The sequence below is a fragment of the Lysinibacillus sp. FSL R5-0849 genome (assembly GCF_038595075.1).
Taxonomy (GTDB): Bacteria; Bacillota; Bacilli; order Bacillales_A; family Planococcaceae; genus Lysinibacillus; species Lysinibacillus fusiformis.
This window is the reverse complement of record NZ_CP152004.1, coordinates 1,499,460-1,960,832: the sequence shown is the minus strand read 5'-3', so window position 1 is coordinate 1,960,832 and position 461,373 is coordinate 1,499,460. Positions and strand designations below refer to the sequence as shown.

At 38.6% G+C, this 461,373-nt stretch carries 450 protein-coding genes, 1 other RNA gene, 8 pseudogenes and 4 riboswitches (2 of these 463 running past the window's edge); of the genes and pseudogenes, 118 read left to right on the top strand and 341 right to left on the bottom strand.

Annotation, left to right across the window (positions count from 1 at the left end; genetic code table 11):
- The 6 genes from MKY80_RS09425 to MKY80_RS09400 all read right to left on the bottom strand — a co-directional run.
- On the bottom strand, positions 1-523 hold the 5' portion of the coding sequence (locus MKY80_RS09425) for a HAMP domain-containing sensor histidine kinase (RefSeq protein WP_342532706.1). The gene continues 467 nt to the left of window position 1, outside the view; the window shows 523 of its 990 coding nt (coding positions 1-523); the start codon lies at positions 521-523; its stop codon lies beyond the left edge, outside the window.
- Positions 520-1,191, bottom strand: a complete 672-nt coding sequence (locus MKY80_RS09420) for a response regulator transcription factor (RefSeq protein ID WP_008179829.1) — start codon at positions 1,189-1,191, stop codon at positions 520-522. The genes MKY80_RS09425 and MKY80_RS09420 overlap by 4 nt, the downstream gene beginning before the upstream one ends.
- A 1-nt stretch (position 1,192) precedes the next feature.
- Positions 1,193-2,176 carry an alpha/beta hydrolase gene (locus MKY80_RS09415; RefSeq protein WP_342532703.1) on the bottom strand — a complete coding sequence of 328 codons (984 nt, stop codon included), beginning with the start codon at positions 2,174-2,176 and terminating at the stop codon, positions 1,193-1,195.
- A gap of 147 nt (positions 2,177-2,323) precedes the next feature.
- Complete coding sequence (locus MKY80_RS09410; RefSeq protein ID WP_089984774.1) at positions 2,324-2,746, bottom strand: DUF1801 domain-containing protein; 423 nt, start codon at positions 2,744-2,746, stop codon at positions 2,324-2,326.
- Between the two features lie 48 nt (positions 2,747-2,794).
- Positions 2,795-4,606, bottom strand: a complete 1,812-nt coding sequence (locus MKY80_RS09405) for an ABC transporter ATP-binding protein (protein ID WP_008179832.1) — start codon at positions 4,604-4,606, stop codon at positions 2,795-2,797.
- Positions 4,603-6,336, bottom strand: a complete 1,734-nt coding sequence (locus tag MKY80_RS09400) for an ABC transporter ATP-binding protein (protein WP_089984776.1) — start codon at positions 6,334-6,336, stop codon at positions 4,603-4,605. Before MKY80_RS09400 ends, MKY80_RS09405 begins: the two co-directional genes overlap by 4 nt.
- Positions 6,337-6,705: 369 nt before the next feature.
- Here MKY80_RS09400 and MKY80_RS09395 point away from each other — a divergent pair.
- Positions 6,706-6,946: pseudogene (locus MKY80_RS09395) on the top strand (transposase); the annotation flags it as partial.
- Between the two features lie 187 nt (positions 6,947-7,133).
- Here MKY80_RS09395 and MKY80_RS09390 read toward each other — a convergent pair.
- From MKY80_RS09390 to MKY80_RS09330, 13 genes are all read right to left on the bottom strand, one after another.
- Entirely contained in the window at positions 7,134-7,820 is a 687-nt protein-coding gene (locus tag MKY80_RS09390; RefSeq protein WP_255250292.1) for a hypothetical protein, read from the bottom strand.
- Entirely contained in the window at positions 7,820-8,311 is a 492-nt protein-coding gene (locus MKY80_RS09385) for an ECF transporter S component (protein ID WP_171366071.1), read from the bottom strand. The genes MKY80_RS09390 and MKY80_RS09385 overlap by 1 nt, the downstream gene beginning before the upstream one ends.
- Before the next feature lie 32 nt (positions 8,312-8,343).
- Positions 8,344-8,736 carry a bifunctional adenosylcobinamide kinase/adenosylcobinamide-phosphate guanylyltransferase gene (locus MKY80_RS09380; protein ID WP_043990657.1) on the bottom strand — a complete coding sequence of 131 codons (393 nt, stop codon included), beginning with the start codon at positions 8,734-8,736 and terminating at the stop codon, positions 8,344-8,346.
- Positions 8,688-9,284 carry a histidine phosphatase family protein gene (locus MKY80_RS09375; protein WP_107921893.1) on the bottom strand — a complete coding sequence of 199 codons (597 nt, stop codon included), beginning with the start codon at positions 9,282-9,284 and terminating at the stop codon, positions 8,688-8,690. The genes MKY80_RS09380 and MKY80_RS09375 overlap by 49 nt, the downstream gene beginning before the upstream one ends.
- Entirely contained in the window at positions 9,257-10,033 is a 777-nt protein-coding gene (gene cobS, locus MKY80_RS09370; RefSeq protein WP_089985163.1) for an adenosylcobinamide-GDP ribazoletransferase, read from the bottom strand. The genes MKY80_RS09375 and cobS overlap by 28 nt, the downstream gene beginning before the upstream one ends.
- 20 nt (positions 10,034-10,053) lie before the next feature.
- Positions 10,054-10,629, bottom strand: coding sequence for a bifunctional adenosylcobinamide kinase/adenosylcobinamide-phosphate guanylyltransferase (locus MKY80_RS09365; protein ID WP_008179842.1), 576 nt, complete (start codon positions 10,627-10,629; stop codon positions 10,054-10,056).
- Between the two features lie 12 nt (positions 10,630-10,641).
- Positions 10,642-11,250, bottom strand: coding sequence for a histidine phosphatase family protein (locus MKY80_RS09360; protein WP_342532692.1), 609 nt, complete (start codon positions 11,248-11,250; stop codon positions 10,642-10,644).
- Positions 11,247-12,341: a threonine-phosphate decarboxylase gene (locus MKY80_RS09355; protein WP_239355039.1), complete on the bottom strand. Its 1,095-nt coding sequence runs from the start codon at positions 12,339-12,341 to the stop codon at positions 11,247-11,249. The genes MKY80_RS09360 and MKY80_RS09355 overlap by 4 nt, the downstream gene beginning before the upstream one ends.
- Positions 12,328-13,284, bottom strand: a complete 957-nt coding sequence (gene cbiB / locus MKY80_RS09350; protein WP_008181892.1) for an adenosylcobinamide-phosphate synthase CbiB — start codon at positions 13,282-13,284, stop codon at positions 12,328-12,330. The genes MKY80_RS09355 and cbiB overlap by 14 nt, the downstream gene beginning before the upstream one ends.
- Positions 13,281-13,964, bottom strand: coding sequence for an adenosylcobinamide amidohydrolase (locus MKY80_RS09345; RefSeq protein WP_342532688.1), 684 nt, complete (start codon positions 13,962-13,964; stop codon positions 13,281-13,283). The genes cbiB and MKY80_RS09345 overlap by 4 nt, the downstream gene beginning before the upstream one ends.
- Positions 13,965-14,169: 205 nt before the next feature.
- Entirely contained in the window at positions 14,170-14,352 is a 183-nt protein-coding gene (locus tag MKY80_RS09340) for a hypothetical protein (protein ID WP_025115645.1), read from the bottom strand.
- 104 nt (positions 14,353-14,456) lie between these two features.
- Positions 14,457-15,815, bottom strand: coding sequence for an aspartate kinase (locus MKY80_RS09335; protein ID WP_089984789.1), 1,359 nt, complete (start codon positions 15,813-15,815; stop codon positions 14,457-14,459).
- Between the two features lie 528 nt (positions 15,816-16,343).
- A complete protein-coding gene (locus tag MKY80_RS09330; protein ID WP_008175990.1) occupies positions 16,344-17,096 on the bottom strand; it encodes a glucose 1-dehydrogenase in 753 nt (250 codons plus the stop codon).
- A gap of 380 nt (positions 17,097-17,476) precedes the next feature.
- Between MKY80_RS09330 and MKY80_RS09325 the strand changes: the two genes are divergently transcribed.
- Positions 17,477-18,091, top strand: coding sequence for a TetR/AcrR family transcriptional regulator (locus MKY80_RS09325; RefSeq protein WP_090003169.1), 615 nt, complete (start codon positions 17,477-17,479; stop codon positions 18,089-18,091).
- 64 nt (positions 18,092-18,155) lie between these two features.
- Here the strand turns inward: MKY80_RS09325 and MKY80_RS09320 are convergent.
- From MKY80_RS09320 to MKY80_RS09310, 3 genes and pseudogenes are all read right to left on the bottom strand, one after another.
- A pseudogene (locus MKY80_RS09320) lies at positions 18,156-18,278 on the bottom strand (hypothetical protein); the annotation flags it as partial.
- A 19-nt stretch (positions 18,279-18,297) separates the two neighbouring features.
- The gene (locus MKY80_RS09315) at positions 18,298-18,708 is read right to left on the bottom strand and encodes a hypothetical protein (RefSeq protein ID WP_237068772.1); all 411 of its coding nucleotides are present in this window, start codon (positions 18,706-18,708) and stop codon (positions 18,298-18,300) included.
- Between the two features lie 107 nt (positions 18,709-18,815).
- Positions 18,816-19,295 (bottom strand): RNA polymerase sigma factor, encoded by a 480-nt coding sequence (locus tag MKY80_RS09310; protein WP_008175981.1) that lies wholly within the window; start codon positions 19,293-19,295, stop codon positions 18,816-18,818.
- Positions 19,296-19,586: 291 nt separating this feature from the next.
- Between MKY80_RS09310 and MKY80_RS09305 the strand changes: the two genes are divergently transcribed.
- Entirely contained in the window at positions 19,587-21,764 is a 2,178-nt protein-coding gene (locus tag MKY80_RS09305; RefSeq protein ID WP_342532680.1) for a DNA topoisomerase III, read from the top strand.
- A 67-nt stretch (positions 21,765-21,831) separates the two neighbouring features.
- On the opposite strand, the gene MKY80_RS09300 is transcribed toward MKY80_RS09305, so the two are convergent.
- From MKY80_RS09300 to nagZ, 6 genes are all read right to left on the bottom strand, one after another.
- Entirely contained in the window at positions 21,832-22,017 is a 186-nt protein-coding gene (locus tag MKY80_RS09300) for a hypothetical protein (protein WP_342532678.1), read from the bottom strand.
- Positions 22,018-22,230: 213 nt separating this feature from the next.
- Positions 22,231-23,412: a NupC/NupG family nucleoside CNT transporter gene (locus MKY80_RS09295; protein ID WP_008175975.1), complete on the bottom strand. Its 1,182-nt coding sequence runs from the start codon at positions 23,410-23,412 to the stop codon at positions 22,231-22,233.
- A gap of 66 nt (positions 23,413-23,478) precedes the next feature.
- The gene (locus tag MKY80_RS09290; RefSeq protein ID WP_164908691.1) at positions 23,479-23,619 is read right to left on the bottom strand and encodes a hypothetical protein; all 141 of its coding nucleotides are present in this window, start codon (positions 23,617-23,619) and stop codon (positions 23,479-23,481) included.
- Positions 23,619-24,326, bottom strand: coding sequence for a purine-nucleoside phosphorylase (gene deoD / locus MKY80_RS09285; protein WP_008175971.1), 708 nt, complete (start codon positions 24,324-24,326; stop codon positions 23,619-23,621). Before deoD ends, MKY80_RS09290 begins: the two co-directional genes overlap by 1 nt.
- Before the next feature lie 201 nt (positions 24,327-24,527).
- Positions 24,528-25,964 (bottom strand): helix-turn-helix domain-containing protein, encoded by a 1,437-nt coding sequence (locus MKY80_RS09280; RefSeq protein WP_237068771.1) that lies wholly within the window; start codon positions 25,962-25,964, stop codon positions 24,528-24,530.
- Between the two features lie 66 nt (positions 25,965-26,030).
- Positions 26,031-27,731, bottom strand: a complete 1,701-nt coding sequence (gene nagZ / locus MKY80_RS09275) for a beta-N-acetylhexosaminidase (protein ID WP_089984795.1) — start codon at positions 27,729-27,731, stop codon at positions 26,031-26,033.
- A gap of 190 nt (positions 27,732-27,921) precedes the next feature.
- Between nagZ and MKY80_RS09270 the strand changes: the two genes are divergently transcribed.
- Positions 27,922-28,317: a hypothetical protein gene (locus tag MKY80_RS09270; RefSeq protein ID WP_008175965.1), complete on the top strand. Its 396-nt coding sequence runs from the start codon at positions 27,922-27,924 to the stop codon at positions 28,315-28,317.
- A 111-nt stretch (positions 28,318-28,428) separates the two neighbouring features.
- Here MKY80_RS09270 and MKY80_RS09265 read toward each other — a convergent pair whose 3' ends face one another.
- The 6 genes from MKY80_RS09265 to MKY80_RS09240 form a co-directional block, all read right to left on the bottom strand.
- The gene (locus MKY80_RS09265) at positions 28,429-28,848 is read right to left on the bottom strand and encodes a YxiJ family protein (protein WP_089984797.1); all 420 of its coding nucleotides are present in this window, start codon (positions 28,846-28,848) and stop codon (positions 28,429-28,431) included.
- Between the two features lie 102 nt (positions 28,849-28,950).
- Positions 28,951-29,184 carry a hypothetical protein gene (locus MKY80_RS09260; protein ID WP_128472280.1) on the bottom strand — a complete coding sequence of 78 codons (234 nt, stop codon included), beginning with the start codon at positions 29,182-29,184 and terminating at the stop codon, positions 28,951-28,953.
- 821 nt (positions 29,185-30,005) lie between these two features.
- A complete protein-coding gene (locus MKY80_RS09255; RefSeq protein WP_089984799.1) occupies positions 30,006-30,899 on the bottom strand; it encodes an SDR family oxidoreductase in 894 nt (297 codons plus the stop codon).
- A 284-nt stretch (positions 30,900-31,183) separates the two neighbouring features.
- Positions 31,184-32,125 carry a rhodanese-related sulfurtransferase gene (locus MKY80_RS09250; protein ID WP_008175955.1) on the bottom strand — a complete coding sequence of 314 codons (942 nt, stop codon included), beginning with the start codon at positions 32,123-32,125 and terminating at the stop codon, positions 31,184-31,186.
- A gap of 301 nt (positions 32,126-32,426) precedes the next feature.
- On the bottom strand, positions 32,427-32,924 hold the full coding sequence (locus MKY80_RS09245) for a GNAT family N-acetyltransferase (protein WP_139150586.1): 498 nt from the start codon (positions 32,922-32,924) through the stop codon (positions 32,427-32,429).
- A 16-nt stretch (positions 32,925-32,940) separates the two neighbouring features.
- Positions 32,941-33,474, bottom strand: a complete 534-nt coding sequence (locus MKY80_RS09240; RefSeq protein ID WP_342532669.1) for a helicase — start codon at positions 33,472-33,474, stop codon at positions 32,941-32,943.
- Positions 33,475-33,866: 392 nt separating this feature from the next.
- Here MKY80_RS09240 and MKY80_RS09235 point away from each other — a divergent pair, with 392 nt between their 5' ends.
- Entirely contained in the window at positions 33,867-34,187 is a 321-nt protein-coding gene (locus MKY80_RS09235; RefSeq protein WP_089984804.1) for a general stress protein, read from the top strand.
- A gap of 405 nt (positions 34,188-34,592) precedes the next feature.
- Here MKY80_RS09235 and MKY80_RS09230 read toward each other — a convergent pair.
- A pseudogene (locus MKY80_RS09230) lies at positions 34,593-34,763 on the bottom strand (DUF2268 domain-containing putative Zn-dependent protease); the annotation flags it as partial.
- Positions 34,764-34,791: 28 nt separating this feature from the next.
- Entirely contained in the window at positions 34,792-35,280 is a 489-nt protein-coding gene (locus MKY80_RS09225; RefSeq protein WP_107921882.1) for a hypothetical protein, read from the bottom strand.
- Here MKY80_RS09225 and MKY80_RS09220 point away from each other — a divergent pair.
- Positions 35,280-35,438, top strand: coding sequence for a hypothetical protein (locus MKY80_RS09220; RefSeq protein ID WP_342532666.1), 159 nt, complete (start codon positions 35,280-35,282; stop codon positions 35,436-35,438). The genes MKY80_RS09225 and MKY80_RS09220 overlap by 1 nt on opposite strands.
- A gap of 603 nt (positions 35,439-36,041) precedes the next feature.
- Here the strand turns inward: MKY80_RS09220 and MKY80_RS09215 are convergent.
- The 5 genes from MKY80_RS09215 to MKY80_RS09195 form a co-directional block, all read right to left on the bottom strand.
- On the bottom strand, positions 36,042-36,617 hold the full coding sequence (locus MKY80_RS09215; RefSeq protein WP_342533024.1) for a dihydrofolate reductase family protein: 576 nt from the start codon (positions 36,615-36,617) through the stop codon (positions 36,042-36,044).
- A gap of 230 nt (positions 36,618-36,847) precedes the next feature.
- Positions 36,848-37,693, bottom strand: coding sequence for a DUF2785 domain-containing protein (locus MKY80_RS09210; protein ID WP_342532664.1), 846 nt, complete (start codon positions 37,691-37,693; stop codon positions 36,848-36,850).
- Positions 37,690-38,445, bottom strand: coding sequence for an alpha/beta hydrolase (locus MKY80_RS09205; protein ID WP_342532662.1), 756 nt, complete (start codon positions 38,443-38,445; stop codon positions 37,690-37,692). The genes MKY80_RS09210 and MKY80_RS09205 overlap by 4 nt, the downstream gene beginning before the upstream one ends.
- Before the next feature lie 812 nt (positions 38,446-39,257).
- Entirely contained in the window at positions 39,258-39,497 is a 240-nt protein-coding gene (locus MKY80_RS09200) for a hypothetical protein (protein WP_342532660.1), read from the bottom strand.
- A 110-nt stretch (positions 39,498-39,607) separates the two neighbouring features.
- Positions 39,608-40,156 (bottom strand): GNAT family protein, encoded by a 549-nt coding sequence (locus tag MKY80_RS09195; RefSeq protein WP_239355034.1) that lies wholly within the window; start codon positions 40,154-40,156, stop codon positions 39,608-39,610.
- A gap of 369 nt (positions 40,157-40,525) precedes the next feature.
- Between MKY80_RS09195 and MKY80_RS09190 the strand changes: the two genes are divergently transcribed.
- Positions 40,526-41,698 carry a multidrug effflux MFS transporter gene (locus MKY80_RS09190; protein WP_043990054.1) on the top strand — a complete coding sequence of 391 codons (1,173 nt, stop codon included), beginning with the start codon at positions 40,526-40,528 and terminating at the stop codon, positions 41,696-41,698.
- A 70-nt stretch (positions 41,699-41,768) separates the two neighbouring features.
- Here MKY80_RS09190 and MKY80_RS09185 read toward each other — a convergent pair whose 3' ends face one another.
- On the bottom strand, positions 41,769-42,266 hold the full coding sequence (locus MKY80_RS09185) for a hypothetical protein (RefSeq protein WP_008175908.1): 498 nt from the start codon (positions 42,264-42,266) through the stop codon (positions 41,769-41,771).
- Positions 42,267-42,362: 96 nt separating this feature from the next.
- Here MKY80_RS09185 and MKY80_RS09180 point away from each other — a divergent pair, with 96 nt between their 5' ends.
- Positions 42,363-42,815, top strand: a complete 453-nt coding sequence (locus tag MKY80_RS09180; RefSeq protein ID WP_008175907.1) for an NUDIX domain-containing protein — start codon at positions 42,363-42,365, stop codon at positions 42,813-42,815.
- A 16-nt stretch (positions 42,816-42,831) separates the two neighbouring features.
- On the opposite strand, the gene MKY80_RS09175 is transcribed toward MKY80_RS09180, so the two are convergent.
- Together MKY80_RS09175 and MKY80_RS09170 are read right to left on the bottom strand one after the other, a co-directional pair.
- Complete coding sequence (locus MKY80_RS09175; protein ID WP_342533022.1) at positions 42,832-43,227, bottom strand: GNAT family N-acetyltransferase; 396 nt, start codon at positions 43,225-43,227, stop codon at positions 42,832-42,834.
- A gap of 78 nt (positions 43,228-43,305) precedes the next feature.
- Entirely contained in the window at positions 43,306-43,623 is a 318-nt protein-coding gene (locus tag MKY80_RS09170; RefSeq protein WP_008175899.1) for a MazG-like family protein, read from the bottom strand.
- A gap of 80 nt (positions 43,624-43,703) precedes the next feature.
- Here MKY80_RS09170 and MKY80_RS09165 point away from each other — a divergent pair, with 80 nt between their 5' ends.
- Entirely contained in the window at positions 43,704-44,279 is a 576-nt protein-coding gene (locus tag MKY80_RS09165; RefSeq protein WP_107921876.1) for a TIGR00730 family Rossman fold protein, read from the top strand.
- Positions 44,280-44,334: 55 nt separating this feature from the next.
- Here MKY80_RS09165 and MKY80_RS09160 read toward each other — a convergent pair whose 3' ends face one another.
- Positions 44,335-44,526 (bottom strand): transmembrane Fragile-X-F protein, encoded by a 192-nt coding sequence (locus MKY80_RS09160; RefSeq protein WP_089984824.1) that lies wholly within the window; start codon positions 44,524-44,526, stop codon positions 44,335-44,337.
- Between the two features lie 320 nt (positions 44,527-44,846).
- Between MKY80_RS09160 and MKY80_RS09155 the strand changes: the two genes are divergently transcribed.
- Positions 44,847-45,092, top strand: a complete 246-nt coding sequence (locus tag MKY80_RS09155) for a YkuS family protein (RefSeq protein WP_008175890.1) — start codon at positions 44,847-44,849, stop codon at positions 45,090-45,092.
- A gap of 137 nt (positions 45,093-45,229) precedes the next feature.
- Positions 45,230-46,396 (top strand): Ger(x)C family spore germination protein, encoded by a 1,167-nt coding sequence (locus MKY80_RS09150; protein ID WP_107921875.1) that lies wholly within the window; start codon positions 45,230-45,232, stop codon positions 46,394-46,396.
- Between the two features lie 36 nt (positions 46,397-46,432).
- Here MKY80_RS09150 and MKY80_RS09145 read toward each other — a convergent pair whose 3' ends face one another.
- The 7 genes from MKY80_RS09145 to MKY80_RS09115 all read right to left on the bottom strand — a co-directional run bounded on the left by MKY80_RS09145 (position 46,433) and on the right by MKY80_RS09115 (position 51,991).
- Positions 46,433-47,092: an MBL fold metallo-hydrolase gene (locus MKY80_RS09145; RefSeq protein WP_342533021.1), complete on the bottom strand. Its 660-nt coding sequence runs from the start codon at positions 47,090-47,092 to the stop codon at positions 46,433-46,435.
- A gap of 111 nt (positions 47,093-47,203) precedes the next feature.
- Entirely contained in the window at positions 47,204-48,367 is a 1,164-nt protein-coding gene (locus MKY80_RS09140; RefSeq protein ID WP_089984829.1) for an MFS transporter, read from the bottom strand.
- A 222-nt stretch (positions 48,368-48,589) separates the two neighbouring features.
- On the bottom strand, positions 48,590-48,736 hold the full coding sequence (locus MKY80_RS09135) for a hypothetical protein (RefSeq protein WP_342532654.1): 147 nt from the start codon (positions 48,734-48,736) through the stop codon (positions 48,590-48,592).
- A 141-nt stretch (positions 48,737-48,877) separates the two neighbouring features.
- Positions 48,878-49,009, bottom strand: a complete 132-nt coding sequence (locus MKY80_RS09130) for a hypothetical protein (RefSeq protein ID WP_255250286.1) — start codon at positions 49,007-49,009, stop codon at positions 48,878-48,880.
- A gap of 594 nt (positions 49,010-49,603) precedes the next feature.
- Complete coding sequence (locus tag MKY80_RS09125) at positions 49,604-50,257, bottom strand: hypothetical protein (protein ID WP_089984831.1); 654 nt, start codon at positions 50,255-50,257, stop codon at positions 49,604-49,606.
- 45 nt (positions 50,258-50,302) lie between these two features.
- A complete protein-coding gene (locus tag MKY80_RS09120) occupies positions 50,303-51,238 on the bottom strand; it encodes a PD-(D/E)XK nuclease family protein (RefSeq protein WP_342532651.1) in 936 nt (311 codons plus the stop codon).
- A gap of 12 nt (positions 51,239-51,250) precedes the next feature.
- Positions 51,251-51,991: a sulfite exporter TauE/SafE family protein gene (locus MKY80_RS09115; RefSeq protein ID WP_008175882.1), complete on the bottom strand. Its 741-nt coding sequence runs from the start codon at positions 51,989-51,991 to the stop codon at positions 51,251-51,253.
- A 92-nt stretch (positions 51,992-52,083) separates the two neighbouring features.
- Between MKY80_RS09115 and MKY80_RS09110 the strand changes: the two genes are divergently transcribed.
- Entirely contained in the window at positions 52,084-52,581 is a 498-nt protein-coding gene (locus MKY80_RS09110; protein ID WP_008175881.1) for a hypothetical protein, read from the top strand.
- A 52-nt stretch (positions 52,582-52,633) separates the two neighbouring features.
- On the opposite strand, the gene MKY80_RS09105 is transcribed toward MKY80_RS09110, so the two are convergent.
- The 5 genes from MKY80_RS09105 to MKY80_RS09085 form a co-directional block, all read right to left on the bottom strand.
- A complete protein-coding gene (locus tag MKY80_RS09105; protein ID WP_043990023.1) occupies positions 52,634-52,942 on the bottom strand; it encodes an RNHCP domain-containing protein in 309 nt (102 codons plus the stop codon).
- 360 nt (positions 52,943-53,302) lie between these two features.
- Positions 53,303-53,935 carry a hypothetical protein gene (locus MKY80_RS09100; RefSeq protein ID WP_008175878.1) on the bottom strand — a complete coding sequence of 211 codons (633 nt, stop codon included), beginning with the start codon at positions 53,933-53,935 and terminating at the stop codon, positions 53,303-53,305.
- An 8-nt stretch (positions 53,936-53,943) separates the two neighbouring features.
- Positions 53,944-54,111 carry a hypothetical protein gene (locus MKY80_RS09095; RefSeq protein WP_008175876.1) on the bottom strand — a complete coding sequence of 56 codons (168 nt, stop codon included), beginning with the start codon at positions 54,109-54,111 and terminating at the stop codon, positions 53,944-53,946.
- Entirely contained in the window at positions 54,104-54,289 is a 186-nt protein-coding gene (locus MKY80_RS09090; protein WP_008175871.1) for a hypothetical protein, read from the bottom strand. The genes MKY80_RS09095 and MKY80_RS09090 overlap by 8 nt, the downstream gene beginning before the upstream one ends.
- A gap of 71 nt (positions 54,290-54,360) precedes the next feature.
- Complete coding sequence (locus tag MKY80_RS09085) at positions 54,361-54,960, bottom strand: CPBP family intramembrane glutamic endopeptidase (RefSeq protein WP_342532643.1); 600 nt, start codon at positions 54,958-54,960, stop codon at positions 54,361-54,363.
- A 229-nt stretch (positions 54,961-55,189) separates the two neighbouring features.
- Between MKY80_RS09085 and MKY80_RS09080 the strand changes: the two genes are divergently transcribed.
- Positions 55,190-55,873, top strand: a complete 684-nt coding sequence (locus MKY80_RS09080) for a class I SAM-dependent methyltransferase (RefSeq protein ID WP_171365392.1) — start codon at positions 55,190-55,192, stop codon at positions 55,871-55,873.
- Between the two features lie 99 nt (positions 55,874-55,972).
- On the opposite strand, the gene MKY80_RS09075 is transcribed toward MKY80_RS09080, so the two are convergent.
- A complete protein-coding gene (locus MKY80_RS09075; protein ID WP_342532641.1) occupies positions 55,973-56,413 on the bottom strand; it encodes a GNAT family N-acetyltransferase in 441 nt (146 codons plus the stop codon).
- Between the two features lie 111 nt (positions 56,414-56,524).
- On the opposite strand from MKY80_RS09075, the gene MKY80_RS09070 reads away from it, so the two are divergent.
- Positions 56,525-57,907 (top strand): PLP-dependent aminotransferase family protein, encoded by a 1,383-nt coding sequence (locus MKY80_RS09070; RefSeq protein ID WP_342532639.1) that lies wholly within the window; start codon positions 56,525-56,527, stop codon positions 57,905-57,907.
- 74 nt (positions 57,908-57,981) lie between these two features.
- On the opposite strand, the gene MKY80_RS09065 is transcribed toward MKY80_RS09070, so the two are convergent.
- The 4 genes from MKY80_RS09065 to MKY80_RS09050 all read right to left on the bottom strand — a co-directional run bounded on the left by MKY80_RS09065 (position 57,982) and on the right by MKY80_RS09050 (position 61,958).
- Complete coding sequence (locus tag MKY80_RS09065) at positions 57,982-59,193, bottom strand: MFS transporter (RefSeq protein WP_096364218.1); 1,212 nt, start codon at positions 59,191-59,193, stop codon at positions 57,982-57,984.
- Between the two features lie 511 nt (positions 59,194-59,704).
- Positions 59,705-59,872, bottom strand: a complete 168-nt coding sequence (locus MKY80_RS09060) for a hypothetical protein (RefSeq protein WP_176489570.1) — start codon at positions 59,870-59,872, stop codon at positions 59,705-59,707.
- A 137-nt stretch (positions 59,873-60,009) separates the two neighbouring features.
- Positions 60,010-61,233, bottom strand: coding sequence for a GNAT family N-acetyltransferase (locus MKY80_RS09055; protein WP_008175849.1), 1,224 nt, complete (start codon positions 61,231-61,233; stop codon positions 60,010-60,012).
- Positions 61,230-61,958 carry an AAA family ATPase gene (locus tag MKY80_RS09050; protein WP_342532633.1) on the bottom strand — a complete coding sequence of 243 codons (729 nt, stop codon included), beginning with the start codon at positions 61,956-61,958 and terminating at the stop codon, positions 61,230-61,232. Before MKY80_RS09050 ends, MKY80_RS09055 begins: the two co-directional genes overlap by 4 nt.
- Before the next feature lie 524 nt (positions 61,959-62,482).
- On the opposite strand from MKY80_RS09050, the gene MKY80_RS09045 reads away from it, so the two are divergent.
- The gene (locus MKY80_RS09045; protein WP_008175845.1) at positions 62,483-62,698 is read left to right on the top strand and encodes a hypothetical protein; all 216 of its coding nucleotides are present in this window, start codon (positions 62,483-62,485) and stop codon (positions 62,696-62,698) included.
- Between the two features lie 275 nt (positions 62,699-62,973).
- The gene (fumC, locus tag MKY80_RS09040) at positions 62,974-64,365 is read left to right on the top strand and encodes a class II fumarate hydratase (protein ID WP_008175844.1); all 1,392 of its coding nucleotides are present in this window, start codon (positions 62,974-62,976) and stop codon (positions 64,363-64,365) included.
- A 71-nt stretch (positions 64,366-64,436) separates the two neighbouring features.
- Here the strand turns inward: fumC and MKY80_RS09035 are convergent, their stop codons facing one another.
- The 7 genes and pseudogenes from MKY80_RS09035 to MKY80_RS09005 all read right to left on the bottom strand — a co-directional run bounded on the left by MKY80_RS09035 (position 64,437) and on the right by MKY80_RS09005 (position 70,826).
- Complete coding sequence (locus MKY80_RS09035; RefSeq protein ID WP_008175843.1) at positions 64,437-64,973, bottom strand: GNAT family protein; 537 nt, start codon at positions 64,971-64,973, stop codon at positions 64,437-64,439.
- 86 nt (positions 64,974-65,059) lie between these two features.
- Positions 65,060-65,269 carry a hypothetical protein gene (locus MKY80_RS09030; protein WP_008175842.1) on the bottom strand — a complete coding sequence of 70 codons (210 nt, stop codon included), beginning with the start codon at positions 65,267-65,269 and terminating at the stop codon, positions 65,060-65,062.
- Positions 65,270-65,902: 633 nt separating this feature from the next.
- Positions 65,903-66,784 (bottom strand): DMT family transporter, encoded by an 882-nt coding sequence (locus MKY80_RS09025; protein ID WP_342532629.1) that lies wholly within the window; start codon positions 66,782-66,784, stop codon positions 65,903-65,905.
- Between the two features lie 22 nt (positions 66,785-66,806).
- Positions 66,807-67,352: pseudogene (locus MKY80_RS09020) on the bottom strand (GNAT family N-acetyltransferase).
- On the bottom strand, positions 67,342-67,875 hold the full coding sequence (locus MKY80_RS09015; protein ID WP_008175838.1) for a cysteine hydrolase family protein: 534 nt from the start codon (positions 67,873-67,875) through the stop codon (positions 67,342-67,344). The pseudogene MKY80_RS09020 and the gene MKY80_RS09015 overlap by 11 nt, the downstream one beginning before the upstream one ends.
- Before the next feature lie 109 nt (positions 67,876-67,984).
- Positions 67,985-68,935: a copper amine oxidase N-terminal domain-containing protein gene (locus tag MKY80_RS09010; RefSeq protein ID WP_008175837.1), complete on the bottom strand. Its 951-nt coding sequence runs from the start codon at positions 68,933-68,935 to the stop codon at positions 67,985-67,987.
- Between the two features lie 118 nt (positions 68,936-69,053).
- Positions 69,054-70,826: a glycerophosphodiester phosphodiesterase gene (locus MKY80_RS09005; protein WP_342532626.1), complete on the bottom strand. Its 1,773-nt coding sequence runs from the start codon at positions 70,824-70,826 to the stop codon at positions 69,054-69,056.
- A 221-nt stretch (positions 70,827-71,047) separates the two neighbouring features.
- Here MKY80_RS09005 and MKY80_RS09000 point away from each other — a divergent pair, with 221 nt between their 5' ends.
- The gene (locus MKY80_RS09000) at positions 71,048-71,257 is read left to right on the top strand and encodes a hypothetical protein (RefSeq protein WP_089984854.1); all 210 of its coding nucleotides are present in this window, start codon (positions 71,048-71,050) and stop codon (positions 71,255-71,257) included.
- A gap of 27 nt (positions 71,258-71,284) precedes the next feature.
- Here MKY80_RS09000 and MKY80_RS08995 read toward each other — a convergent pair whose 3' ends face one another.
- The 9 genes from MKY80_RS08995 to MKY80_RS08955 form a co-directional block, all read right to left on the bottom strand.
- Positions 71,285-72,850 (bottom strand): amidohydrolase, encoded by a 1,566-nt coding sequence (locus tag MKY80_RS08995; protein ID WP_107921864.1) that lies wholly within the window; start codon positions 72,848-72,850, stop codon positions 71,285-71,287.
- A gap of 18 nt (positions 72,851-72,868) precedes the next feature.
- Complete coding sequence (locus MKY80_RS08990; RefSeq protein ID WP_008175833.1) at positions 72,869-73,420, bottom strand: biotin transporter BioY; 552 nt, start codon at positions 73,418-73,420, stop codon at positions 72,869-72,871.
- A gap of 148 nt (positions 73,421-73,568) precedes the next feature.
- Positions 73,569-74,231, bottom strand: coding sequence for a TIGR04104 family putative zinc finger protein (locus tag MKY80_RS08985; protein WP_008175832.1), 663 nt, complete (start codon positions 74,229-74,231; stop codon positions 73,569-73,571).
- A complete protein-coding gene (locus MKY80_RS08980; RefSeq protein ID WP_043990017.1) occupies positions 74,218-74,736 on the bottom strand; it encodes a sigma-70 family RNA polymerase sigma factor in 519 nt (172 codons plus the stop codon). Before MKY80_RS08980 ends, MKY80_RS08985 begins: the two co-directional genes overlap by 14 nt.
- A 124-nt stretch (positions 74,737-74,860) precedes the next feature.
- Entirely contained in the window at positions 74,861-75,619 is a 759-nt protein-coding gene (locus tag MKY80_RS08975; RefSeq protein WP_089984858.1) for an ABC transporter ATP-binding protein, read from the bottom strand.
- 3 nt (positions 75,620-75,622) lie between these two features.
- Positions 75,623-77,941 carry an FtsX-like permease family protein gene (locus tag MKY80_RS08970; protein WP_342532620.1) on the bottom strand — a complete coding sequence of 773 codons (2,319 nt, stop codon included), beginning with the start codon at positions 77,939-77,941 and terminating at the stop codon, positions 75,623-75,625.
- Positions 77,942-77,979: 38 nt separating this feature from the next.
- Positions 77,980-78,627, bottom strand: coding sequence for a TetR/AcrR family transcriptional regulator (locus tag MKY80_RS08965; RefSeq protein ID WP_008175826.1), 648 nt, complete (start codon positions 78,625-78,627; stop codon positions 77,980-77,982).
- A gap of 201 nt (positions 78,628-78,828) precedes the next feature.
- The gene (locus MKY80_RS08960; RefSeq protein WP_008175824.1) at positions 78,829-79,041 is read right to left on the bottom strand and encodes a helix-turn-helix transcriptional regulator; all 213 of its coding nucleotides are present in this window, start codon (positions 79,039-79,041) and stop codon (positions 78,829-78,831) included.
- A 10-nt stretch (positions 79,042-79,051) separates the two neighbouring features.
- Positions 79,052-79,522, bottom strand: a complete 471-nt coding sequence (locus MKY80_RS08955; RefSeq protein WP_008175822.1) for a DUF2975 domain-containing protein — start codon at positions 79,520-79,522, stop codon at positions 79,052-79,054.
- Positions 79,523-79,688: 166 nt separating this feature from the next.
- Between MKY80_RS08955 and MKY80_RS08950 the strand changes: the two genes are divergently transcribed.
- Entirely contained in the window at positions 79,689-80,243 is a 555-nt protein-coding gene (locus MKY80_RS08950) for a GNAT family N-acetyltransferase (protein ID WP_342532616.1), read from the top strand.
- 46 nt (positions 80,244-80,289) lie between these two features.
- On the opposite strand, the gene MKY80_RS08945 is transcribed toward MKY80_RS08950, so the two are convergent.
- From MKY80_RS08945 to MKY80_RS08935, 3 genes are all read right to left on the bottom strand, one after another.
- Positions 80,290-81,738 carry a GGDEF domain-containing protein gene (locus MKY80_RS08945; protein ID WP_036225173.1) on the bottom strand — a complete coding sequence of 483 codons (1,449 nt, stop codon included), beginning with the start codon at positions 81,736-81,738 and terminating at the stop codon, positions 80,290-80,292.
- Between the two features lie 233 nt (positions 81,739-81,971).
- Positions 81,972-83,162, bottom strand: a complete 1,191-nt coding sequence (locus tag MKY80_RS08940; RefSeq protein ID WP_342532612.1) for a hypothetical protein — start codon at positions 83,160-83,162, stop codon at positions 81,972-81,974.
- A complete protein-coding gene (locus tag MKY80_RS08935; protein ID WP_089984866.1) occupies positions 83,155-83,661 on the bottom strand; it encodes a sigma-70 family RNA polymerase sigma factor in 507 nt (168 codons plus the stop codon). Before MKY80_RS08935 ends, MKY80_RS08940 begins: the two co-directional genes overlap by 8 nt.
- 114 nt (positions 83,662-83,775) lie before the next feature.
- On the opposite strand from MKY80_RS08935, the gene MKY80_RS08930 reads away from it, so the two are divergent.
- Together MKY80_RS08930 and MKY80_RS08925 are read left to right on the top strand one after the other, a co-directional pair.
- Entirely contained in the window at positions 83,776-84,216 is a 441-nt protein-coding gene (locus MKY80_RS08930; protein WP_043990015.1) for a MerR family transcriptional regulator, read from the top strand.
- The gene (locus MKY80_RS08925; protein ID WP_089984868.1) at positions 84,203-84,556 is read left to right on the top strand and encodes a DUF4260 domain-containing protein; all 354 of its coding nucleotides are present in this window, start codon (positions 84,203-84,205) and stop codon (positions 84,554-84,556) included. Before MKY80_RS08930 ends, MKY80_RS08925 begins: the two co-directional genes overlap by 14 nt.
- 56 nt (positions 84,557-84,612) lie before the next feature.
- On the opposite strand, the gene MKY80_RS08920 is transcribed toward MKY80_RS08925, so the two are convergent.
- The 8 genes from MKY80_RS08920 to MKY80_RS08885 form a co-directional block, all read right to left on the bottom strand.
- Entirely contained in the window at positions 84,613-85,512 is a 900-nt protein-coding gene (locus MKY80_RS08920) for a chromosome condensation regulator (RefSeq protein ID WP_107921860.1), read from the bottom strand.
- A 386-nt stretch (positions 85,513-85,898) separates the two neighbouring features.
- Positions 85,899-86,120, bottom strand: a complete 222-nt coding sequence (locus MKY80_RS08915) for a hypothetical protein (protein WP_043990014.1) — start codon at positions 86,118-86,120, stop codon at positions 85,899-85,901.
- 9 nt (positions 86,121-86,129) lie between these two features.
- On the bottom strand, positions 86,130-87,200 hold the full coding sequence (locus MKY80_RS08910) for a hypothetical protein (protein WP_342532608.1): 1,071 nt from the start codon (positions 87,198-87,200) through the stop codon (positions 86,130-86,132).
- Positions 87,197-88,648, bottom strand: coding sequence for a HAMP domain-containing sensor histidine kinase (locus MKY80_RS08905; RefSeq protein ID WP_115648614.1), 1,452 nt, complete (start codon positions 88,646-88,648; stop codon positions 87,197-87,199). Before MKY80_RS08905 ends, MKY80_RS08910 begins: the two co-directional genes overlap by 4 nt.
- A complete protein-coding gene (locus MKY80_RS08900; protein ID WP_043990012.1) occupies positions 88,645-89,343 on the bottom strand; it encodes a response regulator transcription factor in 699 nt (232 codons plus the stop codon). Before MKY80_RS08900 ends, MKY80_RS08905 begins: the two co-directional genes overlap by 4 nt.
- Before the next feature lie 70 nt (positions 89,344-89,413).
- On the bottom strand, positions 89,414-89,818 hold the full coding sequence (locus MKY80_RS08895; protein ID WP_342532602.1) for a hypothetical protein: 405 nt from the start codon (positions 89,816-89,818) through the stop codon (positions 89,414-89,416).
- A gap of 84 nt (positions 89,819-89,902) precedes the next feature.
- Positions 89,903-90,919 (bottom strand): inorganic phosphate transporter, encoded by a 1,017-nt coding sequence (locus MKY80_RS08890; RefSeq protein WP_008175807.1) that lies wholly within the window; start codon positions 90,917-90,919, stop codon positions 89,903-89,905.
- Positions 90,920-90,934: 15 nt separating this feature from the next.
- The gene (locus MKY80_RS08885; RefSeq protein WP_008175806.1) at positions 90,935-91,555 is read right to left on the bottom strand and encodes a DUF47 family protein; all 621 of its coding nucleotides are present in this window, start codon (positions 91,553-91,555) and stop codon (positions 90,935-90,937) included.
- A 544-nt stretch (positions 91,556-92,099) separates the two neighbouring features.
- On the opposite strand from MKY80_RS08885, the gene nhaC reads away from it, so the two are divergent.
- A complete protein-coding gene (nhaC, locus tag MKY80_RS08880; protein WP_008175805.1) occupies positions 92,100-93,482 on the top strand; it encodes a Na+/H+ antiporter NhaC in 1,383 nt (460 codons plus the stop codon).
- A 52-nt stretch (positions 93,483-93,534) separates the two neighbouring features.
- Here the strand turns inward: nhaC and MKY80_RS08875 are convergent, their stop codons facing one another.
- From MKY80_RS08875 to MKY80_RS08865, 3 genes are all read right to left on the bottom strand, one after another.
- The gene (locus MKY80_RS08875; protein ID WP_115648613.1) at positions 93,535-95,016 is read right to left on the bottom strand and encodes a multicopper oxidase domain-containing protein; all 1,482 of its coding nucleotides are present in this window, start codon (positions 95,014-95,016) and stop codon (positions 93,535-93,537) included.
- 67 nt (positions 95,017-95,083) lie between these two features.
- A complete protein-coding gene (locus MKY80_RS08870) occupies positions 95,084-95,794 on the bottom strand; it encodes a cytochrome c biogenesis protein CcdA (RefSeq protein WP_089984882.1) in 711 nt (236 codons plus the stop codon).
- A gap of 26 nt (positions 95,795-95,820) precedes the next feature.
- Positions 95,821-96,558 carry a sulfite exporter TauE/SafE family protein gene (locus tag MKY80_RS08865; RefSeq protein ID WP_342532598.1) on the bottom strand — a complete coding sequence of 246 codons (738 nt, stop codon included), beginning with the start codon at positions 96,556-96,558 and terminating at the stop codon, positions 95,821-95,823.
- A gap of 311 nt (positions 96,559-96,869) precedes the next feature.
- On the opposite strand from MKY80_RS08865, the gene MKY80_RS08860 reads away from it, so the two are divergent.
- Together MKY80_RS08860 and MKY80_RS08855 are read left to right on the top strand one after the other, a co-directional pair.
- Positions 96,870-97,637 carry a sporulation protein gene (locus tag MKY80_RS08860; RefSeq protein WP_342532597.1) on the top strand — a complete coding sequence of 256 codons (768 nt, stop codon included), beginning with the start codon at positions 96,870-96,872 and terminating at the stop codon, positions 97,635-97,637.
- Between the two features lie 82 nt (positions 97,638-97,719).
- Entirely contained in the window at positions 97,720-98,394 is a 675-nt protein-coding gene (locus tag MKY80_RS08855) for an HAD family hydrolase (protein WP_342532595.1), read from the top strand.
- A 160-nt stretch (positions 98,395-98,554) separates the two neighbouring features.
- Here MKY80_RS08855 and ptsP read toward each other — a convergent pair whose 3' ends face one another.
- From ptsP to MKY80_RS08800, 11 genes are all read right to left on the bottom strand, one after another.
- On the bottom strand, positions 98,555-100,267 hold the full coding sequence (gene ptsP / locus MKY80_RS08850) for a phosphoenolpyruvate--protein phosphotransferase (protein ID WP_342532594.1): 1,713 nt from the start codon (positions 100,265-100,267) through the stop codon (positions 98,555-98,557).
- Positions 100,264-100,530 carry an HPr family phosphocarrier protein gene (locus tag MKY80_RS08845; protein ID WP_008175794.1) on the bottom strand — a complete coding sequence of 89 codons (267 nt, stop codon included), beginning with the start codon at positions 100,528-100,530 and terminating at the stop codon, positions 100,264-100,266. The genes ptsP and MKY80_RS08845 overlap by 4 nt, the downstream gene beginning before the upstream one ends.
- Positions 100,530-101,231, bottom strand: coding sequence for a glucosamine-6-phosphate deaminase (locus MKY80_RS08840; RefSeq protein ID WP_090001888.1), 702 nt, complete (start codon positions 101,229-101,231; stop codon positions 100,530-100,532). The genes MKY80_RS08845 and MKY80_RS08840 overlap by 1 nt, the downstream gene beginning before the upstream one ends.
- A gap of 25 nt (positions 101,232-101,256) precedes the next feature.
- On the bottom strand, positions 101,257-101,967 hold the full coding sequence (locus tag MKY80_RS08835) for an SIS domain-containing protein (protein ID WP_008175792.1): 711 nt from the start codon (positions 101,965-101,967) through the stop codon (positions 101,257-101,259).
- A 30-nt stretch (positions 101,968-101,997) separates the two neighbouring features.
- Positions 101,998-103,152, bottom strand: coding sequence for an N-acetylglucosamine-6-phosphate deacetylase (gene nagA, locus MKY80_RS08830; RefSeq protein WP_089985166.1), 1,155 nt, complete (start codon positions 103,150-103,152; stop codon positions 101,998-102,000).
- A 97-nt stretch (positions 103,153-103,249) separates the two neighbouring features.
- Positions 103,250-105,199 (bottom strand): N-acetylglucosamine-specific PTS transporter subunit IIBC, encoded by a 1,950-nt coding sequence (gene nagE / locus MKY80_RS08825; RefSeq protein ID WP_342532592.1) that lies wholly within the window; start codon positions 105,197-105,199, stop codon positions 103,250-103,252.
- Between the two features lie 174 nt (positions 105,200-105,373).
- Positions 105,374-106,312 (bottom strand): ABC transporter permease, encoded by a 939-nt coding sequence (locus MKY80_RS08820; protein WP_107921858.1) that lies wholly within the window; start codon positions 106,310-106,312, stop codon positions 105,374-105,376.
- Positions 106,290-107,210, bottom strand: coding sequence for an ABC transporter ATP-binding protein (locus MKY80_RS08815; protein ID WP_008175788.1), 921 nt, complete (start codon positions 107,208-107,210; stop codon positions 106,290-106,292). The genes MKY80_RS08820 and MKY80_RS08815 overlap by 23 nt, the downstream gene beginning before the upstream one ends.
- Before the next feature lie 43 nt (positions 107,211-107,253).
- Positions 107,254-107,976, bottom strand: a complete 723-nt coding sequence (locus MKY80_RS08810) for an ABC transporter ATP-binding protein (protein ID WP_008175787.1) — start codon at positions 107,974-107,976, stop codon at positions 107,254-107,256.
- A gap of 9 nt (positions 107,977-107,985) precedes the next feature.
- The gene (locus MKY80_RS08805; protein ID WP_008175786.1) at positions 107,986-108,342 is read right to left on the bottom strand and encodes a GntR family transcriptional regulator; all 357 of its coding nucleotides are present in this window, start codon (positions 108,340-108,342) and stop codon (positions 107,986-107,988) included.
- Positions 108,339-109,118, bottom strand: a complete 780-nt coding sequence (locus MKY80_RS08800; protein ID WP_008175785.1) for a hypothetical protein — start codon at positions 109,116-109,118, stop codon at positions 108,339-108,341. The genes MKY80_RS08805 and MKY80_RS08800 overlap by 4 nt, the downstream gene beginning before the upstream one ends.
- Positions 109,119-109,326: 208 nt before the next feature.
- Between MKY80_RS08800 and MKY80_RS08795 the strand changes: the two genes are divergently transcribed.
- Entirely contained in the window at positions 109,327-109,539 is a 213-nt protein-coding gene (locus tag MKY80_RS08795; RefSeq protein WP_008175784.1) for a hypothetical protein, read from the top strand.
- Between the two features lie 59 nt (positions 109,540-109,598).
- On the opposite strand, the gene MKY80_RS08790 is transcribed toward MKY80_RS08795, so the two are convergent.
- The 4 genes from MKY80_RS08790 to MKY80_RS08775 form a co-directional block, all read right to left on the bottom strand.
- The gene (locus tag MKY80_RS08790) at positions 109,599-111,149 is read right to left on the bottom strand and encodes a hydantoinase/oxoprolinase family protein (RefSeq protein ID WP_342532590.1); all 1,551 of its coding nucleotides are present in this window, start codon (positions 111,147-111,149) and stop codon (positions 109,599-109,601) included.
- Complete coding sequence (locus MKY80_RS08785; RefSeq protein WP_107921854.1) at positions 111,142-112,245, bottom strand: DUF917 domain-containing protein; 1,104 nt, start codon at positions 112,243-112,245, stop codon at positions 111,142-111,144. The genes MKY80_RS08790 and MKY80_RS08785 overlap by 8 nt, the downstream gene beginning before the upstream one ends.
- The gene (locus MKY80_RS08780) at positions 112,242-113,510 is read right to left on the bottom strand and encodes a cytosine permease (protein ID WP_089984898.1); all 1,269 of its coding nucleotides are present in this window, start codon (positions 113,508-113,510) and stop codon (positions 112,242-112,244) included. Before MKY80_RS08780 ends, MKY80_RS08785 begins: the two co-directional genes overlap by 4 nt.
- A 130-nt stretch (positions 113,511-113,640) precedes the next feature.
- A complete protein-coding gene (locus MKY80_RS08775) occupies positions 113,641-115,233 on the bottom strand; it encodes a PucR family transcriptional regulator (RefSeq protein WP_089984901.1) in 1,593 nt (530 codons plus the stop codon).
- Between the two features lie 165 nt (positions 115,234-115,398).
- Here MKY80_RS08775 and MKY80_RS08770 point away from each other — a divergent pair, with 165 nt between their 5' ends.
- On the top strand, positions 115,399-116,253 hold the full coding sequence (locus MKY80_RS08770) for a pentapeptide repeat-containing protein (protein ID WP_089984902.1): 855 nt from the start codon (positions 115,399-115,401) through the stop codon (positions 116,251-116,253).
- Positions 116,254-116,312: 59 nt separating this feature from the next.
- Here the strand turns inward: MKY80_RS08770 and MKY80_RS08765 are convergent, their stop codons facing one another.
- The 11 genes from MKY80_RS08765 to MKY80_RS08715 all read right to left on the bottom strand — a co-directional run bounded on the left by MKY80_RS08765 (position 116,313) and on the right by MKY80_RS08715 (position 127,218).
- Positions 116,313-118,028 (bottom strand): FTR1 family protein, encoded by a 1,716-nt coding sequence (locus tag MKY80_RS08765; RefSeq protein WP_089984904.1) that lies wholly within the window; start codon positions 118,026-118,028, stop codon positions 116,313-116,315.
- Positions 118,003-119,262, bottom strand: a complete 1,260-nt coding sequence (gene efeB / locus MKY80_RS08760) for an iron uptake transporter deferrochelatase/peroxidase subunit (protein ID WP_008175764.1) — start codon at positions 119,260-119,262, stop codon at positions 118,003-118,005. The genes MKY80_RS08765 and efeB overlap by 26 nt, the downstream gene beginning before the upstream one ends.
- 6 nt (positions 119,263-119,268) lie before the next feature.
- The gene (gene efeO, locus MKY80_RS08755) at positions 119,269-120,138 is read right to left on the bottom strand and encodes an iron uptake system protein EfeO (RefSeq protein ID WP_090001875.1); all 870 of its coding nucleotides are present in this window, start codon (positions 120,136-120,138) and stop codon (positions 119,269-119,271) included.
- A gap of 162 nt (positions 120,139-120,300) precedes the next feature.
- Positions 120,301-121,503, bottom strand: a complete 1,203-nt coding sequence (locus tag MKY80_RS08750) for an MFS transporter (protein WP_008175758.1) — start codon at positions 121,501-121,503, stop codon at positions 120,301-120,303.
- 13 nt (positions 121,504-121,516) lie between these two features.
- Positions 121,517-121,936 carry a MarR family transcriptional regulator gene (locus tag MKY80_RS08745; RefSeq protein WP_089984908.1) on the bottom strand — a complete coding sequence of 140 codons (420 nt, stop codon included), beginning with the start codon at positions 121,934-121,936 and terminating at the stop codon, positions 121,517-121,519.
- 37 nt (positions 121,937-121,973) lie between these two features.
- On the bottom strand, positions 121,974-122,216 hold the full coding sequence (locus tag MKY80_RS08740) for a hypothetical protein (RefSeq protein ID WP_342532585.1): 243 nt from the start codon (positions 122,214-122,216) through the stop codon (positions 121,974-121,976).
- A 206-nt stretch (positions 122,217-122,422) separates the two neighbouring features.
- Positions 122,423-123,304 carry a nuclease-related domain-containing protein gene (locus tag MKY80_RS08735; protein ID WP_342532584.1) on the bottom strand — a complete coding sequence of 294 codons (882 nt, stop codon included), beginning with the start codon at positions 123,302-123,304 and terminating at the stop codon, positions 122,423-122,425.
- Positions 123,305-123,461: 157 nt separating this feature from the next.
- Complete coding sequence (locus MKY80_RS08730; protein WP_342532583.1) at positions 123,462-124,469, bottom strand: iron ABC transporter permease; 1,008 nt, start codon at positions 124,467-124,469, stop codon at positions 123,462-123,464.
- A complete protein-coding gene (locus tag MKY80_RS08725; RefSeq protein WP_008175749.1) occupies positions 124,462-125,463 on the bottom strand; it encodes an iron ABC transporter permease in 1,002 nt (333 codons plus the stop codon). Before MKY80_RS08725 ends, MKY80_RS08730 begins: the two co-directional genes overlap by 8 nt.
- A 23-nt stretch (positions 125,464-125,486) precedes the next feature.
- The gene (locus tag MKY80_RS08720) at positions 125,487-126,413 is read right to left on the bottom strand and encodes an iron-hydroxamate ABC transporter substrate-binding protein (RefSeq protein ID WP_008175747.1); all 927 of its coding nucleotides are present in this window, start codon (positions 126,411-126,413) and stop codon (positions 125,487-125,489) included.
- 16 nt (positions 126,414-126,429) lie between these two features.
- The gene (locus tag MKY80_RS08715; protein ID WP_036125139.1) at positions 126,430-127,218 is read right to left on the bottom strand and encodes an ABC transporter ATP-binding protein; all 789 of its coding nucleotides are present in this window, start codon (positions 127,216-127,218) and stop codon (positions 126,430-126,432) included.
- A 147-nt stretch (positions 127,219-127,365) separates the two neighbouring features.
- On the opposite strand from MKY80_RS08715, the gene MKY80_RS08710 reads away from it, so the two are divergent.
- The gene (locus tag MKY80_RS08710) at positions 127,366-128,415 is read left to right on the top strand and encodes an NAD(P)/FAD-dependent oxidoreductase (RefSeq protein WP_090001867.1); all 1,050 of its coding nucleotides are present in this window, start codon (positions 127,366-127,368) and stop codon (positions 128,413-128,415) included.
- A gap of 50 nt (positions 128,416-128,465) precedes the next feature.
- On the opposite strand, the gene MKY80_RS08705 is transcribed toward MKY80_RS08710, so the two are convergent.
- Positions 128,466-128,711, bottom strand: a complete 246-nt coding sequence (locus MKY80_RS08705) for a hypothetical protein (RefSeq protein WP_036225075.1) — start codon at positions 128,709-128,711, stop codon at positions 128,466-128,468.
- A 278-nt stretch (positions 128,712-128,989) separates the two neighbouring features.
- Between MKY80_RS08705 and MKY80_RS08700 the strand changes: the two genes are divergently transcribed.
- From MKY80_RS08700 to MKY80_RS08685, 4 genes are all read left to right on the top strand, one after another.
- On the top strand, positions 128,990-129,601 hold the full coding sequence (locus MKY80_RS08700; RefSeq protein ID WP_089985168.1) for a class I SAM-dependent methyltransferase: 612 nt from the start codon (positions 128,990-128,992) through the stop codon (positions 129,599-129,601).
- Positions 129,602-129,742: 141 nt separating this feature from the next.
- Positions 129,743-130,891 (top strand): DUF418 domain-containing protein, encoded by a 1,149-nt coding sequence (locus MKY80_RS08695; protein WP_090001865.1) that lies wholly within the window; start codon positions 129,743-129,745, stop codon positions 130,889-130,891.
- A 156-nt stretch (positions 130,892-131,047) separates the two neighbouring features.
- Positions 131,048-131,998 (top strand): sensor histidine kinase, encoded by a 951-nt coding sequence (locus MKY80_RS08690; RefSeq protein ID WP_237068767.1) that lies wholly within the window; start codon positions 131,048-131,050, stop codon positions 131,996-131,998.
- Positions 131,995-132,600: a response regulator transcription factor gene (locus tag MKY80_RS08685; protein ID WP_008175733.1), complete on the top strand. Its 606-nt coding sequence runs from the start codon at positions 131,995-131,997 to the stop codon at positions 132,598-132,600. The genes MKY80_RS08690 and MKY80_RS08685 overlap by 4 nt, the downstream gene beginning before the upstream one ends.
- A gap of 58 nt (positions 132,601-132,658) precedes the next feature.
- Here MKY80_RS08685 and MKY80_RS08680 read toward each other — a convergent pair whose 3' ends face one another.
- From MKY80_RS08680 to MKY80_RS08645, 8 genes are all read right to left on the bottom strand, one after another.
- Positions 132,659-133,744, bottom strand: coding sequence for an Ig-like domain-containing protein (locus tag MKY80_RS08680; protein WP_342532574.1), 1,086 nt, complete (start codon positions 133,742-133,744; stop codon positions 132,659-132,661).
- Positions 133,745-134,020: 276 nt separating this feature from the next.
- Complete coding sequence (locus MKY80_RS08675) at positions 134,021-134,731, bottom strand: ankyrin repeat domain-containing protein (RefSeq protein WP_107921848.1); 711 nt, start codon at positions 134,729-134,731, stop codon at positions 134,021-134,023.
- A 141-nt stretch (positions 134,732-134,872) separates the two neighbouring features.
- Positions 134,873-135,559 carry a response regulator transcription factor gene (locus MKY80_RS08670; protein ID WP_036125131.1) on the bottom strand — a complete coding sequence of 229 codons (687 nt, stop codon included), beginning with the start codon at positions 135,557-135,559 and terminating at the stop codon, positions 134,873-134,875.
- Positions 135,537-137,015: a HAMP domain-containing sensor histidine kinase gene (locus MKY80_RS08665; protein ID WP_089984921.1), complete on the bottom strand. Its 1,479-nt coding sequence runs from the start codon at positions 137,013-137,015 to the stop codon at positions 135,537-135,539. The genes MKY80_RS08670 and MKY80_RS08665 overlap by 23 nt, the downstream gene beginning before the upstream one ends.
- A 184-nt stretch (positions 137,016-137,199) precedes the next feature.
- Positions 137,200-138,561, bottom strand: coding sequence for a PepSY domain-containing protein (locus tag MKY80_RS08660; RefSeq protein ID WP_089984923.1), 1,362 nt, complete (start codon positions 138,559-138,561; stop codon positions 137,200-137,202).
- Positions 138,562-138,952: 391 nt separating this feature from the next.
- A complete protein-coding gene (locus MKY80_RS08655) occupies positions 138,953-139,972 on the bottom strand; it encodes a 2,3-butanediol dehydrogenase (RefSeq protein ID WP_089984927.1) in 1,020 nt (339 codons plus the stop codon).
- A 17-nt stretch (positions 139,973-139,989) separates the two neighbouring features.
- Positions 139,990-140,634 (bottom strand): TetR/AcrR family transcriptional regulator, encoded by a 645-nt coding sequence (locus MKY80_RS08650; RefSeq protein WP_342532571.1) that lies wholly within the window; start codon positions 140,632-140,634, stop codon positions 139,990-139,992.
- An 87-nt stretch (positions 140,635-140,721) separates the two neighbouring features.
- Positions 140,722-140,889: a hypothetical protein gene (locus MKY80_RS08645; RefSeq protein WP_008175715.1), complete on the bottom strand. Its 168-nt coding sequence runs from the start codon at positions 140,887-140,889 to the stop codon at positions 140,722-140,724.
- A gap of 215 nt (positions 140,890-141,104) precedes the next feature.
- Positions 141,105-141,294, bottom strand: a riboswitch (cobalamin riboswitch).
- Between the two features lie 185 nt (positions 141,295-141,479).
- Here MKY80_RS08645 and MKY80_RS08640 point away from each other — a divergent pair.
- From MKY80_RS08640 to MKY80_RS08625, 4 genes are all read left to right on the top strand, one after another.
- Entirely contained in the window at positions 141,480-142,193 is a 714-nt protein-coding gene (locus tag MKY80_RS08640; protein WP_342532568.1) for an MBL fold metallo-hydrolase, read from the top strand.
- 11 nt (positions 142,194-142,204) lie between these two features.
- A complete protein-coding gene (locus MKY80_RS08635; protein ID WP_008175711.1) occupies positions 142,205-142,789 on the top strand; it encodes a TetR/AcrR family transcriptional regulator in 585 nt (194 codons plus the stop codon).
- Positions 142,790-142,868: 79 nt separating this feature from the next.
- Positions 142,869-143,234 carry a VOC family protein gene (locus MKY80_RS08630; protein WP_043989996.1) on the top strand — a complete coding sequence of 122 codons (366 nt, stop codon included), beginning with the start codon at positions 142,869-142,871 and terminating at the stop codon, positions 143,232-143,234.
- A gap of 242 nt (positions 143,235-143,476) precedes the next feature.
- Positions 143,477-144,823, top strand: a complete 1,347-nt coding sequence (locus MKY80_RS08625) for an NlpC/P60 family protein (protein WP_089984929.1) — start codon at positions 143,477-143,479, stop codon at positions 144,821-144,823.
- Positions 144,824-144,872: 49 nt separating this feature from the next.
- On the opposite strand, the gene murF is transcribed toward MKY80_RS08625, so the two are convergent.
- Together murF and MKY80_RS08615 are read right to left on the bottom strand one after the other, a co-directional pair.
- Entirely contained in the window at positions 144,873-146,246 is a 1,374-nt protein-coding gene (gene murF, locus MKY80_RS08620) for a UDP-N-acetylmuramoyl-tripeptide--D-alanyl-D-alanine ligase (RefSeq protein WP_342532564.1), read from the bottom strand.
- A 161-nt stretch (positions 146,247-146,407) separates the two neighbouring features.
- Positions 146,408-147,802: a Mur ligase family protein gene (locus MKY80_RS08615; RefSeq protein ID WP_089984933.1), complete on the bottom strand. Its 1,395-nt coding sequence runs from the start codon at positions 147,800-147,802 to the stop codon at positions 146,408-146,410.
- Between the two features lie 140 nt (positions 147,803-147,942).
- Between MKY80_RS08615 and MKY80_RS08610 the strand changes: the two genes are divergently transcribed.
- On the top strand, positions 147,943-149,154 hold the full coding sequence (locus MKY80_RS08610) for an ATP-grasp domain-containing protein (protein ID WP_008175700.1): 1,212 nt from the start codon (positions 147,943-147,945) through the stop codon (positions 149,152-149,154).
- Between the two features lie 82 nt (positions 149,155-149,236).
- Here the strand turns inward: MKY80_RS08610 and MKY80_RS08605 are convergent, their stop codons facing one another.
- From MKY80_RS08605 to MKY80_RS08560, 10 genes are all read right to left on the bottom strand, one after another.
- Positions 149,237-151,471: a YheC/YheD family protein gene (locus MKY80_RS08605; RefSeq protein WP_090001852.1), complete on the bottom strand. Its 2,235-nt coding sequence runs from the start codon at positions 151,469-151,471 to the stop codon at positions 149,237-149,239.
- A gap of 79 nt (positions 151,472-151,550) precedes the next feature.
- Positions 151,551-151,982, bottom strand: coding sequence for a hypothetical protein (locus MKY80_RS08600; protein WP_008175697.1), 432 nt, complete (start codon positions 151,980-151,982; stop codon positions 151,551-151,553).
- A gap of 158 nt (positions 151,983-152,140) precedes the next feature.
- Positions 152,141-152,803: an HAD family phosphatase gene (locus tag MKY80_RS08595; RefSeq protein WP_096364160.1), complete on the bottom strand. Its 663-nt coding sequence runs from the start codon at positions 152,801-152,803 to the stop codon at positions 152,141-152,143.
- A gap of 25 nt (positions 152,804-152,828) precedes the next feature.
- Positions 152,829-153,062, bottom strand: a complete 234-nt coding sequence (locus tag MKY80_RS08590; RefSeq protein WP_342532560.1) for a hypothetical protein — start codon at positions 153,060-153,062, stop codon at positions 152,829-152,831.
- An 18-nt stretch (positions 153,063-153,080) separates the two neighbouring features.
- Positions 153,081-153,452, bottom strand: a complete 372-nt coding sequence (locus MKY80_RS08585; RefSeq protein WP_342532559.1) for a multidrug efflux SMR transporter — start codon at positions 153,450-153,452, stop codon at positions 153,081-153,083.
- 12 nt (positions 153,453-153,464) lie between these two features.
- Entirely contained in the window at positions 153,465-153,788 is a 324-nt protein-coding gene (locus tag MKY80_RS08580; RefSeq protein WP_008175689.1) for a multidrug efflux SMR transporter, read from the bottom strand.
- Between the two features lie 43 nt (positions 153,789-153,831).
- A complete protein-coding gene (locus tag MKY80_RS08575) occupies positions 153,832-154,044 on the bottom strand; it encodes a helix-turn-helix transcriptional regulator (protein ID WP_008175687.1) in 213 nt (70 codons plus the stop codon).
- A gap of 11 nt (positions 154,045-154,055) precedes the next feature.
- The gene (locus tag MKY80_RS08570) at positions 154,056-154,694 is read right to left on the bottom strand and encodes a DUF2975 domain-containing protein (protein ID WP_008175685.1); all 639 of its coding nucleotides are present in this window, start codon (positions 154,692-154,694) and stop codon (positions 154,056-154,058) included.
- A 135-nt stretch (positions 154,695-154,829) separates the two neighbouring features.
- On the bottom strand, positions 154,830-156,347 hold the full coding sequence (locus MKY80_RS08565) for an ABC transporter permease/substrate-binding protein (RefSeq protein WP_008175684.1): 1,518 nt from the start codon (positions 156,345-156,347) through the stop codon (positions 154,830-154,832).
- Complete coding sequence (locus MKY80_RS08560) at positions 156,340-157,293, bottom strand: ABC transporter ATP-binding protein (RefSeq protein WP_089984941.1); 954 nt, start codon at positions 157,291-157,293, stop codon at positions 156,340-156,342. Before MKY80_RS08560 ends, MKY80_RS08565 begins: the two co-directional genes overlap by 8 nt.
- 274 nt (positions 157,294-157,567) lie before the next feature.
- Here MKY80_RS08560 and MKY80_RS08555 point away from each other — a divergent pair, with 274 nt between their 5' ends.
- The 3 genes from MKY80_RS08555 to MKY80_RS08545 all read left to right on the top strand — a co-directional run bounded on the left by MKY80_RS08555 (position 157,568) and on the right by MKY80_RS08545 (position 160,430).
- On the top strand, positions 157,568-158,962 hold the full coding sequence (locus MKY80_RS08555) for a hypothetical protein (RefSeq protein WP_239354467.1): 1,395 nt from the start codon (positions 157,568-157,570) through the stop codon (positions 158,960-158,962).
- 156 nt (positions 158,963-159,118) lie between these two features.
- A complete protein-coding gene (locus MKY80_RS08550) occupies positions 159,119-159,877 on the top strand; it encodes a glucosaminidase domain-containing protein (RefSeq protein ID WP_008175677.1) in 759 nt (252 codons plus the stop codon).
- A gap of 109 nt (positions 159,878-159,986) precedes the next feature.
- Positions 159,987-160,430, top strand: coding sequence for a hypothetical protein (locus MKY80_RS08545; protein ID WP_342532556.1), 444 nt, complete (start codon positions 159,987-159,989; stop codon positions 160,428-160,430).
- Positions 160,431-161,069: 639 nt separating this feature from the next.
- On the opposite strand, the gene MKY80_RS08540 is transcribed toward MKY80_RS08545, so the two are convergent.
- From MKY80_RS08540 to MKY80_RS08475, 14 genes are all read right to left on the bottom strand, one after another.
- A complete protein-coding gene (locus MKY80_RS08540; protein ID WP_171365434.1) occupies positions 161,070-161,402 on the bottom strand; it encodes a histidine kinase in 333 nt (110 codons plus the stop codon).
- A 118-nt stretch (positions 161,403-161,520) separates the two neighbouring features.
- Positions 161,521-161,907 (bottom strand): hypothetical protein, encoded by a 387-nt coding sequence (locus tag MKY80_RS08535; RefSeq protein WP_089984950.1) that lies wholly within the window; start codon positions 161,905-161,907, stop codon positions 161,521-161,523.
- A gap of 97 nt (positions 161,908-162,004) precedes the next feature.
- The gene (locus MKY80_RS08530) at positions 162,005-162,835 is read right to left on the bottom strand and encodes an SH3 domain-containing C40 family peptidase (RefSeq protein ID WP_089984952.1); all 831 of its coding nucleotides are present in this window, start codon (positions 162,833-162,835) and stop codon (positions 162,005-162,007) included.
- Positions 162,832-163,617, bottom strand: coding sequence for a serine hydrolase (locus tag MKY80_RS08525; protein WP_107921840.1), 786 nt, complete (start codon positions 163,615-163,617; stop codon positions 162,832-162,834). The genes MKY80_RS08530 and MKY80_RS08525 overlap by 4 nt, the downstream gene beginning before the upstream one ends.
- Before the next feature lie 7 nt (positions 163,618-163,624).
- On the bottom strand, positions 163,625-164,557 hold the full coding sequence (locus tag MKY80_RS08520) for an LD-carboxypeptidase (RefSeq protein WP_008175664.1): 933 nt from the start codon (positions 164,555-164,557) through the stop codon (positions 163,625-163,627).
- Positions 164,554-165,507: an ATP-binding cassette domain-containing protein gene (locus MKY80_RS08515; RefSeq protein WP_342532553.1), complete on the bottom strand. Its 954-nt coding sequence runs from the start codon at positions 165,505-165,507 to the stop codon at positions 164,554-164,556. The genes MKY80_RS08520 and MKY80_RS08515 overlap by 4 nt, the downstream gene beginning before the upstream one ends.
- The gene (locus MKY80_RS08510) at positions 165,494-166,567 is read right to left on the bottom strand and encodes an ABC transporter ATP-binding protein (protein ID WP_008175660.1); all 1,074 of its coding nucleotides are present in this window, start codon (positions 166,565-166,567) and stop codon (positions 165,494-165,496) included. The genes MKY80_RS08515 and MKY80_RS08510 overlap by 14 nt, the downstream gene beginning before the upstream one ends.
- Positions 166,560-167,534: an ABC transporter permease gene (locus MKY80_RS08505; RefSeq protein ID WP_008175658.1), complete on the bottom strand. Its 975-nt coding sequence runs from the start codon at positions 167,532-167,534 to the stop codon at positions 166,560-166,562. The genes MKY80_RS08510 and MKY80_RS08505 overlap by 8 nt, the downstream gene beginning before the upstream one ends.
- Positions 167,534-168,478, bottom strand: coding sequence for an ABC transporter permease (locus MKY80_RS08500; RefSeq protein WP_036125095.1), 945 nt, complete (start codon positions 168,476-168,478; stop codon positions 167,534-167,536). Before MKY80_RS08500 ends, MKY80_RS08505 begins: the two co-directional genes overlap by 1 nt.
- Before the next feature lie 83 nt (positions 168,479-168,561).
- Positions 168,562-170,385, bottom strand: coding sequence for a peptide ABC transporter substrate-binding protein (locus MKY80_RS08495; protein WP_090001839.1), 1,824 nt, complete (start codon positions 170,383-170,385; stop codon positions 168,562-168,564).
- A gap of 202 nt (positions 170,386-170,587) precedes the next feature.
- Positions 170,588-171,382: a M55 family metallopeptidase gene (locus tag MKY80_RS08490; RefSeq protein WP_008175653.1), complete on the bottom strand. Its 795-nt coding sequence runs from the start codon at positions 171,380-171,382 to the stop codon at positions 170,588-170,590.
- Positions 171,379-171,915 (bottom strand): M15 family metallopeptidase, encoded by a 537-nt coding sequence (locus MKY80_RS08485; RefSeq protein ID WP_342532550.1) that lies wholly within the window; start codon positions 171,913-171,915, stop codon positions 171,379-171,381. The genes MKY80_RS08490 and MKY80_RS08485 overlap by 4 nt, the downstream gene beginning before the upstream one ends.
- A gap of 481 nt (positions 171,916-172,396) precedes the next feature.
- On the bottom strand, positions 172,397-173,455 hold the full coding sequence (locus tag MKY80_RS08480; RefSeq protein ID WP_090001835.1) for a P1 family peptidase: 1,059 nt from the start codon (positions 173,453-173,455) through the stop codon (positions 172,397-172,399).
- A gap of 1 nt (position 173,456) precedes the next feature.
- Positions 173,457-174,155 (bottom strand): aspartate/glutamate racemase family protein, encoded by a 699-nt coding sequence (locus tag MKY80_RS08475; protein ID WP_008175646.1) that lies wholly within the window; start codon positions 174,153-174,155, stop codon positions 173,457-173,459.
- 185 nt (positions 174,156-174,340) lie between these two features.
- Here MKY80_RS08475 and MKY80_RS08470 point away from each other — a divergent pair, with 185 nt between their 5' ends.
- On the top strand, positions 174,341-175,735 hold the full coding sequence (locus MKY80_RS08470) for an alanine/glycine:cation symporter family protein (protein ID WP_008175645.1): 1,395 nt from the start codon (positions 174,341-174,343) through the stop codon (positions 175,733-175,735).
- A 44-nt stretch (positions 175,736-175,779) separates the two neighbouring features.
- Here MKY80_RS08470 and MKY80_RS08465 read toward each other — a convergent pair whose 3' ends face one another.
- The 3 genes from MKY80_RS08465 to MKY80_RS08455 all read right to left on the bottom strand — a co-directional run bounded on the left by MKY80_RS08465 (position 175,780) and on the right by MKY80_RS08455 (position 180,763).
- Entirely contained in the window at positions 175,780-177,741 is a 1,962-nt protein-coding gene (locus MKY80_RS08465; RefSeq protein WP_008175644.1) for a methyl-accepting chemotaxis protein, read from the bottom strand.
- Between the two features lie 364 nt (positions 177,742-178,105).
- The gene (locus MKY80_RS08460) at positions 178,106-179,785 is read right to left on the bottom strand and encodes a methyl-accepting chemotaxis protein (RefSeq protein WP_089984964.1); all 1,680 of its coding nucleotides are present in this window, start codon (positions 179,783-179,785) and stop codon (positions 178,106-178,108) included.
- Positions 179,786-179,941: 156 nt separating this feature from the next.
- Complete coding sequence (locus MKY80_RS08455; RefSeq protein ID WP_342532548.1) at positions 179,942-180,763, bottom strand: hypothetical protein; 822 nt, start codon at positions 180,761-180,763, stop codon at positions 179,942-179,944.
- Positions 180,764-180,867: 104 nt separating this feature from the next.
- On the opposite strand from MKY80_RS08455, the gene MKY80_RS08450 reads away from it, so the two are divergent.
- A complete protein-coding gene (locus tag MKY80_RS08450; RefSeq protein WP_342532547.1) occupies positions 180,868-181,422 on the top strand; it encodes a delta-aminolevulinic acid dehydratase in 555 nt (184 codons plus the stop codon).
- A 37-nt stretch (positions 181,423-181,459) separates the two neighbouring features.
- Here MKY80_RS08450 and MKY80_RS08445 read toward each other — a convergent pair whose 3' ends face one another.
- From MKY80_RS08445 to MKY80_RS08425, 5 genes are all read right to left on the bottom strand, one after another.
- On the bottom strand, positions 181,460-181,999 hold the full coding sequence (locus tag MKY80_RS08445; RefSeq protein WP_171365437.1) for a DUF1572 family protein: 540 nt from the start codon (positions 181,997-181,999) through the stop codon (positions 181,460-181,462).
- Between the two features lie 113 nt (positions 182,000-182,112).
- Positions 182,113-182,721, bottom strand: coding sequence for an SCO family protein (locus tag MKY80_RS08440; RefSeq protein ID WP_171365438.1), 609 nt, complete (start codon positions 182,719-182,721; stop codon positions 182,113-182,115).
- Positions 182,722-182,825: 104 nt separating this feature from the next.
- On the bottom strand, positions 182,826-182,948 hold the full coding sequence (locus MKY80_RS08435) for a YvrJ family protein (RefSeq protein WP_083796479.1): 123 nt from the start codon (positions 182,946-182,948) through the stop codon (positions 182,826-182,828).
- 67 nt (positions 182,949-183,015) lie between these two features.
- Positions 183,016-183,240, bottom strand: coding sequence for a DUF2922 domain-containing protein (locus MKY80_RS08430; RefSeq protein WP_008175631.1), 225 nt, complete (start codon positions 183,238-183,240; stop codon positions 183,016-183,018).
- Between the two features lie 14 nt (positions 183,241-183,254).
- The gene (locus MKY80_RS08425; protein ID WP_008175630.1) at positions 183,255-183,470 is read right to left on the bottom strand and encodes a DUF1659 domain-containing protein; all 216 of its coding nucleotides are present in this window, start codon (positions 183,468-183,470) and stop codon (positions 183,255-183,257) included.
- A 121-nt stretch (positions 183,471-183,591) separates the two neighbouring features.
- Here MKY80_RS08425 and MKY80_RS08420 point away from each other — a divergent pair, with 121 nt between their 5' ends.
- Positions 183,592-184,020, top strand: coding sequence for a DUF2621 domain-containing protein (locus MKY80_RS08420; protein ID WP_008175629.1), 429 nt, complete (start codon positions 183,592-183,594; stop codon positions 184,018-184,020).
- A gap of 76 nt (positions 184,021-184,096) precedes the next feature.
- Here the strand turns inward: MKY80_RS08420 and MKY80_RS08415 are convergent, their stop codons facing one another.
- From MKY80_RS08415 to MKY80_RS08400, 4 genes are all read right to left on the bottom strand, one after another.
- Positions 184,097-184,255, bottom strand: a complete 159-nt coding sequence (locus tag MKY80_RS08415) for a hypothetical protein (RefSeq protein ID WP_342532538.1) — start codon at positions 184,253-184,255, stop codon at positions 184,097-184,099.
- Positions 184,256-184,683: 428 nt separating this feature from the next.
- Positions 184,684-185,178 (bottom strand): cytochrome c biogenesis protein CcdC, encoded by a 495-nt coding sequence (locus MKY80_RS08410; protein WP_008175627.1) that lies wholly within the window; start codon positions 185,176-185,178, stop codon positions 184,684-184,686.
- A 24-nt stretch (positions 185,179-185,202) separates the two neighbouring features.
- A complete protein-coding gene (locus MKY80_RS08405; RefSeq protein WP_008175626.1) occupies positions 185,203-185,589 on the bottom strand; it encodes a response regulator in 387 nt (128 codons plus the stop codon).
- Positions 185,590-185,623: 34 nt separating this feature from the next.
- Positions 185,624-186,334 carry a cytochrome c biogenesis protein CcdA gene (locus tag MKY80_RS08400; protein ID WP_008175625.1) on the bottom strand — a complete coding sequence of 237 codons (711 nt, stop codon included), beginning with the start codon at positions 186,332-186,334 and terminating at the stop codon, positions 185,624-185,626.
- A 353-nt stretch (positions 186,335-186,687) separates the two neighbouring features.
- Between MKY80_RS08400 and MKY80_RS08395 the strand changes: the two genes are divergently transcribed.
- The 4 genes from MKY80_RS08395 to MKY80_RS08380 all read left to right on the top strand — a co-directional run bounded on the left by MKY80_RS08395 (position 186,688) and on the right by MKY80_RS08380 (position 190,437).
- Positions 186,688-187,419, top strand: a complete 732-nt coding sequence (locus tag MKY80_RS08395; protein WP_090001824.1) for a FadR/GntR family transcriptional regulator — start codon at positions 186,688-186,690, stop codon at positions 187,417-187,419.
- A gap of 142 nt (positions 187,420-187,561) precedes the next feature.
- Complete coding sequence (locus MKY80_RS08390; protein ID WP_096364120.1) at positions 187,562-188,278, top strand: (Fe-S)-binding protein; 717 nt, start codon at positions 187,562-187,564, stop codon at positions 188,276-188,278.
- A 15-nt stretch (positions 188,279-188,293) separates the two neighbouring features.
- A complete protein-coding gene (locus tag MKY80_RS08385) occupies positions 188,294-189,724 on the top strand; it encodes a LutB/LldF family L-lactate oxidation iron-sulfur protein (protein ID WP_090001819.1) in 1,431 nt (476 codons plus the stop codon).
- Positions 189,721-190,437, top strand: coding sequence for a lactate utilization protein C (locus MKY80_RS08380; RefSeq protein ID WP_089984982.1), 717 nt, complete (start codon positions 189,721-189,723; stop codon positions 190,435-190,437). Before MKY80_RS08385 ends, MKY80_RS08380 begins: the two co-directional genes overlap by 4 nt.
- Positions 190,438-190,563: 126 nt before the next feature.
- Here the strand turns inward: MKY80_RS08380 and MKY80_RS08375 are convergent, their stop codons facing one another.
- The gene (locus MKY80_RS08375) at positions 190,564-191,859 is read right to left on the bottom strand and encodes an MFS transporter (protein WP_008175620.1); all 1,296 of its coding nucleotides are present in this window, start codon (positions 191,857-191,859) and stop codon (positions 190,564-190,566) included.
- A 123-nt stretch (positions 191,860-191,982) separates the two neighbouring features.
- On the opposite strand from MKY80_RS08375, the gene MKY80_RS08370 reads away from it, so the two are divergent.
- A complete protein-coding gene (locus MKY80_RS08370; RefSeq protein WP_107921832.1) occupies positions 191,983-193,233 on the top strand; it encodes a helix-turn-helix transcriptional regulator in 1,251 nt (416 codons plus the stop codon).
- 39 nt (positions 193,234-193,272) lie between these two features.
- Here the strand turns inward: MKY80_RS08370 and MKY80_RS08365 are convergent, their stop codons facing one another.
- From MKY80_RS08365 to MKY80_RS08320, 10 genes are all read right to left on the bottom strand, one after another.
- A complete protein-coding gene (locus MKY80_RS08365; protein ID WP_342532531.1) occupies positions 193,273-195,177 on the bottom strand; it encodes an endonuclease MutS2 in 1,905 nt (634 codons plus the stop codon).
- A 133-nt stretch (positions 195,178-195,310) separates the two neighbouring features.
- Complete coding sequence (locus tag MKY80_RS08360; RefSeq protein WP_258954905.1) at positions 195,311-195,436, bottom strand: hypothetical protein; 126 nt, start codon at positions 195,434-195,436, stop codon at positions 195,311-195,313.
- A gap of 198 nt (positions 195,437-195,634) precedes the next feature.
- On the bottom strand, positions 195,635-196,546 hold the full coding sequence (gene rarD / locus MKY80_RS08355) for an EamA family transporter RarD (RefSeq protein WP_036125050.1): 912 nt from the start codon (positions 196,544-196,546) through the stop codon (positions 195,635-195,637).
- Between the two features lie 129 nt (positions 196,547-196,675).
- Positions 196,676-197,221 carry a hypothetical protein gene (locus tag MKY80_RS08350; RefSeq protein ID WP_008175615.1) on the bottom strand — a complete coding sequence of 182 codons (546 nt, stop codon included), beginning with the start codon at positions 197,219-197,221 and terminating at the stop codon, positions 196,676-196,678.
- A 190-nt stretch (positions 197,222-197,411) separates the two neighbouring features.
- Complete coding sequence (locus MKY80_RS08345) at positions 197,412-198,581, bottom strand: toxic anion resistance protein (protein WP_036125048.1); 1,170 nt, start codon at positions 198,579-198,581, stop codon at positions 197,412-197,414.
- 222 nt (positions 198,582-198,803) lie between these two features.
- A complete protein-coding gene (locus MKY80_RS08340) occupies positions 198,804-200,024 on the bottom strand; it encodes an ABC transporter permease (protein ID WP_241652851.1) in 1,221 nt (406 codons plus the stop codon).
- A gap of 7 nt (positions 200,025-200,031) precedes the next feature.
- Complete coding sequence (locus MKY80_RS08335; protein ID WP_008175611.1) at positions 200,032-200,937, bottom strand: ABC transporter ATP-binding protein; 906 nt, start codon at positions 200,935-200,937, stop codon at positions 200,032-200,034.
- Positions 200,938-200,950: 13 nt separating this feature from the next.
- A complete protein-coding gene (locus tag MKY80_RS08330; protein WP_008175608.1) occupies positions 200,951-201,481 on the bottom strand; it encodes a DUF2812 domain-containing protein in 531 nt (176 codons plus the stop codon).
- A gap of 61 nt (positions 201,482-201,542) precedes the next feature.
- Complete coding sequence (locus MKY80_RS08325; RefSeq protein WP_089984990.1) at positions 201,543-202,079, bottom strand: DUF2812 domain-containing protein; 537 nt, start codon at positions 202,077-202,079, stop codon at positions 201,543-201,545.
- 1 nt (position 202,080) lies between these two features.
- Positions 202,081-202,395, bottom strand: coding sequence for a helix-turn-helix transcriptional regulator (locus MKY80_RS08320; protein WP_008175604.1), 315 nt, complete (start codon positions 202,393-202,395; stop codon positions 202,081-202,083).
- Positions 202,396-202,579: 184 nt separating this feature from the next.
- Here MKY80_RS08320 and MKY80_RS08315 point away from each other — a divergent pair, with 184 nt between their 5' ends.
- A complete protein-coding gene (locus MKY80_RS08315; protein WP_089984992.1) occupies positions 202,580-203,161 on the top strand; it encodes a TetR/AcrR family transcriptional regulator in 582 nt (193 codons plus the stop codon).
- A 56-nt stretch (positions 203,162-203,217) separates the two neighbouring features.
- Entirely contained in the window at positions 203,218-204,399 is a 1,182-nt protein-coding gene (locus tag MKY80_RS08310; RefSeq protein ID WP_089984994.1) for an ABC transporter permease, read from the top strand.
- 320 nt (positions 204,400-204,719) lie between these two features.
- Here MKY80_RS08310 and MKY80_RS08305 read toward each other — a convergent pair whose 3' ends face one another.
- A complete protein-coding gene (locus MKY80_RS08305) occupies positions 204,720-205,301 on the bottom strand; it encodes a TetR/AcrR family transcriptional regulator (RefSeq protein WP_043989981.1) in 582 nt (193 codons plus the stop codon).
- Between the two features lie 156 nt (positions 205,302-205,457).
- Between MKY80_RS08305 and MKY80_RS08300 the strand changes: the two genes are divergently transcribed.
- Positions 205,458-206,216 (top strand): SDR family oxidoreductase, encoded by a 759-nt coding sequence (locus MKY80_RS08300; protein WP_008175594.1) that lies wholly within the window; start codon positions 205,458-205,460, stop codon positions 206,214-206,216.
- A 51-nt stretch (positions 206,217-206,267) separates the two neighbouring features.
- Here the strand turns inward: MKY80_RS08300 and brnQ are convergent, their stop codons facing one another.
- Positions 206,268-207,611 (bottom strand): branched-chain amino acid transport system II carrier protein, encoded by a 1,344-nt coding sequence (brnQ, locus tag MKY80_RS08295; protein ID WP_089984998.1) that lies wholly within the window; start codon positions 207,609-207,611, stop codon positions 206,268-206,270.
- A gap of 178 nt (positions 207,612-207,789) precedes the next feature.
- Positions 207,790-208,542 carry an alpha/beta fold hydrolase gene (locus MKY80_RS08290; protein ID WP_031419567.1) on the bottom strand — a complete coding sequence of 251 codons (753 nt, stop codon included), beginning with the start codon at positions 208,540-208,542 and terminating at the stop codon, positions 207,790-207,792.
- A gap of 284 nt (positions 208,543-208,826) precedes the next feature.
- Here MKY80_RS08290 and MKY80_RS08285 point away from each other — a divergent pair, with 284 nt between their 5' ends.
- Positions 208,827-209,732 (top strand): LysR family transcriptional regulator, encoded by a 906-nt coding sequence (locus MKY80_RS08285; protein ID WP_089985000.1) that lies wholly within the window; start codon positions 208,827-208,829, stop codon positions 209,730-209,732.
- Positions 209,733-209,768: 36 nt separating this feature from the next.
- Here the strand turns inward: MKY80_RS08285 and MKY80_RS08280 are convergent, their stop codons facing one another.
- Both MKY80_RS08280 and MKY80_RS08275 read right to left on the bottom strand, forming a co-directional pair.
- Positions 209,769-210,566 (bottom strand): DUF1835 domain-containing protein, encoded by a 798-nt coding sequence (locus tag MKY80_RS08280; protein WP_107921829.1) that lies wholly within the window; start codon positions 210,564-210,566, stop codon positions 209,769-209,771.
- A gap of 11 nt (positions 210,567-210,577) precedes the next feature.
- The gene (locus MKY80_RS08275) at positions 210,578-210,724 is read right to left on the bottom strand and encodes a hypothetical protein (RefSeq protein WP_008175585.1); all 147 of its coding nucleotides are present in this window, start codon (positions 210,722-210,724) and stop codon (positions 210,578-210,580) included.
- A gap of 393 nt (positions 210,725-211,117) precedes the next feature.
- Here MKY80_RS08275 and MKY80_RS08270 point away from each other — a divergent pair, with 393 nt between their 5' ends.
- From MKY80_RS08270 to MKY80_RS08245, 6 genes are all read left to right on the top strand, one after another.
- The gene (locus tag MKY80_RS08270) at positions 211,118-211,501 is read left to right on the top strand and encodes a sodium:proton antiporter (RefSeq protein ID WP_089985002.1); all 384 of its coding nucleotides are present in this window, start codon (positions 211,118-211,120) and stop codon (positions 211,499-211,501) included.
- Between the two features lie 384 nt (positions 211,502-211,885).
- The gene (proB, locus tag MKY80_RS08265; protein ID WP_342532517.1) at positions 211,886-212,980 is read left to right on the top strand and encodes a glutamate 5-kinase; all 1,095 of its coding nucleotides are present in this window, start codon (positions 211,886-211,888) and stop codon (positions 212,978-212,980) included.
- 12 nt (positions 212,981-212,992) lie between these two features.
- On the top strand, positions 212,993-214,243 hold the full coding sequence (locus MKY80_RS08260) for a glutamate-5-semialdehyde dehydrogenase (protein ID WP_090001805.1): 1,251 nt from the start codon (positions 212,993-212,995) through the stop codon (positions 214,241-214,243).
- Between the two features lie 88 nt (positions 214,244-214,331).
- A complete protein-coding gene (locus MKY80_RS08255) occupies positions 214,332-215,216 on the top strand; it encodes a DMT family transporter (protein ID WP_025115015.1) in 885 nt (294 codons plus the stop codon).
- Entirely contained in the window at positions 215,216-216,166 is a 951-nt protein-coding gene (locus MKY80_RS08250; RefSeq protein WP_342532513.1) for a carbohydrate kinase, read from the top strand. The genes MKY80_RS08255 and MKY80_RS08250 overlap by 1 nt, the downstream gene beginning before the upstream one ends.
- 75 nt (positions 216,167-216,241) lie before the next feature.
- Positions 216,242-216,631: an RDD family protein gene (locus MKY80_RS08245; RefSeq protein WP_008180252.1), complete on the top strand. Its 390-nt coding sequence runs from the start codon at positions 216,242-216,244 to the stop codon at positions 216,629-216,631.
- A gap of 211 nt (positions 216,632-216,842) precedes the next feature.
- On the opposite strand, the gene MKY80_RS08240 is transcribed toward MKY80_RS08245, so the two are convergent.
- On the bottom strand, positions 216,843-217,274 hold the full coding sequence (locus tag MKY80_RS08240; RefSeq protein WP_043990712.1) for a GNAT family N-acetyltransferase: 432 nt from the start codon (positions 217,272-217,274) through the stop codon (positions 216,843-216,845).
- A 125-nt stretch (positions 217,275-217,399) separates the two neighbouring features.
- Between MKY80_RS08240 and MKY80_RS08235 the strand changes: the two genes are divergently transcribed.
- Positions 217,400-217,852 (top strand): MarR family transcriptional regulator, encoded by a 453-nt coding sequence (locus tag MKY80_RS08235; protein WP_036125008.1) that lies wholly within the window; start codon positions 217,400-217,402, stop codon positions 217,850-217,852.
- A 40-nt stretch (positions 217,853-217,892) separates the two neighbouring features.
- Here the strand turns inward: MKY80_RS08235 and MKY80_RS08230 are convergent, their stop codons facing one another.
- On the bottom strand, positions 217,893-219,248 hold the full coding sequence (locus MKY80_RS08230; protein WP_090001801.1) for an aspartate aminotransferase family protein: 1,356 nt from the start codon (positions 219,246-219,248) through the stop codon (positions 217,893-217,895).
- Between the two features lie 144 nt (positions 219,249-219,392).
- Between MKY80_RS08230 and MKY80_RS08225 the strand changes: the two genes are divergently transcribed.
- Positions 219,393-221,030: a PucR family transcriptional regulator ligand-binding domain-containing protein gene (locus tag MKY80_RS08225; protein ID WP_008180245.1), complete on the top strand. Its 1,638-nt coding sequence runs from the start codon at positions 219,393-219,395 to the stop codon at positions 221,028-221,030.
- Here the strand turns inward: MKY80_RS08225 and MKY80_RS08220 are convergent.
- The 13 genes from MKY80_RS08220 to MKY80_RS08160 form a co-directional block, all read right to left on the bottom strand.
- The gene (locus tag MKY80_RS08220) at positions 221,019-221,846 is read right to left on the bottom strand and encodes an ABC transporter permease (protein ID WP_008180243.1); all 828 of its coding nucleotides are present in this window, start codon (positions 221,844-221,846) and stop codon (positions 221,019-221,021) included. The genes MKY80_RS08225 and MKY80_RS08220 overlap by 12 nt on opposite strands.
- Positions 221,847-221,858: 12 nt before the next feature.
- Complete coding sequence (locus tag MKY80_RS08215; protein WP_036125000.1) at positions 221,859-222,800, bottom strand: ABC transporter permease; 942 nt, start codon at positions 222,798-222,800, stop codon at positions 221,859-221,861.
- Between the two features lie 16 nt (positions 222,801-222,816).
- Positions 222,817-224,373: an ABC transporter substrate-binding protein gene (locus MKY80_RS08210; protein ID WP_096364098.1), complete on the bottom strand. Its 1,557-nt coding sequence runs from the start codon at positions 224,371-224,373 to the stop codon at positions 222,817-222,819.
- Positions 224,374-224,390: 17 nt separating this feature from the next.
- Positions 224,391-225,362, bottom strand: coding sequence for a P1 family peptidase (locus tag MKY80_RS08205; RefSeq protein WP_089985015.1), 972 nt, complete (start codon positions 225,360-225,362; stop codon positions 224,391-224,393).
- A 38-nt stretch (positions 225,363-225,400) separates the two neighbouring features.
- A complete protein-coding gene (locus tag MKY80_RS08200) occupies positions 225,401-226,378 on the bottom strand; it encodes a dipeptide ABC transporter ATP-binding protein (RefSeq protein ID WP_089985017.1) in 978 nt (325 codons plus the stop codon).
- The gene (locus tag MKY80_RS08195) at positions 226,347-227,381 is read right to left on the bottom strand and encodes an ABC transporter ATP-binding protein (RefSeq protein ID WP_089985019.1); all 1,035 of its coding nucleotides are present in this window, start codon (positions 227,379-227,381) and stop codon (positions 226,347-226,349) included. Before MKY80_RS08195 ends, MKY80_RS08200 begins: the two co-directional genes overlap by 32 nt.
- Before the next feature lie 15 nt (positions 227,382-227,396).
- Entirely contained in the window at positions 227,397-228,851 is a 1,455-nt protein-coding gene (locus tag MKY80_RS08190; RefSeq protein ID WP_089985021.1) for an aldehyde dehydrogenase family protein, read from the bottom strand.
- Positions 228,852-228,861: 10 nt separating this feature from the next.
- Positions 228,862-229,608: a glucose 1-dehydrogenase gene (locus tag MKY80_RS08185; protein ID WP_107921823.1), complete on the bottom strand. Its 747-nt coding sequence runs from the start codon at positions 229,606-229,608 to the stop codon at positions 228,862-228,864.
- Position 229,609: 1 nt separating this feature from the next.
- The gene (locus tag MKY80_RS08180; protein WP_089985023.1) at positions 229,610-230,698 is read right to left on the bottom strand and encodes a tartrate dehydrogenase; all 1,089 of its coding nucleotides are present in this window, start codon (positions 230,696-230,698) and stop codon (positions 229,610-229,612) included.
- On the bottom strand, positions 230,695-231,927 hold the full coding sequence (locus MKY80_RS08175; RefSeq protein WP_089985024.1) for a M20 family metallopeptidase: 1,233 nt from the start codon (positions 231,925-231,927) through the stop codon (positions 230,695-230,697). The genes MKY80_RS08180 and MKY80_RS08175 overlap by 4 nt, the downstream gene beginning before the upstream one ends.
- A 287-nt stretch (positions 231,928-232,214) precedes the next feature.
- Positions 232,215-233,342: a virulence factor gene (locus MKY80_RS08170; protein WP_342532505.1), complete on the bottom strand. Its 1,128-nt coding sequence runs from the start codon at positions 233,340-233,342 to the stop codon at positions 232,215-232,217.
- A gap of 12 nt (positions 233,343-233,354) precedes the next feature.
- The gene (locus MKY80_RS08165; RefSeq protein WP_089985026.1) at positions 233,355-235,241 is read right to left on the bottom strand and encodes an ABC-F family ATP-binding cassette domain-containing protein; all 1,887 of its coding nucleotides are present in this window, start codon (positions 235,239-235,241) and stop codon (positions 233,355-233,357) included.
- A 124-nt stretch (positions 235,242-235,365) separates the two neighbouring features.
- Positions 235,366-236,841, bottom strand: coding sequence for a PLP-dependent aminotransferase family protein (locus MKY80_RS08160; RefSeq protein ID WP_043990709.1), 1,476 nt, complete (start codon positions 236,839-236,841; stop codon positions 235,366-235,368).
- A 102-nt stretch (positions 236,842-236,943) separates the two neighbouring features.
- Here MKY80_RS08160 and MKY80_RS08155 point away from each other — a divergent pair, with 102 nt between their 5' ends.
- The gene (locus MKY80_RS08155) at positions 236,944-238,350 is read left to right on the top strand and encodes a pyridoxal-dependent decarboxylase (RefSeq protein ID WP_089985028.1); all 1,407 of its coding nucleotides are present in this window, start codon (positions 236,944-236,946) and stop codon (positions 238,348-238,350) included.
- Positions 238,351-238,559: 209 nt separating this feature from the next.
- Here the strand turns inward: MKY80_RS08155 and MKY80_RS08150 are convergent, their stop codons facing one another.
- The 7 genes from MKY80_RS08150 to MKY80_RS08120 form a co-directional block, all read right to left on the bottom strand.
- Positions 238,560-239,174 carry an HD domain-containing protein gene (locus tag MKY80_RS08150; protein ID WP_089985030.1) on the bottom strand — a complete coding sequence of 205 codons (615 nt, stop codon included), beginning with the start codon at positions 239,172-239,174 and terminating at the stop codon, positions 238,560-238,562.
- Between the two features lie 689 nt (positions 239,175-239,863).
- Positions 239,864-240,907: a DUF917 family protein gene (locus tag MKY80_RS08145; RefSeq protein ID WP_008180210.1), complete on the bottom strand. Its 1,044-nt coding sequence runs from the start codon at positions 240,905-240,907 to the stop codon at positions 239,864-239,866.
- Between the two features lie 16 nt (positions 240,908-240,923).
- The gene (locus MKY80_RS08140; protein WP_090001787.1) at positions 240,924-242,498 is read right to left on the bottom strand and encodes an OPT/YSL family transporter; all 1,575 of its coding nucleotides are present in this window, start codon (positions 242,496-242,498) and stop codon (positions 240,924-240,926) included.
- Between the two features lie 22 nt (positions 242,499-242,520).
- On the bottom strand, positions 242,521-243,273 hold the full coding sequence (locus MKY80_RS08135) for an IclR family transcriptional regulator (protein ID WP_342532499.1): 753 nt from the start codon (positions 243,271-243,273) through the stop codon (positions 242,521-242,523).
- Between the two features lie 12 nt (positions 243,274-243,285).
- Entirely contained in the window at positions 243,286-244,965 is a 1,680-nt protein-coding gene (locus MKY80_RS08130; RefSeq protein WP_342532497.1) for a hydantoinase B/oxoprolinase family protein, read from the bottom strand.
- 3 nt (positions 244,966-244,968) lie between these two features.
- The gene (locus tag MKY80_RS08125; RefSeq protein ID WP_239354453.1) at positions 244,969-247,005 is read right to left on the bottom strand and encodes a hydantoinase/oxoprolinase family protein; all 2,037 of its coding nucleotides are present in this window, start codon (positions 247,003-247,005) and stop codon (positions 244,969-244,971) included.
- Between the two features lie 441 nt (positions 247,006-247,446).
- Positions 247,447-249,126: a formate--tetrahydrofolate ligase gene (locus MKY80_RS08120; protein ID WP_008180201.1), complete on the bottom strand. Its 1,680-nt coding sequence runs from the start codon at positions 249,124-249,126 to the stop codon at positions 247,447-247,449.
- 213 nt (positions 249,127-249,339) lie between these two features.
- Here MKY80_RS08120 and MKY80_RS08115 point away from each other — a divergent pair, with 213 nt between their 5' ends.
- Entirely contained in the window at positions 249,340-249,540 is a 201-nt protein-coding gene (locus MKY80_RS08115) for a cold-shock protein (RefSeq protein WP_008180199.1), read from the top strand.
- Between the two features lie 103 nt (positions 249,541-249,643).
- Here MKY80_RS08115 and MKY80_RS08110 read toward each other — a convergent pair whose 3' ends face one another.
- The gene (locus MKY80_RS08110; protein ID WP_008180197.1) at positions 249,644-250,429 is read right to left on the bottom strand and encodes a VOC family protein; all 786 of its coding nucleotides are present in this window, start codon (positions 250,427-250,429) and stop codon (positions 249,644-249,646) included.
- 157 nt (positions 250,430-250,586) lie between these two features.
- On the opposite strand from MKY80_RS08110, the gene MKY80_RS08105 reads away from it, so the two are divergent.
- On the top strand, positions 250,587-251,072 hold the full coding sequence (locus tag MKY80_RS08105) for a flavin reductase family protein (RefSeq protein WP_008180194.1): 486 nt from the start codon (positions 250,587-250,589) through the stop codon (positions 251,070-251,072).
- Positions 251,073-251,156: 84 nt separating this feature from the next.
- On the opposite strand, the gene MKY80_RS08100 is transcribed toward MKY80_RS08105, so the two are convergent.
- From MKY80_RS08100 to MKY80_RS08080, 5 genes are all read right to left on the bottom strand, one after another.
- Positions 251,157-251,348 (bottom strand): YezD family protein, encoded by a 192-nt coding sequence (locus tag MKY80_RS08100; protein WP_225316224.1) that lies wholly within the window; start codon positions 251,346-251,348, stop codon positions 251,157-251,159.
- Between the two features lie 33 nt (positions 251,349-251,381).
- Positions 251,382-251,476, bottom strand: a riboswitch (SAM riboswitch).
- Between the two features lie 170 nt (positions 251,477-251,646).
- On the bottom strand, positions 251,647-252,741 hold the full coding sequence (locus MKY80_RS08095; RefSeq protein ID WP_342532493.1) for a heparan-alpha-glucosaminide N-acetyltransferase domain-containing protein: 1,095 nt from the start codon (positions 252,739-252,741) through the stop codon (positions 251,647-251,649).
- A complete protein-coding gene (locus MKY80_RS08090; protein ID WP_239354451.1) occupies positions 252,725-253,333 on the bottom strand; it encodes a TetR/AcrR family transcriptional regulator in 609 nt (202 codons plus the stop codon). The genes MKY80_RS08095 and MKY80_RS08090 overlap by 17 nt, the downstream gene beginning before the upstream one ends.
- A 96-nt stretch (positions 253,334-253,429) precedes the next feature.
- Complete coding sequence (locus MKY80_RS08085; protein WP_089985043.1) at positions 253,430-254,104, bottom strand: phosphopantothenoylcysteine decarboxylase; 675 nt, start codon at positions 254,102-254,104, stop codon at positions 253,430-253,432.
- Positions 254,105-254,178: 74 nt separating this feature from the next.
- On the bottom strand, positions 254,179-255,057 hold the full coding sequence (locus MKY80_RS08080; RefSeq protein ID WP_043990703.1) for a LysR family transcriptional regulator: 879 nt from the start codon (positions 255,055-255,057) through the stop codon (positions 254,179-254,181).
- 134 nt (positions 255,058-255,191) lie between these two features.
- On the opposite strand from MKY80_RS08080, the gene MKY80_RS08075 reads away from it, so the two are divergent.
- Positions 255,192-256,091 (top strand): DMT family transporter, encoded by a 900-nt coding sequence (locus tag MKY80_RS08075; RefSeq protein ID WP_089985046.1) that lies wholly within the window; start codon positions 255,192-255,194, stop codon positions 256,089-256,091.
- Between the two features lie 273 nt (positions 256,092-256,364).
- Here the strand turns inward: MKY80_RS08075 and MKY80_RS08070 are convergent, their stop codons facing one another.
- Both MKY80_RS08070 and MKY80_RS08065 read right to left on the bottom strand, forming a co-directional pair.
- Entirely contained in the window at positions 256,365-256,814 is a 450-nt protein-coding gene (locus MKY80_RS08070) for a general stress protein (RefSeq protein WP_171365453.1), read from the bottom strand.
- Between the two features lie 195 nt (positions 256,815-257,009).
- On the bottom strand, positions 257,010-257,450 hold the full coding sequence (locus tag MKY80_RS08065; protein WP_008181825.1) for a DNA starvation/stationary phase protection protein: 441 nt from the start codon (positions 257,448-257,450) through the stop codon (positions 257,010-257,012).
- Positions 257,451-257,684: 234 nt separating this feature from the next.
- Between MKY80_RS08065 and pepF the strand changes: the two genes are divergently transcribed.
- Positions 257,685-259,502 carry an oligoendopeptidase F gene (gene pepF / locus MKY80_RS08060; protein WP_089985048.1) on the top strand — a complete coding sequence of 606 codons (1,818 nt, stop codon included), beginning with the start codon at positions 257,685-257,687 and terminating at the stop codon, positions 259,500-259,502.
- 227 nt (positions 259,503-259,729) lie between these two features.
- Positions 259,730-260,713 (top strand): SEC-C domain-containing protein, encoded by a 984-nt coding sequence (locus MKY80_RS08055; protein WP_089985049.1) that lies wholly within the window; start codon positions 259,730-259,732, stop codon positions 260,711-260,713.
- 68 nt (positions 260,714-260,781) lie between these two features.
- Here MKY80_RS08055 and MKY80_RS08050 read toward each other — a convergent pair whose 3' ends face one another.
- Positions 260,782-260,973: a zinc-finger domain-containing protein gene (locus MKY80_RS08050; RefSeq protein WP_012293843.1), complete on the bottom strand. Its 192-nt coding sequence runs from the start codon at positions 260,971-260,973 to the stop codon at positions 260,782-260,784.
- A gap of 191 nt (positions 260,974-261,164) precedes the next feature.
- On the opposite strand from MKY80_RS08050, the gene MKY80_RS08045 reads away from it, so the two are divergent.
- The 4 genes from MKY80_RS08045 (at position 261,165) to MKY80_RS08030 (ending at position 264,092) form a co-directional block, all read left to right on the top strand.
- Positions 261,165-261,557: a ribonuclease HI family protein gene (locus MKY80_RS08045; RefSeq protein WP_089985051.1), complete on the top strand. Its 393-nt coding sequence runs from the start codon at positions 261,165-261,167 to the stop codon at positions 261,555-261,557.
- Positions 261,558-261,814: 257 nt separating this feature from the next.
- Positions 261,815-262,612, top strand: a complete 798-nt coding sequence (locus MKY80_RS08040) for an amino acid ABC transporter substrate-binding protein (RefSeq protein WP_090001779.1) — start codon at positions 261,815-261,817, stop codon at positions 262,610-262,612.
- 65 nt (positions 262,613-262,677) lie between these two features.
- Complete coding sequence (locus MKY80_RS08035) at positions 262,678-263,334, top strand: amino acid ABC transporter permease (RefSeq protein WP_089985054.1); 657 nt, start codon at positions 262,678-262,680, stop codon at positions 263,332-263,334.
- An 11-nt stretch (positions 263,335-263,345) separates the two neighbouring features.
- Positions 263,346-264,092 (top strand): amino acid ABC transporter ATP-binding protein, encoded by a 747-nt coding sequence (locus MKY80_RS08030; RefSeq protein WP_342532482.1) that lies wholly within the window; start codon positions 263,346-263,348, stop codon positions 264,090-264,092.
- Between the two features lie 30 nt (positions 264,093-264,122).
- Here the strand turns inward: MKY80_RS08030 and MKY80_RS08025 are convergent, their stop codons facing one another.
- The gene (locus tag MKY80_RS08025; protein WP_342532481.1) at positions 264,123-265,016 is read right to left on the bottom strand and encodes a LysR family transcriptional regulator; all 894 of its coding nucleotides are present in this window, start codon (positions 265,014-265,016) and stop codon (positions 264,123-264,125) included.
- 139 nt (positions 265,017-265,155) lie between these two features.
- Between MKY80_RS08025 and MKY80_RS08020 the strand changes: the two genes are divergently transcribed.
- The 5 genes from MKY80_RS08020 (at position 265,156) to MKY80_RS08000 (ending at position 269,823) form a co-directional block, all read left to right on the top strand.
- On the top strand, positions 265,156-266,166 hold the full coding sequence (locus MKY80_RS08020) for an alpha/beta fold hydrolase (RefSeq protein ID WP_239354450.1): 1,011 nt from the start codon (positions 265,156-265,158) through the stop codon (positions 266,164-266,166).
- Positions 266,167-266,242: 76 nt separating this feature from the next.
- Positions 266,243-267,064: a MerR family transcriptional regulator gene (locus MKY80_RS08015; RefSeq protein ID WP_043990832.1), complete on the top strand. Its 822-nt coding sequence runs from the start codon at positions 266,243-266,245 to the stop codon at positions 267,062-267,064.
- A 19-nt stretch (positions 267,065-267,083) separates the two neighbouring features.
- Positions 267,084-268,268, top strand: coding sequence for an MFS transporter (locus MKY80_RS08010; RefSeq protein ID WP_342532478.1), 1,185 nt, complete (start codon positions 267,084-267,086; stop codon positions 268,266-268,268).
- 105 nt (positions 268,269-268,373) lie between these two features.
- Complete coding sequence (locus MKY80_RS08005) at positions 268,374-268,952, top strand: DUF3862 domain-containing protein (RefSeq protein WP_008181814.1); 579 nt, start codon at positions 268,374-268,376, stop codon at positions 268,950-268,952.
- 256 nt (positions 268,953-269,208) lie between these two features.
- Positions 269,209-269,823 carry an NlpC/P60 family protein gene (locus MKY80_RS08000; RefSeq protein ID WP_239354449.1) on the top strand — a complete coding sequence of 205 codons (615 nt, stop codon included), beginning with the start codon at positions 269,209-269,211 and terminating at the stop codon, positions 269,821-269,823.
- A gap of 39 nt (positions 269,824-269,862) precedes the next feature.
- Here the strand turns inward: MKY80_RS08000 and MKY80_RS07995 are convergent, their stop codons facing one another.
- Both MKY80_RS07995 and MKY80_RS07990 read right to left on the bottom strand, forming a co-directional pair.
- The gene (locus MKY80_RS07995) at positions 269,863-271,053 is read right to left on the bottom strand and encodes an MFS transporter (RefSeq protein ID WP_342532477.1); all 1,191 of its coding nucleotides are present in this window, start codon (positions 271,051-271,053) and stop codon (positions 269,863-269,865) included.
- A 5-nt stretch (positions 271,054-271,058) separates the two neighbouring features.
- Positions 271,059-271,457, bottom strand: a complete 399-nt coding sequence (locus MKY80_RS07990) for a MarR family transcriptional regulator (protein ID WP_008181866.1) — start codon at positions 271,455-271,457, stop codon at positions 271,059-271,061.
- Positions 271,458-271,620: 163 nt separating this feature from the next.
- Here MKY80_RS07990 and MKY80_RS07985 point away from each other — a divergent pair, with 163 nt between their 5' ends.
- Positions 271,621-272,175, top strand: coding sequence for a DJ-1/PfpI family protein (locus MKY80_RS07985; RefSeq protein WP_089985061.1), 555 nt, complete (start codon positions 271,621-271,623; stop codon positions 272,173-272,175).
- A gap of 35 nt (positions 272,176-272,210) precedes the next feature.
- Here the strand turns inward: MKY80_RS07985 and MKY80_RS07980 are convergent, their stop codons facing one another.
- The 5 genes from MKY80_RS07980 to MKY80_RS07960 form a co-directional block, all read right to left on the bottom strand.
- The gene (locus MKY80_RS07980) at positions 272,211-272,531 is read right to left on the bottom strand and encodes a DUF3889 domain-containing protein (RefSeq protein ID WP_008181862.1); all 321 of its coding nucleotides are present in this window, start codon (positions 272,529-272,531) and stop codon (positions 272,211-272,213) included.
- A gap of 88 nt (positions 272,532-272,619) precedes the next feature.
- Complete coding sequence (locus MKY80_RS07975; protein WP_004269370.1) at positions 272,620-272,751, bottom strand: hypothetical protein; 132 nt, start codon at positions 272,749-272,751, stop codon at positions 272,620-272,622.
- A 22-nt stretch (positions 272,752-272,773) separates the two neighbouring features.
- The gene (locus MKY80_RS07970; protein ID WP_025115069.1) at positions 272,774-272,998 is read right to left on the bottom strand and encodes a hypothetical protein; all 225 of its coding nucleotides are present in this window, start codon (positions 272,996-272,998) and stop codon (positions 272,774-272,776) included.
- A gap of 128 nt (positions 272,999-273,126) precedes the next feature.
- Entirely contained in the window at positions 273,127-273,963 is an 837-nt protein-coding gene (gene coaW / locus MKY80_RS07965; RefSeq protein WP_089985063.1) for a type II pantothenate kinase, read from the bottom strand.
- Between the two features lie 416 nt (positions 273,964-274,379).
- Complete coding sequence (locus MKY80_RS07960; RefSeq protein ID WP_008181884.1) at positions 274,380-275,114, bottom strand: SDR family oxidoreductase; 735 nt, start codon at positions 275,112-275,114, stop codon at positions 274,380-274,382.
- A 228-nt stretch (positions 275,115-275,342) separates the two neighbouring features.
- On the opposite strand from MKY80_RS07960, the gene MKY80_RS07955 reads away from it, so the two are divergent.
- Entirely contained in the window at positions 275,343-276,164 is an 822-nt protein-coding gene (locus tag MKY80_RS07955) for a squalene/phytoene synthase family protein (RefSeq protein ID WP_089985064.1), read from the top strand.
- A 330-nt stretch (positions 276,165-276,494) separates the two neighbouring features.
- Here the strand turns inward: MKY80_RS07955 and MKY80_RS07950 are convergent, their stop codons facing one another.
- Entirely contained in the window at positions 276,495-276,983 is a 489-nt protein-coding gene (locus tag MKY80_RS07950) for a metal-dependent hydrolase (RefSeq protein WP_008181459.1), read from the bottom strand.
- A 161-nt stretch (positions 276,984-277,144) separates the two neighbouring features.
- Between MKY80_RS07950 and MKY80_RS07945 the strand changes: the two genes are divergently transcribed.
- From MKY80_RS07945 to MKY80_RS07935, 3 genes are all read left to right on the top strand, one after another.
- A complete protein-coding gene (locus MKY80_RS07945) occupies positions 277,145-278,371 on the top strand; it encodes a ferric reductase-like transmembrane domain-containing protein (RefSeq protein WP_239354446.1) in 1,227 nt (408 codons plus the stop codon).
- Between the two features lie 385 nt (positions 278,372-278,756).
- Positions 278,757-279,383 (top strand): nitroreductase family protein, encoded by a 627-nt coding sequence (locus MKY80_RS07940; protein WP_089985068.1) that lies wholly within the window; start codon positions 278,757-278,759, stop codon positions 279,381-279,383.
- Between the two features lie 344 nt (positions 279,384-279,727).
- Positions 279,728-280,213 carry a hypothetical protein gene (locus MKY80_RS07935; protein WP_008181464.1) on the top strand — a complete coding sequence of 162 codons (486 nt, stop codon included), beginning with the start codon at positions 279,728-279,730 and terminating at the stop codon, positions 280,211-280,213.
- A 28-nt stretch (positions 280,214-280,241) separates the two neighbouring features.
- Here MKY80_RS07935 and MKY80_RS07930 read toward each other — a convergent pair whose 3' ends face one another.
- Complete coding sequence (locus tag MKY80_RS07930; protein WP_239354444.1) at positions 280,242-280,964, bottom strand: DUF1835 domain-containing protein; 723 nt, start codon at positions 280,962-280,964, stop codon at positions 280,242-280,244.
- Complete coding sequence (locus MKY80_RS07925; RefSeq protein ID WP_237068760.1) at positions 280,853-281,305, bottom strand: hypothetical protein; 453 nt, start codon at positions 281,303-281,305, stop codon at positions 280,853-280,855. The genes MKY80_RS07930 and MKY80_RS07925 overlap by 112 nt, the downstream gene beginning before the upstream one ends.
- A gap of 142 nt (positions 281,306-281,447) precedes the next feature.
- On the opposite strand from MKY80_RS07925, the gene MKY80_RS07920 reads away from it, so the two are divergent.
- On the top strand, positions 281,448-282,617 hold the full coding sequence (locus tag MKY80_RS07920) for an alanine--glyoxylate aminotransferase family protein (RefSeq protein WP_043990802.1): 1,170 nt from the start codon (positions 281,448-281,450) through the stop codon (positions 282,615-282,617).
- A 104-nt stretch (positions 282,618-282,721) separates the two neighbouring features.
- Here MKY80_RS07920 and MKY80_RS07915 read toward each other — a convergent pair whose 3' ends face one another.
- Positions 282,722-284,050 (bottom strand): D-serine ammonia-lyase, encoded by a 1,329-nt coding sequence (locus MKY80_RS07915; RefSeq protein ID WP_338138366.1) that lies wholly within the window; start codon positions 284,048-284,050, stop codon positions 282,722-282,724.
- A complete protein-coding gene (locus MKY80_RS07910) occupies positions 284,040-284,513 on the bottom strand; it encodes a YaiI/YqxD family protein (protein ID WP_008181474.1) in 474 nt (157 codons plus the stop codon). The genes MKY80_RS07915 and MKY80_RS07910 overlap by 11 nt, the downstream gene beginning before the upstream one ends.
- A gap of 175 nt (positions 284,514-284,688) precedes the next feature.
- Here MKY80_RS07910 and gdhA point away from each other — a divergent pair, with 175 nt between their 5' ends.
- The 3 genes from gdhA to MKY80_RS07895 all read left to right on the top strand — a co-directional run bounded on the left by gdhA (position 284,689) and on the right by MKY80_RS07895 (position 287,751).
- Entirely contained in the window at positions 284,689-286,062 is a 1,374-nt protein-coding gene (gdhA, locus tag MKY80_RS07905) for an NADP-specific glutamate dehydrogenase (protein ID WP_036124917.1), read from the top strand.
- A gap of 215 nt (positions 286,063-286,277) precedes the next feature.
- Positions 286,278-286,964, top strand: coding sequence for a phosphoribosylaminoimidazolesuccinocarboxamide synthase (locus tag MKY80_RS07900; RefSeq protein WP_342532469.1), 687 nt, complete (start codon positions 286,278-286,280; stop codon positions 286,962-286,964).
- A gap of 133 nt (positions 286,965-287,097) precedes the next feature.
- Entirely contained in the window at positions 287,098-287,751 is a 654-nt protein-coding gene (locus MKY80_RS07895) for a Yip1 family protein (protein WP_089985073.1), read from the top strand.
- Between the two features lie 39 nt (positions 287,752-287,790).
- Here MKY80_RS07895 and MKY80_RS07890 read toward each other — a convergent pair whose 3' ends face one another.
- The 6 genes from MKY80_RS07890 to MKY80_RS07865 form a co-directional block, all read right to left on the bottom strand.
- Entirely contained in the window at positions 287,791-289,539 is a 1,749-nt protein-coding gene (locus MKY80_RS07890) for a methyl-accepting chemotaxis protein (RefSeq protein WP_089985075.1), read from the bottom strand.
- Between the two features lie 227 nt (positions 289,540-289,766).
- Positions 289,767-290,969, bottom strand: coding sequence for a malic enzyme-like NAD(P)-binding protein (locus tag MKY80_RS07885; protein WP_089985076.1), 1,203 nt, complete (start codon positions 290,967-290,969; stop codon positions 289,767-289,769).
- 395 nt (positions 290,970-291,364) lie between these two features.
- Positions 291,365-292,195: an MBL fold metallo-hydrolase gene (locus MKY80_RS07880; RefSeq protein WP_342532464.1), complete on the bottom strand. Its 831-nt coding sequence runs from the start codon at positions 292,193-292,195 to the stop codon at positions 291,365-291,367.
- A 14-nt stretch (positions 292,196-292,209) separates the two neighbouring features.
- A complete protein-coding gene (locus MKY80_RS07875; RefSeq protein ID WP_342532463.1) occupies positions 292,210-292,419 on the bottom strand; it encodes a hypothetical protein in 210 nt (69 codons plus the stop codon).
- A gap of 68 nt (positions 292,420-292,487) precedes the next feature.
- The gene (locus tag MKY80_RS07870) at positions 292,488-293,297 is read right to left on the bottom strand and encodes a sulfurtransferase (protein ID WP_089985081.1); all 810 of its coding nucleotides are present in this window, start codon (positions 293,295-293,297) and stop codon (positions 292,488-292,490) included.
- A 10-nt stretch (positions 293,298-293,307) separates the two neighbouring features.
- Entirely contained in the window at positions 293,308-296,919 is a 3,612-nt protein-coding gene (locus MKY80_RS07865) for a dynamin family protein (protein WP_107921805.1), read from the bottom strand.
- A gap of 264 nt (positions 296,920-297,183) precedes the next feature.
- Between MKY80_RS07865 and MKY80_RS07860 the strand changes: the two genes are divergently transcribed.
- Positions 297,184-297,606, top strand: a complete 423-nt coding sequence (locus tag MKY80_RS07860) for a DUF4183 domain-containing protein (protein WP_089985083.1) — start codon at positions 297,184-297,186, stop codon at positions 297,604-297,606.
- Between the two features lie 491 nt (positions 297,607-298,097).
- On the opposite strand, the gene MKY80_RS07855 is transcribed toward MKY80_RS07860, so the two are convergent.
- From MKY80_RS07855 to MKY80_RS07815, 9 genes are all read right to left on the bottom strand, one after another.
- Positions 298,098-298,991: a hypothetical protein gene (locus MKY80_RS07855; protein WP_342532462.1), complete on the bottom strand. Its 894-nt coding sequence runs from the start codon at positions 298,989-298,991 to the stop codon at positions 298,098-298,100.
- A gap of 286 nt (positions 298,992-299,277) precedes the next feature.
- Positions 299,278-300,363, bottom strand: a complete 1,086-nt coding sequence (locus tag MKY80_RS07850) for an EAL domain-containing protein (RefSeq protein WP_008176373.1) — start codon at positions 300,361-300,363, stop codon at positions 299,278-299,280.
- A gap of 250 nt (positions 300,364-300,613) precedes the next feature.
- Positions 300,614-302,350, bottom strand: a complete 1,737-nt coding sequence (locus MKY80_RS07845) for a methyl-accepting chemotaxis protein (RefSeq protein WP_043990122.1) — start codon at positions 302,348-302,350, stop codon at positions 300,614-300,616.
- A gap of 96 nt (positions 302,351-302,446) precedes the next feature.
- Entirely contained in the window at positions 302,447-303,889 is a 1,443-nt protein-coding gene (locus tag MKY80_RS07840) for a HAMP domain-containing sensor histidine kinase (protein WP_008176376.1), read from the bottom strand.
- Positions 303,882-304,544, bottom strand: coding sequence for a response regulator transcription factor (locus MKY80_RS07835; protein ID WP_008176378.1), 663 nt, complete (start codon positions 304,542-304,544; stop codon positions 303,882-303,884). The genes MKY80_RS07840 and MKY80_RS07835 overlap by 8 nt, the downstream gene beginning before the upstream one ends.
- A gap of 228 nt (positions 304,545-304,772) precedes the next feature.
- Positions 304,773-305,084 carry a hypothetical protein gene (locus MKY80_RS07830; RefSeq protein ID WP_008176380.1) on the bottom strand — a complete coding sequence of 104 codons (312 nt, stop codon included), beginning with the start codon at positions 305,082-305,084 and terminating at the stop codon, positions 304,773-304,775.
- Between the two features lie 31 nt (positions 305,085-305,115).
- On the bottom strand, positions 305,116-305,799 hold the full coding sequence (locus MKY80_RS07825; protein ID WP_043990124.1) for an ABC transporter ATP-binding protein: 684 nt from the start codon (positions 305,797-305,799) through the stop codon (positions 305,116-305,118).
- A gap of 12 nt (positions 305,800-305,811) precedes the next feature.
- Positions 305,812-307,227 (bottom strand): ABC transporter permease, encoded by a 1,416-nt coding sequence (locus MKY80_RS07820; protein ID WP_107921800.1) that lies wholly within the window; start codon positions 307,225-307,227, stop codon positions 305,812-305,814.
- 387 nt (positions 307,228-307,614) lie between these two features.
- Complete coding sequence (locus tag MKY80_RS07815) at positions 307,615-308,889, bottom strand: cation:dicarboxylase symporter family transporter (protein WP_275443966.1); 1,275 nt, start codon at positions 308,887-308,889, stop codon at positions 307,615-307,617.
- 346 nt (positions 308,890-309,235) lie between these two features.
- Here MKY80_RS07815 and MKY80_RS07810 point away from each other — a divergent pair, with 346 nt between their 5' ends.
- From MKY80_RS07810 to MKY80_RS07800, 3 genes are read left to right on the top strand one after another with little or no spacing between them, the layout of a single operon-like run.
- Positions 309,236-309,886: a DUF1232 domain-containing protein gene (locus MKY80_RS07810; protein WP_043990126.1), complete on the top strand. Its 651-nt coding sequence runs from the start codon at positions 309,236-309,238 to the stop codon at positions 309,884-309,886.
- A 16-nt stretch (positions 309,887-309,902) separates the two neighbouring features.
- Positions 309,903-310,868: an LCP family protein gene (locus tag MKY80_RS07805; protein WP_008176386.1), complete on the top strand. Its 966-nt coding sequence runs from the start codon at positions 309,903-309,905 to the stop codon at positions 310,866-310,868.
- A 7-nt stretch (positions 310,869-310,875) separates the two neighbouring features.
- The gene (locus tag MKY80_RS07800) at positions 310,876-311,430 is read left to right on the top strand and encodes a phosphatase PAP2 family protein (RefSeq protein WP_239354428.1); all 555 of its coding nucleotides are present in this window, start codon (positions 310,876-310,878) and stop codon (positions 311,428-311,430) included.
- 80 nt (positions 311,431-311,510) lie between these two features.
- On the opposite strand, the gene MKY80_RS07795 is transcribed toward MKY80_RS07800, so the two are convergent.
- The 11 genes from MKY80_RS07795 to MKY80_RS07745 all read right to left on the bottom strand — a co-directional run bounded on the left by MKY80_RS07795 (position 311,511) and on the right by MKY80_RS07745 (position 323,519).
- On the bottom strand, positions 311,511-312,245 hold the full coding sequence (locus tag MKY80_RS07795; protein ID WP_008176388.1) for a 5-oxoprolinase subunit PxpA: 735 nt from the start codon (positions 312,243-312,245) through the stop codon (positions 311,511-311,513).
- Between the two features lie 5 nt (positions 312,246-312,250).
- Positions 312,251-313,114: a biotin-dependent carboxyltransferase family protein gene (locus tag MKY80_RS07790; protein ID WP_342532459.1), complete on the bottom strand. Its 864-nt coding sequence runs from the start codon at positions 313,112-313,114 to the stop codon at positions 312,251-312,253.
- Between the two features lie 3 nt (positions 313,115-313,117).
- Complete coding sequence (pxpB, locus tag MKY80_RS07785; RefSeq protein WP_342532458.1) at positions 313,118-313,813, bottom strand: 5-oxoprolinase subunit PxpB; 696 nt, start codon at positions 313,811-313,813, stop codon at positions 313,118-313,120.
- On the bottom strand, positions 313,797-314,411 hold the full coding sequence (locus tag MKY80_RS07780) for a pyroglutamyl-peptidase I (protein ID WP_008176394.1): 615 nt from the start codon (positions 314,409-314,411) through the stop codon (positions 313,797-313,799). Before MKY80_RS07780 ends, pxpB begins: the two co-directional genes overlap by 17 nt.
- Before the next feature lie 7 nt (positions 314,412-314,418).
- Positions 314,419-317,247 (bottom strand): M14 family metallopeptidase, encoded by a 2,829-nt coding sequence (locus MKY80_RS07775; RefSeq protein WP_342532457.1) that lies wholly within the window; start codon positions 317,245-317,247, stop codon positions 314,419-314,421.
- A gap of 5 nt (positions 317,248-317,252) precedes the next feature.
- Positions 317,253-318,155 (bottom strand): ABC transporter permease, encoded by a 903-nt coding sequence (locus MKY80_RS07770; protein WP_008176398.1) that lies wholly within the window; start codon positions 318,153-318,155, stop codon positions 317,253-317,255.
- Positions 318,155-319,087, bottom strand: coding sequence for a nickel ABC transporter permease (gene nikB / locus MKY80_RS07765; RefSeq protein ID WP_043990131.1), 933 nt, complete (start codon positions 319,085-319,087; stop codon positions 318,155-318,157). Before nikB ends, MKY80_RS07770 begins: the two co-directional genes overlap by 1 nt.
- Positions 319,088-319,153: 66 nt before the next feature.
- Positions 319,154-320,734: an ABC transporter substrate-binding protein gene (locus tag MKY80_RS07760; protein ID WP_008176402.1), complete on the bottom strand. Its 1,581-nt coding sequence runs from the start codon at positions 320,732-320,734 to the stop codon at positions 319,154-319,156.
- A 31-nt stretch (positions 320,735-320,765) separates the two neighbouring features.
- Positions 320,766-321,557, bottom strand: coding sequence for an IclR family transcriptional regulator (locus MKY80_RS07755; protein ID WP_008176403.1), 792 nt, complete (start codon positions 321,555-321,557; stop codon positions 320,766-320,768).
- A complete protein-coding gene (locus MKY80_RS07750) occupies positions 321,554-322,531 on the bottom strand; it encodes a dipeptide ABC transporter ATP-binding protein (protein WP_043990133.1) in 978 nt (325 codons plus the stop codon). The genes MKY80_RS07755 and MKY80_RS07750 overlap by 4 nt, the downstream gene beginning before the upstream one ends.
- Entirely contained in the window at positions 322,506-323,519 is a 1,014-nt protein-coding gene (locus MKY80_RS07745) for an ABC transporter ATP-binding protein (protein ID WP_171365159.1), read from the bottom strand. The genes MKY80_RS07750 and MKY80_RS07745 overlap by 26 nt, the downstream gene beginning before the upstream one ends.
- A 515-nt stretch (positions 323,520-324,034) precedes the next feature.
- Here MKY80_RS07745 and MKY80_RS07740 point away from each other — a divergent pair.
- The 4 genes from MKY80_RS07740 (at position 324,035) to MKY80_RS07725 (ending at position 327,106) form a co-directional block, all read left to right on the top strand.
- A complete protein-coding gene (locus tag MKY80_RS07740) occupies positions 324,035-324,496 on the top strand; it encodes a chemotaxis protein CheX (protein WP_008176411.1) in 462 nt (153 codons plus the stop codon).
- A 323-nt stretch (positions 324,497-324,819) separates the two neighbouring features.
- Positions 324,820-324,942, top strand: a complete 123-nt coding sequence (locus tag MKY80_RS07735) for a hypothetical protein (protein WP_009370491.1) — start codon at positions 324,820-324,822, stop codon at positions 324,940-324,942.
- Between the two features lie 24 nt (positions 324,943-324,966).
- Positions 324,967-325,458: a cytochrome B5 gene (locus tag MKY80_RS07730; protein ID WP_312144378.1), complete on the top strand. Its 492-nt coding sequence runs from the start codon at positions 324,967-324,969 to the stop codon at positions 325,456-325,458.
- Entirely contained in the window at positions 325,445-327,106 is a 1,662-nt protein-coding gene (locus MKY80_RS07725) for a b(o/a)3-type cytochrome-c oxidase subunit 1 (protein WP_089985098.1), read from the top strand. Before MKY80_RS07730 ends, MKY80_RS07725 begins: the two co-directional genes overlap by 14 nt.
- A gap of 48 nt (positions 327,107-327,154) precedes the next feature.
- Here the strand turns inward: MKY80_RS07725 and MKY80_RS07720 are convergent, their stop codons facing one another.
- From MKY80_RS07720 to MKY80_RS07595, 26 genes are all read right to left on the bottom strand, one after another.
- Positions 327,155-328,651, bottom strand: coding sequence for a carboxypeptidase M32 (locus MKY80_RS07720; protein ID WP_239354414.1), 1,497 nt, complete (start codon positions 328,649-328,651; stop codon positions 327,155-327,157).
- A 73-nt stretch (positions 328,652-328,724) separates the two neighbouring features.
- Positions 328,725-329,819, bottom strand: coding sequence for an AraC family transcriptional regulator (locus MKY80_RS07715; protein WP_342532450.1), 1,095 nt, complete (start codon positions 329,817-329,819; stop codon positions 328,725-328,727).
- A 64-nt stretch (positions 329,820-329,883) separates the two neighbouring features.
- Positions 329,884-330,864: a serine hydrolase gene (locus tag MKY80_RS07710; RefSeq protein ID WP_239354409.1), complete on the bottom strand. Its 981-nt coding sequence runs from the start codon at positions 330,862-330,864 to the stop codon at positions 329,884-329,886.
- Between the two features lie 13 nt (positions 330,865-330,877).
- Positions 330,878-331,702, bottom strand: coding sequence for a MerR family transcriptional regulator (locus MKY80_RS07705; protein ID WP_107922002.1), 825 nt, complete (start codon positions 331,700-331,702; stop codon positions 330,878-330,880).
- Positions 331,703-332,002: 300 nt separating this feature from the next.
- Positions 332,003-332,950, bottom strand: coding sequence for a malate dehydrogenase (gene mdh / locus MKY80_RS07700; RefSeq protein ID WP_239354408.1), 948 nt, complete (start codon positions 332,948-332,950; stop codon positions 332,003-332,005).
- Positions 332,950-333,318 carry a BMC domain-containing protein gene (locus MKY80_RS07695; protein WP_342532447.1) on the bottom strand — a complete coding sequence of 123 codons (369 nt, stop codon included), beginning with the start codon at positions 333,316-333,318 and terminating at the stop codon, positions 332,950-332,952. The genes mdh and MKY80_RS07695 overlap by 1 nt, the downstream gene beginning before the upstream one ends.
- Positions 333,311-333,595, bottom strand: a complete 285-nt coding sequence (locus MKY80_RS07690; RefSeq protein ID WP_008176433.1) for a EutN/CcmL family microcompartment protein — start codon at positions 333,593-333,595, stop codon at positions 333,311-333,313. Before MKY80_RS07690 ends, MKY80_RS07695 begins: the two co-directional genes overlap by 8 nt.
- A gap of 36 nt (positions 333,596-333,631) precedes the next feature.
- A complete protein-coding gene (locus MKY80_RS07685) occupies positions 333,632-334,501 on the bottom strand; it encodes a phosphate propanoyltransferase (RefSeq protein ID WP_008176435.1) in 870 nt (289 codons plus the stop codon).
- A gap of 12 nt (positions 334,502-334,513) precedes the next feature.
- Positions 334,514-335,104: a phosphate propanoyltransferase gene (locus MKY80_RS07680; RefSeq protein ID WP_342532443.1), complete on the bottom strand. Its 591-nt coding sequence runs from the start codon at positions 335,102-335,104 to the stop codon at positions 334,514-334,516.
- Between the two features lie 90 nt (positions 335,105-335,194).
- Complete coding sequence (locus tag MKY80_RS07675; RefSeq protein ID WP_008176438.1) at positions 335,195-335,473, bottom strand: BMC domain-containing protein; 279 nt, start codon at positions 335,471-335,473, stop codon at positions 335,195-335,197.
- Between the two features lie 16 nt (positions 335,474-335,489).
- Complete coding sequence (locus MKY80_RS07670) at positions 335,490-336,980, bottom strand: aldehyde dehydrogenase family protein (RefSeq protein WP_089985105.1); 1,491 nt, start codon at positions 336,978-336,980, stop codon at positions 335,490-335,492.
- 15 nt (positions 336,981-336,995) lie between these two features.
- Positions 336,996-337,646, bottom strand: a complete 651-nt coding sequence (gene eutL, locus MKY80_RS07665) for an ethanolamine utilization microcompartment protein EutL (RefSeq protein WP_089985106.1) — start codon at positions 337,644-337,646, stop codon at positions 336,996-336,998.
- Between the two features lie 11 nt (positions 337,647-337,657).
- Entirely contained in the window at positions 337,658-338,668 is a 1,011-nt protein-coding gene (gene eutC, locus MKY80_RS07660) for an ethanolamine ammonia-lyase subunit EutC (protein WP_089985108.1), read from the bottom strand.
- A 9-nt stretch (positions 338,669-338,677) separates the two neighbouring features.
- Positions 338,678-340,048 carry an ethanolamine ammonia-lyase subunit EutB gene (locus MKY80_RS07655; protein ID WP_008176446.1) on the bottom strand — a complete coding sequence of 457 codons (1,371 nt, stop codon included), beginning with the start codon at positions 340,046-340,048 and terminating at the stop codon, positions 338,678-338,680.
- 5 nt (positions 340,049-340,053) lie between these two features.
- Complete coding sequence (locus tag MKY80_RS07650) at positions 340,054-341,478, bottom strand: ethanolamine ammonia-lyase reactivating factor EutA (protein WP_008176448.1); 1,425 nt, start codon at positions 341,476-341,478, stop codon at positions 340,054-340,056.
- Between the two features lie 17 nt (positions 341,479-341,495).
- Positions 341,496-341,996 (bottom strand): EutP/PduV family microcompartment system protein, encoded by a 501-nt coding sequence (locus MKY80_RS07645; RefSeq protein ID WP_008176450.1) that lies wholly within the window; start codon positions 341,994-341,996, stop codon positions 341,496-341,498.
- Between the two features lie 10 nt (positions 341,997-342,006).
- Complete coding sequence (locus MKY80_RS07640) at positions 342,007-342,348, bottom strand: BMC domain-containing protein (protein ID WP_008176451.1); 342 nt, start codon at positions 342,346-342,348, stop codon at positions 342,007-342,009.
- A gap of 25 nt (positions 342,349-342,373) precedes the next feature.
- On the bottom strand, positions 342,374-343,615 hold the full coding sequence (eutH, locus tag MKY80_RS07635) for an ethanolamine utilization protein EutH (RefSeq protein WP_008176453.1): 1,242 nt from the start codon (positions 343,613-343,615) through the stop codon (positions 342,374-342,376).
- Positions 343,616-343,698: 83 nt separating this feature from the next.
- Entirely contained in the window at positions 343,699-344,277 is a 579-nt protein-coding gene (locus MKY80_RS07630) for a response regulator (protein ID WP_025115126.1), read from the bottom strand.
- Positions 344,270-345,709, bottom strand: a complete 1,440-nt coding sequence (locus MKY80_RS07625) for a sensor histidine kinase (RefSeq protein ID WP_342532435.1) — start codon at positions 345,707-345,709, stop codon at positions 344,270-344,272. The genes MKY80_RS07630 and MKY80_RS07625 overlap by 8 nt, the downstream gene beginning before the upstream one ends.
- 247 nt (positions 345,710-345,956) lie before the next feature.
- A complete protein-coding gene (locus MKY80_RS07620) occupies positions 345,957-347,864 on the bottom strand; it encodes an ATP-dependent DNA helicase (protein WP_008176459.1) in 1,908 nt (635 codons plus the stop codon).
- 85 nt (positions 347,865-347,949) lie between these two features.
- Positions 347,950-349,086 carry a class I SAM-dependent RNA methyltransferase gene (locus MKY80_RS07615; protein WP_089985113.1) on the bottom strand — a complete coding sequence of 379 codons (1,137 nt, stop codon included), beginning with the start codon at positions 349,084-349,086 and terminating at the stop codon, positions 347,950-347,952.
- 3 nt (positions 349,087-349,089) lie between these two features.
- Positions 349,090-350,835 carry a GGDEF domain-containing phosphodiesterase gene (locus MKY80_RS07610; protein WP_089985115.1) on the bottom strand — a complete coding sequence of 582 codons (1,746 nt, stop codon included), beginning with the start codon at positions 350,833-350,835 and terminating at the stop codon, positions 349,090-349,092.
- 492 nt (positions 350,836-351,327) lie between these two features.
- Positions 351,328-351,707: RNase P RNA component class B (rnpB, locus tag MKY80_RS07605), an RNA gene on the bottom strand.
- A gap of 60 nt (positions 351,708-351,767) precedes the next feature.
- Positions 351,768-352,067, bottom strand: coding sequence for a cell division regulator GpsB (gene gpsB / locus MKY80_RS07600; RefSeq protein WP_036124847.1), 300 nt, complete (start codon positions 352,065-352,067; stop codon positions 351,768-351,770).
- Between the two features lie 121 nt (positions 352,068-352,188).
- A complete protein-coding gene (locus MKY80_RS07595) occupies positions 352,189-353,439 on the bottom strand; it encodes a ribonuclease H-like domain-containing protein (protein ID WP_239354405.1) in 1,251 nt (416 codons plus the stop codon).
- A 443-nt stretch (positions 353,440-353,882) separates the two neighbouring features.
- On the opposite strand from MKY80_RS07595, the gene MKY80_RS07590 reads away from it, so the two are divergent.
- Positions 353,883-354,290 carry a hypothetical protein gene (locus MKY80_RS07590; RefSeq protein WP_008176470.1) on the top strand — a complete coding sequence of 136 codons (408 nt, stop codon included), beginning with the start codon at positions 353,883-353,885 and terminating at the stop codon, positions 354,288-354,290.
- A 136-nt stretch (positions 354,291-354,426) separates the two neighbouring features.
- Here the strand turns inward: MKY80_RS07590 and MKY80_RS07585 are convergent.
- Positions 354,427-354,894, bottom strand: a pseudogene (locus MKY80_RS07585) (DUF1998 domain-containing protein); the annotation flags it as partial.
- Positions 354,895-355,395: 501 nt separating this feature from the next.
- Here MKY80_RS07585 and MKY80_RS07580 point away from each other — a divergent pair.
- On the top strand, positions 355,396-355,962 hold the full coding sequence (locus tag MKY80_RS07580; RefSeq protein WP_342532429.1) for a DUF5067 domain-containing protein: 567 nt from the start codon (positions 355,396-355,398) through the stop codon (positions 355,960-355,962).
- A 131-nt stretch (positions 355,963-356,093) separates the two neighbouring features.
- Positions 356,094-356,759 (top strand): DUF5710 domain-containing protein, encoded by a 666-nt coding sequence (locus MKY80_RS07575; RefSeq protein ID WP_008176477.1) that lies wholly within the window; start codon positions 356,094-356,096, stop codon positions 356,757-356,759.
- Between the two features lie 242 nt (positions 356,760-357,001).
- Here MKY80_RS07575 and MKY80_RS07570 read toward each other — a convergent pair.
- The 6 genes and pseudogenes from MKY80_RS07570 to MKY80_RS07545 form a co-directional block, all read right to left on the bottom strand.
- Positions 357,002-357,249 (bottom strand): annotated as a pseudogene (locus MKY80_RS07570) (IS3 family transposase); the annotation flags it as partial.
- A 39-nt stretch (positions 357,250-357,288) separates the two neighbouring features.
- Positions 357,289-357,528, bottom strand: a pseudogene (locus tag MKY80_RS07565) (helix-turn-helix domain-containing protein); the annotation flags it as partial.
- Between the two features lie 154 nt (positions 357,529-357,682).
- Positions 357,683-358,468 (bottom strand): hypothetical protein, encoded by a 786-nt coding sequence (locus MKY80_RS07560; protein WP_043990145.1) that lies wholly within the window; start codon positions 358,466-358,468, stop codon positions 357,683-357,685.
- A gap of 667 nt (positions 358,469-359,135) precedes the next feature.
- Positions 359,136-361,409 carry a DEAD/DEAH box helicase gene (locus MKY80_RS07555; RefSeq protein ID WP_342532425.1) on the bottom strand — a complete coding sequence of 758 codons (2,274 nt, stop codon included), beginning with the start codon at positions 361,407-361,409 and terminating at the stop codon, positions 359,136-359,138.
- A complete protein-coding gene (locus MKY80_RS07550) occupies positions 361,384-361,776 on the bottom strand; it encodes a YppE family protein (RefSeq protein WP_239354402.1) in 393 nt (130 codons plus the stop codon). The genes MKY80_RS07555 and MKY80_RS07550 overlap by 26 nt, the downstream gene beginning before the upstream one ends.
- A 209-nt stretch (positions 361,777-361,985) precedes the next feature.
- On the bottom strand, positions 361,986-362,180 hold the full coding sequence (locus MKY80_RS07545) for an endonuclease (protein WP_342532423.1): 195 nt from the start codon (positions 362,178-362,180) through the stop codon (positions 361,986-361,988).
- Positions 362,181-362,561: 381 nt separating this feature from the next.
- Here MKY80_RS07545 and recU point away from each other — a divergent pair, with 381 nt between their 5' ends.
- Complete coding sequence (gene recU / locus MKY80_RS07540) at positions 362,562-363,206, top strand: Holliday junction resolvase RecU (protein WP_008176494.1); 645 nt, start codon at positions 362,562-362,564, stop codon at positions 363,204-363,206.
- Between the two features lies 1 nt (position 363,207).
- A complete protein-coding gene (locus MKY80_RS07535) occupies positions 363,208-365,889 on the top strand; it encodes a penicillin-binding protein 1A (RefSeq protein WP_089985119.1) in 2,682 nt (893 codons plus the stop codon).
- Positions 365,890-365,958: 69 nt separating this feature from the next.
- On the opposite strand, the gene MKY80_RS07530 is transcribed toward MKY80_RS07535, so the two are convergent.
- From MKY80_RS07530 to MKY80_RS07500, 7 genes are all read right to left on the bottom strand, one after another.
- Entirely contained in the window at positions 365,959-366,273 is a 315-nt protein-coding gene (locus tag MKY80_RS07530; RefSeq protein ID WP_089985120.1) for a YpoC family protein, read from the bottom strand.
- The gene (gene nth / locus MKY80_RS07525; protein ID WP_089985122.1) at positions 366,270-366,932 is read right to left on the bottom strand and encodes an endonuclease III; all 663 of its coding nucleotides are present in this window, start codon (positions 366,930-366,932) and stop codon (positions 366,270-366,272) included. The genes MKY80_RS07530 and nth overlap by 4 nt, the downstream gene beginning before the upstream one ends.
- Positions 366,933-366,944: 12 nt before the next feature.
- Positions 366,945-367,673 (bottom strand): DnaD domain-containing protein, encoded by a 729-nt coding sequence (locus tag MKY80_RS07520; protein WP_008176501.1) that lies wholly within the window; start codon positions 367,671-367,673, stop codon positions 366,945-366,947.
- A 77-nt stretch (positions 367,674-367,750) separates the two neighbouring features.
- The gene (gene asnS / locus MKY80_RS07515; RefSeq protein ID WP_089985123.1) at positions 367,751-369,046 is read right to left on the bottom strand and encodes an asparagine--tRNA ligase; all 1,296 of its coding nucleotides are present in this window, start codon (positions 369,044-369,046) and stop codon (positions 367,751-367,753) included.
- 28 nt (positions 369,047-369,074) lie between these two features.
- On the bottom strand, positions 369,075-370,268 hold the full coding sequence (locus MKY80_RS07510; RefSeq protein WP_008176505.1) for a pyridoxal phosphate-dependent aminotransferase: 1,194 nt from the start codon (positions 370,266-370,268) through the stop codon (positions 369,075-369,077).
- Positions 370,269-370,284: 16 nt separating this feature from the next.
- Positions 370,285-370,767 carry a DUF5590 domain-containing protein gene (locus tag MKY80_RS07505; RefSeq protein ID WP_008176506.1) on the bottom strand — a complete coding sequence of 161 codons (483 nt, stop codon included), beginning with the start codon at positions 370,765-370,767 and terminating at the stop codon, positions 370,285-370,287.
- Positions 370,768-371,111: 344 nt separating this feature from the next.
- On the bottom strand, positions 371,112-372,533 hold the full coding sequence (locus MKY80_RS07500; protein WP_043990148.1) for a tetratricopeptide repeat-containing diguanylate cyclase: 1,422 nt from the start codon (positions 372,531-372,533) through the stop codon (positions 371,112-371,114).
- 286 nt (positions 372,534-372,819) lie between these two features.
- Between MKY80_RS07500 and MKY80_RS07495 the strand changes: the two genes are divergently transcribed.
- Complete coding sequence (locus tag MKY80_RS07495; protein ID WP_107921787.1) at positions 372,820-374,679, top strand: multicopper oxidase; 1,860 nt, start codon at positions 372,820-372,822, stop codon at positions 374,677-374,679.
- 51 nt (positions 374,680-374,730) lie between these two features.
- Here MKY80_RS07495 and MKY80_RS07490 read toward each other — a convergent pair whose 3' ends face one another.
- The gene (locus tag MKY80_RS07490) at positions 374,731-375,978 is read right to left on the bottom strand and encodes an MFS transporter (protein ID WP_008176514.1); all 1,248 of its coding nucleotides are present in this window, start codon (positions 375,976-375,978) and stop codon (positions 374,731-374,733) included.
- A gap of 190 nt (positions 375,979-376,168) precedes the next feature.
- Entirely contained in the window at positions 376,169-377,047 is an 879-nt protein-coding gene (locus MKY80_RS07485) for a LysR substrate-binding domain-containing protein (protein WP_089985128.1), read from the bottom strand.
- Positions 377,048-377,174: 127 nt separating this feature from the next.
- On the opposite strand from MKY80_RS07485, the gene MKY80_RS07480 reads away from it, so the two are divergent.
- Complete coding sequence (locus tag MKY80_RS07480) at positions 377,175-378,347, top strand: MFS transporter (protein ID WP_342532414.1); 1,173 nt, start codon at positions 377,175-377,177, stop codon at positions 378,345-378,347.
- A gap of 240 nt (positions 378,348-378,587) precedes the next feature.
- On the opposite strand, the gene MKY80_RS07475 is transcribed toward MKY80_RS07480, so the two are convergent.
- The 8 genes from MKY80_RS07475 to MKY80_RS07440 form a co-directional block, all read right to left on the bottom strand.
- Positions 378,588-379,823, bottom strand: coding sequence for a M20 family metallo-hydrolase (locus tag MKY80_RS07475; protein WP_089985131.1), 1,236 nt, complete (start codon positions 379,821-379,823; stop codon positions 378,588-378,590).
- A 163-nt stretch (positions 379,824-379,986) separates the two neighbouring features.
- Complete coding sequence (locus MKY80_RS07470; protein ID WP_342532411.1) at positions 379,987-380,445, bottom strand: nucleoside deaminase; 459 nt, start codon at positions 380,443-380,445, stop codon at positions 379,987-379,989.
- 18 nt (positions 380,446-380,463) lie between these two features.
- Positions 380,464-381,414 carry a carbamate kinase gene (gene arcC, locus MKY80_RS07465; protein ID WP_008176523.1) on the bottom strand — a complete coding sequence of 317 codons (951 nt, stop codon included), beginning with the start codon at positions 381,412-381,414 and terminating at the stop codon, positions 380,464-380,466.
- A 2-nt stretch (positions 381,415-381,416) separates the two neighbouring features.
- A complete protein-coding gene (locus MKY80_RS07460; protein WP_008176525.1) occupies positions 381,417-382,895 on the bottom strand; it encodes a cytosine permease in 1,479 nt (492 codons plus the stop codon).
- A 31-nt stretch (positions 382,896-382,926) separates the two neighbouring features.
- A complete protein-coding gene (locus tag MKY80_RS07455) occupies positions 382,927-384,354 on the bottom strand; it encodes a DUF1116 domain-containing protein (RefSeq protein ID WP_342532408.1) in 1,428 nt (475 codons plus the stop codon).
- Positions 384,347-385,900, bottom strand: coding sequence for an acyl-CoA synthetase FdrA (gene fdrA, locus MKY80_RS07450; protein WP_342532407.1), 1,554 nt, complete (start codon positions 385,898-385,900; stop codon positions 384,347-384,349). The genes MKY80_RS07455 and fdrA overlap by 8 nt, the downstream gene beginning before the upstream one ends.
- A 2-nt stretch (positions 385,901-385,902) precedes the next feature.
- The gene (locus tag MKY80_RS07445) at positions 385,903-386,781 is read right to left on the bottom strand and encodes a DUF2877 domain-containing protein (protein WP_008176530.1); all 879 of its coding nucleotides are present in this window, start codon (positions 386,779-386,781) and stop codon (positions 385,903-385,905) included.
- Positions 386,782-386,812: 31 nt separating this feature from the next.
- Positions 386,813-387,421 (bottom strand): ankyrin repeat domain-containing protein, encoded by a 609-nt coding sequence (locus MKY80_RS07440; protein WP_008176532.1) that lies wholly within the window; start codon positions 387,419-387,421, stop codon positions 386,813-386,815.
- A 218-nt stretch (positions 387,422-387,639) separates the two neighbouring features.
- Between MKY80_RS07440 and MKY80_RS07435 the strand changes: the two genes are divergently transcribed.
- The 4 genes from MKY80_RS07435 to MKY80_RS07420 all read left to right on the top strand — a co-directional run bounded on the left by MKY80_RS07435 (position 387,640) and on the right by MKY80_RS07420 (position 393,012).
- Positions 387,640-389,358, top strand: coding sequence for a PucR family transcriptional regulator (locus MKY80_RS07435; protein WP_008176534.1), 1,719 nt, complete (start codon positions 387,640-387,642; stop codon positions 389,356-389,358).
- 134 nt (positions 389,359-389,492) lie between these two features.
- Entirely contained in the window at positions 389,493-391,247 is a 1,755-nt protein-coding gene (locus tag MKY80_RS07430) for an ABC transporter ATP-binding protein (RefSeq protein WP_089985138.1), read from the top strand.
- Between the two features lie 17 nt (positions 391,248-391,264).
- Positions 391,265-391,942 carry a response regulator transcription factor gene (locus MKY80_RS07425; RefSeq protein WP_008176538.1) on the top strand — a complete coding sequence of 226 codons (678 nt, stop codon included), beginning with the start codon at positions 391,265-391,267 and terminating at the stop codon, positions 391,940-391,942.
- Positions 391,939-393,012, top strand: a complete 1,074-nt coding sequence (locus MKY80_RS07420; protein ID WP_342532404.1) for a HAMP domain-containing sensor histidine kinase — start codon at positions 391,939-391,941, stop codon at positions 393,010-393,012. Before MKY80_RS07425 ends, MKY80_RS07420 begins: the two co-directional genes overlap by 4 nt.
- Before the next feature lie 23 nt (positions 393,013-393,035).
- Here the strand turns inward: MKY80_RS07420 and MKY80_RS07415 are convergent, their stop codons facing one another.
- Entirely contained in the window at positions 393,036-393,623 is a 588-nt protein-coding gene (locus tag MKY80_RS07415) for an NAD(P)H-dependent oxidoreductase (RefSeq protein ID WP_090001738.1), read from the bottom strand.
- Between the two features lie 119 nt (positions 393,624-393,742).
- Here MKY80_RS07415 and MKY80_RS07410 point away from each other — a divergent pair, with 119 nt between their 5' ends.
- Both MKY80_RS07410 and MKY80_RS07405 read left to right on the top strand, forming a co-directional pair.
- Positions 393,743-394,180: a MarR family transcriptional regulator gene (locus tag MKY80_RS07410; RefSeq protein WP_043990151.1), complete on the top strand. Its 438-nt coding sequence runs from the start codon at positions 393,743-393,745 to the stop codon at positions 394,178-394,180.
- A gap of 222 nt (positions 394,181-394,402) precedes the next feature.
- Positions 394,403-395,149, top strand: coding sequence for a YqcI/YcgG family protein (locus MKY80_RS07405; RefSeq protein ID WP_008176548.1), 747 nt, complete (start codon positions 394,403-394,405; stop codon positions 395,147-395,149).
- 6 nt (positions 395,150-395,155) lie between these two features.
- Here the strand turns inward: MKY80_RS07405 and MKY80_RS07400 are convergent, their stop codons facing one another.
- From MKY80_RS07400 to MKY80_RS07385, 4 genes are all read right to left on the bottom strand, one after another.
- Positions 395,156-396,472, bottom strand: coding sequence for an amino acid permease (locus MKY80_RS07400; RefSeq protein ID WP_043990153.1), 1,317 nt, complete (start codon positions 396,470-396,472; stop codon positions 395,156-395,158).
- A 15-nt stretch (positions 396,473-396,487) separates the two neighbouring features.
- A complete protein-coding gene (locus MKY80_RS07395; protein WP_107921781.1) occupies positions 396,488-397,423 on the bottom strand; it encodes an arginine deiminase family protein in 936 nt (311 codons plus the stop codon).
- A gap of 144 nt (positions 397,424-397,567) precedes the next feature.
- The gene (splB, locus tag MKY80_RS07390) at positions 397,568-398,596 is read right to left on the bottom strand and encodes a spore photoproduct lyase (RefSeq protein ID WP_012293725.1); all 1,029 of its coding nucleotides are present in this window, start codon (positions 398,594-398,596) and stop codon (positions 397,568-397,570) included.
- A gap of 12 nt (positions 398,597-398,608) precedes the next feature.
- Entirely contained in the window at positions 398,609-398,833 is a 225-nt protein-coding gene (locus MKY80_RS07385; RefSeq protein ID WP_008176555.1) for a transcriptional regulator SplA domain-containing protein, read from the bottom strand.
- Positions 398,834-399,009: 176 nt separating this feature from the next.
- Between MKY80_RS07385 and MKY80_RS07380 the strand changes: the two genes are divergently transcribed.
- From MKY80_RS07380 to MKY80_RS07370, 3 genes are all read left to right on the top strand, one after another.
- Positions 399,010-400,398 (top strand): TldD/PmbA family protein, encoded by a 1,389-nt coding sequence (locus tag MKY80_RS07380; RefSeq protein WP_008176557.1) that lies wholly within the window; start codon positions 399,010-399,012, stop codon positions 400,396-400,398.
- 3 nt (positions 400,399-400,401) lie between these two features.
- Positions 400,402-401,745: a TldD/PmbA family protein gene (locus MKY80_RS07375; RefSeq protein WP_043990154.1), complete on the top strand. Its 1,344-nt coding sequence runs from the start codon at positions 400,402-400,404 to the stop codon at positions 401,743-401,745.
- Between the two features lie 286 nt (positions 401,746-402,031).
- Positions 402,032-405,133 (top strand): copper amine oxidase N-terminal domain-containing protein, encoded by a 3,102-nt coding sequence (locus MKY80_RS07370; RefSeq protein ID WP_090001732.1) that lies wholly within the window; start codon positions 402,032-402,034, stop codon positions 405,131-405,133.
- Positions 405,134-405,217: 84 nt separating this feature from the next.
- Here MKY80_RS07370 and MKY80_RS07365 read toward each other — a convergent pair whose 3' ends face one another.
- The 5 genes from MKY80_RS07365 to MKY80_RS07345 all read right to left on the bottom strand — a co-directional run bounded on the left by MKY80_RS07365 (position 405,218) and on the right by MKY80_RS07345 (position 408,387).
- A complete protein-coding gene (locus MKY80_RS07365; protein WP_301337913.1) occupies positions 405,218-405,727 on the bottom strand; it encodes a QueT transporter family protein in 510 nt (169 codons plus the stop codon).
- Between the two features lie 149 nt (positions 405,728-405,876).
- A complete protein-coding gene (locus MKY80_RS07360) occupies positions 405,877-406,632 on the bottom strand; it encodes a 3-oxoacyl-ACP reductase (protein WP_008176563.1) in 756 nt (251 codons plus the stop codon).
- Positions 406,633-406,688: 56 nt separating this feature from the next.
- Complete coding sequence (locus MKY80_RS07355) at positions 406,689-406,910, bottom strand: DUF2829 domain-containing protein (RefSeq protein WP_043990157.1); 222 nt, start codon at positions 406,908-406,910, stop codon at positions 406,689-406,691.
- A 33-nt stretch (positions 406,911-406,943) separates the two neighbouring features.
- The gene (locus MKY80_RS07350) at positions 406,944-407,825 is read right to left on the bottom strand and encodes a GNAT family N-acetyltransferase (protein ID WP_090001730.1); all 882 of its coding nucleotides are present in this window, start codon (positions 407,823-407,825) and stop codon (positions 406,944-406,946) included.
- Positions 407,826-407,838: 13 nt separating this feature from the next.
- Complete coding sequence (locus tag MKY80_RS07345) at positions 407,839-408,387, bottom strand: histidine phosphatase family protein (protein WP_043990160.1); 549 nt, start codon at positions 408,385-408,387, stop codon at positions 407,839-407,841.
- A 464-nt stretch (positions 408,388-408,851) separates the two neighbouring features.
- Here MKY80_RS07345 and MKY80_RS07340 point away from each other — a divergent pair, with 464 nt between their 5' ends.
- Entirely contained in the window at positions 408,852-410,159 is a 1,308-nt protein-coding gene (locus tag MKY80_RS07340) for a GHKL domain-containing protein (protein ID WP_008176570.1), read from the top strand.
- Between the two features lie 230 nt (positions 410,160-410,389).
- Here MKY80_RS07340 and MKY80_RS07335 read toward each other — a convergent pair whose 3' ends face one another.
- From MKY80_RS07335 to MKY80_RS07310, 6 genes are all read right to left on the bottom strand, one after another.
- Positions 410,390-411,853, bottom strand: coding sequence for a spore germination protein (locus MKY80_RS07335; RefSeq protein WP_089986559.1), 1,464 nt, complete (start codon positions 411,851-411,853; stop codon positions 410,390-410,392).
- A gap of 150 nt (positions 411,854-412,003) precedes the next feature.
- The gene (gene ribE / locus MKY80_RS07330) at positions 412,004-412,471 is read right to left on the bottom strand and encodes a 6,7-dimethyl-8-ribityllumazine synthase (RefSeq protein ID WP_008176574.1); all 468 of its coding nucleotides are present in this window, start codon (positions 412,469-412,471) and stop codon (positions 412,004-412,006) included.
- Positions 412,472-412,492: 21 nt separating this feature from the next.
- A complete protein-coding gene (ribB, locus tag MKY80_RS07325; RefSeq protein ID WP_008176575.1) occupies positions 412,493-413,107 on the bottom strand; it encodes a 3,4-dihydroxy-2-butanone-4-phosphate synthase in 615 nt (204 codons plus the stop codon).
- A 27-nt stretch (positions 413,108-413,134) separates the two neighbouring features.
- Positions 413,135-413,773 carry a riboflavin synthase gene (gene ribE, locus MKY80_RS07320; RefSeq protein WP_089986560.1) on the bottom strand — a complete coding sequence of 213 codons (639 nt, stop codon included), beginning with the start codon at positions 413,771-413,773 and terminating at the stop codon, positions 413,135-413,137.
- Between the two features lie 247 nt (positions 413,774-414,020).
- Positions 414,021-414,146: riboswitch (FMN riboswitch) on the bottom strand.
- A 118-nt stretch (positions 414,147-414,264) separates the two neighbouring features.
- Positions 414,265-414,390, bottom strand: a riboswitch (FMN riboswitch).
- 111 nt (positions 414,391-414,501) lie between these two features.
- Complete coding sequence (locus MKY80_RS07315; protein WP_237068758.1) at positions 414,502-416,127, bottom strand: ABC-F family ATP-binding cassette domain-containing protein; 1,626 nt, start codon at positions 416,125-416,127, stop codon at positions 414,502-414,504.
- Positions 416,128-416,372: 245 nt separating this feature from the next.
- Positions 416,373-416,534 (bottom strand): hypothetical protein, encoded by a 162-nt coding sequence (locus tag MKY80_RS07310; RefSeq protein ID WP_008176578.1) that lies wholly within the window; start codon positions 416,532-416,534, stop codon positions 416,373-416,375.
- A 207-nt stretch (positions 416,535-416,741) separates the two neighbouring features.
- Here MKY80_RS07310 and MKY80_RS07305 point away from each other — a divergent pair, with 207 nt between their 5' ends.
- From MKY80_RS07305 to MKY80_RS07295, 3 genes are all read left to right on the top strand, one after another.
- Positions 416,742-417,866, top strand: coding sequence for a YibE/F family protein (locus MKY80_RS07305; RefSeq protein ID WP_089986562.1), 1,125 nt, complete (start codon positions 416,742-416,744; stop codon positions 417,864-417,866).
- Positions 417,863-418,627: a YibE/F family protein gene (locus MKY80_RS07300; RefSeq protein ID WP_090001330.1), complete on the top strand. Its 765-nt coding sequence runs from the start codon at positions 417,863-417,865 to the stop codon at positions 418,625-418,627. The genes MKY80_RS07305 and MKY80_RS07300 overlap by 4 nt, the downstream gene beginning before the upstream one ends.
- Before the next feature lie 700 nt (positions 418,628-419,327).
- Entirely contained in the window at positions 419,328-419,945 is a 618-nt protein-coding gene (locus MKY80_RS07295; protein WP_008176581.1) for an HAD-IA family hydrolase, read from the top strand.
- A 43-nt stretch (positions 419,946-419,988) separates the two neighbouring features.
- Here MKY80_RS07295 and MKY80_RS07290 read toward each other — a convergent pair whose 3' ends face one another.
- The 3 genes and pseudogenes from MKY80_RS07290 to MKY80_RS07280 form a co-directional block, all read right to left on the bottom strand.
- Positions 419,989-420,813 (bottom strand): methyl-accepting chemotaxis protein, encoded by an 825-nt coding sequence (locus tag MKY80_RS07290; protein WP_008176582.1) that lies wholly within the window; start codon positions 420,811-420,813, stop codon positions 419,989-419,991.
- Between the two features lie 100 nt (positions 420,814-420,913).
- Positions 420,914-421,870 (bottom strand): VanW family protein, encoded by a 957-nt coding sequence (locus MKY80_RS07285; RefSeq protein ID WP_171365175.1) that lies wholly within the window; start codon positions 421,868-421,870, stop codon positions 420,914-420,916.
- 405 nt (positions 421,871-422,275) lie between these two features.
- Positions 422,276-423,196 (bottom strand): annotated as a pseudogene (locus MKY80_RS07280) (beta-propeller fold lactonase family protein); the annotation flags it as partial.
- A gap of 460 nt (positions 423,197-423,656) precedes the next feature.
- On the opposite strand from MKY80_RS07280, the gene MKY80_RS07275 reads away from it, so the two are divergent.
- Positions 423,657-426,149 (top strand): LuxR C-terminal-related transcriptional regulator, encoded by a 2,493-nt coding sequence (locus tag MKY80_RS07275; RefSeq protein ID WP_089986565.1) that lies wholly within the window; start codon positions 423,657-423,659, stop codon positions 426,147-426,149.
- A gap of 160 nt (positions 426,150-426,309) precedes the next feature.
- On the opposite strand, the gene MKY80_RS07270 is transcribed toward MKY80_RS07275, so the two are convergent.
- Positions 426,310-426,918, bottom strand: a complete 609-nt coding sequence (locus tag MKY80_RS07270; RefSeq protein ID WP_043990164.1) for a CAP domain-containing protein — start codon at positions 426,916-426,918, stop codon at positions 426,310-426,312.
- A gap of 231 nt (positions 426,919-427,149) precedes the next feature.
- Positions 427,150-427,776 (bottom strand): hypothetical protein, encoded by a 627-nt coding sequence (locus tag MKY80_RS07265; RefSeq protein WP_008176587.1) that lies wholly within the window; start codon positions 427,774-427,776, stop codon positions 427,150-427,152.
- Between the two features lie 168 nt (positions 427,777-427,944).
- Between MKY80_RS07265 and pgeF the strand changes: the two genes are divergently transcribed.
- Positions 427,945-428,706 (top strand): peptidoglycan editing factor PgeF, encoded by a 762-nt coding sequence (pgeF, locus tag MKY80_RS07260; RefSeq protein WP_008176588.1) that lies wholly within the window; start codon positions 427,945-427,947, stop codon positions 428,704-428,706.
- A gap of 44 nt (positions 428,707-428,750) precedes the next feature.
- On the opposite strand, the gene MKY80_RS07255 is transcribed toward pgeF, so the two are convergent.
- The 4 genes from MKY80_RS07255 to MKY80_RS07240 form a co-directional block, all read right to left on the bottom strand.
- Entirely contained in the window at positions 428,751-429,863 is a 1,113-nt protein-coding gene (locus MKY80_RS07255; protein ID WP_342532397.1) for a Ger(x)C family spore germination protein, read from the bottom strand.
- Positions 429,860-430,939, bottom strand: a complete 1,080-nt coding sequence (locus MKY80_RS07250) for a GerAB/ArcD/ProY family transporter (RefSeq protein ID WP_237068757.1) — start codon at positions 430,937-430,939, stop codon at positions 429,860-429,862. Before MKY80_RS07250 ends, MKY80_RS07255 begins: the two co-directional genes overlap by 4 nt.
- Before the next feature lie 10 nt (positions 430,940-430,949).
- On the bottom strand, positions 430,950-432,359 hold the full coding sequence (locus MKY80_RS07245; protein ID WP_089986566.1) for a spore germination protein: 1,410 nt from the start codon (positions 432,357-432,359) through the stop codon (positions 430,950-430,952).
- Positions 432,360-432,507: 148 nt separating this feature from the next.
- Positions 432,508-433,881, bottom strand: a complete 1,374-nt coding sequence (locus MKY80_RS07240) for an amino acid permease (RefSeq protein WP_089986567.1) — start codon at positions 433,879-433,881, stop codon at positions 432,508-432,510.
- A gap of 270 nt (positions 433,882-434,151) precedes the next feature.
- Between MKY80_RS07240 and MKY80_RS07235 the strand changes: the two genes are divergently transcribed.
- Positions 434,152-435,543: an amino acid permease gene (locus tag MKY80_RS07235; protein WP_107921777.1), complete on the top strand. Its 1,392-nt coding sequence runs from the start codon at positions 434,152-434,154 to the stop codon at positions 435,541-435,543.
- A gap of 150 nt (positions 435,544-435,693) precedes the next feature.
- Here the strand turns inward: MKY80_RS07235 and MKY80_RS07230 are convergent, their stop codons facing one another.
- The 6 genes from MKY80_RS07230 to MKY80_RS07205 form a co-directional block, all read right to left on the bottom strand.
- Positions 435,694-435,900, bottom strand: a complete 207-nt coding sequence (locus tag MKY80_RS07230; protein WP_089986569.1) for a hypothetical protein — start codon at positions 435,898-435,900, stop codon at positions 435,694-435,696.
- 45 nt (positions 435,901-435,945) lie between these two features.
- Positions 435,946-437,463: an NCS1 family transporter gene (locus MKY80_RS07225; RefSeq protein WP_043990166.1), complete on the bottom strand. Its 1,518-nt coding sequence runs from the start codon at positions 437,461-437,463 to the stop codon at positions 435,946-435,948.
- Positions 437,464-437,646: 183 nt separating this feature from the next.
- On the bottom strand, positions 437,647-438,909 hold the full coding sequence (gene preA / locus MKY80_RS07220) for an NAD-dependent dihydropyrimidine dehydrogenase subunit PreA (protein WP_043990168.1): 1,263 nt from the start codon (positions 438,907-438,909) through the stop codon (positions 437,647-437,649).
- 13 nt (positions 438,910-438,922) lie between these two features.
- Entirely contained in the window at positions 438,923-440,290 is a 1,368-nt protein-coding gene (locus tag MKY80_RS07215; RefSeq protein ID WP_089986570.1) for an NAD(P)-dependent oxidoreductase, read from the bottom strand.
- 97 nt (positions 440,291-440,387) lie between these two features.
- Entirely contained in the window at positions 440,388-441,791 is a 1,404-nt protein-coding gene (gene hydA, locus MKY80_RS07210; RefSeq protein ID WP_043990169.1) for a dihydropyrimidinase, read from the bottom strand.
- Positions 441,792-441,835: 44 nt separating this feature from the next.
- Positions 441,836-443,080 (bottom strand): Zn-dependent hydrolase, encoded by a 1,245-nt coding sequence (locus MKY80_RS07205; protein WP_089986571.1) that lies wholly within the window; start codon positions 443,078-443,080, stop codon positions 441,836-441,838.
- Between the two features lie 140 nt (positions 443,081-443,220).
- Between MKY80_RS07205 and MKY80_RS07200 the strand changes: the two genes are divergently transcribed.
- The 3 genes from MKY80_RS07200 to MKY80_RS07190 all read left to right on the top strand — a co-directional run bounded on the left by MKY80_RS07200 (position 443,221) and on the right by MKY80_RS07190 (position 447,455).
- Entirely contained in the window at positions 443,221-444,387 is a 1,167-nt protein-coding gene (locus MKY80_RS07200) for a PucR family transcriptional regulator (RefSeq protein WP_089986572.1), read from the top strand.
- A 173-nt stretch (positions 444,388-444,560) separates the two neighbouring features.
- The gene (locus tag MKY80_RS07195; RefSeq protein ID WP_089986573.1) at positions 444,561-445,922 is read left to right on the top strand and encodes an aspartate aminotransferase family protein; all 1,362 of its coding nucleotides are present in this window, start codon (positions 444,561-444,563) and stop codon (positions 445,920-445,922) included.
- Positions 445,923-445,934: 12 nt separating this feature from the next.
- Entirely contained in the window at positions 445,935-447,455 is a 1,521-nt protein-coding gene (locus MKY80_RS07190) for a CoA-acylating methylmalonate-semialdehyde dehydrogenase (protein WP_089986574.1), read from the top strand.
- 97 nt (positions 447,456-447,552) lie between these two features.
- On the opposite strand, the gene MKY80_RS07185 is transcribed toward MKY80_RS07190, so the two are convergent.
- From MKY80_RS07185 to MKY80_RS07165, 5 genes are all read right to left on the bottom strand, one after another.
- Positions 447,553-447,885 (bottom strand): DUF378 domain-containing protein, encoded by a 333-nt coding sequence (locus MKY80_RS07185; protein WP_008176610.1) that lies wholly within the window; start codon positions 447,883-447,885, stop codon positions 447,553-447,555.
- Positions 447,886-448,057: 172 nt separating this feature from the next.
- Positions 448,058-448,555: a methylated-DNA--[protein]-cysteine S-methyltransferase gene (locus MKY80_RS07180; RefSeq protein WP_089986575.1), complete on the bottom strand. Its 498-nt coding sequence runs from the start codon at positions 448,553-448,555 to the stop codon at positions 448,058-448,060.
- Complete coding sequence (locus tag MKY80_RS07175) at positions 448,542-449,456, bottom strand: DNA-3-methyladenine glycosylase (protein ID WP_089986576.1); 915 nt, start codon at positions 449,454-449,456, stop codon at positions 448,542-448,544. Before MKY80_RS07175 ends, MKY80_RS07180 begins: the two co-directional genes overlap by 14 nt.
- A 13-nt stretch (positions 449,457-449,469) precedes the next feature.
- Positions 449,470-450,027: an Ada metal-binding domain-containing protein gene (locus tag MKY80_RS07170; protein WP_089986577.1), complete on the bottom strand. Its 558-nt coding sequence runs from the start codon at positions 450,025-450,027 to the stop codon at positions 449,470-449,472.
- A gap of 25 nt (positions 450,028-450,052) precedes the next feature.
- The gene (locus tag MKY80_RS07165) at positions 450,053-450,820 is read right to left on the bottom strand and encodes an isocitrate lyase/phosphoenolpyruvate mutase family protein (protein WP_089986578.1); all 768 of its coding nucleotides are present in this window, start codon (positions 450,818-450,820) and stop codon (positions 450,053-450,055) included.
- A gap of 195 nt (positions 450,821-451,015) precedes the next feature.
- Between MKY80_RS07165 and MKY80_RS07160 the strand changes: the two genes are divergently transcribed.
- Positions 451,016-452,836: a GGDEF domain-containing protein gene (locus MKY80_RS07160; protein ID WP_258954972.1), complete on the top strand. Its 1,821-nt coding sequence runs from the start codon at positions 451,016-451,018 to the stop codon at positions 452,834-452,836.
- A 91-nt stretch (positions 452,837-452,927) separates the two neighbouring features.
- Here the strand turns inward: MKY80_RS07160 and MKY80_RS07155 are convergent, their stop codons facing one another.
- Together MKY80_RS07155 and MKY80_RS07150 are read right to left on the bottom strand one after the other, a co-directional pair.
- On the bottom strand, positions 452,928-454,226 hold the full coding sequence (locus MKY80_RS07155; protein ID WP_008176621.1) for an MFS transporter: 1,299 nt from the start codon (positions 454,224-454,226) through the stop codon (positions 452,928-452,930).
- 22 nt (positions 454,227-454,248) lie between these two features.
- A complete protein-coding gene (locus MKY80_RS07150) occupies positions 454,249-456,282 on the bottom strand; it encodes a CocE/NonD family hydrolase (protein WP_342532396.1) in 2,034 nt (677 codons plus the stop codon).
- A gap of 255 nt (positions 456,283-456,537) precedes the next feature.
- Here MKY80_RS07150 and MKY80_RS07145 point away from each other — a divergent pair, with 255 nt between their 5' ends.
- Entirely contained in the window at positions 456,538-457,245 is a 708-nt protein-coding gene (locus MKY80_RS07145) for a TetR/AcrR family transcriptional regulator (protein WP_342532395.1), read from the top strand.
- A gap of 75 nt (positions 457,246-457,320) precedes the next feature.
- Here MKY80_RS07145 and dinG read toward each other — a convergent pair whose 3' ends face one another.
- Together dinG and MKY80_RS07135 are read right to left on the bottom strand one after the other, a co-directional pair.
- Positions 457,321-460,092: an ATP-dependent DNA helicase DinG gene (dinG, locus tag MKY80_RS07140; protein ID WP_096363962.1), complete on the bottom strand. Its 2,772-nt coding sequence runs from the start codon at positions 460,090-460,092 to the stop codon at positions 457,321-457,323.
- Between the two features lie 214 nt (positions 460,093-460,306).
- Positions 460,307-461,373, bottom strand: the 3' portion of a protein-coding gene (locus MKY80_RS07135; RefSeq protein WP_096363960.1) for a 5'-nucleotidase C-terminal domain-containing protein. The gene runs 1,057 nt beyond the window's last position; the window shows 1,067 of its 2,124 coding nt (coding positions 1,058-2,124); its start codon lies beyond the right edge, outside the window — the gene reads right to left on this strand; its stop codon occupies positions 460,307-460,309.

Here is a 461,373-nt window from a genome sequence, read left to right as displayed (position 1 = left end):
ATTCCACCAATTTTGGTTGCTCTTGTAGTTGATCTTCTAAATAAAACAATTGCAAACGTATCGCTGTCAGTGGTGTATGGATATCATGTCTTAATTTTTGAAGCAGCTCTTTTTGGAGCTCCTGCTGTTGAGCTAACTCTAATTCCCGATAAGTCGTGCGCTCAATTAAAAGATTCACCGATTGAATTAATTGCCCTATTTCATCCTCGCTGCTTACCGTTAACGTATCGGGTATCCGTTCATTACTCGCTAGTTCCCGTATTGTTTGATTGAGCATTGTAATTCTAGTCAATAATGAATGGATGGATGTGGAAAATAGTAAGGCAAGAATCCCTAAAGACAGCACAAAGGCAAGCAGCATAACAGGATATGCAAAGGATTCATGGAACGGGATGCCATTATTTTTCGTTTTAAAAGCCTTGTCATATAGTATGGACATGAACACACTAATACCTAATAATACGATGGGCACACTCCCAATCGCTACCAACAAGAGTGTTCTATATTTAGTTTTTAATGTCATTTCTTTATATGGGTATTTAGACGATACCCCTCTCCATATATATTTTGTAAAATAATGCCTGTTGAATCGTCCAGCTTTGTCCGAATCTTTTTCATGTAGACATTGAGAATATTATGGTTGCGATCATCTAACGGCCATAAATAATCAAAAAAGTGGTCCTTTGTTAAAACTCTGTCACGGTTGTCAAATAAATAAAAGAAAATTTTTCGTTCTATGGCCGTCAATGAAATTTCGTTTTGAAGATGGTGATGAAATACTTTACGATGCTCTCCGTCAATGAATAAATGCTGTATTTGCGTAAACGTTCCATATTGTTGCACTAGCATTTTTTGGATTCTTAACAATAGCTCTCGTGGATCAAACGGCTTTGTCAAATAGTCTTCTCCAACTGTTAAACCTTCTAGCTTGCTTTCAATATCACTACGAGCTGATAGAAAAATGATGGGTATATTTAAGCCTAATTGTTTAATGTTTTTGCTTAATTGATAGCCATCCTCTCCTGGTAGCATAATATCCATAATGACTAAATCTACTTCCTGAATGAGCCTCATTATATCTCGGCCATCTGTTTTCCATATGGCTTCATAGCCTTCTCGTTGCATTATCTTTTGAAGTAAATCACCAATCATGGGATCATCTTCTACAATTAAAATTCTAAATCCTTTCATGTTAACGACCTCTCTCATCAGCATTCGTTTTTATAAACTCTATCGCTAGTTGATAGATTTCCTCGGGTTGATAAAGATATATACTATGAGTGCCACTGACCTCTTTCACTTCTGCATGGGTGAATTGCTTCGCGAAGTCTGCGTAATCCTGACGATTTTGCGCTGTATATTTTGAATGTACATTCTCCTTCGCAATAGCATCAACTATTAAAATGGGAATGTCTTGCGGCAATGAAAGCTGTTCTGATTGTAAACTATTTTCATAGACGTGTAACAGCTCATTTTTCATATCTTCATTAAAAAATTGCTTAAAGGACAACGCCTGATAGATTTCCTTTTCCTCCGTCGTTAAAAAGGACATGTTCATAACTTGCGGATTATACACCTGTGAGGGTACTAGGCGGTGTAAACCTACCTTAGTAGCTAGACTCATCCCCTTCACCATCCATCTATCGAAGGTACCCATCTTATGCTTTACATACTGACTAGGCAGGCCAATATCTAGAGCGATAATTCCCTTTACTTCTTCTGGGTATTTTTGTGCCCAGTAAATCGCTTCAAGTCCTGAAATAGAATGAGGGACAAGAATATAGGGTGGCTGAAGCCCACTTGCCAGAAGTGCCTCCCTTGTTTGCATAAGGATGGTATCAATATCTCGTTCATCATGGGCGATCTCACTAAAGCCATAGCCTGCGCGGTCCACTACTGCAATTTGATGGTGCTGCGAAAACTTACTATAAAGCCCCTTTAGCTCATAAACAGGAGCCGCAATGCCTGATCCTGCCATAAAAACATATGTATCCTCCCCATCCCCCTCCTGATAGACATTCATGCGTTGACCATGAACGTTTACCATCATGCCATTATTGTGTAAAATGGCCTCCTCTTTTTGGATTAAACTATAGTGGTATATACTGACTGCTACGATACTGAGCGTTACGATGACCCCCAAATAAATAAACATTTTCTTTATGATTTTTTTCATACGCCTCTCCTCTCCGTTGATACTTGTAAGGATACATGTGAAAAATTAATAACTAATTAATTTTCGAAGAAATGTTTACAAGATGCGTTGAGATGCTTGTCAATGAACAAAAAAAGCTGCCTACATCATGTGGCAGCATTTTTAGAGTCATTCATTTGGATAGGTTTTCTGTAAAAAGACGATAGACTGTTGAATTAGAGCCTTTAAAATATCTTCCTCGACATCAGCCAGTTTATTAATATAAACACAGGCTTTCCCTGTTGTGTGTTTCCCAAATTGCTGTAATAGCTGTTCTCGCTCACTATCACCTGGTGCAAAGTATAAACTAATTTTTGCCTTGCGAGGGGAGAATCCGACAAGTGGAGCATCGCCTTCATGGCCCGTTTGATATTTGTAATGATAATGACCAAACCCAATAATACTAGGACCCCACATTTTTGCCTCATAGCCTGAGACCTCTGTAAAAATGTCCAATAGTCGATAGGCATCTTCCCGCTTTTTTGGATGATCCACACTTTCAATAAATTCAATGACACTTGCATCGGTTTCTTTCGTCTTTAATTCATACATGTGTATCCCTCGCCTTCACAAAATCGGATTGTTCATTCCTATTATTCCCTATTCCGCCTGCTCTAACAAAAGTTTTTGTTGGAGTTGACGATACATCCCTTGTTGTTCCATCAGCTCTTGATGATTGCCTTGTTCAATAATTTCACCCTGTTGTATAACGAGTATTTGGTCTGCATTCTCGATGGTTTTCAAACGATGGGCGATAACAAAGCTTGTGCGACCCTGCATTAAATGCTGTAAACCTTTTTGAATATCGACTTCCGTTTGCGTATCCACACTGGAAGTCGCTTCATCTAAAATTAAAATATCCGCGTTCTCCAAAATGGCACGAGCAATAGCAATGAGCTGTCGTTGTCCCTGACTTAAATTAGCACCACCCGCTTGAACAGGCGTATCGTATTGTGCAGGTAAATATTTTATAAAATGATGGGCATTCGCAATTTTTGCCGCTTCCACAACCTCTTCATCCGTCGCATCCAGCTTTCCAAAGCGAATGTTTTCACGAATAGTGCCAGAGAACAAATAGGTATCCTGTAAAACCACACCTACCCGTTGGCGAATTGTAGACATTTTATACTGTTCAATATGGTGCCCATCAATTAAAATTTCACCCTGATCCACGTCATAAAACCGTGTTAGTAAATTAATAATGGTTGTTTTCCCTGAGCCAGTAGGACCAACAAGAGCTATCGTTTCCCCTGCCTTTGCCTGGAAGTTTATGTTTTGAAGAACTGGCTTCCCTTGCTCATAGCTAAACGATACTTGCTTGAAAACGACGTCGCCTTTTAAGGAAGGTGCCTCAATAGCCTGTGGTCGATCAGCTACCTCTGACGGTTCATCTATTATTTCAAATACACGCTCTGCTCCTGCAATGGCAGACTGAAAGGTGTTTAACAGATTAGATAATTGATTGAGCGGGCGGAAAAATTGCCGTGTATAGGTGACAAATGCAGCGATAATACCAACCGTCACTAAACCTTTTACTGCTAAAAGAGCTCCTGTCCCGATGACTATCGCTAGGCCAAGGTTATTCATAAAGTTATTGATAGGTCCTAATAAACCTGACGTAATCTCTGCGCGTTGTGCGGAGTTTCGCAAGTTTTCATTTTGCTGATGGAACGTGTCGATGGATTGCTGTTCCTTGCCAAAAAGCGTGAGTACCTCTGCACCTGTAATCATTTCCTCAATATAGCCATTCAGCTTACCAAGATCTCGTTGACGAGCCGCATAATTTTTACTGCTGCGTTTGATAATTTGCTTAGTAGTGAAAACAATTAGCGGAATAATGATCAAGGTCACAATCGCTAATGGCCAGCTTAATGTGAACATGGCAATACTAACACCAACGACTGTTAAGATGGACGATACAATTTGCGTCACACTTTGAGCAAGCGCTGTATTTAAATTATCGATATCGTTAGTGACACGACTCATTAAATCCCCGAGCGCACGCTGATCAAAAAATCTTAATGTGAGCGTTTGTAGTTTTTGAAACAGTTCCAGACGCAACGTCCGAATCGTTTTCATCGCCACATGAATCATGACATAGGTTTGCAGCCAGGTCAGAATAGACGCTACCGTAAAAATCACGGCTAATAGGATTCCTAGTCGAATTGTCCCGTCAATATCTTTTTTCATAATGTAATCGTCAATGATATGGCCTATCATATAAGGCCCGGCTAAGCTTAAAAACGTAGAAGCGATGACCAAGATGATGGAAAAATACAGCCCTATTTTTTGCTGTTTGACATAGTGCCAAACTCTTGTCAGTGTTGCCTTTTGATTTTTCGCCTTTTCAGCTGGCCCTCCCATACGAGGTCCACGTCCAAAATTCATTTGCTTTGGTTGGTTTTGACTCATCCTTCTTCACCAGCCTTTTGCTGTGACGCGTAAATTGCTTGGTAATGTACATTGTTTTGAAGTAGCTGTTGATGGGTTCCTTGCCCAACAATCTCGCCATCCTCTAGGACAAGAATGACATCTGCCTGCTGTATCGAGGCAATTTTCGAAGCTACCATCAATGTCGTCGTGTCTTGATAATGGGCGGCAATGGCCTGCTGCACATGTTTTTCTGACGCACTATCAAGGGCTGAGGTCGTGTCATCCAGCACGAGAATAGCTGGCTTTCGAACGAATGCCCGACTTAAAGCCAAGCGTTGCTTTTGCCCACCAGAGAGATTTGTAGCCCCCTGTGACAGCTCATGTGCTAAGCCCTTATCAAGCCGCTCCACAAATTCACTAGCACAGGCAGCGTCCAATGCCTGTTGTATTTCCTCTGCCGTTGCGTGTTCATTACCAAGGCGAATATTTTTTTCAATCGCTCCAGAAAACAATAAGGCCTTTTGTGAGGTAAATCCGATATGGTCCCGTAACGTGGCTAAAGAGTACGTTGAAAGCGGTTTGCCATCCAAGTAAATGGCGCCACCTGTTGGATCGAAAAGGCGAGGTAATAGCTTTACAAGTGTTGATTTACCGCTACCCGTTTTTCCAATGATGCCTACTGTTTGCCCTGGCTTCACAGAAAACGAAATGTTTTTAAGAACATCCTCCGCCGTTTCATAATAACGATAACTCACCTGATCAAATTCAATAGCTCCTTTTATAGCATCTGTCCATGCATGTTCTGCTTCCTTAACGGCAATGTCCTTGTTTAAGACATCCACAATTCGTTCTCCCGAAGGCAATGCACGCGCAATTTGCATCAGCACCATACTAGAAGACATTAAACCATTTAAGATAATGGTTAAGTAGTTAATAAATGCGAGAATAACCCCAACCTTTAATGTCCCTGCCTCGACCTTAATAGCTCCAAGCCAAAGCGCCGCAACTATCCCTAGGTTAACGACGAACATCGTAAATGGCACAAGCACCCCTATAATTTGTTCTGCAGTGATGAAGCGTTTTGTCAGCCCATCATTCAGCTCACCAAATTGGGATACCTGTTGGGTTTCACGGCGAAAGGCTTTAACGACACGGATACCCGCTAAATTTTCCTGTAGCTTCGTATTCACTGCATCAATAGCCTCTTGGACGCGACGATAGAGCAGCCCCGAATACTTCGTGAAAAAATACATAGCCACAATCAAAATCGGCACAATGATAAGAAGTATTGAAAAAAGCTCCCGTGCGGTTACAAAGACGATAATGACTGCCCCGATAAAGAGTAGTGGTCCACGCACAAAAATACGTAGTGTCATCATAAACGCGCGTTGAATACTTTCCACATCACTCGTTAAAATAGTAATTAACTTACCTGTCGTAAAGTCATCCCGCTCCTTAGCTGAATAAGTCATCATTTTCTCATAGAGAGCCTGTCGAACATCCGAAGCAAAATGAATCGCTGCCTTCGAGCTGTAATAAGAGCAGCCAATCCCACCAACAAGCCCAATCACCGCACTTGCTAGCATCCATACAAACATGCTTAGCACATAAGCATGATCCCCATTGGCAATCCCTGTATCAATCATATGCTGCATAATCGTCGGCTGAATTAAATCCATTGTCACCTCCAGCACCATGAGAAGAGGCGCTATTAAGGTGAAAAATTTATAGGGCTCCAAATACTGCCCTAACTGTTTTATTGCCTGCATACATTCGTCTCCGTTCTATTTAAATCCCATTCGTTCCTCATTATAACTGAAAACTATTCCCATTTGGCACTATTTTTTCGAGACTCGTAATATTTGAGATTTAACTAATTGAGGAGATATCGTCGAGCTTATGGCTGACATCCATCCAAATAAAAAACCCCCATGCCTATACAAAGGGCACTGAAAAAGTCCATATCTTTTTTTCATTTGGCACTGTGACTCTACTGTTGTTTTCCGAAGCATTCCGCTCGCTTTCCGCGGGCGAGCGCCGAGTCTCCTCCTACGCTTCGCTTCGTGCGGGGTCTCGTGCGGGGTCTCGTCTGTCTCGCTTTCCCGCAGGAGTCGAGCGATGCTTCTCCAAACAACGCAATGTATCATTCTATTATTTTAGTCACACTTTCCTTTATAATAAAAGAATGAATATGTAGGTGGTGCCCCAATGATTTCAAATCAGGAAACCAATGGACGTAATGCCATTCCTCCAATTCGCATGTTTAAGTACTTATTATTAAAAGCGATGAATGATGTATCAGACGTCGACCTAGTAGAGCGCTCAAAGTATGATATGTCATTCAACTATTTCTTGGATATGGCAACAGAAGATCCAGTGAGACAGAAATAAGGCACTTCCTGTTCAAAATTGAACAAGAAATGCCTTATTTTTATTTGAAAAAGGTTCGCTTTTATGAAAACATAAGTTTTTCAGTGCCCTCGTCTATTCATGGAGGTCGCTTTAAATGATTCTTGTACCGCTCGTTGGATTATTTTCAAGGCAGTCTTTTTGCTCTAAACATACCCTATTGCATGGGACTTATCCGTAGTTTTTCAAAATTTCTTTGGAAAAATTGGTGGGCCAACTGCTCTTTCTCGGGATGAACACCAAGTAAAATAACTGTACTTGGTCCGGCTGATTTGGTCATATGATGAGAACACTCCACTACTTGCTCGCCAAAAAGGCGCACACATTCACCTTGAAGTCCCTTTGATCCGACAGGCCACACTTGCTGAACGATTTCCGCCAGCCATGCCTGATAAACAGGTTGCAACTGCGCCACATCATCAGGCTGTGCTAATAGTTCCTCGCCAACAAGTGGTAAGCCGTATGTGTACCAACTAAGCTGTTCAGGGTTCCATGCTTTTCGCTGTTGTATTTCCCCAAGCATAGTAATTGCTAGACCTGACTGTAATGTTGGCATATTGGATTCCGAACTACCAGCAATAGCTGGACAGGATAGTCCCGTTTCCTCGAACACTTGCTGAATGCCACTTTCATAGCGTGACCATGCCGCATCCCCTGAAAAATTAGCAAGTAGAATTTGAACAGGAAGTGCCTGTGCAGCCAGCTGTTCTAGAAATGTCACACGAGCTGTCATATAGGCTGTCAATTGATCGGATGCCGGCACAATATCTTGTGGCTTTTCCCCGATGGCTGCCGCATTATCCATTGTCGCAATTAATCCGCCCACTTTCATAGCATTTCTCACTAAACTCGACCTGCCTTACGCACAAAAACTTTTGACAGAATGGGCATGACTACCGCGACAATCATTAAATTAATAGCGGTTGCTATGAAAATACTCGCTAAAGCACCCCAGAAAAAGGCAGGACTAATAATAAAATAAAATGGCAGTGGTGCTACGATGCCGTTTAATATGAGGGCAACTGGCCATTTCCATACATGCATGCCTTTTTTATGCATGACCGCAAAAATCCAGACAACGATAAACATTTCTATAGCAATAATGACATGGAGTGGGCCAAGTGGGAAGCCAGCAGTTAATGCGCTAATAAAATGACCAATGAGACCAGCTACCCCAGCTAATAATGGCGATAAAAAGACCACACCTAAAAAGGCAGGTGCTGAATCAAGAGCTGCCGTTGAAATAAAAGCGGGTACTTTAATGGCGGCTCCTACAGCACAAATGGCCGCTACCATAGCCGTTAGTATCCATTTCATTAATTTTTGTCGATCCATTGCATTTCCTCTTTTCCGTTAGTATGTTGACCTTACTTGAGTTGCTCGCCAATCCCGTACCAAATACGCACAACTTGCTCCGCTTCAGCAAATAATGCTTGGTATAGGCGGCCACATGTATCACGTAATAAACGTGCTTGTTTTTCCATCGGTACAACACCGCGGCCCATATCTGTCACAATAAGTGCCAGCGAACAATGTTGGGCAAGGGCTGATAACTTAGTGAGGGCGGATTGTACGACCAGCTCATCTTCCTCAAGGTTTTGTGTCATAAGCCATTTCTCCATATGTTGAATGACTAGGATTTCACAGGCTGGTGCAACATCCGGTAGTTCGCCATCGATAAGTACCACCTCGTGTTGTTCATATAAACGCATTACATAATCGGTTTTTCCGCTATAGGCGCCTCCGATAAAAACATGCATCTAGCTCCCTCCTCCCAAGCCTTTCTAGTAAATGTTAAATTAAATTGATGATCATGTGGCACTTGGTATGACCAAAACGGCTGCTCTATTGGCGCATAGGCAACGAGTAAGGCACGAATCACCCCGCCATGAACGACTAAAACATAGCAATCCTCATTCTTTGGTAAATGGTTGAAGCCTTCTACCACTCTTGCCACAAAATCATCAAAAGCCTCGCCTTGTGGCGGTGGCGAATGAATAGGGTCATCCAACCATGCACGGTAACGAGCATCCTTCTTTAACTCCTCATAGGTTTTCCCCTCAAATTCACCAAAATTGGATTCACGAAACCGTTCATCTGCTTCATAGCTAGCATTCGGAAAATAATGGGCGGCTGTGACTCGACAGCGTTGTAAATCGCTGCCATATACCTTTTCGACACCTGCATCCACTACAGAGAGCTTGGAGATATCAGCTAATGGTGCGTCCGTCCACCCCAAATAACGCTTTTCTAAATTGGCCTTTGTGGGCGCATGCCGCATTAAGCACACAGTAACAATGTCACCCATAGAACAACCTCCACCCCTTCAATCGATGCACCTAGTAGATCACCCGAGACACCGCCAAAATTACGCAATGTAAATTGTCGAAAAATAACGAGCGCAAATGCTAAAACGATCACTAATAGTATTGGTAGCATCGAGAACTTTGTGATGATCAGCACAACCGGCATGACCAATAAAAGAGACAGTAGCATCATTATTTTTAATAATTTCACGTTGATATGCGACTGAAAGAAATAGGCAAGGCCTTTTTCCTTTGAACAGTTAAGTGACATAAAATAAAAGCTCATGCCGACCCTTGTTAAAAAAGGAATGAATACGACCATCCATAGTGCAAATTTATTTTGCACAAAAAGCTCATGTAAAACGACAAATTTCCCAAATAACAAAAAAAGTATTGATAGCACTCCGAAAGCACCAACCCGAGGATCATCTAAAATCTCAAGTCGTTTGTCCCGATCGCGATAAGAAAAATATGCATCTCCCATATCAATAAAGCCATCCAAATGTAAACCGCCTGTCCATAAAGCAAACAGCCCGATAACGATAAAGGCAAGCATGACCTCGCTACTAGCCGTCCATTGTGTAAGGCAGTAAAGAACTCCGGCTACAGTTGTGCCCATCAATGCCCCTAGCCATGGCAAGCAAGCAAACATCCCTGTAATCGTTGACCTTGTTAAAGGTAATTCCTTATGTACGGGCAAAACCGTAAAAAATTGAAATGCCAACAGCAGGCTATGCCAAAAACTTTTCATCGTCTTGCCTTCCTTCTCGATTATTTCCATCTCTTTACGATACCATAATTCATTTCATACGCCTCTTGGGCCGACGCTACGAACCATTGGTGGAGCTGTCCTAATGTTCTTCGATACAGCTCCACCTCTTCGTTCTGATAAGGTGGCTCATCAAACAGCTCATTCGACACCACTAATAATGTCACGTTCTTCGTTTGCAGGGATTGAATGGCCTGTTTAACAGTTCGAAGCTTAGATGCTAAACAGCCAGGCTTCGTTACACAGGGTGCTCCACAATCATAACCTTCATAAAAAGCATTCGTCAGCCAAGTAGTGACGCAATCCCATAGCACTACATCCCCATCCTTGAGTGTCTCAAATACGGGTGCGATGTCATAAGGGGCCTCCACTGTTAACCATTTTATTGGCTGGGCTAGTCGATCAGCTTGATGACGATCAATTCGCTTCTCCATTTCATCATCCAAAGCAATACCAGAAGCTATATATATTAAACGTTTTTCTATATTAGGCTGTGCTTGGAAGTGCTGTATGGCGGCTTGTTCTGCAAAATGAGATTTGCCACTACGCACACCACCAGTAATAAAAATGAGGGGCATTCGTAATACCTCCTATTGTAAATGATGTAGAGTACCAATCTCTTGGATTACCCACTGCTGTCCCTGACGTTCAATCACGGTGACACTTGTCCCATGAATATAAGGAGCTGTCCAAAGCTCACTAATATTGCGTTGTAAAATAGCATTAATCATGCATTTAATAGTCACCGCATGGGAAACGATCAAAATAGGCTCATCACGATGTTGCTCCGCTATTTTTTTCAACGTATACATCGCTCTTTCTGTGACAGCGCCAAAACTTTCCGTATGGGTTGCGATAAATTGCGCAGGGTATTTCGTATACAATTCATAATCAAGCCCATTTGTCATCAAAATGTCCTCAATTCGCTTACCTTGCCAATTCCCTAAAAAAATTTCCCGTAAATTATCCTCATAGTAAACCGGTAATTGGCGATGAGCCGTCAGAATATCCATCGTCTCCTTCGCACGACCACTTGAACTACAATAAGTTGCCGCAAATGGGATTAACTGTAGTTGCTGCTGTAATTTAGCAGCCGCTTCCCTACCATTGTCCGTTAACGGAGAGTCCAACCATCCTTGTAGTCTTTGCTCCTGATTCCATTGTGTTTCCCCATGTCTTACTAGATAAAAAGTTGTCACTTTTCTCTCCCCTTATTTGCGTTAAACCACGCCTGCAGACAATTATGTAAATACGTCATGGCCGCAATATCTTTAATCCCAATACGAAACCATTCGCCCTGTAATCCTTTAAAGTTTTTCGTATGACGCAGGACAACTCCCTGTGCTAAACAATACGTAAAAAAGGCATCCGACTGCTGTTCCTTTGGCAAGGAAAAGCACACGTAATTCGTCACACTATTAGTGACAACACAGCCGTTTTCTTGTAAATAACGATGCAACTGCTCTCTTTGCGTTGTCGCATAGGCAATTGCCTGCTGACTATATTGCTGCTCATCCAAACAGCCTGCACCAATGACCAGTGCAAAGGCATTTAAATTCCAATGGGGCAGCATGTCCTTTAGCTCACTGACAATAGAGGCATGAGCAACTAAATAGCCAAGACGTAAGCCAGGTATTGCGTACATTTTAGTCATCGAACGCACAACGAGGACATGTGAATTTTCCATACTTTCATGCATGAGAGAATTCGCCTCATCGACCCAATCCATAAAGGCTTCATCGATGACAAGCTCACATTTGACAGCACGACCATGCTCTAATAACGCTAGTAAAACTTCCTTTTCTGGCAATACACCTGTTGGATTATTCGGTGTACAAATATAAAGTGCATCCGCTTCCACCATTTCTTGTTTAAGTCGTTCCATTGGCAATGTGTATTGGATAAAGTCCGTCACCAAAATCGGAATAATAATAGCTCCTGCAGCTAGCAATGTTCGCTCATATTCTGAAAAAGTAGGATGGACGACAATGACGCGCTTTTGCGCATAACGTCTCGCAATAACACTAAAGAGCTCTGACGCCCCGTTGCCTAGTAAAACCATATCCTTCGCCACTTGATGAAAAGCAGCAACCTTTGATAGAAAAGGCTCTCCATCTGGATCTGGATAGCGTTGAATGAGCGGGTAAAATGTACGCCAACGTGCCTCGACAAAGGATGGTGGTCCTGCCGCATTGACATTTTCACTAAAATCATATACCTCTTCAGGCATCGTTAAACCTAATTGCTGATAAACATTTTGCGGATTTGCTCCGTGATTAGGTAATAGCATAAATGAACACCTCCACTGCTAACATGACAAGCGTAAAGAGCACCATGGCAATACGCATATGAATAATAGATGCCATTATATGTTCCTTTGTTAACGGAACTAATTTTTCTCCCATAATCGCCCGATGCGAAACAACGCCTTGATAAGTATTTTTCCCACCTAGTTGGACGCCAAGCTGCACTGCTGTTGCGGCCTCTAAATAACCACTATTTGGACTAGGATGCTTTTTAGCGTCTTGCGCCCAACGCTTTAATCGTTGTCCAAATGAGTAACTCGTTTCATTTTTTGTACCTAGCACGATAAGAAAGCCCGTAATACGACTTGGAATAAAATTCAGGACATCATCAAGTTTGGCAGAAAACATGCCAAAATCTTTGTATGTTTCATTTTTATAGCCGACCATGGAATCTAACGTATTGACAGCCTTGTAGCCCCATAAACCGATAGCACCAAATAAAAAGGCATAAAATAGTGGGGCGGTCACTCCATCACTTGTATTTTCTGAAACGGTCTCTACTACACCACGCACAATCTCATCTTCCCCCAGCTTTTCTGTATCACGCCCAACAATCCATGATAACTTGACGCGCGCTTCCGCAAAATCACCTTTTACAAGGGGCTCATAAACTGCCAGTGCCGCCTCCTTTAAGCTACGTTGTGCAAGCCCAATACCTATTAGAAGCCCTTCGACTAAAACACCAAAAATCAAGCTTACCTGATAGCTGAGTAGTAAAATAAGTGTGACCACAAACATCGTTGTCCCTACAACGGCAAGTGCCATCACCATACCACGCAGTTTCCGCCATTTGCCTTGATTCCATAAAGCTGTTTGTGATTGAATCAGCTTGCCAATCCATCGCACAGGATGCGGAAGCTTCGGAGGGTCTCCTACTAAAATATCGAATATAATTCCTATGATACAGGCAATCACTATGGCAATCATAACGCCTTCTCCTCTTTATCCTTTTTGTATTTACGAATAGCCTCACGCATCGTTTCATAGACACCGTAGCCAATGACCTTGCCTAGCATTGTGATAGGACCGGCATATTGATGGTAGTCCCCTTCTTCTGTAGCAGCAATGAGTAAGCTATCAGTGGATGTTCCGGTTGCTTGCGTGCCTGTTGTAGGATCAGTTATACCTTCATCCGCTAACGCCTTCACCTTCGCCTCCGTTGTCGAAATCATAGCCTGAAATAACGCTTCATCAGACAATCTCCCGTTAATAAGCACCCATGTATTAATCGTTCCTGCATGGTATTGCTCCGCACGATGAAAAGCACGTGTAATATCTACGGCATTGCCTAGACCCGCAGTAATCATAATGACTAGATGAATACCTTCATATGTAAAATCACGAATGGTCGCAAATTTGGCTTGGACTGCCGTCATCATCGCCACTGTGTTATCGACTGGAAAATCATGCGCCTGCAAAAAATGCTGTAAATCACGATGTGGCTGTCGATCATCATACGTAATGGGCACAGTCCGATTCATCAGATGAGTAAAATAACCAAAGCCTGGATTATGCATAGCAGAAGATACAACCTTCATAGGTGAAACCGCTTGAAGTGCTACATATTGGTCAGAAATTTGAATATGATCCTTTGAAATTATGGGCATTCAATCGCCTCCTGACGATAAATAGATTATGAACATAAAAAAACAAATTCTTACAAAGAAGAATTTGTACTGTCGATTCTTTATTAAAATTTGAACCTTCTGAACGTTTGTACAGAATAACAACTTCATAATACTCAAATTATTTATTTTCTTTGAAATTGTATCATAAGTTTGCCTGTTGCCACAATTCCATTTTGACGTGTTGTTACTGCTTTTGTTTAAGATTTTTAAAGCGGATTACGGAGCCAATGATGATAAAGACCCAACCAATAGCTATGTAAACTACTTTCATTGTTTTTGTCGATGACGGTAAAATATCCATAATCGTTAAACAGACAAAAAGTATCCCAACAACCGAAAAAAGCATACCAATCGTTAAATTCTTCATGAAAAACCCTCCCAACTATGTACGCCCTCGATTTTACCGTATTCTTAGCAAAAAGAAAACACTAATCCAAGTATGGAACCCTTGGATTAGTGATAATTGTGTCATTAAGCTTTCGCATGGGCAAAAAATTCTTCATATAACGCCTGTAAAATGCGGTTTTCAAATTCCTGAAGTACTCCAAAAACGAGACTTACTTCAGAAGAGCCTTGATTGATCATTTCAATGTTTGCGCCGGTTCTTGAAATCGCTGTAGCAGCACGCGCAGCTAAACCTGTGTTATGGCGCATACCTTCACCAACAATCACGATCATCGAAAAACCATGACGCATTTCTACATATTCAGCATGTAGCTCTTCTTTCACTCGACTAATAATACGCTCTTCATTATCAGGTGATATCTGATTCGAACGCATAATGACTGAAATATCGTCTAAGCCAGAAGGTGTGTGTTCATAAGAAATATTTTCATCTTCTAAAATTTGTAGTAGCTTTCGTCCAAAGCCTACTTCACGATTCATCAAATATTTAGAGACATATAAAGTTGAAAAACCACTGTCTGCCGAGATACCTGTAACGGGACGACCTGTTGCAGGACGACTTGGTACGATACGAGTACCTGGGGCTGATGGATTATTTGTATTTTTTATGTTAACGGGCACCCCAATCTTGTAGACAGGCATTAATGCTTCATCATGGAACACTGAAAAGCCTGCATATGATAATTCGCGCATTTCGCGATACGTAATTTCTTTAATTTCCACTGGATCATTGACAACCTTCGGATTCGCGGAGAACACACAATCCACATCCGTAAAGTTTTCATATAACTCCGCTTCAACAGCTGCTGCTAAAATGGAGCCAGTAATATCAGAGCCTCCGCGGTCAAATGTCCGCAATACGCCCGCTTTAGTGTAACCGAAGAACCCTGGGAACACAATAATTTCTTTTGTGTGTTTTAAAGGGGCTAAATTAGCATACGCTTCGGGTAAAGCAAATGTTCGTTCAGGTAAATCATTGACCACTAATCCATCCTTAGGACTTACATAGCGTGCGGGCATTCCAATTGCATTAAAATAAGCGGCAATAAGCTTGGCGTTATTATCTTCACCTGCTGCTTTAATGCTATCAATGAATAATTCCACGTTTGTTTTGTCACCTTGTACACGTTCACGTAAATCTTCCGCAATCACGTCACAAATGGCATCATCTAACCCTAAACCATCTGCAATTGCTCGAAAACGATCGACTACAATATGCAATTTGTCTTCGGTATCTTCATGTTGTAACGCGGCAGTTGCTAATTGTATTAATAGATCGGTTACTTTTATATCGTCACCAGATCGTTTACCTGGTGCTGAAACGGCAACGATTTTACGTGCCGGATTAGATTTCACAATATTTGCTACTTTTTGAATTTGTTCTGCGTTTGCTACAGATGTTCCACCAAATTTACACACGATCATATCTATCAAATCCTAACTTTTTCAAATTAATTGTATTCCTCCAAAAAACAATTGACTGTACACAGTGTACAAATTATCGATTCCTACGTCAATACAATTTAAAAAATTCGCGCAATTTACTGAGAAATATGGACAATTTTCGTACTGTTTGATTTATTATACGGATTTCGTATGAAATAGTTAAGGTTTTTATGAATTTTTTTTCGTGATATTCACAGATTCGTGAAATTTTCCGTTTTGACTTTCTTCTATATAAAGAGGAAAACGCTTACTCCCCACTATGATATGCACAAACATCCTCGGTGTTTGTGCTAATTTGCAGGCGAAAGGAGGGTTTTGAGTAGGAGGACGAATGCTTCTGGACAGGTTTTTTTCTAGAAAATAGCTACATCACTTTTTTGCCAGTATGTAAAACTTCATGACGAGTATGCTTGAACTGTGGATGACTTTATCCATCTCTCCCTCACATGCAAAAAAACTAGGATCACATGTAATTAGTGAAACCTAGTTTTTCCAAGCTATTTTCGTTTAAATTGCCGTCCAGCCGCCGTCAATGACTAATTCTGCGCCTGTCATAAAGCGTGATTCGTCAGAGGCAAGGAAGACTACTCCATAGGCTACGTCCTCTGGTGAACCAAAGTACGGTAGCTGTGTATAGGTTTTGTAGAAAGGTAAAGCGCCCCCTTCTTCCATCGTTGGCGCTGTCATAGGCGTAACGATGATGCCTGGGTGAACAGAATTTACACGAATATGATCTTTCCCATACTCTACCGCAGCCGATTTAGATAACACCCGAAGTGCTCCTTTTGCTGCTGTATAAGGACTTGTCCCTGCCATTCCCACGATTCCACCAATGGAAGAAATATTGACAATAGATCCGCCACCAGCCTTTTGCATTTCTGGAATCACATATTTCATACCAATGATACAGCCATTTAAGTTAATGTCCATCACTTTATTCCATTCGTCCATTTCCATGTTGGCAATCGTTTTTGGTGATGAAATTCCTGCATTGTTGACTAGTACATCGACTTTACCATATGCCTTCACTGCCTCTGCAATTACTGCTTTCCACTCGTCCTCAGACGTTACATTATGTGAAAGACCAATAATATCTCCACCATTTTCTTTAATTTCTTTCACTAAGTTATTCAATGGCTCGATTTGCACATCTGTTGCAATCACCTTTGCCCCTTCTTGTGCAAATAGCTTTGCCTCAGAAGCTCCCATGCCCATCGCTGCTCCCGTAATAATCGCTACTTTCCCATTTAAACGTCCCATCTATAAAACTCCCTTTCTATTATCAATCCATTTCCTCCGAGCAAATGTCACTAGATGTTTTCAATCCGCTACAGAAGCTAGAGGCTTCATTTTGCTTCAGCAGATGTTTGAACACCCTCTAAAAAGAGCATCACAAGCATACATCCTCCCCCATAGAAAAGGGACATCTCCGTATGTTTGATATAAAATTGCTGAATCAGATAAATGAATAATTCGTGAAAACATTAACAACTAGTTGTATTATCGACACCGTGTCGTTAATATAATTATAACTGTCTGTTCAAAAAGGGCAAACAACATAAGAGCATGAATTGATGTATTGACAACATGTAAGGCTACTATGTTGTGTAAACGATAAATTTAATACAAGGAGCTTAAAAATGTCGAAAAAGATGGACCCTCGTGTCATAAGAACGCGCCAACTATTAAGAGATGCATTAGTGGAGTTAATAGATGAACAAGGCTATGAGAAGATTACTGTGCAAGATATTACTCAACGGGCAACCTTGAACCGTGCCACTTTCTATTTACATTACCGTGACAAATTAGATTTACTGTACCAGAGCTCTCAGGAAATCTTACATGAATTAGTAGGAAGTATTCACCCAACGTTTGAAGAGAAGAGAGATTTTGATTTATTGCCTCATTATGATCAGCCTCATGAGACATTTATGCATTTGTTTGAACAAATTGCGCTGAATAGTAAGCTTTACAAAGTCTACCTCACAGAAAAAGATATCCCTTATTTTTCTGCAGGCTTAAAAAAGATAATTATCGATTTTGTATCAAGTGGTATTCAATTGATGGAGCCTGATGATCAAAAATTAACCGTACCGCGTGAGATGGCTATCCGTTTTTATGCCGCTGCCTTTCTTGAGGTGATCGTCTGGTGGTTAGAAAATGATATGCCCTATACGCCAAAATTTATGGCGACTCAGTTAATGCGTATTACCATTAAAGGACCCTACTTGGATAACCCCTTTCAGCAATCTTAAAAGCTGGCATTTCCTATATGCCAGCTTTATTGGTTCACTACGTATTTTTTTGCCTGTACATGTCTTATGCATTGGATGGAGATTTACAAACAACGGACCATACCTGTTCAAATAATGCTTGATGGTCACTGTTGCTCCATCTTTCAGCAAAATACGGGTTGTGGAAGTACGTAAATGCTGTCATAAGGGGTTATTTTGGCTGTACCTCAGCGGATAGGTTTCTCAAAATTCCAGTTCGTATAAATGACAGCTGCCGTTACTGGCTCTGTAGTCTTATCTTCCGTGAAACCGCCTATTAGATTACCTACTCTAAATGTCGGCTCAAAAAATTGTTCTTCCTTAGGGGGTGCGGTTGGACCATCTATCCCCAATTTCGTCTCATCTGTAACGACTACTTTCATGCCGTTATCCAACGTAAAGCTCAGTCCATCTTCTCCAACTTCTGTGATCACTCCTTCGATATTGACTACTGCACTTGCCGCAGGAGCTGAATGATCCACCATAATTCTATCTGTTAAATCGATTGTTGTGTCATTGTTTACATTGACTAAAGAAGCGACTACCGCTATTACTGCACAGGCAACTAAACTTCCCACACTTATTCGTACTTTTTTCATAAAGACCCTCTTTTCTTTTTGTTGAAATTCCATCATCTCGTTTTCCATCTTTATCTTAAATTCTTCGGAAGCATGAATCTGCTTCATCACGTTTTTATAAGCATTCATCAGACCGTACTCCCTTCTTCTAATATGATTTTCAATTTCATTCGTGCCCGTCTTAGCTTTGAGCCGATCGTGTTGACGTTCATTCCTAATAGATTGGCGATTTCTGCAGTTGTATAGCCTTCATAATAATGTAAATAAACAATGACTCTCTCTTTTGGATTCAGCTCAAAAATTTCCGTAAGCACCATTTGCTCCTCTTTGGCGATAAAGGACATTTCTTCGGTAATTGGTACCGTCTTCTTCACACGGGCAGACTTAAAGTAATCCTTACATTTATTGAAAGTTACTTTGATGAGCCAAGCCTTTAAATGATCTTCATGATCGAAGGGCTTTTTCTGTTTCATAAGAGTCATATAAACCTCTTGGACAATATCCTCCGCCTCAGACATATTTTTTGTCTGATGCACAGCAATACGGATTAAGGTGTCACTATATGTTTGAACAATCTCTTGAACACATAAGCCAGCAAACTTTTTCATATTTCCTATCGAGCCTCCTTCTTTTCATAATACGATTCATCTTTTAAAATTCGTGCAATAGGCCATTTTTTTACTGGTATGAATTATTGGTGACAGTCCAAAACGAAAAAAGAAGGGAAAATAAATCCCCCTCTCCTTAAATTTTCATAACAGATTTCATCACCATCTCAGGAAGGATTTCATAATAAATATCAAATAGATCGACAAAATGTTTGGTATAACCGTTATACTGAATATTAATTTATAATGATATGACAAGAGTTGGAATGATTAGTTACAGGAGAATGATAGATGAAAATAGTAATTGCAGAAAAACCAGATCAGGCTGCCAAGTTAGCTGCTCCCTTTTCTTTTACTAAAAAGACAGGATACTTTGAAGTCAAAGCCAACTCATATTTTCCCAATGGAGCCATTATTACTTGGGCAATTGGGCATTTATGTGAATTAAAAACACCAGAAGAATATGATCCAACATGGAAAAAGTGGAAATTAGAAACATTACCCATTATTCCCGATCGATTTGAATATAAAGTTTCTAAATCTAAGTATAAACAATTTACTATCATAAAAAATCTAGTTAAAAGACCAGACATTCAAGAAATTATAATCGGTGGAGACGCCGGGCGTGAAGGAGAATTAATCATTCGTACCATTTTAAGGGTATGTGGTGTAAACAAACCGATGAAACGATTATGGATATCGTCCTTAACGGAAAACTCGGTCAAAAATGGCTTCTCAAATTTACTGCCCGAAGCGAAAACGAAGGATATTTATTACGAAGCATTAAGTCGTTCCTGCGCAGATTGGTTAATTGGCATGAATACGTCGAGATTATATACGGTCCTACTTAAGAAAAACGGTGTCAAAGATGTCTTTTCCATTGGCAGAGTTCAGACCCCAACCCTTGCGTTAATTGTTCATAGGGAACATGAAATCGCGAATTTCGAATCAGAACCTTTTTGGGAAGTCGAAGCAGTCTTTCATTTCGCAGGTAAAATGCTAAAAGCAAAATGGCATAAAAATAATATGTCAAGAGTATCGGAGGAAAAACAAGCGATAGCCATTGCTAATTTCTGTCTACATAAAAATGTAGAAATAACGAAAATAAATAAAGAGACGAAGGAATACGCACCGCCTCTGTTATTTAATTTGTCCGCGTTACAGGCTACAGCAAATAAGTCTTATAAGTTTTCGCCACAAAAAACTCTTGATATTTTACAAAAGCTTTATGTAAAAGGTTTAGTTTCATACCCAAGATCAGATTCGCAATTTTTAACAAGTGAAGAAGCCAAAACACTACCAACTATATTAAACAATTTGAGCAAAATAGATAAATATAAAAACCTTCTTCCTCCCCCAACAAATTCAATTATGAATAACAAAAGATATGTCAATGAGAAGAAGGTTACGGACCACCATGCGATCATTGTGACAGATCAAATACCTAACCTGGCTAAGCTAAGCATGGAAGAAGAAAAGATTTACGATTTAGTAGCGAGACAAGTCATTGCAGCACATTATAACTATGCCATTTTTGCGTACACAACGATTCATTCGCTTGTCGATAAACGAGCTGAGTTCATTTCGAAGGGGAAGGAGCAAATTGAGGAGGGTTGGCGTAAAGTCATTTATCTATCTAAAGAAAATGCATCTCAAGAGGAAGAAGAAATGCTTCCGCTTCTTCATGAAAATGAGCTCGGGACTGTGGCTCAAGCTACCGTTAAAAAAGGGGCAACACAGCCACCTAATAGATATACAGAAGGTCATTTAATTACATTAATGAAAACAGCCGGTAAACACCTAGATGATGCTGAGTTAGAAAAGGTTTTATCTAAAACGGAAGGATTAGGAACTGAAGCAACACGAGCCGGCATTATTGGTACACTCAAAGACAGAAACTATATTGAAATAAAGAAAAACCAAGTATTTGCTACATCTAAAGGTATGTTATTAATTGAAGCATTAGGTGAAAACAGCCTACTGACATCACCCTCGATGACCGCAAAATGGGAGCAGCGACTATCTGAAATTGGTGAAGGACATGCTTCTCCTCAAGCATTTATGGAGCAAGTAAAAAAGCTCACCTATAAATTGATTACAGATGCGCATGAACGTGAAAAAGTATGGGCATTCGATCAAAAGGAAGTCGACAAAATCAGTGCCAATAATCCTTATCAAAAGAAATATAAAAAAGAAAAAACTGTTGTCGGAAAGTGTATTCTTTGCGATGGCTCTATCCTAGATCATGGTACTTTTTACGGCTGTTCAAACTATAAAACTGCCAACTGTAAATTCTCAGTTTCAAAGAAAATTCTCAGTAAAACCATTTCACAGACAAATGTAAGAAAGCTACTTGCCACTGGTGAAACAGACATGATCAAAGGGTTTAAAAAGGGACAAAAAACCTTCAATGCGCATCTTATTTGGGATGAAAAAGAATATAAGGTACATTTTAAATTCCCTCAATAATTAGGGCATTTTAGGTGGTACACATCAAAGGGCGATACATAGATACCGCCCTTTTGCTCCCACTTCCTCATAAGAAATAGTTTAAAGCATTGCTCCCAGAAGTAATTAACGCTAATAAACCTGCAACCATCACCCATATTGCATATCGGTTTTCTTCTTTCTTTCTCTTCCCTATCCAAAATAATATGAAGCTGATGCATAATAAAACAACCCCTATTATTGCACCTGTAATAATCCCTATCATCATGCCCATTTCCTATAGCCTCCTTATCTTCTCACCAATCTTTCAATCTATTTTCATTGTAGCTGTCAATCATCACTTTTTTCTTTCTCATTCCTTACATATTCATTAAGTATTAAATACTTCTATGTTCAATCGTACACCGCCATCATAAAAACACCTTAATAGGTAAACTATCAAGGTGTGTCTCGTCTTAAAGCCTTCATTATTTTTATAGTTAATCGATCAAAATACAATACCGATAATGATTGCCGATAAAACACTGACTAGTGAAGCGCCATAGAGCAATTTTAATCCAAAGCGCGCAACCACATTGCCTTGCTTTTCATGTAGCCCTTTTACGGCACCTACGATAGTCCCAATGGAGCCAAAGTTTGCAAAGGATATAAGGAATACAGATACAATGGCTGCCGTACGTTCACTAAAGCTATCTTGGATTTTAACGAAGTCCAGCATAGCAACAAATTCATTGGCCACAAGCTTTGTCGCCATAATACTACCCGCATTAACCGCTTCATGCCAAGGTACACCCATAAGAAAGGCAATTGGCGCAAAAACATACCCTAAGATACCTTGGAACGAGATGCCGAATATGCCATTAAACAGACCATTAATAAGGGCAATTAACCCAACGAAGCCTACTAACATAACGCCAACTATAATGGCTACTTTAAAACCATCCATAATGTATTCGCCTAGCATTTCAAAAAATGTTTGCTTTTCGCCTTCTTGCACTTCGATTATATCTTCCTCCGCCTTCACTTCATACGGGTTAATGATAGAGGCGACAATAAAACCACCGAATAAGTTTAATAATAAGGCGGCGACTACATACTTGGGCTCTAGCATCGTCATATAGGAACCAACAATTGACATCGATACAGTTGACATCGCAGAAGCACATAATGTATAGAGACGGTGCTTCGGTAAAAATCCAATTTGGTTTTTCACCGAGATGAATACTTCATTTTGTCCTACTATAGCTGCAGCGACCGCATTATAAGATTCTAGTTTTCCCATTCCATTTATTTTACTTAGTACTAGACCAATATACTTGATAATAAACGGAAGGATTTTATAATGTTGCAATATTCCGATTATTGCGGACATAAAAACAATGGGCATTAACACATACAGGAAAAAAGTATGCGCTCCTTCATTAGCTATCCCACCGAATACAAAATTGGTCCCTTCGTTTGCATACTCTAGTAATTTGGCAAAACTATCAGCAAATCCTTTAATTAATAATTCTCCGATACTTGTTTTAATCAGAAGAAATCCTAGTATAAGCTGGATGACAATCATCACAATGATTGGACGATACTTAATCTTTTTCTTATTATTACTCGCAACCCATGCTAAAAATAAAACTAACAGTAAACCTACTATAGAAATTAAATAATGCATCTATTCCCCTCCGTAACTTTCCACGTGTACCATCAACATTTAACGAATCCTAGCTTGTCCACTGGATCAGCCTAGACGTTTTTCGGGCGTTAAATTAGCTAAATCTACCATAGCAATGGAGCTACCATTTTCAATACCCTCCACTGCTATCCAGACAAAATGACATTCATCACTTTCTTGCTGTCCTTCTACCCATTTACACGGCACTATTCATCGATAATGGTAGTCAAAGCAACGTCCACCATTTCATAAAAGGACTTTTCGCTTTCCTCATGTGTTAAGCATTCATTTGTGAGTAATTGACTCCCTACCGTCAAAATGGATAATGCCTTTACCCCATATTTAGCAGCTAGCGTATAGAGCGCTGTGCTCTCCATTTCTACCCCTAGCACACCGAATTCCATAAACTTGTGAAGCCTGTCTAATGTTTCACGATAAAATTCATCCGAGTTATATATATTGCCTACAAAGACATTTCCTTTTTTACCTTGTGCCTGCTGATACGCCTTCATTAATAAAGAAAAATCTGCTGTAGGCGCATAATTATTGCCTAAGAAAATTTTCTCCGTCAAATTACTGTCTGAGGATACTGCTTGGGCGAGGATGATATCACGGATATTAATTTCCTTTTGCATCGCACCACATGTGCCGATACGAATCATTTGCTTCACGCCATAATCGTTTACCAGTTCAGTACCATAAATACTCATCGACGGATTGCCCATCCCTGTCCCTTGAACAGATATCGGCACACCTTTGTACATCCCCGTGTAGCCATACATCCCTCTTACTTCGTTATAGCAAAATGCATTTTCTAAAAAATGTTCCGCTACAAACCTTGCACGTAAAGGATCACCAGGAAGTAATACCCTTTCAGCTATTTCTCCCTTTTTTGCACTTAAATGCCTACTCATTTCTATTCCTCCAAGTCATAAAATTTATCTACAATCCATTAGGTAACCGTTTTCATTTACCATCAAAAAATACCCATAGCTATTTCCAAACCGACTCCTCTTAAAAGGAATCCGTCCAGAAACTACTATGAGTATAAGATTTTTTTACGATGATCAACTAGACCAGATTATTACGTTGTGTACGGAAAATATTTGACCAAATTACTGAAGTAATTCTTTCCGTATGTTATCTAAATCTCTTTTGGAAGGAATCGTTGAAATAATGACAACTGGCACAGTCTTTAGGTCAACAGGGAAATTACTAATAACAAAATCAATCTGTTGCTGCTGGACCATTTCGTCAGTAAGTCCTTTCAAAATGGACGTATTAATAATCAGTTGATCCCCTATTTCATTTTTTATTAGATTCGCTATATAATGGCGGATTGAAAACTCCTCACCAATGACCAAAAAAGCACTTTTACTTTTATAATTAAGGCCAGAACGAACAAGTAATGTTAATTTTGTTAGATGATAGTCATTATATCGAACAGAAGGATAGATTAATTGCCACTTGTGCAGACACGTCTCCATATCTTGATAAATTTGCTGACACTCATGGTGAACATACGCGGTTAAATTACTTTTTGAAATCATCATCCATTCAGGAATGGCATTATCGATTAAAAGCTTGTCAAGGAACTCATATACTTCCAAAATAAATCGCTCATTCCTATTTAAATTCGGGTAAGCCTCTGCCAATAAAGCTAATAGCTGCTGGCCCATTTGATCTTCTTCTCTATTCTTGTATAATTCGATTTCTTTCTGTGGTGTCATCTCTGACCCTTCATAATAATGATATTGGCTTAGACTAAATAGCGCTTGCAGGAAAAACAATTCATTATTTGGCAATTCCATTGAAAATCTTTCTTCCAGTGTCTTCGCAAGTTTTTTTACGGGCCCATAGAAAATACCTTTTTCCCACAGGTAATGACCGTCATTCATTTTTACGTAGTTCTCTTTTTTTATTCGTTCCAGAACAATTGCTACTAAAAAGGATAATTTCCTTTTGGAATTGATGAAATAAACAATATTTTTTTCATTCTCTATAGTTGTGATTAATTGATGAATAACATCAAAGTCACTATTCGTAAATGGCCACCCCGTAAACTCGTAAGCATCCCCATAAAATTTCCAATAAAAATAGCGGATATTCAATTCATTTCCCTTTACTGCTGGCGTCGAGTATGAAATTCGTAATTGATATGGCTTTAAATCATCATTATTTAATTGCATAATCAATTTCTTCAAAGAGGAAGTGCTCATAAACATGGCTTCCGCAAGCTCCTCCATTGAGCAGTGATCCTCATTTGTAAACAATACATCCATAAGTTGATAAAAGGTTGTTTGCCTGAACATGCTGGCAATCACTTCACTAACCGTTGTACTGCGCCCATCACGTTGTAGAAAAATGCCCTTTCCTCTAGACACTTCAATGGTCATCGTTGATGGCAATTGCGAACTAATCTCCTCCACTAACTTTCGTATCGTTTTATCAGAAATATGTAAACTTTGTTCAACCTCTGCTAAGGTAAACCATCTTTGCTCAGCATCTAGCAAAGTTAATAATTGGCTAGCTAATTTGAATTCCTTATCCATGCCTTCACCCTTCTCTATCATTCACAAAAAAGGACATACATATCGATATGTATATCCCTTTCTCTTTTATTTCATATACGTATTTAATAATTGGTCCATACGAGCATTGAGCTTCTTCAGATCCACTGCTGATACCGGATGATTCACAAGCTGATATTTTTCTTTCAGCTGAATGATTCGACGGACACTGTCATTAATTTGCTGCTCTGAGATTTTTCCGTTCTTTACGGCTGCCTTCAATGCATCTATGGCCGTTGTGACATTGGCGAATTCATGGGCAATTAAAATAATATCATTTCCCGCCTTCACAGAATCTACAGCAGCTTGCCCGATACTAAAATGATTCGTAATGGCTTTCATCGTCATATCGTCGGTCATTACAACCCCATCAAAGCCAAGCTGATTTCTTAATAGCCCAGTAATAATTTCCTTCGACATCGATGAAGGGAATTGTTGATCGATTTTAGGTAATAAAATATGGCCGACCATCACCACATCAACACCCTTATCAATGGCCGCTTTAAATGGAATAAGCTCCAGCTTATTTAAATCGTCAAGACTTTTCGACACTTTAGGAAGCTCTAAGTGAGAATCTACTGATGTATCACCATGACCAGGGAAATGCTTGATGACCGGAATCACCTGCTGACTTTCTAAACCTTGCATGGTCTGAATACCTAATTGACTAACGATATCAGGCTTATTAGAAAACGAACGATCCCCAATAATCGGATTGTTCGGATTGCTGTTCACATCCATGACAGGGGCAAAGTCTAGGTTGAAGCCAAATGCCTTTAATTGTTCCCCTAACAATTTTCCAATCTCATAGGAGAATTGTGGTTGATTGATTTGCCCAATCTTTTGGTTCGTCGGGAAATTTTTTAACGGCCCCGGTAATCTGACTACTTTCCCCCCTTCTTGGTCAGTTCCCAAGAATAGTGGCAGTCGATTAGTCCCATTCGCTGTCATCAAATCATTCATCAGTGAGACCGTTTGCTGTGGTGTTTCAAGATTATTGGCATAAAGAATCAATCCTCCAATCTTGTAATCACGAATCAAACTTTTAGTCTCTTGCTGAAGGGATGTGCCTGAAACACCCGCAAACATCATTTGACCAAGCTTTTCATCCAATGTCATCTGGTTGATCGTCTCTGCTATCTCATCCGTTATTTCTGTATAGACAGAGATGTGATGAACAGCAGGATTGGCCTCATTGTCAGTCGGCTTTGGCAAAATCCACTTTAGTTGATAGTTGGCGTTCACTTGATACACCAAAATAATTTGATCGGTCTTTGTATCCTGATAATAGCGGACCTCATCCGGCTCGCCTAACTTATTTTTAATATCTGCTAAATGAATATTCCTTATATTTGCTTTAAACGAACGGATATCGAAAGCTTTTGTACGTTGAAAGCCAATCGTTATCTCTTGTTGAAGAAAATCTTCGTATTGTGCATTAGCGGTCTCCATTACTTGCTGAGGGTCCCCCCATTGCTGATGAACCGTACGACTATCTGATTCCCCTGCGGTAAATGGCACATCAGGTACTTTCCCTTCTCCCGCTAGGTTGACAATTTCCTGAATGACTACGTCAAGATTTCCGGTATCGCCGCCCTCAGTAGCAGTATCGCTATGCTCTTGGACTGGGGGTGACTCCGAATTTCTAGTCGTTTGTGTGGCTGGTCTCATCTTCATACCGATAAAAAAGAGCAAACCCATTAAAATCAGCACAAGAAATACGAGAAAGCCACGTCTTCTTTTATGCATGAAAAAACCTCCTCAATCCAACCATTAGTAGTAGCATATCATTCTACCAGCTAACGTTATCATATCTAACGAATGAATTCAAAATATGTGAAATCAACAGAAACAACTCTCTCTTTAGAAAATATTATCGTAAGCTAGCAAAAATGCGGAGGAAGATGTTAAAATATTCTCATAAAGGGGGAGGCAAGGTATGGGGAAATTAAGTAAAAGGAATATATTGTGGATTGTACCCATCGGTATTTTAGGGGTGTTTTGGTACTTCTATGGTCCACAAAAGGATATTACAGACAATGAATATATTACATATGTAAAAAACTATTCTTATGAAAATAGTACAAAAACATTAGAAAATGGCTTTGCTGCTGCCTGCGAAAATCCGTATTGGGTTTATTTTGAAACACAGAAAAGACAGGATGTAGTCGAGTTCGAAGGAGATTGCTCCATTGATAATAAAGTTACAAAGGTCAATATGCAATTCCTTGTGGACAATGACAGGACAAAAGTTCAATCAGGTGCGATGTTAGTAGATAGTAAAATGCAGGAAGAAACGGATCGAGACCAGTTTTTACTAGCATTGGTCAAATAATTAGCGAATACCCTCATAATTACAACTATGAGGGTGTTTATCATATATCGGTGGATCTTGCGTCAGAAAACATAATCCAGAATGGGCTAACTATAACAAAAATTTTCAAGTTCATTTCAAATTTATTTTTGTGTATAGATTCTGTCGTTTAAATGGATAGTGGTTATTTGACAACAGTTGTAATAACCATTTTCTCGTTTGTTCATGGGTTTTATATTCTTGAAAAAAATGATGATAGTTTGCTATTTGGCCTTCCAAAAATTCATATTGATTATAGTATTCAAAAAAAGACTTATATAGCATATCAATTTGTCCCTCTGGAATTTGATTTATTACATCGCCTAAAACATAACTTAACGTTCCTGATATGTTCACACAGTAGTAACGAAAATCTTCATAGAAATCTACCACATCAGGTAAATTCAAAAATTCTGTTCGATAATCCTCACATATTTTATTAATATCCTTAGTAGGAAATGGCTTTTTTAATTCATTTTCCAATTCAGCTAGTTTTTTTATTATATTATCCATATTTCGGCCCCTATAAGTGTGTCATTTAACAAATTTATTTTTTAGTCAAAGCACAAACGTTCTTAAGCTTCTTTTGGGAAGGTTCTTGAAATGCTTGCCGCACTAAAGCAGCAATTCGTTAAATAAGTAAATTTGTTTTGCGTAGGATTCCCAATCTTTATTATCAGTATTTATTTCAATTGTAGGAATGATTGAATTTGCTGCTTGACTCCTATACGCTGGTTGTTGTTCTAATAATAATTCACATGCCAATTTCATTTCTTTTGAGGTTTTCCCCTCCCATTCATGAGGATTTCTTCTACATATTATTCTTTGCTCTAAATTCTCTGGTGACACAGTTAATAAAGTACATCTCGCCCGCATTTCAAGTAACTGGGCTTCTAATTCCTTAATTTCATCTGATATTGAATGAGAAAATGCAACCCGATGATTTAAATGAAACCTTTCAAATATAAAGAATAAGCCTTTTGAACGTTGGGTTTGTCCAACTATCCTGCTCCGCTACTTTTAGTAGAAAAAACTCTACTCCATATGGAAGTAAAGCCCCCATAAATCAATTCGCTAATAGATATTTATTAGAAGTTATTAACCATTACATTTAAAAAACTAAACATATTCGGTAATATAAAAATCAAAAATAGCCCTGTAAATGAGAAGGTTATAAATCTTTTCCTATCTATGCCAACTCTTAATTCCCAGAGTCCCAAACAAACTAAATACAAACCTATCAACATACTAACCATTGGTAATAGTACTAAATAAATATTCATTTCATTTTCTCCTTTTTTATATGTAGCTCTTCTAACTGACATAGTCCGTTTACTCTAATACGGTCAAAATGAGTATAAGTTCCAATTATAAGTAAATTATCCATTCAAAAAAAATAAAAACTCCGCCTTATAGAAGAGACGAAGTTTAAATTCATGGTACTACTCTAAATAGCTTTAGAAAGTTCATTTTGCAGGATTATTATTATCCTCCCTGATAACGATAGCTACTGTTACCTCCTACATTATTCCATACAAATATTCATTGTCGAGTTGGGATATCTTAGGTCTATTTGTTTACTAACTAATATCCGTTCCCTTGCCCTATTAAAGTAGTAGTCTAAGAAACATCACTGATTTCGAGGGAGTCTATTTATCACATACCCAAGCTTACAAATCTATTGGCTTGCCGCCTGTCACCCCATATATCTGACCGGTGATATAGCTTCCTTCATCCGAGGCCAGAAGAACATAAACGGGTGCAAGCTCTACTGGCTGTCCCGCACGGCCGAGAGGAGTATTTTGACCAAACTCAGGTATTTCTCCTTCTAATTTCCCGTTATCCAACTGAAGCGGCGTCCAAATCGGGCCAGGTGCGACACCATTGACACGGACACCTTTAGAAGCAAAGTACGAGGACAGGGATACCATAAAGTTGCTTATCGCACCTTTTGTAGCGGCATAATCCATGAGAGATGAGGATGGATCGAAAGATTGAACTGATGTGGTGGTAATAATTGCACTTCCTGGCTTCAGATGCTCTTCAGCAGCTTTGACGGTCTCGAACATGCTGATGATGTTTACTTTGAAAGTGTCTTGCACTTGGTTGATTGTTAGGTCACTTAGAGATGGCTGTGCGATTTGTTGCGCAGCATTTAATACCAGCAGGTCCAATCCACCAAAGGCTTCCACTGTTTTTGTAACAATCTCTGTCGCAGTACCATCTTCCCGTAAATCATATGGTAGCAGTAGTGCTTTTCTGCCTTCTTTTTCAATTAATGTTTTGACTTCGTTGGCATCTTCCTCTTCGCCCGGGAAGAATTGAATGGCCACATTCGCCCCTTCGCGTGCGTAGGCAATAGCAGCGGCACGACCAATCCCAGAATCGCCTCCGGTAATTAAGGCATTGCGCCCTTCCAGACGATTGTATCCTTTATATGATTCTTCTCCACAGTCAGGTTTGGGGCTCATTTCATTCTGTAGCGCTGGAGTGTTCTGTTCTTGATCTGGGAATTTTCCCGTATGATATTTCTTACGTGGGTCGGTTAGATGTGGGTTTGCCATTATCAATCATCTCCTATATTAATTATTTTAAAAACACTTTGTGAGCTTGCACTAATTAAATGCGGTTACATTTTTTGAATACCCTGTGATCATTTACTCTAAACAGCTACAGTCATTTACTCTTTTCCTACAAAAGAAAAAACACCCCATGTAAGCGAGCAAACTAGTCCGATTTTGAAATGGATAGTTCGAACACTTACACTGAGTGTTTTAAGTCCCTCTATATAGTTAGTAGAGGGAAAGATATTTAATATTGTTTTGTATGTTTAACTAGCTGTTCATACTTAAACTTGTAACGCCTCAATCGTTTGGGCTACTTGTTCTTCTGTTAAATTATGACGCACGATGTAGCGGTTGCGCTCATGCTTTGTACATTCAATTGTACAGCCACCTAAATGCTTGGCTTCATTTTCTTCAGATGCGATAATTTGTTTGTTACATTCAGGATTTGCACAGTTAATGTAACGTTCACAAGGCTCTCCGTCATAATGATCCCGACCGATAATCACATGCTCTACTTGATTGATGGGCACCGTTAAGCGCTCATCAAATACATACATTTGTCCGTCCCATAATTGGCCTTTCGCAACAGGGTCTTTTCCGTATGTTGCAACACCGCCATGTAATTGACCGACATCACCAAAGCCTTCACGTTTCATCCAACCTGAAAACTTCTCACAACGAATGCCACCCGTGCAATATGTTAACACATTTTTCCCTTCGAATAACTCGCGGTTCTCACGTACCCATTCCGGTGTATCCCGGAAGTTTTTTACATCTGGTCGAATCGCACCACGAAAATGGCCGACATCGAATTCATATGTGTTACGCACATCTAATACGACTGTATTTTCATCCTGCATTTCTGCAAGGAATTGTTCTGGTGACAGGTAGCGACCTGTTAATTCATGCGGGTTTACGTCTTCTTCTAAGCCTAAGTTTACTAACTCAGGTCGAGGGCGTACGTGCATTTTTTTGAAGGCATGATCATCCGCCGCATCAATTTTGAAGACAATACCTTCAAATAATGGGTCAGCTTGCATGTTTGCCATGTATTGCTCTGTTTGCTCAATCGTACCTGAAACAGTACCGTTAATGCCTTCATTGGCTACTAAAATACGACCTTTTAAACCGATCTCTTTACACATTTCTAAGTGCGTTGCTGAAAACACAGCTGGATCTTCAATCTTTGTGTAATGGTAATATAATAAAACTTGATAATTCATTGTTTTCCACCTATCATTTCAATATTTGCAGGATATTCCTGATAGTGTCTTTTACGACCTATTAACAATAAAGGAAAATCACTTAAAATGCTATCGGTAATTAGACTGAAATAGTTATAAATATTGTTAATAAATTTGTGAATTGGTCAGCGAACCTTTTTATCAAGAAGTGTTATTGCACAATCTAGCCTGCTTCATAAAGAAAAGATGCTTTCTTATTTCAAAGCATCCGATTGGGGTATAACTATTAAATTTGGTGAGGAGTCGAGAAGCCTCATTACTTTCAGTAAGCTAAGGTTATTTACTTTTCTAAATGCTTTATCGCCAACATCGAGTGATCCTGAATGATGCCTGTATCTACAAAGCCAAAGGAAGCATATAATGTTTTAGCTTTGGCATTGCTTGTATGATAAAAGAGAGTTACATACTTCGCTTCCCCATATGGCATCTGTTCAATTTCCATCAACATTTTTTCAAAGGCAAGTTTGCCATATCCTTTCCTTTGATACCTTTTGTCAATCATCATATGCCATATAAAATAGCTCTTCTTTCCGTAATAATCTTCATTTTCAAATGATTCATGATCTAACGTATCATAAATATACATCATAAACCCAACCACAACTTCATCGAGATAAATGGCAACGGGAGTCGCTGGTATCCCGTCTGTATTCAACATATGAGCATCTGCAAAACTTTTGAGATTCGTAGTTTCTAAAAAGTCCTTCTGTTTTTCTTCAACCTCAAGTGCTATGACTTCTTCTATGTTTTCACCGGTTATTTTTCGTAATTCAATCATTCTTATTTCCCCTTCTTTACATTTTCTCTGTTTTCCTAAAGATAAATTGATCATCAGGATTCCAAATATGCAAGTCGTCAGCAACATAACCACGTAGCCATAGTACGCCGGCAATTTTTCTAAGGTAAAATCCTTTAGGAAAATCATCATCATCACGTATTATCTCTGATGCTATTGTGATGGATCCAGAAGGAGCTTGATGTTGTTGTAGAGAATTCCCTAAATCTCCCTCAGCTTGGTCTAAATATTCAAGTCTTACGTAAGGTCCAACCTCAAGTGGACATAATTCCAAACCAAGTTTATTCGCTTGTTTTATAAGCTGAGGCATAGTAGCTCCATCAGGAAAACCAAGATTCCTAACAACCAGTTCAATAGTATTTAGGCTGTACTTTGTTTCAGAAGTAATAAATTGATCATCAGATAATAATTGCTCACCATAATGATTCATCGAGATTGAATGTTCTTGTAACTTTTGAATAAGCTGCCATTTTGTTAGTCCACCAATTTCTATTGATTTAACAATAACAGGGCAATCAGGATAAATGCCCATTTGTATCCCTCCTAACATAATAAAAAAAATAACACACCCTAATTATACATATAATGGAAAATGAATAAAAGCTACCATTGACGTTCAAATCCTTTTCCTCTGCTGTTATAGCTTAAGTATATTTGTTCACGGAATCTTTTATATACAGTCTAATCGGTATGAAGAAAAGCACAGTTCTTGTTGCAGAATTGCGCCCTATTCTTGAATAAGGTACAATCCCTAAATAGAATAGTACCCAATTATAGAATAACAACTTACATTGTTTTCGAGTTGTTCATTAGTATTCCATTAGTTATTAATGCCACTCTACATAATTAAAAACTAAAAAAATGTTTTATTCATTCAATTTAGTGGAATAGATTGAATGTGAACATTCTTAGGAGGGATAAATAATGACAGTCAAATTGACAGTAGAAAACGTAGTACAGGCGAAACAAGAAGTGGAGAAATTAGAAGCGCAAGGATATCTTCGAGATAACATTTACATCTTTGCGCACTATGAAGAACGTGAAGATGATATTAACGAAGCACTCGGGACAGAAGAAGCTGGCATTGGCGAGCAAGGGTTCCTGACTTTTATGAAGAATCTGGTGAATTCCCGTGGAGATGAACTCCGCAATGAGTTAGCTTCTGTCGGATTAAGTGAATCGGAAGCTGCTCAATTCGAAAAAGAACTGGATACAGGTAAATTGGTCATAGTTGCCAATAAGTAAAAACAAACCCGGGAATCCCATCCCGGGTTTGTTTTTCATTTTACACGTCCTCCTCGTATTCCGTGAACTCTGTATTCCAGATAGCCTTTCAACCAAGTCAGTAAAAAAACCATCCTTCTTTATTGTCAATGATCTGCTCGAGGAAATTTTCATCTTCTTCATTAAAGAGTCTTCTTCAACAATATGACCCTTTAAAAGGAAAAAACGCGTTCCTAAATAAACGCGCCCGATCGTATTATAAGGTCAGCCAGAAAATATTTCTGGTTGACCATTTTTTTGTTGAAGATCGTTATTGAACTAAAGCACCCTGTTGAAAAAAGAGCTGCATACGCAACTCAATGATTTTTAACTAATCAATAACATATATTTACCCCTAGAATATATGTCAATTCATGCATTGATTTGTTATTTATAGTTTTCAAGATAGTTTCCTTTTTCAAAAATTTCTTTTGCACTTAGCGCTGTCCATTCCTCTGGGGTTACATTTGGGTGCAAATCAAGATAGGATTTTACCATTTTATAGCCCTCACTGTAACCATAACGATTAGGAAGGCCATTACCTCCCAGAATAATTTCTCCCTTATAATTGTTGTATGGTACTATATTATTCCGCATGTTCTTTCATTAATTTATCAAGTGCTTTACCATAAGCATCTTTGTTTTCCTTACTTAACTCATATAGTGCACTTTTCCAATTTTCCCTATCTACACCTGATAAATGTGGAGTACTTTTTAGTACAGCTTCTTGCATATTCGGTTTATCCTCTTTATTAGCGTCTTTAATAAGCTTTGTTGCTTTTCTTGCATCTGTTACCCCTACTTGTATGTCTTTGTGAATGTCTTTGTATTTATCAGGAACTTTTATATATTCCATATTGTCTAAAATCTTATCCATCTTGATTGCTGTTTCTAAAATATCTTTTTCTTTGTCTTTGTCTTCCATAGCTTTCATCGAGTTTACTATGAATAAATCCTTCATGTATTGAAACTCTACTAATTGTTCACAAATATAATAGGGATACTGTTTCTCTGATATTACTGTTTTCATTGTTGATTTGCTTAACTGCTCAGTCTTAGGAGTAGACTCTTTCATTGCACAAATTGGATAAAGTGATTCCAGCTATTGAAGGCCTCGGGTTTCAAGGTCCAGACTATACTAATAAGGAGATCAGCATACTCTTTTCGGATGAAACGAAAAAGCATGCTCTTTATTTATATACTGCTACTCCAATTGAAATGGCTACCTTTTAAAAAATGAATTGGACCGTTTCTTTGAGCTGCAAAATTTAATAAAACAAAGTGGCGCTCCCATTACCTATGTGGTCGTCGAAGACATGCGGGAACCTGCCGATAGCAGCTCCATTTTGTTCTATATGAAAGATGTACAAAGTACTAACACGAAAGAAGATTTCTTGTTACAGTTAAAAAAAGCTAACCACGGTTTGAAGTGAGGTAAATACTATTTTACAACAGTCCTTTTCAGAAAAAGATATTAACAACCACATACGATTGTTTACTAAATAGACATACTCACGAAATGCATTACCTAAGTTTCTTCTAAGAAGTTACTTGGTAATGCATTTTATCAAACGTTGGTTAGCTTAGTATGTAAGCTAGACTGTCCTTTAAACATAATTATCTAGGCCGGTCCATAAGACTATTTCTTGGGTGGTATTGCTCCACAATATGGCCCTTTAATGAAAACGAGCGCTGATTCTTGTGACAGAATCGCGCCCTTATATGGAAGACTTGATTTCAAGATAATACAATTACAATTTCCATTGTTCCCCTGTTACTTAAAAAGGGGTTGGGGTTGGTTTAAAAAGTTAGCGTAATCTATTTTAAGTGACAAGGTCATCTACCCGTCTGGTAAACGAGACCTATGGCTCCAGAATCAAATGTCTTGTTTTCGATAAGTTTAAGATTGACCTTCTCCTTGAGACCTTGGAATAACGGCAACCCGCTGCCGACCAGGACGGGAGAAACCGTAATTTTATATTCATCAATTAAATCAAGCTGCATAAGGTAGTGTGCGAATCTAGGACTTCCTAGGATGACCATGTCCTTGCCTTGCTCCTGTTTGAGGTTCTTGATCTCTTCCTCGACATCTTCTTTCACCAGTCTGGAATTGTTCCATTCGACTTTCTCCAGCGTCGTGGAAAAAACGATTTTGGCTGTCTTTTCGATCCACTCGGCATGATTCCGTTCGTACTGCGAAGCTGATGGGTTCGAAGGCACAGATGGCCAGTAACTGTGCATCATCTGATAAGTCCCACGTCCCCAAATGACAGTGTCGGCAGTACTCAGAATCTCTTTCGCGTGTTTCTCCAATTCAGAATCGTAGGAAACCCAGCCAATGTCCATTTCACCGTTTGGCCCTTCTACAAAACCGTCAAGCGATGCGTGCAGAAATAGAACAAGTTTTCTCATTTTCAGTTCTCCTTTGTTCATGAGGGATGTCTCATTATACTTTGCAGTTTTCATTAATGTTATGTGCAGAGTCAAGTATAGCACACATAAGAATCAATAATTTCTTCTAGATTGCAAAATTTCTTTATTAAACAATTTGGCCCTATAATAAAAAAACACCCATTTCTACATGAGTGTCTTAATTGAATGAAAGTTCTTAAACGTATATACTGGGACAACGCCTTAATCCTTTAACTGATAGAAAACCTGTTTAATTTTGCCTCAGTGCCAAGTATTGCAGTTTTAAGCTCATTCTCCTGGCTATCTTGTCTCCTTCTGAAATAGAGACTGCGTAAAAAATTCTTGCTGTTCACACGAGCAATCACCTGACTGCGACTTCTCGGCAAATCGCAGCATTGCGCTAAGCAGCTAATCCAATCAGCAATTTCTTGATGTGGAAGTAACTTTTTGTCAATCATCGTATCCACGATATTGACCAACCGCTCATCATCCTCATCACTAAAAATATGTATTCCATTATGTAGCATGCCAGAAATAGCGACAAGAACCTCATGTAACATTGCAATGCTGCTCTCCTCGCACTGCACCAACTCAACAAAAACATCTGCACCGTGAGACGCGCTGTGAGCCCAGCCTCCTACTGAAAGGTAACCTCGCAGATCCTTCTCCTCATTGTAATAACGGAGCATTGCTTGCATTAATTGCTCAATTTCTTCTTGATTTAAAAATGGATTCTGTCTGTGGCGTTGTATAATCAAAGCGATAGGCAAAGCAGAAAACGTCCTTGTAAAGACTGACTGATCATCCTTGCTGCCAATATTATAGAACAAATGGTTCTCATCCGTCAGAACAGGTAAGAGACTACGCAACTCCTCTTCACTGAACCTATTCTCTTCCTTAATCCACATATAAAACATCGGATATATCAAGTTATCCCGCAATTCTGGCTGAGGATCGCCGATATATTGAAGTAACAAAGGTAAGAAATCTTGATGCTGCTCACCTTCGCCTAACTGATACTCATTCTCCTCAATTCTTTGCAAATCCTTCATAAGTTTCATCCTTATTTCGCTCACTTTCCCATCTCCTTTAACATTAATAAAATCTCTTCTATTACAATATCAGGCTCATCATGATGTATATAATGTCCACTACGACTAGCAATCCGGAACTTACTTGACGTTGACAGCCATTGGAATTCTGCTTGTAGACTTTGTTCAATTTCTAATATTTCTTGTGAGGGCCATCCATCTTCATTATTATCGGGTAAACCTCTTGTAATAATTGAGAGAGGAATGTCACTTTGTTTTGAATAATCAACAATTTGCTTATAACTCTGTATTTTATCAATTTTCTCACTATTCAACATAGGATTCTTGAAATATTCCCTATTTCCTGCAAGTAGATTTTCTGGTAGAACCTTTTCATAGGCAAGTTCTTTATATTCCGGTGCAGCGTCAACCAAAACCATACCACAGATGTCCAGCGGATAAAGACTAGTATACAATCTGGCGACCAATCCACCAAAGGAATGGCCTACTAATATATAAGGCTTCTCCACGTCAAGCGCTAGCACCAATGCGGAGAGCTCCTCAACAAGATCACAGCAAGTTCGCGGGACAGCTACGTCTTGACCCCTGCCAATACCCGCCCTGTCATAGGACAAGGTTGACGTTTCATCCGATATTCGGTCTTGGACCTTTTTCCATGTTTCATGGCTATCGCCTAACCCTGCAATAAAGATTACGCTGGGTGTATTTTTACGATATTTATTGAACAGTATACGCCTATCATAGAAATTGATTATCTTTTCATGTTGTATCGTCACTTTTAATCACCTATTTCTACAATATAAAAAAAGGGTCGTTTATGCAACTCAGTAATAATTTGCTAAAGTTCTCCGTTAGTTAAAGTGAGATCTTCACAATCTTATTCTATATTTCAACAATAATAACCATTTTATGTAAAATGTTCCTCAACAATCTGGCCCGTTTGTTGAATAAACAACTTTATTGTTATTTAAAATCTCCATAGAGATTATAATTCGGCTATCTATATCAAAATGAAACAATTCGATAATTAGTATTGGCATAGATGACAGACAAATAATTTTTGGAACAAGGGAGTTGCTTGGCTGTCTTAGGAATAATTCGTTAGCTATCAAAAGTAACAACTCTGAGAAAAATAATAATAGTTTCAAAACAGGAATTTACATTTACTATACTTGTAAAAAATGAGTAAAATTATATTGTAAATAGAATTATGTAACTATTTTTGGGAGGTACATTAATAAAAGGGAAAATTGACAATGACTAATTATAAAAAAATATTTATTTCTGGGCTTACAGCTTTCACAATTCTTAAAAATAGAATAAAGTTACATTTCAATTGAAATGCCTAATTAATTGAAGAAGATCATACGAACATTGTAATCCCTTATATGCCCAAAGCGTCGTTTGGTACGTGTCATAAAAAATGTTATTCAATAATCTGGCCCTTTATAAAAAACACTTTCCTTATTCAAGGAAAGCACCCGATTGTTGAGAGTTGTAGCCTTTTGACATTCTTTATAAACTCTTTATTATCAATTATTGCTACCTCTACAAACCTATTCATCCACATCACAATCCCTACGAAGAATCACCTTCTAAATTGAGTTAGTATTAAAATAATGAAAACTAGCGTCAATCCGATAATACTGATGAAAGATGCCACTTTTATATAACGAATAGCACCATCTGCTATTTGTGGTTCTTCTTTGTACATCCATCGCTTTCCCCATAATAAGCTTTCTTGAGGGTAGAAATAGCTCCAAATTAATACTCCATATAATGGCATCGCTAAAATAATGACTACGATTGTATCAAACATTTTTAGCATCACCCCCAAAAATCGTTACATATCAATCCCTATTTGAAGTATTCATTTGTATTCCATGAAACATCCAATAGATGAACAAACTTTTCTTTCGATTTCTCACTGATTCTAATTTAATTGAAGTTATTGTGGCTGTTCTTTTTTAACAAAGAATAGATAAACGTATCATATGCCTTTTCCTTTTGCACCATATAGTCTCTTAGAATTCCCTCTTGCTGAAACCCTAGCTTTAGCAGTAGCTGATTGGATGCTTCGTTTTCTACATACACGACAGCTCCAATACGTTGTAAATTCATGTGTTCAAAGCCATAGTTGATTACTTGCTGGATTGCTTCTTTTGTGTACCCCTTACGCCAGTAATCTGGATGGATTTCATAGCCGATTTCCGCTCGTTTATGGGGAGCAGACCATAAATGATAGCCAATCGTACCCATGACCTCTCCTGTTTCTTTAAGCTCAATACCCCACCGTATACCTCTTTTTTCCTCGTAGTTTTTGTCAAAATGCTTGATTAACTGTTCAGCCTGTTGTTTTTCTATAAAAGGTTCCTGCCCATAATAGCGTGTGACCTCCTCATTTGAAAGGCAATGAAAAATTGCAGCTACATCAGCCTGCGTCAGTTCTCTTAACTTAAGTCGGTCCGTTTCTAACATTGGAAACATCGGTCTTCCCCCTTCATCATTTCTTATCCTTAACCATCAAGCATAATGGCGTCTTGCTCACTGGTCATGATGTGCTTTCCCATTTCATCTACCTATTGGAGAAAACATATTTATTCCATCTTATGAAATTTCCATTTTCTGTACAAGTTATTTCTCTTAAATTTTAATAGAAATAGCAATTATTACTATATAAAAATTATAAAATAGTTTATAATAGAAAGCTGACTATGCACTCCTACTTAAAGCATATAAAGGTGATTTCAACATGCTATCTTATGAACGTATTCTAATAATGGTCCCGCCGGTTCCCTAGCTACGCTTTCTACTTGTAACGAACAAAGTAGAATTTGCTTGTAGGAGGGCAATATGTTGAAAAAACAGGCAGTACCATCTTTATTGTTAATGATTGTTCTTGTGGCGTTCCCACAAATTAGTGAAACCATTTATACACCATCTCTACCGGACATTGCAGATGCACTTGGTGTATCCAATAGCTCTGTCCAATTAACCTTAAGCATCTATTTTATTGGATTTGCATTAGGTGTTTTTTGCTGGGGATGGATTTCTGATATTATTGGTCGTAGACCTGCCATGTTAGGCGGTTTAGTTTTTTATGGAGTAGGGAGCGCATTATGTTTTTATGCGGACACTATCTCCATTCTAATCATCAGTCGTTTTATTCAAGCATTCGGTGCTGCTACTGGCTCTATTATTACGCAAACCATTTTGCGCGAAAGTGTAACCGGTAATAAACGACATGGTATGTTCGCACAAATTTCCGCAGTCATTGCGTTTACTCCTGCGGTAGGACCTTTAATTGGAGGCTGGGTGGATCAAGCACTCGGCTTTCGGGCAGTATTTTTTGTCCTTGTGGTCATGAGTATAGGGTTGTTCATCTATGCCTATGCCAGACTACCTGAAACAACGCAACCAGCTACTAGGCAAAGAATAGCGATTTGGCCAGTCGTCAAACGCATTTTTGCTTCGCCGACCGTTCTTGTCTATGGTTTGCTCATCGGGGGCATTAACGGTGTGCTATTTAGCTATTATGCGGAGGCACCTTTTATTTTCATTGGTCACTTTCAGATGACGCCTGGACTCTATGGATTTCTTGGCATCATCGTAGCATTGGCCTCGATTTTAGGAGCGATGATCTCTAAGCGACTTATCGCCACGCATCCACCTCAACAAATTATTTATATAGGTTGTTCCGTGATGTTGATGGGCGCTTTCCTTTTAATGATTGTCTGTACTTTACCATTGCCTATTAGTATGCTAGCCATGAGCATCATGGTTACCATTTTTATCTTGCTGTTAGGCTCGGGCATTGCCCTTCCTAATTGTTTAAGTCTAGCATTGGTAGACTTTCAGGACGTCATTGGGACAGCAGGTGCCATCTTTAGTCTCGGCTATTACTTGCTTGTCAGTGTAATCACATCTGGTATGAGTTTGCTTCACAATGAATCCTTGCTGACGATGCCTCTTTATTTCTTGGTGTTAACGATCATGATGTGGTTTAGTGCAAAAAAATATATTCGATAATGGATGCTAGCGGGCATCTTATCTAATTAAACAAAAATGCCACCCTGTTTGCTGAGGGTGGCTTCTTCTTTTATTGAAAATAGTGTTCCACCACTTCCTGTGCGGATTGAAACACTTTATTACTTTGTGTTTTATAAAGGAATTTAGGATTCGTACAGGCTTTCTCCAGACTTTTAGCTTGCTTTAGCTTATCCGTCATTTGCTCAATAATATCCGTATAGCCATCTAGCTGATTTGAAATTTTAGGCAGCATAATAGGTGAGATGTCTAACACAATTGACACCTGATCCTCTGCGTAGCTATTTAAATTGATAAAAAAGCATTGTTCCAAATGCTTAGAATGTTTATCGACATTAATGACCGCCTTTTGAAAATGGGCAACTAGGCCTGTAGAAGTTTGTGTAATGTTAAAGCCTTGCTCTGTCAAATGTTGTTCAATGAGCTGTAAAAACTGATCGACCTCAGCATCTAGTTTCGGCGTGACCGTTGATTGGATTAAATCATCACAATTTTGATAAATTGTATCAATTTCAGTCTGTTTTTCAACAAGTATTTTAAAATTGGACATTGAATACACGCTTCATCTCCCCTTTTTATTAAGGTAGACATTCATGAAGCGTTTTAGTCATAATCATAAAAAATTAACAAACCTAGGGAGGTTCCTATGATAAGAAACTCTGTCAAAGCCATCATCCTCGTGGATGGTGAAATATTGCTGATCAAAAATAAAATTACAGAGGAATATTTTTATATTTGTCCTGGAGGCGGACAGGAGCATGGTGAAACATTTCATGCGACACTTCAACGAGAATGCCTTGAGGAAATTGGTGCTTCTGTCCATATTGGAAAACTTCTTTTTATCCGCGAATATATTGGAAAAAATCATGAGCATGCTGCCTTTGACGCAGATGTTCATCAAGTAGAGTATTATTTTCTATGTCAGCTCCATGAACAATTGCACCAACCCTCTAATCCAGATAGTCACCAAATTGGGACTGAATGGGTCTCAGTGGCAAGGCTCCATGAGTTCCAACTTTATCCGAAAGCATTAATTCCACAACTTCAGCGATATGTGCAAGGGCTAGAAACAACTATTTATTTAGGTGACATCAATTAGCAAAGGCTGCCTATTTTTATAGACAGCCTTCTTCAGCCTCAAATGGTTTTACCATCGTATAATAGCTACTGCCAGGCGGATAATCCTTTATTTCTCCCACCATTTGATAGCCTCTTTCCTCATAAAACGTACGAGCTTGGAACGAATAGGTGCTAAGCAACGCCTTGTTAGCGCCCATTTCCTGTGCAGCTATTTCGGCTTGTGCCAGTAATTTACTGCCCAAGCCTTTTCCTCGATACTCTTCTTGAAACCAAAATTTATGTATTTCCATCCATCCCCAATACACTTCTGCGGTCAAACCCCCAACCCATTGCTGGTGTTGATCAGTAACGATCAAATGGAGAGGACGAACGGCTCCCTTCTGCCTACTTTCTCGATGATGAAGAGAATGCTCGTTATTAAAGCTACGAATTTTTTCACTTAAAAAATTCGCAAAATCATCATGCTGTTCATATAAAATTGAAATATGCGTATCGATATGGGGTTCCTCCTAATCCTGATAACGCTTCAAAAGTTTGTCTTGATGCGCCACGAAAATTTCCTCAAGTGGTATATCATATTGATTGGCAATGACAATAATATTCCCTATAACATCACCTAGCTCTTCCATAAGCTCTTGCTTATTTTCCTCATAGGATTGTGTTATTTCATCAGGTCGATCTCGGCCAATTTCTAATGCTCGTATAGCTCTAGCAACCTCGCCTGTTTCTTCTGCTAAAAAGCCAATTCGTGTAAATATGTTGAGCTCTGACCACCCACGGCTTTCATAGTAGTCCTTCACCCAATGTTGGAACTCATTTAATTCCATTTTTGCTCTTCCTCCATTTCTTTCCTATTCAAATTAAATTATACTATAAAAGAATCTCATCAGATATGGAGGAATCAATAATGAACAGTATCGCAGTATTTTGCGGATCTAGTATCGGCGCTTCAGACGCCTATCGTGAAGGCGCAATTCAACTTGGGAAAGAGCTAGCCAAACGTCAAATTACCCTTATTTATGGTGGGGCAAGCGTTGGCATTATGGCAACAGTAGCCGATACTGTGCTACAAGAAGGTGGAAAAGTTATTGGCGTGATTCCAACCTTGTTAGAGGCGCGTGAAATTGCGCATCAGCAGTTAACAGAACTGATCGTTGTCAATACGATGCATGAACGCAAAAGTAAAATGATGGAACTAGCAGATGGCTTTATTGCCCTACCTGGTGGTCCTGGTACATTAGAGGAATTTTTCGAAGTGTTTACTTGGAATCAAATCGGCCTCATCCAAAAACCTTGTGCCATTTTCAATATTGAACAGTATTTCGATTTATTAATTTCATTTTTTGATCATATGCAACAGGAACAATTTTTAAAAGCACAATTTCGAGAAGCATTAATCGTTGACGCAGATGCGGTAGCGCTTTTAGATAAATGTCAAAGCTTTGTTCCTCCAGCTATAAAAACCTACGAGCTAAGCAAATAATCAGTTGGTAAGGTTAGTCATAGTCATACTCGACTGATCTTACCACCGCTTCTTTTTATCTCGTCGCATCTCGTTTTTTTACCACAAGTACAGCTACCAATACCATGATGAGCTTCACCACAATTATGATTATATACAAGCTAAATGATAATATGGCTGGTAGTAAAACAAGCCACCATGACCAAGCAATAATATCCGTTAGCTTTAATAGGACCAAAACAACAGTTAATACTTCTACAATGCCCATCTCTTCACCACCTTTGTCTGTAGACTATGTACCTACGTATAGGGAAATAATAAAGGTAAATCATACAACAGTAGAAAGTTCAATGTATCCTATTTCTGCAAAAAGTGAGTTTGCACCTTTAATAAAAGCAGAATTTGCTTTTCCAGCCGAAGCTTAAAGATGTTGAATTGTTAACAGACGAATCATTAGCAACCATTATGAAGAGAGGATTTCTCTTTAGAATGGTTTTTTACTTTTTCAGTCATTAGCCACCTTCAAAAAAATAATATGAATAATGCGCAACATGAAATGGCACATTACTTGTAGGAGGTGGACAAATTATGTCGAGAATTATTGGTGTTGAAGAATCATTATCTAATATTGAAGAGGCTTTAAAAGCGAAAGGCTATGAAGTCATCCAGCTTCGCAATGAAGAGGATGCCAAAAAATGTGATGCCTGCATCATTACGGGTCAGGACAGAGACGTCATGGGGATTAGTGACCCAGTTATAGAAGGTCCTGTCATTGATGCGAATGGGCTTTCAGCTAACGACGTCGTTCAACGTGTCGAAAAATATTTTCATTAATCATGAAGTGCTGTCGCGAAAATATGGCGAGCAGCACTTTCTTATTGGTTCTCCTTACATACTTATAATATCTACTTATAATACACCTAATAGTTGTACAAAATAAATAATAGGAACTTTAAAAAGTAGGGAGATATATGAGCCAAAAAAATATCATGCTTGTAATTTTAATGCTTACAACTACACTCCTCATGTCAGGCTGTTGGGATGTAACAGAACCCCAACGGATGTATTATGTGCAAGGTGTTGGTGTTGATTATAAGGATAATGAATATATAGCGTACATCCAACTTATGAACTTTGCCAATGTAGCAAAAACAGAACAATCGAATCCACAAGCTGCACCAACTGAAGTCGGGAAAGCTACAGGAAAAACAATTGAAGAAGCAATCTATAAATTGTATCGTTCAATGGACCAAGAAGTCTTTTGGGGACATATGACCTATCTCCTTTTCTCAGAAAAAGCGATGGAAAGTGAGCATGCTATTCCCATTATCGACACGTTTCTACGCTTTCGAGAAACAAGATATCATATTTGGGTCTATTGTACACAAGACCCCATCGAGGAAGTTTTATTAGTATCTCCTATTCTTGAAAAATCACCGACTGCGACCAAGCTGAGTAATCCTAAAAATACTTCGAGACAAGAATCATTTGTAGAGCCGGTGAACTTGAGACAGCTAGTCATTGGTTTAAATGAGCCGAATCATGAAATGAAGGTCCCATTCATTTCCATCAATCAAGACTGGGAAACAGCCAAGGAATCTCGCACTGAAACTGTTTTTGCAGGTGTCGGTATCCTGTCAAAGAACACCTTTAAAGGCTTTATTAAAGGCAATACAGCACGAGGAATTGAATGGATGAATAATGAAACGAAGCAAGGAGAAATCACGATCAAATTAAACAATACGGAGGAGCGCGACTACTTAACTGTTGATATTAAAAAATTAGATGTCAATGTCAAACCAATTGTTGAAAACAATCAAGTAAAATTTGAAGTGTATTTAAAATTTAACACCATTTTGAATGGCTTTAAAGGAAAAGTGACAGCGAGCCAGGTCAGAAAAAAAGTAGAAAGTGAAGTCAAAAAGGAAATTATGGCTACGTTCCAGGAAGGTTTAAACATGGATGCGGATGTCTATCGATTGTCAGAATATCTCTATCGCGATAATGTAAAGGTATGGAAAAACATACAGAAGGATGGCAAAATCCCTTTAACCAAGGATTCCATTAGTAAAATCGATATTCATATTAACAAAGTAAGCCCTGGGCGAAAATCATTTGAAGAAACAATTACCGAATAATAAAAACGACCACCCCTATTAGGAGTGGTCTCTTGTTTATGATAATACTTGATGAAGCTGATTAAGGACAGCTCCTCTACTTATTCCTCCGTGATAGCATACAACCGTTTCGATATCGAGGTCTAGGTATTTCTGTAAAGACTCCTGAGCTTCCGCTAAATCTAATACAGACGGTTCATGGATACCCGCAATATGGCCTTCTACACTGTATAGGGAGTCACCGGCAATTAATATTTTGCTTTGTGTCAAATAAAGACTGAGATGGCCTGGCGTATGTCCAGGTGTATGGATGATTTGAATGCCTTCGCAAAAAGGCAATTCTTCACCATCACTCAAGGTCACATCCACTCTTCCCTTTGGTGGATTTTCTAAATGCGCATCTTTTAATAATGGTAGCTCCCCTTGAATATACGGTTGCTCCAGTGCATGCGCATATACTCGTATATGCTGTCCACATGTCTGTATTAATTCCGGCAAGCACCCAATATGATCCACATCCTGATGCGTGAGAATGACCGCACTTAGCTGGTCCAAAGAAACACCAACCTGTGCCATCGCCTCTCGCAATTCCTCCATTTGTCCAGGAAAACCTGTGTCTATTAACACAGCCATATCTTGATCCCACAAAAGCGTTGGATGAATAATGAATCCTTGATAGCTCAGTTTCAGTACCTTTACACCTTTTGATATTTCTATAGCATTTGCCCCCTTTGCCAAACATGAAAAGATAATGGTGATCCTCTTTTAGTTTCTGCTTTCAGCCTAAAATTTCCTGCCATCCCTATCATGGACTTAAAATTTTATTGGCTACATATGATTATTTTTTCTCGTTCTCTTAGCATCTTTATAAACAAACAGAGCAACAAGAAGAAAGCTTATACTAACAACACGGAAAATCATCTCTAAACTAATCCATTCAGCTAAAAGCCCTAAGGTGAATGCGCTAATGCCAACTCCAATATCAAAACTAGAAAGAAATGTGGCATTCGCTGCACCACTTTTTGCCTCACTTACTTTTTGAACTGTCCATGTTTGTAAACAAGGCATAACGGTTCCATAGCCCGCTCCGAATAGGATAGCTGCGATAATAAGCATCCCATTATTTGTCGCGTAGGATAACACAATCAATGATAAAAAACCTAGCACTGCTGACACAATGATAATTGACCACGGCCCCGTTTTATCAAACCATTTTCCTGTAAATGGACGTAGTAAAGTGGAAACCATCGCATTGATTAGGAAAAATAAAAAAATTTGATCTAACCCTCTTTGTTCGCCATATAGCACAAGGAAGGTAATAATTGCACCAAAGCCAAGCGTTGTCATAACAGTCAGTAATGCTTGAAACCATACTTCTCGTTCGAAAATCGCTTCTATAAATCGAAATGGCTGCTTCTCATGTTTAACCGGTTCAGCAGAATAAACAAATTGAAGAGCTATCACTGCCAAAAGGCAAAGAATGACGGAAGAATAGATTAATAGTTGGAAAGAAAAAGAATGATAGATTAGGATGCCTAAGCTAGGGGCAATGATAGCTCCCACTGTTGTTGAAATAGAAAAATAGCCTATCCCTTCACCTAATCTTGTTTTTGGAATTAAATCCACCGCCATTGTACTATTCGCAGTTGTTGACACTCCCCATGTTACTCCATGGAAAAACCGTAATAGTAGGAAGAGCCAGATTGTGCTCAAAAAGGGATACATAATTGTAATCATTAATAACATAACCCCCGCACCAATTGCTAAACCTTTTCTATTGTTATCGACTAAATAATAGCCTACAAAAGGTCTAATGATAATAGCCCCTATTGTAAATACTGTAGTAACCAACCCTACCTGAAAAGGAGAAGCATGTATGCTAATTAAATAGGCTGGTAAAATAGGTAGTAACATTTCAAATCCTATAAAAGTTAAAAAGTTACTAATAAATAAAAAAAGAAATGCTGAAGTAAAAATTCTTTGTTTTTGCATGTTAAAATTCCTCGCTTCTAATTAATCTTTTTTAAATTAGAAGCGCTTGGCACACTGAAACATTCCTAAATTGCCTTAACTTTTTAAGCAATCGTCTCACCCTTTCAAAAGCTTTATTTTTAATAATTCTTCTTTAACAACACAAAAAGACGCCAGCTAACCGGCGTCATAACATGTATACAGTATTTAAAAAGAACAATCATAAAGGATCTTCTTTATCTATTAAATACACAGGCAAAAAGCTTTCGGTTGCTGAATTCTATATGAAGTTTTTCTAAAAAAACGACAGACTGGTCCCGTTGAATTGAAATCAGCTAATTGTAAAAATGTTTTAACTTCAATTGCAGCCATTCTGAAAACAGTTTCCATCACTTTTTGCCTCCTCTCGAAATATCAATACAATATAATTTAATACAAAATAATCAAAAAAGCAAATTCAGTTTTCCGCTCTCACATTCTTTTAGGGCTACTTGATACAACCTTATCATGTGAAGTTAGGTGAATTGTCCTTTATCTGTGTACAATATACCCTACCTTACGTGGTGCCACTACGTTTTGCTTTTCAACACTTTTCATACGATCATCTGGCGTTTTTTTCATAGGAGTTATCAAAAGTTCAAACATGGTTAATTGTTTATCCATTTTCATCCCCCTTTATGATTCTTAAAAGGTATTGTACACTCTATTGGCTGCTTATCTTATATATGTTTAATAACTAGATTTTATACTAGAGGAAAAAATAGAGACATCTTTATACCTAGTACTTTCATTTGAATAAGAAAAAGCAACCTGTATCTCGACTGAATAAAAGGAATATACCCGTTCATTACTCTAGTAAGTAAAATAGCGGAAGTAACATGAACCCTACTAGCAAAAGCACTGGAATCAAGGAAACAATTAAAGCCAATATTCTTAGCTTCCCCTTTTGACTAAAAAGAGCAGCTAGAAATGACCACAATATCCCCTATTTCAGAGGTTCCATTCACTACAATGGGGGTAATAAAAGCAAAGACCATGAACAAAGAAAATAATAACAATGAAATCATACTCAAATATTTTCTCAACACAATTACTTCACCCCTCCTGGTTTTTTCTTCCATTATTTTAACATAAAACATTTCATATCTTATGCAACTAAACGGCTCAGAAGTTCAATAAAAAAAGAGCTGCGAATGCAACTCATAAGCTACTACCTTCACTTCAACTGTTTTAAAGCTCTCCTTCTTGAATACCTTTTTATAAAATTCGTGCAGTCTCCCCGTCGATTATTTTAATATGTATAAACGACGAACCGCCTCCTTGAATATGATTGGGCACGTCAGATAAATCAAGTAATTCCTTTATATGAATGAACTTTTTACGATTAGGCTCAATCTTCACATAATAAGGGCCAGCTACATTCATCAGAGACGCGATACGCTGTCCGTTATCCGTTAAATGATCATCTAAAAACTCTAGCTCAAATGACACCGCTTCATTACTTCGATTTTGTAATTCAAGATGACATTCTCCTTGTAATACATCTTTGCTTACTACATCAAATTGGCATTCGCCATTCTCAGTATAAGAAATCGCCATAATGCCACGAGCGAATGTCTCTTGATAGATGGTCATCAGAAGAATGGGTAATAAGGCAAAGGTGATTAGCACTACACCCATTGATAGGAGGTGAAATTTTTTCAGACCCTTGACAAGAAAAATCAAAGCAAGGATAAAGAGAGCTGAACCAAGTAACCCAAGCAGCACATAGCCCTCATCAGTGAGGATTGGGAACGACATAAAGGAAACTCGTGCATTCACCATTTGATAGTTAGGAAATGGGAAAAATAAACACATACAAATTCCTAAAAGGATGATGGACGTAACAAGCGCCCCTTTATTTCTTATCATATTCTCCCTCCTCTAGTAGAAAAGCAAATAGGCGATGCTCCATTTCTACTTTTGCGCACATAATTCTCTAAAATTACATCCACGGCAATGCCATTTTTCTTGTGTTTGTTCGAAATCTTCCAAGTCCACAGGCTCGTTAGAAAAAATATCAGCTTGATACTTTTTCATTTCTAACACACTATACTGAAATGTATGTAAAATATTTTTCATATCGAAATCGGTGAAGCTATATTTCTTCCGTTTTCCGGTTAGTAAATATTCATTATAGACCTCGATTTGCTCAAGTGGCACCCGATATTTTTGCTGGACATAATAGGCATAGAGGGCTAATTGCTGGCGATCATCATCTGACTCGCCCCCCGTCTTCCAGTCCACAATTACCCATTTATCTGTTAGTTCATTAAAGTAATGAAAATCCATTACAACGAACACTTGGATATCATTGATTTTCATTGAGCGAAACTGTTCGGGCTCTCCAATTCGCAAAGAGCCTCTTTGTGACGTAATTTGTTGAAATGTTTCACTCCTCAAAAAATGCTCAAAAACAAGCTTAATTCGTTCTTTATAGTCCTGTACTAGATCGGTAGGAAGTTTGCCAGTATAGTAAATTTCCTGCATCATATAGTATTTATTTGGTTTTTGCCTCCATGATTCAAGATGGCGAGTAGAATCAATAAAAGCCGCATTCAGCTGTCCTCGAGCCCAATGAATCAGCTCCTCTAATGTGGGAGGCTTCCCTGTTTGTAAATAATCATTAATAGCCTGTTCAATAAAACGGTGAACAATTTGCCCAAATAAAATAGGCATGGGTTGAAGTTTTTTTAAACGATACACAAGTTGATGATAAGGCTCCACATTGTAGCTTAGCCACCCGTTATGGGAAAAATAATATTCATAGCCATATTTACGGGCACAGCTTGTTAGCGTTTTATGACGTGATAATGACCATGAAAACGTAGGGTACGGTGTAATTTCAAACACGACAATCGCCTCCTATAGCTGCTGGATAAAATCATAGACAAGCTGTACAATCAGAACAATGGTTACAATACGAAGTAGCAGTTTGACTTGATTTGCGTTCACCTTTCTTGCTAAAACAATACCAATTTGCGCACCAATCGTAGACCCTACCATTAAAATCAATGTCAGTGGCCATTCAATTTTCCCCGTAGCAATATAGGTAATCGCTGCTCCTGAGCACATGGCGAATACCCCTACCCTTGAGAGTCCTACTGCTTTAATATAAGATATTTTCTCATGCGCATATGTATAAAGGGCTAGTGTACTACTGCCAGGCCCAAACATACCATCATAAAAACCAACTCCAAGGAGGATTGGACCATTTTTTCGATTCATAATAAAGAGTTCCTTATCGCCAAAATCTGCCCCACCCATAAAGGACATCATTAACGCAAATCCTAGTAAAATGATGGCAATAAACGTCAATGCTTGACTACTCATAAATGAAGCAAAAAGTCCACCCAATGTTCCACCAATTAGGGATACCAATAAGACCGGTCTCATTTCTGACCATGCTAATTCCTTACGTTTATAAATCGTATAAAAGCTCGAAAATGCACTTACCATATTGGATACTTTATTAGCCCCAATTGCTGAATGGACAGGCACCCCCATTAACATCATCGTTGGCAAGGTGATTAAACCACCGCCACCCACTAACGTTCCAATGACATTCCCAATGATGCCAATGAATAAAAATAACAAGTATTCCATCATATCCTTCTTTCTCTCTCACAAAAGCAATCATTCTATGATACAGTATAACAGATTGTAATTTTGAATGATGATGGAAATGAGGGGCAAGGATGCAGACACAACAAAAAACACCAACACCACGCTTTTGTCACCAGCTGACGGTCATCGTGGCCACCATTTTTTTAGCTGGCTTCACAGCTACACTAATTCAATATCGAAAGCTTCCTGCAACGATTCCCGTTTTACAAAGCTTTACAAGTGACCATGCACAGTTTGGGCCAAAAATTGCTATTTTTTATTTACCATTTATCGCACTCATGCTATTTTTACTTTTACACTATTTAGAGATGAAAGCAGCCTATCCTATGATGAGAAAAAATAAACCGCCGCTGTCCCATAGCCAGCGTCAAAATGGCATCATGACATTTTGTCTCATAAAAAATAGTATTTTACTGTACTTTACTTACTCCCTTTTCAACGACCTTACGATTGCATTGGGACGCGTTCGCATTTTACAACAATGGCATGCATATCTTTTTCTTTTCTTGCTCTGTGGTATTTTCAGTATGGGGATCGTACGAGGCATTTTATTGAATAAAAAGCGTTAAAAAAGACGTATTAAAGAGTTGCTCTTTAATACGTCTTACAAATATGAAACGACTATATAGATTGCATAAATAGAATAAGTTGATCCTCTTGTGTGCAATCCACGGCTACTTTATTGCGTGACTGGTGACCACATTTTGTACATTGATGTACAAGTTGATACCCTTTTTTAGATGAATAATCAATAGTAATAGGTTTCATTAACCCTTTACATGGATTGGCTCTATCACCAGGTACAATATCTAGTTGCTTTGAATATAAACAATGTGGGCAATGATTGCGGAAACTGCCATTGTTTAATGGTGTCACGTCTAACCCACATTGTTCACAATGAAATGCTGTATTTTTAGTTTTTCTACTCAATTGTTCTTCCTCCAAGACGAATTTTTCATCTTTGGAGAAAGGGTTCCGTTTTGTTTTTCTATATAAATAGTATTAGGCTTTGATCATGATTTAACCCATTCACCGTTTTGCTCTACAAAACGATTACTTCTAATTCCACCTTCAAAAGAGCCTATTTCATCTCTTTATCCGAACCACGATTGACTTTAGGAAATTGTATCAATCACTGTAAGACGGATCTCTCCACCTTCCACTAGTCGGTGCTCATTGATCATCACTAACTTAGGCATTCGTCCCCTTATGAACAATTGTAGGAAATCTATTTACCTTCAAATGAACGACTCCTCATAAGTTTCATGTTTTGTTTAGTAAACCAAATAGTTATTCACGATCCAATTCTCTTTCCATTTGTCTAAAATTATGTATTAAACCATACTTTTGTACACCACGCGCTTGTTCGATGCTAGCATCAGCCCATTGGCGAAATAATTCTTGATTTTTTTGACTATGGGCGTATACCGCCTCTACAGCGGGTTGCATCCAAGGCTGTGTCAGCTTGTCGCTTCTCATAGCAGCCGTTCGACCTTCCATCGCTGCAATATAGCATAGGGCATAGCTTGACAATGGCTCCTTGTTAATTTGCTGGGCAGCAGCCTTTGCCGCTCCAAGATTTTTCTCCATAATTGCTTTCGTAAATAGATAATTATATTTGATGGCTGGCTGCTTATAATGGTGGATGATGACATCGATAGCACGAATCTGTTCATCTACCGTCCCATAAGCGGATGCATAGAGAGCCGCAAATATTGGTTCTTTTTGACGGCGCTTCACCCATTTATCTACAAGTTCCATATTGTTTGATCGATATAAAATATGTACATGACGGTAAATAATAGCTACCACGAACACTGCAATTATACCGAGTGAAAAGGATAGCCGAACACCTGATAAAGATAGCACCATAGCCAGCAAAATAATGGCTAAATAAATGACTGTTAATTGAACAATTTTCATAATGCCTCCTACTGCAATTTCCTGCGCATTTTACGTGAAAAGATGAAACCCGCTCCTATAAAGAAGACAAGTGCCATTACTTTCATGATAGGAATGATAAAAAGCTTACTGATGAGGAAAACAACGACTATATAATAGACCACCATTGCCAGTAAAAATAATGTCAGCTTATTCACGAGGCTCCCTACTTTCCTTTAATGCCGCCTCAATCGCAGCAAGCGCTTTTGGTCCCATTCCATGTAAATGAGCTAAAGTGGAAAGGTCAACGTTTTCCAGCTGTTTCAATTGTGTATAGCCTGCTGCCTGTAATGCACGAATTGCAGGTTTGGCTACTCCCTTTGGCCATTCTGTCATGTTTGCACTTCCCTTCAAGAAAAATCTTCTCTGCCCTATTATGCAAGTGACGGCAAAGAAATGCAAATAAGTCAAAAAGATAGAATTTGAAACATGGATAAGCAAGCAGTCATTAAATTAGTCAAACTATGAATACTCCAGCTCGTCATGATGGAGCCCCCGCTAACTCGCTCATTCATCCATCCCATCACATAGCCTGCTAGCCCCGTAGATAGTACAACTAACAAGATGATTGGAAGTGGTAATACCATCCATAACATAGCCCCATGGATACAGCCAAAAACGAGGCTTTGTAGCAAATTTCCGACCTGGAAACCAAATGACTTTGCCAGCCTTTTCAGTAAAAAGCCACGGAACAAAATCTCCTCTGATAAGCCGGTCTGAATCATAGCATACAGAAGAGCGGGTATGACCCCCGCTAAGCCAAGACCAGTAAATTGATTGGACGCTAATATGGAACCATCCATGTAAAAAAAGACGAGAGCGAAATTAGGCACCACTAATACGACAATAGCAAGCATATAAAACATGGCATATTTCCCCTTATCGACAATAACTGGCCTATGAAATCCTAACCATTCGAGGAATAGTTGTTTCTTTTTAGCTGTAAAACTCCACCAAACAAACGGTATGACTGAAAATAACACCACTTGCACAATTGCATTAATCATATTCCCCCCCCTATTCATTACGTTAAGTGTAGAAGAAAGACCTATTAAATTCAATGACAATTTAATGATAATCGTTAAATTATTAATCCTTTAAATTAAGTATTAATCGTTTTACTTTAATTATAATAGGGTAAGATTTCATTATTGTGCTTCGGTTAAATTTAATATATACTCAATTACAGACAAACAAGGTCTTTAATATACGCAATATACATTGGAGGTAATGACTATGAAGACACATTTATTAGAGAAGGCTCGCATTTATGAACAAAGTACTCGTATCTCTGTACCAGCTTATGACACTCTGTTCGCCATGACACAAGCCTATTTCCGAGCTCATTTAGGTGAGCAAGAAACTTCCCTGCTAGTTGTAGGAGCTGGGGGCGGTAATGAGTTGTCCGCATGGGGACCCTCTAATCCAAGCTGGACATTTACAGGTATAGACCCGTCTGAAGAGATGCTGCAAATTGCTCAGTATAAAGCACAGCAATTAGCTATTGAAAGCCGAGTTCAGCTTCTCCAAGGAACCATTGATACCTTGCCCTCCTCTCCATTAACCTATGATGCGGCTAGCTGTATCCTTGTGCTGCATTTTATGGAAGATAGACAGCAAAAACTTAACTTACTGCACAACATTCATGAGCAATTAAAGCCTGGCAAACCTTTTGTCCTTGCTTGTGCCTACGGTGATCGTAATAGTGACGAACTGCAAGATCGCATTAAAATCTGGCAAAGCTTCTTTTTAGAGGCAGGATATAAAAAAGCAAAAGTTGAAGATATGGGACAAGTCATTATGAATATCTCTTTCCTATCCGATCAAGACATTCAAGAATTATTGAAGGAGGCTGGATTTAAGCAGATTACGCGCTTTTTCAGTTCAGGTCTTTTTGCTGGCTGGATGAGTCACGCCTAACCGTAAGACCCCGCCATTTAGCTCAAATGGGGGGTCTTTCAACAGGTGGATTATAGATTTCATACAAATAAAGGCTTATAAAAACTACAGCCCTGTTTTTCACCAATAAATACTGTAATAATAAACATGATCATCTATGGTCATCCCTACTTTTTCATAGAGCTTTTGTGCATTGACATTGTCCCTTGCTGTTTCGAGCATCATGTAACGAGCGTTCTCCTGCTGGCAATAGACGTAGCATTGATCGATTAATGCTTTGGCCACCCCTTGTTTTCTGGCATGCCCAGCCACAAATAAATCATTTAAAATAAACGCCCTTTTCATAGCTACGGATGAAAAGATAGGAAATAACTGCGCAAAGCCTACTGCTTCCCCATCTAAATATGCGAGAAACATAATGGATTGCTCCTTTTCCACACGTTCTTGGATAAACAGCTCGGCTTGTATTAAATCAGTCGGTTGTCCATAAAACTCACGATAGGCATTAAATAACGGGACCACTTCCCCAATTGTTGCCTGTGTCACAGTACAAATATTCATATTCCACTCCCCCATTTCAATTTATTTGTCATTCTAGTATGATGGTAGTAGATTATCTGACATTTCAAAAGAGACAGTATCAAACATTTCAACATGTCGAAGAGGTGCGTTATGGACGATTTCATCTTTTTATTAACCGACAAAGAGGCCAAATATAAACAAATCTATCAGCAAATGAAAACCCTCATTATGGAGGGCACATTGCAAAAAAATGATTCTCTGCCTTCTATTCGGAAGCTGGCAGACACATTGCAGGTGAGCCGCAATACGACCTTAACGGCCTATGATCAGCTTGTAGCTGAGGGGTACATTCGTGGTGAAGGTCGGAAAGGGTATTTTGTGAATGCGCTGGAGCAAGTTTTCTTTCAAGAGCAGCCACAGCCCATTCGATCGAAGCCACTAAAGGATACTACAGCATTCCTTGTAAACTTCAAAGCAGGGGCTGTCGATCAACAGCACTTTCCCATCAAGACGTGGCGTCAAATCGCCAATCAGGTTTTACAGGATTCCACTTGCTATCAATATGGTGAACTGTTTGGAGAACCTATGCTAAAAGAGCAGCTTGCCCAATATTTACTGCAGGCAAGAGGCCTATATACCAATAATGAAAATATCATTATTGGGAGTAGTACACAGCAAATGCTTCTGTATCTTGGGTTTTTATTGAAGGAAAATTTCCCCAGCATATTGCTGGAGGACCCAGGCTATGATGGGGCTCGAGAGGCATTTCAATTACATAACTTTGACATTGAGGCCTTACCTGTTTTCGAAGCAGGTGCACAGCTTGATATTTTAACAACTTGTCGCTCACGGCTATTGTATGTCACACCATCACACCATTTTCCATATGGTGCCTCCATGAACATTCAACAGCGGCAAGCACTAATACGATGGGCTCAAAAAGTGAATGGCTATATTCTTGAGGATGATTATGATGGTGAATTTCGTTATACACAACAGCCATTCCCTGCTCTTGCCTCTATCGATCCCTCTCGGGTCATTTATTTAGGCACATTTTCGAAATCCTTTTTACCAGGCATACGAATAAGCTATATGGTGTTACCAGATGCCCTTATGCAGCCTTATAAAGAAAAATTTGCTCATTTTGAACAAAATGCATCCACCCTACATCAACGCACAATGGCTCATTTTATGGCCCAAGGCGAATGGACCCGCCATATTAAAAGAATGCGCCTAACCTATAAACAAAAAATGCATTGCCTTGTGCAGGAGCTACAACAACAATTTGGGGAGCAAATCACGGTTTTAGGTGAACAATCAGGACTCTATATTTTGGTGAAAATAAAGTCATCCCTCTCGGAACAACAGCTAATCCAACAAGCCGAGTCACACGGGGTAAAAGTTTATCCAACCAGCCCGTTTTTTCTCCATCAAGCCCGTATAGAACCGATGCTACAGCTAGGCTTTAGCACATTAACAATGGAAGAAATTAAATTAGGTGTCCAATTACTTAAAAAAGCATGGTCCTCATAAATAACACCAAGTTCGTACATTGTGTTCAATAAAAAAGGACCATCAAAATGGATGGTCCTACTTCTTCTTTAATTTTATGGTTTCAAAACATTTCTAACAAACAATTGCTTATTTTTGTGTGCGATTACACTGACTGTCGCCAGTAATAGCCCCGAAATCACGAAAACCATTCTAATTCCTACTAAATCTGCAATTACCCCCATAACGAGAGAGCCAATGCCGAAAATTCCAGTTCCGATAGCACCTAATGAGGTATAAACAGTTGACAACTGTTCTTTTGATACACTGGTTTGTATTACAGTTTGTTGAGGAATTTGTTTAATTTGTCCAAAAAGCCCTACACAAAATGATAAAAGTAAGGAAATCATCGGAATGCTATTTATGCTAAATACTATTGTAAATATGAAACTTGCAAAGGAGCCGACAAAAATATAGGTTCCTATTTTCTTTTCTACAACAGAAGAAAATTTTATACAATAAGCACTTCCTAAAATCAGACCTAAAAAGTTGGCTCCATTAATAAAGCCCCACCACTTTTCATCAACGTTCAACGCGTCGTTGACAAACACATATAAAATAGCGGCTATCCAAACTGTTGCAGCGATGGTATCTAAAAATTCTATCCAAGCAATCCTTTTTAAAACTGGCGTATTTGATAAAGTTTGCCAACCCTCTTTCATCTTTTCTAGTTTCCCTTTTGTCTCCGTCGATTCATGGCTGTTTACATTTTCTAAAAGGCTAAGTAATAGACTTGCCAATACAAATAGACATCCAACTAACCAAATCAGTTGCTGAGAGCTCATAATCAGTAATAATGAACTTCCTACGAACCACATACCTGCTTGAATGACCTGCGTAATAGTTTCGGAAATTCCATTAGCTTGAAGTAGCTGTTCAGGTTTAACGTAGTGTGGAGTCAATGTCTGTCTTATTGGATTTGCACATCCATCAAAAAAAGCAATCAACCCTATTATTAAAAAGATAAAATAATAATTAGCTGCTGATAATCCCATTACCAGAAACCCTAGAATAAAGAGTAAAATGGTTTTTGCGATTTGTGACCCAGCAAGTAACCATTTAAGATTTAGTTTCTCCACTAAAAGAGGTGTCAGCATACTGGATATGAACATAGAGGAAGCAATCGTAAATGGCACAAACGATGCTGAAATTGCAGAATCCGTCAACAAAAAAATCGTACTTATAACACTGACTATATATAATACATCGCCTATATTAGCGAGTGATTGACCTAATAGTAATAAAGAAAAATTTCTATTCAATTTCATTTTATATCCCCCGATATTACATTCGAATTTTGGCTTCATCGGGGAATATTAGATTGGACTATTCATTAAACTTTGACTCCTTTCATCTAGCGGATAAATCTGGGGGATATCGATTTATCACAAGTTTTTTATCATCCATACAAATTTAATTGAATTATAGCATTGTTTGTTTTAATATTACACATCCACAGTAAATTATTACCATACCCTAAGTTTATTCCATAACTAATCCTTCTTAAGCTAAGCCGATTCATTGTTCAAAATAAAAAAAAGAGCTGTCTAAACAGCTCTCAGACTATAGACAAACTCGATGAATTTTGAGTTTGTCTATAGTCTTTTTTCTTTTACAATGAAATAAAGTAAAGCCGTTGATTTCCACTACGGGCGGACGCTTTCCGCGGGCGGGGTCAAGCTGCTTCCCTCGCTGCGCTCAGTCCAGGATCTCGACTTTCCCGCTTTTCCCGCAGGAGTCGCCGCCCTTCGTTCCAATCAACTTCTACATGCTCCTTATTCATCTATTGATAAAAAGTAAACTTTTGAGGTGATCAACCATGATGACGTTTATAATATTCCATTGTTCATCTGCAATTGCTTTGTTTGATAGCTTATGATAGTCGTAGGTGATTAAAGCCTTCCATAAAGCCCAACCCCTAGCTCTATTCCCGACTAATAAATCCATTTCTATTCCCCCTTCTATATCCATGTTTGTCTATGTATATAAAGTTACTCCCTTGTTCAAATATGCAGTGTCTTGATGATCATTAAAAGCTGAACTAATGTAAAAATTAGTTCAGCTCCAAAACTGTTTCCACGCGCTTAGAAATAATCAATGAATGTCGGTATGCCTACGGGTAATACGTCCTCTAGTAAGGCAATTTCCTCCGCACGTCCCTGTAACCGTTCAATTTTCTCTAAATACCTTGGGCGTTTATAGCCTAGCAGCATAGTGGCCAAGGTTTGCACCGTTAAATGGACAGCATTATCATTTAATGTCTCGCTCACCTTTTGGACAGACAGCTTACCATCCACCATTTTGATGATGAATGTACCATTATTCCAAGCGACAATCCGATCCGTTACGGCTAGCTGAAGCTCAAAGTTTTGACTGACAAATGGATAGCGTAATAAAAACTCTTTAACATCAACAATTCTCGCCATAAAATAAGGAGAGACCTTTTGAATAATCTCGCTATCCTCTAATAGAAATGCTACAGCTTCATTACCTGTCGTTTTCCCATAGACATTATAAATCATGGAACTATGGGCAGAGACAAAATTCCATAACCCTTTACGTGCTTCTTCCTGTAAATAGACGATTTCATCAATATAATAATTTTCCTCCATAATACGATAAAACATGTAGCCCTGCGCCACATCTCCTTCATCGTAGTAGACGGCAGCCTGAAGGTTAACATCACTGTCAATGAATTTCTCTTCCCAGAAATCCTCCTGAAATTTCTCATTCCATGCAATGCTATTTCGCACCATTACACCATGTGTTTTTTCGGCATATCGGGCGTAGATATCCACAACATCCTGATGTTTCGGATCAACACGCCGAATTTTCCCATTGAGTCCGGAATAATGCGGAAGCTGTGTATCCTTCACCTGAAATTCTACGATATCACTCATAATTTCCCATCCCTTTTTTCGGTAATAAGGAATTGAATATGGGAATAAATAGGATATACATTGTCCCTCGTTGCGCATACTTTGTAGGCTTTCAATAATCAAGCTTTCCATCAAGCCATGGCCCGAATACTCTGGGTAGGTGCCAACTGCTGTAATCCCCCCCATTTCATAAATCTTCCCATGGACATTGACCTCAAAAGGCAAACTTAAAATTTGCGATACTAAATGTGAGCCATCAAACCATCCGATAGCATGTCCCTCATTAAATTGTCTACTTTTTGCATTCACAAAACGACGGTCCTTATGAATAGACATCGACATTTGAAAGACATAATTCAATAAATCAATGGATTGTGCCATTTCATCCAATCGAATTTCTCGCATGACTAAGCCTTTTCGTTGATTCATGATTCCCTCTCCTCATCAAATAACTCACTTAAAATTGTTTGTGGTGCATCTAAAAACCGCTTGGTGACAATGTAATGAATGGAATCCTTATAGCGGATCGTTTCAATTTCTCCATTGTCAAAGCTATAAATCGTTGCATTTGGATAACCGAGTAAAATAGGCGAATGTGTAGCAATAATAAATTGTGCCTCATGCTCAAGGTCCTTCATAATTTTTAACAAGCTTAACTGCCTTGTTGGAGACAATGCTGCCTCAGGCTCATCCAATAAATAAATGGCTTTACCTTTAAAGCGATTCATAAATAAAGCAAGAAAAGACTCCCCATGGGATTGGTGATGTAGAGATTTTCCACCAAAAGCGTTATATCTCCTTGGATCTTCTATCAAATCAATATGACTGGCAAATTGATAAAATGTTTCGGATCGAAGAAAAAAACCATTTGAAATTTTCGGCATCCACGACAAACGGATATATTCACCCAGTGAAGATTCTGCCTTATGTACTTCATACAGATTTTGGCGGCCACCACCTGCCGTATTAAAATCGCACCGATCTGCAATGGCTTCCAGTAATGTTGATTTTCCCGAACCATTTTCCCCAACGAAGAATGTCACATTTGTCGGAAACTCCAACTCCTGTAAATCCTGCAAGCTCGGGATATTAAAAGGATACATTTGTTTATTAGGAATAGTGTTGTGTAGCACTTTACATGATTTTAAATACATTTCATTTCCTCCTTTCTCTTATTATAACGAACAACTCCTCTGCTGAAACGTCATCGCACTACCTCTTTTACGAAAAAGAATTAAGAATAGTCAAACAAATCATAAAGTCATTATTTTTTCAATGAAAGTTCACAGCAGAAATAGGGCAAAATTGAGCGTTCTCAGTCCCACTCAACACCGCCATTGTGTAATAGATATTTCCCGAGAAATAAATAAAAAACATGTCGAAAGTTGCAATTTCATTTCGTAAAATTATGTCATATTTTTGATTTTCATAAAATTATGTGGCAGCACGATTTTCGTATGAATGATATTTTTCAATTGTGAAGAGTGTAATTTCCCAGCAATATTCAAAGGAGTTCTATGATTATGCCCAAAAACATCAGCATTCTTGCAGGCAAGGTCCTTACATGCTGTTTGAGTAACAATTTTTCTCCGTGCACCTATTTCCACCCATAAAAGTTCTATAAACTAGGCTCCCCTCATAAATTGAGTAACAATCAAATGTTAGAAGGTGAAGAACAATGTTTGTTACCCATTATTATGAAAATAAAACGTCCGTCTTAAGCCAATTGCTCGTCAAGCTCCCTGCCATCGAAGAGGATATTCGAATTAAAGGGCGTAAAGCCAAAGTAACGGAAGTGCTTCAAATTGACGACAACCACTATCATGTGAAGATTATTTTTGAAAAAATCCCTAAAAAGCAACCTCTTAAAGATTTAGGAAAGAAAAAGAGATAATCCATAACGTTTATTTCCACCAAATTCGGGAATATTCATACTACTATTGCGAATTATTCTCACCTCATTATTTCTTCAAAGAAATTGGTTGACATTTTAATTGATAACAATTATCATTATCAATAGATTATTTCTTTTCTCCAAATTGCTTATTTCAGAATCCCCCTCTTTTTTGAATAAGCATGTATCAAACGGATATTCTTACATCAGACTAAGAGTATCCGTTTTTATCTGTATATATGGAGGATTTTTACATACTAAAGGAGCTGTTTGACATGGATTATCGTATTGAAAAAGACACTATGGGTGAAATTAAAGTACCTGCTGATAAAATTTGGGGTGCGCAAACACAGCGCAGTAAAGAAAATTTCCAAATTGGTACGGAACATATGCCAATTGAGCTTGTGCAGGCCATGGCTATTTTAAAGAAAAGTGCAGCAATCGCGAACAACAAACTAGATAAGCTTTCAGCTATTAAAGCGAATGCAATCGTACAGGCTGCAGATGAAGTTTTAAATGGACAATGGGACGATCAATTCCCATTAGTTGTTTGGCAAACTGGTAGTGGTACACAATCAAACATGAACGTTAATGAGGTCATTGCACACCGTGCGAACCAACTATTACAGGATGCTGGCGAGGCAGACCGCATTCATCCAAATGATGATGTCAATAAATCACAAAGCTCGAATGATACATTCCCTACTGCATTGCATATTGCGGCAGTTTTAAAAGTGGAAGATTACTTATTACCACGACTTCGTTTATTAAAATCGACTTTGGAAGACAAAGCAGCTCAATTTAAAGATATTATAAAAATTGGCCGTACGCATTTACAGGATGCAACACCTCTTACATTAGGTCAGGAAATTAGTGGCTGGGCAGCCATGCTGGCAAAATCAGAGCACATGATTCTTCAAAATATCGACTATATGAAAGAGCTTGCGATTGGTGGAACAGCGGTTGGTACTGGTATCAATGCTCACCCAGAATTTGGGGATCGTGTTGCAGCGGAAATTAGTGAGCTAACAGGTAAACCATTCACCTCTGCTGCGAATAAATTCCATGCCTTAACAAGCCATGATGAAGCCGTTGTTGCGCATGGTGCTCTTAAAGCTTTAGCGGCTGATTTAATGAAAATTGCTAATGACGTTCGTTGGCTTGCAAGTGGGCCTCGCTCAGGGATTGGTGAAATCACAATTCCAGAAAATGAACCAGGCTCTTCTATCATGCCTGGTAAAGTAAACCCTACCCAAAGTGAAGCGATGACAATGGTAGTTACACAAGTAGTAGGTAATGACGCGACGATTGCTTTCGCAGCATCTCAAGGGAATTTTGAACTAAACGTCTTTAAGCCAGTAATTATTTATAACTTCTTACAATCAACTCGCCTATTAGCAGATACAATGAAATCATTTAATGACCATTGTGCAATTGGCATTGAGCCAAATAAAGAAGTGCTTGATCATAACTTACAAAACTCATTAATGCTTGTAACAGCATTAAATCCATATATCGGCTATGAAAACGCAGCAAAAATTGCGAAAAAAGCTCATAAAGAAGGCACGACGTTAAAAGCAGCAGCTATCGCAAGTGGTCTGCTTACAGAAGAACAATTCGATGAATATGTAGATCCAGCTACAATGATTTATCCGAACGTGAAATGATTTAAGTGTAACAAAATAGGTAAAAGGATTGGGGTTATGTCCCCAATCCTTTTATTTTTCATGAACGTTGATTATGATTTTTCAATATTGATTAGAGAATAAATATATGTATCATATGGCACATTATTTTGATGCATATATTTCTTTAGTAAGCCTTCTTTTTCGAAGCCTACTTTTGTTAATAGCTTGTTAGAAGCATCATTTTCTGTGAAAACGATGGCTCCTATCCGCAATAACGCCATCTCTTGAAAGCCAAACGAAATTACTTGGTCCAATGCCTCTCGTGCATAGCCTTTTCCCCAGCTGTCAGGGAAAAGGGCATAACTGATTTCAGCTTTCTTATGCTCTGTTGACCATTCTTGAAATCCAATAGTACCTATTAGGCCTTCTCTCCCCTTTAGTTCTATCCCCCATTTAATACCTTGTTGTTCCTCATAGTTTTTTGAAAAGCGATTAATGATTTGTTTAACTTGCTCTAAACTAGTTAATGGATTTTGACCGTAATGACGTAATACGTCAGGGTTAGAAAAGCAATTTAAAATAGCTTGTGCGTCATTTTCTGTAATTTCTCGTAATACTAATCGATCCGTATTTAAAGTAGGGAACATGTGGCCACCTCTTTCAAGTATGTTATATCTTCCATATTTTATATGAATAGAGCGAAAATTGCTTCATTTATTTTTTAGTAACACTATTATTTAAGTTTAATTTTTTGAATTTCAGCAACAAATATAGACTCTTCCGTTATTTTCACATATTGATAGGTGGATTCCTTCAAATAGCCTTCTTTGTTTAAATACTCTTTTAGGTCTGACTTTCTCTCAAATATTTTTTCGTTCATCTGTTGCTCGTAATCCTGCTCATCATTTCCTTTAGTAATGGTCATCAAATAAATTTTCGTCATGTCCTTTTCCCCCCTTGGTTCATGCCATATTGATGCTTATCATAAAAAAACCCTGTCAGTGGACAGGGCGTCAGCAACGAAGCTGTTGATATCGTAAAAATATAAGTATTGATGGACGTACGACTAAACTCTTTATGAACATGACCATTTCGTCCAGTATTTTCTTTTGAAATGGCTGAATGGTCATCGGCTTGAAACGACGGGTTGTCCGTTTCTTTTTATTTGGCTTGCTACCGTAATATGTTCACGGTAATAGCCGTTGCTTTGATCGTTTGATGTTGCGGTGGTGTTTTGGGTTCCATATACAATGTTGTGTAATACGCATCCGCAATAACAATCAAGTAAATAATTAAAAGTAATCGTTTTGTTCAATGGCTCAAAAATTTCAGTTCTCCCTTTTCAAATCTAATCTGTTTCTACTAATTCATACGAACAGAGATGAAAAAGGTTTCAACTATTTTTAGGGAGACAAATATGCCTCCCCTTTCCCCCTATACTGCTGCCACCATCATTTTCCCAACGATCGATATCCCAATGATCCTGATCTTTTTCTCTGCTTCTCGGAACGAATGCCAACTCCCTCACCCTTTTCAAACGTTCTTATCTAGTTTATGAAAAGATAAGGGTTTTCGTTCATCGTAAAATAGGCTTAATTTTAAACCCTAAGGCAATCGCCGCTCCGATACAACTGGATAGACAGCCCACGATCAAATAAATGCTTACTGTAGATTCACCAATCAGAACAGAGGCAATGCCTCCAATAACAGGAAATAATGCGACCATATAGCCACTTTTGGCTCCTCCAATCCTTTCGACTAGCTTTAAATAAAATAGCCAGGCCAGAAACGAGGCAATAACTGTTAAATACAGCAATGCCGATAAATAAGTAATGGATGTCGGAATCGTCATTTTTTGTCCTTCCATCCAAACAATTCCACACATGACCACACTACCAACAGCAAAGCCAATCGCATTGGCATAAATCGGGTCAATTTGGCGCTTCGCATTTCTGGCAGAACTAGCATCACCGATTGCTGTCAGTAGCGTTCCTAAAAACGCAATGAGAATCCCTTTGAAATCAGCTAATCCAGAAAAACTATGTAAAGTTGGATAGATTAATACACCCACTCCCATAACGCCTAAAATACCGCCAAGAAGAACACGACGATGTAACGGCTCTTTCAGAAAAATTCGTAAAGCAATAGGCGTTAATATTACTTTTAATGAAAAAATTAACGTGACCATGGCTGCCGAGCTGAGCATCGTCGCGTAATACAAACATAAATAACTGAATGCAAAATTACAAACTCCAAAAACAATGATAAAAGGAATATCCTGCTTTTGTGGTTTCCCCTGTGGTTTCATGAACCATGCAAGTATTAAAAATAATAGAGCTGTTATGACTAAACGATAGGTTAACGATAATTCTAAACTAACGGGGGTCCCTTGTATTTTTACAGCAATAAAGTTAAGACCCCAAACGATTAAACAAAATATATACATAAAATTCGTCATACTGTAAATTCCTTCAACTTCCCTATACCTTCCATCTGCCCATCATGATAGTGTGATAGTATTGTCCATCTGAGAGGCGCTTATCATGTTTTAAAATACCTTCTACCTCAAAGCCACATTTTTGATAGAGCTGAACGGCCTTATCATTGGATTCTAACACTTCTAATGCCATTTTCTGAATACCATTAGCATCTGCCTAGTCGATCGATACTTGCATCAGGGCTTTACCAATGCCATAGCCCCAAAAATCCTTCCTGACACCGACACCAAAAATAACCTTATGGGCAAGCCTTATCAATGTAGAACCCTCACATCTTGAGTATCCTACAAGTTGATCATCAACGACTGCTACTAAACATAGATTTTTAGGGCTTGCTAGGTCATTGGAAATGAGCTGCTCGAATCCTACTCGATCAATGAACCCCTCCCCTTGTGCTCGGTCAAAGTTTTCCGTTTCACCATCTAATTGTAAACGTAAATCTGACAAGGCTTGGGCATCGTCCGGTTCGGCACAACGGACCGTATAGCACAACTCTTTATATTGATAGTTTTTTTTGTTAATCAGCATGCTGGAACTCCGCAACTGGCTGAATTCGTACAAATCGATTGTGCCAGATACATTCATGGTGCTGAATGATTTGTGGTGCTGCAAGAACATCATTAGATAATGTACTGTGGGCATCCTCCACTAAAATATTGTGATGATAGCCATGACTGAAAGCACTACGAATCGTTGTATCAAGGCAAAACTCCGTTTGTGCACCAGCAAATATTAATTGCTCAATATGTTGCTCCTGCAAGTATTGGGCAAGCTCAGTTTGAAAAAAGGCATCCCATGTTGGTTTTTGAATCACCTTATCCTCCGCTTGTTGATGAAGACCATGATATAGCTCCCATCCAGGCTGACCGTAAGCGAAGTCTACATCCTCGGCATCAGTATGCTGAATAAAAATAATAGGTACTTCATTGTGGCGCGCCCATGCAATTAACGAATTAATATTGTTGATGACCATTTCGTCATTCCATAGATTCTGTTGGCTGTCTAAAAAGAAGGCTTCTTGTATATCGATAATGATTAGAGCTTGTTTCATAGGATTCTCCTTTATTTGCGACTTTTTCTTAATTATTGTACTGAATTTTTTATTGGAAGAAAATATAAAAAAAGAAGTACCTAGCGATTTGCTAGATACTTCAACCTCTTTATTTCATTAATTCTTCAACAAACTCAACCGGCACATATGTTTTACCACTCTCTAATAAAGCAGGTGCTACGTCAAATTGGCGAATCGCTTTATTATAGCCATATTCTTTTTGACCACGAGTAATTGTGTAGGAAACAGCACCTTTAGAAATAATTGCACCTTTAGGCGTTACTTCTACTTCAAAGCCAAGCTTTTCTACGATTAATCGTAGAGGAACCATTTTTGTCCCTTCTACTTCATAAAAATCTTTTTGAATAATCTCTTCAATGGCTCCATTATCTGGTGTTGGTTCAGGCGTTGGCACTGGGTCCACTTCAACTGGCTCTTCCTTCTCAATATTATCTAACACGATAACCTTTGAAGGTGGTGTTTGGGCAGGAATACTCATTGTTGCGATTGTATAGAACACTACTAAGTGCTGCTCTTCTAAATCACTAGCTTTTAGCTCTTTGCCAGAAACACTTTCAATTTTTGTATCTTCCCCCACATTTAATTTCAAATAATTGTCAGTATCGATTAAGTTTTTATCGAAGTAATCGACTTCCACACTGCCCATATTATCTTTTTCTACAATAATTACTTCTGGGTTATACTGTGGTGGATAAATAGCAAGCATAGGCTTTTTCGCATAAGAGTAAGCTGACACCTTATCCCCTTTTTGAAGCTTCACTTCTTTCCCCATATTGTCGAATACTAATGAATCTTTATCGACAACCACAATATTCGTCTGTTCACCTTCTACCACCGTATAGTAGGTTGCGTTGTCACGGACATCAACGTTTTCAACTTTTCCAGTTACTTTAACAAAAACTGGCTGAGCTTGTTGCTCGTTAGTTTCTGAAGTATTCACAACAGCCTCAACCTCGCTCGCTGATGCAGTTGGAACGCCCATTGCGCTCCCTACTAATAATGCTGTCATAGCAAATGGTACGACCTTCTTCATTTTCATACAAAAAGCATCTCCTTCATTTCACGAATTCATAGAAGTAGTCGTCCTCATATGAAAAAGGTTACAATATGACCAAATTTTTTTGAAAGCAGTCATTATACAGGTATCACATTCCTTATTAAAATATAAATTTCAATCGGTTTAGGATGCGATGCAAGAAGTATTGATGTTCGCTTTGTTTTGTCCTTAAATCGTGGGCAACATCAGGATGATCGGTAATGACGCCGCTCACATTTTTCTCGATAAAGGTTTGTAACGAACGGTCATCATTCAGCGTCCACACGAATAAATCCATCGGGTTCTGCTTCAGCTCCTCAATAAGCTGCTCTGTTACCCATGACTCCTCTAAGGCAATGAAATCCACACCTTCTTCCATTGGACCGATATTAAGCGCGTAGACAATACCCACTCTTAGATTCGGTACTAATTTTTTTAATTGGGTCATTTTCTGTCCATCTGTAGATTGCACATAATACGAATCCAGGACCTTGTATTTTCGTAGCTTTTCCACTAATTTGGGTAACACATCTTCCGTTTCCTTGCCATGTACCTTTAACTCAATGAGTAACGCAACATCTAAAGCTTTAGCAATTTCGATACAATCCTCTAAAGAGGCAATTTTATCACTATAGCCATTTTGATGAATCGTTAACGTTTTTAATTCACTTAAGGTCATATTAGCAATGACCCCGTTTTTACCTGCCAATCGCCGCAATGTACGGTCATGGAATACGACAAATTCACCATCCACTGTTTGCTGAATATCAATTTCAATGAGGTCTGCACCGGCATTAGCCGCGCTCACTAGCCCGCTAATCGTATTTTCAACATTGCCAGCCACATAGCCTCGATGGGCAATAATTTTTGTATCGGGTGCATAGACACTTTTCTCTAAAGAATTGATATTGATCATACTTAATACTACAAACACAACAAAGCTAATGAGCAGTAAAGGTTTATAACGTCGTTTCCTATGCTTACCCGATTTGTTGATTTTCCCTATAACCGGTGTATTGTAAGTAATGGCAACCATGACTTGTGAAAACATAGCCTGTAATAAACTAAAGAGCACCACAAAGACCATTTCTAAAAAGGCGAGCGTTAACCCCGCTGTCACCAATGCGGCATTTGGTAGCAAGCGTTCCATTAAATAAAGTGGAACCGTGCTAATTACCGTTATACTGAGCATGACGAATAGATGCCCTGTTAAAAGCATGACCAATAAGGCTAAAAGCTCCAATAAACCTCTTTTGGAAAATCGCCAGCTTTGCTTGAATGAACGTAAAATAGAAATGTTTGGCTGGATCGTAAAAATAGGTAACGTTAAAATACTCCGAATGCCGATCATTACTAAAATACTTGCCACTGCGGTATATGCTAACCTACCTGTTCGACTACTCATGATTTCTTCTGTTAAAAAATGTGGAAGTGAGATGGATTGGGTTAAGGTGAGTGGTAGCATGAAAGAAGCGAGTGGCATTAATAGAGCAAGATAGACGATTAAAAATAGTACTTGGACACTAAAAAAATAAACAACCTTACGATTCAGTTGTTGCCATATAGAAAAAAATCGATAGCGCATTCCTCTTTGTTGATGAAAGGCCATTAAAAATAAAAAGCCCATTTCATAATAAACAAATAATAAGAACAACAAGATTAATAGACAAATCATCATAATGACAAAGGGATGGGCCACAAAGCTTTGCCAATTTTGCTCGGTAATATGTGTATATCCTGTTACTCTGAGCATGAGCTTTAACATCGTAGAGCTTACAGGGATCATTAATAAAAACTGAAAGATTCTAATTAATGCGAAAACCTGTACATAGTCAAATCGATATATATAAATATTATAAACAGCCTGTCGCATTACTTGTCCTGCCTTGTGCACATAATCACCCCTGTTACAGTTAAAATCGCTCTCTTCTAACGTATGTTTTGACCGCCACGGCACAGTACTCAAAGCAATAAAATAGCAATATGTTCAAGTATCCTATGCAGCTTGGAGAGAAAAGATTTGTGTATTTATCGTGACGTTCTCCATTTTCTTGAAACTTTTCTCGAAGCTATCCTGTATATAACTAGATACCCCGTAGCGAAAGGAGCGCAAACATGAAATTCGACATTGGCGATATGATTAGTACAACGGTTCTTCTATGCCTGTTTTTAGCTATCTTTTTCGGCATGATTCGTATGATCAAAAAAATGAAAGCAACAATACCTGTGCCTCCTCCACCAACCATGCAACAGCAAGTAGAGGACTTAACAAAACGAGTGACAAGCTTAGAACACCAAGTAAATAATTTTACAAATAGGAAATAACTAAAAAAATCGCTGCAAGGTTACCCTTCAGCGATTTTCATATACAATCTTACCATCTACCACAGTACAAAATACTTCAATGTGAGGTAGTTGCTCTATAGCCACAGTGAAAATATCCTCTTTTAAAATCGTAAAATCGGCTGTATAGCCTTCTGCAATTTTACCACGACTGTGCTGCTGTCCAATGATTTCAGCCGCTCCCCCTGTATACAAATGGACCGCTTCGAAACGAGAAATTTTCTCCTTAGGATTATAGCCATCATGTTTTTCTCCCACATTACATCTTGTGACAGCAGCATAGATTCCGATTAATGGATTCGGTACTTCAATCGGCGCGTCACTACCACCAGCCACCACAAGTCCACGGTCAAGAAGTGACTTTAAAGGATGTAAGCCTTGAGCGCGCTCCTCTCCAAGCTTTAATAGCTCGGCGTCATACTCCCCCTGTACAAATTGCGGCTGCATATCGATAGCAACAGGCAATTCAGCTAGTTTAGTTAATATGCCCTCATCGACCAAGCTACAATGGATTACCCGATCAAGCTGACCAGCCTGTGGTGGATGTGCCGTAAAAACATCTAAAATCAGTTCGATGGCTAAATCTCCGATTGCATGGACGGCGACAGTTTGTCCATATTGACGAGCTAGCTGCACATACTTCGTTAATTGCTCTGTCGTATGAATAAGCATTCCTGTATTGTCTGGATCATCATTGTATGGTTGACGTAGTGCTGCCGTTCTTCCGCCAAAGGCTCCATCAATAAAGATTTTCATGGCACCGAACTCCAAGAAAGGCGAGGAAGTAGTATCCAACTTTTCTACCTCCTTAAATACGGTATGATGCTGCAATAAATGAACTTTGAAAGATTGCTGAGATTCCACTATTTTACGGTAGGCTTGAATGGGTTGGCTTGGCGGTCCGTAATAGCTTAAATCTTCCGAATGACCTCCCACTAAACCATATGCTTGTAATGAGGCAACCGCTTTCACTAAAGCATCCTCTATATATACAGGTGTAATATGGGGCATCTGATTGACCACTAAATATAAAGCCGCATCCTTTAATACGCCCGTGAGCTGACCATCTATTTTTTCAACGATCCCCCCCTCTGGTGAAGGTGTAGCATTGGTAATCCCTGCAAAAGCAAGTGCCTTAGAATTAGCTAAAATTAAATGGTGACAGCTACGCTTGATGATTAAATAGGCTTCACCAAGCGCATCCAGCTCTGCTAAAGTTGGGAAAATGGGCTCTTCAAATTGGTTTTCATTTAATCCAATCGCTATGACCCATTCTTTGGGGGATGCCTTGGACATACGCTCTTGAAGCTTTTCAAGTAACGCCTCTTTACTCGTAATAGCCGATACATCAATATGCTTTAATTTTTCCCCGTAACCAATAATATGTAAATGACTATCTACAAAGCCTGGATACATGACATTGCCTTGTAAATGTCGAGTAGAAGTAGCTAATGGCGACAAGCTCTCCACTGAGCCTGTCGCCACAATTTTCCCATCTTCTTCAAGGACTGCTTCTACTGTTTCACCAACCTGAGCCATCGTGTAAATCTTTCCACCTGTCCATAATGTTGCCAAAACAATTCCCCCTATGTCCTATGCTATTGCTTCAATTAAATGTGCTCTTTCTAAGCGGCGACGGACAATCACACCAATCCATGCCGCCATTACCGCTTTGACAATCCCTACTACTATAAATGGTGCAGTACCACCCAAGAAGGCTGCTGTCCATGTATAATCTGCTACGATTTTTAACCATACCGTACCAAATGATAACGTAATAATCATGCCGATGATATTTGCAATAATCGCTTGGGTAAATGTAATACCAAATTTATCTAAGTATAAGCCCATAATAATCGCTGTGGCAAGGAATCCTACAATATATCCCCCTGTCGGACCAACTAAAATCCCTAGACCTCCAGACATTCCACTAAACACTGGTAAACCAGCTGCTCCTAGTAAAATATATAATAGAACAGATAATGTTCCTAATCTTGTCCCTAAAATAGTCACGACAATGCCGACTGCTAAAGTTTGTCCTGTAATTGGAATTAGAGGTAGTGGAATGGTCACCTGTGCCAAAACAGCAATAATCGCTGCTCCAAATGCCGCTAACACATATTGATATGTACTTCCTTTTTTCAATGTAAAAAGCCTCCCTTTGCTATACGTTAACTAACAATAAAAATAAGTTAACACAAAGATAAAGCAAATGAAAACGCTTGTCAATGTATTTTGGTGTAAAAAAAAGAAATTGCTAGATAACTATCGCAATTTCTCTTCGCTATTATTATTACCATAAAGGTTCATTCATAGAATCCTTGTCTTGTAGCTTAAAGACATATGGCACGACTTGATAAAGAAAAATCAGCACCCCTACTAGAAAGAAAATAAAACCGATGAAGTAGTTATGGAACACATGTTGCAACATAATGAATAGTGGTATCGGCATTGAAAGCATGCCCCCTAATTGCATGGATTTTTTCGTACGATACTGTTTTTGTCCACAATGAGGGCACACAATTTCTCCATTTTTGCGATACAATTTGCGTGCCTCCTTTTCAGACCAGCTCTCCCCGCATTCTATACAAATAGGAAGTCCATATCCTTTTTTTAGTAATACACGCTTGACAATATAAGCAGCACCGATAAAAAAGCCCAACAACAAAATTCCTCGAACATAATCAGAATTGAATATTGTCCACCAGCTCCAGGCATCGGACTGTATAGTTGCTGCTTGGTGACCTGTGGAGCGCTGTTCCTTCTGCTCTGACAAAAGATAACTAAAACTAATGACCAATACAGTAAAGGTTGCTAGTACGACGCGGTACGTCCATTGATTACCTACTTTATGCTTTCCTTTCCGTCTAGCCTTTTCTGCGATTAATTGTTTACGCTTCTCAGAGAATTTTATATCTTGTAGTTCCTTTAATAGCTCTTCTTTAAATTGATTCATGACGTAGCACCTCCCAATCAAAGTCACCGATTGCTGTTGCCAGCTGTTTACGCGCTCGTTGTAGCCTTGTACGAATTGTCGCTTCTGGGCATCGGACAAGCTGTGCAATCTCTACAGTTGTCATCTCCTCAAAATAATACAAAATTAGAACCTCACGATAAGCGACCGATAACGTAAATAACGCCTCTGTCAGCTCTTGTTTGACCGACTTCTCGAGCACTTCCTTCTCTGGTGTAATCGCCGTTGTGCGGCCCGTAATCTTTTCAAATAATGTCAGGCGTTTACTTTTCCAGCTCCGTAAATAATCATGGCTCCGATTGACTGTCATTTTTACTAAATATGTACGCAATGATGCTTGCCGGCGAAACTGCTCCTGCTTTTGATAAAAAGCGATGAACACATCCTGCACAATATCTTCCGCTGTCGCTTTATTCTTCACATATAAATAGGCGACCTTTAGTAAGTAATCCCCATGCTCCTCGATCACTTGTTCAATATCCATCATTGCTCTCACCTACTTTCTATACTACTGACGGACGCTATTGCAAAAGCGATTCATTTTTTCTAAAAAAAATAAAAAATCCGCAACGGCTACTGCCAAGTCGTTGCGGATTTTTTGAATTCATCTATTAAATACCAATTTCTCGCATCGTCGTTGCAACTTTTGCCATTCGATCATTCAAATCTTTACCGATGAATGGTGGTAAACGCAATTCACTGATGATAGAACCATCACTCATAAAGAGAATACGCTCCGTTCGTGCAGCTATTTTCGGATCATGTGTCACAAGCATAACCGTTGTACCTTCTTGATTGATAGAGGCTAGAATATCCATAATTTCCTGAGCAGACGTTGAATTCAATGCGCCTGTTGGTTCATCACCAAAAATCATCGATGGACTACTAATTAAAGCACGGCAAATGCCTGCCCGCTGAAGCTGGCCACCTGAAACCTGCGTAATATCACGCTTTGCTAAGTCTGCAATCCCTACTTTTTTCATGATGCTTTGTGCTTTTTCCGTTAATGCATCCACATTTTTTCGCTGATCACGTACTGCGGGTAATACTATATTATCAAGGATATTTAAGCTTTTAAGAAAGGTTGGCTGTTGAAACACAAAGCCCATTCGCGTTCGGCGGAGCTCGGCTAGCTCCTTGTCATGGAGTGTTGCTACATCAACTCCATCAAAAGAAACCCGACCATGATCAATGCTATCCATACCACTAAGAGCATACAGTAAGGTTGATTTGCCGCAACCTGAGGGACCCATAATAGAAACGAACTCGCCTTCATATAAATCGATGGATACAGCCTTTAAAACCTCATGTCGTTCTGTTCCGACCTGAAATGACTTGACTATTTGTTCACCAGTCACAAGTTTTTTCATGTTCTACTCCTTTATATAATCCATTATTTTTAATTGTCCCGCCTTAACAGTCCCAATAAGCGTTGCTAGAAGTACGACGCATAGGAGGGCTAATGGGCAAAAAACATAGGCAGCTAGTGGATTAATTATAAAATTAAATGAAGCTGCACCAAAGGATGCAATGACCGTGGTCGTCAGAATTTCACCTAATGTGTTGGCGAGCAATGTCCCCACAAAAATAGCCAGTATTAAGACAACAACTGATCGTGCCGCATATTGTATGGAAATATCGACGTTTGTAAAGCCAATCGATTTCAAGATAGCGATGGGAGATCGATCCTTTGCGATCAGCATTTTCATAAACAACAGTGTCACCAGCACACACATAAAGAGAGCTACTATAAGTGCCGCACTCGATACTTGCTTCATAGAGCTGATGGTCGTTCCAAATGTTTGATAAATATATTCATCAATGCCTGAAACCTTGGCAAAATGGAAGCTATCTGTATACTCTGCAACCTTTTTTTCGACTTCCGATTGTTTCGATAGCGAACCATAGAAGACATTCCACATACTTTCTGTGGAATCATCAGAGAATGCTGCCTTCGCTGTTTTTCCACCATTTGTAATATCCGAATAGATGCCACTTACGGTTAGGGTTTTCGTTTCACCTTGGATGATAAGTAAAATGGTATCGCCCACTTTTTTTTGAAGCTCCTCCGCATTAAGAACAGAAAGTGCTATTTCATCCTGAGCTCTCGGCGCACTCCCTTGCGCATATTCTACTGGGAAAACGGTATGGTCGCCCAACTCAATTTTTAGACTTTCTTCCACCCCATTATTTGTAATGGTTGTAAACTTTTTCGTCGTCAAAACCGTATAATCTGTAATATCTTGATCACGCTCTAGCGTTTTGACCACAGTTGTTACATCCTGAACATGTTGACTGCCTTGCGAAATATCGATGCGGATGTCGCTATTGCCAATCCCCATATACGTAATAAAATTTTTGGAGGAAATGGTATGGTATAAATTTTGAGGCACAATGATAATAAAAGTTGCTACTATGAAGACAGTGAGCATTGTGGCATATAAACCTTTACGGGAAAGCACATCCTTCACGCCTAAAAAGAGATTGATTGGAAGGCTTTTATTGGAGCTAATATTTAGCCACTTCCCATGTTTTGCTTTACTTTGTATCACGCCAAATCGGATAGCCTGAACAGCCGAAAGCTTGCGAAACTGTTTCAACATTAATTGTACATAAATTAGGATAGAAGCAAATACTAGCACCAGACCGATAATGGTGAATAGCCAGACCAATGATGTATTGGCTGTATCCCCCATATATAGGCGGATATTGGCTAAAAGAATATCCCTCACCATAAAGGAAAGTATAAAGCCAAGCACACAGCCAATTGCCGCTATTACACCATATTTTGCAAAATACATTTTCTGAATATCTGAAACACGTATACCAATGGCCTTCATTACACCGATTTCACGATAATCCTCTTCCATTTTAGTTAGCAATGTAAAACGGATACACATAAATGCAATGACCACCACGAGTACGCTGATTAATAAAATAACAGCGATCATCAAACCATCCGATATGGCATTTAGCATTTTGAAGAGCGGCCATGTAATCGTTGGTCCGTTCGCTTCTAAATGTGCACGATGATAGTCCTCTTCAAAGCTTCTTAAATCAGCCAAATCTTTCAAACGAAACTCTATTAAATATTCAATAGTGCCGGCTGCCTGAATCGCTGCATAATCCTCTTCACTCACGAGGAATCGCTTGGATGATGCTAACATGGAATTCATTTGCGAATCCCGTAAAAAACCTGCAACCGTAAATGGCTTATTATGGACCATCACTGTATCACCTAGCTTGGCTGTGCCGTCCTTCATATAGCCTACAGGTACATAAATGTCTCCGTTATCCGCTTCAATTACATGGCCATCAAGGTCTAGTAAAAAATCAAACTTCTCACTTTGCGTAGTCAGCCCATTGTCCTGAACATTTTGTGCAAGTGTGTTGCCTGCAATGTTGATCTTGGTACCATCTACATTGAGAAATTCGTTGATCTGAAATTCATCCACCAGCTCATTTCGCTCGGCAAAGTCAATGAGATGCGCTTGATCGATAGTACCCGAATGCATCTGTAGAAAATGTGGTGTTTCCGCTTGCTTTAATAATGTATCAATAGAAGTTGATAAATGAACAATAAGAACGGCCGAAAGCGTAACAAGCATAGCCGCACCTGCTACAAACAGTGTTGTCAAACATGTAATCAGCTTACTATTCGCTATATCATTCCGTACAATTTTGAAATACATAGGTCACCCCTTTGTCAGTTTTAAGACCCTAAGTACAATTATTTCGTCCCGTCTTCCCCTTCATGACCAAACATTTTCATCATGTACAACAAACTACCGCTTTCCACGCCAAGCATTCGCTCCACATTGAAGATAAATGCTGGGACACGAGCAGCCCGCTCTTCATCTGACAACAACACCAAATCATCATCAAAAACGGTATTTGTATATGCGACAATCATCTCCATGCATTCGTATGGGTAGGGTGTATGATAAATCCCTTGTTCAATACCCTCACGGATGATACTCGTCAATAATGGCGGTACATGATTCATGACCACCTGCTGTATTTTTCGATGCATTAATGCATTTTGCGGCTTATGAATATGGTCCATAATTTCCTGACCATTTTCATTCTGCATATTTAATGCCATCACAGCCCTCAATATGCGCTCATTCACTGCAATGCTACTATCCCGTGCCACTGCCCTTGCCCTCGTTAACATCGTTTCCGTATAACGTTCGATGAGGGCATCCATAATATCTTCCTTGGATTTAAAATGATAATAAAGAGTACCGCGTGCAATTCCTACTTTTTCAAGAATATTATTTGTGCTAGTGCCATCAAATCCCTTCTGCGTAAACAGTTCATCTGCTGCATCTAAAATTTCATTTCTGCGTTCTTCTGCCTTTTTCATTTCCCTCATCTTAACAACCCCTTATAATCGACCGACTGACTGTCGAATTATCTTAGCTTTATCGTAGCACAACTATATTCCATATGGCAATATTTTCTACAGTCTTTTTTCAATAAAAAAAGCTACCTCGTTCCAATTAAATACGGATGACCCGCCAAGAAAAAACGACAAAAGCCATCGAGCGTGCTCGACGGCTTTTACCTACAGTCTTTATTCTTCGTTCCTTTTATATTCTAAAATATCCCCTGGCTGACATTCTAACGCCTCACAAATCGCCTCTAACGTTGAAAAGCGAATCGCTTTCGCCTTACCATTTTTCAATATAGAAAGATTCGCCATCGTTATGCCAACCTTCTCTGAAAGTTCTGTTACACTCATTTTCCGTTTTGCCAACATGACATCAATATTGATAATCATCGCCATAGTATTCACCTCAAACCGTTAAATCATTTTCTGATTTGATATCGATGGCATTTTTTAGAAGCTTTTGAAGAACAGCAGCAAAAACTGCAACTACAAAAGAAGCACCAATAATGACCATTCCAATAAGTATAAGACCTGGGGCATCGTCTACTTCCGCAGCATAGTATATCAGTGGCATGCCAACCACGTAAACACTACTAATGACAATTGCACAATATTTAATTTTAATTAAAGCTTTCACTGATAGCTCTGAAAATGCAATGTTTTGATCAATATAGCTTAGCAGCTTGATCGTCGTATATAGAGCAACAAAATAAGCAATTGCCGTTGCATAGACGCCAAGTAATGCAGTAATTGTTAAGACCGGTGAATGCTGAGCTGTATCTAAAGCAACACGTGGCACCACCCATATACATAAGGCAAAAACCGGCAACCCCATTAGAAAAACAGCAATCTTTAAAAAGAGTGTTTCCCGTTTCATATTACGCACCTCTTTTATTTAATATCCTGTTCAATTTACCATATAATTTATCGTTTTTCAATAAATTTTTATCTAATTTCATGGTATTAATAATATCCATTATTTGGTTTATTTTTCTTTTTATTGTGCTATAATCGTTTTTATCATTGTTGAAGGGGGTATTTCAATGAATTACCAAGCTGCAAAAAAAACAATAGAAACAGAGCGTCTCATGCTCCGACTATTCACAGAAGCGGATGCACCTGAAGTAAGTGCATTGTGTAATAATTTTGCTCTATATAAAAGCACGTTAAATTTACCTTATCCCTATACCTTAGACTGTGCATTGTCATGGATTTCCAATCATCAACAAAATTTTGAGCAAGAGCAGCTCTATGAATTTGCCATAACGGACAAACAAAGTGGGCAATTATACGGGGCCATTGGACTGTCGAATCGTCAGCAACACCAAAATGGAGAAATGGCTTATTGGATTGGTGAGCCGTATTGGGGAATTGGCTATGGAACAGAAGCTGCCCGTGCCATCATTGAATTTGCTTTTAAGGAAAAACAGTATCATCGTGTTTATGCGCAGTATTTTCTTTCCAATCCTGCCTCTGGCAAAATCATGGAGAAGTGTGGCATGCAGTATGAGGGAACGTTAAAGGATCATGTTTTTAAAAACGGTACTTTTGAGGATATCATATTTTACGGCATTATTAATCCTTACCGTAGCTTGTAAACGTACATGAAAGAGGCACCTCCTATAAAGTTATGCCTCTTTCTCTTTAAATACCATTTCCCACATCACAATAATGGTTATAGTGTGTAATTTGGTTGCGTCCATTACGCTTCGACTTGTAAAGCGCTTCATCCGCATGTTGGATAAGCTCTTCCACTATCTTTATCTTGCCAAAATCATTAGTACTAACACCAATACTAAATTCCAATTGAACTGTTTCACCATTCACCGTAAGTGACAAAGCCGTTAAGGTTTGATAAAGATTGTCGGCCAATGTTTGCACCGTTTCTCCCTCTTTTACTTGACTGAGGATTATAAACTCATCTCCACCAAAACGTGCGACAATCGATTCAAAGGGTTGAAAATAATCTTGCAATGTTTTGGCGGTATTCGTTAATGCATCGTCTCCAAATAGATGACCATTCATATCATTAATTTCTTTAAAATGGTCTAAATCCACCATCATTAACGCTAATTGCTGATTACCTTCAGCTGCTTTTTCGAGCATCCTCTTTGCATTTTCATCAAAATAGCGTCGATTGTAAATATTCGTCAGCGGATCGAAATAAGCATTTTTTTCAAATTGCTTCTTATGATCGTTATACTCCATTTCAAATAATACATGAGAGTAATTTTCACGTTGAATTTCTAACAAAATATTAATATATTCTTTCTGAACAGCACATAAAACAATTTTATTGCCCTGATCCTCTATAAGCTTCACTAATGAATTATAGATAATTTGAAGCAAAGACAGATCATTGTTTTGCAAAGCATAATGTTTAGTCTTTTGATATAAATCAATAGCTTCACTTACACGTCCCTGTCGTTCACAGAGAATGGCATAGGCATTGAAAACCTCTAATTGTACTTTTGAATAGGGTGGGTTATGAATCGTGGCTAGTAGTTCTTGTAATAGTACATTGGCCTCATCAAACTCATCCAGCCATATAAGTGATACGGCTAGGTTTGTTTTTGGATACATAATTCCTGTATAAGGCTCTTTATGCTGCACTTCAAACGCATTCGAGTAATAAAGACTTTTTAAGGCGAATTCCTTGGCTGTACGATAATTGCCCATCGATATTTCCAAATCGCTTAGATTATTATAAATTTTCCCCAAGCTCTCCACATGTTGAATAGATTCAGCAATTTTTAAGCCCTTTAGCATCAGCTCTTCAGATTTCTTTAAGTGACCAAATGTCCCCCAATAAATCGCGGCTATATTATAATACTGAATGAGGTCAATATCATTGCCATGTTGAAAAGTTAGCTCACGATATTGTTCAAGTACACTAATCGATAGCTGTAAATCACCTGTTTGAAAATAACTGGCACAGCTATAGCGTAATAAAAGGATTGCCTTATCATACATTCCAAGCTTAATGGCACTTTCGATTGCGGCACTACTTATTTCTATATATTCTAAAAAACGATCCGCGTTATATAATTCATTGAGCGTAATCCATAATTCTTCAAATTCTTGTACGTTCATACCGCTCCCCCTTATCTTCAACCTTACTTCTTTAATACTACCTGCATGAATAAAATATTACAATTCTTTGGACTCATTTATTTTTACAAAATTAAGCAATTAATACTAGACAAACAAATTATTGTGTATATTATCCTATGTTTCTAATTTTATATTTTAATGGTAAATTTAACATAGTACTTTCACTATAATTTTCTCGCTAACAAAAAACAAGCCTCTTTCACAGAGACTTGTTAAGATTCTTCTATACCTAATAATTCTTTTAATTTCTTGGCCTTTTCGGAGCTTAATTTGATTTCTCCACTCCCTATCTTTTGGAGGTAAAGTGAACCTCCATAGCCTTTCCATATTTCAATACGCACCCCTTCCACCTGAAGGGAGTAATCAGGGGGCATTCGCATATAGTCAGCCATCTGCCAGGGCATATCCTGCAAGAATTCAGCTACTTCTTGTTCATTTTGCAGATTTAGCTCTACAGTGACATCAGGCTCTAATACCTCCACATCGTTTAATAAGCCATATTTCCTGACAACCCCATTTTCCTCTATGCTACCCGTTTCAGTCGAATGAAGGGTAATATAGTCCCCTTGTTCTACAGGAAAATCGGCTAATACAGGGTACCAGTCAGCTTGCTCATACTTTTCCTCCAGCTGTTCTTCTGTCATATGATCGAAATCTTTTGGAATAATACCCTCGATAAATAAAAAGGCATTTGACTCAACCTTTGCAACGGTTCCCACTAAAGAGGTGCCAGATGTACTAGGAGGGTTCACGATGTTATTTTCCTTTTGAAAGGCCGTCGCCTGTTCAGCAAAATTCATTTGGAAATACCGAATAGCCTCAATATCTGCTACGCCTTTATAGGCATAAAAAGTTGGATATTTTTCCTTATACATCGCGTAGAGCTTCGTTCTAGCTGTATACATTGGCAGGAGAGGTTCCATATAAACATCCACATATTTACTCGGTTCTACACCTCGAAAAAAGGCTTTATTTTTAGGTGATTGCTGTAGCATTTCCATTTGCTCAACGAAGTTTTTCCTCTCCGTCTCAAGTTCATCCTTCGTATAGGTAATTCCTAATGACTCTGCAAAAAAATATGCGGCAACAAGCTTCTCATACGAACGATAAGCCTCTTCTTTATAATATTCCTTGTTTTGATTGGGCCACATCATTTGTGTTATACGCTCAAAATGATCTAGCTGTGTTTCATGAAACCATATAGTCGTCTGGGTCGTTTCCTTCCCTAACAGCTGTACCAATATAAAACCTGCCACACATAGGGTGAGCACGACCGATAAAAGTGTGAATCGATAAGGCTTCTTGTTGGAATTCTTAGAATGTAGCACATGTTGTTTAACACGTTCTTTGCTACTCGTCATATCCCCCGATACTTTCACCAATTCTTTGTGTACTTTATTCATCCTTTAGCACCTCCCATTCGTCCTGTTTTAGATAGGACCTTAATGCCTCTCTTGCCCGTCTCAGCCTTGTTTTCACCGTATTATCTGAAACCCCTAATAATCGGGCAATGTCATGTATTTTCATTTCTTCAAAATAATAAAGAACAATCGGCTCTCGATACAGAAGTGATAGCTTTAATATTGCCGCTCCCACAGAGGATCGCTCCTCCGCCACGACTAGCTCATCACGCTGTTTATTCCACTTCATAGGAAATACTTTTTCTTGTACAAGTAGTTTTTTATAATGCCAGCTTTTTAAATAATCCTTGCTTTGATTAATCGTTAAAGTGGATAAGAAAGCGCGTAGCTGCCCACGTTCCTCATAATTACACTGAGAGAATTTAATAAAAACCTCCTGTACAATATCCTCCGCCGTTTGCCGGTTCTTTACGTAAAAATAAGCGAGACGCAATAAATGCTCTCCATGTTCATCAATGATTTGTTCAAGTATGCCACCCACCTACCCTCTTACACAATAAACGATTCCCAATGAATCTCCGTTTCAAATTTTTTCTAAAAGTGTATTGACCTTGGAGCATACTCCAATGTTAGGATGATTGTAGGAGGTGCTCATATGAAAATTAAACAATTTGCCGAGAAGTTTCAATTATCCACCGATACAGTCCGTTATTACGAAAAAGAAGGACTCTTACATCCACAGAAATTAAACAATGGTTACCGTGTGTATGATGGCACATGTGAACAGACCATGAAATTTATTCTCGTCCTACGCCAGCTCGGCTTTACCTTACAAGAAATCAACTATTTACTGACACTCGAAAAAAAACCTATATCCACAGAGTGTAATGAAGAAACGGTACAACTATTTTCTGCAAAGATTGCCCATATTGAACAGCTCATGCACTTTTATCAGCATGCACGACAATCGCTACAGCTAACTAAAATATTAATGGCTGATGGACAATTTAAAAACAATCAAGAAAAAATTAATTCACTTATTGAAGATATGTACCAAAATTTACAGGAAGGTCGTGGTTACAATGAAACTACGTAAAATTATCTCTCTAGAATATGTCATCGCCTTTATCTTGACGGTCTTTTTCTATGCGCACTTAGATTTTTCATGGCTATCATTTATTTTATTTTTATTGCTGCCTGATATAACTATGGCCGGTTATATAATCAATTTAAAAATGGGTGCCCTTTGCTATAATACGGGGCATAGCTTCTTCATACCCGCTATCCTTCTCGTAATTGGCTATACGCTCTCCATCCCAACACTACTGATGGTTGCCTTGATTTGGCTGGCACATATTTTCTTAGATCGAGCACTCGGTTATGGCTTAAAATATGATGAAGCCTTTACGAAAACACATTTACAGCAGATAGCATAATGAACAAAATGAAGTATTAAAAATAGGAGCTTGGGTATCCACGCTCCTTAAGGGATCTATACATGTTCATTTACTTGAATGTCCTGCCAACCGTTTACATCACATTGGCCATACTCATTTTCACCGACTACAACCACAGTACCGTCAGATTGAAGGCCAAGTGTATGAGCGCATCCCGCCGCAATTGCCACAATATCTCGCCAGCCACTCACTTGACATTGGCCATGCTTATTCGAGCCTGCAGCCATCACCGTCCCGTCAGCCTTAAGCCCAATGGTATGATAACTACCCGCTGCAATTGCCACAATACCTTGCCAGTTCATAACTTCACATTGTTCATGTTTATTCGAGCCTACAGCTATCACCCTGCCATCCCGCTGTAGACCAATTGTATGTAGATAGCCTGCAGAGACTTCCACAATATGACTCCAGTCGTTGACATCGCATTGACGATATCGATTATTCCCCACTGCCACTACCGTTCCATTAGCACGAAGACCGATTGTATGCCAGTCACCTGCCGCGACCGCTACCATATCCCTCCAACCACTTATATTGCATTCCCCCTCCTTATTTTTCCCCACTGCCACCACAGTCCCATCTGCTGTAAGCCCAATGGTATGGCACCAACCCGCAGCCACTGCCACAATATTGCGCCAGTCACTGACATTACACTGATCATGCTTATTCCAGCCGACCGCTACCACCGTTCCATTCACGCGAAGACCAATTGTATGCGTGTTCCCCGTGTTCCTCGCCATATGAACATTACCAGCCCTAACCGCTACAATATCCCGCCAGCCGCTTACCTGACATTGACCATATCGATTATCACCTGTAGCCACCACAGTCCCATCCTCTCTAAGCCCAACCGAATGGCGGCACCCCGCCGTAATCGTATCTTTCGGCCACCTTTTCACCTTTAGCACTGCTTCGTTCGATGCCATAAAATCCATATTTCACCTCCAAGTGTATATGTAATTCGATTGTTTATTATGTAAAATGAATAATCATTGACCCATCATTTGTACGCGTATATTTCTATTATCACTTATCACAAAACATAATCACATTATAAAGAGCTGGAACAATCCATGCGAGTGCTAAACTTATCACTGCAGCCCATTTAGTTTTCCTCATTTTCCTTTTTTAGATAAAAACGTTAACATAAAATAGAAGTAAAGAACCATAAAAAAGGGCAATCACTTGAGCATGACCATGAATAAATGTAATCTACGATAAAACTTCCTTTTAAAAACCTTTTTACTTAAATATTGTAATAGATAACGTAATCGTACTATAAAAAGCAGGATCCTCAACCGAGATCCTGCTTCTAAACTTTTTATATTAATCGTTTTAAAAGTGATTCATAAAGCCCTACCATCAATAATCCAATCAATATCGGAATAAGTGAAGTAAAGCTGAAATAAAAACCGACTTCATCATATCGGCCCGTAAAATGAAATTGTAGCCAAGAAACTTGATAGGTATCGCCTACCCCGTATAAAAAAATAGTAGTAAATAAAAACAATGCAAGACTCTTCAACCCCTGTGCCCTTTTCATAGCATCACCTCATTGAACAAATTCCATTTGTTGTGCATAGCTTACAAGATCCTCAATCGTTAACTCTGGATTTTCGCCAACGATACTATACTGGTAGCCGTTTTCTTGCCAAGCAATCGAGCGGAAATTTTTATCATCCATAACCGTTCCTTTTTGTCCTCGAATATCCATCTCTTTTTCATTTAAGATGGGACCAATTTCACTCATACTCTCATCCGCTTTAAAAATAGTGATGAAAAAAGCTGGCTGCCCATCTAATCCAAAGTCAAAGGAATATTCTGGTCGATCCTCTAATCCTTTAACCATTGAAATTTTATCTATAGAAAGGCCATTTTCTTGCGGAACCATTAAAAACTTTTCTAGTTGTTGCTTTGCTTCGTCCAATGAAATTAATTCTGAAGTATCTTCACCGCTAATTTCTTGGATCGTTACATCCTCTGGTAGATCAAGTATAAATTGTTGATCATCTATTTTTTCATCAACAATTATTTTTGAGTATTCAGTGATTATTTGATTACCTGCATTATCTGACTTCATTTTTAACATCAGCCATGTTTTTTTGTCAATCCATGCTTCTATATCCCCAAATAGTGATTCGGTTTTTTTAGTTTTTGCGACAATTTTATATGTGTCTCTCCCAGCGACCTTCTCTTCGCCTGCTATCTTAATCTCATGAGTATCTTTCACCAAATTAAAAACAAGCTGTACCTCTTCCCTAGGCGATCGTAGCCCGTCAAGTTCGCCTTGTGGATACGCCATTTTAAAAGCTGTATTTTCCGTGACATCATAGCTTATCAGCTCAGAGTCAGTTTTGACCGTGATGACATGTTCATCATTGTCACCTTTCATTTCTATACGTCTATACTTATCCTTGACCCATTCTTTTACCTGAGCTTTGCCACCTAGCTCTCCCATATCTAACGTATATTCGCCATAGTAGGTAAGCGGTTGCTTCGATTCTTGGAGCGTCTGCTCAATAATTTCCTGGGGTGAATACGATGCCTCGGTATTACAGCCTACTAAACTAAATGTCATGACAGAGATTAAGCCTGCTGCTCGGCATGAATTTTTCCAACTCATAGTTCGTCTACTCCTTTATTAGGTGGGAGCCAGCAGACAACAGCTGTTCCAATATTCTCACTAGAAAGCAGCTCTACTGTACCACCATGTTTTTCAATAATTTGTTTCGTAATATTTAAGCCAAGTCCCGTGCCCCGTTCTCCAGCCTTTGATCTTGCATGATCCGCTTGATACATGGGCTCGAATAACTTTACAATGTCCTTTTGTGGCAAGCCCTGCCCGCTATTTTGCACGATCATATACATACCCTCTTGCTTCGTTAGGGCTGGCTTAAGGAAATCAAACCCCCATTGCGGAAAACTTCCAGCTTTAACCGCCGCTAAACCAATAGATGTGCCGATCTCACCATAGCGCCATGCATTGCTCAATAAGTTATCAATCACACGCTGAAGTTGTTTAGGATGCACAGCATACAGCCCATCTACATCACAGAATACATCTAATGTAAAACCTTGTTCCTCACATAACGGTTCATAGTCGGACAAAGCCATCTCAAAAAACTCTTCCCCATCAACGTCTACCAGCTCTAATTCATAGCTCGTTGATTGGAGTAATGTAAACATCAATAAATCTTCTAGCATATGCTTCATTCGATCGGCCTTCGTGATGATGACCTGCTGATATTCTTCTTGCTGCTGTTGTGATAAGTCATTGTTTAGTAAGGATTCCGCATAGGCTTGAATAGCGGTAAGAGGCGTTTTTAAATCGTGGGAGATACTTGCAATCATCATCTCTTTTTGCTGTTGTTCTACTTTTAAGGAAACCCGGGTATTTTCAATTTCATGTTGCATCGCCACAAATGTTTGGGCGAGTGAACCAATCTCATCTTTTCTTGTACTTAAATTGGATTCTATATGCTCACCTTTGGCAAAATTTCGCATTTGATGCATCAGTTCTCGTAATGGTCGATTAAGTTTCCGATTAAGCAACAAAATGACCCCTATATAAATCACTAAAAATAGCAAGATAGAGCCTATAATGACAAGCCATGAACGCTTCTCTACACCTTTTACCCAATCAGTTCTTATTAATTGAATTTCATAGATGCCCAACAAGTCCCCATTGTGATATACTGGCTCCTTGTAGGTAAAGGCGTTGTATGATTGTTGTAAATCATATAAACCTTTAAATATACGCTCTTTCCATACATAGCCTGATTGTAAAGGGTTTGAGGAATATAAGACAAAACCTGACTTGGTGTAAAGTGTAATCGCCAATTGCCCATTGGTCAGCTCTTCTATCTCTTCTAAATTTGCATTTTTTTGATATAGTGCTGGATTGTCAACGATCGCTTTTACCTGATTTAGCTCTGTCCACTTGTCAAAGTATTCCGCAACATTTTTATCTTGATAATAAGCATTTATCCACACATATAGACTATAAGCACCAGATATGGGCAACACCATGACAATAAAAAAAGTGATAAGTAACCAAGATTTAATTTTCATAACGGTTCACCAATAAAACGATAACCCCTGCCCCACACAGTTTGAATAAAATATGGATGTCTCACCGAATCATTAAGCTTCTCTCTTAGTGCCTTTATATGTACTGTGACAGTATGAGTGTCCTCTAAAGTTGCTTGCTGCCAAATATACTGATACAGTTCCTTCTTCGTAAAGGTTTGGCTCGGATTTTTTGCGAGTAGCTTGACAAGAGCAAATTCCTTTTGAGTTAATGCTATTTCTTGCTGGTTAATGCTCACTATTTCTCGTTGCCAATCAATGATTAATCCATTTGCATAGGCAGTTTGCTCTTCTACTTCTTCTTGCTTGTTATAGCGTCTCCAGCGTCTAAGATGCGATGCCACACGAGCCTTTAATTCCTCTAAACTAAACGGTTTTGCGATATAATCATCCGCTCCTTGTAAGCCCTCCACCTTATCCGCTTCTTCCTTACGAGCACTCATCATAAGGATGGGGACATCGCTTTCCCAACGTATATTTTGACAAACCGTGAGACCATCCATTTCTGGTAGCATCCAATCCACCAACACTAAATCAAATGGTTGCTCCTGAAAATCTGCCAGCCCTTCAAGACCCGTAGTGGCCCATGTTACAAGATAGCCCTCTTGCTCCATTGTATCTTTGACAATGCGACCAATAGCTGCATCATCCTCAATCAGTAATAACTTGACCTTCATCCATTCTCCTCCTGCACTAACCTTACTACGGAAAAAACGATTTTCTCCGAACTTTACACTTTCTTTATATTTAACATAGAACGAATCCCCATTTTGCACAAATGATTGGGGTTTTCCATTTCTTCTCTGAGGAATTATCCGTTACTTTGGCCGCGCTATCCGTCTCTTTGCCCTCGCTATCCGTCTCTTTGCTCGTTCTATCCGTCACTCTGCTTGTTCTATCGTTTCCTCCGCGTTTTCCTCTACTCTGCGCAGGGCTATCCGCTACTTTCCTTGCTCTATCCGTCTCTTTGCCCTCGCTATCCGTCTCTCTGCTCGTTCTATCCGTCTCTCTGCTCGTTCTATCCGTCACTCTGCTTGTTCTATCGTTTCCTCCGCGTTTTCCTCTACTCTGCGCAGGGCTATCCGCTACTTTCCTTGCTCTATCCATCTCTTTGCCCTCGCTATCCGTCACTTTTGCCGTTCTATCCGTCACTTTCCTCCCTCTATCCGTCACTCCGCCCCACTTCATCCCAAACAAAAAAAGAATGCACAGTGATTGTGCATTCTTCGGATTGAACTAGAAAAATAAACTTAAAAAATAGTAAATTAATGCTGCCATTACTGCTGAGATTGGCATAGTGATGACCCATGTTGTGACGATTTTACGGGCCATTCCCCATTTAACGCCTTTGACACGGTGTGCTGTTCCTACACCCATGATAGAAGAAGAAATAACATGTGTTGTGGATACTGGTAAGTGAATTAATGTCGCGCCAAAGATAATAGAAGCCGAAGCTAAGTCAGCTGCAACTCCATTCACTGGGCGAATTTTCATGATTTTGCCACCCACTGTTTTGATGATTTTATAACCACCTACAGAGGTACCTAGACCCATTGCTGTTGCTGCTGCAAAACGTACCCAGAAAGGAATATCGTCGCCTGTGTGTAATCCACCTGCGATTAAAGCGAGTGTGATAATACCCATCGCTTTTTGGGCATCGTTCGTTCCGTGTGTAAATGATTGTAAGGCCGCTGTTCCGATTTGCATGGTACGGAAGCCTTTATTTGTACGGTATAAATTCATATCTTTAAAGATGACCTTTAATATGGTCATCATTAGGAAACCAGCGGCGAACGCTAGTAGAGGTGAGAAAATCAGTGCTTGTAAGATTTTTATAAATCCAGCATAGTTTAGAATACTGAATCCAGCTGCTGCAATCGCGGCACCTGCTACAGACCCAATTAATGTATGGGAAGAACTTGATGGAATTCCAAAATACCACGTAAGTAAATTCCATGTAATGGCAGATAATAGAGCTGCTAATATAACAACAGAACCTGTGATATCGCCATCATAGGCATTTAAGGTAAACGGGTCCACAATATCTTTTGTTAAAGCTTTGGCTACCCCAACAAATGTAATAGCTCCGACGAAGTTCATAACCGCAGCCATGTAAACCGCTGTACGTGGTTTTAATGCACGGGTTGATACAGACGTTGCAATAGCGTTCGCTGTATCATGGAAGCCGTTTATAAAGTCGAACACTAATGCGAATATAACGACTAATATGGTAATTAGTAAGATTGTATCCATTTGTTACACTCCATCTTATGCGTTACGCATAATTATTGTTTCAATTGTGTTTGCCACTGTTTGGCAGCTATCAGCAATATCCTCGAATTGCTCATAAATATCCTTGAAAACAATGAGGCGCATTGGATCTTTTTCTTGAATAAATAACTGTTTCATAGAGGAACGGAAGATTTCATCACATTCACGTTCATTATCTTTAATTTGAATCGCATGTTTACGCATCTCTACAAGCTTTTTATTATTTAATAGCTCCATGGCTTGTACCATCTCATCAGTGCTCTTCGCAATATATGTTAGGAATTGACGCATTGGCTCCGTTACTTCTGTTAAATTGTACATATTGAAGTGGGCAATACAGCCTTCCATTCCATCAATTACATCGTCTAATTTATTGGCTAAAGCTAAAATATCTTCTCGCTCGATTGGTGTCATAAATGATTTATTAAGCATTACGATAAGCTCATGAATTAATTTATCACCGCTTGTTTCATAATCTTTCATTGTATCGGCAATTTCTTTTAACGCATCTATATCTTGAATATGGGCATTATGAGCATAATAAATTCCCTCATTCACATTTTTAGCGATTTTTAATAATGACTGAAAAAATGGATCTTGCTTGTTTGAGTTGAACATCTTGTTCCTCCTGTAAAATAAAAATTATCAATTTCTGAATCATCATAACAAAACATTTACACAATTCTACAAAATTTTAAACACTTCTATGTTGATTTTACAAAACTGTAATATAAAATTTGCCACATTTATTTTTAGGCTGGTTTCCAAGTTGAAAACGTTGGAAATCAAATAATAAAAATCACTATTTTTTCTTTAAATATGACCGTTTTTTCTGTTATTTTTATAAAAATACTTGAAATAATCTTTTTTCTCCCTATTTATTTACCACATGAAATGTTAAGGAATTGTAAACGTTATTTACATTCGAAATAAGTATATCCTCTGCTATTTTTTACCTATAGATGTCGAAACATGTCACCTTTCCTATTTGTTATGCTCGTCCTTGTTCCTGCTTATACATAAAAGTAAGGACACCAACCTAAGAGCATTGACTTGAAGGAATTCTGCAATTTTCTGTCAATTGACAAAAAATATTAGCGTGCTATAATACTTTTGGGCTTCACCGCATTGAAGCGAAGAAGTATTTATTAGGAGGTTTCATATGTTTCGAATAGAAGCTAAAAGCAACCCTCGATTTATGGAGGCAAGCTTCGTTATACTTTTAATTATTGCCACAATGTCTTTTAGTATTGGGTATTTAAAAGCAACACCCCATATTCCGATTTTTTTAGTTATTTCTTTTTTACTAGCCTATGGATTACTAAAAAAAGTCCCCTTTCGCGATTTAGAGGGTGGAATGATTGCGGGTGCTAGTGCTGGATTGGGCGCTGTTTTCATCTTTTTCTTTATTGGTATTTTAATTTCGAGCTGGATTATGGGTGGAACAATCCCTACGCTCATCTATTATGGTTTTTTAACTGTTTCACCAAACTTTTTCTTTGCCATTGTTTTTTTAATTTGTAGCATCGTTGGTATTTCTGTTGGTAGTTCGTTAACAACAGTAGCAACTGTCGGTGTGGCATTTATGGGTATCGCAGGTGCCATGGACATTTCATTAACCATAACAGCTGGTGCAATTGTTTCTGGTGCTTTTTTTGGTGATAAAATGTCACCATTATCCGATACAACCAATCTTGCCTCAGGAACAGTCGGTGTAGATTTATTTGAACATATTAAAAATATGGGCTGGACAACAATCCCTGCTTTCCTGATCTCATTCGTACTATACGCTATTTTATCGCCAACAGGCGAAGCAACATCTTTTGACACGGTGGAGCAATTTAAAGAAGGATTATTAACTACAGGACTTATTCATTGGTATACATTATTACCAATTGTCGTCCTCGTTATGATGACTTTTTATAAAGCTCCTGCCGTTATTACATTAGCCGTTGTTTCTATTCTTGGTGTAGGTCTATCTTATACACTAGATCCCCTACCAGCTTCAGACGTCTTCAAAGTTTTATTTGATGGCTATGTCTCTCACTCTGGTAATAAGGAAGTAGATGCCCTACTGACACGCGGGGGCATGAATAGTATGCTAGCTACAATTGCTCTTGTCTTACTGGCCTTAACAATGGGTGGTCTTTTGTTCACACTTGGTATTATACAAAGTATTTTAGCTAAGGTTGAAAGCTTATTTAAAAGTGCTGGTTCCGTTATTACAGGCGCCGCTCTTACCGGCATTGGAGTTAATACATTAATCGGTGAGCAGTATTTATCTATCCTGTTAACAGGTGAAGCATTTAAAGCTCAATTTGCGAAGGTTGGGCTAGCACCTAAAAACTTATCTCGTGTCATGGAGGATGCTGGAACGGTTGTCAATCCACTTGTACCTTGGAGTGTTTGTGGTATTTTCATCACAAGTGTCCTTGGAATTTCCACACTGGATTACCTACCATTCACCTTCTTCTGTTTACTTGGGCCAATTCTAACTGTACTTTTTGGTTGGAGCGGCAAAACATTAACTAAGCTTGAGCAATAATAAAAGGTAGCTGATTGTTGATCAGCTACCTTTTCTATGTTTCAAAAAGTTTCTATTCTACCTTCACTTGTCCCATCATGCCATTATCTTCATGCTCTAGTAAATGACAATGGAACATATAGATACCCTTATCTAGAAACTTCACTGCCAATTTAACTGTTTCATCTGGTTCAATGGACACCGTATCTTTCCAACCCTGTTCATTAAGCGGTGGCGCCTGACCATTAATGGATACAATTTTAAATTGCGTACCGTGTAAATGAAACGGATGAGTCATGCCGCCCATCATATCGGGTTTATTGTAAATTTCCCAAATTTCTGTCACTCCCTGTTGTTGTACAAAATCAATTCTAGTACGATCAAATTGCTTGCCATTAATCGTTACCATCGTCCCCATACCAAATAGCTCTAAACGTTTAGATACAGGTAATTGTTGTTCTTCACTAGTTGTAGAGAATTGATTAAATACATCCTGCATCTTCTGTGGAGTAGTGCGTTCATTTGTGATTGTAAACGGTAACAGGACTACACCTTCTTCATTTATCAATGATAAATCAATGGAAGTACTTAGCTTGGAAAAATCGATGATAATTTCAGCACGTTCACCTGGTGTTAAGGTCAGTTTATTTAGTGGAACAGGGCTATTTAGAAATCCTCCATCTGTGGCGATTTGTTGAAATTCCTCATTCGTACTTAGCATAAAGGTGAAATTCCGGGCATTGGAGCCGTTCACCAATCGAAGGCGAACAGGCTCTCGGCGTACATGGAGCTTCGGATTGAGTGTACCATTAATAAGCAATGTATCACCAATTGTCCCATCATTATTTTTGAACTGTTGATAATTTAATTGTTGTTGATCATCAAATTGGCGGTCCTGAAAAATTAACGGAATATCATTTACGCCATATTGTTGAGGTAATCCTAAACGCTGTGAATTTTCATCCTCCACATAAATGAGCCCAGCTAGTCCTTTATATACCTGCTCAGCCGTTTGTCCTTCTGGATGAGGGTGAAACCACAAAGTAGCTGCTTGCTGGCGGATAGGAAAAGTTAGCTTCTTCGATTGACCAGGCTCTATTTGTTCATGTGGGCCACCATCCCCCTCACCCGGTATTTCTAAACCATGCCAATGGAATGTTGTCTCTTTACTCATTTCATTCGTAGTTGTAAATTGTACAGTTTGTCCCGATTGGATTCGAATCACTGGCCCTAAAAAGGAACCATTATAGCCATAGGTCTCTGTTTGGACACCTTGATAAAACTCTGTTGTCCCTTCTTGTGCCACAATTGAATAGTGAGCTGGATTTTTTCCATCTGGTTCTAGTAATGGAGGTATAGCCAGCTCATTTTCTCCTGTAGAGGGAGCAAGCTGTAAAGGATTTGTATGACTCATATGACCATTTGTCATATCCATTCCTTCATGAGCGTTGTTCATTGATTTAGTCGAAACATGGTCTTCTGTTTTACTAGCACTACACCCGCCTATAAGTACAATCAATACTGTCAGTAATGAAAACCGCATTTTAGATTTCATCTATTTTCCTCCTTTTGTTACGACAAAAGTACTGTAACAAAGAAGTATGGAGAAATAATGAAGAACGTTAAAATCCTGAAAAACCATCGAACAATGGACTTAGCCAAATGATGATTACTGTTAAACCGTCGAAAAATAAAACAATTCCTAGCACAATCATGAAATAGCCACCCACTTTTGTGATCGTTTGACTATATTTTCGTATCCATGCGAGTTTCGTGACAAATTGTGATAGCAGGAAAAACGGTATGGCAAACCCTAAAACATAGGCTACCATATAAAACATGCCCATCCCTGGATGTTGAGAAGCCATCATAAAAACTGCCCCAGTAATCGGACCTGTGCAAGGGGTCCATCCCGCTGCAAAGGCAAGCCCAATGAAAAAGGAGCCTAAATAGCCTGTAGGACGATTTTTAAAGGAAAGACGTTTTTCTTGCATTAAAAACTTCGGAGATAGAGCCCCTATAATCATTAAACCAAAGAGAACAATTAAAATAGCTCCAACTTGTCGCAATACATCTTGGTACTGGAAGAAAAACCATCCGACAACAGATGAGCTATATCCTAAGAAAATAAAAATCACCGAAAATCCAATTAAAAAGAACAGTGTATGCAACATACCCATCGTTCTTAATTTTTTATTGTCACCCTGAAGCTCATCCAGTGACATCCCTGTAATATAAGAAATAAAAGCAGGATAGAGCGGTAAGGTGCATGGCGAAATAAAGTTTAGAAACCCTGCACCAAAGGCTAATAAAAGATTAATATCTGGATTCATTTTGAGCGCTCCTTACATCTTTCATGTTAAGTGATTCCCCAATATGTAATAGTGTCCACTATACCTAATAATAGTAATAATATGCCTGCCACTTTTTGAATAACTCTCCCCATCTTCATGCTTGTTCGTAAAATGAGTCGCTTCGCATCGAACAGATAAATGAAAAGCAGCATGATGAGTAATGGTATAGAAGTGGCAACCCCAAAAATACTAGGTAAGATAAACCCATAGGTTGTGCTAGTTACGATGGGCATTAGCCATACAAAAAATAGGACAAACATGGTCGGACAAAAGGCAATAGAGAAGCTAGCGCCCATTAAAAAGGAGCCTAGTTTGCCCCCTTTCATAACAGGAGGAATAAGCGTCGACAGACGATTTAAAAATTTCAGCTTCAATAAACCTAATAAAACGAGCCCTGTCATCAGCATAATTGGTCCAATGGCCTGACGGAAAATGGGAAAATACAATGTCATTTTAGTTTCAAACGATTGTCCAAATAACCACGCAAAAAGCCCAAGTCCACTAAAAACAACTATTTTACCAAGAATAAAAAACAGTATCTCCTGCCAATTATTTTTCATTTGCAGCGTTTTATTCCCATAAAATGTAATAGCACTCATATTGCCGGTTATTTGGCATGGAGCTAGTGCCCCTATGAGACCTAATAGCAGTGCCATAGCCCATGCTGAATGCTCATAGGCATTTAAAAATTGATTAATCGGCTCACTTAGAAACTGACTAATAGCTGACAAAAAACTATACAATTTAAACACCTTCAATCTGTTCATCATTTCAGCTTTACAAACTAGCCAAAACTAGTATAAAGGTTAAATATGAATAAATGATGCAGAAATCGATTCTCCTGCTTTTAGAAGACGATGATGTGATCAAAGTTTGTCTTTTTGTTGGTAGAGGCATTAATACGAATCTACACATAGAAAGCGGTTCGTTCCGTTTGGGGTACTGCATCCCCTTTTGGATTTTCAATTAGTATGGTGAAAAATTTACGAGTCTTGAAACCTTTTTTCAAACTGTGCGTATGTATAGCTAACAATGTCCGTAGGAGGAATGTAGAATGTCTTTTTTTCATAAAGCACTAGCAAGTTTTGGCATAGGTTCAGCAACAGTTGATACAAGGTTGGAAAAGGATACTTATCGAGCTGGGGAAGTCATGCGAGGGGAAATCATCGTGCGTGGCGGTCAAGTTGAACAACAAGTGGATTCCATCTATTTGTCCATTAATACGACATATGTACGAGAGTCAAATGATCATAAACATACAGAGGTGGCCACTCTACAAAAAGTCAAAGTGACAGAGCCTTTTACACTAGCTGCTAGTGAAGAGAAGGTCATTCCCATTTCGTTGACACTGCCATTTGAAACACCGATTAGTGCAGGCAAAACGCAAGTATGGATTCAAACTGGACTCGATATTAAAAACGCAGTTGACCCAAGTGACAAAGATTATATTCGTGTCGAGCCAACAAGCCTTGCAGCGCAAATACTTGATGCTATAGGTCGATTAGGTTTTCGTTTACGAGAAGCAGAATGTGAGCAAGCCCCAGCTCGCTTCCGTGGGTATTATCCATTTGTACAGGAGTTTGAATTTGTACCAACAGGTTCCTTTAGAGGCCATTTAGATGAACTTGAAATGGTCTTCCTGTCCCAGTCCAATCATTCAGCAGAAATTCTTTTACAAATTGACCGCAAAGTAAGAGGCATTGGGAGCTTCTTCGCAGAGGCTTTAGAGATGGATGAAAGCTACGTTCGAACAACAATTACGCTGCACGATTTACCGACGCTTCCAGAAAAATTCCAAAAAATTATTTCAAAGCATATATAATTTCACTAAAAAGTAGTTGAAGAGCACTTCAACTACTTTAGTTTTTCTTCTAGCTCCTTTTATGAAGGTGAGGTTTTATTGTATGGGAATAAAAGCGGTATTATTTGATTTAGATGGAACTTTGTTAAATAGAGATGAATCTGTAAAATTTTTTATAGAGTCGCAATATGAGCGACTAGGTATGACATTGAATCATATTCCAAAAGAAAGCTATGTGTCTCGTTTTATTCAACTAGATAAGCGAGGATATGTTTGGAAGGATAAAGTCTATCAGCAATTAGTGCAGGAATTTAATATAGTAGCTCTCACTTGGGAGGAGCTTCTTCTAGATTACATCAATGAATTCAAAAATTATTGTGTCGCCTTCCCAAATCTAATTAGCCTATTAGAACAATTGAAAACGGATAAAAATCTTCTAGGAATCATTACGAATGGTTATGGTCATTTTCAAATGGACAATATTAAAGCTTTAGCCATTGAGAAATATTTTGATGTGATTTTAGTTTCTGAATGGGAGAATATTAAAAAGCCTGATCCCCAACTATTTATGAGAGCTTTAGACAAGCTACAGGTTTATCCTCATGACAGCATTTTTTTAGGAGATCACCCTGAAAATGATGTGAAGGGTGCTCAAGCTGTTGGCATGAAAGGTATTTGGAAAAAGGATGCTCAATGGGATCATGTTGAGGCAGATGCCATCATTGATGATTTGTCAGAATTACCTTCCATCATCGACTATTTAAACCACAAACAATAAAATGATAGGCAATGGCCAACGAGAAATAGACTATCGGTGGCTTTTGTTATTTTCGTTCTTCGTTCTATTTCATTAACAACAAAAAAGACTGTAGATAACTCAACATTTTTTGAGTTCATCTACAGCCTGAACAACCCTCTAGATGGTTTTGAGCATAAAGTTATTTTACTGCTTGCTTTACTTTTTCCATTACTTCTTCAGCTGTTGCACATTGTAATGCCTCAGCGGCTAAAGCTTGCATGTCCTTTACAGACAAGCGCTTCAATAAAGAACGTGTTTTCAAAATGGATGTTGCGCTCATTGAAAATTCATCTAAGCCTAAGCCAAGCAATAAAGGTACTGCTAGCTCGTCGCCTGCCATCTCTCCGCACATCCCTACCCATTTCTGTTCTTGATGGGCGGCATGGATAACCATTTGAACCAAGCGTAAAATAGCTGGATTATACGGCTGATATAAATAAGATACTTTTTCATTCATACGATCTGCAGCCATTGTATATTGAATTAAATCATTTGTTCCAATGGAGAAAAAGTCCACTTCCTTGGCAAAAACATCAGCCATCACTGCTGTAGCAGGAATTTCCACCATCATGCCTATTTCAATGTGAGCATTAACATCCTTCCCTGCTGCTACTAGCTGTTCTTGCTCCTCTAATAAAATCGCTTTAGCCTTACGGAACTCTTGAATAGTCGCAATCATTGGGAACATAATTTTTAGGTTGCCATAAACAGATGCTCGCAGTAAAGCGCGTAATTGTGTACGGAATAATTCCTGTTGCTCTAAGCATAGACGAATGGCGCGATGACCAAGGAATGGATTCATTTCTTCCTGTAGTGGTAAATACGGTAAGTGTTTGTCTCCACCAATATCTAGTGTACGAATAACCACAGGCTTACCTTGCATTCCTTCAAGAACCGTCTTATACGCTGTAAATTGCTCTTCCTCAGATGGCAGGTTTTCTCGGCCCATATATAAAAACTCTGTTCGATATAAGCCAATTCCTTCAGCCCCGTGACGCAACACGCCCTCCAAATCGCCTGGAGAGCCGATATTAGCGGCTAGCTCTACATGGACACCGTCTTGAGATACTGTTTGTTCGTTTACTAAAGTAGACCATTCTGCTTGTTGAGTATGATAGCTTTGTGCTTTTTCTTGATAGCTGGCAATCACATCTGCCGTCGGATTGATCAGCACTTGACCTGATAAACCATCCACGATTAACAAATCTCCATCTTGAATAGTCGTCGTTGCTGCTCCAGTTCCGACTACTGCAGGAATCTCTAACGAACGGGCCATAATCGCTGAATGAGAGGTACGGCCTCCAATATCAGTAATAAAGCCAAGAACAAAATTACGATCCAATTGAGCCGTCTCTGAAGGAGTCAAATCATTGGCTACAATAATCACCTGTTCACTAATATTACTTGGGTTTGGAATATGTACACCGAGTAAATGTGCTAAAATGCGGTTTGTCACATCTTTAATATCGGATGCACGTGCACTCATGTATTCATCATCCATACTTTCAAACAATGCCACAAACATTGATGAAACTTCATGTAAGGCAAACTCTGCATTGACCCCTTCGTCAGCTACTTTTTGATGAATAGGCCCAATTAATTCTGGGTCATTTACCACTAATAAATGCGCGTCAAAAATGGCTGCTTCCTCGGCACTGAATTTTTTTAATGTTTGCTGTTTAATCGCCACTAGCTCCTGCTCTGTTTTGGCAAGGGCAGCAGCTAAACGTGACTGCTCCGCCTGAACATCTTGAACCTTTGTTTGGCTAAATGTTAAATCCGGTTGTACAAAACGATACGCTTTAGCAATGGCAATGCCGTCTGAAGCGGCAATACCAGTGAAATGTGTCATTGTGCAAGCCCCATTTCTGTCATTAATGTTGCTAATGCCTCAAATGCTTGCTCTTCATCTTCCCCCTCTACATAAAGTGTAAATTGAGAACCTTGCTTTAATGCTAATCCCATTACGCCAAGAATAGATTTTAAATTTGCTGCTTTTTCTTCCGTACGCACTTCGATAGCGGAAGTGAATGGCGTAGCCTTTGCCACAAGCTGGCTCGCTGGACGTGCATGAATTCCTAAAGGATCGATTACTGTAAATTGTTGTGTTTTCATTATTTATTCTCCTCTACTTGTAAGTCTGTTAAGATGATGACATTTGGATGTTTGGATAAAACACTTGCTGGAATTTCCTCTGTATAATCAGTGGCCAGCACACGTTCTAACACCTCACGCTTAGTTTCTCCCACTGCTAATAACAAAATGCATTTTGCGCGCATAATAGATTGAATCCCCATAGTGAACGCTTGCGTGGGCACTTCATCAATCGAAGAAAAGAAGCGAGCATTGGCTTGACGAGTCGATTCCTCCAATGTCACAAGATGTGTCAAGGATTCAAATGGTGTACCGGGTTCATTGAAACCAATATGGCCATTTTGTCCGATACCAAGCAATTGAAAGTCTAAGGAATGTTGTTGTAATAGGGCTTCATAGCGAGCAGCTTCCTCTATAGGATCAGCTGCTAAGCCATTTGGTAAATAAGATGCCTGAAATGGTTTTTCTTGAAATAAATGCTGATGCATATAATAGGCATAGCTTTGCTCATGATTGGCCTCAAGCCCTACATATTCATCCAAATTAAAGCTGATGCAATTCGAAAAATCAATATCCGTTTTACAGATTTTAGCATACAACGGTTCCATCGTTCCACCAGTAGCTAGCCCGAACGTAGTGGACCCATTATTTTTAGCCTCTGCTATGATGGCTACTGCTCGTGCATATAAATCTTCTTTTGAATCAAATCTTTCTATGTTCACCACATATCCTCCTTTTCCTAAAGCCTTAAAAATGAATGCGCTGACCATATTGATCAATAAGCTCATCATTATTGGTGTTACCTAAGTTACTGCTAGCAAACACTGGTAAGCTGGCGCCTTGTTCATGTAGAACTTCAATGATTTGGGCGAATAGAGCATTTAATAGCGCTGCACCTAACACTGTAGATACAGGTCCATATTGCAACTCATCAACTGTTAAAACCCCATCCCCTAATGGGACATGCGTATTTAGAACGTCATCTACGATATTCTCTAAACGTTTGCCTGAAGGGTGGCGTGATGGCTGATGTTGATAGGCCAATGATTGCAGTGAGATTGTATGCGCACCTGCTTCTTTTGCGTAGATTGCCATATCAATAGGCACTGGATTGTTGGCAGATGTTGAAATAATGATACAAACATCTTTGTCATCAAACTGTAGCTGATCCTTATAGGAGGCTAAAAATGCTTGCTTCTTTTCATTTTGTGAAGATTGCCGTGCTCCTTGATGTAGCATTAAGGATTCAATGTGAATCGGTTTGACAGGGACTAAGCCACCAGCCCTGAAATAACATTCTTGTGCTAATAACATGGAATGGCCTGAACCGAATAACTGGATAATGCCTCCCTGTAAGAGTCGTTTGACGATTAACTGAGCTACATGGTTAATTTGTTCATTTTCTTGTTGTGCCACCATTGTTAAATAGCGATTGACTTGTTGAAAATAGGTATTCATGATCTATCACCTTTTCATTTCAAACGTTTCTTACAAATTGTTCGCATGCATACTGATTTGGCCAGCTTTAATCGTTTGATGTAGCAGTAAATGTTCATCCACAATCACTGCATCCGCATCATATCCTTCTATAAGCTGTCCTTTGTTCGTTAATTTTAATTGCTGGGCAGCATTATAGCTGGACATTTTCACAAGCTCCTCCAATGTACAATTGGTAATCTGACGCATATTTCGTACAGCTTGATCCATTGTTAAAATACTACCCGCCAGTGAACCATTCGATAAATGGGCTCCTGATTCTGTCACATGGACCAATTGACCACCTAAATCATATTCACCGTATGGCATACCCTTCGCTCGCATCGCATCCGTTATTAAAATAATTCCGTCTGCCCCCTTCAAGCGATAAGCCATTTCCACAGCTCCTTCATGCATATGAATAAAATCAACAATCAGTTCAGCCTTTATGGCATCTATTAGCAAAACACCACCGACCACACCAGGATCACGATGATGGAATGGACGCATTTGATTGTATAAATGTGTCCCCTGAGATGCACCTAATTGTACAGCTTCTTGCATTTGCTCAAATGTAGCATCGGAATGACCAATGGATACAATAATTCCGTTTTCAGAAAGGCTTTGGACTGCTGTCATTCCATTAGGTTCTTCAGGTGCTAGCGTAATTTGTTTAATTTTTTGACCACTTAATGCTTGCCATTTTGTCATCACTTCTACATCTGGCAGGACAATATAATCCAGTGGCTGAGCTCCTGCCCGTTGCTTCGATACAAAAGGCCCTTCAATATGAAGGCCAAGTACTTCCGCTTCATCTGACTTTGGCTGGAATTGTGCTACATTGGCGATGGCCCGTTCGATATTGTCAAAGCTTTGTGTCATCGTAGTTGCTAAAAAGCTGGTTGTACCTTCTTTTAATAGTGATTTGGCCATGATATGTAACCCTTCATCGGATGCATCCATTGTATCCATTTTGGCAGACCCGTGAATATGCATATCAATAAATCCTGGCAATAAAAACTTACCTGAACCATCTAATTGTTCAACGCCCTCCACCTCAATATGATGGGCAACCTGAGCAATTTTACCGTCCGTCATCCACACATCCATCTGTTCATCTCGACCACTCGCATTGACCACTGTGATGTTCCGAATTATTAAACTCAAGAAAAACATCTCCTCATCTTGAACAAGGGCTGTTGAAAAGGTATCCATATGCAATATCATTGCCCATGTATTCCTCCGCAAACAGCCCCATGAATTGTTACTTTTTCATTGAAATAATATTGGTAGAGCCTGCTCTTTGGTAACCTGATTTTCCTAGCGTAATCTCTTGCCCCATTAGGCTAGTGAAAACGACAGGAGTAATAATGGAAGGCACTTGTTCCTTTATTTTAGTGATGTCTGCTTTTAATAATGCATCCCCACGTTTAATTGTTTGACCGTCTGACACAAGCATGTCAAAGCCTTCACCATTAAGCGTTACAGTATCCAATCCGACATGAATTAATAATTCTAATCCTGTATCTGATTTTAAACCGATCGCATGCTTCGTAGGGAAAATCATCACCACTTGACCGTCAAACGGTGCATAAACAGTTCCATCTGTCGGACGAATCCCAAAACCAGGACCCATCAGGCCAGCAGAGAATGCTTCATCCGGTACTTCTGATAACGGTAATAAATCTCCCGTCATGGGCATTTCAAAATCATGGAAAGTTGTTGTTGCTTCACTTTTTACTTGTGCTGTCGCTACAGGCAGTTCCGTCGGTAATTGGGCATTAGCTGGTGCTGGGTTGCCTTTTTGCAGACGGTCTTTCATAGCCTCCGCTAAAAACTCAACAGATGTTCCAATAATTACTTGTACATTGGTTTTACTAATACGCATAACACCTCGCGCACCTGTTTGTTTCAATGTTTTTTCATCCACGACGCTAGCATCCTGTACGGACATACGTAAGCGAGTCGTACAGTAATCTACTTGCTGAATATTATCTTTACCACCTAATGCTTCAATTGTGTAGTAGGCACGTAAATCGATATCATCGGAAATAGCTGAATGTGATTCCCCATCTTCTTCATCATCATCTTCACGTCCTGGTGTTTTTAAGTCCAGTTTTTTAATTAAGAAATAGAAGACCACAAAATATATGGCCCCAAAGCCTAAACCTAATGGTAGAAGCAGTAATGGATTATCCGCCAAGCCTAAATTTAGCAAGTAATCAATTAACCCTGCTGAGAATCCAAAGCCATCACGGAACCCAACCACATAGGCAACCGCAAGCGAAATACCTGTAAGGACTGCATGGATACCATAAAGTACTGGTGATAAGAACATGAATGAAAATTCAATCGGCTCCGTAACACCTGTTAAAAAGGCAGTTAAAGCGATAGATACGAACATCCCACCAACGATCGGACGCTTTTCCTTTTTCGCTGTAAAATACATCGCAAGACAAGCCGCTGGTAAACCGAACATCATAATTGGGAAGAATCCAGCTTGGAAATGTCCAGCTGTTGGATCACCTGCTAAGAAACGATTAATATCCCCTTTCACAATTTCTCCCGCCGCATTCGTAAATTCACCGAAGTCGAACCAAATAACCGTATTGATTACATGGTGAAGACCAACTGGTATTAATAGACGGTTGAAGAAACCATACATCCCAACACCAAGTGATCCTGCACCGATCATCCAATTGCCGACAGCATCAATACCGCCCTGAATTGGTCCCCAAACGATCGCTAAAATACTCGCTAAAATCGCCATAGTGATGGACGTGATAATTGGTACAAACCGTCGTCCACCAAAGAATGATAACCATTCTGGAAATTTCACATTATAATATTTGTTATACAGTAAGCCTGCCGTAATACCGGCAATAATACCGCCAAACACACCCATATTTAATTCTTCATTAACCGTCCCTAAAACGGCTACTAGTACGAGGTGTGCAATCGCACCCGCAAGAGCGGCTCCCCCACTGCTATCATGTGCTAACCCCATCGCAATACCAATCGCAAAAATAATAGGTAAATTGCCTAGTATAGCATTTCCAGAAGCGGCCATAATACTAGCAATATACTGAATGGCTTCATTCGGTACTGCTCCAAGCATATCCCCAGAACCTAAACGCAAAAGCAAGGCTGCTGCCGGTAATGTCGCGATTGGAAACATAAGTGACTTACCGATTTTTTGTAAGAAAGCAAACATTCTTTATCCCCCTTTGGTATAGTTGTCTAGACCACTTTTATGAAAAAAAAGCGTTTTCATTAAGTTGCTATTATTATAGGCGCAATTTGAAAAAAAATAAATACTTTTTTAATAATTCATGATATAAAAAAAACCGTACCCCAATAAAGCATTAGGGCACAGTTCTTATTTAAATTATGCAGTAACATCTCGTTTCATAAAGGATGTATAACTAATCACTAGGAAGATTACGGCGTAAATAGCTAATACAGTTAGCGAGAATGGCATTGTCATATCTGGAACCATTAAAATATCTTTTTCATATTGAGTTAAATCTGAATGTGTTAGCCAAATGTATTTTACGATATCGTATCTACTTAAGAACATGACAATCATGCCACCTGTAAATGAAAGGAACATTGTTAAGCCGATTGCTAATGAGCTAGAACGGAACACTGAACCAACTAAAAAGGCAAATAATGTAGACATGACAAAATCACCTCCAGATAGTAGATAATGATAAGCTAAATCACTCCATACTGCCTTTTCAGCCACCTGACCATTGACAATTTCTAATTCCACACCTGAGCCTATACCAAATAATACCAAACCTACAATTGCACTCACGACTACGTTTACAGCCACTAAAAACAAACCGAATAAGAAGGTCGTCAATAGTTTAGACGTTAACACTTTCGCACGGGACATCGGGCGAGTCAACAGCATTTTTATGGTACCTGTTGAAAATTCACTGGAGACAATACTTGCGGCTGTAATCACCGTAAATAAAGTGACAAGTGTTAGCATATTGCTTGTAAAGGACATAAAGCTTGCAAGGCTGTTATCTTTTTGACTCGGCGCATCATGGGCTAAACGGTACTCCGAAATAGCAATTTGCTCTTCAAAAAATGCTTTGTCTTCCTCGGATATATCCTCCTCAGCTAGCATTGCCTTATTATTTTGGATAGACTGCTGCTCTATCTCCTGCCATGATCCCTCATCTGACGATTTACCCTCATAATATTTCATGATGCCACCAGGAACTAGAATGACAAGGACAAGCATAGCGACCATTGCCCACGTCCCTTTTTTATGCCATAATTTCATCCATTCATTTTGAATTAGCTTCAGCAATTTGTCCGCCTCCAGTCATTTCTAAGAATTGATCCTCTAATGTTTTCTGATGTGGCTGTACGGCAAATAGCTGCATACCTGCTTGCACAAGCCCTAACGTCAATGCAGGAACATCTTCTTTCTTCAATTCAATTACATAGCCTTGATTCACTGCCTCAAACTTGTAATCATGTTGTGCCAGATGGGCAGAAACCTGCTCTTGTGGCTGTGCTTCCACATAGTAGAACGACGTACTTTCATTGTGAATTTCACGAATGTCTATCAGTTTCCCATTTTGTATTACGGCTACTCGATCACACATTAATTCAATTTCAGATAATAAGTGACTGGATACAAAAACAGAAACATTATCTTCTGCCGCAATTTTGCGAAGGTACATACGGAATTCCCGAATACCAGCAGGGTCTAAACCATTCGTTGGTTCATCTAATATTAGAAATTTTGGTCGATGTAATAGCGCCTGAGCAAGCCCTAGTCGTTGACGCATACCAAGAGAATACGTTGCAACCTTCTCATGGATACGATTTTCTAGACCCACCTGTTTAACGACTTCCATGATTCGTTCTTTTGTAACATTTTTATGCATCCGTGCAAAATGCAATAAATTTTTATAGCCCGACATAAATTTATACATTTCTGGATTTTCGACAATCACACCGACCTTGCTAATCGCTTCCTCATAATGCTCCTGTAGAGAAAGCCCATCAATGATTACCTTGCCCTCTGTTGGATGCATGAGACCTGTCATCATACGAATTGTCGTTGTTTTCCCTGCTCCATTGGGTCCTAAAAAACCTGTAATTTGTCCTGGATATAAATCAATGTTTAATTGTTGTATTAATTGCTTTCCACGAATGGTCTTCGATAGATTTTGCAATTGAACAATTGGTTCTGTCATATTTATTCACCCTTTCTTTTTTGTTACGGCTAAGCCTTTATCGTTAAAAGCTATTGCGGTCTGTGTCATTAGTAGAAGGACGATAAAAACCTTTCATCCACTCAACCGCATCTTTATTGGTCACATCACGCAATGTCTCTACATCTTCATAAGCTGTGATAGAGCCCGCTTTTAATAAAATTATTTGATCTAAAATAGGTTCAACCTCATATAATTCATGTGTAGACAGCAAAATGGTTTGATTTTCAATGTCCGTAAATTGAATTAAACCTTTAATGAGCTGCTCTCGCACAATAGGATCTAGCCCAGCAAATGGCTCATCCATTAAATAATAAGGAACTTCTCGGCCCAGTGTAGCAGCCATTTTCATACGACCACGATTCCCTTTTGATAATTGACGTAGCTTCGTATTTTTATCCACCTGTAAAAATTCTGCTACGATACAAGCCTTGTCATAGGAAAAGTCTTCAAATTGAGAGGCGTAGTGCTGAAAAAGCTGTTCACCCGTATAATAATCAAAAAACAAATCTGTATCTGGTAAGTAAGCAATTTGGTCCGCACTCCGTCGGGAAATGGGTTGACCATTCAATACTACTTCACCAGTTGAAGATCGTAGTAAGCCCGCTAAAACTTTGAGAAGTGTAGATTTACCACTACCATTTTCCCCAACTAGCCCAATTATCTGTCCAATAGGAAAGGAAAAGGATATATCCTGTAAAATGGGCTTATTCTTATACTGAAAAGAGACATTCGATAGCTGTAACATTCCTTCACCTCACGCTTTATTTTTTAAAACAATGAGCATTTCTTCTTTAGAAAATCCCAATGCCTCGATGGATGTTAAAAAACTTTCGGCTAACTTATTTTTCATATCATCCCGTAACACTTCAATGCGTTCCTCATTGGTCGTAATAAATGTGCCCTGTCCTCGTTTGGTTTCCGTTATATTCATTGCCTCTAACTCCTTATAGACTCGTTGCACCGTGTTAACATTGACACCCGTTTCGACTGCATATTCTCGAACAGAGGGCAGTCGATCCCCGAGCAATATGTGCCCCTTCAAAATGTCCCCGCATATCCGATCGACAAGCTGACTATAAATCGGTTTATCACGTGAAAAATCCATCGTCATCGTAATACCACCTTTTCAAGCCACTTGGATGCCGCTAAAAAGAGCAGCACGATGAGTAATATAGAAGCAACTTCTTCCACAACATAAATAGAGCCTAGCCTCCATTCCATCGTTGTCGCCGCTCTTACTTTGGGTAGAAATGGTTCTAATTTGCTTAACGAAATGGCGCCACGTTGGAAAACCGTTTCATAAAACGGACTCTCCGTTATTCGTACCCAAGCAGATGTTGTTAAGCCAAAAGCCACCATCGTCAACACAATGGAAAAACGCCCAATTACATGCTTCAATTGCAAGTAAAAAGCTAAAAAGAACAACAGTAAAACAAATAGCATAAATTGGAAAATAGTTAATCCAATAACGATTATTACTAAAACAAAAATGATTTGTCCAATATTTGCAATAAACTCTTCTTTTAGATGAAAGAGGGCAAAACTCACAAAGAGCGTATTAAAAAGCGCATACCCTATTAGTGAACAGGCTATCTTTGCTCCAATAAGCTTTGTGATGGAACTAGTGGAATGGAGCCAACTTTCCTTAGCTTTAATATCCAAACGCATACTCGCTAAAAATTGTAAGACGGAATAAAATCCACCTATAAAAAGGACGAGAAGTGTAAAGGCAAATGCAAGCTGATTTTCTTGAGCAAAGAGATCAACAAATTGATGCAATACATAGGGAACGATCCAGGAAAGCATAATGCCCGAAAATATTCCCATCAAAAACCATGAGCGATAAAGTACCCATTCTTTTTTTAAAAGTCCTACAAAACTTTTCATGCTCAGCACCTCGTGTCATAGTGTACTAGTCAGATATTACACTATGACTTCTTGATTTTCAAGTGCCAAATACAAGAAAAAGGAAGATAGAGCCTCATTTGATTAGAATGAAACCTTTAACCTGTATAGCATAGGGACTTCACGCATCAATTTAGTAAAATCACAATACATTGAGAGCACACAAAGACGAAGAAAAGGTGATAGTGGAATGGAAAAAAGGGTGCTATTTGATTTTGACATTGAGTTCACAAATGGAGGGGGCATTCAAGGACAAAAATTCCGCCTTGATATTGAAGGAGATGACATATCTGACGAAGAGTTAGCTCAATATATTGTAGAAGATATGAGGTTGCTAATGGTTGACAAAGTAAGCATTCTTAACAAGAAAATTATTAATGAAAAACATAAACGACAAGATTAGTCCAACTCAGACCTCTTAATGCATTAAAAAAGAAGAGCCCTCTTTAGGACTCTTCTTCACTAAACCATTTTCCCTACTACTTTTACTTTTAATCTTGTTGCGTTTTCTGGATGATAGGCTAATGGCGTTTCTTCCACTTCAACCAATTCAATGGTATCCGCAAGGGCACCTGCTAATACAGCTTGTTTCACTGCTTTATGTTGTGCATCCTTTAGAGATTCCTCTCGAGGTTCTTTGGAATAAATATAAATTTGCTCGTATTGTCCACTAATTTGTGCAATGGATGCTCCAATGGCATTTGCTACACCACCATATTCCGATTTGGCAATCGTTGAAACACCTTGAATTTTTTCTGGCACAATAATACTACCCCCGCCCACTAAAACAAGCGATACATCCTCTGACGATGTTTTCATTTTATCAATGGCCTGTTCTAGTAACGAGGAAATTTCTTCTTGAACGGCTTTAGCAAATGCTTCATCAATATGTGCCACTAAATTTGGATCTCCTACTTCTGCAAGACCTAAACGGACGGCAATATCTGTTGTTGTCATCGTCGACCCACCAAATACTAATGCCTCTTCACTAATTTTATAGCCAACACTATCTGGTCCAACGGTAATTTTATTATCCTTCACTCGAACAATACTACCACCACCTAGTCCGACTGAAATAATGTCAGGCATTCTAAAGTTAGTGCGGATATCCCCTACTTCCACCGCTACTGAAGATTCTCGGGGGAATCCATCTTGTAACACACCAATATCCGAAGTCGTACCGCCTACATCTAATACCATTGTATTTTGAATTTGTGATAAATACGAAGCACCTCGAATACTATTTGTAGGCCCACAAGCTATCGTCAAGATTGGAAATTGCTTCGCATAGTCGATGGACATTAATGTACCGTCATTTTGACAGAGGTACACTTCTACATTAAAAATGCCTTCCGCTTGAAGGGCTTGAATAAAACCCTGTGTTGTCGTCTCAATGACCTTGCATAGAGCTGCGTTTAGAATCGTTGCATTTTCACGCTCAATTAAGCCTACAGAGCCAATTAACGATGAGCAAGAAACCGGGAAATCTTCACCATAGATCGCTTGAATCCAATTACGAACCTGCAATTCTTGATCATTTTTAATAGATGAAAAGACACCTACAATGGCAATTGATTCTACTTGGTCACGCCATTCTTCTAAGAGCTTTGTAATCTCTTCCTGATCAAGCACACTCAATAACTGGCCATCGTATTCATAGCCTCCATGTGCGATCGCATAATTTCCTGATAATTTTTCAATCATATCGGATGGCCAAGCTGTATAAGGTAGCACCGATGCTGTAGCTGGATAACCCAGTCGAATCACACCAACCCTTGCTAGCTTCTTACGTTCAACGATGGCATTTGTACATTGAGTAGTCCCTAGCATGGCATGTGTAATTTTCGTTTTATCAATGTTTGCACCCTGTAATAATTGCTGTAACGATTGTTCGATACCTGTTTTAATATCTAAACTTGTCGGTGACTTCACACTATAAACAAGCTGACTATTATGATCTAAAAGTATGGCATCTGTATTTGTTCCGCCTACGTCAATTCCGATTTTATACATGTTCAGCTACCCCCTTTTTCACCAATTCTTCAATTGGCACGAAATCATAATCATAGCCAAAGTATTTTGGTCCTGCTGTTTCTATCCCTTTTGCTGTGCGCCATTTTTCATGTGATGGTAAACCAATGACACGCACACGTTTACCGTATTTTAAACTTTCTGTCGTCACAGGCAATAGTGTTTCATAATCGACTAAACAAATCAGGTCAGGTGTCATCGCCACAACTTGATCGTTCTTCTCTGCCAGTAAGTTTTCATTTTGGAAATGCACCTTCATTTGATCCTCTTTATAGCCATCAATTCCTTCAAGAAGCATTTTCCCTAAGTTAAAGCCGCCCTTCGTTTCACGAATCACATCAACAATTTTCCCTTGAAATAGCTCGTACCCTGCAATAAGCTTTAAAAGTCTTGCTAGCTTATCGTTTACCTCTTGATCTTTAGAAGCAATAATTTCACCGATTTTTTCAGAAAGTGTCACAATATGATGCACACCACTTTTTTTAATTTGAGCTCCAGTTGTTGGATACAAGCTCACTAAAGAGCTCGCTCCCATCTCAACAGTTGCCGAGCGGGCGATACGCTCTGTCCATTTATTATCAATCGTTTCAAAAATGCCGATATTACCCTTTTCATCTGTGATGGCCATAGGGGTTGCCGAAATACCATCTAGATTAAACGTCACCATTTGCAACTCTGGGAATGCGCGCCCCATACCATCGCAATCAATTAAAGGTAAACCTAGCTGAGCAGCCACCACAATCGGAATCATCGAATTGACCCCACCCGCTTCCATCGGGTATGTACCAGCAATTTTATCCTTCCCTAAATATTGCGCAAGCTTTTGGAAAACTTTTACGAACTCGTCGCCACGAGGAAATTTTTCAACTAAAACCGATGGTGCTCCCATCATAGCTGCGGGAATGAAAAAATCCTCATCCTCAATTTCATCCACGGAATACAACCGAACAGGGCCATTTTTTTCAATAGCAGAAAGTGCCATTAATTTCCCGATATACGGATCTCCGCCACCACCTGTTCCTAAAAATGCTGCACCTATAGCTATATGTTCAATAGCCGCTTGATCTAAATATCTCATCTATGTTCCTCCAATATGACAGTTTTTTGTACGGATACACGATACCCAATATAATAAATAGCAAATGAAATAATAATGCCGATCATCGGTTGATTAGGTAATGTCGGCAATTCAGGAAATAAAGAGAATACGACGGGCATACAGGCAATCACTGCCCCAATTAGCCAAGAAAACACCCCTAAGCGATTAACGCCTTCCACCTCAACCCAGCTATCTTTACGACCTTTATGGATGACCCAATAGGAAGCAATCATGACTCCTGCAACAGGTGGAATCATCGCGGATAGAATCGACATAATCGGTGTGAAGTAATTTAAAATCCCTATGACTGCTAAAATCGTACCAATTGTTCCAGCAACAAAAATTGCGATTCTCTCTTTGTTTTTTGCTACGTCAAATACATTAATTAAGGCAATACCGCCTGAAATCGCATTGACCAAATTGGTTTTCCAAGTAGCTAAAATCAAGCCAACCCCACCGATAAATGGTGTAGCAATATGCAAAAAGACTGCGGTAATGTCACTTGTTTGATAAGCAATTGTTAAAATAGCGCCTACGCCAATCATTAGCACTCCAGCAGGAATAATACCTAACGTAGCAGCCTTGAAAACATCCGAACGTTTTTTGGAAAATTGCGAATAATCACCCGCTATAACTGCCCCTAATGCGAATGAACCAATTGTCACTGCTAAACCATCCATAAAACTCATATTTCCTTGTGGTTGGTAAGCACGTATGAACTCCAGCTGATCCCCTGTTAACGTTTGGACTAAACCATATACGCAAATAATGACTAATAATGGGACAGCAATATAGCTTAATGTACGTAATACTTTGATGCCATAAATAGCAGATACAACCATGACCATACCGCTTATGAACGAAGCTAGAGGAACTGGTATATTCAAGTGATAGATTGCTAGCAAATTCGCTAAGGCAACCCCGCAAACATTAGCCTGAATACCAAACCACCCTAAGCAAGCAATAGCTAGGATAATAGATAAAATAGTACGAGAGCCTTTTTTACCGAACACTTGCCCAGCGACATGGACAGTCGGCTTACCTAAATCACTACTTTGCATTCCTTGTAATATCATAATGAATACGACGATCGCGTAGCCTACAAACGCTACAGCCAATGCCTTCGATAAACTCATACTTGTAATGAGTGCATTTCCTACCAATAAACTAGGAATACATATCATGGCACCAGCCCAAATAATCCCTAAGCTATACCACGATTGAACATTGTTGTCATTTCTCAAGCGACTCCCTCCTTATTCTTGGGTGTGGATTAATGTTTTTAATTATAAAGAAAGCATAAAAGGGAGTCTTTTGCGTAAATAAAAAAAATAATCTGAAATTTTGTTCAAAATAACAAAATTCCAGATTATTCTAATCATTAATTAATCGAAAAAGCATGCAAGCCATATACACATCATAAAATTCAGCGTAAATGGTCACATCTGTGCCAATCAGCTCACTAATTTTTTTGATACGATATTTCACCGTATTTTTATGAATATAAAGTAGTTCCGCACAGCGCTCCACACTTGCATTCGCATCCAATAAAAAGGTAATCAATGTCTGTAATGTATCATGATCATGTAAAATAGGGTCAATGACTGATAAATATTCCTCAATCATTTCTTCCCCCTGCTTACTTATATCAATAGCTCGTTTCATGGAACGAACCTCGGCTGCCGTAAACAATTTTCGCATGGGGTATATCGTGTTGGCTTTATCACCTACCTGATTGACCAACTGATACATTTGACGAACAGCCTTTGTGTTTTTCATTTTTGGAGCATAGACGATTTCTGCAATTTGCCCAGCATAATTGGTAGTTTCATTATATTCGACAGTAATTTCCAACTCATGGTGTTTGTACAAGCAATTCCCGAGTAGCACAATCATACAATGGTCAATACATTGAATGACTCTTGTTTGATAGTATTTAGACAGCTGCTCTTCTAACTCATTTCGAACCTTTTTTTCATCCGCTAAATCATGCATATAAACTAACCACATCATTTGAATAGCAGAAACATCAATATGGAGGAGATTGGCTAATCTTCTCATTTTTTCACTTTCATCATTAATGATTGCTTTGACTAAGGCATATTCGCTGACCTCATCATGCTTGTCTCCCCATAAATTAATTGCGACTTGGACAACCTCACTCACCTTTTCAATTGTCTTGGCAGGTAAATCGGTATTTTCCTTTATAAGGAATAAAAAGAGAGGCTCCCCATTTTTTTGATGCACTCTTTTATAGTCAATCACACATGAGATATCACTTCGTTTTAACTCGAATTTACCTGTTTCACGATAAACTTGTGATTGTGAGCATTCATGCACAGCGTGGACCACATCTAATGATGAATTTCTTGGCCACATGACTTGATTGATAATATCCAAATGACTATTTGTTAACAGAATATTGGCTTTCAAGCGATCTGATAGCATTTTCAATGTAATTTCGACACTTCTTAAATGCTCAGGCAATAAGGATACCTTCTCTAATGTTTCCTTAACGAAGTGGTCATTGACACCCTGATTACTAACAATCGCTTCCATAACTTCATAAATAACCTCATTATAACGGAGAGAATAATCATTCTTTGGCATACAGATGATAATAAACCCTTGAGATTCGGCTAAGGCAAGCACTTCCTCAGGTATATGTGGCAACACAATACCAACATAATATAAGATAAGGCCCAGCTCTCCTAAATCGTGTAAATGCTGAATTGTTTCACATTGCTGTTCCACACTATCTCGAATGGAATAAAAGGAGCTAATCACCAGTTCTTCTGCATACCATTCCTCTTGCACACGATTGATAATTTTCGAATAAAAATCAACATTCGATACTTCTAAAACGGATAAAGAAGAGACCGTGCGATGCAGATTATCTCGACCTGTTAAAACCTCTGCCCCGCGAAAGGAAGGCAATTGCAATAAATCTTTTACCGTTACCCCCATGTTCAACCACCACTACTTTTCTAAATTTTCTATACAACGTCTTGTGAAGAAGAATACCATAATCGCACCTGTCTTTCAAAATATGGTTGTCTTCATATTTCATAAGCTAGCATGTACATGCTAAAATAATAGCTAAGTTTATGAGGTAAGAGAGGGAAAAAGAGGATGTCAAATCTAACAAATAGAGACTCATCGTTTGGCACGACAATCCGAGAAATCTTACAGGCAGATTGCCAAAGCTGTTTTGGGTTATGTTGTACAGCATTAAATATAGTGGCTTCTAGTGATTTTGCCATGGATAAACCAGCAGGCAAGCCATGCTCCAATTTAAAGGAGGACTATAGCTGTCAAATTCATAGCAAGCTAAGAAAAAGTGGCTATAAAGGCTGTACTGTTTTTGATTGCTTAGGGGCCGGTCAGCAAGTTTCCCAAGTGACATTTAAAGGGCAAGATTGGCGCCAATCACGAGAACATGCTGAGAAGATGTTTCAAGTGTTTCCAATTATGGAGCAGCTATATGAAATGATTGCGTATGTAGCTGAAGCTCTCTCCTATCCTGTTGACGATACGCTCCATGAACAGCTCCTCGTTCAATTAGAGCAGCTACAGCAGGCAACGGAGCTTGACGCTAATAGCCTATTGGCGCTGGACATAATTGCTATTCGTATGCCAGTAAACGCACTTCTTTTAAAAACAAGCGAACAAATGCGGCAACAGCTAGTAAAGGGGAAAACTTCTCCCAAATTAAATCAGCGTGGTGCTGATTGGATGGGTAAAAATTTCAAGGGGAAAGATTTGCGAGCTACTGATTTAAGAGGTAGCTATTTAATTGCTGCCAATTTACAAGGAGCCAATTTACAAGGGGTAGATTTCATTGGGGCTGATATGCGTGATACCAATTTACGCGGCGCAGATCTATCGACAAGTTTATTTTTAACACAAATGCAAATCAATGCCGCACAAGGTGACAGCACTACGAAACTACCTTCTTATATTAAACGTCCAGCTCACTGGCAGTAAAAAAGGATGCCTCTCCAAAGAGACATCCCTTTCCGGCCATAAGCGTTTGCTAAAGACACTTAGGCTTGCTTCTTTTTATAAATGATGGTTGCCACGATCAATGCTAGTAATATCGCTTGGCCAATCATCGTTTCTACGGTTGGATAGAAACCAATCATGCTTATGACAGGTAAGCCATCAACAATCGTTGTAGAAATCTTATTAGTTAGCTGCAATGTATGCAGACTGACACCGATAATTTTAAAGGCTAATATATAAATAAGCCATGTCGCTACGGCAAAGAATTTATGAATAGGCATTTTGCCACTTGCCTTAAACAACACAACGGCAAGCACGGCAAGGATAATGAGCGCCACGACAATCCCTAGGATAAATTGAGAAGTCGCCATTTTCGGTGCAATACCCGCATAAAAGACAAGCGTTTCTGCCCCTTCTCGGAAAACGGATAAGAAGCTAATCGCTGCCATCGCAAAAATAGAGCCACTTGAAATGGCATTGCCCATTTGCTTCGAAATATAGCGATTCCAACTGACCACACTCGATTTACTATGCAGCCAGATACCTACACCAATCATCATTGCTGCAGCCAGTAAGCCTACATAGCCTTCCATTAATTCACGATTCGTATCAATTGTAGCCGAATTTAAAATCGTTGACATAAGAACTGCGGCAACAGCTGATAACAGAACGCCCACAAACGCTCCGATATAAATCCATTTACGCATTTTCTTCTGCCCTGATTTATTAAGAAATGACACAAGAGCTAATATAATGAGTAAAGCCTCTAGCCCTTCTCGAAGTAATATTAACGCGGCATCCCAAACTGTATAATCTGAATCACCTTGAATTAACTCAATTTCCGTACGGAAGGTATTTAATTTTTTCGTAATAGCCTCTTGATCGACAGAGGATTTTAATAAATCACTCGCGATGATGGGCATATCACTTTCAATTTTTGTATAGAGGCTACCATTACGAGTTGAGATTTCTATTTCAACTCGTGGCCAAATCGTAATAAATTCTCGAACCTTATTAGAGGCTGCCTTATAATCACCATCATCTACATAGTCCAACGCCTCATCAATATAAGCAATTAATGTAGCTAACGAATAGTCCCCTTCTACCGCTTCAGCCGTTTCTTTACCCGCTACAAAATCTACAATCGTTTGTTGTAAATCTGCAAATTGAGTTTTCATTAATGCGATATCCGGCTCTTCCGCAGAAATAGAGATTCGTAGAAATGCCATCTGTGTTTCGATTTGCCCATACATGGCAATACTTTGCTCACGTACAGGTCGCTCACTTTTATTCCACTTAAGATTAAAATCCTTGTAGGCTTCATCAATAGCCTGAACATCACCACTAGCTAAAGCATTTTCAAAGTCTGCCAAAATTGGCTTCATCTTTTGCCCAAACTCTGCTCGCTGTGCAGCCTCATCCACTGGGTTTTCCAGTTTTTCTAGCGCACGTAGTGCATTCGACAATGCTGACAACGCCTCTAAACGGTCATCCTTTGACTTGGCCTCTGTTGCTTGCGCAAGGATCTCATCAACCTTTGCTTTCGCCTCTTTTTGTTCAGAAGAAACCTTAGCCCAGTCTGTGGCAAACTGTTCAATCGCCTGTTTCGCCTCTGCCTCTTTATCCTGCTTCGTATTCATCAATGCATCACTAATCGCAATATATAAAGGACTATACGATTGCGCAGCTTGCACAGGTAAAGCTAAAGTCAGAACTAAAGCAATCACCATACTACAGCGCGTTAAAAAGTGCTTCACCTAAATAACTCCCCTTTTGTACACCAGGGAAGCAAGCAAACACTGCACTGCCTCGATGGGTAATATACTCATTCATTTTATCCATACGCCCTAAGCTATTTTGTATCGTTGTAAATTGGGCTGGGTCCTTTTGAAATGAAATAAAGATAAGCCCCGCATCATGAGTGCCTGTATTCGACATCACACCTGATGCATAGGAATAGGATCTACGTAAAATACGAGCTCCTGATTTACGGGCTAAATGAACATGTGATGTATCAGGCATAATATAATTCCCTTTATCATCCTTCGCCTCTACATCAAAATCATCAAATTCCTTTGTCTTACCCATCGGTGCCCCACTATCACGGTAACGTCCAAATGTAGCTTCTTGATCTTTTAAAGATGTACGATCCCATGTTTCAAGATGCATTTGCACTTTACGTGCAACTAAATAAGAGCCGCCTTTTAGCCAGCCTTTATCCACCCAAACAACCTTTTTTAAATCCTTTTCATCTGTAATGGATGGATTCACTGTGCCGTCCTTGAATGCAAAAAGATTTCGGGGGGTCCCACCACCTGCTGGAAACGAGTTAAAGCCAGACTGTGACCATTTAATCTCCACTTTCCCAGATGCTGCACGCACTAAATTACGGACCGCATGGAATGCCACCTGCGGATCATCTGCACAAGCCTGAATACACAAATCACCACCTGTATATTCTTTCAGTAGCTGATCCTTTGGGAAATGTGGTAAATCCTTTAACTCCGCTGGCTTTAAATGCTGCATACCAAGCTTATCGAATAAGGAAGCACCCACACCAATAGTAATTGATAAATTGGCAGCATCTAAGCCCTCTGCCTCACCGGTATCACCAGTCGGTACTCTCGTATTCGACGAAATATCAGCCATTAATTCACCATTCATTAAACGTACAACAAGAGGTGTCCATTGCTGGAATAACTCTTGCAATTCCTTCTTCGATGTCACTAACACATTTAAAGAAGCAAAATAAATATTCGTTTGTACAGGTGTTACAATACCTGACTGATGGTTGCCGTAGAAATTGACCTTATTGCTTGCCGTAGTACTGTCAGCCACAGGCTCAAAAACATCATAGCCCATTGCTTTCATTACACCACCTAAACCAGAGGCACCAATGGCAACACCTGCCACCCCAATGCCTGTCAGTTTCAACATATCACGTCTAGAAATTTTTTTATTCATCCATTTTTCTTCATTTGATGCTGTCATTTATGTTCACTCCAAAATGATTCCCATTTGACTTAATGGTTCTCCAAGCTGATTCACCGCTGCCGCAAGCGCTTTTGTGTTGTCCTCTGTTAATTCCTCATAGGATATATAACCACCATCGGCAGTTGCATGCTGTGCTAATAAATCGTCCACCGCTTTGAATTTTTCATCAAGTGCTGTGACTAATTTTGAATCTTTCGCTTCTAATTTTGAACGTAAAATTTCAAAGATTTTTTCAGCACCTTCAATGTTCGCTTTAAAATCATACAGGTCTGTATGGGAGTAAATTTCTTCCTCACCCGTAATTTTAGATGTGGACACTTCATTTAATAAATCAACTGCACCTGTAATCATTAAATCCGGAGTCACTTCAACTGTTTGTACAAGGGCATGTAATTCCTTCGCATCTGCAAGTAGCTGGTCAGCCACAGCCTCATAGCCTTTTGTTGTATTTTCTTCCCATAGCGCATACTCAAGCTTATGATAGCCTGACCATTCTTCTTCGCCTTTTCCTTCTTCCTGTATATCAGCTAAACGACCATCAATACGTGGATCAAGGTCGCCAAAGCTTTCCGCAATTGGTTCAGAACGTTCAAAATACATTCGCGCTGGTGCATAGGCAGCTTTTGCTCCTTCAATATCGCCAGCCTTAACAAGATTCACAAATTTCTCTGTTTCTAGTAAAAATTGATCCATTTGCTCTAAAGCAAATTGTTGATAGTCTGATAGTTCAGAAGATAAATCAACCTCTTGTGCAGCTTTGTCTGTTTGCTCTGTTTCAGGCTTATCTTCTTTTTTTGTATCTTCTGTATTACCACAGCCAGCCATTAGAATGCCTCCTGCTACTAATACTGACAATAATGATTTATTTTTCATACTTCGTACCTACTCCCGATTTTGTTTTATATTGTGATGATAATGATTATCATCCTCTAATGCAAGATAATTTTTTTGAAAAAGAAAAAAACGTCATTTTTAAGTTGTTTTCTAAGAACAACTAGAAAAAAGACGTTTTTTCCACAATATAATGATTCTAATCTACGAAATTTTTGATTGTTTCCATTTTTCATGTTTACCATGTAAGAAATAATAAAGCACAATTGATAATAAAATGACAAAGACCATCGCAAAGAATATGGCTCTGTAGCCCGCAGATGGAACAAATAATCCTAAGAAATAAGGCCCTACACCTAATCCTAAATCATAAAAAATGAAGTAAGTAGATGTCGCAAGTCCTAAACGTTCATTCGGAGTTACTTTAATAGCAATAGCCTGTGCAACAGAGTTGAAGTTACCATAGCCAATACCGATACAAGCAGCAGCAATTAAAAAAGCAATCGTTGTTGACGCTGAACTAAATGCATACATACCAATAGCAAAAATCACCAAACATGGATAAATGATAATATTAGCGCCTCTTGTATCCAGTAATTTTCCTGTAAATGGACGTGTAGCTAAAATGACAATCGCATAGATAATGAAGAAATAACTACCTGCTGATACTAAATCAAGCTCCTTCGCATAAAACGTCATAAAGGACATGACGCCTGAATACGCAAAACCGATGACCAGTGCAACAAAAGCAATCGGTACAGCTCGCAATTCAATGAAGTTTGTCACCTTAAAGCCAGCCTTCGTTGCCGCATCCTTCGCCTTCTTCGGTGCATCTGGCACTGTTACGATAAAATACATGAAAAAGCAAATAATAGCTAAAACTGAATCTACAGCAAAAATCATGCGGTAATCCTCAAACAGCTGCGTTAATAAAATACCGACAAATGGTCCAATAGCTGTGGCCAAAATCGCACTTAAGCTATAATAACCAATTCCTTCACCGCGTCGCTCAGGAGGTAAAATCTGTGCAATAATCGTCCCCGTAGCTGTACTTGCCACCCCAAGGGCAATCCCCTGTACTAAACGATTCAGCATAAGTAAAGGTAAATTCCCTGCTATAAAATAGGACATCGTTGACAGCATAAATAAAAGCAATCCACAAAATAATGTTTTCTTACTGCCCCAATCCCCAATAATACGGCCCGTTCCAAGACGCCCTAATAATGTCCCGATAATAAAAATACTCGATACAAGACCCGCTGTACTTGTAGACGCATTAAAATGCTCCACTGCATAAGCAGCAATCGTAACCATTAATAAATAAAAGATTAACGTAATGGTAAAATTAATGAGTGAGACAATTAAAAAATCCTTTGTCCATAGTTTCTTTCTTGTTGTTCCTTCCACGTTACTCGCTCTCCTATTGATTAATATTCATACAAATTCTTTCAAAAACCTGTGTCGCTACTTCAATATCTCGCTGAGGTACACCTGCCAGTGCATGCTCAAAAAATGGCTTCAAGTGCGCTTTAATCTCCTGCACAAGCTTCTCCCCATGCGCCGATAAATGGACAAGCTTTTCCCGCTTATCCTTGCCCGCCATCGTTTCCACATAGCCAAGCTCCACAAGTTTATGTACAAGCTTCGTCACACTCGGCTTCTCAATAGACATAAAATTCGCGATATCCACAAAGGAATGCGGACCTTTATCCTTTAAAAAACGAAGAACTGCCCACTGTGAGCTATATAACTGATACGGTTCAAGTTGCACATTCAGCTTATTGATAAATGGTCTATACATTAAACGATACTGATTAAAAAACTCCTGCTCACTTGTCACAAGATCACTTCCTCTTTATAATAGTTAGCCTAGCTAACTATATACCTAAAATCTTTATTTGTCTAGTTGGGATTTCTAGTATATAAAATAGCATGGTATTTATGTCACTTTTATTAGTGGGCTGTAATGGAGAAGAGAAAGGATGGACAAGGAGTAGAAAGTGAGCAGGAGTATCCGTCACTTTTCCTTTTCTATCCGTCACTTCTTTCCCTCTATCCGTCACTCTTTGCGATTCCCTCATTTTCGCCTCTCCACCCGCGCCTTCTTCATGCGTATCCATCACTTTTCACTCTCTATCCGTCACTTTTTCCGTTTTATCCGTCACTTTCCTCCCTCTATCCGTCACTCTTGATGTTCCGCTCACTTTGCCTCACCATCTCCCCACAAAAAAACTACAATTCAGTCTGGCTGAATTGTAGTTCGTTTCTATTCCATGATCCAATACTGTCTATGTTTCTTTGTTCTGTCTGCTTTTAATGGGAGCTGCTATAGTAGCTTGTAGGCGACGTTTGGGGAATCGATGGCAAAGAATTCGCGGAAGCTTTTATTGGTGAGCTTTGGACCTACTAATAATCGATAATCTTCGAGGGCTTTTTTCAATGCATCCTGGTCGACCCATTTACAGCGAGGGCAATGCCATTTTTTATAATGGTAGTTCATTGGCTGACCATTCGCACAATGGGGACATAGAACCCCCTTTACCATCTCCTCAAGAGGCACCTTCACCTCTCTTTTTATTGTGCTATGCAGGGACATGAGGTGCATAGCAAATCGAAAGAGATTTTCAGTCTCTACTGGTTGATGCCGGTCGAACCATTTTTGTAAATGTGTACGTAATCCGGTTACATGAAATATTGGCTGTCCATGAAAACCTTCTGATAAAATTCCATTTTTTGTTGCTAGCACGACTGCATGCAAAACAGGCAATTGAAATTTTTCTTGATGTAACAGTTTTTTCATCCATCCTACATGTCGTTCAAGTTGAAGAAATGGGTCAGTCATTCCCTCTACCTTGCCTTCTGAGGTCATCCGTGTCAATTGTGCAAAGGCGGTATCATATGAGAGAACGCCTGTTATATTTTTGATTTCTACAATCAGTAAAAAGTGTCGACATAGAAAAATGGTGTCCATTTGATGAGTAGAGCCGAAGTTATTCATCGTTTGAAAATCATGGAGAAAATAATAGGGGGTAGGTAGGTCTATCTCAAGCCATTCTGCATCCACACGCTGTTCGCCTGCGTGTCCAGCCTTTAAACGTCTTAAGTTTTCATCATAATTCGAGTACTCCCGGTGAGAGTTTGAGAGTCTTCGAACAATGGCTTCTAGTGTCTTCTGTGTTTCCGATGTTCGACGTGCTAATAGAATCATTTATTCACCTCCTGTCTTGATTATATAAAAAAAGAACCTCAACAAATGAGGTTCCTAAAAACTTGCCATATACATTTAGTAAAATAAATCTTTCATTCATTTCAGTAGTTCAAAAGCCTTTGCTTTCGTGCATCCATTTACTCGTGCTATCACTTTTCTATACATTCTTCCGTAATAAATATAAAAAGTAAGGAGCCCCGATAAAGGCAACAATGATACCCGCTGGTACAGTTGCAGTAGCAATGGCAACACGACCAATAGTATCGGACAGCATTAATAGACTTGCGCCAATGAATAATGTCAATGGTAAAAAGAATTGGTAGCGTGGTCCGACAAGCTGTTTGGAAATATGAGGTGCCATCAACCCTATAAAGGCAATACCACCTGTTACAGAAACTGCTGCTGCTGCTAGTGCCACAGCGACGATTAATAAGCGTAACCGTTCGCGCCCGATATTCATCCCAAGACCTACAGCTGTTTGCTCCGTCATCGCCAAGACATTTAGGACATTGGATTTATAGAAAATATACGGAATCCCCACGACAAGCCAAGGCACTAAAGCCCAGAAAAATGGCCAATCCGTACCCCAAACACTACCTGCAAGCCATTGGGCAATAAATTGCACATCACTTCGCTCTGCTGAGGAAATTAATACCATCATTACGCCAGATAAAGCAGAGGCTACCCCTACCCCAATTAAAATCAGTTGGACGGGTTGCACTCCTTTATTGCGTTGATAAGAGAAAAAGTAAATGCAAAGGGCAGTGAAAAGCGCACTACAAAATCCTACAACTGGCAATATATAAGCAAAGTGTGGAAGATCTCCATTTACAAGTAAATAAAAGACTGTAATCCCGACACCTGCTCCTGCATTAATACCAATGATCCCCGGATCTGCTAAATCATTGCGTGTAACCCCTTGTAGGACTGCACCTGCTAAAGCTAATGCCATCCCAGCCGCTGCTAATACCAACATTCTTGGTAAGCGAACTGAGAATAATACGAAGGATTCTTTAAAACTACCATCGCCTAGCAAGGTTGGGAGAATGCGATCAAACGAAACAGAGGCAGGTCCTAAAGAAATGCCTAAAACAAAAATGAATAACGTGACGATAAGCCAAGTAAAAAACCATTTTCGCTGTTTTTTGCGACCTTCTTTAAACAAATTGGCGTCCTCCCTTCCGTACTAATAGTAGGAAGAATGGTAGACCAAGAATCGAAACAATCGCTACAACCGGCGTTTCAAATGGTGCATTAATCATACGTCCTGCAAAATCAGCGGTCACCATAAACCAGCCGCCAATAATTGCGCTCATCGGTAAGACAAAACGATAGTCTGTCCCTACAAATGCGCGAACAATATGCGGAACCATTAAGCCAACAAATGCTAGATTCCCAACAAGAGCTACGGCAGAGCCTGCTAAAATAACGACAGCAAACATCATAATACCTTTAATCAAAGTTGTGTTTTGCCCAACACCTACCGCTACTTCTTCATTTAAACTTAAAATCGTTAATTGACGACTAAAAGCAAATGACAATAGGAGACCAATGACAATGACCGGAACGATCAATAACGCCTGCCATGTCGTGCCAATGAATCCGCCACTTGTCCACATCGAAACATCCTTGGAAATTTGAAATAAAATGCCCGTGCCTTCAGCAACCGCTTGTAATAAAGCAGTAACTGCTGCACCAGCTAAAACAAGTCTCAATGGAGAGAAACCTTTCTTAGTAGAGGCACCGATCCCATAAACGATCATCATACCAATTCCAGCCCCAATAAAGCAGGCTAAAATTAACGTATAATAGGAAAATTTCGGGATAAACGCCATCGTTAAAGCAAGGGCAGCATTTGCCCCTGCTGTTAAACCAAGTAGCCCTGGATCAGCTAATGGATTGCGTGTAACCCCCTGCATAATCGCTCCCGCAACTGCGAGTGCACTGCCAACAAAAATGGCAGCAATGATACGAGGAAATCGAATTTCACGTAAAATCGTGTAATGCTTACCACCACTTTGTCCGACAATTGCTTGATAGACATCTTGAATGCTCGTATTCGCTGCACCTAAGCACAGCGAGATACTAGCCGTGCCGATTAATACGATCAATGCAAGCAATACCTGAAGCCAAAATGGTAACTGTCGAAACTTTGTCATTTGCCTTCGCTACTCTCTACTAATTATTGTAAAAATTTTTCTTCAAAGAACTTTAGTTGATGTTCTAAAGTGATCGGGTCATTGAAATAAAAGGCATTTGCATTCACTTCAAATAAATGACCATTTTTCACTGCTTCTAAATCTTTAAACCATGCTGCATCTGTAAATGAGTTATCTTGGTCTTGGAACATACTGAAAATCACATAATCCCCTGCATAATCCCCTAAAACTTCTTGAGAAATTGCATAGTAGCCAGGCTCTAAAGCTGTTTCTTTAACTTTTTCAGGCATTTTCAAGCCCATTTCTTGATATAAAATCTCTGTTCCACGACCCCAGTTATCGCCATAAATATAAAATTGTTTATTAAAGTTTTCCGCCACTGTTACAGTTGCATCTTCACCGATTTTTTCTTTAATTTTTTTACCTGATTCTGCTGCACGTGCTTTAAAATCTTCTACCCATGCTGTTGCTTCTTTTTCTTTATTGACAACTTTACCGATTTCAATAAATTGTTGTAAATAATCTACTTTCCCATACGTAAATAATACAGTTGGTGCAATTTCTGATAATTTATCAGCATTTTCAATACCATTTAAACCAATGATTAAGTCTGGCTCTAGCTCAAGAATTTTTTCAACATCTGTATTTTCAACAACTACTGCATCTTTAATAGCATCTTCAAAGTTTGGATTTTTTGCTGCCCATGCATCTACACCGACAACATCAACATCAAGCTGTAATAAATCCCCTACAAAAGAAGATAATACGACTACACGTTTAGGGTTTGCCGGTACTTCAATAGGACCTGCTTCTGATTGATAAGTAATTGTCTCAGCTGAAGTTGCTTCTTTCGAGCCTTCATCAGCCTTTTCTGTTTTCTCTTCTTTATTGCCGCACGCCGCAAGTACGAGTACAAGCATCATAAACATTGGTAATAACCACTTCTTCATTGTCTTTCATTCTCCTTTAAACGGTTTGTAATAAGTTATATGTAATGCACATTGGTTTGTTCGTTCGTGGATCTTGACCAATTACAGCATCAATATTAAACACTTTTTTTAATACTTCTGGAACCATGACTTCTTCAGCTGTTCCAAATTTCACAAGCTCTCCTTGTGACAGTGCCACAATATAATCAGAAAAACGTGCAGCTTGATTTAAATCATGGAGGACCATAACAATCGTGCGCCCTTGTTCTTCATTGAGCTTATAAAGTAACTCTAGAACCTCTAATTGATGTGCCATGTCTAAATAGGTTGTCGGCTCATCTAAAAATATAATGTCGGTTTCTTGAGCTAAAGACATTGCAATCCACACTCGTTGACGCTGTCCACCTGATAAAGCATCTACAGATTGTAAGCGGAAGTCTTCTGTTTTTGTCACTTGTAAAGCCCAGTCAATGACCTCTTTATCTTTCTGTGATAAATTGCCAAAGCCCTTTTGATAGGGAAATCGACCGTAGGATACAAGCTCTTCCACTGTTAAACCATGTGCACTTTCTGGGCTTTGCGGTAAAATAGCCAGTTCTTTCGCCAATTCTTTCGTGTTCATCTTGGAAATATTTTGACCATCCAGAATGACCTGTCCACTCTCATGCTTTAAAATACGTGTAATGGCCTTTAATAAGGTAGACTTTCCGCAACCATTTGATCCAATGATCGTTGTGATTTTGCCATCTGGAATTTGCAGCGATAAGTCATGCACAATCGTTTTATTCTCATAACCAACACGAATCGATTCTACTTCTAAACGCAATTCGGACCCTCTCTTTCTTTTTACTTCATTCCATGCTATTATAGGCACTGTTAAAAATGATAATCATTATCACTAAAATTAGTCTAATTTTATGATAAGATTTTGTCAATTACTTTTTTACTATTAATTAAGGATGTGGCAATAAAAATGCAACATGTGTATGATGTGACAATTATTGGCGGAGGCCCTGCTGGCTTGTATAGCGCCTTTTATAGTGGTTTACGAGGATTAAAAACAAAATTAATAGAGAGCCAATCTCAACTTGGTGGAAAAGTATTACTTTATCCTGAAAAGCTTATTTGGGATATAGGAGGTCACCCCCCTATTTTAGGCGAGAAATTTGTTAAACAATTGATCCAGCAAGCTAAAACATTTGACCCTACGATCCTAACAAACACAAAAGTAGATTTTATTGAACAACAAGAAAATCTATTTATTGTACATACAGCAACTGGTGAAAGGCATTATTCAAAAACAGTTCTACTAGCGGTTGGTGGAGGGATTATTAATCCTCAGAAACTAACGCTGGAAGGTGCTGAGAAATATGAAATGTCCAATTTACACTATACCGTTCAATCCTATAAACGTTTTGTAAATAGGGATATCCTTATCTCTGGTGGCGGCAATGCGGCCATTGATTGGGCTGTCGAACTGAGCCCTATCGCTAAAAGTGTGACAGTGGTTTACCGTAAAGAAACATTATCAGCGCATGAGGCAACCGTAAAAGAAGCTATTGATGCTGGCGTCCTTATTGAATGTAATACGACGATTACAAAGCTTTTAGCAAATGACGATAAAACGGCTATTCAATTAGTGAGATGTGAAAACTCAAAAACAAAGGAAAGCTACACTCGTCAAATTGATGAGGTCATCATTAGTCATGGCTATAATTGTGAAGCGTCCCTCACGTTTGATGAAGCGATTTCGATTCCTAAAAAGGATGATTATTATTTTGAAGGCAAAGCAACAGGTGAAACCGTACAGCCTGGTATTTTTGCGGCAGGAGATATTTTATCATTTGAAGGAAAAATTAATTTGCTACTTGGGACATTCCAAGATGCAGCCAATGCGGTCAACTCTATTAAAACTTATTTAGAGCCAACTGCTTATCGCCATGGAATGGTGTCCTCTCATAATGAACTATTTAAAGAGAAAAACCGCTCCATTATCGAAAAGGAACTTGTCCCATCCCATTAATCATAATAGAAACCCTCTTAAGAAAGCATTCTTATGAGGGTTTCTTTCTTTTATCTGAATAAACTTAATAGTGCCCCCATCTGTCTTAACATATTTACGCCATTCGTAATCGTTCCAGCATGACCCATAATTGTATTTAGATGATCTGGCAACCTCCCTCCTATTCTAGGACCTTGAAATTGCTGATTGGGTGGATAGTTAGGTTGCATCGCTCTACCTCGAAATGGAGGACCAAAAGTTCCCATATTGTTTGAAGGATAGACTCCTCTTCTATAATTCGGCTGAAAATGTGGCATTTATACACCTCCTATCTAAAAGCTCTTCCCTAGTATATGTGCGTCTTTTATGAAGGAATTAGACGTATGAAGAAGTATCAAAAATTATCTATTTTTGTCCTATAAAAAATAGGGATTTCTAGCTTTTTACCATATGTAAGGGAACCATACTAGTTTTCTTTTCATACTATATAAAAAAGAAGGTGGTTTTCATTCAAAATTCTAATTATCTCCAATTTTTAGCGAAATTTGGTGTGGGTGGTGCCCATCCTGGGGGCATTAATCTATCAAAGGAAATCATGAAGAATGAGCGTATTCTACCAGCCTCACATATTTTAGATGTTGGCTGTGGAACAGGACAAACAGCTGCCTATTTGGCTTCCCATTATGCAGCCCACGTAACGGGTATCGATATCAATCCCATCATGATAGAAAAGGCGCGTCACCGCATGAAAAAAGCACATGTATCAGTCAATATCATTCAAGGCTCGATTGAGGAAACATCATTACCCAATGAAGCATTTGACTTTGTCCTTGCTGAATCAGTTCTTGCCTTTGTAAATAAACAACGTGCATTGCAAGAGATTTTCCGTTTATTGAAAAAAGGTGGACGCTTAATTGCCATTGAATTTACCGTCCCTATGCTCCTTTCCACACAGCAGGCAGACGACATCCAACAATTTTACGGATTTGATGCGCTCCTCACGAAAAAGGATTGGGTTGCTTTATTCCAAGAGACAGGGTTTCAAGATATTCGCATACAAAAAAACAAGGATATCTTATCCAAGCCAGAATTCCACATTTCTAAGGATATCGAATCCACCTTGTATGATGTCATGGATCAGCATATGAGGATGAACGAAAAATACGATACTATTTTAGATTATCGCATCTATATATGTACAAAATAATCTTTTAGCCAGCATACAAAGCGTTGCTGGTTTTTTGTTATGACACCTGTCATATAGTTTCTTTGACTCGTGTGAATAGGTTTTCCCCTCCTGTTTTTCTTATCATGAATTTAAGAAAAACAAAGAAAGAGTGATAGAACAATGCAAACACAACAAAGGCTTCCCTTTATCGATATGCTAAGAGGCTTCGCTGTCTTAGGAACGCTCGGAACAAATATTTGGATTTTTGCTTATCTCGGTGATTTATCGTATATCACAACGAGTAATTATACTGGTTGGTGGTCTTTCAATGATTTTTTACGAATGTTAGTGCTATTTTTCGTCAATGGAAAGCTCCTAGGATTATTAACGATTATGTTTGGAGTAGGTTTACAGCTAAAATACCAGCAAGCACTTCGTAAAGGAAATGCTTGGCCAGGCATGTATCTATGGACGATTGTCTTTTTAGGGTTGGAGGGACTGCTTCATTACACACTTGTCATGGAATATGATATTTTAATGAGCTACGCCGTTACGGCTTTTATCGTGGCTATTGTAATTAGATTAGGCGACAAAGTGATGACATGGGCTTTCTATCTTTTTGGTAGCTTTCATGTCCTCCTCATTCTCTTTATTTTTGTCATTTCCTTGCTTGCTGGTAGCGTTTCCCTAAATGGTATTGAAACTGTTGCAGCCATCTATGAAAATGGTACATGGCTGGAGCAAGTACAGCATCGCGTAACAAACTTTTTATTTTATCGGACAGAAGCTATTTTTATTATCCCTATGAATGTTTTTTTATTTATTCTTGGCGTCAAGTTCATGCGCAATGAGGTTTTTTCACCAACGAATAAAGGTCATCAGGCTCGGCAAAAGCTGTTTACAATCGGTGTATTCATTGGCATCCCATTAAATTTGCTAATTTTTATTCCAGGGGGGCTTTTTGATTTACCTGTTCGTTATTTATGTGCTCCGATTCTATCGATTGGCTATATTGGAATTTTAGGTAAACTGGTAGAATATAAGAGGCTAGATTGGCTTTGGCAACGATTTGCCAATGTCGGCAAAATGTCATTAAGCTGTTATGTGCTGCAAAATGTGCTGGCGTCTATTATTTTTTACGGCTGGGGACTTGGCTTAGGTGGTCATGTAAATAGCATTCTTATCATAAGTATTTGGATTGCCCTTTCTTGCCTACAGCTAGTCCTAGCAACATTTTGGCAGCAGCAGTTCCATATTGGCCCGATGGAATGGGTACGTAAAAAAACGATTCACGCTCTGACAAAGAATAAGCAACAGAGGATGGTGTAAGCCATAAAAATATATCCCAGAGAACAAGTTAAACATTATTTAATTATCGATGTTGTATCTATAATTGTATTAGTAGCCATGGTGTTATGGTCTCAATCCGCTCTCCCTTTCATAGCTAAATTAGCTATTTTATTCTTGTACCTAGGTGCCTTCTATATGGCTTTATGGAATCGAGATTGGAAGCTACTACTTGCCTCAATTGTAGGCTTCCTTCTTATTACCATCCTTGCTATTTACGAGGACATCTTCATGCTTATTTTCGGATTTACCTTTGCCGATTTATTAGGAAGAGCGAAATCAAAATGGCATATTGCTAGCGGAATTTTAGGGATGGCTGTCATGTTTTTAATCGTTTTCTTGGCGACCACAAATTCCCTAGCACTTGTTGATTCACAGGTACTAGTACCCATGATGATCATTCAATTGGTATTCCCTATCCTCATTTATTTTGTAGAAAAATCGAAAAATCTACAAAACGAATTGACAGATGTTAATACCCAGCTTGTTCAGCAGGAGGAAAGACAGCGCATTGCTAGAGATCTTCATGACACCATTGGTCACACCCTGACGATGATTAAAGTGAAAACAGAATTGACTACTAAACTTATCGACCGGGATCCTTCCAGTGTCAAACAAGAATTAAACGACATATTAGCTACAACGCGTACAGCCCTAAAGCAAGTACGTGAGCTTGTTTCGGATATGAATTTCGTGTCTCTACAAACGGAGCTGCACCACTGCCAGCAGCTATTACAAAGTGCCAATATTAAGACCACCATTCACAATCACTGTCCAAAAATTGTTCTTTCAAGTGTTGAGGAAACAATGCTAGCTTTATGTGTACGTGAGGCTACTACTAATATGCTAAAGCATAGTCATGCTCAGAACTGCCATATGCAAATCCACTGTCGAACTAGACAATATACCATTGCTATTCAAGATGATGGGATTGGTTTGGAACAAAAGGGACTGGGCAATGGCATGAACTCGATGAAAGAAAGAATGCGTGTTCTGCAAGGGGATGCCCTGTTTGAAGACAATACAAAGACAGGCACAAAGGTGATATTGAGCATACCCATTCAAGATGGAAAGGAGCCCCCGTCATGATACGAGTTTTACTAGCAGAGGACCAACAAATGTTACGTGGTGCCTTAACATCCCTTTTGTCATTCGAACCCGATATTGAAGTAATCGCTGAAGTTTCTGATGGTCAAAAAGCATGGGACTACATTCAGCAGGAATTACCCGATGTTTGCCTTGTAGATATTGAAATGCCCCATCTCTCAGGGTTAGAACTTGCAGAAAAAATTAAAGTGGCCAATTTGCCCTGCAAAGTGATGATTGTCACAACGTTTGCACGCCCAGGCTATTTACAAAAAGCAATGGATTGTGAAGTACACGGCTACTTACTGAAAGATGAACCGATTGATTATTTAATCGCTACGATTCGCAAGATTATGCAGGGTGAAAAGGTGGTCAGTAAAGATTTAGCCGCTACTTTATTTATGAAGGAGCAAAATCCTTTAAATGAGCGAGAAATTGCCGTGCTACAACTAGTGAAGGAAGGCTTAACCACTCACGAAATCAGTAAACAATTATTTTTAACTAAAGGTACCATTCGTAATTATTTATCAACGACTATACAGAAACTACAAGTAGAATCAAGACAGCAAGCTGCTCAAATAGCGAGTGATAAAGGCTGGCTATAAATCAAAAAATCTCGCCACCACTGTGACGAGATTTTTTTATAGGAGAACGTATGACTGTTTATTTACCTTGTAGAACTACATTTGTCGCAGTAGCCCAATTATTTAATGGCATTACTGTATAGCTTACACCAGCTTTTAATGTGCCACCATTCGCAATATCAAAGATCCCTACTGCCCCTTTACGTGATGAATATCGATATTGAGCTTGTAATGTGCTGCCATCATTACCACGAAGTTCGACACTTCGGCCAGCTAATAAATCCGATTGGGGATCATTTGTTAATTGTAATTCAAATGATTGACTATCGATAGCATTAGCTGATTGCAATGTAAATGGTGCCTTTTTATTGGCAACAAAGCTCTTTTCATCAATTTCTGCCCATTGAGAATACACTCGGTATGTGACACCTTGTTTTAAAGTTTGACCTGCTGGTAATCTAAATTGAGGTGCTTGTTTACCATCAGCTGCTTGTGTGAAAGGCACATAATTAGCAACAAACCCCTCCCCTTCACTTGTTTTCACTGTCACATAGCGATCACGTAAAGAAGAAATAACATCAAATCGCTTCCCACTTGCATCACGATTTTGACGATCTATGCTAAATGCATGATCTCCACGTCCTCCACGGTAAGCCTCAATGATATTGGCATAATCCACCACACCATCCTCTTGGAATGACTCCAATGTAAAAGTATCATCAGTTACTTGCGTCACATTTCGTACAAGTACTTTTTCATCTGTCCCTTCAAAGACTCTATTACGTTGTTCTTTATAGCTCAATCTGTAGACGAAATCATCTTCCTGGAACGTAACAGGTACAATATATGTACTCGTAGAATCGGTCATTAATCGTGGAACATTGACAATCTCTAAATTTCCATTAAAATTAAAATCTTTTTTAATTGCCTCTAAATTGTTTGGATCAATATCGGCTGCTGCTAAAGGTTGGGTAAATGTAACTTGTAATGTCATTGTGTTGATTGGCTTAACTTTAGTAATTCTCGCCACCTGCTCATTGTTCGCAGCTGCTACTACTTTCTGACCTGCTGCATCTGCATTTAACGGCTCACTAAATGTAACTAGACCTGCTGATAATACCGATAAAGCTAGTGCTGCTGGGACAATACGTTTTCTCAATTTCATCTTACAAACTCCCCTTTTGGTTTAATTTGGTTTACAATATTTATCATAAAGTCCATATCTAAACTGCCAATAAATAAAATATTAAAAAAGAATTAAAAAATAGAGAAATATATTTAAGATTAGAGTTGACGATAGAAAAGAGCCATCGAGAGTGAACTTCTCGACGGCTCTTATTCAGGACGACTATTAGATGAATGACTTTAGGGAGAAATGAGAAATATAGTGCTTTATGCAGAAAAGTGCTTGGAACGAAGAGCGACGACTCCTGTACCGGCTTTATTTGGCTCCTGCGGCAATAAGGATTTCTTCAATCTCCTTAAACCCTTTCTGTTTCGCGTGCTGTAAGGGTGACACATTATTTTTATCTGGAATATTGACGTCAGCACCATAATCAACCAACAGTTGAATGGCCGTTTGCTGTGTCGGATTGCCGTTATTTAATACAATCGCTTCCATTAATGCCGTCCATCCCAAATGATTGACATGATTCACATCGATATTAGTGGTAGTTAATAATTCCTCAATGACATCAATATAGCCGTGCTCAGCTGCAGGAATTAATGCCGTTCCCCCATAGCGATTTACAATTGTAGGATCGGCACCTGCTTGAATCGTTAGCTTTAATATATCCAAATAGCCTTCCGCACCAGCATATAAGAAAGGCGTGTTTTTCATATCATCCTGGATGTTTACATCGGCACCTGCATCGATTAGTAATTTCGCTACTTCCACATCCTGATTATAAGTAGCAATCATTAATGCTGTTCGATTATTTGAGTCCTGCGCATTAATATCTACTTTTTCATTGATAACCCTTTTAAGCGATTCTATATTTCTATTTTCTACCGCTTGAAACAATTGACTAGCCAAATCTGTTGCCACCTCCTCATTTCCATCTTTATTAAGCTTTATGGCCTCCGTATCATTTGGGGCACATCCCTGCAGTAAAAATGATAAAGCGATCGTGACCGCTTGCATTTTTTTCATTTGCCATGCACCTTCCTCACTAGGTAATTTCGTTGTTATATTCTTAGTTTACAAGTCATTGCTAAATTGCCTATTAACCATTTCTTAAAAAAGTCTAAAATTTCAATAAAAAAACCTCGTCAAGACGACGAGGCGTTGATCTTATACATTTAGGCGGTAACCTGCACCCCATACGGTTTCCAAAAACTTGGGCTGTGCAGGATCACGTTCAATTTTTTCACGAAGCTTTCGTATATGCACAGTAACGGTGGAAACATCTGCAGCGGATTCATAGCCCCAGTTTCGCTCATATAATTGTTCTTTACTTAATACTTGATTTGGATGTTTGACAAAAAATACAAGCAAATCGAATTCCTTAGTTGTAAAGGCCACTTCTTCACCATTCACAAATACCTTACGAGCGGATGTATCGATCGTAATACCATGGATAGACAACATATTATTCGTTGGCTGGTTAGACGCTAAACGCTCATATCTTGATAAATGCGCCTTGACCCTTGCCACAAGCTCACTTGGACTAAAGGGCTTGGTAATATAATCATCTGCTCCTAAACCAAGCCCTCGGATTTTATCTATATCCTCTTTTTTTGCCGACACAAATAAGATGGGAATATTGTTCACTGCTCGAATTTGTTTACAAATTTCAAAGCCATTCATTCCTGGAAGCATAATATCTAAAATAATTAAATCATAATCTCCATGAAGTGCCTGCTTCAGCCCCTCATCGCCATTATGTTGTATATCTACCATAAAATCATTAATTTCTAAATAATCACGTTGGAGCTCTGCTATGCTCACTTCATCTTCAATTAATAGTATTTTTTTCATGATCTTTCCTCATTTCCTCATCCTTTTTCAATGAAATGAAAATGCTCGTTCCCTTTGTCAATTCGCTCTTTGCCCAAATATCGCCGCCCATTTCAAGGACGATTTGTTTTGCAATCGCTAACCCAAGACCGCTACCACCTGTTTGCGAATTTCGAGAAGGCTCCGCACGATAAAACCGGTCAAATATATGTGGTAATGCTGTAGGATCAATACCCGCACCATTATCCGTAACTTGAATGATGGCATCATCTACTCGTTCATGCAGGGAAATAATAATTTGCTTATAGGGTTTATCCATATATTTTTCACTATTGCTCAATAAATTAGATAAGACACGTCTTAACTTATCCCTGTCTGCCATAGCAAAAAGCGGTGAGCCTGCTGATATATATTGTAAATGAATATCTCTGGCAATAAAGTCAAAACTAGCATCCTCCACATAATCATGCATATATTGTTGAAGATTCACACTGTCCATTTGGAACGGAACCTTTTTCAAATCCAATTTGGAAAATAAGAATAATTCATCAATTAATACGTCCATATCCTTAGCTTTCGTATAGATCGTCGTTAAATATTTATCCATTTTCTCTTCGGTATTCGCTACACCATCTTTAATACCTTCTACATAGCCAATAATAGAGGTCATCGGTGTTTTTAAATCATGGGAGATATTCGATAAAAGTTCTTTCCGATTCTCTTCATATTGAAGCTGAATTTGTACAGACTCCTTGAGCTTGACTCTCATTTCCTCAAACGATCGATTGAGCTGACCTATTTCATCATTAGAACGAGATGATATTTCAAAATCTAAATCACCCGATTTAATTCGTTGAGCCCCTTCTTTTAAGGCTGTGATAGGGTTAATGATACTTCTAGACACTAAATAATTTAATAAACCAATAATCATTAGAAATAATACAAATAAAATACCTAATAAAATAGGTAATAATTCTCGCGTTATTTCCGCATGTGAACTTACCTCTCTTAAAACAAAGATACTCCCCTCCGTTTTGTCAGGGAAATAAAAATCAAACTTCACATACGTATAAAACGCTTGATTGATCATGATTGTGTCACGTGAATTAATATTGGTCGCCTCAAAACCTGGTAAACTTTGCAGTAATAATTGTTGATGCTCTTGCTGTGTGGCATAAACAATTTGATGGTCTTTCCGCACTACAATCTCAATGGAAGGAGCATTGATCGTTTGTAGCTGTTCAATATCTAAAAGCTGCTGGGGATTATTTTTAGCCAATAATTTCAAATCTAAAAAAGCATTTTCCTCTACTGTTGTTAAAGGCTTTTGGACATATGACTTTTTATAAAAATGCTCAATTGCTTTAACATCACCTGTGATCGCAAAGGCAAAAAGAAAAACAGCTGCAAGTAAAAGCGTGATTGCAATAATAATAACGCCTACATAAGATAGCAAAAACCTCGTTTTAATCGACATCTAAATTCCCCCAATTAGCTGAAACTAATAGCAATGTACCATACAAATCTTAAAACTTTATAAAATCGCGCTGAAAAATCTATAAATAATTTTTAGCATCAACATAGTATTCGGCTTACACCATATGAAATAATCAACACAAAAAAAGATACGACACCTTTTGGTTGTGCCGTATCCATTATCGTTATTTAGTTTCTTCTGCTCTTAGTTTCTTTTTAGTTTGCCATCCTAAAATGAAATATTCAATCAACACCACTGCGATCAATGAGGCACCGAATAATGGCATGATAATCCCTAAAATAATAAGGAAGATGACGAAAGGAAGTGAGATTTTATGTGAAATTTGTGGTGGAGCAGACAGCTCACCTTTTTTCCTACGTAAAATCCAAGTGCGAATTCCCCATACAATTACTGCTAAAAAGGCTAAACATACGAGTAAGTTTAACAGCTTATTTGGCCAGCCAAACAAATGTCCTTCATGTAAAGGAATGCCCCATGTAAAGAACTTCGCCAGCATACCATAATCCTTGTAGTTAACCTGATCAATAAACTTGCCGCTATATTGATCAAAATACATCGTTGCTTCGTCTGTAGGCTTGACATCAAGTCCTGTTACACCTGAATTACTAGCCTTTGCCACTGTATAAACGCCTTCTTCGTTTGACGGATAAATAATCGAATACGGTTTGGCGATATTCATGGCCGTGATTTCTTTTTCAAGATTAGCAATCGTCATTTGGTTGTCGTTTGTATAACGGACAGACCCACCACCGTGATGTTGTGCATGTTCTCCCTCAGATGTTGGAGCCTCTAATTGACGAGTTGCCCACGGAATCTCAGACACATCTGATGTTGGTGGCTTTTGCTGTAATAATGGGTAGCCGAAAGTTGGACTTTCTGACGCTATATTGGCCAGTATTGAACCTTGAAAAGCCGACCATAAAAGCCCTGTAGAAATAAACATCACCATTGGAATAGTAATGATGGTCCCAACAAGCGCATGGTATCTCTTACTTTTTTGTCGTTTATTTTCCGACTTGCGCTTTTTCAATAAATCGCCTTTAAATGTCATATAAAGTCCGGATAGCAATAAAAAGATCGTCCAGCATGCCGCAAGTTCTACTAAATAATTGACAAATGTACCACCAATAAATAGAGAGCTATGGGTATTTCTCATAATATTAGAAAATGTATAATTGGCATCCTGACTACCAACCATTTGATTTTGATCATCTAAAAATACATATTTCTGTTCATTGCCATTTGATAAAGTTAAACGTGTATTATAAGGCTCTTCCAACATAATCACTTTTGTCGTGGAGTATCCTGCAAATGCTGCCTCTGCTTTTTCCACTGCTTCATCAATAGTTAAGACCTCTTCTTTATGGCTATCGCCAAAAAAATAATCATCATATAAACGATTTTCTACATCTGTAAAAAACAAATAGCCGATCCCACTTAATGTGAGAGATAGCAGTAATGGCGTAATACACAGAGCTGCGAAAAAATGCAAACGCCAAAACCTTGAATAAAGCAGATTTTTCATTTTTAATCTCCAATCTATTTGATCAAATACACCTCACCGTAATTGCCGCTGTTGTTAGGCTGCGACCAGATTTTGAAGAGGAGCTTGGCCGGAAAGTTCATCTTCAAAATCTGTGATATCCGCTTGAGGCATTATCTTGATTCAGTAGGCGTTTGAACACTCAATTAGCATGCATCCCCCTATGAAGGAGGAACCTTCTGTATTACAAACATTTGCTGAATGAAGATAAATATCAAATTTATTATATAAAGTAAAAGTGAAATATGAATGAAGTCCTAAAGGCAGTTTTATGACAAACAAATGTATTCCTAGTGGTATTATGCTATTTATCAATAAAAAAATCATAGCCAAACAAGTAATGATACAAATTTGGCTACGAATTAGGGTAAATTTATAAACTCATATTCACAAGGATTTTACATTGGCTACGATCTTTCATTAGTGCTTCAAATCCTTTTTCAACGATATCCTCTAAAGCAATTTGGCTTGTAATCACTGCCTGCCCATCGATTACCTCACGTGCTAGTAATCGAATGACCTCTGGGAAAATATTCACGTAAGCGAATGAACCGCTAATTTTCACTTCAGGTGAAACTACCGCATTCGGATTGAATTCAACTGGTTTTTCCCAAACACTGACGATTTTAAATTCACCACCCGGATGAACAGCACTTACGCCGCTTGAGAAAGTTGCTTGTACACCTGCTGCGTCATATGCAACATCCACACCGCCATTTGTTTTTTCACGAATAAAGGCAACAGCATCTGTGTCGATTGGATTAACGACATAGGTTGCGCCTAGCTCCAATGCTTTTTGGCGTCGTTCATCAGAAACCTCTACTACAAAGATTTCACTTGCTCCTGCTGCTTTCACAGCTTGCAAAATTAATAAGCCAATGGGACCTGCACCAAAAATAGCGGCTGTATCTCCTAGCTTTAATTGACTTTGACGAACAGCATGAACGGCTACGGCTGTAGGTTCAACAAGTGCGCCTAGCTCTAAGCTCATACCTTCAGGGAGATGATAAATATTTTCCTCACGAACAACAGCATATTCTGCAAAACCACCTGAAATCGTATAGCCATATGACTGGCCGCTTTTACATAAGTTTGAATAGCCACGTTTACAGTTCGCACATTTTCCACATGGGATAGGTGGTTCCACTGCCACACGATCTCCCACTTTGGTGTGAGTGACACCCTCTGCGACCTCCACCACTACTCCCGAAAATTCATGTCCTAATATTGGCTGTGTACGGAAGGCATAAGCACCTCCTACATACTCATGTAAATCACTGCCACATATCCCTGCAAATGCGATTTTTACTTTCACCATTCCATTTTTTAGTACAGGTAGTTCGGCTTCCTCTACGCGAATATCTTTCATGCCATAAAATTTTGCTGCTTTCATTGCGATTACCTTCTTTTTTAATAGTTTGTTTGTAGACCATTTAACACGAAATCGACTGCAAGATCTGCAATTTGTTCAGGTGTTAATGGCAATGCGGATCGATTTAAAAATGGATTATTGAGTGAGTACATTAATGTCCCCATGATGAAGTTAAGAGCAATATCAATGGAATCAAAATGAATTGATCGTTGCTCTAAACAAGCTTGTAAAATTGTCCGAAGCTGCTCCCAGGAAGGTAGAAATACGTCCTTCAGCATCTCTAATCGTGGACTATTCATCACAATTTCTTGCTGTAAAATATCAATTAATTCATGCTCATGTATGCGATAAAGGACAAAGTTTCTGCAAAAGCTACGAAGTGCTTCTAGTGAATTATTGACATCATAATGCGCATTCATAAAAGTATGGCGGAGTGGCTCGAATAGTGCATTAAAAACATTTTCTTTGCCACCGAAATGATAGGAAACAAGGGCGAGTGATACATTTGCTTCATCACAAATTTGTCTCACCGTCGTTCCATCGTATCCTCTTGAAGAAAACAATAATTTTGCCGCCTGTAAAATTTGATCTTTTACCTCTTTATTTTTTTCTTTTAGTATTAAATCTTTTTTATCGACAGGTCTCACCTCTTTTTTGAACAAATGTTCAAAACGATTGTTCAATAGAATCTTACGCCTCCTACAAAATGTTGTCAACAAATGCGCAATAAAAAAGGCTACCCCATAAAGAAGTAGCCCTTCAAACTTTCACTATCCAATTAATTCCTTCATCACATTTGCATACGCTGCTAAAATAGATTGCTCATGTGCCGTATCATGCCCAACATATTGTTCAACAAGCTCCTTCAAAGGCTTTGGCTCTTGCATAATTTCAAATTTAAATAAACTTTCATAGTACTCAACAACTTGTGGATTCATGTGGACCACTCCTTTAATAATTTACATAAAAAAGACATCTTTCCCTCATTAGAAAGATGTCTTTTATGACAAATACACGACATAATACGATGTTTGCCATATGGAAAAAAGCTTTCTATTATTCATAGAAGCTACCTTGTTAGCAATCATCATACTATGAGCATGCAGGAGAATTTCTCTAGTCACACTCAACACCCCCTATCCGCGTAGGTTTTTTGGCTGTACTGGATAAAGGCAGGTCTCCTGGCTTATGTTCATCACACCTTTCACCTTCCCATTACAAGGCGTAACAGTGGTCTCTTGAAATGTGCTCCCATTTACAGTTGCGGGACAGCGTCGGATTTTCACCGATCTTCCCTTTTAAACAAACCCAATTCGGTTTGTACCTCTATCCTATTATTCCGTTTTTATTATTATACCATAAGGTTTGTTCGATCTTAATAGATTCAAAAAAACTATAGTTTATTCACCCATTCAGCTATTTCCACCATATTTTTAGCATTGCACACCCTATTTAAAGTGAATATTGCAAAAACTAATTAAATTAGTTAAAATAAAAATAAGATTAGCTTATAGGAGGTATTATAAGAATGAAGGTTTCGACTATTAACACCGTATATCAATTGTCATTTATGCCGAGAATATTTCCTGTTAATTGTTATTTTGTAGAAGAGCAACATGAGCTAACACTGATTGATGCCGCATTACCATATAGTGCAAAAAGTATTATAGATGTAGCTAAAACTATAGGAAAACCAATAACGAAGATCATTATTACCCATGCACATAATGATCATCTAGGAGCGTTAGATACATTAAAAGAAGAAATACCTGATTGTCAGGTGTACATCTCTTCAAGGGATGCCCTCTTATTGGAGGGGAATAAAACTTTGCTTCCTAATGAAAAGGCTGTACCGATTAAGGGAGGGCTTCCTAAAAACATTAAAACGAAACCAGACCTATTACTGGAAGAAGGTGCACGGGTTGGTTCATTAGAAGTGATTGCAACCCCAGGTCACACTCCTGGTTCTATTACTCTTTTCGACACACGCAATAGAAGTTTAATTGCTGGAGACGCCCTTATAACAAGAGGAAAGCTTGTCGTATCAGGTATGATGAATCCATTATTTCCGTTTCCTGCCCTTGCTACATGGGATAAAAGCACAGCACTTGAAAGCGCAAAAAAATTAAGTAAATTAAAGCCAAGCCTACTAGCTGTCGGACATGGAAAGATGTTAATGCAGCCACAGAAGCTTTTGGAAATAGCTATTGCAGAAGCAGAAAGAAGTTTACAAAGACAATAGGAGATGAGGAAATGTCTCGTCGTATGAAATTAGATTTATCTATTATTGTACAAAAGGCAATAGAATTAGTTGATGAACACGGATTAGACCAACTGTCAATTGGGCTATTAGCAGAGAAATTGGAAGTGCGACCGCCTTCCCTATATAACCATCTTGATGGATTACCTGAATTGAAGCAAAAGTTAGCCATTCAAGGCGTCAAGAGCCTGCAAGCATCTATGCTTCAAGCAGCAGCGGGACGCTCAGGCGATGATGCCATCCGTGCAATTAGTAAAGCTTATATTCAATTTGTTCGAGAGCACCCTGGCTTATATGATGCTAGCACTCGCTTTCCAGATGCTAATGATCTAGATTTGCAGCAGGCTCAAGAATCTATCGTACAGCTTGTACTTCGTGTATTAGAAACCTATCATTTGCAAGATGAAATGGCGATTCATATGGTCAGAGGACTACGCAGTATTCTTCATGGATTCACCTCTATTGAACAATTAGGGGGATTCGGGATGCCTCTTGATAGAAATAAAAGCTTTTCCATCTTACTAAACACTTTTATAGAAGGTATTCATGCAGTTATGCTCAATCAGCCTGAAACGTAGATGTTGACACACCACCCTAATTTGTAAATATTTAGTGATTAATCTATAATTAGCTATAAATATAATGGGAGGTAAAACTATGATTATTGCTTTACATCATGTGCAAATTACTATTCCAAAAGGTTCAGAGGAGCAAGGGAAAGATTTTTATTGCGGTGTCTTAGGTCTAAAAGAAATAGAAAAACCCCATTCTCTTAAAGGTAGAGGCGGGTTTTGGTTACAGCTTGGTCACCAAGAGGTACATGTAGGAACAGAGGATGGCTTTGATCGATTGTCGACAAAGGCTCATATTGCGTATCAAGTTGAAGATATTGATTATTGGAAGACGAAACTAGCCAAACATCAAATCGAAATAGTAGAATCTGTACCTATCCCAAGTTATGAGCGTTTTGAATTCCGAGATCCATTTGGTAATCGACTAGAAATCATACAGGCAATTGCCTAAACTGTCCTATTTGAGGGCAGTTTTTTTAAATGAAACCCGCACATATTACAGTTTACTGAAACATTTGTAATATAACTGTAAATTCCTTCGATAAAGCCATTTATAGCAGGCGTTGAGGCACTCCCCACTTCTCCCTGGCAACATTTACCGTCAAGAAGCCCTATATTTTCATGCTACGATTATTTCCAGGCAAGACGATACAGGAGAAATCCTACTAGACGCTTCAGGAGGTAATATACAACATGAATAAACGATTTTTATCTACAACACTTGCATTAACAATTGGATTTAGCTCATTCGGATTAGTCCAAACAGCGATGCAGCCAATTCAAGTAGAGGCAGCTACAACAAATGCACAAAACAACGCTCAGGCAGTTGCCGCTAAAGCCGATCAATTGATTCAAACTGGTAAAAGCTTAATGGGTCAATCGACATATAGCAATACGGTTTACAAGCCTACATATCCTTATAAATTTTCTTGTGCTTCATTTTTAATGTATATCTTCGAGAAAAATGGTGTAGATCTTGGGACGTATAATGAAAACTATATGATACAACAAGGCACATATGTAGCGCGAAACCAATTACAAAAAGGTGATTTACTATTCTTTAAGAGTAAAAAAACAGGCACGGATCCCGATCATGTAGGTATGTATATTGGTAACAATAAAATGATCCACATGGCTGATTCCAAGCAAAATATCGTAATTTCAGATTTAAATAGTAAACCATATTATACTGAAAACTATGTATCCGCACGACGCGTTTTACCTACCCTACTATCTGCCAACCCAGCAACAAAAGGCGATAAAATTGTAGAGAATGCGCTAACGTATAAAAATAAAGCAACGATTAGTTCTTCAACGAATGAATCGAGCCTACGCTTTACAGCTCCAGCATTTGTCGATTTCGTCTATCGTAAAAGCGGTGTGACACTAGGCGCAAAAACGTTAACTGATTTAATGAACCAAGGATCAACAGTAGCACGTGCAAACTTGAAAAAGGGTGATTTAGTATTCTTTAATAGTGTGGCAGGCTCAAAAAATCCTTCAATTGTTGGGATTTATGCTGGTGATCACCGTATTATCATCCCTAATTCCGATGGTGTAATGACGAGAGTTTTATTAGTTGATTACTATAAAGAACACTATATTACAGCTAAGCGGGTTTTCTCTGACACCCCCTCGGTAAGTGCACCTTCAGCGAATACGTCTGCCGATAAGATTATTGCTACAGCTTCAGGTTTAACTAGCAAAGCAAAATTTGGCTATACGTATAATGAGAGTGCACTAACTTTCACAAGTGCGGGATTTACGTACTATGTATTTAACAAGAACGGCATTGATTTAAAGGATAAACTAGCGAGCAAACAGGCTTTAGTTGGTACAAAAGTACTCAAGTCTCAGCTTCAAAAAGGTGATTTATTGTTCTTCTCAACGAATGATGGAGGAGCAAATATTACACAAACAGGTATCTATTTAGGAAATAATCAATATATTAGTATGACTACAAACAATGTTGTCAAACAAAATTTAAGTTCCACTTGGGCGCAAAAGAATTATGTTACAGCTCGACGTGTGATAAAATAACAAAGCTTTAAATGGTAGGGTGTCTCAATATTGGAGACACCCTTTTTAGTTAGGATAGATTTTTAAGATTGTTGGCAAATTCAATCATGGATCTACTCGACATCGGTCCTTTTATGAGAACAATCGTGTCCGCGTCAAGCTTTGGTTTCAATATTTCTAATACACCTGTTACATCTTTAAACGTATGAACCTCTGCTTTAGTTCCATCTTTTTTTGCTTGGTCAGCAATTGCCTCTGCCCTTTTGCCGATCGTAATTAATGTATCTATCTGTCTTTCAGCTACTTTGGAGCCAATTTCCCGATGATATTTTTCTTCAAAATTTCCTAATCGCTTTATATCCCCTAGCACAAGAATAACTTTTTTCTCTTTTCCTACTGTATCTAACACTTTCAAGGCTGCTTCGACAGAAGTCGGATTATTGGTCCACGTATCATCAATAATCGTACTGTCACCTATCCCTTTCGTAAATTCTAAATGTCTCGCCATCTGTTTAAAGGTTCTTAACCCTGCAATGGCTTGACGTATGGAAAGTCCCATTTCGCTACAGGCAGCAATGGCGGCTAACGCATTATATACTTGATGCTCACCGTAACCAGGTACAAACACATTATACTTAGTGTCTGCTACTTCTAGCACGAATTTCATGCCTGTATGAGCAAATTCTATAGCGGAAGCTTTGTAATCAGCCGAATCCTGTAAGCCAAATCTAATAATTTTCCCTTTAAATTTTTGTAATGATATTTTTTCGATATTGGAATCATCTGCATTAATTAGTAGTGTACCATCTGCTCGAATTCCCTCGACTATCTCTGCTTTTGCTTTAATATAACCTTCAAGATTGAGACAGCCATCTAAATGGTGAACACCAATATTTGTAATAATGCCGATAGTTGGTTGATAGATCATGCATTGATGTTTTATATTACCTGTATTCCCTAAGCCTAGTTCAAAAATGGCTGCCTGTGTTTTATCATCAACACCCGTCAAATAGGGCAATGATTGCCTTGGCTCATTTTTACTACTAACAGATGCTTGCACTTGCCAATGTTTACTAGCGATATGTTTTAGCATCTCTTTCGTTGTCGTTTTACCACAGGTTCCTGTCAATGCCACTACCGGAATTTGAAAAAGGCCTCGATAATATTCAATAAATGTCCAGTATGCCTGTGCAACGCTTTTGACGTGTAAAACCGTTGTATTATCTAACGCATTTTTCAACTCAGTAGCCGGTTTATCGGAAATGACAAGGGAGGGCCCCTTTCTATCAATCTCTTGCCAATTGATTTTATCACTTCGACTAACAAACATAAGTGTGTGATTGTGAATTAAATCATGTCGATTATAGTAGATTGCATGCTTCACAGACCATTGATCTGATCCATGGATAATTTTCCCCTGTAGGACGCTTCTAATTTTTTGCACACTAATGGATTGCAAGTATACTACGCCTCCTTTCTTTATCAATCTTGTACAGACCTATTAATTCTCTTGATCAAGAATGCTACATTTCTGATCAATTACTATACGTTATTAGATTGGCATTCTATATGACACAGTTAATATCCTATAAATGAAGAAGTGAGCTAAATTGTGGGAGGTGGCGGTTTAAATTTAAGCTCAGCTGCTAATTTGGAAACCTGTTCACTATACATATCACCCTTTATAAGGACTATCGTATTTTCATCTACAATCTTCTGCAACAATGGATAAACAAGCGTGCTATTTTTATAGGTATAAACAGGAGCGTTAAACCCTAAATTCACAGCATGATCAGCCATGATTCGCGCGTGCTCTCCAATAGTAATGAGCACATCCACACCAATACGGTGAATTAATTCACCCGCCTGCTCATGAATAATATAGCCCCATGAACCCAAATCGGTAATCGTGCCAATAACAGCAATTTTTTTCTTGCCTTCTCCGAGATCATTCAACACTTTTAAGCCTGCCTCTAAGGAAGTTGTAGTAATACTCCATGTATCATCTAAAAGCATGGAATGATTAATGCCCTCAAAGAGCTGTAATTGCTTTTTCAATTGACGGAAAGATTGGAGTTGATTGGCTGCCACCGGAATGGGTACCCCTATTTCATAAGCCGCTGCAATGGCAGCAAGGGCGTTGTACACTTGATGTTGGCCAAACCCTGGTACAAATATGTCATAGATTTTTCTATTATGGTGCAGCTTAAAGTTCATACCCTTTTGATAATATTGGATATGGCTTGCACGAAAATGACAAGAATCATGGATGCCTACCTTCAATACGCGCCCATTAAACTTAGAGATATCTAGTTTTTTAGTATTCATATCCTCACCGTTTATGATGAGGGTCCCTTTTGGCTGAATGATGTCTAGCATTTCTCCCTTCGCCTGAATATAGCCTTCAAGCGTCTTACAATAATTCAAATGATGGGCACCAATATTAGTAATAATCCCAATAGTCGGCTTAAAATATTTTCCTGCATTCGTGACATCCCCCGGTGAGCCAACAGCTGTTTCAAATACAGCTGCCTCAGTGTCATCTTCAATATTCAGTAAATATTGCAATGATGCCGTTCTTGAGTTACTACTTAATGTCGTTGCTGTCACTTGTCGATCAGCAGAAAGAATATGTTTAATCATCTCTTTCGTTGTTGTTTTGCCTGAAGTACCCGTAATCGCAACAATCGGGATATGAAACTGATTGCGATAAAAATGAACAAATCTCCAATATGCCTCATCTACATTCGCAACCTGTATGATGATGATTTGGGTTGGAATGTCATTTGGCCGATATGCTCTGTCGGTCACTATTACAAGAGGAGAAAGTGGCTCAAGACTTTTCCAATTAACAATACGTTTACTTGTAAAAAGGGCTGTATTGGGCTTTTTCACTTGTTTTAATCGATAAGCACCATGCTGTATTAGCATTTCCTCAGACCCTTGCACTAAATAACCCGCCGTAATCATTGCTAAATTTTTCACCGAAAGAGGCTTCATATCTTTTCTCCCTCCTTTCTTTTCTAGTATATGTAACCTCTTAAAAGTTGCTTGGATGTAGACAAGATACACAACTAGAAGAAAACTATTTCGTTGCATATATATAAAGGTGATTAAGTATCTAAGTACCAATAGAAGGAGTGATATACCTGAAAGCGATTGTATTTATCGGTACAAACAAATCCGGGTCTAGTCGTGAAGCAACAAGAGCAGCTGAAAGATTAGGCTATTTCACAATACTTTTCACCAATAATGAAAAACAACTTCAGCAGCGCCGATCTTACCCCGATATTCATAGAATGATACTCATTGATACTTTGAATATCGAGAGAATGAAAGAGGAAATTGATAAACTAGGAAAAACCGGATTAGAGATAAAAAGTATCGTTAGTTTTGTTGATCCATTTGTCCATGTTGCTTCCATGCTATGTGATGAATTTTGTCATAACTATACATCGTCCTCCGCCATTGAAATTATGGAGGATAAAGAAAAGACTAGAAATTATTTAAAAAACCAACCATACTCACCAAAATTTTCACTCATGAAGCCTAATGAACCCATTGCGAAAAATTTAACATTTCCATTAATCGTGAAATCACCAAAGTCAACAGGTTCAAAAGATGTACTATTAGCAACAGATGCCGACCAGCTGAATAACCACCTCAAAGCATTGCGCAGTAAAAACCCCTATGAAACGATTATGATTGAAGAATATTTGGAAGGCCCTCAATATTTAGTGGAGGCGGTCGTATATCAACGTCAATCACATGTCATTGGCATTATTGAGCAGGAAATTACCCAAGGAAAACGGTTTATCATAACAGGCTATGGAGTATTAGTGAAAGCTCCTTTGGATATTCAGGCAGGCATTGAGGAAGTTCTTCAATCCATCGTCAAAGCTTTTGATATTGAAAATGGCGCTCTTCATTTGGAACTCCGCCTGACAAAAAACGGCTGGAAGCTCATTGAGATTAACCCAAGGATTTCTGGAGGTGCTATGAACAATATGCTTCAAGCGGCTCTCGGATTTAGTTTAGTGGAAGAAACACTAAAGCTCCTTCTTGGTGAAGAGCCTAATCTTAAGCCTAGACATAAAAAGTTTGTTTACACAAAATATGTCATTGTGGAAAGCAAAGGAATATTAGAAAAAGTGATTGGCAGAACAAGAGCGACGAATTCAACTGGAGTAGTTGAGGTTTATGTTAAGCCAAGGAAAGGTACTTTATTAACCCCTCCTTTATCAATGGGTCACCGTTATGCCTATGTCATTGCACAAGGTTCAACCCTATCAGAAGCTCGGACTCATGCAACAACTGCCGCCAAAGAAATTAAATTTATTTTAAGAGTATGAAAAAAAATCCCGAATAATTGCCGCTTGCCAGTGGACAGTTACTCGGGTTTTTATATTCATTCAGTTACCTTGAAGTCATTGATTATTCTTCTTTTAATGTTTGGTCCAAATATTTCACCGTTTCAAACATATTCGTTTTACTAGCACCCTTGACGAGAATCGTATCATGAGGTTTGATGAGTTTATCTAGCAGTGCATGCAAGGCATCTTTATTAATAAAATGGTGTACCCTAGCTGGGTCCATACCCATTTCAATCGCTGCATTGCTCATTTCATCTGTCCTAAATCCATAGGTAATGAATTCATCAATGCCTTCCTCGTAAATATACTCGCCAACCTTCCGATATTCTTCTTCCCTCAACACGCCAAGCTCACGCATTTGTCCAATAATCGCCACTTTACGTTTCTTAGCAATATTCGTCAATACATCAATAGCTGCTCGGACTCCTTGTGGATGGGAGTGAACCGTATCATCTATAACCGTAATATCATCGCGCAAGTTATAAATCGTTAAGCGTCTTGGTGGCTTTTTAAAGTTGAGCCCCGCCTGAATATCCAATGGACTAAACCCTAAATAATCTGCTACTGCTACAGCATTAAGGGCATTGTAAACATGATGCTCTCCCAGAATAGGAATATACAATTCTATTTCTTGCCCATGCAGCTTCATTTTAAAGGACATGCCAATATCCTTATACTGAAGATCATATGCTCGGTAATCAGCATCTCTTTTTATACCTACCGTTAGCATTTTCCCTTTAAATTGCTGTGTCTCTAAAAATCTTGAATTATCATCATCTTTATTCAATATTAATAGCCCTTGTTGATCCATCCCATGAATCAATTCAGATTTCGCCTTTGCAACGCCTCTTACATCCCCATCAAAGTTACCTACATGGGCTAAACCAATATTCGTCACAATACTAATATTCGGTTGAATGATGCTACAGTGATTCGTAATAATACCTGGATAGGCCATGCCATACTCTAATACGACAGCCTGATGGGAATCATTAATTTCTTCCTTATGCTTTTTTGTATGCTCTGTCGTATTCCAATAATCCTTTGATTCAAACACATTCCATTGTTTTGATAAAATCGAACCGACAAATGCTTTGGTTGTTGTTTTTCCCGCACTTCCCGTAATCGCAATAATAGGAAGGTTCTTTTTGATCTCCACTGGATTGCTTTTCTGTTGAACAATCTCCTTTTTGACCTCCACTGGATTGCTTTTCTGTTGAACCATTTTCTTTTTTACACGTTTTGGATTTTTTGCAAGATACATCGCATAGCGGATGGAATTAATCACGACATCTAATTCTAAATAAAAAGCAGGAGGACAGCCTGGGCGCCAATTTACCTCATACATCCAAATTTTTTGTTGTTGATCTAAACCGACATCAATGCCAATTTCATCAATGACTTCCCCAAATTTCTCCATTTGTATGTCATCTAGATGATGAGCCAGTGCTAAAGAGAAATGCTCGAGCATTCGCCGAATGTTGTAGGCTTCTTCCTTGAACTCTTGCTCTAAAAATGGATCTAAGTAATTGGTGAATCCGCCATTGTTAATATTCGGGATGATAGAGCCATTTGGAGCAATCCGAGGATAAACAGTCGTCACCACCCATTTACCTTCCCCATTCTTTTGGACATGCAGACGGAAATCATATACTTGGCCTGCCTTTGTAATCGATTGAATATAAGGCTGCATAATAAAAGTACCAGACGCTAGCTGCTCTTTTAACAAAGCATCTAATTGAGGCTTTGAATAGATTGTGTTCGTACTATCCTTTTTAACCTCAAAATTCTTCGGTCCCGCCTTCGTAATAAAATAAATTCCTTTTCCTTTACGTCCATCAATCGGCTTAAAGACAACCCTTTTATAATAATTAATGAACTTATGAAATACATCAGCATCCTTGACAATTTCAGAAGGAATCAAATACTGTTCGAATTCCTTGGCTTCCTTTAATCGCTTCATTACATTCCATTTATTCCCTATCGAATACGTCGTAAAGGGAATTTCTTCTTTTAAGCGATCAATAATCTCCTTGGACACAGATAGCTTCTCGGGACTCCCCGCATTATAAATAACATCTGGAAAAGGCATTGTTTTCTCCTGCCACTGCCCATCCTCATAAACCTTAGCTCGAATGGAACGTTTTGCAAAATCAACACTTTTAGGTGTAAAATAGAAAAACTGTGCCCCTTCTGCCTTTGCAACTGCTGCATACGCATAAGACTTGAGAACTGTCGTTGGATCAAGCCGATGATGCAGCATACCAATAATCGTCATAGCTAAACTTCCTTTCATTAAATTCTCTCTCTATTACATTCACACTTAATCCCTTTCATATAGACAGATGCTCTAGCTCTAGTAGTTTAATATGAGGCTACCATTTAGGCTCTATGATAAATTTCCCTTTTAGCATATCTGGCTTTAATAGTTGTATCGCTGAAATGCCACTAAGTTCAATGGATTTTTCTGTACTCGTTTTTTCTAGCCTCACAACATCTGCAAGGAAATTTGTATCGTTCCCCTCATAGTCAAAGGCGCGCAGCAATGACACCGTGCCACGATATCGATCCTTATCGACATCCTCTATACGGAAAAATTCCGTTTCAAAATTCTTTACCGTATCCATTAACCTTAAATGAGCGCCACTATTGGTAATTAAAAAAAACGGAATCGTATCACTCCCAACTATTTTGACAAGCAGCTGACCGAAATATTTAGAATGAAAATCCATCATAATATCCTGAAGATCCTTCAAATCGCATAAAGCTTCGCATAAAAAATGATTTCTTTTTTTCTCACTATTCAAATTGTAGCCCCCTTTCTAGTCTGAATAAGTATCTTGGTCCCCGTAAGTTGCCCTCTCGTTATAATATGTAGCGATCAATAATATGACGACCTTTTCACAAAGAAACTAAAAAAACCTCTACCATTCGAAATGAATGGTTAGAGGTTCGAAGCATTTCATTATTTGACAAAGCATGCCAGTAGACCTTCTAAATCATATTGTTCCAAGGTATCTATTGTATGATGACCTGTAGCAAAGGGTAATTGCTTGGTGATGGTATTGGGAATAACTACCGTATGAAGCCCTGCTGCCAAAGCTGCACGTGCTCCATTCGGCGAATCCTCCATAGCGATCGCTTCACTAGCACTTACTCCTAACTGTTCAAGCGCCTGCAAATACAGCTCAGGATCAGGCTTAACATTTGTCACCGTATCAGCCGTACAATAACAATCAAAAAACTCGCGTATCCCTAGTGCCTCCACAAACCGATCAATCCATTGACGACTTGAGCTACTAGCAATACCCATTTTTAAACCCGCTTCCTTTGCTTGCTGCAAAAGATTTAAAATACCAGGTCGTATCACTTCCAATTCCATCAGCTCCGCATGCTTTGCTTGAATAGATGTACGAAATGCCTCCACATCCAAACCCATGTGATGATGTGTCACGAGATAAGTATAAGGATTAAAATCTTGAAGATTTGTCCCAAGGCATTTTGCATAAGTCTCTAACGATAATTCCACACCATATGATGCATAAGCATCCTTAAAAACCGTATACCATGCTGTTTCTGTATCAATAATCGTCCCATCAAAATCAAAAATAATAGCCTTCATTAACATCCTCCTCCCCTAAACAGGTAATCTGCTATTCTCGCAGGCTTTCTGGCAAAGTGCCTGCTCTATCCGGCACTTTGACTGCTCTATCCCTCACTTTGCCAGTTCTATCCGGCACTTGACCAGTTCTATCCGGCACTTGGCCCGTTCTATCCGGCACTTTGCCTGCTCTATCCCTCACTTTGCCAGTTCTATCCGGCACTTCGCCTGTTCTATCCGGCACTTGGCCAGTTCTATCCGGCACTTTGCCTGCTCTATCCGTCACTTTACCTGCTCTTTCCCTCTATTCCTGCAGGCTATCACGCTCTTCCACTTTGCTATCGGCCTCTCTGCCATTTCGATCTCCTTGATTCAGCAAAATCACGCCGCCTATTATGAGGGCGATCCCAAGTGCAGAGTAGAGGTTAAACAAATCGTTCCAAATGACAATGCCTACAATCACCGTCAAGGCGGTACCGACACCTGACCAGATGGCATAGGCTAGGCTTAATGGCAAGGTTTTCAAGCATAGGGATAGGCTGTAGAATGATATTCCATAGCCAAGTGCCACCGCTACAGATGGTTCTGGAACAGTAAATCCATCCGATAGCTTCAGCATAGTTGTCGCAAAAACCTCACTAATAATCGAAAGTGTTAAAAATAAATAGCCTTTCATGGCGTTTGCCTCCTAATGACCACCCGCAAGATTGAGCACCACGACACCTACAATAATACAAAGAATCCCTAGTACCTTCTTACGATTGAATATTTCCTTATACAGCACAACCCCTACAATGGCTGTTAGTGCTGTGCCTAACCCTGCCCATATTGCATAGGCGGTGCCAATGGGTATGGTTTTTAAGGTTAAGGCTAAACAATAAAAGGCCGTTCCATAGCCGACCACCACACCGAGAGATGGCCAAATACGGGAGAAGCCTTCGGTGCGCTTGAGCATGGAGCTAGCAAAAACTTCTGCTACAATGGCGATGAATAAAAAACTGAAAACCTTCATTTAAGGAAAACCCTTTCTTGCTACTATGTTTAGATGACGAAAATTAATCTTCATCCTCGACATACTCTAATATATCTCCTGGCTGGCAGCCCAAAGCCTTACAGATGGCATTTAAGGTAGAGAAACGCACGGCTCTTACCTTGCCTGTTTTTAAATTTGAAAGATTGACGATCGACACATCAACCTTCTCTGCAAGCTCACTTAGCTGCATTTTACGATCCGCTAGCATCCGGTCTAAGCGAATAATTATAGTCATATTTTCACTTCCTAAGCTGTTGCATCATATTCATCTTGGAGAAAAGCACCGTAACGGAAAATACGAGCAATGGTCCAAATCACCAAGCCACAAAGTAATAGTGTCCAATTAATGCCTGTGAAATGATAGCTGATCCCTGTAATAAAATCTGTCTTTACCAATAGTGATTCAAGCTTAAATGGTTGCATCATTAGATAGACGATATATGTACGGAATGCATTCACAGTTAAGCTCAAGACTATCACACAATACGCAATTCTTTCTATTTTTTTACTATTATCTAGTGAAAATATGATCCCTTTTGATAAATTATTTAAAATATTCCTTACTTGAACAACCATCAAAAATAAAATAGTTATGTATATTGTAGCAGTTAATACTAATTTCACGACATCTATTTTGGAGTAGTGCATATCTTGAACTGTCTGCTCGGACAGCAGCATTTCCAGCCCCTCAAAATGGATGGAAGCTGTCACACTTGCCTTGGCTAACCAACCATTTACATCATTTTCTGACACAATCATTACGCCAACCAAAATAACTGCCATTAACGCCATGCCCAAAATCATAAGAACTATGATGATTGTAAAAATCATACGAAGCCCCTTTGTCAACAATTGAAATTCTTTACTTTGAATCGTTTTCTCCATTGTCAGCATCCCCTTCCCTCTATTTCATTATACAGTTTCTATTATCTCTATCCATAATAAATTAACGTTTATCATTAAATTATTTATGATAGAAATAAAACCCTCTTGCATACTAATGCTCGAGGGTCCTATCGTTTATTTCAGTAAGCCGGCATTTACTAGATACTCATTGGCTACTTCTGCTGCTAGCTTTCCTTCTACATTCACTTGATAATTCATTTCTCGCATTTCATCATCTGAAATTTGATCAGCCAGTTTATTTAAAGATGTTTCAATCTCTGGATACTTGATCAGTGTTTCTTGCCGTAATAACGGAGCTCCTTGATAAGGGGGGAACAGCGCTTGATCATCCTCTAATACGTGGAGCTTATATTGACGAATTTCACTATCCGTTGAATAAGCATCGAGTAGGTTGATATCTCCCGATTCAATCGCTTGATAGCGTAGCTTAGGCTCCATAGTTGCAATAGAGGGAAACGCAATATCATAGCGCTTTTGAATACCAACATAGCCATCTTCACGATCATTAAATTCTAATGTAAACCCTGCCTTAACAGCTTGTTCTATCGATTTAAGGTCCGAAATAGTTTGGAGCTGATACGTTTCAGCCAAATCCTCCGATACTGCTAACGCATACGTATTGTTATAGTTCATTGGGCTAAGCATAACCATATCAAATTGCTTTAGCATCCCATCTTTCGCCTGCTGATAGACATCTGCCTCACTGTTATTAATGGCTTCCTGCTTTAAAAACTCCGAGATGGCTGTGCCTGTAAATTCTGGGTATACATCAATACTGCCAGACTTCAACGCATTAAATACAAATGAAGTTTTTCCAAGTCCTGGCTTTAATTGCACCGTTAAGTCTGTATCCTGCTCAATTAATAACTTATACATATTGATGAGAATTTCAGGCTCCGCTCCGAGTTTTCCAGCGATAACAATTTCATCTTGGTCTTTGTTATTGAGAAGCGGAAGGCAGATCATCATCAAAGCCGCAATACTGACGATACTTACAGTTATTACTGTTTTTCTGAATGATAGCGATTCAAGCTTTTTCAGTAAAACATCGAAGATCAACGCTAATATCGCAGCGGGCACAGCCCCTAAAATAATGAGTGCGGTATTATTACGATCAATGCCTAGTAAAATAATATCCCCTAAACCACCTGCTCCAATTAAAGCAGCTAATGTGGCTGTTCCAACAATTAACACCATCGCTGTTCGAATACCAGCCATGATGACAGGCAAAGCAAGAGGCAATTCAACCTTCAATAAACGTTTAGGCGTGTTCATGCCCATTGCCAAAGCTGCCTCCTTCAATGAAGGGTCCACTTCCTTAATGCCTGTATAAGTATTTCGGAGAATCGGTAACAGTGCATAGACCACTAAGGCAATGATGGCAGGAACTTTCCCAATCCCGAATAATGGAATTAATAACCCAAGTAACGCTAAAGATGGAATCGTTTGTAGCACGGCACTCATACCAATTATCGTTTCTGCTATTTTCTTTTTATTGGTTAAATAGATACCTAGAGGAATGGCAATAATGATAGCAAAAAATAGAGCTATGAAGGAGATTTGTATGTGTTCGAGTAAGGCTGACAGAAGCTGTCCCTTTCGTTCCTGAAACATTGCTACAAAATTAGTCATGGCCTCGACCTCTTTCCTTGAAATCCTTTGCTACATATTGCAGTATAGTTGTTCGAGTCACCATACCAATCATCTCTCCATCCTCTTCCACGCCAAGAACGCTATGCTCTGTCAGTTTTTCAAGAATCGTTGTGATCGGCTCATTGATAGCAATAGTATCCCCTAGCTCACCAACACTTACGATTGGTTGCATAACCGTCCGAATATCAAACCTATTGTGAACTGGATTTACCCCTATAAATTGTTGGACAAAATCATTCACTGGATTTTCTACAATTTCCTGAGGAGATCCAACTTGAACAATTTCTCCATCTTTCATGACACATAGTCGATCACCTAGCTTCAATGCCTCCTGCATATCATGCGAGACAAAGACGATGGTTTTTTGAATCTTACGCTGCATATCCAATAGATCATCCTGTAACTTCGTACGACTAATGGGATCTAATGCACTGAAAGGTTCATCCATCAAAATAATTTCTGGATCAGCCGCCAATGCCCGAAGAACGCCCACTCTTTGCTGCTCCCCTCCAGATAACTCCTTTGGCTTGCGCTGACGATACTTTTCAGGCTCAAGCCCTACCAATTCCAAAAGCTCTTCTACTCGCTTTTGAATTTTTGTTTTACTCCATTTTTTTAATTCTGGAACAATCGCAATATTCTCTTCAATGGTCATATGCGGAAAAAGAGCAATTTGTTGTAACACATAGCCAATACTCCAGCGTAACTCGTGAATATTATAATCACTAACTCTTTTTCCATTTATCCAAATAGTGCCTTCCGTCAATGGAATTAATCGGTTAATCATCTTCAATAAAGTAGTTTTGCCACATCCACTCGGGCCGATAATAACAAAGAATTCACCTTTTTTAATCTCCACATTGAGGGCTTTGACAGCCACATGGTCGTTACTATACATTTTTGAGACATTATCAAATGTTATCATCTGCCAGCTCCTTATAATTCGCTAATGACATAGTAAATTCATATTCGTCTATATATTTCACAAATAATAGCCCTTCCAAACATCTTTTCGAAAGCTAGTTGGTTACCCTCACCTCCAACTTCTCAGCAATTGGTAACAATGGTCATAAAACCTCTTTAAGATTTATAATAGCATTTTATTCCCAATTGCACATAACTCTACCAATCTACTAAATTGACTGTTAATTCCTCCGTATGAGAAGATAAAAAAAACGGCAATTGGGAGGTAGTGAACTATGAAGAATGTCTTTCAATTTATACCTATTAACAAACTGGCTGATAAGTTTCCCGAAAACTCTTGGTGGGCAAGCCATTACACGGATTTTAGTGAGAACGACCTTGTTGCGTACTATGAGGGAGATTTGAAGCTTCCTTTTCTTGATTTGGATTGGGACATTCCTTTCCCACAGCAAGACAATGTGATCATTATTTTTATTGATGGTCATTTGACGGTAGATCATTTATACAATGCAGAAACGGATGGTGCAATAGGACTGATGGTAATGGGCAATTTGACAGCTAAAAATATAGCTGTAGGTGGTCAGGAAATCTATGTTCACGGACATCTGACAGTAGAGGATATTTTGTGTGGCTCCTATAATCATGGGGAAACGATTGTCAATGGTCATCTTCAGGCAAACGTATTAGTTCAAGACGATGAGTATCGCTTTAACGTTCATGGACAGAAGTCACTGCAATGTATCGTCAACATTTGGCACGGAGATGGCGTTTTTCAGGAACTCCCTATCCGTATACAAGATGTGTTAATTGACGAGGTTTTTTATGATATGGATGACGATGAAGAAGAGATTGAATTTTCATTCGTCACATTGGTGAGTATCCTTAAAGAAGGACGCTCCGCACTGACTAATTTACAGGAAATCCCCCACATCAAGAAGGCAACTCATGTATATTTTACGGACCATCACATCGATGTGGAAAATATACTAAAGCTAACAAAGTGTATTTTGATGACTGGAGACAAGCCTTATTTTGACCTTGAGGAACATGGTGTGCATTTCACTGTTCAGCGAGCGCATATCGATGATGACGGAGACAAGACGAATGATAGCATTTATATGAAAACCTCCCAGTATCATTATTTTATTTGGCTCAATGAAGATCAAACCGTCTCCCTATTGAGAAAATCATTCGATGAAGGAGATGAATGGTGGGACATTACGGATTTACCTCAGGACAATTTAGTGGATATTCAGGATCACTGGATTATGTTATTAACTTGTGTAAATGTCGCTACCCTCTATGTGCCTAAAATCGAGGTACAATATGTAGAACGAATTTTACAACATCCAGAAATTCAAGGGCTTGACGAGGATGACGATGGTTTCTGGGACGGTTCTAAATATTATAGTTTCCGTCAGGCCTATACGGATGAAGATGGTGATTTTATTCATGCTCGTATTGAAATTAGGACGCCTGATGAAGCGTATTATTTTTATTCATTAGAAAATCCATCCTATGTTTCTCGACACTACCAACCACCTAACCATTTTGGTCGCCAAGAGATAGCTTTTTTAAATACTAGACGCTGGGAGGCTTCCGAACAATATTTTGAGAGATTTAAACAATTTATGTCTCAAAATTTTAAGATAGACATTTTAGCGGAATGACATGGAACTATTTAACGTTCGCAACGTTCTATTAATGATACAAGCTATTTATATATACAGTTCTTTATTTCTCTTTCACTCTTTGTCATAATAAGAGATAGCTAATCTTTTAATAGAAGGGAGGGAGATGTGGTCACTACCAACATCAAGCCTACCATGAAATACGTAGTTAATTTTTTAAAAGGACTTATGATTGCTGTCGTTGTTATTTGTATTTCATTTTTTATGGTGACACAGTTGTTTAATACGACAGAAAAAGAAGAGCCTGTCGTCATTGATGATCGCCCGAGTGCGGAAGAATTTATCGGCGAAATCGCTGAAACTGCACGAAATCTTGGTGCCAATAATGACTTATATGCATCCGTGATGATTGCACAAGCTATTCTAGAAAGCGAGAGCGGACAAAGTGGTCTTGGCTCTGCCCCCAACTATAATCTGTTTGGCATGAAAGGCAGCTATCAAAATAATTCCGTAAAACTCGAAACGTCAGAGGATGATGGATCAGGTAATTTGTCGACCATTATGGCTGATTTCCGCAAATACCCTTCCTATGAGGCTTCTATGCAGGACTATGTAAAGCTAATGCGCAATGGTGTTTCGTGGAACAAGGAATTTTATGCAGGTGTTTTCAAAAGTAACACCAAATCCTATTCAGATGCGACAAAGTTTTTAACAGGCTCCTATGCCACTGATTCAAAATATAACGAAAAATTAAATTCACTTATCGCTCAATACGACCTACAACAATATGACAGCCCCGTAAAGAATAAGAAAACGATAACGGTCACGGATGGTGACTCTATAGTAGATATCGCCGAGGTCTATAATGTCAACGTGACTTCTATTAAACAGTGGAATCAGTTGCGGTCAGATCGACTTGAGGCTGGTATGCAATTAAATATTTATCACTATTAGTCGAAAATCTCCATGCTCAAAAATTGTGCGTGGAGATTTTTTGTGCGAAACCATTCTTTTTTTCAAACGTCCTTATGTAAAAATGAGGCAAGGAAAGGATAGGAATATAGTGACTCGTACACAACTGCTCAGCCTGATCATCATCAATCTAGTACTATTGCCAATCATTCAGCTTAGCTATAATTTATTATTTATGACTCAAATAGCTGAAAGTTTGTTTCAAATATTCCTGTTCCCACTATTCATTATTGTCTTGAACCTGTTCCTTTGTTGCTGGCGATTAAAAATATCATTTTATATCCATTGGATCTTTATTTATGTAGGACAAGGTACTGCATTAGCCTGTTATTTCGTGTGGCATTATAGTCAATTAACGCCCTTCCCACATATGCCTCTCGGTGAAGCAGCCTTTGATTTATACATGGTCACTTTTTTAATCGGGTTATGGCAGCTGGTCGCATTATTTATCATCAATATCTGTACGTTTATCGTTTACTTATTTTGGCAAACCATCCAAAATAATGACCATAAAAAAAAGCTTTATAGGATTTGACCTCATAAAGCAAGACAATAAATATGGACTGAAATGATTAGCTGGTGTATGACGGTTTCTATTTCAAACACACGCGTATCCTAACGCCCCTGTATGATTCTTTACTTGAAGCGCGTTTTTTTCCGTACATTGACCCAAAATTCCTCTCGACATATTTTTTGAAATTCTGCTTGTTTATCCTTCAAGCCGGTAATTGACGAGTGCTAATTCTTCTCTTAAAACGAAACGTAATAATTGTTGTTAAACTTGCCCCAACTGTTGCTTTGAAATAAAGTTTGAGCAAAAATACCTCGAAAACCCTTATTTTCTGTTAAATTAAGAAGAATCCCTTTTGAAAAAAGTTTGATCAAAACGGATTCTTCCTCTGTGAAGTATTGTTTCATTTTTATAAAAAAGTTTGAGCATTTTCTGTGATCTAATCTTCAACAAATACCTATCCCTTTCCCTCTCTTAAAACGCAGGTATCGGTTTAGTAGCCTTTTGAAATTTTGAAAATGATGATTTATGAAATTGATTCAGTTAATTTTAAACATAATAAAAAAGCACTCTCTCAAGAATGCTTTATAAGTCGGAATATATTGTGGTATGCCTTTATATCTATCTCAAAATATTGCTGATACCGGTTGATATAAACTTTCTTTAATTAGCTTGATTTTTAGGATGATTTTTACGATGAAGCTCAGTAAGATCTTTTATATAATATAATGAATAGTCATCGTTAATATCCACTTCGAAAAAGTAATAATTTTTAGTTTCTATATCTTTAACTTCTATTTCAAACAAACCCATTCCTCTCAAGTAATCGATTTCTTCAGATTTTAAATTTTCTCTAGCAATGCCATAGTTAGTCTCAATATAGTTTTCCACATAGTTGTATACGATAGCGTTTCGAGATTTAGAATTAAAATAATTGTAATTAACAAACATAACTACTATACAAAATAATAAATTAAAGATAATTATTTTTTTCATTTCCCTCTCCTTCCGCCCTATCAAGTATCAAGACTATATTTATTAATAATTACAATTTTTCAAACTATAAAAATTCGATTTTAGTGTCTTTACCTACCAATTTAACAATAAAGAAAATTTATAATAATACAATTAAATTATTAATTGAAAAACTCACCATCGATATAATTGCAGAGTTAACGTTATAGTTTATATCACGTATAGTACTGTTAGGAGCTAACGTTTGAACTCTTAACATTGTACCTGTGGAAGCGTAGATATATCCAAGTCCAGGTGTCCAGTGATAATCATATGCATAATCTGCATTAGGTTCAAAAAGAGTAAAGTATTTATCAAATTTTACTGCAAGCGGTCTATTATTATCTATTTCAGTCTTATATGAGAAAAAATTATTAAAACTACTTGATGAAGCTGAATATCCTCTTGCAATCGCTTCATTTTCTAGACCTGAACGCACACCATTTACACTCATACCATAGAAAGTGCCTCCACGATTAGCATACATGCTCTTAATAATGCTCCTTTAGTAAATCAACACCACCCACTCCCCATTTGTCCTTTGAGTTTAGTATAGCTGCTTTATTGAAGTCAAAAAGAGAAGCCTATCGATTTGGCTTCTCCGGAAATAAAGAACCTACTTCTGTTAGGGTTGTGGCTAAATCATGGCGATAGAGTGCATGCTGTTTATCTAAGCTATTAATGGTCACTTCATTACCACCAAGTGAAGAATGGACATATAGATTATCGCCCATATATAAAGCGATATGGCCTGGGAAATAGAGCAAATCACCTTTTTGCCTATCCTCTTTTTCTATTTTCACAATAGGAAAGCCCTCTACCATTTTAGCATCCCGAAAAATAGTAACCCCATTTAACATATAGGCCATTGAACATAAACCGGAGCAATCAATGCCTAATGGTGATTTGCCACCCCAGCGATAAGGTGTAGCTAAATAGCTTAGCGCTGTTTGGACTACGTTTTCTCGAAAGGAATGCTCGGTTATTTGAGTTTGAGATGGCTTTTCCTGTAGCCATTTTGTGCGAACATAGCCTATTTTTCCCGACACTAATTGTATAGCAGACCACTCTTCCGGTACGTCCTCTTGCGTAACAACGCCTATACTAGAACCTTTCACAAGAGTCATCAGCTTTGTGCTTTGGATACGAGGCTGCTGTAAAACATCTGCAAAGCTTTGAATAATGATAGGCTGTGCTTCGCTGTGCCATTTAGCAGCCGTTTCTTCATCCAGTAGCAAATCAGCCTTCTGACAATATCCTTTATAACGATAAGCAGTTTGAACATATACCCAATCCTCATGACAGTCTGTCAGAATATCTACTGTCATGCCATAAAGTACCTCATCTATTAATTCAGAAGTTTCATCAGGCTTGGCATGCAAATTGGCAATCATGGCTGTTACGATAGACTTCATTGCTGTTCCTCCTTCTGCTCCATCATATGGTCATAAACAACCTTTGAAAGACGACCAATCAATTGGCGAGCCAGATCATTATCCGTTACATTTGTTATGAAAATACCAATCAGATAATCAAACGAGCTACCGTAGACAATTCCTACATCATGATCGACTGTGTCAAGCCCACCTGTTTTATGGGCCAGTTTTACATCATCCACGAGGTAACGCTTTAAGCCTTCATATACGCGCTGTCTACTTAAAATGTCGATGACCAGCTCATTGTAAGGTGATGCTAGTAAATCCTGTTGATATATTCGTGTAAAAAGATGGGCCATGTCCCGTGCAGACGTAAAGTTGTCAATCCCCATTGCAAGTCGCTCGACATCCATCATTTTTCGCTGTAGCAACGTTTCCTGTAAGCCTATTTGACGGAAATAATCATTTAAAAAATCCATTCCCACTACATCAATTAGGACGTTTGTTGCTGTATTGTCACTCGTTATAATCATCCATACTAGTAGCTCGTAAACTGTGCTTTGCGTCAGACGTTGCTCACTTATTACACTAAAATCTACCCAATCAGTAGGAGTGATTGTTAAGGCTGAATGAAGGGATATGTTGTGTTTCCCGGTATACGCTAAAACAGCTAGAAGAATCGGCACTTTTATAATACTAGCGCTAGAAAATGACTCCTCTAGTTGATGACTAAATAGGAATTGCTCGGTTTTTGGATCTTTAACAAAGAGATGTACCTTATAGGGAGTTTTTTGGATGAGATTTTGGATTTGATTCTCCATTAGACACCTACCTAACAACACGAATTCGGTGATTATCTGCATCCATTGTAATGGTTCTTCCTAAAGGCAGTGACATCGTTGGTAAACAATGTCCACACGTGATCCCTGAAATAATAGGTTTGTTAAAAGGCACTAGAATTTCCTCGAAGATCGTTTGTAGCGATAAACTTTGCTCGGGCTTTTGTGGATTTTCAGGTCCACAATTTGTCCATGCTCCCAATAAGATACCTGCTACGTCATCTAATTTCCCCGCCAGTTTTAATTGCGTTAACATCCGGTCAACTCGTTGCTCACTTTCATCAATATCTTCTAAAAATAGGATTTTTCCTTTTGTATCAATTTCATAGGGTGTACCAAGTGATGCAGTCACTAATGTTAAATTGCCCCCAATAAGTGTACCTGTAGCACTACCAGCTACGAGCTTGGACATTGGTTGGTCTACAGGATTTTCTAAGTCATACTCCTCTACCCCTACCGCCATTATTTGCTGGCAGAAGGATTGCCATGTGTAATCGTCCATCTCCTGCCTAATAAATTCAGTCGATGGCATTGGTGTATGGTACGTAACAAAGCCACTAAGCTGGTTGAAGGCTATATGTAGAGCAGTCACATCACTATAGCCTACAAAGACTTTAGGATTCGCCTTAATTACCTCAAAATCTAAAAGCGGTAAAATTTTCGTAGCCCCATAGCCACCGCGAACACAAAAAATACCGTCAATCGTTGGATCTTGAAACATTCGATGAACATCCGCTGCCCGCTGATCATCAGTGCCTGCTAAATAACCATGTCGCGCGTGACACGTCTCTCCTACAACCACCTTCAACCCAAGCTTTTCAATACTAGCTATAGCTGGCTGTAATCTATCGGGTGGAGTAGCTCCTGAAGCACTTATTAGACCAATTGTGTCACCTTTTTTCAATGCCTTTGGACAAATCATTCATTTACCTCCCGTTTCAATGAAGTACGATAAACCGTTAGCTCTTCTTCATTAGCTAAAATAAAATGGCCATCCTCAATTTCCACAAATGACGGAGGACTGTCCGCATAACGATGTTGTGCTGGATCATATATCTCAACAACTTTCTCTCGCTCCTTATAAGGATTTGGCTCCGGTACAGCTGATAACAAAGCTCTCGTATACGGATGAAGCGGACGGGTGAAAAGCTGTTCTGTTTCAGCTAGCTCGACAATTTTTCCTTGATAAATGACGGCCGTCCGATCCGTGATAAAACGGACAACGGATAGATCATGGGCAATTAATAAAAAGGTTAAATGATTTTTTCGTTGAAGATTAGCTAATAAATTCAACACCTGTGCCCGAATGGATACATCTAAGGCGGATATTGGCTCATCAGCAATAATAAATTCTGGCTCCATCACTAAAGCACGAGCAATGCCAATACGCTGGCGTTGACCACCTGAAAACTCATGAGGAAATCGATTCGAAAATTCCGGAAGTAGACCAACATTTACTAATGCCTTGCGTACCTTTTCTTGCCGTTCCGCTTCATCTTTATATTTTTTGGAAGGGTATAATCCTTCCGCCACTATATAATCAACCTTGGCACGTTCATTGAGCGACGCCATCGGGTCCTGAAAAATCATTTGGATTTTCTGTGTAATTTCCCTATCCCAATCTTTTGGAATTTTCCCATGAATAGTTTTGCCATGATACAAAATTTGTCCTTCGGTGACCTCGTTGATGCGCATAATAGAACGACCAATCGTTGTTTTCCCTGATCCCGATTCACCTACTAAGCCAAATGTTTCGCCTTTAAAAATATGAAAACTGACATCATCAATGGCCGTAAATTTATGCTTCCCCTTACCAAAATCAACGGTTAAATTTTTCACTTCCAGTACTATTTCTTTTTCACTCACTAGCATACTGCCTCCCCTCTGCAAAAAAAGCTTGTAAGGCAGCAGGAGGTTCTACCTTTGGAGCAAGCGGATCTAATAACCATGTTCGTGCATAATGCGTGTCACTAACCTGAAAAAAAGGTGGGCGCTCGATAAAATCGATTTTCAGTGCATATTGATTGCGCGGCGCAAAGGCATCCCCCTTTATTTCCTGAAAAAGATTGGGTGGCGACCCTTTGATCGAATACAACGCTTCTCCCTTAGAGCCGAGCTGCGGCAGGGAGGAAATAAGGGCCCATGTATATGGATGCTTACTATTAAAGAAAATTTCATGAGTTTTCCCAACCTCAATTACATCACCCGCGTACATGACCGCAATACGGTCAGCCACCTTGGCGACCACACCTAAATCATGCGTAATATAGACGATCGTTAAGCCATACTTAAGTTGAAGATTTTTTAATAGCTGTAAAATTTGTGCCTGTATCGTTACATCTAGAGCGGTTGTTGGTTCATCACATATTAAAATATTTGGCTTACAGGCAATCGCAATCGCAATGACAATACGTTGGCGCATACCTCCTGAAAATTCATGAGGATATTGCTTATAGCGTTTTTTCACATCATGTATTCCAACATCTGTAAGTAGTTTTAATGTTTCTTCATAAGCCTCCTTCCCCTTTAAGTCCTGATGCAACACCACACATTCCTCAATTTGCTTACCAATCGTTTTAAGTGGATTTAAAGATGTCATCGGGTCCTGCGTCACCATGGCTATTTCCTTCCCTCGTATATGGAGCCATTCTTGCTCTGTCGTAAATTGTCCTAGATCCTGTGCTTGGTAAATGATTCTGCCCTGCTTAATGCTGCCATTTTTGTCGAGCAAGCCCATAATAGACTTCATTAGCACAGATTTGCCCGAACCAGATTCTCCAACAATCGCTAGACTTTCCCCTTTATATAAATCAAGAGAAATATCTCGAATTGCAGTTAAAACACGACCACGTAATGTGAATTGAATAATTAGATTTTGGATAACTAATAGGCGTGATTTTTTAGATGTCACTGATTTCATCTCCTTATACATGGTTTTTTGGATCTGCTGCATCTGCAAAGGAATTACCAATTATATAAAATGCAATAGTAATGACACTTAACACAATACTCGGGAAAATCAGCTGATATCGTAAGTCTGGCGACATCATGAGCACACGCCCTTCATTGATTAAATTACCTAAGGACGGTTCACTAATTGGTAGCCCTAAGCCAATATACGTTAAAAATACTTCTGCCCCTATAGCAAAGGGAATAGCTAGACTCATACGTAACATAATGACAGAAATTAAATAGGGTAATAGATTTTTTACAATAATACGGTAATCAGGTGTCCCTAAACATTTAGAGGCTAGGTTGTATTCACGGTCCCGCAAAATAACAATTTGATTGCGAATAAACCTAGCCATTTCCACCCACCCCGTTATACACATGGCGATAATAATCGTTGATATACTTGGTCGCAAAATATAAGACATTAAAATGAGTACAATGGTTGTTGGAATATTATCAACAACGTTATACAGCTGTGTAATAGGTACCTCTAGCTTTCGCGAAAAGCCCCATAGTGTACCAACTGTAATCCCAACCACAGCTTCTACTAAGGCGACTACACAGCCAATAAATAAGGATGTCCTTGTCCCCGCCCAAATTCGTGACCATAAATCCTGCCCAATTGAGTTTGTACCAAACCAAAATTCAGCATTGGGGGTAATATTACGTGCCTGCATCCCTGTTTGCTCATCTAGGTAAATTTCCGTTGGTGATTTTTGTGCTGGTAAATACGGCTGAAGGATCGTAAAGCCAACAATAATAAGCACGCCTACTAATAAAAAAACAGCTAGTCTATTTTTCAAAAAGGATTGCCATGTGGAACGCCAATATGAGTAATTAGAATGGCCTGTTTCTTCTGCTTGTCGCGCATCGACTTCCGCAAATTCAAACAATGTTTCCCGTGATTTATTAGAAATATTATGAATTTCATTCGAATACATGCCCATTAACGTACTCCCCCTCCTTTGCCGAGTTTAATCCGAGGATCAACAAGTGCCATGGCAATATCCCCTAAAATAAGTCCGATAATACCAAGGGAGGAGAACACCAGCACTAAGCCTTGAACAATCGTATTATCCTGTCGTTGAATCGCATCAACGAGTAAGCCCCCCATCCCTGGAATGGAATACAAAGATTCGATATAAATGGAGCCTGTAATGGTGAACAAAATGGTTGCAGGTAAATATTGCGCCATTGGGATAAAGGCATTTCGCAAAACGTGCTTGAACATTAATGTTCGTTCCTTTACTCCTTTAGCCCTCGCTAGTTTAATATAGTCCTTGTTCAATTCGTCCACCATATAACGCCTCATCCACATCGCGTAGGAGGCTGTAGGAGCCAACGCCATAGAAGTTAGTGGGAGAATCCATGTAATCGGTCTATACTCATCAAAGAGCATCGGTAATTGAAAGAGATCAGTAATATACATTTGTATCACTAAATAATAAACGGCTGCAGGTACAGCAACGACAAAAACAATATAGCCTGTCCCAAGTCGATCGAGCCAACGCCCCTTACGATAGGCCATCATAATACCTAGCGGCACACCAATTAGGAGTGACAGGACAACGGCCCCTAATCCAAAGAGTAGTGAATACATAATTTTGTCCGCAATAATCGTTGTAACAGGTACATCTGTACGATAGGTCACCGATTTCCCGAGATCCCCTTGTAATAATTTCGTGTAAAAGTTTCCTAGCTGAATAAGCAATGGATCACGTAATCCTAAATTCGTTAAATAAATTTCTTGCTGAGCAGGTGACATTTTATCGGCTGCCGCACCTAAATATCCTTCCTCCGGCATTAATCGTAATAATGAAAAAACAATTGTTATAATAATAAAAAGGGTTAACACAGATTGTAAGAGTCGTTTTCCTATATATTGCAACATCGCGCCATCCTCCCATGTCAAAAAGACTAAAGGAGATGCCGACTGTTCCTTTCGGTATCTCCTTTTTTATCTACGATCCCCTACTACTTTTTAGCATTCGCTAAAGCGTCAGCACGCTCTTGTTCCCACTGAGCAAGCGCTTTCTTAAATTCATCATTACTCATTGGCTTTTCCAATACTTGCTGACCTTTAAATTTCTCGGCAGTTACACCAAATGGTGAATACTGTGCCTCGAAAGGATTTAATTTGGATGCAACATAGCCACTACCTCCAACGGAATATGGAATCACTAAGGCTTCTTCAATTAAAAAGGCCTCTGCCTTCGCAAACAGCTCATACCGTTTTGCCACATCAATCGTTACCTTTGCTTCATCCACAAGGTTTTGATACGTCGTTTTTCCATTGGCTTCTGTGTAACCCTCAGCTAATTCAGGTTTATTATAAGTACCGTCCACTGTAAATGGATCTGTATACGTGGATGGATCTGCATAATCTGGCCCCCAGTTAGCTTCTAAAAGTGCAAATTTCCCAGGACGACGCACCTCAGATAAAAAGCCTGTCGCTGGACCTGCCTCTACAATAATGTCGACATAATCTGTCCCCAGTAATTTTTCAATTTGCTGCTCCACTACTTGGGAACGATTTGCCCAGTCTGGACTACCCGCATTATATGGCAATAACACTTTTACAGGGAATGTAGCTTTACCCGCTAATGCCACTTTTGCTTTTTCTTTGAATTCAAGTGCTAGTTCTTTATTAAAGGAATCCTCATTGGAAATAGTTGCAAATGGCGTTAATTGTGTGTAATCTACCCCTGCAACATCTACAAAGTTTTTGGGGGTAATCGTGTTGCTCAGCAAATCGGCTGGATTATAAGGCTCCACCGTTAACATGGCGGAAACACGGTCCAGTGCATGGAATATTGATTTTCGGAAATCTTTGTTGTTGACGGCGATCTTCCAGTTATCTGGTTCATATTCTGCGTCAAATTGTGGGTTAAAGTTGAGAGCGTAGAAGTAGGTATAGAAGTTATTTTGTGTTTGACGAACTTGAGATTTTTTCTTATCATCCTTAAACCATTCATCAATAATGGAAGTAGGAATACTAGCGGAATCAATTTCTCCACGTAAAAACAGTTCGGGTGCTACCGTTGCAGCTTCTTTATTATATTTATAGCGGATACGATCAATCAGTACTTTGTCTTGATCCCAATACGTATTGTTTTTTACAAGAACACGCTCATTTTGCGGCTCAAATTTATCTAAAATATAAGCGCCATTATAAAGGAAATTTTCACGTGTTGTTCCAAAGTCCGCCCCTTTTTCTGCAATGAACTTACCATTCACTGGGAAGAAACAAACGTAGTTTAACATAGAAAGAAAATAAGGTGTCGAAGCTTCTAAAGTATATTCTACTGTATGTTCATCCAACGCCTTTATGCCTACCTGCTTGAAATCTGTCATTTCACCGTTATAGAATGCCTCTCCATTTTTGACAACTGTCGCAATCCAGGCTGTCGAGGATTCATTTTTGGCATCAAGGACATACTGCAAGCCGTCCACAAAATCCTGTGCAACTACATCCGCATATTCCCTCCCTTCATGTGTCACCCATTTGGCATCATCACGTAACTTGAAGGTCCATACGGTTGCATCTTCATTTGCCGACCATTCTTTCGCTAATCCCGGCTGGACTACCCCGTATTTATCATACTCAATAAGACCATCTACCATATTCGCCGCCACCGCAAACTCATTCGTTTCAGACGTTTTTAAGTAATTTAATGTTTTAATTTCCCCTGAATATACCACACGATATTCTGATGCTTTTTCACCCGATTTTTCATCATTGCAGGCTACACAAAACAATACGACCAAACATACGAAAAGCCACCAATATTTTCTCACATGCATCCCCCTAGTCATCTTTTTATAATGAAAATCCTATTGGAAGGACCGATGTCATGACCTTCAATAGGATTTTTCAAACATAAGCTAGGTCCCTCTATATGGACCCTCTCTCTATATACGAATCCAAAATTACTTATTCCACATGACAACAGCGTGTCCTATTGGCACACACACTCTAAGCAAAAGCTCATCCACACAGTCAAGTTAAAAATTGTAAAATACGTAATACTTCATAAAAATCGTCTGTGACGAATTCTACTGTATTATGTGGTTTAAATGTGGCATTTGGATAAAAGGAATTACGATAGGCACGTGTATGATCTCGATAGATGATTTCTACCATAAAGCGTTCTGGTAATGGTACCTGAATATGTTGACGTGGCACCTTCATCGAGGAAGCTACCAGTCGCTTGGTTTCCATAATCGTTAGCTTCGGGCTGACACTAATAGTTGCATTCCCTATTCCTTCTTTGGTCGCGAAGGTCACAATGTTTTCATTAACGGCATGAATTTCTTCAGTCAAGCCAACATCACCACTGACAAATGAAACAGGAACACCATGTAATGCTGCTGCATACGTATTAATTAAAAATTCACTCGCATACTCACCATTTATTTTGACATCCGCATACGTGCAAAGCGTATGGGATAGCGGATTACGCTCGCTTCCCCCTTTACTGTGATAGCCAATAAAAATCGCACGATCAAAGCTTTGATCGAGACCTGCTACCATGCACATCGGATCGTAGGTCCAGCCACGGATTACCTTACAGTTGATAGGTAAATTCGAAATATCGAGATTGCGTGCTGAATCGTGCGCATCCTTCAATAGTATTTCTGTTGCTCCACCCGCTATCGCCCCTTCAATGGCCGCTTCTACTTCTCGAGTCATTTGTTTTTGAAAAAATTGATAGTCAGGTGCATTTAACTCTGTCTCACTCCACGTAGTTGTACCCGTAATGCCTTCTATATCGGCGCTAATATAAACTTTCATTGATATCGAATCTCCTTTATTTCATGATCACGTATCGTTACCTGAATGGCTCCATAACAGGCTATTTTAGCTTGCACTCGTCTCGCCCACGCCATATTATGGAAATCGTAATGCCACCATTCCTCTCCATAATTACTAAAGCCTACTTGTGTCATACAGTTGTATAATAAACGTCGATGTTGACAAGCCTCTGGATTCTCGTTTAGGTTATGTTCAAAATAACGTGTAGCTGATTTTTCATTCATTTCATCAAAGGCTGAACCGAGATCCAAAGCATTCCCTTGTCTATCAGCAAGTGTTAGATCAATAGCTCCACCTGTTAAATGGGGTGCCAAATGAGCAGCATCTGCCCTTGGCATTGCGACATACTTTTTGGTCGCCTGCCGTAATTCTAGTTCTGTGGCGTGAGGCATAATGCGCGCCAATTGCAGTGAAAAATAGTTAAATAAATACTGTTGAACTTGGAATGGGCGATAGCCGTCATAGAGGAGCAGGCTATACTCCTTCGGTAATAGTGTCAAAGCATGCTGCAAGCGTTCAACTACACCAGCACGTACATAAATGGCTCGTAAACTATTAGGAATCTTTTGCTGATAGTAGATAGGTTCTATAAAAATTCTTTTATATGCAGCAGTAATCTGTATTAGAGGCTCTTGGCTTTCGCTAACAGATGGGCTCTCAGGAGAGTTTCCATTCGAAGCCGTTCCAATCGGTTGAAAGAGGTTTACAATACTAGAACACCTCCGTTTAATTATTAGATAATTCAGTTTTTTAAAATGAATAGTATCATATCTCTCTATTATTGACTAGATAAAAATACAATTATTACAAATTAATGGCTATTTTCTTATAATGATTCATAATCCAGCAAAAAATCGTCGAAAAATCTCCTTTATCCTCTAGTTAAGAATTTATTCATCTCATGACCCACACATGCTAAAAAAATGTGGAATCTTATGTACTTACGCAAAAAAAGGTTATCGAAACATTATCTATGTCTCAATAACCTTTTCGCTATGCCTTTTGAAATGAGTAGGCTTCTACTTGATGTCCGTTGCGACCAATTGTTGTTTGTGCCTGAGCTAGTGAATTGAGAATGGCTTCCTCAGTTGCCTCTGCCGCAGCTACAAATAACTGATTCATAACGGGATGATCCTCACGGAGCTGTATTCTTGTTTCTACAAGCTGTTCAGACATATGCGGGATGTTATGTGCAGTTGTAAAGCCTATCACAATGTCTCCACTGCCATGTGAGTAATGACTACCTGTCCGACCTAAACCTATCCCACAGCGTTTAATGACTCTCTTCAATTGACGACTGCTAAGTGGAGCATCTGTAGCAAGGACTATCATAATCGACCCATCTGTAGGAGCTAGAGTCGAGACACATTGGTTTGCGGGAGCAACATAACGTTCCGCTAAAAATTCCGAATTATGACCAAAATTACTAAGTACCATGCAGCCCACCGTATAGCTAATTTCATTTTTATCGACTTTGACAATACGAGAAGAGGAACCAATTCCCCCTTTATAGCCAAAGCACATCATCCCTTTTCCAGCACCAATGGCTCCTTCCTGTGCTGTATTCGGAGAGGCATTATGAATGGCTTCTACCGCATGCTCAGCTGTTACTGAACATACTCGGATGGAATTTAAATAACTATCATTGCATTCGCCCACAACTAGATTGATGGTGCCAGTCGTATGCCCAATGTCCTGATTCATGTCGAGCATATATCGCAATGTTCCCTGCGTAACTGCTGGTACCCCAAATGTATTCGTGAGCATTATCGGTGATTCGATCACACCTAGCTCATTCACCTGTACGAGTCCGGTTGTTTTGCCGAAGCCATTTAACACATAGCTAGCCGCTGTAACTTTATGCTGAAATAAATTCTCCCCATGCGGTAAAATAGCTGTGACTCCTGTACAGGCGTAACCACCTTCATGATCTAATGACTCATCCAATGTGACATGTCCTACTCGTACCCCTGCAACATCGGTAATACAATTTTTCTGCCCAACCGGTAATGTACCCACTTCAATGCCGAATTGTCTTACCTTTCCCTGCATATTACGTTTCCTCCTGAATCGCCATTGACACAGCTGCCTGTGCATGAATTGCCGTTGTATCAAATACTGGAACATCGATATCCTGCTGTTGTATAAGTAAGCCAATTTCGGTACAGCCAAGAATTACTCCTTGCGCTCCTGCCTGCACAAGGTCATTAATCACTTGGATATAATAGGACTTTGAATTTGGTACAATGCTCCCCAAACATAATTCCTCATAAATGATCCGGTTTACTTCCATACGTGAGTGGTAATCTGGCACAATAACCTCTATTCCATACCCCTCTACCCTCGACTTATAAAATTCCTGTTCCATTGTGTACATAGTTCCAAGGAGCGCTATTTTTTGTAGTCCAGCCTCTTTTATTTGGTTAGCTGTGGCATCTGCAATATGTAAAATAGGGATGGTGATGGCCTCCTCAATAACCGCTACGACCTTATGCATCGTATTTGTACAAATAACGATAAAATCTGCACCTGCCTGTTCAAGTGACTGTGCGGCTTGAGCTAGCACGAAGCCAGCTTTGTCCCATTGTCCCCTCGCTTGAAAATGCTCAATTTGCTGGAAATCAACACTATACAAAATACATGTTGCAGAATGAAGGCCCCCAAGCTTTTGTTTGATCTGTTCATTTAGAAGCTTATAATATTCGGCTGAGGATTCCCAGCTCATCCCACCAATCAATCCGATTGTTTTCATCTTCCAATCTCCCTCCTTTATTCTATTATTATACGCGTTTGCAAAATAAAAATAAGAGAATTTTCGGAATTTACCACTCTTATAGGAAAACTCAAAACTTTATTATAATTTATTATATTAGAAAGGTTGATTTTTCATAAAAAAACAGTGTAGACTAAAGCGTACTGTGAAAGGAGGAATAACTTATGGAATGGATTTCAAATATTGTTGATAGTGGAAATAATATTTTATGGACATATATCCTGATTATCTTATTATTAGCTGCTGGACTATATTTTTCATTTGGTACAAAATTTGTACAAATTCGTCTTTTTCCTGAAATGTTTCGTCTGATTGTCGAAAAAAGGGAGGGAGACTCAGGGGTTTCGCCATTCCAAGCCTTTACGATTAGTGCCGCTTCACGTGTAGGCACTGGGAACATTACAGGTGTTGCCTTAGCCATTGGTGTCGGTGGACCAGGTGCAGTATTTTGGATGTGGATTATTGCTATATTAGGAATGGCAACAGCCTTCATTGAAAGTACTTTAGCACAGGTCTATAAAGTAAAGGATGGCGATACGTTCCGAGGTGGACCTGCCTATTACATGGAAAAAGCGTTAGGTCAAAGAAAACTAGGTATCATTTTTAGTATTCTATTAACACTAAGTTTTGGATTTATATTTAATGCAGTGCAGTCTAACACAATTGCTACTTCGGTTGGGGAAGCATTTGATATAAGTCCAAAGCTCATTGGAGGCTTACTTGTAGCACTAACAGCATTAATTATTTTTGGTGGTGTACAAAGAATTGTCAAGGTAACGCAAGTCCTTGTACCGGTTATGGCCATCTTCTATTTACTTGTAGCCCTTTTTGTTGTGGTGACAAATTTATCAGAAATACCAAATGTTTTTAAATTAATTTTCACACATGCATTTGGTCTACAAGAAGCTGCTGGTGGAGCAATTGGAGTCGCTATTATGCAAGGGGTACGTCGTGGTTTATTTTCAAATGAAGCTGGGATGGGTAGTGTGCCAAATGCTGCGGCGACTGCTAATACCTCACATCCTGCTAAGCAAGGGCTTGTACAAAGCTTAGGTGTCTTTTTCGATACGATTATGATTTGTACAGCAACAGCCTTTATCATTATTTTAGCTGGTTTATATGATAAAGGTGAAAGTAATGGTATTATTTTGACGCAAAATTCCCTAGCTGTACATGTTGGGGATTGGGCTCCTTATTTTATTGCCATTTCCATTATCTTCTTTGCTTTCAGTTCGATCATCGGTAACTATTACTATGGTGAATCTAATATCGAATTTATAAATGCCCATAAGGGTTGGATGATTATGTATCGCATACTAGTACTAGTCATGGTTATGTTCGGCTCTGTAGCACAAGTTCAACTTGTATGGAATTTAGCAGATTTATTTATGGGGCTTATGGCTTTCATCAATATTGCTATCATCATGATTCTTGGTAAAATTGCCTTCCTTGTATTAGATGATTTTACAGGACAACGCAAAGCAGGTAAAAATCCTGTCTTTTATGCCAAATCAATTCCGACATTAAAAAATACTGATTGTTGGGAAGAAGATCGATAAAATAGGAACGCCCCTCCATTGTAATGAATGGAGGGGCGTTTTTTTTAATATTTGAACTGACTAATTAGTTGTTTTAATTCATCTGCCATATGTGCAAGTGCTTGTGCCGAGGCATTGATTTCTTCCATTGATGCTAACTGTTCCTCTGTTGAGGCTGCAACATCTTCAGAAGCGGCAGCATTGCCTTTGGCTGAGAAGGCTAAATCCTCCGTCACCGCTGCTACCTCTTGCACACCAGCAGACATTTGCTCGGAGGCAGAAGAAACCTCTTCCATTTTTGGCGTAATTTCATTCATACTTGTCCTAATTACTTGGAATTTAGTAATGGCTTCATCAGAAATATGTAAACCACTTTGAACATCCTCCGTTACCTTAGCCATAATACTTACAGATTGCTCTGTTTCTTGTTGAATCCCACGTATTAGATCAAATATTTGTTTAGCCGATTCCTGTGATTGCTCGGCTAGCTTACGGACTTCGTCTGCGACAACCGCAAAGCCTTTTCCATGCTCCCCTGCTCTTGCTGCTTCAATAGCGGCATTTAAAGCCAGTAAATTAGTTTGATCCGCAATGCTTGTAATAACATCTAAAATGGATGTAATTTGCTGTGAACGCTCATGTAAGGTTTGAATTTTAGCATTGGAATCAGCAACAGATAAATGAATAGACTGCATTTGATCCTTTGTATTTTGGACAGCTTGTCCGCCCTCATCTGCTTGTAATGTCGCATGCTGTGAAAGGTCCGTCACAGCGGAAGAAATTTCAGCAATATGAAGAATGGCTGTTGAAAGCTCATGTAATGATTCTGCATTTTTATTGGCACTCATAGTCTGACCATCTGCACTTGACGCAACATCTTGAATAGAAATAGCGACTTTTTCGGTTGCTATACTTGTTTGATTCGCATTAGCTGTTAGCTCTTCAGCAGACGATGCCACTTCCTCTGCATTTTGTTCAATTTTTTGAATAAGCGTCCGCAAACTTTCCTGCATATCGTTAAAGGCTTGTCCTAATTGTCCAATTTCATCCTTCGAAGTTATTGTAACAGTCTCTGTCAGATCACCTTTACTGATCGTAACGGCACTATCTTTTAATGCTTTAATTGGTTTAATGACAGCCTTCATCACGAAGTAGAAGATTATAGAACTAATCACGACAGCTGCAAGCAGAACTATGATGGTATGAGTTAAAATCGATGAAGCCGATTCATCAATTTCCTTAGAAAAGATCGTACCTGTAATTTTCCAATTGGTTACCTCATTCGTCGTATAGAACAAAATACGATCATCGCCGTTAAAGACGTATTCATAGGTGCCAGAGGGACTTTCGTACATTTTATCTAGGAAACTTTCTTTTAGCTTGCCACCCGCTTCTAATGTAGGATGTGAAATGACCAGATTGTCTTCCCCAAAAATAGAGGGATACCCATTTTTCCCAATTCGAATGGAATCTGCAATTTTTTGAAGGTTTGTTAACTTAATATCAATAGCAACAACCCCTGACCGGTCCTTGATCTGTTTAGCAACCGTTACAACCATATCACCAGTTCCCGCATCTTTATAAGGGTTAGTAATTAACGTTTCACCTTTTAAAGCAGTCGCTTGTTTATACCAATCTCGATCTAATGGATTATAGTCCGCATCATTCAATTTTGGTACCTGAGAAAACGAACCATCATTTGTTCCAACATAAATACTTAAAACGTCTGGATTAAGCTGTCCATATTGCTTAAACTTCGATTCGATAGAAGCTTGTGATTGCTTAACTTGTTGTGCATCTATTTCACTACTAAACACTTGAATGTCATTCATCTTATCAGTAATAGTTTGATCGATAAGCTTATTTAAAATGCCCACACTTTCATTGGCACTAAATAAGATTTCTTCTTCTATCGAATCTTTAGCTGATAAATAAGATAAACTACCTACAGATATAACAGGGATTAGTAATACTAGTGCAAATAGCGTATAAAGCTTGCCCTTAAAACTGCTAAATATTTTCTTCATATATTATTCTCCTTTTGTTTCTTGAAGTGAAAAATATCACTTGTCAGCCTGATATTTGCTACAACCATTCCCACTCTGTATCTGTTTTACATCTCTCCCATAGCTTTTATCGGATGAAATATTATTTTTCAAACATATTTATGATTTTTCTATTATTCAGTCTTTACAGATAACTATAAATCCCTGTAATTGTCAGGAAGAACAAACTATTAGCCCATCACTTCCTAATCATGACTATATGAAAAATGGCAACTATTGATCCCGATTCTAAAGGAATTTGAACTTGCTGAAATGATTGGAAAGTAAAAATAAAGAGGTTGTCCAATGATCTATTTGACCATTAGACACCTCCTTTATCATGACCTTAATATTTAAATGTTTGTATGGATTCCTGTAGATCTATCGCCATTTTCGCTAAATGGGTGGAAGCTGCCGCTACTTCCTCCATCGCCGCATTTTGCTCTTCCGAAGAAGCGGCAACGCTTTGCACATGACGGCTTGATTTCATAGATACTTCACCTATGTAATTGATCTCTTGGACCAGCTTTTCAATATCTTGATGGATAGTACGAATGGCTGCGGTAACTAATTCCGTTTGTGCTTGTACATCCGTAATGGCATCATCAATTTGTATAAAATTATCTCTTGCCACATTGACCTTATCACGACCTACATGCACCGAATCATTGCTATTGACCATATCTTCTTCAATTATTCTTGTACTGTCAGTAATCTGTGCTACTACTTTTTCAATTTCCACTGCTGCAAGATTCGACTCATCTGCTAGTTTGCGTACTTCCTCAGCGACAACGGCAAACCCTTTCCCATGCTCACCGCTCCGGGCTGCTTCGATGGAGGCATTGATAGCAAGCAAATTGGTCTGTGTCGCAATACTTTTAATGACGTTCACAGCGGCTACAATGGCTGCTGAATTATCATCTAAATCTTGGACGCGCGTATTTAATTCACTCGTGTTGGCTGAAATTTCATCCATCTGTACCGTGGCAACATGGACAGAAGAACGACCTAAACTCGCCATATTTTTCGTTTCGACGGTTGCATCATTAACGTTTTGAATGCTAGTGGAAATATCATTCATTTTCTTCAAAATATGGGCCGATAAATTTCGTACATCGCCTGTTAACGTATCCTGCTCATCAATTCCTTGTGCAATGTCTTGAATTGATTCAGTGACGACTTCCGTTGCCTGTGTAACCTCCAAGCTACTAGCCGTTAGCTGCTCAGAGGTAGCGGCTACTTGCTCAGAGGAATCTCCTACTTGCTTCATCATTTGACGAAGTTTTTCTGACATGCTATTGAATGACTCGGCTAGATGTGCAAATTCGTCCTTTGTTTTGAATTGTAGATGAGCATGTAAATTCCCCTCTGAGAATGTATCCATTTCTCTGACTGTTAGCTGAATGTTTTTAGCAACTCTTCTACCAAATACAGTAGCAATAATGATGCTAATGAGGAGAGAAATTGCCGCCAATATCATTATTTCAATACCACTTCTTTCCCCTTTTTCCTTTGTCGCCTCAATATGTGCTAGCATGTCTTCCTGTTGTGCAGTAGCCATTGTCTTACCAAAGACTACAAGCTTCAAAGAGCCATCCCCTAAAATCGGCAAGGCTACTTGCTGAGCCTGTTCTATTTCGCCACGTTTATAAAGCGGAATAATCTGTCCATCTATCGCCTTTTCCCAATCATCAAGCTGTTGTAAAAATTGCTCAAAATCTTGATTGCGAGCGCCTATTTCTTGGAGGCGATTAATGGATGTATGTAAGGTATTGCGAATTTCATGATGATTGTTCAACATTTCTTCCTTACCATATAATATAAATCCTCGAATAGCTGCATTTGCACGCACTGTTTGGAACGAGATATCTTGATATAGATGGATTAATTCCGTATTGTCTTCGATTTCAGCTAGTGTCTTATTATTATTTGTTAAGAAATACATCGCAATGGCTGTAATCATTAATAAGAAGGCTAGCACTATACCAAAAGCCATTTGTAGTTTACGTTCCACAGTTAATCTCATATGATTCCCTCAATTCTACTGTAATCACCATAGAGTATATCCTATCTAAATCTATTATCCTATAGAATATGTACCTTTCCTCACAAAACATCGCTAAAATTTAACAATAATGCAAACTCCACCTGAAAACTATTGACAATAATATCCACTATTTTGCTAGTTAAAATAGGAAATAATCCATTGAAAGCCATGGAGATAAAACGAAAAGATCGGGACAAGCAGGACCATTTTCATGAAAAGCTCTCTTTTTTCAACATATTCTCGAATACCTGAAGTAAGCATCATGACACTTAATAATAATAAGCTATGCTGAGCCCCATATATTTGCATCGAAATGGTGATGATTAATGGCAGGATGATAGGAAAAAGAAAATCAGCTGAAAGTCGCTTCCCTTTCTGTTTAATTAATTTTGTCGAAGTTGTTTTCGATGTACCTCCTATTAATTTCTTTGCAAGCAGATAAGCTAAACTAAAAAATAAAACGGTATAAATAATAAATAAAAACAACGGCATTCGGCTTTCTTCATTCAACCAACGAAAATAATCTACCACTTCTGCTGTTGGCAGTTGATAATACTGCATCGTTTTTTGGTCCATGAGAAATAATTCTTCATCCTCCACCATTACCTTGACGGCCATTTCCTTTCCATTATCAAAACGTATATATAAATCACTTGTTGGGGTAGGTTGGGCGGGTCGACTGATAGGGACTTTTTTAGTTCGTAAAGCTTGTAGAAGGTGTTCTGTATCTTGTACCTCATAACGGTTAAGGTAGAACACATGCTTTAATGGATATAAATATTGCTCCTTGCCATCACTTCCAGACATATACCATGCCTGTTGGATAGTTTGAAATTGACTATAAGAAAGAGATACTAGTTCGTCTCTTTGCCTCTCATTGTCCAAAAACAGTAAGAAGGTGATGAGGCTAAGCGTCATGCCAAGTAGTAATGTAAGTAAATGTCCAACCCGTTTCATAGCTAAAACTCCTTTAACCTTTACATATATAGTAATTATTGTAATATACGGTTTACCCATCCAATAGGTTTCATCTATACTAAAGGATGGAGGTGGAACGGCAAATGAGCAAGCCAGAATTATACGTTAATGTAGTAGTAGGACCTAATTGTGATTTTGAATCAATGGCCATCCGTGCTGCACTTGAATCCTTTGGTGCAAGGGTAACCCTTCATTTAATTGGTAGACCCAATGATTTGATTGATGTTTTATCAGGCGTTGATCTACATGGCAAGATGGATTATCTAATTTTGAACTTTCACGGAGATGAAGGACGGTTTTGTCTGCCTGAGCTAGGGGAGGATGTTTATGAAGTTAATGAACCAAAGAGTATATACTTTGGTCCATTGGATGTACAAATTTATAGCCGCCTCCAAGGTGTAAAGGTTATTGCAGCAGGCTGTACATTAGGGTGCGAACAGCTCGCAACAGCATTTTTGCAAAGTGGCTGCCACTCCTATTTAGCACCAGATGACTATATCGATGGTAACGCCAATCTTATGTTTCTAATTCGCTTTTTCTATGAGATCATCTCTCATCATAAAAATCAGCAGGAAGCATTTGAACTAGCTCAAGCCATTGATTCGGAGACTGCGATGTACAAGCTTTATTTGTCATAAAAAAGATCGTAGCAACTACTAATTGCTACGATTTCTCTTATTTTTCATGGCTATTTTCAAGCATGGCCTTGTTAAACGCTTGCGACTGTCCTCTCGCTATACTTAACGTTTGCCACTCAGATCCCTTTACTTGCTTCGCGATATAAATCATTTGACCAATATGCTGTGAATAATGAGCCATTTGCCTTTCTATCGCATCAATTACCGCTAGCTTTTCCCCTCTGATTGTAACATGCCCCTGCAAATCGGATTCTTTAATACTCGCCAAAGCATCTAAAAATACTTGCCAGCCCTCTTCCCAAACTGCGAGAATGGCTTCTTTTGTAGACAGACTATTAATAAACTCATCATCCCGATTTCGTGTAGTTTTCTCACCATCTGTCGTTAAAAAATCAGTCCAGCGCGAAATCATATTACCACTAACATGTTTAACAATGACCGCGACACTATTGGATTCTTCATTATATGCCCAGTGCAACTCAGCCCCTTCTAGTTGGGCCAGTGCCCCATCCCCTAGCTCTTTCACATTGTTAAACCTTTTTTGGATGACCTGTAAATATGTTTGTGCAATCGTCATAAGCGAATCCCCATCCCCTCTTTTTTATTATTATAAATGGAAAATCTTACTGTTTACCAGCTAATAGTCGTCATATAATTAAAACCGTCTCAAAAATTCGAGACGGTTGCTAATTATAAATTTTCATCAACATATGTTTCAATATCAGAAGCTATTGTATCAATTGGTACATCTTCAATATTTTCAGCGAAGCCATTATACATTTTAACGATTGTTCCATCTTTATCGACTAGGAAAAATTGATTACCATGGATAACTTGATCACTATTAGGATCGTTTTTCACTAAAATTTTCGTATTTTTAACCGCAAACTGTTCAATATATTTTTGTGAATAACCTGTAAGAAGATTCCATTTAGAATCATCTGGCACATTATATTTACTAATATAGTTGGCTAATACTTCTGGCGTATCAACATCTGGATCTACGGAAAAGGCGACGATATTATAATCCTCTACTCCTTTTTTCTGTAGCTTTTCTTGGACTTGTGCCATATTCAAGGACATTGGTGGGCAAATCGATACACAATTCGTGAAAATATACATACCAATCCATGGCTTGCCTTTTAAACTTTCAAGTGAAACCGTCTCTCCACGTTGATTGACATGTTCAAAATCAGGTATTTCCAAACTATAATCTGCTTTAAATTTGGAATTCCCACAGGCACCTAGAACAGTCGCACAGGCTAAAAGCAATAATAGCCCAATTAGTTTATGTTTCATGTTAACACTCTCCCTAACCTACACTACCCTCATCCTAACTTAGGCTGTAAGCGTTGACAAGAACTTCTAGGTGACAGCTTTCGTACATATTTGTGAAATTAATTTCATTTTAAGGAAACAAGTGCCTCATGTATCGCATCTAGCTTTACCTCGACACGGTGTAATAAATAAAAGGACACTATTATCGGGAAACCGATATCTGAAATCATGCTTAACCACTGTTCCATCGTTATGCCCCCTTTCACTTAGGTAAAAATGGCCTTTGCATTTTTCTTAGCAAAGACCATTTTTGCATTATTCTGTTGCTACATCAAATTCTATTACTTTTCGTTCTACAATACGAGCGCCTTTAATAGCTGCTAAGGCGCCAGCTTGTCCTGAAAATACATTTTTAGTCACTATAGTTTGCATGACCTTTTGAATGTCTGTTGCGGTAATAGCAGGCTTCGGTGCATCAATCGTCAGCGTAGATGTTTTACCATCCGCTGTCACAAATTGTAACTCTAAAACTTGTGCCATCTTCTGATCCCCCCTTAAGATAATTCGCTGGTTTCTTGCTTTTCAATACTAACCACGGCTAGTGATGAAAGACTGGCCATCGCATGCGCGACAGCTACTAAATCGTCCTCATTATGTGTCTTAGCGAGATTTCGATACGATTTAGTAATGTATGTTGGCTCGTTTTGATCATTGTAGCCTTCCACATATTTAAGTCTTAGGGTAGCATGTAAAAAATTCACATTCGCCATCCATCCTCACCTCCCTTCAAACACTATATAAAGACGAATTGCTAAAAAAGGGACATTATAGGATGAATTTTCTTTCGGAAGCTTTTATAATAGAATCAGAGAAGGCAAAGAGGTGAACGATTTGTTACAAGGTTGGTTTTTATGGTTTATTTTATTTTGGGTAGTTGTCCTCATTTCATTGATGGCGATTGGCGGCTTTTTCATGTTCCGCAAGTTTTTAAAAGCACTCCCAAAGCAGGATGGAAAGTCTGATTTAGATTGGCAGGAATTTTATTTAGATAAAACAATCCATTTATGGGGACAAGCTGAAAAAGAGTTACTCTATGAGCTTGTAAGCCCTGTCCCAGAGCTCTTTAGACAAGTAGCAAAGGAGAAAATTGCAGGAAAAATTGGCGAGCTCGCTTTAGAGGAAAAAGCACCTGCTATTAATAATGACCTCATAATTCGCGGCTACATCCAAGCAACACCGAAACGCGATCACAAATTTTTACGCAAAAAATTAGAGCAAATGCAAATTGACATCGCCCCCTACGAACATTTATTTGAATAAAGAAAGCTACGCTGCACATACGCTTGTGCAGCGTTTTTTTTGGGGTTTAACGGGGTTGTTTACTTCGTTTTCTATGTTACTTTTTTAGCGGGGCATCCTTATTTGCGGTTTTATTCGGTATTTTTACGATTGTATCCGTCACTTTCGGCGCTCTATCCGTCACTTTTGCGATTCTATCCGTCACTTTCGCGGTTTTATCCACCACTTCTCTTGTTTTATCCGCCGCTTTTGCCAAGGTAGCACTATTTGTGCTCTATCCGTCACTTTTGCGATTGTATCCGTCACTTTGCTGGTTTTATCCACCTCTTTTACCGAGGCAGCCTCATTTGGTGCCCTATCGTCATTTTTCTCGCTCTATCCGTCACTTTCGCGGTTTTATCCGTCACTTCGCTGGTTTTATCAGTCAACTTTTACTGAGGCAGCCTCATTTGGTGCCCTATCGTCATTTTTCTCTCTCTATCCGTCACTTTCGCGGTTCTATCCAGCACTTCTCTTGTTTTATCCGCCACTTTTGCCTATGCAGCCACCTTTGGAGCTCTATCCATCACTTTTCTTCGTTTTATCCACCACTTCTGCCGAAACAGCCTCCTTTCTCGTGCACCAACCACAAATCCACCCCACCTCCCAACTCTAGAGCATAAAAAAACTACACTAGTTTGAGTACTAGTGTAGTTGGGGAATCGTTTTTTTGATTTTTTTAAACTGGATTAGCATGGCGATTCGCCAAGGTACTAACATGGCGAAGGCTAGGATCCAGAACATGCCAGCTAATTCGCCGACATCGATGGAGTTGCTTAAAATCATTTTGGCCACTACTCGGAATATTAATAAACCAAATAATATAAAAACGAATGCTTTTGAACGTTTTAAATAAATATCTCGACCCTTCACTTCGAATTTGGAAGTGGCAATTAAAATGGTCGAGAACACCATTCCTACAGCGGCTGCTTCTAATATTTGCATGGGTGGCACTCGGAATTGTTCAAATAAAAACATGAGTGCACCAGAAGACATCGCGATTGGCGGAATAATAATTTTCTTCTCATTTGTTGGCATTTTGGAAGCTCTCATACGTATGACCATGACAAAGCTACCCATAAGAATGGCCATAATGGTTGACCCAATAACATAATAGTGAGAAGGGATATTGCTTAACATAAAAGATCCTCCTCTAATGTCAAATTAGCAATTTTGTCCAAGTAATTGGTCAGCGACGGCTCTTAATCTTTCTGGCTCAAAGGGCTTGGTAATAAAATCTTTTGCCCCACTTTCAATCGCTTCTACAATTAACTTTTGTTGGCCTAATGCTGTTACCATAATTATTTTTGCATTTGGAAACTCTGGGATAATTTTTTTTACTGCCGCAATACCAGTCATAACGGGCATCGTTACATCCATTGTTACTAAATCTGGTTGTAACTCTCGATACATAGCCACAGCTTCTTTACCATTTGCTGCCTTACCTACTACCTCGTAACCCCATTCTGAAAACATATTACTGATTGCAACACGCATAAATAGCGTATCATCCACTACTAAAACTGTAGGCACATGTTCATCTCCCTCCACGTTAAAGTACGGTATGCCTCTTTAGTGTATCAAATTAAAAGCCTGTAAATCCACCGAAAATTGGCTGTAATATACGAGTAATATACGTTAATCCATCAAAGAATAACAAAATACCCACGGCAATCATTATATAACCACCGATTTTCACGATTTTTTGGCTGTGTGTGCGAATCCATGTCATACGTGAAATAAAGAATGATAACACAAAGAATGGAATCGCGAACCCTAAATAATAGGCGAACATATAGCTAAAGCCCGCTCCTGGGTTTGTACTAGCCAACATTATAATAGAAGCTAAAATTGGTCCTGTACATGGTGTCCATCCTGCCGCAAAGGCAATACCAATTAAAACGGATCCCAAATAGCCAGATGGTCGATTTTTAAATTGAAACTTTCGATCCTTCATGAGGAAATCAATTTGTAGTAATCCTACAATCATTAAACCAAATACTACGATTAAAATGGCACCAACCTGACGTAGTAAAGTTTGATAGTTCAGGAAAAACTCTGCCGCATATGAGGCACTTAGTCCAATTATGATAAAAATAATTGAAAATCCTAGTAAAAAGAATAGTGTGTGGAAAATGGCACGCTTTTGTAGCATCCCTTTTTCTGATTTTAGCTCATCTAATGTCATACCAGTTATGTACGATAAAAATGCTGGATACAATGGGAGGGTACATGGTGAAATAAAACTTAAAAACCCTGCACCAAAAGCTAAAAATACGTTAATATCTGATCCCATATTTTCGATCGCTCCTTACAGTTACTGCATCCATCGTACCAAAAAACATGATAAATTGCGCCCTTCCTGATTGTGAACGTTTCATGGCAAAATGATGAGATTTCTGAAAAGTCCTTCCCATACATGTAGAACACCTAATAAGCTACTTCTGCATTATGCGCCCCTGTTGATTTTCTGTCAACAAAATTCGCCATTATTCTACAACATCAAATAGGTTGGCAAATCTCATTTAAATCAGCTCTACACCCATTTTTTATAGACCATATATGGTTAATTAGTGAGTGATTCACTAATCTTCATGTATACTATTCATAACAAACGTGCATTTGATTGAAAAAAAGAGGTGTAGCTCCTTGGAATTAAGAAAAATTAAACCTAAAAAAATCTATGAAGAAGTGTCCGAAATTTTGCATGAGAAAATAAGAGCGGGTGTTTTAAAGCCAGGTGATCGACTAGACTCGGTGGAACAGCTTGCTGAACAATTACAAGTTAGCCGATCTGCTGTGCGAGAGGCGCTGTCTGCTTTAAAGGCAATGGGATTGATTGAAATCAAACAAGGCTCTGGGACTTTTGTCAAAAGTGTGCCTCCAAATAGACTGGATTTTCCATTATCTACAGCCATGTTATCGAATAAACTTGATATTGCCCGTTTATTAGAGGTGCGCAAGATCATTGAAGTAGGAGCAGCCGCAAGTGCAGCCATCAACCGTACGGAACAGGATATTCAAGCAATGGTTCAAATTTTAGAGGACATGAAGCAAGCCCATGGAGATGGTGAACTTGGTGAAAAGGTGGATTATCAATTTCATGTGGCGATAGCGACTGCCTCCCAAAATCCCCTACTTGCTACCATTCTAGATCAAATTTCTGGCCTGATGATTGATACGATGAAAGAAACACGCCGCATTTGGTTGTACTCTAAAAAAACAACAAGCGAGCAACTATATGAGGAACATATGAATATCTTCCTTGCTATTCAGCAGCAAAATGAAGAATTGGCTAAGCAGGCGATGACCTTTCATTTAAGCAATGTTGAAAAGGTTCTATTGCAGTATTTTGAAACAACCGACTCTCATCCACTTTAAAACAGCCTAGCTCTCGACTAGGTTGTTTTATTATTTCTGAAAATTCTATCAAAACATCTTCTTTCTTAGAAAAATTTGTAGTATGATTCATATAGCTATAAGTCATCTGATGACCTGTTGTTTATAAAAAGGAGCGATGCATATGAAAGTAACTCTCTTTGCTACTTGCCTAGTGGATTTGTTTCAGGGAGATGTAGGGAAAGCCGTAGTGGAAGTATTAGAAAGACTTGGCTGTGAAATTGATTTTCCTGAGGAACAAATATGCTGTGGACAGCCCGCTTATAACAGTGGCTATGTGAAAGAATCAAAAAATGCGATGAAAAGAATGATCGGTGCCTTCGAGCATGCCGAATACGTCGTCTCCCCCTCTGGTTCTTGTGCTTATATGTTTAAGGAATATCCAGAGGTTTTTAAGGGGGATCCTCTATGGGAATCAAAAGCAAAGGCATTGGCAGCCAAAACATATGAGTTTACTGAATTTATTGTCAACGTATTAAAGATAGAGGATGTTGGAGCACATTTAGAGGGCAAAGCTACTTACCATACTTCCTGCCATATGACTCGCCTCCTCGGTGTGACTGAGGCTCCATTGAAGTTATTACAAAACGTCGATGGTTTACAGTATGTGGAGCTTCACGGAAAAGATAGGTGCTGCGGGTTTGGTGGCACATTCTCTGTCAAAATGGGCAATATTTCTAGCGAAATGGTTCATGAAAAGGTCCACCATGTAGAGGAGACAGGGGCGGACTATTTAATTGGAGCAGATGCTGGCTGTTTAATCAATATTGGTGGTCGTATTCATCGCCAAGGTAAACCGATTAAAGTGATGCATATTGCAGAGGTTTTAAATTGTCGATAAGAGGGGGAAACATTAATGGCCATGAAAACTAGTAATGATCGCTTTTCGGACCGTGTCACAAAAGAGCTTGACAATCCATTTATGCGGAGTGCTGTTTCTAATGCTCAGGACCGCTTTCAAACTCGTCGTCTACAGCAAACTCTAGAACTTGGAGATTGGGAAGAATGGCGTTCACATGGAGAGGAAATACGTAAACATGTTTTAGAAAACCTAGATTATTATCTACACCAATTAAGTGAAAATTTTGCCAAAAGAGGTGGCCATGTTTTCTTTGCTCAAACTGCTCAAGAAGCGACAGCCTATATTCAAGGTATTGTGAAAAAGAAAAATGCCGCTAAAATTGTTAAGTCAAAATCGATGGTAACCGAGGAAATTAACCTTAATGCTGCTTTAGAGGAACTAGGCTGTGAAGTGATAGAAACGGACTTAGGTGAATACATTTTGCAGGTTGCAGATCACGAGCCTCCATCCCATATTGTGGCTCCTGCTCTGCATAAAAACAAAGAGCAAATTCGAGATGTGTTTAAAGAAAAACAAGGTTACGCTCAATCGGAAAAGCCGGAGGAGCTTGCTCTTTATGTGCGTGATAAACTACGCGATGAATATTTAACTGCTGATATCGGTATAACAGGCTGTAATTTTGCCATTGCTGAAAGTGGATCGATTACTCTAGTCACCAATGAAGGTAATGCTGATTTAGTTACGGCTCTACCAAAAACTCAAGTCACTGTTATGGGAATGGAAAGAATTGTTCCTACCTTTGAAGAAATGGAAGTTCTTGTTAGCTTATTAACACGTAGTGCTGTAGGTCAAAAGCTAACAAGCTATATTACTACGCTTACAGGAATTAAAGAAGAGGGTGATTCAGATGGACCTGAGGAATTCCATTTAGTCATAGTGGATAATGGTCGCTCTGCCATACTTGGTGGCGAATTTCAGCCTATCTTACAATGCATTCGCTGTGCCGCCTGTGTCAACGCTTGCCCTGTTTATCGTCATGTCGGTGGGCATACGTATGGCTCTATCTATTCGGGCCCTGTTGGTGTGGTGCTCTCTCCGTTATTAGGAGGCTATGATGATTTTAAAGAGCTCCCCTATGCTTCAACGCTATGTGGTGCCTGTACGGATGCTTGCCCTGTAAAAATTCCTTTACATCAGCTTATTCATAGACATCGTCAGGTCATTGTTGAAAATGAAGGCAAAGCACCCGTTTCCGAAAAGCTATTAATGAAGGCATTTGGCTTAGGGGCTTCTTCCCCTACTTTGTATAAAATGGCTACAAAAATGGCCGCTCCTGCAATGTCTCCATTTACGAAAGACCATACGATTACTAAAGGGCTAGGTCCTTTAAAAGCATGGACTGAAGCACGGGATTTCCCTGCACCGAATAAAAACAGTTTCCGAGATTGGATGAAGCATCGAACAAAAGGAGATGAGGAATCATGACTGGTACCATTCAGCATCGAGAGAATTTTTTAGCAAACATTGCACAGCAGTTAGGGCGTTCACCTATTACAACGCTCCCCCGCCCCACTTGGCAGCATCAACCTCAAAACCGTACATTAAAAGATGCCACAAGAGACGAATTACTAGAGATTTTCACGAAACAATGCGCCAATATTCATACGAATATCGTGATTTCTAATTGTGCGAAGCTTTCTCAAGATCTACAATCTGTGGTGGACCATTATGGCGGACAATCCGTCATTACTTCTAAGGATGAACGATTTCAAGATTACGGACTATCTAAATTAATGACAGAAAAATGGCCACAGTCTAATATTCAATATTATGAATGGAATTCACAGCAACCAGAGGAAAATATTCAACAGGCTGAAAAAGCAAATATCGGTTTGACCATTAGCGAAATGACGCTAGCTGAGTCAGGGACGGCTATCCTTTTTAGCAGTAAAGATCAAGGAAGAAGTATTAGCTTCTTACCTAAACAATCAATTATTTTGATCCCGAAAAGTACAATGGTTCCACGTATGACACAAGCAGCACAGTGGATTCGTGAAAAAATCAAAAATGGAGAAAAAATTCCTTCTTGTATTAACTTTATTACAGGTCCTAGTAACTCGGCAGATATCGAAATGATCCTAATTGTTGGTGTACATGGCCCCGTTCAAGCCACCTATATCGTCATCGAGGATCGCTAAGCTCATAAAAACAGGAAAGCTGTTGAGATCTGCTACTTCTGGCGGTTGCAGTACTCTTATAAAAAGAAAACAGCAAAAGCTATCGTGACGTCACGATAGCTTTTGTCTACAGTCATAAGCATGCAATTATGTTGTTGAATGAGGCACACTTTTTGTGATGACTTCTTTTTCATAATACTCCGGATGTGCTTCTTTTAAGATAGAAGTACGTAGCATCACAAGTGAAATGATAATGATAATGACGCTTGTAACAGGCAATATGATCATGGCTGGTATAGCATCGTATAATACTCCATACACAACCATACCAATAGGCATCATGGACATTGCCATTGTTTCCATCAGTCCGAAAACGCGGCCACGGAATTCTTCCGAGATGTTTTTTTGCATATAGACCCCTATTGGCATATTAATACCCATTTCGAAAATGGCGAAAATAAAGTAAATGATTAGATAAAAACTAACAATTGCGATATAGGAAAAATTCGTGACTAATGGAATGACGGCTAAGGCAAGACTACCTGCCAACAGCAATAAGCTTATTTTTGAGAAACGTAATGGCGCTTTGACTTCTGGTCTTGTCGCAAAATAAAGGGAAGCGATAAGCATACCCGCTGCACCTGATGCCTGAATAAAACCAAAATGCGTTGATTCTACTTTTAGCAATTCAATGATAATAAATGTTCCGCCAACAGCGATAGCGGAAAAGAATAGATTAATCCATAATGCCACCCACATGATTGTTTTTATGACCTTACGCTGTTTTATATAATAGAAGCCGCCTTTAAGCCCTTCCCATACTTTTTCCTTCTTTACATCTTCTCCTCTTGTACTATAGAGTTTAAAATCCATTGTTGCCTCTAAGCAAAACGCTATGATATACGCTCCGATATTTACCATTAAAAATACGTCAATATTGAAAAATCCATACATCATACCACCAATGACGGGTCCCCCAATGGCAGCCACGGACATCGATAATTGATTAAATGACATCGCGCGCTGTAAACGTTCTGGATTAACAAGTGTAGCAATTGCAGATGAAAACGTAACCCCTGAAAATGCTGAACATATCGTATTAAAAACAGTAGCTATGTAAATAGCATAAACAGACATCCCTACCGTTTCTGTATAAATCAGTAATCCCCCTACGGTCAAAATGGTCCCTGCCTGCGCTAATAAAATTGTTCGTTTTTTTGAAAAATTATCCGCTACATAACCAGCCAATGGTGCTACGAGAGCACGAGGTAACACAGAACAAATCATATTGGTCGCAAAGCTCATGGCAGACCCTGTCATGGCTAATATATACAAGCTAAAACCAAACGCCATGACATTTGCCCCTAGCATGGCAATCATTTTACTCGCTGTAAATGTCCATAAATGATAGGTCGCCTTTTTTAATTTTTCCGCTTCATTCATCTTAAAACCCCTCCATTTTTTAACTAAATTAAAAAGTTTAATTTTATTAAACAAAATATACCACAGCTCCCCCTTTTCATGCAAGAAAAAGTTTAATATAATTAAACAAAAGGAGGCGAGGCAGTGAACTCTCTAGGTGCACGAATTCGTAAATTAAGGAAAGAAAAAAAATTAACATTAGAGGCGCTTGCCGGTGATCGTCTAACAAAAGGAATGCTGAGTCAAATAGAAAATGAAAAGGCCAAGCCCTCTATGGAAAGCCTTGACTATATTGCTGAACGGTTAGGTGTCAAGGCTAGTGAATTACTCGAAGAAGTAACACCTTCATCCATTCGTTCACTTTTAGAGCAGGTCGAAATTTTATTTGCAGAGGTAAAATGGGGAGATATAGTTCGTCATCAAGAAATTGTTGATTTGATAAAACCATCAGTAGAGGGCCTTCCTGACAGCTACGAAGCAGGCCGTTTATTGTATATATATGCTGTCACGCAGTATGAAGTAGGATTAGCTTCATGGGAAACATCCCTCCTGCAAGCCCGCACTATCTTTAAGGAAATTAATTTACTTAGCCATTGGTTCAAAACTTTCATCCTGCAAATGAACGTATTGGCGGAAAAACGTCAATATGACTTGGCCTATGCCTGTATTTTACAGGCGCAAGAAATGATTGAACAAGAGGATTATCAGTTTGATTCTCGTGATGCTTTATTAATGGCTTATTATACAAGCATTTTACAGCTTGCCATCGGAGAACATGAAGAAGGGAAAAAATTAATAAACGAAACCATTACGAATGCTCATAAAAACCAACTGTTTTATCAAATCGATGATATGTATCGTATCGGTGCTTATTGCGCGATGATTGACCATGACTTTGAACAAGCTGAGCATATGTTTATGAAGCTGGAGCAATATCGGGCATTTGCCGAACGCGCACTAGTAGATGCTTTCATCTATATTTTACGGGCACATTATTATAATAATTACATGTTTAATTATGAGCAGGCGTTAATAGAAATTGAGAGCTTTAATGAGCTCAAGCATGAGGATTTAGAAATTTTGGATTCAAACTATTATTATGCGGAAAAAGGAAAGTCCTTATATTTACTCGGTCGTTATGAGGAGGCTAGGGCTGTATTTGAGCATTTTCAAAAAGCACCTAATTTTATCAGCCATCCATATGATATTTTAGGTTTAAATGAATGCTTTTCCTATAAGGCCCTTTGCTATGCACATTTTGGGGAACTGACAACCGCCTATGACATCGCAAAAATGGCATACAACGATTCACTAGATTTAGTTGACTTACCTTATAAACGCAAAATCGAAGAAGTCTATATGACGATTAAGGCACAAATTGATTCTACTTCTTAATATGAAAGGGATTGCACCGCTTCGTGCAATCCCTTGTTTTTACTTTTGCTGATCTTCTTTTATTTGCTTATGAATTTTGCGTAATGCTTTTTTGGACCCCCGCTCAATATCATGCTGAAGCTTACGTTCTTGATAGTCGACAAATAAGGTCTCAAGATCATAGCCTTCAGGGTATAATTCGGTTGCCGGTAGCTCTAATGCAAGTCGTTTCACATGAACCTCTAGCATTTGACCCTTATAGTACACAGTGACATTATAGAACTGATTCATCTCTTGATAAACAAGCCCGACATCATCATGATCCAATAATTTCACACGGTCCCCTTTGGCAAATTTAACGATTGCTGCCCTGCCAGCTTTCTCTACTTTCGGCTTACGAATTTTACTATCCTGCACCCGAGTCAGCTGATAATCCTTATTATTCATATAATCCTGTGCTCGTTGCAAAACCTCTGCACGGACATTCATTTTTTTAGAAATCCAAAGAGCATTACTCTCTCCAGACGTGCCAATCATCAACTGATACAAAGGCTCTAATGTTTCACTATTAAATCGCATAGCCGCATTCATAAAGTCTGGATGCATCTCTGAAAATCGTTTAATTTCTCCGTAATGTGTTGTCGCTACTGTCATACAGCCCATTTGATAGAACTCTTCCAAAATCGCAATAGCCAGTGCCGCACCTTCATTCGGCTCAGTACCACTGCCGATCTCATCAAATAATAATAGTGTATGGTTATTGGATGCTCTCATAATGTCGGAGAGATTTTTCATATGTGATGAAAACGTACTTAGCGCATTTTCCATACTTTGATTGTCACCTATATCGACAAAGATATGATCGAATATAGCCAATTCAGTGCCCTCATCTGCCACGATATGAAAGCCGGACATTGTCGCCAATGTTAATAAGCCAATTGTTTTCAACACGACCGTTTTCCCGCCTGCGTTTGGTCCAGTAATAATTAGACTCCTATAATCTTTTCCAATCCTAAATTGAAGTGGCACAGCATTCCCTGATAATAAAGGATGTCTACCATTGATTACTTGGATGAAGCCATAATCATTGAGGCGTGGCTCCATACCACCAATTTGTTTACTAAATTTTGCTTTAGCAAAAACCATATCATATTGGCTAATCAACTCCATATTAATATGGAGGGCGTGAAGATGATCCATTAAAAGCCCCGATAAAGATGCTAAAATCTGATACTCCTCCACCGCCTCTTCAGCCTTTAAAGTAGCTAATTCTCCATTTAATTTAGCGACCACACTTGGCTCCATAAAAACAGTTGCACCCTTTGAGGAGATTTCCACTATCGTACCTTGTACATGGTTTTTATAGGAAGCCTTAATTGGAATCGTATAGCGTTCATCCTTTTGACTAATAAAGAACTCTTGTATATACGTTTTATTGGCACTGTTGTTCAAGAATTTTGTTAAGCGGTCTTTTATTTTTTCCTCTGTCGTTTCGATATGATGACGAATCCGCTTCAATTCTCGACTAGCAGCTGAATCAACGCGATTAGCTTTTATAGCAAAATTAATTTCTTCTTCCACACTTTTAAATTCAGCCATCGAATTCGCGTAAGATGAAAGAACTGGCGCAAAAAATTCCTTATCCAACATGAATTTTTTAATGTTACGACAGCCTCGTAAAAAGTCTGACATGCTGATGAGCTCACTGGGGTCCAAGATCATCCCTTTTGCCAGTTTGGTCATGATATGCTCAATATTGGATACGCCTAGAAATGGGACATGACCCTCCGCATCTACGATTACCCGTGCCTCAGTTGTTTCATTCAAGCGAGTTTTTACAACTGCTAAGTTTGAGCTTGGCATTAATTTATCTAATAACTGTTTGCCCAATCCACTTACACAATAGGATTTAACGATATCTTTTAATTCTTGGTATTGTAACTTCTCTAGCGTAGTAAAATTCATTTGTATATGCTCCTCATTCTGATATTTATCATTCATGAAGATACCTACCCAATATTAGATAGCAATGAAGTGTTAAATAAACTAAAAAAAGCTGTGAGGAATCCCCACAGCTCTATCTTCAAAAGGCGAGTGTTCATAGCACTACAAATAAAACCTCATTTTCAGAAGTTTCATCCATATATGCACCGCTTGATAAAGTATTGTAGGCATCTACATAGGTTTTGAAATAAATCCATGAGCAAATAAGGGGTCTGTTCATGACATATATCCCCCTGTCGCCATATCATTTATTTCATTTAATTTTTACCTAGTTAGAACCTACCGCACTCACAAAAAGCACCTCTCAATTTTTATCATTGTTATCTAATTATTGACATCATCTTACTATATGTTGACTAAATTGTAAAGGTACGCTCTCCATGTAGTCCATTGAATAAAAAAAGACTTGTAGAATATTCTACAAGTCTACTGATTTATGATGAGCTTTTCTTGTTTCTATAATCTTGGAACCTGAGAATAGTAATAATGCTCCCCAAATGATGCTAAATGCTAAAAGCTCTATCTGACTAAATGGCTCTTTATACAGTACGATACCTAAAATCAATACAATAGTTGGTGAAACATATTGAATAAAGCCCAATAAATACAATGGAATATTTTGTGCACCTTTTGCAAATAGGATGAGTGGTACAGCTGTTACTAAACCACTGAAAATCATCAAAATATCTGTTTTTACATCAACATGTAAAAACGAAGCTTGATGGGTTGTAAATAGATACACATAATAGCCTAAAGCAAATGGTAGGATTAATAATGTTTCAATAGCTAATCCTCTCGTCGCATCCAGTGTAATTTTCTTTTTCAATACGCCGTATATCGCAAAAGATAGCGCAATCAATAGTGCTACCCATGGTACAGAGCCATAATTGATCGTTAAAATAATAACAGCCATAAAGGCAATTCCTGTCGCTACCCATTGTGCGCGACTCAACGATTCTTTAAAGAAAATTACTCCAAAAATAACAGATATGAGCGGATTAATATAATAGCCTAAGCTTGTCTCAATTAAATGGTTATGGGTTACTGCCCAAATATACAAGTACCAGTTCATTGAAATGACGAAGGAGGCACCCGCAAGCTGCCAGAAATGCTTTTGATGTGACCATAAATATTTTAAGTCCGCGATAAGGTCTTTACGCATTCGAAATACGATGACAGCCAGTACAGTAAAGACAAACGACCAAATCACTCGGGATAATAAAATCTCCATGCTTGGTACATGTTCAAGCAGTTTCCAATAGAGAGGAAAGGCACCCCAAAAGGCATAGGCAAAAAATGCCGCCAAAACCCCTTTTTTCTCATTTGACATTGCCACTAACGCTCCCTACTCATAGTGAAATCAATTGCGACCTCACATAATATTAAACTAGTTAAAGAATAGACTCATTATAGAGCTTTGTGTGGCAGCTGTAAATGCCAAATTTCTAGACTCCTTAGATCACCGTCCATCCTTCTGCTCTGATTCTAGCTCGGAGATATATTTACGCACTGTACTATAGCTAATATCTGGATTGATTTGGCGTTTGATGCGTATATGGATTTCCTTTATACCAACCCCTTGCTCTCGCATATTTCGAATCATCGACTTAAGAGGTCCCGTTAATGACTCTCTCGACAAGGACGTATATTTACTCAGTTCAATTAATAGCTCCGTATTTTGTTGTCGGAGCACCTGCATTTCCTCTACCACGCAATTATATTCCGTTACTTTTTTTTGCAGGACTATGTTTTGCTGCTTAGATTTTTGCAAGTCCTCTGTAAGTGCTGCATTTTGTTTTTTTAATGTCTTTCGTTCTTGTTCTATACCATTTTGCTTATGATCTAAATCTGTATGCCTCGCACTGTACACTTTTTCCTTATGCAATAACTCTAAATAACGGCTTTGTGGAATAAGCATTAAAGTTTCAGCTGCGTTAAGAGCAAGCGTTCCATCTTCAAAAGGCTCATACGACAATGTAGAGGATTTTATTTTATTGGTCATCATTTCACTCCTCCACGAATGATTTCATGTAATCGTATTGCTTTGTATAACATCTGTTCGCTTCCTTTTTCATTTGATAATCATTCTCATTTAATTTTATCATAATCAGTATTTTCCTTTTTGTCAAAGAACATTTAACGCAAACAAAATAAATAAAGCTTCTTGCAGAAATTTCTACAAGAAGCTTCGATTATTACATTTTTTTCAATTTTTCATATTCTAATTGCAAACGTTCAATACGTTTTCGACCTTCTTCACGACTTCTCGCTGTTTCAGCTTGAATTTGCTTCGTTTCTTGAATACCAGACATAATCGTTTGCCATGTTGTTTCAATTGTTTCAATTTTTATGCTCGGGCTACCTGCTGCTCGTGCTATATTAACGCTGTTTTTACTAATGTTTTCAGCATTGCGCACAAGCATTTCATTCGTACGGCGATCTAGCTCAATCATAGAATCGGAAATCAGCTTTTGGCGCTTTAAAGTAACGGCATGAATTAAACCTTGTTTGAAAATAGGGATTGTCGTCACAAAGGCTGAGTTAATCTTCGCAATTAAATGGTTATTACCTTGCTGCATTAAACGTATTTGAGGTGCAGATTGGAATGATACTTGCTGCGCCATTTCTAAATCATAGCGACGTTGCTCTAATAATTCCACTGCACGTAGCATTGTTTCATATTCCATTGCCGCTAATTGATCGCCCGTCTGAGCCTTTTGTTCAAGGGCCGGTAATGTTGAACGAACATCTTCTATCTTTACTTCAATCGCAGCGACAAACTTACTTAAAGATTGGAAGTAATTTAAATTTTGATCGTATAGATTTTCAAGGTCAATTGTATTTCGCTTCATTTCACCTTCATATTTTTGAATTTCGCGGTAAATGACATCTACTTCCTTATTCATGCTGTCATATTTAGATAGAAACTTTTCCAATTGCTCTTTTCCTTTATTAAAGAGCTTGGAAATAAAGCCACCTTTTTTCTCCTCCGAGAAATCTTGAGGATCAAATTTATCCATAATTTTATTGAGATTATTTAAAAGGACACTCGATTCTTCTAGTTTGCTGGACTTCATAGTAGCCAGCATTTTATCAGAAAAAGTAGAAATGCCACTTGCTGTTTCTTTCCCAAGCTCTAGCATGGCAATTTGATCTTTAACATCAATTCGTTTAGCAAGTGCATGAACCTCTGGATCTTTCTTTAACATAAGCTGGTTTTGCGCAATTTGTGAAAGCTCTTGCTCAGATACAAGTACTGGCTTTTGTTCAGGCTCTTGTTGCATAAGCGGATTAGGTTGTAATAAAGGATTTTCAGTAGCGAATGGGTCCTTGGATTTTAAAAGATCATTGTTGAATTCAGACATACGTTTTACCCCCTGCAATTTATCTCTACAATTTACTTACGATTACTTTGGAAAAAGGTTTCATTTCCGATAGAAAGACAAAACCAATTTCAAGCTCTTTATTAAATTATAGCTTCTTTCTAAACAAAATTCGACTGATTACGCAAATTCCTTTACATTGTTTTCTAACGTTGGCATGAAACAACCAAAAAGCAGCTACATCATCGTGTAGCTGCTTATCATTTAAGTGGTAACCTTTAAAACTGTTTTAATTTTTTGAATGACCCCGCCTGAGCTATATGTCAGTACACTACGTTTATAGAACGATAAGCTAAATAGGTACACGACTATAATCGTTGCGATTAAAATACCTAAAGATAGTAATGGAACTAACCCTCCGATATCTGTAGCACCTATCCTCATAGGCATGATCATTCCTGATGTTAATGGAATATACGAGAATATTTTAATGATGATTGTATCTGGATTACCCATCCCTGTTAGCATCACATAGAAGCCGATAATCGTAATAATCATGGCAGGCATTAATACCTGACCTGCTTCTTCTACTTTCGATACTAATGAGCCAAATAATGCGCCAATGATAAGATACAGGACAACCGTTAGCAATAGGAATACAATGGCATAGATAACATAGCCAACAGACAATTCTTTGACAATGCTAGCAGCCGCATCCCAAACGATACCGCCTTTTACGAGCTTAGCATAAATCAGGAATACTGCTGCAAGAATGCCCATCTGCGTTAAAGCAAGCAGTAATACACCTGCAATTTTTGCTTTAAAATGAGTAGTTGGTTTGACACTTACTAAAAGCATTTCCATTGCTCTTGAGCCCTTTTCAGAGGCAATTTCAGTCGTAATCATAGATAGGAATGTAGAAATAAAGAAATAAATTAAAATTCCAACTGCATAGGAAACAACTAAACCTGATTGCTTTTCTTCTTCACTTTTTCCACCCGTTGATTCCTCATTTAAGTTTTTAGTGGAAATCGTAGTTTGAGCGGCCATAATTTGTGCTGCCTGTTCAGGTGAAAGCGATAATTGCTGTACGGCATAGTGCTGACCAGCATATTGTAATAAGGATGACAATGACGATTGATCGTTTAATTTCAGGGGTGTAAACGTAGCAATTTCTGCTTGTAGCTGACCACCTTGATCGTTAATCGTCACAATGGCATCTAGTTTGCCGTCCTTCACTTTTTTTTCAAGTGTCGGTCTATCCTTTTCATCTTGGATAAAAGCCATATCCCCATTGGAAACAAAGATACCACTTAAATCAGCAGATGTCTCATTAATAATGGCAATTTGCTGTGCTTCATCATCACCTGTAAATAGCTCTTTAATTTCGGACCAGAAAACAGCTACAGACATTACAAGTACATATAAACATGTCATTAAAATAAAGGATTTTGATTTTATTTTTGATTTATATAATTGTTTCATCAATAAATTAAACTTCGACAACATTGCCACCTACCTTATCTTTAAAGATTTCATCTAATGATAAATAATCCAGGCTGAATTTTTCAATATACTTCCCATTGGAAAGCTGCTCAAAAATACTTTGGGCAAAGCTTTCATCCACTAATGTTAAAACTGTTTGTTCCTTCTCAACACGTACATCCTTGACGCCTTCTAACGCCAATAGCTGTGTTGTTGACCAATCTGTCCGTACTGCCAGTTTTGTTTTGCCATATTGTTTCTTTAAATCTAGTAGACTACCAGAAAATAATGAAACACCTCTTTTTAATAGGCATAAGTGATCACAAAGTTCCTCCACATTATCCATTTGGTGACTAGAGAACAAAATTGTTGTACCCTGTTCCTTTAAAAGTAGAATGGCATCCTTCAGTAAGTCCTTATTAACCGGATCCAATCCACTAAACGGTTCATCCAAAATTAAAAATTCAGGTTTATGGATAAAGCTGGCGATAAGCTGTACTTTTTGCTGGTTCCCCTTTGATAGTGTTTCAGCCTTATCTTTTCGTTTTTCTTCCAGCTCAAAACGTTGAATCCAAAAATCAATTTCCTTTTTCAGCTCGGCTTTTTTCATCCCACGTAGCTCACCAAAAAAGTACAACTGCTCCTCTACTTTCATCGTCGGGAAAATACCACGTTCCTCAGGTAAATATCCTAGGACGTCTCTGTTAATCGCATTAACTGGCTGACCATTCCATGTAATTGTACCTGCCGTTGTCTCCTGTAAATCTAAAATCATACGGAATGTAGTTGTTTTCCCCGCACCATTTTGGCCAATCAAACCAAAGATTTCACCTTTTTCAATTGTAAAATTCAATCCATCTACAGCCGTAAAATCCTTGTACTTCTTCGTGACATGCTGTAACTGTAAAGTCATGTTGTCACCCTCCTTATCCTTCGAATATATGTAAATTTTCTTTCAATCTTTTTTTACGGTTTTCATTTTTAAATATAGAGATACACACCATTATGGATACGATAAAATTTAAACATCCTACACTAGTGTTGACGATTGTTACAGAAGGTCCCCAAGCTCCCATCGAAAAATTATAAAGCCCAGCCACTATATTGAATAGCAACAGTACTATAAAAATACGATTCATCGACTTTATATAGCTAATTTTAGAGGTAGTATCTGAGAATAATTCAAATGGCCCTTCTGCCTTTGGTTTTCGATAATACGCCCAAACACCGAATTTGTGCACACATTCTATATTCATCTCCTCTAGAAACTCAAAATAGTCCTTCGATTTGCTATTCACTAATTCATTCCGATAAATATATTGTTGTGGTGTTCCTTTTTCAAAAATAAAATAACCTACAACTGCTTTTTTTAAATTCCACCCCCGGTCTGCCATTTCATTGACCCACCGTTCTTCCTTTTCATAATCTATAAAAAAACGGTATATTCTTTTTTCCATCCTTTCACCCCTACTAGATTTATTGTTATTTTCTGATTTCCCAGAAAATAATAGACGTCCACTAATCTGAAAATATATTTAACTCCTTTTTCAATCGATTGCGGACTCGTCTAAGCCTATATAATGGGAAAGAGAATAAGATGACTATAATTAGATTTAAGCTATGTAAAATAAACCCTATCCAATTCGTCATTTCGTGAGAAAAATCGCCGATCAAGCCTGAAATACCAAAATATAAATTAAGTAGAATAAGAGGGAAAAAGAGTGCCATCTTTTTTGACAGACTTCCTATTTTAGTTTTTTTATCCGTATAAAGCTCAAACGGACCTCCCTGGGAAGCCTTTCTAAAAAACACAAAATTACCAGAGCGATCAACTTGTTCAATGCCTGAACTTTTTAAAAATGCTAGATAGTCCTCTTCGTAGTGAGTGCCAAATCGCTCTAATTCATCATGGCGATAAATATAGCTGCCTGCTTCTCCACGCTCAAACGTAAAACGAATCCATGTAAACTTTTTCAGATGCCAGCCCTGGCAAGCCATGTTATTGACCCACTTTTCAATTGCATATGGATTAATCATCAAACGATATTTATGCATATTATTCAACTCCTCTCGTTATACGGATACCATTGTCAAAAAGTTCCCTTAATCTCAAAATTTCATATTCAACTATCTTATCCCCAGTTTCTGTAATTACATATTCTTTCTTGCGACCATCCTCATCGAGCGCCTCAATCCAGCCTCGTTCAAGTAAAGTTTTAATGGCCCCATAAATGGTACCTGCGCCTAAGCGTACTCGCCCACTACTCATTTCCTCTACTAATTGCATGATGCCATAACCATGTCTAGGCTCATACAATGCTAATAAAATATAATATACGCCTTCAGTTAACGGCGGATGCTCCTGTGTCATACAATCCCCCTTTATATCGTCCACCAATATATCGTCAGCCGATACATCTAAACTATATCAGCCGTCGATATAGTTGTCAATGTTCTTATTGCTAATTATTTCCTTGAAACAAATAATTTTGTTGCAGAGAATTATGCACTATGCTAGCATGTAAGTGATTACTTGCATGAAAGGAAGTTTATGATTGACAACAAAGGGAACCGCGGAACGAATCATCGAAGCTGCTCTACAATTGATTAGTGAAAAGGGCTATACTGCCGCCACAACGAAAACGATTGCTGAATTAGCCGGCGTCAATGAAGTTACACTTTTCCGCCATTTTGGCAATAAGCGTGGCCTCTTGAAAGCCATAGTCGAACAATTTTCGTATTATCCCCTTTTACAACAGGAGATCCATCAAAACGTTACGTGGGATTTAGAAAAAGATTTATTAAACTTCTCATTAAAGCATTTTGATTTTTTAATGTCGATTAAAGATTTGGTGATGATTGGCTTTAAGGAGTCCATTCAGTTTCCTGAAATTAGTGAGGAAATTGCAAATATTCCTCTTCTAATCAAAAAGGAATTATGCCAATACTTCCAAGAAATGAAACAACGAGGGAAGATAAGAGAGGTTGATTTTGAAGCTGCAGCGTTATCACTAATTGCTCTTAACTTTGGTCATTTTATGTCACGTGCACGTCTTGGTACTATGGTGTCTGACATACCAACCGAAGAACTATTACAGACAAGTGTTGCTATTTTTTCTAGGGGACTCGTTTCCTAGAAAAAATTTTTCCTTTCAATGCAAGTAAGTACTTACTTTATTAAGGGGGATTAAAAATGAGAGGTTTACAAACTTTATTGAGAATTCGAGAAACATATATTGGCATTGTTGCTGCAATTGCCTTTCAATTAATTTTCTTTACAATTTGGATGACAGCCTATGACGGCGTCAATGAGCGAGCTGATCAATTATCGATAGGCTTGTTGACGGAAGATACAGAAATGGGGTCGCAAATAGTAAAGGACATGAAGGACAACATTCCATTTACGCTAAAAGAGTATTCCTCTAGGAAGGATGCCGAGCAAGCACTCAATGAACGCCAGATTAATATGATTATGCAAATTCCAGCTAATTTTACGAAGCAGCTTCGGACAGGAGAAAAAGCTGAAATCATTTATTCGATTAATCAGGCCAATGCTAGTGTTGCGAAAAACATGATGGATGGTGTAGCTAAGCAATTAACAGAAGAAATGAACCAAATGCTCTACCCATTACAACAAAATCAGGCGATCGAGGTTTTTTCCCAACAATTTGCCCAGCTTCCATTTGAGCAAAATACCTCACAGCAAATAAACGCATCTGTCCAAACAACCGTGATGACAGTTAAAGATCATGCCGTCAATGCGACCATCGTTAAAACGAATGATGTAGAGGGATTTGCAGCAAACTTTGTCCCACTAATGGTCATCATCTCCTCCTTTGTAGGGGCTATGGTGATGATTATGCAACATCAGCAAGCCGCACAAATGGTACAAAGTAGTGTTTCAAAATGGCAATTATTCCTTGCACGCCAGCTGCTCAATGTTGGAGTCGCTCTCACTTTACCATTCCTTACAATCGGCTTAATGCATCTATTTACTATTTCCAGTAATGAAAGCTTTCTATCCATCTATTTCTTCCAATCTGTGCTGTTTCTAGCTTTCCTTTGCCTAGCACAAGTTTTCGTCATTCTCTTTGGAAATATCGGCATGGTCTTCAATATTTGTGCTCTATCTCTCCAATTAGTAACCTCTGGAGTACTCGTTCCGAAAACCATGCTTTCTGAAGGCTACCAGCAATTAGCTGCCATGCTCCCCGCTACTTACGGTGCCGATGGCTATTACACTATTATTTTCGGAGGAAGTGCCGCTAATTTACTACAAAACAGTAGCTCCTTAGCCATCATCATCCTAGTCACTCTGGCAATCGCTACAGTAACCGTAGCAATCAAGCCCGCTCCTGCTCTTACCTCTAGTTAGTTGTATGCTATAGCCCCTTGCTCTGTTCATTTCTGGATGGACGGGGTGGGGCTATCCGTTAGTTTGAGTGAGCTATCCACTACTTTGAGCGTTTTTTCCATCCCTTTGAGCGTTCTATCCGCCACTTTCTCCGCTCTATCCGTCACTTTGAGCGTTCTATCCGCCACTTTCTCTGCTCTATCCGTCACTTTGGCGTTCTATCCGCCACTTTCTCCGCTCTATCCGTCACTTTCAATGTTCTATCCGTCACTTCGGCCGTTCTATCCACCGATTTCTTCATTTCGCTTCATTTCAAGCGTCCCATCTCCTCTTTTTACGCTCTATCCTCCACTACGGACATTTTTCAAAATAGTGGCGAGTTGCTGATTTAAGACGCTTACGCTGTCGCTAAAGTCCCCACGGTACCATTGGATAATGAGTCCGATAATCGCGTTTGCTTGGTAGGCGCTATAATAATCAATCGAAATTGATTCTGTCATTTGATGCTCGTGATGTAAGGTAATGTCTCTCTTTAGCAATGAGTAAATTCCGTCAAACAGCATGTAATAATATGTCAATGGGACATTTTTGGAAAACACAATCCGATAAAACATTTTAAAGCGTTCAATATGATGAAAAATACGAATCGTGTTCGGATCTAGTTGATGTGTATCCAATGTTGTCACGGCACGATAAGGTTCTTCGTAGGATTGGTATAAATCCTCCATAATCTCTTGAAAGTATTCTTCAAAGAGTCCTTCCTTTTGCTCGTAATGCAAATAGAAGGTTCCTCTATTCACCTTGGCCTCTCTACATATTTCTGCAATGGATATTTGCTCCAAAGGCTTTTGACTAAGCAGTGTCAATAAGGCGGCGTGTAAAGCTTGCTTTGTTTTAATAATACGTAAATCTGTTGTAGACAATTTTTTCAGCTCCTTAGTAAACAGTTTTTCCAAAAGTGTTGATTACTCAACACATCCGGATATTTTGCATATTGAAATCGCTTTCATATTTATTATATGATTTTAATGAACAGATGTTCAATATCTATCGAAAAATAGTATGAGGAGGTCTTTGAGATGAGATTAGAAGGTAAAGTAGCAATTGTGACAGGTGCAGCTTCAGGGATGGGGAAAGCTATAGCAGAAGGTTATGCAAAAGAAGGTGCTAAGGTTGTCGTTTCAGATTTAAATTTAGATGGTGCCCAAGCGGTTGTGGAAGGCATTCAAGCGGCTGGGGGTACAGCGTTTGCCATTCAAACAAATGTCGCATCAACAGAAGACTTACAACGTTTATTTGATGAAACAAAAAGTAACTATGGACAATTAGATATTTTAGTCAATAATGCAGGTATCATGGATGGTATGGAGCCAGTTGGAGAAATCTCTGATGATCGTTGGGATAAAGTATTCGCGGTGAATACAACAGCTGTGATGCGCTCAATGCGTATGGCCACAGACATTTTCCTTGCTCAAGGACATGGTGTCTTTGTCAATAATATTTCTGCTGGTGGCTTATACGGTGCACGTGCAGGAGCTGCATACACTGCGTCTAAACATGCCGTTGTTGGATTAACTAAAAATACAGCCTTTATGTATGCTGATAAAAATATTCGCTGTAATGGTATTGCGCCAGGGGCAGTTATGACGAATATCGCCTCTTCCATGACAAATATGAGTCAAACAGGTGCAGCACGCCAATCACTTGGTTTATCGATTAATCCTCGTGCTGGTCAACCTGAGGAAATTGCTCAGTTAGCTATTTTCCTTGGCTCAGACGAAGCGAGCTTTGTGAACGGACAAGTCATTGCTGTCGATGGTGGATGGACTGCTTACTAATATCGTAAAAAAACAGCACGCACAGATTTCATTTTCTGTGCGTGCTTACTTTTAATTATAGTACTTTTTAGATGGAATTAGAGCTCCAAGTATTGCTCCAATAACCGCAGGCAATATCCACCCTAACCCTATATCATAAAACGGTAAGATGGAAGAATAAGCCTTCTCTACAACATCAAATACATGTAATTGCGCTTCAGGCACACTTACTACTAAGGCTTTATAGCCGTCTATTACGCTAATGAAAAATGTGAAAATCATCGCGATGGCATACACCGTTTGCTTATTGTGAAAGAACGATGAGCTAAGAGCCAGTAATATTAAAACAATCGCAAGTGGATATAGGAACATAAGAACTGGGATGGCGAACTGTATAATATTGTTTAATCCGAAGTTGGCAATGATGAAGGATACAACACACAATAAAAATACAAACCATTTATAGCTAATCTTCGGAAACACTTCGTGGAAAAATTCACTACATGAAGTGATTAAGCCGATACTTGTCTTTAAACAAGCGAGCACAATGATAACGGCTAATAAAATAGCACCGAATGAACCGAAATAATGGTCTGCCACTGAGGCAAAAATTAAACCCCCATTATCAAAGGTACCTACAGCTGAAATACTAGAAGCACCCATATACGTAATCAGGCCATAAATAAGCATCATAAGGGCCATTGCAAATATACCTGACGTCCATGTCGCCTTCGCTATTTCCTTCCGATCTGAAATACCTGCACTTTTAATTGCATTAATGACCACAATCCCGAAGGCAAGGGAAGCTAAAGCATCCATCGTATTATAGCCCTCTTTAAAGCCTGTCATAAAGGCAGCATCTATATAATCGCCCATCGGTTGTTGAAAATCCCCCATCGGCTTGACGATACTCGTAATAATTAAAATGAATAACACAATTAAAAAGGCTGGTGTTAAATATTTACCAATGTAATCCATAATTTTTGCTGGATTTAACGAGAAGTAAAAAACGATGGCGAAAAAAATGAAGCTAAACACGGCAAGCAATAATGTAACATGCTGTGCTTGAATATATGGCTCAAAGCCCACTACAAAAGGTACGGTCGCTGTACGTGGAATGGCAAAAAACGGGCCAATTGTTAAGTAAAGGGCCAATGAAAAGACAATACCGAAGACGGGATGAACACGGCTCGCTAGATCGCGTAAGCCATTACTACCTGATAAACCAATCGCTAAAATTCCGAGGAATGGTAGACCGATAGCTGTGACTAAAAATCCGATTAATCCAAGCCAAAAATGGGTCCCTGCTAATTGACCTAATTGGATTGGAAAGATAAGATTCCCTGCTCCAAAATACAGCCCAAATAACATAGTACCGATGACTGCATAGGTTGAGAAAGGTATTTTTTGTTGCATAATTGATGTGCTCCTTAGAAGTTTTTAACTATAGCAAATTATTTTAATCGAATGATTTTTCATTACAATTCAATTATGTTATCAAGCATTTATTATAATTACAATAGTTTTTTCGAATAACATTATGAATATAGAATGTTATTGCATAAAAAAAGAGCTGTCCTCTGACAGCCCTTCCTTAATTTGCAACTGACCATTCAATATGATCTAAAAATTTATAAACATCTTCATATACTTTGTCACGTTCTTTATCTAACGTAATAATATGACCTGAATTTTCATACCAAATGATTTCTTTGTCATCTGTTTCTACAGTATTTAATATAAACGGTGCACTTTCCTGATAAAGCTCATCGTCTAATGACCCTTGTAGAACTAATGTCGGAGCTTTAATTGTTGATAAATCATCACGTGTTTCAGTCGTTAAACGTGTTACACCATCTAATGAATCTTTTGGTGAAATACGTAATTCATGTAATTCTGAAATAATTTGATCTTTTGATTTATTTTCAAAATGTTTATATAAACGAGCATAGTGGTACAAACGTGTAAATAAGCCTTTTGAATTATCACGTGTAATTGGTGCACACATCGCTACACATGCTTTTACTGGAAATGTCTCTGCTACTTTCAATGAGAAAACACCACCTAGTGAAATGCCAACAACTGCAATTTCTTCATAGCCTTTACTTTGAAGGAAGTTATAGCCTTCAACAACATCGTTCCACCAGTCTTCTGGTTTTGTTTCTAATAATGCTTCTGGTTCTACTCCGTGACCACTATAAATCGGTGCATGAACGGTATAACCTCGTTGAGATAAAAATTCTCCTAGCTTTTTCACATCTTTTGTGCTACCTGTGAATCCATGCAATAATAGTACGGCTTTTTTGCCTCCCTCAATTGTTAGAGGTTGCGGCTTTGTTAACTTCATTTTAGGATATCCCCTTCACGGAAATTATTAATTGTGTATTTTATGTGTCTATCTTAACACCCTTTATTCATAATGTACAATTTATAGTTTTTATCAAATCAATGTGTCTCATGCATGAATGATGTCAACTTAACACCTGTACTATCACACTTTCTACTACTTAACTTTTCCATTCTTCTAATTAAAGGCAACGTCTTTTTAAAAAGTTTTTGCCACCTATACTTCCTCTCTGTTTCCCGTTATAATGCAGTTAACTTAAAAATTACGAGAATAGAGATGAAAAAATGGAGTGGCAACAATTAGAATATTTTGTAACCGTTGCAAAGTTAGAACATATGACACGTGCTTCAGAAGCATTGGCAATCTCACAGCCAGCTCTAAGTCGATCAATATCAAAGCTGGAAGAAGAACTAGGTGTACCGCTTTTTGATAGGCAGGGACGTTCCATTATGCTCAATCGCTATGGTGAACTTTTTTTATATCGTGTGCAACGAATGCGGAAAGAATATGAGAAAGCTGTCTTAGAATTACAAGAGCTTAATAATCCGGAGCTTGGGGATGTGTCACTCGGTTTTTTACACACTCTTGGGACTAGTATTGTGCCGGACTTAATTCGTGCTTTTCGTCAGAAGCACCCCCATATCCGTTTTCATTTCACCCAAAATTACTCACATTCTCAATTAAAACAATTGCTTGCTGGAGAGTTAGACCTGTGCTTACTAGCTGCGATTGATACAGAGCCTCCCGTTAGCTGGAAGGAACTATGGCGAGATGAGTTATTTATTATGGTTCCAATTGATCATCCTCTTGCTCATCGCAAAAGCATAAAAATGAAAGAATTGGAGCATGAGAACTTCGTGCTGATGAAAAAAGGGTACGCCCTCCGCCGCTCAGCTGATCGCTTGTTACATGCTGCGGGCATTAAGCCTAAAATTTCTTATGAAGGTGATGAGGTTTCTACCATTGCAGGTTTTGTTGGTGCAGGTCTCGGTGTTTCATTGCTACCTGATGATGAGGATTTGAATCCGAAAAAAATCGTCAAAATCCATGTGGAGGATATGGTTTGTGAACGTATTATTGGCATGGCCTGGATAGACAATCGTTATTTGTCACCATCTGCTCGCCAATTTCAACAATTTGTCTTTGATTTTTATGATAAAAAAATATCTCCTCCCGCTCAGGAAAACTAAAGCGGTAGGTTGCCCCATGCAGCCTACCGCTTTTTATTATACGTCTATATACTTTACTCTACAGGAATGAAAATCTGATAAATCTCCTTCTATCTGAAACAAGCCTTGCTCAATCATAATCATTATGCGTTTCATAATGAATTCATCACTCATATAATCATCCAAGGCAATGTGAATAGTACTGATCATAGGCATAAGTAAAAGCCATTCTTCTTTCTGTTGTGCATGCATATTCTTCACAGCGGCAATAATGTGCGCATCCAAAGTATCTTCCTCTACATGTACAATGCCCTCTTTCCACAATCTGAGGGGACTTGAATGTTCTTTAAGGTTTTCCCATTCCTTAGCAAGCTGTTGACATTCCTGAACTGAAAATCGTTTAGCATAGGGACGAAGCTTCATGAGCATGTCTGAGGAAAGCTCTCCTGTATGGCGAATATCGAGATGTGGTTGAATTTGCTTCAGGCCATCTGTGGCGTCAATCCCATAAACCATACTACATTTATGAATAAACTCACTCATGACATAGCGCAAACCAATCTGTTCATGTGTATTTTGACTATACCAAACCCAAACATCCACATCACAGGGCAGCTCGGCAATTTTTTTCTTCCAGCTTTCATACATATCTACGTATAATTGCTGATCTTCATTATCTTTTATAATATGAGTGTTTAACCATACTATGCGCTCTTCTAAGCTGTGAAGAGGTCCAATAGAGAAATCATCATGGACACTTAAAACGGATTCATTACGTTGCAAAAGATGTTGGCGTATAGCAAGCTTCATGGAACCCTGAGTTGCTAAGCTAAAGGTTATATGTAAAATAGCCATGTGAATTCCTCCTAATGTTTGCTAATGGCAATCTGTATCCCGATCAATGTAAAGAGGATACCTTGAACCATATTTAATCGCTTAGCAAGAACAGGCTTTCCAATAATGACGAATCTATCTTTCCCTGCAACAATACTAAACAAAAAAATATTATTCATGCTTGTACTAAAAATACTATACCCAAAATAAGCATTTGAAACGCCATATGTTCAAGTGATGAATTGACAACTGTGATCACTACACAAGGGATTAAAGATTGTTCAATACTATCCCTTTTCTATATTATAAAAAAATAAGATTGGGAGGTAAATGACTCTATGCATCTTGGAACCTCCAATAATGCCCTTCCTTCACTACTTTTAACAAACTATTTTCATTATACTACATGCCTTACTTTACTTTAGATGTAAGTTTATGACTTTATTAAAATTTTTTCGTGAATGTCCGTTTCACAATTAATGCTCGTTTAAGCAATACTTTTCTCCTTTATTACATTATAATAGAAGAAACTCATCATAAAATAGACAACTTCAATAAGAGGTGATTATTAGATGGCAGTTAGTGATATTGTTTCACAGTACGAAGATGAGCACGGTCAGGTTTACTATAAAATGAAGTCCCATGACATTCAAGTAAAAGCTACACAAAATACAGGCTTAGCTCCTGTTATCACCTACTGGATGAATGACAAAGATATTACCGACTCTATTAGAAATTTACGTTTTAGTCCGCGTCCCCCATCAAGCTATATTCAGGATTATGAAGAATTTCAAGCAATGCTTTATTCGAAAGAGCAGCGTGCCATTAACATGCTTTATGAACAAATGAGCATAAAGCCAAAAAACATGTCCTCAGGAAAACAAGTACTATGGAGCTTCTTTGTGATTATGCTAGCAATGCTCCCCCTTTTCATCGCCATTTGGTGGTTTAAATAAAAATATCATGCCCTTTCTATCTTTTTTTCTTAATTTATCAAAACTTTCAAGTAATTTTCCCAATCATCTTGACAGGCATTTGGAAGTAGTGCATCCTTTACTCAATAGTTGAAAAAATTTATGATGAAAAAACGAACAAAGACCAGTAATTAGTAACTGCTTGAGCAGAGAGCGATGTCCATCGGCTGCAAGACATTGTGCAAGTAAGACTAATGAACCTACTTTGTCTATCGTCCTAGCTAAACTAGGCGCAGTCTCTAGCGTTATGAGGAAAGTGGAATGTCGCACGATATTCAATGTAGGTGGTACCACGGAAAGCAACCCTTTTCGTCCTAATTTTTTTAGGATGAAAGGGTTTTTATTTTGACAATTGGAGGTCGTTTGGTGGAAAAAAAGAGAATTGTCATCAAGATTGGGAGTAGCTCCTTAACAAATGCAAAAGGCGAAATCGATAAAGTTCGCTTAATGGATCATGTTCAGGCAATCGCGGAGTTGAAGAACCAGGGACATGACGTATTACTTGTATCATCAGGTGCAGTAGCAGCAGGCTTTAAACAGCTTGGCTACCCAGCTCGTCCTGTTACGGTAAAGGGCAAACAGGCGGCGGCGGCAGTTGGGCAAAGCTTGCTTATTCAAACGTACAGTGCCTTATTTAGTATTTATGATATAATGCCTGCTCAAATTTTACTGACGCGTACCGATTTTTCTAAAAAGGAATGCTATAAAAATGCCTATGCTACTTTCGAGGAATTGCTTGAACGCTCGATGCTACCTATTATTAATGAAAATGATACCGTTTCTATAAGTGAGTTAACCTTTGGCGACAATGATATGCTGTCTGCGCTTGTTAGTGGACTTGTACATGCAGATCAACTCATCATTTTAACAGATGTTAATGGCTTATATAACGCCAACCCTAGCAAAAACCCTCAGGCGGAACGCATCGATTACTTAACATCCATTACAGATGACCTGTTAAACTTTGCAGACGGTACAGGTTCCAAGGTGGGTACAGGTGGCATGGCATCTAAGCTATTGGCTGCCCGCACAGCTTTACAGGCAGGAGTTAAAGTTTTTATTGGAACAGGAAGTGGCGCTCAAAAGCTTGTTGATATTTTAGCAGGGCGTGGTGATGGCACGTATGTTGGACATGATGACCTAGCCGTGTTAAAGAATCATAAACAGTGGATTGCACTTACGGAAGTTTCTGGTAAAATTTTTATAGATAGTGGTGCTGAACAAGCACTTATGGTCAATGGTAAAAGCTTGTTACCTGCTGGTGTTTATCAGGTTGAAGGTGATTTTAACAATGGGGATGTAGTTGAAGTGTATAGTGAACAAGGTCTACTTGGACGTGGTGAAGTGCTGTATTCCTCACAAGAATTGATGTTCGCTATGGGCAAACGGTCAAATGCATTTTCGAAATGCCCGATCGAGGTTATTCATAGAGATAAATGGCTGAAAATTCAAACTAAATAAGGAGGTCTAAACATGATAAGTGAAATTCAAAAAAAAGGCCAACGTGCCAAAGCCGCTAGCTATATATTAAATATTAAAACGACTTGTGAGAAAAATGAAGCTCTAACTAAAATTGCCGAACAGCTATTGATGGACCAACATGACATCATTGCAGAAAATGCAAAAGACCTTGTCAATGGAGAACAACAAGGGATGTCTGCTTCTACATTGGACCGTATCATGCTCAATGAGGAACGCATTATGGCGATGGTCGATGCCATTCATTTACTTGTCTCTCTCAAAGACCCAGTTGGCACAGTCATCGAACGTATAGATAAAGATAATGGTCTCCACATCGAAAAGCGCATGGTACCACTTGGGGTCATAGGAATGATCTATGAAGCAAGACCGAATGTTACGGTGGATGCCGCGACACTGTCCCTAAAAACAGGCAATGCCGTGATTTTACGAGGGAGCTCATCTGCTACGTTTTCAAATAGTGCCCTTGTAGCAAGTATTCGTTGTGCATTGGCAAAAACGTCTCTACCGACAGATGCTGTCCAACTAATCGAGGATACGAGCCGAGAAACAGCTAAAGAATTATTTCATTTAAACGAGTTCTTGGATGTATTAATACCTCGAGGCGGCAAGGCTCTTATAGACTTAGTCGTCCGAGAAGCTTCTGTCCCTGTATTAGAAACAGGTGCAGGAAACTGTCATATTTATGTGGACGAAATGGCGGATTACATAAAGGCAGAAAAAATTTGTTTGAATGCAAAAACACAGCGTCCCTCTGTTTGTAATGCTGCAGAAAGCTTATTAATTCACCCAGTATGGTTTAAAACATATGGCACGCAGCTTCTATCATCGCTCCATAAAGCAGGTGTTACTATTATTGGTGACGAGCGAGTATGCGAGGCATTTTCAGGAGCCCTTCTAGCGACTGAGGATGACTATGCGACTGAGTTCCTTGATTTAAAAATAAGTGTTAAATTAGTTGAAAATGTTTACGAGGCCATTGAGCATATTCATCATTTTGGGACCAATCATTCTGAAGCGATTATTACGGAAGATCCATTAGTGGCGGAAACGTTTTTAAACAGCGTTGATGCAGCGGCAGTTTATCATAACGCTTCTACCCGCTTCACGGATGGTTTTGAATTTGGCTATGGAGCAGAAATTGGTATTAGTACGCAAAAGCTACACGCGCGTGGCCCAATGGGATTACCTGCCCTCACCTCTACAAAATATTTTATATATGGTAGTGGGCAAATTCGCGAATAATGCTATAGCAAGATAAATGCTGGTAGGGATTTACCCTACTAGCTTTCATTTTCACATTTACAAATAAAAAATAGAAAGAAGGTTTTGTATGAACATCTCAGCCATTATTAAACTAACCGTATCGATGGCACTTTTTGGCTCCATCGGTTTTTTCACCGTTCATACGGGAGTTCCTGCAACAGAGCTTGTCTTTGTTAGATGTATTTGCGCAACCCTCTTTCTAGGAGTATTGTGGCTCATCACAGGTGGACATAAAACGGAGAAATGGGAAAAGAAAGAAATTATTCAAACGATTATTTGTGGCGTTTTCCTAGTGCTAAATTGGGTATTTTTATTTAAAGCCTTTGAGGAAATGTCCATTTCAATTGCGATTTCTATCTATAATTTAGCCCCTATCTTTGTTTTAATTTTAGGCGCTATCTTTTTAAAAGAAAAAATGACCATTCGAGCACTCGTAGCAACCATTACTTGCTTTATCGGTAGTATTTTTATTATGGGTCTTCAAAATTTTGTATCTTTCTCTGAATTTATGCAATCAGGATTTGTTTGGGCCTTACTGTCAGCGGTGTTTTATGCCCTTACTATGCTAACAAGCAAGACCATTACAAACCTTAGCTCTTACGCCTTAACATATATACAAACAACGGTTGGCATTGTGATGCTACTGCCTTTCATCGATTTCTCACTCTTTGAAGGTTTAACCACAACCAATTGGTTCTATATTTTAGGCACAGGATTTATTCATACTGGATTTGTTTATTATTTATTTTTTGATAGTATCCGCAGTCTTTCTACCATTCTAGTTTCCGTACTAGTATTCGTCGACCCAGTTGTCGCGATTTTACTCGATATGCTGCTGCTTGATTTTATGCCGAACTTTATGCAAACTTTGGGCATTCTATTCATCTTCGGCGGGATTTTCTATACGATCTATACACCGAAGAAAAAACGGCTACCACAGGAGGTATCCTAATGGGCAAACTCTTTACAATTGGCGAATTATTAATAGATTTTACGCCAACCCAGCAGCATGGTGACCTAGCCCTTATTGAGCATTTTACGAAGCATGCTGGTGGAGCCCCTGCAAATGTAGCAGCAGTGTGTGCCAAGCTTGGTCAACAGGCTGCCCTCCTAACACAAGTAGGGCAGGATGCGTTTGGTGATTTTCTGAAGAAGACCTTGCAGCTAGTAGGTGTGGATACACAATATATTCGTCAAACGACTGAGGGAGAAACAAGCCTTGCTTTTGTAGCACTCTCTGAAACTGGGGAGCGTGATTTTCAATTTTACCGACGTCATGCTGCAGATCTATTGTATAAACAAGAGTATCTCCCCTCACAACTATTAACAGACAAAGATATCATTCATTTTTGTTCTGTTAATCTTGTGGAAAGTCCGATGAAGTCTGCCCATTTAGCTTTTATTGAGCAGGCACATCAAGCAGGCAGCATCGTTTCCTTTGATCCGAATGTCCGCTTGCCTTTATGGCAGGATGAGACGGTATGTCGAGAAACGATTCTAGCTTTTCTACCAAAAGCCCATATTGTAAAGCTCTCCAATGAAGAACTGTTATTTCTCACAGCCGTTGAAGATGAAATGTCGGCTGTGCACACATTATTTCAGGGACATCTAGAGACGATTATCATTACACATGGAGCAGAAGGCGCAACATTATATACAAAGAAATATCATTGTAAGGTCAATGCTGAGAACGTACAAGCAGTTGATACGACTGGTGCTGGGGACGCTTTTATTGGGGCGATATTAAGTCAATTCCTGCAACATCAACTATCTGTGGATCATTTGGTGGCCTATTGTGAACAGCATGCGATATCCCTGCTTTCGTTTGCAAACCGCTATGCAGGAATCACAACAATGAAGCACGGGGCAATCCCCTCATATCCTGAACAATTATTGGAATGAATCTAGCATCATTCGAAACTTTTTATCCTTATTTTCCGTATGTACTGATGAGAAATCAATGGAAGGAGGACCTGCATGGAATCAATAACAAAAAAACGAGCCCTTGCTTTTTTAATGGATACTGCTATTTCAACAGCTGTCACATTAGGCGTAGAGTATTTTCTACGAAAGAAAGTGAAAAGTGAGGTGGTTCATGCACTCGTTACACCGACCGCCATGTTATGGGCATTAGAGTATGCACAGCTTCGTAAAAATGGACAAACCATTGGCTACAAGGCTATGGGACTAGTACTCGAACATGAAGAGGGTCATACATTATCAGACCGTCAAATTATTAAACGCATGGCTTATCGTGACACAATCAGTTCATTTCACTATTTAAAAAATCGCCAAGCTTTCGAGCAACAGCAAGGTCAATGCCTTCCCCATGACAGCTTTGCGGGTACGGTTGTGAAAGAAAAATAAACGAATAGCTGAAATTAGTGGTAGATAAGCAACACAATGACGTATGGAGCATGATGGATCATCGAACACATATCCAACTTTCATAGGTTAACAATAAAATACCTCCTCCCAAGGTCAAGAGGAGGAGGTATTATTTAATGACAATTAACTTCATGCTTTCTTCAATAAAGAGTACGTGGACATTTTACCAACTTTTCAATCCCTAGCACATTTACCAATATTTCTTCATTAAAATATGGGGAATGCCGCAATCCATAAACTCTTCCCCTTCACGCTTATAGCCTAATTTTTCATAAAAACCTTCTGCATACGATTGAGCATTTAATTTAGCTTTTGTCAGACCATTATCGCGGGCAATTTGCTCTAACCCAATAATGATTTCTTTGCCAAGACCAAATTTACGGAACTCTTCTACTATACAAATACGCTCCAATTTACCATAGCCCTCGACTACACGGAGTCTACCCGTTCCTACTGGCTGCTCCTTATAGTACACAAGAATATGATCACATGGTGCTTGCAGTGAATCAAATTCATCATACTCTTCTACCTCAGGTACTTGTTGCTCTTCAATAAAAACTTTTCGTCTAAAATCAAATGCTAATTGTAAGTCTGCTTCAGTTGTTACTTTTTTTATGCTCATGAATAGTCCTCCTAGTTTCACTTCAATCATCCTCTTCTCCAGGTGCATTTTTCGCCTGAAGATGATACTATTAGTATAGAACTATTTTTATTGCAAATACAATAAAAATCTCAGGAGGATAGAAAATGAAAGAAATCTTACGTGAAATTGGTGCGATCGCACGGGCATTAGACTCGATTAGTAATATAGAATTTAAGGAATTGGATTTAACGAAGGGTCAATATTTATATGTAATCCGAATTTGCGAAAATCCTGGGATCATTCAAGAAAAAGTCGCAGAGCTATTGAAGGTGGATCGCACAACCGCTTCTCGGGCCATTCAAAAATTAGAAACAAAAGGCTTTATTGAAAAAAGAAGTGATCAAGGAAATAAGAAAAATAAATTACTTTTCCCAACTAATAAGAGCTTAGACATCTATCCATTTTTAAAACGGGAGGGCGAGTACTCCAACGAACGAGCACTTGATGGTTTTTCTAGCGAAGAAGTCGATAGCATTCACCATTTACTCACGCGCGTCCTACAAAATATTGAAATTGATTGGGAAGCTGTAAAAAAAGGACAGAAGCGACACTATTAAAGGCGATTCCTGATTTATCCCGATCTGGAATCGCCTTGTACTAGACATGGGTCGCAAATACTCTTTTTAAAACAGCTACCATAAAATCAAGATCTTCATCGGTACAGCAAAGTGGTGGACTTAACGTAATGATATTATTATAGCCCTCCACTGTATCGCCATTTTTCCCAATAATTAAGCCATTCGCTTTACAAGCAGCTATGATGCTTGCCACACGTTCTTCTTTAGCAGGTTTTTGTGAGACTTTATCTTCAACAAGCTCGATACCAACGAGCAACCCAAGTCCCCGAATATCACCAACATAGGGCAGTTCTAATAAGTCTTGTAAGTCATGGAGTAATTGAATTCCCAAATCTTTTGCTCGTTGTACAAGTCCCTCTTCCTCAATGATCTTAATATTTTCTAATGCTACTGCACAGGCTGCTGGGTTACCACCAAACGTATTAATATGTCGAAAATGACTATAGCCATCTGATACTTTAAATTTTTCATAAATATCTTTTCTTACTGCTGTAATTGATAATGGTAAATAGGCGCTAGTGAGTCCCTTTGCCATCGTAATAACATCTGGGCGAATACCAAAATGCTGATGGCCAAATAGCTTGCCTGTTCGCCCAAAACCACAAATAACTTCATCGATAATGAGTAATACCCCATATTTTCTACAAATGCGCTCTACTTCTTGAACATATGTTGGTTGTGGAATTAAAACACCACCACCTGTTATGAATGGCTCCATAATAACTGCCGCAATTGTTTCTTTTTGCTCCCAAATAATTTTTTCCTCGATGTCACGTGCTCTTGCTAAATTATATGCTTCAATAGATTGTCCTTTTGGACGGCGATATGGATCGGGTGGGGCAACATGCAGGAAGCCTGGTGTTAAGGGTTCATATTTATATTTACGTAATGCCTGGCCTGTAGCAGCTAAAGCTCCAAGCGAGCTACCATGGTAGGCACGATAACGAGCAATCATTTTATAGCGGGTCCCTTCCCCGTTTTGTTGATGGTATTGTCGTATAACCTTGAACGCTACTTCATTTGCATCAGAACCACTATTCGAATAAAACATCATATAGTCATCCTCTAATAAGCTGTTGATTTTTTCAGCTAATCTAATAGCAGGTTCATGACTTTGTGTTAAAGGAGCATAGCATAGTTTTTTTAATTGCTCATAAGCGACCTTAGCAAGTCGCTCACGTCCATAGCCTACATTGACCGCCCATAAGCCCGACATGCCATCTAAAAATCGGTTGCCTAAACTGTCTGTTATCCAGGCACCTTCTCCCTGTTCAATAATGACGGGTGTATGGTCGTTATAAATGGACATATGGTGCCAAACGTTTTCACGATCTTTTTGCTGTAAGGTATGGGTGAACTGATCACTTCGTTCCATATCATGACCTCCAATCGTGTATCCTAGATGTCTTTTTTGTCTTTCGTCAATTTCTACTATTACGCTCATTCGTGTTGAAATTTTCTGACTTCTCAAACATAATAAAAAATAGACATTGTACATTCGAAGGGCAGGTGCTAATTTATGTCGAAACATCCTCTACTCGTACGTGATGTCCTGAAGCGCAAATATTTTGAATCGGCGAAGCTTATAGCAGGACACCATGGCCTTGAACGCCAAGTTCAGTGGACACATATTTTAGAAATTAAAGATTTTGATACATTAATTAATGGTGGTGAGCTCATTTTAACTACCGGTGTCGGATTACAGTTAGAGCGCGAAACACAAATTGCCTACTTACAAAACCTTATTCGGAATGAAGCAGCAGGGCTTTGTATTGAAATTGGAGACTATTTTGATCATGTACCCGTCGAGCTGATTGCCATGGCGAATGCGCATCATTTCCCAATCATTGTCTTTGAAGAAATAGTACGCTTTATCGATATTACACAAGATTTACATACGTACATAATTAACCAACATCAACAGGCACTTACACAGCTCGATACCCTTTCCAAAACATTTATGGAATTATCGTTAATGCCAAATGGTATTTTAAAAATTTTACAAGTCCTTCATCAAGATACCGAGGCACCATTTTTATTTGTCTCTGAAGATACCAAAAGCTTTTATTATCCAGTCGAAGCCAAAAAGTACTTACGTATGATGGAAGAACATTGTCAGCAGTTAGAACTACAGGAGCCCTTGCATCTTTTATCAATTGACAAGGATCATTTTGTCATTATCCCCGTAAATGGCCTTGGGCAAGTTTGGGGCTATTTATGTATGCATTCTGGACTGCCAAAACCGAGTGATTATACCTTATTAAACTTGGAACGTGCTACGATGTCGATTGCCCATATTTTAATGCGAAATCGCATGCTACAGGAACGTCAGCAAAGCCGTGAGGATGAATTTATTCTTGCGTTAATTCAAGGCCAGCCTGTCGATATCCAATACTATCAAAGCTATTTACCGATTGAAAGTCGTAATTTATTTTACCGTGTCGTCGTGTTCAATCTACATGACGAAGCCAAAGTGGTACCAGAGGAAGAGTGGCAGGAAATTCAATTACAAAATGCCATGTATGTCCGCTCCATCTTAAAGAAGCTAGGATTCTTCCCTACCGTTTCAGTACGACAGCATGAAATTATTATTTTAGCTTTCTATATTGCTGCAGATTATATGAAGGATAATCGAGATTCCTTCGATCAAGCGATAGCACAAATTGTTGCTAGAAAAGCATCGCAATTTTTTGAACAGCTCACCCTTACTTGCGGGATTAGCAATGTTTATCAAACGATAGAAAGTGTCCATCTTGGCTATAAGGAGGCTAAATCGGTTATCCAAATGCAGCATCATCAATTGACTAGCTCCATTTATTATAAGGATTTAGGTGTCTTCCGGTTATTACTACAGCAGGAGCAGACCGCCCTCTTACAATTTGTGAAAGATTATTTACAAGAACTATTATTGCTGGATCAAAAAAATGGTCATGATTTATTCCAAACATTAGCTGTTTACTTAGCTTGCAATGGAGCTAAAAATGATACGGCTGAGCAATTGTTTATCGTCCGTCAAACGCTCTATAAACGAATTGAACGACTAGAAAGTATATTCGGTGCTGATTTTTTACAAGCGCCACATCGACTAAACATTGAAATCGCAGTCAAGGCCTATGAGCTTTTGCAAAAAACAGCACCTGATTTATTACGATTTTGAACGCGGGTCCATAAAATCACGTAAGGCATTACTAAGCATATATAAACCAAGAACAAGAATCGTAATGGCTCCTCCAGGCGCATACGTATACCAAGGGGCACCGATTAAATAAGCCTGTGAATCTTTTAACATTCTGCCCCAGCTAGGGTTTGGTGGCTGAACACCAAGCCCTAAATAGCTTAGTGCTGCCTCTGCTAGCATGGCAGTTGCGAATGTGACCGTCGCCGCGACAATAATTTGCGATGATATATTAGGTAAAATATGACGAAACATGATGCTATGAGGCTTGACGCCAATTAATTTCGCTGCCAATACATACTCCGAGTCACGTTGTTGGACAAAGCCGCTTCGCGCAATTCGGGCAATAGCAGGAATGGCGATAATGCCCAATGCTACGGCCGTATTGACAATCCCTGGGCCAAATACAGCTACTAGCATTAACGCTAAAATAATGCCCGGAAATGCCATTAAAGCGTCCATTGTTCGCATAAATATTTCATCAATCCAGCCGCCAACATAGCCTGCAATTCCACCTATGGTAATCCCAAAAAACGTCCCAATTCCTACAGTTAATAATCCAACAGCGAAAGCAGTTTGTGTCCCCTTCATAATTCGGCTAAAAATATCACGCCCGAATTCATCTGTCCCAAAAAGATAAGCACCACCTGGCCCACGCAATTTCTCAGGTATGTTCATGGCGTTGACATCATGAGGTGTATAAAAAAAGCTGACCAACATGACGAGCAAAAAGCCGACAATGACGAGGAGACCAATGGATAAATTCAGTTTTTTAGTATAACGTTGTAGCTGTTTCATTGTATCCACCTCTTAACGTAATCGGATTCTAGGATCTAATACAGAATATAAAATATCGACAATAAAATTTATCATAACTACAGCAACCGTAATATACATGACAATCCCCTGTACAAGTGGAAAATCACGGTTACTAATAGCCGTTATGAGAAGCTGTCCAATACCCGGCAAAGAAAATACTTGCTCCACAATAATCGTCCCCGCTACAACTTCCGCCATAATTAGGCCAAATACGGTTAAAATCGGAATCATGGAATTTTTCAATACATGCTTATACATGACATTGTGTTCAGACATTCCTTTACTGCGAATTGTGCGTACATAGTCGAGCTGAACCTGCTCTAAAATAGCTGTACGCACATATCGGAAGTTCACAGCAATTTGTGGTATCGCAATGGTTAGGGCTGGGAGAAGGAGCGTACTGAGCGCCCCTGCAACACTTTGTGTCCATGGAATATAACCACTAATTTTAAAGAAGCTAAACTGTAAGCCAACGTAAAGAATAAGCATCATCCCTAGCCAAAAGGATGGTACAGCCATCCCAATTTGTGTCACAGTCGATAATGACACATCACTTATTTTATTTTGTCTTCTTGCCGCAAACATCCCTAAAGGTAAGGAAATGAATAAAACAATGAGCAAGGTTATCCCCGCCAACGACATAGTGACAGGAAGTCGATCAAATAATAAATCTTTTACAGGCATTGAAAAACGAATGGAATCGCCTAGCTGACCTGTCAATAAGCCCTTCATCCAATCCACATATTGTTCATAAAGAGGACGATCTAAGCCGAGTTCAGATCGTAAATTTTCAATTTGTGTGGGATCCGCTTCTGTCCCTAACATCGTTCGCACCGGATCTCCAGGTAATATTTGAAAAACACCAAATGTGATGATGGATACTAGCAGGATGGTTGTTATTAACAGGATGATTCGACGTAAAATATACATCATGAGCACTCATCCCTTCCTAGTTTGAAAATTGAACCTCTGACATATCATGGAACCAGAATGGATAGCTCTTAAGCCCCGTCACTTGTTTGTCAGCACCCCAAACAATTTGGTAATCAGCAATATAAACCGCAGTAGCCTGCTCAGCTAAAATTTCCTGTGCTCGATGATAGTACTCAATTTGTTTGGCTTGGTCTGTTTCCTTTAACACATCCGTCATAATTTTGTCATACTCGTCATTTTTAAATAGGAAGAAGTTTTCACTATCATTTGTAGAAATATAATCATTTAACACCTCGTAGGCTGATGCACGACCTGTTAAATCAATCGTTGTCATTTCATAGTCACGGCCAAAATAAACACGGTCTAGCCAAATCCCCCACTCCACAACCTCAATCTCTACATCAATGCCAATCTCTTGCAAATTAGCAACTGCAATTTGCGCAATATTCGAATACATATCATTGTGGGAAGATACCGTAATTTTTGTTTTGAACCCATCCGGATAACCGGCCTCTGCCAATAATGCCTTCGCTTTTTCTATATCGCGTTTATACATACTTTCTAAGCCCTTCTTTTGGAAATCGCCCATCGCTGGACTCATATTAGAACCAAGTGGGACAGCATAGCCCGCAAATACCGAATCAATAATATCGGATTTACTAATCGCGTAGTTAATAGCTTGTCTAACTTTTACGTTATCGAATGGAGCCTTTGTTTCATTAAATGTGATGATTAAAGAAGAGTTATTATTTTGATGCGTTAAATTGTAGCCCCCTTCAACCTCACTCACACGATGCCATGGTACACTTGTTAGATCAACCTCATTTGCCATCAAGCTCATAATCGCTGCTTGATCATCTGATTGGAAGGTAAACGTAACTTTATTCAAATAAGGTAAGCCTTCCTGCCAGTAGTTATCATTTTTCTTAAGTTCTAAATTTGTCCCTGGCGCGTATTTCACAAAGGCAAAAGGACCTGTTCCGATTGGATTCTCATTATGCTTCCCATCATTACTTTTAGGAATAATAGCTGATTGTCTTGCCGTTAATGAATACAGGAAGTTAGAATTAGGCTCCTTTAATTTAATCACAAATGTGCTGGCATCTGGTGCCTCAGTTGATGCCACGTTATCGAAGTTATTGGACATTTTTTCCCCACCGTTTTTCCCCATTAAACGGTCAAAGGAATATTGAATATCGTCCATCGTTAAGTCATCACCATTATGGAATTTCACTCCTTGGCGAATTTTGAAAGTATACGTTAAACCATCCTCTGAAACTTCATAGCTCTCTGCAAGTCCTTCTTTTAAAGAACCATTTGTTTCTGGCGCCATTAGCCCTTCAAATAAATTCATAATCATTTGATACGAAATGGATGCCGTTGCCTTATGTGGATCTAAAAAATCGGGATCATCATTTACACGCACAACAATTTCCTGCGGCACATCTGCTGTAGTTTGTCCATTAGGACTATTAGAGCTCGTTGAAACTTTCTCTCCATCACTAGAACATGCACTTATGATGAATACCATCATGAACATTAAGAGTATTACCCCACTGTTTTTCAAATTCATTGTCGTTCCCCCTTCTCCTAAGTGCTTATCTTTTGAATGCTTGTATAGCTTTCCACCCCTGCCAATTTATCTGCCGCTTGAATACCAGCAAGAATAGCTTCCTCCATCACCTTAGTCGCTAAATGTCCCAAGTAATCTAGCGCAAATGTCCGCTCTCCAGTACCTAGCACAAAAATAGTATCGCCATCAAGCATCGTATGGACAGGATAAATCGTTCGGGCAAGAGCGTTTTGCGTAAGCTGGGCAATCTTTTTTGCTTCTGCCTTCGTTAATTTTGCATTCAACGCTACTACGCCAATGGTTGTATTCGTGCCAGCAAGTGCCTCTGATTGTGCATGCTGTTCGAGATAGGCACAGCAATCCAACCACTGTCCTGTTTGAGGATTTCTCGCTCCCGCTAAAATTTGCCGTGTATTAGGATTCTTGACATCACCTACTGCGTTAACAGCCACAATAGCCCCAGCAATGAGCCCATCCTTGCCCGCAATTGATGCACTACCAAGTCCACCCTTCATGGCAAAGTCTGGTCCTGCCAGTTTACCTACCGTTGCCCCATAGCCCGCGCCAATATTGCCATTTTGAAATGAACCTACTTGGGCCGCTTGGGCCGCTTCATAGCCCATTTGTGCTGTAGGTCGAGCTTGAGGATCGCCAATAAATAAGTCAAAGAGGACGGCACTTGGCACAATCGGAATTCTGGCAACACCTGCATCAACCCCAATCCCTTGCTCCTCTAAAAATTGCATGACTCCTGTGGCAGCATCTAATCCAAAGGCACTGCCCCCTGACAGACAAATACCATGCACACGATCAATTTCATTGATGGGATCTAATGCATCCGTTTCACGAGTACCTGGTGCAGACCCTCGAACATCTACCCCACACACTGCCCCGCCTTCCATTAATAGAGCCGTACAGCCTGTAATCCCCTCTTCATTTTCACGATGCCCCACCTTGATACCAGGAACATCGGTAATATTGCCAAACATATCAACCCCTCCACTCCCCAATAAATTAAATATTCAGATTATTTATCATATAAAAAGCAAGCGACTCGCTGATTTGCATTTTCCTCTTGAAGCTTAGGCCTCTCCTGCCGACATCTTTCCATGACATGTGAACAACGCGTATGAAAAACACAGCCAACAGGTGGATTGATCGGGCTAGGTAGTTCACCTTGTAAAAGTACTTCTTGCTTTGACTCATCAAAATTGACGACTGGAATAGCAGATAGCAATGCTTGTGTATAAGGATGCAATGGATGAGCGTATAGCTCCTTTTTCGTTCCTATTTCCACAACCCGTCCTAAGTACAACACCGCCACACGGTCACTTATATGCTTCACAACGCTTAAATCGTGGGAAATGAATAAATAAGTTAACTGAAATTCATCCTGTAAATCCATCATTAAGTTAAGGACTTGTGATTGCACAGACACATCCAATGCCGATACTGGCTCATCCGCAATAATGAATTCTGGATGAATGGCAAGAGCTCTTGCAATCCCAATCCTTTGTCGCTGACCTCCTGAAAATTCATGAGGAAATTTTTGCATGGCATCCTCAGGAAGTCCAACCTTTTGTAGCAATTCCTTCACGCGTTCTTTTCGCTGTTCCTTCGTCAATGTTAATTGTAATTTCATCGGTTCCTCAATAATCGCTCCAATGCGCATTCTAGGATTTAGTGAGGCAAAGGGGTCTTGAAAAATCATTTGCATTTGATTGCGATACGATTGAAGCTTATTGCCTTTTAAATGCTGGATCGGTTGTCCTTTATATAATACTTCTCCGGCTGTTGGTTCAACGAGCTTCAAAATCGTTCGTCCAAATGTAGATTTTCCTGAGCCAGATTCGCCTACAATGCCTAGCGTCTCTCCCCGATAAATTTCAATGGAAATATCATCAACCGCTTTGACCATCTTTTTCTCTTCTTTCATAGACTTGCGCTTCACAGGAAAGTAAGCTTTTAAATGATTAATTTCCAGCAAAACTTCTTTCTTCGTCATGTGCCAGCTCCCCCTTCTCTGTGAATAAATGACAGCGCACTTTATGTGTCTCTTGAATATAGTGTATGGTCGGACTATCCTGATGGCATTGCGCCATAGCATGCGGGCATCGGGGTGCAAAGCGACAACCCTTTGGTAATGCATATGCGGGTGGCACAGTACCAGGAATAGATGGCAGTCTTTTCACCTCTGTTTCAAGACTCGGCATTGTTTTTAGCAGCGCTGCTGTATAAGGGTGCTGAGGATTTAAAAAAAGCTCTCTTACAGGGGCCTCCTCCACTATTTGCCCGGCATACATAACCATGACACGGTCCGCTGTTTCTGCGACAACACTCATATCATGGGTAATGAATAAAATCGCTGATTGATGTTCTTCCTTCATTTTCATCATCAGCTTTAAAATTTGCGCCTGTACGGTTACATCTAATGCTGTAGTCGGCTCATCCGCAATTAATAGCTGGGGATTATTTGACATCGCAATGGCAATCATGACACGTTGCCTCATTCCCCCTGATAATTGGTGAGGATATTCGGCGATTACCTTCTCCGCGTTGGCAATCCCCACCTCCTTTAATAATTGTAATGCTTTTTGCCAAGCATCTTTTTTTGAAACCTTTTGATGTCTACGAATGCCTTCGATCATTTGATTGCCGATCGTAAATACCGGGTCTAATGAAGTCATAGGCTCTTGAAAAATCATACTAATTTCATTGCCACGAATATGGCTCATCTCTTTATTTTTATAGGCTAATAGATTTTTGCCGTTAAAGTTGATAGTTCCTGCTGTAATTTCCCCAGGAGGGATTGGCAGTAAACGCATAATTGCTAAGGAGGTAATACTTTTGCCACTGCCCGATTCTCCCACTAATGCAACCGTTTCTCCCTTATGAATGGTAAAGCTCACATCGTCTACCACTTTTGCCTCTTTGCCATTCTTCAAATGGAATCGGATCGATAATTGATTGACCTCTAAGAGCACTTGTTTATCTTTTGCATGTTCCATAGGCGTCCCTCCCTGTCAGCGTTGAATAGGTGGTGCATAGCGTATGGCAATATTTTTCATTTGCGTATAGTTCCGCAGAGCAACAAAGCCCTTCTCTCGACCAATCCCACTTTTTTTATAGCCTCCGAACGGCATTTGAATACCACCGGCTGCCCCATAATTATTAATAAATACTTGTCCTGCTTGTACACGACTCGCCACATAATGAGCTGTATCGATATTCTGTGACCAAACACCCGCTACTAAGCCATAATCTGTGCTATTGGCAAGAGTAATGGCTTCCTCCACGCTCGTAAATGTTAAAACCGTCAGCACGGGTCCAAAAATTTCCTCCTGCGCTAAAGGATCATTCGGCTGTACACCATCTAGTATAGTTGGCTGCACATAGAAGCCATTTTCATACCCTTCCATCATCAACGGCTCTCCACCAGTGATGACATAGCCATCTTTCTTTGCTTGCTGTAATAATGTAGTAATTTTTGTATACTGACGTTCATTGAGTAACGGCCCCATATCCATGTCCGCCTCACCTGGCCCCACCTGTATCGCTTGAAATTTTTGTACTAATTGTGGGAGAAATGTATCTTTTATACTTTCTTCAATGAGTAGTCGAGCCCCAGCAGAACATGTTTGCCCTGAATTTTGAATAATAGCCCGCACTACCCCATCCAATGCTTGCTCTATATTGGCATCTGCAAAAACAATATTGGGTGATTTTCCGCCAAGCTCTAATGTTACAGGGACAACATTTTCCGCTGCTGCCTTCATCACTGCAACCCCTGTAGGGACCGACCCCGTAAAGGTAATATGATTAATATCAGGATGTGATGTTAAATACGGACCCACATCTCTTCCTAAGCCAGTAATATGTTGAAAGATCCCTTTTGGCAGTTTTTCTGCAAGCCACTCCGTGATGGCATGTGTTGTTAGTGGCGTATCTTCCGCACTTTTCACAATAACTGCATTGCCTGTAGCAATGGCCGCAGCGACACTTCGTGCTGTTATTTGAATCGGATAGTTCCATGGCACGATATGTACAGTAATACCAACGGGTTCGAGCACTACTGCATTCAATAGGCCATCCTCAATTGGAATCGTATCCCCCATCACCTTATCAGCCGCTCCACCGTAAAATTCAAAATACCGAGCCGCCGCTTCAATATCTGCCCTTGCTTGCGTTAAAGGTTTACCTACGTCCCGGCATTCTAGTAGACTCCATTCCTCGGCATGCTGACGAATATAATGAGCGAAGTCGATTAATAACTGGCCTCGTTCAAAAGCCTTCCATTGACGCCATTCATCACTTTCAAAGGCTCTCCTTGCTGATCGCACCGCTTCTTCTACATGCGCTTGACTCGCATTACTAATTTGCGCAATGATTTCTCCCGTTGATGGATTGCCCACATCTAGCAATGCTTCTGCATCACCATAAATCCATTCCCCATTAATTAACATAGGAATAATTCTCATCGTATCCCTCCTATAATCCACGACCACCATCTACATGTAAGGTCGTCCCCGTGACCATGCTAGCTGCATCAGACAATAAATAACTAACGGCTCCTGCTATATCAGAAGGCTTCACCAATCGTCCTAATGGGACAGATTGCACAAACACACTTTGCTTTGTTTGCTCAACATCGGCGCCCTGTGCGGCAAATTGCCCAAGCATTTGTGTATCGGCAGGCCCAGGATGAATCGTATTAACTCGAATTTGGTTTGGTGCCAGCTCAATCGCTAGCCCTCTCGTAAAGCTTTCCGCTGCACCCTTCGATGCAATATAGGCTTGTAAGCCAGGTCTAGGGCGAACTGCTGATATGGAAGCAATCGTAACAATAGACCCCTTTTGCTGTTTTTTCATAAAGGGGACAACAGCTTTTGCTGTAATAAATAAACTTTTTACATTGACATCCATTAAGCGATTCCACTCGTCCATCGTTACTTGTTCAATTGGCGTTGCTGCCTGTGCAATCCCAAGTGCATTGACAAGCCCATCAATTCTCCCGTACTTATCAACAATTTGCTGGAAGATGTCATTCACTCGCTCCTCCTGCAATACATTGACTTCTAAGCATTGCAGGGAATCATGTGTTAAATTGGACAGCGCCTTTACAGATACATCAAGCCCTATAACCAGATTACCTTGCTTAAGCTGTTCTTCCATAATGGCTTTTCCCATTCCGCCACCTGCACCTGTCACAACAATCACCTTAGGCTCAGTTGTCATACTATACACCCCCTGCTGTTAAAGTCATATGAATGATTTCCTGACAAATCGCATCGCCCATTTGTGCTGTTGTTGCTTGTCCACCAATATCAGCTGTTTTCACGACGCCTTCTTCTAGCACTTTACTAATAGCTTGGACAATCAAATGTTCTAAATCCTTTCTGCCTTGATGTCCTAGCAGTAAGGCGAGCGACCATATTTGAGCGATTGGATTGGCAATTCCCTTGCCTGCTATATCTGGCGCTGAACCATGCACAGGCTCAAACATTGATGGAAATGTCTTCTCTGGATTTAAGTTGGCTGAAGGAGATAAGCCCAGCCCCCCAACAATGGCAGAGCCTAAATCAGATAAAATATCGCCAAATAAATTGGAAGCCACAACGACTTCAAATTCCTGTGGTCGTTCGACAAAATAAGCAACTAATGCATCGATATAAATGGCTTCAAGCTGTAGTTCTGGTGCAATTTGTGTCACTGTTTTTCTTGTATGCTCATCCCAAAATTTCATGGAATGAATAATCGCATTAGATTTTGTCGCACTTGTCAGCTTGGTTTTCCCATGCTGCTGAGCATATTCACAGGCTGCTCGAACAATTTTTTCAATCCCAATACGCGTCATAATCGTATTTTGAATCGTCATTTCTTGTGGCTGCTGTTGATATAGTCGACCCCCACTATCCGAATATTCCCCCTCAGCATTTTCACGGAAAATGACAAAATCAATATCGTTCCCGCCAGCCAGAGGTGAGGAAATCCCTGGCAATGACTTAATAGGACGGAAATTCACATACTGCTGGAAATTTTTCCGAATCGGCATAATGAGTTCCCATACCGTGACATCATCTGGTACGCGAGCATCACCAATAGCTCCAAATAATATCGCATCATATTTTTGTAGTGTCTCCAGTGCATCCTCTGGCATCATGCGACCGTGTGCTAAATAATAATCAGAGCTCCACGGAAAAACCATCGTTGTAATTTGTAAGGATGAATCCCGTTCTTGCACACATTTTACAACCTTTAATGCTTCCTGCATCACTTCTTTTCCAATGCCATCCCCTGGTATAACCGCCATTTTTATTGTTGTCATTGTGCATCACCAGCCAAAAATTTTAATGCCGCTAAACGATAAATAGCTGTTGTTTCCGCCAATTCTTCAATATCTACATATTCATTGATTTGATGAGGAATTTCACGATCTCCTGCACCAACCGTCACTATTGGAATACCATGGACGTGAAGAAACGTACCATCTGTTGCACCAGGAACACCGTTATATTTAGGTTCCTTTTCTGTCACCTCTGCCACTGCCTCGTATATGGCCTGTACAACAGCTTCCTCCTTAGCCGTTGCTGTAGCAGGTCGATTATCAAGGATCGTTAGTTCCACATTAAAATCTGGATCATCTGCCTGTAAGCGTTTAATAATTGCGTCGATTTTTCCTAGTAATTCATCATGATCTTGGGCAGGAACTGTACGAATATCAAGCGTCGTCATACAGTGATCAGGAATGACATTGATTTGTGCATCTCCTTTAACAGGCGCACGTAATATCGTTGGCGTAATAGATGGCCAATTCAGCATCGGGTCACGGCCTAACCGAGCCTGCTCCTCTTTTTCTAGTTTCTCCAGCTCTACAATCAATCGTGCCATTCGCCAGTTTGGATTAATGCCACTCCACGAGATCGCGCCATGTGCCATCTTACCGAAAATATCAACCTGTAAACGAATGGCCCCACGCTGTGCAATACATACATTGTTTTCCTGTGGCTCGCAAATAATAGCCCCATCTACTCCGTCTGCCCAGCCGTTTTTAATAAAATGCTTAATGCCTAGCATGAGCCCCTCTTCATCACAAGGGATACATAAAATAATCTTGCCTGTAAATTCTTCCTGATCTAGTAATAATGATTGACAGGCAGTAATCATACAAGCGAGATTGCCCTTCGTATCATTTGTTCCCCTACCATACATACGTCCTTCAACAATCTCTGCTCCAAATGGATCGTATGCCCATGCATCACGATTACCCTCCGTCACAACATCTGTATGCCCCTCAAAAAGTAATGTTTTCCCAGGCTTGCCCGAATCAATAATACCAATAACATTCGGTCGTCCTGGCACAACCTCCTCAACATGTGTCTCTATGCCAATATCCCGTAAATACGCCGCAACAACGTGTGCCACCTCTTCTTCATTACCCTTTGGATCATTCTCACGGTAAACGCTTTCAATTCGTACTAGCTTTTGTGTTAACGCGATGACCGCCTCCCGATCTCGCACGTACGATTTGGTTGTTTTTAAACTAGTTATTGTCATGCAAAGGACCTCCTATTTTAGGGAATATTCTGAATTTATGTTATTTTAACATTGACCCTTCTCTATGAAACTAGACAATATGTTAATGATTCATAGAATGACCTTAACTTTTTGTTTAGCAATAAATCGCTAAAAAACAACTTTTTTTTCTACTTTACACCTATTTTTGATGATCCAAAGAAGATGCATCTATGATAATCAGGATATTGAGTATCTTCATTTCCTTGGAATAAAACTCTCCCCACAAAATAAAAAAACCAGCGGCTGCTGGTTTATTTCTTACATAACTATTGCTGGCGAGATTCGGTCATTTGCTTCCAAACGGAGCCTTTTGCCTCTTCACCTTGCTCGATACGGGCAATCGCCATTTTCACTTGTAGCTTCACTTCGAATTCTTTATCATCTGCGGCCGATTTTAATACTGGTAATGATTGTTCTGTACCAGCCTCATATAAATACATCGCTGCACGCCAGCGTACCAATTTGTTCTTATCTTGTAGGGCTTGCTGCATGGCGCTTTCAAATTCTACAAAGCCAAGGTCACTCATGCAGTCGCCTGCTGTACGTCGCACGGCAGCACTTTTATCCTGAAGGGCTCTTTCTAAATACGGAACTACCGTAACATCTTCAACCATCCCTAAATATACAGTTGCTAGACGACGAATCGACATTTGCTCATCCTGTAAAGCTACATCTAAAAGTGGTAAATCATCCAGCTCCGGATCAGCCATTTGGTCTAATAACTGGAAGCGTTTCTCCCATTCCGGTTGTTGGAACTGCTCCACCGTTATTTTCAGCTTATTTGATTGAACGATAGCTTTTTCATCGTCATTATTAAGCGCAGCAACAATTTCTGCTAATCGTTCTACAGAATATGTGACATCAATTTCCTGTTTGACCGCTTCTGCGATTTCTTCTAATTCGCCATAGCGCACACCATAATCAATCCATTTACGCTGGAAAATATAGTTTTCATCTACTGCTGATTCAATAATTTGATTAAAAGCATCGACAAAACGATCACCACAGCTCACACGATGTTCACGTTGGTTATCAAACACTTTTACTTGTAGTGGTACTTGCTTATAGAACTGAACATGGACATAAACTTCCCCGTAAAACTCATTAGCTACTATTGTTTCATCTTGCGTTTCAACGTCTTCACCTAATACTTGACGGATACTTGCTAAAATACCTTCCCATGCATATTTGGCATTACGCTCCACCGCAAAGAAATCAGCTACATGATAAACGCCCTTTATCCCCTCAATGGCTAAAATAGCTGCTGCTTCGCCAGTTGCTTCATCTTTATTATCCTTTGTAAAATTATAGCTTTTCCCGAACGGTAGCTCTGTATCAACAACAATCTTCATAGAATTGGGACTTGGTGTCGGTTCAATTGTAATAATCTTCATGTCTATCGCTCCTTATCCATTAACAATTTCATCTAAATAAGACCATCTTTCAATCAGATGTTCATACTGTGCATTGAGCTCATCAAGCTGAGCTGTTAATTCCTGTAGTTTTGTAAAATCTGAACCAGTATTAGCGATTCCCTCTTCAGTCTCCATAATAGCTGTTTCTGTTTTTTCAATATCATCTGCAATCGTTTCCCATTCTTTTTGCTCTTTAAACGATAGCTTTTTCTTATCAGATTTTGGTTTTTCGGACTTCGGCTTTTCAGCCTTCGGTGCCTCAACTTTCGCAGTAGCCGTATGCTCACGCTTCTCCAAATACTCACTATACAGATCCAGCGTTTCCTCTACCTGCCCTTTTCCATCCAAGATCCATAGCTTTTTCGCAATACGATCTAGGAAAAAACGGTCATGGGAAATCGTGATGACTACGCCTGGGAAATGCTCAATGAAATCCTCTAGCACGCCCAAAGTTTCAATATCTAAATCATTGGTTGGCTCGTCTAATAATAAAACATTAGGCTGCTCCATTAATAAACGTAATAAATGAAGGCGCTTGCGCTCACCGCCTGATAATTTACCAATCGGTGTACCGTGAGCATGTAATGGGAATAAAAAGCGCTCTAGCATCTGAGCCGCTGAATAGCGGACACCCTCTGCATCTGTAATGTCATTCGAAGCCTCACGTATATATTCAATCATACGCTCATTTTCATTCATTTTCGGTAAAGTTTGCTTGAAATGAGCTAGCTTTACTGTTGATCCAACAAGAATTTCACCTTGGTCTGGTGAAAGCTCTCCTGCTAGCATGTTCAATAAAGTAGATTTTCCTACACCATTCGCGCCGATTATGCCAATACGGTCCCCTTGCTGGAGTAAAAATGAAAAGTTATCTAAAATCTTTTGCTGGCCAAATGCTTTCGAAATACTTTCAGCCTCTAGCACTTTACGCCCTAAACGTGTTGTAGCAAGTCCTATTTCCAATGAAACGTCCTCAGATCTACGCTCTAAATTATCCTCCAACTTTTCAAAGCGTTGGATACGCGCTTTTTGTTTAGTGGAGCGTGCCTTCGCACCGCGACGAATCCATTTCAACTCTGAACGATAACGGTTGCGATCCTTCTGAGCAGAAGCCGCCTTCATTTCCTCACGGATGGCTCGGGCCTCTAAAAAATCACCATAATTTCCTGTATGACGATACAGGGTTTGATCGGCTAGTTCGTAAATATGTGTCGATAATTCATCTAAGAAATAACGATCATGGGTAATAAAAATAACTGCGCCCTTTAGTCGTAGCACCATCTCTTGAAGCCACTCTGTTGCTTGCACATCCAAATGGTTGGTCGGCTCATCTAATAGGTAGAGGTCTGCTGGTTCAATTAATACTTTAGCCAATGCTACTCGTTTTTGCTGACCGCCTGAGAGCGTTAGCACTTCTTTATCAAATGTTTCAATGCCAAGCTTTGTTAAGGCTGTTTTTGCAAGCGCGTTGACATCCCATGCCTGCTCTTCATCCATACGCTGCTGCAAGCCAAATAAAGTCTTTTGCAAACTTTCAGATGTAGGATTTACTGCTAGTTCAGCCACTGTTTCCTCATATTGACGATTCAGTTGTAAAACCGGTGAGTCACCAGCAAAGACTGCTTGTAAAACCGTTTCTCCTGATTGGAATGTCGGTTCCTGTGGTAAATATGCGACACGGTACTTATTGGGGCGATCCATTGTGAGGGTATCCGCTTCGATATCCTCTGCTAAGATCGATAACAGGGTTGATTTCCCCGTACCATTAATACCGATTAGGCCTGCTCGCTCACCCTCATAAATGGTAAATTCAATATTTTCAAAAAGCGTTTTATCGCCAACAGTTTTTGTTAAATTTTGTACAATTAAATGACTCATTCCACTATTCCATCTCTTTCATGTTAGGTATTGTTCATGCCCTCACTACTTTTATGTAGACGATTATTGATATCCAATATTCATCATAACATCAATTGACATGTAAACAAAGAACAACAAACTATCAATGGTTTGTCCTATCAATGTTCCTATTCTCCTGTAAATACGTGTGCATTATCTGACAAAGTTTCATGACTCCTTGCTCTAGTTCATGTGGTTCTGGATAGGAATAACTAATTCTCATATGGTGATATTGAGGCTCTCCCGGATAACAAGCAGAGCTGGGTAAAAAAGTAATATGGGCTTGCTGCGCTTTAAACAACAGTTCATCTGTATTGCCATTACTAGGCAGAGACACCCAAATATTTAACCCTCCTTTTGGTTCCATCCACGTAACGCCTTGTGGTGCATATTTGTTCAATATTGCAATCGTCTGATCTCTTCTTACTTCAAGCGCAATGCGTAATTTTTCTAAATGGACATGCATGCGTTCTGATCGTAAAAAAGGAATCAATGCCTTTTGTGTTAATAGTGGATTGCCCGAATCGGCAAAGGATTTGGCTGATAGGAGCCTTTGATGGACAGTGCCATTCGAGATGATGGCTCCAATTCTACAACTAGGTGCTAACGATTTGCTAAATCCTTTTAAATAAATAACATGACCACTTTCATCTAACGCTTTAAGAGTAGGTGGCGGTGGATTATCGTCAAAATAAATTTCATTCCATGAATCATCCTCTACAATAAGAAAGCCGTATTGTTGGGCAAGGTCTAGTAACTCTCTTCGTCTAGTTTCGCTTAAAACAGTTCCTGTAGGATTCTGAAATGTTGGGTTTGTATAGATCAGTTTTGGTTGTTTGCTTAAACATAATGTCGCTAGAATAGTTGTCTGCATACCTTCTGCATCTACTGGAATCGGAATAATATGGGCTCCACGATTTCTAAAGACATCGATTGCTGCTGTATAGGTAGGAGCTTCGGTAATGACAATGTCTCCTGGTCCAATAAATGTTCTAGCCACTACATCAATTCCTTGTTGAACACCATTTGTCACAATAATTTCTTGAGGTGTTGTTTCAATGTCACCATACTTTTGGACATAGTCCCGAATTGCCTTTCGTACATCTTCATCACCTTGTACAGCCCCATAGCGCGTAACAATCTGAGGATCCGCGAGTAAAATTGCCACGATTTCATTCGTCAAATAAACTGAGGGTAATAACCCCGGATGGATGGTTGCACTTGAAAATTTCAGCGCATACTCTGTTCCTTTATTTAACATGGATTGTGAACGTTGAATGTAGTCGGGGATCGCTAATTGCCAATTGTAATTACGTTGGCTCACATGGATGCTCCCCAGTTCATTTTTACGCACGAATGCCCCCTTGCCATGTACCACTTGAATATACCCATTTCTTTCTAACAATGCATAAGCCTTGCTAATCGTTACAGGGCTCACTTGATTTTCTTTAGAAAAGCTCCGAATAGAAGGTAATTGACTCCCCTCCTGTAGAAAACCTGATCGTATTTTTTCTGTCATAATATTTGAAATCTGATGGATTAAGGTTTGATCTGATTGACGGTTTAGCTTTATTTTCATTGACCCTCCAACTGTTATAGTCATAATTTGACTGTTATATATATCACTATATAGTGTAGAGGCAGAAATAGCTAAATTTAAAATGAAGGGAAATGATGATCCATGACGAACATGAAGCAAGATCAGGAAAATATTGAAACGATTTTAACGGATGTTGTGCACCATGCTGCCAAGTTTTTTACCAGTCTTGAAGAAAGAGCCGTAACAAGTCAAGCTTATAACGTACCAGCTTCAACACTTCCTGAAGTAGGACATGGCGCTCAGTCGATACTTCAATACTTTTCACAGCATTATGCTGAAGGCTTAAGCGCCAGTGCAGGTTCAAGATATTTAGGGTTTGTTACAGGTGGGGCTACGCCTGCTTCGATTGTTGGAGATTGGTTAGTCAGTATTTACGATCAAAATCTATCCAATACGCAAGATTCTGTAGCAGGCTCAATGGAATTAGCGACGATTGATATGTTAAAGGATTTATTGCTAGTGAGTGAGGATTTTCAGGGAACATTTGTCAGCGGGGCTACGATGGCTAATTTCGTAGGACTTGCACAAGCAAGAGAGTGGGTGGCGCAATACTATGGGAAAAGCACTGCGATGGATGGGTTATATGATATCCCACCTATAAAGATTGTCAGTGGTACGCCACATTCAAGTATTGTCAAAGCAACTTCTATGCTTGGCATTGGGAGAAAGTCTATTCATCTTATTCCATGTCAGGAACAGCGTGAAGCGATCGATATCGCAAAATTACAACAATTCCTTGAGGACAATCAACAAGAACCCTGTGTTGTCGTAGCAAATGCGGGAACCGTCAATACGGTTGATTTTGACGATTTACTAGCAATTGGCAAGCTCAAAAAGCGCTATAATTTCTGGCTTCATGTAGATGCGGCTTTTGGAGGCTTTGCTGCTTGTTCACAAAAGTATCATCACTTAGTCGAGGGCATTAACCATGCTGATTCTATTACGATTGACGCACATAAATGGCTGAATGTCCCTTATGATGCGGCTATGCAATTCACCCGACATCAATCGTTACAAGTAGCTGTATTTCAAAATAATGCTGCCTACCTTGGTAGCTCGCTTGAGAATCCGAATTTTAGTGATCTTACCCCTGAAAATTCACGACGATTCCGGGCGTTGCCTGCTTGGTTCTCCCTACAAGCTTATGGTAAAAAAGGCTATCAACAGTTAATCGAACAAAATATACTGCTAGCTCAGCAGCTTGGTCAAAAAATAGAGCAAAGTGACCAATTTACTTTGCTAGCCCCTGTTCGTTTAAATGTTGTGTGCTTTGCCATAAATCATGAGGCACTAACAGCCGAAATGAGCAAACAATTTTTGACGACATTAAATCAACAAGGCAAAGTGTTCATGACACCAACTGTTTACCAAGGTGTGCCAGCTATACGTGCGGCTTTCAGCAATTGGCGTACAACCACAGAAGATCTAACTATTATTTGGGAAGCACTAACGACAGCCATACAATCCTTTTTCCGCGAGTCCCTCTAATCGATGATATCCAAATGAATAACAAGGGCGAATGCACAAATATATTTGTAAAAATTTATTACGATTTACCAGCTATGAAATCGCACAATATGGGAGTACTGCATATTTCATTTTAAAAAACTTCAAATTACAATAAAATGATTATGTCAAACAAATATGCAAATAAAACAACACAAACCGCCTTCAATTGAAAGGCGGTTCGTGTTGTTTTATTGACCTATTTCATGTTGTAATTGCTGTAAAAAGCTTTCCATAAATTGATGACGTTCAAGTGCCATTTGCTTGCCCTTTTCCGTTACCATTAAATCCTTTAGGAGCAATAGCTTTTCGTAAAAGTGAGTGACAGATGACGTATTTTTTTGACGATATTCTGATTCCGACATATTTGTGCGTGCTTCTTCATCCTTATCATAAAGCTTGCGGTCTTTCGCACCACCATATGCAAATGTTCGAGCGATGCCAATGGCTCCAATTGCATCTAAACGGTCTGCATCGCGAACGATTTTCGCTTCCATGGATGTAGCCTCTAGCTCATTTCCACCATTAAACGATACTTGTGCAATACAATCTCGAATATGTTGCTTTTTTTCCTCGCTAACAGGGAGCTCTGCAATAAGCTGTTCCTCCTGTTCCTTACTATCGGTATACTTTTTGTCGCTTACATCATGCAGCAGCACTGCAATTTTAACAACTTCTGCATCTGCTGCTGGCTCTGTATGTAAGATCGCTAGTGCATTTTGATAGACACGCTCAATATGTTGGAAATCATGGCTAGCGTCAAACTGTTCATAAATTTCTCGTACTTTACTCATTAAATAATCCATAGTTCAAACTCATTCCCTTCCTACACGATTATACTGTATTTATAGCCCTCACGAAAAATAAAAAATCAATACCTTTTCAATTGACTAATTTTTCAGAATATTATAAGATAAACTTGCAGAACAAACAATTTGTTCTGTACCTCATATTTTTCAGCTATGTACAAACAGCTATGTGTTTGACAGAATGAATATCAACTTCAGCGGGCTTACAATTGAATAGTATGTTTGCAAGATGACATAAGTAAAGAAAACCAATCATCAAACAAATAAAAGTGAACACTTTCCCTTAGAAATTCTTTGTTTAACCCGCATAGCATGATGTACAGCCGAAAATTGTGAACAACAAGTTAGTTGTTTTTACGACCAAAAGGTTATTATTAAATGGAAGCCATGTGTAATTGTTTTTCGTTATTGGTTGTTACCTTCTTCAAGTTGTATGAACGTAGCTCCTCCCTTTAATGAAAATCGTACACGATGATGACTGCCAGTTTATGAAACCACGTGAATGAGTCGTACAAACACAATGAAGATTCATGTAAGCCAAAATTGTTAGAAGTTATAAAGGAAGTAGGAACGATCGTGATAAAATGTAATACCTTCCCGCTGAAGGACGAATAAAAGCTGCCCATCTTACAGTCATGTAGATGATGGCAGCTTTTATTATTTTATTTGCTAGTTAACAGTAGATCCTACAACACGCCCTTGATGACCTCATCAATTTCTTTTAATAGCTCTTGATTTTGCATCGTTGAACTTAATTTTAAATGAGATTGATCAACATGGATGACCGCCACATGCATTCCTTCTTTTATGCTCGCACTTGGAACTGGCAGCATCTTTTCCGTATCAAATGTCATGATAAGATCTGGAAATTTCGATTGTAGCTGTCCTTCTTTCGATAACGTCATATATTCATTCCAGAACGTCAAATCGTAATCGCCAACGGATAATTTCCCTACGTCAAAGCCATTTTCCTTCGTTAATGAATAATGTCGGACCTTACCGGTTACGATATGCACCCCATTCAATTGCTGCAAAATATGGGTCAATTTATCGTCAAAGGTTTGTCCATTGAGGAAACGATAGCCAAGCTCAATAGCCATTGTAATGGCATTCGGTGCCCCATGTTTCTGTAAATAATCTATCGTCACAGGATTCCTCGTCACACCTACTAACCCTCCTGCTAAAATAGACGCTTGTCGTGCCGTTTTAGCCGTGTTTTGTAGTGGACCTTCCACAAATCCTTGGACCGCAAAGTCATCTTTGCCACCTGCGTAAAATTGTACTGATTGATAGTCTTCCTGTTCATGAAGATTTAAGGAACCCATAATACCCGTTGGATGTGCCCGCCCATTACAAGGAGCATCTACGACAGGCACTTTTAATAAAACTGACTGCAACCAGCCATTAATCGTTGTGATGGCACCATTTTCATTGGTAATGATGCCTTTTAAACGGTGATTGGTATGTGTGTTCATATTGCGATAGCTCCAGCAAAGCTGCTCGTTCGAAATATATTGATCGGCTGCTGAAGGTGCGCCTACCATTGCGACGCACGCCACTAAATCTTGGCCATCTAATTCTGTCAGATCGACTAATTGAGGATCCCCGGCTGCAAAAATTTCCTCCAACAGTTTGAGTCCTTCCTCTAGGAGGCCACCTCCGCCTCCGCCAAGGATTGCACCTCCATACACAGCAGCAATTCCATCCTCATACGTTAATACTTTTGCCATCGAGCATTACTCCTTTCTATTTCCCTATTTTTAGAATAGAAGAGAAGAAGCTGTATAAAGCATCCCCAGCAATAACACCTGCTGCAAAGACAGTCATTTCAGATTCTCTCTTACCTTTCGTCACGTATGTGAAAATAACACGAAGTAAGATACCTGCTAATACCGCCCATCCAGCAATCGGATTGATCAGTAATAAACCTGTAGCAAAAAGAATACCCATTTGTCGTTTCGAGCCACCAATCAATTGGATCAATGCCCCTGGAATTGCCCAAATCATTAATTGTTTCGCTACATCCCCTGTAACACCAGATTGAATAGTTGCCGCATAAACATGGTTAACAGGGGCTACTAAATCTTGTGCAAAATAGGATTTGTAGGATAGTAAAACAACAATAGCAGAAATCGAGAACGCCAACATACCAGCGATCATTTGCTGTTTACGCCCTTCTTTTTCTAGTGCCGGATCACTACCATTTCCACGCAGAATAAAACCAGTTTTTAAATCATAGCCCATATCCGCAAATGCAACCCCTGTAGCTGCACTATAACCTGCTAACAAAGCAAGAGCTGGTGCAGGGAAGCCTATTAAAATACCAACAATCAATGTAATAAATGCCACTGCAAACGCTGGGAACCAACCCGCATGCATGGCCGCAATACCAACGATCAACTCATGGACAAATGCTGCGATTGTGGCAAAGAGAATAAATCCTATTAACATCCCAAATGACATATGTGTGATAATGCCGCCTAAAACAGCTATTAATAAGGCAATGGCTAAATAAGCAATAAACCCAACACCAAAGGCTTGGCGAATTTCTTTTGCATCTTTCGAATAGATTAACTCTTCTGACTTTTTAATCGATTTTTTATTTAGTAAAGCAAAGGCTACTTGGAAAAGTGCCACAATCCCAGCACCAATCATAACCCCATGCGGGATATAATAAGCATTTAAGTCAACATTAAATAATTGAACCGAATAGCCTCTTAGTAAAAGCCCAATCCCAAACATCGTAAGCGCCCAAATATTACCGATAAACGCTACCCCAAAAGCTGACATTGGAATTTTTAGAACTGATCCCACGATACCGATTAATACACCACCAACTAATACTTTGGCATTTTTACCGCCTTTATCGCCAGCCTTAATTGCTTCAGCTGTCGCAATCCCTGGTGGCCAAGTACCTGCTGCTGGGAAAATTTTTGTATCGAAAAATTTATATAATAATAAAGCATCCACAAACATCGCTAAAATAACACCGATAAACAACGGTAATACTAAATTTTCATAGCCCAAAACGTATGGAATACCAATTGGCAACATTAAGCTACTCGCTGCACTAAATGTTGCGGCTGAAATGGCCGTTTGGATTATATTTTGTCTATGCACCGATTTAAATGCAATGAGCTTGCCAATTGGAATTCTTCCTAGAATCATCGCAAATATTGCCCCTACGATAGATGTATTGGCAGAAATTCCTAAAGTCGTAATCAGCTGTATCCCGATAATGGCCCCAACGACTGATGTTAAAACAATCATTAGTAGCGTTACAGGCTCCAAAGCCCGTGGGTGTAATACTTTATTATTCATACTGTCAGCTCCCCTATTGCTGTTATAGTTTTGAAATATGCGATTGTATCTGATGAACTACTTTCACTAACTCGTCAAGCATATATTTCTCCCTTTGATCATCTATATCGTATACTAATCCAGAAATTGTAAGAGATGCGATGATTTCTTTATTATAGTTGAATAACGGTACACTGATGCCAAAAGCGTGTTCATTGTATTCACCAACGGTTACACACCATTTATTTTGGCGTATACTTTGTAGCTCTTCCCTTAATGTCTCAAGAAATTCATTATGCTCCTCTTTCGATTGCTTGCTTTGAAAAAATGCTATTAATTCAAGCTGTCTATCCTCTTCTAAAAAGGCGAACATGACTTTACAGGAAGCACCGATGTAAAGGGGTGTCTTTGTTCCTAAAGACACCGCATACTTTACATTTTTATTACTTTCGGCAATTTTTGTTGTGACACCATATTCATTGTCCATATAAGTGAGAAACACCGATTCGTTTATTTCACTTGCAAGATTTTGCATTAATTCATAAATAGTCGAGTGTGGGTCCATTGTATGTGAGAGCACATCATAAAAAAGGAACATTTTGTAGCCTAATTTATACTTTTTCGTGCCTTCATCCTGAATTAAATAACCCGTTTCTGTAAATGTATGAATGGCTCTTTGTACGACACTTGTCGGCATTTTCATCATGCGCGAAATTTCACGAACACCTAATGCATTTTCTGTCGTCGCAAAACACTCTAGTATATCTAATGAGTTTTTTAATGTCTTGACAGTCATTCATTTCTCCCTTTAAGCGTTTTGATAACCGTAATGCTTTTTCGCTACTTCTACAGAAATATATTCATTTAACACATCACGCTCTATAGCCTCTTTACTTCTTTCAAGTGGATTACCATAGCCACCACCTGTTGCTGTAACTAGCTCAATACGATCGCCTTTTTGCAATTCATAATTGGCTAGTACGCCAACTGGTCCAATTGTGGAACCATCCTTTTTATGAACGATTAAATAGTTATGAGACCCTTCGCCTCCTCCACTTAAACCGAATGGAGCGAATTGGTGTCTCCCTAAGTTGACTGAAACCTTTTGACCATCATTATTGATGGTATATACACGACGTACACCTAAGCCACCTCTAAACTGGCCTGTACCTGCACCGTCACAGTTTAAGCTATATTCATCAATTTGAATGCCATATTTCGTTTCGGCAATTTCCACAGGTAGATTATAAGTTTCACCATCTCCCATACAATATTGCCCGCTTTGACCATCTTCATCATTCGATGCTCCCCAACCACCAACAGATGGTTCAACGATAAGGAATGACTCATCATTTTCAGGATTTTTACCTGTCAGAATAAATGTACAAACGGATTGTAAGTGTCCTGCTGATAATCTTTCTGGTAAATGTGGCGCAAGTGCTTTCCAAATTAAATCTGCTGCCCCAATACGTGCCTCAAAGTTCATGGATACTGGATGTGGGCGCTTAGCAGAGACAATGGAATTTTCATCCGTTAAAATAGTTAAGCGTTTAAAGACTCCCTCATTAATGACATCAATATCACCTAGTAATGCTAGGAACATGACACGCACACTTGCCATTAAACCAAATTTGGAACAGTTTACTGGCACATTCACCGCTGGGTGGGAGCCTCTAAAATCACAAATAAATTCTTCATTACTAATCGTTACTTTCACTTTAATCGGGTATGGTCCGCCCTTTAATGGATCTCCCTCAATAAAGTCCTCCGCGTAAAACTCACCTTTTGGCAAATGCTGAAGCTCTAGCTCTACAATTTTTTCACCCTTGTCCAATAGTTTTTGAATGGACAAGCTCACCGATTCAGCACCAAACTTCTGACAAAGCTCTGTAATTCGCCTTTCGCCTGTTTTTAAGGCCGCTACTTGTGCAAACATATCGCCGATAGATAGCTCTGGCAAACGAACATTCATCGAGATAATCTCATAAATGGCTTCGTTCAATTCACCTTTATGATAAAGTTTAACACCTGGCAGTTGTAGACCTTCCTGATAGATTTCATTAGAATTACTTGTAAATGAACCAGGATCCATGCCCCCAACTTCTGTCCAGTGTGCTTTATTGGCAGAGTAAGCAATGATTTCACCATTATAAAAAATCGGAAGCACTAAGCCAACATCGGATAAATGCGAGCCTCCCCCTACATACGGGTCATTAATAATAATGACATCGCCCTCATGTAACTTTTGTCCATGATGGAATTTTTCAATTACTCGCTGCACCATTGGACTTAGCATACCAATAAAGCTTGTAACACCATTTCCTTGGCTAATTAAGTTACCCTGTGCATCTGTTAAACCGCAGGCATAGTCTAATACTTCATAGATGACGGGACTCATAGAAGAGCGTGCTAGAGCGACAAACATTTCATCCCCTATGGCTAGCAATGAATCCTGAATAATCTCTACAGCAAAAACGTCTTTTTTCATGATTTATTTCCCCTCCATCTCTACAATCAAATTGCCATATTTATCAATTTCTATGGATTGCTTCTCATTGATTACGACTGTAGATGTTGGGTTTTCAACGATAGCAGGACCTGCAATGACATACCCAGGAGCAAGCTTTTGCTGGTCATAAACATTGACTTCAACCCAACCCTTTTCTTTCACATATAAGTTGCGCTTTGTTTTGATACATGTTGACACATCAATATGAGAGAAATCTAATTCTTTAAATTGAACAGCCTCATCTTTTCCATAGATGGTAATGTGTAGATTTACTAATTCAATTGGAGTAGTTGGCAAATCGAATGAAAATTCTTGTTTATGTTTTACATGGAACGCTTCAGCCAATTGAAGAAGCCCTTCATCATCAATCGTGATATTCGATGCGTTCAATTTGACTGCATGCTCTTGGCCTTTATAACGTAAATCATAATTAATTTCGAAATAATAATGCTCTTTCGATAAAGGTGCGTCAGCATAGGCACTTTCAATAGCTTGATCAATATTCGCTTGAATTTCCGCAAGATGCGCGTGATCAAAGCCCATTAAACTTGTTTGGATATAGTCTTGTCGATATTCTGTCATCATCATTCCTAATGCTGAAAAGACAGAAGAGCCATAAGGTATAATGACCTTTTTCATGCCTAATTCCTCTGCTAAATTAATAGCGTGTAGTGGACCACCACCGCCAAAGGCAACCATTGTAAAGTCTTCTGGATCATAGCCTTTACGAATGGAAATGAGCTTCAACGCATTTAACATATTGGAATTCGCAATATCTAATATACCTTGCGCTGCTTCTTCCGCTGAAACATTAAATGGTTTCGCAATCGCTTCAACAAGTGCTTCCTCTACTTTGTCGATAGAAATTGGATTATCGAAGTTTGCTAATGATAATCTACCTAAATAAACATTAGCATCCGTAATCGTTGGCTGTGTATTGCCTAGCCCATAGGCTACTGGACCTGGGTTTGCCCCAGCAGAATCCGGACCAACCTTTAAGGAACCGAACTGATCCACACGAGCGATAGAGCCCCCACCATTGCCGATTTCAACAATATCTACAACTGGAGTTTTAATTGGATAGCCAGCAAATTTTTCATTTCTTTCAATATAGTAATCTGTCGTAACGTTTACTTTGCCATCTGTAATAAGTGAGCATTTCGCTGTCGTACCACCCACATCAAAGGCAATAATATTGGACTCATTTAGAAGCTCACCTAATTTTGCTGCCCCAAACATTCCTGCTACAGGGCCAGACTCGACTAGATTGATTGGTAACTCCATAGCTTTATCAAAGCTTGTTGTCCCACCATTTGATTGCATAATTTTTAAATGATCCGTAATACCAACTGTGCTCAATTTTTCTTTTAAGCTTTTTAAATAAGCGTGAGCAATGGGCTTCACATATGAATTTAAAACCGTTGTATTTGTTCTTTCATATTCACGATATTCCTTAATCGTTTCGCTTGAAAGTGTAATATACACCTCGGGCCAAATTTTTACTATTTCTTCTTTTAATTGCTGCTCATGAATGGGATTTTTATAGCCATGAATAAGCGAAATGGCAATTGCCTCTACACCTGATTCCTTAAATTGACGGACAATCTCTCCAACTTCGTTCCTATTAAGCGCTTTCATAATATTTCCTTTAAAATCAATGCGTTCATCGATTTCTTGTCGTAAATAACGCTCTACAAATGGCTCTGGCTTTTTATATTTAAAATTATATAAGTCTGGTCGGTTACCACGTGCAATTTCTAAAATATCACGGAAGCCTTTTGTTGTAATTAATCCGACTTTGCCACCTTTTCTCTCTGTTAATGTATTAATAATTACCGTAGAACCATGAATAAACGATTCCATGAGAGAATCCTCTGTTACATGTCGTCCTAATACGTTTAATATCCCATCCTCAAAATGCCCTGGCGTCGTATGCCCCTTGTCAAAATGAAGATTTCCTTTCTCATCTGTATAAACTAGGTCGGTAAAAGTACCGCCAATATCTGTTGCGATTTTCAAGACTCCATCCCTCCGTGTCCCTATAATCGGAACAGTGTTCCGAATTAGAATTAAGTAAATTATATTTAAAATAAAAAGAAAATTCAATGTATTTTTTAAATAAAAATTCATTTGACAATTGCTTCTCTTTGTAAAAATCCGCTTTTTCCTTCCAATAACAGAGAACTATTGATAAAAAATACCAAACACATTTATATAAGGAAGCTTCTCGAGTTTTTAATCGCATGAAAAAAAATCCTAGTTTTCAACTAGAATCGTAAATTTTCTAAAAAAAAATGGCGATGATGAATGTTTCGACAGGTTATCAAGTATAGAAGGAAGATATCAGAATCCTTTTTAGTGGCATTTGAGGAAGGAGATGTTAAAATGACTAGGCTTTTAAATCAGCTAAAAAATAAAAAAAGCTGCACCTCTGTTAAAGGGCAGCTTTTCAACATTTATTTAGAACAATCCTACCGCATGTCCGTCATTATCGACATTCATGCGTAAAGCTGCAGGAGCTTTTGGTAGTCCTGGCATTGTCATAATATCGCCTGTCAGACAAACTAAGAAACCAGCACCAAGCTTTGGAATCACCTCACGAATTGTGACCGTGAAGCCTTCTGGACGTCCAAGTAAGCTAGGCTGATCGGATAAAGAGTATTGCGTTTTCGCCATACAAATTGGTAGAGAATCCCAGCCGAATTTTTCAATTTGAGCCATTTGTTTTTTAGCTTGGTCTGTGAATTGAACATCTTTTCCACCATATACCTTTTGTACAATGGTACGCACTTTTTCTTCAATGGACTCTGTTACATCGTATAATGGTGAGAAGTTGTTTTCTTCTTCCAACACAGCTAGTACTTGTTCAGCTAAGGCTACTCCACCTTTACCGCCCTCTTCCCAGACATTTGTTCGGGCAATACGTACATGATTTTCTTGGCACCAGTTTAGAACGGCCTCTAGCTCTGCCTCTGTGTCTGTAATGAAACGATTTAATGCAATAATCGGTTCAACACCAAATGTACGTACCGTGTCGACGTGTTTAGCTAAATTTTCAATCCCTTGGAGCAGGGCTTCCACATTTTCACCGACAAGTGATGTTTTTGGAACACCACCATGCATTTTTAGTGCACGAATCGTTGCTACGATCACAACGGCACTTGGCTTAAAGCCTGCTTTACGAGCTTTAATGTTCATGAACTTTTCAGCACCTAAATCAGAGCCGAAGCCCGCTTCTGTCACCACAATATCAGCTAGCTTACGAGCAGTTTGTGTCGCCATAATGGAATTACAGCCATGGGCAATATTAGCAAATGGACCACCATGTATAATAGCTGGTGTCCCTTCTAATGTTTGTACTAAGTTTGGCTTAAAGGCATCCTTCAATAATAATGTTAAGGCACCCTCTACCTGTAAATCACGCACAAAAACAGGCTCGCGCTCAAATGTGTAGCCAATTACAATGCTAGCGATGCGCTCCCGTAAATCCTCAATGCTTGTTGCTAAACAGAACACTGCCATAATTTCGGAGGCAACCGTAATATCAAAGCCGTCTTCACGTGGCATGCCTTGAACAGGCCCTCCTAATCCGACAATCACTTTCCGTAATGAACGATCATTCAAGTCCATCACACGTTTCCAAATAATACGTCGTGGATCAATGTTTAAGACATTCCCTTGGTGGATATGATTATCAATAAATGCGGATAAAGCATTATTGGCTGTTGTTATCGCGTGAAGGTCACCAGTGAAGTGTAAGTTAATATCCTCCATTGGTACTACCTGTGCATAGCCTCCGCCTGTTGCGCCACCTTTTACACCCATTACTGGACCAAGAGATGGTTCACGTAAAGCTACCATCACTTTCTTATTTAATTGATGAAGGGCATCAGCTAGTCCTACAGTCACAGTCGACTTCCCTTCACCTGCTGGGGTTGGACTAATAGCTGACACTAATACAACCTTTGCGTCCTCACCTTGAGCTGTAATTTTTAATGGGTCTATCTTCGCTTTGTAGCGGCCATACTGCTCAAGTGCATCCTCTGGAATACCTGCAGCATTGGCAATTTCCGTAATAGGTTTGATCACTGCTTGACTCGCGATTTCTAAATCTGTTAATGGTTGATTTTTCGTTGTCATTTGGCATCCTACTTTCTATGTTGTTCATTTCCATTATAGTCTTAATTGTGAAAAAAAAGAAAGTCAGATATGCTAGCATTCCGACAATCAATTGACATTTTTGTTCAATTCATGTATGTTCTAAGAGAAAATGCATTTTTTTCACATTTTCTCATTGATAGCACGACTTCTTTAACTTTATCTTACTTTCAAGCGCATTGGAGGCGAATGCTTATGCAACATGGGATCGTAAAGTGGTTCAATAATGAAAAGGGTTATGGCTTTATTGAATGTGATGATGGAGAAGATGTATTTGTACATTTTACGGGCATCCAGGAGGAAGGCTTCCGTACACTTGAAGAAGGTCAAAAGGTTTCATTTGATGTTGTGGAAGGCAATCGCGGCCCGCAAGCATCAAATGTTGTAAAATTATAAGCTAGAATATAGTAAGTGGATGAAGTATTTGAAAATGGCTCAATCCACTTTTTGCATGTTTGCACATAAAAATCCACTTCAACGATTGAAGTGGATTTTTAATTTATTTATTAATCCAATAAAAAGCACCTGGACACACTAATGTTTCCTTTGTTCGGTGTGGATCCTTTAATGTTACACCGATTGGCCCTTCTTTTAAATGACCGAGCGTCATGCTAGATGCTGAGGCTTCCTCATAAAAATCCAAGCGCATATTCGCTAGCTGTAGAGACATAAACTGCTCATGCTGCTCAAACTCGGGTAGTTGTAATACTTTCTGCCAAAGCTGCACCGTCTCCTCCACATCCTTGACAAAAAACTGAATGGATTCCATTGTAATGGCTTGTTTTTCATCAATCGCGCCACTAGCCTTTAATTGAGCCAAACGCTCCTCATCTCCATCTGCCCATTCAATTAAGAAAGGAAAATCCACTGAAAGGCCAGGTCTGCCAAAATGCAATAGCTTCCATTCGATTATCGTGCCGTCTGGTCTTGTGCGGCTACAAGCATCGGGACCATATACTTCATAGCCCAATGCACGCAATCGTTGACCATCGTCTTCAATATTTTTGGTGCGCAAGGCAATTCGTGAAAATCCTTGGCGCTCACGATCACGTTTAAACGTATAATGTAGGGAATATGGGTACAGGGCCGCTTGCTCAAATAAATCACGATCATAAATAGCGATTTGTTCAATATAGCTTAAGCCAAAATAACTTAGCGTATTGTAAGTCCCCCACATCGTGTGTTGACCACCGTTCACTGTATGGACATTTCGTTTATTGAAGAAAACCTTTATATTTTCCGGTGATTCTACTTGATGTACCAGATGATCAAAATATAAAGTCATGGCAATTCCCCTTTCTTTCCCCCATTAGCTTTACCTGGATGTGTAATTGATTTAATATTTACTTAAGAAAAGGAGTTACTATATGGTATGAAAAAAGTGCAATTTACCTACTAACTCCGTTAACTAATTTATTACTAACTATAAAGAGGTGATTTGAATGACAGATCATGTTGCTGCTTTTAAATTGGCATTAGGTAACTATCCTACAGGTGTAACAGTTGTTACAGCTTGTCATGAAACGAATCCAATTGGCTTAACCGTCAATTCTTTTGCATCTGTTTCTATTGATCCACTACTTATTTTATGGTCACTTGATAAAAAATCTCAGCTCCATCCTTACTTTATGAGTGCGGAAAAATTCGCTGTCAATATTTTAGCAAGTGATCAAGAGCAATTATGTACATTATTTGCAAGTAAAGTCCCAGATCGCTTTGCTCAAGCAAAATGGTCTACTTCTTCTTTAGGACTACCGATTTTACATGATACAGCAGCTATTTTACAATGTAAATCCTTTCAGCAAATAGATGCAGGTGATCATACTATTTTTATTGGCCAGGTGCTAGATATTACAAACTCTCAAAAGGAGCCCCTTCTCTATCATCGCCGTCATATCGGTCAGATTCCAAAAAGCTTCTATAGCTAATTGCCATAAAAAAAGGGCCACTTGTAAGCAACGGAAACCATGCTTATTGGTGGCCTTTTCACATCGTTCAACTGAAATGATCCTTTATTTCTTCTGAGGAAATCTCTGCTTTTCAAGCCTATTAATTTGAACAATTACACCATCCTGAATCGTAATATGCACTTCACCAAATTCAAGATTTTGAATGGCCTTTGCAATAGCCTCTAATTTCTTATCTTCTACCTTTGCCGACTGAGCCATACGATACACCCCTTCTTTTTCATCCTTGTTGTACAAAAGAGGCCAATGCATCAAACTGATTGATAGCCCCTCCTATCTCTCAGATACATCGGTTGGAAGTGGCACCTATGTTTCGGTTGCCGAGGCTTCATTGGGCCAAGTCCCTCCACCTATCTTGATAAGAGTACTGCGTTTCTTGAAAATAATTCTATAATTCTGTAATAAGATTGTCAATATAAAATATTAGAAAACCTAGCTGAATACTTTGTAATGATTATTTTAGATTAGAAAACTATCTATATCTAAAGTATTTTATGCCTAATCAACGAGAAATAGATGGCAATCCATTAATTTATTACGAACTCCATTTCCTCATCAAGAATTCAAGGGGACCTCGACGATGTTTAGCTCTCCACCAGACAGAAACAAGCACACATCCTACAAAGTAACAGCAGGCATATAGCATGGAAAAGGTAAGCGTCTGATTCTCCAACTTTTGGCAAACAATTAATATTCCAATCCCAATAAAAACATGGCCGACATAATGCGTTAAAGACAATTGTCCCGTAAAGATCAAAGCTTCAATTACTTTATTTTTACATGTCTCAACAAGATAGATGGAGCCCACGATAAGGACAATTGCCGACGCTGAGTTAGATAGAACATACATCATATTCGGTGGAATCGGTCCCGTATCAAATAAATACAATGCACTCTCTACATCTAATAAATGGATCGTTGTCATCTTAATAAATATCGTTGAAAAAGTCTCCGTCATTATGACTAGCAATAAGCCCATCACCAATAAGATTTTTCGTAATGAACGATTAGTTAAATCTAATGTGCCGATTACCATGCCAATTAGAAAGAAACAAATCCAGGGAAATAGTGGATGATAGCCATTAAACATCAAATTTCTTATAAATCCTGCCGGTGTCCAAAAATCAAGATACTCTAGTAATACATATGTTGGATGCCACCCAGCGAAGTAATTAAATTGAATTTGGAGCCATTGTGAAAGGATGAGGATGACACCGATTATGAACATCATCATTTTCTTGGATTGGGCAATCAAACATGCGGCAACAAACATATACACGCCATAATAATGTAAGATATCTCCTGTCCAGCCTACTGCATATAGGACTATTCCTATCACGAATAACAAAAACGACCTCTTCCACAAAGTAAGTCGATTCTTACGAAGAAGTATTGGGTCCTTAGTCTCTCTAGCCTGACGAGTCATTAAAGCTGTTCCTATTCCTGCTAGCATGACAAATACGGCCGAGGCACGCCCCTCAAATAGATTTTGTAAGGCCATCAACCATGTTGAACCATTCGTTGTAGAACCCGTTATGACTCCAAAATTGACAATGAACATACCAAACATGGCGAGAGCTCTTGCAAAATCAAGACCTTCAATGCGCCGATTATCATCTCTTATTGCCATCTTCGCCTCCTTGGATAACACTATGCACAGCCTCCTTCCAAATAGCTCTGTAGTCCAATTGGTTACCTGTTAACATGAAATTACCGATATTATCATAGACCAAGGCTAGCATCTGTGCCTTTGCTTCTATAGTGGGAGTATCCTCTAGAACCCCTAGCTCCACGCCATATTGTAGGACTTCCACAAAGCTTGTTAAAAAGCTGGTTTCTAGCTCTACTAATTGTTTCTTATAGCTTTCATCGCGAGCTGCTAATAGTACATATTGGTTAAATATTTTATTAAAATAAGGATCCTTGCCCTGCGCCTCAATAGACTTATAGCCCAGCTCGAGTACTTCCTCCTTGAAATTAACGCGAGAAAGCTCTTTATAATCCACAGCGACATCTTGTTGAATTACTTTATACAGTTCATCAAATAAGTAAGTGATTAATTGATCCTTTGATTGAAAATAATAATAAATGGCTGGTTTTGATATACCGACCTCTGCAGCAATCATGGCTAAGCTTGTTTTTTCAAACCCTTTTTCTGCAAACATCACATAAGCAACTTCTATAATCTTTTGAAAAGTTTGTTCCTTATTCCCCATCATCATTCTCCTTTTTTACCGACCGTTAAGTAAATATTAAATGATACTCCTCTTTTAGACAAGAAAAAACTGTGTAGAAATATTTCTCTACACAGTTCATATTTATTGATGTTGTAAATATATCATTAAAGCTTCGGCTGTTTTTTGCTTGCCCATTACTTTCATAGGCAGTCCATCAGCAGGTACAATCCAATGGGGCTCGTCCCCGCCATATAAAGATTGAGAGCTATTGGCTACCATCAATTGAGCATGAGCTGTTTCCATTCGCAGTCGTGCACGTGCTAATAAAAACTCCTCGTCATCGGTCGCTTCTAGCTTAAACCCTACTAGCGTCACATTCGGTTGCCAGCCTTTAATTTGCCCTAAGACTTTTGGCGCCTTTTTAAAATGAATAATAGGTGGCTCATCGGAAGGCATTTTCCCCGCTTCCTCCATCAAATTGCCTGATTGATCATATACTTTATCGATGACCCAATCGGAGCCAGCCGCAGCCATAATAACGATATCTACATGTTCTTGTTGGACAGCATGACGAACCTTTTCTCCTAAATCCTCAATACCTTCAAATCTAATCAATTTCATTTGATCGTGATTCACTGGAAGCTGTGCAAAATAACCATGCATATATACTACATTAGCACCAGCAGCGAGTGCCGCCTCCGCTAAATAACAGCCCATTGTCCCTTTTGATAAATTCGTATGCCCTCGTACACGATCCCATTTTTCAAGTGTTCCCCCACTTGTAATGAGTACGGTTTTACCTTGTAATGTCCCCATCCACTCACCTATTTTCTAAAATATATACACCTACTATTTTACCGTAATGCAAGGATAGGCTTCAATAGATTCCATCATAGTGCATTTTTTTGTTCCATTAACCATGCACTTAAAATTTCCGCAAATTTCTTCGTTACAGGTGATGCATTATGCTTCATCGCAATCCCAATCGTACGGTAGGCACCTTGCTTCAGAGGAATCGCTCTTAAGGTAGGCGGCAAAGTCTGAATGACCAATTGGGGTAAAATACTAATCCCAAGTTGATGAGAAATCATGGAAACAATGCCGACCTCCTCTGAAAGCTCAAAGCGAATATTGGGCTTCACATGATATTGTTCCAACAAAACTTTGACATCATTGGTCCCTTTATAGGAAGTCATAATAAAAGGCATATCTTCCAAATCAACAATATCGATCTCAGACTTATTAAATAGTGGACTTTGATCTGAAACGATACATAATAAAGGGTCCTGCTGTAATTCCGTATACTGATATTGCTCAGATTTTTGACCATTTAAAAAACCAGCCTCTATTTCCCCACTGAGTAGCCATTGTTCAATTTCATAATAATCACCCTCGCGTAATTCCACCTGTATTCCAGGAAACTGATTATCCATAATCCTAATAATTTCTGGCATCCAATTGGAAGATATACTTGAAATAACGCCAATACGCACGTTTCCTCTTGTTACTCCATGAATATGTGCTGCCTCTTGTTGCAATAATTCCTGTGCGTCTAAAACCTGACGCATCGCCCTTAGCATGGTTTGCCCCTCACTTGTCAGTGTGACACCCACTCTACTTCGATGTATGAGCGCAAATCCAAAATCTTTTTCTAAACTTGACACGGCGTGACTGACAGCAGACTGAGTTAGTCCGAGTGCATCTGCTGCTTTTGTAAAGCTTGCTACCTCTGCTACCTTTGTTAAAATCTCATATTTCACTAAGCTCATCAGCAATACCTCTACATACATGAATTTTTTTAATCCTAATCATTATAAACATTCGTTTTACTAATCTCAACACAAGATATATAGTAATTTTTAGTATAAAAACTGTTTTAGTACACAGATGGTAGGTGAACATAATGAGTATCCAAGGAAAAGCAAATGTATTGATGGTTATTGTCACAATGTTTTGGGGACTATCTTATACCTTTATGGTCATGGGGCTTGAAACATTGGCTGTTTATAATGTGGTGGCATTGCGTTGTATCATCGCATTTTTAGTAGCAGGGCTTATTTTTTATAAACGGATGATTAAGGTAAATGGTAAGACTTTAAAATATGCAGCTATCCAAGGATTTTTATTATTCATTGTGTTCGCATTAAGCTTATTTGGCTTACAGTCCACGTCAGTTTCAAATGCAGGCTTTATTTTAAGTCTAACGGTTGTATTAGTGCCGATTTTCAGTAGCTTTATTGATAAAAAATTACCTTCCAGAGCCGTCAGCTTTGCAATTATTTGTACGATGATTGGTATAACAGTATTAACGGCGCAAGGTTCATTCTCCTTCCATAAAGGAGATTTGTTAGTAGCAATCGCTGCTCTATGCTATTCTATTTATTTACTTTTAAACAGTTCATTTACACGGAATGTGGAATCTATTTCATACGGCATTTACCAATTAGGCTTCGCTGGCATTTATGCGCTAATCCTAACATTATTATTGGAAACACCGACGTTACCAAATAATACGACATCCTGGATTGCTATTTTAGGTCTTGGAATCATTTGTAGTGCGTTTTGCTTCGTTGGTCAAACTGTTGCACAACAGTATACTTCTGCTACACATACAGGTCTAATTTTTTCCCTAGAACCTATATTTGCAGCAATGTTTGCGATGATGTTCATCGGTGAAGGATTGACAGTGAAACTCGTTATTGGTGGTAGCTTTATTTTGATTGGTAATTTATTTGCTCAATTAGAGCATTTCCATGTATTGCGCTTTATTAAAAAAGATGCACCAGAAAAAGTAATTCATTAAAAAACAGAGTGATCCACAATGATCACTCTGTTCAAACTATGGGCAACAGCCATCGAGAAGTTCACTCTCGATGGCTGTTGTCATCCCTACAATCACCCATTTTTAGTAATACACTAGCTACTAGGGTGTACGCTTTCTGCGGGCGGGGTCGAGCTTTACTTTATTTTATTGTCAAATTGTCAAAGAAAAAAGACTGTAGACAAACTCAAAATTCATTGAGAGTTTGTCTACAGTCTGAACAGAGTGATTCACAATGATCAAACTGTTTTCCTTTTATAAAAATCTTCTAAGTTGCTCAGCCTCATTCAGGCGTTCTTGTCTTAAACGCTCTTCCTGCTCAGCAGCTGTTTCCGGGTGTTGTGATTGTAGCGTATCATAATCATCATCCCGTTCTGCAAATAATACGATACTCCCCTGCTCTACAAGATGAGCATAGTAAGCGATTTGCCCCTCGGAAAGATTAAAGCGTTTTAATCCTTCTGTTACAGCAGAATCACCTGTAAACCAAGATTTAAATTGGTCCACCCAGTTACCAGCCTCATGTGTGTGGACATCATCATCCCATTTCACATCCTCCAACTGCTGGGAGTCTTTCGCAATAATATGGATATCCTCTTTATGGAAACCTTCTGTTCGCATATTTTCTAGAATATGAAGCATTTCGTCCCTTGTATGGGCCACCTCAATTTTTGGATTTTGTTCATTCATCATGTTCATGTTCATGTTCAATTCCTCCTAATTTGTATGGCTTACTAAATAATTACCCTGACTATGGGGAAACAAACTCTTTTTGCCGCTTCGTTACCAAACTGTAATAAATGTTACTATGCTTTTATACAAGTCCTCTTTTTGTCATAAAGAGATAAAAAACCTAAAAAAAAAGCATCCCCAAATTGTCTGGGAATGCTTGTAAACCGTTTATTTGTCGAGGAAGGCTTTTAACATCCAAGTATGCTTTTCAAGGGATTGGTACATCGCATTCAGTAAATCCTCTGTACGGTCATCCCCTTCCTCTGCTGCTAGCTCCATTGTGGAATTCAACGCTTTCATAAGCTTTTGGAAATCCGAAATCGTCGTTGCTACCATTTCCTCCGTCGACTCATTTCCTGTTGCTTCCTCTACATAGGATAGCTCTAGATGTTCTTTTAAAGTCGCAACAGGCTTGCCATCCTTCGAAAGAATGCGTTCTGCAATTTCATCTAAATTCAACGTTGTTTCATTATACAATTCTTCAAATTTTGCATGCAGTGTAAAGAATGCAGGCCCTGTGACATACCAATGATAATTGTGCAGCTTTGTATAAAGTACTGACCATGTTGATACTAGCTTATTTAATTGTTTGTTTAAGTTTTGTGTCATAATTACTTCTCCTCCAATGTGTCAATTGTTCTAGCCTTTAGTATGCGTTACAAATGATGTTGGCTATACACATATTGTTCCCGTCTAGCAATATTTCAAACATACTCCTACTTACTGGATTAAAAAACAGGACTCTTTTCTTTAAGAATATTTCAACTATTCTATTAAATTATTTCACTTTCCGAAATAGTTTCGTTATAATGAAATCACTTATATGTAAAGGGGTGTTTATAAATGGAAGTTTTACCATTACGAAAAGATGTTGCAGTAGAAGAAACGTGGGATTTAACTGATTTACTGAAAAATGATGCAGATTTTGAACCTATTTTAGCGCAGCTTGTAGAGGAGGCTCTTAGCTTTGAACAAACGTATCAAGGCTCCATTACAGATGCGCAAAAAGTTATTGATGTATTAACGGCTTTCGAAAATTTGCAAAAAAGTATCGTTCCAATTGGTACGTATGCGAGCTTAAACCTACAGGTAGATCGAACGGATGATGTAGCCCAAATGCGTGCTGCAAAATTTGGTACAGCTATCGGTAAAATAAGCAGTGCCTTATCATTCGTACGGAGTGAATTACTTACTTTGGATGAAGGGGTACTACAAGAAGCAGCAACATTAAGCCCTCTTTACAAACATTATTTAGAGGAATTATTAAAACGGAAACCTCATCAGCTACATCCAGAAGTTGAAAAAACGCTTGCTGCCTTTAGTTCTACTTTTGATGCGCCATACGAAACATATAATACGACGAAATTAGTAGATATGAATTTTGGTGAATTTGAAGCAGATGGTGAAAGGCATCCGTTAAGCTTTGTCCTTTATGAAAATAATTGGGAGTTTGAGGCCAATACAGAAGTGCGCCGTGCTGCCTTTAAAGCTTTTTCAAGCAAGTTGAGTGATTATCAACATACAACAGCACAAGTTTATAACACACATATTCAACAAGAAAAAACAATGGCGGATCTACGAGGCTTTGATTCCATTTTTGATTATTTACTATTCGATCAAGATGTCGATCGCTCCCTTTATAATCGCCAAATCGATTTGATTTCAAAAGAGCTTGCCCCACATATGCGTCGATATGCAAAATTAATTCAAAAAGCGAATGGCATTGAGCACATGACATTTGCAGATTTGAAAATCGCTTTAGATTCTGCCTATGATCCAAAATTATCGATGGACGAAGCGAAGGAATATGTTGATAAATCATTAGCGGTTATGGGTGAAGACTACAATCACCTAATGGACAGAGCCTTCAAGGAACGTTGGATCGACTTTGCACCAAATAAAGGGAAATCTACAGGGGCATTCTGTTCAAGTCCTTATGGTAGTCACCCATATATTTTAATGTCATGGAATGAACGTATGAATGAAGTCTTTACCCTCGTTCATGAGCTTGGTCATGCAGGACATTTTGCGAATACGTATGCGCATCAATCCTATTTTAACAGTCGCCCTTCCCTATACTTTATTGAAGCACCATCTACTATGAATGAAATGCTGCTAGCGAATTATTTATTAACGCATAATGAAGATGTGCGCTTTAAGCGTTGGGTGATTTCAAATATTGTTTCTAAAACGTATTATCATAACTTTGTCACACACTTACTTGAAGCCGCGTACCAACGAAAAGTATATGAATTGGTGGACGCTGGTGAGTCTGTCAATGCGAATATTTTAAACCAGTTAAAACGTTCGGTGCTAGAAGAATTCTGGGGTGATGCAGTGGATATTACGGAAGGTGCTGAACTGACGTGGATGCGTCAGCCTCATTATTATATGGGCCTTTACCCATACACTTATAGTGCGGGCTTAACTATTTCAACACAAGTATCTCAGCGCATTTTAAAAGAAGGTGATGCAGCTGTTGAAGAATGGTTAGCTGTCCTGCAGGCTGGTGGAACAAAATCCCCTGTGGAATTAGCACAAATGGCAGGCGTTGATATTACAACGGATCAACCACTTCGAGATACGATTGCCTATATTGGTCATTTGGTAGACGAGCTTGAGCGCCTCACACTGGAAATTGAGGCTGTGCAACAATCATAAAATTTCTAGAAAACGGTTCTGTGCTTGCAACGTACAGATCGTTTTCTTTTTTTAGTTCTAAGTGAAAACGTGCATACATATACTTGAATTAGGGCGTCCCTCCACACTTTTTAGATATTTCAAAATAGACAATCATTTTTCTTCATACAAAAGTACCGTTATTATTAATAGTACACAAATTATTTAGCAATATACGATTAACAATTGTCAAAGGAAGTGTTCTAATTATGGTAAAACGTAATGATCCATGCCCATGCGGTAGCGGCAAAAAATATAAAAAATGTTGTGAAGGTAAACAACAAGTAACAGTGGAAACAGTACAAATCGAAGAATTAGAGCGTGTGCTACAAACATTTTACTTAGAGTATCCTGAGCGTAAAGATGTTCGTGCTTATATCGAGCATGTAGGCACATGGCAACCTAAATTAGAGAGCGTGCTACAGCGTGAGCTGATTGAAGCCATCGCTTTAGACGACTTTTTCTTCCATCAAGAGCCATCTATTTGGAAAAGTTATTTAAAGAAAACGAAGAAAAAAGCAGTTAGACCTTCTACAGTAAAAGTACTGGAAGACTGGTCTCACCCTACATTATTTATCGGTACGGTAACTGTTGTTGAGGAAAAATATTTTAAAGCTAGCCATTTACTTACAAATGAAGAGCTTTATATTCGTCGTGAAAATAATAAACCAATTCCGGAAGGCATGCATGTCTTTGCCTTTATTTTACCGGATGGAACGAAGAAATTGACACATTATTTAGCTGTGTCTACATTGATTTTCTTCCCTGAGGACCATTTAAAAGTATTTGAAGAATTCAAGAAAAACTTTGAAGCATCCGAGAAAAAGGTTGGAGCTTTCTTAAAAGAAGAACATCTTGCATTCTGGGAATTACTTGTCTCCAACGGCTATAAAGGGGAAGAATTCACTAATTTTGAAAGCACAGTCCTTACACAAGTAAAAGAATTCTTAGAGCAAAATGATCGTGAAACAGCTCCAATACTTGAGCTATTAGAGGACTATTTAATAGAAGGACAACCTACTGCGCGCAAAGAGGCGGCTATTGCTGCTGGTGCAATTCGTTATGGCCAGGAAAAAGAGCTCTTTGAATCTCTTTCTATGACGGTAAAAGAAATTGCCGCAACTTTTGATATTTCCGCTTCTTCACTTACAAAGTATTACCAAGATTTAACTAGCTATGTCGAAACAAAATAAAACCTAAAAAAGAAGCTACATTTATTAGCATTTGCTGATAAGTGTAGCTTTTTCTAAACGGTGCCTATTTATTTACTGTAAACTTTCAAAAGCTCTTCACCTAAAAACTGTAGCTTTTCTCCAATTGAACAAGCTTCAATACAGAAGCGATGAGCTCCTGGTTTACCACGTTCTTTACGTAATTGCTGAATGACTAAGCAATCTGCGCAATACGTATCATGCAGTTCGTCTATATCCTTCATAACCGTCACTTTATCCATGTGAACTCTCGCTCCTTTCACGTCCAAAATTCACTTCCTACTATTATGAAGCGTTCATTTTGAACAAGCAACTATTTTGTTTATCCACTTCAGCAATTTTTTTCAAGCACATCACGACTAGCACATAGGTGTTTTACAGCGTATCCATGTTGTACAATTATATGGAAGTCAAATAGTAAAGTAGGGATGATATGTTAGAGGTTTATATAGATGCTGCTAGTGCAGGTAACCCTGGTCCAAGTGGCATTGGTATATTTATTAAAGGAGAGGGTCAACATATACAAATTAGTGAGTATATCGGGCTAACAAATAATCATATTGCTGAATTTACTGCTTTAGTCCGGGGACTCGAGGAAGCACAAAAGCTTAATTCTACACTTGTTTCCGTTCGCTCTGATTCTAAAATCGTTGTCGCTTCTATGGAAAAAGAATATGTGAAAAACGAGGAATTTAAACCTTTTCTGGAAAAAGCATTATGGCTCGCCAACACCTTCGATTTATTTTTTATTAAATGGGTGCCTGATTCTCAAAACAAAGCTGCTGATGCCTTGGCACGAAAAGCTATACAAAACAATAATCATTAACCAATGCATGCCACAGGACTGTTTACTATAACAGTCCCTTTTCTTTCCCCTTCTATTCAGATACTTACTATCTCCTGTTCCATTATTTTTATGAAATCAATTTTCTTACAAAGATCATACTAAATTAGCTATAAAATGCATAAAATTTTCTGATTAATCCAAAACGATATTGACATCCATTAGCCTCGGTGATATCCTTTAACACATTAGTAGTTTAGCAAACGAAAGCGATAGATTTATATAGGGGGAAATAAAGGATGAAACGTATAATCACTTTAGTTATGATGCTAACAACTGTAATTGTTTTAGCAGCATGTGGCACATCAAAAGAAAAATCAGCAGAGAAAGACCAATCTTCAGCTGATCAAGAAACCATCATTATTGGTATTGACGATAAATTTGCACCAATGGGCTTCCGTGATGATAAAAATGAAATCGTGGGATTCGATATAGATTTAGCACGTGCGGCAGCTGAGCATATGGGCGTAGAAGCTGAATTCCAACCAATCGACTGGAAAACGAAAGAGGCTGAATTACTCAGTGGACGTATTGATTTAATTTGGAACGGTTATACCATTACAGATGAGCGCAAAGAAAAAGTATTATTTACAAAGCCTTATCTTGAAAACTCTCAAGTGGTTATGACAAAAGCAGATTCTAAGATTATTAAATTAAATGATTTAGCAGGCAAAGAAGTAGGCATTCAATCTCTTTCTTCTGCTGCAGATGCATTAAATGGTAACCCTATCCATAAAGAAGTGAAAACCATTACAGAATTCTCGGATAACGTTTTAGCTTTATCAGACTTAAAAACAGGTCGTGTTGATGCCGTCGTAATTGATGCTGTTGTAGCAGAATATTACATGACACAAGAGCCTGATACATTTAAATTATTAGAGGAATCACTTGCTCCCGAACAATACGGTATTGGTGTAAAACCAGGGAACGAAGCATTATTGGAAAAACTGCAAGCTGCATTTGACAAAATGAATGAAGATGGTACAGCAGCTGACATTTCAACAAAATGGTTCGGTGAGGATAAAGTTTTAAAATAAGGACAGGATATTTATTGTAAGAGTTTCCTCTGCGAAACTCTTACTCTTTTTGGAGGGACATCACTATGGCAGATTACTGGCAAACTATGATATGGCCGATGCTAGAAGGCGCGAAAATGACAGTTATACTGTTTTTCATCGCCATTCTTATATCGATTCCATTTGGCTTTTTACTAACACTCGCAGTGAAAAGTCGTATTAAACCACTTTCTTGGCTTGCACATACGTATATTTATATCATGCGTGGTACGCCACTATTACTACAATTATTATTAATTTGCTTTGGTCTACCTATGCTGCCAGTAATCGGTGAATATTTAGTATTGGATCGTTTTGTAGCCGCATGTCTTGGCTTTATTTTAAATTACGCTGCCTACTTTGCTGAAATTTTTCGTGGTGGTTTACTCGCCATCGATAAAGGACAATATGAGGCAGCACAAGTACTCGGTTTATCAAAATGGCAAACAACAACACGTGTCATTTTGCCACAAATGTTTCGCGTAGCATTACCAGCTTTATCGAATGAATCGGTTACGCTAATTAAGGACACAGCCCTGCTCTATGCTGTAGCTGTTCCAGAATTGCTACATTTTGCACAAACAGCCGTCAATCGTGACTTTACGATTGTGCCTTTCTTTATTGCTGGTGCTATTTATTTAATCATGACGCTGATCTTGACCGTATTCTTTAAATGGCTAGAAAAACGTTTTATATTTGAATAGAGGTGATCTATATGGCATTGATGGCAGTAACAAACTTAAAGAAATCTTTCAATCAAGTGGAGGTTCTTAAACAAATTTCATTTTCAGTGGAGAAGAACGATGTCATTGCGGTGATTGGTCCCTCTGGATCTGGTAAAAGTACAATGCTTCGAAGCTTAATTCATTTAGAAGAAATTGATGGTGGTAGCATTTTAGTAGATGGTGATTATCTTGTGCAGGACGGCGTTTATGCCAAGCCTCAGGAAATCAAAAACCTGACAGCTAAAATGGGGATGGTCTTTCAACATTTTAACCTATTCCCCCACTTAACAGTCCAGCAAAACCTTGAAATGGCCCCTCTCTTATTAAAACAAGAATCAGCTGAAGCCATTTCGAGCCGTTGTCTAGATTTATTGAAAAAAATTGGACTTTCCGAGAAGGCAAACGCCTATCCAGCTAATCTATCCGGTGGTCAAAAGCAACGAGTTGCAATTGCCCGTGCTTTAATGATGAACCCTCAAATTTTATTATTTGATGAGCCAACGTCTGCCTTAGATCCAGAGCTGACAGGAGAAGTATTAAAGGTCATGAAAAGCTTAGCTGAAGACCATATGACGATGATTGTCGTTACACATGAAATGGGCTTTGCGCGAGAAGTAGCCAATAAGGTTGTCTTTATGGATGATGGACAAATTATCGAATCCGACCACCCGGAAAACTTCTTTACGAACCCACAAAACGAACGGACAAAGGCATTTTTACAAAAGAACCTAAACTAAAAGGCGAGCAGACGTAACTGCTCTCCCTTTTTATTTATTATTCACAAAGCTGTCTCGTGCCAAATTTAAAAAAGCATGGATGGCAGGCGAAATCCACTTTTCTTCATGCCAAAACATTTGGGTGGCAAACGATGTGGCTGTCATATCCCATGGCAACGAGACCAGCTCCCCCCTACTCAATTCTGCTGTCACAGCCATTTCAGGTAAGATCGCGATGCCCATTCCGATTTTCGCACATTGTTTAATGGCCTCCGCACTGTTAAATTCCAATTCGGTAATTCCGCCCATACCCTTTTGTGAAAGACTCCGTTCAAAAAATGTGCGATAGGAACACCCCTTTTCCGTCAGCAAAAAGGTCTCCCCATTAAAATCTTCAATGTCCAATTCAGTACGTGAAGCTAAAGGATGATCGGGAGCTACCAAAATATAAAAGGGCTCATCCTGCATTTTTTCTCCGCAAAAGCCCATCTCTTTTTTGTCCTCATCGAGCATAAAAATAATGTCCGCGTCCCCTTCTCGCAAACTCTGTTTTAAATTCGAATGAGACAACGGCCGAAATATGAGCCGAATTCCTGGATAACGTAAGCGAAACAGACGCAAAACAGCAGGCAGACGGTACGTGCACAACGTTTCATCTGCGCTAATGACCAACGTCCCCGTCATTTCGCCCGATTGCTTAACGGCATGCTCTGCTTCTTCAATTTCATCCAATATACGGACTACATAATCTAGAAAACGTCTACCGGCATCGGTCAGAATTACTTTTTTCCCTAATCTATCCACCAGCTTAACACCGAGTTCTTCTTCTAATGCCTTCATTTGCATCGTAACCGTTGATGGAACATAGTTTTGCACTTCGGCAGTACGGCTAAAACTGAGGGTCGAAGCAAGTGTATAAAAGGTCTTTAATTGACGCAATTCCATAGTAAATTTCACCCCGTAATTCAAAAAAAATGAACGTTTTATTCAAAAACGTTTCTTTGACTTAACAATAGCATTCTCGTAGAGTAATGACAAGAAAGGCCATTTAATCCATCTTTAATTACGAAAGGGAGTTTTTCACATGAGAGATTATGAACTTTATGAACTGGGAGACATTCAGCTACAATCAGGTGACATACTGCCAAATGCAGTTCTCGCCTATAAAACATATGGGACACTCAATGCAGAAAAGAATAATGTTATTGTTTATCCCACATGGTTTGCAGGTTTGCATACCGATAATGAATGGTTAATCGGAACTGGTAAGGCACTGGACCCAGAGAAGTATTTTATCATCATACCGAATATGCTTGGCAATGGATTATCCTCTTCTCCAAGTAATACACCAGCACCCTATCATCAAGCAAATTTCCCTCTCATTTCGATTTATGATAATGTGCGACTACAGCACCAATTGGTTACTCAAAAGTTTGGTATTACCAAAATAGCACTCGTAGTCGGCTGGTCGCTAGGGGCTGTACAAACCTTTCAGTGGGGAGCAAGCTACCCTGATATGGTCGAACGAATCGCTCCTTTCGGAGGGACTGCCATGACCAGACCCCATGCCAGGATTGTATTTGAAGGTATGATTGCTGCCCTTCAAGCTGATTCTAGCTGGAAAAATGGTTTTTACACCGAGCAACCTAAAGTGGGATTAGCTGCCATGGGACGCGTCTATGCAGCTTGGGGCTTCTCACAGGCTTATTATTTAGAACAGCTCTATCAGCAAGAAGGCTATGAAACGCTGGAGGAATATCTCGTAGATTACTGGGATCAAGTGTTTTTAAGCTTTGACGCCAATGATCTAATCTCCATGCTACGTACTGGCATTACTGGGAATATCAGTGCCAATGCGACGTATGATGGCGATTTCGAGCTTGCATTAAGCAAGATTACAGCTCGTGCATTGGTCATGCCAGGAAGTACAGATCTTTTCTTTCCTCCAGAGAATAATAACTATGATGCACTACATATGCCAAATGCCCGCTTCCTCCCTATCGAATCGAAATGGGGACATTGTGCAGGGATTGGACAGCATGAGCCAGATTCTGAATTTATAGATCAAAACCTAAAAATGTTCCTGCTTGAATAAAAATTATTTTGCTCTTGACTTTCCCCTGCACGGGAAACTATATACTTCCATTATGATAGAGATTGGAGGTGATATTTTGTTTAAAATTAGTGTGTTTTCTAGGCTAAGCAAAGTATCCTTAAAAACATTGCGCTACTATGATCAGATTGGTCTATTAAAGCCAAGAAAGGTGGATCATGAAACCGGCTATCGTTACTATTCGGCAGACCAGCTACTTGAAATCAATCGTATTTTTATTTATAAGGAATTAGGATTCACTTTGCCACAAATCATTCATTTGCTCCATGAGGATATTACATTCAAGGATATTCAAGGGATGTTTAAGCTAAAAAAAAGTGAAATCCAACGCATTATTGATATGGAACAAGCCAAGCTTGCTCGGATTGAGGAACGTATGCAGCTTTTAGAAAGTGAGGGGCAAGTAGAAACCGTACAAGAAATCAGGATCAAGGCTGAAGATACCCAGCAGTTCCTTTCTTTGAAGGCGCACGGAAGAGAAGAAGACATTCCGGATCTATTTCGGACATTTAATCACATATTACTAAAGGAAACTCGCCAATTGACTCAAAGTCCTCAGGTCGTTTTATGGAAAGAAATAGAGGACCCAGAAGATGAGTTCGAATTTGAAGTCGGTTATTTTTTAAGCCGGGAGCTTCCATCGTATCCAGATACATTTCAATTACGAACACTTCCCTCTGAGCCGATGATGGCAACCATGACCTTTCGCTCGGATTCTCATTTTGCTAGTACAGCCTGTGTAGATTTAGCTAAATGGATTGAAAAAAACAACTATCAGATTAAAGAAAACGAACCTGGTAGGGAAATATATTTACCGTTATCTACGTCACAGAATGCACAATTAATGGAAATACAAATTCCCATTATAGAGAGAAATTAAAAAGGCGGAGGGAATTGAGTTGAAAAATAATATGATTATCTATATTTTAGCATTTGTTGTTTTTCTAATCGGAACTGTTGAGTACATTATTACAGGAGTAATTGAAATGATTGCCGTGGACTTTGGAGTAACCGTTTCTGAAGCTGGGTTATTGGTGACTGTATTTGCCCTCGCTGCGGCCATTATCGCTCCGATTCTAATCGCCCTCACAATCAATATGGACCGTAAAAAGTTACTCATTATAACTATAGGTGTGTTTATTGTCAGCAACGTACTAATGTTTATAAGTCCTGCTTATGAAGCAGCACTGTGGATACGAATTATGCAAGGGGTTAGCGGAGGAATTGCTACAGTGGTAGCCATGGCAGTAGCTACACGACTAGTTGAAAAAGAAAAAAGAGGCCGTGCAATCGGGATTATTTTGATGGGTCTAAGTAGCTCACTCGTGCTTGGTGTTCCGATCGGTACCTTTTTTAGTGAAATGTTTGGATGGAGAGTTTTGTTTATTTTGATCGGTTTATTAACGATTCTCCCATTGCTAACTGTTTATAAAAGGGTTCCAGCAATCAAAGAAGAAGAAACTGTTACCCTTAGAATGCAGCTCTCTATTTTAAAAGACCCAAAAATTCTCACTGCCCTGGCTATTACTATATTTTATATCGGTGGATACGCTACTCTATTCACGTATATTACGCCCTTCTTGCAAGCCACATCCACCCTTTCCATAACTGAAATTAGTGGCATTCTATTTCTAGCAGGAATTTGTAGCTTCATGGGATCAAGAATGGGCGGACAATTAGCAGATACAAAAGGTTCGAAATTCACCCTTTATTTTGGACTGTTCTTACAGGGAGTAACCTTACTTTTATTCACGCTAGCGGGCTTCCATCTCTTTGTGTTGATCTTAGTTCTCATGATATTCATGCTAGCAACATGGAGTATTTCCCCTGCTCAGCAGTTATTTTTGGTCACCTTGGTACCTCGAAATCCAGATATTGCCCTAAGCATCAATACGTCCTTTATTCAATTTGGTTTTGCGCTAGGCTCTGGATTAGGCGGGCTTGTCATCAGCCATACCTCCGTCCTAAATTTGAATTGGGTAGGATTGGGTGCAGTAATCATTGCTTTATGTCTTGCCATCATGCTATTCAGAACATGGAATAATGGAATTGAAACCTCCATTGTGCCTAAAGAAAAATATTAATTAACCCTGATATGCTAGATAAAAATAGGTTGTTTTTTACATAATGACAATACCTTCCATTATTGATACAATTTAATAATACTTTTAATTAAAGGGGAATTCATTATGAAGAAAAAACTCATTTTTAGCACGGCACTATTATTAAGTCTTGGCTTAGCTGGATGTGGAGAGACCGCTACAAAGGATGAATCAACAAATGATTCTAAACAAGAAGCATCCGCACCAGCTGCAAAAGAAGAAGGTAAATTGACAGAAGAAAAATTCAAACAAATTAAAGATGGCATGACATACGAAGAAGTTGTAAAAATTGTTGGTGCCGAGGGCAATATTATGTCTGAAACAGGCTCAGCTGGTGAACCTCACCACACTGTTATGTACGAATTTGAAACAGATGGCGTCATGTCATCTTCTACAATGATGTTCCAAGGTGGTAAGTTAATCAATAAAGCACAATTCGGTGTTGAAACGTCTGATATCCAAATTACTCTTGACCAATTTAACAAGCTAGAAAATGGAATGACAAAAGAACAAGTATTCGATATCCTTGGTGGCGAAGGTGCGGTTCTTTCTGAATCAGGGGATATCGTTATGTATACTTATAATGGTAAATCCTTAGGTGCCAATGCCTCGTTAATGTTTCAAGGTGGTAAATTAATGAACAAAACTCAATTAGGATTAGAATAAAATCAAACCAGGTACTCATTTGAGTATCTGGTTATTTGGTTTTCTCCCTTCTTATTTAAACCATTTGTTCTCCGATTAGATCAAACTTCAGCAGGTCATTGTCTCCCCCCATCTAGCCCTAAATCATCAGAAAAAAACCATGTTCATCCCATTGTAAAAAGTCTTTGTATTGTTATTTTATTGACATCTAACTGTAATAATATGATGTTAAAATCAATTTCGTATTAAATTTTAACATTATAGGAGGAAAGAAAGCATGAAGAGCAGTAAAAAGTATAGATGGGGCATGAAATTAGCGGCATTGGCATTAAGCGCATCCGTACTTTTTTCAACAGTAGAATCAGCATCAGCTGCGACCTATACCGTTCAATCTGGTGATTCCTTATGGAAGATTGCCAATCATCACGGTGTATCCTATCAAACATTGATGAACTTAAATCATTTATCGTCTTCCAATATTTATGTTGGACAAAAATTAACGATCCATCAACAACTGTCTACCACACCGAACGCGTCGTCCAAATTACTTCAGGTCGCCAAGCAACAATTAGGTGTCAAATATACATTTGGTGGGGTAAAACCGAGCACAGGCTTTGACTGCTCAGGCTATATCACCTATGTCTTTAATCAAGCTGGTAAGTCAACACCACGTAAAACGGCAGCTGGATTTTATCAGTCCGCTAAAAAAGTAAGTTCACCTCAAGTCGGAGATATCGTGTTTTTTGCTAATACATATAAAGCAGGAATTTCTCATGCCGGCATCTATATTGGCAATAATCAAATGATCAATGCTAGTAATGGAGGCGTTACTATTGCTAATATAAATAACGCCTATTGGAAAAAACATTTCGTTGGCTATGGTCGTTTATAATAAAAGCAAAAAACAGTTGGGTGTGTCCCAACTGTTTTACTATATATTCACTACTTTTTTCGGCTTTATCTTTGCAAGACGTAGGAGATAAATGATAAAGACCACTCCTAATAATCCGGCTCCTGATAAGTAAACAGAAGCATACCCTGCCTGTACGGCTACCATTCCTAATATATAAGAACCTAGGGCAATTCCAAGATCAAACATCGTGAAATAGGTTGCTGTTGCGTAACCGCTTCGTTGGATGGCTGTTGATTGAACGGCTAAAGCTTGTAAGCTAGTTGTTACTGCTCCGTAGCCAAAGCCTACAAAAATAGCTGCACTCAAAAATAAGATAGGTCCTTCAACGAAGGCTAACATGATAAGTCCGATAGCAAAAGAGATAATACCAGGAAGTATGACAAATTGAGGCCCCTTTGTATCATAAATTTTACCTGTATATGGACGTGTAATTAACATAGCTGCTGCAAACACGGCATAAAAAAGACTGGCAACCGCCATTAAATCTTTCTGCTGTGCATAAACCGATAAAAATGATAAAACACTTGCATAGGAAAAAGCTACTAAACTAGCGATGGCTGCAACGGGCAAAGCCTTACGCTCAAATAAATCGTGGAAGGTGAACGTTAATTTCCCTTTATGTGTTGGCTGCGGTAAATCGTCGGTATTAACCGTTAATGCTAAAATGCCCCCAGCTAATATACAAATACTCATGATAATAAATAACACGTTAAAAGTGCTATATTGAATTAATAAGAGGCCGATAAATGGCCCAATGACAACAGCTAGATTGGTAGACATCGTGAAATACCCTAAGCCTGCCCCTTTTCGCTTAGCTGGTACAATATCTGCAGCTAATGATCCTGCGGCTGTTGTAATAATACTAAAGAAAATCCCCTGAATAAAACGAAGACCAAGTAAAAGTCCAAATGGATGTATGAATAAATATAAAACAGTACAAATAAAATAGCCGGCTATGGATAGCACTAGCAATTTTTTTTTTCCAAACACATCTAATAATTTACCTGAAAATGGACGCACAATAATCGCTGAAAGTAAAAAACCTGACAATAATAAGCCAGCTTCCTTATCCGTTTGGTGTAGTTCACCGATGGCATAAAGCGGCAAAGTCGTAACTAGCCCATAGAAAACAAAAAAGACTGAGATATTTGTTAAAAAGAGACTAATGAACCGCTTTGTCCATATTTGTGTATTTTCCTCTTGCTGCATGTCAATCAACCTTTCATTTTTTCCAGTAATATCATAAACTGCTGCTGTTCCTCAGCCGTCAGTGATCCTACCATTTCTTCCTCAAACGCTAAAATCGTTTCTGTAATGGCTGGTAAGCGCTCATTGGCCTGTGCAGTTAAGGTTACAATTTTTTCACGCTTATCCTCCCCGTCTAATCGTTCCACCCAGCCTAAAGTTTCTAATCGTGTGATAGCTCTTGTAATGCTTGGTGCCTCTACATTTAAATATTTCCATATTTGCGTTAAGGTCATAGGCCCGTTTTTATGTAAACAATATAAAATGGTCCACTGTGAGCTATATAAATGATGCTGCTTCAAAACTTCATTTAAGCAGTTCGTTAAATACCGGCTTTTTTGGAATAAAGCATGGAATATTGGATTCATCTGGTCTACCTCCTAAAATTATTTACCTAGCTAAATAAACTATACGCTTCATTTTTTTCTTTGTAAAGTAACTAATTTGGCAAAGGTCGTTCTATGTTTGCAGGAAATTTTTTGCATATGTCGAATTAAGCAAGGAGATTCACAATGAAAAGGAGATGGAATCATGGGGAAAAAGGTTTTAATACTAGCAGGAGATGCAGTAGAAGCTTTAGAGATTTTTTATCCTTATTATCGTTGTCTTGAGGCAGGTTTTGATGTCACAATTGCTGCACCATCCGCAAAGAAATTACAAACTGTCTTACATGACTTTGTAGAGGGCGTCGATACGTATATTGAACGTCCTGCCTATGGCTTAGAGGCACATGCTTCTTTTGCAGATGTTGATCCATCACAATTTGATGGTTTAATAATTCCAGGTGGTAGGGCGCCAGAATATATTCGTTTAAATGAGCATGTACCAACACTTGTTAGCCATTTCTTTGAAACCAATAAACCGATTGCCGCTGTTTGTCACGCAGCACAAATTTTTGCAACCATCCCCGATATACTAAAAGGGCGCGAACTAACAGCCTATATTGCCTGCAAGCCTGAAGTCCAAATAGCAGGAGCCACTTACATTGATGCCAATCTTCACACAGATGGAAACTTAATAAGCGGACATGCATGGCCAGATTTACCAGGGCTTATGCGTGAATTTATTCAAAAATTAGAGGGATAAGCATTGAGGATGCCTAAACATAGGCATCCCCTTTTTTATGACTGGCTTTCCTGTAATTCAATTTTTTCTACTTCTTGCGTTGAGGTAAGATAGCTAATTCTTACATGAACTCCAAATTCTTTGTCAGGTTGCTTCAGCCAAAGCTTAAATTTTTCAATGGTTGACGCCCCATGTACTTCCTTGCCCTCATGTAAATAATCCACAATCTTGGCATGAGGATACTTCCCCTTCACTTCTTCTACCGCCATCTTTCCCCACTTCGCATAGGCAGGTGTTTCTTGCTGTGCCAAAACCATCTCAGGGATATGTAATGGCACGGCAAACAGAAGTCCAAGCATTACATACACTTTTTTCACAGAAAACCCTCCTCATTAGACGGTATAGAATGATGAACCAAGTAAAAAATAAGAGCTCCAAAAGCTTTTACTTATGGAGCTGAAGTGTTTATTGTTTTGGCTGTTGAGGATTATTATGAATGACTTGGTTGAACTCTGCTGAGTATTCTTCCCGATCATTCTTTTTATGTGTATCCTCTTTCTTTTTCTTTTTAAAGCTTGTTTTTCTTTTCTTCGCCATTGCTTACACCTCCAAATAATAATTAGCTTTTTTTATTGGATTGTTGATTTTTATCATGATTCGTTTTATTGTTTTTATTTTTGGCCTTCGCATCAAATTCTGCCGCGAACTCCTCATTCAAGTTGTCATTCGGGTTGTTATTATTACTATTACTTCTATCGAGGTCTTTGCTTTTGTAGGTGCCAAAAGGATTATGCGTTCTGGCATTCATTGTTTTTTTGCTGTTTTTATTATTTCGGTTGCCCACAGATATCACCTCCTACCTATAATTTGCTCATGTACTACCGTTTATATGAGGTCTTTTTTTCGGGCATTTTTGTAAAAAAAAAATGAACACCACTAACTCCCGTTAGTCATGTTCATTCTTATCTGTCTTTAAACAATTGTATATTCCGTTATATTCAATAATGCTCCCACAGCTCCAGAAAAGCCATGATCATTAATAAAGACAGGTGTATGCTTTTTCGTGCGTGTATAATTGGCAATTACGCGGGTAAGATGCTCATTATTGCTGAGAGTCGATCCAATATAGACGATATGCTGTGTATTTTTTTCCTCGGCATATTGAATACTTAATGTTGTAATCACTTCGCCAACGAGTCCCTGTACAGTGGCAATAATATCCTCAGCAGGATGCTTCAATGATTGTGTAATGCCCACTTTACCAAAATTACTAGCAGTTAAATGACCATCAATCGGTGTGTCCATTCCTTGGTAAATGTCCTTGACCAATAAATCGATACTTTCTCGATTACCGTTAGCAGCCATTTCACGAATTTCATTATAGTCTGTAATGCCTGTTGTAAGCGCTGACAATCCTATTAATGTACCGCCACCAACGCCTGTCCCACCAACGCGTATATGTGTATTATCTTCCATATAATGTATAGAAGTTCCTGTTCCGATATTAGTAATCATACTACGTTCAAACAAGTAGCCTTCTTTATTTAATAAAAAACGAACACCTTTTAATGTAGCTTCAAATTCTACTATATAATGAATCGATTTCATCGTTTTAATGACATCAAGTAATTGTTCTGTACGTCCCCCCGTCACACCAATATCCTCAATATCTGGATGATCAATAATCCAATTTTTCACAGACAGCAAATCATTTGACGGGAAGGTTGTTAGAATAAGTTCATTGTCTTCATCTAAATAAGCAACCTTTGTCAATGTGCCACCTGCATCAATACCTATAGCCTTTGGCATACTATTCTCCTTTGTGTTTATTACGTAATCTCATCTACCTAATGACCATTACGCTAGTAGTCAGGCAACTATTTAAGTTTCATGCCTTCATTGGTGTCAAGGATTTTGCAAGGAGTTTTTTGTGTGCCAAAATCCTGACTAACTAGTTATTATACGAAACCATAATGCTTCGTACAGTCCCCCAAATCTTGTAATGACATTTTCGCCCTTTCTAAACTTTAACGCTGTTGAAATGATTGTGCAATAACTTCATAAACAATCATGAAAAAAACACGAAAATTATCAAAATTTTTCTAATCAACAGCGGGATCTTGACGAATTATAATACTTTAACATCATTCTACTAAAAAAACAAAAAAAGTGAAAATGCACTGCTTGAACACAGGCATTTCCACTTTCTTATCCTTTACTATTAATTAACGAGCTGAATAACCACCATCAATAACTAACTCAGCACCTGTAATATAAGAGGCTTCATCGGATGCTAAAAATAAGATTGCATTCGCCACTTCTTCTGGTTGACCAAGACGTCCCATTGGCGTAGTTTTTACTAACATATCCATAGCTTCTTTTGCTTCCGATAATTTTGCTGTCATCGGTGTTTCAATAACACCTGGGAATACCGTATTGACACGGACATTGAAAGCACCAAGCTCGGAAGCTGCTGCACGAGCGATCGCACGTAAAGAACCTTTAGATGCCGTATATGCATTGAAGCCTGCACCAATAATCGCCGTGTAAGATGATGTATTAACGATTGAGCCCTTTCCTGCTTCCTTCATATATTTAGCTGCATGTTTTATGCCAAGGAATGGACCAAAAGCATTGATATTATGCATGATTGTCCAGTCCGCTTGTGTAATTTCATCTGGACCTTTTTCGGAAGAAATACCAGCATTGTTAATTAAAATATCAATACGGCCATATTTTTCGACAATCGCTTTTGTCACTTCTGCCCAGTTTTCGTCAGAAGAAACATCTAATTTCATACCCTCTACATTTTCTAGCTCTGAAATTTTCGCTAGGTTCTCCTCGTTAATATCCGCTGCAATGACTGTAGCCCCTTCTTGTGCAAACAATTTTGCCATCGCTGCCCCCATTCCAGATGCTCCACCTGTAATCATTGCGATTTTATTATTTAAACGTCCCATTACTTTATACTTCCTCTCACTTGAAATTTGTCTGTCGTACTAGTATAAACCGACACTTTTAGACCACAATAAAAGTATATGTCTAAATAGTTTACTATTAAACTATATCATTTTTAGTAACCGTTTTCAAAGAATATCTCCATAATCATGAACAATCTGTTTTATCTTTCCCCATTTTTACGATACGATATACTATAGATGTGGAACCATTTGAACGGAGGAATACAAGTGAAAGATCAAAAAAGACTTTATAAAGAGGCGATGCAAGTTTTAAAAGACACAAGTCGCACTTTTTATATACCTATCACTTTCTTAAAAAATGATTTAAAGGTATCGGTAGCAGCTGCCTATTTAGCAATGCGCGCCATTGATGAAATAGAAGATCATGAACAGCTTTCCAATGATGTAAAGTTTGATTTATTATCAGCAACTAGTGACCTTTTAAAGGACACATTTAATGATGAGGCGTATCAAGAATTGTTAGCGCCTTATGCGGCACAGTTACCTGAGGTAACCCTCCGCTTAGCAGATTGGCTAACATTCTGCCCTGAGGAATCACGAAAAATTGTCCAAGCCTCTACAAGTGAAATGGCCTTTGGTATGGCGAAGTGGTCTAAAGCTAATTGGCAGGTGCATACACGCGAGGATTTAGATGATTATACATACTACGTAGCAGGGCTTGTTGGGACCATGCTGTCTGAGCTTTGGGCGTGGGGTGCAGACATTCAAACAGATCGAGATTTAGCAATTGGCTATGGTCGAGGTCTCCAGGCTGTCAATATTTTACGCAATCAGCATGAGGATATGGATGAGCGTGGCGTAAGTTTCGTTCCTGACGGCTGGACACGCGAGGACTTATTTGCTTATGCAGAGGAAAATCTCGCAAAAGCTGATCTTTATATGAAAGATATTAATAAACGCACCGTATTATTATTTTGTCGATTACCACTTGCATTAGCGCATAAAACATTGAAAGCCATGCAAGATGGTCGTGAAAAAATAACACGAACAGAGGTTGAACAAACGGTCGAAGAGGTACAGGCTGACTGATGAGTGGCCTGCATTTCTAGCATAACCCAATAAGATGCACAACCTATAAAACCCCTGCATGAGAATTTTCTCGTACAGGGGTTCCTTTTTGAGCAGAAGTTATTATAAAGGTTTGCGTTACGCAAAGGTCAATCGCTAGTTTCAGGTATTTTTTAATGAAAAACCTCCATAAAAATTATGGACAATCCCCCATTGTTTTAGCATACTTTCAAAGCTTCAACTCACAAAAAAAACAAAGCAGCTTACAAAAAAATACTCCCCATAGATAAACAGATGTTTTTGTCTGCCTACCTAATGGGGAGCATCTTACACTCTTAGGGGTTTCTTTGCTTAAATAGTAGCAAGAAGCTGCACAATAATTTCATAGCTAAAAAAGACTGAGAGCATTGTTAACAATGTAAACACTACTTTTTCAACTTTACTACCTGTTTTTGTAGTAAGTGGTAGACGCACCGAAATGGATACTGGGAAAAATAGTTTAACACCCTTTTTGGTCCCCATATCCAGTAAAACATGACTTGCCATCCCTAATAAAATACCTATTGTAATGGATTTATACGGTATAAATGTATGTAGTAGCATCCCCATCAAAAATAAAAACAGTAAACTATGTGTAAAGGAACGATGTCCAAACAACGAATTAACCATTTTTGAAATGATGGGAAGCTTCCTTCCGATTTTGCTACCACCATGGCAAATATCTGGAAGTAATGCACCGATAACGCCTGCCCCTACCAAAACAAGCGGATTATCATTAGAAATTTGTGCAAAGGCTAAACTTGCTGTAATGCCCCCAACAATATGGGTATTCCCTTGCATAAATTACTTCCACCCTTCTTACGCATTTTGCGAACCTTCTTAATGTAACATACATATGCCCAAAAGGGAACATACATTCCGAACGTACGATCTAAAATATTTTCATCCAATAATTGTATAGCCATAAAATATATGGTTAAAAATAAGAATGGAGGTTATTTATGAAAGCGTATAGAGGACAACTACTTATTATATTGGCGATGGGAAGTAGCGCATGCCTTTGGTATTTTGCTACACCGCTGACACCCATTCATCCACTGAACAAGCTTGCCCATATTATTGGAGGCTTAGCGATTACAGGACTCTTCCTTGTGTTTCTTTTCTCTACAAGAATGAAAATATTAGAGCGCTGGTTCCATGGGCTAGAGCGCCTAAATTTTTATCATAAAGTTTTGGCCATGTTTTCACTTGCGTTCATCATTATCCATGGACAATTGCAAAAAATGGTTCCCGATGAAGATCTGCCACAAACATCTTTTCGTGAATGGGCGAAAGAGCTTGGTGAGTTCGCACAATATGGCTTTATTATTCTGATCGCCCTCGCATTCCTAGCAAAATTTTTAAAATATGAGCATTGGCGTTGGCTACACCGCTTATTGCTGCTTCCTTATACATTGGGCATTTACCATACTTATTTTTCGAGCGAATATGATTTATTACAGCCTTCAGCATTAGGTATTTTCACAGCTCTTACGACAACCATTGGATTTATGTCTGCCCTGTATATGATGACTATGTATCAAGATATGTTCTTCCCGTATAACGGAACTATTTCCAACATTCAAAAATTGAATGCCCATGTTATCGAATTAGAGCTAACCCTCACGAAAAAACTTCATTACCGCCCTGGACAATTTCTCTTTCTAAAAATCTTTCAGGAAGGCATTGAAAAAGCACCACACCCCTTCTCTATTTCTGGTGGGGATGGAGTAACAATTAGGGTGACAATCAAAGCTGTCGGCGATTTTACAAAGCAGGTCTACAATGAAATACAAGTGGATACCCCTGTTGCCATTGATGGTCCTTTTGGTCATTTTGACTTTGCCAAAGGAGCCAATCAACAACTTTGGATTGCTGGGGGCATTGGCATTACGCCATTTATCGCCTATTTGCAAACAAAGCCAACTAAGAAAATCGATTTATATTATTCCTTTCATGGTGTAGATAATATTGTTTATAAAGATTTTTTACTGGACTATGCGCAATCCAATGAGCAATTTACGGTCACTTTTATAGATACATCTCAGGTGGACAGACTTTCTTTTGTCCAGCTGACCATACCAGCTCATACAAGTATTTATCTATGTGGACCCGAAAAAATGATGAAGCACTTCAAATCGTCCGCTCCTACTAGCCATATAGAATGGGAGGCATTTAAATTAAGATAGTGAGGGTTGCCCTTCAGACTGTAGACAAGCTCAAAAAAGTTGAGTGGATCTATAGTCTTTTTTAGCGATTATCACTACGGCTGGACAGTTTCGAGCTACATCCCTCCCATCAGAAAATATCCCATCTATCCACGACCTCAACTACCACTTTTCCCACAGGATTCCCCATCCTTCGTTCCAATACATATTTTATTCTATCAAAAGCATGAAAAATGCAGTTGTTGCTTCTTGCAAATTTTGAGCTTGATGCGTCATGACATTTAGGCGATCACCACCTCATCAAAAATCCTATATTCAAGACTCTTTAATTCGAGCAATTTACTTGGAATTTGAAATCATTTATCGTATAGTAAAAACGCATCTTATAATGAAGGAGTCAAAATAAATGACAGTGACAAAAAGCAATTTATATAAAGTTATGCATGACCGTAAATCTGTTCGTAAATACGACGAAAATTATAAAATTCCTCAAGAACAACTAGAGGAACTACTAGTAGAAGCCACTTCTGCACCATCTTCAAGTAACTTACAGCCATGGCGCTTTATAGTCATTCAAGATGAGGCAATGAAAAAAGAGTTACGTGCCATTGCTAACAATCAAGAGCAAGTGGAAACTTCCTCAGCTGTTATTGCTGTCCTAGGCGATACAAAAATGTACGAAAATGCTGAATCGATCTTTACAAAAAATTTCGATCTTGGTTATATTAATGAAGCAACAAAGGATTTAATGATTAATAATTCAATGAACTTATATTCTCAGCTTCCTCAGGAGGTTTTAAAGAATATCGTTACATTTGATGCTGGACTCATTTCCATGCAGATCATGCTTTTAGCAAAAGACATGGGCTATGATACAGTACCAATGGGCGGCTTCAATAAAGAAGCCTTCACCAAACATTTTGAATTAGCGGATCATATCGTACCCGTTATTTTAATTGCGATTGGTAAAGCAGCAGCCCCTGCCTATAATTCTTCACGTATTGAGCTAGAGCATATCGCCAAATTCATGTAATACATGTAAAATTGTCACCTTTCTATATGGGAAGGTGACTTTTTTCTGAATAAAATGGCATGTCAGATACCACTACAAACATAGGATAGTAATGTTTGTGAGCAGTACAAGGTGAAAAACTTTAAAAATGATTCTCCTAAACTAGCATATTCATTTTCCCAAGGATATTTTTTGCATTTCTTTCATTCATTACTCAAAAAATCATCATAAAAGAATGAATAAAAATTTTCTTTCTAGTACATTTGTGCCGTTTCTACTAAAAATTACATATAAATGGTTGTAGATTAAACATAATAGGATTGGTATCATTAGGAGGTATTTTCTTAAGAAGGGAGGTTTTTCTGATGGACTATAATTATTATAACTCTGATTTGGATGCAGCCATGGGAGGCTTATTTATTATCGTAATTTTAGCATCTCTAGTTCTTGGGCTAATCGCCTACATTATTAGTGCACTCATTTATTTTATGACATCTAAAACAAATGGTTTTGGAGATGTAGCCTATATTGCTTGGATTCCTATCATTAATGTATACAGCCTTTTCCTACTGACTGCCGGTGGAGATAATCGAGAATCGATTCGTGCAACAGCTCTAAAAAATACCCTTATTTATGCAGGCTTGTTTATCGTTTCGTTTATACCAGTTATCGGTTTACTCGCATCTATAGGTATGGTGGGCTTTACATTGTATTTCACATATCGCCTATTCTATCGCTGGTGTGGTGAAACTGGTAAGGCTGTACTTTACACGATTCTAATGGTTATTACAGGCGGGTTGTTCTTTGCTATTTACGGTTTAATGCGAATGAACAGACCATTCGCTGTCTAGTTCACTATCCTAAAACCTCTTTAAGTCTTCAGACTAAAGAGGTTTTTTGGCATATTTTCACATAATAATCCCACATAGATTTAGGAATACCTTTTAATGCTAGGGTGCCATTATAGATTAAATATCGAATTCTATATTCTAAATAAAAGATGTTTGGCGATTCATCCATTCTAGCAAGTAGCTCTAAAAGAAATGTTCCAGTTTGAATAAAATCCACATGTCCCTGTTCCTGATGTATTTCTTTTAGCCTCTTCACGATGAGAGAGTCATAAAAATTTTCAGACACCTCTTGAATATGCTGTTGCTCCCATTGACGAAGCACTGCCGTTGATTCTGCCAGACCTTCCCATTGCTGTAGAAATTTTAGACGTTCTTTTACTGATAATCTCTTTTTTTCATACAGATTTGGATTCCACTGACGTTCGATCACTTGCTGTCCATTTGTATGTATAAGAAATATTTCATTGTGTTGATCACGCAATAAATAGAGGAAAAACCGAAGCCCACATTGTTCTTCTATATTGTCCCCACACCAAATATAGATAGGTAGGTGACTCGGAATATCCCGTATCTCTCGAATTGCCTCTTTTAATTTATTATGACCAACAAAGTTATCCACCTCATCATTACTATTTTCCATTAACCACTTTTGGCGGCATGCTTGTCCTCTTTCTTCATCAAGCTTCCACAGCGGTCCGATAGACAAATCCTCTGGAAAGCCAATGACATATTTAGGCGGAGCAAGTGCCACTCGTAAGGAGCCTGCTGCAATTCTGAGCAAACAATATGTACAACTTGGGCAGTTGTTGTCATCATACTCTTTCTTTGAAGCTGAATATAATCATTAATGGTGTCTACCAAATGACTAAGGTGTTCCGCCGCAACCCAAAAAGACCATCCCTCTTTAGGATCACTTTGTTCATGCCGAAATGTTGTAAATGGCTCTGATGGCAGAAGCTCATACCCCTCCCATTCTCCCTTTTCCACGACATTTGCTAATGTGATGTAATCGAGTGTTTGAATTTTATATACAAGCACCTGATTGCGTTCGTACAAAAAATAGATAAATGGATAGTGCTTCATTGTTTCCATATTCTTGGTCTCCTTTTCAATTTATAGAATCATGACAATCTCTTCCATTATTTATTAAAAAAGCAGCTAGCCTATACAAGAAGTATGTTATTATTATAGTTAGAAAATTTTGAATTTCTGTCAAGTAAAGGGGATTGATAATATGTATGAAAATATTTTAAGACATCCGGGACCAACACCGATTCCAAAGAGAGTTCAATTGGCAATGAATCGAGATATTTTTAGTCATCGGAGTCAAGAATTTGTGGAATTATACCGGGAGACGATTGAAGCCGTAAAGCCTGTCTTTGGCACGACACAGGACATTTTACTCTTGCCATCAGGCGGGACAGCTGCACTTGAAGCTGCGGCAGTCAATACGGTTGCGGCCGGTGAAGAAGTTGTGGTCATTACTGTTGGGGCATTCGGTGACTATTTCGTTTCCATTTGTGAGCAATATGGCTTCCATGTACATAAGCTCGAAAAAGAATGGGGACAAGCTTGCACTCCTGAGGAGCTACGAGCATTTTTACAGCCATTACAAAATATTAAAGCGGTTTTCGTCACATATAATGAAACATCTACAGGCATTTTAAATCCAGTCGCTGAATTAGCACAAGTGATTCATGACGAAACTGATGCTCTCGTTATCGTGGATGGCGTAAGCTGCATCGGTGGCGCGCCTGCTGAAATGGATGCTTGGGGTATTGATATTCTCGTGACAGGCTCGCAAAAAGCGATGATGCTTCCGCCTGGACTCTCTCTTGTTAGTGTGAGCGAAAAAGCTTGGCAAGTCATTGAAGACAATCAAACGCCAGCATATTATTTAAATCTATTAAGTTATCGTAGTTGGGCAGAAAAGGGGATGACGCCAAATACTCCTGCTATCACGCTTATTGATGGCCTGCATGAGGTTTGTCAGCTAATTGAACAGGAAGGCGGCTTCTCACAGACCATTGCCCGTCACGAGCTGATGAAAAACATGGTACGTAGTGCTATGAAAGCTTTACACCTCGAGCTCTTAACTGAAAATCAATACGCCTCCCCTACCATTACGGCTATTAAGGCACCAAAGGGGATTGAGCTTGGTGAATTTTTATCGCACCTTAAGCAGCAATATCACTTAGATTTTGCAGGTGGTCTTGGTCATCTACAAGGTAAAATTTTCAGATTCGGCCATATGGGCTATTGCTTCCCAAGTGATATACTACAAGCCGTATCCTTATTGGAGGCGGGGCTCCAAGACTTCGCTTATGACTTCCAGCCAGGCGCAGGCGTCCTTGCAGCTCAAGAAGTATATTTAGCAGCTCAACGTAAAGCATTGCAACGTTAATAATAAGAAAACAGGTGAAGAATTTTTCTTCACCTGTTTTTGCGCTTTCGAATAACTTGATTGGGGCAAGACTTTCCCTGTTCGAACAAAAAGTATCATCATTTTCAAACTAAATCTCTGCTCTTAGCCAAATACGTAGCACGCATGCTGTCTGGGACCATACTGCCACCTGTTGCCCACACAAGATGGGTTGCCTGCGCCATATGCTTTGTTAGTCCGCGCTGAGCTAAATAGTGTTGACCTTTTTGGGACAAGCGAATAGCGCCAAACATTCCTGCATGTGCAGATGGCTCTAAAAATAGTTTTTCGCTATCGATAGCTAAACCTAAAGAGGTAAACAACTCTTCATCTGTCACTGTATAGCAGCCACTTATATACGTCTCCATTACTTTTCCTACAAACTTGGAGGCGCGACCCACTGCAAGACCATCTGCTTCGGTTTTATTATCTAATTCTATATCCTCTACACTGATAGCATCATGAAGTCCAGTCATTAAGCCTAGCGTCATACAAGGTGAGGCAACAGGTTCTGCGAAGAAAATATGCACATGTTCGCCAAATATTTCTCGTAATCCGTAGGCAACACCGCCTGGTCCTCCCCCTACCCCACACGGTAAATACACAAACAATGGATGTGTGACACTGACTGGTATGTTCATGTTTTCTAATTGCCCTTTTAAACGCAATGCTGCGACTGCATAGCCTGCAAATAGATCCTTTGAATTTTCATCATCAATGAAATGACACATAGGATCTAATTCTGCTTCTTGACGCCCCTGTTCAACGGCAACACTGTAATCAGCCTCATATTCAACTACCGTGGCACCTTTCTCCCTAAGTAAAGCTTTTTTCCACTCCTTGGCATCACTCGACATATGTACAACGACATTAAAGCCGAGCTTCTTGCCTATAATGCCGATACTTAAACCTAAATTTCCAGTAGAGCCAACCGCAATGGTATATTGCTGAAAGAAGGACTGAAACTCCGCTGATGCTAGTCGTTCATAATCATCTGTTACTTGAAGCTTCCCACTTGCTAATGCCAGCCTTTCAGCATGCTTTAAGACCTCATAAATGCCTCCCCGTGCTTTGATGGAGCCTGAGATAGGTAAAGCATGATCCGATTTTAAAAGCAACTGACCTTCTATCAACACGCCATATTTATTTTCAAGCGCACTTTTCATAGCAGGAATTTCTAGAATGTCTGATTCAATTAATCCATTACTTTCCTCAAGCTCAGGGAATGCCACTTTTAAATATGAAGAAAAGCGTTGTAACGTTTCCTCTGCCTCCTTTACTTCTTGCATAGTAAAAAGCGATGTTTCCGGCTGTTTCACCCCATTTGTATTTTCCCAAAGTACAGTATTTTTAGCAGCCATCGATTTTAACAGTGGAAATTGCTCTAAAAGATCATGCTTACGTTCATTTTTCACCTGTAGAGTCCTCCATTTTTTGTGCAAAAATCGCTCGTTCACAAATTTGTCGAAATTTCATTTCAAACGAAATATTGTTTTCTTGTGTCCTTTTTTTAGGGCCCTTGGTGCGTCCACCTGCTCGACGAATTTTTTGACCGACATGGCGCATATCGAGCAGGCGTTCGATATTTTCATTAGACATTTCTCGTCCATTTTGATCAATTGGATACCCTCCTCTTGCTAAAACCATTGCCGCTAGCCCATAATCCTGTGTTATGACAATATCGTGTTTTGAAAGCGCGTTCACTAGCGTAAAATCAACCGAATCAGGACCTTTCGGCACCATAATTGTTATTACATTATCACGTTCTACACGATGGGATGTATCGCAAAATAAGATAGTTTCAATCTCAAACTCAGATGATACAGATAGCGCCAAATCCACTACTGGACAGGCATCAGCGTCTATAAGAACCTTCACAATAAGGCATCATTCCTTTCTCATAATTAGATGAATACTATCACCTAACATTATTTTAAAATATCATTTTCCCGACCCCTCTTGCTCAATTTTTCACAAACTAAAAAAGTATTTTATTGAATAGTTTGAAAAATAAATATACGATACACCTATCAACTAAATGGGGGTTTTTACTATGACAATCACAACTGTTAGCAATGAACAATTAGCTAAAGAATACGTAGATGGCGTATTCGAGCAACTTAAACAACAGAACTGTCATCAAGCGGAGTTTCTACAAGCAGCTGAAGAAATTTTCATTTCATTAGTACCTGTATTCGTCCAACATCCTGAATATATTAAGGCCAATATTTTATCTCGTATTGTTGAGCCTGATCGCATCATTTCTTTCCGTGTCGCTTGGCAAGACGATACGAACCAAGTGCAAGTAAATCGCGGGTATCGTGTACAATATAGCAATGTCATGGGGCCTTATAAAGGCGGCCTACGCTTCCACCCTTCGGTAAATGAATCCATCATTAAATTCCTAGGCTTTGAACAAATCTTTAAAAATGCTTTAACAGGGCAACCAATCGGTGGTGGTAAAGGTGGGTCTAACTTTGATCCGAAAGGTAAGTCAGATTCAGAAATCATGCGTTTCTGCCAAGCCTTCATGACTGAATTATACCGTCATATTGGTCCAGATGTCGATGTTCCTGCTGGTGATATTGGTGTAGGTGCTCGTGAAGTAGGTTATTTATGGGGGCAATATAAACGTCTAACTAAAGCTAGTGAATCAGGTGTATTAACTGGGAAAATCCCTGGCTATGGTGGGTCCTTAGCACGTAAAGAGGCAACGGGTTATGGTACAGTTTATTTCGTCAATGAGATGTTAAAAGATGCGAACGATTCATTTGAAGGAAAAACAGTGGTTGTTTCTGGTTCTGGAAATGTTTCAACGTATGCGATTGAGAAAGCACAACAATATGGCGCAAAAGTAGTTGCTTGCTCTGATTCCGCAGGCTATATTTATGACCCAGAAGGCTTAGATTTAGATGTCATTAAAGAAATTAAAGAAGTTAAAGGTGATCGTATTTCAACTTACGTAAGTTACCGACCAAATGCTACTTTTACAAATGGCTGCACTGGCATTTGGACGATTCCTTGTGACATCGCTCTACCATGTGCTACTCAAAACGAAATTAATGGTGAGTCAGCTCGTACATTAATTTCAAATGGGGTCAAAGCAATTGGCGAAGGTGCCAACATGCCTTCTGATCTTGAAGCAATTAATGAATTCTTAAATGCTGGTGTATTGTTCGGACCAGCAAAAGCAGCGAATGCTGGAGGAGTTGCTGTATCTGCTCTTGAAATGGCACAAGATTCAAGTCGCGTATTTTGGTCATTTGAAGAAGTAGATGCGAAACTTCATCAAATTATGAAAGATATTTATTCAGATAGTAAAGCTGCTGCTGAAAAATACGGCTTCCCTGGCAACTTAGTTATGGGAGCAAACATCGCTGGCTTTATTAAAGTGGCAGATGGAATGCTGGCTGAAGGCATTTATTAATAACTGTCCTAGCTATCTAGCATAAATCCTCCAGCGAACTTACGAAGCATTTCAAAACACAAGGTGATGACGATCATTCGTTATCACCTTGTGTTTTTATTGTAAATTAGCAATAAACGATAGAAACAAACACACAAAACGAACATTTTTAATATTAAACATTTAAAATATTCGTGTTATAATTTTAGAGTACTATGAATATTGGAGGTCTTTTTGTGGAATTAATGTATACAGGGAAAACGAAGAATGTGTTCAAATTAGAAGATGGTCATTATTTATTAAAATTTAAAGACGATGTAACAGGTGAAAACGGCGTGTTCGACCCAGGCGCTAATACGGTTGGCTTAACAATTGATGGTGCTGGCTTAGCGGGGTTACGCTTAACTTCTTATTTCTATTCTAAATTAAATGAACAAGGTGTTCCTACTCACTATGTAGATGCCAACTTTGATGATGCAACAATGACTGTAAAGCCTGCAACAGTTTTCGGAAACGGTTTGGAAGTAATATGCCGCTTTAAGGCTGTTGGTTCCTTCTTGCGACGCTACGGTGCCTATGTGAAGGAAGGCCAAGATCTTGATGCCTTTGTGGAAGTTACCATTAAAGATGACGATCGCCAAGATCCTCCGATCTCTGAAGATGCATTAGCTATGTTAAACCTGTTAACACACGAAGAATATGCCATTTTAAAACAACGTACAATTGAAATTTCTAAATTTGTTGGAACTGAGCTTGCTAAAAAGGACTTAACGCTTTATGATATTAAATTGGAGTTTGGCCGTGATGCTCAAACTAACGAAATTTTATTAATCGATGAAATTTCTGGTGGTAATATGCGTGCTTACAAAGGTGAGCAATACATTGAACCATTAGAGCTTGAAAAAATGATGTTAAGTCACTAATAAGAGCCGCCTTTGTGCGGCTCTTTTGTTATGAAAATAACTTATTTTTACTTTCTACGAAACTTTTCACTGTATCACTCGTATACTAACTATGCGTAACATGCAATTATTCTATTATTTTGGAGGTAGTTTGATGGAAAACTTTAATGACACACAGAAAGAAGAAAGGCCAAAGGTGAATCCGTTTATATCCGTTTGGTTACATCCAAAGCAAACCGCTCGCTATATGATTAACGAAAAATCAATCGGCTTTGCTATTTTGATTATGTCCATCGGTTATATCGGTTCTATCATGTCAGGGCTGACGGATTCGGAGTTTTTCACTGACCTTTCCCCTTGGTTATTGGCTTTACTGTGTGTAATCTTTGCTCCAATCGCTGGTATTATCGGGACAGCTATATCTGCTCTAATCACATGGCTATTTGGTAAACTATTTAAGGGTACTGGCACGTATTCAGACTTATTTAAAGGGCTGAGCCTTACAGCTGTACCATTTATAGTGCTTATTCCATTTTATTTAATATGGTTATTCACTTCACCAGAATCTTTACTAGATCCAAACTTTATGGGCTCACTTCCATGGATTTTTTGGCCAGCTATTTTAGCTTCTATTGTTGTAACTATTTGGTCTTTCGTCATTTCAGTCGGTGTGGTAGCAGAAGCACACCAAATCTCTAATTGGATGGCCTTTTTCACTATCTTTATTCCTGGAATTATTTTATTCATCTTGTTCTTCGTTCTTTTCTTCATTATTCTCGTTGGGATTATTGGTGTTGGCATGATGTAAAAAAATCTCCCCTCTCATTTAAGAGAGGGGGAGATTTTTTTATAGTTTAAATTGGGCAATCAATGTCTTTAATTCTAAAGCTAATGTTGATAATTGGGCTGATTTCCCCGCCATAACCTCCATTGAGCTACTTGTCTGTTCTGTTGTCGCCGTCGTTTGCTCCACACCTGCCGCAGATTCTTCTGCGACCGCAGCGATTTCTTGAATAGCGCTATTCATTTTTTGACCATCTTCAGTTACTTTTGATAAATTACTGGAAATCAATTGAACACTTTCCACTACATCATTAATAGAATTACTAATCGTCGAAAACGTTTCACTCGTAGCTTTAATTTGATTGGTACCCTCTTTTACTTCCTGATAGCCATCCTCTAATGAGCTCGTAACGACATCAAAATCTTGCTGAATATTTGTGACAATCGATGTAATATCATTGACAGAAAAGGCTACTTGTTCTGCAAGCTTACGTACTTCATCCGCAACTACCGCAAATCCTTTGCCATGTTCCCCAGCTCTAGCAGCTTCAATCGCGGCATTTAAAGCTAATAAATTCGTTTGATCGGCAATATCTTTAATGACCACCACCAATTTTGAAATTTCCTGTGCTTGGGCATCTAAATTTTTTACTTTCTCTACGGCATTTTGTACTATGCCATCAATCTTACTCATTTGAGAATTCGAAGATGTCATGAGCTGACTTCCTTCATTGGTTAAGCCCAATACTTCAACAGAAGATTGATGAATATGCTCCCCATGCTGATTTGTTTCACGTAAATCAGCAGTAAAACGTTCCATCAAGGACGTTAATTCGTTAGAATGATGCGCTTGTCCCTCTGCACCAGATGCTAATTCATTCATCGTAATTGCTACTTGCTCAGCACCCATATTCACTTCATTAGCTGATTGTGATAGCTCCTTACTGGATGTATTAATTAAATCAGACGCTTGAGCAATATTGTGTATCATGTCCTTCAATTTAGCTTGCATTTGATTCATAGCGTTTGCCAGTTTGCCAATTTCATCTTTTGAGCGAATCGACATATTTTCTTGCGTCAAATCACCCTCCGCAAATCGCTCCATCGCTTGGACCACTCGGTTTATTGGCTTAGCCATACTACTCGCGTATTGCCAAATTACAAATAGCCCGATCATAATAGCCACGCCAATCACAACAAGCGTTAATTTCAAAATACTCTCCGCGGGCTTATTAAAGTCTGCTAAATACGTACTGGCACCAATGACCCATCCCCAATACGGATCCGTTTCTGCATAGACCCCTTTTTCTTCTAGTTGATCAGAATTTGGTAATGGCCACGAATACGAGGCAAATCCACCACCTTCATTCCCCTTCGCAATGATTTCCTGCATATACTTAACCCCATTGTCATCTTGCTCATCCCAGACATTATTTCCCTCGATATTTGGATGCGCAATAGAGTTCCCCTTTTGGTCCACAACAAAAATATAACCACTCTCACCTAGTTTAATATTTTTATTAATAGGTCGCTTTCCATCACTATCCATTTCACCTAAAATAGCGACCTTCACTTTCTCTTGCGCTTCATCTAAAGATAAATTGCCTGCCTCTACCTCTTGATTAAATTGTTCAATCATGGCAATGGTCATTTCCACACTGTTTCTTAAATTTTCTTTTCCCACCGACTCTAAATTTGATTTACTTTGTTGATAGCTTAGATAGCCTAAGGTAATAAGGGGAATCATTAAAAGCAATAAAGAGAAAGCAATCAGCTTGGCTTTAATGGACCGGAATTGAACGAATGTTTTCATGTATTTTATCTCCTCTTTTATAGACTAAAGACCCATTTTTCTTTAAAAATATTACAACATTATGTATTTATACTTTACAATCAATTGCACGATTTATTACCTTGTACTCACCAATTTTATTACATAAAAAACTAAACAACAACATTTTTCGAGCAAATTCGATAAAAAATGTAGAAAAGCATATCTTTGCTTTTCTACATCTGCTGTATTTCAATATCTTTTATTTGTTAAACTGATAGCGCAGTAGTTTGTTGGAATAGTTCCGACACGCCAGATTCGACCGCTGCTCCGCTAACTGCACGAGAGACAATTGCAACGACACGCTCATCCAAAGATTTCGGAACAATATATTCCTCCGCGAGCTCCTCGTCACTCACAAGAGAAGCAATTGCTTCCACTGCAGCAAGCTTCATAGTTTCATTGATATCCGTCGCACGTACATCTAATGCACCACGGAAAATGCCAGGAAAGGCAAGGACATTGTTAATTTGATTTGGATAATCCGAACGACCTGTACCCATAACTCGCACTCCCCACGCCTTAGCATTTTCATACGTAATTTCTGGATTTGGGTTAGCTAATGCAAAGACCACCGGGTTTTCATTCATAGATGCAATATGCGCCTCTGATAATAGATTAGCTACCGAAACACCGATAAAGACATCTGCCCCAACGAGCGCGTCACTCAACGTACCATGTATTTTCTCTGGATTTGTTAAATGAGCAACCGCCTCTTTAATCGGATTCATCCCTTCTTTACGTCCCTCATAAATAATACCTTTTGTATCACACATAAAAATATTTTTATAGCCCATTTGCACAAGAATTCGCAAAATAGCGATCCCTGCTGCACCCGCGCCATTGATGACAACCTTCATTGTGGCAATATCCTTTTGCACAATACGATTGGCATTAATCATAGCGGCACCTACTACAATTGCTGTCCCATGCTGATCATCATGGAATACCGGGATATCACATTCCTGACGTAGCCGATCCTCAATTTCAAAACATCTAGGTGCTGAAATATCCTCTAAATTTACCGCCCCAAACGTAGGGGCAAGCGCCTTCACAATGCTGACGATTTCATCCGTACTTTTTGTATCTAAACATATTGGAAAAGCATCAACATTGGCAAAACGCTTTAACAAAATCGCTTTCCCTTCCATAACTGGTAATGCAGCTTTAGGCCCTATATCGCCCAATCCTAAAACTGCTGTACCATCTGATACAACTGCCACCATATTCCCCTTCATTGTATAGTCATAAACCAACGATGGATTTCTTTCAATTTCCACACACGGTGCGGCCACTCCAGGTGAATAAGCAAGACTTAGATCATAAGAATCCTGTACCGGTACTTTTGAAATCACCTCTAATTTACCACTATAGTGTGCATGCATTTCTAATGCTTTCTTCATGACATCCATTCCATCCCATCCTTTTCCCTTTGTTTTTCATTATATTTTAGAATCATATTACTTTGTGAAAATATAGTCAATGAATTTTCTGTCAATTTATTTCTTCTTTCGAAAATGCATTGTTACAAGACTTCTTATACATTTTTCTGTCAAATTAAGCTTTTCACAATCAATTATTTCGAAATAATTAACATCCTATAATGAGTAGTGGAAAATGTACAACTATCGCCTTTCAAGCTGTTCAATATTTCACATAGTATTTTTCTTGTGTAAATGAGAATTTTTTCACAAACTTATGTAAGCGTATCCATTGAGCCAATTGAGTTTGTCACAATTTATCCACATTTTTTCACAAAGTTTTTTATTATTGGTGTTACAGCTTTTAAGCCCAACAAAAAAGAGCCCTATTGCAAGGACTCCTGTGTAAAGTGACGGATAAAAGCATTGATTATATGTTTAGAGGACCATTGATCGCCAGACACTTTAACAATGGGATATTCTCGAGGGAAAATACTGGACGTCATCTCCTCTACTGAATAACCTTGTTGAAACAAGTGACGAACCTTCTCTTCCATTTCTTCAATATACGCTATTTTTTCTAGTATTCTATTTCGTCCATTGGCTAAATAGCCTGCATGACAACAATAAATTTCTTTAAAGTCATAGTTTAATAATTTCTTTAAGGAAGCTAAGGTATGTACAATATTTTCTTCATCGAGTACTACCTTGGTTTTCGTTTGAATGTATAAATCTCCCGTGAACATAGCACCTGTTTGGCGATTATAGAAAGCTAGGTGATCTGTCGTATGTCCAGGTGTTTCAATAACATCCCAGATAGCTGTTTTCGTCTGCAATGTAGTCCCTATCGGCTGCGCTAGAAAAGCCGGCCGCTCCCCCCATAATGCTTGACGATACAAAGGATAATCCCCATCCTGCGTACAAGTCTGAAGAGACTTACCATGAAGATAAATAGGTACATCCCATTGTTGCTGAAGCCACGCGGCATTACCCGCATGATCCTCATGCGCATGAGTTAAGGCAATTTGCTCCATTGGCAAGTCTTTAAAGAAAGATTGAAACTCCTGTGCCAGCGAATTAGAGCCTGTATCAATTAATAAACCATCTACAAAAAAACTATACACACTCATACCAAAGCCCTGAATTGCTACCTTTCCAAGTGCACATTGTACATCACCGTGGTGTTGAACAACTATGCTCGTCTCACGTTTAAACATCCACTTTCCCCCTTTTAAAAGAGTGTAGCATAAAATGAATGGTGAGTCATTTTGACTTTTTTGGCTCTATCCGTCGGTTTTGGCTTTCTATCCGCCAGTTTCAGCTTTCTATCCGCTAGTTTCAGCTTTCTATCCGCTAGTTTCAGCTTTCTATCCGCCACTTTTGGCATCCTATCCGTCACTTTCTTCTTTCTATCCATCACTTCCCCACTTCTATCCATCACTTTCCCCCGCACCCGATCCACCTCTCCAAAAAAAACGCTCACCTAAGTGAGCGTTTTTGCTGTGATCCTTATTCATTTGTACCTTTTTCAACATCGTATTGTGTAATCCAATCACTAAAGCTACCTACATATAATTGGATGTTTTCATAGCCTTCATCCGCTAATACGGCATAGAGTGGGGATGCGGTTACACCACTGCCACAGTAGACAACTACATGTTCATCTGGAGCCACTTTTTGACGCAATGCATCATTGGCCTGCAACTGACCGTCCTTCTTTAATTGCTCCCAGTCAAAGTTTTTCGCGGTTGGTATGTGGCCCGCTACTTTATCTAATGGCTCAACTTCCCCACGGTAACGCTCAGCCGCACGAGCATCTAGTAAAGTCGCTTTGACTTCACCGTCCACAATTGCCTTTACCGCTTGGCGTGGAGCATAAAGCTCATCCTTCCAGACAAAATCAATAAAGGTTGGTGGGTATTTAACAACATCTTTTGTAAATGGTATTTTCATTTCCAATGCAGATGCGCCCCCATTAACAATGACCACATTTGGGAAACCAGCATACGTCAGCATCCACCAAGCACGTGGAGCGAATGGTGCTGCTCCTTGATCATAGATAACGATTTGATCTTCATAACGTAAGCCTAATTCTTGAAATATCGACGTCAGTTTTTCTTTGTTCGGCATTGGGTGACGACCGTCTTTACTGTCCATATCAGATAGCTGCTGCTCTAAATCAATATAGATTGCTCCTATTGCATGACCTTCTTCAAATGCTTTTTTTCCAGCTTCTTTGTCTTGTAAATCAAAACGAGCATCGATAAAACGGACACCATCAAACTGAATTTCATCCACTGATTTGAACACTTTTCCCATAGGAATCACCTCATGCGTATTGTAATTGTGCGTAAATCGCTTTCCAAGAAGCTAAACGGCTTTCTTCTTGAAGCGCCAATCTTTCTGTTTCTATTTGCTCAAGCGCTTGATGATAAATATATAAACGTAATTTTTCTGCTTCCTCTGCAATAAATGTAATCGCCCATGTCATGAGAGAAACTTTCTGTGCATCTAAATAATCCTGTGCATCTGGTTTTGTCAATGTTTCTAATGCCTCGCTCAGCTTCACTTTTTCATTCTTCTCAAAGAAAGCTTTTTGATTGCGGAAGTGAGATTTTACGCTCGCATATTTCGAAATCTCACCAAATGGACCTTCAAAATCAAGTAAATTTGGCTCAGAAGATTCAAATGCTAAGAACGAGAAGCTACGGTTAAGCTCTTTTAGCTCACGTACTTCATCTTTAAAGCGATGCTGCATTTTCTTGCTAATAAACTGTGATAAACGGAAGTTTGTAACACGCATTTCCTGTGTAAAGTCGAAACGTAAGCTTTGCATTACTTCCTTCAATGCATGCTCCAATGCCTGCTGTGCTGGCATTGCCGCAAATGTTGAAGGATTATACCCTTCCTTAAAGAATTCAGGGTAACGATAGTAGACACGCTGTAGAACATAATAGAGAAGCTCATCAAGCTCTTGCTTTGTCTCACTTTCCAGCATACTTGTATTCAGCACACTAAACTTCGATTGAACATGCTTTTCAAGTACTGTTAATTCCTCTAAACGCTCATCCTTACGTTTTAGGTTTTCCTCTGTTTGCGCAATTAAGTCCGCTAAACGTTGCTCTGTTTTATCAACTTCCTCCGCAAGAGCCTGCACTGCTAATGCACTCAATTCATCATTTAAGAATGTATGGAAGTCATTTTCAAACGGTGGCATACCAGATACTAAGTCTGAACCTTCTACCTTTTCATTTAACGCTAGAAGACTTGATACACCGTACAGTCGTGGGAATCGAATTCCAAAACGCTGTAATTCTTGACGAACATAGCCTTTTACATCTTCCTGCTCCTCATCTGTTGTCGCTAAATCAATTGCATTTACAATAAAGAACATTTTATCCAGTTCAAATGCATCTTTTACACGACCAAGCTGAATTAAAAACTCACGGTCAGCTTTGGCAAATGCATGATTATAATACGTAATAAATAGAATGGCATCCGCATTCCGAATATATTCAAAAGCTACACCTGTATGTCGAGCATTAATGGAGTCTGCTCCTGGCGTATCCACCAATGTAACGCCCATGCGTGTTAATGGACTATCATAATAGAAGTCGATATTGTCTACAAAGCATGATTTATTTTCTTGTGCAACAAATTTTTCAAATTCAACGCGATCCACTCGAATAATAGTTCCAAGCTCAGACTTGAATGATGGATACCCCTCTTTATAGGCACGAATAAATGATTTGTGCACATTTAAACGCTCATCTGTCAACTGGACAGCAAGCCCTTCGTCAGCACGATTATACGCTTCCTCCAATGAGTGGACAGATAAGCCAATCGCTGCATACGACCCTTGAATATCCTCTAACATTTGTTCAGCTGTTTTAAGCTGGACATCGGCCGTTTCATGAGGATGCTCTGGTGTAACTGGACGAATTTTATTGATAGCTGCGGTTGTTGGGTTTGGCGATACAGGTAATACCTTCGCTCCCATCAATGCATTCGAGAAGGATGATTTTCCAGCACTAAAAGCCCCAAACAAAGCAATCGTAAAGTCTTTTTTCTGTAGGCGTTCTACTTTATTTTCTAGATATTGAGCAACTTCAGCAAAACCTTGTACTTCTTTTACAGCATTGGCGGTATGCAGAGCACGATTAATCACACCATCGATTGGCAGACTCGTCGCACTAACAGTTTGCTGCGCTTCTTCCTGCTGAATGACTTGTTCTTTTGGTTGTAGCATGGACTCATCAAACAAACGAATCTCTGCTAAATCCTGTTTAAAGGAATTTTCCCAATTTGTTAGCTGCTCATTCGCAACCTTGCGGATTTCATTGCTCGCTTGATGCATAATGGTCGCACTATATTGTTGGTAGCCTTCGATTTCAAGTACAGCCTTAATAGCATCCACTTTATCCTGCATGCCTGCCATCTTTAACTTCGAAGGAGCCGCTGTTTCAGTTGCCACCGCTTCTAATGTTGTCGCTTGTGCTTTTTTCCAGCTATCTGTTTCCTGAATAAAATAGCGCTTTGTTGCCTCTGCCACACGGTTGGCAAAGTTTAATACTGCGTCACCTGTTAACAATGCTCCTGTTTGAACTTGCTGTTCAATTAATGCAAAAGGCAAATCAAATGGATAAGCATCAATAGCTGACGCACGTTCTTCATTTAAGGCACCGACGTCCTTCAATGCATTTTTCATAAGACCCTTTAAATGCCCTGTAATTTGCGCATGGACAACATTTTGATAGGCACTATAAGCATCTTCTTTACGACGGTTACGCTCTTCCTCTGTTTTTTTCTTCGCAGTAAAGAGCCCTCCTACCTTAAAGCCCTCCTGCATACTTTCTAAATAAAGACGTAAGCGATCACGTAAGTCAGCTGGCATAATGGCAGCATTGGCAAGCAATTCTTTTCGCTGCTCCTCAAATGTTTCGTTCCACGCCTCGACAGAGAACAGCTCTACCTGACGATTTAACTTGTTGTATTGCTCTAAAATATCTTGGTGGTTTGCCCAGTCATCTGCACTTAAAATCTCTTCATCTAACGCTAGACGATCCTCTTTTTCTTCTATTAAATAATTGTCATGCTCGCTTTGTAATAAACGCAATGTATTTGTTGCTGTTTGGACAAGCTGATCCTGCCAATCGTTCATACTATCCATCACAATTTTCTTGACGGCTTCAAAATCGTTATGTGGGTGGTCAGGCTCTCTCAATGATGTGAAAAATACACCTTTCGGCACAACGCCCCACGCCGCAAAGGAATTATGAACAGTTGCTTTAAACTCTTCAAAGCTCAACTCATTTTCTTTATGCTTATCAATCATATTAACAATCAAATAAACATTTGGATTATATTTCATTAATTGCTTCGTGAATTGAAAATTCAACTCCGATTGCACATGGTTGTAGTCCATTGTATAGAATACGATATCGGCAATATGGAGTGCAGATTCCGTCGACATACGGTGTGCATCATCTGTGGAGTCTACTCCAGGTGTATCCATCACGGTAACGCCAAACGGTAGTGTTGACGCACTATGACCAATTTCAATTTGAGATACCAAATCCCCATTTTTACTAAGCTCTTTGACCGTTTTAAAATCATAGCCTGCCTCAAATTTAACAGGCTTTTCATTGTGCATATAAACAATCGCAAAGTCTTCCTCTGATTTATGCACTTTAACAATATTTGCACTTGTTGGAATCGGACTTGATGCTAATAAATTCTCGCCAGACAGCGCATTAATCATACTCGACTTCCCGGCTGAGAAATGGCCTGCAAACCCAATCACATACTCTTTTTGCTGAATTTTACGAGCAAAAAGTGATGTTTTATCCATGCGCTCCGTATCACCATTATGCTGATATATTATGTATTGCAAAGCGGCTTGCTTTAGTAGCCCCTCCAATTGTTGATCAAAATCTTTCATGAAACCAGTAACCCCTTTTTCGTTAATTATTCATAATTAGTATTCTACCTTATTCAACTAGCAAAGTATAACACTAATTTACGGTAAAAAGCATGTATGCCAACGCTTCTATCCAACTAGTATTTATGAAAAAAGCATGGTTGTCTGAAATAATCTTTATCGAATGATAGATGCTCAACTAGATTGAATTTTATTTTCTTCATATTTTATAGTAACTGAATTCGAGGCAAAGGTTAAATTTATAAGAATGGAGTGTGATAACACATGGTCAACCCTAAGCATGGTCAAATAAGTAATAAAAGCTGTGATTGTAGCAATGAGGATCGATTTATTTGGCCCCGTATAAAAGCCTCTTATGGTCCAATCGTCCCTCCCACCGAAGTTGTCCCAGAAGGAGTAGTCATTCCAACGATTAACAGATATTTTTACATTTTAACAAGCGATCTTGATTTAACAAACGGAGCAATCCTACCCGCTACTCTCTTTTGGAATGATCAGACAGATCCCATTACTGAATTCGTGATTTTTTCACCAAATGGCTATGTCAATTTGTATATTAATGCTGTTATGCAAGAGGGCGGTATTTATACACTATCAAACACGGCCTTAACCATTACTCCTTACGATGGCACATTATTTAGAGGAACGCCCATCATAATTGAATCATTAGGCTTCACCATAAAATAAAGACCATAATGGGCGTAAATGAATGGCATTTCTATAGTCAATTATTTTTTGTAAGGAACGGGTATTTCTAACAGATAGCTGTTAAAAGTTTGTTTCTTAGTTAGGACAGCTGAAAAAAACCGAAAGCTCCAATCCATCATCTATTAGATTTGGGTTGAAGCTTTTTTTACGTGACTATCACAAAAGGGTTTTAGGGAATGAGTATGATTATAGGGGAAATAGCAATTCATATTTGTCGGAACGCTGCAAACAGTAGATTTTCTTATAACGTTCACTGATGCAATGAACTAGTTGCATGATTGTCTTATTATGCGAAATTAAATATCCTACACATTAAAAAGCACCAATACATGTAAAAAAACTACGAATGTATCGGTGCTTCTGTATTCTTATTACTATATTGTCACTTTTACTTTTATTTCTTATATATTAGGTTGCCTGTTACTTGGTTTATAATGGAGAGTTTCTCTACTTTTGAGGTTTCTTGAAAGTTACTTTACAGGTTTACTTGCTGGCCCACTCACTTTATTTTTATCATCCTTCAACCCTAGCGCTTCATCAAGTTGCTTCATCGCTTCTTCTTTCGTTAGTGTACCCGCTTCTACTTGGTCAAAAATGGTTTGCACCTTTTCTTTTGAAATTTCATTAGCATTCGATGGTTTACTTGTAGGTTTTTTATCTCCGTTCAACCCTAGCACTTCATCAAGTTGCTTCATCGCTTCTTCTTTCGTTAGTGTACCCGCTTCTACTTGGTCAAAAATGGCTTGCATCTTTTCTTTTGAGATTTCATTAGCGTTCGTTGGTTTACCTGTAGGTTTTTTATCTCCATCCAGCCCTAGCACTTCATCAAGTTGCTTCATGGATTCTTCTTTCGTTAGTGTTCCCGCTTCTACTTGGTCAAAAATGGCTTGCATCTTCTCTTTTGAAATTTCATTAGCGTTCGTTGGTTTACCTGTAGGTTTTTTATCTCCATCCAGCCCTAGCACTTCATCAAGTTGCTTCATGGATTCTTCTTTCGTTAGTGTACCCGCTTCTACTTGATCAAAAATGGCTTGAACCTTTTCTTTTGAGATTTCATCAACGTTCGATGGTTTACTTGCAGGACCACTCACTTTATTTTTATCTCCCTTAATGCCTAGCGCAGCATCAAGTTGCTTCATAGATTCTTTTTTTGTTAGTGTACCCGCTTCTGCTTGATCAAAAATGGCTTGCACCTTTTCTTTTGAAATTTCATCAAAGTTCGTTGGTTTACTTACTTGACCTACCACATATTCACTTTTCTCACTCACTTGAGTTGGTGCCTCTGCTGCAAATGCAGACCCCATCGTGGATAGTGCGAATACGGCACCTAAAGTAGTAGCAGCTAATCTCTTTTTCTTTTTCATGTTTTTATTCTCCTTTTAAGATGTATTTTGTCTTACAGGTTTTATAATAGAGGCAGTATCTGTAGTTCATATGGTAATAGGGTGGAGAATTTCTAGAGATTTCCTGGAGATTATCTGGAGTTCCCTTCTTTCTTATTGTTCACCTTCACCACAACTAATAGAAAAGGTTTTATACAGCAAAAAACGCCCCCCATCAGGGGATTGCGTTTTTTTGCTGTCGTTTTATTTTTCTAAATATCCCCTTCATGTCGACAGGGTATTCTTTTGTTGTCGTACTATACTTAGTCTAGCAATTGTCATTCATAAATTTCGTCAATTCATTTATTGTTAGTGGTTTTGATATGTAATAGCCTTGTATTGAATCGTATTGGGCTTCAGATAAGGTATTAAGCTGCTCAACATTGTCTACACCTTCTATTATTACTTCTAAATCTATGGCCTTGATAATATTTGTCAGCAGCTCCATTACCTTTTTATTTGATTTCCCACTAATAAACAACCTATCTAGTTTCACTCCATCAAGGGGCAGTAAGGACATATATTGAAAATTCGAGTTTCCAGAACCAGAGCCGAAACCATCAATAAATATAATATGACCTCGATCACGTATAATTTTTAGATTTTCACTAGCTTCTATCCCCATTATAGTTTCCTCAGTTATTTCAAAAGCAATTCGGTTATTGTTAGTAATACCAATTTCATCTAGATGTTCGATTAACCAAGTAATATCTTTGATTAATGGCGCTGATAAATTAATAGAAACATAAACGACTTCATTATATCTACTCAATAAATCAACAGCTTTTTTGATAATATTCTTGGTTAATTCTATTAAACTTTCTATATTTAAAATTGGAATACATATACCCGGAGAGATAGAACCCATCTCTTCCCACCGCCATTTACTTAGTGCTTCAAAGGATAATTGCCTATTATGGTGTAATATCGGTTGGAAGACTATTTCAAACTCTTCAGTTACTAAACCTTTCTGTGAATTACACTCTTTTAGTTCATCGCTAGTTATGTTTTGCAAATAGACTTGTCTAACGTAATTTAACGCAGGAAGTTTTCTATCTTGGACATATAGATAGTGTATCTTTAAATATTCAATATTTGATAGTTCTTGACTAATTAAACGAGCTTGGGACTGAGCATGACAGACTAATAGAAATTCCTTATCAAATACTCTATACCATTCCACTTTTGGTTGATACAAAGTTAGCTTTCTCCTAACCACATCTATACATTTAGAAAGGTCCAAGTCATGCCAACTGATAATCGTAATGTATACTATTGTGAAAGATTTTTTATGTTCAATACTTTCTAATACAGATTTTCGATTTGATTCAAATAATGTCATACCGGTCTCCATCCTAATTCCTCCAATAGGGTCGTTTCAACCTCCATCTTTTATCAAAAAATTACTATTATATTATTTTATAAAGCTAATCTGTAGTCCATATGAATGTCGTGTGAAGTTTATGTGGAATATCAATGGATACCATTTTGAACTCTATTAAAAATAGCTAACAAATTTACGTGTTCATAAATTTGTTAGCTCAATATTCTTTTTACCATAAGAATATGTCTCTACTTTTATAAACCTTACCAAATATAATGATTCATTCGTTGGTTTTAAAGTTTGATACTAGATTTTGAAGCTCCTGAGACATCTCTGCTAAAGAACGAGAAGCAAATGTCATCTCAATCATAGTAGCAGACTGTTCTTCCGCTGCTGCAACAACCTGTTGTGTGTAACTCGATGACTGATCGGTAACATCTTTGGTTTTCAGTATTTCATTTACTAAAATCTCTGTATTAGCATTAATTTCTTGAATTTCCGTAGAGACAGATGAAAGTTTATTGTTAATCATGTCTACATCAGCTGCTATTTCATCAAATGTTTTCCCAGCGTTTGCAACATAACGTATACCCGTTTCAACTACACTTTTTCCTTCATTGACAATTTGTACTGTATTTTGTGTATGAAGTTGTATTTCACCTATTAGAGTAGAAATATTATTAGCTGCATTTCCTGATTCCTCTGCTAGTTTTCTAACTTCATCAGCTACAACAGCAAAACCTTTCCCTTGCTCCCCTGCGCGCGCGGCTTCAATCGCTGCATTTAAAGCAAGTAAATTGGTTTGTGCTGCAATGCTAGTAATGACATTAATAATTTCACCAATCTCTTGTGATTTACTTTCGAGCAATAGCATGGCTTTATTTGTCATTAAGTTCTGTTTATTTATTTGATTCATTTGTTCAACGGACTGTGTAATCACTTCATTACCAGAAAGAGAGACTTTAGAGGTTTCAATGGATAGGTCATTTAATTCTTTAATATTTTTCGTAATTGCTGTAAGACTCGATGATATCTCTGTAACGGAATGATTAGCTTCTTTCATTCCAACCAGTTGCTTTTCTTGTCCTGTAGAAATTTGCTGAATAGCCTTCGTAATTTCATCTGAAGCCGTGCTTGTCTGTTCACTACTCGCAGTAAGTTGTTCAGATGTAGCCGCAACTTGTTCGGCTGAGTTCGAAACGGTTTCAATCATTCCTCTTAAATTTGTAGTCATCGTATTTATTCCTGTTGCTAATATACCTAACTCATCCTTATTTTTAACGTTTAAATACGTAAAGGTTAAATGTTGATTGGCGATCTTTTCAACTCTGTCAGTAATCATTTGAACTGGAATGGCTAAATGTCTGGAAAATAAAAATATAACGATTACACCTATTAAAATACTGATACTAAGAGTAGTGATAATCGTGTATTGAATTAAATGAATGCCATGATTAAATGAAGCCATGAAGCTACTAGCGCTTACCACCCAACCCCAGTTCGGATCAATAGCAGAGTAGGCTATTTTATCCTCTTCTGCATCAGGGTCGTTGGGCATTGCTCTAGCGTAATATGTAAAATCCCCGCCATTTTGTGCTGCGTTTATCATATTTTGTACCATATAAACCCCATGACTATCGACACTTTCCCACGCATTTTCTCCTTCTGAGAATGGATGAGCAATCCTATCTCCATCCGCTCCGTAAATGGCAAAATAGCCGTCCTCACCTAAATCAACATTTGTCGTTATTTCACGGGTACCATCAGTTCGTAAATCCCCAATTAAATTTTGTTTTACTTTCTCTTGGGCTTCTTCTAAAGTTATTTCACCAATTTGAACGGCATAATTCATTGAATCAATTAATTGAAGTGCCATTTCTACATTATTTTTTAGCATCCTCTCTCCCAAATCATCCAAGTGCTTGTTAGCAGAATTATAACTGCTCACGCCTATAATTAAACCTGGAATTAATAATAGGCTCAATGAAATAATAATTAACTTTGTTCTTATCTTCATTTTCAGTCGATCTCCTATCTAATATAAGACTCAATAAATCTAATTACTTTATTGAGTCATCTGTGTATGCTTTTGAGACGCCAATCTTCGTACCATTTATTTAATTTGAGGAAATGTAACTAAAAATCGAATGCCATTTTCAACATTATTAAAAGAATAATTTATAGAGAGTGATGTAAATATTTGCTTGACGATATATAAGCCTAATCCACTCCCACCCGTGTTCCTATTTCTTGATTTTTCGAGTCTATAAAAAGGCTGAAATAATTGTTGTAGTTCCTCTGCTTTAATTTGTACACCGGTATTAATGACTTGGATTTGAATTTGATTTTCTTTGGAATCCTCCGTCAATTCTAAATAGACTGTTTCTCCTTGTGGTGAATACATAATTGCATTATGGATAATATTTTTAAATGCTTTTTCTAGTAAATCATTATCTGAAAATACGTAAAGATTCGGGGGAATTTTATTTATAACAGTAATCTCCTTTTGAGATGCAAAAAAAACGAGGTCTTTCATTATCGTCTCAATTAAATTTGAGAGATTTGTTTCTTTCATTTGGATTTTAAATATATTTTGTTCTAGTTTGGACATACTCAAAATTTCACGGACAAGTTGTTCCATGCCCTCTATAATTTTATGGTTTTTTTCTAAATAGAAGTCACGATTTTCATAAGGTCCGATATTATAAATCATGCCTTCTATATATCCCTTCATTACAGTGAGTGGAGTTTTTAACTCATGTGCAACTGTAGCAAAAAATTCCCTCCGTTTTGTTTCGATTTTTCTTTCTCTTTCAATATCATCTTTTAATTGTTCATTGGCTATTCGTAAATCATCCATTGTTTTTTGCAAATTATTCGACATCTCATTTAAACTATTAGATAGCTCCTCCAACTCATCATTAGAACGAACTACTATATTTTCTGAAAAATCGAGATTTGCCATCTTTTGTGCACGTTCATTTATATAGAGAAGTGGTTTTGTAATGAACCTTGAATATAAATAGGCACTGCCCAAGCCAATACAAACAACAATGATACTTATATAAGGAAGAAAACGTACTAAAACCTGAGAGGCCTCATCGATGGGTTGAAATGTCGCGAATACAGTAACCATTAAATTACGTTCATTCAGAAATTGTATGGGCAAGGAATGACTAAAGGCATTAACATTTTCTTCATTTTGTGATGTTTTTCCGGTAATAATGGATGATTGCGTATTTCCTTGAAAATTAAAAGAAGGCGAATAGATAATATTTCCGTTCTTTTCTTGTAGGTAAATGATTGCATTATTTTCTTTGGAGTACTCATCCAAAAGCTCTTTAGCTTCTCTTACTGTTAAACTCTTAGATTTATGAATTATTTCTGCTATGCCGGATTGAAGCTGATTTGTTTTATATTGCTCGTAGAATGTTGGAAGGAAGAAGTATAAAGTTAAATAAATTAAGACCGCAAACGATAGCAATATAAGTGAAGTAATCATAAAGAGCTTATAGGTTATTTTTTTCATCTTCATGAAGTTTACAATCCTATTCATCGATTTTGTATCCGATACCCTTTACAGTTTTAATATAGGGTAAATTTAATTTTTTTCTTAAGTTTTTTATATGAGTATCAATCATCCGTGTTTCTCCCGAATAATCGTATCCCCAAACTTTTTCTACTATGATCTCTCTAGTGAGCACTTTTTTTTCATTATGGAGTAGTAGTTGTAAAATTTCGAATTCTTTTGTAGTTAAAGGTATTTCCTCCTTATTTACATAAGCTTTATACCCGTCACAGTCGACATTCAGTTCATTAAAATTTAAATGATTACCCCAATTTTTATGATTGCTTCTTCTAAGAACCGCTTGTACTCGTCTGATCAGCACATGAAATGAAAACGGCTTAGTAATATAATCATCAATGCCAAGATCAAAGCCTTTCATTTGATCTTGTTCTTCTTCTAACGCAGTTAAAAATATAATGGGTATATTAGATTGATTGCGTAGCATTTTGGCCACTTCAAATCCATTGAGATTCGGCATCATAACATCAAGGAGAATTAAATCAAATGATTGTGTATTTAATCTTTTTATTCCCTCTACTCCATCAGATGCCACCTCAATCGTATAATTTTGTGTCATCAAAAACTGCTTAATTAATTCTTGAATTTCTAAATCGTCTTCTACTACTAAAATATTATAGTTCATTAAGATATCCCCCCTAGTTAGCCATTATAACCACGCAATCTGTAGTTTATGTGAAGATACCTACATTATTTCCTAAAAAATTTCATATGAATCCTACGATCAAAGTCATACATCCATATCATAAGAACAACATAACCTTCAGGTACAAAAATCCCCAAAGATTCATAGGTTAAATTTACAAATCTTTGGAGGTTTTATGTTGTTTTTTACGATAATTATGAAAGAAAATTAATACGGAGATGTTGAACCTTGTATACTTTCTTCTGAATGAGGTGTGGATGGATCCCACTGCTCAGGCATTTGTCCACCAGATTTTGATGTGAACTCCTCCCATTGTTCTGGGGTCAGTTTACCTCTCGGTTTTGGAGATTCCGAATCCCCCTGAGCCGGATTCCTTTCATCTAAATACGAATTATAACCCTGATACATATTGCTTTCATTGTCACCTAAGTCACCATTGAAGGCCACTAAGTTAGTAAGCATTCCTATAGCTATACCAATAGAGACTAAGCCTAATGAGGTTACTATTTTTGTCCACATTTATACCACTCCCATTCTTGGATTAGCTAAGTTACTTATTCAGATTTTCACAAACTAAATTGCGTTTCTTAAGGTAAATAATCTTATCAGATTGTTTGGCTACTTCTTGTGAATGCGTCACAACAATAATACATTTATTTTCTTGATGGGCTAATTCCTGAAATAGTTCAACGATTTCAGCCGAGGTTTTCTCATCTAAATTACCCGTCGGCTCATCCGCAATTAATAAATCCACATCACTAGATAATGCTCGAGCAATAGCTACACGTTGTTGTTGACCACCACTAAGCTGTAAAACCTTTCTTTTTGCTTCTATTTCGGTCAAGCCTACCATTTCTAATAATTCGAGAGCTCTTTTCTTTTTATCTTTTACTTTAACCCCTGTAATTTCCATTGCTGTTACTACATTTTGAAGGGCCGTCATGTACGTTATCAGATTATAGGATTGAAAAATAACCGAAACAAATTTATTTCTATATTTATCCAAACCAATTTTTCTTATATCTTTTCCCTTATAGAGCACATGTCCTTCCTTCGGGTTATCTAAGCCACTTGCCAAACTAAGTGCTGTTGTTTTTCCTGAGCCTGAAGGACCTAAAACGCTATAGAAACAGCCTTGCTCAAACGTAAAATTCACATTCTCTAGTAAAGTATTCTTCCTGTTATTACTTACATAATAATAATATAGGTTTTTAAATTGTAATATTGTGTCCATATGGGACTCCTCCTACTCATCTTTTAATAGTATTTCTTTTGGATTTAAGCGAAGAATGGATAGTGCTGGAAGAAGCGTCGATAATATGGCAATTAACAGTCCTAATCCACCTAACTTCAACACATCTTGTGAAGTTATACTTACATCAATATCATCGATAGGCTCCACATCATTATCTTGCTTATTCATCATGCCAAATGAGAATCCTAAATTATTAGATTCTTGTTGATTTTCTTGAGAGGCAATAACCTCTTGCTGTAATAAACTATCTCCCATTTTTTGAGACACTGTCTCACCTGTAATTGTAGAAATACCAAATGCTAGTAAGGCTATACATAATACTTCTACTAATAGTTGGCCAATTAATTTTCTCTTTTTCTCACCGATTGCTAAGAGTATGCCTAATTCTTTACGTCGCTCTTTTATGGTTAACATAATAATAAGAGCTAAAATAATTGATCCTGTAATAGATACTAAATAGACCATCCATTTTGAAGTAGCAGCAATATTCTCAATAGGACCAACCATTTTCTGATATAAAGCATCATGTGCATCTAACTTGAACAAATCAAAATCGATATTGCTTTTCTTTGCGTCGGTTTTGAAATCTGCTATATTTTCTGGATCATTTAAGTAGTAGATAGCTTCATTAATGACTGAATTTTTTTCACCGCTCTCTTTCGTCGAGTCATAATTTGTGTATAGTTTGTTAGATGGATGCATCATAGCTGGTAAATTTTCCTCGAAGTCAGTTATACCAGAATTTTTATATACTCCTATTATTTCCAACTCTACTTCAGTCGTCCCTTCCATTGATTGGACCTTTATCATATCGCCAACTTGAAGCTCGTTTTGTTCTGCTAATCGCTTTTCAACTAGCACTACTTTCCTATTCTTATCCTCAGGTGTAATTGAACGACCTTCCATTATTTCATGTGTTCCATCCGTAAATTCTTGCAATAATTCAGAACTTCTCACACCTTGAAGAAACGTATTAGGCATTTTCATATTTCCAGAGACACTACTACCAACTGCACCGCTTACCCCATCATCACCTTCAGCATCGTTAATAGGTGTGTAATCATCTGCTACAACCATGTCACTTTTAAGATAGTTATAGTCTATTACATATGGTGATTTAGCTAACCGATCTGCATCATCTGCAAAAAGCTCAGGGTGTTGTATTTTTCCGTTTGGATTTTCTTGTCGCTGCTTTGCCACGTTTTCCATAAGCTTTTCTTCATCCATTCGAAGACTTACGTCTACACCTAATGTTTGTCTAGCATGGTCATTCGCCTTCTGTGACACATTTTGTATGGCGAAGCCGGCTAATACTAAATTGGAAACTACTAAAAATACTGTAAATAATATAATCGATTTCCCTTTCCTTGCCTTCACACTTAAAAATGCACGTTTGATAAAATTCATTTCCTTACCTCCTTGGTAGTTCAAATATATTTGAACTATCTGGAGTTAATATGGAGTGCGTGAAAACTTTATCTAGAGAATTAAGGGGGTTTATGTGAGTCATTTACTAAATTCTCAAACATGAGCTGCTAAACACGAAGTAACATACCCAGTTCTACTGTTAAGTCAAAGTAGGTCAACAAGAAAGGAATGCAGCAGATGAAGGCTACACATATAACATAATTCCAACAATTGAAAGCGAGAATTAAGTTTAATCTTATAAAGTCTTTAGACAATACTAATCTATTAGACTTAAAAAACACCTTTACGTTGATTGATTATGGTTAAAACCATTTATCGACGAAAGGTGTTTTCTATGTTAACTTACACTAAATATTGTGATAAAGTTTAGGCTAAATTTTCATTATCCTTAAAGTAATTTTTCATTTTCACTGTATCAAAACGGCCTTCCCATTTCGCCATTACTAATGACGCTAATGAGTTACCAATTACGTTAACAACTGTACGTCCCATATCCAGGATACGGTCAATACCAGCGATAAATGCTAGACCTTCTAACGGAATGCCGACAGTACCCAAAGTGGCAAGAAGTACTACGAAAGATACCCCTGGAACCCCTGCAATCCCTTTCGATGTAACCATCAATACAAGCATTAACGTAATTTGTTCACCAATGCTTAGGTGAATACCGTACATTTGCGCAATAAATAATGCAGCGATCGCTTGGTACAGCGTTGAGCCGTCTAAGTTAAAGGAGTAACCGGTCGGGATAACAAAGGATACAATATCCTTTGGAGCCCCTAATTTCTCCATTTTCAACATAATTCGTGGCAACACAGCCTCTGAACTTGCTGTTGAGAATGCTAAAATGAGCTCATCTTTCAGTACTTTAATTAAAAATAATATATTGACACCTACGAATTTTGCAACAAGTGCAAGAATCACAAATATAAAGAATAGCATTGTAGCGTAAACAAGGATAGCCAGCTTAGCTAAAGGTATTAGAGAGGCGAATCCATATTTGGAAACGGTTACACCAATTAAACCAAATACCCCGAGTGGCGCAAATTTCATCACAAGGTTAGTTACCCAGAACATCGCATCTGCTACCCCTTGGAAGAAGTCTAAAACTGGTTTACCTCGATCGCCAATGGCCGCAACACCTAAACCAAAAATAACAGCAAAGAATATGATCGCAAGCATATCGCCTTCACCCATTGACTGAATGATATTGGTCGGTACGATGCCTACAATAATATCAAACGGTCCTTCATGCTGTACTTCTTCTGTAGTTGACACGTATTTTGAAATATCTCCTTTAGATAGCTCGTTCATGTTTAAACCTGCGCCAGGCTGGAAAATATTCGCGGAAAGTAATCCAACTACGATAGCTACTGTTGTAATAATTTCAAAATAAATAATGGATTTCCCGCCTAATCGTCCAAGCTGTTTCATGTCTCCAGTACCAGCAACACCTACGATTAACGTCGAAATAATAATCGGCACAACAATCATCTTAATTAAATGCAGGAAAATATCCCCTAATGGTTGTAAGTAGGTTTCAATTTTGGGGTTGCCATAAAAAATACCACCAACAATAATCCCTAAAATCAAACCGATTAAAATTTGACTGGCTAAACTAATTTTAAATTTCTTTTTCAATCCTTCGTACCTCCTCATATTATTTTTTTGGGGCTTGCCTAATAATAAGAGATACTTATAGAATCCGACAAAATCCGATGAAAAAACTTTTGTTTTTTTAGAAAAGTCAGAATATAAAGCTTGTTCGCTTCTTACAATTAAGTGCATTCTACCTTTATTTATCAGGCATTCACCGCAATTTGAAAACATTCCAAAACGCTAATAAGCCTTCAACTAATCAAATGTAAGCATGCTACCGTTATTACTTCCATTTGGCAGCATTTCATTGCCGAGTGTTGACAATTTGTCAACATCATTATACACTTCTGTTCAACAGTTATTTTTAATGAAGAAGGGAGAATCGAATATGACGGAAATGAAAGAAAATACGACTTTAGGTTTATTGTTGAAAGAGCTATTGAAAGAACGTTCATTATCTATGCGAAAGTTTAGTGAACTAACAGGAATCGATACGGCTACGATTTCACGGATTATTAATCATAAACGAAAAGCTACCCCACAACATGTAGAAAAATTCGCTGAATGTCTTGGTGTTCCTTTTATTCAGCTATTTGAAGCAGCGGGATATCCTATGGAACAAAGACAAGAAGAGTCACAATCAGATATTCACACCTCAGTTGATGCCATACAAACCTTTCTTAAGGCATCAAATGTATACGACAATCAGTTTTCAGTGCAGGATGTTGAAAAAAAATTAGACGATTATGGACTATTTTCTCAAACGGAGGAAGGCAAACATACCATTCATACGAGTTTTAATGAAAAGATTCAAAAAGTAGGTAGTGTTGGACCATTTATAAATAAGCTAAAAGAGTTATATGAAAAATTTACAACAGATAAAGGTACACTATTTGAATTAACAATAATCGGAAGTACATTATTATATTTTATTATTCCTGTAGATGTAATTCCGGATTATGTATTTCCTATTGGATATTTAGATGATGCAATAGCTGTACAACTTACCGGAAAATCTTTGTTGAAAAATAACGGATAGGTGGATTTATTAATTTATGGAAAGTAGTAAAACAAGCCGTAAATGGCTAAAAAATTCATGTTTCATATTCGCATCAATGATTGTAATAGGGGTTGTTTATTGGTTTTATCAGTACAATAGTGGGTTGGCCATGGCAGAAGACGACAGTAAAAATGAAGCTGAGGCTGAAGAAACTTTTGAGCCCTTCCAAGGCGCAGACCTACAATTTGGTGAGATTAATGTCCTCTTGATAGGTAGTGATACTAGAGGCGAAGAAGGTAGATCGGATGCCTTAATGATTGGACACTATAATCAAACGACGAATCAAGTAAAAATCGTTTCTATTATGAGAGATACGTATGTTGACATCCCAGATTACGGAAAGAATAAAATAAACGCTGCATTTGCTTTTGGAGGTCCAGAACTTGTTAGGAAGACCATTAAACAAAACTTTGATATTGATGTAAATTACTATGCTATCGTTGATTTTGAAGGATTCCCTAAAATTGTTGATCTTCTAGCACCCAATGGGATTGATGTGGACATCCCTTATGAAATGTCATATGGCATTGGCATGACATTATTTCCTGGAGAACAAACTTTACATGGTGATCAGTTATTAGCTTATGTACGATTCCGTCACGATCGTTTAAGTGATTTCGGACGAGTGGAACGCCAGCAGGAAATTATGACAAAGGTTAAAGATCAGATTAGCTTTCAAAGCTTAATGAATTTACCAAAAATATTAGGTGTTGCAGAGGCATACATCGATACGAACGTTGACAAAAAAACAATACTTGCAATTGGAAAAGGTTTAATGGATGGACACTCTAATGGGGTAGATACTTTACGGATTCCTGTTGCCAGTTCTTTTGAAAACAAACATGTAAATGTAGGTGCAGTTCTAGATATTGATTTAGAAAAAAATAAACATGAATTAGAAAAGTTTTTATCCTCCGAGGATGATGTGCAAGTGTCTAAACTAGAAGGAGTTTCCTCTTAAAGAAAATATGACGATAGATTATCAGCTTTTTAAATTACTTAACCAGTTTGCAGGACAATACCCTATTTTTGATCAACTTGTCCTCTTGTTTTCAAAATATGGCCCTATCCTATTTGGATTAATATTGATATGGCTATGGTTTTCAAACTCTCAAAATCAGCATGAAAATAGAAAAATAGTATTATACGCCGTAACGATTGCTATTCTTACACTTGGTATCGATAAAATAATAGAGATGGTGTATTTTCGACCACGTCCATTCGTCAATCATAGCGTAATATTATTACTTGAAAAATCAAATCTAGACCCATCATTTCCTAGTAATCATGCGGCAGGTGCATTTGCCTTAGCATTTGCTTTGTTTTGGAAACGAAGAAAAATTGGAGCTGTCCTCATCTTGCTGGCCTGCTTTATGGCATTTTCGAGAATTTTTATCGGTGTACACTACCCTTTAGATGTGTTAGCAGGTGCTTGTATCGGATTAGTGGTAACTTACATAGTGATGCGGCTAATTGGTCTTATTGAGGACGCCAAGAATCACAGAAAAATGTATGTAAAATAAAAATGCTCTTCCAATCAAAAAAGTTCGCCCTTTATGCGAACTTTTTTGTGTTTCAATCCATTATGCTGAAGCCATCTACTTTATTGTTGATGTAGTTGCCTCCTAAGAGCAGCAATCTTTTTAGCAAAGTCCAAGGCATGTGGACCATCTCCATGAATACATAAGGTGTGCGCCGCTACTTTTATTTTTTGAGACTCTATAGACAATACTTCATTTGCCGTTAAAATACCTTTGACATGCTCCAGCATTTCTTCTTCAGTTTGTATTAAGGCATTCGGTTCCTGTCTGCTCACTAATGTGCCATTAGAGTGATAACGGCGATCAGAAAAAACCTCCTCATATACTTGAAGACCCTTATCCCTTGCGATTTCTGCCATTTGGCTACCCGCTAAACAATATAAAATAAGCTGAGGATGAAGATCATACACCGCATGAACAATGGCTGAAGCTTTCTCCTTATCATTTGCACTTTGATTATATAGTGCTCCGTGGGGCTTGATATGATGTACTGTCCCTTTTTCGATATGGACATACGCTTGCAGTGCCCCTACCTGATAGACAATCATATCGTAAATTTCTGCTGGGCTAAACGCCATATCCCTTCGCCCGAAGCCTTCACGATCAGGATACCCAGGGTGTGCACCAATATGAACATTTTTGCGAATTGCATTCCGAACTGTTTGGTGCATAATGGAATGATCACCCGCATGGTAGCCACACGCAATATTTATTGATGTCACATAATCTAGTATCTCTTCATCTCTTCCGGTCAAAAACGCTTCATAGCTTTCTCCTAGATCACAATTAATATCCATTCGTATCACATTTCCTCCAGTGCAAAATGTATTGTGCTAAACATACGCATTTGGGCTACTTTATGTAAATCATCTTCATGTACAGTGGCCATAATAGGATAGCCTCCTACTGTTTGAGCATCGGCCATTAAGATGATGGGATTCCCATTTTGAGGCACTTGAATTGAGCCAAACTGTGTCGCTTCAGATAGAATTTCCTTCATTTCTTTTAACTGTAAAACAGGGCCTTTTAAATAATAGCCCATTCGATTACCACCGCTAAACTGGAAAGGATTTTGCAAAAATTGTTGCTGACTCTCTCCTGTAAATAAATGAAAATGAGGACCCTTAAAAATTCTAACAGTAATCGTATTGTCAAAAGTCGGACGATACGGAGCATAAAGACCTCTATTATATTTTAATGGCGGGGCTATTTGTCCATATAAAATACTTCCTTTTGCATGGACCATACCTAGATTCCCCTGAGAGAGGTATGAGGTACTGCCAAGCTGCAATTTTGAAGTAAACCCTCCCAGCGGTGTCAAGTAAATGATAGAGCCTTGACTCACACTCTTAATCGTTAACCTATCACCCTTTGTTAAATGGAATGTTTTCCACATTTCAATGGCTGCATCATTGATCATGCATACCCCATGACCGCCTGTTAAAACATAGACCCCATCAGCCATTGCCTCAAATTCAAAACCACCCACGAACATTTCGAAAGAAGTTTGGTTATGATGATTTTGTAAAATTAGCTGGGCCGCTTGAAATGAAACATAATCCATTGGTCCAGATAACGGAATACCAAATGCCCGATAGCCAAACCTTCCTTTATCTTGTAAGCTACCATAAACCCCTTGTTTTGTTATGAGCAGAAGTGGCTTCAATCGCTACACTCCTTTGCTTTTCATTTCCCAATATTGTTGCTTAGTTATTTCATAAAACTGAACTTCATCACCAAGTTCAAATAGGAATGGCTCTTTACCATTGACATTAAAAAGCTCTAATGGCGTCCTTCCAATAATATTCCAGCCACCAGGTGAATCGACAGGATAGATCCCTGTTTGTCCACCTCCAACCCCAACAGAACTTGCAGACACCGACGCTCTCGGCTTTTCTAAACGAGGCACAAATAATTTAGAATCAAGTTCTCCAAGATACGGAAAGCCTGGCAAAAAGCCAATTAAATAAACGTAATAGCTTTTGGACATGTGTAACATTTTCATGTCCTCAAATGATAGACCCGTATAGTCCATCACTCGTTGCCTATCTAAGGCAAATTCTTCATCATAGCAAACTGGGATTTTTAATAGTCTATTCGTTCTGTCATCAATGACTGTGGATGCTTGACTGTCCAGCCATTGCCTTCTTAAAAGGTCTACATCTATTCGTTGTTTCACATATGCTGTAACTGTATGATAGCTTGCAACACACTCGACAAGATTGTGTCGTAGTTGTTTTTTCAGAAATCGATTAAATGCTTGTACTGCAGAAAAGTTTGGGTGGGATATTTCTTCCTTAAAGGAAAAGCGAATCGTATTCTTGCTAATCCACATTGAATAAGGAAATTCAATGATTACCTGCACGTATTGTCTCCTCAATGCAAAGCTTCACAGCAGCGATTAAATCACGAATATGCCAGCCTGGAATTTTGCCATGTTGGATGGCCAATTCAAAGGAAGCAGGTATATGTATAAAGCCAGCACGTACCCCTTCATGTTGCTGCGCATACACAAGCCCCTCATACATAATGTTATTGCATAAGTAAGTACCTGCTGTATTAGAGATTTCAGCCGGATAGCCCTCTGCTTGTAAACGATTAACCATCTGGCGAATTGGTAAATTCGTCAGATAGGCATCTGCCCCCTCCTCTTGAATGCTCTCATCCACAGGTGTGTAGCCGTTATTATCGGGCTCCCCATCTTTCACATTAATAGCAATTCGCTCAGGCGTTAGTTTATAACGACCCCCTGCGAGCCCTAAAGAAATAATGATTTGCGGTTGTATTTCCTCTATATATCGCTTTAGCTGCTCGGCAGATTGTTGAAAATCTACAGATAAAATTCTTCCTATAATATGATAGTCTTCTATCTTTTCGCCATCTAAGTTTTCTACAATTTGCATAGTTGGATTGAGCTTATAATCTAAAAATGGCTCAAATCCCGTTAATAATATGTTTGTCATGTGTTAGTCACCTAATTTCTATCGGACGTTTTTTTATGTAGCGTCCAGATTGTTTTTGTTTATTTACAGGAGTAGCTAGTGCAGCTTCTAAAATTGCCTGATTAAATAATTGATGGGCTGCCATACACGATAGTAATTCCTCACCATAAACGATTTCATCTGCAACTTCCGAAATGATATCTAAAGCGACCCACTGTGGATAACGTAAAATACTAACTGATGAATACGTAGGTGTTACTTCCATACTACGATAAAAGTTAATATTCCCCATTTCCTCAATCGGGTATTTATCTGGATCCCACGTTGTTCCATATTTATAGTATCGATCTCGCCAATACGCATTTTCTTGAGCAAACGTAGATCCATCAAACATCCTATTAACTCTTTCCGCTACTAGGTCCAGATTTTTGGCCTGAATTTCCTTCGTATCATCATCTGCATAACGACCAATCCCATAAATTTTGGCACTTGGAACCGTATAAGAAACTGGGAAAATAGGTGGGCAGGCGTAACCTGCGAACGGTTGAACCCACTCACGAGCTGGTATTCCATGGTCATCAATAACAATATCTGGAGCCCATTTTTTTAAGATAAGTGGTAATACATTTGCCTCACCGAACACACTTTTTCGGAATTTCACATGGGCAAATTCTAATCCCACCGCATTAAATCTTGCAGCATGATGCTTCCACTTCGGATGCTCCTTTGTCAAACATTCCATGATTTCATAGCCATCAGGGTTCGCTAAAGGGATAATAATGACATTCATTTTTTTTAATATTTCTGGTTGCTGACAAATAATATCTTCCATTAGCGCCAAAATCGCAGGAGTGCTAGATACTTCATTTGGATGATGGCCAGCTTCAAAAACAATCGTATGTTTTTCATCTGATTTTTTTAGCCCTGAATAATATTCACTCGTAATAGGTTCCGTCACCTCTAAAAATGGAATGACAGTACCTTTATAAGATATATCTCCATAATTCAATTTGACCTCTGAGTATTGTTTACAACGCTCTACTAATGGAATTATATTTTTCATGTTGTGTTTTAAAAAGGTTTTTGCCTTAGTGACCTTCAGTTTATTACCGATAGACATTTCTACAGTGTCAAACTGTCCTTCTTGATTAAACAAGATTCGCTTTGTAACGGGTTCCGCCATCGGTTTGTCATTCCACTGGTAAACCTTTATGGCACTTTTAATAGGCTTATACAAATCTTGTTCTATATGAATATAAGGAATAACACCACCTGGAGCTTTGTAAGGCTGATTAACTAACTGGCGACCAAGCTCATGAAAATAGTCTAAAGTATTAAAGTATAAATCCTCGTATAACGCCTCAAACGATGAGTTCGCTTCTTGCTGGACGCCTATTTCTTCTTCGATTCCAGAAGAAGTAAAGTCGATTTCAATTCGATCGAATAATGGAAATAGCTGAGCTTGATCAACGTTATGGGTATCTATTTTTAACTTTTTCACCATTCGTGGCAATAATTCCTTCATATAGTATTTATAGAAACGTTCACGATCAGAAAATATGATGTTCTCCTGCACTCGCTCTGTCTTGTTGAATAATCTATACCCAGCAGTAGTTGGATAAGCTTTTTTCTGACCATCAACATAATCCACTTCACTAATAGGTGGAGTGAGCTCAGCTATTAACTGATCATCTACAAATACTCTATACACATGTTGTTGCGTGCTGGAAAGCTCAAATTGCACATGCTCCTTAGGTATGCCATATTGCATCTCAATCATTTCATCCACTGGATATAGCTCCATAATCCAGCGATTATGTTGCTCTAAGCCGTTTACACTTACCCCATCCTTACATACTATTTTTACATGTTCAAAGCGCCCCTCGACAGATGGAAGTACTTCCTCTAATATCCAGTATAACCCTGTTTTAAAGGCAGAGCGAACTTTAATGGTTGTCAAATTTGAAAATTTTTCATATAAATCTAGCTTAAATTGATCACGATTTTTTTTAGTGGCCGTCATATAAATTTCAGCCTCTAACGCTTTATCTTGTTCTTCTTCTAATGCTTTTATCATGTACGAAGCTTCAGATTCATCGCTCCATTTTTCGTCCATTAAAATAGCCGCTTCATTCATTTGTTTTTCGTTTAACTCCCAAACTCCAAGCAGTCCACCCTCAGACACATGCTTTGCTGTTGCAATGGTATGGATAACGGTCGGTAGGCTTTCTTTCGTACCACAGATTTGAATGGCATTTTTGGCGGTCAATTCCATATAACTTTCGTTTTCGTGCTTGAATGAAATAGTTATATGTCGCTCTTCTGATGTTATAGCTGGTAATGAAATAGATGTGGCATATAGGCCTAAACGCAATGCTAGATAGCAAGTCTCTTTTAATAGAGCATTTGTCTTTAATTCTTCTTGTATATTCATTTTCACACTTACATGTTGCTGGGGATGTGCCTCATCCTTTTCACCCGTGCCATAGGCTGACCAAAGATGACTTAAATTTTCATAATCCGTTAAAGGGCTGTCCGTTTGGGTGTCGACCATTCCTTCACTGGCTATTGCACTTAACCATGTAGAAAGTGCTAATTCACTCTCATAATAAATGATCCATGTTGAGTCATCTTGTGAAATAAATGTGCTAGTATGCTGTAAAAACTTCATTGTATAGGACTGATTGGCTGGCTGAAATAAATCAAAGTCTACTTCATTTGCTTCAAAGCCTAAACGTAAGCAAAAATCAATTAATCCTAATGGAGCTAAATCTTTAGGTAAATCTATAAATAAAGAAGGCTTTTTTTTCGTTTCATTCTTTTGAAATAAACTAGAAAAAATTATAGAGTTCATCATATCACCTAAACTTTCATATTTGGATCTAAGCGATCTCGCAACCAATCTCCCAATAAATTAAAGCCTAAAACAGTTAACATAATGGCCACCCCTGGGAAAACAGATATCCACCAAGCTGAGGTCATATAATTTCGACTATCTGCTAACATTCCTCCCCATGAAGGTACTGTAGGCTCCACACCTAACCCTAAAAATGTTAAAGAGGCCTCCAATAAAATAAACTCTGCAATACACATCGTTGCTAACACTAAAATGGAGGAGGCAACATTAGGAAGTATATGCTTAATGATTATTTTGAAATGTGTCCCACCAATTGCCTTTGCTGCTTGGATATACTCTTGTTCCTTTAAAGCCAAAATCTCTCCTCGAATTAATCTCGCAAAACTAACCCAATATGTAAGTCCTAGGATAATAATAATTTTTTCAATACCTGTTCCAAAAACACTCATGATGACGATGGCTAGTAAAATAAACGGTAGCCCCATTTGAACTTCAGCTAGCCGCATAATTAAATCATCCATCCATTTCCCAAAGTAACCTGAAACAATTCCTAGAAATGTACCAAGCACTAATGAAATGATTACGCCACAAATGCCGACTAATAGAGATATACGTGCTCCGTAAATAATTCTACTTAGCAAATCACGCCCAACCTGATCTCCTCCGAGTAAGTATTCGGATTTACCAGTATCATCTAGCCATTTGGGTAGGTCAAGCCGATGCCCTAAGCTAGCCGCCCCCGGATCATAGGGAGCAATATATGGCGCAAATATAGCACATAGTATCGTAGTGACAACCAATAATAAGCCTATGATGCCTGTTGGATTGTTCTTCATGAATTTCAGAACTGTTACTATTTTATTGGCTTTTTTTATTTCGATTGCTTCTGTTTCCATTATTTGAGTCATTATTGCTCACCTCTTCCAGTTCTAATTTTCGGGTTAATCAATGAGTAGCATAAATCAACGATTAGATTTACTAAAATCATAATCAATGCTAAAAGTATGATTCCTCCCTGGACCACAGGATAGTCTCGTTGATTAATAGAATCAACAATCAACCTTCCAATTCCTGGCCAAGAAAAGACTTGCTCGACAATAACCGCACCTCCTAAAAGCCCCCCAAACTGTAAACCAACAAATGTTACAGTTGGCAATAAAGCATTGCGGAAAGCATGTTTAATGATAACTAGCCATTCTCTTATACCTTTCGCCCGTGCAGTTGTGACGTATTGCATTTTAAGTACTTCCAGCATAGACGTACGAATTAATCGAACTAAAATACCAGATAAGATAAGCCCTAAGGCAACGGACGGCAAAACTAATGAGCTAAATCCATCAAATCCGGATACTGGCAGCCATTTTAGTTGAACAGCAAAAATTAAAATTAGCATGAACGCCAACCAAAAATTAGGGAAGGAAATACCTAACAAAGAAAAAATACGACTAAACACATCAATGGATTTTCCTTTATAAATGGCTGATAAAATACCTAGCGGAACAGCTATTAACAATGCCACTGCCATTCCACCTAAAGCAAGCGCAATTGTCGGCCACGCTCGTTCGAGTAACATCTCTAAAACAGGGCTATTGGAACGATAGGACGTACCAAAATCAAGTGTTACTAAATCCTTCATAAATATGATGTATTGCTCCCAAACAGGCTTATCTAAACCGAGTTTGGCTGTCAGTTCTTCTACTGCCTGCTGTGAAGGTTCACCAGCCCCAAACATTATACTTACGGGGTCACCTGTTAAACGAATGGAGAAAAATATAATTAATGAAACCGCAATGATCACCAGCACGGTATGCGACAAACGTCGTAGAATATAGGAAAGCATAATTCCATCCTCCTAATGTGAAGTGAAAGAGATAGTATGCTAACATACTATCTCTTAATTTTTTACTTACTCGACAGTGACACCTGCAAAATTAAAGCGGCCATCATGTGGTGGTTGGAAGCCTTTTATTCGTTTATTCACTGCGTATATTTCAACTTCAGAATATAAGTTGACTTCAGTTGCATCTTCATATAATACTTCTGTAAGCTCTTTAAAGACCTTTTGTCTTTCGTCATTATCAATAGTGGCACGCTCTGCTGCTAATAATTGTTCTACTTTGTCATTTTTATAGGATGGGTTCCAGAATTCTCCCTCGTGATACATTAAATAAGCGGTATTATCAAAGTCCAGCGTCCAGCCACCCCAACCATTTTTATACATATGACCAGCTTTTCCTTGAGGAATTAACTCTGATTGGAATGTCGTATTTTCCACACTATTAATCGATACTTTAATTCCAACTTCCTCTAAGTAAAACGCTACTGCTTGTGCAATCTCTTTAAATGTTCCATCTGTACCTGGAATAAAGAAATCTAATGTAGTACCTTCAGGAACTTTCGCTTCAGCCAGCAATTCTTTTGCCTTTTCAGGATCATATGGATATGGCTCTAAATCGTTATTATAGCCAAATGATAAATCACTTTGGAATGAGCTTATCAGATTCCCATAGCCACCTAAAATTTCTTTTACAATCGTTTCTTTATCGATAGCATAGTTAATAGCTTGACGAACACGTACATCATCAACTGGCTTTTGCGCCGTATCAAAACGAATTGAATAAGCTGTAGGTGTAGACACTTCCATTAATTCAATAAAGTCAGTTCCTTCTGCTGTTGCAGCTTGAGAAACTTCCAAACGTGTCATAATATCAATATTGCCTGTTTGTAATTCTGCAAGTGCTGTTGCTGTTTCTGGAATTACTTTAAATGTAACTTTATCTAGTTTAATAGCATCTTTATTCCAATAATCTTCATTACGTTCAATTACCACTTGTTTATCTCGTTGATAATCTGTCATTTTAAACGGACCTGTACCAACAGGTTTCATATCAAAATTCTCTGCTCCCTGTTCTTGAATATATTTAGGTGGTACGATTACGGCACCATAACCTGATAGTTTTGTAAGTAATACTGGATCTATAGAATTTAAGTGCATCGTTACTTCATATTCACCCGTTACTTCAACATGATCAATGGAAGTGTAATTTGAATATTGAGGACCTTTTTGACCTTCATCACCTAGCAGACGATCAAAAGTAAATTTAACGGCCTCCGCATTAAATGGTTCACCATTATGGAAGGTAACGCCTTGGCGTAATTGGAAGACAATTGTTTTTTCATCTTTATATTCCCAAGATTCCGCTAATCCAGGTTGAATTTCTAAATCTAAAGAACGACTAACTAATCCTTCAAATACTGATGTTGCTACGGTACTCCAAGACAGTAAAAACGTATCAATCGGGTCCCAGTTTTGAGGATCTCCTGCCACACGGACAACTAATTCATTACCCCTTGTGAGCGCAGCGTTTTCTCCAGAAGATTTGCTACTATTTTTACTATCCTCTTTTGTTGATGTACCGCCACTACATGCTGACAAAATAATCATCATGCAAACTAGTAATAGCGCTAGCCATTTTTGTTTCTTCATTATTGTTCATCCCCTTTTATGTTTGTGCTATTTATACGCCATAAGGATATGGCATCGAATAACCTAGTTCAGCCGAAATTAACGCAGCAGTTTCCCACAGTCCCTCTAAAAACATATTAATTTTTTCTTGTGGTAGTAGTGATTCTATACCAGCAATACTAATGGAGTACTCTACTTTTCGATCACTATTAAAAATTGGCACCGCTATTGATACAGTTCCTTCTTCTAGTTCTGACACGCTGTAGGCATAGCCATTTGTCTTACCAAATTCAATTAGTTCATGAATTTCTTTATCCGTATGAGGGGTTCCACTCGCATATTTTTTTCGAGGTTTATGAAGAACCTCGTTAATTTTCTCTTCACATTGAAAAGATAAAAGAATACGTGAGCAAGCGCCTGCGTAAAGAGGTGCTCTTCTTCCGACTCTTGTATATAATAGAACCGGCTTTAGACTTTCTATTTTTTCTATATAAAGGCCGTCCGTTTCATCCAATACTACTAATTGAACAGCCAAATCAAATTTCTGTTGTAACATTTTCATATATGGAATGGCTAACGAACGAATCTCTATGGAATTAGCAGCTATTGCCCCCAATTCAATTAGTTTATTCCCTAGTAAATAATGATCACTTAAAACTACCTGTCCACCACTTTGAACATATGGCCGTTTTAATACGCCTAAATCCGTAAATGTTTTTAGAAATCTATGTAAGGTCGGTTTAGGAATATCGGTTTCTATAGCTAGTTCGTCTAACCGCCAAGAAGGTTTTTCTTCCGTAAATAACGTTAAAATATTGATCCCTTTTTCCAATGTTTTGCTCATGTTAATCGCTCCATTTGTTCTTCATAAAGTAAACAAGAAACTTCATGTTGATCACTAATTTTTTTCAATTTCGGTGGTGTCACTTTACAAATCTCCATACAGCTTGGACACCGCGTATGGAAAGTGCATCCTGATGGCGGATTCGCTGGATTTGGCACATCTCCACTAAGGACAATTCGTTCTTTAACCGTTGAAGGATGAGACTTCGGTAATGCAGAAAGTAATGCTTTCGTGTAGGGATGCTTCGGATTATTAAACAATTCATGTTTGTCAGCTAATTCCACTATCTTCCCTAAGTACATCACCCCTATACGATCACAAAAATGATGCACGACACTTAAATCATGGGATATAAAAATATAGGTAAGATTCATATCCCTTTTTAAATCTTTCATTATATTTAGCACTTGAGACTGAATGGATACATCTAGTGCCGATACCGGTTCATCTGCAACAATCAATTTAGGATTTGATACAAGTGCCCTGGCAATTCCAATGCGCTGTCTTTGACCGCCTGAAAATTCATGTGGAAAACGTTCTAGCTGCTTTTCTGTAAGCCCAACTTGTTTGGCAACCTCAAAAACACGTTGTTTCCGTTCTTCCTTTGTACCGATTCCAAAATTCACTAAAGGTTCTTCAATTATTTTGAAAACCTTCATACGAGGATTAAGGGAAGAAAAAGGGTCCTGGAAAATGATTTGCATATCACGACGTTTTTGACGTACCTCTTTGGCGCTAAGTGTGGCTATATTTTCTCCATTCAGCAAAATTTCGCCCTCTGTAGGTGTTAGAAGCTGAATGAGTGTTTTGCCCATTGTGGATTTTCCACAACCTGATTCCCCTACTATTCCTAAAACCTCACCTTCGTTGACAAAAAATGAAACATCATCTACTGCTTTTAAATTTCCCGAACGTGATCCCTTCACTGGAAAATATTTTTTCAAGTGTTTAACCTCTAACAATGGACTGCTCATTTACAATTCCTCCTCCCACATCATCCTTTTCATATAACCAGCATCTAACCGTGCTACCAATGGACGTAGTAAATAACTCTGGTTTCTGTTTACATTTTTCAGTTGCAAATTCACATCGATCGAAAAATCTACAACCTGCTGGCATATCGGCTGGTGATGGCACCACACCCTCAATAGACGGAAGATACTCTTGCTCTGTCTCAATATCCGGCAATGAGTTTAGTAACCCTTTCGTATAGGGATGGAGCGGATGATCAAATAAGTCCAACACATTTGCTTCTTCAACTATTTCACCCGCATACATGACAATCACTTTCTCACAGATTTCAGCCACAACGCCAAGGTCATGGGTAATTAAAATAATGGACATGTCCAGTTTTTCTTGTATGTCTTTCATTAGCTCTAGAATTTGTGCCTGAATAGTTACATCTAATGCAGTAGTAGGCTCGTCTGCGATTAATATTTCTGGTCCACAAGCCAATGCCATGGCAATCATCACCCGTTGTCTCATACCACCAGATAATTGGTGTGGATATTCATTCACCACTTTATCGGGACGAGGAATACCAACAAGGCGAAGCATATCAACCGCTCGCTCATGTGCCTCTTTTTTTGAAATTTTTTCATGACTATGAATCATTTCAATGATTTGGGAGCCTACCTTATACACTGGATTAAGGGAGCTCATCGGTTCCTGAAATATCATTGAAATTTTTTTCCCACGAATCTTTCGCCATTCCTTCTTCAATTTTTTAGGAATTTGTTTTTGATCTATGTAAATCTCTCCATTTTGCCATTCAACTCCAGAAGGCAATAACCCCATAAGAGATAAGGATGTCATACTTTTTCCACAACCAGATTCCCCTACAATCCCCAATGTTTTACCTTTTTCAAGTTGAAATGACACCCCATTCACAATGGAAATATCCTTTTTATTTTGCTGAATACCTATTTTCAAATCCTTTACTTCTAAAATATTCAATCCCATTTTTCCCCCTCCGTTCCATATTATGAAACGCGATTCCATTTTTTAAAATTTTATCAGAGGTTAACAGGTTATTTCAATAGTTTTCAGAAAAAAATAAAAATTCTATTTATTATAATTATTTCAGAAAAACAATTAATACTGTTTGTAAACCGCTAAGATATCTTTTTACCTTTCGAAAAATACAAAAAAGCATGGTCCCGAGTGCTCGGACCATGCTTTATGTTTTTTTCTTATATAATTTCTTATTTCAAATGTGCAGTCGCCTGTTTCATGACGTATTTCCCTACTCCAATATAGATGGCTACAGCTGTTCCAATCAATACGAATGTCATTGCTGACCGCTCCTTTTCATTTAATGTAGTGTTTTTCTCGTGTCTTTCAGACCAATTCATTGAATTTGAAAATCATTCTCACTAATATATTATAAATTTCCTGTTAATTCGTCAAGACATACTTTCATCTTACCCTTTTTACATGGTAAGATGTAGAAAAGTCGGAAAAAGGATGCGGTAATGATGAGTAATTCGAAGTACTTTCAAACTATTTTAAACGGGACTATTCACGCTTTAAAATCAATTCTACCTATGGATATAGAAGTAAAGTCGCCTAGTATTATTTCTGAACCCTTTCAACAGCAGCAAATGGGTGTATTAATTGGTTTAGTCGGAGATTTAAAGGGTCGTGTCATCATTGACTCCTCTCCTGAAGTGTTCAGTGGAATCGGTAGTACGATGTTCGGTATGCCGCTTGAAGGAGAAATGCTAGAATCCTTTACAGGGGAATTTGGTAACATGATTGCAGGAAATTTATGTACAGCTGTTGGGCAAGAAAGCTTAGAAATTGACATCACTCCGCCAACTGTGATGGTGGGCAATACAAAATTATATGGCTTTGAGAAGGCCTTTGCTCTCCCAGTTTCGGTCCCAAGCGTCGGTGCCCTAACAGTTCTATTAACAATTGAGGAAGAAGCGGAGTAGAAAGCTAGGTTTAAAGTCTATGCCAAATAAGACATTATATGCAAGAGCATACAGCATATATGTTTTAAATTTGCCATTCGCCTATATACATTGATCATACTTCCTTAACATCTATTGTTTTTATTAAAAAAAAGCTAAATATAACAATGAAACAAGCTATCTCGATGACTTTTGAGATAGCTTGTTTTTTTCTCCCCTACATTCTTCACACTTTCTTCACACAATTTGTCTAGAAGTGTGATTTTTTTCACATCAAATTGCATTGAATTTATATATGATGACTGTAAGAAACACCAACTATAAAAAGCGTAGGAGGAGCAAAAATGGCAAATAAAAAGAAGTCAGATGAGAATTTAAAAGGTTCACTCTATGCAGTTTTTGGAGTAGGTATCATCATTATTTTACTTTGGGTGTACTGCTTTGATTTGTTCATTGGACGGTTTTAATCTACGAGGAAGGGAAAGAAACATATGCACATACATAAGTATGAGAAGTATTGGCTTGTGTTCGGAGTTGCTACTTTAGTCGCATTCCTAATCATTCTCGGTATCGGAGCATTTCATCAAGGCTCCCATCCGAACAATGGTAAAAAAACACTAGATTACGAGAAAGTGAAAGAGACAGCACCTTTTGATAATCCAGGAGTCCATAAGGTAGAGGGCAAAGATTGGGATTATGAGGTAGTCATAATAGCCTCTGCATTCAATTATAATCCTCCACAAATTGAGGTACCACTTGGTGCAAAGGTAAAATTCATCGCAACAAGCGAAGATGTCATGCACGGTTTTGAAGTTGCAGGTACGAATATCAACATGATGCTTGAGCCTGGTTATATTTCAGAATATGTAACAGTAGTAAACAAAGTAGGCGAGTTTTTAATCGTATGTAATGAATATTGTGGTACAGGACATACGATGATGCACTCTATGCTAAAGGTGGTGGATTCAAATGAGTCACACTAATTCAATGACAAAAGTAGATCGTCGCGATGCAAAGCTAGCAATGGCGCATATATATGTGGCATTTATCGCATTGCTATTAGGTGGTCTTGCAGGTTTATTACAAGTATTTGTACGTTCTGGTCAATTTACTTTACCAGCGGGCATTGGCTACTACCAAGTGTTAACCGTACACGGAGTATTACTCGGTCTTATTTTAACTACATTCTTTATTTACGGTTTCCAAATTGCCAGTGTAAGTCGTACTTCTGGTACATTTACTAACAGTCAACGCAGACTTGGTTGGATTGGCTTTTGGTTAATGACAATCGGTACAGCCGCTGCGGCAACAATGGTTTTATTGAATAAAGCAACTGTTCTTTATACGTTTTATGCACCGCTAAAGGCACACTGGATTTTCTATTTAGGCCTTACACTAGTCGTTGTTGGTTCTTGGGTGGGCGGCGCAGGTCAAATTTTACGCTATGCTCAATGGCGCAAAGAAAATAAAGGTAGCGGTCAGCCTAGCCCATTATTATCATTTATGGTAGTTGTAAATAATTTAATGTGGTTCGTTGCAACACTTGGTGTGGCAGCTTCAGTATTAATCCAACTGTTACCATGGTCATTAGGTTTAATTGAACGTGTCGATGTTGCCCTATCTCGTACCCTTTTCTGGTATTTCGGTCATGCACTTGTTTACTTCTGGCTATTACCTGCTTATATGGTTTGGTACGTGATTATTCCAAAGGTCATTGGCGGAAAAATTTTCTCCGATTCTTTAGCAAGACTTTCGTTTATGCTGTTCTTACTCTTCTCTATTCCTGTTGGGATTCACCATCAGTTAACAGAGCCTGGTATAGATAGTACATGGAAGTTCATTCAAGTTGTCTTAACATTTGCTGTAATCGTTCCATCTTTAATGACAGCCTTCTCGATGTTTGCCATGTTCGAATTACGTGGTCGAGAATTAGGTGGAAAAGGACTGTTCGGATGGTTCAAAAAATTACCTTGGAAAGATTCTCGTTTCTTCGTTCCATTTATCGGTATGGTGGCATTCATTCCTGGTGGTGCTGGCGGTATTGTCAATGCCTCCTATCAAATGAACCAATTAATCCATAACACTATTTGGGTGACTGGGCATTTCCATTTAACAATTGCAACCGCTGTTGTTCTAACATACTTTGGTGCGGCCTTCTGGTTAATTCCACATTTAACAGGACGTACTTTAACAAAGGCTTTAAACAATCTTAGTAATTTCGCTGGTATCTTATGGGCAGTCGGTATGACTATTATGTCTTCTGCTATGCATATTGCTGGTCTTATCGGTGCACCCCGTCGGTCAGATTACTCAGAATATGGTGGTGCTTCACAGGCATACGATTGGATTCCTTATCAAATTGCACAGGCTGTGGGAGGAACGATTCTTTTTATCGCCATCCTAATCATTATTTATATCGTCGTGAAATTAGCTTGGTTTGCTCCTAAGGGTGAAGAAGAGTTCCCTATTGGGGATGTACATGAGCTTAGTGGTCCGACACCGGCTATTTTAGAAAACTTTAAAGTGTGGCTTGTCATTTTAGTAGCCTTAATTTTATTCGCTTACACCGTGCCAATTTTCGATATTATTTCGAATTCACCGGCCGGCTCCAAAGGCTATCAATTGTGGTAAGTATTTAGAAAAAAAGCGATTTCTCATTATAGAGAAATCGCTTTTTTTTTATAACTGATATAGCTTTGTATATTTTTCTTGTAAGTAGTTTGCAAGATACTTGGCATTTAAGCCTTCCCCTGTCGCCTCCTGTAGCAATTCAAATGGCTTTTTCAATGCTCCATATTGATGAACTTTATCTGTTAGCCACTCACGAATAGGTAGAAGCTCGCCCTTTTCTAATAACTCATCAAAATGAGGAATATCCTTATCCATCGCATGCTTCCATTGTGCTGCATAAATCATTCCTAACGCATAGGATGGGAAGTAACCGAACATGCCACCTGACCAATGCATGTCTTGTAGTACTCCCATTGCATCTGTCTCAGGGCGAATACCTAAATATTCCTCATATTTATCATTCCATACTTGTGGGAGATCCTTCGCTTGTAATTCCCCATTGAACAGATCACGTTCAATTTCATAGCGAATCATGATATGTAGTGGATACGTTAATTCATCCGCTTCAATACGAATAAAAGATGGTTCGACCATATTAATGGCACGTAAAAAATCGGCTAATGCAACATCACCAAATTGAGCTGGTGAGAAGTGTTGAAGGCGCTCATAGTTATGCTCCCAGAACTTTTCATTTCTGCCAACAAAATTTTCATAAAATAATGATTGAGATTCATGAATCCCCATTGATGTACCTGTGGCTAATGGCAGACCTGCAAGTTTTTCATCAATGTTTTGCTCATACATCGCGTGACCGCATTCATGAATTGTACCAAAAATAGCTGAACGGAAGTCATTTTCATCATACTTAGTCGTAATACGAGCATCACCATAGTTTAAGCCAATCATAAATGGATGCACACTTTCATCTAAACGGCCAGCATCAAAGTCGTAACCAAGTTGAGCTAGCATCTCTAGTGATAGTTCACGCTGAGCTTCACGTGGAAAATGCTTAAATAACATGCTTGTGTCCGGTTTATTCGATGAATCAGCAATTTTTTGTACAAGTGTTATAATGGATTCTCGTAAATCACCAAATACTTGGTCTAATACATCTGTCGTCATGTCTGGTTCATATAAATCGAGCAATGTATTATAGGAAGATCCATTTTTAATGCCCCAATATTGAATGAATTTTTTTTGCCATTGAATGATTTCCTCTAAAAATGGTAGGAATAGTTCAAAATTATTGCTTTCCTTTGCTTCTTCCCATGCCGTTTCCGCCTTTGATTGTAGAATTACAAATTGTTTATACTCTTCAGCAGGAATTTTTTTATTTTGATCGTAATTCTTTCTTACTTCTTCCACTAAACGAAGTGTCACATAATCAAGATCTGATTTTTGTGCCTCTAAGGCTAATAGTAGCTCACCTAATTCTTCACTCGTTTGCATATCAAATAAGGAGGCTGATAATGTACCTATTACCTCTGAACGTTGTGCTAACCCTTTTTTAGGTGCTCCCGTTCTCATATCCCAATAAATTACATTGAGTGCTTCCTCATAATGCTGCATCTTCTTAACATAGTCAGTAAATTGTTGAACAGTCATGCTTTCATCCTCCTTGTGCTATAAGTTTATCATATTTTCGAAAATTTTGTATATTGTGGGCCGTTTAGTAGTTTTACTCAGATTTTTCATTTTTCACTTTATCTATTATTTTTAAATACTGAGTATCTCCGAGCCCATATTGAGGAAAGAGGCGAAATAATTGTGTTAACAATTCCTGTGATGACTGATCAACATGTTTCATAATATAAGTAGAAATATCATTTTCTTCTTTTAAATAGTCAAAATATAATTGTATGCCCTGATACATTACTGGTAAAAGCGTTTCCTCTGGGATACGATGGCGGATCAAAACGTCTTGATAAATCTTTAAATAGTCTCCAAGCACGATCTCAATTTCATTCACATCATAGGTCGCTTCCTGTACCATATGGAAATAAACTTTGCCTTCGTATTTTTGCTGCTCCAGAAAAGCAAGTACAGTTAGCAAGTTCATTTGACAAAACATATCATCCCCAAACCATAAAACGATACATTGATAGTTTTTGGTCCACAATGACTTTAAAGGATTCACTGTTATACGCTCATAGTCCTGGACCGCTACTTGGTGTCCAGCGGCACGAATTTTGTTAAATTCTTCACCCAAAATAGGGCTTGCTGTTTGATTGGTACACATGGCTTCATTAAAAGGTACATAATCACTGTTCCCCATTAATTGCTGTTTCGAAAACTCCTCGTACATCATTTGACCATTTAAAACATTCAATATCGCTTGATCATATTGCGCATGTATTTTCTCTTGCAATGCTTCAATTTTTAGTTTTGAAGAAATATCCATTGTAAACCATCCTCTTTCATCCTTTAAATTCTTTTTTACAAATGTTTGCAAAGGTTGTGGGGACTTTCGGAATTCATGAGGGCTTAAACCAAAGACCTTTTTAAAGGCTCTAGAAAAGGACTCCTGTGTTGAAAAGCCATAATGTAAGGCAATATCGATCATTTTTTCTTCCGACTTTTTTAATGCTTCAGAGGCCAAATATACCTTGCGTAATGAAACATATTTTTTAATTGTGATCCCCGTTATTTGATGGAATTTAAACGAACAATAATACGAGGAATAGCCCATATCCTTCCCTAAATGTTCTAATGAAAAGCCTTCTAAGAGATGATCTTCAATCCAATCAATCATCTCCTGTATGATGTTATTCACCCTCATCCCTCCTCCTTTGATTATAGTAGAGGTGATAAGGTTTGTTATGATATAGGTTGTGATATTATTGCATTAATGCTGGAATAATATGTTCCTTGATAAACGACCATCTATCTGGAGCATTGACCATAAAGAGTGAAGAGATAGCAACTACTGTGTTCAGTGAAGGAATACAACAGATTATATTGCCGCCATCGCCAACTGCAGCATAAGAAAAGAAATCTTCCTCCTCTCGTAGCCACCATAAATAGCCATAATGATGTGAATTTCCCGCGATAGATTCTTGAATCCATGCTTTTGACAGGATTCTTTGGTGATTCCATAAACCCTTATTCATATATAAAGAGCCTATTCGGGCCATATCTCTTGTCGTCATTGTTAATCCCCAGCCGCCTGTAGAAAGCCCATTCGGATCATGCACCCATCCTTTCACGTTTTTTCCGAATAAATCGTCAAAACCATAGCCAGTCATTGGATAATTCGGGATTTCTTTTATTCCTATCGGTTGAAATAAATATTCATTGGCAAATGCAAGGGCCGTCTTTCCTGTGCTCTGCGTCAGAATGGCAGAAAGTAAATGAGCTCCTGCTGAGGAATACTTAAAATGGCCGACTGCTCCTCCCTCCCCCATACTATTGAGGATATATTTCACCCAATCATCTTGCTGACATAAAATATCGAGTGGCTCATGCCAATCCTGAAACGGATAGGGAACTGTCATTGTTAAAAGATGTCGTATATTCATTTTTTGTTTAACGTCATCATCTGTTCGATACTCAGGAAAGAAGTCCAATACCCGTTGTTCGACACTCTTAATAAAACCTTTATCGATGGCAATGCCGATAAGTGCGGATAGTACACTCTTAGTGACCGATGCCACATGCTGTGCTTGCTCTGAGTCGTTCTTCTGAAAATAATTTTCATATGCTAGCTTGCCATTTCTGATAATTACAATACCTGTTATATTACGATACGCTTCCTTTATAAAGGATTCATTCAAGCTCAATCTATCTGATGCAGGTATATTCCAATTAACTCCCATCATTTCAACCTCCTTATTATTTTTTCTTGATTGGAAAATAAACTTCTGTTAGCCAGTCTTCCGTATGCTGCTCTTGATTGGGATCTGTTATATAAATTTCATAAGGAGAATCCACTAGCTCATAGCCCTCTTTTTTCACCCACTCTAGTAAATTGGCATAAATTGCAGATAATTCATTATAAGCGCCTTTTAACACGGATTTTGCACAAAGTCCTCCTGGAAAATCTCTTGTTCCGTTCACTGATTCTTTAATAGGAATAGCAAATTCAGTATCATTACCAAGAGGATCATATTCAGCACTATGATAAATCGTCATCGGCTTCCCAAGTAGGGTGTATTGCTCCTTAGCGATTTTCTCATAGAGTGTTTGGAAAAAATGGTGATATCCCTCTTTATAATCTTCACCAGTCAGCAACTGCCGTCTAGTCAGTATTGTCTGCTGCTTCGTCTCAACGAGTTTGATAGGTATATCATCCAGATAAGACATAATTGATACACCCTTCTTTATATGGAGTAAATCATGATTGATTTGCTTCACTGTAAAATCATAAGCCTTCATACGCTCCTGCAATTCCCTTTTCTTTTGTCTGAGGACACCATATAGTTTTTCTTCTTGCTCGTGTTCTTCCATCATTACGAGCGTTTTGATTTCCTCAAGCGATAATTGATAGGATTTTAAACGATTAATAAAGAGCATTTTTTTCAATTGTTTAATGGAATAATAGCGATAGCCGTTTTCTTCATTTATCTCCTCAGGATGAATTAAACCAATTTCACTGTAATAGCGGAGCGTTTTCGTTGATACACCACAAATTTTCGAAAATTCACCAATTGATATCACACCATCACTTCTCCCTTTCATTTATGTCTTATATCCGTTATACACTTTCCCCTTAGGGCAAAGTCAACTTCCTTTAACTTATTTGCATAAAAGCACTTTTTACAAAATAAAAAAACTGTAGCAAACGATGCGCTTGCTACAGCTCGTCCTCTCTTAATCAAAGAGAGGTATATATTTAGGAGAATTTTCACTAGCTTTCGAGTAATGTTCGGTTTCCAATCAAACATTTTTAGGAGCTGCCATTCATTTTCAATCGAAAGAAAGATGGGGATTCTTTCTATTCATCAAAGTAGAGTCTCTTTACTCTATGTTTTGGCAAATGGATATTACTTGTTTAACAGCCTCCGCAGAATGCTGAAGCGCTGCTTGTTCTTCATTTGTTAGGTGCAATTCGATTACAGATTCGATACCATTGCCGCCTAAAATTGTTGGTACCCCTAGATACAGGTTTTGGTACCCATATTCACCTTCTAATAGGGCAATAGAAGGGACAATTTTTCGTTGATCTTTCATAATGATTTCGACCATTTGCGCGCATGCAGCAGCTGGTGCATAATACGCACTACCATTGCCTAATAAACCGACAATTTCACCGCCACCTTTACGTGTACGTTCGACGATTTGCTGGAGTCTATCCTGGGGGATGAGTTTTTCTAGCGGAATACCTCCTGCATAGGAATAACGAATTAATGGTACCATTTCATCACCATGTCCACCTAGCACAAAGCCAGAGACATCTTCAGGTGCAATTTGTAGCTCCTGTGCAACAAACGTGTTGAAGCGAGCTGTATCTAACACACCAGACTGACCAATGATACGATTTTTAGCAAAGCCTGTTTCCTTGTGACATACATACGTCATGGCATCAACCGGATTACTTAACACGAGGACAATACTATTTGGAGCATAGTGTTTTATTTGTCTTGAAACCTGTTGAATAATTTTAGCATTCGTTGTCACTAAATCATCACGGCTCATGCCTGGTTTTCGAGGGATTCCTGCTGTAATGACTACGATATCTGCACCAGCAATATCCTCATAATTACTCGTCCCTTTAATAGATACATTAAACTTTTCTATTGGGCCTGTCTGTAATAAATCCAATGCCTTCCCTTTAGTTGGGTTCTCAGCTTCGGGTATATCAACGAGCACGACATCGCCTAGTTCCTTTTGTGCTAAAAATAAACTCAATGTAGAACCAGTATGACCGGCACCAATCACAGCGATTTTATTTTTACGAAATGCCATTATGCTTCACCTCGATTATCTGTCGCTGGTGTTGCTTCGGTTGTTTTTTTAGCACGTGTTGATGTAGATGTAGAAGCCGGCTTTTTCTTCGGTACCTCTGGTCCATTAATCATTTGGAATACCTCGTCATCAGGTCTTGGAATTACGTGAGCGCCTAATAATTCTCCAACACGCATAGCAGCCGCTTTTCCAGCTTCTACTGCTGCTTGTACAGAACCTACGTCACCTTTCACGACCACAGTCACAATGCCACCATCAACGAATTCCTGCTTGACGATTGTCACGTCAGAAGATTTAATCATCGCATCAGCCGCTTCATAAGAACCTACCAATCCTTTTGTTTCAATCATGCCAATTGCGCTACTCATTGTCCTCACCTCTCATCACTTCAGTAGAATCAATAATACCTATAACAACTGCATCGATTGGTAACGGATTTTCTTTCATAATATAGCGTGATGAACCGCCACTTGTTATTAGGACATCATCACCAATCCCTGCACCGATACGATCAGCTGCTACAATTTCAGTGCGAATCGGCTGTTGATTGGAGTCAATTGGTTGAATGATTAGTAGTTTTAAACCATTCAGCCCTTCCTCCTTACGTGTTGCCCATACACTGCCTATCACTCTTCCCATTTGCATGAACTTCACCCTCTTTATGTTACACAGATTAATTTGCTACTCAGAACGGATTGTTAACGTTTTATTTAACTCTCGCAGCTTATCATAGGCTAACGCCGTTACAATGGTTTTCTTTGGCACGACAATTTCTTGCGCATCTATTTCTAGCACTTCCAGTTGTGAAAGTAGCTTTTTGTCATAATGATAAATAGCTGGTTTTTCTACCTTTGCTACGACTGGAGACTGCTCTTTCACTGGAATCGGTTGCTCATTCACTTGATGCTGAACAATTTCTGCTACTGTTCCTTGCTGAATTAAACCTGCATTGGCTTCATCTGTATCAATATGCATCTCTAATCGATAACGCTCTGATACACGGATAACCACATTCGATAAAATAATTGGGCGAATACCTTCTACCTTGATTTGTACAGACTGTCCATCCATTACATTGAATTTCGCACTGTCTTCTGGGGACATATGAATGTGGGCTTGTGCAATAATGAGTCCTTCATTTAGCACGACACTCCCCTTTGGACCAATCAATGTAACTGGGCTAGAGCCTTGTATATCACCTGAAATTCTTAATGGGGGTTTTATCCCTAGTTTCATGGCATCTGTCCAGCTAACTTCCACTTGAGACAATGAACGAGCTGGACCCAGTATACGTACACGCTCAATCGATCCTTTTGGACCAGCAATGACTACGGTTTCCTCCGCAGCAAATTGCCCAGGTTGGGAAAGCTCAAACTTTGGTGTAAGCTGATAATTCTCACCAAAGAGCTGTTCCACTTCTGCTTGTGCAAGGTGGACATGGCGGGCGGATACACCAATTGGAATTTTACCGTCATGTGGAGGGGAAGATTGATTTTTTAAAACTTGCTGCAGAACTTCTTCAACAATTTTTTGCACTAATTTTTCTTGCATCTTGCCTCCTCCTTACGTTGTTACTTTTACTAAAGTTCCTTGTGCCTGTTGTTCAATAAAACCAGCGTTTGCTTCATCCGTATCAATGTGCATTTCCAAACTAAAATCATTGGAAATGCGTACAACTACACCACGGAATGTAACTGGGCGGTCACTGATTACTTCTACAGAAACCAAATCATTATTTTGGACTTCCAATGCTTTCGCGTCTTCCTCAGTCATATGAATATGTGCCTGTGCAATAATGACTCCTTGCTCAATGGTCAATTCATGATGTTGGCTACTAATTTTGATGCCTGCTGAATGGTCAATATCTCCTGACTGTCTCAGCGGAGGGGTTACCCCTAGTTTCATCGCATCTGTTCGGCTGACTTCCACTTGCGTAGCTGCTCTTACTGGACCAAGTACTCGGACATTATGGATAACGCCTTTCGGTCCCTCAATGGAGACACGCTCCTTTGCCGCAAATTGTCCAGGCTGTGATAAGTCAAAATCCTTTGTTAACGTTGCTTGTGGACCAAAAAGTGCTTGTAAGTCCGCTTCACTTAGATGAATATGACGAGCCGAAATGGCCACTGGAAATGTTTTTGTTGCTGTTGTCACGTTAGCCACCTCTATATTAAATGGATTGTTGTTACTTGATGACAGAAGGAGAGCTATCCTTTAGTTGGATCAGCTCTCATTGCTGATATATTAAGCTTCTGCTTTTGGTAAAATCATTTCTAATTCATGGTGTGGACGTGGGATTACATGAACTGATAAAAGTTCCCCTACACGTTGTGCTGCTGCTGCACCTGCATCTGTTGCTGCTTTTACAGCACCTACATCTCCACGAACAAGAACCGTTACGATACCGCCACCAACATGTACTTTACCTACTAAATTAACGCTTGCTGCTTTTACCATTGCGTCTCCTGCTTCGATTGCTCCTACTAAACCTTTTGTTTCTACCATTCCTAATGCTGTACTCATTTGTCATTCCTCCAAATTATTTATTTTGTAATGTGATTTGTTTTAATACTTGATCAACGATTTGTTGAACCATTGTTGTGTCTAAAGAAGGCTCCTGTGAGACAACCGACTCAACAACGGACTGTACTTCAAACTCTGGTTTTGGCACTTCTACATCCTTAATGCCATAAGCCATACGTTTAATGTTTAAAAGATGTCTTGCTGTAATGTTATCTGACGTAATATTGCCGCCAAATGTACCACAGCCTAATGTAAAGGATGGTGCTAATCCAGTTGTGCCACCTACTGCACCAATAGATGATAGTGTATTCACTACAATACGAGATACTGGTAATTCAACGGAGAATTGCTCTGCTAAAGCTGCATTTTCAGTATGAATCGAGCATGTATGTCCGCGTCCACCAATATTTAAAAGGTCAATCATCACTTGCTTAGCTTCTGTACTGTTTTCTACCGTATAGAGGGCAAAGATAGGTGATAATTTTTCAAGAGAAAACGGGATGTTTTTACCAATCATCGTTTCTAAGCCAACAAGTACTTTAGTATCCTCTGGTACAGTGATGCCTACAGAATCCGCTAAGCAGGTTGCTGATTTGCCGACGATTTGTGGATTCACCTTTCCAGGAACTGGTGAAATTAATTTTTCCATTTTAGCCTTTTCTTCAGCATTTAAAAGATAGGCACCGTTTTTCTTTAATTCTGTTTGTACCTGCTCTGCAATTGCTTTATCTACAATAATAGCTTGCTCTGTAGCGCAAATTGTGCCATTATCAAACGATTTACTGTGCACCAATTGACGTACAGACTTTTGAATATTTGCTGATTTTTCGATGTAAGCTGGGACATTCCCGGGTCCTACCCCATAAGCAGGTTTTCCTGAGCTATACGCCGCCTTCACTAATGCGCCGCCACCTGTCGCTAAAATCAAATGAATATCAGGATGCTTCATTAGCTGCTGTGTTGCCTCCATAGAAGACATTGTTAAACATTGTAGTAAACCTTCTGGTGCACCTGCTTGTTCAGCAGCTACTCGGCAAACGTCTAACGCCTCTTTTGTACATTTCACAGCATATGGGTGAGGACTTAGCACTAAGGCATTTCTCGTTTTTAAAGAAATTAATGTTTTAAAAATAGCTGTAGATGTTGGATTCGTCGTTGGCACAATTCCTGCAATAACCCCAAAAGGACTTGCAATCTCTGCCACTTTTTTCATACGATCATAGCCTACGATACCAACCGTTTTTAATTCTTTAATATCTTCATAGACATCTCGTGAAGCAACTTCGTTTTTCATTTTTTTATGATTAGGGATACCCATCCCTGTTTCTTGCACAGCCATTTTGGCTAAGCGATCCGCTTCCTTAAAGGCAGCATCCGCAACAGCTTTAACGATGCTGTCTACTTGTTGCTGTGAAAATTGCATATAGGCAGCTTGTGCTGTATTAGCATGTTTAACAGCATCTCTCATTTCTTGAATAGCTAATAAGTCTTTGTCTAATGTGGCCATAAAGCCGCCTCCTTTCTAAATCACTGGGTTTCTTGCTAAATTTTCAATGGCTTCCCTAAAAGCGTGTGCCGCAGCCTCACAGGAAGATTGGCTGCCACTTAATAAACCGCCACCAAAATTTGTTTCCGATGGAGGGCCAAAGAAAACCTTTAGCTCTACTTCTGCCGCCTTTAATGCTGCATCTAAACCAACAACTGCCTCCAATGGCGGTGCGATTAAATACGCAAGAGGTGTGCCAATCTTTACATCTGCTAGCTCGGCAAGATACGTCCCACAGCTTGCCACCGTATGGGCAAACAAAGCATGGTTGACATTGTTATTAATAGCTTCAAAGTACGTGTCAAACTCTATTTTCTGTTGAATGGCATCTAGACCACTACGGATTTCATCAGGTGAGCTTCCAGCAATAATGCCAATAACCTCCCCCGACAAGGGGCCAGATGAATGTGCCGCTCCTGCATAGAAACTTTTCGCATAGACAACATCAATATCTGCCTTCTTCGTTGCTTCATCTAATGCTACATATCCTACATCATCAATTGTGAGCGTCACGAGCCCAATACTATGATGGTGCGGCTTCAAATCTAGCTGCTCTGCTAATTCACTGTTAACTCTTGGAATAGTTTGCATCGCCAAAATTTGGGCCATTATTTTTTGAGGATTCATATTTCAGCCTCCTAACCTTCTTTTGCGACAAGCTCTACCCCACTTGCCTCGTAATGCAAGATTTTTTGTACGATTGTTCCAAGGTACGCGCCCGCCTCTAATGGTGGGATGCCTCCTTTATGGATATTAGATATGACCATACGCTCTGCTTCTACTGTGCCGATTCTAGGTTTATAGCATAAATAAGCACTCATCGATTCAGCTGATACTAGTCCAGGACGCTCACCAATTAAATAAACAATTACCTCCGCCTGTAACAACTCACCAATTTCATCCATGAGCGCCACTCGGCCTTTATCGATATAGAAGGTTGTGCCTATATCAATATTTAAATTGCTAAGACTTTGCTGAAGCGCTAAATAAACATCTTGTACATTTTCCTCAATCGCACTCGCACTTAAGCCATTCGAAATAATAATCTGTACTTTCGGCTGTTGCTTGCACTTTTGTTGAATTAATGACTTGGCTTCATCTGATAAACGACGACCTAAGTCAGGTCTTGTAATGTATTCCTCTTTATCTGTTACTTTCGTTGTCACTTGAAAGACATCAATTTTTTGTAAAAGATCTTCTGTCACTTCACCATACACAGCGTCCACTGCAGCGGCATGATCGAGACGGAACTTTAACCATGTTTTTGTTTTTGGTCTTGTGCCCGCTCTACCTACTCCAATCCGAGCTGGTGTATGTTTTTTAGCCGCCTGTATACTGTCCGTTAATGTGTCTGCCTCAAACTGAAAAGGCTTAATGGGTACAGCTACATTTAACGGTTGTTCAAAAGTTGCAGGAGCTATATGTGCCTGCTGAGGAGTTCCTTGCTGATACAGCTGAATTAATGGTTCACTTGTTGTAGACATAGGTTTTGCTAATTCTGTAGCACCTTTAGTTGCTGCTGTATCATAGAACTTAATAAGCGGCTCCTCTGTTCGTGTTGTGATTACCTCTGGAGCTTGCCCCTCAGTAGTTTTCTCCATCTTTTCCATGACAAGTTGTGTAATCATAGAGACTAATTGATCATTCACTCGACTCACCTACCTTTCAAAAATGGATAAATCGCCAGCCCTAGCTGAAAGTCGACCATTTTCATAAATGCCCATTTTCTCAAGCCACGCTAAATATTCTGGTGCTGGTTTTTTTCCAAATGTTTGTAGTAATGTAGCTACATCATGGAAGCTCATTGATTGATAGTTGAGCATGACATCATCACCCATTGGCGCCGCAATAATAAAGTTAACGCCAGCCGCTGTCAGTAACACACTTAAATCTTCCACATCATTTTGATCTGCCTTAATATGGTTTGTATAACAAATATCTACACCCATAGGGATACCATGCATTTTGCCCATGAAGTGATCCTCAAGACCCGCTCGTATTACTTGTTTATTGTTGTATAAATACTCTGGGCCGATAAAACCAACTACTGTATTAACGATATAAGGGTTGAAGTGTCGAGCAAATCCATAATTGCGAGATTCAAGTGTTACTTGGTCGATGCCCATATGAGCTTCTGCTGATAGTTCTGAACCTTGGCCTGTTTCAAAGTAGAATAGGTTCGGACCAGTACCCGTCCCCTGCTTTTTAATGAGCTCTTCTGCTTCTCGTATTAAATCTGCTGAAATCCCGAATGAACGGTTGGCAATTTCAGTGCCAGCAATACTTTGGAAAATCATATCAGCTGGTGCACCCTGTTTTATGGCCTTCATCTGTGTCGTAATATGGGCTAATACACAATTCTGCGTAGGAATTGACCAATCATTGATAAATTCTTTTGTAGCAGTTAATACCTTTTTGACACTTTCAACTGAATCATCCACAGGATTAATACCAATGACAGCGTCACCAATACCATAGGACAGACCTTCCTTTAGGGAAGCAATAATACCGTCGATATTGTCGGTTGGATGGTTTGGCTGTAAACGTGATGACAGCGTACCTTTTTGACCGATAGTAATATTACATGTCGATAAAATCTCTACTTTATTGGCTGCATGAACGAGATCTAGATTTGACATTAGCTTCGTGACAGCTGCAATAATTTCAGAGTTCATCCCTTTGCTTAAACGCTTTAACTCACGATCACCCGTATCATTCGATAAGATGTATTCGCGTAGCTGCTCAATGCTCCAGTTTTTTATTTCTCCATATATTTGCTCATTAATATCGCCCTCAATAATGCGTGAAACTTCATCATTTTCTTGCGGCACTAATGGATTTTCACGGATATCTTTCACTAGAAGCTCACTTAGTACTGCCTTCGCAGCTATACGTTGCTGAACGGTTTCAGCTGCAATTCCCGCTAGCTGATCACCTGATTTTTCTTCATTGGCCTTGGCCATGACATCTTTTAATGATTTAAAATTATATTTCTCTCCACCAAATATCACCGATAAATTCACATTCATCCTCCTTACTTTGAGTGGAAGGCAAGAGTTTTCACAACAACTGGAACAACGCCTGAAGGCAGAACCTCTCCAATGTCGATATAATCTCCCGTCTCCACTTTGATTTGATCGATGCAAATAATTGGGACTGTCGGATTAATTGCTTGTATGGTTTGTCCGATAATCTTTGCATAATCTGATTGAATGACTATGATAATTGGTATGTCCTTGGAGCATCTTGTTGCCAAATGTTGCAATAAGGCCTCACACAATGCATGTACATCCTGAAAGCTTAAATACGGCAATTCACTAAAATAGAGTGCAAATGGTGCACGATTATCCTGTATCGCAAATAAATCATCTGCTCGTTCCACCGCTGTTTTCACCGTGCTGTTATAGTCTATTGCTGTTTCATCCAGATGGCAGTTAAACACAGGAACATTTTTGAGTGGTAACACCTCGGCATCCACCTGGATGGTTGCCCCACTAATTTCCGTAGTTTGTGTACCTGCACCAGTGACGGTCGCACGAGCGGTTTCTTTAGGTTGGAGCCATAAAAATGATTGCAGTTGCTCATGCTGAACGAGCATTTTCGCTAATCGTTCACCAATATCATCATATTGACGCTGAGTACATTCATTTTCATAAATACAAGAAGCTACTCCTCCAGAAAAGACGATGGCATCTACTGGTTTATGCCAGTTTGGCAAATGCCCAAGTAATAATGGATGCTTGTCATCCGTACACTGTCCCTTCAAAATTAAAGCAAGTGTACCGACCATTTCCTCTATACATTGCGTCACTCGAGCATCTTCTGCCGCATCACCGACGGATAACGGATTAGACCACTTTTCCATCAGTTCCATGAGTGGCGGAGAAATTGATTGAATCCTACCATTGTTAAATTCAATCAATCTACCACCAACATGTAAGGTACATGTCCCGATGACTTCTCCAAATTGCATAACAGCAATATTGGCAGTTCCACCACCAATATCAATATTGGCGATCACTTTTGAAGAGTTTTTTGATTGCTGTAAAGTACCTGACCCTTTGGCCGCAATAATGCCTTCTAAATCAGGACCAGCAGTAGCAACTAAAAAATGACCTGCGCCATCTGCAATGGTATGGACAACCTCTCTTGCGTTTTCCTTCGTGGCAGATTCGCCAGTTATAATAATTGCGCCCGTTGATATATCAGTTGGTACGATTTGAGCTAATTGGTACTGCTGAAAAATGAATTCTTCAATTTTTTTCATATCGATGATGTCTTTATTGATAAATGGTGTCTTGATGATGGGACTTTGATGTAACACCGTCTTTTCAATAATTTCAATCCTTGGCACATGGGTTACGCCAGCCACATTCTTTAACAAAAAACGACTAACTACCATTTTGGTCGTGCTTGTCCCAATATCAATGCCAGCACTATAAATTTTTTCAGTTTTCACCCTACACCACCCTCTCGCTACTGTGAGCAATACATGAGATATGGACTATCGCAATCCTTCACGAATTGTTGAATTTCTTCGTGTGTATGAAGCTGAATAAGTGGCGCAATCCATTCCACGCCAAGCTTTTTCCACGAAGAAGTTTTCACGATAGGGCCCTGTGTCATCACATTTTTTAATAAACCTGTCGCTCTTTCAACATCTGCATCAGGTGCATCAATTTTTGTAATGACACCGATTTGTATTTTCGGAATCCCTAAGCTAAATTGCGGAGGAAACACACTTCTTGAAGATGTGGCATCCTGCAAATAAATGACATGTGTTACTTCCAACGAAGTGGCCATAATGTTTCTGTAATACATGGGATTTTCAATATATTCACCGGGTGTATCGACAATCCAGTCTTCATAAACGAGTGCTTGTGTTTTATTGGCACTGCTTTCTTTGCCCAACAAAGTATTCATCAATGTTGACTTTCCTGCTTGCACACCGCCTATTATCATTACTCGATTTTTCATACGACACATCCTATGATTTTGTTATTCTTGATGGTGTATAGCCTAATACCTCGGATAAAAAACGATTAATTTCTAACATCGCCATTTCCACCTCTGATACACTACCGACAATAACGAGACTGCCTGTAAAACGGTCTAAAAATCCTAATCTAACATTGGCAGCTTTCGTCGCTAAATCCCCAGCGATGATAACCGTTTCACTTGGAGTACACGTCATAATACCTAGCGCACCCGATTCTTGAATACCCAGCTTTTGAAACATCTCGGGGTCAGGGTTCGCAATAAGGTGACTCAATGTTAGCTGTTTACCCGGCACAAACTCCTGAATAAATCGTTTCTTTTCTTCACTCACACATCATCACCTCACTTTTAATGGATTAAGATTTTTGATCTAAATATTCGCCTTCTTTTATAATGCCTGCTTTGCGATCTTCCATTTCTAACCTTAAGGCAGTCGGTACAGAAAGCTTATACGCTAAAATAATCGCAATCACACCCGCTAAAAACTTACCGGCAATAACAGGTAAAATAATCGTCGGCTGGAAATTAGCTGTAAATGATAAGTGATCGCCTAATAAAAATGCTGAACATACACCAAACGCAATATTAATAACTTTATCTTTTGGTGGCATATGACGAACAAGCGTGAACATCGCCAAGATATTAGCAATAGTTGCTAAAATTCCTGCACTCCCTACAGATGAAAGGCCCAATTTCTTACCAGCCGCTTCAAGTGGTTTCGATGCATATTTTCGAATTAAATAAACCATTGGGAATGCACCGGCTAGCATAATACCTATATAACCAGCTGTTTCTAATGCTCTGAATTGATCGATCTCATCAGCCATAATTGGATCGAAGCCCCATGCACCAAATATTTTTGTAAAAATACCTGTGAAAATTTCAACAATCGAGAACACTAATACCAATTTGATTCCGGCATCCATCACACGGCCGAATAACATGAAGCCTGCAATCATACCGTTTGGAATAAGCTTTAAGCCTAACGCGATTAATACAACAAAGATGAACAAAGGCAGTAAATTAATTAAAATTTGTAGAACAGAAATGGCAAATACATATGTAGGCGCCTCTGTTGTACTGATAACTTCACGCACTTCTGTGTTAAATAGCACAATCATAATTGATGAAATAAATGCACCAATCGGAATTGTTAATACGCCGGCCATAATACCAAGCGCCATATATTTATGATCACGCTTATCTAACATCGCAAGACCCATTGGAATCGAGAAGACAATAGTAGCACCTGACATAAATCCAACGACTAGAGCCATTACCCATCCCTCATATGACTCTTTTAAAGCATTGGCTAATTGGTAACCACCCATGTCCGAAGCTAAAATAGTCGTCGCTGCAATCGCAGGATCTGCACCAATTAACTCAAAAATCGGACTAATAAAATGACTAATAAACCATGTTAAGTAAGGTATAGCTGCCATGATCCCTGCTGCTGGGACGAAAATATGACCAACTGTATGGATACCATTCATAAACTCTTTACCAATTCCATACTCAGCATCTCGGATTGCTCCGATTGCCCCTAAAACAGCACAAATCATAATAATATAAACGATAATCGTTCCTATCATTGCCATCTTACTCATCACCCCTTTATGATTAATAAATTTATATAAAAAAAGGCACTTTAAAGAAGAAATCTCTTTAAAGCGCCTTTGCTTCAACTATTAACTTGTAAGTTTAAAATAATTTGCTCCGCAATATGCACCATTTCTTGCTGTGTTTGCATACTTTCATTGCGAATTTTGCGGTAAGCCTCGTCCTCGCTTATATTTTCAGCCTGCATAAGCAAGCCCTTCGCTCGTTCAATGACTTTTCGCTTATCTAATTGTGTTTGCTTATGTAAAATCTCCCCATTGAGACGGTTGAACTTATCAATTTGATGAAAAGCAACCTCTAACACAGGCAACACATTTTTTTCAGAAAACGGTTTCATAACATATCCTAATATATTATCCTGCTTCATGTATAGTAGCAATTCTTTTTCACTATATGCCGAGATGAAGAGAACAGGTATGCCAAGCTGTTGTTCAATAATTTTACTTGCCTTTAAACCATCTAGTTTAGGCATTTTAATATCCATTAAGATTAATTGTGGTTTATGCAAAAAGGCTAGCTCAATGGCGGTTTCACCATTATTAGCTTGTGCCACTACTTCGTAACCATTATCCTCTAGCATAAACTTCAAATCAATGGCAATCAATGATTCATCTTCGACAATCATAACTTTCCTAGTCATTTACGATAAATACCTCCTCACTTACAGGGAACTGAATTTGAGTATGTGTACCTTCTTCACTAGGGATAATTGAAAATGAGCCAGCTAAATCATATTCCACAAGCCTTGTGATAATTTCCATGCCAAATGATGCCTTCACTTCTTGCATTCCAACGCCGTTGTCGGAAATATGAAGTGAAATAGTTGAAGTTTCCTGCATGAAATGAATATCAATGGCTCCTTCATCACGACCAACAAAAGCATACTTTAATGCATTTTGTAGTAGCTCACAAATAATGAGTGCAAGGGATACTGCCTTTTTGGAATGGCAAAATACTTGCAAATGTTCGTGATGAAATGCTAGTTGAATAGTTGCTGTATTGGACGTGCCAATCATTTTATGTCCAATTTTTTTAGCCAATGCAATAACGTCTACTCTTTCTTCAGCGTTATCCTCATTTTCTAAAATAAGCTCATATACAGATGAGATGCTATATATTCGATTTAATGCCTCCTGAAAAGCACTTGCATTGACAGCCGACAATTCATTGCGCATTTGCAAGCGTAATAGGCTTGTCACTGTCTGAAGATTATTTTTCACACGATGGTGAATTTCTCGTATGGCAAATGTTTTCATCATCAGTTCATTTTCTTTCAGCTTTAGCTCTGTTAGATCATGAATAATGAGGAGTGTAACCTTGTCATTTTGACTACGAATTGGGATTTTCTTCACGATAAAGGATTTACGATCAATCGTAATCTCTAGGAAAAAGACATCGTCGCCTTTATCATAGACCTCCTGTAAAAACGGTAAGATTTTATCCAATGCAACATTGTCAAAGTTTTCTAATCCCGAAAGTTCTGAAATAAAATGATAGCCAGCAGGGTTACTATAGATAACTTTGTTTTCGTGATTCGTAAGAATAATTGACTCTACAAGTAAATCAGAAACAACTGGTATCGGTTGAGAATTAGGTTCTACAATATGTTCAATTAATGCAAAAGGCATATTTTGAAAATCATCTTTTGGTGTCGTTTGCATCTTCACCATCTTTTCCTGAATCAACACAGCAATTACTTGCTGTTGTTCATTAAAGATCGGAATCACATTTTGTTCGACTGTAATGCCTTCTTGTGTAACGGCTCTGGAAATCGATGATTTTTCTTTTTGTTTAAACGCAGTAAATACGGCTGGTTCAAAACTTTCAAAAACGAATTTTCCAATAACCGATTTTTCGTATAAACCTTTTTCCTTGTTAGGGAATGCTTCTGCCACGACAATTGCATGTGATAAATTATCCATCATACAATCTATGAACATATAACAATCAGTGAGCTCAGCATAATACTTAAGCGTAGCTTCTATTTCTATTAACTTGTCAATATCCGTTGCCGAAAGATTGGTATAGTTTCTACACAATGATTGAATGTTCGACAGGTTAAAGCCCCCCATCACGGAATAATCAACAATCAGTTTGATTATTCTTAAAAATTCTTGTCATTATTATAAACCTTTTGTGAAATTATTTTCAATACAAAAAATATTATCTTTCATCAAAATTCATTGCATTACAAAGAACTATATAGCCTAAAAGAGAAATATTCAACATATTTTTGTTATTACATTATTTAACAAGGGAAAAATATCTATTTCAATATAATAAAAAGAGAGCTTGCCGATTAAGCAAACTCTCTTAATTCTACTTTATTTCAGGTGCAACAGCTAATATATTTTCAAAGGCTGCGCGTTGTTTTTGTTCTTCTTCATTTAACAAAATATGAATATCACCATGATCGTTTGACGTCCTAATTAAGCGGCCCATTCCTTGCTGCAAGCGCAATTGCATAAATGGTAACTCCACTTCTTCAAATGGGTTTTCAGCAAACGTACGCTTCGCATCAAATAACGGATCCTGTGGAGGAAACGGTAAATCATAAATAATAACGCGTGTTAATGCTTCTTCAGGTAAATCTAAGCCTTCCCATAAATGATATGAGCATAATGTTTTAACGATTCCCTGCTGGAAATCACGAACAATGGCGGAGAGCTCTCGATCACCTTCAAAGGCAACATGCATGCGCTCCATTAATGGCAAATCGGCTTTAAATTTCAACATGGCTTGCTTGGATTTAAATAAAATTAATGTTTGCTCGCCATCACGTAGTAATTGCTGTACACGTGCGGTTTTAGCATGTTGATCAAGCTCATGTAAATAGATTTTCATTACTTCTTCATAATCAAATGGCGAAGGGACTGAAAATGATTGGGACTCTTTAATACCTAGACTATAGGCGATATACGAAAAGTCTTTATTAACGGATAAAGTAGCAGATGAAAAGACGATCGGAAGCTTTTTAGAGAATAGTTTTTCTGCTAAAACTTCTGTAATTAAACGAGGCATAATCACCAACGTTTCTTCTCCATCTGTTTCCTCCAGCCAATCCACTGCATCTCCTTGAGCTATGAAAATACGTAAGGAAGCCTCATATTGTTCTAAATATTCCTCTGCCATGTTTAACTCATATTCAGGAATCATATACATTTCAGATTCAAAAACAAATTCTTCCATCAATACTTCCACATCATGTATCAATTGTTTTCCATAAGCAAGCAATGTTTTGGATTTATTGATACGTTTACGATCCTCATCTGAAGCAACGATATCATCACGAAGCTGATCAAAAAATAACTCATGATCATCTTGCAATTTTTCCATAGCATACAAAGTTCGTTCTCGCACACCATCCACCATTAATCGCTCTAAAAGCTGAACAATCGTTGTTGCCTGTACTTTATAAGTCATTGCTTTTTGTGCAGCGTATTCCAACAGATGTCCTTCATCTAATACCATCATAGACACTTCTGGCAGTAAGGCAAGCTGTCCCTCACGTTCACGAGATTCCTTTGTAGCTAAATGCTCCATTAAGAAATCTTGCGAACAAATAACTAAATCCGTTGATTTACGGTAATGAGAACGATGCAATGTTTGCCCACAGCGATTACGTAGATCACATACAGAGCATTGCATAATCGAGTTGTAATTAACTTTTTGCCAATCCTCATCACTGACAGTTGGATAATTACTACGTTCTCCATATGGATGAATAGCAATCATTGAACCTTGGGCATACACACCATCCGGAATGGAGAAGGAAATATCATCAATCCATTCATCCGATTCAACTTTTTCTGCTTCCTCAAAGCGTTTTAAGCATAAATATTGATCCCGTGATTTGGCTAAACGAACATCAATTTCCAGACCAAGCGTTTTTTGTAGCTTATAGATGTCTCCGCCCTCTTTAACGAGCTGATCGATTAATGTTTCATCAGCACATGCAATAAGTGCCGGTTTCCCTGTATAGCGTGCATAAGAAATAGCTGGGAGTAAATAGGCGATTGTTTTCCCAGTTCCAACACCCGCTTCTGCAAAGAGTACGTTTTTTTCTTTTAGCGCTTGTTCTATTTGATAAGCCATAAAGATTTGCTCATCACGACATTCAAAGCCTTTTTCAGGCAATTCATCATAAAGGACGTCACCCATCCAGTCACCTAGTGAATCAAAAAATGATCGGTCCTTTGATAATGCAAATGGTAAAGATTTACGCAATTGATGTTCCCCCTCTTACTATCTGGTGCTATTATACGCGACGAAACGGAAGATAAGAAAAAATCTTATCTTCCGTTACTATTCGTTAATCTCTTTTAGACTTTTGTCCCCAGAACTGATAATAATTTGTTTCAATAAAACCATTAAATAATTTCCGTTTTTTCGTCGCTTGGCGTCCATATAATTCTTCAAAATTTTTCATGGAGGATAGCATATATACTGACCAAGTTGGATAGTTTTTCATAACTTGCCCTAAATCACGGATAACCTGTTCTACAACTTCAACATCACCAATACGTTCGCCGTATGGAGGGTTACCGATCATTACACCATCTGTTAACTGAGTCGTGAAATCACGTGCTTGCATTTGCTTAAACGTAATTAGCTCACCAAATCCTGCTTCTGTAGCATTTTCTTGTGCAATGCTTACCATGCGATGATCAATATCAGAACCTACAATTTCTAACGGCTGATCATAATTGGCCAAGCTTTCTGCTTCGTCTCGGACAGTGTCCCAGATTTGCGCTTTCATCCATGGCCAGTCTTCAGAAATAAACTCACGATTATAGCCTGGTGCTATATTTTGTCCAAACATGGCTGCCTCTAAAGCAATGGTTCCTGAACCACAGAATGGATCTACAAACGGACGATTTGGATTCCATTTTGAAACTTGTATAAGCGCCGCCGCTAAGGTTTCTTTTAACGGTGCCTCACCTTGTACTTGACGATAGCCACGTTTATGAAGACCTGCGCCTGATGTATCAATCGTTAGTGTCGCCACATCTTTTAAAATCGAAACCTCAATTTTGTAAGTAGCACCTGATTCATCTAAAAAGCCAAGTCGCTTATAATGCTGTTTCATTCGTTCAACAATTGCTTTTTTTGTGATAGCTTGGCAATCAGGTACACTAAATAATTTAGATTTAACCGACTTCCCTGAAACAGGAAAGGCAGCATCCACGGGTAAATATTTTTCCCACGGTAAAGCTTTTACACTTTCAAATAATTGTTCAAATGATTTTGCTGGGAATTGTCCAACGACAATTTTTACACGATCAGCTACTCTTAGCCACAAATTGGCACGTGCAATCGCTGTTTCATCACCCTGAAAATATACTTTACCATTGTCAACAGTTGTTTCATAACCAAGTGCTTTTACTTCTTGGGCTACAATTGCCTCTAAACCCATTGCTGACGTTGCTACTAATTGATAATTTGCCATAGATTATTTCCTTCCTTGATGCTCAATTTCCCAATATTCCATAAACTCCATTAGGTCGTTTAATGGTAATGGTTTGCTGTAATAATAGCCCTGAATAATATCACAGTTCATTTTACGTAGTATATCCACTTGTTGTGCCTGTTCTACACCTTCTGCCACAACTTTCATTTTTAGGCGATGGGACATTTGAATAATAGCATCTACAACTGCCTGTTTTTCATCGAGCGACCCAATATGTTGAATAAAGCTTCGATCGATTTTTAAACAATCTAGCGGAAAGCGAACTAAATAGCTCAGGGACGAATAGCCTGTCCCAAAATCATCTATGGAGATTTTAAAGCCTAATTGTTTCAAACGAACTAATTTGCTTACAGTTTCGTTAGCACTGTTCATGACTGTTCGTTCCGTCACTTCTATTTCAAAATTGTTTGCTGGCATATTATAGCGTTCTAATATTGCTTGGATCGATTCTAAAAAATTTTGCTGTCTAAAGTGAATACTTGATATATTAATGGCAACCGGTATTTTCCACCCGTATTGTTGCATTTGAATAACTGCCTCGCACGCCTTTTCCAGAATGACCTCACTTAGAGGAATGATTAATCCTGTTTCCTCAGCATAAGGGATAAACTCTCCAGGAGAGACAAAGCCTAGCCTTTCATTATTCCAACGGACCAATGCCTCTAATCCTTGAATTTGCTCATTGTCCATGTATATTTTCGGCTGGAAATGCAGCTCAAATTCACGATTGTCAATGGCTCTTCTTAACTCTGAATCTAGCAATAAGACACGCTGTGCATCTGTTTGCAGTTCATCAAAATAAAAAGAATAGCCATTCAAACCATTCTTTTTTGAATAGGTCATTGCTCTGTCAGCACAATTAATGAGTTCTTCCGTATTTTTCCCATCTACTGGATAGACACTTACGCCTATGCTTGTAGAAATAAACACTTCCTGGCCGTTTATCATCATTGGCTTTTCAATACTACTTATTATTTGTTCAGCAAATTGTGCAGCTTCTTTTACGTTTTTTACATTCGTTAATGTAATGACGAATTCATCTCCGCCATATCTTGCGATAATATCTTTGTTTTTCAGTAAATGTTTTAGTCGTTTGGCGACTTCTATTAAAATGGAATCTCCGACAGCATGACCTAAAGTATCATTAATTTGCTTAAATCTATCTAAATCTAAAAAATAGACCGCATGCTGCACTGAATGAGAAATAGCAGAAGTTGATTCTAAAAGATTATCCATTCTTTCGATATAAGCAAAACGATTGGATACTTCCGTTAGTGAATCAGTCAGTAAACGTTTTTCTAGTTCGTTTTCTACTATTTTTCTTTCAGACAAATCTGTGAAAATACCACAATAATTTGTAACCTCACCCTCATCGTTGGTTACACAAACAATTGTTAACCATTCAGGATATACGTCTCCAGTTTTACGACGATTCCATATTTCTCCTTGCCAAATTCCTTCTTGTCGTATCTGTTCCCACATTTCTAAATAGAACGGTAATTCATGTACACCTGATTGTAAAACGGCAGGTGTTTTTCCCACTACATCATCACGTTTATAACCTGTGACAAATTCAAAGGCAGGATTAACCATTACTATTTTTTTGTATTCATCAGTAATCATGATACCTTCAGATACATTTTCGAAGATTTTAAGTATTAAGGTAGTAGGATATTGAGAAATCAACTTCAATTTATCCATACTTTCCCAATTATTTACTCCGTTCATGTTCCGCCCCATCCTATCTCTCTATACTCCCCTTTAAAGGGCACTTACGTCAGGCCAACTCGTATGTAAATCAATGACACCCCATTTAGATGGTGTACAGTTTTTTTGAGTAACTCGTAAGCTCGTCTTAAAAATCTGTGACATCCTTAGAGGTTTATACTTGATTCAGCAGTCGTCCTGTCGCCACCTGAATGGAAAGAAAATGTGCAAACTCTTACTACCTATAGAGGAGAGTCATGTGTATCTAACATTTTGCTAGGTATCCAAACTTTTGCTGAATCAAGATAATACACATTGATGCGATCACCGTTTTCAGATGTTGTGACTTAGAAGCGGTAGCGATAGAGGCTTGGCTAGCAAATAGCCATTCTCAAACGTATCGCGCATACCAAGACTTGATTAACTAGGTTACTTTTTCCTCATAAACTCAAAAGAAAAGCTCTCCACCGAGTTGGAGAGCGCTTGTTATTTCGTAAATAAGCATCAAAAAAATTCCATAAGCCATGTTTTGTTCCTGAGTACTCAAACAGCTTGCGCCTCGTACGACCAGGTAGTAATCATCTATCTACAGAGCAAGCTCCGTCCCTCTATCCGTTCAATTCCTTCAAGAGAGTGCCCCTACCATAATTTGGGTTTCTCACTCGTGGGGTTTACCTCGTTCCACCTTGCATGTTTCCAAGCAAGCTTCGTCACTGTGGCACTTTCAGGAAGTGTCAACCATATCCAAGGACTTAGGTTTTCCTTCCGCCGTCAGCCTGAACAGCTGCCTTACCTTATTTTTTCAGTAAGCACGAACACTACGGACATCTCAGTACCGTGTGAGCATGGACTTTCCTCTACGACGTCTAGCGCCGCAGCGATTACCAGAATTTCATGATGATACGAAAGATTATACTAGAGTTTTATGTTAAATACAATATAATTGACTAAAATTATTCGTATAGCTTGCTACCAAATACATGTTTTTCTAAATTAGAAAGACGTTTTAAAATGTCAAAATTAGTTGTACCTGCTGCTGCCGCTGAAGCAACGGGTTGTCTCTTCGGTGTATTTTCAATTTCTTCTTTTAATTGTCTATTTTCTTCACGTAGTTGGGCCATCACTTTTTCAAACGTTTCATAGTCTTGAATAATTTCATCAAGGAATGAATCTACTTCTTCCACATTATAGCCTTTAAAGTTCTTTTTAAATTCCTTTTCAAGGATCATTTTTGACGTTAATTTAATGTCCATTCACATCGCCCTTCCTCACACTACATACACGAATACATTATAGCATACTTCAACACATTATATCGTCTGAAAACTCCAATTGTAAGGCTAAACTTGTCGTTTTATGCGATTACCTGGGAAATTATTTCTTATTTCCTAATCTGAGCAACCTCTTTTCCCAAGAAATTACCCATTTTTGTTTTTGTTCTGCTCTCCATTGCTCATTCTTTTGAATGAGATGTATGCCTTGTTGCGTATAATAAAGGGCCTGCTTATAATCTTTTATTTGGTGCTCATAAAGTATGGCTAGTTGCTCAAGGACACGCAACTTTGTTCTTGCTTCGACAAAATGGAGAGAGGCCACAAATGCATCGATGGCTTCACTATAGCGTTTACTCTTTTTATGCTGTAGTGCTAAATAATATTGAGCATTACCCGCTTCCAGTGCATCAAATTGTGTTGTCACCCTTTCTAACACCTTAACACTTTGTGTGCTTTCTTTTAAATCACCATACCATTTCCCAATATTGGTAAAGGTTTTTGCAGATTCTTCATATCCCTCTTCAAACAAGAGCTGAGTAGAATGACTATACAGTGTGATAAGAGACAGCAAATCCCACTCATTATGCAGCAAAACCTTCATAAGAGCATCTGGTACGCCACTTTTTACAGCATCTAAATAAATAATAGGGGCAAGATGACCAGGAATATCTCCCTTTCGAGAAAAACCAAGCTTCTCTTCCTCCACAGATTTTAATTTTAAGCGCTCCATATCATTTTTCCATAAACGCTTGGAACTATGCAATAAATCGATTTGTCGTTGTGATCTTAATTTGGGTAATGTTTTTTGATGCAGTGTCCAGCGCGTTTCAAGCTGCGGCCAATCAAAGCTTTTACCATTATAGGTGATGACTGTTGCTAATTTTTTCCACAGTTTTGATTCAAACAGAAACGCCGCCTCATGTGCAGGGTCTGCAAGAATATATTGAGTTAAACTAAAACATTCTTCGTCTACCTCTAAAAACCCAAGCAAAAAAATATGCGTGCCCACACCTTTTAAGCCTGTCGTTTCTGTATCAAAAAATAATACAGGTTCATGAAAATCCAGTGCATATGGATGATCAAACGAAGCATCCTGCCATTTTTTCAACGCATCAAAAAATGACTGTAGCTGATAATGACCATGCTGAAAAGAAAATGGATACTGTACATGGCGCTTAAACACAATACCAAAGTCATTTTCTACAACGGTAAGCCCAGCCTCTTCCCATCGCTCGGTATAGCTAGGCCTAGTTGGCTTTTGATAAGCTGGTTCCTCTACCCTTTGTGGAGTCGCCGCTGGTTTTTTACTAAGCATTTTTTTCATTTGTAGTATTTTATTTTCGTAAGACATGTATTTCACTCATTTTCTGCTTATAATATAAGACTCTCTTGCAAGATTACCATGATTGCTCGACTCATTCAAAATTTTCATCGCAGGAAATTCTTGTTTATAGAAACACTATTTCTTGAATTGATGACCTTAAAAGTGTAAAGGACATGTGAGTATGTCTTTGCGGTTGCAATGGAAAAAGCACGCCCTGCCTGAGGAAGCGTAAAACAGCTGCAAAAAATAAAGCCCCGATTCAAACGTCTCTGGATTATTTTCGAGAAATTTCAATATTTTATTTAAAGAAACTACCCCGATATGCTTTTAGCTTAAAACTATTCATTAAACAATCCATTCTCAATAAAGATACGGCATTTCTTGATGTATGTCCCTTTTATGTCCTGGATACATAGAAAGCTCAAGCTATTGTCTATTGTCAGTGTACTATTGTAAGTATTTCCTATAAAATGAAATTACAAATAGAATGTGATAAAATTATGTTTTTTGGAGGAAATGCTTTGTTTAAAAATTTACGTGAAGAAATAAAAGAAGAATGGAAAAACACAACCGAGGATTTAGAAAAAGAAGTATTTAAAGTATGGCAATTAGACTATAAAGGCCATATTATTCGAATTGTAAATGCAGTGACTGAAGAAGTTCTTTCTATTAATAATGAAGTAGTAGATAAAAAAAGTAGAGATAGTATGTTCAAACAAATCTACCCTTATGTTACATTGACAGGTGAAATTACAGAAGCAAATGGCACAATCTCTACCGTAAAAGTAAAAATCGGTGGATTACTCAGTCTTAATATCGTCGTTAAAGTAAATGGTACTACATTACTGAACGAAAAACACAAAATATCTATTAAATAACTTTAGTTTAATAGAATACTACTGGACGTGAGTTAGAAAAACATACTATCATTAAACGTTAGATGAGCTACACACTATTAAATATGGAGGGCCTGAGGAAATAATTTTGTTATTCCTCAAGTCCTCTTTTTTCATGTTAATTAATTTGATTTAATCTTTGAAGAAGTATTATGACTCTCTTCTTGCCTTCCTGTAAACTGTCTTGGGCACCAATACATGATGGGCATCCAGATTCACAAGGACAATTTGAAACATGCTCCAACGTTTTCATTAATAGCTCCTCCCATAAGTCATAGACCTTTTCACTTAAACCAATCCCACCAGGGTATTTATCGTAAACAAAAAATGTGGGCAGCTCATTATGGGATGCTTTGACTTGTGGGACAACAGCTACATCACTGCTGTCACATTGAATAAATAAAGGGATAAAGGCATTCATGGCATAGGCTACTCCAATCATTGCCTCTGTCAATTCCGCCTCTGACCACTGTTCTGTTAGATGAAGTGATAGCCATGATGCGCTTGTATGCATTTCATCTGGAGGTAGATGTATTGGACCCGAACCTATATTATCATGCGTGCCAAAGAGAATTTTATTAAACATAAGGTAAAAAGCAAGTGAACATATTTAGGTCACCATAACTTTAAAATTTAGGGCAACGAATTTGCTCCCACGTATATAGTATATATGTATTAGGCGTATTAGGTATATATTATATATGTTATATACACCTATATTATATAAATACACTCAATAGATATTATTTGTTTACTTTGTTTACTTATATAAGGGAATCCTTTGACTGCAAGGGTTCTATCCTCACAGAATCGGCAACAAACTCTGTTTACCCTCGTTGCCTTCGTTTACCCACTTTAGTAATTTAAAGCACTATCATTTGTTGCCTTTTTGGACTTTGTTGCCCTACTTTTCTGCACTTTATTTACCCTATAATATGGAAGTTTTAAAGAAATAAATCTGATGTAAACAAAGCTAAAAATGTGTTCATTTAAGGAGTGAGAAATCAAATTAATAATGACATAATCTAGGTAATTTAGTATAGTATTATTATATGAAAATATATACAAAAAGGAGATTATTTTACAAATGAAGAAAAAACTAATTTTCAGCACTGCACTTGTACTTTCACTTGGCCTTGCTGCTTGTGGTGAAGAAAAAGCTAAAGAAGAACCACCAAAAGAAGAAATTCAAACACCTGTATCTGCTGACAAAATAGAAAAGGAAGAACAAAGTGAAGATGTCTACTTTAAAGATGGTGAGGCAAAACTAGTAGATTTGAAAATAAAAATCAAGGAAACAAAAGTTATTCCAGCAGGAGAAAAAGGAAACGAATATGGTGAAAAACCTGTAATTGCAATTTGGTATGAAACTACAAATTTAAGTGATAAAGAAATTGACCCTGGAACAGCGTGGTTTGCTGTATTTACTGTGATCCAGGATAACAATCCGAATGCTGTTAATAAATTAGAAATAGGGTCATTACCCGATGAGAGTTTTTTAGAAACACAAATGGAAAATATTAAAAAAGGCGGAACTGTAGAACACGCAATTGCTTATGAACTTGATGATTTAGAAACTCCAGTCACATTAGTTGCCAATCAAGGTATTGGTGGCAAAGAATTAGGTAAACAAGATTACCAAGTTAAACAATAAATTCAGAAAATGCCACTCATTTATTTTTTTCAGTGAGTGGCTTCCCTTTCTTATACAATTCAAAATAACTTTTTCAATAGATACATAATCCAAATTGTAAGTACTATAAAGCACGGGAAGGAGTATAAAATATGCTATTTTTAGATGTGCCCTATTCTGATAAAGATGAAGCTAAGCAAATGTATGCAAAGTGGAATACTGAATTTAAGAAATGGACCACCACTAATCGTAAATTTTATTTTAGATTTAAGAAATGGGTAAAATACAGTACTGTTGCTACAAATTTTGTATATCTCGCAAAGACCGAAAGAAATTGTTGGAAATGTAAGAAGCATACAGTAGTTTATGCTATCGCTATACACGGGGAAAATTTAATAGATTTAGAGGATAGATCGACAAACCACGGTGAGGGAACAGAAGATTTAATTGGATTAGACTGTGTTATTCTACCCTTAAGTTTAGGTTTTCCATCAGAAATTGCAAAGTATTTAAAAGAAAATTCAAAGTGCAAAGTAATGTATTCAAACTCAACAAAAAGCAACTATTACGCAAATGTATGTTTACATTGTAATTCTCTACAAGGGAATAATTTTATTTTTGAAGAATTTGATTCTCCTTTTTCAAGAAATGTTTCAAATATTGAATTCCTTTGCTTCACCTTAAAATACGATGTACCAATTGACTATATTATTGGTAAAGAAATGTATTCACCTACTTTGCGCCGATTTTCCAAATCAAACGTAAAAGATTTAAACATCACTATTAACTCAATTAAATTTCATCAATTTACCGAGTAATTCCAAAATAGTAGAACTTCAAGGCTTACACAGCAAAGAATTAAGAAAAACAAGGAAACAATCAGCAAAGAGTTCTGCTAAGAGCTACATTAATAAGTACTGTGATTTAGATAACTTGGCTGAATTAAAAGAGATCCTTTCGACTCGTGTACAGGAATTACAAAGTGAATAAATTAAAAAGACCAGGTACTCATTTTGAACTGCACCCCGTCAGGTAGACAGTGGAAATAATAAAAAATGTATTATGCGGCTTGAGTCCTGAATTCTAAGGGACTCAAGCCGTTTAATCGTTCCTGATAACGATAGTAATTATAAAAATGAATATAATCATCAATCGCTAGTTTTAACTCTTCATATGAATTGTACTTCAATGTGCCCCAAAATGATTCAATTGGTCCGTTATCAATACATCGACCAACACGGGACATACTTTGTGTCATATTGGCTTTTTCAACAATTCGCTTAAATTCCTTCGATGACTAGTATACTTTTTTGCCCACCTTTTTAAAACTGAGGTACTACTAATCCCATATTTCGCTAACACTTCCATCTGTGAATAATTCCGTTGAATGTAGTCCTTCACAGCCGCTAACTTTAACTTTTTTGAATAGGATTTACATGAAGTAGCTTCTTGTAATCCTTCACGTCCACCTGCCTCAAATTTCATTTTCCATCTATGAAAAGTTTGATGATCTATTGAAAACCTTTCACACAATTCATTGACAGAATAGTGACCTTCTTCGAACAATTGAACGTTATGTAGTTTCAACTCAAGTGGATGTTTGCTTCACCCATAAAAAATACTCCCCCTTAGATAAACAGATTTTTATTTTTTAATCTGTCTACCTAATAGGGAGCATATCAAATTAGCTTTGTTGGTCGTTAATTTTTCATGGGAGTTTTCTAATATTTCATAATTTGTTCTACTCGTGATTAGATTTTACAAAAGTTGCATCAATTAATCCTGCATAGTTATCATCTATATCAGCCCATTTAAAATACCTTGTCCATGTAGCTGGATAATGAAATGAATCACGATATAAGTACAATTCACCTATATAGTAAGCTTCCTTTGTTTTGATGGAAACATAAATGAGTGCTATACCAGATATTATAACCAAAGCGGCTTCTTCTGCCTTTTTAGTGTACTTCGGAAGATTTAGAACAGAAAGCCCAAATAATATTCCGATAACCCCTGTAAGATAAGTTGTATCAATGGATTTCTTGCCTTTATACGTCATATAGAGAACATAGTCACCGTTTCCACCAGGTAATGCCCTCGGAGCAATTATATCCTCTCCATATTTAGGAAATGGAGTAACTATTGTGGGTTCTTCGACTATAATTTCTTCTAATACTTCTATCTCTCCAGTATTTAAATTTTCTAATGTAGTTGCTTTAGTATTTTTATCAAGAGTTATTAGTTCTTGATAGCTTCCATCTTCATTAGATGCAATCATTTCAATAGTATTTTCTTCATTTTTGGTAATCTCAAGGTATTCAACTTCATTTGTTTGACTATTTGTTACTTGTAATAAACTGTTACCATCTTCTGATTCAGATAAGGAAAATATGTAATTATCTTTCTCTAAAATAATTTTCCCTTCAATATCATCAATTTCTGCTGCTGAAGCAGGTACAGCTAAAGATGGTGTTATCATAGAAAGTGCAAATACTATACAAATAATTCTAATAAAAAATTTTTTCACTAATCTCTACCCCCTGTTTTTCTCCCATATAGGAAATTATACCATAAATGTAATAAGATTTCATTTTTTAAAATTTTAGCATTTTTTTTAATTTTAGTTTATCCTTATTTAAAGGTAGGTGTTAATATTGCTAAAAAAATTAAATTTTATTTATCTTACTTTTTTTATAATAATAATTGGATTGTTAATGTATGTTGATTGTCAAATACGAGGTATTTCATCAGGATGGCAGTATGATTTGTCAAAAATAGTTATTTATTCAGGTGTTATTTTATATGCAATACTTGTTCTTAAGATCTATGTTAGAAAAAAATGAAATTACCTTGGAGTAACTAATATTTCATAAACAGTTATTTTTTTAATACAAACTACTGAATTGCATTATTTCAAAATAAACATTCATTCTGTAACAGGTGAAATTTGTGGAAATAAAAAAAACCCATTACCTCAATTGGTAATGGGCATCAGTTTTATCGTTGGGAGATAATAATTTTTAAACCTTCAAAATCCCCACTTGTCATAGTTCCTGAATCAAATTTATCAAGCCATGACTTATCAATTTTCTTTTTATCCACCGTTTAACAGGAATTAACCGTAAAACAATTTATAAACTAATAAATGAAGAAGGCTTAAGGAGCTAGCGCTATCATCCTTAAGCCTTCTTCATTTATTTTTGATTTAATATTCGTAGTAGTACTACTACTCTCTTCTTGCCTTCCTGTAAACTGTCTTGGGCACCAATACATGATGGGCATCCAGATTCACAAGGACAATTTGAAACATGCTCCAACGTTTTCATTAATAGCTCCTCCCATAAGTCATAGACCTTTTCACTTAAACCAATTCCACCAGGGTATTTATCGTAAACAAAAAATGTTGGCAACTCATTATGGGATGCTTTAACTTGTGGGACTACTGCTACATCGCTGCTATCGCACTGAATGAATATCGGGATAAAGGCATTCATTGCATAGGCTGCGCCAGTCATCGCATCCGTCAATTCTGCTTCGGACCACCGGTCTACTTTATTGAATGATAGCCAAGATGAGCTTGTATGCATTTCATCTGGCGGTAGATGTATTGGACCCGAACCTATATTATCTTGTTTTTCATTGAACTTTATTTTCTTGAAAATAGTTGCCTGTGCAACTAATCCTACATCCCCAAAGCTAATCGTACCGCCGTTATAAGTTCGGCTTCGATCTTCCTCTAATACCTTCATTTCAACGGCAAGATTAGCATCTGTATAATAATCGATGTCGACTTCACGGACATAAGCTTTCTTTTCTTCCCAGTCGAGCTTCTCTACTTGGAATTGAATCCCTTGATGTAAATAAATCGCTTCTTCATGTAATAGTGTCATGGCACTATGACGATCCATTTCTCCAATTACCTTTGTTTGGGCAGGAATAGACAGATCAATTATAACCACATTTTCCTGGGAAGCCGACCGTAAGCTAATATCATGTGCTGGGAAACGATCGCTCATCCAATGCCACTTATCGCTCGTCTTAAAGACAACGCCCTCTTCTGCTAAATAATCTAGCAATTCTTGTATATCATATTCACCATACGTATCTTCTATAGAAAAAGGTAATTCAAAAGCGGCACATTTTAAATGATCCATTAAAATTAACATATTTTCTGGATAAATACGTGCTTCCTCTGGTGCACTACCAAGTAAAAATAAAGGATGATTCACCACATACTGATCCAGTGCCGTCGATTGTGCAACATAAATAATTAAAGCCTCATCCTGTCGCCTTCCTGCACGTCCTGCTTGTTGCCAGGCACTTGCAATATTTCCTGGATAACCTGTCATAATACATGCTTGTAACTGGCCGATATCGACCCCTAATTCTAACGCATTGGTACTGACAACGGTTTGAATGGTTCCATCACGCAAGCCTTTTTCGATTACCCGACGTTCAGATGGTAAATACCCACCTCGGTAGCCACGCACGGATTCATCCAGCAGCTTATTGCGAGTGAGCTCCTTTAAATAAGTGACAATCATTTCAACCCGTACTCTGCTTTTAGCGAAAATGATTGATTGAATACCAGCTATATATAGCCGCTTTGCTAAATCACTTACCTCTAACACGGCACTTCTACGCACCCCAAAAGTTTTATGAATAATGGGCGGATTATAGAACAGAAATGTTTTCTTACCGATAGGTGCTCCAGAGTCCGCGATGAGCGCATGTGATTCATTTGTTAATAGCTCGGCCAGCTCCTTAGGATTTTTTATCGTTGCCGATGTGCAAATAAACACAGGTTTACTACCATAAAATTCACATATGCGTTTTAATCTACGAATAACATGGGCAACATGGGAACCAAATACCCCTTTATATGTATGCAATTCATCAATCACGATATACTGTAAATTTTCAAATAGCGATACCCATTTCGTATGATGTGGCAAAATTCCTGAATGAAGCATATCAGGATTTGTCATAACGATATGTCCTGCTTTGCGAACCTTCTGACGAATGCCTGGAGCCGTATCACCATCATAGGTATAACTTAAAATTTCCTCACCACTTTGTTCAATCAGTTCATTCAAGTCATTTTTTTGATCCTGCGCTAAAGCCTTTGTTGGGAATAAATAGATCGCACGTGCGTTTTTATCCTCTACTATTTTTTGCAACACCGGCAAATGATAGCAATATGATTTACCTGATGCGGTTGGTGTAACAGCCGTAAAAGATGTACCACTCTGTGCCAAATCAAAGGCCTCTCGCTGATGCGTATAAAGTTGCTCGATTCCCCTTGCCTGCAAAGCCTTCACTAAAGAAGGATGTAAATTTTCTGGGAAAGGAGCATAGCTAGCAGGTCGTCCTTCAAGTGTTTGCCAATGTAGAATACGTTCTTTTAATTCTTCATCATATCTCCACTCATGCAAAAGCTCACTAATCGTTCGTTTCTTCGATAGCATTTACTGCCTCCTCCTTTACCAGTCGTTCAAAGTTTTTCATTGTAAAGGAGGTAGAATGAATCGCATCTAAGAAGCGTTTTTTACTTGTTTCTTTATAAAAAGATTGCACAACAAATTGCTCCATCGATTCTACCGTTGAAGCAATTTGTTGTGTATGCATATATTTCGGTCGATTCTCTTGAATCCATTTATTGGCCTCTTGCTGCCATTCCTTCAACAGTTGATGAATTTTATCAGCGTGTGGTTTCACCTCTAGAAAAAAGTCAGGTGTACGGTCCTCCTCACGCATTTGCCAAAAACGTGAAACACATCGATCACATTCATCTATTAATTGGGATGTTTGCTGAATAACTAACAATTTTTGCACCTCATCTCTCATCAATTACTCGTAAGCAAATATTTTTCGTAGCAAGTACATATATATGATGAGTATGTCTTGTCCATCATTTCAACTACGAAAATATGGCACCTCCTGATACCTTTACCTTCCCCTACTTGTTTTGTGGTAAATACTGTATCAATTTTAATGCTATAGAGTTAGTTCAATTGCTTATGAGATAAGTGTACCAAAGTCTATCATTTTTCACTACTAATAGGCGAACAAGTATTCTTTACTTGCCAGTTCTTTTCTGCTAAGCTTACTTTCTGGCTAACTGCTTTGAGCTGCAAAAAAAAGTGCATATTCTGAGCATTGTTCTCCAGCGACACTCTCGTGAAAAGTAATTGATTGACCAGATCTAACTGCGCAACTAATTGTTCTAACTTGTTCAAAATAACGCCCCCTTTGCTTTACTTAAAGTATTCCTCGCATGTATAGAATTACCTTCATGCGTGACAAAATAAGCGTAAGTTAGCTGAAAGAAGAAGATTTTCGATAAATTTTTATAAATGAACCTTCCAACTAAAAAAGCGTCCTGAATGAAAGGTGTAGATAATTCACCATTCTTCAACCGTTTCTATGTTTAAATTTATCAGTTATTTTGACGATTCAAGGAAGACAATTATTAGCTTTTTTTCGACGCAATTTGTTTATTCTTTGCATCCACTGTCTACTACTCTTGTAACAAAGACAACACGGATGGAGGTAGAGAAGAGCCATCAAATCATGGTAAACTAATATATAGGAAAGCAGTTTGATAAAGGGTGAGCTAAATGACAATTCGCTATCCAAATGGGAAATTGTATACCCCCCATACTTCTGTACAGAAAACAGAAAAAAAAAGTAAAAGTAAAGATTTGTCTTTTAGTAATCGTGGAAAGACACTAGAAGATGAAATTAATGAAGCAAACGACTATTATATTAAAAGGCGACTTGCTATCATTCATAAGAAACCTGTTCCTGTACAAATCGTCAAAGTAGAGTACCCTTCACGAAGCGCTGCTGTCATTCGTGAAGCATATTTTCGAACACCCTCTACAACCGACTACAATGGTGTTTGGAATGGGCATTATATTGATTTTGATGCAAAGGAAACTGCGTCCAAAACAAGTTTCCCTTTAAAAAATATTCATGAGCATCAAATGACCCATATGCAGCAAGTGACTGAACAAAATGGTGTGGCTTTTATTATCGTTCGCTTTTCAGCTTTTGAACGATATTTTATTGTGCCATATGAAGTTTTACAAAAGGCCTGGCAAGCAATGGAAAATGGCAATCGTAAATCCATACCCTTTTCAACGATTGAAGAAGAGGCGTATGAAATTCCCACTAGCTATTATCCACGGATCGATTATTTACCCATCATCCAACAACTGATCGTTGAAAAATGCTGCGGGTTTGAAAGTGAGGAGAAATAGTATGACTGAACGTCGTCGAACACGTGGAGAGCATCAAAAGGCTCTCGCTGAAAAAAATAAAAAAGGTAAGAAAACAACAACAAAGTCGTCTACACCCGCTAAAATGTGGATAAAACGTATTTTCTTAACGTTATTAATCATCGGTGTGGTAGGCTTCATTGGAGGAGCAGGATTATTTGCTTACTATGCAAGCACAGCTCCTAAGCTTGATGAGGAATTATTGAAAGACCCTGTGTCTTCAGAATTCTACGATAAAAACGGTGAAATATTCGCAACAATCGGTGCTGAAAACCGTAAATATATAAAATATGAAGATATTCCCGAAGATATGGTGAACGCTATTCTTGCAACGGAAGATGTACGCTTTTTTAAACATCACGGCATGGACTTCTACCGTCTAGGTGGTGCTATACTTGCTAACTTCCGTGATGGCTTTGGTGCACAAGGTGCCTCTACCCTAACACAGCAAGTAGTGAAAAACTCATTCTTACAAAATGAAAAGAAATTAAAACGTAAAGCACAGGAAGCTTGGCTAGCGTTTCAATTAGAACGTAAATATTCAAAAGAAGAAATTTTTGAAATGTACTTCAATAAAATGCTAATGTCAGGCCGTATTTATGGCTTTGGTACAGCAGCCCAATATTTCTACGGAAAAGAATTAAAAGATTTAACATTAGATGAAGAAGCATTATTAGCAGGGCTCGTACAAAGACCAAATGCTTATAATCCATTGAAAAACCCTGACCTTGCCAAGCAACGTCGTAATACAGTTTTAGGATTAATGTATCAACACGGAAAAATTTCGAAAACAGAAATGGAAGAAGCTAAAAACGTTGATGTCCAAGCAGGTCTTGCTGACGATGCAACTCGTCAATCATTTGCTGGCTCTAAATACGATGCCTTCCTAGATGTCGTTATTAATGAATTAGAAAATAATGGCGATGGTTCTGCCATGGCAGAAGGGATTAAAGTTTATACAACACTTGATCCAAATGCCCAAAAAGTTGTTGAAAATGTGATGAACGATGACAGCAATTTCCCAACAGAAGATATTCAGTCAGGTGTAGCGGTCATTGATACGAAAACAGGAGCTATCCAAGCTGTTGGTGGCGGTCGACATTATGGTGCCGAACGTGGCTGGAACTATGCAGATGATTTAACAAAAAATCAACCTGGTTCTACAATGAAACCATTAGTGGACTACGGTCCAGCCATTGAATATTTAAAATGGTCTACTGGCCATACACTTGTAGATGAACCTATGAACTATTCCAATTCAAAGCAAACTATTACAAACTGGGATGGCAGATATATGGGTGCCATGACTGCTCGTAAGGCATTATATGCTTCACGAAACGTACCAGCTGTCAAAGCATTACAAGAAGTAGGTACTGAAAATGCGAAGGAATTTGTTGGACGTTTAGGGATTGAAACAGAAAACCTTTATGAATCAGACGCAATTGGTGGTGGAGCGATTACTATCTCACCTATTCAAATGGCGGCTTCCTATGCAGCATTCGGAAATAACGGCGTTTACACAGACCCACATGCTATTACAAAAATTGTTTACCGTGATGGGAAAACATCTAAAAATTATACACCTGAGCCTAATGTAGCGATGAGTGAAGCTACAGCTTATATGGTAACAGATATGCTACGTGATGTAGTTGGCAACAAACCTGACGCATCAGGTACAGCGGCTAATGTCCCTGGACTAGACATCGCAGGTAAAACAGGTACAACCAACTATTCAGCTGAAGATTTCAATAAATATAATTTACCGAACACAAGTGTGCCAGATTCATGGTTTGCTGGTTATACGACAAACTATTCCATCGCTATATGGAGTGGCTATGAAAAACACTTTGATCCAATTACAACGTGGGAAGAACGTCGTTTACCACAAAATCTATTCAAATCGATTATGCAAGACATTTCAGCAAACGTTGAAACAGAAAGCTTTAAAAAGCCAAGTACAGTTGTAGAAGCAACGATTGAAGTGGGCTCTAAGCCATTGAAATTGGCAAGTGACTTTACACCAAGCGAATTACGTCAAACAGAGCTATTCGTTCGTGGTACTGAGCCAACAGAAGTGTCGAATGTTTATGAAGCACCAGAATTGGCTACGCCATATAACGTATCTGCAAGCTTAGATTTAGGGGCACAGTCTATCAATATTTCTTGGGAACATGATGCCAGCTTGAATCCAGAAACAGATGAACCATTACCAACTTCATTTGAAGTAACTGCAACCCGTGATGACGGTAAAAAGTTTGACCTTGGTAAAACAGAGAGCAAAGGTTTATCAGTTGCCAATACGTTGGAAGATGGCAATTACACGATTTCAGTCGTAGCCATTGTGGATGGTACACGAAGCGAGCCTGGTACCACAACTTTCCAAATTACAAGTACAACTGAAGAAGAGGATGTAGAAACGGAAGAGCCGGAAGAGCCGAACATTGATTTACCAACAGATCCTGGTGAAGAAGACCAAGATAACGGTCATAATAATGGCAATGGTAACGGTAATGGCAACAACGGTGGTAATAACAATAATAATGGAAATGGGCATGGGAATAACGGCAACAACGGTGGAAACAATGGCGGTTCAGATGGAAGCCAGCAACCAACTCCTCCTACAGATCCTGTAGACCCAAATAATGAAGAACAAAGCTCAGAATAAACAAAAAGCCGAGAAGCATATAATGCTTCTCGGTTTTTTCTGTCGGCACAAGTATTTTATTCTGCCACTCTATTTTTTACTAGCTTGAATTCGTAAACGTGCTGTACGCTTTTTCGTTTCCTTAAATAATTCATCCAACTGACGGTAACAAGCATATTGCCCTGGCTTCGCTTTGATAAAGGAAAGTCTTTCAACCCCATTAATCGGCAGCACCTCATCTCCTGCCGCTTGTACAAGCTGTTCAAACAATTGGATTGCTTCTTCCATTAAGTCTTTTGCTGTACCATTTCTAGCATCATGGGCTTCGTGGATAGTTGCTTGAAGGGTTGTCCATTGGGCAAACCAAGCATCTACCTGATCTTTTGTGATCGCCTCTCTATTCATGCTTCCTTCACCAAGCCTTTCTTCAAACGCTTTTGACCTTCACGACAATCACTTAGTAAAGGACAGGTATGGCAGCCAGGATTTTGGGCCTTACAATGATAACGACCAAAGAAAATTAACTGATGATGCGTTTTTGACCACTTATCCATGGGCGTTTTTTTCATGATTGTTTCTTCCACTTCAAGTACGGAATCCTTCCATCTACATAGACCTAGACGTTTGGAAACACGCTCTACATGGGTATCAACTGCTAGCGCAGGAATATCAAAGGCTACTGATAGCACCACATTGGCTGTTTTGCGACCTACACCTGGCAATGTTACAAGTGCTTCTCGGGTTGCTGGTATTTCGCCATTATATTCATCTAGCAAACGTTGACATAAAGCCTGAATGTTCTTTGCTTTATTACGATATAAGCCAATAGAGCGAATATCCTGTTGTAATTCTTCCAACGGGACAGCCAAATAATCTTCAGGCGTTTTATATTTCTGAAATAATGTTTTGGTTACCTTATTAACAAGTACATCCGTACATTGTGCAGATAATAATGTCGCAATTGTGAGCTCAAAGGCATTGTCATGCACAAGCTCACAATGTGCATTAGGAAACATTCGATCCATTTCTTCTAGGCAATGCTCCCACTGTTTTTTTGTTAACAAACTGGATGCCCCCTATTCTCTCTCTTCTAACCAATTATAAAAAGGTACTTTGTTAGTCGGTTGCGTGTCTTGCTGAACTGTCCGTGCTGGAGTCCTGCTAAATGTTTGCTTCTCTCTGAACTGCTCACTTTGCTTTTGTGCCGCTTGAGGTGTCGTAATATTTTTCTTCTTCCACTCTAACAAAATACGATCAATATAGCGAATGCTCAGTTTCCCAGCAAAAACAGCTTCTTTCAATGCCTCTTTAATGAGTGTTGGACTATGCTTGTCCTCATCAAGCCAACACCCTATTTTTTCAAGCTCTAAAGGAGATAAAAGACGTCCCATTTCTTCTTCAAAGAGTCGGAAAATCTCTCCTTCTTCTTGTTGAAGTGTTGTAGCAGATTTTTGTTGCTCTTTCATCTCGATCATCTGCACAATTCGCTCCCAGAGTGGATAAACCGAATATTTTTCATAGAGCTTGCCACCTGTATCCACATCACGAGTAATTTCAAGGAAGCCCTTTTGCATTAATCGTTGTAAACGGGATGTTAGTTCATTTTCTGGCATTGTGAGACGATTCTTTAAATCATTTGGTGTAGGGAAGTCATAGCCTTCCATATGAAAGGCTAACAGGTGCATAACAATTAGCGCCTCTTCATCCTCTATATTTAACTCCTTATAAAACTGAAAAAAAAGCTGGGGAATGGGAATCATTCTCTGCTCAGTCCATGTACGGAGTCGATGATTATTTGCATTCATATTCCTCTAGACTCCTTCTTTAAGTAAGTAGAAAAGCCGCGTAGATATTTCACTACGCGACTTTTAAATTGATTTGCTTATGGATATAAGCGGTTCAGTAAACGTGGGAATGGAATTGTTTCACGAATATGTTCTGTGCCAGAAATCCATGCCACAGTTCGCTCTAATCCAAGTCCGAAGCCTGAATGTGGAACAGAACCATGTTTACGAAGCTCCAAATACCATGCATATGCATCTAATGATAGGTTATGTTCTTCAAGACGAGATTTTAATAAATCATAGTCATGGATACGCTCAGAACCACCAATAATTTCACCATAGCCTTCAGGTGCGATTAAATCAGCACATAATACAACGTCATCGCGATCTGGATGTGGTTGCATATAGAAAGGCTTAATGCCTACTGGGTAGCATGTAATGAATACTGGCTTGTCGAATGAATTGGCAATAGCCGTTTCATGAGGTGCACCAAAATCGTCGCCCCATTCGATATCGTCAAAACCTTGTTCATGTAAAAGCTTAATCGCGTCATCATATGAAATACGAGGGAATGGCGCTTTAATATTTTCAAGTTTCGATGTATCACGGTCAAGTCGCTCTAATTCTAATTTGCAGTTAGCCAGAACGGATTGTACAATATGCGTTACATATTGCTCCTGTACTTCTAGATTTTCTTCAAACTCTACAAAGGCCATCTCAGGCTCAATCATCCAGAACTCGATTAAGTGACGACGCGTTTTAGATTTTTCAGCACGGAAAGTTGGACCGAATGAAAATACTTTTCCTAGTGCCATAGCTGCGGCTTCCATATAAAGCTGCCCTGATTGAGAAAGGAATGCATCCTCATCAAAGTATTTCGTATGGAATAGCTCAGATGTACCTTCAGGTGAAGATCCTGTTAAAATCGGTGGGTCCATCTTTGTAAAGCCATTGTTGTTGAAAAATTCATAAGTAGCACGAATGATTTCATTACGGACCTTCATAATGGCATGTTGTTTACGAGAACGTAACCATAAATGACGGTTATCCATTAAAAATTCAGGACCGTGCTCCTTCGGTGTAATAGGGAAATCTGTTGCTGTATGTAGAACCTCAATTCCTGTTACAGCTAGCTCACAGCCAAAGCTTGAACGTTCGTCAGCTTTCACCTCTCCTGTAATATACATAGAAGTTTCTTGCGTTAGTCCTTTAGCTGTAGCAAAAATTTCTTCGCCCACTTCTTCTTTCACGACAACACCCTGAACAAAACCAGAGCCATCACGAAGTTGTAAGAAGGCGATTTTACCACTTGAACGTTTGTTAGCTAGCCAAGCGCCCATTTTGACTGTTTCACCGATATGCTGTGGCATATCTTTAATCATAATTTTTTTCATAGAAATCCTCCAAAGTCGTCTAGAGGGATTAGTCTTGCCATTTTGATTTTACAAATGTATCAATACGACGGACTGCCTCTTCTAGTAAGTCTAAAGATGTTGCATAAGATAATCGCATAGTAGTTGGTGCACCAAAGCCAGAGCCTGGAATTACAGCTACGTTTGCTTCTGTTAAAATATCCGCAGCGAATGCGTCTACTGAATCATAGCCAGTGTGAGCCATAGCTTCTGCTACATCTGGTAATAAGTAGAATGCACCCTGTGGTTTTAATACATGGAAGCCAGGAATTGCACTTACCTGTGGGTAAATTTTCTCAAGACGAGATTCGAATGCTTGGCGCATTTCCTCTACCGCGTCCTGTGGTCCATTATACGCCTCAACAGTTGCATATTGCGCAGTTGTAGTCGCATTAGATGTTGAATGTGATGCAAGGTCAGTCATTGCTTTCACTACGTCCGCATCACCCGCAGCATAACCAATACGCCAGCCTGTCATAGAGTGAGATTTTGCTACACCATTTACAACGATTGTACGTGCTTTCACTGCATCAGAAAGTTGTGCAATTGAAAAATGCTCAATACCATTGTATACAAGCTTCTCATAAATTTCATCTGACACGATTAAAATATCCTTTTCTTCTGCAACTGCAGCAAGTTCTGCAAGCTCTTCACGTGAATATATCATACCAGATGGGTTGCTAGGTGAGTTGATAATTACCGCTTTTGTTTTATCAGTCACAGCAGCTCTTAATTGATCAGCAGTAATTTTATAGTTTTGTTCACGTGTACCTTCAACATATACAGGTACTCCGCCCGCTAATTTAACTTGCTCAGGATAAGACACCCAATAAGGGATTGGAATAATAACTTCATCACCCTCGTTTAAAATAACTTGGAATAATGTGTATAAAATATGCTTTGCACCTACACCAACAATCACTTCATTTGGCTGATACGTAAGATTATTATCGCGCTGTAGTTTATCAATAATAGCTTTTTTTAGCACTGGAAGTCCGCCAGCAGGTGTATATTTTGTATACCCCTTTTCCATTGAATCAATGGCAGCATTTAAAATGTTTTGAGGTGTATTAAAGTCTGGTTCACCAGCTCCAAGGCCAATGACATCAATACCTTGCTCTTTTAATGCTTTTGCTTTCGCAGTAATAGCTAATGTTGAAGATGGTGTTAAAGTTTTTACACGTGTTGCTAATAAGTTTTTCATCCGGGATCTACTCCTCTTATAAATTCGTAATGCGCTTCCACCAGTCGCCATCCTTAAACATAATATAGACATAGTTGAGTTTGTCATGGTCGTTTAGGTATGTAATCTCCCAAACAGCGCCCGGCTCCTCATAGCCCAATTTCATGTGGAGGACCTTTTGTACATTTCCTTCATTTTTAAAAACCGATAATGCTTGCTTTTCCGTAATACCATCTTCTAATAACACTTCCTGAATGGAATCCTTGTCTAGATTCGTGGGAACAAAGACAGCCTTTTTATCACCGTATTCGTCTACCCCGAACACAGTAACATACGAATGTTTGCCATTATATGTGTAGGACTCCGATACAATTGCGAGGGCTTTGGCATCGAGTGCCAACTGTTCAGCCTGCTCTTCAATTGAACGGAACGGAGCCTCGGCTTTCCAGAGTACTAAAATGCTAATGACAAGTGACAACGAAACAATAAAGACAGAAATGAAAATTAACCAGTTTTTCATCTATTCACCTGTTGTTTCATATCGTGCCTTTTTGGCACAACACATAGCGGATGTTTGTGTGTGTTTTTAACTGCATAACAATTCATTTTGCATTCCATTTTGTCAACCTGCTTTCTTTCCTCATACCACAACATTATACAACAATTTTGTGCTGTCGTGTTTCTTAATTTCATATATTGTACGTTGCTAGAATAACGTTTTCAACTGATTGGTACAGTAATTTTCATTCCGTATCATTTTACCTCGTTCTAATTTGCGATGACGCTCCAATTTCTCTCAAGAATATTCCCTGAAACAGGAGAAAAATTCCTATTCAACACTGTAAATAGGAATCACTCAAATTATCATAGTTCATAGATGACATTGGTGGCACGGCCTTTATCTTTTGCCTCATACAAACAGCGATCAGCTTGATCAAATAAATCATTATAATGATAATTTTTTCGATCATTCATACAAGCTCCCATACTGACCTTTAATGGATAGCTTTTCTGGTCTTTTTCTAATGTTAACGTAAGCAAATGAGCGTGTGTATTTTGGACAAGTGCTTTCATGTAATCCTTTTGTGGATGGCGTATACAGATAATGAATTCATCCCCTCCATAACGGATAATTTTTACGTCTTCCTCCCGCAAAAACTCCCTCAAGCCATTAGCTAAAAGCTGTAAAACTCGATCGCCAAACAAATGTCCATGCGTATCATTAAATAATTTAAAATTATCAATATCAAGAACTGTAATACATACATAGGATTCCGCCATTTTGGCAGCATGTAACCATTCATCTAGCTCGTAATCTAGAAAGTGGCGATTCAAAACACCTGTTAATGGATCATAATGTGCTTTTCTTTCTAATCTCTCTTTTTGACGCTTAAATTCCAAATTCAACACTTGCTGTAGTAAATTATCAACGCTCATCTGTTCCGAAAGGTCAATATAATCTTTTTGGACATCAAAAATTTCATCTCGCCAATTCAATTGGTACAGGACATTTAACAATAAGCGCATCACTTTTTTCGTAATGGGCTTATCACCATAGGATTTGGCTAGATCTATTGCTTGTTGATAATATTGCACCGCTTCCTCAAGCTTGTGCTGCTTTTCATATAAAAAGCCATAGCCAAACAAAGCTGCTACTTTTTCAGGTTTATGTTGAGAAATTATGCTTGAAGTTAATGAGTCATCAAGCAATGCCTTTCCTGCTAAAAAATCCCCTTCCAAAATATACACATCTGCTAAATTATTATTGATGCGAATATCTAATAATCTTGCTAAATCTGGCTGTGTCTCATATAGCGTTTTATTATATTCTCTTGCTAACAACCCCGCTTGAAGGGCTTCCTTCGTAAAGCCCTTCTCTACCTCTATATAGCATAAATTATTATGACAACGAACAAGCATCATAAAATCTTGTAATTCTTGAGCATAAGCAATTGACTTTTTCGTCATCTCTGCTGTTTTTTCACGGATTCCTACCATATCGTATATTAACGACATAACCAAATAATAATGCATCAAATCTTTGCTAGTACCATATTTTTCACAAATAGCCTCATACTCGAAAATAAGGCTGACAATGGCTAGCGTATCGCCCAAAGAATGATGTACTAAAATTTTCTGATAGTACAAGTCCAATACATATTCATAGTTGTTTCCCTCTAAAGCTACTAAAAGACCCTGATCTGCCAGTTTCAGCGCATCTGTTAAATACCCCTTTATGCGCATTTCCATGATTGTCTTATTTAATTCCTCTAATGTTAACACCACTGTCTCACCACTTTTCCAAGCCCCTATTTAATCCTTCACTTTGTTCTGTAACAATTATAAGACATATCTATTTACTTCGGCCGACTTTTTAGCAATATACCAACTATTACCTCGATTTCAAAAAAACTTTTATAAGACAGCTATTGAATGTCCTTTTGTTTTCCCCTCCCATTAAATTTTTATACTATTACACATTTTTCTCCATTTTTGTCCCAGTCAACTGTTGTTTTTACCCATATGATGTGATAACTAGGCATGTTAAGTAATTGAAAAGGGATGTGATGTTTTGAGTTTACCAATTAACCCTTCTGATCCAGCTACCATTCCAAAATTTGTAGATGCTCTACAGAAGCCGGTGACAGCAAAACCAAAGTACTGTAGAGGACAAAAGAAACATGATTATTACGAGCTAGTCATGATGGAGGGCGAGCACCGCTTTCACAAGCATTTTCCTAATACATTAATATGGGGGTACAACGGACTTTATCCAGGACCAACTATAGAAGCGACGAAAGATAAACCGATTTACGTTAAATATAGAAATCAATTACCACTACAGCACTTTTTACCAGTGGATTTTACACTACATGCCGCCAACGATTCCCAAGAGGTAAGAACCGTCACTCACTTACATGGAGCTAATGTGGATTGGGAGAGCGACGGTCATCCAGAGGCATGGTACACAAGAGATTATCGACATACTGGTCCAAAATTTAATAAAGAAATCCATGAATATACGAACCACCAGCCTGGTACTACAATGTGGTACCATGACCATGCTATGGCTTTAACACGTTTAAATGTCTATGCAGGCTTGGCAGGTTTCTATTTACTAAGAGATGCCCTGGAGGAACGTTCCAATTTACCATGTGGAGAATACGAATATCCTATTTTAATTCAAGATAAATCATTTAATGAGGATGGCTCTTTATTTTATCCTGATGAACCACCATTCCCAGTTACTGTACATCCTTCGATTACCCCTGGCTTCGTAGGTAACACCATTGTAGTCAATGGAAAGCTTTGGCCCTTTTTAGATGTTGAGCCTCGTAAATATAGATTTCGGTTCCTGAATGGCTCCAATCGAAGAGGCTATGTCATCAGCTTGTCAAATGAGCAGACTATGATGCAAATAGGCACAGATGGCGGTTTTTTATCAGCGCCTCAAGCGATTCAATCTGTAGAGCTGCTACCTGCTGAACGCACAGATATCATCATCGATTTTTCAGCTTGCGAGGGACAGGAAATCACCTTACTCAACACAGATACAGATTTTATCGATGAGCATACGAACGTCATTATGCAATTTAAAGTATCACTTCCCTTAAAATATGAGGATACGAGTGAAATTCCCGAGAGACTGGCAGTCACAATGGATTTACATCCACATCATGCACATATCGATAGACAGTTACCTTTGACAGCAACAACAGATGAATTTGGAAGACCTATGCTGTTATTGAACAACCGAATGTACCACGACCCAGCGACAGAAAAACCTTCCTTAGATAGTATTGAAGTTTGGAGTTTTATTAATACTACGCCTTTTATACATCCTATTCATTTGCATCTCATTCAATTTAAAATTCTTGAACGTCGGCCATTTGATTTAGAACTCTATCAAAATGAAGGAATCGTATCGTTTACAGGACCACCAGAGGAGCCTCGGGACTATGAGCGTGGTTGGAAAGATACGGTCAAAGTGGATGCTGGCAAAGTTACGAAAATTATTATGCAATGGAAGGATCATGTGGGGAATTACATGTGGCATTGTCACTTCCTTGAGCACGAGGACCATGATATGATGCGACCTATTCTTGTAATGAAGGATGTCCACGCTGTTCAACAGCCGCATGCTGAAATAGAACAGCCTACCCATCATGAGGCTACTATTACTAGTACTACGACAGCCCCTACCCCTACGACAAATACTACTAGTACGACACATCATAATGAGTCACCCGCACCATTATTAAATGCTTCTCAAATTCCTTTCACGGAGGAAGAAGAAATTGTGGATTCACTAGCAGAGGAGACTACACATATAGGAAATAATGATCAACATAGGCCCATCCTGCTTTTCCCAACTCCATCTACACGCACTGATACAAATAGACCTAGACCTCGTAGACCTAGAAGATTTTAGCAAGCCAATCACACAAAGAAAACTACCGTTTAAGTGGTAGTTTTTTTGTGTTCAAGCATGTATACGCCATAATCTATGCGTGAGTAGCGCCAAAAGCAGCATCATAACACAAATCATTAAAATCGGTATAAAGAGGTTGGCACGAAAGATCTCGAACAACAGTCCATAGCCCATTTGCCCAAGAGGTGCCATGCATTGCGAAACAGCCATCATGATCGCCATGACTTTCCCTAAATTTTCATTGGGTGTTTCCTTTTGCACAAGTGTCATTACGTAGATTGAAATGATCGTCATCATCATCGCCATCACAAGCGCACAACCGGTAAATAATAAGTATGAAGCATAATAGCCTATTTGAAGCATGGGCTGAATGACAGCAATGGCCATAGGAATCACCAAAAAAGCAGTCACCAATACCCAAATATATAGCCTGTTAATTTGGAGCTTTTTTGCGAAATAGCCCATCGATAATGCACCAAGTATGGTTGCAAAATCAATAATGCCCATCCCTATTCCGTACAACGAATCACTTACTTCTAACGTGACACGAAGGACGATCGGTACTCCTACGATAAAGAGCGGCGTAAATAATAAATTTAATAAGGCGGCCAGTACCGTACATTTTAAAATAAAGGATTGCTTCACAACATATGTAAATCCTTCTTTTATATCCTTGAATAACGTCATAACTAATTGTCCATCATCATCTCGTTTTACAAATGGAATAGTCATATACATTTCTACGATGGCTGTAACGAAAAATAATAGACCACTTACAAGGACCAGAATTTTGATGCCTAGTAACCCATAAAGAATTCCACCTAGTACTGGTGCAGCAACACCAGCCAAAGCCTGCACCCCATTCACGATTCCATTTGCCTGCTCAAGATGCTGTTCTCTTACTAATAACGGAATACTAGCCATGACTGCAGGTGAATACATAGCGCTAATGATGGACAGGAGCACCATAACTACGCCTATCCCTAACACTGAATGATATTCAGTCCATAATGTGAGATAGAATATCAAGACAACGACACTATTAATAACATCAAATAACACCATTAAATGCCGTCGATTAAAACGATCGGCAAGGGCACCACCGAATGGCGTAAGAAGAATAGGTATGCTTGAAATGGCAAATAGCACGGCAAAAAGATCGGCCCTGCCCGTCATATCTAAAACAAAAAGTGATAGCGCAAACCTTAATAAGGCAGAACCTAAAATAGAAATAATCTGACCAAATACAAGAATTTTAAAATCTTTCGAAAATCCTTTTTCCTTTACGAATGTGTCCATGTACTGTCTCCCCTTTAATAGACCGACTGTCGGTCATTATTTTTGTATAAAAAAAGTGTAGCAATAAGTTTGGATGTTCGTTGTGACTAAAACTTATACCACACTCTTTAGACCGTCTGTCGGTTTATAATTAGTATATGGGAACTCCCCCAAAAAAGGAACTTATATTTTTAGGAAGTTTTCAAAATCCTTATTCTTTTAAATATGCTTTTATTTGTTCTATAAAAGCTGTGGTGGCGTGACTTACATAGCGATCCACTCGGTAAATAATTGACAAACTTCGACTAGGAATAGCGTCTGTTAGACGAATGATACGTAAATCTGAATCATTCATTTGCTGAATTAATGGATAGGGCTGCACCGTAGCTCCTATATTTGCGCGTACTAGATTCATAATTGACGTAACAGAGCTTGTTTCAAGAATAGTATGGAGCTGGAAACCATGCTTTTTCACTGTCTCTTCGACTATTTCTCTTCCTAAAAAGCCTTCAGGATACATGACCAATGGAAGGTCTTTTAATTCAGCAATAGTGACCGCTTCTCGATGCGCCCATGGATGCTCCTTTGAAACCGTTACAACGTACTCCTCCTTTCGTAAAGGAATAATGACTAAACGATCATGGGGCTCAACATTCGTCCCAATACCTATATCCACTTCATTTTCAAGAACTTGCCTCATAATATCGATAGAAGCAAGGATTGTAAGCTTTACCCTAGGGAATTTTTGATGAAAATCAATGACAAGTTGTGTAATTCGATAGTCTAAATCAGATGGCATAATACCAACACGTATTTGACCACCTTGGACCTCTTGTAAATCTTTAATAGCACCTTTGACATTTTGTAGTGTATTAAGCATTGCAGTAGCATAGGTAAACAATAAGGCACCAGCCTCCGTCACCACTATTTTTTTGCCAATACGATCAAATAACGGCATTCCTAGCTCATCCTCAAGCACCCGTATTTGCTGGCTTAACGTTGGTTGAGAAATACCTAGCTTTTCAGCCGCTTTTGTAAAATGTAGCTCCTCACAGACTGCCATAAAATAGTGTAGATGACGTATTTCCATATGAATCACAACCAATCATAGTTTGTATCTATCATTGTAATAGTAATAATAGTATTGTCCAATCATTTATGTTGTTATAGACTTCAACTTAGGATTTATTTATTCAAACTTACGGAGTTGATATAGCATGAAAATGAAGCAAACGATTTTACCTATCATGGCCATTATTTTGGCTTCTTTAAATTTAAGACCTGTCATTACTTCCGTTTCACCTTTGTTAGGAACTATCCGAGAATCATTGCATATGAGTGCGGCAAGCGCTAGTTTATTAACGTCATTAGCTGTCTTATGTATGGGGTTATTTGCACCGATCGCGCTCAAGCTCGCTAATCGTTGGAGTATTGAACGAGCGATTGCCTATTCCCTCATATTAATTGGGCTTGCAACCACTTCAAGGTACTTTGCTTACTCTGCCTGGGTCATGCACGTTACAGCCCTATTTGCGGGTATTGGTATTGCCATTGTTGGTCCATTACTATCAGGTTTTATTAAAGCAAAGTTTGCAAACCCTTCTCGTATCGTCGGTATTTATTCACTCGCTTTAGTTGTAGGGGCTGCCTTAGGTTCAGGTCTATCCATCCCATTAAGGACCATTTTTCATTCTTGGCAAATCTCTGCAGCTTCCTGGGCTTTACTTGCGATCATCGCTTTGTTTTTTTGGTGGAAGCCTATCGAGCGGAAAACACACTCGACAAGTACTACAGGTAATAAAAATACCATCTCTATCAAGCAAATTTTAACAAGTGAAAAAGCTTGGCTATTAACAGGTTTTTTTGGTTTAATGGCCTTCATGTTTTATACGATTATGGCCTGGTTACCACCAATAGCTGAGCAAATGGGCTATAGCAAACATGATGCCGGAATGATGCTCACCCTATTAACGGTTGCCCAAATGCCTGCAACGTTTTTAGTCCCTATTTTAAATAACAGCTTCCAGCATCGAGCTGTTTGGCTAGTAGCTTGTTCATTACTTGAATTAATCGGTTTATCAATGCTGCTATTTTCCATTAACCCTTGGCTAAGCAGTGTCCTTATTGGCATTGGGGCAGGTGGCTTATTCTCATTAGGATTAACTTTACCAATAGATGAAGCCGAAGATATCCAAGAAGCTAGTTTCTTAGCGGCTATGACCCAATCTGTCGGCTTCGTATTTGCTGCTCTTGGCCCCCTATTTGTGGGCCTTGTAAGAGATTACACAGGGAACTTTACAGCTGCCATTATAGGCATGATGATAATCGTAATCGTCATGATCATGATCCAATTAAAAATTGGTAATCAGAAGCCCCATGCTACCCATTAAATTCATACGAAAAAGACGACTACATAATTAAAAGTCGTCTTTCTTCGAATGACCTCATTTCCTTCATTCCTAGAATCTTGTCCAGTCATTTTAAGGTGTGTCGCTTTAGTATTCGTTCTTTTACCCGAGTTTCTACTGACGATTAGCTGTCACCGCATACGCATCAGCTTAGGAAATTAAATAGGTATTACATGCCTGAACGACAAACCATGCTCCCGCTATTGTCTATCACGCATCATGCTAGATAATTATAGCGGATCTTAAAACCGCTTCTTCTAAAACTTCTATGCCTAATAAAATATCTTCAAGGTCTGTATGTTCATCAGGATGGTGACTTAAGCCGTCCACTGATGGGATAAAAATAAGGCCAACTGGTCCGAGTCTAATCATGTTCATTGAATCGTGTCCCGCACCACTTTGCATATATTGATAGGAGAGATTTTTATCTATACAAATACTTTCCAACCCTTTCATTAGACTATGTGAAAGTAGGACAGGCTCCTCCGAGCTAATGACTTTATAGTCAATAGCAAGCAGTCGCTTTTGTTGGACATTTGCGATGGCAGTATAGAATTGCTGAAGAACTCGATCCCTTGATTGTACTGAGGAGGAACGAATGTCGACTGTAAGCTCCACCTGTCCTGGGACAACGTTCATGGATCCTGCAACAACGTCTAAAATACCTACTGTTGCCACTGTTCCAAACTCTTGCTCGGCTATCGCTGCTTTCTCCAATTCTAATGCCAATTCTGATGCCCCTAAAAGTGCGTCCTTCCTCATATTCATCGGTGTTGTACCTGAATGGGAGGCTTTCCCGTTTAATGTCATTAATAAACGGACTGGTGCCGCCACCCCCGTAACAATTCCAATTTTTTTCTCATAGCTAATTAGCATTGGACCTTGCTCAATATGTAACTCAAAAAAGGCATGGAAACCTTCCCCTGCTCTATTTGCCTGATCCACACTACTAAAATCTAGCCCACAGTGGGCAAAAGCCTGTTCCATGGAAATGCCATCGCGATCTACGAGATGACGATATTTTTCTTTATCTATAAGCCCTGCCATTGCTTTACTGCCGACCGTTGATACACCAAAACGAGAAGACTCCTCACAGGCAAATGCAATAATTTCAATTGGATGCTTGGTCACGATTGACTTCTCATTTAATCGTTTGATTACTTCTAGGGCTGCCGTTACGCCAACAACTCCATCATACTTTCCACCTTGATAAACTGTGTCTAAATGAGAGCCCATGACTACAGGCTGTAATCCTGGTACTTTACCTTCTCTTCGAGCAATAAGATTTCCACATGGGTCAATATGAATTTGAAGATGTTCATCTTTACATAAACGAATGAAGGCATGTAAACAAGCCTGCTCTTCATTTGTATAAGCAACTCTCGTAATTCCTTTCTCACCTGAATTATATTGATTCATTTTATTTAGTAATTGTTGATAACGTTCTTTGCCAACCATGTAAACAACTCCTTCTTAAGAATTACGAAGATGAAAATCAAACCAAATTTGCTTTTGCCCTGTATCTATTTTAATTGTACCAATTATTTCATGCTTATTGGATGAAAAGTAGAAAAGGGATTCTCGAAAACGAGATCCCTACTCTAATCTTGATCATAGGCTATTATTTGCTATTAGCCATTTTGTTATTGAAATGATGGAATAGTGCATCAAATTCTTCTGGCGTCTCCATTTTATGCATGTTTAGCACACTTTTATCTTTTCCAGTTAAGTAATCACGTATATGCATATCAGAGAAGCCATGTACATGAGCATCTTCTGCTGTATTGCAATAATGCACTTCTTTAATTCCTGACCAAATGATTGCTGAAACACACATCGGACATGGTTCACATGTTGCGTAAATGACACAATCGGATAAATCCATTGTGCCAAGCTTTTTAGAAGCTTCGCGAATAGCTACTATTTCTGCATGTGCAGTTATGTCTGTATCACGCATCATCGTATTTCCGACAACAGCGATGATTTCATCACCTCTTACAATCGTTGCACCAAAAGGTCCACCAATATTTTGATCGATACCGTCTTTAGTTTTGTCAACTGCTAATTGAATATAATCCATACCGTGATTCCCCCTATGTTAATTTATAATATGAGTACCCGCCTGATTATTGATTGCCTCTTTTAGACTCTCAGGATTTGTAATAATAACTCGGTGACCACCATTTTCTAAGAAGCTCAAACTTGCTTCGATTTTTGGTAGCATACTTCCTGGTGGGAATTGATTGTCTAAAACATGTTTCTTTGTTTCTTCAATTGTAATTTCTTCAAGTGCTTGTTGTTCTGGCTTCCCAAAGTTAATGAATACTCGTGGAACGCCTGTTGTAATAATTAATGAATCCGCATTTACTTGAGCTGCTAACAGACTTGTTGCAAAGTCTTTGTCAATAACAGCATCTACACCTTCGTAGATATTGTTTTCTTTTCTAATCACTGGGATACCGCCTCCGCCTACCGCGATGACTACATAGTCATTGTCAATAAGTGATTTGATTGCATCCTTTTCCACAATATCAATTGGTAGTGGTGAAGGCACCACACGACGATAACCGCGTCCTGAATCTTCTATCATTTTCCAATCTGGATGTTCCACTAACATAGCGTCCGCTTGCTCTTTCGTAAAGAATGAACCTACTGGCTTAGTAGGATTAACAAAGTTCGGATCATTTTCATTGATTTCCACTTGTGTAATCACACTAACTACCTTTTTATTAATTTGACGCTTCGCCAGTTCATTGATTAGGGCTTGTTGAATTAAATAGCCAATTCCGCCTTGTGTATCGGCAACACAGTTCACTAAAGGTACCGCTGGCATGCCAGATATTTCATTAGCAATTTCACTTCTTTGTAGCGTAAAACCTACTTGAGGACCATTGCCATGAGTGACAACCACTTTATAGCCTTCTTGAATCATATCTGCAATATGTTCGACAGTTTGAGCAACAGCTTCCTGCTGGCTATGAATAGATTCACTACCGCTATCTTTTACTAACGAGTTGCCTCCGATTGCTACAATTACTAATTTACTCACAACTACACCCCTACTTCATTTTCCACATTATTTTGAATTTTTTGGTTATTAAATCGATATAACACTGTATATAAAATGAACGATACGATTAGTCCGCTAAAGAAGGCGAAATCATTTAGCTTCACTAGGAAAGGCACACCTTTAAGGAAAGCACCTGACATTGGTAGCATAAAACTAATCAATAGCACGACACATGCTACGATGTTATAGCCAGATTTATAAGCCCCATTGTTACCGTCTTCCACATAAATTGTAGATAACTCAATTCGACGTTTACGTTCGATATAAAAACTAGACAACATAATGCCTGCAATTGGACCAAACATAGAGCCGATAAAACTATAGAAGAAGAATAAAGTTTCTGTACTAGATACTAGTTTCCAAGGCAAAATCATTGTTCCAACAATGGCTGTTAAAATTCCTGCTGTTTTTACTGTAAATACTTTAGGGAATAACGTTGTCATTTGTAATCCTGATGGTAGTAAATTACCGAATACGACAAATGCAGTTGCCCCAACATTTAATGCTAAAATTAATACAATAACAGAAAATGGATTTTGGATTTTATCGATTGCATCGACAATATTAAAAATTGGTTGTCCAAATGCAATTTCTGTCCCTGCTATTAAACTAATACAAGTGATGGCAAATAGTAGATATGAACCGATCATGCCAATAGATAAACCATAGACCATAGCTTTTGGTGACTTAGCTCTATTTGTAAAATCTGCAATATTAACAATTGGACCAGCCCAATTGGATACCAATGCGCTGACACAAGCAATAAATACTAGCGGACTTTCCATTTTTGTTGCCGGTGTGTATTCTAAAATTGGACCGATACCACCAGCAATATTGATTGCCCAAATCGCTGCGCCAATGATGAAAATATAAACGATTGGTGAAGAATATTTCCCAAAAACAGTGAGCATATTCATACCGCCTAAAAATAGTAAAACTGTAACTACCCATAAAATACTATAAGAAATCATTGTCGGAACATCTAAGCCAAAAAGAGTAAAGTCCCCACCAATAGACATATAGTTCGGAATAAATCTAGTGAATAAAACATTTAGAGATTGAGCCCCCACTACTGTGGTTGTACCAAAGAAAACAACCCCAGCAATTAATCCACGACATAACGCTGGAATAATGGAACCCTTTACTCCGAATGTATCTCTCAATAATATGGCAAATGGTATACCATATTTAGAGGCAGAATATCCATTTAAGGCGTAGCCTGCAGAAACAATCACTGCTGATAGCATGATGGCTAAGAAAACTTGATTAACAGATAATCCCAAGATAAAAAATCCTGCAACCGTCATATAAGACATAATATTGTGAACTGCACCCATCCAAACTGTGATGTAGTTAGTGATTCCCCAGTCTCTTTCCTGAGGACCCTTTGGTAATAGTTCTTCCGAATAGCCTAGTGCTCTATAGTCTTGATAGGACTGTTCAATTTTTGCATGTTCCATCTAAAGCTCCTCCTACTTATAGGAAGCGGGCTTAAGCCCACTTCTCACTAATTGTGATTAATGCTTTCTCAAAAGCTTCCATTGGAGGGTGAGTAATACCGGCACCAATCATACCAATACCCGCGTCTTTGTGTGCGATCGCTGTATTAATAATTGGAAGAATACCAGTTTGAATTACTTTACGGATATCAATACCAGTAGCAATTCCCATGAAGTTTAATAATGGAATAGTAATGTTTTGGTTTTCAGTTGTCGTAATTTCTTTCATTTGGCGTGAATAACCAATTGCCTCATCCACTGTTCCACCTACTAAAGCAACGATTGCTGGTGCAGTAGCCATAGCGAAACCACCGATACCGTATGTTTCAGTAATTGCACTATCTCCAATGTCTAGACCTGAATCTTCTGGCTTATAACCAGCAAACATTGGTCCGATAACTTGTTGTGCAGGGCCAGTGAACCATGTGTTACCTGCCATCCCACTAATACGAACACCAAATTCTACACCGTTACGTGCCATTGTTGTCACAACCGTACTGTGCTCAATACCGTGTGCAGCATCTAATGCACATTTACAACAAGCCATCCATGTAGGACCTGAGAAATACTCACTACTTGCTACAAAATCAAATACTTCACGTTTCTGTTCAACAGGGTAATCTGTTTCTAAAATATAAGGTGTTAAAGCTTGAATGAGTAAAGCAGTACCTGCATTGTTACGGTTATGACACTCATCCCCCATATGAAGTGCTTGTGCGAGCATTAAACGAAGGTCGATCCCCTCTTTATTGAGCTTCATAGCGTCACGTAAAATTGGTCCTAAAACATCGCGCATCCATACTAAACGATCAATAACGCTGTCATCGTTTGCACCCATACGTAAAACTTTAGCCATTTGCTCACTTAAGTTTGTAAATGCACGATTACCGTATGTTTTATTTTCAACAATGTGCACAAACATGGAGGCAGATGTAACACCAGCCATAGATCCTACAGCGTTATGCTCATGACATGGTGAGAATATAATCTCTCCTGATGCTGCAACTTCCGCCGCTTCCTCAAGATCTTTTGCCAAGCCTTCGAAAATGATAGCTCCCATAACGGCACCTTTCATTGGACCATTCATGTTTTCCCATGTAATTGGAGGGCCAGCGTGTAAAATTGTTTTCTTCGTCATGCCTAGTACTACATTAATTGCTTGGTCGAAACCAATTAGAACCGGTTGAGAGTTAACAATTTTTTCGACTGCAAGACGGTTTGCTGCTTCAATTTTTTCAGCCAATTCAGTTTTATCGATTTTGTTTAGTGCCGAGATTATTTCTGGTTTCCCTCCACCTGGTGGTGACCATTCTAAGTGTGTAGCACTCGCATTTTGCGCTAAAATATCATTGTTAAAAAGTTCAATACCTACGTTAATTACGTTGATTTTACTAGTAAAAAGTTCATTAATCTTACTCATGATGATCTCCTTTCAAAACCATTTCTCTAGCCAGTAAGCCTGCATTTGTACTGCTGCTTGCATGTGTCACACCTGCATGGACTAATTTTTTCACTTGCTCTTCTAAACTTGGTTTATCTAAATCTGTTCCTAGAACATATCCAATAATCTCTAAGTGTCTGCCTTCTTTTTCTGCCAATTGTTTAGCCTCAACAATAGCCGGAAGCATAACACCAACTGGATCTTCATGTGAACCGAAGCCTAAAACGAAGTCCATTACAATGACACCAACCGATGGATCTTTTGCTTCTTGTAAGAAACGCTCAATACGAGAAGATGGGTCGATCATTGGGTGCGGTTTACCGTTAGTAAAGTCATCATCCCCAAAGTCTATGAAAGTATGTTCCTGGCTCACATTAATATCTCTTAATAGGAAGTCAGGATTTTTTTGGATATTGCTATATACATGATCGAATTTTTCCATTGCTAGATACATAGATTCATCACAAAGCGTTCCACCACAGAATAATCCACGGATATATTTTTGCTCTGGTGATAATTTAGCACGAACTTCTTCAATTAATGGAAGGTTCAGTGCACGTTTGTTAATGCCTGCTTCATCAATACCAGCAAGTAATACCGCTTGTAACGCTGCTTCTTTAGACGTTTTAGCGAAATGTCCGCCAGCTGCTATTACTGCTTCTTCATTACCACCGATAAAGTAAACAACTACAGGTTTGCTACACTCTTTAATTTGTGCTAATACTTTTTTCTCTTCGCTAGCTTCAGGTGGCTTTGATACTAGAAGGATTACTTTTGTCGCTTCATCGGCATCAAGAGCTTGGATACCATCCAGCATCATAATTCCGCCTACTTCTTTACTTAAATCACGGCCACCCGTACCGATAAGTTGAGTAATCCCACCACCGAAGTCATGAATACGAACGCTCACCTCTTGGCTACCAGTACCAGATGCTGCAACGATACCGATACTGCCTTTTCTTACAGCGTTTGCAAAGGCAAGCCCTATATTACTGATGATTGCTGTACCACAGTCTGGACCCATCATTAATAAGCCTTTGTCATGTGCTAATGTTTTTAATTCCACTTCGTCTTCGACGCTTACATTATCGCTGAATAACATAACATGTAAGTCATTCTCAAGAGCCTTGCGTGCTTCACGAACCGCAAAAGCACCATTCACAGAAATGACAGCAAAGTTTGCATCTGGGATACCTTGTGCAGCCGAATCAATCGTTGCATATTTAATATCGCTTTTTACTTGTGCTGAATTTTTATTTGTAAATAATTCCTCTACCGCTAAGTAAGCGCTTTCTGTTTCATCCGCATTAGCAGTTTTTACAATAATCATTAAGTCCCCTGCTGTTGCTTCTTCTACTTCAGGAGTCATTAAACCAACGTTGCGAATAACTCCCTTGTTCATTTCTGTACCCATACCAATAATGGCTTGCTCGACGCCTTCAATTTGATTCGCTTTTGTTGAAAGTGACATCAATGATACTGAATCAAAATATGTGTTTCGCTTAATTACGACTTTAATACTCATTATTATCCTCCTAATTTTATATTGGCTTCAAAGCCACATATAAGCCCTAAGGCGATATCTGTACCTGATGAAGAGCCGATGGCAAGTACCTTTTTCAGTGCTTCGATCGCTTCACCTTCCGTGCCAGATAGCATGGCAGAGACAAGTGCTTGAATAGATTCCCTAACCTGTCCATATGCAGCCTTGTTCAATGTTGTGTAACTAATATCATTGGTTAAAGGCTTCATCAATTTGATGACGCTTTCACACAATGGCTGATAAATAGAACACGGACTCTGTTCTAAATGGATGACCGTCAATAATCCAACTAAAAAGTCATCACCTGATGGCGTTAACCCTGGCCCCAAGCCCACTAAATCAAGTGCATACTGCTGAAAATTATCAAAACGGCGATTACATAATTCTTCATGGAGTAATGCTGTGCGCTCTTTTAGCAATCTCGAAGTTTCTGCCTCAAATGCACTAACTGGTGAATCACTGCGCTTCATCCCCCCACTTTTCCCATATATATCAATAAACTGTTTCACTTGAACGATATTCTGTTTTATCGTTGCCATGTCTAACGGGAAAATAGGTAGATGACACTGCCAAAGAGCGGCTGTTTCTATCGCAATTGTTAATTTATCTTCTATTAATAATTGGTGATGCTTCATCCTTACTTGGTCATCTTGGATTATGTGCAAATTGTCCAAAGTATCAAGATCAATGACAAGCGTATTAGGAGCATTATCCATAGCTTTCGTTGCAAGAGTAAAAATTTCATCATTTGCTGCACTGCGAATATTTAATGCATGCTTAAATACACTATGAACCGTTCCCGTAAACTCCGTCTCAACTAATTGCTGAAGGAAATAGTTATCACCAGATTTAGCGTGTATCATATGTACACCTCTTTAAGTCGTAGGATTGCTACTATTTTGCCCCAGCTTCTAGTAAAATGTTTTCAATAGCCGTAAATCCTTTTTCTCTAGCGATTGCTAGTGGAGTCACTCCATATTGATCGACTAATTGTGTGTCTGCACCATGCTCTACTAATAAACGAACAATTTCTTGTTGCTTCTCTCCGCCATCATTCAAAAGGATTGCTTCAATTAATGGTGTCCAACCACAAATATTTGTATGATTAACATTAATATCTGTCGTTGTCACAAGCTCACGAACTACCTCAACAAATCCTTTCTCACTTGCTGGGTGAACACCTACTCCACCAAAACGTGTTAGACGTTCCAAATCTGTGTTTGCTTGGAGCATTATTTTCACAAGCTCTAATTTTCCATTAATACAGCCATATAAAAATGGATTTAAACAAATTTGATCTTGAAGGTTAATATCTGCCCCTTCTTGTATTAGAAATTTCACCGTTTCTAATTGATCGCTCATGGCAGCAAGTAAAATGGCTGTTCGCTTTTGCTTATTGCGAGCATTAATATCTACACCTTGTTGTAAAAAACGTTGCAAAGTATCTATATCTCCCGCTTCAGCTGCCGCTAAAAATTCTGAGATGATAATTGTATCTTCCAATTTCTTTCATTCCTCCATTTTCCCGACCTATTGTTCATTTCAACTAAAGGGAAATGAATCGCGAGAATGTTAGTTTTTTCACATTCCCGTCTTACATGCTTTATTTTATTCTCTTATGCCCTATATATCATTGTTTAGCAATACCAAAAAGAATGGAGATGATTTGGGCAATATGTACAATTTTTTGTGATAAGATTATGGCAAAGGAGTGAAATCATTTGCTAACAATTAAAGATTTATTAGAAATTAAGGCTTTGGAGGGAATTAAAATTGTTGCGGGAGAGCAAGGCATTCACAATAAAATATCACTTGTGAACATTATCGAGAATCCCGATGCATTTGATTGGCTAACACCGAATGAATTATTATTAACAACCGGTTATATCTTCCAAGATGATGAAGAACTACAAAATAAAATTATCCAAGAACTGTCCAAAGTCAATTGTGCGGGCCTCGTCATTAAAATGAGACGTTATCTCCAAAAAACACCTCAAAACATGATTGATATTGCCAATCAATATGGATTACCTTTATTGGAGTTACCTTATAACTACATCTTATCCAAGGTCATATCGATTATTAATGAAAAGGCATCTGGTCGCTATGACTTATTAAATCGAAAATCATTGGATATGCACAATACATTGTTTAAGGTGGCACTGGAAGGAGGAGGCATCGAATCGATTTCCTCAAAATTAGCGGAAACCATTAATAATCCTATTATCTTTTTAGATCAGGATTGGAATTTACTCCATTTCACTGATCTCGATGTCAATCCTGTCCCACTTGCCTATGGCATCGACCTAAAAAAAAATCGTCCGACTTTTTCAAAGGAATTTATCGATTCCATTCCTAAGGATCTCAATGAGATGCAAAAATTGATTACAAGAAATTATCATTTAGAGGATCTTACTGTAAAATGCAGAATTCTCCCTGTAGCAGTAGCCAATTATATTTACGGCTATATCGTCATTTGGCAAACCGTTCATGATCTCAATGAATTTGATTATATTGTTTTAGAGCAAGCCTCCACAATCGTGGCATTAGAGAGGATTAAACAGAAGGAAATTGAGGATGTCCGACTTAAAATCAAACAGGAGTTTTTTGATGATTTATTAACGGGAAAAATCACATCTAGCGAGACGCTTCAAACGCTCTGTGACCTTCATGGCTTAAATGTCCATTATAAATATTACTGTATTGTAATCTCTATGATCCGTGATAACCTGCAGGATCATCATGATTTAATTTCTCGAAAGTACGAATCCGATAATATTGCAAAAAAATGTATGAATTTAATCTATAAACACTCTAGTACCGTCAATGGTGAAATTACATGCCTTTATCGAAACCAGCAAATTATTGTGTTGGTGGGACAACAAGAAGGTAAGCAAGATATGACTGTTAATGAAACGAAACAGTATGCTGAGGAAATTCTGCAATTATTAAGTCAGTATCAAGCAGAAACTTCCTTTTTGATAGGTATTGGAAAAGAATATAAACAAATTCGTTACGTTCATAAAAGCTTTGCCGAGGCACACGAAGCTCTCCGTCTTATGCACCGATTCGAGGAAAGCGGAGCAGTGGCCCATTTTGCCGATCACTCCATCTATCACTTTTTAGATTCGAATATTAATGAGGTTCAATTAAAAGACTTTTTCTTAGAGAGCTTAGGGACTGTCTTTGAGCATGATTTATTACATGGGACGAGCTATTTAATTACATTGGAAAATTATTTTATTTATCATATGAATATTAGCGAAACCGCTAAGGAAATGTTTATTCATCGCAATACATTAATTTATCGTATCGAAAAAATTAAAGAGATTTTAAAGACCGATTTAAAAAGCTATGAAGAGCTATTACAAATACAATTAGCTCTAAGAATTTATCGACTACTCGGTAAGTCTTTATACCATGATGAGTTTGCTGACTAGTCCTATTTAAAAGGTGATGATGAATTGCACATCACCTTTTATTTCATTTCATATTCAGTTCATAAACACATGCTATAGTAAAAGCCATAGGAACGACATACGTTGTTTGACGATATTGAAGGAGGCTTATTTCTTTGCAAGAGACATCAAAAGAAACTACTAAAAAACCAGATTGGCGTCGTTTTATACAATTAGTAAAACGAGCTGAACCACCTATTTGGCTCCTAGTTATAGCTTTAATTATGAGTTTAGCAACTACGGGCGTAGGTTTTATCGTCCCATTATTTACAAAACAATTAGTGGACGGCTTTTCATTAGAATCGCTTAATTATTGGCAGATCATTTTGCTTGGTATTGCTTTTATCGCCCAAGCCATTGCAAGTGGATTATCTATCTATTATTTAAATCGTGTAGGTCAACATGTAGTAGCAAAATTACGTGATCAACTTTGGCGCAAGCTACTGCATTTACCCATCCCCTATTATGATGAAAACGATACAGGTGAAACATTAAGTCGTGTAACAAATGATACAGCGGTCGTAAAGGAGCTCATTACAGAGCATCTAGCAAACTGTTTATCGGGTGTTATTTCTATCATCGGTTCCATTATCATTCTCTTATTCCTAGATTGGAAAATGACATTAGTGATGTTAATCGCTGTCCCACTAGCGATGGTTATTTTAATGCTGCTAGGAAAACGCATGTTTGTGATTTCTAAAGGGATGCAAGACGAAACCGCTAAGTTTACTTCGGTATTAAACCAAGTTTTACCTGAAACACGTTTGGTTAAAGCTTCTAATGCGGAGCAAATAGAATATGAGCGTGGGAAAAAGGGCATTACGAACCTCTTTAACTTTGGCTTAAAAGAAGCTAAAATCCATGCGCTTATTTCACCCTTAATTTCATTCGTTCTAATGTCAGTTCTCGTCGCTATTATTGGCTATGGAGGCGTGCGCGTTTCCTCTGGTGAGCTGACAGCTGGTGATATGGTGGCATTTATTTTATATTTAATCCAAATCATCATGCCCATGACACAATTAACGATGTTCTTTACGCAACTTCAAAAAGCAATGGGTGCCACTGAACGCATTAGTGAATTACTGGACCACGAAGAGGAACATATTGAAGAAGGCATTACTGTTGAAAAAATAGATCAACCGATTTATGTTAACCATGTTGATTTTTCATATGGTGAGGAGCCGATTTTATCCGATATTAACTTCACAATAGAGCCAGGCAAAGTAACGGCCATTGTAGGTCCAAGTGGTGGCGGTAAAACAACCACATTCTCCCTGTTAGAACGATATTACCAGCCAACTAGCGGTAATATTACGCTAGGAGAAACGCCAATCGAGACATTTTCACTTCACTCATGGCGTAGTCAAATTGGCTATGTGGCTCAAGAAAGTGCCCTGCTGTCAGGAACAATTCGAGAAAATATTTGCTATGGTGTTGACCGTGAAGTGCAGGATGATGAGCTAGAAAGAGTAGCTAAAATGGCTTATGCTGATCAATTTATTAACGATCTTCCCGATAAGTTTGACACAGAAGTAGGCGAAAGAGGCATCAAGCTTTCAGGGGGGCAACGTCAGCGTATTTCTATTGCCAGAGCGCTACTACGGAATCCACAAATTTTAATGCTCGATGAAGCTACATCAAGTTTAGATAGTAAGTCAGAAATTTATGTACAAAAGGCGTTAGATAATTTAATGCAAGGTCGCACAACTTTAGTTATTGCTCACCGTCTTTCGACGGTAGTCGATGCCGATCAAATACTATTTGTAGAAAAAGGACATATTACAGGTTGTGGTACACATGAATCACTCTTTGAGACGCATGCCATGTATCGTGAGTTTGCCAAGCAGCAATTACGAATTAAAGAGGACTAACGAAGGGAATTGTTTAGATGACCAAACTATTAATGGTAGATGATGATGCCCATATTCGAGAATTAGTAAAAGTATTTCTACAAAATGAAGGTTTAGATGTTATTGAGGCGACGGACGGTGTCGATGCACTGTCCAAGTTAGCCTCTGAAAAGGTAGATATGGTGATTATGGATATCATGATGCCAAACATGGATGGGTGGGCTTTATGTGAGGAAATTCGCTCATACAACACAGATCTCCCTATTCTTATGCTTACTGCTAAAGGAGAAACCGCTCAAAAGGTCAAGGGTTTCCATTTAGGGACAGATGATTATTTGGTAAAACCTTTTGAACCTGCCGAGCTAATTGTGCGTGTTAAATCGATATTAAAAAGATATCGTATTGCTCTCTCTCAAGTAGTAGAAGCTGGCAATGTTAAACTCGATCGACATACACATGAAGTTGATCTGAACGGAGAAATCATTGTCCTTCGGTTAAAGGAATTCGAATTATTATTTACATTAGCGAGCTATGTGGGCAAAACATTTTCTCGTGAACAATTGATTGAAGAAATTTGGGGCTATGATTATGAAGGAGACGAACGCACAGTAGACGTCCATATTAAAAGAATACGTGAGCGTTTTCCTCAGGAGATTAGCGGCTTTGCCATCCGCACCATTCGTGGTCTTGGCTACCGCCTGGAACTAGCATTATGAGAAAACGAAAATTCTTTGTTAGAATTCTATTTGTTCTATTCCTCTTTCTCATTACGAATACACTATTTGCCTTTATTTCTTATCATGCAACAGGATGGCTATATGGTCAGTTAGGTACAGAACCCCATGATTTTTGGCAGCAATTAGGCACCGTCCTTGGTGTTTTTGTGCTCTTTGCCTGTTCGGCCGCTATTATCTTCTTAATTGGGCTCAATCGACAACGGAATTACTGGGACGCTATTGTTGAAGCATTAAGACAAATGGCAAAAGGGGATTTTAATATCCAATTAGATGTAAAAGGCAATAAGGAAGACCAATTTGGAAAATTAATCCATGGCATCAATCATATGGCTGTTGAATTAGGAGAACTTGAAAGAATGCGACAGGAATTTATTTCAAACGTCTCCCATGAGATTCAATCGCCTTTAACATCTATTAATGGCTTTGCGAAGGCTCTTAAGAACATTCATCTACCTGAAGAAAAGCGTCAACATTACTTAGAAATTATTGAATTGGAAAGTAATCGGTTATCAAAGATTAGTGATAATTTGCTGAAGCTTACTTCCTTAGAATCACAGCATCATCCATTTGAAACGACAACCTATCGATTGGATAAACAATTGCGGAATGTCATTTTGGCTCTTGAACCAAATTGGGTAGCTAAACAACTAGATTTTGATCTCCATTTAGACAATATAACGATTACAGCAGATGAAGATTTACTGAATCAAGTTTGGATGAATTTGCTAACGAATAGCATTAAATTCACATCCGACAGAGGTGCAATCACTTTAACTATGACACAACATCTCGATACCATTACCATCATTGTGCAAGATACTGGTATTGGGCTATCCGAAGAGCAGCAAATGCATATATTTGAACGATTTTATAAGGCCGATCAATCACGGACTGCCGCAAATGGAGGAAGTGGTCTCGGTTTAGCCATCGTCAAAAAAATTATTGATATGCACCATGGAACTATCGCCGTCGAAAGCAAGCTTGGAAAATTTACAGCCTTTTTGATTACATTGCCCATCGATACTACAGAAACTCGTGCAAACGATTAAGGATGTCTGCACGAGTTTTTTTATTAGTAAGCAACCTTTCTAAAATACTGATAAACTTTGTTCAACTTTCGCTGTTGCTGCCCTTTTTTACTCTCCATGTTTCCAAACTCAAAAAACTTCACTTTCTTCATTCCTACAAAGCTAAATAACGCTCTTTTCATCAAAATTTTATGAGCATTATTCAGCCAAAGCAGTGGATATTTGGTCGGCCCTTTCATCGTTGACACACAAACAACTGACTTTCCTTTTAAGAGTCCCTCTGGAAATAATCCCTTTGTATCCCGATACGCAAAATTTGATGCAAACAGTTGATCAATATAGCCTAACAGCATAGCGGGCGGTCTCCCCCACCATATTGGATAGACAAATACAATTTGATCTGCCCATGTCAGCTGTTGACGGTACTTTTCCAATTGCGGATCACGATACATATCCCGACGTCGTTTATGCTCATGGAAAATTAAACGAGGATCGAATTCTTCTTCATATAAATCTAGTAGCTGTATCTCTTCAATGGCAGGATTCTCTTGACACCCCTTCACTACTTCCTGTAAAAATGCATAATTTAAGCTCTTATGGTTTGGATATGTATAGACAATTAACGTTTTCATACTACGCCTCCATTACTTATCATTTGATAACTAAATAATAATGGATTCGATTTTTGTTGTCAAATGATAATTGTTTTAAGACAAGTTATTTGTTATCTTGACAATAAGAGGTGATCCGATTGGATAAAAGCAGTTTATTTCATCAATTCGTAACGTTTACAGCTAATGTCCACCAAGTGACACACGAGCTAACACAAAACGTGACCGTTGCCAATATTACACCGCTTCAATATAAAATTCTTGAATATATTAAAGTAAGTCAGCCCGTCACGCCTACCGAAATAAGCGAATGCCAGCATATGTCCTTACCCAACACAAGTCGTGAATTACGAAAATTACAAGACCAAAACCTCATTGAAAAATGGAACGACACGGAGGACCGAAGAAAGCAGTATATTCGCTTGTCTATTGAGGGGGAAAAAATGATGGAGGCGGCCTTTGCATGCATCGAGGAACGCTTTCTACAGCTTATTCAGCATGCGACACAGGAGGATATAAAGGATATTCAACATGCCCTATCTATCCTTGAACAAAAGGTCTTTCAACAAAAAGATTAATATGTGCTGCTTCAATGGTTTTGATTTGTCAGCCATTGAAGCAGCACTGGTTTTCAAAACAATTGTGCTCTAAACAATTCAAATTAAGCAAAACTCTACCATTGATACCATTCATTGAGTGATTAATAATCGATCCATATACCCTTACATATTCATAATGATTTCGTAACCTATTGGCTTTTTCTTTAATAGAATAAAGGTGTATAGAAGGAGGAGACTCAAGTGGACGTAGGAGTATTTGATAGGAAGTGGATTGAGGAACATTTGGACACCCTTCCCATTTGGCAACAATCTGCCTACACGGATTTTGCCGCCACAATTGCCGATGAAGATAATACCTTTCCGTGTGTACCTGCAAGAATGGGGTTTTTATCGAACCATTTGCGCTATAGTTTTATCGGAGATCCACGGAAGGAGCCATCCATTCATGAGCTAGCACAATGTTTAAAGGAATTCGCAAAATCCTCCCAAACTTTTGGTAAATATACGACACTCACTGTTTTCTTTCATAGCCCTCAGGATATGCTCTCTCACTATAAAGTCGAGGATTATCAGCAATTATTTTGGACCATTCTTAACCAATTAACTAAAATCGATGATCTCGATTGGCCTGAAGAAATACCAACTGACCCTAACCACAATGAATGGGAGTTTTGTTTTAACGGGGAGCCCTATTTTATTTCCTGTGCAACACCCGCACATAAATTGCGCAGGAGTCGCCATTTTTCTACATTGCTGATGGCCATTCAACCACGCTGGATTTTTGAAGAAATAAACGACTCTACTGCATTTGGGCGAAAATTAAAAAAGCTCATCCGTCAACGCATTGCCCATTATGATGCACTCCCAGGGCATCCCGATTTAAAATGGTACGGACAAGAAAATAGTTATGAATGGAAGCAATATTTTTTAAGTGATGATAATCAAAGTCCTTCCAAATGTCCGTTCTTACGGAGGCAACAAAACTAACATTCATTAGGCTTCCTTATGACTTTGCCTTTTCACAACAATCCAGGTTGCAATCCCTATTAGGACAATAAAGAGCAGGCTCACGAAAAAACCGAGTCTGCTTGTTTTTTCTCCTAACGTACCAGATACCGTAACAGCAATGAGCAGCATCCCCAACCCATTTTTCATATGCTCCCACTTAGATAACTCCATCAGCTTCATATATGTCACTAAAATAAAGAGCCAGTTATAAATCAACATTAAACCCGCTGCCGTCATCAAATATTCAAAGATTTTTTCTGGCATGAGAAAGCCAATAACAATGGTGATGACTAAGCCACAAGTTAAAAATATAAAGGCAGGAATAGGTACTTTCCTTTTCCCTTTCTTCGCTAATATTTTGGGTGCATCGTGATCCTCTGCAAGTGTAATAAGAATGGTAATCACCGCATAGAGAGAAGCTACCATTGTTGAAAAACCAGCAATGATTAAAACACCATTAAAAATATCCGCCACAAAGGGAATGTGATAACCTTGAAGGGCTGTAATAAAGGGACTCTCATCAATCGTAAAGTCTTTCCAAGAGACAAGCGCTAACGCAAGGGCAATAGCCATTAAAAAAATGATCGTAATAACAACTAACATTATTCTTCCTGCCTTTGGTGCTTCTTTTGGATTTTTCAAATCAATGACCATTAACCCCATTACTTCAATGCCTCCATAGGCGTAAAAGGCATACAATAGCCCGAGCCAAATTCCTTTTATACCTTGTGAGAAAAACTGTTCATAATTCGCATAGAGTGAATCCAATGTTGATGCTTGTGAGCCTTTCATGAGGATTACAACAGCTACAATAATAAACATTACAATTGCTGCCGCCTTTAATGCCCCAAAGATGTTTTGGAAGTTTTCAAAACCCTTCATGCCTGTTAGAATCACGACTAGCCCTATAGCAGCATAGATAGAGGCTGCAACCCATAATGGCAACGCCGGAAACCAAAACTTCGTAAAAATACCGAGTGCCATGAGCTGACTCCCCATAATAAGAATCTCAGAAATTAAATAGACCCAGCCATTACTAAATCCTGCCCACCTCCCAAATGCCTGTTTAGCATAAGTACGGAATGAGCCTTTATCAGGATTTTCAACAGACATTTTAACAAGTGCATCATAAACAATATACGTACAAATGGCCGCTAATAAAAAAGGAATTAAAACAGCCGGTCCACTTTTATGAATGGCCATACTTGTCCCAAGAAAGAAACCTGTTCCTAATGTGCAACCTATACCGAGAAGCGAAAGTTGCCACCAAGACAACCTGCCCTTACTTGTATTTGATGTCATGTAATCAACCCTTCACTACTTTCTGACTAAAGGCAATGTCATGCATCGAATGCCTCCCCCACCTTTTTCAAGCTCTGTGACGTCCACTTCTAGTAATTTCTTTTTGTGCAGTAATGGATGCTTTAATAACTGCTGCTTAGATGCCTGCTTACTGATTACTAATGTTTCTGGATCAAGATTAATCAAGTTAATGTCCGGAATGGTTTTATAGGTTTCGAGCCAGTAAACATCAAAGCCATGCCGCTTTAAAAATGGTTCTGGCATATCATAATAATTCCCTTGGGCTGTGAACACCTGTACAGGAAAATAACGCACAAAGCTTTTAGCAATCACTAAGTTATGATGTACAACATTACAATTCATATCTAAATGAAGCGTATCATTGCCCTTCGGTAAATCAATGACCGCAATTTCTGAAAATCCTTGTTGAAAAAAGCGCTCCTTCAAGCTTTCAATAGCCTCTATTGACGTTCTCATCCCTAGATTCATGAGGACTGCATCCTTATTTAATAGCATCACATCCCCACATTCAAGTGATTGAGAAGGCTGTTCTTTACGCATAAATTGTTCAGGAAACCACTTGGCTAAAATAGCATGGGCATGTGGATACTCTGGGCGCCTTAACGAGCTGCCTGCATTTCCAGGTAAAAGCTGCTGTCCCACAACACAGGCTAAATCGCGCACAAAATAACGATTAATGAGCTGCTCACTTAACAGCTGCTGATCATTTGATAATTCTTCGGCATAATCAATCACTCTTACCCCAGCTTTTTCAAGCGTTGTCTTCAATGCCAGGAAATTTTCCATAGCTTTATGATGGTTGACAGGCTCACTCCACCCAACCTGCTCAGCTATTTTTGAATCAGTTACATCTACTATCGAAGGTGCACAAAGCATGACCACCTTTAGTTCCTCATGCTCCGACCAACAATTTACTTGAAATGAGTCCATCCTTGTTCTCCCCTTCTGCTTGTCGTTCTCTGTTAGCGTTACCATTGAAAGGGGGATTATACAATAGGATTAGTCACAAACAATGCCATGAACCATATGTAGCTTAAATAAAAATTTAGAGAGAACGACAAAGGCTCTCTCTCATTACGTAAAATATTCTAATTTTGCTTGTGGGAAGAACTTTTTCATATAGCCATATAAATGTTCTTTAATATCTTCTTCCTCATCTTTTTGATAAATGTATTTACCTATTCCATATTTCCCCCATTTATACCTTCTCACGGTTTCGTCGAGTTCTAGCTTTGTCATAGGATAATTTTTTTCAATCACACGCTTAGCTGGCTTCGTAAAGCGATGCTGGATAAATTCAAACGTAATATCCTCACGCACATCCTTTGGTAATTCAGCATCTAACCGCTCAAACATTTGATAATAGCCCTCCTGCCATCCATCATGCAGATAAATGGGGGCGACGATGAAACCGAGCGGATAGCCAGCCCTTGCCACTTTCCCAGCTGCCTCAATTCTTTTTGCTAATGGAGAAGTTCCTGGCTCAAAATGTTTAATAACATAATCCGCATTGACGCTAAAACGGAATCTTGTCTTACCATTATGTTTAGCATCCAATAGGTGATCCACATGATGGAACTTCGTCACAAATCGTAATTGACCTAACTCACTTTGTCCAAAATGCTCAATAGCACGTTTCAATGTATGTGTGAGATGGTCAATCCCTACAATATCGGACGTACAGGATGCCTCAAAACGTGTGATGTCAGGAGCTCGTTCAGCCATATAATGATCCGCCTGCTCCAATATTTCATCCACATTGACATAAGTACGAATATAAGGCTTGCTCCCCATCGTTGTTTGTAAATAACAATAATGGCAATGGCCCATACAGCCAGTAGCAAATGGAATGGCATATTCAGCGGAGGGCTTGGATGTATCAAACTTTAACGTTTTCCGAATGCCTACTACCAAAGTAGATTTCGCTACGCGATACTTTTGAAAATCATTGTCTCCAGGGAGATTTCTTACTTGATTATGCGAAGTGGTATAACGTATTTCAATCCCCATTTGCTCAAACTTTTCTTTTAACTCCTGACCTAACGGATAGTGAAGCGCATCAGGCTCAAAATAGACGAGCTGAGGGATAAATGGCTTATTCATCATAATCCTCCCTTAATGAAAATACTGATGGTAGGCTTGCTCAGCCGCCATTTCGCTTGAAAAAATTAACATGTCTTGCGTTATCGGGTAATAGGTTTCAAATAGAAATACGGCTAGCTCTTCTGGTTGCTCTGGATGATAAACAACCGCGGCTTCCTGTATATTCGCTACATCCTGAATATGAGGATTCCGATAAAAAATATAAACGATATCTCCGACATTATATGGTTGTTGCATCTTTTCACCTTCCTCTGTCTTTCTGTTAGTGTGGCGAAATGGTTAGAGAAATATGTCATAAAAAATTTTTTATGTACTATACATAAATTTATGTGACCCTATCTTCAAATCTAGGAAAATAGGATAGTACAGAATTTTTTAACTATTTGGTATAATCAAGAAAAGGAGGAAGATATATGATCAAACAATCCATTATTGAAAATGTCCTTGAAGCCGCGCTAGCAACTGGTGGGGACTTTTCAGAAATTTTTATAGAGGATAAATATGTCAATGACTTTGTCTTACAAAGCGGCAAGATTGAACAAAGTATTACTGGGCGTGATTTTGGAATCGGCATCCGTATTTTTTCAGGACTTCAAAGCATTTATACGTATACCAATGATTTTTCTGAGGAAGGTTTACTTGCAGCGGCAGAACGTGCAGCCTTAGCCATCAAAGGCGGTGGATCGGGTACCATTCACCCTCTTCATAAAGAGATCATCACTCCTATTCATCAAATTCTTCACATGCCTCATACAGTGGAGCATGCAAGAAAAACAGCTGTTATGCGACAAGCAGATTCGATTGCCAGACAATATGACCCCCGAATTCACCAGGTAAAAGTTCGATATTTCGATGAACAACAAAACGTACTGATTGCAAATTCAGAAGGTAAATTTGTTGAGGATACGCGTGTTCACAGTAGACTTAGCATGCAAGCGACAGCTACAGAGGGTACTGAGGTACAAACGGGCTTCTATGGCCCAGGTGCACATGCAGGCTTTGAATTTATTGAAAAGCTAGACCTAAACCATTACGCAGGGGAAGCTGCACGTATCGCAGTCACAATGCTTCATGCAGATGAATGTCCAAGCGGTAAATTCCCAGTCATTATTGATAATGAATTCGGTGGCGTCATTTTCCATGAGGCTTGTGGACATGGCTTAGAAGCAACTGCTGTTGCCAAAAATAATTCCGTGTTCGCCAATCGTATCGGTGAAAGAGTCGCTCCTGAAATTGTTACATATATTGATGATGGTACACTTCCGAACGAGTGGGGCTCATTAAATATTGATGACGAGGGAGAAAAAACAAGGAAGAACATTTTAATTGAAAATGGTATTTTAAAGGGCTACTTAATTGATAAATTTAATGCTCGCCGTATGGATGCTCAGCCAACAGGCTCTTCTCGTCGACAATCCTATCGATTTAACCCTACATCACGTATGACAAATACGTATATCGCCCCAGGCTCATCTACGCCAGCCGATATTATCGCATCGACAGAGTATGGTATTTACGCAAAGTATATGGGAGGTGGACAAGTTTCCCCTTCTACTGGCGATTATAATTTTGCGGTAATGGAGGCCTATATCGTCAAAGACGGAAAAATCGAACGCCCTGTTCGTGGCGCTACACTCATTGGCAATGGCGCAAAAACATTGCAGCTTGTTGATCGAGTAGGTAATAATCTCGCTCATGGAGCAGGTATGTGTGGTTCTCTAAGTGGGAGTCTTCCTGTCAATGTAGGTCAGCCAATGATTCGCGTAAGTGAAATAACAGTTGGTGGAACGAAGGGGGAATAATGGATGAACATGGTTAAATACCAGGAAAAACTATTAGATAAGGCACAAGAAGCTGGTTTTATAGAAGCTGAGGTTTATTATGAACAAAATAAATCGATCAAATGCATGCTTTACAAGGGCGAGATTGATAGCTATGAAACGTCTGAGGACGGAGGTCTAAGCCTACGAGGACTTTACAACGGTAAAATGGGCTATTCCTATACGGAAAAGCTAGACGATGAGTCAATTCCCTTTTTAATTAATAGCGCTAAAGCCAATGCAAACATACTTGATGAGGATGAGGGCATAGCTATTTTTGATGGCAGCTCTGAATACCCATCTTATGACTATTACAATGAAAAATTAGAAACGATCGGAATTTCAGAAAAAATAGAGCTTCTTCGTTCCATCGAGGAAAAGATTCATGCCTACGATTCCCGCATTATTACTCTCGATTATTGTTTCATGGAAGAATTTACGGCTGAACGCTCATTAGTGAATAGTAAAAATCTTGCCTTATCCCATAAGGAGAACGGCTTCGTGATTTTCCTCTCCACAGTTGTAAAAGAAGGCGAAGAAATGAAAACAGGCAGTTATTTGAAAATGACACGTGATTTTCATTCTCTTCAGGCGGATGATATTGCAAAGGAAGCAGCAGAGGAAGCTCTTGCGAATTTAGGTGAAAAATCGATTCCAGGTGGTAAATATCCAATCATTCTTCGTTCTGATGCATCAGCCTCATTATTAGAAACGTTTATGCCGATATTGTCCGCTGAAAATGCTCAAAAAGATCAATCTCTATTAAAAGGAAAAGTCGGGCAAAAAGTGGCATCAGAAGCTGTTACATTGCTGAGTACTCCATTCCATCCTGCCGCATTGTCTGGAGCAAGCTTTGATGGTGAGGGTGTTGCAACTAAAGAGCAGGAAATTATTTTAGAGGGTACACTCCAAACGCTTCTGCATAATAGAAAAACGGCTAAAATAGATAACTGCGAAACAACCGGGCATGCCCATAAAGATTCCTACAAGGGAGCGTTAACGATTGCGCCTCAAATTTTATATATTTCAACTGGTGAGAAAACACTAGATGGGTTAATTCACTCGGTTAGGAATGGTGTATTGATTACTGAATTGTCTGGGCTTCACTCTGGTACGAATACGGTTTCAGGTGATTTTTCAGTTGCTGCAAAAGGATTTCATATTGAAAATGGTAAAATTGCCTCCCCAGTTAAGCAAATGACCATAGCCGGTAATTTTTTCGAATTCCTACATGATATTAAAGAAACTAGCTCCGAGCTTTACTTCCTGCCAAAAGGATATGGCTCCTCATCTTTACTTGTAAAGGAACTATCAGTAACAGTGGAATAACACCAAAAAGTAAGCCATTGTAATTTCTCGGCAATTCTTTTATCTATAGTCACCATCCTCTCATTCAGTGGAAGTGACTATGGGTAAGAGCGTTGCCTTCTTTATTTTATAAAGATCAGTGTAATCCTCTATTTTAGTAGATCCTCCTCCCCAGAAAATACCGCTACACAGCCACTAATGGTTAAATTTTCTTTTAGAGGTAAATTGGTGAAACTTTTAGACCTTTGATACGTTAAATTAGTTGTCATGCTGCGTCAGTCATATAGCATGAAGAAGGGTGGAATTTATGAAAAAAATATGGACTTTATTTTTCGCAGCAATGCTTATTGTACCGCTATTGCTGCAACCGGCAACCGCACAAGCGGCAAAAGCCATTACAATTACTGTGGACGGGGTTCAATTGAAGACCGATCAGCCGCCAGCGATGATTCAAGGGCGTGTTATGCTACCACTTAGAGCAATCTTTGAGGCATTGGGTGCTAGTGTAAATTGGGATTCAAGGAGTCAAACGGTAACAGGTTATAAAGGAGATACAACAGTAGTTCTCAAGATGAAATCGAAGGTAGCTACTATTAATGGCCAGTCAGTTACACTTGATGTACCAGCACAAATTTTAAGAGGCAGAACAATGGTACCAGTCCGCTTCGTAAGTGAAGCGCTTGGTCAGGAAGTTGACTGGAACTCAAGAAATCAGACCGTAACGATTATATCTGATGACACACCAAGCAATATTAGTATTTCTCCTGCGAGCAATGTATCGGTTCGCGATGTCAATGATCAGGGAGATGGGCGTGACATGGAGGTTAGCTTTTCCAGATCATCTACAGAATCATACGTCGATCATTATCGGGTAATGGTGTTGAAGGCTTCAAAGAGCTTTAATTTGGCATCTGCCTTGAAAGTCTCCCCTTCTAATTATTCAATGGTGTCTACATCAGGTTCGAACCGTGCCATTACTTTATCGCAGAATTCAAGAGATGTGGACGGGGACTATATTAGAAATGATCAGCCATATGTGGTTCGTATACTTGCTGTTGGGAAAGGTTCTTATTCTAGCGTTTTATCGAGTTCTTCTGCAAAAATTACCTTAACCAATTTGTCGTCTGTTACAGAGGTAACAAATGTGAAAATGAATGATATAAACGATTTTGGCGATGGACGCGATATCTCAGTTAGCTTCACTCGTCCGCAAAATGATAATAATATTTCCAATTATCGTGTGTTTATCGTAAAGACTAGGGATGCTAGCAATTTTAATCTTACCACTGCAAATAATTTATCAAGCAGCTACTACACAACAGTGAATAAATCGGGAAGTAACGGCAGTATTTTGACAGGAACTTTGTCTTCCACTGCACGTGATACTGCCGGTGATCTCATTAAAAACAACGTACCTTATACAGCGGTCGTTCTATCTGTAAGTAATACGAATTCATTAGGAAATAAGCTGTCAACTGGCTCATCATCAGTAACACTTAGTCAAAATACAATGTCTACACCAATTATTACACAAGTGAATGACGTCAATGACTTTGGGGATGGGCGAGATTTGAGAGTGAGTTTCAATAAAGTGTCCGATGAATCTACTATCAACGCTTACCGAATTTTTGTAGTAAGAGCTAACAACTATTCGAACTTTACATTGACGAAGGCGAACAGTTTATCTAGCACTTATTACACACAAGTAAATAAAACAGGCTACAATATTACTCAGGTGCTCTCTTCAGGGGCTAGAGATACTGACGGATATCCCATTCAAAATGGAGTTAACTATCGTGTGTTCGTTATGGCCGTAGCAAATAACTCAGCGAATAACATGCTGTCTTCAGTCTCCAATACGATTACGCTATTTAGCAGCAATGCAGGTGCAGTATCGAATCTTTATGCTAGCGATGTAAGTGATTATGGTAATGGACGTGACCTATTTGTCTCTTTCAATAAAGCTGTAGACGAGTCAATCATTAGTCACTATCGGATTCTAGTTGTACCAACAGCATATTACAATAGCTTCAGTCTGACGGAAGCAAGTAATGTATCCAGCAGCAATTACACGACTGTATACAAATCTGGAAAATCTACGTATGAGCAAACATTATCTGAAAATACTCGGGATGTGCGCGGTAATACGATCAAAGAAGGTACTAGCTACCGTATCTATGTTTTAACTGTCGCGAATGGCATAGGAAGCAATGCACTTTCTGCGCCGACGTCTACAATGACGTTAAATAAGAACTTTAATGTGCAAGCTGTAACCAATCTAAATGTCACAGATATAGACGATAATGGTGATGGCCGTGATGTGCAAGTAACATTTACGAAGCCCTCTAATGAATCAAATGTCAATCATTATCGAATTCTAATCGTACCGACAGCGTATTACAGCAGCTTTAATCTTTCACAAGCCAATAGTAGCAATTATTACATCACAGAAAGCAAAGGTGGGAATACCGCTACAACTAGAACGCTGGATGGGATTAGGGATGTGCGTGGTAATTATATTACGGAAGGAACTAGCTACCGCGTCTATGTACTGACTGTTTCCAATGGGAATTCTCCAAATACCTATGCCCTATCCTCCGCTTCGCCTGTAATAACACTTAGTAAAAGTAAAGCTGTTCAGGCGGTAAGTAATGTTACTGCAAGCGATATTGGTGATTTTGGAGATGGTCGAGATTTACAAATATCATTCTCGAAGCCTTCTGATGAATCGAATATAGGTAGTTACCGCATTCTTGTCGTACCCGCATCAAAAGCAAATGGCTTTGATGTGAACGCAGCTAGTAAAGTAGCTAATTTTACAGATATAAATAAAGGTCAATCTAGTATGAGTTTGGCAACTGATAGTAAAGATATAGATGGAAGACTTATCACGAATGGTGAAGAGTATCGTGTGTATGTATTGTCCGTAGGTAATGGAACTGCCAAGGCCATGTATACCTTATCCTACCCATCTTCTTCTATTACTTTAGTGGATCACTCAGCACCTGTAACGATGGAGAATGTGCAACTGAGTTTTAAAGAGGGTCCTAATAAATATTCCGATATTACAATTAGCTTCAAGGTCAATAACGGACAAAATGTAACGGAATATAGAGTGTTTATGCTACCTAAAAATGAAGCAGATAGCTTCAAAGATAGTGATGCCATTAACAATAATAATAGTACTAGAATTTATCAGAATGGTCTCCCCAATGTAAGTCAAAGTCTAAATATAGAGTTGGATGCATTTGGTAAACCACTCATCCCATCCACAGAATATGTGGCTAAGGTTTTAGCTGTGGGCAAAGGAAATTATATACTATCAAATACGTCCAATTCAGTGCAGCTTCTTGCAAAGCCTGATAATACTAGTGGTGAGACGTCCATAGACGCTCAAGTTAACCAATAGGATAAATAGAAGGGACTCCCAATGGTGCTTTATCGACCAATGGGAGTCCCTTCTTGCTGTATGGATCATGCTATAATCATTCAATTATTTAGACAAATCTATTTTTTTATTTAATAAGTAAATTGTCAGTCCACCAACAGTCATAGACAATAATTCTCCAATTCCCACTGTGAACCATGTAGCCCAAAAAGGAAGGTCATAAAGAATAGTTAATTGCCCAGCAACCGTAAACATAGATACAGCAAATATCAGGGCTGTCACTACCATTTTTCCAATATCATTAGCGATATGCTTTGTAATACTTCTACAAAGTAATAAGACTAGGAAGGTGGCAATCCCACCAATAGGCACATCTACTATCCATGTGGGCGACATGAAATTTGCAAGTATAACGCCTAACGTTACTGCTACTACATAGCGCTTATTGTACAAGGCCAGATAATTAAACATTTCTGACAAACGTAGTTGGACAGCGCCAAAGCTAATGACTGACAATAAAACAGTTACAGCAACATAGAGAGCTGCAACAAGAGCCATCTTTGTCAGCTCACTTACTGACAGACGGCTTGAATCTTTTACAATCGAAGTATTCAATTTTATTCTCCTTTGTAAAATAGCTAATCGCTATTTTAGTAATAACTACGACCAAAGGAAGAGAGCTTAGCGCCCTATATGAAGTGCCGTAGTGCAAGCAATTTTACTTACTTGCGTATTATAGCAGAAGAATAACTGAATGAACAATGCTACTTGGTCAACCAGCCGCCGTCGATTGGCAAGACAGTGCCATGCATATAATCTGCTGCTGAGCTTGCTAAAAATAAGGTTAAATTAGCCACCTCCTGAGGTTGTGCCCAGCGACCAGCAGGTGTTTCCTCTGCCACCCATTTCGCCATTTTCCCATCGCCTTCAAAATCTGCCTGATTCATCGGCGTTTGAATGGCTCCAGGTGCAATTGCATTAGCCCGTATTCCCGCTCTACAGTAATCTAAATCTAGTTGCTTCGTGTAGCCAACAATGGCATGCTTAGAAGCTGTGTAGGCCGCTCCTCCACCACCTGCAACAAGTCCAGCAATCGAAGCCATATTGACAATCGTACCAGCTCCACGTGCAACCATATGAGACAAGATTCTATTAGTCACAAAAAACGTTCCTTTGACATTCGTGTTCATAATTTTATCCCACAGTGCTTCGTCTGTATCTAGCGTTTTTGCAAAGCCGTCTAAAATGCCTGCTGTATTACATAAAATATCAATTTGTGTAAATGAAGAAATAGCAGCCTCGTATGACTGTTCCACATCTTGTTGGCTGCAAACACTTCCTACCATATAGGCAAAATGCTCTGGATATTGCTGCTGCAATTGGACTAACCCTCGTACCTCTATATCAAATCCAAATACATTCGCACCATTTTCTAAAAATGCAAGGGCTTGAGCATATCCAATGCCTGACGCTGCCCCCGTAATGAAAACAGTTTTATTTTTATATTCTTCAAACTTCATACCATGTCTCCTTACAAAAAGAAGCCACCTCAAAATTGAGATGACTTCTCATATTATTATTCAACGACAATCCAATCTTCTGCTAATAAATCACATACTGTAGGCGTGAACATTGTGTACCCTTCTCCGCGTACATTAATTAAAAAATAAGGATTCAAAGTCTCTCCATCGTGTTGGCTTTGACCAACTAGCTTCACATATAGTTCAGCACCGCCCCAGCCTGCACGAATACTTTTTTCTCCTGCTTTTAAGCGTGGTAATATTTCTTCAAACGTCATGTCCTTCATCCTCTATTCCCATTCATTATCGCATTAGTATACTGGATTTTCGTTAGGTTGACAACTATGGTTAGATTTGCTTTTCATCTGTACCTGCTCTGTCGTCACCTTTAGTCCATTTGCCACTAAATAGCTCGTTGCTGGGTTGCTTGCTCGGAAATTAACGGCGGTTATATTCACCTTCTGAGCTGTCACACTGGCTAAGAAGTGTGCTAGTAAATCGACTTTATACTCTTCTAATACTTCCAATTGATACAGAATGACCCGCTCCAACTCACCCTGTTTCCCCCACACTGTTTTATATAACATATAGCCGAGCACATCATTTGCTTCATTATAGAAAACTCTAGCTTCTCCCTGCTTAATGCTATGCCAGCTACATTGCCAAGGAACATCTTCCTGATAAAACGGCACATGAGGTAATTGTTCTGGGCGAATTATTTCAGTCCGAATAGCTGACGTATGTTCTACCTTCGCCTCATATTCCCCACTTAAAAACTGAAGATGATCAGTTATAACATAGCCATATCTTTCATACAAAGCAATTGCTACTGAGTTTTCCTTTATTGCTTCCAGTGTGGCAATTTCAACATTTTCCCGTTCATAGATAGCTAGAGTTTCCTCCATTAATAATCGTGAAACGCCTTTCCCACGATAAGTAGGCGAAATACCCGTGCCCCCATTCCATGCTATTTTCTTGCCACCCATGTGTCGAAAGCCGTTCATGACAATACCAATTGGTTCATGATCGTCAAAAGCGACAATGGAGTGCTCAACTGACAGCCCCTCCCCAACAAGCCGCTGTAAAAACATCTCTGCCGTCATGTCGATGGGCACAATGTATCCTTCAAAGCCTTTGTTCCACGCCCGTAATACTTCCTCTAATGTACATTGTGAAACTGTTTTAATATTCATCGTTTCCCTCATCTCAAATGGAATCTAATTTTGCTAAATCTTCTAATGTCAGTTTCCCCAAAATTTCATATCCTTGACCTAAGCCTTTGGGTTTTATAATAACCGTGCCCATATTCGGGATGACCCCTAGTCCCACATTTTTCGGAAAACTATGACCAATTATGACTCTATTGATTCCCTCTGGTGGTTTCATTTCCAACATAGATTGAAAAGCCATTAAAATTGAATTTTGTTGAACAGTCGAAAGATTTCCATCTAACATAAAAATCTCAAACAAAAAAGGGTCTATTTGTACCTGAACATTCGGAAAAGCCAACTGAGCTGTTTCAATCGTTCGACAAAAAGGACTTGCATTGATAGGCGCAAGGATGGGAATTTGCCAATAACGCAACATTTGGCCATAATATACAGCCTCATGACGGCCTTGTTCGGATAAATTTCTTTGATACTGACAACTTTGAAATAGACCATTTACTTGATCTACACCAACTGTTGCAGTCCCATGTCTTGCATATAAAATAAGTCCTCCCTCTTTTAATAATTTCAGGAGATCCTTTTCCAATTTTTTCATCCCCTTCATTTTATCACTTTATTCTTTGTAATGTATGTCTTACAAATAGAAAAAAGCTCCCTATTTTCACATGGAAATAAATGAACTGTCGATTTCTGCAGGAGTCGCCGATCCTCGTTCCTTTTAACTTTTATATAAAGTACTTTAACTACAAATAGGAGTGAAAAGATTATATATGACTGGGACCCACTCATTTTTTATGTGACCTTTGTTTTAGAAACTTTTTGAATTTTCCATGAGTATAGGAAATGAGACTTAAAATATGCTGTTTCACCTTTTTAGTTTACTTTCTTGTAAAGGATTATTAAACTAGTGTTTACGGTGTGTAATTTTAAAGTCATATTGATTTTGTGTTTTAATTTATGTAGGATAAACAAGCATTGTTTGGTTTACAAACAAAAAATAGAGTTAATTAATATTCTAGAATATTAATAGATGAGGAAGTCCCGAGTAATATGAAAAATCGAAAAATAAAGCTTATATTAATTCTATCCACCATTTTATTATGTTTGTTTACAAGTTTAAACATCATTACATCCTATGTAAAAATTAAAAAGACCGTTGAAGAATCAATTGCTAATCAAAGTCTAGAGGCTGCTAATTCCATTGCTGCTTCCATCGATACAATTGCTTATCAGCAATTTTTGAATAATCCGCAAAAAAATGATTATTATTGGGAAGTAAGAAGTTACTTAAATGATGCAAGGGTAAAGCTAGGTGCATTATTTGTTTATACATTGCAGGTGGATAATCCAAAAGTATCAAAAGCAATGGTGATGGGTCTGCCAAGTGAACTAAAAAAAGGATTTGAAATAGGTGAGGTTTGTACTGTTCCAGCTAAACAAGTAGAAAAAGCCTATCATGGTGAAACCTATGTCACAGAGGTAATCCATGATTCAGTCCATGGTTCTTATTTATCTGTTGGTGCGCCAATTAAAGATGATACAGGCCAAATAATCGGTTACCTAGGCATTGATATAAGTGCAGATACATTGAATGGTATTAAAGGCAAAGTGATTGAAGATAACCTATTTATTTTTATTTTCAATGGTGTATTTATTTTAATTGTTGCTGGTTCTTTTTTATTTTTACAAAGATGGTACCAAAAAGAGGTAGCGAAGGAAGTAGGCGCCACAGAAGACACTTACCAAGCAGAAATCAAAACATTGATTACTTCGGTGTCATCGTTACGTCATGATTTCACGAACCATATCCAAGTTTTACATGGCCTTTTACAATTAGAAAAAACGGATCAAGCAAAACAATATTTAGCATCACTGTCGAAAGAAGTACAAGCGATTAAATCATTAAAATTAAATATTGACCATCCAGGTTTATCCATATTATTACAAACGAAAAAGCTAACAGCACAGAATCATAATATTGATATGGATTTCACCATCTCTCAGGGCGATTTTAATAAAATTAAAACGACCGATTTAATCAAGATTCTATCGAACTTAATTGACAATGCGATTGATGCTGCGAATGAATTGCCTGAGGGGCAACGTAAAATTATGATTTGTTGTCAAGCTGATGAAGGACAATATGAATTTAAAATTACGAATACAGGACCGAATATTGTAGACGCAAACCAAATCTTTAAACAAGGATTCTCTACGAAGAAGCATGAAAATGGGAAAATTCGAGGGCAAGGACTATTTATTGTGAAAGAAATCGTCCATAAATATCATGGAGATATTTCGATTGAATCATCGAAACATCTTGAAACGACTGCCATCGTCCATATTCCTTTCAAATAGCTACAAAATGTAGAGAGCTTTAGACAAAAACCATTGAGAAGATAATGACTCTCAATGGTTTTTGTTATTCTTTCTCTTTCATATGCGGAGAAATAGTCGTTCAGCACTACGGAGTTCTTAAAAGTGGATTAGAAACAGCTCATCTCCCGTAGTGGAATTAATTATAAAAAAAGACTATAGGCAAACTCCAATTTTTTTGAGCTTGTCTATAGTCTGATGTCAGGTAACGGTCATACCCCCTGATCTTTTTTTGATTTAATATTTGCCGTTCGTGTCCGGTCCTGTGGTTTTAGGAAGGACGGTCTTAGACTATAGCCCTTCGGCGATAAACGCAGTAAGGATTTTCCAATATTACCCTGTTCAAAATCTGCATTAAAATTAATATAGGGCACACCGAGTACACGCATATTTGCTGCATAGATAATAATGAAAAAGACCGAAATAAAAAATCCAAACAGACCCAAAAAGGCTGAAAATAAAATGATAATTAATCGAAAAATACTCATTGCTGTTACAAAGGCTTGATTGACGAGTGTAAATGCAGCAATGCTTGAAATCGCAATGATAACAATCATCGAAGGGCTTGTCACGCCAGCTTTAATCGCAGCATCTCCAATGATTAACCCTCCAACAACACTGATCGAGCCACTGATGGCACTAGGCAAGCGTAAGTTGGCCTCGCGGAACATTTCAAACATAAATAGCATCATCATGATTTCAAGTATCGTTGGAAACGGTAACCCCGTTCTTGATTCAACCACTGTCGCAAGTAGAAGATAGGGGAGCTGCTCTTGATGATACGTCGTTACGGCTAGCCAAAAACCAGGAAGTAACATACTAATCAGTATCCCAAAAATTCGGAGCACCCGTTCCATTGAACTGACAATGACCGGATATTCATTGTCCTCAGATGTTTTAAAGAGCAGCATAATATTGGCGGGAATAATCATGGCATAGGAAACGCCATCGATCATTATTAGTATTCTTCCTCTCATTAATGCTTGAAGAGCAAAATCTGGTCTTCCCGTATAATCATGTCTAGGTAGAACTTTAGCCGTCTGTTCAATTGCCTCCATCAGTAAATCACCATTGACGACAATATCTGTATCAATTTTTTGTAATTGTAATCGGATTTGTTCTAGCATATTTAAATTCACAATGTCTTCCATATATAAAACGGCTACCGTTGTTTTAGAGCGTTGACCGATTTCTAATGTTTCTACACTAAATGAATTCGTAGGTAAACGTTTTCGTAATAAAGCTATATTAATAAATACATCTTCAATAAAATCATCTCTTGGTCCTTTTACAACTAACTCAAGCGTTGTTTCCCCCGGCTCACGATTAGGTCTATTTGAAATATCACTGGAATAAATCAAATGATCTTCCTCAAAATATAATAAGACATGGCCTTTGTAGACTCTTGTAATCATATCCTCTTTCTTAGTGACCTTTTGTAAATAGGGCACATGAAGATGCTGTTCAATTAGCTCCTCTAACGTTTCATCAGAACCACAGTTAAATAAGGATTGAACACGTTCGACCACAACCGTTTGAAGGAGTTCTTCGTCTATCATAGCATCACAGGTTATCATATGGACTGTATGTTGCTGAAATTTATACTGTTGGAATATTATATCAGCAGAGCGTTGAAATAGTGATTTCAACATTTTCAAATTCATCATTTGTTCCATTGAAATACTTCTCATCTCCTACTGAGCCTGCTCAAATTTAGTACATTTATGAAAACTACGACATGTAATAAATATACTTAGGCATATTTTTCCCATGGACATAAAAATTATTCAAGAAACAAATACTGTGATAACCTATTCAGAATGTTCTTAGCCAATCATTTTTTGTAGATTAGCCATCTCAATTGCCGATATCGCGGAATCATAGCCTTTATTACCTGATTTCGTTCCCGCACGCTCAATCGCCTGTTCAATATTTTCTGTTGTAACAATACCGAAAATAACTGGTACATTGGTCGTTAAGGATACATTCGCAATTCCTTTTGCCGACTCATTACACACATAATCATAATGTGTTGTAGAACCACGAATAACAGTCCCTAAACCAATAATGGCATCATATTTCTTTGTCTCTGCTAATTGTTTCGCAATAAAAGGCACTTCAAAAGCTCCTGGCACCCATGCAACATCAATGGATGCTTCATCTACACCGTGTCTTTTTAATCCATCCATTGCACCATCTAATAATTTGCTTGTAATAAACTCATTGAATCGACCTACGACTACCGCAATTTTTAAATCCGTCCCAATTAATTGTGCTTCAAATGTTTGACCCATTTTTTAAAATCTCCCTCGTTATTAGTTTGTTGTAAATGATTGACTGCGATAAGCGGCTAACGCCTCAATGGAAATCATTTTTAATCCATGATGTGCTGCATACTTTGTCAATTCATCAAAGCGCATCATGTGACCATCGTCCCCCATAATTTCACAAATCACTCCAGCAGGAATACTGTGACAAAGCTTAGCTAAATCAATGCTCGCCTCCGTATGGCCCCTTCGCTCTAAGACACCATTATCCTTTGCGATTAGTGGAAAAATGTGTCCTGGTCGACGAAAATCAGTTTTTTTCGCCTGAGATCCCAACATCTTTTGTATGGTGAATGCCCGCTCAAAGGCACTAATCCCCGTTGTTGTGTCCATATGATCGATACTTACGGTAAATGCTGTTTGATGGTTATCCGTATTGTGCTGAACCATTGGGTGCAGATCTAACTGATGTGCTAGCTTCTGCGAAATCGGCGTACAAATTAGACCTTTTCCATAAGTCGCCATAAAGTTGATCGTTTCCGGAGTAATAAATTCAGCAAGCGCTAGAAGATCCCCCTCATTTTCCCGATCCTCATCATCCACTACGATGATTATTTTCCCTTGCTTTAAATCCTCTATGGCATCTTCAATTGCATGTAGCACTATTTTTCATCTCCTCATTATGTGATTTTAAAAACCATGTCGTGCTAAATAATCTCTTGTAATCATTGACTTGCCTTGCTCATTTTTCAATTCGTTTAAAATATATTTACCGACTAAATCTGTTTCAATATTGACGAAAGCGCCTACTTTTTTCATACCTAAAATCGTTTCCTTGTAAGTATGAGGAATCAGTGAAATCGTGACCTGCTTCGTTTCAACATGAAAGATTGTTAAGCTTGTGCCATCAATCGTTACGGAGCCCTTCGGAATACAGAAACTTGTTAGTTCCTCAGACAATTCGATATCAATATAAACCGCGTTGGCCACCGGACGTTTTCGTAAAATCTTCCCAACACCATCGACATGACCAGCAACAAAGTGACCCCCAAATCGCCCATTAGCAGGCATCGCACGCTCCAAATTAACCGGATCCCCTATTGTCAGCTGATGTAAATTTGTAGCTTTGACGGTTTCAGGCATAACATCCATCGTAAGCTCTCGATTCGTAAAATGAGTAACCGTTAAACAAACACCATTGACCGCTATACTATCCCCTAACCCCACATCTTCAGCAACTTTCGATGATTGAACCGTAATTTTCATACTGTTCTTATTGATTTGCAAGGCTTTAATAGTGCCAATATCCTCCACAATACCTGTAAACATTTCTTCACCTGCTTTCACACTGATCTTACGTAGCTTCTATCCGTGGCTTTTGGGTTTCTATCCGTCACTCTTGAGCTTCTATCCGTCACTTTTTGGTTTCTATCCACCACTCTTGAGCTTCTATCCGTCTCCCTTCTTAAAGCTCATATAAAAAGAAAAACCCCTTTGACAAAGGGGTTTTGGGAGTATAAGACATCAATAAATAAGCCTATTTGGATATACATTTTTTCCATAGACTAGTATCTTATTTGTTCTTCTCCCATCCAGACTATCACTGTCGGTTTTGGATTTGCACCAAATCAGCTTGCGCTCACGGACTTTGAATTGCTTCATCACCGCCGATTGGGAATTTCACCCTACCCCGAAGAACATCTTCTATTCAATTGATTGGCTAAATAAAAAAACTTCCCAACATACTTGCGGGAAGTCGTGTCATAAATGCATAGTCAAATAGACCTTCTAAATTACATTGAATTTAAAAAGCTCGCACTTATACCCTTCTCCCATCCAGACTGTTACTGTCGGTTTTGGATTTGCACCAAATCAGCTTGCGCTCACGGACTTTGAATTACTTCATCACCGCCGATTGGGAATTTCACCCTACCCCGAAGGATCATTTTATTTAGCTAGTTCTTACGATAACACTATTTAATTATATTATCTATACTTCTGTCTGTAATTTTTAAAAAAGGGGCCACCTCTTGCTATAGAGGTAGCCCCTAAATCCTTTAATGGCTTATTTTTTGAACATAATCATCATAATTTCCCGAAAAGGCCGTCATCCCAGTTGGTGATAATTCAAGCAATTTATTTGCTAGCTTATTAAGGAAATAACGATCATGAGAAATGCATAATAAGGTGCCGTCAAATTGCAATAGCGCCTCCTCCAAAACTTCCTTGCTAAATAAATCAAGATGATTGGTCGGCTCATCCATAATAAGCACATTGGCTTTTTGCAAAATAAGCTTTGCTAACGCTACACGCGCTTTTTCCCCGCCGCTAAGGGAGGCTATCTTTTTAAAAACATCCTCTTTCGTAAATAAAAAATTACCGAGTACTGACCGTATTCTTGCCTCTTCCATCGAAGGGAAAGTACTCCAAACCTCTTGTAATACCGTATTATTAGGATGTAATGTCTCTTGCTCTTGATCATAATAGCCGATTGTCACACCATTTCCCCATGCGATAACGCCACGGTCCGGAGACAATTCATGTAATAACGCCTTCAAAAGCGTTGATTTCCCAACACCATTTGGACCTACTAATGCGACCCGATCTCCTCTATCCAAGGAAAACTCAATATCTTGCAATAATATTTTCTTGCTATCTTCTAGCTGATAGGAGAGCACTACATCTTTTACCTTCAACACTTCTTTATGAGATCTCTTATCTGTAGCAAATGTCATTTGTGCGTGTTTTAGATCCTTCTGAGGCTTTTCAAGACGATCTATTCGTTCGAGCTGCTTCCTTTTGTTCTTAGCGCTTTTCGAGGAAGTAGCCATCGTAATATTCCGCTCAATATAATCCTCCATTTTGGCGATTTGCTGCTGTTGCATCGTATATTTCTTTTCCATTAATTCGCGATTTTTCACCTTGCTTTCCACATACTTAGAATAGTTACCGCTGTATGTTGTTCCATGGGTGCGTTCAATCTCATAAATTTCATTGACAAGGGCATCTAAAAAATAACGATCGTGCGAAATAACAATAATAGCACCCTGATAGCCACGTAAATAGCTTTCAAGCCAGTTTAAAGTCGCAAAATCCAAATGGTTAGTCGGTTCATCTAACAGCAATAAATCCGGCTGCTCTAGTAAAATTTTAGCAAGTGCCAGTCTAGTTTTCTGTCCACCACTTAATGATTCGATAAGAGTGTTTGTCGGGATGCTACCAAAGCCCATTCCATTTAACATACTATTTATTTTTGCCTCGACATCATAGCCACCTTGCTGTGAAAACCAATCTGATTTGCTGGCATATATCTTCATTACCTGTTCCAGCTTTTCGGGGTTATTGATGCAGGAAGGCTCACCCATCTGCATTTCCAGCTCTCGAAGTTCCTTTTCAGCCTCTTGAAGCTCAGTAAATGCCCCAAGCATTTCAGTCCAAATCGTATGTTCTGGCTGTAACCCACTATCTTGTCGCAAATAACCTAGCTTCATTCCCTTGCCTATAAAAATGTCGCCTTCATCATAGGGAAGATCCCCTGTAATGATCTTTAGTAGCGTTGATTTTCCTGCCCCATTTACACCTATAAGTCCAATCCGATCGCCACGTTCCATTTTCATGGTTATCTTTGAAAGAATCGGATCTCCCAAGTAGCTCTTACTAATTCCATTTAATTGAAGTATCATTTTTTCAATCTCCTTATTTATTTTATCCATTACTACTAAGCGAATTGCTCAAGAAATAAATGGACATATAAGGTTACACATCACTTTTCACTCCTTTCAAACAAACACAAAAAAGGCGCCGTCATAAAACGGCACCTTACAAACATCCCTATGAGAAAAAGGGCATGTTAAATTTTATAAGTAAACAAAAAAAGCGCCGTTACGAACCGGCGTCTAGCAATCTATACATCCCATTTAATTGGATGTCAATCAGTAAGAAATAAAGAAGGCAAAAAGCAACCGGAACCTGCATCGATATGAAATTTGCTTAAAAAAGGGCATACTTCTCCCTTAGCCAGCAAATCCCCACAAAGATTGTAAGATTTTACCTCTACTTCGGTTAAACCTTTCGCACAAACAGTTTCCATTACTTCGCCCTCCCTTCGAATTTATAGTATTAAATAATCTATCATATTTTTTTCTAGAATACAAATATCCTGCCGCTTTTTTATAGCATAAATGCCTTGGAATCTATCATTCCTATCGTTAAACTAGAGAATATATTGGAACTTACTATTCTTAAAATCGTTCCTGTACAAGTGACTATTTAGTCCACTAATTTGGAGGTCATTCCATTGCACTATTTTAAAAAAATAACTTATAAACAACGTATTTTCTATGCCTTGTTATTACTTGGCTGTGCCCTATCCATTTTTTTCGTTCACCATAATGAACAATTTTATGATCGACCTATTGCAGAAATTCTGAAAGTCAAAGTAACAGAATCTGAACCAATAACAGATATGTATGAGAATGAAGATATGTTGTATACACAGCAAATTAAAGCCGTACTTAAAAATGGGCAGCACAAAGGAAAAACGATTGATTTGACGAATGACTATTCTTCATCTGGAGCCTTTGATCAGGAATACAATGTTGGCAATGAAATCTTTGTCGCTATAGATGCACATTCAAAACAATCAGAGTTAACGGGCACCATTCTCGATTTGAAACGAGATCAAACAATTATGATGATCGCTTGGATTTTTATCCTTGTACTACTCATCATCGGTAAGAGACAAGGTTTATTTGCCATTATTAGCTTAGTCGTAAATGCCTGCATTTTAACATTGGCATTAGACCTTTACGTAAAGCATGGCAGCCTCAATTTATTATTCATAAGTGGGGTTTGTGTCCTATTATTTACCGTCATTTCCTTGTTACTGATTAGTGGTTTGAATACGAAAACATATGCAGCCATTATATCTACACTTTTAGGGACAATGATAGCCCTCATAATTAGCACTGCTGTGATGTGGTTGACGGGGGAAAATGGTCTACGCTATGAGGAAATGCAATTTTTAACACGTCCCTACCGAACTGTCTTTATGGCTGGTTTATTTATCGGTTCACTTGGGGCTGTTATGGATGTTGCCATTACGATGTCCTCTTCTATTTTCGCCCTATACGAACAGGATTCTCGTATTTCTTTACAAGCTTTGAAGGCATCTGGACAAGAAATTGGAAAAGACATTATGGGTACCATTACAAGCATTTTATTTTTCGCGTATATTTGTGGCTCCATACCAATGGTCATACTCTATTTGAAAAATTCTTCAACATTAGGACTAACACTATCCTTGAATCTTTCATTAGAGCTAGCTCGTGCACTTGCAGGAGGTATTGGAGTCGTCCTCACCATACCGATTAGTCAATACACCGCTATTTTTTTCATTAATCGAAAGCGGGTGAAGGAATGAATGTTATCGTTGTATTGGCAGGAATTTTATGTATATTAATGGTGGTAATTGGAGGAAAGCAAGGACTACGCTCGTTTCTTTCCTTATTTTTAAATTTCGGCGTGCTATTTGTGACTATTTTTCTTATGACAGACCCTAAAAATAGCCCTATTGTCCTGACGTTTATTGCGTGCACTGTTATCAGTTGCATTAGTTTGTTTTATATTAATAAAACGAATAGTAAAACCATTACAGCGTTTATTTCTACAATGGTAACGATTGTTGTTTTATTGCTTTTTATTACGTTTATAACGAAAAAGGCCATGATTCAAGGATTTGGGGAAGAATCAACGGAAGAATTAAGTATCTTTTCTCTCTATATCGGTGTTAATTTCGTGCAGATTGGTGCATCGGTCATTATTATGAGTACGATAGGTGCCATTATGGATGTTGCCATTTCCATTGCTACCTCTATGCATGAGATTTTTTATCGCAATCCTTCGATCAGTAGAAAGACACTTTTTACATCTGGAATAAGTATTGGAAGAGACATTTTAGGAACCGATACAAATACTTTATTTTTTGCTTTCTTTGGTGGCTATTTAAGTTTATTGATATGGTTTAAGGATCTCTCTTATTCGATTGGCGAAATCGTCAATTCCAAAGTCTTTAGTGCGGAAATGATGACGATTTTTTGCGCAGGCATCGGCATTGCCCTCATTATTCCTATCGCTTCCTCCGTCAATGCTTATTATTTAGTTAAAACACGAGAAAAAAAATAGAATAACACTCGCATAGATACCAGACCTATCACCTTAGCGTGATAGGTGCTGGAAATACGCTCCCCCATTAATTCCGGTCCAATTCCTATCATTTTTTCAATAGCTTTCAGCCCAAACATATCATCCTGCATTAGTAGTATGAATGATACAAACTATGTTACTACTTTAGTATCAGAGATATAGCTAAAAAAACATTCCAAATTTGAAATGGCCAAATGCTTTAAAGAAATCGGATATCAATTGACGCACACGTTACAGCAATGAAAAAATACAAAAAATATACCTTCTAACTATAGTTAGAACCTGTCTTGAACGTTAATTAGTCACAGCTTTCATCTTTAAGACTCTTCATTTTATTTCGTCTCACAAACAGCGGAATAGTAAAATATCCAAATTTCAGATTTAAAATCGTACAACACACAAAAAACGGCTTGCAAATTGAATAGGACTAAAATGAAACACTGTTATTTTCGTTATATAGCGTATTAGGTGTCTCAATTGATTTTTGTGACACCTTCTTTTGTTACATGATTTCCGTTGCAAACGCCGCATTTTCTGATAATATTTACCATATGATGATTACAGACCTTTTATTTTGATTGTTATTCCCTGTTTCATGACCCAATCAATTGCCCATTCCATGTAACATTTTTTTGCATAAAACGTCTATACAACTAGATGATAAAGGAGAAAGTTTGCCATGAAGCATATAATTTTTGATTTTGATGGAACGCTTGCGGATTCGACCGCCGTGTTTGCATCAGCATGGAATACGTTAGCACAAAAATATAAATTTAAAGGAATTGAATTGAAGGAAATTGATACATTAAAAAAATTATCGATTTCAGAACGTAGTAAATTATTTGACTTCCCCATGTATAAATTACCTATGATTTTACCGCAATTTTACAAATTATATCGCCAATCATTAAACGATGTTCATCTTTTTGAAGGGATGAAGGAAGTTTTGCTCGAAATTGATAAAAGAGGGTATAAGATTTTAATTATCTCTTCCAATTCGAAGGACAATATTTTAGAGTTTCTCAAAATGAATGGCATTCACTGTGTTGCAGATGTCCTTTGCTCCAATCGTATTTTTGGCAAGGATAAAGTCATGAAGAAGTTTTTAAAAGAATCGAATGTTTCAGCAACTGAAGTGGTATATATAGGGGATGAACAGAGGGATATTGTAGCATGTAAAAAAGCTGGAGTACCTATTATTTGGGTGGAATGGGGCTATGATGCAATTGAAGTTATACAAAATGAAGAGCCCGAATACAAAGTAACGACACCTGAGGAGATTTTAGAGATTATTTAGTAGAAGGATAATAGCCCTTTACTGGCTATTATCCTTTATATGTTTAAGCTTTGATTTCGCTAATATGCATTAACTTTTCAGCAGTATGATTTACTCCTTTATACGCATCGCTTAATTCATACATACTCGTGGCAAATTGCTGGGTAAAGGCAGCCACTTGATTAGCAGAAGCATTCACTTGATCAATCGATTGTTTAATGCTTTCTAATTGTTTCGTAATACTATTTGCACTTTCTGTACTGCTCTGGGACATTTTTTGTATTTCAGATGCGACAACTGCAAAACCACGACCATGCTCCCCCGAACGTGCCGCTTCAATCGATGCATTCAAGCCAAGAATTTTAGATTTCATCGCTAAGTCTTTTACTAATTGAACAATTACATTAATTTGTTCAATATCACCTGCCATTGATTCGGAGAAATTTGATAGTGCCCCTAAACGATTGGAAACATCTATACTGGCAGTAGCTAATCCTTCATTTGTGGCAGTCATTTCTTCTACCGCACTCGAAAGATCCGTCGCCAATAGACGCATATGATCCATTTTTTCATTAGAAATGATGGCACTTACTACACCTATAATTTGACCTCCATCAAAAATAGGCTGTGCCGAGGCGATATAGGCCATACCAAACCCCTCTGCTCCTCGTTCCTCTTTAACGAATCGACCTGAACTCAACGCGATTTCCGTTGCTGTTCCTCGATATTTATGTACTGGCTCACCTACACCTACTTTTAAGTCAACATGCTTCCCCGGTTTATAGGCAAGTACTTTTTCAGTGTCTGCCACTATGACACAAGCATCTTCTGGGTATGTTGCCTGATATAAATCCATCGTCTCTATGACGGCCATTAGTTTTGGATGCATTGTCTGTCCCCCTCCCCAAATATTTACTAACTATTCAATTTTAACTATATCATGACACTTATAAAAAGACACCAACGTCCTATGGTGTCTTTTCGTCGCATTAACCCTTTGTCAATATTTCTACATATTTTTCAGCAGTTCGTATGTCGATTGTCAAAAAATCTTTTCCATAGGTAGTTTGAATTACAAATGGAACATCACTAGTGTTCTGAAACCTAAAATCCAAGCTTCCATAGGCAACCGTCGCATCCCTTCCCTTTGGCACATATCCAATATCCAGAGAATGATGGTGACGTTCTACATACTTGACTTGTAGCTGATCCACTGCATTAAAGAGGGTCGAGGAAGTTTGACAAATACCCCCACCAATCCCCATTACCACTTTCTTATTAATAATTTCTGGTGCAGGCTGATAGCCATTTGCCTCATCTCGAGGTCCAACCATCGTATTAAATGAAAAATGGTCACCACTACCCACGATGACATTATTAATAGCCTTGGCAGAAAGCTCAATATTTTTATTTCTTCCCAAATCAGCGCTATTAAAATACGTCGTATAGGATGCTACAACGACCTCCTCTAAATAAGGAATGTCCTCAAATGAATATCCACTTTGCGTCAAATAAAGAGGTATCTCCACTTGACCACCAGTCGCAGAGGCATCCAGTATTCTCTCTACTAATTCACTTTCTTTTAAAATCATTTGCGGCCTTCCCTTGATTACTTTTCCTTCTTCATCCAATCGATCAAGCATCATTCGCTGGTCATAGCCCTCCATTTCATCCATCCCTCTTGCTAATTCCTTTGCTAACTGCTCGATATGCTGCTGATAGGCTTGCAAATTTGTCTCATAGCCACTATCCTTTGGTGAAATGGTTTCAATAATCTTCTTTGTTTTCGGATCTACAATCTCCACAAGAGCCGGCCCATTTTGTGGAACTTGCTCATAGGTAACTGGCTTTTTCATTTCTTCGACTGGCTGTTTTAATGGTTGATTTTCTTGCTCTAGACTTTGGTCGTTGTTCAAATTTTTTTGACAACCTACTAGTCCCACCATACATAAAACACAAAATGCGGAAACTAACTTCCTTTTCAACATATACACCTACCTCTATGGTCATACTACAGAGACATCTTATTCATATATTGCTTATAGTGTGTGGTTTTTGTAGATATTTATTTGTTTGCCTGACAAAATGAAACTTCCGGATCTGCTTACTCTTGACGATCACAGTTAATAAGGTAGGCTTTTTCTTATGTATCGCAGGGATAGCCTGGCACTAAGACAAGTTAGAAGTAAACGACTGCTACCCCAATATTTTGCTCTTTAATCATGCACAATTGACAGAACGTATCTTACTATTTTTTTCTTTGCAAAGTATTTGAGTACTACGAGTATTTTGTTGAAACCTTTGAGCTACCAGAACATTGGTGGATGAAATTAACTTGTCTTTATTACAGGCTATAGACAAATTACCCCTGTATCTATACCAGTCGGTCCATTAAACCCTGGGATTACATCCACTACCATATTGGTTGCTATATCTATGACAGACACTGTATTGTCCGTTTGATTTGTGACATATGCAAAAGTGCCATTTGGTAAGATCGTTACTTGGTCAGGTGAAGAACCAACAGGGATTGTTGCTATCACCATATTTGTCGTTGTACTGATGACAGATACGGTATCACTACCTTTGTTGACGATATACAAAAGTGTTCCATCAGGTGTAATGGCTGATCCTACAGGTCCTGTTCCTACAGGGATTGTACCAACTACTATATTGGTTGCAACATTAATGATAGATACATTATCGCTATTTTCATTTGTAACATAAGCAAATTGTCCATTTAATGTGAAGACAATTGATCTTGGGCGAATTCCAACAGGGATAGTAGCAACCACCATATTGGTCGCTGTATTTATAACAGATACACTACCTGAATTTTCGTTTGCCACGTAAGCAAACGCACTATTCGGCGTAAAAGCAATACCTTGAGGTTGAAGCCCTACTGGAATTGTTGCTGTCACGGTATTTGTCGCTGTATCTATGACGGATACAGAGTTAGCGCCTAATCCGTGATTGGAAACATAGGCAAGGGCTCCATTTGGTGAAATCGCTACACCAAGAGGCTCACTTCCAACTGGAATCGTAGCGACTACCGTATTTGTCGCTGTATCAAATACAGTTACATTATTGGAGAAGAGCGCTGGCACATAACCAAACGCACCATTTGGTGTAATCGCTATTTCTAGTGGAGCCGTTCCTACTGGAATGGTAGCGACTATCGTATTGGTTGCTGTATCGATTACTGATACTCTGTTATCAGGAGTTGCTAACTGTCCAGCGTCTGTTACATAGACGAGATAGTTACAAGTTGGTGGTACTGGTAAAAATGGGTGCTTACAACGACAAGGGCAACAAAAACCGCAGCAATGGCAATGACAACCTGGATTTGATTTAAACTTGATTTTAAAAAATCTTTGTTCTTTTCCCACACTGAACAACCTCCCAGACATATATGACTACTATATGCCCACAAAATTGAGTTTCTTGTATATTTACCTATTTGAACTTGTGTGAAATGTGTAGATTAGTTGTTTACATGAGATACCAGCACTTTTAGTTTTTTGGGGTGATGTAAGATAGACTTTGTACCATGTTGAAATGGATCATGAAAAAGAGGAAGAACGATGGCCTCAGTTTTGAATGTCCACTACCATTAGACACCAAAAAACAATGAAAGATGGAAATGATAGGACTATTAACATACGAAAAAATGATAATAGTTTAGTACAATGAAAATTATGGAACTTTTCTGAACTAAAGGAGGAAATTAAGGTGCCTCAAACATTATTATCTTCTAAAATAACAATGCCACATCATTCACCCACTTTAATAGAAAGAACTCAATTATTCGATTTATTCGATCAACATATACATGTTAAATTAACGATTTTACGAGCTCCAGCGGGTTATGGGAAAACCAGTATACTAACTAGCTGGTTGAAAAATAAAAAAGAAACCACTGCATGGGTTTCCCTAGATGCTGCTGATAATGATCCGATACGTTACTGGACATATATTTTACACGCTATTGCTAGGTCTTCTAAAAGTGAAATAGATCAGATTCTTGCACCGCTACTCAACTCGCAGGACCCTGCAACACTTGAATTTTTTATCTATTCTCTGTTAGAAGAAATGAATGCCATCCAACAGCCCATCTCGATTGTACTAGATGATTATCATGTCATAGAAAATCCAGTGATACATCAACTCATGACACAATTCGTAGAATATTTACCTAGTCATGCACATATCTATATGTCCTCTCGTTCCGTCCCTGCACTACCAATAGCTAAGTGGCGAGTTAAGCAGTGGATACATGAAATCCATTCGGGACATTTACGCTTTACGTTACAGGAGGTGAAGCGATTTTTTTCCTGCAAACATTTACCTGCTCTCAACCACCAACAGTTGCAAGCTATTTTAGATAAAACTGAAGGTTGGGTAGCCGGATTATTGTTAACTAGCTTTGCACATGACCCTGATATAGAAGCTTTGGAAGAAGCTGCACAGCCCTTTATTTCAGAATTTTTATGGCAAGAAATTATTCATAATCTACCTTCTGAAACACAACAATTTTTGCTGCGCACTTCCCTATTGCAGGAGCTGGACCCTGCTATTTGTGATCAATTGACCAAACAGACAAATAGTCTTGAACAATTGGAACATTTAGAAGCAAAAGGACTTTTCACCATTCGGTTGCAATCCAAACAGCCCATATTCCGTTACCATCATTTATTAGCGGAAGCATTGCAAATGGAATTAACAAGACAATTTTCGAAGCAGGACATACGTAATCTTGTTCTCGAAACATCTCAATTCATTTATGACCAAGGGGATTATATTTCTGCTATTGAATTAGCACTTAAACATGGACAATATGACCTAGCGACGCCATGGATGACCGATCATCTTGTTCAGCTTTTTTTATCAGGTCAAACAGCAACGTTTATGCGGTGGTTGCACCAGCTTCGTCGTGACCAATATAAAGTCTCTTATGAAATGCTAGTCATTGGCTTTTTGACATCGATTTCAACCACGGAAGTTGAAGCAGCGTCATCTCTTATGGAGGAACTTGAATTGCGGCAGCTGACTGAACAATGGATGGAGCAAGAGGAGCATGCGGCCATGACCTATATTTATGAAAGTGCAAAGGCTTTTGCTATCGTTGCCGCTGGTGGTGATTTACAGTTAGTGGAACAAATTATGAGAAAACAGCTCGCCAAAGGACATATCCCCTCTAGATGGGATCATGTGCCTATTCCCTATAATAGTTTTGAATATAAGCTTTTACGAACAAGCATTGGCTCAAAAGGAAAACTTCAAACAATGGAACAAGGAACAGTCATAAGTGAGCTTTTTCGAGAAACGTCTTTACAAACAGCTAATGTAACTGCTTTTAGCTATGGTGTTGCCGCCGAATCATTGTATGAACGCAACCTAATACCGTTTACCCATAAAGAAATCGAAATGGCACTTAAGCTTGGCCATCAGTTACAAGATCCTGGATTATGTATCCCCATGTATCTCCTGAAAGCAAAAATCTATATCCAGCAAAATCAAATAAGTTCAGCTGTTGCTATGCTGACCCAGCTATTAGAGGATGTGACGGAAAAGCACTGGCGTACATCTATACAAATTATGCAAGCCTACTGTCATATTATTGCAGGCGATAGTCATCAGGCTGAGTTGATCTTACAGTCTATCCAATCAAAGCAACCATTCTGGCTCTTAGTACATGCCCGTTTACTATTATTGAAGGAAAAGCCGAACGAAGCCTTAACGAGCTTAATTCAGATAAAAATGAAAGGTCAGCAGGAAGAGCAAATTGCTACAATTATTGAAGCCACAATTCTTGAAGCTATTTGTCAATACCGTCTAGGTCACCAAGAACTCGCCTTAGAAACTTTACACGAGGCTTTCGAACTCGCAGCACCCTTCTATTATGTTCGATCCTTTTTAGATGAAAAGGATTTAGAGCCGCTATTAGAAATTTATTTCGAACAGCTTCATCAACGATGGGAATCCATACCGACAGTTTATTTTAGTTACCTAAAAGAAGGGACCGCATTTCCTGCCAAAGCTCCATCAATGCTGACACAACGGGAAAAGGATATTTATGATTTGCTAGTAGATGGTATAACTAATCGTGAAATAGCTAAACGTCTGCATTTATCAGAAGGCACTGTTCGTGTTTATTTATCTACAATTTATAGTAAGCTAGGGGTTAACTCCCGAGCCAAGGCGATTGCCCTCAAAAAACATTAAAGCTCCTAAAAGGCACACTGATGCCTTTTGCTATAAAGATTCATTTATTTATAGTTGTACAAAATAATAATTTACCGCTCTTAGAAGATCTGGATATATTTAAATAAATTCCAAAAAAACTGCCCAAACTCAGTCTTACCTGATTGGGGCAGTTCTTCTTTTATTTTTGTATAAACATTTGCGTCCAGTAGTTGCCATCTGCTACATAACCTATACCGATATGTGTATAGGTTTTGTTGAGAATATTCGCACGGTGCCCTTCACTGTTCATCCAAGCTGTAACGACTTCTTGTGCAGAGCGTTGACCTTTGGCAATATTTTCACCGGCTGATCGATATGAAATACCGAAATTTTTCATCATCGTAAATGGCGTTCCATACGTTGGACTTGTATGGTCAAAGTATTTTTTATCATGCATATCTTGAGATTTGTATTTAGCTACTCTTGATAACTCCCAGTCGTCTTGTAATGCTGAGAGACCTGCTTTGGCGCGTTCCGCATTCACCAGTTTAATGACTTCTTGTTCAACGCTTGCTTGTTCCTTTACAGGGACATTTATTTTTTGTCCAGGATAAATTTGATTTGGATTGGCAAGCTGTGGGTTTACATCCATTAATTCTTGTACACCTGATTCCGTTTTCAATGCGATTTTCCAAAGAGTGTCACCAGATGAGACTGTATAGGATTCAGCCGCCATTGCCCCCACTGGTACTAATAATGAAGCTGCAATAACTGAAGCAAGTGCCGCTTTTTTTACTTTTTTCAACATGTCTATCATCCTTCCTGTTTGCTCTCCTATTATGGTAAATAGTTTTTGAGCAATAATCATCACAAAATATTTGGAAGGATTTTTACAAATACATGACAGATGAACAACAAAAATTTACGAATCCCAATTTAACACCATTTATCATGATGCACCTTGTCATCAAGTTGCAATCTAATTGTCATTAACAAACATTACCAACTAAATTAGTCTTCCATATTTACTGAAGAAACCCTACTTCGCTACTAATTTCCTCTTCATTTGGTAAATTAATAGAATATAGAGACAGTCATAAAAAAAGGTAGCTATAGAAATAATGGTAATAAACGGCGTACGGAAATAAAGATAAAAGCCAACTGCAGCAAACAATGTTCCAATCATCTTACAGACAGCAATGCCCATGGATTGACCATCTAAATTCCCTCTTCGTAATAATAAACCGATAAATAATCCTGACATCATGAGGTTTTGCATAAACGCTGCGTACTTCCCTTCAAAATCCTGAAATTGATGAATAATCCCTAAAATCATTAACATGCTGAAAATTAAAGTGACCAAAAAAGAGGCATATAATAATTTTTTAGACAGGATTCTCCGATATTCTGGTGGTGCAAAACGTAAAAATTGCATCAGTATAACGACATCTAATATGAGCCAAGTGAGCGTAATCAATCGTTGAAGGTCATTTTGTGGGTAAAGAAAAGTAAAGATAAATTCCCATGCAATATTGGCACAAATAGCAACCATAGGCATGCCGTATTTTTTATCCTTCCACCCTTTGTAAATAACTAATATATATGTAATAATCCAGAAAAGGCCCATGCCTATTTGGCAAATTAATAAAATATCTAGTTGAGCCATTTTTTACTCTCTCCCTCCACATATGATTCCTCATACTATATGTGAAGAAATCTATTCATTATGTCTAAAAGTTTGCTAGTAGAGTAAGGGAAAGTAGTAACAAATATTCAAGGGAATGGAACCTATACATTCGTAGTGGAATCCTATATAGTAAAGCGGGGTGATTGAATGAAATCAAAAATATATGTAGATAATGATCAATTTATCGCTGGCACTACCTTAAAGGATACGATGGAATTAGAGCATAATAATATGGCGTTGCATGTTTGCGATCATATCCATGATGTCATTGACAATCGTCAACAATTAGCAACAGCATTGAACTGCGACCTACAAGATTTTATTTGTACGGAACAAACACATAGTGCCAACTTCCATCGAGTGACCTTAGCCGATAAAGGACGTGGCGCCGTGCAAATGGATACGGCTGTGAAAAACACAGATGCTCTTTATACAGTTGAGCCTAATTTATTATTATGTAGTTTTACGGCAGATTGCGTTCCTGTGATTTTTTATAATGTGGCCAATGGTTTAGTGGGCGTCATTCATTCAGGGTGGCAGGGCACTATTAAAGAAATTACTCCTAAACTGTTCCAGCATCTGTTGGAAGAAGAACAATGTCGACCAGAGGATTTTCACGTTCAAATTGGTATGGCATTAAGCCAGCAAAAATTTGAGGTAGATGCTGATGTGTATGAGAAGTTCCACAGCCTTGGTTATGCAGAGGAATTTATGTATTTGAATACCGAGACGAATAAATACCATATTGATAATCAAAAAACGGTGAAAAAACAATGTGAACTTGCTGGTATTCCATCTGAGCAAATCCAAGTTGATGCCACTTGTACATTCCTTAGCCCTGATGGCTTCTCCTATCGTCAGGACAAACAGGCAGGCAGACATTTAAGCTTTATTATGCGAAAATCTTAAACAAACGAAAAGGACAATCCACTTCAGCATAAGGATTGTCCTGTTTATTTTAATGTACCAGTACTAATAATTGACGTCTCAACATGTACCTCTGTTTGTAATTTACTTATGACTTCCCTCGTTTTTTTGGTCGTCCACTTTCCATGATAGTACATTCTAAATTTTTCACTTAACCCACTAGGATCGACATCCATATTTTTTAGTTTATCTAAAAACTTGGTAATATCCACTTCTAGCTGCTTATTTACATCCTTCTCTAACCGACTAATGCTTTCAATCGTATTCAACTCGTATTCTCTCGCCCCTTTGTATTCACTTAACGTTCCTTTAATTTGTAGGTGAATGATGAGCTTAGGTGAGTCAATATTTTTATTACTTTGCATTTTAATAGAGCTCTCAATTAAATCAATCATTAATTTTTCCTCCCCATATCCCTCATGTAGATCTAAATGGAGAGGTGCTAGACTTTTTCTTCCTAGTAATGCTTGAACAATGAGTGCCTCCTCTGGCTTAATCACTTCATGCATATGGTTCCCCTTAAAAACAGCAACACCTTTAATTTCAATCTTCTCATCGCGTTTTTCAAGATATGGAATAATCGTATCCGTCACAGGATTCGTTATTGTATACATAAAATCATGGATATTCGTATTCGGATTAAATGCTGTATTTATACTGGGTTCCAATAAATCATTAATGTAAATATTAATGTTTGGTTTATCCGGGTAATTTCCCTTTATAATGGCTTCTGCTTTGTCCTTCACAATAGCAATGAGGACTTTATTGCCCACCTCAGCATTTCTGTATAGATGCTGAATGACATTTTGTATCTCACCTTTTCGTGCAAAATCTTCATTAACCAACACAACTCGTAATTGGTTAAAGACAATTTTTTTATCCGAAAGCTTTTCGATTTCTACGATGCCATTCGATACAAGATCTGTAGACACCGAAAAAATTTGTGTGTTTTGTTGTGCCTCTGGTGAATATTGAGGAATAGCGACCGTTAATTTCATTTGATCTTCATCAATATAATCAAACGCCATTGTTCCAACCATCCCTATATCCTCTAAAGGTACCTTCAGCTCTTTTCTTGAACAACCAGCCAATAACAATAAAAGCGCAAGTGTGATACTTAGTAGAAGCTTTCTATTCATTGTTGCACCTTCTTTTTTCGAACTATATAGATCATGCTTAAGAAGATTGGCCAAATAATTAGCATATAACCAATGTAATTACTTGCTGTAAAAAGTTTCTCTTGGAATTCTCGAGAAAATGGCATTCTAATAATCAAAAAAATGATAGCAGCAATCACATATAATTGATAACTATTTTTCTTTTTAAACAGCGTATCCACGCCTAATTTAGCACACCATACATAGGCTGTGGCTGTCGATAATATTAAAAATACCCATAATGTTATACCGATAATATCGATTCGTTCCACGAAGGTAAGTTCGCCGGCTTTAAATAAATTCAAAACGGAAAACTCTACGTTTTTCAACTGCCATTCAGAATAATAGATGACGCTTACTACTGTCGTGAAAAAACAAAGGAAAATACTAATCCAAATACCAATCAATGAATGACGAAAGGCTTTTTTCTGATCGATAATATATGGAAAGTAAAACATAATTAATTCATAGCCAAGGACTGATAAATAGCCTTCTTTAAATGCATTAAAGAAATCTAGCCCACTAAAATTGAATAAAGGGAGTAAATGACTTACCTCCCCTTTTTCAATAGCCCACTGTGTAAAATAGAACATGCCGATTGTAATAAAAAAACTCATCATGCAAAATCTAGCAATGGATTTGATACCACCACTTACAATATATATCAGTAACAGTAAGAAACACAGCACAGGTAAAGTGATGGTTTGCTCTTGTAACGCTGTACTTTGTATGAGATGCATATAGTTGCTAATAATTCCTGCACTAAAGATAATAAATTGAATGACAAACAAGAGATTAAGGCTTTTCCCTAAAACTTTCCCGAAAAGAATTTCATTGATACGAAATAGATGTTCATTCGGGTATTTCGAGCAAAGCCAAATCATGGGCCAAAGAGTTAAGGTAGCAATAATACCGAACAATACGGGCATAAACCACTCGGTATAACCCATAGCACTTAATTTTTGCGGCAATGATAGTATTCCTGTCCCTACCATAATACTCTGGGCCAAAAAAATGACGTGATAGCGATTTAACATCTTTACGTTAGCTGCGCCCAAGTCTTTTACCTCATTTCTCCTCTGTCGGTTTTTTCTGAGCACTTGATATGCCTGATTTTTTCGTTAAATAGTTGATAGGAAATCTGATGACATTATCTAACAAATCTGTTGGATTTCTCGGTATACCTGGTGTCATATAATGAGTTCCTAATGATTTTAAACTTAGTAAATGATGAATTAACCAAGCAAAGGCAAGCATTTGCCCAAATAGACCAAATAACCCAGCGGATAAAATGAAAATATAACGCACAAATCGGCTAGCATTACTCATCAAGAAAATCGGTGGTAGGAAAGATAATAGTGCAGAAGTGGCCACCAACACAATGAGAATATTACTAAGTAATCCTGCCTGCACAGCCGCAGTCCCAATGACAATACCTCCTACGATACCGATTGTTTGTCCTACTTTTGCCGGCATTCGAGAACCCGCTTCCCGTAATACCTCTACAATCAATTCGATAAATAACACTTCGATAAGAGGTGGAAAAGGCACTTTACTTCTCGATTCTTGAAGATTTAACAAAAGCTCATATGGCAATATTTCTGGATGAAAGGTTAAGGCAGAAATATACATGGGCGTAATCATGATCGTTAAGAAAAAACCAAAGAAGCGCAGCATCCTTAGTAATGAGGCTGTTGTCCATCGGTTATAATAATCCTCAATCGACACGAACATTTCAAAAAACGAGGTCGGACAGACAATCGCTAATTGGCTATTATCCATAAACATGACAATCCGGCCGTCAATTAAGTATCGACAAATACTATCAGGGCGTACCGTCATATAATATTGGGGAAAAGGGGATAGCGGATTATCCTCAATTAATTGCTTCAACACCGAAATATCTGTAAATAAAGGGAATTCCACCTGATCAATACGATTCCTAAGATCGTCTAAGTTTTTATGGTTCACAATATTATCCATATACATAATGGAAATTTTAATATTAGCCTCAGAACCAACAATACGATTTTCATTTTTTAGCTGAGCGCTTTGAATTCGTCTTCTGACTAGAGAAATATTGGTCTCCAAAGATTCCGTAAATGCATCCTGAGGCCCTATAACGGTTGATTCTGTTTCAGTATTTGTAATGGCCCTTGTAGGTGCACTATACGTATCCATACTTAAAAGTGCATTGGTTTCATGAAAAAACAGCAGTGTTTGCCCAGAGTTCAATTTTTTAATGACGCCTTGTATATCTTTAGGGTCCACATATTGAGCCATTTGATGAATTTGTTTGATATTATTGGTTAACGGAATAGATACCATTGATTGTAACGTCATTTTTTCTATAAGAGAGGAAAAATATATAAGGGTAACATCCCCTTCTTCTGTTGCAATCATATTTAGCTTTACATCATCTACATCATTTATTTCCTTCTTTAATTTAGCAACAAGCTGTTCAGGTATTTCGTGCATTCCGTTCAACCCCTTTTATTTCAACGAATACCAGTCTCCACACGTAGTTTTTTATAGTTTGGCATGTTTACGAATGTTTATGTAAAAAATATGCTAGCAAAAATATGCAAAAAAAGATGCCTCTCTTGTTAAGAGAAGCATCTTTTTGCTATTCGCCCTGATCCGTACTGTAGCGATTTTTGCCAATACCAAATGCATAATAGCTAATAGTTACAATTACTAAAAATACAATTCCTACGATTAATGATATACGCGTATCGTCATTAATCCACATGCCAACCAGCACCATCATTAAGAAGATAATTGTTAAATAATTCGTAATAGGGGCTAGTGGCATTTTAAACGGGTGATTCGCTAATTGTTCACCTTTTACTTTTCTAAATTTCATTTGGCTAATTAATATAATGAACCATGGTATCATTCCTGGTAAAACACTTGCACTGTACACATAGACAAATAAATTCTGTGGTGCAATATAGCTTAAAATGACACCAATCACTAAACCAATTAACACGCCAGCTGTACCAAATAAAGGTACACCACTTTTAGAAAGCTTCGCGAAAAATTTCGGTGCTTGTCCATTCATCGCAAGAGTATATAACATACGTCCTGCACTATAAATACCACTGTTACAGCCAGACATAGCAGCTGTAATAACGACAAAATTAATAATACCTGCAGCAGCTGTAATACCTACCTTGGCAAATGTCGCAACAAAGGGACTACCGATCGTACCCAATTCATCCCACGGATACACTGTCACAATGACAAAAATAGCTCCGATATAGAAAATTAAAATGCGCCAAATAATACTTTGAATAGCATTCGTAATTGTCTTTTGTGGATCTTTTGCTTCCCCTGCTGTAATACCAATAAGCTCTACACCTTGGTAGGCTGCAACTACTAACGATAATGCAAAGAAGAAGCCTGTCCAGCCACCAGTAAAGAAGCCACCATGACTCCATAGATTTGATAAGCCAATCGCAATACCATCATTACCAAAGCCAAAGAAGATCAGTCCAACCCCTGCTACAATCATTAATATAATGGTTACGATTTTAATCATGGCGAACCAAAATTCAAATTCACCAAAAGATTTAACTGAGATAAAGTTTGCCACACCTAATATGATCATTGCAATGAGACCCGGTATCCATGCTGGTAAATCAGGATACCAATACTGCATATACGTTCCCACGGCTATAATTTCAGACATCCCAACAATTACCCATTGGAACCAGTTGCTCCATGCTGTTAAATAGCCTGCTAAAGGGTGAATGTATTTATAGCCAAATGTTGCAAAAGAGCCTGTACTTGGCTCCATATAAAGCATCTCACCCATTGCTCTCATAATGAAAAATATAAAAATACCTGCAATTCCATAGGCAAGGAGTACTGAAGGTCCTGTCCATTGGATGGCACTTGCAGAACCCATAAATAAGCCCACACCAATCGTACCGCCTAGCGCGATCATTTGGATGTGACGTGCCTCTAATCCTCGTTGTAATTCTTTGTTGGCCACTCCATAACGCCTCTTTTCCTGTTGTTCTATCTACGTTGAATATACTTTAAAATCATAATCAATTTTTCTAAAAAAGACAATTGTATTTTTAGGAAAAACAAAAAATAATGTTTTTTTGGTAGATTTAGCATATGGAGTAGCTCCCTTACTATTATTGTTCTAAAAATTCTAAATATATTAGTTTTTTCACTTTATTTCGACAAAAAGATTGACCTAATTATCAAAAAAGTATAATATTTTTACATATTTCTAAGAAAAAGAGGATTGAGCGTGAGTAAAATATTATTTAGAAGAAAGAAAATCGAGGAACTATTACAAAATAGCGGGACTATTCAACTAAAGAAAACGTTAGGTGCCTTTGATCTTATATTATTAGGAGTTGGTGCCATCGTCGGCACTGGTATTTTCATCTTGCCTGGAACGGTGGCAGCAACACATGCTGGGCCTGGGATCGTTTTTTCCTTTATTATCGCCGCCATTGTTTGCGCTTTTGCAGGCATGTGTTATTCCGAATTTGCATCAAGTGTCCCCGTAACTGGGAGCGCCTATACGTATGGCTATATTGTCTTTGGCGAGATTATCGCGTGGTTAGTAGGATGGGCTTTACTTTTGGAATATGGACTGGCTGTTGCCGCTGTTGCGACAGGTTGGTCATCTTACTTAACCTCACTTCTTGCCGGCTTTCATATCGTTTTGCCCCAAGCAATTTCAGGAGCCTTTAATCCTGCTGCTGGCACATATATGAATGTACCTGCGATTTTGATTATTTTTGCTACGGCATTTTTATTAACGCTTGGTATTAAAGAATCCACTCGATTCAATACTTGGATGGTTTTCTTGAAGGTCGCTGTCATCTTACTATTTATTGGCGTAGGGGTATTTTATGTAAAGCCTACTAACTGGGAGCCCTTTCTACCATTTGGCATAAGCGGCGTCTTCAGTGGAGCAGCACTTGTATTTTTTGCTTATTTAGGTTTTGATGCGGTATCTTCGGCTGCTGAGGAAGTTAAAAATCCACAGCGGAATATGCCCATTGGCATCATCGGTTCTTTACTTATTTGTACGGTGCTCTATGTTGTTGTATCAATGGTTTTAACAGGTATCGTTCCCTATCATGCGTTAAATGTAAGTGACCCTGTTAGCTATGTGATGCAGATGGTCCACCAAGATTGGATTGCGGGAATAATCTCATTAGGTGCCGTAGTTGGAATGATGACTGTTATATTAGTGATGTCTTACGGAGGAACACGACTACTGTACGCATTAGGCCGTGATGGTTTACTGCCAAAAAGTATGGCTGAGCTCAGTCCTAAATTTAAAACTCCCGTGAAAAACACATGGATTTTCGCAATATTAGTTGCCTTTTGTGCAGGATTTGTGCCACTTTCTAAGCTTGCCGAACTAGTCAATATGGGCACATTAGTCGCATTTACTATTGTATCCATCGGTGTGGTGTATTTACGTAAAAATAAAAATATCCCTTCTGGGGGCTTTAAAGTACCGTTTTTCCCAGTCCTACCGATTTTATCATTCCTATTATGTCTCTTTTTAATATCACAGCTTTCTGTCCTTACATGGGTTGCATGTGGTATTTGGTTCATCATCGGTTTGATTGTTTATTTGGTTTATGGTCGAAAGCATAGCGAAATGAATAAAGAATAAGAAAAAGGTGTCTCTCATAGGGACATCTTTTTTATTTTAATTGATGTCAATTCCCATAAAACTAAAGGCTTGCTCTGTTGTTACATAAAGAACTGGCAAACAAAAAACCTCTATCCATCCTTGGCGAATGAAATAGAGGTTACTTCGTTATTATAGTAAGGTTTGTTCCTGTAATTTTGCTGTGAAATACTTTCGTGCATCTGCCGTTAGAATTTGTAGTAAGGTCACTTCTTCCTGACGAGCAAATTCTACAAACATCCCACTTAAATTTTCGTAGACATATTTGATTTTAAAGCCGCTATCTAAATAAAGATCCACTTTTTGGATTTCCTCTTTGCTTTGTTGGAATTCAGACATGCCATCACCTCACCTTCATTTGAAAATGTCTTGATGTAGTGTCACTTATTCGGCACCTTTTATTTCTAGCAGAGGGTCTGGTTGCTCCACTAGCTCATCTTCCTCTTGATCTGTCAGTGGCGCATGTGCTTGTTGGCCAAATAATTCATCCAAATTATGTCCGACTGTAATACCTAAATACTTCGCATCACTTGGATCTACTAGCTCTGCTTGAGGGTATTTTTTAAACCACCAATACTTCGCTAAGACATAATAGACAATTGCTCCTACAAAGAACCCTACTAAAGAAGAATAAGTTGAAAAAATATTGGCGATAGCACCACCGATTACCCAGGCCACTAACCCGGCGATATTAAAACCTTTATAGTATTTAAATTGCCCATCTAATTCATAGAGTTCCTTGACATGTACACGTCGTTTGCGAATGAGATAATAATCCGCAAATAAAATCCCTACAATCGCCGTTAATATTCCACCTATAATCAATAAAACATTGACCATTACATCAAATAAATTCCATGGTTGAGCAAGAATACCAATAATCCCCGCAATAACAACCCCTACCCAAAAAGGTACTTTGGGGCCACCGATATTTGAGAAAATAGTAGCTGCTGGTACGACATTAGCAGACGTATTCGTTGACCATTGTGCTAACACAATCATCAGCAAAAGGATACCTAAAATAAAACCACTCGCACTTTGTTGTAAAGCATTGATAGGGTCAGCAGATGCTACCGCCATATAACAAACTGCACCAATTGTAACAATAAATGTGTTCGTTATTGGCATAACAATTAATGAGCCCACGAGCTGTGTTTTATTCCGTTTGAACCAATTGCGTTCATTTTTAGGTGCTTTAAAAAAGCGAGATAATGATGGCATATCAGCTGCCAGTGTTGACCAAAAGCCCATGTTTGCCATGACCACTACCATAAAAGCTGTAAAGGCAGCAAAGCCCGTTGTTGGCGTTTCTACCCACGTCCATATATTTTTCCCTTGGGACGTAGCATTATCAGCTAATGTGTAATACATCCAGCAAGAAATCAAAATAATGACAGGCGCTGCTAGATCAGCGAAGCGCTCAATGGACTTAATGCCGAGTGATGTATTAAAGAGCTGAAGCGCCGCAAATACAAGGAAACAAATGAACCAATTATCAAAATCAAACAATAAATTTAAAATGCCGTTTATGGCTAATGCGCCAAAATACGTATTAAGACCAAACCAACATGCGGCTGTTATGCCCCTTACAAGAGAAGGAATATGAGTGCCAAATGTGCCGAATGGTGCACGCATATAAACAGGGAATGATAATCCATGCTCAATACCTATATCACCAATTAACGTCATAAAGACACCGATCAAACAGGAACCTACCAACGTAGCTAAAATAACCATAGGTAAGGATAAATTCATAATGGCTGAACCGCCAATTGCAAAAGCCGCTAAAACAATCGCCATCCCTATCCAAATCACCGCAAAACCAAATGTTCCAATATTTCTTTGTTGATGTGTCACTGGAAGTAAATCTGGGGATTTTAAATAATTCCCTTCACGTTCCATAAAGTTTCTCTCCTTTTTTTCTAATTTCCGTGACAACCTACTTGAAGTTTTTCCCTCCTCCATCGCCACTTGATGAAGGAAGGTGGAATTTCGATTTTATTCATTTATCTTCATTCAGTTGGTGTTCGATAGGCTATAGCTCATCCCTATAAATGTCTACTACTGAATAAAGATGAAAAGTCTTTATTTTGAGAGACTGCTAATGAGCGATTGGCGTTCATTCCATGTCATCGGTGGAACGGTTGATTTACGTTCAACCATAGAAATGGCACCATCTACTGGACAAACAATAGAGCATAGATTACAACCAACGCAGTCTTCTTCACGAACTTTTAGCAATGGACGTCCATTTTCTGTATAAAGATCAATACATTGATGTGACGTATCCTCGCAAGCAATATGACACTTGTTACAATTAATACAAACATCATTATTAATTTCTGCGACAATTTTATAATTTAAGTCTAAATCACCCCAGTTTGAATATCTTGAAACGGAGCGACCTACTAAGTCCATGACGGAAGCTAAACCTTTATCGTCTAAATAATTGTTCAACCCATCAATCATATCCTCCACAATACTAAAGCCATGGTGCATCGCTGCTGTACAAACTTGAACGCCTGTTGCACCCATTAATATAAATTCTGCGGCATCCTGCCAATTAGAAATTCCGCCAATGCCCGAAATCGGTACATTGACTAATGGATTACGAGCACATTCTGCTACCATATTGAGTGCAATCGGCTTTACAGCTGGACCACAATAGCCACCATGCGCCCCTTTACCAGCAACATGAGGAACTGTATTCCAAGTATCTAAATCTACACCTGCCAAACTATTGATCGTGTTTATCATACTTATGGCATCTGCTCCACCTCTTTTAGCTGCTTCTGCCGTAACTGTAATATCCGTAATGTTTGGTGTTAATTTCACAATAACAGGTGTACGTGCCGCTTCCTTTACCCAGTACGTTTGTTTTTCCACCAGTTCAGGGACTTGACCAGAGGCAGAACCCATGCCTCGCTCTGCCATCCCATGTGGACAACCAAAGTTAAGCTCAAGACCATCAACCCCCACATCTTCTACACGTTTTACGATTTCATGCCACTTTTCTTGCTTTGGCTCCACCATTAAAGAGGCTATAATCGCGTGATTAGGAAATTTCTTTTTTGTCTCATAAATTTCTTGTAAATTTACTTCTAACGGTCGATCTGTAATTAATTCAATATTATTGAAGCCCGCTACACGCTGGCCGTTAAAACTAACAGCCGCAAAACGGGAGGATACATTTAAAATTGGATCCCCCAATGTTTTCCATACAGCACCACCCCATCCTGCTTCAAATGCGCGTTGTACCTGATAACCAGAATTTGTAGGCGGTGCGGATGCCAACCAAAATGGATTCGGCGATTGGATGCCTGCTAAGTTAATGCGTAAGTCTGCCATGTAAGTTCCCCCTTTATGCAATCTCACTTGGTTTTCTTAAACGTTCGTGAATCTTGTATGCTGCATCTTTTCCTTGCTGTACAGCAGTCACCACCATCGCTTCTCCCTGTCCATTGCCAAAGACAACGTCTCCACATGCAAACACTTTGTCATTGGACGTTTGCATCGTCGTCTCATCTATATCAACAACGCCATTTGTATGGGCTAAACCAAATGCTTCAATTAATGAAACAAAACGAGTTTGCCCAATGGCTTTAATGACCGCATCCACTTCAATAATAAAATTAGAGCCCTGTAATTCCTCTGGTCTTTGTCGACCATCAGGCCCAGGTTCACCAAGCTTCATTTTCACGCATTCAATACCTGTTACCCTGCCATCCTCATTGCCAATAATCTTCTTTGGTGCTGTGAGCCATTTAAATTCCACACCATCCTGCTTCGCAAATTCATATTCAAATTGATAGGCAGTCATTTCTTTTTGCGTTCTTCGATAAAGTATTTGGACATTCTCTGCCCCTAAACGCACTGCACTTGTAGCACCGTCTATCGCTGTATTTCCGGCACCAATAACAGCAACACGTTTTCCTACAATCTCATTTGTAAGCGGCCCCATTTTTGTTTTTCTGACAAACTCAATAGCATCGTGGACACCATCTAAATCTTCTCCCTCAATGCCTAGATTGGGAACAGCCCCCATACCGACAGCTAAAATAACATGGTCATATTCTCCCAAAATTTCATCGGCAGTAATATCGACGCCAACCGTCATATTAGTTTGAATATCCACTCCAAGCTGTTCAATTTGCTCGACTTCCCAATCAACAACATCATTAGGTAATCGGAACGCTACAATACCAAAACTACCTAAGCCACCTGCCTTCGCTTCAGCCTCATAGATAGTTACTTGATAGCCAAAACGACTTAGTTCACGTGCAGCCGATAAACCAGCAGGACCAGCTCCAATAATGGCTACCTTATGACCATTACTTGGCCCCTGTTTAAATAGCTGAGCATTCGTTTCCATTGCCCAATCCGTTGCATAACGCTGTAACTCCCCAATTTTGATTGGCTTTGTTGAAGAATTTAAGACACACGCTCCTTCGCATAATTCTTCCGTTGGACAAACCCTTGCACAGCTTGCACCAATAGGATTTGCTTCTAATATAGTCGTAGCAGAGCCCTTCATATTACCAGATGCGATTTTTTTTATGAAATTTGGAATTTGAATACTTGTCGGACAAGCTTTAATACATGGTGCGTCATAACAATAAAGACAACGATTGGCTTCCTCAATAGCCTCATTCTTTGTCATCTTGTTTTTTAATTCCACAAAATTACGTTTAAGCTGCAAGGTCATCGCATTTTCTTGAATCGGAACCATTCCACATCCCCCTCATGTGTTCTTTTTTCCGTGCACCAATTACGAGACCGATTGTTTTGTTCTCCAGCCAAAACAATCGGTCCTAAACTGAAGGAAGCTAAATCTTCAAGGCTTCCGCAGCTACTGTTTTTAATGGACGTTTAATATATTGTCCGCTACCTAGTACACCAACAAATTCTTTATTTTTAATGACATATTCGCCACGTACTAGCACACTAACAGGCTCGCCAGTCACTTCCCATCCCTCATATGGGTTATAGTCGACGTTCATATGATGTGTTTTAGCCGAAATTTGGCGTTTTGCCTCTGGATCAAAAATAACGATATCTGCATCAGAGCCGATGGCGATTGTTCCCTTTTGCGGGAATAAACCAAATATTTTTGCAGCACTTGTTGAAATCATATCGACAAATTCATGAATCGAAATTCTACCTTTGGCAACGCCTTCAGAATATAAAATACTGAAACGATCCTCAATGAAAGGCCCTCCATTTGGAATTTTTGAGAAATCATTTAGGCCTAACTGTTTTTTACCCTTAAAGCTAAAGGAGCATTGGTCAGAGCCAATTGTCTGAAGCTGTTTCGCCTTTAGGGCATTCCATAAATGTTCTTGATGATATTTCGGGCGAAGAGGAGGTGACCAAACATACTTGGCTCCTTCAAAGCCTGGCTGGGCAAGAGCTGATTGATCAAGTGTTAAATAGGGTGGACATGTTTCACCATAGACGTCATAGCCCTTTTCACGAGCAGCAATAATTTCATCCACCGCTTCTTTACATGTTACATGCACTACATATAGCTTTGCTCCAGCAATATGCGCTAATTCGATGGCACGTTTTGTTGCCTCTCCCTCTAATTCAGCCGGACGTGTTAATGCATGATAAATCGGCTCCTTATGGCCTGCACGTCTTGCTTCCTCGACAAGTTCATCAATCACAGAGCCATTTTCACAATGGACCATCACCAATGCTCCAAGATCTTTGGCAATTTTAAACGCCTTAAAAAGTGTTCGATCTGAAGCCTGGAACTCTTTAGCATATGCCATAAAGACTTTGACAGAGGTAATTCCCTCTTGCTCTAAAATTTGAGGTAATTCGGCTTCGGTTTCAGGCGTTAAATCACCAATCATTAAATGGAAACCATAATCAATAGCAGACTTTCCTTTGGCTTTGTCATGCCATCTTTCTACGGCCGCTGACAATTTTTCTTCACCAGCTGTTAAACAAAAATCTAAAATAGTGGTTGTCCCACCAAAAGCCGCCGCAATCGTTCCTGACTTCCAATCATCATCTGTCACTGTATTATTGAATGGCATATCTAAATGCGTATGAGGATCAATCCCCCCTGGCAACACATATTTCCCAGTTGCATCAATGATTTCAGCGCCATCCTCACTTAAATTTTGCCCGATTTGCACAATCTTGCCATTATCTATTAAAATATCTGCCTCATATGCATCCGCAGCAGTTGCTACTCTTCCACCTTTAATCATTTTTTTCACTGTGCCCCTCACCCTTCATCACAAAATTAGAGAATACTTCATGTTTAATGCAATGTATAAGTTTCGCCCATACTAAATTTTGTTTGTAGCGTTAGAACCGTTTCTAGCAAAATATCTGCTCCCTTTGCACAATCCTCAAAGGTTGTTTTCTCTTCCTCACAATGACTCTTCCCTTGAATACTTGGAACAAAAATCATTGCCGATGGAACCATACTCGCCATATACTGGGCATCGTGTCCTGCTCCACTAAACATGCGATGTACAGTATAACCGAAGCTCTGACAGGCTCTTTCTACCTCATTACAAATAGCTGTATCAAAATACACGGTTTCCCTACCCCATAACTTTACTGGGTGGATATTACATCCTCCTGCAGTTTCGGGTAGCGCAAGAAGAATATCCTCAACTTGTTCCATCACCTCAGGATTTTGATGACGAGAATCAATCGTAAATGTCACCTGATTAGGGATGACTGTGTGAATATTTGGCGAAACATTCAGACGGCCAAATGTAAACACTAATTGCTCATCAATCTTTCCTAATTGCTCATGTAACTCAGTTATGATCGTTGAGGCAACAATCATTGGGTCTTTCCGCATTGTCATGGGAGTCGTACCAGCATGATTCGATTGCCCTGTAATTGTAATTTCGTAGCAAACCATGCCAAGCACACCTTCTACAACCCCAATTTCATGTTGTTTCGCTTCTAACACTGGCCCTTGCTCAATATGCAATTCGATATAAGCAAGTGCTTCCTTCAGACGATTGGCTTGCTCTCCCTCATACCCACTTGCTTGTAACGCTTCGTGGAAACGAACACCATTTTTATCTGTGGATTGTAGCATCTTTTCTTTGTCAAATTTCGAGGTGATAACCCCCGAACTCATCATTGCTGGGTCAAAACGAGCCCCTTCTTCATTCGTAAAATTGACAATCATGAGCGGAATATCCACTTCAATTTCATTTTCTTTAATCGTTCGTATTGCCTCGATAGCAGTTAATATGCCTAATACACCATCGAATCTTCCACCCTTTTCCACCGAATCTAAATGGGAACCCATAACGATTGGTGGCACATCCTTTTTCCCAGCAAGAGTCGCATAAATATTGCCCATATCATCCACATGAATATCCATACCTAAAGCTTCACAACACTCACAAAAATAGTTTCGTGCTAATACATCCTCATCCGAAAGAGACAAACGTGTGACGCCACCATTTTCAGTAGCCCCAAATTGACTAAATTGTTCAATTAACTCTCGCAATCGTCTACTATTACATTTATACATATGCAAGTCCTCTCTTTCACAGTAGTTATTAAACATTCTAAAATAGATAAAATTTGAGAGATATGGATAGAAAACTAAAAAAATATGTGCAACTGCACATCATATATGGTAAGTTATGTTCATAATTAAGGGGGGGGAATATGGGTACGATTCGTAAAATCGTGGAGGGAGTTCAATTCCCAATGCTCACATTAGTCGCTGGACATAGTGGTACGTATCGAAGAGTTACTGGTATTAATGTTGTTGAAAGCAATGATTTAATCATGTTTTGTAGACCCAATGAATTAGTCGTCACAACTGGTATTCATTTAAATGCAGATGTAAATTCATTAGAACAACTTGTGAAACAAGCCTACGCCAAAAAAGTAGCTGGTTTTATTATTAATACAGGTCCATTCATTCCTAATATTCCAGAGGCCGTCATCTCATTTGCCAATCAATATGATTTCCCTATTTTTCAAATGCCATGGAATTATCGAATTGCCGATCTATTAAAAACGACCTTTCAGTTTATCGCCAACCACCATCAGGAGCTATCCATGGAAGAAAAAGTTCTGTTCAATTTATTATTCCATTACAAACAAAACGCTAACAGCATGAAGGATCAACTAGCACAGCTTGGTTTTCCTCAAGGAAGAGAATTAGCCATCATTACTTGCACAACAGTCGGCACTCAAGCCTCCATTGATCGATATGAGGTATTGGTGCAGTTCGCTTTTCAAAATCGCTATCAACGCTTCTTAAAATTAAAACATAAAAACTACCTCATCTTTTTAATTGATAAAACACAGATCAATACACCAAATATACCCTTCTCAAAAATCGTTGAAGAAATCTATGAAAAAATTACGTTAAAAAATGGTTGCTTGGATATGATTATTGGAAAAGGCAACTATCATAAAGAGCTTGAAAATGTCCGAAAAAGCTATGATGAATCATTAACGGTCATTCATTTAGCGCAGCTCCACAACAATCGTTTTTTATATAAATATAAAGAAATAGGTGCCTATAAAATTATTATGGCTGTGCAAAATCAAGCACTCATGAAATCCTTCAGCCAGGATATTCTTGGTCATCTCTACCACTATGATGATGTGCACAACACAGATTATGTACCATTTTTACGCATTTTTCTTGAGGAAAACGGCAGTACAAGTAGGATTAGTGAGCGTCAGTTTATTCATCGCAACACGGTTCTTTATAAAATAAAAAAAATTGAAATGCTTTTAGATATGGACTTGAGTAATCCCTTTACTAAGACAAATTTGTATATTGCCTTTTTAATAGAGGATGTTTTAACACATTAATAATGGCTATGTAGTCATTTAATTATCAGAATTTTCTATCACAAAATATTCCTTCTAAAACTGGTAAGGCATACATATAAAGTACAAATGGGGACGACTTTGCATTTTTATTGTCCACATCTGACTTAAGACGTATGCATGTTCAGCCATTACTTGTTTAAGGAGTGAATGTAGTGACCAATGTAACAAGACCAAATTGGCAAGTCAAAGATGAACAATTTGTATGGCACTCCATGAAGCCATACAACCCAAAAGCAACGATGATTGTCCAATCTTCTAAGGGTGCCTGGATTACCGACACTGAAGGAAAACGCTATTTAGATGCTATGGCAGGCTTATGGTGTGTAAATGTTGGTTATGGTCGAGAGGCAATTGCTAAAGTTGCCTATGATCAATTACTAGAAAATACGTATACACCGTTATCTGTTGGACATATCCCTGCCATTCAATTAAGTGAAAAGATTAGTGAACTATTAGGAGATGATTATGTCGTCTTTTACTCGAACAGTGGTTCTGAAGCGAATGAAGCTGCCTTCAAAATCGCTCGACAGTATCATCAACAAAAAGGACATGTCAATAGAACGAAGATTATTTCTCGTTATCGTGCTTATCACGGGAGCTCAATGGGGGCTTTAGCGGCAACTGGACAAGCTCAGCGAAAATACAAATATGAGCCATTGGCACCTGGTTTTATCCATGTCACGCCACCTGATTCGTATCGTGCCAATGAAGACCATATTAAAAGTAAAGATCCATGTGCATTGCCATCTGTGCAAGCGATCGACCATGTCATGACCTGGGAAATGTCTGATTCTATTGCTGCTGTCATTATGGAGCCAATCATTACTGGCGGCGGTGTGATCATGCCCCATGAGAATTACTTACAAGGGGTTAAAGCAGTTTGTGAAAAACATGGTGCATTATTAATTGTGGATGAAGTGATTTGTGGCTTTGGGCGTACAGGCAAAGCTTTTGGTTTCCAAAACTACGGCATACAACCTGATATTGTGACAATGGCTAAAGGCTTAACAAGCGCTTATATGCCACTATCTGCTACTGCTGTTCGACGTGAAATTTATGAGGCTTTTGCAGGGAATGACGATTATGATTTCTTCCGCCATGTTAACACCTTTGGTGGCTCGCCAGCTGCTTGTGCCGTAGCATTAAAAAATATTGAAATAATGGAAGAGGAAAATTTATTTAACTATTCCGCTACGTTAGGAGAAACGCTCCTTAAAACTTTACAAGAGCAATTAAAGGAACATCCATATGTCGGGGATATTCGTGGAAAAGGGCTTTTGATCGGTATAGAGCTTGTACAAGACAAAAAGAGCAAAGCCCCACTAGATGTCACACTCGTTAATAAGGTTATTGCGCAATGTAAGGAGCAGGGGCTAATTATTGGCAAGAACGGTGTAACTGTTGCAGGCTACAATAATGTTTTAACGCTATCTCCTCCACTAATCGTCTCCTCTGAGGAGATTAACTTCCTTGTGGAAAAATTCACACAAGCCTTACATGCTATAAAATTGTAGGAGGACAGCTCAATGATAACGAATACGGATATTCAAGAATTAGGCCATTTCATTAATGGACAAACTGTTTTAGGAAAAAGTGGACATTTTTCTGATGTATACAATCCAAGCACGGGTTCTGTCATTGCGCGAGTTCCCCTAGCAACACAAGAAGAGGTAAAAGAAGCGATCAATGCTGCCCAAAAAGCATTCCCTGCATGGCGCGCATTATCCGTTGGGAAACGAGCAGAAATAATGCTCAAGTTTCGACAATTACTGACAGACAATATGGATGAACTCATCGATATGATTTGTAAGGAAAGCGGCAAAACCAAAGAAGATGCGAAGGGCGAGATTACACGTGGTTTAGAATCGGTTGATTTAGCCATCAATGCCCCACACTTACTAAAAGGTGAGTATTCCGTTAATGTGGGTGGTCAAATTAATGCTTATTCCACAAAAGCACCATTAGGCATAGTGGCTGCCATTTCACCGTTTAACTTTCCTGTTATGGTCCCACTAGCCATTACAAGCATGGCTGTCGCTGTTGGAAACTGTGTAATTTTAAAGCCATCCGAGCGTGTCCCTTGTTCTGCGCTATATATATCAGAGCTATGGACAAAGGCAGGCTTACCAGAAGGCGTATGGACGGTCATTAACGGTGATAAAGATGCTGTCAATGAGCTTCTATCCAACCCACTAATTGAAGCAGTTTCCTTTGTAGGGTCCACTCCTGTTGCAGAAGCTATTTACGTCACGGCTTCTAAACATGGGAAACGTGTGACTGCGCTTGGCGGTGGGAAAAATAATATGGTTGTCATGCCAGACGCTGATTTAGAGCAGGTCGCAAATGCCTTTTTAGGTGCAGCCTATGGGGCAGCTTCTCAACGGTGTATGGCAATCTCTACCATTATCCCTATAGGGGAGGATACGGCAAATAAATTAGTCACGATCCTAGCTGATAAAATTGCCAAATTAAAAGTGGGACCTTATACAGACCCCGACGTTGATTTCGGTCCAGTTATTACAGAGCATTCGAAGGAAACGATTATTGGCTATATTGATCGTAGCCTACAGGAAGGCGCAACCATTGTTTGTGATGGACGACATCCGGAAATTGCCAAACAATCAAAAGGGTTTTATCTAGGTCCTACTCTCCTCGATCATGTTAAACCAGGTATGGAAATTTATGAGCAGGAGGTTTTTGGACCAGCCCGCAATATGGTTCGTGTGGATTCATTGGATGAAGCGATTGCCTTAATCAATGCACATGAACTGGGTAATGGCGTGACAATTTTTACGAATGATGGTGCAGCTGCTCGTAAATTCACCACTGAAATTGAAGTAGGGATGGTTGGCGTGAACGTACCTATCCCCATTCCAGTAGGCTATCATAATTTTGGTGGCTGGAAACGCTCAAGATTTGGTGAGGGACATATGTTTGGACCAGATCAAGTACGCTTCTTTACAAAAACAAAGACCATTTCAGAAAAATGGATCACACAAGATCATGACACTACATCATCCTTTGCCTTCCCAAGCAATCAAGCATAAAGATAACTTGCGTAGTCATTAAATGGACTACGCAAGTTTTTCACCTATTTGAAAAAAACTGACGAACCAAATATGGCCACCAGTTTTTATCATAAGCTTACATATTGTCTTTCTTGTCCACTTTTTTCACTTCAGTTGTCTTCTTTACTTCAGTGAAATCCGCTTCTTCCCCAGCCTCCATGCCATAGCTAGGATTTCGATCGATACGCGTATAAGTATCTATGTCTTCCTCGTCTTCAAATCGCTTCACCAAAATTGGTAAAGTAATTAAACCAGCGATTCCGACTAGTGCGTAAATCCATCGCGATAAAACCGCTGTTTGCCCGCCAAATAAATAAGCCACTAAATCAAACCTAAAGAATCCAATGAGTCCCCAGTTGATTGCCCCTATAATGACTAACACTAATGCGATTCTATAGAGCACGCTCATGAGTACACCTCCTTTATCATTTTTACTCCTAGCTAATTTTTTAGCAGAGAGGTGTCATAAGAAGCGATAAAATGATAAAGACTAATCATTAAAACCGCCATATTGACGGTCTTATTTTTTGCAATAACCACTTTTTTATACAGGTCGAGGTGGCCAGATGGACTAGGTGTAATTAGCCTTTTTTGGCATTGCCCTTTAATTGATGAGATTGTTCATGTTGAAGAAGCCATTCTTTACGCCACATTCCACCACCATATCCAGTCAAAGATCCATTAGAACCAATAATTCGATGACAAGGAACGACGATACTAATATTATTTTTACCATTGGCACTACCAACTGCTCTCACTGCCTTTTCATTGTGAATAGCCACAGCAATATCTTTATAGGAAGCTGTTTCACCGTAGCCTACGCTAGGTAAAGCATGCCAAACGGCTTGTTGAAAGTCTGTTCCTTTAAAAACATAGGGAAAAGAAAACTCATGTCGTTCACCAATAAAATATTCATGTATTTGCTTAGCACATTCTAGTAGCACTGCAGGTGTGTCTTGTTGAGGAACATGGATGAGCTCTTGTCGTTCTGCAAAATTAATGCCATCAATTGCTTCTTCATTTCCTTCGATTTCAATCATGCCAATCGGTGATTTATAATCTAATTTAAACTGTTTCATATAGTGACCTCCATAAGTAAAAAGTTGCATAAGCCTGCCATCCTTGCCAATGTTGCGAATAGTGGGTAATTTCCTCAATCGTAGGTTTTCGTTCTAACCCTAATTGCCTTTTTAGAGCATTATGTAGACCCACATCTGCAATGGGAAACGCAGATAGCTCTTGGTAAGATTTCATTAACACATAGTCAGCCGTCCATGCCCCAATGCCCCGAATAGCCATTAAACTTTTTTTCATGTCCTCGTAATCCTTTTTTTGGCGTAGCATTTCTTTGGTCAATTGACCGTTTGCTATACTTTTCGCAATATCAATGATGTACTCTGCCTTTTTTTGCGTAAACTGAAGGTTCCTTAAATCCTCCACTTGAATAGTAGCTATTTTTTCGGGTGTTGGAAATAACCAGTGGCTTTCCCCTTCAAAGGTAACACTGTGTCCAAATTGTTCAACGAAGCGCTTTTTAAGTGTATAGGCAAACGTTAAATGAATTTGCTGTCCAATAATAGCCCACACGAGAGCCTCGAATAAGTCAGGTATTCCCAATAAACGTAATCCTCTATATTTTTCTGCCAATGGCTGTAAAATATTATCCTTGTTAGCCATCTGATAAAAACAAGCTAAATCCGTTTCTAAATCAAACCATTCTATAAGATAGCGTACAATTCCTTCTCTGTCATGGAGTGATGGCTGATTCATCGGAAATTCTACTTTCATTTTATAAGCTTGCTCACTTATTCTACATAAAATTAGCTGATCCTTTATTTTTAGTAATTTAAAGAGAACATCCTCTTTTATTTGGTGGAGAATTTCTTGATTGGATCGTTTTAAAAACATCCAACACTCTGTAAAATCAAATTCCGCTGGAGGTTCGATTTCTACAAAATGAGCGTGATTCATCCAGTTCATAGCCTTCCCCTTCCTATGAAAGATTTCGATATTGTGTGGGCGAGCAATTTTTTAATCGTCGAAACACTTTATAGAAGTTAGACGGACTTTGAAACCCAACTTCATAGCAAATTTCCAAATTTGTATAGTCTGTATGTTTTAAAAGGTGAGCGGCCTTATCAATTCTTATTTTTTCAAGATAGGCTCGAGGCGTCTCCGCTGTCACTTGTTTAAATAGTCGCTCAAGATGGAATGGACTAATACCAACATGCTCTGCCATATCCTGCAAGGTTACCTTTTGTTTATACGCACTAATGATAAAAGCTGTTACCTGTTGAATCAATTGTGTATGCGGTGAACATTCGATTTCAGGCTGACATCGTTTACATGCACGATAGCCCGCTGTCTCGACTTCTTGAATAGATTCATAAAAATCAACATTCATCTTTTTTGGCTTTCTTGATTTACAGGAAGGACGGCAATAAATTTTAGTCGTTTTAACCGCCGTATAAAATAGGCCATCATAGGTTTGATCACAGGCTATAATCTTTTCCCACTTCTCCTCAAAGGATAAATGGATTGCATTGTCCACGAATGGCTCACCTCATTTTCATAGATTACACATATAAAGAAGAAGTATCTTGGTCTTTTACTAATTGTGCAGTATGCGCTGTCAAATAGGCAATGATTTTATCCGAAAGTGCATTGCCAAAACTCATGCGTCTTACCCCTAATTCTTTTAATGTTTGGCAATTTGTTAAACCTGGTAAAGAAAGGAGATTGATCGGTGCATCCACATTGCTTGTGATAGCTCTTATTTCATCCACATTTGTTAAGCCTGGGATAAAAACACCACTTGCTCCGCTCTCGACATAAACCATTGCTCTAGTCATCGTTTCTTGATATGGCTGTTCAACTTGAAAATACGTATCTGTTCTAGCATTAATAAAAAAATTTTGATAACCACGATTATCTAACATAGACCTCATATTTGTAAGCAAATGACAGTGTTCTGTAAGACTTCTTAAGCCTACTTGATGTTTGAATGAATCTTCAATATTAATTCCTGCTACTCCAACATCAGCCGTCCTTAACACATTGTCAATAATGCTTTGTTCATCATGACCATATCCCGCTTCAATATCCGCTGATACGGGGATATTTACTTGCTCTGTTATAGCTTGAATAATGGCCAAATGACGCTGAAAATCAATCAGTTCCCCGTCTGCATAGCCCAGTGAATTCGCAATCCCCCAGCTAGTTGTACCAATCGCCTGAAAACCTGCTTTTTCTAATATGAGCGCTGATAACACATCCCAAGCATTCCCTAAAAATAAAAGCTCCTGCGATTCATGTAAATCATTGAATTTCTGAATGTTTGACATATTGAAAGCCTCCCTATCATTTACTAGACCTCATATTATCAGGAAGTTTCCATTTATTTCGTCCTCAATCTTGCTGTTATAGTCTATAATAAGGAGGTATCAATTAACTTAAATTTCTAAAAAGAGAAAATTAAACAAATGTTGTAGCTATTCAACTTCACCTAGTAATGGTAGAATGGGAGCAATGAATTTTTGATGAAAAACAAAAGGATCAGAAAAACACTGTTATTGATTTGTTTTACCCTTTCTTTTATCATCCTTATACCACCTGTAAGTGCTATGAGCCCAACAGATGAGCTAGTAGACCCTATTATAGTAGGAGAGCATTATGAAATTTTTCGAGATCCATCAAAAAAGGTCCCTATTGAAGATATATTGAACGGCACTTATGACCATCTCTTTGTGGCCAGCAATCAACCCTATCCATTCTTTTGGCATACTCAAGATACCATTTGGTTACGCTTACCTATGGACAAGATTTTATTAGATAAAGAGGAACCTTATTGGCTAGAGGTGACAGATAAATTAGATAGCATTGAGTTGTTCTCGGTAAAAGCGGATGGCTCCTATGATGTGCAACGAAGAGGCATTGCTAATCTAGGGGAACAATCTCTTCCATCTCGTTCTAATTTATTTCACATCCAAGACCCTTCTATTCAAGAAATTTTTATTAAATTAGATGGGACATTACCACTAAGTATTACCTCCTTTTTATATACGGAAATAAGTTTTACAAATAAGATGAGTGAATATAAATTTTTAACTGGCATTTTCTATGGTTTTTTATCAGCTCTTTTAATTTATAACTTATTTTTATTTTTTTCACTGAAGGATAAAGCTTACTTTTTCTATGTTTTATATATGTTAAGTTTTATTTTTTATCAAGCAACGTTAAATTCACTAGACATAGAATTATTGGGCAATTGGTTGTCGCAAGAATTTTTTATTAAATCATTAACAATTAGCGGCAATCTACTGCTTTTATTTATGCTCCTATTTTGTCTTCAGTTTTTGGAGTTAAAAAAATTTCTACCGTCATTCCATACAATCGGAAAACTACTCTTATGGATCACCATCTGTTCTTTAATGGCATCTTTTATACTCCCTGATGTTGCATTTATTAATAATTTCACAACTACCTTTGCGGTAGTAGTCTTTATCTTTCTATGGCTGTCTGGCATTTTCGTTTTCAAAAAAGGGCAAAAGATGGCTCGATACTATATCATTGGCTGGACAGTTTTACTAAGCTCCATCATTGTTCAAGCGCTGGCCTTTTTAAGTATTATTCCATTCCATCCACGAGTTTTTGAGGAAGTACCAGCCATTGGTGCTATTTTTGAATCCATTTTTTTATCTTTAGCATTGGGCGATAAAATCAACATTATAAAAAAAGAACATCAACTCATGCAAGACACACTAAATGAAACATTAGAATATAAAGTTCAAGAACGGACAAAAGAGCTTGAAGCAGCCAAGCTTGAGCTTGAAGCATTAGCAAACACAGACCGACTCACTCAAATACCAAATCGTGTACGCTTAGATGACGTATTAGAAAAAGAATTTAAGCAAGCTACAGGAAACGGCACACCCCTATCGATTATCTTGTTGGATATTGATCATTTTAAAGCTGTGAATGATGAATTTGGACATCAAGTGGGTGATCTTGTGTTACGTCATGCAGCAGACATTTTAAAAAATCATGTACGAGTAGAAGACATTGTTGGTAGATGGGGCGGCGAGGAATTTTTAGTTGTTTGTCCAAACACTCGCTTAAAGGATGCTGTGCAACTGTCTGAAAATCTACGACAGCAGCTTGAACAACATTCATTTCCAGTTGTTCATCAAAAAACGAGTAGCTTTGGTGTGACAAGTTTTGTCCTTGGCGATACGATTCATTCCTTATTATCAAGATGTGATAAAGCTTTATATCAGGCAAAGGAATATGGTAGAAACCGCGTGGAATTTTTACAGAATGATATAAATTCAGAGACTAATCAAGAGGCGTCCACCCTGTGATATCTTTTGACGAAAAAGATGACTTCGGCTTATACCAAAGTCATCTTTTATTTCAGTGGAAGACATTCTATGAATTTTTTTTGATGCTAAATTAAGTAAGCACCTGTTCCTTCGCAAGCTTTCTTTGCAATGCAATCTCCTTGCGTTTTTCTTTCGTTACACGTTGCCAAATGACTACTGTAACGAATCCAATTATAGCTAAACCTAATAATATACCGAAGAATACTTTATAGCCTGCTGTGCCACCCCAATAATCTAAACAAGCGCCTGCAATGATTGGCATAAAGATTTCCCCACTATAGCCAATAATCATTAGCGGCATGGATACTGTTCCTGTTGATTCAACAGGATAATCCCCTTCTACTAAAATAGCAAAATGCATCGCCTGCAAAGCATACATTGATGTATAAATAATCCCGATAAATATTAAAAGCATCAGGATAAAGGAAGCTTTGCCTGGTAATAAGATAAGTCCCACTAAGCCTAGTGCTAATAATATATAGCCGATTAACACCATATTAGACACACCTATCCGGTCACCAATAATGCCTGCACTAAAACTGCCGATTGGTCGACAATACTGAGAAAAGTAGCCTAAAGCAGCAGCAATTAACGTAGATGCACCAAATGCGGCTGTTGCATAAGGTGTGATGTAATAATAGCTAATGATCATCGCATAAGACGTAAAAATAAGAATAGTTGCAAGCCAAGTTGTTGGCATCTTTAACACTTTCCAAAGGACGGCCCAATCAAATGATTTACTACCATCTTTATCCTCACTAGCTACAGTCCCTTGATCGGGGTCTTTATAAAGCATCATAATCATGAACCCTAACAAAAGACAAATGACAGAATACACCGTAATAACCGCTGAGAGTGCCATTTTATCACTCATATGCTTCGCAAAAAAAGCAAATATCCCTAAAATCACAGCAGATTGAATAATATTGGTTACGCCACGGCCACCTTCAAAAAATCCAAAAGCTTTTCCTTGTTCATTTTCAGAACCTAAAGAACGTACTGCTTTTACTAGTGCTCCCCAAAATGTCATAATGGACGTGATTCCCCAAGCAGCATGGATGAGGAGAAGCACTGGATATGGTGGATACAGTAATAATGTAAAACCTAATAACCCTGTGGCCACTAGAGAAATAGTTAATAAATATTTCGTTTTCCAACGATCTGCACAAAATCCTCCAAAAATATAGGAAATTAAACAACAAACACCATATGCACTACCAAGTGTCCCCATCTGAGTATTCGTCAAATGAAATGCATCGAGAAAGACATCATAATAGTAATTTCTAAAATACGGTAATGCATAAATTAATGCACCTGAAACAGCTAAAATAACTAAAGTAGCTGTATTCTTTTTTAACTTAGCTTCCATATGTTTACCCCTTATATGTTATTTACAAGCCATGACGTTTAATTTTTTGATCCCATTCCTTATGGAAGACCTGTTTGTCATTTTCTTTGATCGCCATTTCCCCAGCAATTTGGAAGTTTTCTAGAGTAGATGTTTTAGTAACCGTAATATCAGCATCAATCCACCAACCCTCACGACCTATTTTCATTTTTTGATAGATTGTATACTGAGCTGACAATGGATCAGCATTCGTTAAGGTTAATTCCCGCTTCAAATTATGTTCTACCGTGACATCAATGTCATCAAAGCGATATATCCCTTCACCAAAAACGCCTCCAACCCCATCTGTAATACATGTCCATGTATCTGTTAAAATATCGTATGAAATAGAACGATCCACTCTTCCTTCTTGGAGAGTTGTTATAGGTGTTAATGGTGCACTCTCAGGATTCATATTTGGTCCAGCTATTTGATGTCCATGGAAGGTTGGTAATGTGAAAGTAGCTGTTTCAAGATTTAATGTCAATGTAGCATCTTCTGGCATCGGCCAAAACATAGGCCAAAATGTTGTTGCTAATGATAAGCGTAAACGGTGACCTGCTTTAAATTGATGTCCACAGCAATCTAATTGCACAAAGGCTTTTACTTTTTCACCAGGAGTTAACAGTTCTACATGGTCATGACCATTCAAATGTGTTAAATTCATCACCCCATAGGATACACGAGTAACAGCTCCATTTGGTGCTACATCTGACAACTGCGTAAATAACATCGCATGTGGTTTATCACTCATTAATTCCACTTCAAACTTCGGATAACCTACAATCTCTAGTGGATTCTCTAGCATGTCCGTTTCAAAAACCATAGCCATTCCATCATCAATTCGTTGATCTGCTGGACTTTCACCTAGTACTCCAGCACCCATCCATTCTCCCGATAATAGTCCGTGGTTTTGTGGTGTTTTTAATTGCACCTGTTCTTGTTGATCACTACGATGCTCTACTAATTTCCCGTGTGTCAGTTGATACGCTTTCGTTTGTACCTCTTCCGCTGTTGGCCATGATTCTAGTCCAATCCAATAGCCATGGCTGACTGGTTTCTTAACAGAAGGTTCCATGCTTTCTTCAACCCAAACATTCACCATTGGTCCATCCATTACACCATTGTCAATCCCTTTTAACCAATGATCCCACCATTTCACGGCCTCTTGTAAAAAGCCCATTGCTGGACCAGGAACTCCATCATGTGGGTAAACATGTGCCCATGGGCCAATAATGCCTTTTCTAGGAACAGAAAGCCCTTCCATTAAACTTAAGACTGTGTTCGTATAGGAATCTTCCCAACCATCTAGTGCAAAAACAGGGATTTCGATGTCATCGTAATTCTCACAAACTGAACCATGCTTCCAGTAGTCATCTCTTGTTTGATGCTCCATCCACTGCGCCATCCATAAGGGCATATTTTCTAAGCGCTCCATCCATTTCTCACGCCAGCTATCGCCAACAATGTGAGGATCAATCGGACGGAGTTGATACGCTAACATAATAGAGCCCCACCAGAAATTATCATTTAATAAACAACCACCCTTATAGTGAATGTCATTATTATAGCGATCATCCGTGAAGCCTACTGTAATAATCGCCTTTAATGCCTTTGGTCTACGAGCAGCTACTTGCAGAGAGTTAAATCCGCCCCATGATTTCCCCATCATCCCGATATTGCCATCACACCAGCTTTGATTAGCGATCCATTCAATTACTTCAAGCGCATCATCCTGCTCTTGCTTTAAATACTCATCTTTTAATAAGCCATCTGACTCACCAGAACCTCGCATATCTACTCGTACAACAGCATAGCCATGTCCTGCAAAATACCCATGCATAGGCTCATCTCTCGCTCTCGTTCCATCTGTTTTGCGATAAGGAATATACTCCAGGATAGCCGGTACTTTTTGTCCTGCCGCCACGGTCGGTAACCAAATTCGGCTAGAAAGCTTTGTGCCGTCTGCTATTTCAATCCATGTGTTTTCAATCGTTTCATATGTACACTCAAATTGTGTCACAATTTTTTTACTCATTAAATAAATCCTCCCCTTGTGTTTGAACTTTTTATTCTTGCATCCACTTCGTCTAATTATTCCGAATCTTAATTATTTAGTAATCATGATTATAAAATAATTGTGATTAGTATATCATCTGAAAATCCAATGTACAACACTGAAAATGCTAAAAGCTAATGCTATAATGGGAGATGGAAATAAAAATTGTTATGCTATAATAAGGTTAAACTAGCTTATAAATGGTAAATATATGAATTAAACTAATAATTTTACATGACCATTGTACGTCGGGGGGATATTACTTTGAAAAAAAAGGAAATACAAAGGAGTCGTATGTGGAAATACTTTGTAGACGCCACAGCGGAAATTATTGAAGAAGAAGGAGTGGAAAATGTCACGATTAGAAAGGTTGCCGATAGGGCTGGTTATAACAGTGCAACCATTTACAATTATTTTTCAGAAATCTCTCATCTCCTCTTTTTTGCATCGATGAGATGCATGCAAGACTATACAAACGAAGTTGCTCGTTACATAGAAAGAGGCAAGGACCCTATTGATAAATATTTATTAGCCTGGGAATGTTTTTGCCAATACTCCTTCAAACAGCCACAAATTTTTCATGCCGTCTTTATTATGGATTTAGGGGAAACACCTGAAAAACTATTGGAAAATTATTATAACTTTTACCCCAATGATTTAATTAATATTCCTGAAGATTTAAAGACTATACTGTTTCAGCACAGTCTGACAAAACGGGGACGTTCTATGTTAGAGATCGCTTTAAAAGAAGGCTATTTAACCGAGGGTAATGTAGATGCCATTAATGAAATCACACTCTTAATTTGGCAAGGTATGTTTACTAATCTTTTAAATAATCGAAAAAGCTATGATGCCCAACAAGCAACAGAAATCGTTATGAGCTATATTACTAAGATTGTTCGAAATGCCAATCTTTTTGATGAGGAACATAACAACAAATAGTCATAACCCTCATCATAAATGTATAGGCAACCACTTAAAAAAACCCCTTCTAGCTCATGCTAAAAGGGGTAATTTTTATTTTTGCCAATGATTCAGTTCTTTTAATAATTCGGGTAGCTGCAATTTCTTTACATCGATTGGCGGTAGTGCTTTAATAAATTCTTTCCCATAGGATTTGCTAGTTATTCGACGGTCTAGGACGATAAATGCTCCTTTATCCTGAGAGGAACGAATTAAGCGACCAAAGCCCTGCTTAAAGCGCATAATAGCCTCGGGCAATGACAACTCTGTGAAGGAATTGCGTCCTTGCGCTGTAAGATGCTTCGCTCTCGCCTTAAAGACAGGCTCTTCTGGTGAAGAGAATGGCAGCCGTACAACGATAACAGAGGCAAGAGCATCTCCAGGAACATCGACACCCTCCCAGAAACTGTTTGTTCCAAAAAGAACAGCATGGCTAAATTTTTGAAATGATTTTAGAATGCGCATACGGCTACCACCTGTAACACCTTGCGCAAAAAGCATATAATCATCTAAAAGTTCACTATCTTGAATGAGCTCGACTGTTTTCCGCAGCATATCCTGAGCTGTAAAGAGCACAAAGCAACGACCTTCCGTCATTCTAACAGTCCTCGTAATCGCATGAGCAACTGCCTCAATGTATTCTTCTTGGCTGACATGCTGAATATCTGGCATATCCGTGACAATAAATGCTTTTGCACCTGCGTAATAGGCTGGCGGTGCCTGTAGTTTTATAACTTCAACGCTATCAGAAATTCCTAATTGTCGTGTAACAAAACGCTCATTGCCTGGTACCATTAATGTACCTGATGTCCATACAATGCTCGCTTGCTTGCGAAGAGGTGCTAGCACTTGTTCAATAATCGGTGTGACATTGGCTGGCTTCTTAAAAACATGTAAACTGCCAGGAACACTTCGAACATCGAATTCTAGCCAAACCGAACTTCCATCGTGCGATGACAGGAAAATGTCTTCCCACTCTGCAATTTTAATTTTCACTTCTCGAATCCAATAATGCCATTCGGATAAAATATACCTATCATTTTTATCTAATTGCTCAATATTATTTTCAAATCCTTGAGCTGCTTCAGTCGCAAGATCAAGCCATTGCTGCGTTAATTTGCTTACTTGTAAAAATGACTCTTTGGCAAGCGTTACATCCTCTATAAATAAGGTACACTTACTACTAGCTCGCTTGCCTTTCATCTGTTGTTGCATGCTTTGTGCCGCTCGTTGAATAGTCTCATCAAATGCACGTTGTAACCGTATAAATTGAGCATCCAGTCGCTGTAAACTTTGCATGGACACACGTTGTTTCTTCTTCGCCGCTTCACAAAAAAGTTGATAAAGTCCTGTGTCTTCCATTGTGCCAATTTGACCAAAAATATATTTCCATTGCGTATAGGAGAAGACAATTTCATCCTGTTGCATCGCAGCCTGTATAAATTGATGTGCCTCATCAATGACCCAGCCATCTATTTGTGTAAATATCGGCGTTTGACGAACTAAATCACTTAACACCATAGCATGATTTGTCACTATACAGTCAGCAAATGCGCTGTTCTTTAACGCTTGTTCATAGAAATCAAACCCTTTAGATGGTTTGTCATTTGGTATTTTGCGGATTTTCTCTAAAAACAGTTGTCCCCCACCTGAAACATTCAGCTCACTTAACACACCGGTCTCTGTTTTCGTCAGCCAAACGAGAATCTGTAAAATAGAAAACGTATCATCATAGGATTCGTCCGCATATGCCATGGATTGTTCAAAACGATCTAGATCAATATAATGCTGCATCCCCTTGAGTACACAAATATTTACTTTTGTTCCCAAGATTTTTTCTATCTTTGGTAGCTCTTCCTCTACAAGCTGTTCTTGCAGATAGGATGTATAGGTACTAATGGCGATTTTTTTATGGACAGTACGAGCATATACGATGGCTGGCAGTAAATATCCCGCCGTTTTGCCAATACCCGTAGAGGCTTCAATTACACATTCCTTTTGTTCATGTAGAGCTTGCCAAATCGTATCCATCATCTTAAATTGAGCTGGACGTTCCTCAAAATTGGGGAGGGCCTTTGTCATTAATGCCGTTTTATCAGCCACTGTTTGCGGATAATCAATCGTCTCTGATGCATGGTCATGTTTATTACGACCATTACAAATCGCAAAATTCCGGTAATAATGCACATTCTCATCGCTTGTTTTATGTTGACGTTTTATTTGCAATGCCTCGAAAAAAAGCTGAGAAATATTCGATTTTAAGCGAAATGAACGCTTATGCATTTGTTCTAATGTTAATTGAGGAAGATTTAAAAGCTCTTTCCAACAACATTTGAACAGCTCAGCAGTAGCACGGGCATCGTCGTCTGCTCGATGCGCATTGGCCAACTCTATATTTAAATCTGCCGCCAAGTCTCCTAGCTTAAAGCCGAGTGACATCGGAAACAAAATTTTTGCCAGCTCTACTGTATCCATTTTTTTACCTTGCCACTTTGGAAGGCCAGCCCGTTTAAATTCCGCCTGTAAAAATGATAAGTCAAAATCGGCATTATGGGCTACAAACACACAATCAGCCAGTAGCTCATATATGTAATCCGCATGTTCCTCAAAAGGGTATGAATCCTTAACATCCTCATTCGTTATATGCGTTAAATCTTGAATGAACGATGGAATGGCTTTTCCCGGGTTAATAAATTTCGTATAGGTACGCTCAATTTCCCAATCCTTCATAATAACAATGGCAATTTGAATCATCCGGTCCCCATTTGCTGGTGAATGACCCGTTGTCTCCAAATCCACAATGGCATATTTTTGACTTTCCATCATACATCTCAACTCACAGTCACATTAGATAAGAAGAATTTTATCATATATTTAGTTCAGCGGCATCCTTTCTCCCCTATATGCCGTCTAATATTCAATCCCTTATACTGCCGTACAATAAAAAACCGCAACCTCAGGGTTATCCATAAGGTTGCGGAAATAGCGATGTGACATAATTTAAAGCGAATGTCGTTTGTAAGCTATTCTTTCGAAGGGATTATTGCTTTTTAGCAACATCAACAATACGACCTTCTGCTGTTGTTTTCACTTCTTTTAATGATAGTAATTGCTCTTGTAGATTTTCCCAATCAGATAAGCCTAAATCTGTTACACGACCTTCTTCATATGCTTTAGCAAACATATCAAAGCCGTCTCCACCTTTAGCTGTGAAGGCATTTGTTGCCACAGTATATGTTTTACCATCTTCTAGTGCAACATACTTGCCAGTTGCTTTATCTAAATATTCGATTGAAATAACACGTGAGCCTGCTTCTTTTGATGAATCATATTGTAATTTTGCTCCACCAATGTGTAGGAAACCACCATTTTCTTTAGGTGCATTTTTCAAGGAAATTTCAAATGCTGCTTTAAGCTCAGCTCCTGTAGCATCCATTAATGCTAATGTGTTACCGAATGGTAATACTGTAATCACTTGTCCAACAGTTATATTGCCGGCTGGGATCGCTGCACGAATACCACCACCATTTTGTAGTGCCATGACAACTGTTTTATCCGTATATTTTTGTGCTTTTGCCAACATACCATCTGTAATGATATTACCTAGAGCTGTTTCATTGCTACGTACACTTTCTAAGTTTGTTTCAGTTGCACGTGGATTTGCTAACTCCTCAGTAATTTTCACACCAATTTCCTTGTTGTTGACTTCATCAATTTTTGCTTTATATGGCGCTAGTAATTTTACTAATGCTGCATCTTCAGCAACTTTTCCTAGGTCGATTAATTCGCCACCGTACTTAGTGACAACACCTTTGCCATCAAATGTTACATCCAGTGTTCCTAAATATTTTACATACTCATTAGCTTGTACGATTAATGTTGCATCTTTTGCTTCGCCTACAGTGTTCGTATCTACAACAAATGGCTCGTCTAATTTTGTATGGTCATGTCCACCAACAATTATATCGATTCCTGGTACGTTTTTAGCTAGTAAAATATCATTATCTACATTTGGATTATCATTGTAACCAATATGCGTTAAAGCGATAATTTTATTAACGCCCATACCCTCAAATGCAGCTACTGCCTTTTTCGCTTCTTCAATAT

What these genes read in the sequence shown, in the direction of transcription:
- MKY80_RS08500 (WP_036125095.1), bottom strand. Translation starts at nt 168,478, where the DNA reads ATGTTGCAATATATAGGAAAACGACTCTTACAATCTGTGTTAACCCTT.
- MKY80_RS08980 (WP_043990017.1), bottom strand. Translation starts at nt 74,736, where the DNA reads ATGATGGATATTGAACAAGTGATCGAGGAGCATGGGGATTACTTACTA.
- MKY80_RS08940 (WP_342532612.1), bottom strand. Translation starts at nt 83,162, where the DNA reads ATGAATAAAGTACACAAAGAATTGGTGAAAGTATCGGGGGATATGACG.
- MKY80_RS09025 (WP_342532629.1), bottom strand. Translation starts at nt 66,784, where the DNA reads ATGACGAATTTTATGTATATATTTTGTTTAATCGTTTGGGGTCTTAAC.
- MKY80_RS07215 (WP_089986570.1), bottom strand. Translation starts at nt 440,290, where the DNA reads ATGGTTCCGATTCAAGAAAATGCGATGACCTTGCAGCTTAAACGTAAT.
- MKY80_RS07750 (WP_043990133.1), bottom strand. Translation starts at nt 322,531, where the DNA reads ATGAGCAGTCCATTGTTAGAGGTTAAACACTTGAAAAAATATTTTCCA.
- MKY80_RS08185 (WP_107921823.1), bottom strand. Translation starts at nt 229,608, where the DNA reads ATGACAACTGAGCCTAAGGTGATTGTTGTGACAGGTGCAGGTGGCGGA.
- MKY80_RS08835 (WP_008175792.1), bottom strand. Translation starts at nt 101,967, where the DNA reads ATGAATACCTATTTTCAACAAGTCAATCGCTATTTAACAATGGTGGCA.
- MKY80_RS08515 (WP_342532553.1), bottom strand. Translation starts at nt 165,507, where the DNA reads ATGCTAGTGAGTGAAAAAGAAATAGTACTGGAAGTGAAAAATTTAACC.
- MKY80_RS07310 (WP_008176578.1), bottom strand. Translation starts at nt 416,534, where the DNA reads ATGGAAACTGTTTGTGCGAAAGGTTTAACCGAAGTAGAGGTAAAATCT.
- MKY80_RS08155 (WP_089985028.1), top strand. Translation starts at nt 236,944, where the DNA reads ATGACGAACATGAAGCAAGATCAGGAAAATATTGAAACGATTTTAACG.
- MKY80_RS08955 (WP_008175822.1), bottom strand. Translation starts at nt 79,522, where the DNA reads ATGAAACGGGAAACACTCTTTTTAAAGATTGCTGTTTTTCTAATGGGG.
- MKY80_RS08210 (WP_096364098.1), bottom strand. Translation starts at nt 224,373, where the DNA reads ATGAATTTGAAAAACAGTGGGGTAATACTCTTAATGTTCATGATGGTA.
- splB (WP_012293725.1), bottom strand. Translation starts at nt 398,596, where the DNA reads ATGAATAAGCCATTTATCCCTCAGCTCGTCTATTTTGAGCCTGATGCG.
- MKY80_RS08300 (WP_008175594.1), top strand. Translation starts at nt 205,458, where the DNA reads ATGAGATTAGAAGGTAAAGTAGCAATTGTGACAGGTGCAGCTTCAGGG.
- MKY80_RS08720 (WP_008175747.1), bottom strand. Translation starts at nt 126,413, where the DNA reads ATGAAGAAGTGGTTATTACCAATGTTTATGATGCTTGTACTCGTACTT.
- MKY80_RS08460 (WP_089984964.1), bottom strand. Translation starts at nt 179,785, where the DNA reads ATGAGATTAACTGTGGAACGTAAACTACAAATGGCTTTTGGTATAGTG.
- MKY80_RS07850 (WP_008176373.1), bottom strand. Translation starts at nt 300,363, where the DNA reads ATGGAGACCGGTATGACATTATTTGAATCAAATCGAAAATCTGTATTA.
- MKY80_RS08555 (WP_239354467.1), top strand. Translation starts at nt 157,568, where the DNA reads ATGAAGAATGTCTTTCAATTTATACCTATTAACAAACTGGCTGATAAG.
- MKY80_RS08550 (WP_008175677.1), top strand. Translation starts at nt 159,119, where the DNA reads ATGAAATACGTAGTTAATTTTTTAAAAGGACTTATGATTGCTGTCGTT.
- MKY80_RS09010 (WP_008175837.1), bottom strand. Translation starts at nt 68,935, where the DNA reads ATGAAAATGAAGAAGGTCGTACCATTTGCTATGACAGCATTATTAGTA.
- MKY80_RS08250 (WP_342532513.1), top strand. Translation starts at nt 215,216, where the DNA reads ATGGGCAAACTCTTTACAATTGGCGAATTATTAATAGATTTTACGCCA.
- MKY80_RS07595 (WP_239354405.1), bottom strand. Translation starts at nt 353,439, where the DNA reads ATGTCTTACGAAAATAAAATACTACAAATGAAAAAAATGCTTAGTAAA.
- MKY80_RS07740 (WP_008176411.1), top strand. Translation starts at nt 324,035, where the DNA reads ATGAGTAATTCGAAGTACTTTCAAACTATTTTAAACGGGACTATTCAC.
- MKY80_RS08325 (WP_089984990.1), bottom strand. Translation starts at nt 202,079, where the DNA reads ATGCATAAATATCGTTTGATGATTAATCCATATGCAATTGAAAAGTGG.
- MKY80_RS08535 (WP_089984950.1), bottom strand. Translation starts at nt 161,907, where the DNA reads ATGTATGCTAATCGTGGAGGCACTTTCTATGGTATGAGTGTAAATGGT.
- MKY80_RS07920 (WP_043990802.1), top strand. Translation starts at nt 281,448, where the DNA reads ATGTATGAAAATATTTTAAGACATCCGGGACCAACACCGATTCCAAAG.
- MKY80_RS07950 (WP_008181459.1), bottom strand. Translation starts at nt 276,983, where the DNA reads ATGCAAGGGAATACCCATATTGTTGGGGGCATTACAGCAAGTTTAGCC.
- MKY80_RS07730 (WP_312144378.1), top strand. Translation starts at nt 324,967, where the DNA reads ATGCACATACATAAGTATGAGAAGTATTGGCTTGTGTTCGGAGTTGCT.
- MKY80_RS08800 (WP_008175785.1), bottom strand. Translation starts at nt 109,118, where the DNA reads ATGAAAAGTTTTGTAGGACTTTTAAAAAAAGAATGGGTACTTTATCGC.
- MKY80_RS09255 (WP_089984799.1), bottom strand. Translation starts at nt 30,899, where the DNA reads ATGGCAAACCCACATCTAACCGACCCACGTAAGAAATATCATACGGGA.
- MKY80_RS07510 (WP_008176505.1), bottom strand. Translation starts at nt 370,268, where the DNA reads ATGAAAAACTTATTAGCAACACGTGTAAAAACTTTAACACCATCTTCA.
- MKY80_RS07755 (WP_008176403.1), bottom strand. Translation starts at nt 321,557, where the DNA reads ATGAGCAAAACATTGGAAAAAGGGATCAATATTTTAACGTTATTTACG.
- MKY80_RS08480 (WP_090001835.1), bottom strand. Translation starts at nt 173,455, where the DNA reads ATGCAGGGAAAGGTAAGACAATTCGGCATTGAAGTGGGTACATTACCG.
- MKY80_RS07610 (WP_089985115.1), bottom strand. Translation starts at nt 350,835, where the DNA reads ATGAACGGAGTAAATAATTGGGAAAGTATGGATAAATTGAAGTTGATT.
- MKY80_RS08400 (WP_008175625.1), bottom strand. Translation starts at nt 186,334, where the DNA reads ATGGGATCAGATATTAACGTATTTTTAGCTTTTGGTGCAGGGTTTTTA.
- MKY80_RS09335 (WP_089984789.1), bottom strand. Translation starts at nt 15,815, where the DNA reads ATGATCGTGTGTAAATTTGGTGGAACATCTGTAGCAAACGCAGAACAA.
- MKY80_RS08705 (WP_036225075.1), bottom strand. Translation starts at nt 128,711, where the DNA reads ATGCCACATTTTCAGCCGAATTATAGAAGAGGAGTCTATCCTTCAAAC.
- MKY80_RS09315 (WP_237068772.1), bottom strand. Translation starts at nt 18,708, where the DNA reads ATGAAAAAAGTACGAATAAGTGTGGGAAGTTTAGTTGCCTGTGCAGTA.
- MKY80_RS08045 (WP_089985051.1), top strand. Translation starts at nt 261,165, where the DNA reads ATGTTAGAGGTTTATATAGATGCTGCTAGTGCAGGTAACCCTGGTCCA.
- MKY80_RS09015 (WP_008175838.1), bottom strand. Translation starts at nt 67,875, where the DNA reads ATGAAACAAGCTCTAATCATTATCGATATACAAGAAGCCTTCTTTTTA.
- MKY80_RS08925 (WP_089984868.1), top strand. Translation starts at nt 84,203, where the DNA reads ATGAAACTACGTAAAATTATCTCTCTAGAATATGTCATCGCCTTTATC.
- MKY80_RS08120 (WP_008180201.1), bottom strand. Translation starts at nt 249,126, where the DNA reads ATGACAACGAAAAATCAACCATTAACAGATTTAGAAATCGCGAGTCAA.
- MKY80_RS07460 (WP_008176525.1), bottom strand. Translation starts at nt 382,895, where the DNA reads ATGGAACATGCAAAAATTGAACAGTCCTATCAAGACTATAGAGCACTA.
- MKY80_RS08035 (WP_089985054.1), top strand. Translation starts at nt 262,678, where the DNA reads ATGGCAGATTACTGGCAAACTATGATATGGCCGATGCTAGAAGGCGCG.
- MKY80_RS07805 (WP_008176386.1), top strand. Translation starts at nt 309,903, where the DNA reads ATGGAAAGTAGTAAAACAAGCCGTAAATGGCTAAAAAATTCATGTTTC.
- MKY80_RS09280 (WP_237068771.1), bottom strand. Translation starts at nt 25,964, where the DNA reads ATGGATAAGGAATTCAAATTAGCTAGCCAATTATTAACTTTGCTAGAT.
- MKY80_RS09415 (WP_342532703.1), bottom strand. Translation starts at nt 2,176, where the DNA reads ATGAAAAAAATCATAAAGAAAATGTTTATTTATTTGGGGGTCATCGTA.
- cobS (WP_089985163.1), bottom strand. Translation starts at nt 10,033, where the DNA reads ATGAAAAGTTTTTGGCATAGCCTGCTGTTGGCATTTCAATTTTTTACG.
- MKY80_RS08960 (WP_008175824.1), bottom strand. Translation starts at nt 79,041, where the DNA reads ATGGCGATGATTATCAATATTGATGTCATGTTGGCAAAACGGAAAATG.
- ribE (WP_089986560.1), bottom strand. Translation starts at nt 413,773, where the DNA reads ATGTTTACAGGTATTGTGGAGGATATTGGCACTATTAAAGCCTTGCAA.
- MKY80_RS07925 (WP_237068760.1), bottom strand. Translation starts at nt 281,305, where the DNA reads ATGGAAACAATGAAGCACTATCCATTTATCTATTTTTTGTACGAACGC.
- MKY80_RS09235 (WP_089984804.1), top strand. Translation starts at nt 33,867, where the DNA reads ATGACAGTCAAATTGACAGTAGAAAACGTAGTACAGGCGAAACAAGAA.
- MKY80_RS09060 (WP_176489570.1), bottom strand. Translation starts at nt 59,872, where the DNA reads ATGGATTTATTAGTCGGGAATAGAGCTAGGGGTTGGGCTTTATGGAAG.
- MKY80_RS08740 (WP_342532585.1), bottom strand. Translation starts at nt 122,216, where the DNA reads ATGGATACGCATGAAGAAGGCGCGGGTGGAGAGGCGAAAATGAGGGAA.
- MKY80_RS07780 (WP_008176394.1), bottom strand. Translation starts at nt 314,411, where the DNA reads ATGACAAACATATTATTAACGGGATTTGAGCCATTTTTAGATTATAAG.
- ptsP (WP_342532594.1), bottom strand. Translation starts at nt 100,267, where the DNA reads ATGACACATTTCACTGGTATTGCCGCTTCAGACGGCATTGCCATTGCT.
- MKY80_RS08900 (WP_043990012.1), bottom strand. Translation starts at nt 89,343, where the DNA reads ATGAAGGTCAAGTTATTACTGATTGAGGATGATGCAGCTATTGGTCGC.
- MKY80_RS08775 (WP_089984901.1), bottom strand. Translation starts at nt 115,233, where the DNA reads ATGGGGGTAACGGTAAAAGATTTATTGCAATTGCCTTCCTTTCGCGGG.
- gpsB (WP_036124847.1), bottom strand. Translation starts at nt 352,067, where the DNA reads ATGGACATTAAATTAACGTCAAAAATGATCCTTGAAAAGGAATTTAAA.
- MKY80_RS09410 (WP_089984774.1), bottom strand. Translation starts at nt 2,746, where the DNA reads ATGTATGAATTAAAGACGAAAGAAACCGATGCAAGTGTCATTGAATTT.
- MKY80_RS08475 (WP_008175646.1), bottom strand. Translation starts at nt 174,155, where the DNA reads ATGAAAACAATCGGATTGATTGGTGGGATGAGCTGGGAATCCTCAGCC.
- MKY80_RS07485 (WP_089985128.1), bottom strand. Translation starts at nt 377,047, where the DNA reads ATGGAAATACGTCATCTACACTATTTTATGGCAGTCTGTGAGGAGCTA.
- MKY80_RS07285 (WP_171365175.1), bottom strand. Translation starts at nt 421,870, where the DNA reads ATGGTGGGACTAGTAGGTTGTCAAAAAAATTTGAACAACGACCAAAGT.
- MKY80_RS09340 (WP_025115645.1), bottom strand. Translation starts at nt 14,352, where the DNA reads ATGAAGAATTTAACGATTGGTATGCTTTTTTCGGTTGTTGGGATACTT.
- MKY80_RS08985 (WP_008175832.1), bottom strand. Translation starts at nt 74,231, where the DNA reads ATGAATCAATTTAAAGAAGAGCTATTAAAGGAACTACAAGATATAAAA.
- MKY80_RS07225 (WP_043990166.1), bottom strand. Translation starts at nt 437,463, where the DNA reads ATGGAACGTGAAGGGAATTATTTAAAATCCCCAGATTTACTTCCAGTG.
- MKY80_RS09400 (WP_089984776.1), bottom strand. Translation starts at nt 6,336, where the DNA reads ATGCAGGCAATAAAACAGTTAGGGCAGTATTTGGAGCCCTATAAATTT.
- MKY80_RS09100 (WP_008175878.1), bottom strand. Translation starts at nt 53,935, where the DNA reads ATGAAAATTGTTCAATTAACAGTCATTTATTTAGCCATTATTTTGCTG.
- MKY80_RS08710 (WP_090001867.1), top strand. Translation starts at nt 127,366, where the DNA reads ATGCAACATGTGTATGATGTGACAATTATTGGCGGAGGCCCTGCTGGC.
- MKY80_RS09200 (WP_342532660.1), bottom strand. Translation starts at nt 39,497, where the DNA reads ATGCTAAAAATGTTTGATACAATCGTAGTCATTATTTTAGCGATGCCA.
- MKY80_RS07655 (WP_008176446.1), bottom strand. Translation starts at nt 340,048, where the DNA reads ATGAATGTGAATTTATCGGTGATATTTGGTGGAGAGAAATATAATTTT.
- MKY80_RS08025 (WP_342532481.1), bottom strand. Translation starts at nt 265,016, where the DNA reads ATGGAATTGCGTCAATTAAAGACCTTTTATACACTTGCTTCGACCCTC.
- MKY80_RS07615 (WP_089985113.1), bottom strand. Translation starts at nt 349,086, where the DNA reads ATGGCAAATTATCAATTAGTAGCAACGTCAGCAATGGGTTTAGAGGCA.
- rarD (WP_036125050.1), bottom strand. Translation starts at nt 196,546, where the DNA reads ATGTCAAATGAGAAAAAAGGGGTTTTGGCGGCATTTTTTGCCTATGCC.
- MKY80_RS07205 (WP_089986571.1), bottom strand. Translation starts at nt 443,080, where the DNA reads ATGTATAAATGTAATAGTAGACGATTGCGAGAGTTAATTGAACAATTT.
- MKY80_RS07530 (WP_089985120.1), bottom strand. Translation starts at nt 366,273, where the DNA reads ATGAATAGAGAGGCGATCACAAAAGATCAGGTAGATGCTTGGTTTGCC.
- MKY80_RS07395 (WP_107921781.1), bottom strand. Translation starts at nt 397,423, where the DNA reads ATGGACTCATTTCAAGTAAATTGTTGGTCGGAGCATGAGGAACTAAAG.
- MKY80_RS08350 (WP_008175615.1), bottom strand. Translation starts at nt 197,221, where the DNA reads ATGATGACCAATAAAATAAAATCCTCTACATTGTCGTATGAGCCTTTT.
- MKY80_RS07400 (WP_043990153.1), bottom strand. Translation starts at nt 396,472, where the DNA reads ATGACATCAAATACAAGTAAGGGCAGGTTGTCTTGGTGGCAACTTTCG.
- MKY80_RS09265 (WP_089984797.1), bottom strand. Translation starts at nt 28,848, where the DNA reads ATGGATAATATAATAAAAAAACTAGCTGAATTGGAAAATGAATTAAAA.
- MKY80_RS09130 (WP_255250286.1), bottom strand. Translation starts at nt 49,009, where the DNA reads ATGGATAAACAATTAACCATGTTTGAACTTTTGATAACTCCTATGAAA.
- MKY80_RS08070 (WP_171365453.1), bottom strand. Translation starts at nt 256,814, where the DNA reads ATGAACATGAACATGATGAATGAACAAAATCCAAAAATTGAGGTGGCC.
- MKY80_RS09300 (WP_342532678.1), bottom strand. Translation starts at nt 22,017, where the DNA reads ATGGGCATGATGATAGGGATTATTACAGGTGCAATAATAGGGGTTGTT.
- MKY80_RS08055 (WP_089985049.1), top strand. Translation starts at nt 259,730, where the DNA reads ATGGTAAAACGTAATGATCCATGCCCATGCGGTAGCGGCAAAAAATAT.
- MKY80_RS08380 (WP_089984982.1), top strand. Translation starts at nt 189,721, where the DNA reads ATGACTGGTACCATTCAGCATCGAGAGAATTTTTTAGCAAACATTGCA.
- MKY80_RS07315 (WP_237068758.1), bottom strand. Translation starts at nt 416,127, where the DNA reads ATGATACTTCAATTAAATGGAATTAGTAAGAGCTACTTGGGAGATCCG.
- MKY80_RS08795 (WP_008175784.1), top strand. Translation starts at nt 109,327, where the DNA reads ATGGAAAAAAGGGTGCTATTTGATTTTGACATTGAGTTCACAAATGGA.
- nikB (WP_043990131.1), bottom strand. Translation starts at nt 319,087, where the DNA reads ATGCTTTCCTATATTCTACGACGTTTGTCGCATACCGTGCTGGTGATC.
- MKY80_RS08075 (WP_089985046.1), top strand. Translation starts at nt 255,192, where the DNA reads ATGAGTATCCAAGGAAAAGCAAATGTATTGATGGTTATTGTCACAATG.
- MKY80_RS07445 (WP_008176530.1), bottom strand. Translation starts at nt 386,781, where the DNA reads ATGATACACGCTAAATCTGGTGATAACTATTTCCTTCAGCAATTAGTT.
- nhaC (WP_008175805.1), top strand. Translation starts at nt 92,100, where the DNA reads ATGTTTCGAATAGAAGCTAAAAGCAACCCTCGATTTATGGAGGCAAGC.
- MKY80_RS08285 (WP_089985000.1), top strand. Translation starts at nt 208,827, where the DNA reads ATGGAGTGGCAACAATTAGAATATTTTGTAACCGTTGCAAAGTTAGAA.
- MKY80_RS08510 (WP_008175660.1), bottom strand. Translation starts at nt 166,567, where the DNA reads ATGTATAAGGAGATGAAATCAGTGACATCTAAAAAATCACGCCTATTA.
- cbiB (WP_008181892.1), bottom strand. Translation starts at nt 13,284, where the DNA reads ATGATTGCCATAGTGATTGCCTGTATCATAGGAATTATATTCGATATT.
- MKY80_RS08905 (WP_115648614.1), bottom strand. Translation starts at nt 88,648, where the DNA reads ATGAAAATTAAATCTTGGTTACTTATCACTTTTTTTATTGTCATGGTG.
- MKY80_RS09085 (WP_342532643.1), bottom strand. Translation starts at nt 54,960, where the DNA reads ATGATTAATGCAATTGTGCAAGTGGTGTTATTTTCAGTCATACCGTTT.
- MKY80_RS08310 (WP_089984994.1), top strand. Translation starts at nt 203,218, where the DNA reads ATGAGAGGTTTACAAACTTTATTGAGAATTCGAGAAACATATATTGGC.
- MKY80_RS07820 (WP_107921800.1), bottom strand. Translation starts at nt 307,227, where the DNA reads ATGAATTTTATCAAACGTGCATTTTTAAGTGTGAAGGCAAGGAAAGGG.
- MKY80_RS08335 (WP_008175611.1), bottom strand. Translation starts at nt 200,937, where the DNA reads ATGACTTTACAGTTACAGCATGTCACGAAGAAGTACAAGGATTTTACG.
- MKY80_RS07145 (WP_342532395.1), top strand. Translation starts at nt 456,538, where the DNA reads ATGACCATTGTACGTCGGGGGGATATTACTTTGAAAAAAAAGGAAATA.
- MKY80_RS07690 (WP_008176433.1), bottom strand. Translation starts at nt 333,595, where the DNA reads ATGCAAATGGGAAGAGTGATAGGCAGTGTATGGGCAACACGTAAGGAG.
- MKY80_RS08890 (WP_008175807.1), bottom strand. Translation starts at nt 90,919, where the DNA reads ATGGATACAATCTTACTAATTACCATATTAGTCGTTATATTCGCATTA.
- MKY80_RS07735 (WP_009370491.1), top strand. Translation starts at nt 324,820, where the DNA reads ATGGCAAATAAAAAGAAGTCAGATGAGAATTTAAAAGGTTCACTCTAT.
- MKY80_RS07720 (WP_239354414.1), bottom strand. Translation starts at nt 328,651, where the DNA reads ATGACTGTTCAACAATTTACTGACTATGTTAAGAAGATGCAGCATTAT.
- MKY80_RS08245 (WP_008180252.1), top strand. Translation starts at nt 216,242, where the DNA reads ATGGAATCAATAACAAAAAAACGAGCCCTTGCTTTTTTAATGGATACT.
- MKY80_RS08585 (WP_342532559.1), bottom strand. Translation starts at nt 153,452, where the DNA reads ATGAAAGGCTATTTATTTTTAACACTTTCGATTATTAGTGAGGTTTTT.
- brnQ (WP_089984998.1), bottom strand. Translation starts at nt 207,611, where the DNA reads ATGCAACAAAAAATACCTTTCTCAACCTATGCAGTCATCGGTACTATG.
- MKY80_RS07355 (WP_043990157.1), bottom strand. Translation starts at nt 406,910, where the DNA reads ATGACGTTTGAAGAAATATTACCACGCTTAAAAGCAGGAGAAAAAAGT.
- eutL (WP_089985106.1), bottom strand. Translation starts at nt 337,646, where the DNA reads ATGAATCCTCAAAAAATAATGGCCCAAATTTTGGCGATGCAAACTATT.
- MKY80_RS07185 (WP_008176610.1), bottom strand. Translation starts at nt 447,885, where the DNA reads ATGAGCGTGCTCTATAGAATCGCATTAGTGTTAGTCATTATAGGGGCA.
- MKY80_RS08580 (WP_008175689.1), bottom strand. Translation starts at nt 153,788, where the DNA reads ATGAAGGTTTTCAGTTTTTTATTCATCGCCATTGTAGCAGAAGTTTTT.
- MKY80_RS07295 (WP_008176581.1), top strand. Translation starts at nt 419,328, where the DNA reads ATGAAGCATATAATTTTTGATTTTGATGGAACGCTTGCGGATTCGACC.
- MKY80_RS07535 (WP_089985119.1), top strand. Translation starts at nt 363,208, where the DNA reads ATGACTGAACGTCGTCGAACACGTGGAGAGCATCAAAAGGCTCTCGCT.
- MKY80_RS07380 (WP_008176557.1), top strand. Translation starts at nt 399,010, where the DNA reads ATGATCAAACAATCCATTATTGAAAATGTCCTTGAAGCCGCGCTAGCA.
- MKY80_RS09215 (WP_342533024.1), bottom strand. Translation starts at nt 36,617, where the DNA reads ATGAGAAAACTTGTTCTATTTCTGCACGCATCGCTTGACGGTTTTGTA.
- MKY80_RS07975 (WP_004269370.1), bottom strand. Translation starts at nt 272,751, where the DNA reads ATGGCGAAGAAAAGAAAAACAAGCTTTAAAAAGAAAAAGAAAGAGGAT.
- MKY80_RS08690 (WP_237068767.1), top strand. Translation starts at nt 131,048, where the DNA reads ATGGCTTTATGGAATCGAGATTGGAAGCTACTACTTGCCTCAATTGTA.
- MKY80_RS09355 (WP_239355039.1), bottom strand. Translation starts at nt 12,341, where the DNA reads ATGCTATTACCTAATCACGGAGCAAATCCGCAAAATGTTTATCAGCAA.
- MKY80_RS09295 (WP_008175975.1), bottom strand. Translation starts at nt 23,412, where the DNA reads ATGCATTATTTAATTTCTATAGTAGGTTTACTGTTAGTTTTATTTTTA.
- MKY80_RS07455 (WP_342532408.1), bottom strand. Translation starts at nt 384,354, where the DNA reads ATGAGTAAGATTAATGAACTTTTTACTAGTAAAATCAACGTAATTAAC.
- MKY80_RS08220 (WP_008180243.1), bottom strand. Translation starts at nt 221,846, where the DNA reads ATGAAACAGCTACAACGTTATACTAAAAAACTGAATTTATCCATTGGT.
- MKY80_RS09140 (WP_089984829.1), bottom strand. Translation starts at nt 48,367, where the DNA reads ATGCAAAAACAAAGAATTTTTACTTCAGCATTTCTTTTTTTATTTATT.
- MKY80_RS08915 (WP_043990014.1), bottom strand. Translation starts at nt 86,120, where the DNA reads ATGAAAAGGGCACAGGGGTTGAAGAGTCTTGCATTGTTTTTATTTACT.
- MKY80_RS08340 (WP_241652851.1), bottom strand. Translation starts at nt 200,024, where the DNA reads ATGAAACAATTATATAAATCAAAAATAAAATCAAAATCCTTTATTTTA.
- MKY80_RS08455 (WP_342532548.1), bottom strand. Translation starts at nt 180,763, where the DNA reads ATGAAACGGGTTGGACATTTACTTACATTACTACTTGGCATGACGCTT.
- MKY80_RS09185 (WP_008175908.1), bottom strand. Translation starts at nt 42,266, where the DNA reads ATGTCCAATTTTAAAATACTTGTTGAAAAACAGACTGAAATTGATACA.
- MKY80_RS07370 (WP_090001732.1), top strand. Translation starts at nt 402,032, where the DNA reads ATGAAAAAAATATGGACTTTATTTTTCGCAGCAATGCTTATTGTACCG.
- MKY80_RS08505 (WP_008175658.1), bottom strand. Translation starts at nt 167,534, where the DNA reads ATGGGCATGTATTCGAATGAAATTCATAATATTTCTAATAAATCACGG.
- MKY80_RS07890 (WP_089985075.1), bottom strand. Translation starts at nt 289,539, where the DNA reads ATGAAAACATTCGTTCAATTCCGGTCCATTAAAGCCAAGCTGATTGCT.
- MKY80_RS07645 (WP_008176450.1), bottom strand. Translation starts at nt 341,996, where the DNA reads ATGAAAAATCGAGTAATGATAATAGGCGGTGTGCAAGCAGGAAAGTCA.
- mdh (WP_239354408.1), bottom strand. Translation starts at nt 332,950, where the DNA reads ATGGCATTTCGTAAAAATAAAATCGCTGTGATTGGTGCCGGTCATACT.
- MKY80_RS07685 (WP_008176435.1), bottom strand. Translation starts at nt 334,501, where the DNA reads ATGCAAGAAAAATTAGTGCAAAAAATTGTTGAAGAAGTTCTGCAGCAA.
- MKY80_RS08225 (WP_008180245.1), top strand. Translation starts at nt 219,393, where the DNA reads ATGTCGAAACATCCTCTACTCGTACGTGATGTCCTGAAGCGCAAATAT.
- pepF (WP_089985048.1), top strand. Translation starts at nt 257,685, where the DNA reads ATGGAAGTTTTACCATTACGAAAAGATGTTGCAGTAGAAGAAACGTGG.
- MKY80_RS07245 (WP_089986566.1), bottom strand. Translation starts at nt 432,359, where the DNA reads ATGCACGAAATACCTGAACAGCTTGTTGCTAAATTAAAGAAGGAAATA.
- MKY80_RS08645 (WP_008175715.1), bottom strand. Translation starts at nt 140,889, where the DNA reads ATGAATCCACAAGTTGTTGAGTACTATGAAAGTTTATTTAAATTTGAA.
- MKY80_RS08810 (WP_008175787.1), bottom strand. Translation starts at nt 107,976, where the DNA reads ATGTTACAGCTATCGAATGTCTCTTTTCAGTATAAGAATAAGCCCATT.
- MKY80_RS07470 (WP_342532411.1), bottom strand. Translation starts at nt 380,445, where the DNA reads ATGGATTATATTCAATTAGCAGTTGACAAAACTAAAGACGGTATCGAT.
- MKY80_RS07300 (WP_090001330.1), top strand. Translation starts at nt 417,863, where the DNA reads ATGAATGTTATCGTTGTATTGGCAGGAATTTTATGTATATTAATGGTG.
- MKY80_RS08320 (WP_008175604.1), bottom strand. Translation starts at nt 202,395, where the DNA reads ATGACACAGGAGCATCCGCCGTTAACTGAAGGCGTATATTATATTTTA.
- MKY80_RS08105 (WP_008180194.1), top strand. Translation starts at nt 250,587, where the DNA reads ATGACAGATCATGTTGCTGCTTTTAAATTGGCATTAGGTAACTATCCT.
- MKY80_RS07870 (WP_089985081.1), bottom strand. Translation starts at nt 293,297, where the DNA reads ATGGGAAAAGTGTTCAAATCAGTGGATGAAATTCAGTTTGATGGTGTC.
- MKY80_RS07800 (WP_239354428.1), top strand. Translation starts at nt 310,876, where the DNA reads ATGACGATAGATTATCAGCTTTTTAAATTACTTAACCAGTTTGCAGGA.
- MKY80_RS09380 (WP_043990657.1), bottom strand. Translation starts at nt 8,736, where the DNA reads ATGCATGTTTTTATCGGAGGCGCCTATAGCGGAAAAACCGATTATGTA.
- MKY80_RS08595 (WP_096364160.1), bottom strand. Translation starts at nt 152,803, where the DNA reads ATGTTAATGAAGGCTATTATTTTTGATTTTGATGGGACGATTATTGAT.
- pgeF (WP_008176588.1), top strand. Translation starts at nt 427,945, where the DNA reads ATGAAATCAAAAATATATGTAGATAATGATCAATTTATCGCTGGCACT.
- MKY80_RS08860 (WP_342532597.1), top strand. Translation starts at nt 96,870, where the DNA reads ATGTCTTTTTTTCATAAAGCACTAGCAAGTTTTGGCATAGGTTCAGCA.
- MKY80_RS08565 (WP_008175684.1), bottom strand. Translation starts at nt 156,347, where the DNA reads ATGACTAATTTTGTAGCAATGTTTCAGGAACGAAAGGGACAGCTTCTG.
- MKY80_RS08445 (WP_171365437.1), bottom strand. Translation starts at nt 181,999, where the DNA reads ATGACGATTGCACAAACATATTTACAGGTCATCCAAAAAAGGTTTAAC.
- MKY80_RS09115 (WP_008175882.1), bottom strand. Translation starts at nt 51,991, where the DNA reads ATGGAATACTTGTTATTTTTATTCATTGGCATCATTGGGAATGTCATT.
- MKY80_RS07490 (WP_008176514.1), bottom strand. Translation starts at nt 375,978, where the DNA reads ATGGACACATTCGTAAAGGAAAAAGGATTTTCGAAAGATTTTAAAATT.
- MKY80_RS08255 (WP_025115015.1), top strand. Translation starts at nt 214,332, where the DNA reads ATGAACATCTCAGCCATTATTAAACTAACCGTATCGATGGCACTTTTT.
- MKY80_RS08675 (WP_107921848.1), bottom strand. Translation starts at nt 134,731, where the DNA reads ATGAAAAAAATGCAAGCGGTCACGATCGCTTTATCATTTTTACTGCAG.
- MKY80_RS08520 (WP_008175664.1), bottom strand. Translation starts at nt 164,557, where the DNA reads ATGATTTGTCCAAAGGCATTGAAAAAAGGTGACACAATTGGTCTAATA.
- MKY80_RS08630 (WP_043989996.1), top strand. Translation starts at nt 142,869, where the DNA reads ATGATTATTGCTTTACATCATGTGCAAATTACTATTCCAAAAGGTTCA.
- MKY80_RS08695 (WP_090001865.1), top strand. Translation starts at nt 129,743, where the DNA reads ATGCAAACACAACAAAGGCTTCCCTTTATCGATATGCTAAGAGGCTTC.
- MKY80_RS07710 (WP_239354409.1), bottom strand. Translation starts at nt 330,864, where the DNA reads ATGATGGGAGTTAATTGGAATATACCTGCATCAGATAGATTGAGCTTG.
- MKY80_RS07995 (WP_342532477.1), bottom strand. Translation starts at nt 271,053, where the DNA reads ATGCAGCAAGAGGAAAATACACAAATATGGACAAAGCGGTTCATTAGT.
- MKY80_RS07350 (WP_090001730.1), bottom strand. Translation starts at nt 407,825, where the DNA reads ATGAATATTAAAACAGTTTCACAATGTACATTAGAGGAAGTATTACGG.
- MKY80_RS08970 (WP_342532620.1), bottom strand. Translation starts at nt 77,941, where the DNA reads ATGTATTTCAAAATTGTACGGAATGATATAGCGAATAGTAAGCTGATT.
- MKY80_RS07480 (WP_342532414.1), top strand. Translation starts at nt 377,175, where the DNA reads ATGAAAATGAAGCAAACGATTTTACCTATCATGGCCATTATTTTGGCT.
- MKY80_RS07935 (WP_008181464.1), top strand. Translation starts at nt 279,728, where the DNA reads ATGGACTATAATTATTATAACTCTGATTTGGATGCAGCCATGGGAGGC.
- MKY80_RS08195 (WP_089985019.1), bottom strand. Translation starts at nt 227,381, where the DNA reads ATGGAACATGCAAAAGATAAACAAGTGCTCTTAGAGGTCAATCAATTA.
- MKY80_RS07770 (WP_008176398.1), bottom strand. Translation starts at nt 318,155, where the DNA reads ATGACTCAAATAATGGAAACAGAAGCAATCGAAATAAAAAAAGCCAAT.
- MKY80_RS08430 (WP_008175631.1), bottom strand. Translation starts at nt 183,240, where the DNA reads ATGGCACAAGTTTTAGAGTTACAATTTGTGACAGCGGATGGTAAAACA.
- MKY80_RS07520 (WP_008176501.1), bottom strand. Translation starts at nt 367,673, where the DNA reads ATGAATGCAAATAATCATCGACTCCGTACATGGACTGAGCAGAGAATG.
- MKY80_RS08575 (WP_008175687.1), bottom strand. Translation starts at nt 154,044, where the DNA reads ATGACTATAATTATTCGCTTAGACCGGATGCTAGCGGATCGTAAAATG.
- MKY80_RS08605 (WP_090001852.1), bottom strand. Translation starts at nt 151,471, where the DNA reads ATGAAAGGAAGTTTAGCTATGACGATTATTGGTATGCTGCATCATCGG.
- MKY80_RS08115 (WP_008180199.1), top strand. Translation starts at nt 249,340, where the DNA reads ATGCAACATGGGATCGTAAAGTGGTTCAATAATGAAAAGGGTTATGGC.
- MKY80_RS08360 (WP_258954905.1), bottom strand. Translation starts at nt 195,436, where the DNA reads ATGAACAGACCCCTTATTTGCTCATGGATTTATTTCAAAACCTATGTA.
- MKY80_RS08040 (WP_090001779.1), top strand. Translation starts at nt 261,815, where the DNA reads ATGAAACGTATAATCACTTTAGTTATGATGCTAACAACTGTAATTGTT.
- MKY80_RS07810 (WP_043990126.1), top strand. Translation starts at nt 309,236, where the DNA reads ATGACGGAAATGAAAGAAAATACGACTTTAGGTTTATTGTTGAAAGAG.
- MKY80_RS07180 (WP_089986575.1), bottom strand. Translation starts at nt 448,555, where the DNA reads ATGAAACAGTTTAAATTAGATTATAAATCACCGATTGGCATGATTGAA.
- MKY80_RS07230 (WP_089986569.1), bottom strand. Translation starts at nt 435,900, where the DNA reads ATGTCTGAATTCCAACAAAGCAAAGAGGAAATCCAAAAAGTGGATCTT.
- MKY80_RS08875 (WP_115648613.1), bottom strand. Translation starts at nt 95,016, where the DNA reads ATGAAATCTAAAATGCGGTTTTCATTACTGACAGTATTGATTGTACTT.
- MKY80_RS07865 (WP_107921805.1), bottom strand. Translation starts at nt 296,919, where the DNA reads ATGAAAGATTTTGATCAACAATTGGAGGGGCTACTAAAGCAAGCCGCT.
- MKY80_RS09375 (WP_107921893.1), bottom strand. Translation starts at nt 9,284, where the DNA reads ATGGGTGACATTGTTACTGTGTGCTTAATGCGGCATGCGCCCACAAAG.
- MKY80_RS08560 (WP_089984941.1), bottom strand. Translation starts at nt 157,293, where the DNA reads ATGATAACATTTGATAATGTCTCAAAAATGTATAGTAACGACCATGTG.
- MKY80_RS09420 (WP_008179829.1), bottom strand. Translation starts at nt 1,191, where the DNA reads ATGAAAGGATTTAGAATTTTAATTGTAGAAGATGATCCCATGATTGGT.
- recU (WP_008176494.1), top strand. Translation starts at nt 362,562, where the DNA reads ATGACAATTCGCTATCCAAATGGGAAATTGTATACCCCCCATACTTCT.
- MKY80_RS08005 (WP_008181814.1), top strand. Translation starts at nt 268,374, where the DNA reads ATGAAGAAAAAACTCATTTTTAGCACGGCACTATTATTAAGTCTTGGC.
- MKY80_RS08870 (WP_089984882.1), bottom strand. Translation starts at nt 95,794, where the DNA reads ATGAATCCAGATATTAATCTTTTATTAGCCTTTGGTGCAGGGTTTCTA.
- MKY80_RS08000 (WP_239354449.1), top strand. Translation starts at nt 269,209, where the DNA reads ATGAAGAGCAGTAAAAAGTATAGATGGGGCATGAAATTAGCGGCATTG.
- MKY80_RS08490 (WP_008175653.1), bottom strand. Translation starts at nt 171,382, where the DNA reads ATGAAAGTTTATATTAGCGCCGATATAGAAGGCATTACGGGTACAACT.
- MKY80_RS08700 (WP_089985168.1), top strand. Translation starts at nt 128,990, where the DNA reads ATGAAGAATGAGCGTATTCTACCAGCCTCACATATTTTAGATGTTGGC.
- MKY80_RS07590 (WP_008176470.1), top strand. Translation starts at nt 353,883, where the DNA reads ATGAAATTACAAATAGAATGTGATAAAATTATGTTTTTTGGAGGAAAT.
- MKY80_RS07385 (WP_008176555.1), bottom strand. Translation starts at nt 398,833, where the DNA reads ATGCAACAACCATATAATGTCGGAGATATCGTTTATATTTTTTATCGG.
- MKY80_RS08450 (WP_342532547.1), top strand. Translation starts at nt 180,868, where the DNA reads ATGAGCAAGCCAGAATTATACGTTAATGTAGTAGTAGGACCTAATTGT.
- MKY80_RS07940 (WP_089985068.1), top strand. Translation starts at nt 278,757, where the DNA reads ATGACAGTGACAAAAAGCAATTTATATAAAGTTATGCATGACCGTAAA.
- MKY80_RS08965 (WP_008175826.1), bottom strand. Translation starts at nt 78,627, where the DNA reads ATGAGGGAAATGAAAAAGGCAGAAGAACGCAGAAATGAAATTTTAGAT.
- MKY80_RS08280 (WP_107921829.1), bottom strand. Translation starts at nt 210,566, where the DNA reads ATGGCTATTTTACATATAACCTTTAGCTTAGCAACTCAGGGTTCCATG.
- MKY80_RS08345 (WP_036125048.1), bottom strand. Translation starts at nt 198,581, where the DNA reads ATGTCTGAATTCAACAATGATCTTTTAAAATCCAAGGACCCATTCGCT.
- MKY80_RS09245 (WP_139150586.1), bottom strand. Translation starts at nt 32,924, where the DNA reads ATGATTGAATTACGAAAAATAACCGGTGAAAACATAGAAGAAGTCATA.
- asnS (WP_089985123.1), bottom strand. Translation starts at nt 369,046, where the DNA reads ATGAAAAAAATTATGATTAAAGATATGCCACAGCATATCGGTGAAACA.
- nagE (WP_342532592.1), bottom strand. Translation starts at nt 105,199, where the DNA reads ATGTTTGCTTTCTTACAAAAAATCGGTAAGTCACTTATGTTTCCAATC.
- MKY80_RS09165 (WP_107921876.1), top strand. Translation starts at nt 43,704, where the DNA reads ATGAACAGTATCGCAGTATTTTGCGGATCTAGTATCGGCGCTTCAGAC.
- MKY80_RS08365 (WP_342532531.1), bottom strand. Translation starts at nt 195,177, where the DNA reads ATGAATTTTACTACGCTAGAGAAGTTACAATACCAAGAATTAAAAGAT.
- MKY80_RS07775 (WP_342532457.1), bottom strand. Translation starts at nt 317,247, where the DNA reads ATGATGAACTCTATAATTTTTTCTAGTTTATTTCAAAAGAATGAAACG.
- MKY80_RS07880 (WP_342532464.1), bottom strand. Translation starts at nt 292,195, where the DNA reads ATGTTTAAACGTGAGACGAGCATAGTTGTTCAACACCACGGTGATGTA.
- MKY80_RS08845 (WP_008175794.1), bottom strand. Translation starts at nt 100,530, where the DNA reads ATGAAAACACAACAATTTACAGTAATCGATCCTTTAGGAATTCATGCA.
- MKY80_RS07340 (WP_008176570.1), top strand. Translation starts at nt 408,852, where the DNA reads ATGAAAAATCGAAAAATAAAGCTTATATTAATTCTATCCACCATTTTA.
- MKY80_RS08435 (WP_083796479.1), bottom strand. Translation starts at nt 182,948, where the DNA reads ATGGAACAGTGGTTAAGCATGATTTCAGATATCGGTTTCCCGATAATA.
- MKY80_RS08240 (WP_043990712.1), bottom strand. Translation starts at nt 217,274, where the DNA reads ATGAGCATAAAAAAAGTAACAACTGAAGCAGACTTACAATTAGCATTT.
- MKY80_RS09035 (WP_008175843.1), bottom strand. Translation starts at nt 64,973, where the DNA reads ATGTTCCCTACTTTAAATACGGATCGATTAGTATTACGAGAAATTACA.
- efeB (WP_008175764.1), bottom strand. Translation starts at nt 119,262, where the DNA reads ATGACAGCATCAAATGAAGAAAAATGGATGAATAAAAAAATTTCTAGA.
- MKY80_RS08145 (WP_008180210.1), bottom strand. Translation starts at nt 240,907, where the DNA reads ATGGCAAAAGTATTAACGTATGAGGATGGAATTGCTGCTGTGTATGGA.
- MKY80_RS08465 (WP_008175644.1), bottom strand. Translation starts at nt 177,741, where the DNA reads ATGAAGAAAATATTTAGCAGTTTTAAGGGCAAGCTTTATACGCTATTT.
- MKY80_RS08785 (WP_107921854.1), bottom strand. Translation starts at nt 112,245, where the DNA reads ATGAGATATTTAGATCAAGCGGCTATTGAACATATAGCTATAGGTGCA.
- MKY80_RS07675 (WP_008176438.1), bottom strand. Translation starts at nt 335,473, where the DNA reads ATGAGTACAGCATTAGGAATGGTAGAAACAAAAGGTTTAGTAGGAGCA.
- MKY80_RS07885 (WP_089985076.1), bottom strand. Translation starts at nt 290,969, where the DNA reads ATGGATGTCATGAAGAAAGCATTAGAAATGCATGCACACTATAGTGGT.
- MKY80_RS08065 (WP_008181825.1), bottom strand. Translation starts at nt 257,450, where the DNA reads ATGACACAAAACTTAAACAAACAATTAAATAAGCTAGTATCAACATGG.
- MKY80_RS07360 (WP_008176563.1), bottom strand. Translation starts at nt 406,632, where the DNA reads ATGAAGTTTGAAGAATATAAAAATAAAACTGTTTTCATTACGGGGGCA.
- MKY80_RS08020 (WP_239354450.1), top strand. Translation starts at nt 265,156, where the DNA reads ATGAGAGATTATGAACTTTATGAACTGGGAGACATTCAGCTACAATCA.
- MKY80_RS08130 (WP_342532497.1), bottom strand. Translation starts at nt 244,965, where the DNA reads ATGAAAAAAGACGTTTTTGCTGTAGAGATTATTCAGGATTCATTGCTA.
- MKY80_RS08410 (WP_008175627.1), bottom strand. Translation starts at nt 185,178, where the DNA reads ATGTTAAGCAATATCCCTTCTCACTATTATGTTATTGGGTCAACCATT.
- MKY80_RS07165 (WP_089986578.1), bottom strand. Translation starts at nt 450,820, where the DNA reads ATGTCAAACATTCAGAAATTCAATGATTTACATGAATCGCAGGAGCTT.
- MKY80_RS07375 (WP_043990154.1), top strand. Translation starts at nt 400,402, where the DNA reads ATGAACATGGTTAAATACCAGGAAAAACTATTAGATAAGGCACAAGAA.
- MKY80_RS07200 (WP_089986572.1), top strand. Translation starts at nt 443,221, where the DNA reads ATGGGTACGATTCGTAAAATCGTGGAGGGAGTTCAATTCCCAATGCTC.
- MKY80_RS07555 (WP_342532425.1), bottom strand. Translation starts at nt 361,409, where the DNA reads ATGCTATCGAAGAAACGAACGATTAGTGAGCTTTTGCATGAGTGGAGA.
- MKY80_RS09240 (WP_342532669.1), bottom strand. Translation starts at nt 33,474, where the DNA reads ATGGGCATTTATCCTGATTGCCCTGTTATTGTTAAATCAATAGAAATT.
- MKY80_RS07725 (WP_089985098.1), top strand. Translation starts at nt 325,445, where the DNA reads ATGAGTCACACTAATTCAATGACAAAAGTAGATCGTCGCGATGCAAAG.
- MKY80_RS09195 (WP_239355034.1), bottom strand. Translation starts at nt 40,156, where the DNA reads ATGTTTCCAATGTTAGAAACGGACCGACTTAAGTTAAGAGAACTGACG.
- MKY80_RS07625 (WP_342532435.1), bottom strand. Translation starts at nt 345,709, where the DNA reads ATGGGGGGCTTTAACCTGTCGAACATTCAATCATTGTGTAGAAACTAT.
- MKY80_RS08140 (WP_090001787.1), bottom strand. Translation starts at nt 242,498, where the DNA reads ATGAATAATAAAGTATTACACCCACGGGCTTTGGAGCCTGTAACGCTA.
- MKY80_RS08530 (WP_089984952.1), bottom strand. Translation starts at nt 162,835, where the DNA reads ATGAAGTCTATCGTAACAGCCATGATTGCCAATTTGCATGCCAAGCCT.
- MKY80_RS08170 (WP_342532505.1), bottom strand. Translation starts at nt 233,342, where the DNA reads ATGAAGATTATTACAATTGAACCGACACCAAGTCCCAATTCTATGAAG.
- MKY80_RS08085 (WP_089985043.1), bottom strand. Translation starts at nt 254,104, where the DNA reads ATGGGGACATTACAAGGTAAAACCGTACTCATTACAAGTGGGGGAACA.
- MKY80_RS08090 (WP_239354451.1), bottom strand. Translation starts at nt 253,333, where the DNA reads ATGATGATGGGGAATAAGGAACAAACTTTTCAAAAGATTATAGAAGTT.
- MKY80_RS09045 (WP_008175845.1), top strand. Translation starts at nt 62,483, where the DNA reads ATGTTTGTTACCCATTATTATGAAAATAAAACGTCCGTCTTAAGCCAA.
- MKY80_RS08525 (WP_107921840.1), bottom strand. Translation starts at nt 163,617, where the DNA reads ATGGAGAATCAAATCCAAAATCTCATCCAAAAAACTCCCTATAAGGTA.
- MKY80_RS07845 (WP_043990122.1), bottom strand. Translation starts at nt 302,350, where the DNA reads ATGAAGATAAGAACAAAGTTAATTATTATTTCATTGAGCCTATTATTA.
- MKY80_RS07265 (WP_008176587.1), bottom strand. Translation starts at nt 427,776, where the DNA reads ATGGCTCAACTAGATATTTTATTAATTTGCCAAATAGGCATGGGCCTT.
- MKY80_RS08615 (WP_089984933.1), bottom strand. Translation starts at nt 147,802, where the DNA reads ATGAAGCCTCTTTCGGTGAAAAATTTAGCAATGATTACGGCGGGTTAT.
- MKY80_RS07150 (WP_342532396.1), bottom strand. Translation starts at nt 456,282, where the DNA reads ATGAGTAAAAAAATTGTGACACAATTTGAGTGTACATATGAAACGATT.
- MKY80_RS08945 (WP_036225173.1), bottom strand. Translation starts at nt 81,738, where the DNA reads ATGAACGTACAAGAATTTGAAGAATTATGGATTACGCTCAATGAATTA.
- MKY80_RS08855 (WP_342532595.1), top strand. Translation starts at nt 97,720, where the DNA reads ATGGGAATAAAAGCGGTATTATTTGATTTAGATGGAACTTTGTTAAAT.
- MKY80_RS09155 (WP_008175890.1), top strand. Translation starts at nt 44,847, where the DNA reads ATGTCGAGAATTATTGGTGTTGAAGAATCATTATCTAATATTGAAGAG.
- MKY80_RS08815 (WP_008175788.1), bottom strand. Translation starts at nt 107,210, where the DNA reads ATGACAGAACCAATTGTTCAATTGCAAAATCTATCGAAGACCATTCGT.
- MKY80_RS08910 (WP_342532608.1), bottom strand. Translation starts at nt 87,200, where the DNA reads ATGAGTTGGAAAAATTCATGCCGAGCAGCAGGCTTAATCTCTGTCATG.
- MKY80_RS09270 (WP_008175965.1), top strand. Translation starts at nt 27,922, where the DNA reads ATGGGGAAATTAAGTAAAAGGAATATATTGTGGATTGTACCCATCGGT.
- MKY80_RS09160 (WP_089984824.1), bottom strand. Translation starts at nt 44,526, where the DNA reads ATGGGCATTGTAGAAGTATTAACTGTTGTTTTGGTCCTATTAAAGCTA.
- MKY80_RS07670 (WP_089985105.1), bottom strand. Translation starts at nt 336,980, where the DNA reads ATGGCCACATTAGACAAAGACTTATTAGCTATTCAAGAAATGAGAGAT.
- MKY80_RS08160 (WP_043990709.1), bottom strand. Translation starts at nt 236,841, where the DNA reads ATGAAAATAAAGCTAAACCGTCAATCAGATCAAACCTTAATCCATCAG.
- MKY80_RS08975 (WP_089984858.1), bottom strand. Translation starts at nt 75,619, where the DNA reads ATGAAAAAACTTGTGACTGGTGAACAAATAGTCAAGTCATTTCAGGTC.
- MKY80_RS08805 (WP_008175786.1), bottom strand. Translation starts at nt 108,342, where the DNA reads ATGACGATGGATTTTTCACGTGATAAACCGATTTATAGTCAGCTTGTC.
- MKY80_RS08030 (WP_342532482.1), top strand. Translation starts at nt 263,346, where the DNA reads ATGGCATTGATGGCAGTAACAAACTTAAAGAAATCTTTCAATCAAGTG.
- MKY80_RS07160 (WP_258954972.1), top strand. Translation starts at nt 451,016, where the DNA reads ATGAAAAACAAAAGGATCAGAAAAACACTGTTATTGATTTGTTTTACC.
- MKY80_RS07425 (WP_008176538.1), top strand. Translation starts at nt 391,265, where the DNA reads ATGACCAAACTATTAATGGTAGATGATGATGCCCATATTCGAGAATTA.
- MKY80_RS09000 (WP_089984854.1), top strand. Translation starts at nt 71,048, where the DNA reads ATGAAATTCGACATTGGCGATATGATTAGTACAACGGTTCTTCTATGC.
- MKY80_RS08655 (WP_089984927.1), bottom strand. Translation starts at nt 139,972, where the DNA reads ATGAAAGCAGCAAAATTTTATGGCATGAAAGATATTCGCGTAGAGGAA.
- MKY80_RS08385 (WP_090001819.1), top strand. Translation starts at nt 188,294, where the DNA reads ATGGCCATGAAAACTAGTAATGATCGCTTTTCGGACCGTGTCACAAAA.
- MKY80_RS08235 (WP_036125008.1), top strand. Translation starts at nt 217,400, where the DNA reads ATGAAAGAAATCTTACGTGAAATTGGTGCGATCGCACGGGCATTAGAC.
- MKY80_RS08215 (WP_036125000.1), bottom strand. Translation starts at nt 222,800, where the DNA reads ATGATGTATATTTTACGTCGAATCATCCTGTTAATAACAACCATCCTG.
- MKY80_RS08260 (WP_090001805.1), top strand. Translation starts at nt 212,993, where the DNA reads ATGATAAGTGAAATTCAAAAAAAAGGCCAACGTGCCAAAGCCGCTAGC.
- MKY80_RS08470 (WP_008175645.1), top strand. Translation starts at nt 174,341, where the DNA reads ATGGAATGGATTTCAAATATTGTTGATAGTGGAAATAATATTTTATGG.
- MKY80_RS09170 (WP_008175899.1), bottom strand. Translation starts at nt 43,623, where the DNA reads ATGGAATTAAATGAGTTCCAACATTGGGTGAAGGACTACTATGAAAGC.
- MKY80_RS08150 (WP_089985030.1), bottom strand. Translation starts at nt 239,174, where the DNA reads ATGGATTATTTAATGAGTAAAGTACGAGAAATTTATGAACAGTTTGAC.
- MKY80_RS08640 (WP_342532568.1), top strand. Translation starts at nt 141,480, where the DNA reads ATGAAGGTTTCGACTATTAACACCGTATATCAATTGTCATTTATGCCG.
- MKY80_RS08770 (WP_089984902.1), top strand. Translation starts at nt 115,399, where the DNA reads ATGTCAAATCTAACAAATAGAGACTCATCGTTTGGCACGACAATCCGA.
- MKY80_RS08200 (WP_089985017.1), bottom strand. Translation starts at nt 226,378, where the DNA reads ATGACGAAGAAAGAAGTTTTGCTGGAAATTAATCATTTAAAAGCTTAC.
- MKY80_RS07190 (WP_089986574.1), top strand. Translation starts at nt 445,935, where the DNA reads ATGATAACGAATACGGATATTCAAGAATTAGGCCATTTCATTAATGGA.
- ribE (WP_008176574.1), bottom strand. Translation starts at nt 412,471, where the DNA reads ATGGGTCAAACATTTGAAGCACAATTAATTGGGACGGATTTAAAAATT.
- MKY80_RS08375 (WP_008175620.1), bottom strand. Translation starts at nt 191,859, where the DNA reads ATGAATGAAGCGGAAAAATTAAAAAAGGCGACCTATCATTTATGGACA.
- MKY80_RS08930 (WP_043990015.1), top strand. Translation starts at nt 83,776, where the DNA reads ATGAAAATTAAACAATTTGCCGAGAAGTTTCAATTATCCACCGATACA.
- MKY80_RS09125 (WP_089984831.1), bottom strand. Translation starts at nt 50,257, where the DNA reads ATGATAAGAAATAAAGGGGCGCTTGTTACGTCCATCATCCTTTTAGGA.
- fdrA (WP_342532407.1), bottom strand. Translation starts at nt 385,900, where the DNA reads ATGAGTATTAAAGTCGTAATTAAGCGAAACACATATTTTGATTCAGTA.
- MKY80_RS08135 (WP_342532499.1), bottom strand. Translation starts at nt 243,273, where the DNA reads ATGACTGTCAAGACATTAAAAAACTCATTAGATATACTAGAGTGTTTT.
- MKY80_RS09250 (WP_008175955.1), bottom strand. Translation starts at nt 32,125, where the DNA reads ATGAATTATCAAGTTTTATTATATTACCATTACACAAAGATTGAAGAT.
- efeO (WP_090001875.1), bottom strand. Translation starts at nt 120,138, where the DNA reads ATGAAAAATAAATCATTATTGTCAGTATTAGTAGCAGGAGGCATTCTA.
- MKY80_RS08680 (WP_342532574.1), bottom strand. Translation starts at nt 133,744, where the DNA reads ATGAAATTGAGAAAACGTATTGTCCCAGCAGCACTAGCTTTATCGGTA.
- MKY80_RS08180 (WP_089985023.1), bottom strand. Translation starts at nt 230,698, where the DNA reads ATGACAACAATAAAAATGGCGGTTATACCAGGGGATGGCATTGGAAAA.
- MKY80_RS08425 (WP_008175630.1), bottom strand. Translation starts at nt 183,470, where the DNA reads ATGGCGAATGTGAATTTTTTACATGCTACCCTAAGACTTAAATATGTG.
- deoD (WP_008175971.1), bottom strand. Translation starts at nt 24,326, where the DNA reads ATGAGTAGGCATTTAAGTGCAAAAAAGGGAGAAATAGCTGAAAGGGTA.
- gdhA (WP_036124917.1), top strand. Translation starts at nt 284,689, where the DNA reads ATGACAATCACAACTGTTAGCAATGAACAATTAGCTAAAGAATACGTA.
- MKY80_RS07745 (WP_171365159.1), bottom strand. Translation starts at nt 323,519, where the DNA reads ATGGGATTGAATATTTTAGAAGTAAAGGATTTGAAAATAGGTATTCAG.
- MKY80_RS07630 (WP_025115126.1), bottom strand. Translation starts at nt 344,277, where the DNA reads ATGACTAGGAAAGTTATGATTGTCGAAGATGAATCATTGATTGCCATT.
- MKY80_RS08110 (WP_008180197.1), bottom strand. Translation starts at nt 250,429, where the DNA reads ATGACTTTATATTTTGATCATCTGGTACATCAAGTAGAATCACCGGAA.
- MKY80_RS08660 (WP_089984923.1), bottom strand. Translation starts at nt 138,561, where the DNA reads ATGAAAAATCTGCTTTATTCAAGGTTTTGGCGTTTGCATTTTTTCGCA.
- MKY80_RS07175 (WP_089986576.1), bottom strand. Translation starts at nt 449,456, where the DNA reads ATGAACTGGATGAATCACGCTCATTTTGTAGAAATCGAACCTCCAGCG.
- MKY80_RS08095 (WP_342532493.1), bottom strand. Translation starts at nt 252,741, where the DNA reads ATGGCAATAAGAGATGATAATCGGCGCATTGAAGGTCTTGATTTTGCA.
- fumC (WP_008175844.1), top strand. Translation starts at nt 62,974, where the DNA reads ATGGATTATCGTATTGAAAAAGACACTATGGGTGAAATTAAAGTACCT.
- MKY80_RS07695 (WP_342532447.1), bottom strand. Translation starts at nt 333,318, where the DNA reads ATGAGTAGCGCAATTGGCATGATTGAAACAAAAGGATTGGTAGGTTCT.
- MKY80_RS09075 (WP_342532641.1), bottom strand. Translation starts at nt 56,413, where the DNA reads ATGAATATTTGTACTGTGACACAGGCAACAATTGGGGAAGTGGTCCCG.
- MKY80_RS08080 (WP_043990703.1), bottom strand. Translation starts at nt 255,057, where the DNA reads ATGAGCTTAGTGAAATATGAGATTTTAACAAAGGTAGCAGAGGTAGCA.
- MKY80_RS09405 (WP_008179832.1), bottom strand. Translation starts at nt 4,606, where the DNA reads ATGAGTCAAAACCAACCAAAGCAAATGAATTTTGGACGTGGACCTCGT.
- MKY80_RS08725 (WP_008175749.1), bottom strand. Translation starts at nt 125,463, where the DNA reads ATGACAAAGTTTCGACAGTTACCATTTTGGCTTCAGGTATTGCTTGCA.
- MKY80_RS07335 (WP_089986559.1), bottom strand. Translation starts at nt 411,853, where the DNA reads ATGGAACAAATGATGAATTTGAAAATGTTGAAATCACTATTTCAACGC.
- MKY80_RS08920 (WP_107921860.1), bottom strand. Translation starts at nt 85,512, where the DNA reads ATGGATTTTATGGCATCGAACGAAGCAGTGCTAAAGGTGAAAAGGTGG.
- MKY80_RS07840 (WP_008176376.1), bottom strand. Translation starts at nt 303,889, where the DNA reads ATGAATAGGATTGTAAACTTCATGAAGATGAAAAAAATAACCTATAAG.
- MKY80_RS09110 (WP_008175881.1), top strand. Translation starts at nt 52,084, where the DNA reads ATGCAGACACAACAAAAAACACCAACACCACGCTTTTGTCACCAGCTG.
- dinG (WP_096363962.1), bottom strand. Translation starts at nt 460,092, where the DNA reads ATGATGGAAAGTCAAAAATATGCCATTGTGGATTTGGAGACAACGGGT.
- MKY80_RS07575 (WP_008176477.1), top strand. Translation starts at nt 356,094, where the DNA reads ATGCTATTTTTAGATGTGCCCTATTCTGATAAAGATGAAGCTAAGCAA.
- MKY80_RS09385 (WP_171366071.1), bottom strand. Translation starts at nt 8,311, where the DNA reads ATGGATCGACAAAAATTAATGAAATGGATACTAACGGCTATGGTAGCG.
- MKY80_RS08165 (WP_089985026.1), bottom strand. Translation starts at nt 235,241, where the DNA reads ATGAGTCATTTAATTGTACAAAATTTAACAAAAACTGTTGGCGATAAA.
- MKY80_RS09150 (WP_107921875.1), top strand. Translation starts at nt 45,230, where the DNA reads ATGAGCCAAAAAAATATCATGCTTGTAATTTTAATGCTTACAACTACA.
- MKY80_RS07990 (WP_008181866.1), bottom strand. Translation starts at nt 271,457, where the DNA reads ATGAATCCAATATTCCATGCTTTATTCCAAAAAAGCCGGTATTTAACG.
- coaW (WP_089985063.1), bottom strand. Translation starts at nt 273,963, where the DNA reads ATGCCAAAGGCTATAGGTATTGATGCAGGTGGCACATTGACAAAGGTT.
- MKY80_RS07855 (WP_342532462.1), bottom strand. Translation starts at nt 298,991, where the DNA reads ATGAAAAAGAAAAAGAGATTAGCTGCTACTACTTTAGGTGCCGTATTC.
- MKY80_RS09365 (WP_008179842.1), bottom strand. Translation starts at nt 10,629, where the DNA reads ATGCCCCTCATTTTTATTACTGGTGGTGTGCGTAGTGGCAAATCTCAT.
- MKY80_RS08635 (WP_008175711.1), top strand. Translation starts at nt 142,205, where the DNA reads ATGTCTCGTCGTATGAAATTAGATTTATCTATTATTGTACAAAAGGCA.
- MKY80_RS09055 (WP_008175849.1), bottom strand. Translation starts at nt 61,233, where the DNA reads ATGAATCAACGAAAAGGCTTAGTCATGCGAGAAATTCGATTGGATGAA.
- MKY80_RS09135 (WP_342532654.1), bottom strand. Translation starts at nt 48,736, where the DNA reads ATGGAAACTGTTTTCAGAATGGCTGCAATTGAAGTTAAAACATTTTTA.
- MKY80_RS08390 (WP_096364120.1), top strand. Translation starts at nt 187,562, where the DNA reads ATGAAAGTAACTCTCTTTGCTACTTGCCTAGTGGATTTGTTTCAGGGA.
- MKY80_RS08230 (WP_090001801.1), bottom strand. Translation starts at nt 219,248, where the DNA reads ATGGAACGAAGTGATCAGTTCACCCATACCTTACAGCAAAAAGATCGT.
- MKY80_RS07860 (WP_089985083.1), top strand. Translation starts at nt 297,184, where the DNA reads ATGGTCAACCCTAAGCATGGTCAAATAAGTAATAAAAGCTGTGATTGT.
- MKY80_RS07945 (WP_239354446.1), top strand. Translation starts at nt 277,145, where the DNA reads ATGAAAGCGTATAGAGGACAACTACTTATTATATTGGCGATGGGAAGT.
- MKY80_RS08570 (WP_008175685.1), bottom strand. Translation starts at nt 154,694, where the DNA reads ATGGAGAAAACGATTCAAAGTAAAGAATTTCAATTGTTGACAAAGGGG.
- MKY80_RS07960 (WP_008181884.1), bottom strand. Translation starts at nt 275,114, where the DNA reads ATGGGACGTTTAAATAATAAAATCGCAATGATTACAGGTGGAGCATCT.
- MKY80_RS08275 (WP_008175585.1), bottom strand. Translation starts at nt 210,724, where the DNA reads ATGAATAATATTTTTTTGTTTAGTATTGTTGCAGGGAAAGATAGATTC.
- MKY80_RS09345 (WP_342532688.1), bottom strand. Translation starts at nt 13,964, where the DNA reads ATGCCCATAATTTCAAAGGATCATATTCAAATTTCTGACCAATATGTA.
- MKY80_RS08685 (WP_008175733.1), top strand. Translation starts at nt 131,995, where the DNA reads ATGATACGAGTTTTACTAGCAGAGGACCAACAAATGTTACGTGGTGCC.
- MKY80_RS07580 (WP_342532429.1), top strand. Translation starts at nt 355,396, where the DNA reads ATGAAGAAAAAACTAATTTTCAGCACTGCACTTGTACTTTCACTTGGC.
- MKY80_RS08190 (WP_089985021.1), bottom strand. Translation starts at nt 228,851, where the DNA reads ATGAGAATTATTCCTATGTTAATTAATGGGGAATGGATTTATGGTGAT.
- preA (WP_043990168.1), bottom strand. Translation starts at nt 438,909, where the DNA reads ATGGCAGACTTACGCATTAACTTAGCAGGCATCCAATCGCCGAATCCA.
- MKY80_RS07270 (WP_043990164.1), bottom strand. Translation starts at nt 426,918, where the DNA reads ATGTTGAAAAAAGTAAAAAAAGCGGCACTTGCTTCAGTTATTGCAGCT.
- MKY80_RS07895 (WP_089985073.1), top strand. Translation starts at nt 287,098, where the DNA reads ATGGAAAACTTTAATGACACACAGAAAGAAGAAAGGCCAAAGGTGAAT.
- MKY80_RS08950 (WP_342532616.1), top strand. Translation starts at nt 79,689, where the DNA reads ATGAATTACCAAGCTGCAAAAAAAACAATAGAAACAGAGCGTCTCATG.
- MKY80_RS07475 (WP_089985131.1), bottom strand. Translation starts at nt 379,823, where the DNA reads ATGGTTGGCAAAGAACGTTATCAACAATTACTAAATAAAATGAATCAA.
- MKY80_RS09325 (WP_090003169.1), top strand. Translation starts at nt 17,477, where the DNA reads ATGTCGAAAAAGATGGACCCTCGTGTCATAAGAACGCGCCAACTATTA.
- MKY80_RS08670 (WP_036125131.1), bottom strand. Translation starts at nt 135,559, where the DNA reads ATGAAAAAAATACTATTAATTGAAGATGAAGTGAGCATAGCAGAGCTC.
- MKY80_RS09070 (WP_342532639.1), top strand. Translation starts at nt 56,525, where the DNA reads ATGGACGATTTCATCTTTTTATTAACCGACAAAGAGGCCAAATATAAA.
- MKY80_RS09225 (WP_107921882.1), bottom strand. Translation starts at nt 35,280, where the DNA reads ATGAAAGAGTCTACTCCTAAGACTGAGCAGTTAAGCAAATCAACAATG.
- MKY80_RS09180 (WP_008175907.1), top strand. Translation starts at nt 42,363, where the DNA reads ATGATAAGAAACTCTGTCAAAGCCATCATCCTCGTGGATGGTGAAATA.
- MKY80_RS07155 (WP_008176621.1), bottom strand. Translation starts at nt 454,226, where the DNA reads ATGGAAGCTAAGTTAAAAAAGAATACAGCTACTTTAGTTATTTTAGCT.
- MKY80_RS08330 (WP_008175608.1), bottom strand. Translation starts at nt 201,481, where the DNA reads ATGGAAAAAAGAATATACCGTTTTTTTATAGATTATGAAAAGGAAGAA.
- MKY80_RS08290 (WP_031419567.1), bottom strand. Translation starts at nt 208,542, where the DNA reads ATGAAGTTAACAAAGCCGCAACCTCTAACAATTGAGGGAGGCAAAAAA.
- MKY80_RS08175 (WP_089985024.1), bottom strand. Translation starts at nt 231,927, where the DNA reads ATGACAATAACTAGTTTAAAAACAACCAAATCGTACGTGCGAGATCGG.
- MKY80_RS08790 (WP_342532590.1), bottom strand. Translation starts at nt 111,149, where the DNA reads ATGTATAAAATCGGAATTGACGTAGGCGGAACAAATACAGATGCCATA.
- MKY80_RS08540 (WP_171365434.1), bottom strand. Translation starts at nt 161,402, where the DNA reads ATGAAAAAAATAATTATCTTTAATTTATTATTTTGTATAGTAGTTATG.
- MKY80_RS09030 (WP_008175842.1), bottom strand. Translation starts at nt 65,269, where the DNA reads ATGACGAAAATTTATTTGATGACCATTACTAAAGGAAATGATGAGCAG.
- MKY80_RS09310 (WP_008175981.1), bottom strand. Translation starts at nt 19,295, where the DNA reads ATGAAAAAGTTTGCTGGCTTATGTGTTCAAGAGATTGTTCAAACATAT.
- MKY80_RS07505 (WP_008176506.1), bottom strand. Translation starts at nt 370,767, where the DNA reads ATGAAAAACTGGTTAATTTTCATTTCTGTCTTTATTGTTTCGTTGTCA.
- MKY80_RS07415 (WP_090001738.1), bottom strand. Translation starts at nt 393,623, where the DNA reads ATGAAAACGTTAATTGTCTATACATATCCAAACCATAAGAGCTTAAAT.
- MKY80_RS08270 (WP_089985002.1), top strand. Translation starts at nt 211,118, where the DNA reads ATGGCAGTTAGTGATATTGTTTCACAGTACGAAGATGAGCACGGTCAG.
- MKY80_RS07420 (WP_342532404.1), top strand. Translation starts at nt 391,939, where the DNA reads ATGAGAAAACGAAAATTCTTTGTTAGAATTCTATTTGTTCTATTCCTC.
- nagZ (WP_089984795.1), bottom strand. Translation starts at nt 27,731, where the DNA reads ATGCATAAAAGAAGACGTGGCTTTCTCGTATTTCTTGTGCTGATTTTA.
- MKY80_RS09305 (WP_342532680.1), top strand. Translation starts at nt 19,587, where the DNA reads ATGAAAATAGTAATTGCAGAAAAACCAGATCAGGCTGCCAAGTTAGCT.
- MKY80_RS08885 (WP_008175806.1), bottom strand. Translation starts at nt 91,555, where the DNA reads ATGTTCAACTCAAACAAGCAAGATCCATTTTTTCAGTCATTATTAAAA.
- MKY80_RS07835 (WP_008176378.1), bottom strand. Translation starts at nt 304,544, where the DNA reads ATGAACTATAATATTTTAGTAGTAGAAGACGATTTAGAAATTCAAGAA.
- eutH (WP_008176453.1), bottom strand. Translation starts at nt 343,615, where the DNA reads ATGGCAATGATAGGAACGATTATCGTTTATATTATTATGATTTGTGCT.
- MKY80_RS08440 (WP_171365438.1), bottom strand. Translation starts at nt 182,721, where the DNA reads ATGAAACATAAACTAATTGGGCTATTATTGCTTTTAGCCTGTGCGACT.
- MKY80_RS08735 (WP_342532584.1), bottom strand. Translation starts at nt 123,304, where the DNA reads ATGATTCTATTAGCACGTCGAACATCGGAAACACAGAAGACACTAGAA.
- MKY80_RS09050 (WP_342532633.1), bottom strand. Translation starts at nt 61,958, where the DNA reads ATGTATTTAAAATCATGTAAAGTGCTACACAACACTATTCCTAATAAA.
- MKY80_RS07795 (WP_008176388.1), bottom strand. Translation starts at nt 312,245, where the DNA reads ATGGATATTAATTGTGATCTAGGAGAAAGCTATGAAGCGTTTTTGACC.
- MKY80_RS09065 (WP_096364218.1), bottom strand. Translation starts at nt 59,193, where the DNA reads ATGAAATTGAATAGAAATTTTTCTTTATTACTATTAGGTCAATCACTC.
- MKY80_RS07825 (WP_043990124.1), bottom strand. Translation starts at nt 305,799, where the DNA reads ATGGACACAATATTACAATTTAAAAACCTATATTATTATTATGTAAGT.
- MKY80_RS09080 (WP_171365392.1), top strand. Translation starts at nt 55,190, where the DNA reads ATGAAGACACATTTATTAGAGAAGGCTCGCATTTATGAACAAAGTACT.
- MKY80_RS07255 (WP_342532397.1), bottom strand. Translation starts at nt 429,863, where the DNA reads ATGAATAGAAAGCTTCTACTAAGTATCACACTTGCGCTTTTATTGTTA.
- MKY80_RS07830 (WP_008176380.1), bottom strand. Translation starts at nt 305,084, where the DNA reads ATGTGGACAAAAATAGTAACCTCATTAGGCTTAGTCTCTATTGGTATA.
- MKY80_RS08205 (WP_089985015.1), bottom strand. Translation starts at nt 225,362, where the DNA reads ATGTTTGGCAATATTACCGATGTTCCTGGTATCAAGGTGGGGCATCGT.
- MKY80_RS09090 (WP_008175871.1), bottom strand. Translation starts at nt 54,289, where the DNA reads ATGACAGAATGGCCAAAGGGAGTAGCCAAACCTGCAATTCGTGCATTA.
- MKY80_RS07290 (WP_008176582.1), bottom strand. Translation starts at nt 420,813, where the DNA reads ATGCATCCAAAACTAATGGCCGTCATAGAGACGATGGATTTATATCAG.
- MKY80_RS08625 (WP_089984929.1), top strand. Translation starts at nt 143,477, where the DNA reads ATGAATAAACGATTTTTATCTACAACACTTGCATTAACAATTGGATTT.
- MKY80_RS08050 (WP_012293843.1), bottom strand. Translation starts at nt 260,973, where the DNA reads ATGGATAAAGTGACGGTTATGAAGGATATAGACGAACTGCATGATACG.
- MKY80_RS07760 (WP_008176402.1), bottom strand. Translation starts at nt 320,734, where the DNA reads ATGAAGAAACAAAAATGGCTAGCGCTATTACTAGTTTGCATGATGATT.
- MKY80_RS09330 (WP_008175990.1), bottom strand. Translation starts at nt 17,096, where the DNA reads ATGGGACGTTTAAATGGGAAAGTAGCGATTATTACGGGAGCAGCGATG.
- MKY80_RS07985 (WP_089985061.1), top strand. Translation starts at nt 271,621, where the DNA reads ATGGGGAAAAAGGTTTTAATACTAGCAGGAGATGCAGTAGAAGCTTTA.
- MKY80_RS08665 (WP_089984921.1), bottom strand. Translation starts at nt 137,015, where the DNA reads ATGTCGATTAAAACGAGGTTTTTGCTATCTTATGTAGGCGTTATTATT.